This window comes from Prauserella flavalba (assembly GCF_003202235.1).
GTDB classification, from domain to species: Bacteria; Actinomycetota; Actinomycetes; order Mycobacteriales; family Pseudonocardiaceae; genus Prauserella_A; species Prauserella_A flavalba.
The window spans coordinates 55,558-504,685 of the sequence record NZ_MASU01000005.1; the positions used below are offsets into that span (position 1 = coordinate 55,558).

At 72.2% G+C, this 449,128-nt stretch carries 436 protein-coding genes and 5 pseudogenes (2 of these 441 running past the window's edge); 250 read left to right on the forward strand and 191 right to left on the reverse strand.

Annotation, left to right across the window (positions count from 1 at the left end; all coding sequences use genetic code 11):
• From BA062_RS07570 to BA062_RS07580, 3 genes are all read right to left on the reverse strand, one after another.
• Positions 1-207, reverse strand: the start of a protein-coding gene (locus BA062_RS07570; RefSeq protein WP_110335361.1) for an ABC transporter substrate-binding protein. The gene continues 1,140 nt to the left of window position 1, outside the view; only the first 207 of its 1,347 coding nucleotides appear in the window; its start codon is at positions 205-207; the stop codon falls past the left edge of the window.
• Positions 208-319: 112 nt separating this feature from the next.
• Positions 320-1,231, reverse strand: coding sequence for a nucleoside phosphorylase (locus BA062_RS07575; RefSeq protein WP_110335362.1), 912 nt, complete (start codon positions 1,229-1,231; stop codon positions 320-322).
• A 23-nt stretch (positions 1,232-1,254) separates the two neighbouring features.
• Positions 1,255-2,166, reverse strand: coding sequence for a PfkB family carbohydrate kinase (locus tag BA062_RS07580; protein WP_110335363.1), 912 nt, complete (start codon positions 2,164-2,166; stop codon positions 1,255-1,257).
• A gap of 80 nt (positions 2,167-2,246) precedes the next feature.
• Between BA062_RS07580 and BA062_RS07585 the strand changes: the two genes are divergently transcribed.
• The 3 genes from BA062_RS07585 to BA062_RS07595 are packed head-to-tail and all read left to right on the forward strand — an operon-like array spanning position 2,247 to position 6,321.
• Positions 2,247-4,355 (forward strand): ADP-ribosylglycohydrolase family protein, encoded by a 2,109-nt coding sequence (locus BA062_RS07585; RefSeq protein WP_110335364.1) that lies wholly within the window; start codon positions 2,247-2,249, stop codon positions 4,353-4,355.
• A 33-nt stretch (positions 4,356-4,388) separates the two neighbouring features.
• A complete protein-coding gene (locus BA062_RS07590; RefSeq protein ID WP_110335365.1) occupies positions 4,389-5,345 on the forward strand; it encodes a nucleoside hydrolase in 957 nt (318 codons plus the stop codon).
• A complete protein-coding gene (locus tag BA062_RS07595) occupies positions 5,329-6,321 on the forward strand; it encodes an adenosine deaminase (protein ID WP_245959722.1) in 993 nt (330 codons plus the stop codon). Before BA062_RS07590 ends, BA062_RS07595 begins: the two co-directional genes overlap by 17 nt.
• On the opposite strand, the gene BA062_RS07600 is transcribed toward BA062_RS07595, so the two are convergent.
• Both BA062_RS07600 and BA062_RS07605 read right to left on the reverse strand, forming a co-directional pair.
• On the reverse strand, positions 6,322-7,758 hold the full coding sequence (locus tag BA062_RS07600) for a protein kinase domain-containing protein (RefSeq protein WP_110335366.1): 1,437 nt from the start codon (positions 7,756-7,758) through the stop codon (positions 6,322-6,324). It abuts the gene before it with no gap.
• A 79-nt stretch (positions 7,759-7,837) separates the two neighbouring features.
• Positions 7,838-9,403 carry a GntR family transcriptional regulator gene (locus BA062_RS07605; RefSeq protein WP_110335367.1) on the reverse strand — a complete coding sequence of 522 codons (1,566 nt, stop codon included), beginning with the start codon at positions 9,401-9,403 and terminating at the stop codon, positions 7,838-7,840.
• A 145-nt stretch (positions 9,404-9,548) separates the two neighbouring features.
• On the opposite strand from BA062_RS07605, the gene BA062_RS07610 reads away from it, so the two are divergent.
• Both BA062_RS07610 and BA062_RS07615 read left to right on the forward strand, forming a co-directional pair.
• Complete coding sequence (locus BA062_RS07610; RefSeq protein WP_110335368.1) at positions 9,549-10,913, forward strand: MFS transporter; 1,365 nt, start codon at positions 9,549-9,551, stop codon at positions 10,911-10,913.
• 14 nt (positions 10,914-10,927) lie between these two features.
• On the forward strand, positions 10,928-12,973 hold the full coding sequence (locus BA062_RS07615; protein ID WP_110335369.1) for an NADH:flavin oxidoreductase: 2,046 nt from the start codon (positions 10,928-10,930) through the stop codon (positions 12,971-12,973).
• Between the two features lie 4 nt (positions 12,974-12,977).
• On the opposite strand, the gene BA062_RS07620 is transcribed toward BA062_RS07615, so the two are convergent.
• Positions 12,978-14,276, reverse strand: a complete 1,299-nt coding sequence (locus tag BA062_RS07620; RefSeq protein WP_110335370.1) for an FAD-dependent oxidoreductase — start codon at positions 14,274-14,276, stop codon at positions 12,978-12,980.
• The gene (locus BA062_RS07625) at positions 14,269-15,105 is read right to left on the reverse strand and encodes a class I SAM-dependent methyltransferase (protein WP_110335371.1); all 837 of its coding nucleotides are present in this window, start codon (positions 15,103-15,105) and stop codon (positions 14,269-14,271) included. Before BA062_RS07625 ends, BA062_RS07620 begins: the two co-directional genes overlap by 8 nt.
• A 122-nt stretch (positions 15,106-15,227) precedes the next feature.
• Here BA062_RS07625 and BA062_RS07630 point away from each other — a divergent pair, with 122 nt between their 5' ends.
• Positions 15,228-16,400, forward strand: a complete 1,173-nt coding sequence (locus tag BA062_RS07630) for an alpha/beta hydrolase (RefSeq protein WP_110335372.1) — start codon at positions 15,228-15,230, stop codon at positions 16,398-16,400.
• Positions 16,401-16,420: 20 nt separating this feature from the next.
• Here the strand turns inward: BA062_RS07630 and BA062_RS07635 are convergent, their stop codons facing one another.
• Complete coding sequence (locus tag BA062_RS07635) at positions 16,421-16,597, reverse strand: nitroreductase/quinone reductase family protein (protein WP_110335373.1); 177 nt, start codon at positions 16,595-16,597, stop codon at positions 16,421-16,423.
• 120 nt (positions 16,598-16,717) lie between these two features.
• On the opposite strand from BA062_RS07635, the gene BA062_RS07640 reads away from it, so the two are divergent.
• Complete coding sequence (locus tag BA062_RS07640; protein ID WP_110335374.1) at positions 16,718-18,856, forward strand: MMPL family transporter; 2,139 nt, start codon at positions 16,718-16,720, stop codon at positions 18,854-18,856.
• On the opposite strand, the gene BA062_RS07645 is transcribed toward BA062_RS07640, so the two are convergent.
• Both BA062_RS07645 and otnK read right to left on the reverse strand, forming a co-directional pair.
• A complete protein-coding gene (locus BA062_RS07645; RefSeq protein WP_110335375.1) occupies positions 18,839-19,477 on the reverse strand; it encodes a class II aldolase/adducin family protein in 639 nt (212 codons plus the stop codon). The two genes, BA062_RS07640 and BA062_RS07645, sit on opposite strands and share 18 nt — an antisense overlap.
• Complete coding sequence (gene otnK, locus BA062_RS07650; protein WP_110335376.1) at positions 19,474-20,772, reverse strand: 3-oxo-tetronate kinase; 1,299 nt, start codon at positions 20,770-20,772, stop codon at positions 19,474-19,476. Before otnK ends, BA062_RS07645 begins: the two co-directional genes overlap by 4 nt.
• Positions 20,773-20,958: 186 nt before the next feature.
• Here otnK and BA062_RS07655 point away from each other — a divergent pair, with 186 nt between their 5' ends.
• Genes BA062_RS07655 through BA062_RS07665 form a run of 3 tightly spaced genes read left to right on the forward strand, consistent with a single transcriptional unit; the run spans position 20,959 to position 24,115 of the window.
• Complete coding sequence (locus BA062_RS07655) at positions 20,959-22,266, forward strand: MFS transporter (protein WP_110335377.1); 1,308 nt, start codon at positions 20,959-20,961, stop codon at positions 22,264-22,266.
• 31 nt (positions 22,267-22,297) lie between these two features.
• A complete protein-coding gene (locus tag BA062_RS07660; RefSeq protein WP_110335378.1) occupies positions 22,298-23,275 on the forward strand; it encodes a 3-hydroxyacyl-CoA dehydrogenase family protein in 978 nt (325 codons plus the stop codon).
• A 27-nt stretch (positions 23,276-23,302) separates the two neighbouring features.
• Positions 23,303-24,115, forward strand: coding sequence for a DeoR/GlpR family DNA-binding transcription regulator (locus BA062_RS07665; RefSeq protein ID WP_110335379.1), 813 nt, complete (start codon positions 23,303-23,305; stop codon positions 24,113-24,115).
• Between the two features lie 6 nt (positions 24,116-24,121).
• Here the strand turns inward: BA062_RS07665 and BA062_RS07670 are convergent, their stop codons facing one another.
• On the reverse strand, positions 24,122-24,901 hold the full coding sequence (locus tag BA062_RS07670; protein WP_110335380.1) for an APH(3'') family aminoglycoside O-phosphotransferase: 780 nt from the start codon (positions 24,899-24,901) through the stop codon (positions 24,122-24,124).
• Between the two features lie 58 nt (positions 24,902-24,959).
• On the opposite strand from BA062_RS07670, the gene BA062_RS07675 reads away from it, so the two are divergent.
• Positions 24,960-25,520, forward strand: a complete 561-nt coding sequence (locus BA062_RS07675; RefSeq protein ID WP_110335381.1) for a hypothetical protein — start codon at positions 24,960-24,962, stop codon at positions 25,518-25,520.
• 3 nt (positions 25,521-25,523) lie between these two features.
• On the opposite strand, the gene BA062_RS07680 is transcribed toward BA062_RS07675, so the two are convergent.
• Both BA062_RS07680 and chrA read right to left on the reverse strand, forming a co-directional pair.
• On the reverse strand, positions 25,524-26,252 hold the full coding sequence (locus BA062_RS07680) for a hypothetical protein (protein WP_245959723.1): 729 nt from the start codon (positions 26,250-26,252) through the stop codon (positions 25,524-25,526).
• A 59-nt stretch (positions 26,253-26,311) separates the two neighbouring features.
• Complete coding sequence (gene chrA / locus BA062_RS07685; protein WP_110335382.1) at positions 26,312-27,676, reverse strand: chromate efflux transporter; 1,365 nt, start codon at positions 27,674-27,676, stop codon at positions 26,312-26,314.
• A gap of 76 nt (positions 27,677-27,752) precedes the next feature.
• Between chrA and BA062_RS07690 the strand changes: the two genes are divergently transcribed.
• Together BA062_RS07690 and BA062_RS07695 are read left to right on the forward strand one after the other, a co-directional pair.
• On the forward strand, positions 27,753-28,241 hold the full coding sequence (locus tag BA062_RS07690) for a Chromate resistance protein ChrB (protein ID WP_245959724.1): 489 nt from the start codon (positions 27,753-27,755) through the stop codon (positions 28,239-28,241).
• On the forward strand, positions 28,238-28,669 hold the full coding sequence (locus BA062_RS07695; RefSeq protein ID WP_110335384.1) for a chromate resistance protein ChrB domain-containing protein: 432 nt from the start codon (positions 28,238-28,240) through the stop codon (positions 28,667-28,669). The genes BA062_RS07690 and BA062_RS07695 overlap by 4 nt, the downstream gene beginning before the upstream one ends.
• A 10-nt stretch (positions 28,670-28,679) precedes the next feature.
• On the opposite strand, the gene BA062_RS07700 is transcribed toward BA062_RS07695, so the two are convergent.
• The 4 genes from BA062_RS07700 to BA062_RS07715 all read right to left on the reverse strand — a co-directional run bounded on the left by BA062_RS07700 (position 28,680) and on the right by BA062_RS07715 (position 33,185).
• Positions 28,680-29,618 (reverse strand): LysR substrate-binding domain-containing protein, encoded by a 939-nt coding sequence (locus BA062_RS07700; protein ID WP_110335385.1) that lies wholly within the window; start codon positions 29,616-29,618, stop codon positions 28,680-28,682.
• A gap of 58 nt (positions 29,619-29,676) precedes the next feature.
• Complete coding sequence (locus BA062_RS07705; RefSeq protein WP_110335386.1) at positions 29,677-30,852, reverse strand: CaiB/BaiF CoA transferase family protein; 1,176 nt, start codon at positions 30,850-30,852, stop codon at positions 29,677-29,679.
• A gap of 12 nt (positions 30,853-30,864) precedes the next feature.
• Complete coding sequence (locus BA062_RS07710) at positions 30,865-32,274, reverse strand: GntP family permease (RefSeq protein ID WP_110335387.1); 1,410 nt, start codon at positions 32,272-32,274, stop codon at positions 30,865-30,867.
• Positions 32,275-32,414: 140 nt separating this feature from the next.
• Positions 32,415-33,185, reverse strand: a complete 771-nt coding sequence (locus tag BA062_RS07715; RefSeq protein ID WP_168213899.1) for a FadR/GntR family transcriptional regulator — start codon at positions 33,183-33,185, stop codon at positions 32,415-32,417.
• A 110-nt stretch (positions 33,186-33,295) separates the two neighbouring features.
• Between BA062_RS07715 and BA062_RS07720 the strand changes: the two genes are divergently transcribed.
• Positions 33,296-34,600: an MFS transporter gene (locus tag BA062_RS07720; RefSeq protein WP_110335389.1), complete on the forward strand. Its 1,305-nt coding sequence runs from the start codon at positions 33,296-33,298 to the stop codon at positions 34,598-34,600.
• A gap of 25 nt (positions 34,601-34,625) precedes the next feature.
• On the forward strand, positions 34,626-35,672 hold the full coding sequence (locus BA062_RS07725; RefSeq protein WP_110335390.1) for an LLM class flavin-dependent oxidoreductase: 1,047 nt from the start codon (positions 34,626-34,628) through the stop codon (positions 35,670-35,672).
• A 4-nt stretch (positions 35,673-35,676) separates the two neighbouring features.
• Here BA062_RS07725 and BA062_RS07730 read toward each other — a convergent pair whose 3' ends face one another.
• Entirely contained in the window at positions 35,677-36,075 is a 399-nt protein-coding gene (locus tag BA062_RS07730) for a VOC family protein (RefSeq protein ID WP_110335391.1), read from the reverse strand.
• Positions 36,076-36,186: 111 nt separating this feature from the next.
• Here BA062_RS07730 and BA062_RS39745 point away from each other — a divergent pair, with 111 nt between their 5' ends.
• Positions 36,187-36,330 carry a hypothetical protein gene (locus BA062_RS39745; RefSeq protein WP_168213900.1) on the forward strand — a complete coding sequence of 48 codons (144 nt, stop codon included), beginning with the start codon at positions 36,187-36,189 and terminating at the stop codon, positions 36,328-36,330.
• A gap of 60 nt (positions 36,331-36,390) precedes the next feature.
• Here BA062_RS39745 and BA062_RS07735 read toward each other — a convergent pair whose 3' ends face one another.
• The gene (locus BA062_RS07735) at positions 36,391-36,807 is read right to left on the reverse strand and encodes a hypothetical protein (RefSeq protein ID WP_110335392.1); all 417 of its coding nucleotides are present in this window, start codon (positions 36,805-36,807) and stop codon (positions 36,391-36,393) included.
• Between the two features lie 82 nt (positions 36,808-36,889).
• On the reverse strand, positions 36,890-37,303 hold the full coding sequence (locus BA062_RS39750; protein WP_168213901.1) for an STAS domain-containing protein: 414 nt from the start codon (positions 37,301-37,303) through the stop codon (positions 36,890-36,892).
• A gap of 252 nt (positions 37,304-37,555) precedes the next feature.
• Between BA062_RS39750 and BA062_RS07745 the strand changes: the two genes are divergently transcribed.
• Genes BA062_RS07745 through BA062_RS07755 form a run of 3 tightly spaced genes read left to right on the forward strand, consistent with a single transcriptional unit; the run spans position 37,556 to position 40,225 of the window.
• Positions 37,556-38,851, forward strand: a complete 1,296-nt coding sequence (locus tag BA062_RS07745) for a PP2C family protein-serine/threonine phosphatase (protein ID WP_110335393.1) — start codon at positions 37,556-37,558, stop codon at positions 38,849-38,851.
• Between the two features lie 7 nt (positions 38,852-38,858).
• Entirely contained in the window at positions 38,859-39,887 is a 1,029-nt protein-coding gene (locus tag BA062_RS07750) for a cobalamin B12-binding domain-containing protein (RefSeq protein ID WP_110335394.1), read from the forward strand.
• Entirely contained in the window at positions 39,884-40,225 is a 342-nt protein-coding gene (locus BA062_RS07755; RefSeq protein ID WP_110335395.1) for an STAS domain-containing protein, read from the forward strand. Before BA062_RS07750 ends, BA062_RS07755 begins: the two co-directional genes overlap by 4 nt.
• A 76-nt stretch (positions 40,226-40,301) precedes the next feature.
• Here BA062_RS07755 and BA062_RS07760 read toward each other — a convergent pair whose 3' ends face one another.
• Complete coding sequence (locus tag BA062_RS07760) at positions 40,302-41,192, reverse strand: MerR family transcriptional regulator (RefSeq protein ID WP_110335396.1); 891 nt, start codon at positions 41,190-41,192, stop codon at positions 40,302-40,304.
• A gap of 253 nt (positions 41,193-41,445) precedes the next feature.
• Here BA062_RS07760 and BA062_RS07770 point away from each other — a divergent pair, with 253 nt between their 5' ends.
• From BA062_RS07770 to BA062_RS07780, 3 genes and pseudogenes are all read left to right on the forward strand, one after another.
• The gene (locus tag BA062_RS07770) at positions 41,446-42,231 is read left to right on the forward strand and encodes a GAF and ANTAR domain-containing protein (RefSeq protein WP_110335397.1); all 786 of its coding nucleotides are present in this window, start codon (positions 41,446-41,448) and stop codon (positions 42,229-42,231) included.
• Between the two features lie 171 nt (positions 42,232-42,402).
• Positions 42,403-42,495, forward strand: a pseudogene (locus BA062_RS41280) (hypothetical protein); the annotation flags it as partial.
• Between the two features lie 71 nt (positions 42,496-42,566).
• Positions 42,567-43,043: a DUF1295 domain-containing protein gene (locus tag BA062_RS07780; protein WP_168213902.1), complete on the forward strand. Its 477-nt coding sequence runs from the start codon at positions 42,567-42,569 to the stop codon at positions 43,041-43,043.
• On the opposite strand, the gene BA062_RS07785 is transcribed toward BA062_RS07780, so the two are convergent.
• The 4 genes from BA062_RS07785 to BA062_RS07800 all read right to left on the reverse strand — a co-directional run bounded on the left by BA062_RS07785 (position 43,008) and on the right by BA062_RS07800 (position 46,066).
• Complete coding sequence (locus BA062_RS07785) at positions 43,008-43,544, reverse strand: hypothetical protein (protein WP_110335399.1); 537 nt, start codon at positions 43,542-43,544, stop codon at positions 43,008-43,010. The genes BA062_RS07780 and BA062_RS07785 overlap by 36 nt on opposite strands.
• 29 nt (positions 43,545-43,573) lie before the next feature.
• The gene (locus tag BA062_RS07790; RefSeq protein ID WP_110335400.1) at positions 43,574-44,083 is read right to left on the reverse strand and encodes a hypothetical protein; all 510 of its coding nucleotides are present in this window, start codon (positions 44,081-44,083) and stop codon (positions 43,574-43,576) included.
• Between the two features lie 28 nt (positions 44,084-44,111).
• Positions 44,112-45,137 carry an L-glyceraldehyde 3-phosphate reductase gene (gene mgrA / locus BA062_RS07795; protein WP_110335401.1) on the reverse strand — a complete coding sequence of 342 codons (1,026 nt, stop codon included), beginning with the start codon at positions 45,135-45,137 and terminating at the stop codon, positions 44,112-44,114.
• Positions 45,138-45,430: 293 nt separating this feature from the next.
• Positions 45,431-46,066, reverse strand: a complete 636-nt coding sequence (locus BA062_RS07800) for a LysE family translocator (RefSeq protein ID WP_110335402.1) — start codon at positions 46,064-46,066, stop codon at positions 45,431-45,433.
• A 27-nt stretch (positions 46,067-46,093) separates the two neighbouring features.
• On the opposite strand from BA062_RS07800, the gene BA062_RS07805 reads away from it, so the two are divergent.
• On the forward strand, positions 46,094-47,005 hold the full coding sequence (locus BA062_RS07805; protein WP_110335403.1) for an AraC family transcriptional regulator: 912 nt from the start codon (positions 46,094-46,096) through the stop codon (positions 47,003-47,005).
• On the opposite strand, the gene BA062_RS07810 is transcribed toward BA062_RS07805, so the two are convergent.
• Positions 46,963-47,691, reverse strand: a complete 729-nt coding sequence (locus BA062_RS07810) for an SDR family NAD(P)-dependent oxidoreductase (RefSeq protein ID WP_110335404.1) — start codon at positions 47,689-47,691, stop codon at positions 46,963-46,965. The genes BA062_RS07805 and BA062_RS07810 overlap by 43 nt on opposite strands.
• The gene (locus tag BA062_RS07815; RefSeq protein ID WP_210406798.1) at positions 47,688-48,596 is read right to left on the reverse strand and encodes an NAD(P)-dependent oxidoreductase; all 909 of its coding nucleotides are present in this window, start codon (positions 48,594-48,596) and stop codon (positions 47,688-47,690) included. Before BA062_RS07815 ends, BA062_RS07810 begins: the two co-directional genes overlap by 4 nt.
• A gap of 187 nt (positions 48,597-48,783) precedes the next feature.
• On the opposite strand from BA062_RS07815, the gene BA062_RS07820 reads away from it, so the two are divergent.
• The 3 genes from BA062_RS07820 to BA062_RS07830 all read left to right on the forward strand — a co-directional run bounded on the left by BA062_RS07820 (position 48,784) and on the right by BA062_RS07830 (position 51,659).
• Positions 48,784-49,158, forward strand: coding sequence for a nuclear transport factor 2 family protein (locus BA062_RS07820; RefSeq protein ID WP_146240010.1), 375 nt, complete (start codon positions 48,784-48,786; stop codon positions 49,156-49,158).
• Between the two features lie 72 nt (positions 49,159-49,230).
• Positions 49,231-49,839 carry a TMEM175 family protein gene (locus BA062_RS07825; RefSeq protein ID WP_210406799.1) on the forward strand — a complete coding sequence of 203 codons (609 nt, stop codon included), beginning with the start codon at positions 49,231-49,233 and terminating at the stop codon, positions 49,837-49,839.
• Between the two features lie 185 nt (positions 49,840-50,024).
• Positions 50,025-51,659: an ABC-F family ATP-binding cassette domain-containing protein gene (locus BA062_RS07830; RefSeq protein WP_110335406.1), complete on the forward strand. Its 1,635-nt coding sequence runs from the start codon at positions 50,025-50,027 to the stop codon at positions 51,657-51,659.
• A gap of 1 nt (position 51,660) precedes the next feature.
• On the opposite strand, the gene BA062_RS07835 is transcribed toward BA062_RS07830, so the two are convergent.
• Both BA062_RS07835 and BA062_RS07840 read right to left on the reverse strand, forming a co-directional pair.
• Positions 51,661-52,224 (reverse strand): hypothetical protein, encoded by a 564-nt coding sequence (locus tag BA062_RS07835; RefSeq protein WP_110335407.1) that lies wholly within the window; start codon positions 52,222-52,224, stop codon positions 51,661-51,663.
• A 70-nt stretch (positions 52,225-52,294) separates the two neighbouring features.
• Positions 52,295-52,885 carry a DinB family protein gene (locus BA062_RS07840; protein ID WP_110335408.1) on the reverse strand — a complete coding sequence of 197 codons (591 nt, stop codon included), beginning with the start codon at positions 52,883-52,885 and terminating at the stop codon, positions 52,295-52,297.
• Positions 52,886-53,059: 174 nt separating this feature from the next.
• On the opposite strand from BA062_RS07840, the gene BA062_RS07845 reads away from it, so the two are divergent.
• Positions 53,060-54,508: an Nramp family divalent metal transporter gene (locus BA062_RS07845; RefSeq protein ID WP_110335409.1), complete on the forward strand. Its 1,449-nt coding sequence runs from the start codon at positions 53,060-53,062 to the stop codon at positions 54,506-54,508.
• Between the two features lie 97 nt (positions 54,509-54,605).
• Here BA062_RS07845 and BA062_RS07850 read toward each other — a convergent pair whose 3' ends face one another.
• Positions 54,606-55,622 (reverse strand): sigma-70 family RNA polymerase sigma factor, encoded by a 1,017-nt coding sequence (locus BA062_RS07850; RefSeq protein WP_210406800.1) that lies wholly within the window; start codon positions 55,620-55,622, stop codon positions 54,606-54,608.
• 75 nt (positions 55,623-55,697) lie between these two features.
• Here BA062_RS07850 and BA062_RS07855 point away from each other — a divergent pair, with 75 nt between their 5' ends.
• Both BA062_RS07855 and BA062_RS07860 read left to right on the forward strand, forming a co-directional pair.
• Positions 55,698-56,528 carry an alpha/beta fold hydrolase gene (locus BA062_RS07855; protein ID WP_110337071.1) on the forward strand — a complete coding sequence of 277 codons (831 nt, stop codon included), beginning with the start codon at positions 55,698-55,700 and terminating at the stop codon, positions 56,526-56,528.
• Between the two features lie 170 nt (positions 56,529-56,698).
• Positions 56,699-56,971, forward strand: coding sequence for a monooxygenase family protein (locus BA062_RS07860; RefSeq protein ID WP_110335410.1), 273 nt, complete (start codon positions 56,699-56,701; stop codon positions 56,969-56,971).
• Positions 56,972-57,105: 134 nt separating this feature from the next.
• Here BA062_RS07860 and BA062_RS07865 read toward each other — a convergent pair whose 3' ends face one another.
• The 4 genes from BA062_RS07865 to ppk2 form a co-directional block, all read right to left on the reverse strand.
• The gene (locus BA062_RS07865) at positions 57,106-57,438 is read right to left on the reverse strand and encodes a plasmid stabilization protein (RefSeq protein WP_110335411.1); all 333 of its coding nucleotides are present in this window, start codon (positions 57,436-57,438) and stop codon (positions 57,106-57,108) included.
• A 69-nt stretch (positions 57,439-57,507) separates the two neighbouring features.
• The gene (locus BA062_RS07870; RefSeq protein WP_110335412.1) at positions 57,508-58,134 is read right to left on the reverse strand and encodes a class I SAM-dependent methyltransferase; all 627 of its coding nucleotides are present in this window, start codon (positions 58,132-58,134) and stop codon (positions 57,508-57,510) included.
• Between the two features lie 5 nt (positions 58,135-58,139).
• Complete coding sequence (locus BA062_RS07875; protein WP_245959725.1) at positions 58,140-59,249, reverse strand: HNH endonuclease signature motif containing protein; 1,110 nt, start codon at positions 59,247-59,249, stop codon at positions 58,140-58,142.
• A 156-nt stretch (positions 59,250-59,405) separates the two neighbouring features.
• Positions 59,406-60,230, reverse strand: coding sequence for a polyphosphate kinase 2 (gene ppk2 / locus BA062_RS07880; protein ID WP_110335414.1), 825 nt, complete (start codon positions 60,228-60,230; stop codon positions 59,406-59,408).
• 81 nt (positions 60,231-60,311) lie between these two features.
• Here ppk2 and dnaE point away from each other — a divergent pair, with 81 nt between their 5' ends.
• On the forward strand, positions 60,312-63,905 hold the full coding sequence (gene dnaE / locus BA062_RS07885) for a DNA polymerase III subunit alpha (protein WP_110335415.1): 3,594 nt from the start codon (positions 60,312-60,314) through the stop codon (positions 63,903-63,905).
• Positions 63,906-63,909: 4 nt separating this feature from the next.
• On the opposite strand, the gene BA062_RS07890 is transcribed toward dnaE, so the two are convergent.
• Positions 63,910-64,395, reverse strand: coding sequence for a pyridoxamine 5'-phosphate oxidase family protein (locus BA062_RS07890; protein ID WP_110335416.1), 486 nt, complete (start codon positions 64,393-64,395; stop codon positions 63,910-63,912).
• Between the two features lie 200 nt (positions 64,396-64,595).
• Here BA062_RS07890 and BA062_RS41285 point away from each other — a divergent pair.
• Positions 64,596-65,835 (forward strand): annotated as a pseudogene (locus BA062_RS41285) (diaminopimelate decarboxylase family protein).
• 1 nt (position 65,836) lies between these two features.
• Here the strand turns inward: BA062_RS41285 and BA062_RS07900 are convergent.
• A complete protein-coding gene (locus BA062_RS07900) occupies positions 65,837-66,409 on the reverse strand; it encodes a TetR/AcrR family transcriptional regulator (protein WP_110335417.1) in 573 nt (190 codons plus the stop codon).
• 95 nt (positions 66,410-66,504) lie between these two features.
• On the opposite strand from BA062_RS07900, the gene BA062_RS07905 reads away from it, so the two are divergent.
• Entirely contained in the window at positions 66,505-67,089 is a 585-nt protein-coding gene (locus BA062_RS07905) for a dihydrofolate reductase family protein (protein WP_110335418.1), read from the forward strand.
• A 4-nt stretch (positions 67,090-67,093) separates the two neighbouring features.
• Here BA062_RS07905 and BA062_RS07910 read toward each other — a convergent pair whose 3' ends face one another.
• From BA062_RS07910 to BA062_RS07930, 5 genes are all read right to left on the reverse strand, one after another.
• Positions 67,094-67,927 carry an arylamine N-acetyltransferase family protein gene (locus tag BA062_RS07910; RefSeq protein ID WP_110337073.1) on the reverse strand — a complete coding sequence of 278 codons (834 nt, stop codon included), beginning with the start codon at positions 67,925-67,927 and terminating at the stop codon, positions 67,094-67,096.
• A 34-nt stretch (positions 67,928-67,961) separates the two neighbouring features.
• Positions 67,962-68,771, reverse strand: coding sequence for a cytidyltransferase (locus tag BA062_RS07915; RefSeq protein WP_110335419.1), 810 nt, complete (start codon positions 68,769-68,771; stop codon positions 67,962-67,964).
• Positions 68,772-68,853: 82 nt separating this feature from the next.
• Entirely contained in the window at positions 68,854-69,705 is an 852-nt protein-coding gene (gene catA, locus BA062_RS07920) for a catechol 1,2-dioxygenase (RefSeq protein WP_110335420.1), read from the reverse strand.
• A gap of 14 nt (positions 69,706-69,719) precedes the next feature.
• The gene (locus BA062_RS07925; protein ID WP_425452873.1) at positions 69,720-71,285 is read right to left on the reverse strand and encodes a 4-hydroxyphenylacetate 3-hydroxylase family protein; all 1,566 of its coding nucleotides are present in this window, start codon (positions 71,283-71,285) and stop codon (positions 69,720-69,722) included.
• A 47-nt stretch (positions 71,286-71,332) separates the two neighbouring features.
• The gene (locus tag BA062_RS07930; protein ID WP_110335421.1) at positions 71,333-71,893 is read right to left on the reverse strand and encodes a flavin reductase family protein; all 561 of its coding nucleotides are present in this window, start codon (positions 71,891-71,893) and stop codon (positions 71,333-71,335) included.
• Positions 71,894-72,010: 117 nt separating this feature from the next.
• On the opposite strand from BA062_RS07930, the gene BA062_RS07935 reads away from it, so the two are divergent.
• Positions 72,011-72,832 carry an IclR family transcriptional regulator domain-containing protein gene (locus BA062_RS07935; RefSeq protein WP_110335422.1) on the forward strand — a complete coding sequence of 274 codons (822 nt, stop codon included), beginning with the start codon at positions 72,011-72,013 and terminating at the stop codon, positions 72,830-72,832.
• 10 nt (positions 72,833-72,842) lie between these two features.
• On the opposite strand, the gene BA062_RS07940 is transcribed toward BA062_RS07935, so the two are convergent.
• Positions 72,843-75,176, reverse strand: a complete 2,334-nt coding sequence (locus tag BA062_RS07940; protein ID WP_210406801.1) for an ATP-binding protein — start codon at positions 75,174-75,176, stop codon at positions 72,843-72,845.
• Positions 75,177-75,355: 179 nt separating this feature from the next.
• On the opposite strand from BA062_RS07940, the gene BA062_RS07945 reads away from it, so the two are divergent.
• Both BA062_RS07945 and BA062_RS07950 read left to right on the forward strand, forming a co-directional pair.
• Positions 75,356-77,005 carry a flavin-containing monooxygenase gene (locus tag BA062_RS07945; RefSeq protein ID WP_110335423.1) on the forward strand — a complete coding sequence of 550 codons (1,650 nt, stop codon included), beginning with the start codon at positions 75,356-75,358 and terminating at the stop codon, positions 77,003-77,005.
• A gap of 26 nt (positions 77,006-77,031) precedes the next feature.
• Complete coding sequence (locus BA062_RS07950; protein ID WP_110335424.1) at positions 77,032-77,958, forward strand: alpha/beta hydrolase; 927 nt, start codon at positions 77,032-77,034, stop codon at positions 77,956-77,958.
• A 21-nt stretch (positions 77,959-77,979) separates the two neighbouring features.
• Here the strand turns inward: BA062_RS07950 and BA062_RS07955 are convergent, their stop codons facing one another.
• Complete coding sequence (locus BA062_RS07955; RefSeq protein WP_245959726.1) at positions 77,980-79,578, reverse strand: alkaline phosphatase D family protein; 1,599 nt, start codon at positions 79,576-79,578, stop codon at positions 77,980-77,982.
• Positions 79,579-79,738: 160 nt separating this feature from the next.
• On the opposite strand from BA062_RS07955, the gene BA062_RS07960 reads away from it, so the two are divergent.
• Complete coding sequence (locus BA062_RS07960) at positions 79,739-80,224, forward strand: AMIN-like domain-containing (lipo)protein (protein WP_110335426.1); 486 nt, start codon at positions 79,739-79,741, stop codon at positions 80,222-80,224.
• A 42-nt stretch (positions 80,225-80,266) separates the two neighbouring features.
• On the opposite strand, the gene BA062_RS39755 is transcribed toward BA062_RS07960, so the two are convergent.
• Positions 80,267-80,419, reverse strand: coding sequence for a hypothetical protein (locus tag BA062_RS39755; RefSeq protein WP_168213903.1), 153 nt, complete (start codon positions 80,417-80,419; stop codon positions 80,267-80,269).
• 75 nt (positions 80,420-80,494) lie between these two features.
• Here BA062_RS39755 and BA062_RS40965 point away from each other — a divergent pair.
• From BA062_RS40965 to BA062_RS07990, 7 genes and pseudogenes are all read left to right on the forward strand, one after another.
• Positions 80,495-80,821, forward strand: a pseudogene (locus BA062_RS40965) (iron-containing alcohol dehydrogenase); the annotation flags it as partial.
• A 97-nt stretch (positions 80,822-80,918) separates the two neighbouring features.
• Positions 80,919-81,584, forward strand: coding sequence for a dehydroquinate synthase/iron-containing alcohol dehydrogenase family protein (locus tag BA062_RS40970; protein WP_281271625.1), 666 nt, complete (start codon positions 80,919-80,921; stop codon positions 81,582-81,584).
• Positions 81,584-82,477, forward strand: coding sequence for a dioxygenase family protein (locus BA062_RS07970; protein ID WP_110335427.1), 894 nt, complete (start codon positions 81,584-81,586; stop codon positions 82,475-82,477). Before BA062_RS40970 ends, BA062_RS07970 begins: the two co-directional genes overlap by 1 nt.
• 331 nt (positions 82,478-82,808) lie before the next feature.
• Entirely contained in the window at positions 82,809-84,233 is a 1,425-nt protein-coding gene (locus tag BA062_RS07975) for a GntP family permease (protein ID WP_110335428.1), read from the forward strand.
• 31 nt (positions 84,234-84,264) lie between these two features.
• A complete protein-coding gene (locus BA062_RS07980; RefSeq protein ID WP_110335429.1) occupies positions 84,265-85,503 on the forward strand; it encodes a CaiB/BaiF CoA transferase family protein in 1,239 nt (412 codons plus the stop codon).
• Entirely contained in the window at positions 85,500-86,417 is a 918-nt protein-coding gene (locus BA062_RS07985) for a beta/alpha barrel domain-containing protein (protein WP_110335430.1), read from the forward strand. Before BA062_RS07980 ends, BA062_RS07985 begins: the two co-directional genes overlap by 4 nt.
• The gene (locus BA062_RS07990) at positions 86,414-87,427 is read left to right on the forward strand and encodes a 2-hydroxyacid dehydrogenase (protein WP_110337079.1); all 1,014 of its coding nucleotides are present in this window, start codon (positions 86,414-86,416) and stop codon (positions 87,425-87,427) included. The genes BA062_RS07985 and BA062_RS07990 overlap by 4 nt, the downstream gene beginning before the upstream one ends.
• Here the strand turns inward: BA062_RS07990 and BA062_RS07995 are convergent.
• Positions 87,393-88,202: an IclR family transcriptional regulator gene (locus BA062_RS07995; protein WP_110337081.1), complete on the reverse strand. Its 810-nt coding sequence runs from the start codon at positions 88,200-88,202 to the stop codon at positions 87,393-87,395. The genes BA062_RS07990 and BA062_RS07995 overlap by 35 nt on opposite strands.
• Between BA062_RS07995 and ilvA the strand changes: the two genes are divergently transcribed.
• The 5 genes from ilvA to BA062_RS08020 all read left to right on the forward strand — a co-directional run bounded on the left by ilvA (position 88,201) and on the right by BA062_RS08020 (position 98,708).
• On the forward strand, positions 88,201-89,499 hold the full coding sequence (gene ilvA, locus BA062_RS08000) for a threonine ammonia-lyase IlvA (protein WP_210406802.1): 1,299 nt from the start codon (positions 88,201-88,203) through the stop codon (positions 89,497-89,499). The genes BA062_RS07995 and ilvA overlap by 2 nt on opposite strands.
• A 787-nt stretch (positions 89,500-90,286) precedes the next feature.
• Positions 90,287-91,348: a multicopper oxidase domain-containing protein gene (locus BA062_RS08005; protein ID WP_245959727.1), complete on the forward strand. Its 1,062-nt coding sequence runs from the start codon at positions 90,287-90,289 to the stop codon at positions 91,346-91,348.
• A gap of 96 nt (positions 91,349-91,444) precedes the next feature.
• Entirely contained in the window at positions 91,445-95,389 is a 3,945-nt protein-coding gene (locus BA062_RS08010) for a ThuA domain-containing protein (protein ID WP_425452874.1), read from the forward strand.
• Between the two features lie 111 nt (positions 95,390-95,500).
• Positions 95,501-97,612 carry an OmpL47-type beta-barrel domain-containing protein gene (locus BA062_RS08015; RefSeq protein ID WP_168213904.1) on the forward strand — a complete coding sequence of 704 codons (2,112 nt, stop codon included), beginning with the start codon at positions 95,501-95,503 and terminating at the stop codon, positions 97,610-97,612.
• A gap of 61 nt (positions 97,613-97,673) precedes the next feature.
• Entirely contained in the window at positions 97,674-98,708 is a 1,035-nt protein-coding gene (locus BA062_RS08020) for a ferric reductase-like transmembrane domain-containing protein (protein ID WP_110335433.1), read from the forward strand.
• Here BA062_RS08020 and BA062_RS08025 read toward each other — a convergent pair.
• Positions 98,698-99,951: a Glu/Leu/Phe/Val dehydrogenase dimerization domain-containing protein gene (locus BA062_RS08025; protein ID WP_425452875.1), complete on the reverse strand. Its 1,254-nt coding sequence runs from the start codon at positions 99,949-99,951 to the stop codon at positions 98,698-98,700. The two genes, BA062_RS08020 and BA062_RS08025, sit on opposite strands and share 11 nt — an antisense overlap.
• A gap of 265 nt (positions 99,952-100,216) precedes the next feature.
• Here BA062_RS08025 and BA062_RS08030 point away from each other — a divergent pair, with 265 nt between their 5' ends.
• The 4 genes from BA062_RS08030 to BA062_RS08045 all read left to right on the forward strand — a co-directional run bounded on the left by BA062_RS08030 (position 100,217) and on the right by BA062_RS08045 (position 103,715).
• Positions 100,217-101,140: a LysR family transcriptional regulator gene (locus BA062_RS08030; protein WP_110335434.1), complete on the forward strand. Its 924-nt coding sequence runs from the start codon at positions 100,217-100,219 to the stop codon at positions 101,138-101,140.
• A gap of 96 nt (positions 101,141-101,236) precedes the next feature.
• Positions 101,237-102,565, forward strand: coding sequence for an MFS transporter (locus tag BA062_RS08035; RefSeq protein WP_110335435.1), 1,329 nt, complete (start codon positions 101,237-101,239; stop codon positions 102,563-102,565).
• The gene (locus BA062_RS08040) at positions 102,558-102,962 is read left to right on the forward strand and encodes a nuclear transport factor 2 family protein (RefSeq protein WP_110335436.1); all 405 of its coding nucleotides are present in this window, start codon (positions 102,558-102,560) and stop codon (positions 102,960-102,962) included. Before BA062_RS08035 ends, BA062_RS08040 begins: the two co-directional genes overlap by 8 nt.
• A 12-nt stretch (positions 102,963-102,974) precedes the next feature.
• The gene (locus BA062_RS08045; RefSeq protein ID WP_110335437.1) at positions 102,975-103,715 is read left to right on the forward strand and encodes an SDR family NAD(P)-dependent oxidoreductase; all 741 of its coding nucleotides are present in this window, start codon (positions 102,975-102,977) and stop codon (positions 103,713-103,715) included.
• Here the strand turns inward: BA062_RS08045 and BA062_RS39505 are convergent.
• Positions 103,652-104,122: a hypothetical protein gene (locus tag BA062_RS39505; protein ID WP_146240011.1), complete on the reverse strand. Its 471-nt coding sequence runs from the start codon at positions 104,120-104,122 to the stop codon at positions 103,652-103,654. The two genes, BA062_RS08045 and BA062_RS39505, sit on opposite strands and share 64 nt — an antisense overlap.
• Positions 104,123-104,172: 50 nt before the next feature.
• The gene (locus BA062_RS08050; protein ID WP_110335438.1) at positions 104,173-104,370 is read right to left on the reverse strand and encodes a PspC domain-containing protein; all 198 of its coding nucleotides are present in this window, start codon (positions 104,368-104,370) and stop codon (positions 104,173-104,175) included.
• Between the two features lie 140 nt (positions 104,371-104,510).
• On the opposite strand from BA062_RS08050, the gene BA062_RS08055 reads away from it, so the two are divergent.
• Both BA062_RS08055 and BA062_RS08060 read left to right on the forward strand, forming a co-directional pair.
• Positions 104,511-105,035: a MarR family winged helix-turn-helix transcriptional regulator gene (locus BA062_RS08055; protein ID WP_110335439.1), complete on the forward strand. Its 525-nt coding sequence runs from the start codon at positions 104,511-104,513 to the stop codon at positions 105,033-105,035.
• Entirely contained in the window at positions 105,032-105,868 is an 837-nt protein-coding gene (locus tag BA062_RS08060) for an EamA family transporter (protein ID WP_110335440.1), read from the forward strand. The genes BA062_RS08055 and BA062_RS08060 overlap by 4 nt, the downstream gene beginning before the upstream one ends.
• Positions 105,869-105,880: 12 nt before the next feature.
• Here the strand turns inward: BA062_RS08060 and ligD are convergent, their stop codons facing one another.
• Positions 105,881-106,813 (reverse strand): non-homologous end-joining DNA ligase, encoded by a 933-nt coding sequence (ligD, locus tag BA062_RS08065; protein ID WP_110335441.1) that lies wholly within the window; start codon positions 106,811-106,813, stop codon positions 105,881-105,883.
• A gap of 99 nt (positions 106,814-106,912) precedes the next feature.
• Here ligD and BA062_RS08070 point away from each other — a divergent pair, with 99 nt between their 5' ends.
• From BA062_RS08070 to BA062_RS08080, 3 genes are all read left to right on the forward strand, one after another.
• A complete protein-coding gene (locus tag BA062_RS08070) occupies positions 106,913-107,380 on the forward strand; it encodes a PPOX class F420-dependent oxidoreductase (protein ID WP_110335442.1) in 468 nt (155 codons plus the stop codon).
• Between the two features lie 64 nt (positions 107,381-107,444).
• Positions 107,445-107,777 carry a putative quinol monooxygenase gene (locus tag BA062_RS08075; protein ID WP_110335443.1) on the forward strand — a complete coding sequence of 111 codons (333 nt, stop codon included), beginning with the start codon at positions 107,445-107,447 and terminating at the stop codon, positions 107,775-107,777.
• A gap of 5 nt (positions 107,778-107,782) precedes the next feature.
• Positions 107,783-107,992: a DUF4177 domain-containing protein gene (locus BA062_RS08080; RefSeq protein WP_110335444.1), complete on the forward strand. Its 210-nt coding sequence runs from the start codon at positions 107,783-107,785 to the stop codon at positions 107,990-107,992.
• 119 nt (positions 107,993-108,111) lie between these two features.
• On the opposite strand, the gene BA062_RS08085 is transcribed toward BA062_RS08080, so the two are convergent.
• Positions 108,112-108,825: an HAD family hydrolase gene (locus BA062_RS08085; RefSeq protein WP_110335445.1), complete on the reverse strand. Its 714-nt coding sequence runs from the start codon at positions 108,823-108,825 to the stop codon at positions 108,112-108,114.
• A 180-nt stretch (positions 108,826-109,005) separates the two neighbouring features.
• Between BA062_RS08085 and BA062_RS08090 the strand changes: the two genes are divergently transcribed.
• Both BA062_RS08090 and BA062_RS08095 read left to right on the forward strand, forming a co-directional pair.
• Complete coding sequence (locus BA062_RS08090; RefSeq protein ID WP_110335446.1) at positions 109,006-110,283, forward strand: multidrug effflux MFS transporter; 1,278 nt, start codon at positions 109,006-109,008, stop codon at positions 110,281-110,283.
• Positions 110,284-110,419: 136 nt separating this feature from the next.
• Positions 110,420-111,748, forward strand: a complete 1,329-nt coding sequence (locus tag BA062_RS08095) for an MFS transporter (RefSeq protein WP_110335447.1) — start codon at positions 110,420-110,422, stop codon at positions 111,746-111,748.
• 21 nt (positions 111,749-111,769) lie between these two features.
• Here BA062_RS08095 and rox read toward each other — a convergent pair whose 3' ends face one another.
• The 3 genes from rox to BA062_RS08110 form a co-directional block, all read right to left on the reverse strand.
• Complete coding sequence (gene rox / locus BA062_RS08100; protein WP_110335448.1) at positions 111,770-113,203, reverse strand: rifampin monooxygenase; 1,434 nt, start codon at positions 113,201-113,203, stop codon at positions 111,770-111,772.
• Between the two features lie 111 nt (positions 113,204-113,314).
• Positions 113,315-114,067: a YwaF family protein gene (locus tag BA062_RS08105; protein WP_245959728.1), complete on the reverse strand. Its 753-nt coding sequence runs from the start codon at positions 114,065-114,067 to the stop codon at positions 113,315-113,317.
• 117 nt (positions 114,068-114,184) lie between these two features.
• A complete protein-coding gene (locus tag BA062_RS08110; RefSeq protein ID WP_110335450.1) occupies positions 114,185-114,793 on the reverse strand; it encodes a TetR/AcrR family transcriptional regulator in 609 nt (202 codons plus the stop codon).
• A gap of 60 nt (positions 114,794-114,853) precedes the next feature.
• Between BA062_RS08110 and BA062_RS08115 the strand changes: the two genes are divergently transcribed.
• From BA062_RS08115 to BA062_RS08135, 5 genes are all read left to right on the forward strand, one after another.
• Positions 114,854-115,330 carry a DnaJ family domain-containing protein gene (locus BA062_RS08115; RefSeq protein WP_110335451.1) on the forward strand — a complete coding sequence of 159 codons (477 nt, stop codon included), beginning with the start codon at positions 114,854-114,856 and terminating at the stop codon, positions 115,328-115,330.
• A gap of 236 nt (positions 115,331-115,566) precedes the next feature.
• Positions 115,567-115,863 (forward strand): hypothetical protein, encoded by a 297-nt coding sequence (locus BA062_RS08120; RefSeq protein ID WP_110335452.1) that lies wholly within the window; start codon positions 115,567-115,569, stop codon positions 115,861-115,863.
• Positions 115,860-117,191, forward strand: coding sequence for an FAD-dependent oxidoreductase (locus BA062_RS08125; protein WP_110335453.1), 1,332 nt, complete (start codon positions 115,860-115,862; stop codon positions 117,189-117,191). The genes BA062_RS08120 and BA062_RS08125 overlap by 4 nt, the downstream gene beginning before the upstream one ends.
• Entirely contained in the window at positions 117,188-118,645 is a 1,458-nt protein-coding gene (locus tag BA062_RS08130; RefSeq protein WP_110335454.1) for a 2-hydroxymuconic semialdehyde dehydrogenase, read from the forward strand. Before BA062_RS08125 ends, BA062_RS08130 begins: the two co-directional genes overlap by 4 nt.
• A 62-nt stretch (positions 118,646-118,707) precedes the next feature.
• The gene (locus tag BA062_RS08135; protein ID WP_110335455.1) at positions 118,708-119,241 is read left to right on the forward strand and encodes a 3-hydroxyanthranilate 3,4-dioxygenase; all 534 of its coding nucleotides are present in this window, start codon (positions 118,708-118,710) and stop codon (positions 119,239-119,241) included.
• 90 nt (positions 119,242-119,331) lie between these two features.
• Here BA062_RS08135 and BA062_RS08140 read toward each other — a convergent pair whose 3' ends face one another.
• Positions 119,332-119,976: a TetR/AcrR family transcriptional regulator gene (locus BA062_RS08140; protein ID WP_110337089.1), complete on the reverse strand. Its 645-nt coding sequence runs from the start codon at positions 119,974-119,976 to the stop codon at positions 119,332-119,334.
• 77 nt (positions 119,977-120,053) lie between these two features.
• Between BA062_RS08140 and BA062_RS08145 the strand changes: the two genes are divergently transcribed.
• The 10 genes from BA062_RS08145 to BA062_RS08190 all read left to right on the forward strand — a co-directional run bounded on the left by BA062_RS08145 (position 120,054) and on the right by BA062_RS08190 (position 129,587).
• A complete protein-coding gene (locus BA062_RS08145; RefSeq protein ID WP_110335456.1) occupies positions 120,054-120,890 on the forward strand; it encodes an oxygenase MpaB family protein in 837 nt (278 codons plus the stop codon).
• 91 nt (positions 120,891-120,981) lie between these two features.
• Positions 120,982-121,305, forward strand: coding sequence for a GNAT family N-acetyltransferase (locus BA062_RS08150; RefSeq protein ID WP_110335457.1), 324 nt, complete (start codon positions 120,982-120,984; stop codon positions 121,303-121,305).
• The gene (locus BA062_RS08155) at positions 121,298-122,248 is read left to right on the forward strand and encodes a pirin family protein (protein WP_110335458.1); all 951 of its coding nucleotides are present in this window, start codon (positions 121,298-121,300) and stop codon (positions 122,246-122,248) included. Before BA062_RS08150 ends, BA062_RS08155 begins: the two co-directional genes overlap by 8 nt.
• A gap of 377 nt (positions 122,249-122,625) precedes the next feature.
• Positions 122,626-124,371, forward strand: a complete 1,746-nt coding sequence (locus BA062_RS08160) for a hypothetical protein (RefSeq protein WP_110335459.1) — start codon at positions 122,626-122,628, stop codon at positions 124,369-124,371.
• Positions 124,368-125,114 (forward strand): IclR family transcriptional regulator, encoded by a 747-nt coding sequence (locus BA062_RS08165; protein WP_146240012.1) that lies wholly within the window; start codon positions 124,368-124,370, stop codon positions 125,112-125,114. The genes BA062_RS08160 and BA062_RS08165 overlap by 4 nt, the downstream gene beginning before the upstream one ends.
• A complete protein-coding gene (locus BA062_RS40455) occupies positions 125,111-125,788 on the forward strand; it encodes a hypothetical protein (protein WP_110335461.1) in 678 nt (225 codons plus the stop codon). Before BA062_RS08165 ends, BA062_RS40455 begins: the two co-directional genes overlap by 4 nt.
• A 17-nt stretch (positions 125,789-125,805) precedes the next feature.
• A complete protein-coding gene (locus BA062_RS40460; RefSeq protein WP_110335462.1) occupies positions 125,806-126,804 on the forward strand; it encodes a dipeptidase in 999 nt (332 codons plus the stop codon).
• 4 nt (positions 126,805-126,808) lie between these two features.
• Positions 126,809-127,639, forward strand: coding sequence for an ABC transporter ATP-binding protein (locus BA062_RS08180; protein WP_110335463.1), 831 nt, complete (start codon positions 126,809-126,811; stop codon positions 127,637-127,639).
• Positions 127,639-128,451, forward strand: a complete 813-nt coding sequence (locus tag BA062_RS08185) for an ABC transporter permease (RefSeq protein ID WP_110335464.1) — start codon at positions 127,639-127,641, stop codon at positions 128,449-128,451. Before BA062_RS08180 ends, BA062_RS08185 begins: the two co-directional genes overlap by 1 nt.
• A 38-nt stretch (positions 128,452-128,489) precedes the next feature.
• Positions 128,490-129,587: an ABC transporter substrate-binding protein gene (locus tag BA062_RS08190; protein WP_110335465.1), complete on the forward strand. Its 1,098-nt coding sequence runs from the start codon at positions 128,490-128,492 to the stop codon at positions 129,585-129,587.
• 46 nt (positions 129,588-129,633) lie between these two features.
• Here the strand turns inward: BA062_RS08190 and BA062_RS08195 are convergent, their stop codons facing one another.
• Positions 129,634-130,593 carry an alpha/beta hydrolase gene (locus tag BA062_RS08195; protein WP_110335466.1) on the reverse strand — a complete coding sequence of 320 codons (960 nt, stop codon included), beginning with the start codon at positions 130,591-130,593 and terminating at the stop codon, positions 129,634-129,636.
• A gap of 162 nt (positions 130,594-130,755) precedes the next feature.
• Here BA062_RS08195 and BA062_RS08200 point away from each other — a divergent pair, with 162 nt between their 5' ends.
• Positions 130,756-131,214, forward strand: coding sequence for a MarR family winged helix-turn-helix transcriptional regulator (locus BA062_RS08200; RefSeq protein ID WP_110335467.1), 459 nt, complete (start codon positions 130,756-130,758; stop codon positions 131,212-131,214).
• Here the strand turns inward: BA062_RS08200 and BA062_RS08205 are convergent.
• On the reverse strand, positions 131,203-131,895 hold the full coding sequence (locus tag BA062_RS08205) for an IclR family transcriptional regulator (RefSeq protein WP_245959729.1): 693 nt from the start codon (positions 131,893-131,895) through the stop codon (positions 131,203-131,205). The genes BA062_RS08200 and BA062_RS08205 overlap by 12 nt on opposite strands.
• Positions 131,896-132,042: 147 nt before the next feature.
• Between BA062_RS08205 and BA062_RS08210 the strand changes: the two genes are divergently transcribed.
• The 18 genes and pseudogenes from BA062_RS08210 (at position 132,043) to BA062_RS08295 (ending at position 148,790) form a co-directional block, all read left to right on the forward strand.
• Positions 132,043-132,471 carry a nuclear transport factor 2 family protein gene (locus tag BA062_RS08210; RefSeq protein WP_110335468.1) on the forward strand — a complete coding sequence of 143 codons (429 nt, stop codon included), beginning with the start codon at positions 132,043-132,045 and terminating at the stop codon, positions 132,469-132,471.
• Positions 132,472-132,556: 85 nt separating this feature from the next.
• The gene (locus BA062_RS08215) at positions 132,557-133,393 is read left to right on the forward strand and encodes an SDR family NAD(P)-dependent oxidoreductase (protein WP_110335469.1); all 837 of its coding nucleotides are present in this window, start codon (positions 132,557-132,559) and stop codon (positions 133,391-133,393) included.
• Positions 133,386-134,168, forward strand: a complete 783-nt coding sequence (locus BA062_RS08220) for an SDR family NAD(P)-dependent oxidoreductase (protein ID WP_110335470.1) — start codon at positions 133,386-133,388, stop codon at positions 134,166-134,168. Before BA062_RS08215 ends, BA062_RS08220 begins: the two co-directional genes overlap by 8 nt.
• Positions 134,165-135,583, forward strand: coding sequence for an FAD-dependent oxidoreductase (locus BA062_RS08225; protein ID WP_110335471.1), 1,419 nt, complete (start codon positions 134,165-134,167; stop codon positions 135,581-135,583). The genes BA062_RS08220 and BA062_RS08225 overlap by 4 nt, the downstream gene beginning before the upstream one ends.
• A 16-nt stretch (positions 135,584-135,599) precedes the next feature.
• Positions 135,600-136,943 carry an MFS transporter gene (locus tag BA062_RS08230; RefSeq protein WP_110335472.1) on the forward strand — a complete coding sequence of 448 codons (1,344 nt, stop codon included), beginning with the start codon at positions 135,600-135,602 and terminating at the stop codon, positions 136,941-136,943.
• A gap of 41 nt (positions 136,944-136,984) precedes the next feature.
• The gene (locus BA062_RS08235) at positions 136,985-137,521 is read left to right on the forward strand and encodes a MarR family winged helix-turn-helix transcriptional regulator (protein WP_110335473.1); all 537 of its coding nucleotides are present in this window, start codon (positions 136,985-136,987) and stop codon (positions 137,519-137,521) included.
• 112 nt (positions 137,522-137,633) lie between these two features.
• Positions 137,634-138,842 carry a homogentisate 1,2-dioxygenase gene (locus BA062_RS08240; RefSeq protein ID WP_110335474.1) on the forward strand — a complete coding sequence of 403 codons (1,209 nt, stop codon included), beginning with the start codon at positions 137,634-137,636 and terminating at the stop codon, positions 138,840-138,842.
• Complete coding sequence (locus BA062_RS08245) at positions 138,839-139,708, forward strand: hypothetical protein (protein ID WP_110335475.1); 870 nt, start codon at positions 138,839-138,841, stop codon at positions 139,706-139,708. The genes BA062_RS08240 and BA062_RS08245 overlap by 4 nt, the downstream gene beginning before the upstream one ends.
• On the forward strand, positions 139,705-140,880 hold the full coding sequence (gene fahA, locus BA062_RS08250) for a fumarylacetoacetase (protein ID WP_110335476.1): 1,176 nt from the start codon (positions 139,705-139,707) through the stop codon (positions 140,878-140,880). Before BA062_RS08245 ends, fahA begins: the two co-directional genes overlap by 4 nt.
• A gap of 125 nt (positions 140,881-141,005) precedes the next feature.
• Positions 141,006-141,167: pseudogene (locus BA062_RS40465) on the forward strand (DUF3140 domain-containing protein); the annotation flags it as partial.
• 12 nt (positions 141,168-141,179) lie between these two features.
• Complete coding sequence (locus BA062_RS08260; RefSeq protein ID WP_110335478.1) at positions 141,180-141,389, forward strand: hypervirulence associated TUDOR domain-containing protein; 210 nt, start codon at positions 141,180-141,182, stop codon at positions 141,387-141,389.
• A 126-nt stretch (positions 141,390-141,515) separates the two neighbouring features.
• The gene (locus BA062_RS08265) at positions 141,516-143,546 is read left to right on the forward strand and encodes an acyltransferase family protein (protein ID WP_245959730.1); all 2,031 of its coding nucleotides are present in this window, start codon (positions 141,516-141,518) and stop codon (positions 143,544-143,546) included.
• A 167-nt stretch (positions 143,547-143,713) separates the two neighbouring features.
• Entirely contained in the window at positions 143,714-144,508 is a 795-nt protein-coding gene (locus tag BA062_RS08270; RefSeq protein WP_146240013.1) for a DUF1684 domain-containing protein, read from the forward strand.
• A 154-nt stretch (positions 144,509-144,662) separates the two neighbouring features.
• Positions 144,663-145,241, forward strand: coding sequence for a cysteine dioxygenase (locus BA062_RS08275; protein WP_110335480.1), 579 nt, complete (start codon positions 144,663-144,665; stop codon positions 145,239-145,241).
• A complete protein-coding gene (locus BA062_RS08280) occupies positions 145,238-145,630 on the forward strand; it encodes a rhodanese-like domain-containing protein (RefSeq protein ID WP_110335481.1) in 393 nt (130 codons plus the stop codon). The genes BA062_RS08275 and BA062_RS08280 overlap by 4 nt, the downstream gene beginning before the upstream one ends.
• Positions 145,631-145,744: 114 nt before the next feature.
• The gene (gene ssuE, locus BA062_RS08285) at positions 145,745-146,296 is read left to right on the forward strand and encodes an NADPH-dependent FMN reductase (RefSeq protein ID WP_110335482.1); all 552 of its coding nucleotides are present in this window, start codon (positions 145,745-145,747) and stop codon (positions 146,294-146,296) included.
• A 29-nt stretch (positions 146,297-146,325) separates the two neighbouring features.
• Entirely contained in the window at positions 146,326-147,477 is a 1,152-nt protein-coding gene (locus BA062_RS08290; protein WP_110335483.1) for an LLM class flavin-dependent oxidoreductase, read from the forward strand.
• A complete protein-coding gene (locus BA062_RS08295) occupies positions 147,474-148,790 on the forward strand; it encodes an MFS transporter (protein ID WP_245959731.1) in 1,317 nt (438 codons plus the stop codon). Before BA062_RS08290 ends, BA062_RS08295 begins: the two co-directional genes overlap by 4 nt.
• Positions 148,791-148,794: 4 nt before the next feature.
• Here the strand turns inward: BA062_RS08295 and BA062_RS08300 are convergent, their stop codons facing one another.
• Positions 148,795-149,367, reverse strand: a complete 573-nt coding sequence (locus BA062_RS08300) for a helix-turn-helix domain-containing protein (RefSeq protein ID WP_110337097.1) — start codon at positions 149,365-149,367, stop codon at positions 148,795-148,797.
• Positions 149,368-149,419: 52 nt separating this feature from the next.
• Positions 149,420-150,151, reverse strand: coding sequence for an SDR family oxidoreductase (locus BA062_RS08305; RefSeq protein ID WP_110335484.1), 732 nt, complete (start codon positions 150,149-150,151; stop codon positions 149,420-149,422).
• Between the two features lie 150 nt (positions 150,152-150,301).
• Here BA062_RS08305 and BA062_RS08310 point away from each other — a divergent pair, with 150 nt between their 5' ends.
• Positions 150,302-151,171: a helix-turn-helix transcriptional regulator gene (locus BA062_RS08310; protein ID WP_110335485.1), complete on the forward strand. Its 870-nt coding sequence runs from the start codon at positions 150,302-150,304 to the stop codon at positions 151,169-151,171.
• Here BA062_RS08310 and BA062_RS08315 read toward each other — a convergent pair.
• The 4 genes from BA062_RS08315 to BA062_RS08330 are packed head-to-tail and all read right to left on the reverse strand — an operon-like array spanning position 151,122 to position 153,870.
• The gene (locus tag BA062_RS08315; protein WP_245959732.1) at positions 151,122-151,310 is read right to left on the reverse strand and encodes a twin-arginine translocation signal domain-containing protein; all 189 of its coding nucleotides are present in this window, start codon (positions 151,308-151,310) and stop codon (positions 151,122-151,124) included. The genes BA062_RS08310 and BA062_RS08315 overlap by 50 nt on opposite strands.
• Before the next feature lie 52 nt (positions 151,311-151,362).
• Entirely contained in the window at positions 151,363-151,944 is a 582-nt protein-coding gene (locus BA062_RS08320) for a TetR/AcrR family transcriptional regulator (protein WP_110335487.1), read from the reverse strand.
• A 10-nt stretch (positions 151,945-151,954) separates the two neighbouring features.
• Entirely contained in the window at positions 151,955-153,112 is a 1,158-nt protein-coding gene (locus BA062_RS08325) for an acyl-CoA dehydrogenase family protein (protein WP_110335488.1), read from the reverse strand.
• A 23-nt stretch (positions 153,113-153,135) separates the two neighbouring features.
• A complete protein-coding gene (locus tag BA062_RS08330; protein WP_110337099.1) occupies positions 153,136-153,870 on the reverse strand; it encodes an SDR family NAD(P)-dependent oxidoreductase in 735 nt (244 codons plus the stop codon).
• 162 nt (positions 153,871-154,032) lie between these two features.
• On the opposite strand from BA062_RS08330, the gene BA062_RS08335 reads away from it, so the two are divergent.
• Positions 154,033-155,319 carry an MFS transporter gene (locus BA062_RS08335; protein ID WP_110335489.1) on the forward strand — a complete coding sequence of 429 codons (1,287 nt, stop codon included), beginning with the start codon at positions 154,033-154,035 and terminating at the stop codon, positions 155,317-155,319.
• Entirely contained in the window at positions 155,316-156,914 is a 1,599-nt protein-coding gene (locus tag BA062_RS08340) for an AMP-binding protein (RefSeq protein WP_110335490.1), read from the forward strand. Before BA062_RS08335 ends, BA062_RS08340 begins: the two co-directional genes overlap by 4 nt.
• 213 nt (positions 156,915-157,127) lie before the next feature.
• Here BA062_RS08340 and BA062_RS08345 read toward each other — a convergent pair whose 3' ends face one another.
• The 3 genes from BA062_RS08345 to BA062_RS08355 form a co-directional block, all read right to left on the reverse strand.
• Positions 157,128-157,913, reverse strand: a complete 786-nt coding sequence (locus BA062_RS08345) for an enoyl-CoA hydratase (protein ID WP_110335491.1) — start codon at positions 157,911-157,913, stop codon at positions 157,128-157,130.
• 19 nt (positions 157,914-157,932) lie between these two features.
• Positions 157,933-159,027 carry a CaiB/BaiF CoA transferase family protein gene (locus BA062_RS08350; protein WP_110337101.1) on the reverse strand — a complete coding sequence of 365 codons (1,095 nt, stop codon included), beginning with the start codon at positions 159,025-159,027 and terminating at the stop codon, positions 157,933-157,935.
• A gap of 107 nt (positions 159,028-159,134) precedes the next feature.
• Positions 159,135-160,328, reverse strand: coding sequence for a thiolase family protein (locus BA062_RS08355; protein WP_110335492.1), 1,194 nt, complete (start codon positions 160,326-160,328; stop codon positions 159,135-159,137).
• A gap of 190 nt (positions 160,329-160,518) precedes the next feature.
• On the opposite strand from BA062_RS08355, the gene BA062_RS08360 reads away from it, so the two are divergent.
• From BA062_RS08360 to BA062_RS08375, 4 genes are all read left to right on the forward strand, one after another.
• The gene (locus BA062_RS08360) at positions 160,519-161,490 is read left to right on the forward strand and encodes an NAD(P)H-dependent flavin oxidoreductase (RefSeq protein ID WP_110335493.1); all 972 of its coding nucleotides are present in this window, start codon (positions 160,519-160,521) and stop codon (positions 161,488-161,490) included.
• 17 nt (positions 161,491-161,507) lie between these two features.
• Positions 161,508-162,269 (forward strand): 3-hydroxyacyl-CoA dehydrogenase, encoded by a 762-nt coding sequence (locus BA062_RS08365; protein ID WP_110335494.1) that lies wholly within the window; start codon positions 161,508-161,510, stop codon positions 162,267-162,269.
• A gap of 16 nt (positions 162,270-162,285) precedes the next feature.
• A complete protein-coding gene (locus BA062_RS08370; RefSeq protein WP_110335495.1) occupies positions 162,286-163,251 on the forward strand; it encodes an NADPH:quinone oxidoreductase family protein in 966 nt (321 codons plus the stop codon).
• A gap of 69 nt (positions 163,252-163,320) precedes the next feature.
• Positions 163,321-164,013: a TetR/AcrR family transcriptional regulator gene (locus BA062_RS08375; RefSeq protein WP_110335496.1), complete on the forward strand. Its 693-nt coding sequence runs from the start codon at positions 163,321-163,323 to the stop codon at positions 164,011-164,013.
• A gap of 10 nt (positions 164,014-164,023) precedes the next feature.
• Here the strand turns inward: BA062_RS08375 and BA062_RS39760 are convergent, their stop codons facing one another.
• Positions 164,024-164,185 carry a hypothetical protein gene (locus BA062_RS39760; protein WP_168213905.1) on the reverse strand — a complete coding sequence of 54 codons (162 nt, stop codon included), beginning with the start codon at positions 164,183-164,185 and terminating at the stop codon, positions 164,024-164,026.
• Between the two features lie 51 nt (positions 164,186-164,236).
• On the opposite strand from BA062_RS39760, the gene BA062_RS08380 reads away from it, so the two are divergent.
• On the forward strand, positions 164,237-165,043 hold the full coding sequence (locus BA062_RS08380; RefSeq protein ID WP_110335497.1) for an SDR family NAD(P)-dependent oxidoreductase: 807 nt from the start codon (positions 164,237-164,239) through the stop codon (positions 165,041-165,043).
• Between the two features lie 42 nt (positions 165,044-165,085).
• Here BA062_RS08380 and BA062_RS08385 read toward each other — a convergent pair whose 3' ends face one another.
• Genes BA062_RS08385 through BA062_RS08405 form a run of 5 tightly spaced genes read right to left on the reverse strand, consistent with a single transcriptional unit; the run spans position 165,086 to position 170,867 of the window.
• Positions 165,086-166,237, reverse strand: coding sequence for an acyl-CoA dehydrogenase family protein (locus BA062_RS08385; RefSeq protein WP_110335498.1), 1,152 nt, complete (start codon positions 166,235-166,237; stop codon positions 165,086-165,088).
• A gap of 2 nt (positions 166,238-166,239) precedes the next feature.
• Positions 166,240-167,103, reverse strand: a complete 864-nt coding sequence (locus tag BA062_RS08390) for an HTD2 family dehydratase (RefSeq protein ID WP_110335499.1) — start codon at positions 167,101-167,103, stop codon at positions 166,240-166,242.
• On the reverse strand, positions 167,096-168,313 hold the full coding sequence (locus tag BA062_RS08395; RefSeq protein ID WP_110337103.1) for a CoA transferase: 1,218 nt from the start codon (positions 168,311-168,313) through the stop codon (positions 167,096-167,098). The genes BA062_RS08390 and BA062_RS08395 overlap by 8 nt, the downstream gene beginning before the upstream one ends.
• Entirely contained in the window at positions 168,310-169,398 is a 1,089-nt protein-coding gene (locus BA062_RS08400; protein WP_110335500.1) for a Zn-dependent alcohol dehydrogenase, read from the reverse strand. The genes BA062_RS08395 and BA062_RS08400 overlap by 4 nt, the downstream gene beginning before the upstream one ends.
• A gap of 11 nt (positions 169,399-169,409) precedes the next feature.
• A complete protein-coding gene (locus BA062_RS08405; RefSeq protein ID WP_168213906.1) occupies positions 169,410-170,867 on the reverse strand; it encodes an aldehyde dehydrogenase family protein in 1,458 nt (485 codons plus the stop codon).
• A gap of 126 nt (positions 170,868-170,993) precedes the next feature.
• Here BA062_RS08405 and BA062_RS08410 point away from each other — a divergent pair, with 126 nt between their 5' ends.
• From BA062_RS08410 to BA062_RS08435, 6 genes are all read left to right on the forward strand, one after another.
• On the forward strand, positions 170,994-172,682 hold the full coding sequence (locus BA062_RS08410) for a long-chain fatty acid--CoA ligase (protein WP_245959733.1): 1,689 nt from the start codon (positions 170,994-170,996) through the stop codon (positions 172,680-172,682).
• Between the two features lie 49 nt (positions 172,683-172,731).
• Complete coding sequence (locus tag BA062_RS08415; protein ID WP_110335502.1) at positions 172,732-173,550, forward strand: N-acyl homoserine lactonase family protein; 819 nt, start codon at positions 172,732-172,734, stop codon at positions 173,548-173,550.
• A gap of 10 nt (positions 173,551-173,560) precedes the next feature.
• Positions 173,561-173,992, forward strand: a complete 432-nt coding sequence (locus BA062_RS08420; protein ID WP_110335503.1) for an FmdB family zinc ribbon protein — start codon at positions 173,561-173,563, stop codon at positions 173,990-173,992.
• Between the two features lie 2 nt (positions 173,993-173,994).
• On the forward strand, positions 173,995-174,735 hold the full coding sequence (locus BA062_RS08425) for a GntR family transcriptional regulator (RefSeq protein ID WP_245959734.1): 741 nt from the start codon (positions 173,995-173,997) through the stop codon (positions 174,733-174,735).
• A gap of 192 nt (positions 174,736-174,927) precedes the next feature.
• Entirely contained in the window at positions 174,928-180,426 is a 5,499-nt protein-coding gene (locus BA062_RS08430; RefSeq protein WP_110335504.1) for an ATP-binding protein, read from the forward strand.
• 7 nt (positions 180,427-180,433) lie between these two features.
• Positions 180,434-181,318, forward strand: a complete 885-nt coding sequence (locus tag BA062_RS08435) for a MurR/RpiR family transcriptional regulator (protein ID WP_110335505.1) — start codon at positions 180,434-180,436, stop codon at positions 181,316-181,318.
• 54 nt (positions 181,319-181,372) lie between these two features.
• Here BA062_RS08435 and BA062_RS08440 read toward each other — a convergent pair whose 3' ends face one another.
• Together BA062_RS08440 and BA062_RS41290 are read right to left on the reverse strand one after the other, a co-directional pair.
• Positions 181,373-182,293, reverse strand: coding sequence for a sulfite exporter TauE/SafE family protein (locus tag BA062_RS08440; RefSeq protein WP_110335506.1), 921 nt, complete (start codon positions 182,291-182,293; stop codon positions 181,373-181,375).
• A gap of 64 nt (positions 182,294-182,357) precedes the next feature.
• Complete coding sequence (locus tag BA062_RS41290; protein WP_391357827.1) at positions 182,358-182,480, reverse strand: putative leader peptide; 123 nt, start codon at positions 182,478-182,480, stop codon at positions 182,358-182,360.
• A gap of 166 nt (positions 182,481-182,646) precedes the next feature.
• Here BA062_RS41290 and BA062_RS08445 point away from each other — a divergent pair, with 166 nt between their 5' ends.
• A complete protein-coding gene (locus BA062_RS08445; RefSeq protein ID WP_110335507.1) occupies positions 182,647-183,834 on the forward strand; it encodes an ROK family transcriptional regulator in 1,188 nt (395 codons plus the stop codon).
• Positions 183,835-184,070: 236 nt separating this feature from the next.
• Here the strand turns inward: BA062_RS08445 and BA062_RS08455 are convergent, their stop codons facing one another.
• From BA062_RS08455 to BA062_RS08510, 12 genes are read right to left on the reverse strand one after another with little or no spacing between them, the layout of a single operon-like run.
• Positions 184,071-185,186, reverse strand: a complete 1,116-nt coding sequence (locus tag BA062_RS08455; protein ID WP_110335508.1) for an acyl-CoA dehydrogenase family protein — start codon at positions 185,184-185,186, stop codon at positions 184,071-184,073.
• Positions 185,183-187,021: an AMP-dependent synthetase/ligase gene (locus tag BA062_RS08460; RefSeq protein ID WP_110335509.1), complete on the reverse strand. Its 1,839-nt coding sequence runs from the start codon at positions 187,019-187,021 to the stop codon at positions 185,183-185,185. Before BA062_RS08460 ends, BA062_RS08455 begins: the two co-directional genes overlap by 4 nt.
• Before the next feature lie 14 nt (positions 187,022-187,035).
• Positions 187,036-187,656, reverse strand: coding sequence for a hypothetical protein (locus tag BA062_RS08465; protein WP_110335510.1), 621 nt, complete (start codon positions 187,654-187,656; stop codon positions 187,036-187,038).
• Positions 187,656-188,864 carry an MlaD family protein gene (locus tag BA062_RS08470; protein WP_110335511.1) on the reverse strand — a complete coding sequence of 403 codons (1,209 nt, stop codon included), beginning with the start codon at positions 188,862-188,864 and terminating at the stop codon, positions 187,656-187,658. Before BA062_RS08470 ends, BA062_RS08465 begins: the two co-directional genes overlap by 1 nt.
• The gene (locus BA062_RS08475) at positions 188,861-189,898 is read right to left on the reverse strand and encodes an MCE family protein (protein WP_110335512.1); all 1,038 of its coding nucleotides are present in this window, start codon (positions 189,896-189,898) and stop codon (positions 188,861-188,863) included. The genes BA062_RS08470 and BA062_RS08475 overlap by 4 nt, the downstream gene beginning before the upstream one ends.
• Complete coding sequence (locus BA062_RS08480) at positions 189,895-191,007, reverse strand: MCE family protein (RefSeq protein ID WP_110335513.1); 1,113 nt, start codon at positions 191,005-191,007, stop codon at positions 189,895-189,897. Before BA062_RS08480 ends, BA062_RS08475 begins: the two co-directional genes overlap by 4 nt.
• Positions 190,998-191,987 carry an MCE family protein gene (locus tag BA062_RS08485; protein WP_110335514.1) on the reverse strand — a complete coding sequence of 330 codons (990 nt, stop codon included), beginning with the start codon at positions 191,985-191,987 and terminating at the stop codon, positions 190,998-191,000. The genes BA062_RS08480 and BA062_RS08485 overlap by 10 nt, the downstream gene beginning before the upstream one ends.
• On the reverse strand, positions 191,984-192,979 hold the full coding sequence (locus BA062_RS08490) for an MCE family protein (RefSeq protein WP_110335515.1): 996 nt from the start codon (positions 192,977-192,979) through the stop codon (positions 191,984-191,986). The genes BA062_RS08485 and BA062_RS08490 overlap by 4 nt, the downstream gene beginning before the upstream one ends.
• Positions 192,976-194,205 (reverse strand): MCE family protein, encoded by a 1,230-nt coding sequence (locus BA062_RS08495; protein ID WP_110335516.1) that lies wholly within the window; start codon positions 194,203-194,205, stop codon positions 192,976-192,978. The genes BA062_RS08490 and BA062_RS08495 overlap by 4 nt, the downstream gene beginning before the upstream one ends.
• A gap of 2 nt (positions 194,206-194,207) precedes the next feature.
• Positions 194,208-195,056: an MlaE family ABC transporter permease gene (locus BA062_RS08500; protein WP_110335517.1), complete on the reverse strand. Its 849-nt coding sequence runs from the start codon at positions 195,054-195,056 to the stop codon at positions 194,208-194,210.
• Positions 195,056-195,865: an MlaE family ABC transporter permease gene (locus tag BA062_RS08505; RefSeq protein ID WP_110335518.1), complete on the reverse strand. Its 810-nt coding sequence runs from the start codon at positions 195,863-195,865 to the stop codon at positions 195,056-195,058. The genes BA062_RS08500 and BA062_RS08505 overlap by 1 nt, the downstream gene beginning before the upstream one ends.
• Positions 195,865-196,752, reverse strand: coding sequence for an oxygenase MpaB family protein (locus tag BA062_RS08510; RefSeq protein ID WP_110335519.1), 888 nt, complete (start codon positions 196,750-196,752; stop codon positions 195,865-195,867). The genes BA062_RS08505 and BA062_RS08510 overlap by 1 nt, the downstream gene beginning before the upstream one ends.
• A 142-nt stretch (positions 196,753-196,894) precedes the next feature.
• Here BA062_RS08510 and BA062_RS08515 point away from each other — a divergent pair, with 142 nt between their 5' ends.
• A complete protein-coding gene (locus BA062_RS08515; protein WP_110335520.1) occupies positions 196,895-198,091 on the forward strand; it encodes a TetR/AcrR family transcriptional regulator in 1,197 nt (398 codons plus the stop codon).
• A 149-nt stretch (positions 198,092-198,240) separates the two neighbouring features.
• Here the strand turns inward: BA062_RS08515 and BA062_RS08520 are convergent, their stop codons facing one another.
• A complete protein-coding gene (locus BA062_RS08520; protein WP_110335521.1) occupies positions 198,241-198,825 on the reverse strand; it encodes a TetR/AcrR family transcriptional regulator in 585 nt (194 codons plus the stop codon).
• 122 nt (positions 198,826-198,947) lie between these two features.
• Positions 198,948-199,160 carry a hypothetical protein gene (locus BA062_RS08525; protein ID WP_110335522.1) on the reverse strand — a complete coding sequence of 71 codons (213 nt, stop codon included), beginning with the start codon at positions 199,158-199,160 and terminating at the stop codon, positions 198,948-198,950.
• Between the two features lies 1 nt (position 199,161).
• Here BA062_RS08525 and BA062_RS08530 point away from each other — a divergent pair.
• A pseudogene (locus tag BA062_RS08530) lies at positions 199,162-199,500 on the forward strand (helix-turn-helix domain-containing protein); the annotation flags it as partial.
• A 76-nt stretch (positions 199,501-199,576) separates the two neighbouring features.
• Here the strand turns inward: BA062_RS08530 and BA062_RS08535 are convergent.
• From BA062_RS08535 to BA062_RS08545, 3 genes are all read right to left on the reverse strand, one after another.
• Positions 199,577-200,476 (reverse strand): esterase/lipase family protein, encoded by a 900-nt coding sequence (locus BA062_RS08535; protein ID WP_110335524.1) that lies wholly within the window; start codon positions 200,474-200,476, stop codon positions 199,577-199,579.
• 155 nt (positions 200,477-200,631) lie between these two features.
• Positions 200,632-200,883: a hypothetical protein gene (locus BA062_RS08540; protein ID WP_210406805.1), complete on the reverse strand. Its 252-nt coding sequence runs from the start codon at positions 200,881-200,883 to the stop codon at positions 200,632-200,634.
• Between the two features lie 127 nt (positions 200,884-201,010).
• Positions 201,011-201,763, reverse strand: a complete 753-nt coding sequence (locus BA062_RS08545; RefSeq protein ID WP_110335525.1) for a TetR/AcrR family transcriptional regulator — start codon at positions 201,761-201,763, stop codon at positions 201,011-201,013.
• A 96-nt stretch (positions 201,764-201,859) separates the two neighbouring features.
• On the opposite strand from BA062_RS08545, the gene BA062_RS08550 reads away from it, so the two are divergent.
• The gene (locus tag BA062_RS08550; RefSeq protein ID WP_110335526.1) at positions 201,860-202,795 is read left to right on the forward strand and encodes an ATP-binding cassette domain-containing protein; all 936 of its coding nucleotides are present in this window, start codon (positions 201,860-201,862) and stop codon (positions 202,793-202,795) included.
• Here BA062_RS08550 and BA062_RS40470 read toward each other — a convergent pair.
• The gene (locus tag BA062_RS40470; protein WP_245959735.1) at positions 202,764-202,916 is read right to left on the reverse strand and encodes a hypothetical protein; all 153 of its coding nucleotides are present in this window, start codon (positions 202,914-202,916) and stop codon (positions 202,764-202,766) included. The two genes, BA062_RS08550 and BA062_RS40470, sit on opposite strands and share 32 nt — an antisense overlap.
• Before the next feature lie 98 nt (positions 202,917-203,014).
• On the opposite strand from BA062_RS40470, the gene BA062_RS08555 reads away from it, so the two are divergent.
• From BA062_RS08555 to BA062_RS08595, 9 genes are all read left to right on the forward strand, one after another.
• The gene (locus BA062_RS08555; protein WP_245959736.1) at positions 203,015-203,587 is read left to right on the forward strand and encodes an ABC transporter permease; all 573 of its coding nucleotides are present in this window, start codon (positions 203,015-203,017) and stop codon (positions 203,585-203,587) included.
• A gap of 100 nt (positions 203,588-203,687) precedes the next feature.
• Positions 203,688-204,203: a DinB family protein gene (locus BA062_RS08560; RefSeq protein WP_110337111.1), complete on the forward strand. Its 516-nt coding sequence runs from the start codon at positions 203,688-203,690 to the stop codon at positions 204,201-204,203.
• 159 nt (positions 204,204-204,362) lie between these two features.
• Positions 204,363-205,538: a MalY/PatB family protein gene (locus tag BA062_RS08565; protein ID WP_110335527.1), complete on the forward strand. Its 1,176-nt coding sequence runs from the start codon at positions 204,363-204,365 to the stop codon at positions 205,536-205,538.
• Positions 205,535-206,779 (forward strand): MFS transporter, encoded by a 1,245-nt coding sequence (locus BA062_RS08570; RefSeq protein WP_110335528.1) that lies wholly within the window; start codon positions 205,535-205,537, stop codon positions 206,777-206,779. The genes BA062_RS08565 and BA062_RS08570 overlap by 4 nt, the downstream gene beginning before the upstream one ends.
• The gene (locus tag BA062_RS08575) at positions 206,776-207,348 is read left to right on the forward strand and encodes a hypothetical protein (RefSeq protein WP_110335529.1); all 573 of its coding nucleotides are present in this window, start codon (positions 206,776-206,778) and stop codon (positions 207,346-207,348) included. The genes BA062_RS08570 and BA062_RS08575 overlap by 4 nt, the downstream gene beginning before the upstream one ends.
• A 74-nt stretch (positions 207,349-207,422) precedes the next feature.
• The gene (locus tag BA062_RS08580) at positions 207,423-208,217 is read left to right on the forward strand and encodes a PPOX class F420-dependent oxidoreductase (protein WP_110335530.1); all 795 of its coding nucleotides are present in this window, start codon (positions 207,423-207,425) and stop codon (positions 208,215-208,217) included.
• Between the two features lie 78 nt (positions 208,218-208,295).
• Positions 208,296-209,717, forward strand: coding sequence for an APC family permease (locus BA062_RS08585; protein WP_110335531.1), 1,422 nt, complete (start codon positions 208,296-208,298; stop codon positions 209,715-209,717).
• Between the two features lie 93 nt (positions 209,718-209,810).
• Complete coding sequence (locus BA062_RS08590) at positions 209,811-210,995, forward strand: beta-1,3-glucanase family protein (RefSeq protein WP_110335532.1); 1,185 nt, start codon at positions 209,811-209,813, stop codon at positions 210,993-210,995.
• Between the two features lie 13 nt (positions 210,996-211,008).
• Positions 211,009-212,007 (forward strand): chitinase, encoded by a 999-nt coding sequence (locus BA062_RS08595; protein ID WP_110335533.1) that lies wholly within the window; start codon positions 211,009-211,011, stop codon positions 212,005-212,007.
• On the opposite strand, the gene BA062_RS08600 is transcribed toward BA062_RS08595, so the two are convergent.
• Positions 211,996-212,502, reverse strand: coding sequence for a 2'-5' RNA ligase family protein (locus BA062_RS08600; RefSeq protein WP_110337113.1), 507 nt, complete (start codon positions 212,500-212,502; stop codon positions 211,996-211,998). The genes BA062_RS08595 and BA062_RS08600 overlap by 12 nt on opposite strands.
• A 119-nt stretch (positions 212,503-212,621) precedes the next feature.
• On the opposite strand from BA062_RS08600, the gene BA062_RS08605 reads away from it, so the two are divergent.
• The gene (locus tag BA062_RS08605; protein ID WP_110335534.1) at positions 212,622-214,673 is read left to right on the forward strand and encodes a PQQ-dependent sugar dehydrogenase; all 2,052 of its coding nucleotides are present in this window, start codon (positions 212,622-212,624) and stop codon (positions 214,671-214,673) included.
• Between the two features lie 100 nt (positions 214,674-214,773).
• Here BA062_RS08605 and BA062_RS08610 read toward each other — a convergent pair whose 3' ends face one another.
• Both BA062_RS08610 and BA062_RS08615 read right to left on the reverse strand, forming a co-directional pair.
• A complete protein-coding gene (locus tag BA062_RS08610; protein ID WP_110335535.1) occupies positions 214,774-215,523 on the reverse strand; it encodes a sigma 54 modulation/S30EA ribosomal C-terminal domain-containing protein in 750 nt (249 codons plus the stop codon).
• Positions 215,524-215,596: 73 nt separating this feature from the next.
• Entirely contained in the window at positions 215,597-216,271 is a 675-nt protein-coding gene (locus BA062_RS08615) for a phosphoribosyltransferase (protein ID WP_110335536.1), read from the reverse strand.
• Between the two features lie 140 nt (positions 216,272-216,411).
• Between BA062_RS08615 and BA062_RS08620 the strand changes: the two genes are divergently transcribed.
• Positions 216,412-217,473 carry an NAD(P)-dependent alcohol dehydrogenase gene (locus BA062_RS08620; protein WP_110335537.1) on the forward strand — a complete coding sequence of 354 codons (1,062 nt, stop codon included), beginning with the start codon at positions 216,412-216,414 and terminating at the stop codon, positions 217,471-217,473.
• Positions 217,474-217,594: 121 nt separating this feature from the next.
• Positions 217,595-218,197 carry an Rv1733c family protein gene (locus BA062_RS08625; protein ID WP_110335538.1) on the forward strand — a complete coding sequence of 201 codons (603 nt, stop codon included), beginning with the start codon at positions 217,595-217,597 and terminating at the stop codon, positions 218,195-218,197.
• Between the two features lie 46 nt (positions 218,198-218,243).
• Here BA062_RS08625 and BA062_RS08630 read toward each other — a convergent pair whose 3' ends face one another.
• On the reverse strand, positions 218,244-218,537 hold the full coding sequence (locus BA062_RS08630) for a dsRBD fold-containing protein (RefSeq protein ID WP_110335539.1): 294 nt from the start codon (positions 218,535-218,537) through the stop codon (positions 218,244-218,246).
• A gap of 733 nt (positions 218,538-219,270) precedes the next feature.
• On the opposite strand from BA062_RS08630, the gene hpnC reads away from it, so the two are divergent.
• Genes hpnC through hpnH form a run of 7 tightly spaced genes read left to right on the forward strand, consistent with a single transcriptional unit; the run spans position 219,271 to position 227,747 of the window.
• A complete protein-coding gene (gene hpnC, locus BA062_RS08635) occupies positions 219,271-220,146 on the forward strand; it encodes a squalene synthase HpnC (RefSeq protein WP_110335540.1) in 876 nt (291 codons plus the stop codon).
• Positions 220,143-221,000, forward strand: a complete 858-nt coding sequence (locus BA062_RS08640) for a phytoene/squalene synthase family protein (RefSeq protein ID WP_110335541.1) — start codon at positions 220,143-220,145, stop codon at positions 220,998-221,000. The genes hpnC and BA062_RS08640 overlap by 4 nt, the downstream gene beginning before the upstream one ends.
• Positions 220,997-222,334, forward strand: coding sequence for a hydroxysqualene dehydroxylase HpnE (hpnE, locus tag BA062_RS08645; protein ID WP_110335542.1), 1,338 nt, complete (start codon positions 220,997-220,999; stop codon positions 222,332-222,334). Before BA062_RS08640 ends, hpnE begins: the two co-directional genes overlap by 4 nt.
• Positions 222,331-223,338 carry a polyprenyl synthetase family protein gene (locus tag BA062_RS08650; protein ID WP_110335543.1) on the forward strand — a complete coding sequence of 336 codons (1,008 nt, stop codon included), beginning with the start codon at positions 222,331-222,333 and terminating at the stop codon, positions 223,336-223,338. The genes hpnE and BA062_RS08650 overlap by 4 nt, the downstream gene beginning before the upstream one ends.
• A 5-nt stretch (positions 223,339-223,343) precedes the next feature.
• Positions 223,344-225,245, forward strand: a complete 1,902-nt coding sequence (shc, locus tag BA062_RS08655) for a squalene--hopene cyclase (protein WP_425452905.1) — start codon at positions 223,344-223,346, stop codon at positions 225,243-225,245.
• Entirely contained in the window at positions 225,229-226,740 is a 1,512-nt protein-coding gene (locus BA062_RS08660) for a 4-hydroxy-3-methylbut-2-enyl diphosphate reductase (protein ID WP_110335545.1), read from the forward strand. The genes shc and BA062_RS08660 overlap by 17 nt, the downstream gene beginning before the upstream one ends.
• Entirely contained in the window at positions 226,737-227,747 is a 1,011-nt protein-coding gene (gene hpnH, locus BA062_RS08665; protein WP_110335546.1) for an adenosyl-hopene transferase HpnH, read from the forward strand. Before BA062_RS08660 ends, hpnH begins: the two co-directional genes overlap by 4 nt.
• A 136-nt stretch (positions 227,748-227,883) precedes the next feature.
• Here the strand turns inward: hpnH and BA062_RS08670 are convergent, their stop codons facing one another.
• The 4 genes from BA062_RS08670 to BA062_RS08685 form a co-directional block, all read right to left on the reverse strand.
• Positions 227,884-228,624 carry an SDR family NAD(P)-dependent oxidoreductase gene (locus BA062_RS08670; RefSeq protein ID WP_110335547.1) on the reverse strand — a complete coding sequence of 247 codons (741 nt, stop codon included), beginning with the start codon at positions 228,622-228,624 and terminating at the stop codon, positions 227,884-227,886.
• The gene (locus tag BA062_RS08675) at positions 228,621-229,511 is read right to left on the reverse strand and encodes a DMT family transporter (protein WP_110335548.1); all 891 of its coding nucleotides are present in this window, start codon (positions 229,509-229,511) and stop codon (positions 228,621-228,623) included. The genes BA062_RS08670 and BA062_RS08675 overlap by 4 nt, the downstream gene beginning before the upstream one ends.
• A complete protein-coding gene (locus BA062_RS08680) occupies positions 229,508-231,895 on the reverse strand; it encodes a wax ester/triacylglycerol synthase domain-containing protein (protein WP_146240014.1) in 2,388 nt (795 codons plus the stop codon). Before BA062_RS08680 ends, BA062_RS08675 begins: the two co-directional genes overlap by 4 nt.
• Before the next feature lie 77 nt (positions 231,896-231,972).
• Positions 231,973-233,193, reverse strand: a complete 1,221-nt coding sequence (locus tag BA062_RS08685) for a PucR family transcriptional regulator (protein ID WP_110335550.1) — start codon at positions 233,191-233,193, stop codon at positions 231,973-231,975.
• A 158-nt stretch (positions 233,194-233,351) separates the two neighbouring features.
• Here BA062_RS08685 and BA062_RS08690 point away from each other — a divergent pair, with 158 nt between their 5' ends.
• Genes BA062_RS08690 through BA062_RS08710 form a run of 5 tightly spaced genes read left to right on the forward strand, consistent with a single transcriptional unit; the run spans position 233,352 to position 238,184 of the window.
• Positions 233,352-234,173 carry an ABC transporter ATP-binding protein gene (locus BA062_RS08690; RefSeq protein WP_110335551.1) on the forward strand — a complete coding sequence of 274 codons (822 nt, stop codon included), beginning with the start codon at positions 233,352-233,354 and terminating at the stop codon, positions 234,171-234,173.
• Complete coding sequence (locus BA062_RS08695) at positions 234,166-234,900, forward strand: ABC transporter ATP-binding protein (RefSeq protein WP_110335552.1); 735 nt, start codon at positions 234,166-234,168, stop codon at positions 234,898-234,900. The genes BA062_RS08690 and BA062_RS08695 overlap by 8 nt, the downstream gene beginning before the upstream one ends.
• A 28-nt stretch (positions 234,901-234,928) precedes the next feature.
• Entirely contained in the window at positions 234,929-235,807 is an 879-nt protein-coding gene (locus tag BA062_RS08700) for a branched-chain amino acid ABC transporter permease (RefSeq protein WP_110335553.1), read from the forward strand.
• Entirely contained in the window at positions 235,807-236,856 is a 1,050-nt protein-coding gene (locus BA062_RS08705; RefSeq protein WP_110335554.1) for a branched-chain amino acid ABC transporter permease, read from the forward strand. Before BA062_RS08700 ends, BA062_RS08705 begins: the two co-directional genes overlap by 1 nt.
• Positions 236,853-238,184 (forward strand): ABC transporter substrate-binding protein, encoded by a 1,332-nt coding sequence (locus tag BA062_RS08710; protein WP_110335555.1) that lies wholly within the window; start codon positions 236,853-236,855, stop codon positions 238,182-238,184. Before BA062_RS08705 ends, BA062_RS08710 begins: the two co-directional genes overlap by 4 nt.
• A 385-nt stretch (positions 238,185-238,569) precedes the next feature.
• Here BA062_RS08710 and BA062_RS08715 read toward each other — a convergent pair whose 3' ends face one another.
• Positions 238,570-239,715, reverse strand: coding sequence for a class I tRNA ligase family protein (locus BA062_RS08715; RefSeq protein WP_110337115.1), 1,146 nt, complete (start codon positions 239,713-239,715; stop codon positions 238,570-238,572).
• A 124-nt stretch (positions 239,716-239,839) separates the two neighbouring features.
• On the opposite strand from BA062_RS08715, the gene BA062_RS08720 reads away from it, so the two are divergent.
• Together BA062_RS08720 and BA062_RS08725 are read left to right on the forward strand one after the other, a co-directional pair.
• Entirely contained in the window at positions 239,840-241,033 is a 1,194-nt protein-coding gene (locus BA062_RS08720; RefSeq protein ID WP_110335556.1) for a CaiB/BaiF CoA transferase family protein, read from the forward strand.
• Positions 241,030-241,803 carry an enoyl-CoA hydratase/isomerase family protein gene (locus BA062_RS08725; RefSeq protein WP_110335557.1) on the forward strand — a complete coding sequence of 258 codons (774 nt, stop codon included), beginning with the start codon at positions 241,030-241,032 and terminating at the stop codon, positions 241,801-241,803. Before BA062_RS08720 ends, BA062_RS08725 begins: the two co-directional genes overlap by 4 nt.
• A gap of 15 nt (positions 241,804-241,818) precedes the next feature.
• Here BA062_RS08725 and BA062_RS08730 read toward each other — a convergent pair whose 3' ends face one another.
• Positions 241,819-242,583 (reverse strand): IclR family transcriptional regulator, encoded by a 765-nt coding sequence (locus BA062_RS08730; RefSeq protein WP_210406806.1) that lies wholly within the window; start codon positions 242,581-242,583, stop codon positions 241,819-241,821.
• A 63-nt stretch (positions 242,584-242,646) separates the two neighbouring features.
• Complete coding sequence (locus tag BA062_RS08735) at positions 242,647-243,999, reverse strand: SLC13 family permease (protein ID WP_110335559.1); 1,353 nt, start codon at positions 243,997-243,999, stop codon at positions 242,647-242,649.
• 144 nt (positions 244,000-244,143) lie between these two features.
• On the opposite strand from BA062_RS08735, the gene BA062_RS08740 reads away from it, so the two are divergent.
• The 3 genes from BA062_RS08740 (at position 244,144) to BA062_RS08750 (ending at position 249,133) form a co-directional block, all read left to right on the forward strand.
• Positions 244,144-245,319, forward strand: a complete 1,176-nt coding sequence (locus BA062_RS08740) for a pyridoxal-phosphate-dependent aminotransferase family protein (protein ID WP_110335560.1) — start codon at positions 244,144-244,146, stop codon at positions 245,317-245,319.
• The gene (locus BA062_RS08745) at positions 245,316-248,192 is read left to right on the forward strand and encodes an FAD-binding and (Fe-S)-binding domain-containing protein (protein ID WP_110335561.1); all 2,877 of its coding nucleotides are present in this window, start codon (positions 245,316-245,318) and stop codon (positions 248,190-248,192) included. The genes BA062_RS08740 and BA062_RS08745 overlap by 4 nt, the downstream gene beginning before the upstream one ends.
• Before the next feature lie 77 nt (positions 248,193-248,269).
• Positions 248,270-249,133 (forward strand): alpha/beta fold hydrolase, encoded by an 864-nt coding sequence (locus tag BA062_RS08750; RefSeq protein ID WP_110335562.1) that lies wholly within the window; start codon positions 248,270-248,272, stop codon positions 249,131-249,133.
• Here the strand turns inward: BA062_RS08750 and BA062_RS08755 are convergent.
• Positions 249,119-249,985 (reverse strand): LysR family transcriptional regulator, encoded by an 867-nt coding sequence (locus tag BA062_RS08755; protein ID WP_110335563.1) that lies wholly within the window; start codon positions 249,983-249,985, stop codon positions 249,119-249,121. The genes BA062_RS08750 and BA062_RS08755 overlap by 15 nt on opposite strands.
• A 70-nt stretch (positions 249,986-250,055) precedes the next feature.
• On the opposite strand from BA062_RS08755, the gene BA062_RS08760 reads away from it, so the two are divergent.
• The gene (locus tag BA062_RS08760; RefSeq protein ID WP_245959737.1) at positions 250,056-250,994 is read left to right on the forward strand and encodes an EamA family transporter; all 939 of its coding nucleotides are present in this window, start codon (positions 250,056-250,058) and stop codon (positions 250,992-250,994) included.
• Complete coding sequence (locus BA062_RS08765) at positions 250,900-252,276, forward strand: pyridoxal phosphate-dependent decarboxylase family protein (protein WP_110335565.1); 1,377 nt, start codon at positions 250,900-250,902, stop codon at positions 252,274-252,276. The genes BA062_RS08760 and BA062_RS08765 overlap by 95 nt, the downstream gene beginning before the upstream one ends.
• Here the strand turns inward: BA062_RS08765 and bluB are convergent.
• The gene (bluB, locus tag BA062_RS08770; protein ID WP_210406807.1) at positions 252,174-252,914 is read right to left on the reverse strand and encodes a 5,6-dimethylbenzimidazole synthase; all 741 of its coding nucleotides are present in this window, start codon (positions 252,912-252,914) and stop codon (positions 252,174-252,176) included. The two genes, BA062_RS08765 and bluB, sit on opposite strands and share 103 nt — an antisense overlap.
• Positions 252,911-253,429, reverse strand: a complete 519-nt coding sequence (locus tag BA062_RS08775; RefSeq protein ID WP_110335566.1) for an ATP-binding protein — start codon at positions 253,427-253,429, stop codon at positions 252,911-252,913. The genes bluB and BA062_RS08775 overlap by 4 nt, the downstream gene beginning before the upstream one ends.
• Before the next feature lie 335 nt (positions 253,430-253,764).
• Here BA062_RS08775 and BA062_RS08780 point away from each other — a divergent pair, with 335 nt between their 5' ends.
• Genes BA062_RS08780 through BA062_RS08805 form a run of 6 tightly spaced genes read left to right on the forward strand, consistent with a single transcriptional unit; the run spans position 253,765 to position 259,027 of the window.
• Complete coding sequence (locus BA062_RS08780) at positions 253,765-255,057, forward strand: sensor histidine kinase (RefSeq protein ID WP_110335567.1); 1,293 nt, start codon at positions 253,765-253,767, stop codon at positions 255,055-255,057.
• The gene (locus BA062_RS08785) at positions 255,054-255,497 is read left to right on the forward strand and encodes a roadblock/LC7 domain-containing protein (RefSeq protein ID WP_168213907.1); all 444 of its coding nucleotides are present in this window, start codon (positions 255,054-255,056) and stop codon (positions 255,495-255,497) included. The genes BA062_RS08780 and BA062_RS08785 overlap by 4 nt, the downstream gene beginning before the upstream one ends.
• A gap of 58 nt (positions 255,498-255,555) precedes the next feature.
• Positions 255,556-255,897, forward strand: a complete 342-nt coding sequence (locus tag BA062_RS08790) for a DUF742 domain-containing protein (protein ID WP_210406860.1) — start codon at positions 255,556-255,558, stop codon at positions 255,895-255,897.
• On the forward strand, positions 255,872-256,519 hold the full coding sequence (locus tag BA062_RS08795; RefSeq protein WP_110335568.1) for a GTP-binding protein: 648 nt from the start codon (positions 255,872-255,874) through the stop codon (positions 256,517-256,519). The genes BA062_RS08790 and BA062_RS08795 overlap by 26 nt, the downstream gene beginning before the upstream one ends.
• Positions 256,512-257,744 carry a styrene monooxygenase/indole monooxygenase family protein gene (locus tag BA062_RS08800; protein ID WP_110335569.1) on the forward strand — a complete coding sequence of 411 codons (1,233 nt, stop codon included), beginning with the start codon at positions 256,512-256,514 and terminating at the stop codon, positions 257,742-257,744. The genes BA062_RS08795 and BA062_RS08800 overlap by 8 nt, the downstream gene beginning before the upstream one ends.
• Positions 257,745-257,794: 50 nt before the next feature.
• The gene (locus tag BA062_RS08805; protein ID WP_110335570.1) at positions 257,795-259,027 is read left to right on the forward strand and encodes a styrene monooxygenase/indole monooxygenase family protein; all 1,233 of its coding nucleotides are present in this window, start codon (positions 257,795-257,797) and stop codon (positions 259,025-259,027) included.
• Between the two features lie 117 nt (positions 259,028-259,144).
• Here the strand turns inward: BA062_RS08805 and BA062_RS08810 are convergent, their stop codons facing one another.
• From BA062_RS08810 to BA062_RS08830, 5 genes are all read right to left on the reverse strand, one after another.
• A complete protein-coding gene (locus BA062_RS08810; RefSeq protein WP_110335571.1) occupies positions 259,145-261,931 on the reverse strand; it encodes a patatin-like phospholipase family protein in 2,787 nt (928 codons plus the stop codon).
• 237 nt (positions 261,932-262,168) lie between these two features.
• On the reverse strand, positions 262,169-262,960 hold the full coding sequence (locus BA062_RS08815) for an ABC transporter ATP-binding protein (protein WP_110335572.1): 792 nt from the start codon (positions 262,958-262,960) through the stop codon (positions 262,169-262,171).
• 21 nt (positions 262,961-262,981) lie between these two features.
• Entirely contained in the window at positions 262,982-263,761 is a 780-nt protein-coding gene (locus tag BA062_RS08820; RefSeq protein WP_110335573.1) for an ABC transporter permease, read from the reverse strand.
• The gene (locus tag BA062_RS08825; protein ID WP_110335574.1) at positions 263,758-264,555 is read right to left on the reverse strand and encodes an ABC transporter permease; all 798 of its coding nucleotides are present in this window, start codon (positions 264,553-264,555) and stop codon (positions 263,758-263,760) included. Before BA062_RS08825 ends, BA062_RS08820 begins: the two co-directional genes overlap by 4 nt.
• Entirely contained in the window at positions 264,552-265,553 is a 1,002-nt protein-coding gene (locus BA062_RS08830) for an ABC transporter substrate-binding protein (protein WP_110335575.1), read from the reverse strand. The genes BA062_RS08825 and BA062_RS08830 overlap by 4 nt, the downstream gene beginning before the upstream one ends.
• A gap of 241 nt (positions 265,554-265,794) precedes the next feature.
• On the opposite strand from BA062_RS08830, the gene BA062_RS08835 reads away from it, so the two are divergent.
• The 3 genes from BA062_RS08835 to BA062_RS08845 all read left to right on the forward strand — a co-directional run bounded on the left by BA062_RS08835 (position 265,795) and on the right by BA062_RS08845 (position 268,629).
• Positions 265,795-266,724, forward strand: coding sequence for a universal stress protein (locus tag BA062_RS08835; RefSeq protein WP_110335576.1), 930 nt, complete (start codon positions 265,795-265,797; stop codon positions 266,722-266,724).
• 178 nt (positions 266,725-266,902) lie between these two features.
• A complete protein-coding gene (locus tag BA062_RS08840; RefSeq protein WP_425452907.1) occupies positions 266,903-267,520 on the forward strand; it encodes an Rv1733c family protein in 618 nt (205 codons plus the stop codon).
• A gap of 140 nt (positions 267,521-267,660) precedes the next feature.
• Positions 267,661-268,629, forward strand: a complete 969-nt coding sequence (locus tag BA062_RS08845; RefSeq protein ID WP_110335578.1) for a DUF3048 domain-containing protein — start codon at positions 267,661-267,663, stop codon at positions 268,627-268,629.
• A gap of 9 nt (positions 268,630-268,638) precedes the next feature.
• On the opposite strand, the gene BA062_RS08850 is transcribed toward BA062_RS08845, so the two are convergent.
• Positions 268,639-269,550 carry a universal stress protein gene (locus BA062_RS08850; RefSeq protein WP_110335579.1) on the reverse strand — a complete coding sequence of 304 codons (912 nt, stop codon included), beginning with the start codon at positions 269,548-269,550 and terminating at the stop codon, positions 268,639-268,641.
• The gene (locus BA062_RS08855; RefSeq protein ID WP_110335580.1) at positions 269,547-270,935 is read right to left on the reverse strand and encodes a wax ester/triacylglycerol synthase domain-containing protein; all 1,389 of its coding nucleotides are present in this window, start codon (positions 270,933-270,935) and stop codon (positions 269,547-269,549) included. Before BA062_RS08855 ends, BA062_RS08850 begins: the two co-directional genes overlap by 4 nt.
• 234 nt (positions 270,936-271,169) lie before the next feature.
• Between BA062_RS08855 and BA062_RS39765 the strand changes: the two genes are divergently transcribed.
• Positions 271,170-271,910 (forward strand): hypothetical protein, encoded by a 741-nt coding sequence (locus BA062_RS39765; protein WP_168213908.1) that lies wholly within the window; start codon positions 271,170-271,172, stop codon positions 271,908-271,910.
• Between the two features lie 110 nt (positions 271,911-272,020).
• Positions 272,021-273,760 (forward strand): GAF domain-containing sensor histidine kinase, encoded by a 1,740-nt coding sequence (locus tag BA062_RS08865; RefSeq protein ID WP_110335582.1) that lies wholly within the window; start codon positions 272,021-272,023, stop codon positions 273,758-273,760.
• 4 nt (positions 273,761-273,764) lie between these two features.
• On the opposite strand, the gene BA062_RS08870 is transcribed toward BA062_RS08865, so the two are convergent.
• Positions 273,765-274,424 (reverse strand): response regulator, encoded by a 660-nt coding sequence (locus BA062_RS08870; protein ID WP_110335583.1) that lies wholly within the window; start codon positions 274,422-274,424, stop codon positions 273,765-273,767.
• A 127-nt stretch (positions 274,425-274,551) separates the two neighbouring features.
• Between BA062_RS08870 and BA062_RS08875 the strand changes: the two genes are divergently transcribed.
• A complete protein-coding gene (locus BA062_RS08875; protein ID WP_110335584.1) occupies positions 274,552-275,535 on the forward strand; it encodes an Acg family FMN-binding oxidoreductase in 984 nt (327 codons plus the stop codon).
• A gap of 136 nt (positions 275,536-275,671) precedes the next feature.
• Here BA062_RS08875 and BA062_RS08880 read toward each other — a convergent pair whose 3' ends face one another.
• From BA062_RS08880 to BA062_RS08910, 7 genes are all read right to left on the reverse strand, one after another.
• Positions 275,672-276,319 (reverse strand): response regulator, encoded by a 648-nt coding sequence (locus tag BA062_RS08880; protein ID WP_110335585.1) that lies wholly within the window; start codon positions 276,317-276,319, stop codon positions 275,672-275,674.
• 3 nt (positions 276,320-276,322) lie between these two features.
• Entirely contained in the window at positions 276,323-277,933 is a 1,611-nt protein-coding gene (locus tag BA062_RS08885; RefSeq protein WP_110335586.1) for a sensor histidine kinase, read from the reverse strand.
• Between the two features lie 81 nt (positions 277,934-278,014).
• On the reverse strand, positions 278,015-278,407 hold the full coding sequence (locus tag BA062_RS08890) for a pyridoxamine 5'-phosphate oxidase family protein (protein ID WP_110335587.1): 393 nt from the start codon (positions 278,405-278,407) through the stop codon (positions 278,015-278,017).
• An 87-nt stretch (positions 278,408-278,494) separates the two neighbouring features.
• Complete coding sequence (locus BA062_RS08895) at positions 278,495-279,784, reverse strand: 4-hydroxy-3-methylbut-2-enyl diphosphate reductase (RefSeq protein WP_110335588.1); 1,290 nt, start codon at positions 279,782-279,784, stop codon at positions 278,495-278,497.
• Positions 279,785-279,840: 56 nt separating this feature from the next.
• Complete coding sequence (locus BA062_RS08900; protein WP_110335589.1) at positions 279,841-280,875, reverse strand: family 2 encapsulin nanocompartment cargo protein polyprenyl transferase; 1,035 nt, start codon at positions 280,873-280,875, stop codon at positions 279,841-279,843.
• A gap of 6 nt (positions 280,876-280,881) precedes the next feature.
• Positions 280,882-282,276 carry a family 2B encapsulin nanocompartment shell protein gene (locus BA062_RS08905; protein ID WP_245959738.1) on the reverse strand — a complete coding sequence of 465 codons (1,395 nt, stop codon included), beginning with the start codon at positions 282,274-282,276 and terminating at the stop codon, positions 280,882-280,884.
• 26 nt (positions 282,277-282,302) lie between these two features.
• Positions 282,303-283,712, reverse strand: a complete 1,410-nt coding sequence (locus tag BA062_RS08910) for a family 2B encapsulin nanocompartment shell protein (protein WP_110335590.1) — start codon at positions 283,710-283,712, stop codon at positions 282,303-282,305.
• A gap of 526 nt (positions 283,713-284,238) precedes the next feature.
• On the opposite strand from BA062_RS08910, the gene BA062_RS08915 reads away from it, so the two are divergent.
• On the forward strand, positions 284,239-285,006 hold the full coding sequence (locus BA062_RS08915) for a bestrophin-like domain (RefSeq protein WP_110335591.1): 768 nt from the start codon (positions 284,239-284,241) through the stop codon (positions 285,004-285,006).
• 4 nt (positions 285,007-285,010) lie between these two features.
• Entirely contained in the window at positions 285,011-286,189 is a 1,179-nt protein-coding gene (locus BA062_RS08920) for a DUF6923 family protein (protein ID WP_110335592.1), read from the forward strand.
• Positions 286,190-286,377: 188 nt separating this feature from the next.
• Here BA062_RS08920 and BA062_RS08925 read toward each other — a convergent pair whose 3' ends face one another.
• On the reverse strand, positions 286,378-286,917 hold the full coding sequence (locus BA062_RS08925; RefSeq protein WP_110335593.1) for a MarR family winged helix-turn-helix transcriptional regulator: 540 nt from the start codon (positions 286,915-286,917) through the stop codon (positions 286,378-286,380).
• 91 nt (positions 286,918-287,008) lie between these two features.
• On the opposite strand from BA062_RS08925, the gene BA062_RS08930 reads away from it, so the two are divergent.
• Both BA062_RS08930 and BA062_RS08935 read left to right on the forward strand, forming a co-directional pair.
• The gene (locus BA062_RS08930; protein ID WP_110335594.1) at positions 287,009-287,971 is read left to right on the forward strand and encodes an MBL fold metallo-hydrolase; all 963 of its coding nucleotides are present in this window, start codon (positions 287,009-287,011) and stop codon (positions 287,969-287,971) included.
• Complete coding sequence (locus BA062_RS08935) at positions 287,971-289,548, forward strand: FAD-dependent monooxygenase (protein ID WP_245959739.1); 1,578 nt, start codon at positions 287,971-287,973, stop codon at positions 289,546-289,548. The genes BA062_RS08930 and BA062_RS08935 overlap by 1 nt, the downstream gene beginning before the upstream one ends.
• A gap of 128 nt (positions 289,549-289,676) precedes the next feature.
• Here the strand turns inward: BA062_RS08935 and dprE2 are convergent, their stop codons facing one another.
• From dprE2 to BA062_RS08950, 3 genes are all read right to left on the reverse strand, one after another.
• Positions 289,677-290,420: a decaprenylphospho-beta-D-erythro-pentofuranosid-2-ulose 2-reductase gene (dprE2, locus tag BA062_RS08940; RefSeq protein ID WP_110335596.1), complete on the reverse strand. Its 744-nt coding sequence runs from the start codon at positions 290,418-290,420 to the stop codon at positions 289,677-289,679.
• Between the two features lie 24 nt (positions 290,421-290,444).
• Entirely contained in the window at positions 290,445-290,864 is a 420-nt protein-coding gene (locus BA062_RS08945) for a hypothetical protein (RefSeq protein ID WP_110335597.1), read from the reverse strand.
• A 74-nt stretch (positions 290,865-290,938) separates the two neighbouring features.
• A complete protein-coding gene (locus BA062_RS08950; RefSeq protein ID WP_110335598.1) occupies positions 290,939-291,751 on the reverse strand; it encodes a class I SAM-dependent methyltransferase in 813 nt (270 codons plus the stop codon).
• A 33-nt stretch (positions 291,752-291,784) separates the two neighbouring features.
• Here BA062_RS08950 and BA062_RS08955 point away from each other — a divergent pair, with 33 nt between their 5' ends.
• The gene (locus tag BA062_RS08955; RefSeq protein WP_110335599.1) at positions 291,785-292,492 is read left to right on the forward strand and encodes an MBL fold metallo-hydrolase; all 708 of its coding nucleotides are present in this window, start codon (positions 291,785-291,787) and stop codon (positions 292,490-292,492) included.
• A 9-nt stretch (positions 292,493-292,501) separates the two neighbouring features.
• Here the strand turns inward: BA062_RS08955 and BA062_RS08960 are convergent, their stop codons facing one another.
• Positions 292,502-292,885, reverse strand: a complete 384-nt coding sequence (locus BA062_RS08960) for a TIGR03618 family F420-dependent PPOX class oxidoreductase (protein ID WP_110335600.1) — start codon at positions 292,883-292,885, stop codon at positions 292,502-292,504.
• A 224-nt stretch (positions 292,886-293,109) separates the two neighbouring features.
• Between BA062_RS08960 and BA062_RS08965 the strand changes: the two genes are divergently transcribed.
• The 5 genes from BA062_RS08965 to BA062_RS08985 are packed head-to-tail and all read left to right on the forward strand — an operon-like array spanning position 293,110 to position 298,694.
• Positions 293,110-294,363 (forward strand): ABC transporter substrate-binding protein, encoded by a 1,254-nt coding sequence (locus BA062_RS08965; protein ID WP_425452909.1) that lies wholly within the window; start codon positions 293,110-293,112, stop codon positions 294,361-294,363.
• Between the two features lie 2 nt (positions 294,364-294,365).
• Positions 294,366-295,367: a carbohydrate ABC transporter permease gene (locus tag BA062_RS08970; RefSeq protein ID WP_110335601.1), complete on the forward strand. Its 1,002-nt coding sequence runs from the start codon at positions 294,366-294,368 to the stop codon at positions 295,365-295,367.
• Positions 295,364-296,230, forward strand: a complete 867-nt coding sequence (locus BA062_RS08975) for a carbohydrate ABC transporter permease (RefSeq protein ID WP_110335602.1) — start codon at positions 295,364-295,366, stop codon at positions 296,228-296,230. Before BA062_RS08970 ends, BA062_RS08975 begins: the two co-directional genes overlap by 4 nt.
• A 3-nt stretch (positions 296,231-296,233) precedes the next feature.
• On the forward strand, positions 296,234-297,658 hold the full coding sequence (locus BA062_RS08980; RefSeq protein WP_245959740.1) for a GH1 family beta-glucosidase: 1,425 nt from the start codon (positions 296,234-296,236) through the stop codon (positions 297,656-297,658).
• On the forward strand, positions 297,642-298,694 hold the full coding sequence (locus BA062_RS08985; RefSeq protein WP_110335604.1) for a LacI family DNA-binding transcriptional regulator: 1,053 nt from the start codon (positions 297,642-297,644) through the stop codon (positions 298,692-298,694). Before BA062_RS08980 ends, BA062_RS08985 begins: the two co-directional genes overlap by 17 nt.
• Here BA062_RS08985 and BA062_RS08990 read toward each other — a convergent pair.
• Positions 298,669-299,856 (reverse strand): ROK family transcriptional regulator, encoded by a 1,188-nt coding sequence (locus BA062_RS08990; protein WP_110335605.1) that lies wholly within the window; start codon positions 299,854-299,856, stop codon positions 298,669-298,671. The two genes, BA062_RS08985 and BA062_RS08990, sit on opposite strands and share 26 nt — an antisense overlap.
• Positions 299,857-299,959: 103 nt before the next feature.
• Here BA062_RS08990 and xylA point away from each other — a divergent pair, with 103 nt between their 5' ends.
• Complete coding sequence (gene xylA, locus BA062_RS08995) at positions 299,960-301,129, forward strand: xylose isomerase (RefSeq protein ID WP_110335606.1); 1,170 nt, start codon at positions 299,960-299,962, stop codon at positions 301,127-301,129.
• 269 nt (positions 301,130-301,398) lie between these two features.
• On the opposite strand, the gene BA062_RS09000 is transcribed toward xylA, so the two are convergent.
• Positions 301,399-302,151 (reverse strand): IclR family transcriptional regulator, encoded by a 753-nt coding sequence (locus BA062_RS09000; RefSeq protein WP_110335607.1) that lies wholly within the window; start codon positions 302,149-302,151, stop codon positions 301,399-301,401.
• 41 nt (positions 302,152-302,192) lie between these two features.
• Between BA062_RS09000 and BA062_RS09005 the strand changes: the two genes are divergently transcribed.
• Together BA062_RS09005 and dmpG are read left to right on the forward strand one after the other, a co-directional pair.
• Complete coding sequence (locus BA062_RS09005; protein ID WP_110335608.1) at positions 302,193-303,110, forward strand: acetaldehyde dehydrogenase (acetylating); 918 nt, start codon at positions 302,193-302,195, stop codon at positions 303,108-303,110.
• A complete protein-coding gene (gene dmpG / locus BA062_RS09010; RefSeq protein ID WP_110335609.1) occupies positions 303,107-304,126 on the forward strand; it encodes a 4-hydroxy-2-oxovalerate aldolase in 1,020 nt (339 codons plus the stop codon). The genes BA062_RS09005 and dmpG overlap by 4 nt, the downstream gene beginning before the upstream one ends.
• Here dmpG and BA062_RS09015 read toward each other — a convergent pair whose 3' ends face one another.
• Complete coding sequence (locus tag BA062_RS09015) at positions 304,127-304,735, reverse strand: TetR/AcrR family transcriptional regulator (RefSeq protein ID WP_110335610.1); 609 nt, start codon at positions 304,733-304,735, stop codon at positions 304,127-304,129.
• 75 nt (positions 304,736-304,810) lie between these two features.
• Here BA062_RS09015 and BA062_RS09020 point away from each other — a divergent pair, with 75 nt between their 5' ends.
• From BA062_RS09020 to BA062_RS09035, 4 genes are all read left to right on the forward strand, one after another.
• Positions 304,811-305,728, forward strand: a complete 918-nt coding sequence (locus tag BA062_RS09020; RefSeq protein ID WP_110335611.1) for an oxygenase MpaB family protein — start codon at positions 304,811-304,813, stop codon at positions 305,726-305,728.
• Between the two features lie 17 nt (positions 305,729-305,745).
• Positions 305,746-306,765 carry an LLM class F420-dependent oxidoreductase gene (locus BA062_RS09025; RefSeq protein ID WP_110335612.1) on the forward strand — a complete coding sequence of 340 codons (1,020 nt, stop codon included), beginning with the start codon at positions 305,746-305,748 and terminating at the stop codon, positions 306,763-306,765.
• Between the two features lie 73 nt (positions 306,766-306,838).
• Complete coding sequence (locus tag BA062_RS09030; protein ID WP_110335613.1) at positions 306,839-308,164, forward strand: MFS transporter; 1,326 nt, start codon at positions 306,839-306,841, stop codon at positions 308,162-308,164.
• The gene (locus BA062_RS09035) at positions 308,161-309,588 is read left to right on the forward strand and encodes a pyridoxal phosphate-dependent decarboxylase family protein (RefSeq protein ID WP_110335614.1); all 1,428 of its coding nucleotides are present in this window, start codon (positions 308,161-308,163) and stop codon (positions 309,586-309,588) included. Before BA062_RS09030 ends, BA062_RS09035 begins: the two co-directional genes overlap by 4 nt.
• Here BA062_RS09035 and BA062_RS09040 read toward each other — a convergent pair.
• Genes BA062_RS09040 through mrf form a run of 4 tightly spaced genes read right to left on the reverse strand, consistent with a single transcriptional unit; the run spans position 309,567 to position 312,050 of the window.
• A complete protein-coding gene (locus tag BA062_RS09040; protein ID WP_110335615.1) occupies positions 309,567-310,379 on the reverse strand; it encodes a class I SAM-dependent methyltransferase in 813 nt (270 codons plus the stop codon). The two genes, BA062_RS09035 and BA062_RS09040, sit on opposite strands and share 22 nt — an antisense overlap.
• Positions 310,376-310,534: a 50S ribosomal protein L32 gene (rpmF, locus tag BA062_RS09045; protein ID WP_110335616.1), complete on the reverse strand. Its 159-nt coding sequence runs from the start codon at positions 310,532-310,534 to the stop codon at positions 310,376-310,378. The genes BA062_RS09040 and rpmF overlap by 4 nt, the downstream gene beginning before the upstream one ends.
• Positions 310,534-310,791 (reverse strand): type B 50S ribosomal protein L31, encoded by a 258-nt coding sequence (locus BA062_RS09050; RefSeq protein ID WP_110335617.1) that lies wholly within the window; start codon positions 310,789-310,791, stop codon positions 310,534-310,536. Before BA062_RS09050 ends, rpmF begins: the two co-directional genes overlap by 1 nt.
• Entirely contained in the window at positions 310,788-312,050 is a 1,263-nt protein-coding gene (gene mrf, locus BA062_RS09055; RefSeq protein ID WP_110335618.1) for a ribosome hibernation factor-recruiting GTPase MRF, read from the reverse strand. The genes BA062_RS09050 and mrf overlap by 4 nt, the downstream gene beginning before the upstream one ends.
• A gap of 50 nt (positions 312,051-312,100) precedes the next feature.
• On the opposite strand from mrf, the gene rpmB reads away from it, so the two are divergent.
• The 5 genes from rpmB (at position 312,101) to cobA (ending at position 314,657) form a co-directional block, all read left to right on the forward strand.
• A complete protein-coding gene (rpmB, locus tag BA062_RS09060) occupies positions 312,101-312,337 on the forward strand; it encodes a 50S ribosomal protein L28 (protein WP_110335619.1) in 237 nt (78 codons plus the stop codon).
• Position 312,338: 1 nt separating this feature from the next.
• Positions 312,339-312,503: a 50S ribosomal protein L33 gene (rpmG, locus tag BA062_RS09065; RefSeq protein WP_110335620.1), complete on the forward strand. Its 165-nt coding sequence runs from the start codon at positions 312,339-312,341 to the stop codon at positions 312,501-312,503.
• Positions 312,503-312,808 carry a 30S ribosomal protein S14 gene (gene rpsN, locus BA062_RS09070; RefSeq protein WP_110335621.1) on the forward strand — a complete coding sequence of 102 codons (306 nt, stop codon included), beginning with the start codon at positions 312,503-312,505 and terminating at the stop codon, positions 312,806-312,808. Before rpmG ends, rpsN begins: the two co-directional genes overlap by 1 nt.
• An 8-nt stretch (positions 312,809-312,816) precedes the next feature.
• A complete protein-coding gene (gene rpsR / locus BA062_RS09075; RefSeq protein ID WP_110337127.1) occupies positions 312,817-313,059 on the forward strand; it encodes a 30S ribosomal protein S18 in 243 nt (80 codons plus the stop codon).
• A gap of 368 nt (positions 313,060-313,427) precedes the next feature.
• Positions 313,428-314,657 (forward strand): uroporphyrinogen-III C-methyltransferase, encoded by a 1,230-nt coding sequence (gene cobA / locus BA062_RS09080; protein WP_110335622.1) that lies wholly within the window; start codon positions 313,428-313,430, stop codon positions 314,655-314,657.
• On the opposite strand, the gene BA062_RS09085 is transcribed toward cobA, so the two are convergent.
• The gene (locus BA062_RS09085; protein ID WP_110335623.1) at positions 314,645-315,520 is read right to left on the reverse strand and encodes an alpha/beta fold hydrolase; all 876 of its coding nucleotides are present in this window, start codon (positions 315,518-315,520) and stop codon (positions 314,645-314,647) included. The genes cobA and BA062_RS09085 overlap by 13 nt on opposite strands.
• A gap of 56 nt (positions 315,521-315,576) precedes the next feature.
• Here BA062_RS09085 and BA062_RS09090 point away from each other — a divergent pair, with 56 nt between their 5' ends.
• The 8 genes from BA062_RS09090 (at position 315,577) to BA062_RS09125 (ending at position 321,818) form a co-directional block, all read left to right on the forward strand.
• Complete coding sequence (locus BA062_RS09090; RefSeq protein WP_110335624.1) at positions 315,577-316,428, forward strand: crotonase/enoyl-CoA hydratase family protein; 852 nt, start codon at positions 315,577-315,579, stop codon at positions 316,426-316,428.
• A 12-nt stretch (positions 316,429-316,440) separates the two neighbouring features.
• Entirely contained in the window at positions 316,441-318,162 is a 1,722-nt protein-coding gene (locus BA062_RS09095; protein ID WP_110335625.1) for an AMP-binding protein, read from the forward strand.
• Positions 318,163-318,389: 227 nt separating this feature from the next.
• Positions 318,390-318,650: a hypothetical protein gene (locus BA062_RS09100; protein ID WP_210406808.1), complete on the forward strand. Its 261-nt coding sequence runs from the start codon at positions 318,390-318,392 to the stop codon at positions 318,648-318,650.
• Positions 318,651-318,721: 71 nt separating this feature from the next.
• Entirely contained in the window at positions 318,722-319,324 is a 603-nt protein-coding gene (gene clsA, locus BA062_RS09105) for a cardiolipin synthase ClsA (protein ID WP_110337131.1), read from the forward strand.
• A 91-nt stretch (positions 319,325-319,415) separates the two neighbouring features.
• A complete protein-coding gene (gene gcvH, locus BA062_RS09110; RefSeq protein WP_110335626.1) occupies positions 319,416-319,799 on the forward strand; it encodes a glycine cleavage system protein GcvH in 384 nt (127 codons plus the stop codon).
• A gap of 95 nt (positions 319,800-319,894) precedes the next feature.
• Complete coding sequence (garA, locus tag BA062_RS09115) at positions 319,895-320,359, forward strand: glycogen accumulation regulator GarA (protein WP_110335627.1); 465 nt, start codon at positions 319,895-319,897, stop codon at positions 320,357-320,359.
• Positions 320,356-321,111 carry a transcriptional regulator FtsR gene (ftsR, locus tag BA062_RS09120; RefSeq protein ID WP_168213909.1) on the forward strand — a complete coding sequence of 252 codons (756 nt, stop codon included), beginning with the start codon at positions 320,356-320,358 and terminating at the stop codon, positions 321,109-321,111. Before garA ends, ftsR begins: the two co-directional genes overlap by 4 nt.
• 233 nt (positions 321,112-321,344) lie before the next feature.
• Positions 321,345-321,818 carry a bifunctional nuclease family protein gene (locus tag BA062_RS09125; RefSeq protein WP_110335629.1) on the forward strand — a complete coding sequence of 158 codons (474 nt, stop codon included), beginning with the start codon at positions 321,345-321,347 and terminating at the stop codon, positions 321,816-321,818.
• A 208-nt stretch (positions 321,819-322,026) separates the two neighbouring features.
• Here BA062_RS09125 and BA062_RS09130 read toward each other — a convergent pair whose 3' ends face one another.
• On the reverse strand, positions 322,027-322,659 hold the full coding sequence (locus tag BA062_RS09130) for a TetR/AcrR family transcriptional regulator (RefSeq protein ID WP_110335630.1): 633 nt from the start codon (positions 322,657-322,659) through the stop codon (positions 322,027-322,029).
• A 252-nt stretch (positions 322,660-322,911) separates the two neighbouring features.
• Here BA062_RS09130 and BA062_RS09135 point away from each other — a divergent pair, with 252 nt between their 5' ends.
• Positions 322,912-323,478, forward strand: a complete 567-nt coding sequence (locus BA062_RS09135) for a MerR family transcriptional regulator (RefSeq protein ID WP_110335631.1) — start codon at positions 322,912-322,914, stop codon at positions 323,476-323,478.
• 42 nt (positions 323,479-323,520) lie between these two features.
• Here the strand turns inward: BA062_RS09135 and BA062_RS09140 are convergent, their stop codons facing one another.
• Complete coding sequence (locus BA062_RS09140) at positions 323,521-323,883, reverse strand: nuclear transport factor 2 family protein (RefSeq protein ID WP_110335632.1); 363 nt, start codon at positions 323,881-323,883, stop codon at positions 323,521-323,523.
• A gap of 124 nt (positions 323,884-324,007) precedes the next feature.
• Between BA062_RS09140 and BA062_RS09145 the strand changes: the two genes are divergently transcribed.
• A complete protein-coding gene (locus tag BA062_RS09145) occupies positions 324,008-324,823 on the forward strand; it encodes a helix-turn-helix domain-containing protein (RefSeq protein ID WP_425452884.1) in 816 nt (271 codons plus the stop codon).
• Here BA062_RS09145 and BA062_RS09150 read toward each other — a convergent pair.
• From BA062_RS09150 to BA062_RS09170, 5 genes are all read right to left on the reverse strand, one after another.
• A complete protein-coding gene (locus tag BA062_RS09150; RefSeq protein ID WP_110335633.1) occupies positions 324,810-325,475 on the reverse strand; it encodes a substrate-binding domain-containing protein in 666 nt (221 codons plus the stop codon). The two genes, BA062_RS09145 and BA062_RS09150, sit on opposite strands and share 14 nt — an antisense overlap.
• Positions 325,476-325,594: 119 nt before the next feature.
• Positions 325,595-326,467: a 3-methyladenine DNA glycosylase gene (locus BA062_RS09155; protein ID WP_110335634.1), complete on the reverse strand. Its 873-nt coding sequence runs from the start codon at positions 326,465-326,467 to the stop codon at positions 325,595-325,597.
• Positions 326,468-326,470: 3 nt separating this feature from the next.
• Positions 326,471-327,520: a hemolysin family protein gene (locus tag BA062_RS09160; protein WP_110335635.1), complete on the reverse strand. Its 1,050-nt coding sequence runs from the start codon at positions 327,518-327,520 to the stop codon at positions 326,471-326,473.
• Positions 327,517-328,833, reverse strand: coding sequence for a hemolysin family protein (locus BA062_RS09165; protein ID WP_110335636.1), 1,317 nt, complete (start codon positions 328,831-328,833; stop codon positions 327,517-327,519). Before BA062_RS09165 ends, BA062_RS09160 begins: the two co-directional genes overlap by 4 nt.
• Positions 328,834-329,036: 203 nt before the next feature.
• The gene (locus BA062_RS09170; protein WP_110335637.1) at positions 329,037-329,624 is read right to left on the reverse strand and encodes a TetR/AcrR family transcriptional regulator; all 588 of its coding nucleotides are present in this window, start codon (positions 329,622-329,624) and stop codon (positions 329,037-329,039) included.
• A gap of 144 nt (positions 329,625-329,768) precedes the next feature.
• Here BA062_RS09170 and BA062_RS09175 point away from each other — a divergent pair, with 144 nt between their 5' ends.
• The 6 genes from BA062_RS09175 to BA062_RS09200 all read left to right on the forward strand — a co-directional run bounded on the left by BA062_RS09175 (position 329,769) and on the right by BA062_RS09200 (position 336,325).
• On the forward strand, positions 329,769-331,055 hold the full coding sequence (locus BA062_RS09175) for a glutamate-cysteine ligase family protein (RefSeq protein WP_110335638.1): 1,287 nt from the start codon (positions 329,769-329,771) through the stop codon (positions 331,053-331,055).
• Positions 331,052-332,401 carry an ergothioneine biosynthesis protein EgtB gene (gene egtB, locus BA062_RS09180; protein WP_110335639.1) on the forward strand — a complete coding sequence of 450 codons (1,350 nt, stop codon included), beginning with the start codon at positions 331,052-331,054 and terminating at the stop codon, positions 332,399-332,401. The genes BA062_RS09175 and egtB overlap by 4 nt, the downstream gene beginning before the upstream one ends.
• A 2-nt stretch (positions 332,402-332,403) precedes the next feature.
• Positions 332,404-333,171, forward strand: coding sequence for an ergothioneine biosynthesis protein EgtC (egtC, locus tag BA062_RS09185; protein ID WP_110335640.1), 768 nt, complete (start codon positions 332,404-332,406; stop codon positions 333,169-333,171).
• Positions 333,168-334,142, forward strand: coding sequence for an L-histidine N(alpha)-methyltransferase (gene egtD / locus BA062_RS09190; protein ID WP_110335641.1), 975 nt, complete (start codon positions 333,168-333,170; stop codon positions 334,140-334,142). Before egtC ends, egtD begins: the two co-directional genes overlap by 4 nt.
• Positions 334,143-334,167: 25 nt before the next feature.
• A complete protein-coding gene (locus BA062_RS09195) occupies positions 334,168-334,662 on the forward strand; it encodes a nitroreductase family deazaflavin-dependent oxidoreductase (protein ID WP_110335642.1) in 495 nt (164 codons plus the stop codon).
• Between the two features lie 136 nt (positions 334,663-334,798).
• Positions 334,799-336,325, forward strand: coding sequence for an alpha/beta hydrolase (locus BA062_RS09200; RefSeq protein WP_110335643.1), 1,527 nt, complete (start codon positions 334,799-334,801; stop codon positions 336,323-336,325).
• Between the two features lie 57 nt (positions 336,326-336,382).
• Here BA062_RS09200 and BA062_RS09205 read toward each other — a convergent pair whose 3' ends face one another.
• The gene (locus BA062_RS09205) at positions 336,383-338,608 is read right to left on the reverse strand and encodes an MMPL family transporter (RefSeq protein ID WP_110335644.1); all 2,226 of its coding nucleotides are present in this window, start codon (positions 338,606-338,608) and stop codon (positions 336,383-336,385) included.
• A 113-nt stretch (positions 338,609-338,721) separates the two neighbouring features.
• Between BA062_RS09205 and BA062_RS09210 the strand changes: the two genes are divergently transcribed.
• Complete coding sequence (locus BA062_RS09210) at positions 338,722-339,336, forward strand: TetR/AcrR family transcriptional regulator (protein WP_245959741.1); 615 nt, start codon at positions 338,722-338,724, stop codon at positions 339,334-339,336.
• Between the two features lie 78 nt (positions 339,337-339,414).
• Here the strand turns inward: BA062_RS09210 and BA062_RS09215 are convergent, their stop codons facing one another.
• From BA062_RS09215 to BA062_RS09235, 4 genes are all read right to left on the reverse strand, one after another.
• On the reverse strand, positions 339,415-340,125 hold the full coding sequence (locus tag BA062_RS09215) for a sulfite exporter TauE/SafE family protein (RefSeq protein WP_110335646.1): 711 nt from the start codon (positions 340,123-340,125) through the stop codon (positions 339,415-339,417).
• Between the two features lie 75 nt (positions 340,126-340,200).
• Positions 340,201-343,011 carry an aconitate hydratase AcnA gene (gene acnA / locus BA062_RS09220; protein WP_110335647.1) on the reverse strand — a complete coding sequence of 937 codons (2,811 nt, stop codon included), beginning with the start codon at positions 343,009-343,011 and terminating at the stop codon, positions 340,201-340,203.
• Positions 343,012-343,202: 191 nt separating this feature from the next.
• Positions 343,203-344,714, reverse strand: coding sequence for a flagellar basal body protein FliL (locus BA062_RS09225; protein WP_210406809.1), 1,512 nt, complete (start codon positions 344,712-344,714; stop codon positions 343,203-343,205).
• Entirely contained in the window at positions 344,711-345,217 is a 507-nt protein-coding gene (locus tag BA062_RS09235; RefSeq protein WP_210406810.1) for a hypothetical protein, read from the reverse strand. Before BA062_RS09235 ends, BA062_RS09225 begins: the two co-directional genes overlap by 4 nt.
• A gap of 220 nt (positions 345,218-345,437) precedes the next feature.
• On the opposite strand from BA062_RS09235, the gene BA062_RS09240 reads away from it, so the two are divergent.
• The 5 genes from BA062_RS09240 (at position 345,438) to BA062_RS09260 (ending at position 350,483) form a co-directional block, all read left to right on the forward strand.
• On the forward strand, positions 345,438-346,802 hold the full coding sequence (locus BA062_RS09240; protein ID WP_168213910.1) for an NlpC/P60 family protein: 1,365 nt from the start codon (positions 345,438-345,440) through the stop codon (positions 346,800-346,802).
• Positions 346,799-347,344: a molybdenum cofactor guanylyltransferase gene (mobA, locus tag BA062_RS09245; protein WP_110335648.1), complete on the forward strand. Its 546-nt coding sequence runs from the start codon at positions 346,799-346,801 to the stop codon at positions 347,342-347,344. The genes BA062_RS09240 and mobA overlap by 4 nt, the downstream gene beginning before the upstream one ends.
• A gap of 134 nt (positions 347,345-347,478) precedes the next feature.
• Positions 347,479-348,546 (forward strand): AAA family ATPase, encoded by a 1,068-nt coding sequence (locus BA062_RS09250; RefSeq protein WP_110335649.1) that lies wholly within the window; start codon positions 347,479-347,481, stop codon positions 348,544-348,546.
• 9 nt (positions 348,547-348,555) lie between these two features.
• Complete coding sequence (locus tag BA062_RS09255) at positions 348,556-349,506, forward strand: DUF58 domain-containing protein (RefSeq protein WP_110335650.1); 951 nt, start codon at positions 348,556-348,558, stop codon at positions 349,504-349,506.
• Positions 349,503-350,483: a VWA domain-containing protein gene (locus BA062_RS09260; RefSeq protein ID WP_110335651.1), complete on the forward strand. Its 981-nt coding sequence runs from the start codon at positions 349,503-349,505 to the stop codon at positions 350,481-350,483. The genes BA062_RS09255 and BA062_RS09260 overlap by 4 nt, the downstream gene beginning before the upstream one ends.
• 3 nt (positions 350,484-350,486) lie before the next feature.
• On the opposite strand, the gene BA062_RS09265 is transcribed toward BA062_RS09260, so the two are convergent.
• Positions 350,487-350,948 carry a tRNA (cytidine(34)-2'-O)-methyltransferase gene (locus tag BA062_RS09265; protein ID WP_110335652.1) on the reverse strand — a complete coding sequence of 154 codons (462 nt, stop codon included), beginning with the start codon at positions 350,946-350,948 and terminating at the stop codon, positions 350,487-350,489.
• Positions 350,949-351,059: 111 nt separating this feature from the next.
• On the opposite strand from BA062_RS09265, the gene BA062_RS09270 reads away from it, so the two are divergent.
• On the forward strand, positions 351,060-352,643 hold the full coding sequence (locus BA062_RS09270; RefSeq protein ID WP_110335653.1) for an alkaline phosphatase D family protein: 1,584 nt from the start codon (positions 351,060-351,062) through the stop codon (positions 352,641-352,643).
• Here BA062_RS09270 and BA062_RS09275 read toward each other — a convergent pair.
• Positions 352,640-353,062, reverse strand: a complete 423-nt coding sequence (locus BA062_RS09275) for an acyl-CoA thioesterase (protein ID WP_110335654.1) — start codon at positions 353,060-353,062, stop codon at positions 352,640-352,642. The two genes, BA062_RS09270 and BA062_RS09275, sit on opposite strands and share 4 nt — an antisense overlap.
• 139 nt (positions 353,063-353,201) lie before the next feature.
• On the opposite strand from BA062_RS09275, the gene fabG reads away from it, so the two are divergent.
• Together fabG and fabI are read left to right on the forward strand one after the other, a co-directional pair.
• The gene (fabG, locus tag BA062_RS09280) at positions 353,202-353,906 is read left to right on the forward strand and encodes a beta-ketoacyl-ACP reductase (protein ID WP_110335655.1); all 705 of its coding nucleotides are present in this window, start codon (positions 353,202-353,204) and stop codon (positions 353,904-353,906) included.
• 38 nt (positions 353,907-353,944) lie between these two features.
• Positions 353,945-354,712 carry an enoyl-ACP reductase FabI gene (gene fabI / locus BA062_RS09285; protein WP_110337139.1) on the forward strand — a complete coding sequence of 256 codons (768 nt, stop codon included), beginning with the start codon at positions 353,945-353,947 and terminating at the stop codon, positions 354,710-354,712.
• A 74-nt stretch (positions 354,713-354,786) separates the two neighbouring features.
• On the opposite strand, the gene BA062_RS09290 is transcribed toward fabI, so the two are convergent.
• From BA062_RS09290 to BA062_RS09300, 3 genes are all read right to left on the reverse strand, one after another.
• Entirely contained in the window at positions 354,787-355,185 is a 399-nt protein-coding gene (locus BA062_RS09290) for a nuclear transport factor 2 family protein (RefSeq protein WP_110335656.1), read from the reverse strand.
• Between the two features lie 26 nt (positions 355,186-355,211).
• Positions 355,212-356,384, reverse strand: coding sequence for a Cmx/CmrA family chloramphenicol efflux MFS transporter (locus BA062_RS09295; RefSeq protein WP_110335657.1), 1,173 nt, complete (start codon positions 356,382-356,384; stop codon positions 355,212-355,214).
• 72 nt (positions 356,385-356,456) lie between these two features.
• Entirely contained in the window at positions 356,457-357,029 is a 573-nt protein-coding gene (locus tag BA062_RS09300; protein WP_110335658.1) for a TetR/AcrR family transcriptional regulator, read from the reverse strand.
• Between the two features lie 86 nt (positions 357,030-357,115).
• Here BA062_RS09300 and BA062_RS09305 point away from each other — a divergent pair, with 86 nt between their 5' ends.
• A complete protein-coding gene (locus BA062_RS09305) occupies positions 357,116-358,156 on the forward strand; it encodes a ferrochelatase (protein WP_110337141.1) in 1,041 nt (346 codons plus the stop codon).
• Here the strand turns inward: BA062_RS09305 and BA062_RS09310 are convergent.
• The gene (locus BA062_RS09310) at positions 358,153-358,947 is read right to left on the reverse strand and encodes a hypothetical protein (RefSeq protein ID WP_110335659.1); all 795 of its coding nucleotides are present in this window, start codon (positions 358,945-358,947) and stop codon (positions 358,153-358,155) included. The two genes, BA062_RS09305 and BA062_RS09310, sit on opposite strands and share 4 nt — an antisense overlap.
• 73 nt (positions 358,948-359,020) lie before the next feature.
• On the opposite strand from BA062_RS09310, the gene BA062_RS09315 reads away from it, so the two are divergent.
• Positions 359,021-360,421 carry an ATP-binding protein gene (locus tag BA062_RS09315; RefSeq protein WP_110335660.1) on the forward strand — a complete coding sequence of 467 codons (1,401 nt, stop codon included), beginning with the start codon at positions 359,021-359,023 and terminating at the stop codon, positions 360,419-360,421.
• Positions 360,418-362,388 (forward strand): vWA domain-containing protein, encoded by a 1,971-nt coding sequence (locus tag BA062_RS09320; protein WP_110335661.1) that lies wholly within the window; start codon positions 360,418-360,420, stop codon positions 362,386-362,388. The genes BA062_RS09315 and BA062_RS09320 overlap by 4 nt, the downstream gene beginning before the upstream one ends.
• 80 nt (positions 362,389-362,468) lie before the next feature.
• Here the strand turns inward: BA062_RS09320 and BA062_RS09325 are convergent, their stop codons facing one another.
• From BA062_RS09325 to BA062_RS09335, 3 genes are read right to left on the reverse strand one after another with little or no spacing between them, the layout of a single operon-like run.
• The gene (locus BA062_RS09325) at positions 362,469-362,684 is read right to left on the reverse strand and encodes a hypothetical protein (protein ID WP_110335662.1); all 216 of its coding nucleotides are present in this window, start codon (positions 362,682-362,684) and stop codon (positions 362,469-362,471) included.
• Positions 362,685-362,716: 32 nt separating this feature from the next.
• Complete coding sequence (locus tag BA062_RS09330) at positions 362,717-363,895, reverse strand: S8 family serine peptidase (RefSeq protein WP_110335663.1); 1,179 nt, start codon at positions 363,893-363,895, stop codon at positions 362,717-362,719.
• A gap of 44 nt (positions 363,896-363,939) precedes the next feature.
• A complete protein-coding gene (locus BA062_RS09335; protein WP_110335664.1) occupies positions 363,940-365,295 on the reverse strand; it encodes a cytochrome P450 in 1,356 nt (451 codons plus the stop codon).
• A gap of 94 nt (positions 365,296-365,389) precedes the next feature.
• On the opposite strand from BA062_RS09335, the gene BA062_RS09340 reads away from it, so the two are divergent.
• Together BA062_RS09340 and mshC are read left to right on the forward strand one after the other, a co-directional pair.
• Positions 365,390-366,001, forward strand: coding sequence for a TetR/AcrR family transcriptional regulator (locus BA062_RS09340; protein WP_110337144.1), 612 nt, complete (start codon positions 365,390-365,392; stop codon positions 365,999-366,001).
• 9 nt (positions 366,002-366,010) lie between these two features.
• Positions 366,011-367,249: a cysteine--1-D-myo-inosityl 2-amino-2-deoxy-alpha-D-glucopyranoside ligase gene (gene mshC / locus BA062_RS09345; protein ID WP_110335665.1), complete on the forward strand. Its 1,239-nt coding sequence runs from the start codon at positions 366,011-366,013 to the stop codon at positions 367,247-367,249.
• 75 nt (positions 367,250-367,324) lie between these two features.
• On the opposite strand, the gene BA062_RS09350 is transcribed toward mshC, so the two are convergent.
• The gene (locus BA062_RS09350) at positions 367,325-368,926 is read right to left on the reverse strand and encodes an ABC-F family ATP-binding cassette domain-containing protein (RefSeq protein ID WP_110335666.1); all 1,602 of its coding nucleotides are present in this window, start codon (positions 368,924-368,926) and stop codon (positions 367,325-367,327) included.
• A gap of 175 nt (positions 368,927-369,101) precedes the next feature.
• Between BA062_RS09350 and BA062_RS09355 the strand changes: the two genes are divergently transcribed.
• Positions 369,102-369,941 carry a metallophosphoesterase family protein gene (locus BA062_RS09355; protein WP_110337146.1) on the forward strand — a complete coding sequence of 280 codons (840 nt, stop codon included), beginning with the start codon at positions 369,102-369,104 and terminating at the stop codon, positions 369,939-369,941.
• On the opposite strand, the gene BA062_RS09360 is transcribed toward BA062_RS09355, so the two are convergent.
• Both BA062_RS09360 and BA062_RS09365 read right to left on the reverse strand, forming a co-directional pair.
• Positions 369,916-370,980: an MFS transporter gene (locus BA062_RS09360; RefSeq protein WP_245959742.1), complete on the reverse strand. Its 1,065-nt coding sequence runs from the start codon at positions 370,978-370,980 to the stop codon at positions 369,916-369,918. The two genes, BA062_RS09355 and BA062_RS09360, sit on opposite strands and share 26 nt — an antisense overlap.
• Positions 370,981-371,057: 77 nt before the next feature.
• The gene (locus BA062_RS09365; protein ID WP_391359340.1) at positions 371,058-371,939 is read right to left on the reverse strand and encodes a PAC2 family protein; all 882 of its coding nucleotides are present in this window, start codon (positions 371,937-371,939) and stop codon (positions 371,058-371,060) included.
• Between the two features lie 62 nt (positions 371,940-372,001).
• Here BA062_RS09365 and metH point away from each other — a divergent pair, with 62 nt between their 5' ends.
• Entirely contained in the window at positions 372,002-375,559 is a 3,558-nt protein-coding gene (metH, locus tag BA062_RS09370; RefSeq protein ID WP_110335668.1) for a methionine synthase, read from the forward strand.
• A gap of 26 nt (positions 375,560-375,585) precedes the next feature.
• Complete coding sequence (locus BA062_RS09375) at positions 375,586-376,260, forward strand: HAD family hydrolase (protein ID WP_110335669.1); 675 nt, start codon at positions 375,586-375,588, stop codon at positions 376,258-376,260.
• Positions 376,261-376,274: 14 nt separating this feature from the next.
• On the opposite strand, the gene BA062_RS09380 is transcribed toward BA062_RS09375, so the two are convergent.
• The gene (locus tag BA062_RS09380) at positions 376,275-377,078 is read right to left on the reverse strand and encodes a class I SAM-dependent DNA methyltransferase (RefSeq protein WP_110335670.1); all 804 of its coding nucleotides are present in this window, start codon (positions 377,076-377,078) and stop codon (positions 376,275-376,277) included.
• A gap of 147 nt (positions 377,079-377,225) precedes the next feature.
• Here BA062_RS09380 and BA062_RS09385 point away from each other — a divergent pair, with 147 nt between their 5' ends.
• Together BA062_RS09385 and hisG are read left to right on the forward strand one after the other, a co-directional pair.
• A complete protein-coding gene (locus tag BA062_RS09385) occupies positions 377,226-377,489 on the forward strand; it encodes a phosphoribosyl-ATP diphosphatase (protein ID WP_110335671.1) in 264 nt (87 codons plus the stop codon).
• A gap of 17 nt (positions 377,490-377,506) precedes the next feature.
• Positions 377,507-378,352, forward strand: a complete 846-nt coding sequence (hisG, locus tag BA062_RS09390) for an ATP phosphoribosyltransferase (protein WP_110335672.1) — start codon at positions 377,507-377,509, stop codon at positions 378,350-378,352.
• Between the two features lie 37 nt (positions 378,353-378,389).
• Here the strand turns inward: hisG and BA062_RS09395 are convergent, their stop codons facing one another.
• From BA062_RS09395 to BA062_RS09405, 3 genes are read right to left on the reverse strand one after another with little or no spacing between them, the layout of a single operon-like run.
• Positions 378,390-379,319, reverse strand: coding sequence for a ParA family protein (locus tag BA062_RS09395; RefSeq protein WP_110335673.1), 930 nt, complete (start codon positions 379,317-379,319; stop codon positions 378,390-378,392).
• A 46-nt stretch (positions 379,320-379,365) separates the two neighbouring features.
• Entirely contained in the window at positions 379,366-380,178 is an 813-nt protein-coding gene (locus BA062_RS09400; RefSeq protein ID WP_110335674.1) for a thioesterase family protein, read from the reverse strand.
• Positions 380,179-380,188: 10 nt separating this feature from the next.
• Complete coding sequence (locus BA062_RS09405; protein ID WP_110335675.1) at positions 380,189-381,103, reverse strand: RecB family exonuclease; 915 nt, start codon at positions 381,101-381,103, stop codon at positions 380,189-380,191.
• 209 nt (positions 381,104-381,312) lie between these two features.
• Here BA062_RS09405 and BA062_RS09410 point away from each other — a divergent pair, with 209 nt between their 5' ends.
• Complete coding sequence (locus tag BA062_RS09410) at positions 381,313-382,410, forward strand: site-2 protease family protein (protein WP_168213989.1); 1,098 nt, start codon at positions 381,313-381,315, stop codon at positions 382,408-382,410.
• Positions 382,411-382,487: 77 nt separating this feature from the next.
• Positions 382,488-383,309: a tRNA (adenine-N1)-methyltransferase gene (locus tag BA062_RS09415; protein WP_110335677.1), complete on the forward strand. Its 822-nt coding sequence runs from the start codon at positions 382,488-382,490 to the stop codon at positions 383,307-383,309.
• A 75-nt stretch (positions 383,310-383,384) separates the two neighbouring features.
• On the opposite strand, the gene BA062_RS09420 is transcribed toward BA062_RS09415, so the two are convergent.
• Positions 383,385-384,134, reverse strand: coding sequence for a hypothetical protein (locus BA062_RS09420; RefSeq protein ID WP_146240017.1), 750 nt, complete (start codon positions 384,132-384,134; stop codon positions 383,385-383,387).
• Between the two features lie 321 nt (positions 384,135-384,455).
• Here BA062_RS09420 and arc point away from each other — a divergent pair, with 321 nt between their 5' ends.
• The 4 genes from arc to BA062_RS09440 all read left to right on the forward strand — a co-directional run bounded on the left by arc (position 384,456) and on the right by BA062_RS09440 (position 388,420).
• On the forward strand, positions 384,456-386,273 hold the full coding sequence (gene arc / locus BA062_RS09425) for a proteasome ATPase (RefSeq protein WP_110335679.1): 1,818 nt from the start codon (positions 384,456-384,458) through the stop codon (positions 386,271-386,273).
• 113 nt (positions 386,274-386,386) lie between these two features.
• Positions 386,387-386,731, forward strand: coding sequence for a hypothetical protein (locus tag BA062_RS09430; RefSeq protein WP_110335680.1), 345 nt, complete (start codon positions 386,387-386,389; stop codon positions 386,729-386,731).
• Between the two features lie 74 nt (positions 386,732-386,805).
• Positions 386,806-387,744 (forward strand): aldo/keto reductase, encoded by a 939-nt coding sequence (locus tag BA062_RS09435; protein ID WP_110335681.1) that lies wholly within the window; start codon positions 386,806-386,808, stop codon positions 387,742-387,744.
• A gap of 49 nt (positions 387,745-387,793) precedes the next feature.
• Entirely contained in the window at positions 387,794-388,420 is a 627-nt protein-coding gene (locus BA062_RS09440) for a hypothetical protein (protein WP_110335682.1), read from the forward strand.
• On the opposite strand, the gene BA062_RS09445 is transcribed toward BA062_RS09440, so the two are convergent.
• Positions 388,411-388,920 carry an NUDIX domain-containing protein gene (locus tag BA062_RS09445; protein WP_245959744.1) on the reverse strand — a complete coding sequence of 170 codons (510 nt, stop codon included), beginning with the start codon at positions 388,918-388,920 and terminating at the stop codon, positions 388,411-388,413. The genes BA062_RS09440 and BA062_RS09445 overlap by 10 nt on opposite strands.
• 37 nt (positions 388,921-388,957) lie before the next feature.
• Between BA062_RS09445 and dop the strand changes: the two genes are divergently transcribed.
• The 4 genes from dop (at position 388,958) to prcA (ending at position 392,530) form a co-directional block, all read left to right on the forward strand.
• Entirely contained in the window at positions 388,958-390,460 is a 1,503-nt protein-coding gene (gene dop / locus BA062_RS09450) for a depupylase/deamidase Dop (protein WP_110335684.1), read from the forward strand.
• A 101-nt stretch (positions 390,461-390,561) separates the two neighbouring features.
• Positions 390,562-390,756, forward strand: coding sequence for a ubiquitin-like protein Pup (locus BA062_RS09455; RefSeq protein WP_110335685.1), 195 nt, complete (start codon positions 390,562-390,564; stop codon positions 390,754-390,756).
• 89 nt (positions 390,757-390,845) lie between these two features.
• Positions 390,846-391,709, forward strand: a complete 864-nt coding sequence (gene prcB / locus BA062_RS09460; RefSeq protein ID WP_110335686.1) for a proteasome subunit beta — start codon at positions 390,846-390,848, stop codon at positions 391,707-391,709.
• A 56-nt stretch (positions 391,710-391,765) separates the two neighbouring features.
• A complete protein-coding gene (gene prcA, locus BA062_RS09465) occupies positions 391,766-392,530 on the forward strand; it encodes a proteasome subunit alpha (protein WP_110335687.1) in 765 nt (254 codons plus the stop codon).
• A 7-nt stretch (positions 392,531-392,537) separates the two neighbouring features.
• On the opposite strand, the gene BA062_RS09470 is transcribed toward prcA, so the two are convergent.
• Positions 392,538-393,965 carry a bifunctional phosphatase PAP2/diacylglycerol kinase family protein gene (locus tag BA062_RS09470; protein WP_110337150.1) on the reverse strand — a complete coding sequence of 476 codons (1,428 nt, stop codon included), beginning with the start codon at positions 393,963-393,965 and terminating at the stop codon, positions 392,538-392,540.
• 135 nt (positions 393,966-394,100) lie between these two features.
• Between BA062_RS09470 and pafA the strand changes: the two genes are divergently transcribed.
• Entirely contained in the window at positions 394,101-395,459 is a 1,359-nt protein-coding gene (gene pafA, locus BA062_RS09475) for a Pup--protein ligase (RefSeq protein WP_110335688.1), read from the forward strand.
• Positions 395,460-395,504: 45 nt separating this feature from the next.
• Here the strand turns inward: pafA and BA062_RS09480 are convergent, their stop codons facing one another.
• Positions 395,505-397,628 (reverse strand): MMPL family transporter, encoded by a 2,124-nt coding sequence (locus BA062_RS09480; RefSeq protein WP_110335689.1) that lies wholly within the window; start codon positions 397,626-397,628, stop codon positions 395,505-395,507.
• Between the two features lie 96 nt (positions 397,629-397,724).
• On the opposite strand from BA062_RS09480, the gene BA062_RS09485 reads away from it, so the two are divergent.
• The 7 genes from BA062_RS09485 to BA062_RS09515 all read left to right on the forward strand — a co-directional run bounded on the left by BA062_RS09485 (position 397,725) and on the right by BA062_RS09515 (position 402,918).
• On the forward strand, positions 397,725-398,405 hold the full coding sequence (locus BA062_RS09485; RefSeq protein ID WP_110335690.1) for a TetR/AcrR family transcriptional regulator: 681 nt from the start codon (positions 397,725-397,727) through the stop codon (positions 398,403-398,405).
• A 79-nt stretch (positions 398,406-398,484) separates the two neighbouring features.
• Positions 398,485-399,465 (forward strand): helix-turn-helix transcriptional regulator, encoded by a 981-nt coding sequence (locus BA062_RS09490; protein ID WP_110335691.1) that lies wholly within the window; start codon positions 398,485-398,487, stop codon positions 399,463-399,465.
• The gene (locus BA062_RS09495) at positions 399,462-400,442 is read left to right on the forward strand and encodes a helix-turn-helix transcriptional regulator (protein ID WP_110335692.1); all 981 of its coding nucleotides are present in this window, start codon (positions 399,462-399,464) and stop codon (positions 400,440-400,442) included. The genes BA062_RS09490 and BA062_RS09495 overlap by 4 nt, the downstream gene beginning before the upstream one ends.
• Before the next feature lie 9 nt (positions 400,443-400,451).
• On the forward strand, positions 400,452-400,712 hold the full coding sequence (locus BA062_RS09500; protein ID WP_110335693.1) for a bacteriophage holin: 261 nt from the start codon (positions 400,452-400,454) through the stop codon (positions 400,710-400,712).
• Complete coding sequence (gene tatA / locus BA062_RS09505) at positions 400,712-401,041, forward strand: Sec-independent protein translocase subunit TatA (RefSeq protein ID WP_110335694.1); 330 nt, start codon at positions 400,712-400,714, stop codon at positions 401,039-401,041. Before BA062_RS09500 ends, tatA begins: the two co-directional genes overlap by 1 nt.
• 31 nt (positions 401,042-401,072) lie before the next feature.
• A complete protein-coding gene (gene tatC / locus BA062_RS09510; protein ID WP_110335695.1) occupies positions 401,073-402,029 on the forward strand; it encodes a twin-arginine translocase subunit TatC in 957 nt (318 codons plus the stop codon).
• Positions 402,030-402,036: 7 nt separating this feature from the next.
• Complete coding sequence (locus tag BA062_RS09515; protein WP_110335696.1) at positions 402,037-402,918, forward strand: diacylglycerol/lipid kinase family protein; 882 nt, start codon at positions 402,037-402,039, stop codon at positions 402,916-402,918.
• On the opposite strand, the gene BA062_RS09520 is transcribed toward BA062_RS09515, so the two are convergent.
• Positions 402,881-403,276, reverse strand: a complete 396-nt coding sequence (locus BA062_RS09520) for an MmcQ/YjbR family DNA-binding protein (RefSeq protein ID WP_110335697.1) — start codon at positions 403,274-403,276, stop codon at positions 402,881-402,883. The two genes, BA062_RS09515 and BA062_RS09520, sit on opposite strands and share 38 nt — an antisense overlap.
• Before the next feature lie 36 nt (positions 403,277-403,312).
• On the opposite strand from BA062_RS09520, the gene BA062_RS09525 reads away from it, so the two are divergent.
• The 5 genes from BA062_RS09525 to BA062_RS09545 all read left to right on the forward strand — a co-directional run bounded on the left by BA062_RS09525 (position 403,313) and on the right by BA062_RS09545 (position 409,526).
• Positions 403,313-406,108: a DEAD/DEAH box helicase gene (locus BA062_RS09525; protein ID WP_391359305.1), complete on the forward strand. Its 2,796-nt coding sequence runs from the start codon at positions 403,313-403,315 to the stop codon at positions 406,106-406,108.
• A gap of 115 nt (positions 406,109-406,223) precedes the next feature.
• Entirely contained in the window at positions 406,224-406,919 is a 696-nt protein-coding gene (locus tag BA062_RS09530; protein ID WP_110335699.1) for a DUF4333 domain-containing protein, read from the forward strand.
• 212 nt (positions 406,920-407,131) lie between these two features.
• Positions 407,132-408,325, forward strand: coding sequence for a GNAT family N-acetyltransferase (locus BA062_RS09535; RefSeq protein WP_110335700.1), 1,194 nt, complete (start codon positions 407,132-407,134; stop codon positions 408,323-408,325).
• A gap of 35 nt (positions 408,326-408,360) precedes the next feature.
• Positions 408,361-408,774, forward strand: a complete 414-nt coding sequence (locus tag BA062_RS09540) for a DUF4333 domain-containing protein (RefSeq protein WP_146240018.1) — start codon at positions 408,361-408,363, stop codon at positions 408,772-408,774.
• Positions 408,771-409,526, forward strand: a complete 756-nt coding sequence (locus BA062_RS09545; protein ID WP_110335702.1) for a PIG-L deacetylase family protein — start codon at positions 408,771-408,773, stop codon at positions 409,524-409,526. Before BA062_RS09540 ends, BA062_RS09545 begins: the two co-directional genes overlap by 4 nt.
• Here BA062_RS09545 and BA062_RS09550 read toward each other — a convergent pair.
• The 7 genes from BA062_RS09550 to BA062_RS09575 form a co-directional block, all read right to left on the reverse strand.
• On the reverse strand, positions 409,523-411,022 hold the full coding sequence (locus BA062_RS09550) for an FAD-dependent oxidoreductase (protein ID WP_110335703.1): 1,500 nt from the start codon (positions 411,020-411,022) through the stop codon (positions 409,523-409,525). The genes BA062_RS09545 and BA062_RS09550 overlap by 4 nt on opposite strands.
• Entirely contained in the window at positions 411,019-411,705 is a 687-nt protein-coding gene (locus tag BA062_RS09555; protein WP_110335704.1) for a class I SAM-dependent methyltransferase, read from the reverse strand. Before BA062_RS09555 ends, BA062_RS09550 begins: the two co-directional genes overlap by 4 nt.
• A complete protein-coding gene (locus BA062_RS09560; RefSeq protein ID WP_110335705.1) occupies positions 411,702-412,022 on the reverse strand; it encodes a lycopene cyclase domain-containing protein in 321 nt (106 codons plus the stop codon). Before BA062_RS09560 ends, BA062_RS09555 begins: the two co-directional genes overlap by 4 nt.
• Complete coding sequence (locus BA062_RS09565; RefSeq protein WP_110335706.1) at positions 412,019-412,354, reverse strand: lycopene cyclase domain-containing protein; 336 nt, start codon at positions 412,352-412,354, stop codon at positions 412,019-412,021. The genes BA062_RS09560 and BA062_RS09565 overlap by 4 nt, the downstream gene beginning before the upstream one ends.
• Before the next feature lie 209 nt (positions 412,355-412,563).
• A complete protein-coding gene (locus BA062_RS39770) occupies positions 412,564-412,728 on the reverse strand; it encodes a hypothetical protein (protein WP_168213911.1) in 165 nt (54 codons plus the stop codon).
• A 5-nt stretch (positions 412,729-412,733) separates the two neighbouring features.
• Complete coding sequence (locus BA062_RS09570; protein ID WP_245959746.1) at positions 412,734-413,807, reverse strand: glycosyltransferase family 2 protein; 1,074 nt, start codon at positions 413,805-413,807, stop codon at positions 412,734-412,736.
• Between the two features lie 270 nt (positions 413,808-414,077).
• A complete protein-coding gene (locus BA062_RS09575; protein WP_110335708.1) occupies positions 414,078-414,908 on the reverse strand; it encodes a DUF427 domain-containing protein in 831 nt (276 codons plus the stop codon).
• Positions 414,909-415,015: 107 nt separating this feature from the next.
• Between BA062_RS09575 and BA062_RS09580 the strand changes: the two genes are divergently transcribed.
• Positions 415,016-416,500, forward strand: a complete 1,485-nt coding sequence (locus BA062_RS09580; RefSeq protein WP_110335709.1) for an aldehyde dehydrogenase — start codon at positions 415,016-415,018, stop codon at positions 416,498-416,500.
• A 110-nt stretch (positions 416,501-416,610) separates the two neighbouring features.
• On the opposite strand, the gene BA062_RS09585 is transcribed toward BA062_RS09580, so the two are convergent.
• Genes BA062_RS09585 through BA062_RS09600 form a run of 4 tightly spaced genes read right to left on the reverse strand, consistent with a single transcriptional unit; the run spans position 416,611 to position 421,030 of the window.
• Positions 416,611-417,771, reverse strand: coding sequence for an acyl-CoA dehydrogenase family protein (locus tag BA062_RS09585; protein WP_110335710.1), 1,161 nt, complete (start codon positions 417,769-417,771; stop codon positions 416,611-416,613).
• The gene (locus BA062_RS09590; RefSeq protein ID WP_110335711.1) at positions 417,771-419,291 is read right to left on the reverse strand and encodes a 3-hydroxyacyl-CoA dehydrogenase; all 1,521 of its coding nucleotides are present in this window, start codon (positions 419,289-419,291) and stop codon (positions 417,771-417,773) included. The genes BA062_RS09585 and BA062_RS09590 overlap by 1 nt, the downstream gene beginning before the upstream one ends.
• 30 nt (positions 419,292-419,321) lie before the next feature.
• Positions 419,322-420,095 carry a CoA-transferase subunit beta gene (locus BA062_RS09595; protein ID WP_110335712.1) on the reverse strand — a complete coding sequence of 258 codons (774 nt, stop codon included), beginning with the start codon at positions 420,093-420,095 and terminating at the stop codon, positions 419,322-419,324.
• Entirely contained in the window at positions 420,092-421,030 is a 939-nt protein-coding gene (locus tag BA062_RS09600) for a CoA transferase subunit A (protein ID WP_110335713.1), read from the reverse strand. Before BA062_RS09600 ends, BA062_RS09595 begins: the two co-directional genes overlap by 4 nt.
• A gap of 128 nt (positions 421,031-421,158) precedes the next feature.
• Between BA062_RS09600 and BA062_RS09605 the strand changes: the two genes are divergently transcribed.
• From BA062_RS09605 to BA062_RS09615, 4 genes are all read left to right on the forward strand, one after another.
• Complete coding sequence (locus BA062_RS09605) at positions 421,159-422,061, forward strand: LysR substrate-binding domain-containing protein (protein ID WP_110335714.1); 903 nt, start codon at positions 421,159-421,161, stop codon at positions 422,059-422,061.
• 118 nt (positions 422,062-422,179) lie between these two features.
• On the forward strand, positions 422,180-422,284 hold the full coding sequence (locus tag BA062_RS41295) for an LPFR motif small protein (RefSeq protein ID WP_369973557.1): 105 nt from the start codon (positions 422,180-422,182) through the stop codon (positions 422,282-422,284).
• 34 nt (positions 422,285-422,318) lie between these two features.
• Positions 422,319-423,050, forward strand: coding sequence for an STAS domain-containing protein (locus BA062_RS09610; protein ID WP_110335715.1), 732 nt, complete (start codon positions 422,319-422,321; stop codon positions 423,048-423,050).
• Between the two features lie 97 nt (positions 423,051-423,147).
• Positions 423,148-423,525 carry an STAS domain-containing protein gene (locus BA062_RS09615; RefSeq protein WP_110335716.1) on the forward strand — a complete coding sequence of 126 codons (378 nt, stop codon included), beginning with the start codon at positions 423,148-423,150 and terminating at the stop codon, positions 423,523-423,525.
• Here BA062_RS09615 and BA062_RS09620 read toward each other — a convergent pair.
• On the reverse strand, positions 423,522-424,943 hold the full coding sequence (locus tag BA062_RS09620; protein ID WP_110335717.1) for a sugar porter family MFS transporter: 1,422 nt from the start codon (positions 424,941-424,943) through the stop codon (positions 423,522-423,524). The genes BA062_RS09615 and BA062_RS09620 overlap by 4 nt on opposite strands.
• Before the next feature lie 245 nt (positions 424,944-425,188).
• Between BA062_RS09620 and BA062_RS09625 the strand changes: the two genes are divergently transcribed.
• Positions 425,189-427,048 carry a Na+/H+ antiporter gene (locus BA062_RS09625; RefSeq protein WP_110335718.1) on the forward strand — a complete coding sequence of 620 codons (1,860 nt, stop codon included), beginning with the start codon at positions 425,189-425,191 and terminating at the stop codon, positions 427,046-427,048.
• Between the two features lie 16 nt (positions 427,049-427,064).
• Positions 427,065-428,024, forward strand: coding sequence for a DNA polymerase domain-containing protein (locus BA062_RS09630; protein WP_110335719.1), 960 nt, complete (start codon positions 427,065-427,067; stop codon positions 428,022-428,024).
• A 36-nt stretch (positions 428,025-428,060) separates the two neighbouring features.
• Here BA062_RS09630 and BA062_RS09635 read toward each other — a convergent pair whose 3' ends face one another.
• The 9 genes from BA062_RS09635 to BA062_RS09675 form a co-directional block, all read right to left on the reverse strand.
• Complete coding sequence (locus BA062_RS09635; RefSeq protein WP_110335720.1) at positions 428,061-428,498, reverse strand: MerR family transcriptional regulator; 438 nt, start codon at positions 428,496-428,498, stop codon at positions 428,061-428,063.
• Positions 428,499-428,514: 16 nt separating this feature from the next.
• Positions 428,515-428,919: a DUF6292 family protein gene (locus tag BA062_RS09640; RefSeq protein ID WP_110335721.1), complete on the reverse strand. Its 405-nt coding sequence runs from the start codon at positions 428,917-428,919 to the stop codon at positions 428,515-428,517.
• A 173-nt stretch (positions 428,920-429,092) separates the two neighbouring features.
• Positions 429,093-429,896 carry a TIGR03854 family LLM class F420-dependent oxidoreductase gene (locus tag BA062_RS09645; protein WP_245959747.1) on the reverse strand — a complete coding sequence of 268 codons (804 nt, stop codon included), beginning with the start codon at positions 429,894-429,896 and terminating at the stop codon, positions 429,093-429,095.
• 127 nt (positions 429,897-430,023) lie between these two features.
• Positions 430,024-430,479: a hypothetical protein gene (locus tag BA062_RS09650; RefSeq protein ID WP_110335722.1), complete on the reverse strand. Its 456-nt coding sequence runs from the start codon at positions 430,477-430,479 to the stop codon at positions 430,024-430,026.
• Positions 430,476-432,803: a molybdopterin oxidoreductase family protein gene (locus BA062_RS09655; RefSeq protein WP_110335723.1), complete on the reverse strand. Its 2,328-nt coding sequence runs from the start codon at positions 432,801-432,803 to the stop codon at positions 430,476-430,478. Before BA062_RS09655 ends, BA062_RS09650 begins: the two co-directional genes overlap by 4 nt.
• Before the next feature lie 35 nt (positions 432,804-432,838).
• Entirely contained in the window at positions 432,839-433,600 is a 762-nt protein-coding gene (locus tag BA062_RS09660) for an SDR family NAD(P)-dependent oxidoreductase (RefSeq protein ID WP_110335724.1), read from the reverse strand.
• A 28-nt stretch (positions 433,601-433,628) separates the two neighbouring features.
• Positions 433,629-434,414, reverse strand: a complete 786-nt coding sequence (locus BA062_RS09665) for an SRPBCC family protein (protein ID WP_110335725.1) — start codon at positions 434,412-434,414, stop codon at positions 433,629-433,631.
• The gene (locus BA062_RS09670) at positions 434,411-435,001 is read right to left on the reverse strand and encodes an ArsR/SmtB family transcription factor (RefSeq protein ID WP_110335726.1); all 591 of its coding nucleotides are present in this window, start codon (positions 434,999-435,001) and stop codon (positions 434,411-434,413) included. The genes BA062_RS09665 and BA062_RS09670 overlap by 4 nt, the downstream gene beginning before the upstream one ends.
• Positions 435,002-435,058: 57 nt before the next feature.
• Positions 435,059-436,600: an MDR family MFS transporter gene (locus BA062_RS09675; protein ID WP_391357294.1), complete on the reverse strand. Its 1,542-nt coding sequence runs from the start codon at positions 436,598-436,600 to the stop codon at positions 435,059-435,061.
• A gap of 118 nt (positions 436,601-436,718) precedes the next feature.
• Between BA062_RS09675 and BA062_RS09680 the strand changes: the two genes are divergently transcribed.
• Both BA062_RS09680 and BA062_RS09685 read left to right on the forward strand, forming a co-directional pair.
• On the forward strand, positions 436,719-437,315 hold the full coding sequence (locus BA062_RS09680; RefSeq protein ID WP_110335727.1) for a TetR/AcrR family transcriptional regulator: 597 nt from the start codon (positions 436,719-436,721) through the stop codon (positions 437,313-437,315).
• A 74-nt stretch (positions 437,316-437,389) separates the two neighbouring features.
• Positions 437,390-438,865 (forward strand): flavin-containing monooxygenase, encoded by a 1,476-nt coding sequence (locus BA062_RS09685; RefSeq protein ID WP_110335728.1) that lies wholly within the window; start codon positions 437,390-437,392, stop codon positions 438,863-438,865.
• Here BA062_RS09685 and BA062_RS09690 read toward each other — a convergent pair.
• Positions 438,862-439,737 carry an MIP/aquaporin family protein gene (locus BA062_RS09690; RefSeq protein ID WP_110335729.1) on the reverse strand — a complete coding sequence of 292 codons (876 nt, stop codon included), beginning with the start codon at positions 439,735-439,737 and terminating at the stop codon, positions 438,862-438,864. The genes BA062_RS09685 and BA062_RS09690 overlap by 4 nt on opposite strands.
• Positions 439,738-439,858: 121 nt before the next feature.
• Here BA062_RS09690 and BA062_RS09695 point away from each other — a divergent pair, with 121 nt between their 5' ends.
• From BA062_RS09695 to BA062_RS40975, 7 genes are all read left to right on the forward strand, one after another.
• On the forward strand, positions 439,859-440,290 hold the full coding sequence (locus tag BA062_RS09695; protein WP_228713720.1) for a diol dehydratase small subunit: 432 nt from the start codon (positions 439,859-439,861) through the stop codon (positions 440,288-440,290).
• Positions 440,291-440,304: 14 nt separating this feature from the next.
• A complete protein-coding gene (locus tag BA062_RS09700) occupies positions 440,305-441,996 on the forward strand; it encodes a propanediol/glycerol family dehydratase large subunit (protein ID WP_110335731.1) in 1,692 nt (563 codons plus the stop codon).
• Positions 441,997-442,007: 11 nt separating this feature from the next.
• Entirely contained in the window at positions 442,008-442,598 is a 591-nt protein-coding gene (locus BA062_RS09705; RefSeq protein ID WP_110335732.1) for a propanediol/glycerol family dehydratase medium subunit, read from the forward strand.
• Between the two features lie 5 nt (positions 442,599-442,603).
• Positions 442,604-444,448 carry a diol dehydratase reactivase subunit alpha gene (locus BA062_RS09710; protein ID WP_110335733.1) on the forward strand — a complete coding sequence of 615 codons (1,845 nt, stop codon included), beginning with the start codon at positions 442,604-442,606 and terminating at the stop codon, positions 444,446-444,448.
• On the forward strand, positions 444,448-444,804 hold the full coding sequence (locus BA062_RS09715; RefSeq protein ID WP_110335734.1) for a glycerol dehydratase reactivase beta/small subunit family protein: 357 nt from the start codon (positions 444,448-444,450) through the stop codon (positions 444,802-444,804). The genes BA062_RS09710 and BA062_RS09715 overlap by 1 nt, the downstream gene beginning before the upstream one ends.
• The gene (locus BA062_RS09720; protein WP_245959748.1) at positions 444,801-445,250 is read left to right on the forward strand and encodes a GlcG/HbpS family heme-binding protein; all 450 of its coding nucleotides are present in this window, start codon (positions 444,801-444,803) and stop codon (positions 445,248-445,250) included. The genes BA062_RS09715 and BA062_RS09720 overlap by 4 nt, the downstream gene beginning before the upstream one ends.
• A 177-nt stretch (positions 445,251-445,427) precedes the next feature.
• The gene (locus BA062_RS40975; RefSeq protein WP_281271629.1) at positions 445,428-445,562 is read left to right on the forward strand and encodes a hypothetical protein; all 135 of its coding nucleotides are present in this window, start codon (positions 445,428-445,430) and stop codon (positions 445,560-445,562) included.
• Between the two features lie 4 nt (positions 445,563-445,566).
• Here BA062_RS40975 and BA062_RS09725 read toward each other — a convergent pair whose 3' ends face one another.
• The 3 genes in view from BA062_RS09725 to BA062_RS09735 are tightly spaced (each overlapping or abutting the next) and all read right to left on the reverse strand, a layout consistent with a single transcriptional unit that may run on beyond the window.
• Positions 445,567-446,724, reverse strand: a complete 1,158-nt coding sequence (locus tag BA062_RS09725) for a VWA domain-containing protein (RefSeq protein WP_110335735.1) — start codon at positions 446,722-446,724, stop codon at positions 445,567-445,569.
• Complete coding sequence (locus BA062_RS09730) at positions 446,721-448,913, reverse strand: DUF5682 family protein (RefSeq protein ID WP_245959749.1); 2,193 nt, start codon at positions 448,911-448,913, stop codon at positions 446,721-446,723. The genes BA062_RS09725 and BA062_RS09730 overlap by 4 nt, the downstream gene beginning before the upstream one ends.
• On the reverse strand, positions 448,910-449,128 hold the 3' portion of the coding sequence (locus BA062_RS09735) for an ATP-binding protein (RefSeq protein WP_110335736.1). It continues 870 nt past the right edge of the window; only the last 219 of its 1,089 coding nucleotides appear in the window; its start codon lies beyond the right edge, outside the window; its stop codon occupies positions 448,910-448,912. Before BA062_RS09735 ends, BA062_RS09730 begins: the two co-directional genes overlap by 4 nt.

Here is a 449,128-nt window from a genome sequence, read left to right on the forward strand (position 1 = left end):
GAAGTTGATGTCGAGCGAGTAGGTGTCCTGTGCCCGCTCGAAGCCCTCGACGAGCGCGGTCTCGAGCGCCTTCTGGTGCTCCGGCGGGGCTCCCCAGAACCACAGCTCGAGACGTTCCCTGCCGTCACCGGCTCCCGAACACGCGGACAGCGTGAGCGTGAGCGTGGCCGCGAGCGCGCCCAGGACCGTGGTCCGGCTTCTCCTCATGGGACAACTCCTTGGGTCTGAGAGTTCGGTCGCCAGCGCAGCGCTGCGGCGGTGCCAATTGGTAATATTGGCAGTACCATAAGACCGAGTTCGGGGTGTGTCAACGTTCTCGTCACCCGTGCTCGTGCGGCGCGGGAAGCCAGTGCTCCGCCGCCGTCGCGGCCTTCTGCTCGTCGAGCCGGGCGAGGTGCACCAGCGCGGCCAGTGCCACGTCGATCGACGCCGCGTGTCCCGCGCCTGCCTCGAATCGCCGGTTCGCGAGCACGTTGTCGGCGACCGAGCACACCGAGCCGCCGCGCCTGCCGAACAGCGCGGCGAGCGTGACCACCGCGGCCGACTCCCGGTCGCCGTTGAGCACCCCGGCGCGGGCCCAGCCGTCGAGGATGTCGCGGTGGTGCGGCTGGAAGTAGGCGCCGGCGCCGGGCCGTCCCACGCCGACGAAGTCGGAGTCGCTCGAGCGCGTCACGCCCTGGTGGTAGCGGCAGCCGAGCTGCCCGGCGGCCAGTGACAGCGCCAGTACCACCTCGTAGCTCGCGACCGCCGGGTAGCTCGCGGGCACGTAGGCGCGGGTCATGCCTTCGTCGCGCACCACGCCGGTGCTGATCACGATGTCGCCGGGCCGGACGCGGGGATGGACGCCGCCGGAGCCGCCGACCCTGATGAACGTGTCGGCCTCGGTGAACTCGATCAGCTCGTGCAGGATGAGCTCGGCCTCGGGGGAGCCGCTGCCCCCGGAGGCGACGGTGACCCCGACGCCGCGGTAGGTGCCCGAGTAGGTGCTGAACATCCCCGACCTGCCCACCTGCTCGGCGTCGTCGAGGCGGCGGGCGAGCTGCGCGGCGGGATCCTCGTCGTACGCGCACAGTGGATCGCGCACGGTCAGCAGGACGTACCTCGCGATCCGGCCGGGGTCGATGCCCGACAGCGCGGGCCTGCCGTCGATCAGCAGGCCGCGGCGCGGCAGGTTGCCCGCGTAGCGGTAGGTGTCGTAGGGCTCGGTCGGGTTCCAGCCGGGCTGCTCCACACGGTCTCCTCACTCCTGGGTGGTCAGGGGTGCACGCGGACCCGGCCCGCTCTGGCCGTCACGTCCGCGCGCAGGGCCTGGTCGATCGGCGGCGCGCCGTTCTGGGCGATCACGACGCTCGCGGCGGCGGCCGCGTACCGGGCCGCGCACCGGGCGTCACCGGTGCGCGCGAAGGCCGCGAGGAAGGCGCCGGAGTGGCTGTTGCCCCCGCCCGTCGGGTCCACGACCGCCCCGGGCGCCACGCCGGCGTGCAGGAGGTGACCGTCCGCGCACACGACGGCGCCATCGGCGCCCCCGCGCAGCACGAGCACCAGGCCCGGCCGCCCGAGCGCGCGGTGGACCTCCGCCGGGTCGGTGGTGCCGAGCAGTGAGCGCGCCTCGGCGACGTTCAGGGAGAGCACGTCGACGGCGGTGACGAGCTCGCGCACCGTGGCGACGTTGCCGGGCTCGCACGCGTCGGCCGCGATCTCCCACAGCAGCGGCCCGTGCCAGCGCTGCCGGAACGCCGTGATCTCGGCCCAATAGCGGGGCTCGGTGTCGTGGAAGAGGTACACGCCGCCGAGGCGGGCGGGCGGCACCGGCAGGTGACGCGGCAACGGCGTGTGCGCGGCGAAGTGCTCCGCGCCGAACACCGGCTCCTCCACCCGCTCGCCCTCGTGGTCGTAGCGGATCCGGGTGAGCGGGCTGCGCTCGCCGTGCACGAACAGTCCCGCGGGCTCGACCTGGCGTTCCCGGAACCACCGCACGAGCGCGGGCCGGTCGCGCGCGCCCGCGCCGGACACGATCACGGTGCTCCACGGCTCGCCGGCGAGGCTGGCCCCGGTGGCGGCGTAGGCGCCCGCGCCACCCACCTCGCGTGCCAGGAACTCGCCGTCCGCGCCGTAGATCTCGTCGGTCACGGCGTGTGAGAGCACGGCGACAAGCTCGGTGGGCATCGGCGTTCGTCCGCTCTGTTCGGTAGATTCTTCTGGTTGTTATACCTACAATACCTTTCACTGGACCGGAAGGGGAGTACATGAGCGAGCGGCCCGTTCCCGACTACGCGAGGCAGGTCTACGCCGGGGTACTCGGCAAGATCATCGGTGTCTACTTCGGACGCCCGGTCGAGGGCTGGTCGTATCCCGCCATCCGCGAGCGCTTCGGTGAGCTCGAGTACTTCGCCTGCGGCGAGCTGGGCGTGCCGCTGGTCGTGCCCGACGACGACATCTCGGGCGCCTTCGTCTTCCCCCGCGCCATCCTCGACAACGCGGGCCGGGGGGTCACCGCCGCCGACGTCGGACGGACGTGGCTGAACTACATCGTCGAGAACCGCACCGTGCTGTGGTGGGGCGGGCTGGCCCGCTCCACGGAGCACACCGCGTTCCTGCGGCTGAAGGACGGGGTCGACCCGCCGCGTTCCGGCTCGATCGCCCTCAACGGCCGGTCCATGGCCGAGGGCGTGGGTGCGCAGATCTTCATCGACGGCTGGGCGCTGGCCTGCCCCGGCGACCCCGAACGGGCCGTCGCGCTCGCGCGGGCCGCCGCCTCGGTGAGCCACGACGGGTTCGCGGTGGAGTCCGCCGCGTTCCTCGCTGGCATGGAGGCGGCGGCGTTCGGCGAGCGGGACCTCGCGAAGCTGTTGGAGCTCGGCCTGTCGTCCGTGACCGACGACCGGGTACGGGCACTGGTGACCGCGACGGTGGAACAGTGCGAAGCCACCGGCGACTGGCGGCGCGTGCGCGACTGGATCGAACGCGAGCACGGCTACCACCGGTATCCGGGCAACTCGCCCGCCGCGACCAACCTCGCCGCCGTGCTCATGGCACTGCTCATGGCGGGTGACGACTTCCAGCGGAGCCTCACGCTCGTCGTCTCGGCCGGCTGGGACACCGACTCCAACGCGGGCAACGTCGGCTGCCTCAACGGGATCCGGCTCGGACTCGACGGCATCGAGGCCGGGGTGGACCTGCGCGGTCCGGTCGCCGACCGGATGCTGGTGGTCAGCGCGGACGGCGGGGAGTGTGTCACCGACGCCGTGCGCGAGACGCGGCGGCTGCTCGCCTCCGCCGCGGCGCTGCGGGGGGAGCCCGCGCCGAGGGACCTGCCGCGCTACGCCTTCGAGCTGCCCGGTTCCACCCAGGGCTGGCTCCCACACCACGACGCCCGGCACGCCCAGGCGCTGACGGGGCTCCGCAACCCGGGCGGCGGGCTGCGCCTGGAGTTCGCGCGGCTGGCGCGCGGCGCGCGGGCGGCGGCCGCGGTCGAGGTGTTCGCCTCGCCCGTCCCGACCGGGGCGGCGGGCACGAGCCTGTTCGAGGTGGTCGGCAGCCCCGCGCTGTACCCGGGCCAGACCGTGCGCGCGGTGGTGGACGTGCCCGCCGGGCCGGCGCCCTCGCTCGCCTTCTTCGTCGAGCACTACGGCGACGACGGGGTCGTGCACACGCTGCGCGGCGCGCTCCGCCCGCTGCACGCGGGTGAGAACACCCTGGTGTGGGACGTTCCCGCGACGGGAGGGCAGGCCGTCTACCGGTTCGGCGTCGAGCTCACGTCGGCCCGCCGTCTCGACGGCCACGTCACGGTGCGCTCGGTGGACTGGCGCGGCGCCCCGAAGGACTTCGTGCTCGGCAGGGCCGACGAGCTGTCCCCGGCGCTCACGCCGTGGACCACCGTCACCGGCTGGCTGAAGACGTTCGTCAGCTCGGCCGCGAACCTGGCTCCCGACTACACGACCACGTTCACGGTGTCGCACCCGGAGGCCAACGGGGTCGTCACCACCGGCACGCGGGACTGGACCGACTACTCGGTGGCCTCCACGATCACGTTCAACATGCACGACGCGGCCGGGCTCGTCGCGCGGGCCAGGGGCCACCGCCGCTACTACGCCGCCGTGCTGCGCGCGGGACGCGCCCAGCTGCTGCGCCGCGTCGACGGCACCGAGCACATCGTCGCCGACGCCCCGTTCGCCTACGAGATCGACGCGGTGCACGCGCTGGAGTTCACCGTGCGCGGCAGTGCGCTGACCCTGCGGATCGACGGCGAGGCCGTGGCCACCGGTACCGACGACATGCTGCCCTCGGGTGGCGCCGGCTTCCTCATCGACCGCGGATCCGTTCTCGCTCAAGGGTTTCACGTACGCCGCGCGTGAGCCGTTCCCAGAGCCCCGTCACGAAGGAGGCACGTGAAGAACCTGCACATCGACACCGACCCCGGCATGGACGACGCGCTGGCGCTCATCCTCGCGCTCAAGTCGCCCGCCGTCCGGGTTCGCGCGATCACCGCGGTCACCGGCAACCTGCCCGCCGACCGGACGGCCGCCAACGCGCTGCGGATCCTGGACCTCATGGGCCGCAAGGACATCCCCGTCGCGCGCGGCCCGCTCGTGCCGCTGGACGGCGATTACCCGGCCGACCCTTTCTCCCACGGCAGTGACGGCCTCGCCGAGTCGCACCTGCCCGAGTCCGCGCAGCCGCTCGACGAGCGGGACGCGGCACGGCTCATCGTCGACACCGTCGACGCGCACGCGGGCGACATCACGATCGCCGCGCTCGGCCCGCTCACCAACGTCGCGCTGGCGCTGGAGCTCGACCCCGGGCTGCCGGCGAAGGTCGCCGAGCTCGTCATCGTCGGCGGGTCGTTCGGCACCACGCCGTACGCGTGGTCGCAGGCCACCGGCGACAATCCGGTCAGCGAGTGGAACGTCTACGTCGACCCCGAGGCCGCGCACCGGGTGTTCCACGCCGGGTTCCGGCTCACCGCCGCCGGGCTCGACATCGCCACCCACCCCGGCGTGAACTTCCGCGACGGCGACCTCGCCGCCCTGCGGCGGGCCGGAACGCCCGAGTCCGAACTGGCCCTGCGCGTGGTGGACTACGTGCACGGGCGCGGCTACCAGTCGTACTGCTCGCTCATCGACAGCGTCGCCATCGCGACCGTGCTCGACCCCACACTCGCCGAGACGGAGCCCCTGCACTGCGACGTCGAACGGCGTGGCGAGTTGACCAGGGGGATGACCGTGGTCGAACGTCGGGCCCACCACGGCCGGACCGACCTGCCGCGCATCGACGTGATGCGCGGTCTCGACTTCCCCCGGTTCCTCGATCTCGTGACGGAGGCCCTCGGTGCACCCGCAGCCTGACCGGATTCCCTCGCCGCTGGCCGAGTTGCACCTGCACCTCGAGGGCACGCTCGAACCGGAGCTGATCTTCGAACTGGCCCGGCGCAACGGCGTCACGCTGCCCTACCGGGACCTCGACGACCTGAGGGCGCGGTACCGGTTCCGCGATCTGCAGTCCTTTCTGGACCTCTACTACGCGAACATGGCCACGCTGCGCACCGCCGCCGACTTCGAGCGGCTGACGTGGGCCTACGCCGAGCGGGCCCATGCCGGGGGAGTGCGGCACGCGGAGGTGTTCGTCGACCCGCAGGCCCACACGGCGCGCGGGGTGCCGACCGAGACCGTGCTGCGGGGCGTGGCCGCGGGCCTGGGGCGCGCCGAGTCGGAACTCGGGCTCACCAGCGGGATCATCGTGTGCGTGCTCCGGGACCGCCCCGTCGCGGAGGCCCGGCGCATGCTGGAGGAGTCGCTCGCCGCCGGGGTGCCGCTGCTCGGCATCGGGCTCGACTCCGCCGAGGTGGGCTATCCGCCGAGCCTGTTCGCGGACGTGTTCACGGCCGCGGCCGAGGCCGGGCTGCGGCGCGTCGCGCACGCCGGGGAGGAGGGGCCTCCGGAGTACCTCTGGCAGGCACTGGACGTGCTCGGGGTGGAGCGCGTCGACCACGGCGTGCGCTGCCTCGAGGACGACGTGCTGGTGCGCAGGCTCGCCGCCGAGCAGGTGCCGCTGACGGTGTGCCCGCTGTCCAATGTCCGGCTCAGGGTGGTCGACGACCTCGCCGCCCACCCGCTGCGGCGGATGCTGGACCGCGGCCTGCTGGTGACGCTCAACTCCGACGACCCCGCGTACTTCGGCGGCTACGTGGACGACAACCTCCGGCAGTGCCGCGACACCCTCGGCCTCACCGGCGCGGAGCTCGCGACCCTGGCCGCGAACTCGGTCCGCGCGTCCTTCGCCGGTGCCGGGCGCAAGGCGGAGCTGCTCGCGCGGCTCGGGTAGCTACCCGTCGCCGCGCTTGGGGTTGCCGTGCTCGTTGCCCCTGCCGCGGCCGGGGCCGTCGTCCTCGGTGGGCGCCGGGCCGGGTGCGGGAGCGGGGGCCGGGTCCTGCCCCGCGTCGCCGCCGTCGTTCCCGCCTGGCGTGCCCTCCTCGGGCGGCGCGGAGGACGACGGGGGTGCCGGTGTGCTGGTCTCGGTGTGCAGCAGGGTGTCGGAGTCGAGGACGGCGGTGCCGTACCGGTCGATCACGCCGAACTGGTGGAACTCGGTGACCGCGGAGCCGTCGGGCAGTGTCAGCTCGACGCCGACGTGGACGCTGCCCGCCGCGGTCACCTTCGGCGCGGACACCACGATGACCGCCGCGACGCCCGACCAGTACGCGTCGAACGCGTCCCGGCCCTGCGCCCGCAGCCCCGGGCCGAGCCGCTCCCACGCCTGGTCGGTTCCGCCCGGCAGCGGTGCGTAGAACGCGGCCACGGCCTGCCGCGATGCACTCGCGGTGAGCGAGCCGCCCGCCTCCGCCGTACCCGGAGTGGTTCCGGCGCTGTCGTCCTCGGACGAGGTGACGACGAGGAGCACCACGGTCACCAGCACCGCGCCGAGCACGGCCAGCGCGGCCGGCAACCACCGGCGGCGCCCGGCCGGGCCGGCGGGCCGGGGCCGGGCCCGCGGCCGTGCCGCCACGGCGGGCAGGGTCTTCGTGAACGCCGGTGCTCCGGCGAGGGGAGTGGTCGGGTCGTCGGCCCCGCCCGCGCCGACGAGCGCGGGCTGCTTCGCGGCGACGAGCGCGCGGGCCTCGGCCACCGCGCGCAGGTCCTCCGCGGCCTCGGCCGCGGTGCTGCGCTCGGCCGGGTCCGCCGCCAGCATCGCGTCCAGCACCGGCGCGAGCGGCCCGGCCTGCGTGCCTCCGGGCAGGATCTCCGACAGCGTGGCCCCGAGCGCGTGGACGTCGGCATCCGGCGTCACCCGCCCCTTGGCGGCGGGTGAGACGAAGCCGCCGAGCTTCACGGTGCCGTCGTCGCCGACGAGGACCGTGCCCGGGGTGACGTCACCGTGCACGATCCCGGCCTGGTGTGCCTCCGCGAGCGCCGACGCCACCTGCGCACCGACGCGCGCGGCCTCCATCGGCGGCAGCGGCCCGTCCTCGGCCACGACCTCGTCGAGGCTGCGGCTCGGGAAGTACTCCATGATCAGCAGTGCTGACCCGTCGTGGTCGTCGACGTCGTGCACCGACACCACGTGCGGATGGCGCAGCCGCGAGGCCTCGCGTCCCTCGCGCACGGCCCGCTCCGCCTGCGCCGGGTCCGGGCGCAGCTGCTTGATCGCGACCGGCCGCTTGAGCCGCTCGTCCACGGCCTTCCACACCGTGCTCGTCGTCCCGCCGCCCAGGCGCCGCCGCACCCGGTAACGGCCCGCCACGAGCTTGCCGACCTCGCTCACCGGCCACCCTGTCTCTGCATCACCCGATCAGGTTATGTGCTTGCGTTGGGTATCCGGCGGTGCCCTGCGCCGTGTCGCGTCACGCCCGGCCGTAACCCCCGGTCAGCGTCGTCCAGAGATCGGCGTCGAATCCTTCCAGCGGCAGCTCGGCCACCATGTAGCGCACCGCGTATTCCACCTTCGCCCGCCAGCGCGCCGCCGCTTCTTCCGGGGAACCGGCGCGCAGGGCGGCGAAGATGCCGGTGGCGTCGAGCACCATCCGGTCCACCGCGTCGGCGTAGTCGAGCCCGAGGATCGAGATGAACATGCGCAGCTGCACGCCGAGCCGGTTGAAGTGCAGCGCGGTGCGCGGCAGCTCCGCGGCCTCCGCCATCGCCTCCTGAAAGCGCAGGTCCGCCTCGGCGGTCGCGTCGACGTGGCCGCGTCTCGCCATCGCGCGCACCTCGGCGACGGCCGAGGCGACGGGCCGCAGCGCCGGGCCGTCGCGCGTGGCCAGCTTGCGCACGAGCAGGGAGCCGAGCAGCGCGCGGGCGGCGTAGGTCTCGAGCACGTCGGCCGCGTGCATCCGGGGCACCGCGGCGCCCCGGTTGGGCAGCAGGTCGAGCAGCCCGTCGTCGGCGAGCGTGCGCAGCGCGTCCCTGACCGTGCCGCGGGAGACCCCGAGCTGGGCCGCCAGCGGTGCCTCCTTGATGCGCTCGCCCGGCTGGAACCGGCCGCCCGCGATCGACTCGCGCAGCACCGGCACCACCCGGTCGGCCAGGCGCGCCCCGGCGGACGGACGGGCTACGGGCGGGTAAACCGGCGCGATGGGTGAGTCGTTAGTGCTGTGCCACTTCCGCACCCACGAGAAGGCCTCGGTGGGTGCGCGGCTCCAGGCGCGCAGCCTCCCGGTCAGCTCGGTGACGTCCGCCGAGGCGAGCGCGGGGGAGCGAAGGGCCCGTCCGGCCTGGGCGTGCCAGTGCGCGGGCGTCGGCGCGACGACCGGCAGGAACCGCGAGCGCTGCCGCACCCACGCCTCGGCGGCGGCGCCCGCCCCGGACAGCAGCACCACCACCCGCCCGGGCGCGGGCACGGCCCGGTCGACGGCGCCCAGGAACGCGCGCGGCCCGCTCGCGGGTGCGGCCGGCCGCGACCGGGTGGTGGCGACCGCGGCGAACAGGGTCTGCGTGCCGGTGAGCGCGACGTCGCGCGCGGCGGGCGCGGCCGGGCCGGCCGCGCCGTCCCCGGCGAACGCCACGACGAGCGCTTCCCGGTCGAAATACACGCCCGCGACGTGCCGGACCTCGTCGGCCAGGCTCGGCGCCGCCTCGGGCCCGGAGGGCCACAGTGTGCGGAGGATGCGGCTCACCGTGCTCTGGCTCAGGCCCGTCTCGGCCGCGAGCGAGCGGGTCGACCACGGCCCCTTCGGTGGCGGGGTGAGCAGGGCCGCGAGCACGCGGTCCGTGCCGTCGTGCCCGACGGTGCTCGGCCTGCCGGGGCGGGTGCGGTCGGTGAGCCCGTCCGGCCCGGCCTCGGCGACCGTTCCCGCCTCCGCGCACGCCAGCACGATCCGGGCGCGGAGCACGAGCGCCTGCGGGGTACCCGGGCTGCGGGCCCAGCGCAGCAGGGTCGCGCGGTCGGCGTCGCCGAGCTGGAGTACGGGCATGCCCGCGAGTGTAGCTCCACTTTTGACTCAAGAAAGATTGTTCATGCAGTTCGAAGTTCAGACTGTTGTCAACAATGTGGCCGCTACCCATACTTCACCGCTATCCAAGACTGGTTCACGGGGGACCGAAGCGAGGAGTAACCCGGTGCAGCATTCGATCATCGACGCCGAGCCGTACGGGAAGTTCCACCGAAAACTGTTCTTCCTGTCGGCGGGCGGGCCGTTCCTGGACGGCTACATCCTGAGCATCATCGGCGTGGCCATCGGCGGCGCGTCCCGCGACCTGGGGCTCACGGCGACGCAGGAGGGTCTCGTCGGCGCGTCCGCACTGGTCGGTGTGCTGCTCGGCGGGCTCGTCTTCGGCTGGGTCACCGACCGGATCGGCCGCCAGCTGATGTACACGATCGACCTGATCGCGCTGGTGCTCTCGTCGGCACTGTGCGTGTTCGTGGACGACGCGTGGTGGCTGATCGTGCTGCGGGTGATCGCCGGGATCGCCGTCGGCGCCGACTACCCGATCGCGACGTCGCTGCTCGCCGAGTGGCTGCCGGCCGACCGGCGTGGCCGCACGATGGGCGCCCTCGTGGCGGCCTGGTTCGTCGGCGCGGCCACCGCCTACCTCGTCGGCTACGTCGTCGCCTCGGTCGCGGGCGACGAGCCGTGGCGCTGGGTGCTGGCGAGCGGCGCGCTGCCCGGCATCGTCATCCTGCTGGCGCGTCTCGGCACGCCCGAGTCGCCGCGCTGGCTGCTGCGCCACGGCCGCCGCGACGACGCCCGCGAGGCCATCAAGACCGCGTTCGGCCGCTACCCGACCGACGCCGAGCTCGACGTGCTCGCCGCGCAGGAGCCGCCCACGAAGTCCCGGCTCTCGCGGGTGTTCACCGGCGGCTACCTCAAGCGGACCCTGTTCGCGGGCGGCTTCTGGCTCTGCCAGGTCGCGCCAGCCTTCGCGATCATCACGTTCTACCCCGTCGTGCTCGGCGAGTACGGGTTCTCCGACGGCAACAGCGCGCTGCTGTGGTCGGCCGCGGTCACGCTCGTGACGATGGCGGGCTGCCTGCCCTGCATCCGGCTGGTGGAGTCCTGGGGCCGCCGTCCGGTGATCATCTGGACGTTCGTGGCCTCCGCGGTGCCGCTGGCCGTGCTCGGCTTCTTCCCCGCGCTGCCCGCGGTGCTCGCGATCATCATGTTCTCGGTCAACGCGCTCGCCCAGGGCGGCGGCAACATCCTGCAGTGGATCTACCCGACCGAGCTGTTCCCCACCGACATCCGCGCCTCGGCCGTCGGCGTGGCGAGCGCGATCAGCCGGATCGGCGCGGCGGGCGGCACCTATCTGCTGCCGGTCAGCCTCGAACACCTCGGCCTTGGCCCGACGATGCTGATCGGCGCCGGCATCGCCGTCGCGGGCACCGTGATCTGCGTGCTGTGGGCACCCGAGACGCGCGGCCGCTCGCTGCACGACACCGCGTCCACCGGCGCCGCCACCGCCTCCGCGCCCAGCAGGGTCTGAAGGAAGGAACCGAAGTGTCCACAACGGACCCGCTGCTCACGCCTTTCCGGCTGAGGAACCTGACCCTGCGCAACCGCATCGTCAGCACATCGCACGAGCCGGGCTACGGCGAGAACGGCCTGCCCACCGACCGCTACCGCGCCTACCACGTCGAGAAGGCACGCGGCGGCATCGCGCTGACCATGATCGGCGGCGGCGCGGTGGTGAGCGGCGACGACGTGCCGTCGTTCGCGAACCTGCGCATGCACTCCGACGACGTCGTGCCGTGGCTGCGCAGGCTGTCGGACGAGGTGCACGCCGAGGGTGCGGCCGTGATGACGCAGCTGACCCACCTCGGCCACCGCACCAGCAACTACCGGGGCGACTGGCTGCCCGTGCTGTCGGTGGGCAACGTCCGCGAGCCCGCGCACCGGGCGTTCACCCGCGAGGCCGAACCCCACGACCTGCGCCGGATCGCGGCCGACTTCGCCGCCGCCGCGGTGCGGTGCGCCGAGGGCGGGCTCGACGGCGTGGAGCTCATGGCCTACGGGCACCTGCTCGACAGCTTCTGGTCGCCCGCGATGAACCGGCGCACCGACGGCTACGGCGGCGACCTGGAGAGCAGGCTGCGGTTCCCGCTCGAGGTGATCGCCGCCGTCCGGGAAGCCGTCGGGCCGGACTTCGTGGTGGGCATCCGGATGGCGGTGGAGGAACGCCGCCCCGGCGGCCTCTCCGCCGAGGAGGGCTTCGAGATCGCACGCCGCGTCACCGAGGCGGGCATCGACTTCATCAGCGTCATCCGCGGCCACATCTCCACGGAGGACGGTCTGTCGCGGGTCATCCCGCCGATGGGCGAGCGCTCGGCTCCGCACCTGACGGTGGCGGGAGCCCTGCGCGAGCACGTCGGCGTGCCGGTGATGCACGCCGCCCGCATCGCCGACCTCGCCACCGCGCGGCACGCGATCGCCGACGGCCTGCTCGATCTCGTCGGTATGACCCGTGCGCACCTGGCCGACCCTCACCTCGTCGCCAAGCTGCGGGCGGGGCAGGCGGATCGCATCCGGCCGTGCGTCGGGGCGAGCGCGTGCATCGACGCCGCCTACACCGGCGAGCCCGCCTACTGCGTCCACAACGCCGCGACGGGAAGGGAACTCCAGCTGCCGCACCGGATCCCCGCGGCACGGCACGCGCGGCGCGCGGTGGTGATCGGGGCCGGGCCCGCCGGGCTCGAAGCGGCGAGGGTGCTCGCCGAGCGGGGGCACGACGTGACGGTGTTCGAGGCGGCCGACAAGCCGGGCGGGCAGTTGCTGCTCGCCGCCACCTCGCCGAGACGGCGGGATCTCATCGGCATCGTGGACTGGCGCGTCGGCGAGCTGGAGCGGCTCGGCGTGCGGGTGAAGCTCAACCACTTCGCCGAGGCCGGCGAGGTGCTCGACCTGCGCCCCGACGTGGTCGTGGTGGCGACCGGCGGCACCCCGGACACGTCGTTCCTGCGCGCGGGCGCCGACCTGGTGCACGACACGTGGGACGTGCTCTCCGGCGCGGTGCGGCCGTCCGGCTCGGTGCTCGTGTACGACGACCACGGCGGCCACCCCGCGCTCGACGCGGTGGACGTGCTCGTGGCCTCGGGCGCCGACGTCGAGTGGGTCAGTCCGGAAAGGACGATCGGCGTCGACGTGGGCAGCGTGAACGCGCCACCGTACCTGCGCACGCTCACGCGCGGTGGTGTGCGCGTGACACTGCTCCACCGGCTGCTCGCCGTCGAGCGTGACGGCGGGCGGCTGCGGGCGAGCTTCACCAGCGACCTGGAGGAGTCCGGGGCCGAGGTGCTCACCCGCGTCGCCGACCACGTCGTGGTGGAGCACGGCACCCTGCCCAACGCCGAGCTCTACCACGAGCTGGTGCCGCAATCGGTGAATCTCGGTGAGATCAAGGTGGACGAGCTCCTCCGCGTCGTCGCCCAGCCACCGGGACCGAACGCGGACGGGCTGTTCCGGCTCTACCGCGTCGGCGACGCGGTGAGCAGCCGCAGCATCCACTCGGCCGTGCTCGACGCGTTCCGGCTGTGTGTCGCCGTGTGAGGCCTCAGCCCGCGAGCGCGCGGGCCACGGCCGACGGCCGCAGTAGCGCGGACGGCGGGTCGACGAACGCGCTGACCCGCATGAACCGCGCCGCGAGCACGGGGTCGCGCTCCGCGGCGGTCAGCACCCGCTCGACGTAACGGTTGCTCAGCCGCACCGCGAGCGGCCGGGGCGCCTCGACCTCTGGCAACGCCAGGTCGCCGCCCACGGCCAGCCGCCACGCCACGCCGATCGGGCCCGCCGACGCGCGGAAGAACCGCCGTGCCAGGTGGTCTCCGCCGCGGCGCACGCACCGCCGCAACGCCTGTGCCTCGAGCGCGGCGACGGACATGCCCTGCCCGTAGAGCGGGTTGAAGCTGCAGATCGCGTCGCCGAACACGAGCAGGCCCTCCGGGAACCGCCGCAGGCGGTCGTAGCGGCGCCACCGGCTCGCCGGGAACGCGAACGTCGCGACGTCGGAGAGCGGTTCGGCCTCGCGCAGCGCCTTCTCGACGTGCTTCGGCACGCGGTCGGCCACGAAACCGATCATGCCGGGCAGGTCGGGGCTCGGCCTGCGGTCCCCGTAGCCGGCCACGGTGAACAGCCACGTGTCGTGTTCGTAGGCGAACAGCCCCATGCCGGTGGGGCGGTCCGGGGTGGCCCCGATGACGACGAGCTTCTCGGGTACGGCGCGGGGCCGCAGCCGGACGAGCGCGCTCGTGTAGCGCAGCCGCACCGGCACTTCGCGCTCCTCGGGCCGCGGGTAACCGAGCTCCGTCAGCCACGCCGGAGTGCGGGCGCCGCGGCCGAGGGCGTCGACCACCAGGTCCGCGGCGATCGTCTCCGGCGAGCCCGCGTCGACCCGCACGCCGGTCACCCGCCGCCGGTCGGGTGTCGTGGTCAGCCCGGCGACGGCACATCCGTCGCGGATCTCCACGTTCGGCAGGGCCCGCACCCGCTCGCGCACGTGGGCCTCCAGGAACGGCCTGCTCGGCTGGTAGGTCGTGGGCAGGCGCATCTCGCGGCAGAGCCGGTGCCCGCCGGGCGCGAAATGCAGCAGCGAGTAGTCCTCGATCGTCTCCGCTCCGTCGGCGACGAGCTCGGCCAGCAGCCCGGGGAACAGCTCGTCCACGATCGCGGCCCCGCGCGGAAGCAGGGCGTGGACATGCCTGCCCTGCGGGACGCCGCGCCGGTTCCCGGCCGTACCGGGCAGGCGGTCGCGTTCGAGCACCGTCACGCGGTCGTAGGCGTCGGCGAGCACCCGGGCCGCGAGCAGCCCGCCCATGCCCGCTCCGAGGACGACGGCGTGTCCGTGCTCAGTCATCGTGTCCCTCCTCGACCGTGGCCCACGCGCCGACCAGCGTGGGCAGCCGGAACACCAGCTCGCCCTCGTCCTGGTGCCGCCGGAACCGTTCCTCCAGGGTGTCCAGGCCCAGCTCCTCCGGGGTCGCGATGCCGGTCCGCACCAGCACCGGCTCCAGCGTGCGGAGGATCCCCGTCGCCATGCGCGCGCCCGTCGGATCGCCCGGCGGTCGGTAGCCCTGCAGCCCGAGCACCGCGGCGGGCGGCAGGCCGGCCGCGTCGAACACCGACCCCAGGCGGGCGCCGAGGAGCGGGTCGAGCCCGGAGCGCCGGAACGCCTCGGTGAGCCAGTGGACGAGCCGCTCCGCGAACGGCGTGGAGGGCAGCGTCCCGGCCGCGCTCATCTCGTACTCCATCGCCACGAACACCCCGCCTGGGCGCACGAGCGTGGCGTAGCGGCGCAGCACCCGTGCCGGCTCGGGCGTGTACAGCAGGACCAGCCGCCCCACGACCGCGTCGAACGGGCCGGTGATGGGGACGTCGTGCAGGTCCGCGTGCACGAACGACACGTTCGGGACGCCGCGCGCCTCGGTGCGGCGGGCCGCCCACGCCAGCGCCTGTGCCGAGGCGTCGACGCCGACGACCGAGCCGCCGGGGCCGACCAGGTCGGCGACCTCGAACGCGACGTCGCCCGCACCCGTGCCCAGGTCGAGCACGCGCATGCCCGGGCCGATGCCGGCGAGCCGCAGGATCGTGCGCGTCGCCGGGGCCAGTGCGGCCGCCTGCTCCTCCAGCCGGCGCAGCTCGTCCGGGTCGCTGCCGAGCAGGTACGGGGTTTCGGTGGTGGTCATGGCTGTGCCTCCCTCGTGGACTCGCCCGTCCAGGTTGGCCGCGGAGGGCACTGGTGGCTTGGAGGAAACGTGGGGATGATGTGGAGATTCCGTGGTGGCGGCCGCACGGACGAGGTGGCGCCGTGTACGTGTTCGAGGACTGCGAGGTGGACCCACGGCGGTTCGAGCTGCGCCGCCGCGGCGAGCCGGTGCACGTCGAGCCACAGGTGTTCGCCCTGCTGACCCACCTCATCCGGCATCGCGACCGCGTGGTCGGCAAGACCGAGCTGCTCGACGCGGTGTGGGGCTACCGCCACGTCAGCGAGTCGGCCCTCACCAGCAGGGTCAAGGCGCTGCGCCGGGCGATCGGGGACAGCGGCGGGACGCAGCGGATGGTCGCCACGGTGCACGGGGTGGGCTACCGGTTCGTGGCCGACGTGCGGGAGAGCGACGGCGACGGGCTCGCCGTGGGCGGCCGCATCCCGCAGCGGATCCGCTACTGCCGCTCGGCCGACGGCGTGCGGGTGGCCTACGCGGTGTCGGGTTCGGGGCCGCCACTGGTGAAGGCCGCGAACTGGCTGACCCACCTCGACCTGGAGTGGACGAGCCCGATCTGGGCGCACTGGCTGGACGGGCTCGCCAGGCGGCACACGCTGGTGCGCTACGACGAGCGGGGCTGCGGACTGTCCGACTGGGACACCGGTGAGTTCCGGTTCGAGGACTGGGTGGACGATCTCGAACTGGTCACCGACGCGGTGGAGCTGGAGCGGTTCCCGCTGCTGGGCGTGTCACAGGGCGGCGCGGTCGCCATCGCCTACGCCGTGCGCCATCCCGAGCGGGTGTCGCGGCTGGTGCTCGCGGGCGCCTACGGCCGGGGCCGGTTCGCGCGCGCCGCCACACCGGAGGAGAAGGAGGAGGCCGAGCTCGACCGGAGCCTCGGCCGGATCGGCTGGCGGCACGACGACCCGACGTTCCGGCAGGTGTTCGCGAGCCAGTTCCTGCCGGACGGCACCCGGGAGCTGTGGGACGCGTTCAACGACCTGCAGCGGGCGACGACGTCCATCGGCAACGTCGTGCGGTTCCTCGACGTGTTCGCCCACATCGACGTGTCCCGGCTGGCGCCGAAGGTCGCCTGCCCGACGCTGATCCTGCACTCGCGCGGCGACCTGCGCGTGCCGAAGGCGCAGGCGCAGGAGCTCGCCGCGCTCATCCCGGACAGCAGGCTCTGCTTTCTCGACAGCCGCAACCACATCCTCACGCGGGACGAACCGGCGTGGCCCGCGTTCCTCGCCGAGCTGGACGGCTTCCTCGCCTGACGCGCTGACGGGCTCGGGGGTCAGTGCGGGGCCGGGGCGGGTTCCAGCAGCAGCACGGGAATCACGCGCTCGGTCTTCTCCTGGTAGCCGGCGTACGGCGGGTAGGCGGCCACCGCGAGGTCCCACCAGCGCCGGCGCTCCTCCCCGGAAAAATCGCGTTGCTTCCCGGATGGAACGATCCGTGCCCGCGCCGTCACCCAGCGCTCGCCGCGGGTGCCGGAAACCCCGGCACCACATGCGGATTGGGGACTTCTGGCCCGCGTCCCGCACCCGCGCGCTGGGTTAGCTTCGGGGTTTCGCGGACGGGGGTGGAACCCATGGACGAGATCCCCAGCGGCGCGGGCAGGGCCGCACGGCTTCCCGGCGGCAAGACGGGCAAGTGGGTGGTGCTCGTGCTGTGGCTGGGCGCGCTGGCCGCGCTCGGCCCGCTCGCGGGCAAGCTGACCGACGTACAGGACAACCAGGCGTCGTCGTGGCTGCCCGCGAGCGCCGAGTCGACCGAGGTCCTGCGGGTGCTGGAGGGATTCCGCTCCAGCAACGAGGTTCCCGCGATCGTCGTCTACGACCGGCCCGAGGGGCTGCGGCAGGCCGACCTCGCGCGCATCGCGGACGACACCCGCGCGTTCGGTGCTCTCGATGGCGTCGACCGCAGGGTCGTGGGGCCCATTCCGTCGGGCGAGCGGCCGTTGCCGCAGGCCGCGCAGGTGGTGGTTCCCCTCGACATCGGCGAGGACGGCTGGGACCGGTTGCCCGGGCTCATCGACGAGATGCGCCGCATCGCGAGCGACGGCGCCGGCGGGGTGTCCGTGCACGTGACCGGTCCCGCCGGATTCGGGGGTGACAGCGCGGAGGCGTTCGAGGGGATCGACTCGACGCTGCTCTACGCCGCGCTCGCCGTGGTGGTCACGATGCTGCTGCTGACCTACCGCAGCCCGTCGCTGTGGGTGCTGCCGGTACTCGTCGTCGGCTCGGCGCTCGCGGTGGCGCAGGGCGTGGTGTATCTGCTCGCCCGCTACGCCGACCTGACCGTCAACGGGCAGAGCGCGGGCATCCTGCTGGTGCTCGTGTTCGGCGCGGGCACCGACTACGCGCTGCTGCTCGTGGCGCGCTACCGGGAGGAACTGCGCACGCACTCCGACCGGCACGAGGCGATGGCCTACGCGCTGCACCGCGCAGGGCCCGCGATCTGGGCCAGCGGCGCGACGGTGGCGATCAGCATGTTGTGCCTGCTGTTCGCGGACCTCAACTCCACGGCGGGGCTGGGCCCGGTCGCGGCGATCGGCATCGGCATCGCGTTGCTGGCGATGGTGACGCTGCTGCCCGCGTTGCTGACGATCACCGGCCGCTGGGTGTTCTGGCCGGTGCGGCCGGCGTTCGGTTCCCCCGACCGGACGGATCGCGGTCTGTGGGCACGCATCGGCAGGACGGTCGCCCGCGGCCCGCGCGTGGCGTGGGTGGTGACCGCGGTGGTGCTGGGCGCGCTCGCACTGGGCACGCTGACGCTGAAGACCGACGGGCTCACCAACGCCGGCTCGTTCACCGGCACCCCGGACTCGGTCGTGGGGGAGCGGGTGCTGGCCGAGCACTTCCCGGCCGGGGCGGGGCAGCCCATCCAGGTCGTCGCCAACGCGGGGCAGGCCGGACAGGTGCGCGAGGCGTTCGCGGACGTGCCGGGTGTCGTGTCGGTGGGGCAGCCGGTGGTGCGCGACGGTGTCGCCTATCTGGAGGGGACCACGGAGGCCGCGCCGGACACGCCGGAGGGGCTCGCGACGCTCGTGGACGTGCGCGACGCCGTGCACGCCGTCCCCGGCGCGGACGCGCTCGCCGGAGGGCAGGCCGCGTTGCTGTACGACACGGCGCAGGCCAACACCCACGACCGCAACCTCATCATCCCGCTGGTGCTCGTGGTGGTGTTCTGCATACTGGCGGTGCTGCTGCGCGCGCTGCTGGCGCCGCTCGTGCTGATCGCGACCGTGGTGCTGTCGTTCCTGGCGACGCTCGGCATCAGCGCGTTCTTCTTCAACACCGTGTTCGGGTTCGAGAACGCCGACCCCTCGTTCCCGCTGTTCGTGTTCGTCTTCCTGGTGGCACTCGGCATCGACTACAACATCTTCCTCATGACGCGCGTGCGCGAGGAGGCGGCGCGGCACGGCACCAGGCGCGGCATGCTGACCGGGCTCGCCACCACCGGAGGGGTCATCACCTCCGCGGGCCTGGTGCTCGCGGGCACGTTCGCGGTGCTGGGCACGCTGCCCCTGACGTTCCTCGCCGAACTCGGCTTCGCCGTCGCGGTCGGGGTCCTGATCGACACGATGATCGTGCGCGGCGTGCTCGTGTGCGCGCTGACGCTCGACATCGGCCGGTGGATCTGGTGGCCCGACCGGCTGATGCACAAGCGCGACGAACAGCCCCCGGCCGTGCGGCTGCAGGAAAGCGGCTCAGCCGCCCCAGGGTGAGCCGTAGCGCTCGCCGAGGCGCACCGCGTCGCTCTCCTCGAGTGTCCTGATCGGACGGTCTCCGAGGAGCAGGAGGAGCTTGCTGGCCTCCTCGAGCTCGATCGCGGCGTCGAGCGCCTCGGCGACGGTGCGGCCCGCCACCACGAGCCCGTGGTTGGCGAGCAGCGCCGCCCGGAACGGCCACGCGAGCCGTTCGATGGCCTCGGCCTGCGCGGGGTCGCCGGGATCGGCGTAGGGCACGAGCGGCGTCTGGCCCACGCGCATCACGAAGTAGGGCGTGATCGGCGGCAGCGCGCTGCGCTCCGACCACGGCGCGAGGCACGACACGGCCGAGGCGCAGGCCGAGTGCAGGTGCACGATCGCCGTGAACGCCGGGTCGCGCCGGTAGAACGCCCGGTGCAGCGGGAACTCCTTGGAGGCGCGCGGGCCGGCCAGCAGCGTGCCCGCGTCGTCGAGCACGGAGAGACGCTCCGCGTCGAGCGCCGCGAGGTCGGCGCCGGTGGGGGACATGACGATCTCCTCGCCCTCGCGCACGCTCACGTTGCCGGAGGAGCCGGGGGAAAGGCCCAGCTCCGCGAGGCGCGCGGCGGCCGCGACGAGCTCGGTGCGCGCCGTGCTCACCGGGCCGCTCCCGCGGTGGCGAGCGAGTCCCAGGCCGTGGTGAACATGCCGACCTCGCCGAAGTTGCCCGACTTCAGTGCGAGGTTGAGCGGCACCCCGTCCTCGGTGACACCGTCGCTCCAGGCGACGCCGGAGGCGATCTCGGGCCCGATGCGCAGAGCGCCGATGCCGAGTTCGGCGAGCACGCGGCCGGAGCTTTCGCCGCCCGCCACGACGAGCTGACGGGCGCCCTCGGCGACGAGTCCCTCGGCGACGGCGGCGAGCGCGCGCTCCACCAGCTCGCTCGCGGGCTCGGCCCCCTCGGGCGTGTCACCGTCCAGATCGGACAGCGAGTCGACGGAGTACACGAGCGGCAGCGCGGTCGCGTCGGCCGCCCACACCTGCCGGGCCCACGTGACGATCCCGCCGACGTGGCCCGCGAAGTCGGCGCGCAGGGCGCCGAGGTCGAGCTTGCGCCACGGCACCCGTTCCCTCGCGTGCGCGACCTGGGCGCGCGTGCGCTCCGACGCGCTGCCGCACAGGGTGGCCCGCAGTCCCGGCCGCACGGTGATGGCGCGCGCGGCGTCGGGGTCGCCGGCGCGCGGCAGGCCGAGCGCGAGGCCCGATCCGCCCGTCACCACGGCGAGCCCCGCGGTGGCCTCGGCGATCACGGCGAGGTCCTCCACCGTCAGCGCGTCGACGACCGCGTGCACACGCGTGCCGGGCACGCGGGCGTCCTCCAGCGCGGCCCGCACCGCGGCCACCCCCTCGCGCACGACCGGCAGCGGCACGAGCGCGACGGTGCCCGTGGTCTGCGGGGCCAGCAGCCGGGGCAGGCTGGAGTCGAGCATCGGCGTCAGCGGGTGGTGCCGCATCGAGCTGTCGCTGAGCAGCTGGTCGCCGACGAAGAGGTGGCCCTGGTAGACGGTGCGCCCGGTCGCGGGGAACGAGGGGACCACCACGGTCAGCTCCTCGCCGCGCGCGTCGAGCACGGCGTCGATCACGGGGCCGATGTTGCCGCGCGGGGTGGAGTCGAAGGTGGAGCAGTACTTGACGTAGCTGCGGGCGGCTCCGGCCGCCCGCAGCAGCCGCAGCGCCGCGAGGCTCTCGGCCACGGCCTGCGCGACGGGCGCGGTGCGGGTCTTCAGCGCGACGACGATGGCGTCGACGTCGGCGAACTCCGTCCGCGCCTTCCGGATCGCGGCCTCGCCCGGTGTGCCGAGGACGACTTTCGTGCGCAGGCCACGCGAGACCAGGTTGGTCGCGAGGTCCGTCGCGCCGGTCACGTCGTCGGCGATGCAGCCCCACTGCGGCATGGGCCGTCCTCTCTTTACGGGAATCCAGGGAATTGTGATCTGGTGTGATCTGATGTTACCAGAGTTGACACAGTTGTGAACGCGCTCTTACCGTGTCGATCAGCTTCACCCCGTTGGCCCCTTGCCGGCGGGTCCGTCTCGACTTCCTCGCCTCCGGGCAGCCTCATCCCATAGGAGCGATGACGCATGTCGTCCAGCACCACCCCCGACGTGAGCACCACGTCACAGCACCACCTGGCCCAGCGCCGCCGGGCCTCCATCGGCTCCTTGGTGGGCACGACGATCGAGTGGTACGAGTACTACATCTACGGCGCCACCGCGGCGCTCGTGTTCCCCGAGCTGTTCTTCCCGTCGGAGGACCGGTTCGTCTCGGTGATCGCGTCGTTCGCGTCGCTGGCGCTCGCGTTCGTGGTGCGGCCCATCGGCGCCGCCGTGTTCGGCCACTACGGCGACCGCATCGGCCGCAAGACCACCCTCGTCGTCACGCTCGTGATGACCGGTCTCGCCACGTTCCTCATCGGCTTCCTGCCCACCTACGAGTCGATCGGCGTCCTCGCGCCGGTGCTGCTGTTGTTCCTGCGGCTGGTGCAGGGCTTCGGCGTGGGCGGCGAATGGGGTGGTGCCGCGCTGGTCTCCCTGGAGTGGGGCGACCAGAAGAAGCGGGGCGCCGCGGGGTCGTGGCCCCAGATGGGCACCTCGGTGGGCCTCATCCTCTCCACCACGGCGGTGCTCGTCTCCAGCGCCGCGACCGGTGACCAGTACGACGAGTGGGGCTGGCGCATCCCGTTCCTGTTCTCCGGCGTGCTCGTGGTGGTCGGCCTGCTCGTCCGGCTGTCGCTGGAGGAGCCGCCGTCGTTCGCCCAGAAGAAGGCCGCGGGCGAACTCGTCGAGCGTCCCGTCCGCTACGTGCTCAAGCGCTACCCCGGGCCCATCGTGCTCTCGGCGTTCCTGCGCCTGTCCGAGCAGATGCCCTTCTACATCTTCACCGCGTTCATCCTCGACTACGCCACCGAGCACTCCGGGGTGGAGCGCACCTTCCTGCTGATCGCGACCCTCGTCGCCGCCGGCGTCGACCTCGCGCTGCTGCCGTACTTCTCCCGGCTCGGCGACCGGGTCGGCAGGCGGAGGATGTACTACCTCGGCTGCGTCGTGCTCGCGCTCATGGCGTTCCCGTACTTCTGGCTGCTCGACTCCGGCAACCCCGTGCTCGTGTTCCTCGCGGTGTCGGTGTCGCTGATCCCGCACGCCATCCAGTACGGCTCGCAGGCGTCGCTGATCTCCGAGCAGTTCCCCGTGAACGTCCGCTACGCCGGAGCCGGCATCGGCTACCAGCTCGCGTCCGTCGTGGCCGGTGGCCCGGCGCCGCTCATCGCCGCGCTGCTCGTGTCGACGTTCGCCAGCGGCTACGCCGTGGCCGCCTACATGGTGCTCGGCGCCCTCATCGCCGCGTTCGCGCTGCGGCTGATGAAGGACCGCAGCGACCAGCAGCTCTGACCGAACCGAACCCGCCCGAAAGGACCTCGGCATGACCGCCACCCCGTTCGAGACCCGCCCCGTCGACCGCGTCGCGGTGGTCGGCTCCGGCTACATGGGCGGGGGCATCGCCCAGGTGCTCGCACTCGCCGGCACCGATGTCGTGCTCGGCGACGTCGACGCCGAGCGAGCGGAGGCGGCCCGCACGCGGCTCATCGAGGAGGCCCGCGCGTTCACCGCGGCCGGGCTCTTCGCGGACAGCTCGGCGGAGACGCTCGAACAGCGGCTCTCGGCCGCGGCGAGCGTCGAGGACGCGGTCACCGGTGCCGACTACGTCGCCGAGGCCGTGTTCGAAACCCGCGAGGTCAAAAAGGACGCGCTGGAGCGCGTGTCGAAGGCCGCCCCGGACCACGCGATCATCGGCACCAACACCTCCGCGATCCCCATCGCGGAGCTGGCGCTGTCGGTGCGGGGGCCGGAGCGGTTCCTCGGCGTGCACTGGATGAACCCGGCACCGTTCATCCCCGGCGTGGAGCTGATCGCCCACGAGGGCACGGCCCCCGAGGTGGTCGACGCGGCGGAGCGGCTCATCCGCGACGCGGGCAAGGTGCCCGCCCGCGTCGCCGACGCGCCCGGGTTCGTCGCCAACCGCCTGCAGTTCGCGCTGTACAAGGAAGCCGTGAAGGTCGTCGAGGAGGGGCTCGCGACCCCCGAGCAGGTGGACCTGGTCGTGAGCAACGCGTTCGGCTTCCGGCTCGCGCTGTTCGGCCCGTTCGCGATCGGCGACATGGCCGGCCTCGACGTCTACCACGCGTCGTACGGCTCGCTGGAGGCCAAGTACGGGTCCCGGCTGTCCGCACCGGAGTCGCTCACGGCGCTCGTCGAGGACGGCAACCTCGGGCTCAAGACCGGCCACGGCTTCCTCGACATCGACCCGGAGAAGAAGGCCGAGCTGCTCGCCTACCGCGACCGCGCGTACGCCGCGCTCAGCGCGCTGCGTCGCGAACTCGGCCCGGCGCCGGGCCTGTAACGGCCCGGCTGTGCGAAAGTGGGCGACATGGACAACAGCGCACCCCTGATTCCCGCGCAGCGGCGGGAAGCGCTCATGCGGCACCTGCACCGCGAGGGCGTGCTCAGTGTCGTCCAGCTGACCGAGTTGCTCGGCGTCTCGCACATGACGGTGCGCCGCGACATCGCGGCGCTGGAGCGGGAGGGGCGCGCGTACTCCGTGCCGGGCGGGGTGCGCCTGGCGAGCGGGTTGCGCACCGAACCCGCGTTCACCGCGAAGGCCGAGAGCGAGCAGCCGGAGAAGGCGGCGATCGCGCGTGCCGCCGAGAGCCTGCTGCGTGACGACCTGATCGTCTACCTCGATGCGGGCACGACCACGGGAGCGCTCGTGCCCGCGATCAGGGCCCGCTCGGGGATCACGGTCGTCACCAACGACTTCTCGATCGTCGACGCGCTCACCACCGCCGAGCACGTGGAGACCATCCACGTGGGCGGCCGTCTCGAACACGCCAACCACTCGACCGTCGGCAGGCTCGCCGCGGAGACCCTGCGGCGGGTCAACACCGACCTCGCGTTCATCAGCACCAGCTCGTGGGACATCATGCGCGGCGTGACGACCCCGAGCGAGCCGAAGGTGGAGGTGAAGCTCGCGGCCATCGAGGCGGCCTCCACCGTGGTACTGCTCGCCACCAGCTCGAAGTTCGGGACGTTCGGGATGTACGACATCGTGCCGCTGCGCCGGTTCGACCGGATCATCACCGACGACCACCTGCCCGAGGCGGCGGCGGAGGGGATCGCCGACCTCGGCACCGACCTCGTGCTCGCCGAGGTCACCGACACCGGGGACACCGCGACGGGCTGAGCGGGTTCAGCCCCACGTGAGCGGGTCGAGGTGCAGGTAGAACCGCAGCCGGTCCGGGTCCGGCCGCCGCCCGTACCGCTCGGCGAACACCGCGTCCGCCGCGCGGGCCCGTGTCTCGTCCGGCCACGTCTCCCGTGAGTTCGCGAGCAGCAGGGCGAGGTCGGCGTGCCGGTCGGCGAGGCCGAGCCTGCCAAGGTCGATGAGGCCCGACACCTCCAGCGTGCCCGGGTCGAGGACGATGTTGGGCAGGCACAGGTCGCCGTGGCACACCACGGTGTCGGCCGGCTCCTCGGCGAGGCGGCGGTCGAGCTGTGGCTCCAGCCGGGCGAGCAGTTCCGCGGGCGGCGTGTCCTGCTGCTCGACGGGCAGGAAGTCCGGTTCCACCGCGTCCCTGGCGACGACGTCCCGCGCCAGCGGGAACATCAGCGCCAGGTCCCTCCGAAACGGACAGTCCACTGTAGACAGACTGTGCAGGTGCCTGACGGTGTCGGCGATCGAGGGCCACGCCGTGGCGAGCGACTCCGGCGGCACCGTGTCCGCGGGCACGCCGGGCACCGCGCTGGTGACGAGGCACGCCCCGGTGTGGTCCTCGGCCCAGTCCAGCACGCGCGGCCCGGGGACACCGGTGCCGGCGAGCCAGCCGACGCGGTCGCGTTCGGCGGCCAGTTCCTCCCGCCCGCTCGCGGGGACGTGCTTGGCGTAGCGGGAGCCCGTTGTGTCCCGCAAAACCGTTGCGCCCGATTCTCCGGTCGTCACGGGATTCCAGTCACCGGGTGGAACGATCACCGGGCGATCGTACGTCTAGGGTGTGGCCCGATCGGACACTGGGGAAGGAACGCTTCGGATGAACGCGAACTACGCGCGCGCCGCCAGGATGATGAACGCGCGGCTGATCAAGGAACGGGTGCAGGCCATCGGCGTCGCGGCGGTCGGGGCCGGGCTGATCGTGGGCGGCATCCTCGCGTTGAGCGACGACCGCGTGATGTGCGGTTCGCAGGAGATGAGCGAGGGGCAGGTCTGCGAGGAGACCCGCAACGGCGAGACCACGGCCGAGCGGAGCCTGGACGAGCAGGCGAGCGACAACAAGTCCACCGGCTGGCTGCTGCTCGGTGGCGGGGCCGCGATGCTCGTCGGCGGTTCGGCGTGGGCCTACAGCGGTTTCGCCCGCAAGAAGCGCGTCACCGCCGAACAGCTCGCCGCGGGGCAGGGCTCCGCGCAGCAGCCGCCGGTCCCGCAGGCACAGCCCCAGCAGGGCTGGCAGCAGCCGGTCCACCAGTACCCGCCGCAGCAGTACCCGCCGCAGCCGCAGCAGCCCCACCCGCCGCAGGGTTACGCGCCGTACGGGCAGCCGTATCCGCCGCAGCCCGGCTACCCGCCACAGGGGTACGGCCAGCCGCCGCGGTGAGGTTCACGGCCGGTCGGGTTTCCCGCCGAGCAGGTCGAGGAACCGGTTGACGCGGCGCTGGTAGGCGGGGCCGAACCGGCGGCCCGCGCGGGCGAGCTTCGCCTCGCCGTAGCGGCGCCGCGCCCAGATCGACGACGGCTTGGCCAGCCGGATCGCGCCCACGGCGGCGACCACGGGCACGACGACGCCGATGATGCCCGTGGGCAGCTTGCCCTTGAGCACACAGACGCCCGCGGTGGAGAAGTGGAGCACGACGGTGGCCACGAACGCCCACGCCGTGCCGCTGTCCTCCGGGCCGGCGCCGATGGGGGAGGACTGCAGCAGCAGCGCGGCACCGACCGCGCCGCCGACCAGTATCGCGTCGAGCGAGCGGCGGCCCTCGGCCGACCAGTAGACGTCGTCGAGGTAGAGCCACAGCGCGAACTCGTCGAGGGTGAGCGCCGCTCCGGCGCCGAACAGCGCCGCGAGCAGCTCGGCCCACGGCGCCTGCGGGTCGTACCGGAACGTGAGCATCCCGGTGACCAGCAGCAGGAGGATGCCCCACACCTGGTGGTGGACGTGCACGCCGCCGACGTGGACGTCGCGCAGTACGCCGCGTTCCGGGTCCTCGCGCCTGGCGTGGATGCGGCGCGTGATCGTGCGGATCACGGCGAAGGTGACGAGGAACCCCAGCAGCGCGCACAGCGCGGCGGAGCGGCCCGTGTCGACGAACATGCGCTGATACCAGTCCACGGCGACCTCCCCGGGTCACCCGTCGCCCGTGAAGGCCCCCAGCATACGGCCGGGAGCGGTCAGGTCAGCGGAATCCCGGCCAGCGCGGCCGCACAGCCGAGTGCGGCGCACGTGGCGAGCAGCCGCAGCATGGGCCAGCGCAGCACGAACACCAGCACCAGTGCGAGGACCGTGAGCGCGACCGACAGCGGTCTGACGCTGCCGGGGTCGGGTACGAGCACCGTGATCGGGCCCGCTCCCACGGTCCGCGTCGTGGCGAAGAGCGTGTGGACGGCGAAGTAGAGCGCGAGGTTCGCGATGACGCCGACCACCGCCGACGTGATGCCGGTCAGTGCGGCCGAGAGCGACCGGTTGTGCCGCAGGCGCTCCACGTACGGTGCGCCGAGGAGGATGAACAGGAAGCAGGGCACGAACGTGACCCACGTGGTGAGCAGCGACGCGAGCACACCGGCGACCCAGGGGTCGAGCGGCCCCGGGGAGTGGTAGGCGCCGAGGAACGCGACGAACTGCACCACCATGATGAGCGGTCCCGGGGTGGACTCGGCGAGTGCCAGGCCCCGCACCATGTCTCCCGCGGAGAGCCAGCCGTAGACCTCCACGGCGCGCTGGGCGACGAACGCGAGCACGGCGTACGCGCCGCCGAAGGTCACCACGGCCGTGCCCGAGAAGAACAGCCCCTGCGTGGTGAGGACGCTGCCCGTCCCGGTGAACACGGCGGCGGCCGCGACCGGCGCGGCCCACAGCAGCAGGCCCACGCACAGCGTGCGGAGGCCGCGGCCGAGACCGGGTGGTTCGTGGTGCAGCGTGTCGTCGGAGATCAACGGCGGCGGGCCCCCGGTGGCCTCCTCCCGCGGGGGCCGAACGGTGTCAGGGACGAACCTGCCGAGCAGCCAGCCCGCGGCCGCGGCGGCGGCCACCACCACCGGAAACGGCAGCGCGAACAGCGCGAGCGCGAGGAACGCCGCCACGGCGAGCGAGAGGAGTGCGGGATGCCGCAGCGCGCGGCGGCCGACCCGCACCACGGCCTGCGCGACGATCGCCACCACGGCGGGAGCGAGCCCGGCGAACACGGCGGTGACCGCGGTGGTCTCCCCGAAGGCCACGTAGATCGCCGACAGCACCAGCAGTGCCAGCATGCCGGGCAGCACGAACAGCGTTCCCGCGATCAGCCCGCCCCGCCTGCCGTTCAGCAGCCAGCCCACGTAGATGGCCAGCTGCTGGGCCTCCGGGCCGGGGAGCAGCATGCAGTAGTTCAGGGCGTGCAGGAACCGCTGCTGGCCGATCCAGCGCCGTTCCTCGACCAGCGTGCGCTGCATGACCGCGATCTGCCCGGCGGGGCCGCCGAACGTCTGGAGCGAGATCAGGAACCACGCCCGGACCGCCGTGCGCAGTGGCACGACGTCCCGGGTTCCGGTGCCTGGCATGCGCTCCTCCTTCGTCCGGCCGTGAACCGGCTAGACTGTAACCGTGGTTGCATCGGATGAGAAAGGTGCCCGCGATGTGAGACCGGGGCAGTGGGTGCTGCTGACCTACCGCCTGCCCCGTGAGCCGTCGTCGCCGCGCATCGCGGTCTGGCGCAAGCTCAAGCGACTCGGGGCCGCGCAGCTCGGAGACGGCCTCGTCGCCCTGCCCGCCGACGCCCGCACCCGCGAGCACCTGGACTGGCTCGCCGAGGAGATCGTCGAGGCCGGAGGCACCGCCGGGGTGTGGGTGGCCCGGCCGGCCACGCTCGCCCAGGAACGAGACCTCGCCCGCACCATGGCCGCCGCCCGCGCCGCCGAGTACGAGGCTGTGGCCGCCGAGGCGGAGGGGCGGGGCGAACTGACCGAGGCCGAACGGCGACGGCTGCTGCGGCGCCTGCGCGGCGAGCTGCGCCGCATCCAGCGCCGGGACTACTTCCCGCCCCCGCAGCGCCGCGCGGCCGAGACAGCCGTCGCCCGCCTGCGGGCGCAGGACGACACCGAACGGACCGAGGAGCACACCGCATGAAATGGGCGACCCGGGCGGGCATCCACATCGATCGTGCCGCGTGCGCCTGGCTGATCCGCCGGGCCGTGGACCCCGGCGCGGAGTTCGTCTTCGTCGCCGACCCGGCCGAGGTGCCCGCCGACGCGACGCCGTTCGACATGCGGGGTGCCGAACTCGGCCACCACGGGGGCGACTGCAGCTTCGAGACCGTCCTGCGTCGGTACGAGCTCGTCGACCCGGTGCTGTGGCGGATCGCGGAGATCGTCCACGAGGCCGATCTCGACGACGAGCGGTACCACGCACCCGAGGCGCCTGGGCTCGACGTCGTCCTGCGGGGGTTGTCCATGATCGGCGACGACACGCACACGCTCGCCGTGACCGGGCCCGTGTTCGACGGCCTCTACGAGTACTTCCACCGGCAGCTGACCCTCGGCAGGGAACCGGCCTGACGGGACGGCTTCAGCGCTGGAGCGCGGCCGCGAGCCGGATGCCCTCCCAGCCGCCGTCCCGGGCCAGCCGCCGCGTCACCTCCACGATCCCGCGCCGCACGGCCACCACCGCGTCGCGCGGCTCGTAGAACTCGGTCGCGGTGCGGATCGCGACGTGCCTGCCGAGGACGGGGCCGATGATCCGGCGGGCACCGACGTCGCGCGGCCGGCCGGCGAACACCGACAGCGGCAGGATCGTGCACGCCTCGCCGCTCTCCGCGATGCGGATCATGGTGCCGAGCGATTCGACGTCGGCGACCACCGTGGGCACGAGCCCGTGCCCGCCGAACGCGCGGTCGATCAGCGCGCGCAGGTTGCTGCGGCCGCCCGGGGTCACGAGCGGCACCTCCCGCAGCTCCAGCACGCTCACCTCGTGCTCGGACTCCGGCTCCGGTTCCGGCGTGCCGATCAGGTACAGGTCCTCGGAGAACAGCGGCACCTCGCCGGGCCGGGCCGCGTCGTCCTCGCGGTAGACCGCCGCCAGGTCGAGCCTGCCGCCGAGCAGCAGCTCGTGGATGTAGCCGCTCATCGACTCGAACAGCTGCAGGTGGATCCCGGGGTGATGGGCCTTCGTCCACGAGAACAGTGCGGGCGCCAGATGGGTGGCGACGGTGGTCGGCAGGCCGATCGCCACCGGGCCGTGGATTCCGCCCCGGTCGCGGGCGATGTCCTCGGAGAGCCGGTCGAACCGTCGCACCAGCTGCTGTGCGTCCCGGTACAGCGACCGGCCAGCCGGGGTGGGCCGCACGCCGCGAGGGCCCCGTTCGAGCAGCCGTACGCCGAGCTGGTGCTCCAGCTGGGCCATGCGCTGGCTCAGCGCGGGCTGCGACACGTGCAGCTCGGTGGCGGCCCTGGTGAGGCTGCCGGCGTCGAGGACGGTGATGAAGTCGCGCAGGTGGGCGATGTCCATCGTGCCGCCTTCCTGCCCGTGCTCGTGGCAGGCCGATCCTCTCACCCCGGCGGGGAGATCAGGCGACGCCCTCGGTGACGAGCGTGTCGATCTCGGCCTCCGCGAGGCCCAGCTCCGCGAGTATCGCGCGGGTGTGCTCGCCGAGGCCGGGCACCGGATCCAGGCGTGGCTCACCGGTGACCAGCCCCGGCAGGGTCAGCGACGGCACCGGGCCCGCCGGGGTGCCCACCTCGTGCCAGCGCCCGCGCGCCGCGAGCTGAGGGTGCCGCCACACCTCGGCGAGCGTGTTGACCCTCGCGTGCGCGACCGGGATCGCGGCCAGCAGCTCCATCGCCTGCTCGCTCGTCAGCTCCCCGAACCGCTGGGTGATGATCGCGCCCAGCGCCTCGCGGTTGGCGTTGCGCTCGGCGTTGGTGGCGTACGCGGGATCGGTGGCGAGCTCGGGCCGCTTCAGGAACTTCTCGCAGAACGCGGCCCACTCGCGCTCGTTCTGGATGGCCATCATCACGACCTTGCCGTCGCCGGCGGGGAACGGGCCGTACGGGTAGATCGTCGCGTGCGCGGCGCCCGCCCTCGGCGGCGGCTGCGCGCCGTCGTAGGTGTAGTAGAGCGGGAAACCCATCCACTCCACCGTGGCCTCCAGCATCGAGACGTCCACATGCGACCCCTCGCCGGTGCGGCCCCGCTCCAGCAGCGCGGCGAGGATCGAGCTGTAGGCGTACATCCCCGCGGCGATGTCGGAGACGGAGATGCCCACCTTCGCCAGGTCCTCGCCGGAACCGGTCACCGACAGCAGGCCCGCCTCGCTCTGCACCATGAGGTCGTAGGCCTTCATCGACTCGTACGGTCCCGGCGAGCCGTAACCGGAGATGTCGCACACGATCAGCCGGGGGTTGGCGGCCCTCAGCTCGTCGGCGCCGAGCCCCGCGCGGGCCGCCGCACCCGGCGCGAGGTTCTGGATGAACACGTCGGCGTCCGCCAGCAGCCGGTGGAGCACCTCGTTACCGCGCGGGTCCTTGAAGTCGAGCGTCAGCGACTCCTTGTTCCGGTTGACCCACACGAAATGCGAGCTGAGGCCCCGCACGCGCGAGTCGTAGGCGCGCGCGAAGTCGCCTGCGCCGGGCCGTTCCACCTTGATCACGCGGGCACCGAGGTCGGCGAGGTGCCTGCTGGCGTACGGAGCGGCGATGGCCTGCTCCAGCGACACGACCGTCACTCCACGAAGGGGCTGCATCTTTCTCTTTCTCTACACGACGACACTGACGACCGACACGAGCACGAGCGACACCACCGAGGCGAGCGCGGTGACGAACGTCAGCGCCTTGAGCGCGCCCCGCGTGGTGACCCCGAGCAGGGTCTGGAACATCCAGAAGAAGTTGCTGTTCACCTGCAGTGCGAAGAGGGCACCGGAACCGATCGCGAGCGCGAGCACCTCGGCGGGGATGTCGAGGCCGCCCATGATCGGGGCGAGGATGCCCGCCGCGGTGATCGCGGCGACCGAGATGGACCCGATGGCGAGGTGCAGCACGGCCGCGACCACCCACGCCAGCAGGATCGTCACCAGCGTCGGCACCCCGGCGTCGGCCGAGAAGAACCCGCCCAGCACCTTGTCCAGACCGGTCTCGCCGATGACGGCGCCGAGCGATCCGCCGATGCCGGTGATCAGCAGGATCTGCCCGGTGGCGTTGAAGCCCTTGGACATCGCCTCGCCGAGCTGGTCGCGGCCGAGGGTCCGCTTGGCGAGCACGTAGGCGCCGAGCAGGCCGACGAACAGCGCGAAGACGGGGTCGCCGAGGAATGCCAGCACGCTGGACTCGACACCCGCGGCCTCGGTGATCGCGCCGGTCGCGATCAGCAGCAGCGGCACCACGATCGGCAGCAGCGAGATCGTGAGCGGGACAGTGGTGCGCACGGTCTCGCGCTCGGTCGCCACGCCACCGGAGCCGCTCGCGCCGTCCTGGCCGTCCTGGTCGCGGGGTGACGGCGCTGACCCGCCCGTCGGCTCCAGCTCGTCGCTGTCCCGTTCGGTCTCGTCCTTGGCCGTGTTCCAGAAGCCGCGCTTGAGCAGCCTGCCCCACAGGAAGACGGTCAGCAGCGCCGTGATGGGGCCGATGACGAACCCGTAGATGAGCATCGTCCCGAGTGGAACGTCGAGCAGCCCGGCGATCGCGACGGTGCCGAGTCCCGGCACCACGAAGACGTAACCCACCAGGATGCCCGCCGTCAGCGCGCCGCCCATCATCGCGAGCCCGTTGCGGCCCATGCGCGGGGCCGCCGACCGCGCCAGCGGTGCGGCGAGCACGAGCTGAACGTCCACATAGATCGACGGGAAGATCGCGCTCAGCGCCGTGGCGAGGGCGTACGGCAGCCGTCGCGGCCCGAGCGCCTTCAGCAGTTTCTCGACGAGCTTTTGCAGTGCTCCCACGGAGAACAGCAGTGATCCCAAGAGGACACCGAAGCCGATGAGCAACCCGACCTCGGCCATGATCTCGCCGAAGCCCTCGGCGATGGCCTTCATCGTGCCGTCGAAGCCGAGGCCCGCCGTCAGTCCGAGGTAGATCGACCCGATGACGAGTGCGATGACGGGGTCCACCCGCGTCACCAGAATGAGCAGGACGACCGCGAGGATCGCGATCGTCGTGTGCAGCACAACCATTGTGCCCAGTCCTTCCCAGCCAGACCCGAAGCTCCTGCGATACGGGCCGTGCGATCGAAACACACGGCCCGGGGGCCCGGTAGACGGCAATCACCAAGATCGCCATAAGGGGGGCTTATGGCGGGAGGTGGGCGAGCTGCTCAGACGAACGCGGCGACGCTGCGCACCTCCGTGCCCGTGACCTCGCCGGGCTCCGCGACGGCCCTGACCTCCTCGTAGAAGATCCACAGGTGCTCGGCCACCGCCCTGCGGGCGGACTCGGGGTCGCGCCTGCCGATGGCGTCGGTGATGTAGCGGTGGTCGTCGGAGCGCTGCTGTGCGCGGGGGAGGCTCAGCGTGCGGCGGCGGAACTCGGTCATCTGCGGCACCAGGGGCAGGTACATGCCGGTGAGCACCACGTTGTGCGCGGCGCGGACGATGCCCTCGTGCAGCGCCTCGTCGGTGCGCACGAGCGCGTCGAGGCCGCTGTCGTGGGCCTTGTCGTGCTCGGCGCGCAGCCGGTCGAGCTCGCCGAGCTCCTCGTCGCTCGCGCGCGTGCAGGCGAGCCCGGCCGCGGTGGTCTCCAGTCCGATGCGGACCTCCAGCAGCTCCGACAGCGCGAAGCCCTGGTCGAGGCTCCACTGGACGTACTGGGTCGTGGGGTCCTCGGGCGGCGGCTCGCACACGAACGTGCCCTTGCCCCGCACGATCTCGATGACGCCGAGCGTGGCGAGCTTGCGAAGGGCCTCGCGCAGCGACGTGCGCCCGACCTGCAGCTGCTTGGCGAGCACGGGTTCGGAGGGCAGCCGGTCGCCCGGCGTGAGCGTGCCGTTGGCGATGGTCGCGGTGATCCGCTCGGCGATCACGTCGGGGAGCGGGCGGCGCGAGAGCGACTCCTGCAGACCTGATGTCAGTTGACTGTTGTCAGACAAGTGCTTAACCTCCACCTTGCTCATCGTTGAACGCCCACCACATCGTAGTCCGCGCCGGTTTGCCCACAGCAAGGCCGGCCCGGCCCTGACCGGGTTGGAGTCGATGGTTCATGACGCACGACGCACACGCTCGCAAGGTCCTGATCTCCAGCCTGATCGGCAGCACCGTCGAGTGGTACGAATTCTTCATCTACGGCACCGCGGCCTCGCTGGTGTTCAACGAACAGTTCTTCCCGCAGTTCGACCCGCTCGTCGGCACCCTGCTCGCGCTCTCGACGTTCGCGATCGCGTTCGTCGCGCGGCCACTGGGCGGGGTGGTGTTCGGGCACTTCGGTGACCGGATCGGCCGCAAGGCCATGCTGGTGCTCACTCTGACCCTGATGGGCGGGGCGACGTTCGTCATCGGCCTGCTCCCGACGTACGCCCAGATCGGCGTGGCCGCGCCGATCCTGCTGGTACTGGTCCGGCTCGTCCAGGGCTTCTCCCTCGGCGGCGAGTACAGCGGGGCCGTGCTCATGAGCGTCGAGCACGCGGCACCCGCCCGGCGCGGCTTCTTCGGCGCCGTGGTGAACACCGGCGCGGGCTGGGGCCTGCTGCTGGCGAACCTGATGTTCCTGCTCGTGTCCCAGCTGCCCGATGACGACTTCGCGGCCTACGGCTGGCGCATCCCGTTCCTGTGCAGCGCGGTGCTCGTGGCCCTCGGCCTGTTCATCCGGCTTCGGCTCGACGAGAGCCCGGACTTCAAGGCGGTGCAGCGCACCGGCGCCGTGCGCAAGGTGCCCGTGGCCGAGGTGCTGCGAGCCCACCCGCTGCGCGTGGTGCTGATGTGCCTCGCGTACCTGTCGGCAGGCGTGACCTTCTACGTCGGCACCGTGTTCTCGCTCGCCTACGGCACGGAGCACGTCGGCGCGAGCCGCGACGTCCTGCTCGGACTGGTCACGATGGTCAACATCCTCACGATCGTCGCGATCCCGTTCTTCGGCTGGCTCTCCGACCGCGTCGGCCGCAAGCGCATCTTCCTCGCCGGGATCGCGGGCATGGCGGTGGTGCCGTACGCGTGGTTCGGACTGCTGGGCACCGCGAACATGCCGCTGATGCTGCTGGGCTTCGTGCTGATGTTCCTGCCGTACGCGGCGAACTACGGCGTGATGCCGACGCTGTTCGCCCACGTCTTCCCGGTCGGCGTGCGCTACACCGGCATGTCGGTGGGCTACACCCTGGGCACGGTCCTCGGCAGCGGACTCGCGCCGATCGTGGCCACGTTCCTGCTCGACCGCACCGGCGACTGGGCCGCCATCGCCCTCTACATGACCGGCACCGCGGTGGTGTCGTTCGTCGCCGCGCTGTTCCTGCGCGAGCGGCCCCAGGACGTTCCCGCCGGGGCCAGCCCGGCCGGCCTGGAATCGACCAAGTGACCACCCCGACGAAGGGACCTCGACCGTGCTGACCATCGGCGCCGGCATCTCCGTGCACCCGGACCTCGACCCGCTCGACGACGCGCGCTGGGCGGACGCCGAGGACGGGATCGACGCGGTGTGGCTGCTCGACCATCTACAGGGCTGGTTCCCCCGTGGCACCAGGAGGACGGCGCTGGCCGACCCGCACCGCGTGCTCGACCCCTTCTCCCTGCTCGCGGCCGCCGCGGTGACCACGCGCCGGGTGCGGCTCGGTGTGGCCGTCACCGACCCGGTGCGGCGCAGCGCCGTCGCCCTCGCCCACACCGCGAGCACGATCGGCTGGCTCGCCGGGCGGGAAATGGCGCTCGGGCTGGGTGTCGGCGACCCTGGGCAGCTGCTGCCGTTCGGGCTCGACCACGGCCGGGAACGCACCGGGCGCCTGCACTACATGCGGCCCGCGCTGCGGACCCTCGCCGCGCTGCGCACCGGTGGCCCGGTGGAGGAGGGCGGCCCGGACCTGGCGATCACCGCGACCGCGCCGTTCGGCATCCACGTCGCCGCGCACGGGCCGAAGATGCTGGAGCTGACCGCCCGGCACGGCACCGGCTGGATTCCCACGAGCCTGCCGCCGTCGGCCTACGCGGGCAAGCTCGCGACCCTGCGCGAGCACGCCGAGGCGTTCGGGCGCGACCCCGGCGAGATCACGCCCACCGTGTTCCTGTGGTCGGCGCTCGCGCCCACGCGCGCGGAGAGCCTCGAGCTGCTGGAGCACCCCTCGGTGCGGGCGGTGGCGCTCTACCGCGGCAAGGCCGGGTTCGCCGAGCACGGTGCCGAGTACCCGCTGCCCCACGGCTACGTTCCGCACGAGATCGCGCCGGACCGGGCCGACGCGATCCTGGAGAGCATTCCCGACGCCGTGGTGCGGGGCGCCGTGCTGCACGGCTCGCCCGAGGACGTGGCCGAGGAGCTGGAGCGCTACCACCAGGCGGGCTGCGAGCACGTCGTGCTGTACGACATCGGCCGGTTCACCGACCCGGACGGCACGGCGCGGGCGAGGCAGGCGCTGGGGGAGCTGGTGAAGCTGCGCTGAGCGCTCAGACGGAAGGGGCGTTCAGCTGCCACGACACCCCGAAGCGGTCGTTGACCCAGCCGAACGGGCCGAAGCCGTAGTCGTCGAGCGGCATGAGCGCCTGCCGGTCCTCCAGCAGCGCCTCGTAGGTGTGCTCGAGGTCATCGGCGGAGTCGAGGGTGACGAAGACCGACATCGACGGTGTGAAGTCGAAGCCGTGCCGGACGTGGCTGTCGCTGCACCGGAACTTCTGGCCCGCCAAGGTGAACTCGGCCATCACGATGGTCCCCTCCTTGCCAGGACCCTCGGGGCCGTAGCGCTGCTCGGACAGCACCGCGCTTCCGGGGAACAGCGACACGTAGAAGTTCATCGCCTCGGCGGCGTCGTCCTTCTGGAACATGAGGAAGGGCACGAGTTCGGGCATGCCGCCAGCCTTCCGCGGCAGTGACGCCTGTCAAGCACCGGTGCGGCGTGTCAGTGGAGCACGCCCGCCGTGAATGGCTTACCGTCATAGCGGAGAGTGAGTGGGGGAATCATGAACGACACCAAGGACACGGTCGCGGACGTCACCTGGATCCAGGAGCAGGCCGACGAGGCGCTGGCCGCGATCGCCGCACTGCACGAGACCGCGACGAAGGCGGTGCTGGGGGAGCAGCGGACCGAGACCCGTCCGCAGTGAAGGCCACCTTCACTGCGTTGAACGCAGTGAAGGTGGCCTTCACTGCCGAGCCGCGACGCGTCATGGCGCCGCCGTCGTCCGCGGGATCGGCACCGCGACGCTGTGGGCGGCCCTGGCCCCGGTGTCGGCGGCCACCTCGGCCCACAGCGTGGTGCCCTTCGCCCGCCGGATGCCCCAGCCTGTCGCGATCCGGTCCAGCAGCTCCCCGGCTCCGCCGAGATCCGTTCCGGGGAGGAGATCCGCCTCCACCTCGGCGCGCAGGGCTGCGCCGGTCAGGCGCAACCTGACGGTGAACGGTTCCGCCTCCTGCAGCCAGGCGAGGGTGGTGAGCTCGTTGGCGACGAGCAGCGCGTCGACGACCTCGCGCTCGGGCGCCCCGGCGAGGAGGCCGCGGACCCGCTTGCGCACGGTCGCCAGATCCCTCGGACCGTCGACGACGTCGATCATCGCATGCCGGGCGTTCTCGGAGCCTTCCATGCCGGCCTCCTCCGCTGTGGGCTCAACGCCGGACGACTGATCAATACCCGACGCCGGAAGATCCGAAACGCGGACGGCGTGGTCAGGAGCCGGCCGGCGCGGTGCCGAGCGAGGCGAGCGCCGCCGAGCGGCTGGGGAACATCGTGAACCGGTCCGCCAGGCCGAGCAGTTCGAGCGGCCGGATCACCGGCGTGGAGTCGGCCACGAGCGCGAGCGAAGCGCCCATGCTGTTGGTGTGCTCGAGCAGATCGAGCAGTGTCGAGATGCCTGCGGCGGCGCAGAAGCCGACGCGGGTCAGGTCCAGCACGAGCGCCGTGGTCTCGCCAGCGGGCAGCGCCCGGATCTCGGCGTCCAGCGCCGGAGCCGTCGCCGCGTCGAGTTCGCCGACGACGGTGGCGAGCACGCAGCCGTCATCGCCTGCCGCGAGGGTCACCGAGAGGAGCCGGGGGTCGTGGGCGGGCCGTGTCGCCCTTGGTTCGCGAGGTGTCTGTTTCACTTGCGCTCCCGGGGAAGCCGTCCGTCCGGGTCGCCGGAAAGGCAAACGCGACCGCGGCAGCGATCGGCTTCGGGTTGGGTCGACCAGCAAAAACGGCCTGTGAACCGCAAGAACCAGCCCTTGCCTCCTCGACGGTACGCGCCCACCCCCGGCCAAGGTCAACCCTGGGCGCCGCGGAAACCATGCCACGACAGGCAACTGGCGCGTTAGAGTCGGCAGATCGCACGCAGTCGTCGCCCCGAGGAGTGCGCCATGGACACGGCGCTCGACCACGCCGGAGAACCGCCGTCGCGGCCGGCCGGGCACCGGGGCGAGGCGGCGTTCCTCCTCGACGCCTCGCCCCAGCTCGCGGGATCGCTCAACGTGCGCAGGATCGTGCTGAACGCCCTGCGGCTCGCGGTTCCCGTGCTCGGTGACCGGGCCGTGCTCGCGCTCTTCGACGGCCGCGGCGTCACGCTCTCCGCGTGCGACACGGACGGGGCTCCGCTGCCCCCGGTCCTCGTACCGCGGCTGGCCGAGGACTCCGCGCTCGGCCGGATCCGCCGGGCCGGCAGGCCCGAGCTGCTGCACGTCGTGCCCGGGGCGGGCTCCGCCGACGGGTTCGCCGGACTTCTCCCCGACGCGGGCCTGCGGGCGAGCATGGCGGGCCCCGGGCCCGCGGAGGTCCTCGGCGTGGGCCTCACCGCGCGGGGCAGCACGGCGGGCGCGCTCATCGCGGTGCGGGGCGAGGGACAGGGGTTCACGCGGGCCGACCTCGCGCTCGCCGAGGAGTTCGCCCGGCACGCCGCCGTGACCCTCGACGCCGCCAGGCTCTACGAGGAACGCAGGCACGTGGCGACGACGTTGCAGGCGAGCCTGCGCCCGCCGGAACTGCCGTCCGTGCCCGGGGTGCGGGTGGCCGCGCGCTACCGCACCGGACAGGAACGCCTCGACATCGGCGGGGACTTCTACGACGTGCACGGTGGACCCGGCGACATCTCCGTGGTCGTCGGCGACGTGTGCGGCAAGGGCGTCGAGGCCGCGGTGCTGACCGGCAAGGCGAGGCAGACCATCAAGACCGCGGCCCGGTTCGACCGCTCGCCCGCCGCGATACTGGCCGCGCTCAACGACGTGCTCTACGCCGACCGCTCCGACCGGTTCGTCACGGTCGCCTGCGCGCGCCTGCGTCCCGCACCGGACGGCGCGGGCACCCTCGCGACCATCGCCGTGGCCGGGCACCCGCCGCCGCTGGTGCTGCGCCGCGACGGCACCGTCGAGGAACCCGAGCTGGCCGGCACGCTGGCCGGGGTCCTGCCGGACCTGCGCTACGAGGAGGCCGCGGTGCTGCTGGAGCCGGGCGACGCGATGCTGCTCTACACCGACGGCGTGTACGAGGCGCATGGCCGTGACGGCCTTTTCGGGCAGGACCGCCTCCGCGCGCTCCTGCCGGGCTACGCGGGAGCGAGCCCGGAAACACTGTGCGAGATCGTCGAGCAGCGCGTGATGGAGCACCTCGACGGCCGGGGCCACGACGACATCGCCCTGCTCGCCGTCCGCTGTGGAGAGTGAACACGCCATGACCACCACGACCGAAACGGCCGGGCTCGCCTTCCCCCGGTTCGAGCGCGCGCTCGCCGTGGGCGACGCGGGGGAGGGCGTCGGCGTCGTCGACGAGCTCCTCGACCGCGGCGTCGAGCCCACCGTCCTGCTGCTCGACGTGATCAGCGAGGCGCAGCGGCGGATCGGCGAGCGCTGGCAGCGGGGCGAGTGGTCGGTCGCGCAGGAGCACATCGCCACCGGCGTCTCGGTGGCCGCGACCGAGGCGATCGCCCGGTGGGTGCGGCGCCTGCCCGTGACCAGGGGCCGCATCGTGGTCGGCTGCGCCGAACGCGAATGGCACTCCCTGCCCGCGCTCGTGATCGCCACCGGCCTGCGTGAGCGGGGCTGGAACGTGGCCTATCTCGGCGCCTGCACCCCGGCGAGCAGGCTGTCCGCGTACCTGCACGACGCGGGCCCGGACGCCGTGGCGGTGAGCTGCTCCGTCGCGTGGGCACTGCCCGGCACCCGGCAGTTCGTCGAGGCGGGCACGAGCGCGGGCATCCCGGTGATCGCGGGCGGGATCGCGCTCGGAGCCGACGACACCAGGGCCCGCGCACTGGGCGCCACGGCGTGGGCACCGGGACTGCGCGAGGCCGCCGACGTGGTCGAGACACTGCCCGCCGTCGTGGAGCCGGCCAGACCGCTCGGGGCCGAGGAACTGGCCGAGCAGCGGGGCCTCGAACTGAACCACCGCACACTCGTCGAGACGCTGCGGCGGCGGTGGCGGCCGCAGGACACCTTCACCGAGGGCACGCCGGAGCACTCCGACATCGCCGTGGTGGTCGGGGACTGCGCCGAACAGTCGCTGTGCGCGCTGCAAGGCGCGCTGCTGACCGGTGACGGGCGGCTGCTCGGGGACACGGCGACGTGGGTGCGGTCGGTGCTGTCGGCCCGCCGGGTCCCGGAGGCGCGGGTGACGGCGCTCGCCACCGAGCTCGGCCTGCTGCTGCGCGACTATCCCCGTGCCGCGGCACTCCTGCGCGCGCACTGGCCGGGAGCGGCATGACCCTGCGGATCGCCGTGTCCGAGGATCCGGAAGGTCACACCGTGGTACTCGCGGGGGAGCTGGTGCTCGACACCACCGGCGCGCCGCGCGCCGAGCTGGCCGCGCTCCTCGCCGGGGCGGCGCCCGGCGCCCGCGTGCGCCTCGACCTCGCCGGCCTGACATTGCTGGACTCGAGCGAGCTGAGCGTGCTCATCCGCGCGCACAAGACGGCGGCCGAGCACGGCGGTGCCTGCTGCTCAGGGACCCGCCCGCGCACGTCCGGCAGACCCTGCGCATCACCGGTCTGCTCGACGTGCTCCACATCGCCGAACCGTGATCCGCGCCACTGTCGGGTGTAGGGAGCCGCTGGCCGGGTAGTTGATCTCCGGCCGGGAGGCCCTCACGACCAACTCGCACAGAGGGGCGCCGGTGATCTCAGTCATCACCGGCGCCTCGGTCGTGTCCGGCGAGCAGGGTGAGCGCGGCGGCGAGGTCGTTCACCAGCGGTGCGTCGACGGTGGCGGCTTCCCAGCCGGGGCCCGCGAGCGTCACGGCGGCGCCGCGCTCCCGCAGGCCGCGCAGCAGTGCCGGGTCCGCGGTCGCCACGGTCATCGACCACAGCACGACCCCGCGCGGGTCCAGTCGCGACGCCAGGTCGAGGGTCAGTACCCCGCCCGAGGGCAGGCCGGTGAACACCACCGGAACCTCCCGTTCGCACAGCGCGGCCCGCAGCACCTCCAGCGGCAGGGTGTGCTGCTCGTCCGGGCATGGGGCGAGCAGCACACCCGCGCCGCCGCGCGCGGAGCCGCGGGGCCGGACGTAGCGGTCGAGCGCGGCGGAGATCTCCGTGGTCAGCGCCCATTCCACCGCGAAGCACTCCCGCCCGCGCTCCCAGCGGCGGCCCAGCGTGCGCAGCACGGGCGCGGCCACGTCGCGCCACGTGCCCTCGACGCCCTTCGCGGCGAGCGACTCGTCGAGCAGTGCCGCCATGGTCGCCCGGTGCATCAGGTCGGTGGCCTGTTCCAGCTCCTCCTCGCCGGTGCCGGTCACCAGGTTCTCGGCGGGGTGGCCGAGCACGGCGTTGGCGGCGTCGCGGGTGCGGACGCCCTCGTCGATCAGGCGCCGCATGCGCCGCAGCAGGGCGACGTCGGCGTCGGTGTAGCGCCGCTGGCGCCCCTCCGGCCGGAAGGAGGGGCCGATGCCGTAGCGCGCGTCCCAGCTGCGCAGCGTGATCGGGGAGACCCCGAGGAGTCTGGCGACCCTGCCGGGGGTCCACAGCGCGGGTTGCCGTGCCGCCTCCGTGCCGCTGCCTGCCCCGGGCTCCATGAACAACAACCATCTCACAGCGCCGGGCGCCCGGCGTCCTTCCGCCTGGGGGACGCGGGGTCGTCGGTTACCGTCGGGGCGCCTGCTACCTGGTGCACTCCCCGCACGAGGCCGACTTCGAGCGGCGTGACACCGAGGCGGCCCGCGCCTTCGCAGGGGCGGCGGCCCGCGCCGGCGCTCACCCACGTCGTGTGGTCGTCGCTCATGGTCCGGGAGCTGCTCCGCCGGGCCGGTTGTCGGGCAGAATGCGGTCATGGTCAGTGAGCAGGACTGGGTCTCCGAGCAGGCGATCTTCGCCGCCGGCGACGAGGACCACGCTCCCGGCGAGCCGTGGACCGGTCCGCTCGCCCGGGAGTTCGGCCAGGTGGCCAAGGTGCTGCTGGACAGCCCCACCGCCGCCGGCGTGCTGGCGCGCGTGGTGCACGCGGTGAAGGCGCTCGTGCCCGAGGCCGACCTGGTGAGCATCACGCTGCGCACGAAGGAGGGCCGCTACACCACGCCCGTGCGCACCGACGAGCTGGCCGACCGCCTCGACGAACAGCAGTACGCCTTCGACGAGGGTCCCTGCGTGGAGGCCACCCGCACGCCCGGCGAGGGCGTGGTCGACCTCCCCGACCTCGCCGAGGCGCCCTGGCCCCGCTGGGCTCCGAAGGCGCTCGCGTTCGGCGTGCGAAGCGTCTTCGCCGTGGGACTCGTCCCCGCCGACGACCCGCCGCGGCTCGGCGCGCTGAACCTGTACTCCCGGCAGCGCAACGGCCTGGACAAGGTGGACCGTGACCTCGCCGTGGTGCTCGCGAGCCACGCCACGGTGGCGCTCGCGGCGACCACGGCCATGACGGCCGCCGAGTTCGAGCAGGCCCACCTTCGTGTGGCGCTGCGCAGCCGGGACGTGATCGGTCAGGCCAAGGGCATGCTCATGCAGCGGCGCGGCCTCACCGCCGAGCAGGCGTTCGACCTGCTGCGCCGCACGTCGCAGGACCTCAACATGAAGCTCGTCCGGGTCGCGGAACTGTTCGTGTCGAAGCGGAACGAGCTGTAAGCCCGCGCCGGTCCTGTGCAGCCCGAACTGGACGACGTCCAGGTAGCCGGAGCGGAACCCGGTCTCGCTGTAGGCGAGGTGGAACTCCCACGTGCGCCGCGGCAGCCCGGCGAAGCCGAGTGCGGCGACACGATCGACAGCGCGAGGGGCGCGGGCTTCGCCGTGATCACGGTGACCGGCTTCGCGCTGGAGCCACGCGCGTTCGCCACCGTCCTCACAGTGGTGTGGGGTGTGCGCCTGTCGGTCCACATCCACCACCGCAACAGCCGGGGCGGGGAGGAGCGGCGCCACCGCGAGATGCTGGAGCGGGCCGGGTCCCGTCCGCTCGCGCGCATGTGCTTCCGCTGTACCTCACGCAGGGGGCGGTCCTGCGGTTCGTATCGCTGCCGGTGGTGTTCGCACAGCGGCAGACGGAGGATCTCGGCACAGCGGGAATGCTCGGGGTACTGGTGTGGACCGCCGGGTTCGCGTTCGAGGCGGTGGGCGACGAGCAGCCGCGCCGGTTCAAGTCGGACCCCGCCAACCGCGGCCGCGTGCCGGACCGGGGCCTGTGGCGCTACACCCGGCACCCGAACTACTCCGGCGACGCGTGCGTGTGGTGGGGCCGGTACCTCCTCGCGGCGCAGCACCTGCCCGGCGCCGCGACCGTGCTCTCGCCCGTGCTCACGACGTGGCTTCTTGCCCGCGGCATCGGCACGCCGTTGCTGGAAAGGCACTTGAGCGAGTCGAGGCCCGGCCCTCGCGAGTACGTCGCCCGCACGAGCGGCTTCGTGCCCCTACCGCCGCGACCACCGCGCGACCGCTCGCGGTAGCGGCCCGGCGTGCTTGCGCCTGCCCGGCAGGGCGGCGTGCCGTTGCCCCGGCCCTGGTCCGGACCGCGCCGCCAGTGCGTCCGCGACCACCCCGGTCGCAAAGGCGTAGCCGGCTTTGTGGAGCAGGTCGATGGCCAGCTCGTCCCTCGGCCAGGTGGGTGGCGGGGCCCCGACGCCCGTGGCGTTCTCCAGGATCTGGTCGTTGGTCAGCCGCACCACGGCGAACTTCGCCGACGCCCACGGGCCCCGCAGCCCCGCGTGCGCCATCACCGACCGCAGCACGCCGAGCGCGACACCCTGGCCCGCGTGCATGGCCCAGTTCACGGGCACCGGCTGCCTGCCGGGCCGCTCCCGCGAACCGGTCAGGCGCTGCAGCACACGCGCCGGGACGTGGGAGTCCGGCCTGCCGGTGATCCGCTGCTCCACCTTCTCGCCGACGGTCATCACGACGACCCCCGCCGTTCCGGCGACCAGGCCCTGCCAGAGCGCGTTCCGCATCATGCCGTTCCGGATACCCGGGCCCGGCCCGCCTACTCGGCGGGGCGCGGGCCGGGGAGCGCGGTGGCGAACGCCTCGGCGCCCGCGCGCACGCGGAACGGCTCCAGCTCGGCGCGTTGCCGTGCCGCGCGGTCGATCAGCGCGGCGAAGTCGACGTCGGGCAGCCGGGCGCCGAGCCCGGCGATGTCGCGCAGGGTGGTCCAGAGCTGCTTCTTGCCGTCGATGCCCATCGCCAGGAACTCCAGTTCCACGAACCGGCTCAGCGGCGAGTAGCCCGTGAGCCTGCCGTTGGGCTTGAGCCGGCCCAGTCGCTCGGCGGCGAGGGCGACGCCCTGCTTGAGCGGGTTGGGCCGCACGCCAAGCCGGTCCATGATCGCGCGAAAGGTGTCCACGTCCTCGGCGATGCCCTGTGCCACGCGCGAGAGCGCCGCACCGAGTTCCCCGCCCGCGTTGCCGCCCTCCGCCCTCCGGGCCAGCTCGCGCCAGGCGACGCCGAGCGCGAGCTGGTCGTTCAGGTAGATGCGCAGGTAGTCATCGTCCATCGCGGTGGACTACCCGGCGCGCGCCGTGTCAATGCGCGCTGGAGCGCGCCCAGAGGTTGATGCCGGACTCGGTGGCGTGCCGGTCGATCTCGGCCAGCTCCTCGCCGGTGAAGCTCAGGTTGCCGAGGGCGGCCACGTTGTCCTCGAGCTGGGCGACGCTGCTGGCGCCGAGCACCGTCGAGGTCATGCGCTCGTCGCGCAGCGTCCACGCGACCGCCAGCTGCGCCAGCGTCTGCCCGCGCGCCGCCGCGATCCCGGCGAGCGCCCGCACCTTGCCGAGGTTCTCGTCGCTCAGGAAGTCCGACGGCAGCGAGCTGTCCCGGCTCGCCCGTGAACCCTCCGGCACGCCGTCGAGATAGCGGTCGGTCAGCATTCCCTGCGCCAGCGGGGAGAACCCGATGCAGCCCACGCCCTCCCGCTCCAGCACGTCGAGCAGGCCGCCCTCGATCCACCGGTTCAGCATCGAGTAAGAGGGTTGGTGGATGCGCAGCGGCGTGCCCAGCTCGCGCAGGATCGCCGCGGCCTCGGCGGTCTTCTCAGCGGAGTAGGAGGAGATGCCGACGTAGAGCGCTTTACCCTGCCGGACGGCCGTGTCCAGCGCGCCCATCGTCTCCTCGAGCGGCGTGTCCGGGTCGAACCGGTGCGAGTAGAAGATGTCCACGTAGTCCACGCCCATCCGGCGCAGGCTCGCGTCGAGGCTCGCGAGCACGTACTTGCGGGAGCCCCATTCGCCGTACGGACCGGGCCACATGTCGTACCCGGCCTTGGTGGAGATGATCAGCTCGTCGCGGTACGGCCGGAAGTCGGTGGCGAGGACGCGGCCGAAGTTCTCCTCCGCGGAGCCGTAGGGCGGACCGTAGTTGTTCGCCAGGTCGAAGTGCGTGATGCCGAGGTCGAAGGCGCGGCGCAGGATCGCGCGCTGCGTCTCGAACGGACGGTCGTGGCCGAAGTTGTGCCACAGCCCGAGCGACACCAGTGGCAGCTTCAACCCGGTGCGGCCGGAACGCCGGTAGGTCATGCCGTCGTAGCGCGAAGGCGCGGCGAGGTAGCTCATGCGCCGATCCTCGCACGCACCGGCGTGCTCGGAACCGGACAACGGCCACCCGGGCAAGCGCGGTCCGTGCCACCGCGCTGCACCGGCCGGGCACGGGAAAGGGCATCGATGCGACGGTGGATCCTGCTCGTGCTGCTGGTGCTCGCGCTCGGCGCCGGCGCCGACGTCTACCTTCGGCCGCGACACCCGGCGCGACGTCGTCCTGCGGCACGCGGAGCGCCTGGGCGCCGTCGGTGAACAGCTGGCCGTCCACGCCGGCGCCGGTGCGAAGCCGCCCGGCCGGTCGCGGTGGCTCAGGACAGCAGCTCGGCCACGAGCGGAGCGGTCGAGGCCAGCAGCGCGACCGCGAGCGCGACGTTGACCACGCGCGCGACACGGGGCCGCCGCAGCACCGTGCCCAGCGAGGCGCCCGCCACCGCCCAGCCGAGGTGGATCAGCACGATCAGCGCCGTGAGCACGAGCGTCTTCACCACGCTCTCCAGCACGGGCGTCGGCAGGCCCAGCCGGTGGGTGGTGAACACCGTCCCGAGCGCGGCGTAGGCCTTCGGGTTGGCCACCCCGAGCACGAGGCCGTGCAGCCACGTCGGCGGGTCGCCCTCCTCCGGTCCCGCGACGGCGGGTGGCGGTGCGGTCGCGATCTTGTACGCCAGCCAGGCCAGGTAGCCGACGGAGAGGCCGAGCAGCACGGGACCGAGCCGCGGCTGGGCCAGCAGCACCGACGCGACCCCGGCCGCCACGACGACGAGCGCGGCCGTGGTGCCCGCGATGCTGCCGAGCAGGTAGGGCACCGAGCGGCGCAGCCCGAACGCGGTGGCCGTCGCGGTCGCGCCGACGGTCGCCGGGCCGGGACTGCCCATCACCACGAGCGCCGCGGCCGCCAGAGACAGGTACGGTCCCGCCCCTGTCGCCTCGCCGAGCAGGTCCCGCATCGTTCGTCCGTCCTCTAGTGTCGGTGGATGCGGCCGAACGTAGGCGCGCCGGGCCCCGGCGGTCTTGAAGCGTTGTGCGACCACCTGCCCGCGGCGCTGTCCGGAGGGCACCGGCTGCGGTTCGGCGGCGGCGCGGCCGGCATCGAGCGGCTCGAGGCCGCGCTGCGCGGTGAGGCGTTCGCGCCGCACCGGCACGACACCTACGCGATCGGCGTGACACTCGCCGGCGTGCAGACGTTCCGCTACCGCGGCGAGCAGCGGCACTGCCTGCCCGGCGAGTGGCACGTGCTGCACCCCGACGAGCCGCACGACGGAGCTCCCGGCACCGACGACGGCTTCGGCTACCGGATCGTCTACCTCGACCCCGCACTCGTGCAGGACGCGCTCGGCGGGCGGCCGCTACCGTTCGTCGCCGATCCCGTGCTCCGCCCGGCCCCGCCGGATCGCGCGCTCGGGGCCTACCTGCGCCACATCGACGAGCCACTCGACGAGCTGGCGGCCGCCGAGCTCACGTCCGCGATCGCCGACCTGCTCGCCCGGCACGCGGGCGGGCCCCGCTCGCGGGCGGCGCTCGACCTCGCCGCGCTGCGGCGGGTGCGGGCGCTGCTGCTCGACGACCCGGCGACGTGGCATCCGGTCGAGGACCTGGAGCGGGTCGCCGGGCTGGACCGGTGGACGATCGCACGGCAGTTCCGCGCGGCGTTCGGTACCAGCCCCACCCGGTTCCGCACGATGCGCAGGCTCGACCTCGCTCGTGGTCTGATACGGGCGGGGCACCCGCTGAGCGAGGTCGCCGTGCTCGCGGGGTTCGCCGACCAGAGCCACCTGACCCGCATGTTCAAGCGCGCCTACGGACTGACTCCCGCGGCGTGGAAGGCCGCGACGGCCGGTGCCGCTCAGAGCCCGCCCGCGACGCCCAGCACGGCGCCGTTGACGTAGGACGCGGCGGGGGAGAGCAGCCACGCCACCGCCTCCGCGATCTCCTCCGGCCTGCCGGGGCGGCCGAGCGGCACGGCGGCGGCGACGCGCTGGGCCCGGCCCGGTTCCCCGGCACGGGCGTGGATCGTGGTGTCGGTGGTGCCCGGTGCGACCGCGTTGACCCGCACGCCCGCCGGGCCGAGTTCCCTCGCCAGCCCCACGGTCAGTGCCTCCACGCCCGCCTTCGCCGCCGCGTAGACGACGTACTCGCCCGGGGAGCCCGTGCGCGCGGCCACTGACGAGACGTTGACGATCGCGCGGTCTGCCGTGCCGTCCCAGCGCCGGGCGGCCTCGCGGCAGAGCCGCGCCGGGGCGACGAGGTTGACGTCCACCACGGCGCGCAGGTCCTCGTCGGTCAGTGCGGTGAAGGGCCCGATCCTGCCGGTGATGCCGGCGTTGTTCACCAGGGCGGTCACGTCGCCGAGGCTCGACGCCGTGTCGAACAGGCGCCGGGGAGCGTCACCGGCGGTGACGTCGAGCCGGACCCCCACGGCCTGGCCGCCGGTGACGCGCTCGACGTTGGCGGCGTCGGCCGGGGAGCTCGTGTGGGTGAACACCACGGTGAACCCGTCGCGGCAGAGCCGTTCGGCCACGCACCGGCCGATCCCGCGTGAGCCGCCGGTGACGACGGCGACCGGGGCGCTCACCCGTGCTCCTTTCCCGCGGTGCGGGCCTCGATCGCTCTGACGACGGCGGCCATGTCGGCGCCGCCGTGGCCGAGGCGTGCCGTGTCCGCGTAGAGGGCATGGCACGCGTCCAGCAGCGGCGAGGCGAGCCCCGCCTCCCGAGCGGCCCCCGCGATCAGGCGGTTGTTCTTCAGCACGTCCGTGATCGATGCCTGCACCGCGAAGTCACCGGCGACGAGTTTGGCGGCCTTGGTCCGCGAGACGGCCGAGGACATCGGGCCCGCCTCGAGCACGCGGGCCAGCGCGGCGACGTCGAGCCCGTGCCCCTCGGCGAAGTGGAACGCCTCGGCCAGCCCGGTGACCATCGTGATCAGGAACAGGTTCACCGCGAACTTCAGCAGCAGCGCACCGGGCACGGAGCCGCAGTCGAACGCCGCCGCGCACAGCGGGGCGAGCAGCGGCCGCACCCGGGCCACGTCGGCCTCCGCGCCGGCCAGCATCACCACCAGCTCGCCGGCCTCCGCGGGCCCGCGCGAGCCCGACACGGGCGCCTCGACGTACGCACCACCCTCGGCCCCGATCTCCGCGTCGAGCAGCCGCGAGTACGCCGCGGGAACCGTGCCCAGATGCACGACCGTGCGGCCACGCACCCGCGGGCCGAACTCCGCGGTGCCCCGGGCCAGCACGGCGTCCACGGCCGTCTCGTCGGCGAGCATCAGCAGCACCACGTCGGCGAGGTCGAACAGCTCGCCGGGTCCGCTCGCCCGGCGGGCGCCCGCCGCCACGGCGGCATCGCAGGCCGCCGCCGTGCGGTTCCAGACCACCAGCGGCGTCCCCGCGCGCACGAGGTTGAGCGCCATCGGCGCGCCCATCACCCCGAGCCCGGCGAACCCCAGCCGCACCTGGTCACTCCGGTCCAGTCCCATGCCACTCCTCACGATCCGCTGGTGAGGTGGTTCTAGCGAGCAGCGGGCCCGCACGTCTTGAACGATTGTGCACCCGGCTTCGCGCGAGCCGCCCGGTTTATGTCGCACTGTGCAACAATTCCGCGATGCGGCAGTGGCGTTGTGGCCCACCGGTGCGTTCCGGCGGAACCTGAGGTGGGCCCTGCGCATGGATGAGGCGGCGATACTCGGGCTGGAGCGCCAGGGCTGGGCGCTCGCTGGGTCGAGGCACGCCAAGACCTTCTACGACCGGCTGCTCACCGCCGACGCGGTGCTGTTCCTTCCCGGCGAATGGCTGGACCGCACGCGCGCGCTCGAGTACTGGCTGACCATGCCGAGATGGGCCGAGTACCGGCTGCTGCGGCCGAAGGTCATGCCGCTCGCCGACGTGGTGGCGGCGGTGTCCTACCGCGTCGTCGCGCGGGAGCACGGCCGGTCCGAACCCTACCGTGCCGACTGCGTGAGCGTGTACGCCCAGCAGAACGCACAGTGGCGGCTTACGTTCCACGAGCAGACCCCCGTGCGATCCTGTCGCTGCCCGTAACCGCCGCACGGGTCCACGCTGCGGCGCTCGCCGACTTCCCCCGGGGGGGTGGGCCTCCGCGACACTGGCCTGGTGCCGGCAGACGAGGGCGAGGCGGCCGCGGTGCAGCGGCAGCAGCTGTTCACCGACGCGGTGGTGGCGATCGCGATCACCTTGCTCGCGCTGGGATTGCCCGTGCCGCAAGGGCGCACCAACGCCGACCTGCTGAGCTCGGCGGGGGAGCATTGGGACGACTACCTCGCGTTCGGCATCAGCTTCGTGGTCATCTTTCTGCGCTGGTCCGGTCATCACCGCGTGTTCCGCCATGTCGTGGGCACCGACCGCGTGGTGGGCGTGCTCACGGCCTGCTGGTTGTTCCTGATGGTGCTCACCCCGTTTGCGACGGAGGTGCTCAGCGGGGACGGCGCCTTCCAGGCGCGGTTCGGGTTCTACGCGTTTATCCAAGCCGCCCTGAGCCTGATCTTCCTGGCGCTGGTGCGGCACGTGAAGCGCGCCGGGCACGTACGGGACGGCACACCGGTGCGCATGTTCCGGCACGCCGTCTCCGGGTCGGCCGTTACGGCTGTGGCGTTCCTCGTGTCGATCCCGGTAGCGTTCGTGACGCAGTGGGCGTTCGCGTGCTGGGCCGCGATCCCGTTGTTCGTCCGCCCGGTCCGTCGGCTATGGTCGAGACCGGTGTGATCGCGTCGCGCGAGAGTCTCAGGGAGTGCGCGCCCATGGTGGCCGAGGACGACATCTCCGGGTGATACCCGGTCCGGCCGGCGGTGCCCGCCATCAGGCGGCACCGCTATCGGTCGTGTCCTCTTTCCCCTGATCCATCCCGGGTGGCTTGCCGCTGCCCGCATCGCGCGTGAGGACTTTCCTTCGTGTCCAAGACTTTCATCGTGTGTTCCGGCCTGTCCTTCTCCTGGCCCGACGGCACCCCGGTGTTCGAGAACCTCGGCTTCACGGTCGGGGCGGGCCGCACCGGCCTCGTCGCACCCAACGGGGCGGGCAAGAGCACCCTGCTCAAGCTGATCGCGGGCGAGTACGTGCCCTCGGCCGGGTCCGTCACTGTCGACGGTGTGCTCGGCTACCTGCCGCAGACGCTGCCGCTCGACGGTGAGCCGACCGTGGCCGACGTGCTGGAGATCGCCCCGGTCGTCCGTGCGCTGGCCGCCATCGAGGCGGGTGACGCGAGCGAGGAGCACTTCACCACGATCGGCAACGACTGGGACATCGAGGAGCGGGCCCGCGCCGAGCTGGACCGGCTCGGGCTCGCCGACGTCGCGCTACACCGCAGGCTCGGAACCCTCAGCGGCGGCCAGGTCGTTTCCCTCGGCCTCGCCGCGCAGCTGCTGAAACGGCCCGACGTGCTCGTGCTCGACGAGCCCACCAACAACCTCGACCGCGAGGCGAGGACCCGCCTGCACGCCGTGCTCGGCGACTGGAAGGGCTGCCTGCTGCTGGTGAGCCACGACCGGGAGCTGCTCGACCGGATGGACCGGATCGCCGAGCTCGAACCCGGCCGGCTGCGCGGCTACGGCGGGAACTTCACCGAGTACGAGGCGGCGAAACAGGCCGAGCGTGAGGTCGCGGAGAAGAACCTGCGCAGCGCCGAGCAGGAGCTCAAGCGCGAGAAGCGGGAGCTGCAGCAGGCCCGCGAGCGGGCCGCCCGCCGCGCGAGCGCGGGCGCGCGCAACAACGCCGACATCCCGAGGATCGTGCGGGGCATGCTGCAGCGGCGCGCCCAGGAGTCCGCGGCCAAGGCGGACGACGTGCATTCCCAGCGCGTCGAGGGCGCCAAGGCCAAAGTGGACGAAGCCGACCGTGCGCTGCGCGAGGACGAGACGATGGCCCTGTCCCTGCCGGACACCCTGGTTCCCGCCGGGCGGACCGTGTTCCACGGCGAGCGGATCCAGGTGCGTCACGACGGCCGTGCGCTGTTCGCGGGCGACGGACTGGACCTCGCGATCCGCGGCCCCGAGCGAATCGCGCTCACCGGCGCCAACGGCGCGGGCAAGTCGACGCTGCTGCGGGTCGTGGCCGGTCTGGCCGAACCCGACAGCGGGGTGATGAGCAGGGCGCACGGCCGGGTCGCCTACCTGTCACAGCGGCTCGACCTGCTCGATCTGGAGCGCAGCACGGCGGAGAACCTGCGCGCGTTCGCGCCCGGCAAGCCCACCACCGAGACCATGCACCTGCTGGCCCGCTTCCTGTTCCGCGCGGAGCGGGCGGACCTGCCGGTGGGCGCCCTTTCCGGTGGCGAGCGGCTGCGCGCGACCCTGCTGTGCGTGCTGTGCGCCGAGCCCGCGCCGCAGCTGCTGCTGCTCGACGAGCCCACCAACAACCTCGACCTGCCCAGCGTGCGGCAGCTGACCGGTGCCCTGAACTCCTACCGGGGCGCGTTCGTGGTAGTCAGCCACGACCACCGGTTCCTCGCCGAGATCGGGGTGAACCGCTGGCTGCGGCTCGCCGGGGGCGCGCTGACCGAGACGGGGCCGCTGGAGCCGTCGGAGTAGCTCAGGAGTAGCGGCGGCGCGCGATGAGCCATCCCGCGCCGCCCAGCACGACGGCGGCCAGCGCCACCCCGCCCCACAGCAGGGGGGCCGGGGTGTCCGGCTCGCCGAGCCGCACGTCGCCGCCGGGCAGCGGTGTCCGCCCCTCGCCGAACGGGAGGTTGTTCGCGAGGCCGGCCGGACGGGTGCCGTCGCACGGGGCGGTGGACAGGCGGCCCTCCGGCTCCGGGTTCCGTTGGGCGAACACCAGCGTCGCTCCGCTCAGCGACAGCCCGCAGCTGTTGGCGCTACCGGGGGTCTCGACCTGCTGGGTCGCGCGTGCCTGTCCCTTGTAGACCCGCGTGACCGCGAACGTCGCCGTGTCGACGTGGACGTTCTCCGGCGTGCCCTGCTCCCGGCCGGTCACCGTGCCCGTGAACACCGCGTCCGCGCGGGCGAACCGCGCGGCGTCGGTGCTCTCGGCACACGAGCAGGCGTGCGCCGCGGGTGCCGACAGCACCACCGCGACGGGCACCAGCGCCAGCACGGCGAGAACGAGCAGGACGGTACGTCCCGTACGGCGGATCATCGCGGGGCTCCCTCCGGCCTCGGCACCGACATACCCCAGACGGTGCCGCGGGCGCGGAGGGTTGCACCGCTCAGCGGTTCGCCGCCTCCCTGGCCGCCTGCTCCACCCGCTCCCGGTACTCCGACCACCAGCGCTGGTCGCCGGGGGCCAGGTTGTCGACGTCGGCCCGCAGCCCCGCGGCGCCGTCGATGAGCTCGCGGACGATGTCGGCGTGCCCCGCGTGGCGGTGGGTCTCGGCGATCATGTGCACCAGGACCTGGTGCAGTGTCACGTCACCCCGGCCGCCGGGCCAGTGCGGCACCCGGCCGGGAGAGTCGAGCTCCAGCGTCTCGATCGTGGTGTCCGCGTGCGCGCACACCCGCCGGTACAGCGCGACGAGGCCAGCGCGCGACTCCTCGGCCGTCGCCCACATGTCCACGTTCGGCTCCGCGTCGTCGGTGAGCCAGGGCAGCGTTTCACCGAACGGCCGGCCGAAGGTGTCCGCGAAGTACCCGAGCTCGCAGCCGGTGAGGTGCTTGACCAGGCCGAGCAGGTTCGTTCCCGTCGGGGTCAGCGGGCGGCGGACGTCGTACTCGGAGAGCCCGTCGAGCTTCCAGAGGAGTGCGTCGCGGGCGATCTGGAGGTAGCGGTGGAGGTGGGCCTTCGCGTCCGGTGCGGTCATCACGCCAGCTTGCCACGACCGGCCAGCCGGGCGGTCGCGGTCCACTGTGGAGCCGGTGGCGGCCGGGACCGGTGCGACTACGCTATTGACACGATCGGGTGAGCTGCGTCACCCTGTCTGGGCGCTGCGCGGACTGGTTGGGATTTACCACCTGCGGTGAGATGAGGCAGCCGTATGACGCAAACCGGTGGCCCGAAGCGAGAACAACCGACCCTGCCGAGCAGGCACCTGCCGCCGGTCGAGTTCCGGGACCTGCCGGAACCGGTGAGACTGCGCAAGATCACCGGCGCGAGCGTGATCATCCTCGCGACGGCCATCGGCTCGGGGGAGATGATCCTCTGGCCCTACATCACCTCGCAGGTCGGCTTCACGTTCATGTGGGCCGCGGTCGTGGGCTTCGGCATCCAGTTCTTCCTCAACATGGAGATCGAGCGCTACACGCTCGCCACGGGGGAGACGGCGATCACCGGCTTCGCGCGGCTGTGGAAGCCCTGGTGGTGGCTGTTCATTCTGTTCGCGCTCTTCCAGAACTTCTGGCCCGGCTGGGCCACGGGCGCCGCCACGGCCGTGTCGTTCGTGTTCGACCTCGGTGAGGACGCGCCCATCGTGCCGATCACGATCGCGGCGCTGGTCGCCATCGGCATCACGCTCACCCTGTCACCGGTCGTGTACCAATGGGTCGAGAAGATCCAGGGCGTACTGGTGGGCCTGATCATGCTTTTCGTCATCGTCGCGATCCCCGCCGCCACGACAGCCGACGCGTGGGGGTCGCTCGTCACCGAGGGCATCGGCGACATCGGCTTCCCCATCGGCCACGAGGGCCTCAGTATCGCGCTGCTGCTCGGCGCCCTCGCCTTCGCCGGCGCCGGCGGGGCCAACAACCTCGTGCAGAGCAACTACATCCGCGACAAGGGCATGGGCATGGGCCAGCACATGCCGAGGATCGTCTCCCCCGTCACCGGGCACGAGGAGGCCCGCCCCTCGCTGGGCTACGTCTTCCCGACCGACACGGAGAACATGCGCCGCTGGCGCGGCTGGTGGAAGGTCGCCAACTGGGAGCAGTTCATCACCTTCTTCCTCATCGGCGTCGTGACTCTCGTGGTGATGGCGGTGCTCGCCTACTCGACCCTGCCGGTCGGTACGGTGAACGAGGAGGACCTCGCCTTCCTGTTCCTCGAGGGCCAGATCCTGCAGGACTCCGTCGCGCCGTGGTTCGGCACCGCGTTCTGGTGCGCCGCCGTGTTCGCCCTGTTCTCCACGAACCTCGGCATCATCGACTACACGTGCAGGCTGATCGCCGACCAGCTCAAGATCAACGCGTTGAAGGACAGCACGTTCTGGTCCGAGAGCAAGATCTACGCCGCGTTCGTGTGGCTGATGATCGCGGTCGGCTCCGTGATCCTCGTGTCGGGTGTGGACCAGCCGTTCCTGCTCGTCGTGATCTCGTCCTCGATCGCGGGCGTGCAGATGTTCATCTACTCGGGACTGCTGATGCTGCTGAACCGCAAGGCACTACCGAAGCCGATCCGCACCGGGTGGGTCCGCATGGCCGTCCTGGCGGTGTCGTTCGTGTTCTTCGGCTTCCTCTCGGTCCTGCTCGTCGTCGACGCACTCGGGCTGTGACCGGTGCTCAAACAACTCTGGCTGCGCGCGCTGCTCGGGCTGACGATCTGGCTGGTCCTCATCGGCCTCATGTGGGTCGCCGGGATTCTCTGATCCGTCAGTCCAGCGACGCGGGGAGCCCGAACGCGGCGAGGTGCTCCGCGCCGATGAACGTGGTCAGCTCGCAGATCCGCTCGCCGCGCAGAGTCAGCACCGTGATCGACCAGCCAGCGTGCCCGCCCAGCGCGTCGTCCCACAGGTACGCGCCCACGGCGGGCTGGCCGTTCGCGCTCGTGAGCAGGTGCCGCCAGCTGCCGCAGCTGCCCAGCGGCACCCGCACGGCGAAGTCGGTCACCGGCCCGAGACCGCGGTACCAGTGCGGCAGCGGCGGCATCGACCACGTGACGTCCTCGGTGAGCAGTGCGAGCAGCGCGTCGGCGTCGCCCCGTTCGAGCGCCGTCGTGTAGCCGGCGACGATCTCCCGCACCCTGGCGTCGTCGAGCGAACGCAGCGTCCGCTGCTGCGACACGTCCGGCACCTTCTCGGCCACGATCTTCCTCGCCCGCTGCAGCGCACTGTTGACCGACGCGGTGGTCGTGCGCATCATCTCGGCGATCTCCGCCGCCGAGAAGCCGAGCACCTCGAACAGCAGCAGCGCGGCCCGCTGGTTGCCGGGCAGATGCTGGCACGCGGCCACGAACGCGAGTTCCACGGCCTCCCGCTGCTCGTACGCGGCGTGCGCGCTGAGCGCGCCCTCGCCGAGCGCCGTGTCCGGGTAGGGGCCGAGCCACGCGACGTCGGTGCGCGGAGGGTCGCCGGTCACGGCCTGCTCGCTCGCCGGGCCGAGGTCCACCGGCAGCGCGCGTCTGCCCCGGCTCGCCACCGTGTCCAGGCAGGTCCGCGTGGCCACCGTGTAGAGCCACGACCGCAGTGAGCTGCGCCCCTCGAACCGGGAGAGGCCCTTCCACGCGCGCAACAGCGCGTCCTGCAGCGCGTCGTCGGCGTCGTGCACCGAGCCGAGCATGCGATAACAGTGCGCGTGCAGCTCGCGGCGCAGCGGCTCGACCAGCCGCGTGAAGGCCGCGTCGTCACCCTCGCGCGCGCTGGCGAGATCGGACTCGGAAATCTGGGTCACGAGCGATGATTCTGCCCCATCGCGGCGGTCACGTACGTCGACAACGCCTTTTCCAGCTCCACAGGGAGGACCCCGATGAACCACACCACCGCCACCGTCACCACCGGCACGCTGCGGGTTCCCGACGCCACGCTGTACTACGAGGTGCGGGGCAGCGGCCCCGTCGTCGTGCTGGTCGGCGCCCCGATGGACGCGCGCTCGTTCGAGCCGCTCGCCGACCTGCTCGCCACCGACCACACCGTGCTCACCACCGACCCGAGGGGCATCAACCGCAGCCAGGTCGACGACCCCACCCGCGACTCCACCCCCGAGCAGCGCGCCGGCGACCTGTCCCGCCTGCTGACCCACCTCGGCGCCGGCCCGGCCGCCGTGCTGGGCTCCAGCGGCGGAGCCGTCAGCGTGCTCGCCCTCGCGCAGGCCCACCCGGAGCAGGTGCACACCGTGATCGCCCACGAGCCGCCGCTCAACGAGCTACTCGCCGACCGTGAGCAGCTGAGGGAGCGCACCGAGGACATCATCGCCACCTACCTCGCGGGCGACTCGCTCGGCGCGGGACGGAAGTTCCTCGCCGTGGCCAACATCCAGCTGCCCGACGAGGTCGTCGAGCAGATGTTCGGTGGCGAGCAGAGCCCGCAGGAGGCCGCCGACGCCCGCTTCCAGTACGCCCACATGCTGCGCGCGACGACACGCTGGGTACCCGACTTCGATCGCCTGCGCTCGGGCTCGCCGAGGGTCGTCGTGGGCATCGGCGAGGAATCGGGCGGCCAGCTCTGCGAGCGCACCTCCCTCGCGCTGGCCGATGGCCTCGGCATCGCGCCGACACTGTTCCCCGGCGATCATGTCGGTTTCGCCGGGGAACCGGCTGCGTTCAATACCCGCCTGCGGGCCGTGCTCCGCGGTGACTGAAAGACCCGCCTCCACCGGCTCGTAACGGCTTGGCGGGAATACGTGACGACTGGCCGAATCGGGCGAGTCCGCGAGAGACCGAGCCAAGTGGTCGGCTGAGATCGAGGGTCACTTCGTGCTCTTCCTCATCGGCGCGCGCGTGAGCCCAGGGCAATCCCTCGCGGGGTTCCGTGACCTCAGCGGACGACGCGGAATGCGGCTTCGGGGAGTTGAAGGGGTTCGCCGCCGAGACCGCCGCGGCTCATCCCGCCGCCAAGAACTACTGGCGGCGGGTGAGCCGCTACGGCCAGGGTGTCGGCATCTGGCACGAGACCTATCTCGTGAAGGCCGGTGAGTACGAGACCGTCTACGGCAACATGCCGTCGTGCGGCCTCGGCACAGCACGCGGGAGCACGCTGCGGCGCGCCGGTGACGTAGGAACGGCTGTGGGCTCCGCCGCGTAGGGCCTCCTGGGCGGGCGACCCGGCGACGGGCGAGCAGCGTGACCGGTGTGGGCGGATGGTCTTCTCACCGACGAGCGCACGGCGTGCCGGCGGTTCTGCTTCGGCTTGCGCGTCGCCGTCGTCCACGGGCGGCGCTAGCGGCCGAGGGCCTTTTCCAGTTCCTTCTTCGTCATCTTGGAACGGCCCTGAATGTTGCGCTGCTTCGCCTCGTTGTAGAGCTGATCGCGCGTCGGCCCACCCGGCCCCTGCCGGTTGCCGGACCGCTTGCCGCCGCGTCGCTGCGGGGACATGTCCTTCGTGGACGTTCGGCTCGCCCGCTTCGACTCACCGGACTGCGCGCGGTTCTTGTTCACAGTGCGCGCCGCGATCTCCTCGGCCCTGTCTTCGCCGGCGCCGCGCTTCTTCTGCGAGGACTTGATGTGCTCGTACTGGCGCTCGCGTTTCTTGCTCCAAGCCTGCTGGGGCATCGTGCACCTCCTTGACAAGCGGTGTCCTGCCCGGGGTGCCCCGTCGCTGCGCTCGGTAAACGACCCATGTCAGGAGCGCACCGCGACCCCACTGATGTGCGACGAGAACGGTGTCCGGGCGTCCGGGAAGCGGTACCGGTCCAGCCTTTCGATCTCGAACCCCGCGTCCTCGATCGCGGCGGCCGTGTCCCGACCCGCGTGGCAACCGCCCGCCATGCGGGGCCAGAAGGTCGCGTCGAGCAGCCGCTGCACCCGCACCATCGCGGGCGTGTCGGCCTTCACGTGTTCCAGGAAGCGGAGCTTTCCGCCCGCCACCAGCGCTCGGTGTATCTCCCGCAGTGCCACCGCCTGGTCGGGCACCGAGCACAGCACGAGCGACGCGACCACGGCGTCGGCACTGCCGTCTTCGACGGGCAGCCGTTCGGCGACACCGTCGACCACCTCGACCGGCACCGCGGCTTTCCTCGACTCGCTTTCCGCCAGTTGCCGCAGGTGCGGCTCCGGCTCGACCGCGATGACCCGGTCGACCGTGCCGGGGTAGTGCGCGAAGTTCAGCCCGTTGCCCGCGCCGACCTCCAGCACGGTGCCGCTCAACCCGGCCAGCAACGCCTGCCGATGCTCGGCCATGCCGCCGCGCTCCAGGGCCCGGCTCAGCCGGGAGTAGAACCGCGCGAATATCGGATGGTGGACAGTCATACCGTTCACCCTGACACACGAGCCGGTGCCTTGCGGTATCGCTTGCCTGAGGGTGTGGTGACGGTCAGGACTCCGGTCTCGATGTCGAGGTCGTAGCGCCAGCCGGTTTTGTCTTTGAGCCGGTGGTGCCGGCGGCAGTAGTTGATGAGCTGGTCGGTGTCGGTGCGGCCGTGTCGTCCCCAGGGCCTGTGGTGGTCGTTGTCGCCGAGCTGCGCGGGACGGTGGCAGCCGGGAAAACGGCACTCCCGGTCGCGCACCCGCACGAACCGGTCCGTGGACGCCGGTGGTCGATAGCGTTGCCGCCCCACGTCGATGGGCTGGCCGTCGAGTGGGTCGGTGACGATGCGCCGCCAGGTGGAGCCGGGGTCGTAGGCGATCTGCCGCGCCAGCCATCCCGGGATGGGCCCGTACCCGGCGAGCTCGGCGGGCTGATCGTCGGCTCCGGCGAGGGTCTTGGCGTCGACGTAGACGAAGATCTCTGCCTTGGCGCCACTCGCGTCACCCGGCGACCCGAGGATGATGTCGGCGAACACGTCCGCGCGAAGCTGGTCGAGGGTGCGGGTCTCGTCGCGCCCGCGGAGCCGGCGGGCGAGGCGGTCCACCCGGGTGTAGGCGGCGGAGGCGGTTTCGACGGGCAGGTCCGCGACGAGCGTGGACATGCTGTCGCAACCGGGCAGCAGTTCCACTTTCCGGTCACGGCGCCGGGCCTGCGCGCGCGCCGCCGCGCCGTCGGGATCGACGCGGTGCACCACCCGTGCGACGGTTCGTCGCAACTGGCCCGGATTCCTGCCCGCCAGCCGCTCGGCCATCAGAACGTCGACCTGCCGGACGTGCTCGTCGCTGAGCCACGCGGTCGGCTCGGCGATGGCGGCGGCCTTGGCCGAGTCGATGTCCCCGCGTCTCATCGCGGCGAAGGTCGCCGGTAGCCGATGGGCGAGCATGATCGAGAGCGCGACCATCCTCTGTGCTTTGTGGACGGTTATGGACAGGCCCAGTGCCAGTTCCTCCGCGACATCGTCCCGTTGCTCTGCGAGTGCGGCTATGGCCTGATATTGCTTGGCTTCGATTCTCGCGCGTTGTCGTTCGAGCGCGATGATTTCAGTGATTTCCCCCACGTCGCGACCGTAGCATCGCACGTAGACCTCTACTGCTAGCCGATTCGGGTGAATCCGCCACGACCACCGTGTTCCGTGGGAAAAAGTATCGCGAAAGGACATTTCGCGTCAGCCGACAGCACCGAAGGGGCGGTTGACGACTAGCACGCCCCCGGGTCAGGTAAGCAGCGTCGCGAAATGATCGGGCACATAACGCTGCAAAGCTCGGTCCGCCCGCTCGTACCCGCCGCCGGCAGGCCGCTTGGGCAAGGTCAGCACCCGCTGTTCCACGTCCTGGTAAGGAATGCTGGAGAGCAAGTGTGCGATCATGTTGATCCGGCCCCGTCGCTTCTCCTCGCTTTCCACTACGTACCAGGGCGCTTCCTCGGTGTCGGTGTGCACGAACATGTCGTCTTTCGCGCGCGAGTAGTCGTCCCACCGCGACATGGACTCCAGGTCGATCGGCGACAATTTCCACCGGCGCAGCGGATCGTCCAGTCGCGCGCGAAAACGCCGTTCCTGCTCGGCGGCGCTCACGGAGAACCAGTACTTTCGCAGCAGGATCCCGTCCCCGACGAGCAACCGCTCGAAGATCGGGCACTGCTGCAGGAACCGCCGATACTGTTCGGGAGTGCAGAAACCCATCACCCGCTCGACGCCCGCGCGGTTGTACCAGCTGCGGTCGAACAGCACGATCTCGCCCGCCGCGGGAAGATGCTCGACGTAGCGCTGGAAGTACCACTGCGTCTGCTCTCGCTCGGTCGGCGCGGGCAGGGCGACGATACGCGCGACACGGGGGTTGAGCCGCTCGGTGAACCGCCGGATCGTGCCGCCTTTGCCCGCCGCGTCTCGCCCCTCGAAGACGATCACCACGCGTGCGCCCTCGCTGCGCACCCACTCCTGCAGCTTGTTCAGCTCCTGTTGCAACCGGGTCAGCTCGCGCTCGTAGACCGCGCTGGGCAAGCGCTGCGCGGCGGACTGCTTGCTCTTCTGGCTCGACATGGTTGTCAGCCTCCGCCGACAACCACACGTTGTCCACCGTGCGTGTCGGTTGTTGGACGCGATCCACCCGCTTGCGGTCGAATGCGGCAGACCCGCGACCACGACAAGGGAGCAGCCGTGAGCTCGTTCGTCCACCTGCATGTGCACACCGAGTATTCGATGCTCGATGGTGCGGCGAAGATCGCTCCGTTGTTCGCGGAGGCGTCTCGGTTGGAGATGCCGGCGGTGGGGATGACCGACCACGGCAACATGTACGGGGCGGATGAGTTCTACCAGCAGGCGAAGAAGGCCGGGATCAAGCCGATCATCGGGATCGAGGCGTATATCGCGCCGGAGTCGCGGTTTCACAAGAAGCCGGTGTTCTGGGGGCAGTCGAGTCAGCGGGGTGCGGACGAGTTCGGTGAGGGTGGCGACGTCTCCGGTGGTGGTGCGTATACGCACATGACGATGCTGGCGGCGAACGCGGCGGGGTTGCGGAATCTGTTCAAGTTGTCGTCGCTGGCCTCGATTCAGGGGTATTACCGCAAGCCGCGGATGGACCGGGAGCTGATCGCGGAGAACGCGGACGGGATCATCGCCACGACGGGGTGTCCGTCGGGTGAGGTGCAGACGCGGTTGCGGCTGGGGCAGAAGGCCGAGGCGTTGCAGGCGGCGTCGGATTACAAGGACATCTTCGGGGCGGAGAACTTCTTCCTGGAGTTGATGGATCACGGGTTGCCGATCGAGCGGTCGGTGCGGGAGGGGCTGCTGGAGATCGGCAGGCAGTTGAATCTGCGGCCGCTGGCGACCAACGACTCGCACTATGTGACCAAGGATCAGGCGGATTCGCATTCGGCGTTGCTGTGTGTGCAGTCGGGTAAGACGCTCAACGACCCGAACCGGTTCAAGTTCGACGGTGATGGTTACTACCTGAAGTCGGCGCGGGAGATGCGCGAGTACTGGGACAAGGAGGTCCCGGGGGCTGCGGATTCCACGTTGCTGATCGCCGAGCGGGTGGAGTCGTACGAGGACGTCTACACCCACAAGGACCGCATGCCCGAGTTCGGCGTCCCCGACGGCGAGACGCCGGCGACGTGGCTGCACACGGAGGTGATGCGAGGACTCCAGTGGCGTCTGCCCGGCGGCGTACCACTCGAGTACGTCGAGCGGGCCGAGTACGAGATCGAGGTGATCACCGAGAAGGGTTTCCCCGCCTACTTTCTCATCACCGCGGACCTGATGAACCACGCCCGCCGCGTGGGAATCCGCGTCGGCCCCGGCCGGGGCTCCGCGGCCGGCTCGCTCGTCGCCTACGCGCTGGGCATCACCAACCTCGACCCCCTCGAACTGGGCCTGCTCTTCGAGCGATTCCTCAACCCCGAGCGCACCTCGATGCCGGATATCGACATGGACTTCGACGACCGTCGCCGCGGCGAGATGATCCGCTACGCGACGGAGAAGTACGGCGCCGAGCGGGTCGCCCAGGTGATCACCTTCGGTACCATCAAGACCAAGGCCGCCATCAAGGACGCCGCACGCGTGCACTACGGCCAGCCCGGGTACGCCCTCGCCGACCGGATCTCGAAGGCCCTCCCTCCGCCCGTGGCCGCCAAGGACATCCCGCTCTCCGGGATTGTCGACCCCGAGCACGAGCGCTACCCGGAAGCGGCCGAGGTGCGCGCCCTCCTCGAACACGACGAGGACGTGGCGACGATCTTCAACACGGCCCGTGGCCTGGAGGGCCTGATCCGCAACGCGGGCGTGCACGCCTGCGCCGTGATCATGTCGGCGGAACCCCTCCTCGGCACCATCCCGCTGTGGCGGCGCGACGACGGTTCGATCATCACGGGCTGGGACTACCCGTCCTGTGAGGCCATCGGCCTGTTGAAGATGGACTTCCTCGGGCTGCGCAACCTCACCGTCATCGGCGACGCGCTCGACAACATCAAGGCCAACCGGGGCGAGGAGATCGACCTCGACCGGCTCACCGTGGACGACGCGGCCACGTACGAGCTACTCGTGCGGGGCGACAGCCTCGGTGTGTTCCAGCTCGACGGTGGCGCCATGCGCGACCTGCTGCGCCGCCTGCGCCCGACGGGCTTCGACGACATCATCGCGGTGAACGCGCTGTACCGGCCGGGCCCGATGGCGATGAACACGCACAACAACTACGCCGACCGCAAGAACGGACGGCAGGCCGTCGAGCCGATCCACCCGGAGCTCGCGGAACCCCTGCGGGACATCCTGGCCGAGACGCACGGCCTGGTGGTCTATCAGGAGCAGATCATGCAGATCGCGCAGAAGGTCGCCGGGTACTCGATGGGCCGCGCGGACGTGCTGCGCCGCGCGATGGGCAAGAAGAAGAAGGAGGTACTGGAGAAGGAGTTCGAAGGCTTCGAGCAGGGCATGCGCGCCAAGGGGTTCTCGACCGAGGCCGTGCACGCCCTGTGGGACACGATCCTCCCGTTCGCCGGGTACGCGTTCAACAAGTCGCACGCCGCCGGCTACGCGCTCGTGGGCTACTGGACGGCGTACCTCAAGGCGAACTATCCGGCGGAGTACATGGCGGCGTTGCTGACGTCGGTGGGGGACAACAAGGACAAGTCGGCGGTGTATCTGTCGGAGTGCCGCCGGCTGGGGATCAAGGTGCTGCCGCCGGATGTGAACGAGTCGGGGCTGCGGTTCGCCGCGGTCGGGGACGACATCCGGTTCGGGCTGGGTGCGGTGCGCAACGTGGGCGCCAACGTGGTGGAGTCGGTCATCAAGACCCGCGAGGAGAAGGGCAAGTACTCCAGTTTCACCGACTTCCTGGACAAGTCGGAGCTGGTGGTGTGCAACAAGCGGGTGCTGGAGTCGCTGATCAAGGCGGGTGGGTTCGACTCGCTGGGCAACACGCGGTTGTCGATGGTGCGGTTGCACGAGGACGCGGTCGAGGCGGTGGTGCCGCTCAAGCGGCAGGAGGCGATGGGCCAGTTCGACCTGTTCGGCGGTGGGGATGACACGGTGCCGGTGGCGGCGTCGTCGCCGTTGGCGCATCTGAAGTTCGAGGATGAGGAGTACCCGCGCAAGCAGCTGCTGGGCTACGAGCGGGAGATGCTGGGGCTGTATGTGTCGGCGCATCCGCTGGACGGGGCGGAGCGGGTGTTGCGCAAGCACGCCAAGCGGCCGATCGCGGCGATCCTGGCGGATCCGCCCAAGGAGGGTGAGATCGAGATCGCCGGGTTGATCACGTCGCTGGAGCGGCGGGTGAACAAGAAGGGTGAGCCCTGGGCGATCTGCACGGTGGAGGACATGGACGCCTCGCTGGAGGTGTTGTTCTTCCCGAAGTCCTACGCGCTGTTCGCCGCCGATCTGGTGGAGGACAACGCGGTGGTGGTCAAGGGCCGGGTGAACTGGCGCGAGGACAAGATGTCGGTCTTCGGCGGCGGGCTGATCCCGCTCGACCTCTCCGACATCGGCCCCGGCGACGAGGAACCCCCGCTCACGCTGCTCGCGACGGCCGAGCGCCTCGACGAGAGCGTGGTGCTCGAACTCAGGCAGACCCTCCTCGCGCACCCTGGTGATACCCCGGTCAGGGTGCGGCTCGTCAGCGCGCGAGGAGAGCGCCGCTACGCCCTCGACGACTATCCCGTGCGCGTCAGCTCGATGCTGCTCGGCGAGCTCAAGGGCATCCCCGGCATTACGTGCGCCTCGTGAGCGTTCAACCCTGCTGCGCGCGCACCAGATCCTCGACGGCCTTGGGGAGGGTGGTCTCGAAGTCCAGCAGCTTCGCCCAGTCCGGCGTCACCGTGATGCGGGTCATCCGCTGGTACAGCGCACGCACGCCGGCCTCCCATTCCGCGTACTGGTCGTCGGGCACGACCTTGTGCGCGGCCGCGAGGTACTCCTCGGGAATGCCTTCCACCTCGTCGAGGCGTGCACTGCCCCGCACCAGCAGTACCCGCGGCGGGAAGCCGTCGGTGTCGATCGTGATCGCCACCCTGGGGTTGGCCCGCAGCGCCTTGACCTTCGCGGACGTGGGCACCGTCGCGATGACCAGCTCGGCGCCGTTCCAGTGGAACCCGATCGGCACCACGCGCGGGTCGCCGTCGAGCCCCACGTAGGAGAACCGCGCGGGGATCGAGGACGCCAGCAGCTCCCGCGAGATCGGCTTGTCCATCACCTCGATGACCTGGTCCGGCGTCATGATCGTCTCCTCTCGTGTGGGTCGGCCCATCGTGGCGCCTTCACGAGGTGGACGGAACCGTCACGCCGTTCTCGACACGGCCGGTAGCAAAGCGCAAGAAATCTCCCCGGGCCGTGTGGAGGGCGTCTGGGTCCACCCGCCGCGGCTCCCGCCTCGCGTTGGCTCGCCGCTGCGACACCGATCGCGGACGGGAGGATGCGATGACGTTGCCGGAGCTGGTGCCGAGTGTCGGACGGCTGGTGCGGGCGCGGCTGGACGAGGGCCTCTGGCCCCAGGGCGCGCGCGTGGACCACCACGAGGACCTGGTGGTGGGCGGGTGGCGATGTCGGCCGTCGCCGCCGCGTTCGGCACGCCGGTCTACGTGGTTGACGAGGCCGACGTCCGGCTGCGCTGCCGCCGCTACCGCGCGGCGCTACCGGACGTGCACGTCTCCTACGCGGGCAAGGCGCTGCTCACCCACGCGATCGCTCGCTGGCCGCGGGAGGAGGGGCTCGCGCTGGATGTCTGCTCGGCCGGTGAGCTCGCCGTCGCCCGTGCCGCAGGGCTCCCCGGCGAGCTCATCGCGCCGCACGGCAACGCCAAGACGGCCGAGGACCTCAAGGCCGCGCTCGCCACGGCACGGCGCGGATCGTGCTCGACTCGTTCGACGAGATCGAGCAGGTCGCTGCGCTCGTGAGCCACCGGCAGCAGGTGCTGGTCCGCGTCACGCCCGGCGTCGACGGCCACACGCACCCGGCGATCAGCGCCGGTGTCGAGGACCAGAGGTTCGGGTTCTCCCTCGCCTCCGGTGCGGCGGACGAGGCCGTGCGGCGGGTGTTCGCCCAGCCTGGCCGGTCTCCATTGCCACCTCGGTTCTCAGCTGGTGCGTGTCGTCTCCTGCGAGGAGGTGGCCAGGCGGTTGCTCGGGCTGATGGCCGGGATCCACGGCGAGCACGGCATCGCGACCGTGGTGCTGAACCTCGGCCGAGGGCGCGCGGTGCGTTACCGGGAGGGCGACGGGAGTTCGACCTCGCGGGCTTTGTCACGCGGGTCCGGGCTGCCGTGCGCTACGAGTGCCGCAGGCACCGGCTGCCCGAGCCGCGGTTGGCGATCGAGCCGGGCATCGGTCGCGCGTGCCGGGATCACGCTGTACCGCGTGGTCGCCGTCAAACACACCTTCATCGCCGTCGACGGCGGCATGAGCGGCAACGCCCGCCCCGCGCTCTACGGCGCCGCCTACACCGCCCGGCTCGTGGGCCTCCGGGGGAGCGCGGCCACGCGCGAGGTGACCATCGCCGGCAGGCACTGCGAGTCGGGCGACCTGGTCGCCACGGGCGTGCGCCTGCCAACTACAACCTCGTTGGCCGTCCACGGCTGGTCGCCGTCACGGACGGGCGGGCGAGGGTGCTCGTGCGCGGGGAGACCGGGGAGGACCTGCTCGCCCGCGATATCGGCGGGTGAGCTACTCCGGCAGCGCGCTCGCGACGATCAGGTCAACGAGCCGGTCGATCTCGTGGCCCGCCAGCACGTCCGGGGTGGTCAGGTGCTCCACGAGCAGCCCGGTCATCGCGAAGTACAGCAGCAGCACGGTCTCCGCCCCGCCCGGCAACCCCGCGTCGGTGTGGAAGCCGATGTTGACCGCGAGGTTCCGCCGCAGCGTCTCGGTGAGCGCCGTCCGCAGCGCGGGCCGTCGCGTCGCCTCCAGCCGCAGCTCCAGCAGCGCCAGGTACCCCGCCCGGTCGGCGAGCATGCGGGCGCGCAGATCGTGCATGAGCCGGAACACCAGCTCGCGCGTGCGCGGCCCCGCCATCAGCTCCTCGATGCGTTCCGGCGCCGGAGTGAGCCGCACGTGAATGTGCAGGCCGGCCTGATGCAGCAGGTCGTCGCGGCTGGTGAAGTAGTTGGACGCCGTCCCCGCGGGCACGCCCGCCTCCGTGTCGACGGCCCGGAACGTCAGCCCGCGCGCGCCGTCGCGGGCCAGCACCTCGATGGCCGCGTCGGCCAGGGCCGTCCTTCTCGCCTCGTTACGGACCATGCCAGCGGACCTCCGTGCGGAAAACCCTTGCAACCACTCCGGACACAGTACTACAAATAGAGTGGTTGACACCGCGAATCCCCAAGGAGCGCCGCATGCGCAAGCTGACCTACCTCGTCGCGTCGACCATCGACGGCGTCATCGCGGGCCCCGGGGGCGGCGACCCCTCCGGCCCCGACGGCTTCTTCGTCATGGAGGGCGACCACATGCGGGAGCAGTTCACCGACTGGCCGGACATCCTGCCGGGACCCGCCCGCGCCGCGCTCGGCCTCGACGTGCCCCCCAAGCACTTCGACACCGTCGTGGAGGGCCGCGCCTCCTACCAGGTCGGGCTCGACGCCGGAATCACCGACGCCTACCCGCACCTGGAGCACTACGTCTTCTCCCGCACCCTGACCGAGGCGCCGGACCCGGCCGTGCGCCTCGTGTCCGGCGACCCGGTGGAGAAGGTGCGCGAGCTGAAGCGGCGCGACGGCCTGGGCATCTGGCTCGTCGGCGGCGCCACCCTCGCGAGCGCACTGCGCCCGGAGATCGACGAGCTTGTGGTGAAGCTTCACCCCGTGGTCGCGGGTGCCGGGATCCCGTTGTTCTCCGGCGAGTTCGGCCCCCAGCGGTTCGACCTCACCGACGTGCGCCGCTTCGACAGCGGCGTGCTGCACCTGACCTACACGAAGCTCTGACCGGTCACTTCTGCCCGGTGTAGCGTTCGCGCACCAGCTCGAGGTCGGCGGGGTCGAGGTCCAGGTCGAGCGAGCGCAGCGTGGCGCCGAGGTCGGCCGGTGCCACCGTGCTCTTCTCCTCCGTGCCGTCCGCGTACTCGGCGACGAGGTGCTCGCCGATGAGCTTGCGGCACACGCGGTCGGACAGGCGCATCACCACGAGCCTGCCGGTGAAAGGCGAGCGCGGGTGCGTGGCGACGTAGTGGTTGAAGACCTCGTAGTCGACCGGGTGCTGCGGAGCCTCGTCGAACGCGTACTCCGCGTTCCACTCGCCGTCCTTCAGCCTGTGGAGCCGCCAGCCCCGCTCCTCGGCGGTGAGCCGGTGCGGCCAGCCCGCCTGGTCGAGTTCGCTGCCGTCGTACAACGGCATGGGGCGCATGATGCTCGCGCCGAAGCCGACGTCGGCGAGGTAGTCGTCGCCGTCCACCCGCACCCTCAGGTTCATGTGGGTGTTCGGGCCGGGGTGGTCGGGCTGCACCCGCGCGGCCTGCCGGTTCACGTCGTAGCCGAGTCGCTCCAGCACGGCCGCGAACAGCAGGTTGTGCTCGTAGCAGTAGCCGCCCCGGCGGCGGTGCACGAGCTTGGCCGTGATGTCGGCGAGGTCCAGTGACGGCGAGCGGCCCAGCAGCGGATCGATGTTCTCGAACGGGATCGTGCGCACGTGCGCCTCGTGCAGGGCCGCGAGCGCCGCGGCCGAGGGTGCCTCGCGTCGCTGCCCGACGCGCGCCAGGTAGGCGTCCAGGTCGAGCTCGGCGGTGTTCCAGACGTCGGGGGTGACCGGCTTCGTCGTCGTGTCCATGCCGACCAGGTTCACACCTCCAGCACGCTGGAGGTCAAGCACGGGAGAGGAAATCGAGCCCGGCCGGCCCCGGAGGCAGCGCGGGAGTGCGGATCAGCAGCTGACCGTGGGCGGTGATCTGGACGAACGTGGTGCCGCCGGTGGACAGCCGCGCGCGGTAGGAGCCGGGCGCGGGCAGTGCGGTGCCCGGCTCGACGGTCAGCGCCCCGGTGCGCCAGCCCACCATCCGCGCGATGCCCTCGACGCGGTGCGGTCGGCCGAGTACGCGCGCGGCGCCCTCGACGTCGCCGCGCGCGAGGCACGTCCGGATGTGCGTCGACGAACACGGCGTCCGGCCGTCGGCGGCGGGCAGCAGCTCCACCCCGTGCACGTCGACGTCGTGCTGGGCGCCGAGGCGCCGCAGCATCGCGAGGTCACCGCTGGCCTGGTGGCCGAAGGTGAAGTTGACGCCGACCACCACGGCCGCGGCCCGCAGCGCGCCGACGACGATTCGCTCGACGAACGCCTCGGGGCTCAGCCGTGCCAGCTCCTCCGTGAACGACAGCACGCACACGCCGTCGACGCCGTGCCGCCACGCCAGCTCGGCCCTGCGGTCGGCGGTGCTGAGCGCGGCGGTGTCCCTCGGCGCGCCGACCACTCGGGCCGGATGCGGATCGAACGTCACGAGCATGCTCGGCAGGCGCAGCGCGCGTCCGACGTCCAGCGTGCGGTCGATGAGCCGCGCGTGGCCCCGGTGGACGCCGTCGAAGACGCCGATCGTCACCACCTGGGGACCCAGGCCGGGCGGCAGCTCGGCGAGCCCCCGCCACAGCCGGGACCGCCTGCCCGTGGCCGGTGCCGTCATGGTCAGCTCCTCATGGTCACCCTGGCCCCGGCGGGACCGCTCTCGCCGCCGGGACCAGGGCCGTCCGGAAAGGACGGTGAGGTCACCCGCGCTCGAGCACGAAGTCGTACTCGGAGCGCAATGTGCCGTCGCCCTGCTCCACCGGGGTCAGCACCAGTTCGGGCTTGGTCGCCTGAGCGATGTCGCTGTCGAGCCATTCGCCACCCTCGAAGTACAGCTGGGTGGTGATCGGCCTGCAGCCGGGCGCGCGCACGATGAGGTGCAGGTGCGCGGGCCGCCACGGGTGCCAGCCCGCGGCGTCGATCAGCCGACCGGTGGGGCCGTCGGTCGGGATCTGGTACGGCGCGGGCTGCACCGTGCTGATCTCGAACCGGCCCTGCCCGTCCGTGACGACGACGCCGCGCAGGTTGCCGTCGGGCAGGTGCGGCGCGAAGCCCGAGTAGTAGCCCTCCGAGTCGGCGTGCCAGACGTCGAGCTCGGCCCCGGCGAGCGGGTTGCCGTCGGTGTCGCGGACCTGTCCCGCGAACACCAGCGCCGTGCCCTGCTCGCCGGGCCGGGCCGGCAGGCTCGCCACGGACGGCAGTTTCCGCTGGCCCGGCAGGTAGTACGGGCCGAGGATGCTGCCTTTGGTGCCCTGCTGGGTCTCCGCGGCGACGTCCTCGACGACGTGCTCGACGAACACGTCGAGGAACAGGGGCCACTCGCCGCCCTCGCCGAGGTCGATCAGCCACTGCTTGGCGGCCTGGAACTCGTCGTAGGTCACCTTCTCCGCGCGGATCGCGTCGTGCACGCCGGCGAGGATCCGGCCGACCACCGAGCTGACGCGCTCGGCCGACACCGCCGCGGCGGTGTGCTCCTGCCTGCTCGCCCGGAACGCCTGCGTCGCGGACGTGCCCGAGCCGCGCGCCGTGGGGGACTGGTCGGTGCTGGTCATGGTCTGCTCCTCGCTCAGCGCTTGGTGCTCATGAGGTCGGGAACGGTCCAGCCGTCGAGGTCGTACTCGGCCATGCACTGCTCGGCGAAGCCCTTCATGGCGTCGGCGGCACCGGACTGCTGGGCGGCGAAGAGCAGCTCCGCCCGCACGCCCTCGTGGTTGCCGGAGTAGTTGCGCTCGTAGAGCTCGTGCCTGCCACCGAACTCGCTGCCGATGGAGTCCCAGATCAGCTTCATCAGCTTCACGCGCTCGATCGCGTCGATGCCGTTGGAGCCACGCACGTACTTGTCGAGGTACGGGCGCGTCTCGGGCGACTTGAAGTCGTCCGCGTGCGAGGGCAGGTAGATCAGGCCGCTGCCGAGGTCCTGCATGATGATCTCGCGTACGCGCGGGTAGCCGATGGTCATGAACCAGCGGTAGGCCAGGCCGTAGTCGAGGTGCGGCAGCACCGCGCCGTCCTGCCACTGGTCCGGGTTGGCGGCCATCGCGTCGGACAGCGCCCAGAACATGTTGCGCCAGCCGATGACCTCGCCGACGCGGGTCTGGATGCCGCGGAAGTCCTTGGTGCCGGTGGCCTCCACGCCCTTCATCAGCAGCCCGGCGATGAAGTCGAGCTTCACGGCGAGGCGGGTGACGCCGTGGAAGGTGAAGCGGTGCAGGAAGCCCGAACCGGGGAAGAACGTGCTCGCCTTCTCGGCGTCACCGTAGATGAAGACGTTCTCCCACGGGATCTTCACCTTGTCGAGGATGAAGATCGTGTCGTTCTCGTCGAAGCGCGACGAGAGCGGGTAGTCGAACGGGCTGGAGGTGCTGTCCGCCACGTTGGCGTAGGAGTTGCGGCAGATGAGCTTCATGCCCGGGGCGCCCATCGGCACGGTGCACACGAGCGCGAACTCGCGCTTCTTGATCGGCAGGCCGTAGTGGGCGATGAAGTTGTAGTTGGTGATGGCCGAGCCGGTGGCGACCACCTTGGCACCCGACACGATCAGGCCGTCGTCGCGCTCGTCCTCGACGTGGATGAAGATGTCCTTCACGTCGTCGGGGTTCTTGTCGCGGTCCACCGGCGGGTTGATGATCGCGTGGTTCCAGTACAGGACCTTCTCCTGTGACTCGGTGTACCAGCGGCGGGCGTTGTCGGCGAAGGGTTCGTAGAAGTCGGCGTTGGCGCCGAGTGTGCCGAGGAACGCGGCCTTGTAGTCGGGGCTGCGGCCCATCCAGCCGTAGGTCATCTTCGCCCACTCGGCGATCGCGTCGCGGTCGGCGAGCAGGTCCTCGCGGCTGCGGGGGGTGCGGAAGAACGGATGTGTGAACCCGCTGCTGCCCGTGTCGGTGGGTGCGGTCAGCACGCGCTGCCTGTCCGGGTCGTGCAGCGCGTCGTAGAGCCGCGCGGTCATGCGCACCGAGTTGCGGAACGCCGGATGAGTGGTGACGTCCTCGACCTTGTCGCCGTAGATGAACACCTCACGGCCGTCGCGGATGCTTTCGATGTACTCGTCACCGGTCATCGGGCGCGTGTTCCTCGGAGCGCTCGCTCCGTTCGCGGCGGTGCCGGCGGCTTCGTCACGCTGCTCGACTGTCATCAGTACTTCCCTTCTCCATTGATGGGGCTCGTTGACCGCGTCGCGGTTCAGGCGGGCACGCGCTGGTAGGCGCCCGCCGAGGGCATGCCGAACCAGCTGCTCTCCGGGCAGTCGACGGACGCGGCCCAGTGGTGGCCGCTGTCGAGTGCGCGCAGGGAGCGGAACCGGCCCGCGAAGAACAGCAGGGGTTCGGCGTCGGTCAGCTCCAGGTCGACGACCTCGCCGAGGACGATCAGGTGGTCGCCGCCGTCGTACGTGCGCCAGGGCCGGCAGGAGATGGTCGCCGCGTTGCCGACGAGCACGGGGGCGGTGGGGCCCTGTGCCCACAGGGGACCGGGCTCCTGCGGCTTTCCGGCGAAGTGCCACGCGATGTCCTGCTGCTCGGCGGCGAGCACGTTCACGGCGAACGGTGCGCCGTCGAGGTAGCCACAGGCCTTGGACCGGCGGGTCAGCGTGACCTGACACAGCGCGGGCTCCAGCGAGACGGCCGTGAAGGCGTTCACGGTCGCGCCGTGGGGCTCACCGGCTTCGTTCTCGCAGGTCACCACCGTCACGCCGGTGGCGAACCGGCCGAAGCCGTTGCGGATCTCCCGCTGATCCAGGGTCATCGTCGACACCTCCTGTACGCTTTGCGTACACTCTGACCGCTATGCGTTCAACAGGTGGAAGGGTGCACCGGGGACGGCTTGGAAGTCAAGACCGGGATTGCGGGAAGATGGCTGACGATGACCAAGGACGAGAACTCGCGCGATCACATCCAGAGCCTGGAGCGGGGCTTTCAGGTGCTGCTGGCCTTCGACGCCGAGCGGCCCAATCCCTCGCTCGCCGAGCTCGCCGCGGCCACCGGGCTGTCCCGGCCCGCGGTGCGGCGGATCCTCATCACGCTGCAGAGCCTCGGCTACGTGAAGGGGGAGGGCGGGCACTGGTCGCTGACGCCGCGGGTGCTGAGCATCGGCCAGCACTACTCGGCCTCGCACGCCATGATCGAGCTGTCCCAGCCGCACCTCCTGCGGCTCGCGGAACAGACGAGCGAATCCGCGTCACTCGCCGCGCTCGACGGCACCGATGTCGTCTACATCGGACGCGTTCCGGTGCGGCGCATCATGAGCATCAACATCGCGATCGGCTCCCGCGTGCCCGCGTACGCCACGTCGATGGGGCGGGTCCTGCTGGCGTGGGCTCCGCCGAAACACGTCGACGAGGTCATCGACGCGGGCCTGCGCCCGCTCACCAAGAACACCGTCACCGACCCCGAGGAGTTCCGCCGCGAGCTGCGCACGGTGCGCGCCCAGGGCTACTCGATCGTCGCCGGTGAGCTCGAAGAGGGCCTGCTGTCGGTCTCGGCCCCCGTCCGGGACCAGTCGGGCACCGTGATCGCCGCGCTCGCGTCCTCGACGTCGAGCGGCAGGGCGACCGTGGACGAACTGCGCGCCGAGATCGCCCCGCTCGTCGTGCGCACCGCCGACGCCATCAGCGCCGACTACGGCCACCGGGCCTCGGGCAAAGCGATCTCCACCGTGCACCGCGAGCACGAGGGCTTCTTCTGACGCGCCCGGCTCAGCCCGCCGCGCTCGCCGCGACCCACGACGCGACCTGCGTGCGCGACGAGAAGTCGAGCTTGCGCAGGATCCGCTCCACGTGCCCGTCGACCGTGCGCGATGAGATCGTGAGCCGCTCGGCGATCTCCTTGTTGGACAGTCCGTCCGCGATGAGCGTGGCGACCTCCTGCTCGCGCCGCGTGAGCGGCGCCACCGGTTCGCTCCCGCACGCACGCGGCGCCCGTCGCACCGGTGGCCCCGCGTGCGCGGCCAGCTCGAGTCCCAGCGCGACGGCCTCCGACACGGTGACGTTCGCGTAGCGCTCCCGGATCGCCAGCGCGCGCTCGGCCCCCAGCGCCTCCTCGATGCGGGCGGCGCAGTCACGAGCGTCGGCCAGCGCGTGGGGCCCGAACGCCTCCAGCGTGGTGCCCAGCTGCCGCCAGACCGACCCCGCGACGGCCGCGAGCACGGCGGCGTTCTCGACGTGGCCGTAGGCCGCGGCCACCCACGACGCCACCTCGGTGCTCAGCGCGGTGCAGACGCCGTCGCGGAAATCCCGTTCGATCTCCATCGTGCCGGTGATCGCCTCCCTCGCCGCCACCCGCTCGCCCAGGTGGACGTGGCAGATCGCCGACACCCAGAGCGCGTAGCCGTGCGCCCACAGCTCGCCGTGCCGCCCGCTGAGCTCCCGCACCTCCCGGCACGTCCGCAGCGCCTCGTGCTCCCGCCCCGCGTACGCCTGCGCCATAGCCAGCTGGAACGCCGCCGTGAGCTCGGCGCCGGGATCGCCGACCTCGCGGTGTATCCGGATCGCCTCGCGGTAGAGCCGGATCGACGGCTGCAGGTCGCCCTCGAAGAGGTTGAGCAGTGCCCGCCAGTGCGCGGCGTGCCCCGCCATCGCCACGTCGCCGAGGTCCTCGGCGATCCGCGCGCACTCGCCGAGGTAGCCCCGCGCGACCCCGCGGTCGCCCTGGATCAACGCGACCCACGCGGCCACCCACAGCGCGTGGCCCCGCTCCGGGACGGCCGGCTCCAGGCGGTCCAGCAGCCGCTCGAGCCAGCGCCGGCCGTAGGTGAGGAACCCGCCCGCGATCCAGTGGTAGCGCAGCAGCGAGGCCAGGTCGGCGCCCGCGCGTTCCTCACCGGGCGTGTCGGCGGACCAGGCGAGCGCCGCGAGCAGGTTCGGATGGTCCTCCCGCAGCTGCGCCAGATCCTCCGCCTGATGCGGGCCACACCAGCGCTCCACCATCGCCGCGGCCCGCGCGCGGTAGTGGTCGCGGTGCCGCCGGTGCAGCAGCTCCCGCTCACCCGAGGCGTCGAGCAGCTCCAGCCCGTACTCCCGCAAGGTCACGAACTGCCGGTAGCGGATGCGCTCGCCGGTGCGCTCGGCGACGAGCACCGACTTGCCGACCAGGCCGTCGATCGCGTCGAGCAGCCGGTCGTCGGTCAGTTCCCCGAAACCGCACACGCCCTCGATCGGCTCCAGGCCCACCGCCGACGGGAACACCGCCAGCCGCGCCCACAGCAGCCGCTCGTCCGGCCCGCACAGGTCGTGGCTCCAGTCGATCAGCGCCCGCAGCGAGCGATGCCGGGGCCCCGCGCCGCGGTGGCCGCTGCTCAGCAGCTGGAACCGCCGGTGGAGCCGGGCCACCACCTGCGACACCGACAGCGACCGCAGCCGCAGCGCGGCCAGCTCGATCGCCAGCGGCATACCGTCGAGCTGCTTGCACAGCTGCGCCACGGCCTCGCGGTTGTCCGGGGTCACCACGAACCCTGGCAGCACCGCGCGGGCGCGGTCGACCAGCAGCCGCACCGCGGGCACGTGGTCGAGCGAGCCCGCGCTCGCGACGTCGGCGTCGCTGGGCACGGCGAGCGGCGTGAGCAGATGCACCTGCTCGCCCGCGATGCCCAGCGGCTCACGGCTCGTCGCCAGCACCCGCAGCCCCGGAAGCGCGTCGAGCAGGCGCGTCACGAACCGGGCGCCCGCGTCGAGCAGGTGCTCGCAGTTGTCGAGCAGCAGCAGCGCCGTGCGGCCGCGCAGGTGGCCGATCACCCGGTCGGCCGCGGCCCGGTTCGACTGGTCCGCCACCCCGAGCGCCGTCGCGACGGCGGGCGCGAGCTGCGTGGGATCGGTGACGCTCGCCAGCTCGGCCACGTGCACCCCGTCGGGGAACGTGGCCCGCCCGGCCACCTCCAGCGCCGTGCGCGTCTTGCCCACCCCGCCGGGCCCGGTCAGCGTCACCAGCCGCGACTCCCGCAGGTGCGCCGCGAGCGCGGCGAGGTCGTGCCGCCTGCCGACGAAGCTGGTCAGCCCCGCGCGATGCGCGTGCGCCGTCGGCGCGACGTCGGCCATGACGTCCTCCCGCTGTCGGTCCTGCGTGGACTCCGAGCATGGCACGAGCGGGGCACCACCCGGGTAGTGCCCGCGCCGCAGTGGGGTGGCGAATGGGGTGATCTCACCCTGCCCGGCCGGTGCCCCCGCGGCCCAGTGTTGACGCCGACCGACAACGCAGTCAGGAAGGCAGGTCCGCCGTGGCGGCTTCAACGACGACAGCCCGCACCACCCACGACGTCCTCATCATCGGCGCCGGCTTCGCCGGGCTCTACGCCGTGCACAAGTTCCGCGACCAGCTGGGTCTCGACGTCCTCGCGTTCGACGCCGCGGGCGACGTCGGCGGAACGTGGTACTGGAACCGCTATCCCGGCGCCCGCGTGGACATCGAGAGCGTCCACTACTCGTACTCCTTCGACGAGGACCTGCAGCAGGAGTGGCACTGGACCGAGAAGTTCTGCGCCCAACCCGAGATCCTCTCCTACCTCGGCCACGTCGCCGACCGCTTCGACCTGCGCCGCAGCATCCGGTTCAACACGCGCGTGACGGGGCTGACGTGGGACGACGACGCCGCCGAATGGGAGCTGCGCACCGACCGCGGCGGCGTCCACCGCGCGAAGTACGTGATCTCCGGAGCGGGGACACTGTCGGTGCCGAAGAAGCCCGAGTTCCCCGGCGTCGAGGACTTCCGGGGCGAGGTCTACCTCACCGGAAACTGGCCGCACGACGAACCGTCGTTCGAGGGCAGGCGGGTCGGGATCATCGGCGTCGGCTCCTCGGGCATCCAGGCCATCAGCGAGCTCGCCAAGACCGCCGGGCACCTGACCGTCTTCCAGCGCACCCCGAACTACGCGACGCCGATCGGCAACGAGCCCACCGACCCGGCCGAGGAGGCCGCGAACAAGGCAGGCTACCGGCGGATCAGGGAGGCCTCGCGCAACCACTTCCTCGGCGTGCCCTACACGGACGTGCAGCCCTCCGCACTCGCCGTCAGTGCCGAGGAGCGGCGCCGCGTCTTCGACGACCGCTGGAACCGGGGCGGGTTCCGGCTCTTCATCGACGCGTTCGGCGACATCCTCTTCGACAAGGCCGCCAACGACACCGCGGCCGACTACATCCGCGACCGCATCCGCGAGCGCGTGCACGACCCGGCGACCGCGGAGCTGCTGTGCCCCACGGACTACCCATACGGCACCAAACGGCCGCCGCTGGAGACCGACTACTACGAGGCCTACAACCGCGACGACGTCGAGCTCGTCGACGTCAAGGCCAACCCCGTCGCCGAGATCACCCCGCGCGGCGTGCGCCTGGCCGACGGCACCGAGCACGAGCTCGACTGCCTCGTCCTCGCCACCGGCTTCGACGCCTGCACCGGCCCCCTGCTCGCCATGAACATCGTGGGCCGCGACGGGCTCGCCCTCACCGAGCACTGGGCCGACGGCCCGCAGACCTACCTCGGCCTCATGTCCGCGGGCTTCCCCAACCTCTTCATGATCACCGGCCCGCAGAGCCCCTCGGTGCTCTACAACATGCCGCTCGCGATCGAAGACCACGTGGACTTCGCCGCCGACGCCATCGCCCACCTGCGACAGTCCACGCTGGACGTGATCGAGCCCGAGGCCGATGCCGAGCGCGCTTGGGTCGAGCACACCAACGAGCTCGCACAGGCCACCCTCCTGCCCACGTCGCCGACCTCGTGGTACATGGGCGCCAACATCCCCGGCAAGCCCCGCCGCGTGCTCGTCTACCTCGGCGGAGCCCCCGCCTACCGCGCGAAATGCGCCGAGATCGTCCACAACGGATACCAGGGCTTCCGCCTCACCGGCAGCGCGGCACTCGTCACCGCCTGAACCCCTTCGACCCCAAGGAGACCGGCATGCCTCTCGACCCCGCCGTCGCCCAGCTGCTCGACGGCCTGCGGCAACAGGGATTCCGGTCGTTCGAGCGGATCGGCGTCGACGCCACCCGCCAGGCGATCGAGACCTTCACCGGGCTACAGCACCCGCCGCGCGAGGTCGCCCGCGTCGTGGAGACCGCCTACGGCTCCGAGGACCGGCAGCGCGCCAGGATCTACGTGCCCGAGGGGGAAGGCCCGTTCCCGGTCGTGCTCTACCTGCACGGCGGCGGGTTCGTCGGCGGCGGCCTCGACGTCGTCGACGGGCCGGTGCGCGCGCTGGCCGCCGGCACCGGCGCGATCGTCGTCGCGGCCACCTACCGGCTCGCCCCGGAGGCGAAGTTCCCCGCCGCGCACGACGACACCTTCCAGGCCCTGCGGTGGGCGGCCAAGGAGGTGACCGCCTACGGCGGCGACCCGGCCCGCCTCGCGATCGCGGGCGACAGCGCCGGCGGCAACCTCGCCGTATCGGCGGCGCTGCGCGCCCACGAGGCGGGGGAGCCCGCCGTGGCCGCGCAGGTGCTCATCTACCCACTCGTCGACGCCACCGCCGACACACCGTCGAAGCGGGAGTTCGCCGAGGGCTACGTGATCCACACGGCGGCGCTCGAGTGGTTCGGCGCGCAGTACGTCACCGGGCCGGATGACCTCGCGGACCCGCGTCTCGCGGTCACCGGCTCGTCGTCGCTCGGCGCGCTCGGCCCGACCCTGATCCTCACCAACGAGTACGACCCGCTGCGCGACGAGGCGGAGCGGTTCGGCGCCCAACTGCGCGACGCCGGTGCGCGGGCGACCGTGCGCCGGTTCGACGGGCTCGTGCACGGCGTCTACTGGATGTCGGCGGCCGTGCCGCGCAGCGCCGAGCAGCACGACGCGGTGGTGTCGTTCCTGCGCGAGCACCTGCGCTGACGGACGTGCGCCCTGCTCCCGCTACGGGGTGAGCGGGAGCCGGGCGTACTCCACGAGTCCGTCCGGTTCGCTCAGCTCCAGCCACGCCTCCGCGCGGCGGCCCGTCAGCTCCAGTGTCGCGATGGCGTTGGCGAACCGTGGGCCGAGCACGCACGACCAGTCCAGCGGCGGCGGCTCCACCCCGGACAGCCGCGCCCACCGGCCCGCCGTCCAGGCCAGCGGCCGCCACCAGCCCGCGCGGAACGCCAGCCGCAGGTACGACGGCGCCGTGTTGTGCACCGGCGAGCACGTCAGCTGGTAGACCGCCGAGCGCAGCCGCCGGGGGAACCGCGCGCGGGCGAAGTAGCTGTGGTGCACGTCCCCGGACAGCACGCAGATCGTCGCCGGTGCGCCGTCGGCCGAGCCCGTGCGCTCGACCAGCCGCGCGAGCCGGTCGAACGACGACCGGAACGCGGCCCAGTGCTCGAAGTCGCCGGTCTGCCGGATCCACTCGGCGACGCGCCCGCGCCGTCCGGGTCTGCGGCACGCGGCCTCGTTCAGCGACTCCAGATGTGAGAACGCCGGTGGCAGCAGCCACGGCAGCGACGTCCCGATCAGGAGGTGGTCGTGCTCGCCTTCGGCACTCCGCTCGACCCAGCGGAACTCCTCCTCGTCGAGCATCGACCGGCGCCCGCCGCCGAGGATGCGCCCCGCCCTGCTGTCGATCACCAGCAGCAGGACGCGGCCGAACCGGCGCCGGTAGCTCCACCGCGCGTGCTTCACGGCGCCCAGCTCGTCGTCGGCCTCGTCGGCGAGCCTGCGGAGCAGCATGGTGCGGTCGCCGGGCCCGTCCAGCACGGCCGCCGCGGTGGGGTCCTCGGCGAGCTCGGCGGGGCCCAGGTTGCCGAGATGCTGGTACACCCAGTACGACATGAACGCACCGCGCAACCGCTCCTGCCACCACGGCCGTCGTCGCATCCGCTCGCGCCACACGTCGGAGGTGTTCCAGTCGTCGCGCACGTCGTGGTCGTCGAAGATCATCGACACCGGCACGGTGGAGAGCAGCCAGCGCACCGGCGGGTCGCACCACGTCTCGCGGTAGAGCCGGGCGTATTCGTCGAAGTCGGTCACCTCGGTGCCGGGGGGCTCGGTCAGGTCGCGCCGCGTGGCGAGCCAGGCTCGCGTCTCCGCCGTGGTCTCGTCGGCGTAGACCTGATCGCCGAGCAGCAGCAGCGCCCGCGGCCATGCGGACTCCGGCAGCCCGCGCATCCGCTCCGCATAGGACACCAGCGCGTCGGTGCCGAGCGAGTCGTGCTCATGCGGCTTACGGCAGGACCCGAAGACCAGGCGGAACGGCGCGTCGTCTCCGGGCAGTGTGCGGATGCGGCTGGCCGGGAACGGGCTGCCCGGCTCCGGCCACACCGTGCGGCCGTCGAGCCGCACCTCGTACGGCGTGCTCGTGCCGGGGGACAGGCCCGTGAGTACCACGAGCGCGTAGTGGTGGCCGCACACCTCGAACGTCGGGGCGCCCGCGTGGAGCACCGTGACCTCGCACGGCCCGCTGGTCTCCACCCACACCGTCGCCGACGACTCGTCGACATGCCGCAACAGGGGACCGAGTACGAGCTCGACGTCGTCCACGGCTGGATCGTAGCCGTGGCAACGGTTCGCGGCAGCGCTTCGCCGTCGGTCACGACTTCGTATCGCCGCGCTCCGGGGGCAACCGGGGCCCGTTCCGCGCGTCTGCCTGATACCCGGCGCCGGGACTCCCATTCCCCACTCCTCCGGCAGGAGGTCAGCGATGACCACCCTCACGCGGCGCGCGCTCGCGGCGCTCGCCGCCACCCTTCTGTTGCTCGTCGGCGTCGCCGTGTCGGCGTCGTCGGCCGCGCAGCCGACGACGCCGGTGCTGACCGGCATCCGCACCGGTCTCAACACCGGCTTCGACCGCGTCGTGCTCGACCTGAGCGGACCGAGGCCCACCGTCGCCTACCGGCTCGTCGACGAGCTGATCGCCGACGGTTCCGGCGAGATCGTCTGGCTCACCGGCGAGCACTTCGTCGCCGTCACCGCGACGCCCGCCGCCGCACACGACGGCAGCGGTGCCGCGACGTACCCGGGCCCGGTGAAGTTCCGCACCCGCAACCTGCGCAACGTGATGGCGGTGGCGGTCACCGGCGACTTCGAGGGCGTGCTCTCGGTCGGGCTCGGCACCCGGTACCGGTCGTGGGTGCGGGTTTTCACCCTCGGCGCGCCGACCCGCGTCGTCATCGACATCGGCCACTGAGGACGGACCGGGGGCCGTGTCCCGCCACGGCCCCCGGGGCGTTCACACCGCCGCCAGCAGGGTCAGGCCGTCGGGATACACAATGGACCGTCCTCGGTTCGCCTGCCACGTCATGATCGTCGGCTGGTCCGCGAGTCGCCCGCTCAGGACCGCGAGTTGTGCGTTCCGGACCGCGAGTTGTGCGTTCGCGCTCACGAGTGTCCCGTTCCGGCGCGGGCGACCTACGCTGAACGCCGGCCCGACAGCGACGACCGGCAACGGAGCATGATCATGGAGTTCGTCCACCGCACACTGCCCCAGCAGGTGTACTTCGGTGCGGGCAGAGCCGCGGCCAACCTGGCCGCGGAGGTCCGGCAGCGGGGCGCGTCACGGGTCATGGTCATCGCCTCGCCGCGTGAGCGGGAGCGGGCCGAACGGGTGTGCGCGCGGATCGACGTCGCGGTGTGGCACGACGACGTCGTGCAGCACGTGCCCGTCGCCACCGCCGAGAAGGCGAGGTCCGTCGCCGCCGAGCATGGCGCCGACCTGCTCGTGAGCATCGGCGGCGGTTCGACCACCGGCCTGGCGAAGGCCGTCGCGCTGACCCGCGGGATGCCGATCGTGGCGGTGCCCACGACCTACGCGGGTTCCGAGGCCACCGACGTCTTGGGGGCTGACCGAGGAGGCCACCAAGACCACCGGGGTCGACAGCCGCGTGCTGCCCGCCGCGGTGATCTACGACGCCGAGTTGACCCTGTCGCTGCCGGTGGGGCTCTCGGTCGCGTCCGGGCTCAACGGGCTCGCGCACTGCGTCGACGGCATGTGGGCTCCCCGCGCGGACCCGATCAACCAGGCACTCGGCGCCGAGGGCATCCGGGCACTGGCCCGTGGCCTGCCGCTGATCGCCGGCGACCCCTCCGGGATCGAGGGCCGGGAGCTCGCCCTCTACGGCGCCTACCTCTCGGCGGTGGCCTTCGCGTCGGCCGGATCCGGGCTGCATCACAAGATCTGCCACGTCCTCGGAGGCACCTACGAGCTGCCGCACGCCGAGACGCACGCGACCGTGCTGCCGTACGTGCTGGCGTTCAACGCTCCGGCGGCCCCGGAGGCGGCGGGCCGTATCGCGCACGCGCTCGGCAGCGACTCCGGCACCGCCGAGGCCGCCGTGGCCGCCCTCGACGAGCTGCGCGTGCGGCTGCACGCGCCCACCGCGCTGCGGGACTACGGCCTGACCGAGGCGGACCTGCCCGGCGCCGTCGAGCGCGTGCTCGCCGTGGTGCCGCCCTCGAATCCCCGGCCCGTCACCGGGAACAACCTGACCGCATTGCTGCGGGCCGCGCTCACCGGAGCCGCCCCCGCGACCCAGCTGGAGGAGATCTGATGCCGGACGAGCAGGCCCGCCGGGAGGAAGCACTCGTCGAGGAGGTGCTCGCGTCCTTCGACGGCGCCTCGCCGCGGCTGCGCGAGGTCATGCGGTCGCTGACGAAGCACCTGCACGACTTCGTGCGGGAGGTGCGGCTCACTGAGCGCGAGTGGGCGGCCGGCATCGAGTTCCTCACGAAGGCAGGCCATATCACCACCGAGACACGACAGGAGTTCGTGCTGCTCTCCGACGTGCTCGGGGCGTCGATGCAGACGATCGCCGTGAACAACGAGGCGTACGGCAACGCGACGGAGGCCACCGTCTTCGGCCCGTTCTTCGTCGAGAACTCGCCGGAGATCGCGCAGGGCGGCGACATCGCGGGCGGGGCGCCGGGCGAGCCGTGCTGGGTCGAGGGGACCGTCACCGACACCGACGGCAACCCGCTGCCGGGCGCCCGGATCGAGGTGTGGGAGGCCGACGAGGAGGGGTTCTACGACGTCCAGTACGACGACGACCGCGTCGCGGGCCGCGCGCACCTGTTCGCCGACGCCGACGGTGCCTACCGGTTCTGGGGGCTGACCCCCACGCCGTACCCGATTCCGCACGACGGCCCGGTCGGCGCCCTGCTCGAGGCCGTCGGCCGCTCGCCGATGCGCGCCTCGCACCTGCACTTCCTGGTGTCCGCACCGGGCAGGCACACGCTCGTGACGCACATCTTCGTGGAGGGCGACGAGTACCTGCGCCGCGACAGCGTGTTCGGCGTCAAGGACTCGCTCGTCAAGCGCTTCGAGCGGCAGGCCGCCGGCACGCCGGCCCCCGACGGCCGCGACCTCGGCGACCGCACGTGGTCCCGCGGCCGTTTCGACATCGTTCTGGCGCCGGAGCAGGCCGACGCCGGCTCTGCCGGGTAGCCGGGCCCCGCAGACCGTCCACACGCGACTCGCGGGCGCCGTCCGCGCGCCCGCGAGTCGTGCGTTCCTGCTCGCGAGTCGTGCGTTCCGGTTCGCGAGTCGTGCGTTCCCGCCGATCCCCGCGCACCTACTCGCGCCACCCCGCCGCTCCCGAACGCACAACTCACCGTCCCGAGCGCACGACTCGCGGTCCTGAGCGCACGACTCGCGGTCCTGAGCGGGCGACTCGCGGGGTGGTTGACCCGCATTGTGGGTGTGTGTTCATAATGTGAGTCGCGCGCAGGAGTGGCTCCTTGCGCGGTGCAACGTCGCACGACGGACGGACGGTTGAATGTCAGACACGGCAATACTGATCAACACGGCGGTCGCGATCGTGGCCATCGTGGTCCTGATCGTTCGGTTCAAGCTGAACCCGCTGATCGCGCTGGTGCTCGGCGGGTGCTACCTCGGCCTCGCGGCCGGGCTCGGGGCAGGCGGCACCGTCGACGCGGTGACCACCGGCTTCGGCGACATCATGGCCGAGATCGGCCTGCTGATCGCCTTCGGCGTGCTCATGGGCGCCATCCTGCGTGACCTGCGCGCCATCGAACGCCTGGTGGAGAAGCTGCTCCGCGTGGTGGGGCCGAAGCGGATCCCGCACGCCATGGCGGTGACGATCTCGACGTTCCTGCAGTCGATCTACCTCGACGTGCTCCTGGTCATCTCCGCCCCGCTCGCCAGGGGCATCGCCCCCAGGCTGGGCAAGTACGGCACCGCGAGGATGGCGACGGCGCTGGCCATCGGCCTGGAATGCGGCATCGTGTTCACCATCCCCGGTGTCGGCGCGCTCGCGCTGGCCGGGCTGCTGAACGTGCCGCTGGGCAAGTACCTGCTGTACGGCCTGATCGTCGTCATCCCGACCGTCATCATCGCCACCACCGTGATGAGCCTCGTGCTGACCAAGGGCTGGTGGAAGCCGGAGCTCGACGAACTGCCCGCCGAGGACACCGGCACCGACGAGAGCGCGGACACCACCACGGGCGCCGAGCCGGACGACGAGCCGTCGGGCGGGGGAGTCGCGGCCGCGGGTGGCCGCGAGACCACCACGCTCGAACGGCGGCGCACGCGGACGGAACCGCACCTGCTCGTCCTGTTCGCACCACTCGTGGTCGCCCTGCTGCTGGTGGCGACCGGTGCGCTCGCCGAGGTCGCCGAGTGGGAGAACCCCGTGGTGACCTTCCTCTCCAGCCCGGTGATCGCCCTGCTGATCGGCCTCGTCGGCACGTGCCTCGTCGGCCGCAGGTACATGGGCCAGCCCAAGGTCGAGGAGTCCCTCGGCAGCGGCCTGCGGCAGAGCGGGCAGATCCTGCTGCTCAGCGGTGTCGGCGGGTCGCTCGCCGCCGTGATCGAGGCGGTCGGCCTCGGCGACATCCTCGGCAAGTACCTGTCGGCGAGCACCTGGGCGCCGCTGCTCGTGGTGTGGCTGATCGCCGCGCTGCTGCACGTGGCCGTCGGCTCGGTGACGATCTCCGCCATCACCGCGGCGGGCCTGCTCGCCCCGGTCGCGCCGTCGCTGGGACTCGACCCCGTGCTCGTCGCGCTCGCCGCCGGTGCCGGCTCGCTGTTCCTGGTGCACCTGACGAGCAACACGTTCTGGCTGCTGCAGTCGCTGCTCGGCCAGACCACCCGGGGAACGCTCAAGACCTGTTCGGTCGGGGTGTCCGTCGCCTCCGTCATCGCGATGGGTCCGATTCTGGCGCTGAGCCTGGTCCTGTGACCGGGCCCGTGCCCAAGGGGAAGGGAGAACAGTGCGCGACGAGGGAACACGGCTGCCGCTGGAGGGCGTGCGCGTCGTCGAACTCGGCAACTACATCGCCGGGCCCACGGCCGGGCGGATGCTGGCTGACTTCGGCGCCGAGGTGATCAAGGTCGAGCGGCCGGGTCGCGGCGACGAGCTGCGGAACTGGCGGCTCTACGCCGGGGACGTCTCGATGCTCTTCCGGACCATCAACCGCAACAAGAAGTCCGTCGTGCTCGACCTGCGCACCGACAAGGGCCGCGACATCGTGCTGGACCTCGTGCGCCACAGCGACGTCGTGATCGAGAACTTCCGCCCAGGCACGCTGGAGGGCTGGGGCCTTGGCCCGTCGGTGCTGGAGGAGGCGAACCCGGACATCGTGCTCGCGCGGATCTCCGCGTTCGGCCAGTCCGGGCCGCGCTCGGCGAGGCCGGGTTTCGCCGCCGTCGCCGAGGCGATGGGCGGACTGCGCAACCTGGTGGGCGAGGCCGACCGGCCGCCGTCGCGGGTCGGAGTGTCCATCGGGGACTCGATCGCGGGTCTCTACGCCGCGTTCGGCGTGATGGTGACACTGTTTCAGCGGGCCAGCACCGGCCACAGTGGACCACTCGCCGACCGTGTGGTGGACGTGGCGCTGCACGAGGCGGTGTTCTCGATGATGGAGTCGCTGGTGCCCGACTACCTCGCCTACGGGGTGGAGCGCAAGCGGGTCGGTGGCCGGATGGAGGGCATCGCGCCCACCAATGCCTACGAGTGCCTCGACGGCGCGAGCGTGGTGATCGCGGGCAACGGCGACTCGATCTTCCAGCGGTACATGCGGGCGATCGGCCGGCCCGACCTCGCCGACGATCCGGGTCTGGCCGGCAACGCGCAGCGGTGGGCGCGGCGGGACGAGCTGGACGAGGCCATCGGGCAGTGGACGAAGACCCTCACGCGCGCCGAGGTGCTCAAGGTCCTCGACGACGCCGGGGTGCCGGCCGGTCCCATCTACACCGCCGCCGACATCTGCTCCGACGAGCAGTACGGGGCCAGGAACATGATCCAGCGGTTCCCGGTCGACGTCGGCGCCGGCGAGCCCGCCGAGGTCGGCTTTCCCGGCATCGTCCCGGTGCTGGGCGACGAGTCGCTGCCCATCCGGTCGGTGGGCCCCGACCTCGGCGCGCACACCCGCGAGGTGCTCGCCGGCGTGCTCGGCCGGGGCGAGGACGAGATCGACACGATCGTGGACGAGATGGAGGGACGCCGATGAGCGCCGTGACCGTGCGCGACGTGACGTTGCGGGACGGCCTGCAGCTGACCGGCAAGGTGCTGCCTGCCGAGCGGAAGGTGGCCGTGGTCAGGGAGCTGCTGCGGCTCGGTGTGCCGAGCATCGAGGTCGGCTCGCTCGCCAGGCCGGACCTGGTGCCCTCGATGGGCAACACCGTCGAGGTGATCGAGCGGTTGACGCCGGAGGAGCTGGCGCGCTGCTGGGTGTGGGTCGCGACGCCGCGTCACGTCGAGCGGGCCGTGGCCGCGGGCGCCCGGAACTTCCAGTACTGCCTCTCGGCCTCGGACAAGCACAACCAGGCCAACATCGGGCGTTCGACCGACGCGAGCCTGGAGGCGATGCCGAAGGCCGTCGAGCACGCGCTGGGCGCCGGCGGCCGCATCCAGCTGTGCATCGCGACGTCGTTCACGTGCCCGTTCGAGGGCGAGGTCCCCGAGGAGCGTGTGCTCGCCATCGCGGGCGACGCCAGGGCCGAGGGCGCGGCGGACGTCGTCGTGTGCGACACCCTCGGCCAGGCCGTCCCCGCCCAGGTCACGAGCCTCGTCGCCAAGATCGCCGAGCGGACGCCGCCCCGGCGGATCGTCTACCACGGGCACGACACGTGGGGGCTGGGCGTCGCCAACTCGCTCGCCGCCGCGGCGGCCGGTGCGGCCGAGGTCGACGGTGCGCTCGGCGGGCTCGGCGGCTGCCCGTTCGCGCCCGGCGCGAGCGGCAACGCCGCGACCGAGGACCTGCTCTTCGCGCTGCGTCCCGGCTGGCTCACCCCGGAGACGTTCGCCGCGCTGGTGCGGCTCACCGACGGGCTGCTGGCCGAGCTGGGCGAGCCGAACCGTTCCCGCGCCGTGCAGGGCGCGCACTCCAGCGCCACCGCGTTCCCGTGGGCGCTGGCGTCGTGAGCGGAACCGTCCTGGTCACTACGCCGCTGCCGGAGCCGGGGATGCGGCTACTGCGGGACGCGGGGGAGGTGGTGGTTGCCGAGCGGGCGCCGTCGGCCGCCGAGCTGCGTGAGGCGTGCGCCTCCGGCCGCTACGACGTCGTCGTCGCCCAGCTCACCGACGTATTCGACGAACAGCTGCTGGCCACGGCCAGTATCCGCGGTGTCGCCAACTACGCCGTCGGCCACGACAACGTCGACGTGCCAGCCGCGACCCGGCGCGGCGTGCTCGTGGCCAACACGCCCGGCGTGCTCACCGAGGCCACCGCAGACCTCGCGATGCTGTTGATCCTCGCCACCGCGCGGCGCTGCGTGGAGGCCGACGCGTTCGTGCGCGCGGGCCGGTTCCGGGGCTGGCAGCCGGAGCTGCTGCTCGGCGGCGACGTCACCGGCGCGGCACTCGGCCTCGCCGGGTTCGGCCGGATCGCCCGCGCCACCGCCACGCGGGCACTCGGCTTCGGCATGACCGTGCGCTACACGGCGCGCGGCGGACCCGTCCCCGACGCCGAGCTGGGCCCGCTCGCCGGGCGTGTGCGGTACGTGAGCTGGGAGGAGCTGGTGCGGGAGAGCGACTTCCTCTCCCTGCACGTCCCGCTCACCGACGACACCCGCCACCTCGTCGACGCCGCCGTCCTGCGGGCGATGAAGCCGACGGCCTACCTCATCAACACGGCGCGGGGGCCGATCGTGGACGAGAAAGCGCTGGTCGGCGCGCTGCGCGACGGCGTGATCGCGGGCGCCGGCCTGGACGTCTACGAGCTGGAGCCGCAGCTGGCGGAAGGTCTCGCGCAGCTGCCGAACACGACGCTGCTGCCGCACGTCGGCAGCGCGACCCGGCCCGTGCGCGCGAGGATGGCCGAACTGTGCGCGCGCAACGCCGTCGCGATGGCGGCGGGCCAGCGGCCCCCGCACCCGGTGAACCCGGCGGCGTGGGACGTCACGACGGGAACCGGCCGCCAAGGGCCCGGGTGATCCGTTCCGCATGTTCGACCAGCACGTCGACCCACTCGACGCACTTCTCGTAGGGCATCCGCAGCGTCGGGCCCTGGATCATCAGTGCGCCGACCAGATCGGCGGCCGAGTCGAACACCGGGGCCGCGAGACCCGAGGCGCCGTCGACGCGCTCACCGACCGTGATGGCGTAGCCGTCGGCGGCGGTCTGCTTGATGAGCCTGCGCAGCTCGTCGCGGTTGGTGACGGTGCTGTCGGTGAGCTGGGGGAGCTCGTGCTGGAGGACCTCGTCGGCGAGGTCCGGGTTCCAGGCGAGCAGCACGCGGCCCGAGGAACCGACCGTGATCGGCGCGATCCTGCCGACGGACATCTCCCGGCGCAGGGCGTGGTGGGTCTCGGCGACGGCGATGCACACGCGGTGCTCGCCCTCGGCCCGGAAGAAGCACGCCGTCTCGCCGGTGACGTCCCGCAGGTCCTTGAGCACCGGGTTGACCACGGCGAGCACGTCGAAGTCCTTGGCCGCCGCGGCCGCCCAGTAGGCCATTCGGACACCGATGCGAAAACGGTCGTCGGCGCGGTCGAGAAACCCGTTCGCGACCAGGTTGGTCACCAGCCGCTGCACGGTCGACGTGGGCAGACCGGTAGATTGCTGTATCTCGCGCAACGTCAGCGACGGCCGCTTCAGCGTGAAGGCGTTGAGGATCTCCGTGATCTTGCCCAGCACGAGCAGCGGCGTGTGCGTGGCCCCGTCGGTCGCCCTGGCTGGGTCCCGGCCGTGCTCGTCGCGGCTACTCATGGCACGAACATACGACAGGAGGACCGTGTTGTCTGAGAACGCCCCGGACGCGGGTGTGGTGAGCGCGGCGGACGTCACTGAGGCGGCCGCCCGGTTCGCCGACGTGATTCAGCCGAGCCCGCTGCAGCGCAACGAGCGGCTTTCCCAGCGGCACGACCTCGACGTGTGGCTCAAGCGCGAGGACCTCAACACGGTCCGCTCGTACAAGGGCCGTGGCGCGTACAACCTCATCGCCTCACTCAGCGAGGAGGAACGCTCGCGGGGTGTCGTGTGCGCGAGCGCGGGCAACCACGGGCAGGGCGTCGCGTTCGCGTGCGCGGCGCTCGGCGTCAGCGCGCGGGTGTACCTGCCGAGGACGACGCCCAGGCAGAAACGCGACCGCGTCGCCCGGTTCGGCGGCCAGTACGTGCAGATCGTCGTCGAGGGCGAGACCTACGACGACTGCGCGGCGGCCGCGCGCGAGCACGCCGAGCACACCGGCGCCGTCCTCATCCCGGCCTTCGACGACCCGCGCACCATCGCGGGCCAGGGCACCGTCGTCAAGGAGATCATCGAGCAGCTCGGGCGGGTTCCGGACGTCGTCGTGGTGCCGGTCGGCGGTGGCGGGCTGCTCGCGGGGACGCTGACGTGGCTGCGCGAGACGCACCCCGAGGTGCGCGTCATCGGCGCCGAGCCGCAGGGCGCGGCGAGCATGGCGCGCGCGCTCGCCGAGGGGCGGCCGGTGCCGCTGGAGCACGTCGACCCGTTCGTCGACGGCGCCGCGGTGCGGCAGGTCGGGCGGCACACGTTCGCCGTGGCGGCGCAGCAGCGGCCGCGGCTGGTGGCCGTGCCGGAGGGGCGGATCTGCGTCGAGATGCTCGACCTGTACCAGTCCGACGGCATCATCGCCGAGCCCGCCGGCGCGCTCGCGTCGGCGGCGCTGGTGGCGGACCTGGGGCTGCCCGCGGGCGCGACCGTGGTGTGCATCCTCTCCGGCGGCAACAACGACGTCAGCCGGTACAACGAGATCGTCGAGCGCGCACTCGTCTTCGAGGGCCGCAAGCACTACTTCCTGGTCGAGTTCCCGCAGGAGCCGGGCGCGCTGCGCCGGTTCCTCGACGACATCCTCGGCCCCGACGACGACATCACGCTCTTCGAGTACGTCAAGCGCAACAACCGCGAGACCGGCCCCGCGCTGGTCGGCGTCGAGCTGGGCGCCCCGGAGAACCTGGAGCCCATGCTCAAACGGATGGACGCCGCGCCGCACCGCATCGAGCAGGTGTCGCCGGACAGCCCCCTGTTCACCTTCCTGGTCTGACCCTTTCCGCGAGTCGCCCGTTCCGGCCCGCGAGTCGTGCGTTCCCGGCCGCGAGTCGTGCGTTCCCGGCCGCGAGTCGTGCGTTCCGGATCGCGAGTCGTGCGTTCCGGATCGCGCGGGAACGCGAGTCGCGGACCGGAGCCGGGCACTCGCGCGCCTGAGCGGCGGACCCGCGACCCTGAGCGCACGACTCGGCGTCTGGAGTGCACGACTCGCGCGCCTGAACGCACGACTCGCGGTTCTGAGTGCACGACTCGCGCGCCTGAACGTACGACTCGCGGCGGGCGTAGGCGCTTCGGCTCCGCGTCGCTGCTCCGTTCGTCGTACGACTTCTGTCTCAACGCAGCATAAGTCCGCCTATTTTGACCGTAGATATTTACGGGAGCACCGGAAGTAATTAACTTCCCTCCTGGAACCCTCGGCGCTGAAGGCGAGGCAGGCGTGAGTCGAACGTCGCGACAGGCGGGATACGCGCGGATGCCGCAACAACCACGGCATGCGCTCCTCCGTCGTTCCGGCGGCAGTCCGGTGATCGGCTTCCCGCCCGGCCCCGCCCCGCCCTGACCGGACCCGCCACCCTTCAGAAAGCCCTTCCGAGCACCCCGAACCCCGCGGTCCCCACCCGTCTCCGCACGGGCGAGCCACGCTCGCCCGCCGGTACGCCGTGCCGCGGCGAGCCCGCATCCGTCCACACGCGACCACGCGCACGGCCACGTTCCACCCCGCACCTCCCCACCCCGATCTCCCCGGGTCCGCACGCGCGCCCGGGTACGCGAATGGAGACCCCATGGCTGAGAAACCCGCCCGCCCGCGCCTGACGCGCGCGATGTCCCGGCGTTCCATGCTGGCCGGTGCCGCGGCGGCGGGCGTCACCGTTCCCGTCGTCGCCGCCGGGCTCGGCACCGCGGCGGCGGCGCCGGAGACGGCACGCCCCGCGCGCGCGGGCGTGACGCGGCGGATCACCGTCTACGCCGAGGAGATCGGCGGCGGTCTGTTCGGCTACGGCCTCTCGCCGGGCACCGCGACCGTGCCCGGACCCATCCTCGAGATCTGGGAGGGCGACACCCTCGAGATCGACCTGGTCAACAACACCGACCGGCGCCTCTCGATCCATCCGCACGGCGTGGACTACGACGTCGACTCCGACGGCAGCCCGCTCAACGCGTCGTTCAACGAGCCGGGCCAGCGGCGCAAGTACATCTGGAAGACCAGGGCACCGTACCAAAAGGACGGTCGCTGGATGCCGGGCAGCGCGGGCTACTGGCACTACCACGACCACGCGATGGGCGGCGACCACGGCACGGACGGCCTGCGGGCCGGGCTCTACGGCGCGCTCGTCGTGCGCCGCGAGGGAGACCTCCTGCCGAAGCGGCAGTACACCGTGGTGTTCAACGGCATGACCATCAACAACCGCGTCGCGCCCGACATCCCCGTGATCGAGGCCAACCTCGGCGAGCGCGTGGAGTTCATCGCCATCGGCCACGGCGACTTCTTCCACACCTTCCACCTGCACGCCCACCGCTGGGCCGACAACCGCACCGGCATGCTCAGCGGCCCCGACGACCCGACACAGGTGATCGACAACCGCGACCTCAACCCCGGCGACTCCTTCGGGTTCCAGGTGATCGCCGGCGAGGGCGTCGGTCCCGGCGTGTGGATGTACCACTGCCACGTCCAGTTCCACTCCGACGGCGGCATGGCGGGTGTCTGGCTGATCCGCAACGCGGACGGCTCGATGCCCGAGGGCGCGCAGGAGACGCTCGACCGCTACCACCAGCACCACCACGCGATGCAGGAACCACAGCAGCTCGAACAGCAGCAGCCCGGCACCACCCACGAAGGCCACTAGGGCTCACCACGAGTGAATGGAGTAGGGATGGGTCGAAGAAGGTTGGCACTCCCGCCCCGCGGCGGCCGATTACGGCCGAGACCGCTGCGGCGCGGCATGATCCTGCTGACGAGCGCGGTACTGACACTGGGGCTGACCGCGCTGCCCGCCACCGGCGCGCCCGCCGAGCCCGTGGCGGCGCAGAACCGGGCCGCCGCGGCGGCGAGCCAGGTGAACGTCCTGGTGTTCCGCGGCGTCGCGGCCGAACAGGCCGACCCGGTCGTCCGTGCCGCGCGGGCGATCGAGGAACTGGGGGAGAGCAACGGGTTCACGGTGGACATCTCCACCGACCCCGCCTCGTTCACGACGGAGAACCTCGCCCGCTACCGCGGCATCGTCTTCCTCTCCGCCGAGGGCAACGAGCTGAACGCCGGGCAAGAGTCGGCGCTGCGGCGTTACGTCGAGGAGGGCGGCGGCTTCCTCGGCATCCGCGACGCCGCGAAGGCGCAGGCCCGGTCCGAGTGGTTCGGCGGCCTCATCGGCGCCCGCCCCGCGGGTAACCGGCCCGTGCCGGAGGAGGTCGCCGCCGTCACGGTGAGCGGCGAGAACCCGCCCAACGAGACCGGCGCGAAGCTCGTGGACGGCAACCCGAACAGCAAGTGGCTGACGTTCGCCGACACGGGCTGGGCCGCGCTGGAGCTGGCCGAGCCCGCCGCGATCTCGCACTACGCGCTGACCTCGGCCAACGACTTCGCCGGCCGCGACCCGCTGGACTGGACCCTGCAGGGCTCCCAGGACGGGCAGACGTGGACCGACCTCGACCGGCGCACCGGCGAGGACTTTCCCGAACGGTTCCAGCCCAGGGAGTTCCGCTTCGACAACACGGAGGCGTACGCGCACTACCGGCTCGACATCACCGCCAACGCGGGCGAGTCGGCGACGCAGCTCGCCGAGATCGAGCTCTACACCGCCGACGCGACCCCGCCTCCGGGCAGCGAGCCCGAGCCGCAGCAGGCCGTGGTGAGCGTGGTCGACCGGCAGCACCCCGCCAACGAGGGGCTGCCGCTGACGTGGAAGCGCTCGGACAAGTGGCTCAACTGGGAGACCAACCCGGTGGGCGAGGTACACACGGTGGCGCAGGTGCAGGAGCACACCTACGACGCCGGCGCCAACGGCAATGGTGCGTTCCACCCGATCTCGTGGTGCCGGGACTACGACGGCGGCCGGTCCTTCTACACCGGGATGGGCGGCACCGTCGGCAGCTACGGCGAGGCCAAGTTCCGCGGTCACCTGCTGGGCGCACTGAAGTGGACGACCGGTGTGGTCCGGGGCGACTGCCAGGCCACGATCGCCGCGAACTACAAGACCGAGCGGCTCACCGGGCAGAACCAGCCGGGCCAGCTCGACCAGTACGGCGAGATGCACGGTGTCACCGTCGCGCCCGACGGCACGGTCTTCTACGTCGGCAAGGCGGCCTGCCCCACCGGCCCCGTGCCGAACTGGGACCAGGAGAACGTGGGTCTCGGCTGCGGCACGATCCACCAGTGGGACCCGGAGACCCGCAAGGTCAAGCTGATCACCACACTGGAGGTGTTCGGCAACCGCGGCAGCGGTGACGAGCTCGTCAAGAGCGAGGAGGGTCTGCTCGGCATGACCCTCGACCCGGAGTTCTCCGACAACGGCTGGATCTACGTCTACTGGATGCCGTACGAGTCGATCGACAAGGAGAAGCGGATCGGGCAGCGGACGGTGTCGCGGTTCACCTACGACGCCGCGACCGACACGCTCGACCTCGCCAGCCGCAAGGACATCCTGCAGTGGGACACGCAGATCCACAGCTGCTGCCACGCCGGTGGTGGCATGGACTTCGACAAGGCGGGCAACCTCTACATCGCCGTCGGCGACAGCAACTCCTCGCAGGGCTCGCAGGGCTACTCCGGCAACAACTGGACCCAGGAGTACGCCGGCGTGTCCTTCCAGGACGCGCGCAGGACGTCGGGCAACACCAACGACCTGAACGGCAAGATCCTGCGCATCCACCCCGAGGACGACGGGACGTACACGATCCCGGAGGGCAACCTCTTCCCCGAGGCGGAGGATCCCGGTGACAAGACGCGCCCGGAGATCTACGTGATGGGCGTGCGCAACCCGGCGCGCCTCGACGTGGATCCCGTGCACGACTGGGTCACCACCGGCTGGGTCGGTCCTGACGCCGGTGCGCCGAGCCCGGAGCTGGGCCCGGCCAAGTACGAGACGGCGACGATCCTCACGTCGGCGGGCAACCAGGGCTGGCCCTACTGCATGGGCAACAAGCAGCCCTACCGCGACCGCAGCGACACGGACGCGTCGGTGCTCACGGGCTGGTACGACTGCGACAACCTCAAGAACACCTCTCCGCGCAACACGGGGCTGGTGGACATCCCGCCCGCCAGGACCAACATGATCTGGTACTCGCCGCAGGGTGGTGGCCCGGTGTTCCCGGAGCGGCCCGACGGCAGCGGCATCCCCACCTACAACGAGGAGGACAGCACCTACACGCTGCCGTTCGTGAGCGGCGGCTGCCAGGCCGTCATGTCGGGTCCGACGTACCACAGCTCGCTGGTGGACCCGGAGAGCGACGTCGCCTGGCCGTCCTACTGGGACGACAAGTGGTTCATCGGTGACGAGTGCAACCCGAACAACCGCGTCGCCGTGACCGTCGACCCGGCCACGGTGCAGCAGCAGGGCCCGCCGGCGTTCGCCGAGGACCTGCGCGACATCATCAAGGCGGGCGGCGCCGACACTCAGCTGCAGAGCTGGATGGGCGCGCAGTTCGGTCCCGACGGCGCGCTGTACCTGATCGACTACGGCAGCGGCTTCTTCAGCCTCGCACCCAACCAGAAGCTGCTGCGGGTCACCTACGAGGGCGGGCCGGCCACCCCGGCTCCGGCCGCGAGGGCGACCGCGCTGCAGAACAAGCCGCTGACGATGGCGTTCAACGGATCCAGGTCCGGTGGCGTGTCGTACGAGTGGCGCTTCGGTGACGGCGGCAGGTCCACCGAGGCCAACCCCGTGCACACCTACGGCAGCATCGGCACCTACACGGCCACGCTGACGGTGACCTACGCCGACGGCGAGAAGGCGACGACCACCACCAGGGTCGACGTCGGCTGCGCGGTGCCCGACACGCGGGAGACCGTGTGGCTGCGGGACTCCGACACGGGCGTCGAGAACCACGAGGTCGGCAGCGGCTGCACGGTCAACGACCTCATCGACGACGAGAGCACCTGGTCGACACACAAGAAGTTCGTCGACCACGTCACGAAGGTCGCCCGCGACCTCATGCGCAAGGGTGTGCTCGTCCGCGCGGAGCGTGATGCGCTGATCAGCGCGGCCAAGCAGTCTCCCATCGGCAAGGTGGGTGACTCGGGCTGGGAACCGATCTTCAACGGCACGGCCGAGTCGCTGCGCGGCTGGGAGATGGCGCCGTCGGGCCGGTTCGACATCCAGCCGGACGGGTCGCTGCGCAGCTCCGGTGGGCTCGGAATGCTGTGGTACGCGGCGAAACCGTACGCCGACTTCTCGCTGAAGCTGGAGTACAAGGACATCGCACCGGGGCAGGGCCGGGCCAACAGCGGCGTGTTCGTCCGCTTCCCCGACCCGAGAACGCCGCTCGAGCAGCGGCCCGCGGGCAGCTGCGGCACCGTCGGCTCCGCAAGGGACTCGCAGGCCTGGGTGGCGATCTACTGTGGACACGAGGTGCAGATCTACGACGGGGAGTCCGGTGAGCCACAGAAGACCGGATCGATCTACAACTTCGACCCCGTCGGGCTCGACCAGGCCGGCGCGACGCCGAAGGGTGAGTGGAACACCTACGAGATCCGCGTCGTCGGGCAGCACTACACGATCCTGCGCAACGGCGTGGTGATCAACGAGTTCGACAACCTGCCCGGCAAGGAGTCGTCCCGTGCCGGTGACCCGCCGACCGATCTGCGTCAGTTCCGCAACGGGTTCATCGGGTTGCAGAACCACGGGGACAACGACCTGACCGAGTTCCGCAACATCCGCGTGCGGGAGCTGTAAACCGAGGCAGCCGGCCGGTGCGGGCGCTCTTCCGGACGTCCGCACCGGCCGGTACCACTTCACGAGAGGTGCAGCACGCTTATGTACCAACGATTACGCACATCGCTGGGCGTGGCCGCCCGGCGGGGCACCGTGGGGTTGCTGGGCGTTCTCCTGGTGGCGTTGTGGGTGGTGCCCGCCTCGCTCGCCGGCGAGCAGGCCCAGCGGACGGAGTCGTCCCAGCAGGCGCAACAGCAGATCCTCACCTGGACGGCCAACGACAGCATCACCGAGTACGCCTCGGCGCCGAGCACCGCCACGGCGGGCGCCGCGACGCTGGTGTTCGAGAACAGCACCGCGACGGGCAACACGACGGGGATGCCGCATACGCTGACGTTCGACACCTCGACGCCCGGCTACAACCACGACGTGAACGTCAACATCACGGCGAGCCCGTTCGACGCCAACCAGGGCCGCTACGAGGTGGACGTCAACCTCACGCCGGGCCAGTACCGCTACTACTGCGCGCTGCCGGGCCACGGTCAGATGGCAGGGGTGCTCACGGTCACCGACGGCGGTGGCGAGGACACCACGGCGCCCTCGGTCGCGGGTGAGGTCACCGGTGAGCAGGACGCCGACGGCAACTACGTCGGCACGGCGACGGTCGCCGTCTCGGCGCAGGACACCGAGTCCGGCGTCGCGTCGGTCGAGTACCAGCTGGACGGTGGCGGGTTCCAGCCCTACACCGACCCGGTGGCGGTGAGCGAGCCCGGCGAGCACACCGTGGAGTTCCGGGCGACCGACAACGCGGGCAACGTGTCGCAGACCGGTTCGGTGACCTTCACGGTCGTCGAGCAGGCGCCGGAGGACACGACCCCGCCGACGGTCACGGGCGAGCTGAGCGGCACCCAGGACGCCGACGGCAACTACCTCGGCAAGGCCACGGTCACGGTCAGGGCACAGGACACCCAGTCGGGCATCGCGTCCGTGGAGTATGAGGTGGACGACACCGGGTTCCAGCCCTACACGGGCCCGGTGGAGGTCGCCGAGCTCGGCGACCACTCGGTGCAGTTCCGGGCCACGGACAACGCGGGCAACGTCTCCGAGACCGGCTTCGTGACGTTCCGCGTCGTCGAGCCCCCGGAGGGCGACACCACGCCGCCGCACGTGATGGCGGAGGTGACCGGCGAGCAGAACCCGGACGGTCACTATCTCGGCTCGGCGAGCGTGGAGCTGACCGCGCACGACGCCGAGTCCGGTGTGGACGGCATCGAGTACGCGCTCGACGGCGGGGAGTTCGCCGCCTACAGCGGCCCCGTCGTGGTGTCGGCGCCGGGCGAGCACACCGTGAGCTACCGGGCGACCGACAACTCCGGCAACACGTCCGAACCGGGTTCGGTGACGTTCACCGTCGTCGAGAACGGCCAGGAGGACACGACGCCGCCGCAGGTGTCGGCGGAGGTGACCGGTGAGCGGGACGGCGACGGCAACTACGTCGGCTCGGCGACCGTGTCCGTGACCGCGGTGGACGAGGGGTCGGGCGTGCACGGCGTGGAGTACGCGCTCGACGGCGGCGAGTTCACCGCCTACACCGATCCGGTCGAGGTCGCGGCGGAGGGCGAGCACACGGTACGGTTCCGCGCCACCGACCACGCGGGCAACACGTCCGAGCCGGGTTCGGTGACGTTCACGGTCGTGCCCGGCCAGCAGGAGGACACCACGCCTCCCGTGGTCACGGCGCGGCTCACCGGTGAGATGGACGCCGGCTGGAACTACCTCGAGTCGGCGAAACTCACGCTCACCGCCACCGACGAGCAGTCCGGCGTCGCCTCGGTCGAGTACAGCTTCAGCGAAGGGAGCTTCCGGCCGTACCGGGTCCCGCTGACGATCGCCGACGCGGGCGTGTACACGGTGTCCTACCGTGCCACGGACAACGCCGGCAACGTGTCGGAGACGGGCACGGCGACGTTCACGATCGTCGACCCGGAGCCGACGTGCTCGGTGTCCGACACGCGGGCGACCGTGTTCGTGGGCGCCGAGGACACCGGCGTCGCCAACGTCGACACCGGCAACGGGTGCACCATCAACGATCTGATCGACGAGGAGGCCGAGTATCCCGACCACACCGCGTTCGTCACGCACGTCCGTGAGGTGACCGCAGGCCTGCTGGCGGACGGCATCATCACCAAGCAGGAGCGGCAGCGCATCGTGCAGGCCGCGAAGAACGCCGAGATCGGCGTCTGACCCACGCCGCCCGGGCCCGCCTCGCCGCGGGCCCGGGCGGGGTGAAAGGAGGCTTCACGGCATGCCGGCATCGAGCCGCACCGGGCTGGACCGGACCGCGCTCAGAGCTGACCTCCGCGCGGCGATCCCCGACGCGACCATCGCGCTCGGGATCACGGTCGCGATCTTCGGCTGGCTGTACGAACGGGTGCGGGCCGAGACGTCGGCGACGGTCGCCGTCATGCCGTTTCTCGCCGACGCGAACGAGTACTGGATGTACTGGGCCTGCCAGGCGTTCGGCTGGTCGGCCCTGCTGTGGGCGTGGCTGACCACGATGCTGGGGCTGCTGCGGTCGGGGCCCGGACCGCGGCGGCTGCCCGTGCCCGCGGTGCGGCTGGAGCGCTGGCATCGCTCGACGAGCCTCACCACGATCGGGTTGATGTTCGCCCACGCGGCCCTGTTCTTCGCGGAACTGGTCCGGACCAACTCGGACGGCCTCGGGCCGTTCGGAAGGGTGTGGAGCGCGTTCGTCGAGACGTTCGTGCCCGGCGGGTACGGCTCGGGCACCGGGGTGGTCGCGATCCTGCTGGGGCTGCTCGCGCTGTACCTCGCGATCCCGCTGGGCCTGCTGTACTACTTCCGGGGTGGCACGGGCGCGCGGCTGTGGCGGGCGCTGCACCGCTTCGTGATCGTCGTGTACGTCCTGAGCGTCTGGCACACCCTGCTCTACGGCACCAACGTGTGGTTCGACGGCTGGCCGCGCACCACGCTGTGGCTGCTCCAGCTGCCGGTCGCGCTCGTGCTGCTCGCCAGGCTGCTGGCACCGGCGCGGCGCGTGGAACGCGTCGCGGGCGGGCCCGCGTGGGCGCGGCTGCTGTGGGGTACGGCGGTGACCGCGGTGATCGCGGCGACCGCCGTCGTCGTGGCCGTGGTCGTCACGGGCCGCGACGGAGGGCGGACGCCGGAGGTGCCGAGCGCACCGCTGTCGGTCACGCAGGGAATGGTGTGGGCCGGGCTGGCCGTCTTCGCGGCCGGCGTCGCCGCCACGATCCTGGTGGTGCGCCGGTCCCCGGTGCGCTCGCCGGAGCGCACCGGGGACCGCACCGCTACGGGATGACGAGCGGGGTCTCCTCGCCCGCCTCGGCCAGCGCCCGGCGGTTGGTGTCCGCGAGGTCGTGGGCGGTCTGCCGGGGCGGCACCCCGTCGACGATCCACTGTCCGAGCAGGAGCGCGACCTTGGCCTGCATCTCGGTGCGCAGGCGCAGGAACGAGTCCGCCGGGTCGGCGCCGACCTGCCCCAGCAGCAGCCACCACGCCCAGGCCGCGGCGCCCGCGTTGGCCACGAAGTCCGGGATCACCGGGATGCCCTGCGCGGCGAGCATGGCCTCGGCCTCCGGGGTGGTGGCGGCGTTGGCCGCCTCCACGACCACCTTCGCGGCGACGTCCAGCGTGTTGTCCGGCGTGATCGCGTAGGAGATGGCGGCGGGCACGAGGATGTCGGCGGCGGTGGAGATCACCGCGTTCCTCGGCAGCCGCTGGACCTCGGCGGGCACGCGGTCGCGGTCGATCTCGCCGTAGGCGTCGCGCAGGTCGAGCAGGGCGGGCATGTCGAGCCCGTCCGGGTGGTACAGCGTGCCAGCCGCGTCGGCGACGGCGACCACGCGCATCCCGGCCTCGTGCAGATACCAGGCCGCGCCGCCGCCCATCGTGCCGATGCCCTGGATGGCGACCGTGGTCTCGCCGGTGTCCCAGCCCCACGCGTTCGCCGCGCCCAGGCACGCCTGCGCCACGCCGTAGCCGCCAATGACGTCACCGAGCAGCAGCCCGCCCGGCACCGGCGCGTTCAGCCCGGCCGTCACCCGCCGCAGCGTCCGCTCCGGGTTCGCCGCGCGGCTGATGGCGGCGTGGTAGGACTGGCCAAGGCCGAGCCTCGCGAAGACCTCGTCGATCAGGTGCTGCGGCACGCCGAGGTCCTCGGCGGTCACCCAGTGCGCGTCGAGCCACGGGCGCATGGCCTGGCAGAACCGCTCCAGCACCTCGACGGCGCGGGGGTCCTTCGGGTCGAAGTCGATGCCGCCCTTGGCGCCGCCGACGGGCAGCTCGAAGGTCGCGGTCTTGGCCGCCATGCCGAACGCGAGGTCCTCCACCTCCGACATCGTGCAGCCCGCCCGCATGCGGGTTCCGCCGGTGGCCAGCCCCGACACGAGCGTGTGGACGACGAGATAGCCGTGGGCGCCGGTGACCGGGTCGGTCCACGTCAGCCGCAGCAGCGGCTCGCCGCGCCGGGGCTTGGCCGCGCCGGCCGCGGCGTCGGGCGTTCCGGTGCTCGTCTGTCCCCACGGGTCGTGCATCGTGGTCACCTGCAACCCACCTCCAATGATCTCTCTCGACGGCGTGTGCGCTCCGGGCTCGCGTGGTGCACTGACGCGGGCGCAGGACAGCGAGCCGTCCCATCGGTGTGGTGATGGACGGCTTGTCTGAGCTGCGAGGTTTCCCGGGCGGTGCCCCCCTTGTGCCGGTACGTCCAGGGTGCGGCAGGGCGAGGGAAGGCGTCCAGTTAAGGATCATGCACGGTTACGTTCACCCTTCCTGCACGACCGGAGATCGTTGCCTACGCTGAGCGGCATGGAGCTTTCGTTGCACAGGTTGCGAATGCTTCGAGAGTTGCATCGCCGGGGCACGGTCACGGCGGCGGCGGCCTCGCTGCACTACACCGCGTCGGCCGTGTCGCAGCAACTCGCCCAGCTGGAACGCGACGTGGGCGCGAAGCTCTTCGAACGGCTCGGCCGCCGCGTGCAGCTGACCGAACTCGGGATGCTGCTCACCGAGCACGCCGAGGAGATCCTGGGGTCGGTGGAACGCGCCACGCTGGCACTGGAGGAGGCACAGGACGCCGTGTCGGCGCGGCTCACCGCGGGCGTGTGGGCGTCGGTCGCCTCGGGCCTGCTGCCCTCCGCGCTCACGGCGCTGGCCGCCGAGCATCCCGGGATCCAGGTGCGGACCAAGGAGCTCGCGCCGGAGGACACCGCGGGAGCGGTGCGCGATGGCAACCTCGACTTCTCGTTCGTCATCGACTACTCGGACTACCCGATGCCGTGGGACCCGTCGCTGGCGCGGGTCGTGATCGCGGTCGAGCGGCTGCACGCGGCCGTGCCGACGGGTGTGGTGCCCTCGGGCACGGTGGCGCTGACCGAGCTGGCCGAGCACCCGTGGATCCTCGCCGGTCCCCGGTCGCATTTCGGCCGCGCGGTGCGGATCGCGTGCCAGCGCAACGGGTTCGAGCCGAAGATCAACCACGAGGTGGGGGAGCAGGCCACCGCGCTGGCGATGGTCGGCGCCGGGCTCGGGGTCACGCTCGTCTCCGATCTCGGGCTGTCGCTGCTGCCGCCGGGGGTCGACATCGTGGCGCTCACCGAGCCGGTGATGCGCACGGTCTCCATCGCCCACCGGATGACGGCCACCCGCAGGCCGTCGCTGCAGCTCGTGATCGAGGCCGTCCGTGCCGCCGCGGCGGAGAAGGGCCTCGGGGCGAGCTCGCCGATCCCGTAACGGCGGCCGTCGCTTTCGTACCGATCTTGACTCGGCCCGGTGATCTATTATCATGATTACTATCAACGCGCCGAGCACAGGGAGGTGCCCGCAGCGATGGTCGCCCGTGTTTCACCGGGAAACAGAGGCTTTTTCGTCGGACTGATCTGCTTCATCGCCGTCGTCTTCGACGGCTACGACCTCGTCGTCTACGGCACCACCATCCCCGCCCTGCTCGAGTACGAGCCGTGGGGCCTCGACGCCGCCGAGGCCGGGATGATCGCCAGCTACGCGCTGATCGGCATGCTCCTCGGCACCCTGATCTCCGGCTTCGCGACCGACCTGCTCGGCCGCCGGAAGCTGTTCCTCACCGCGATCTGCTGGTTCTCGCTCTGCATGCTCGCGTGCGCGCTCGCGCCGTCGAGCCTGCTGTTCGGGCTGTTCCGGTTCCTCGCCGGCATCGGGCTCGGCGGTGTGCTGCCCACGGCGATCGCGCTCACGGTGGAGTTCGCGCCACCGCACCGGCGCAACTTCGCCAGCGCGATCATGAGCTCGGGTTTCTCGGTCGGCGCGATACTGGCGTCGGTGCTGGGAATCGTGGTGATCGAGGAGTACGGGTTCCGGCCGATGTTCGCCATCGGCGTGCTGCCGCTCGTGCTGCTCGCGCCCGTCGCGTGGCGGTGGCTGCCGGAGTCGGTGGACTACCTCGTGTCGAAGGGCAGGCTCGGCGACGCCGAGGCGGTGGCGCGCCGCTACGGCATCCCGTGGCCGCCGCCGGAGGGCGCGCGGGCTCCGCGGCTCCGGGGCCGGGCGGCGCTGCGGCCGCTGTTCCGTCCGCCGTTCCTCGGCGTGGCCGCGGTGTTCGCCGTCGCGACGCTCATCAGCCAGCTGTTCATCTACGGGCTGAGCACGTGGTTGCCGCAGATCATGCGCACGGCGGGTTACCCGCTCGGCTCGGCGCTGTCGTTCCTCGTGGCGATGAGCGCCGGCGCGATCGGTGGCGCGGCCGTCATGTCGTGGCTCGCCGACCGGATCGGCCCCCGCCGCGTCGCGCTCGGCGGCTTCCTCATCGGCGCCGGTTCGCTGCTGCTGCTCAGCGCGCATCCGCCGACCGCGGTGCTCTACGTCGCGGTCGTGCTGGCGGGCGTCGGCGGCAACGGCACCGCGGTGATCCTCAACGGCTTCATCGCCACGTGGTTCCCCGCCGTGGTGCGCGCCTCCGCGCTGGGCTCGATCATGACCGTGGCGCGCTTCGGCGGGATCCTCGGCCCGATGCTGGGCGGCTGGATCATGGCCGCGGGCGTGCCGGTGAACTGGAACTTCTACGTCTTCCTGCTGCCCGCCCTCGCCGGCGCGCTCGTGGTGGTCCTGCTGCCGAGGACCAGGACGGCGCCCCCGCCGGGGGAACCGCTGCGGCAGCACACCGAGGAGGTCGGCCATGCCTGAGCCCGGCGAGCACGAGCGGGTGCGCTCGGTGCTGCACACCTACGCCCGCGCCGTCGACAGCGGCGACCTGGAACGGCTCGCGTCGCTCGTGACCGACGACGTCGAGCTGCGCCGCGTCGACGGACCGCACGAGGGCCGGGAGGCGTTCCTGGCCGTGTACCGCGACTTCTTCGCCTCGCCGGTGGAGTGGTGCAAGCACCTCGTCACCAACGTCGACGTGGTCGTCGACGGTGGGCGCGCGTACGTTACGGCGTACTTCCAGGCGGTGATGACCTCGCCGGACGGCGCGTGGGCCGTGTACGGCGAATACGCCGACGAGCTCGTGGCCGTGGACGGCACGTGGCTGTTCCACCGCAAGACGATCGACGTCCAGCGCAAGCTCGCGTTCGCGGGCTGAAAGGGCAGCGGCATGCCGGGTTCGGTGGTGGTGACGGGAGCCGCCGGCGGGATCGGCGCGGCCATCGCGGCGAGGTTCGCAAAGGGCGGGCACACGGTGGTCGGCATCGACCTCGACGGGGAGCGGCTGCGGGAACGCGCCGCGTCGTGGCCGGGCGAGCACGTGACGGTGGAGGCCGACGTCACCGACGAGGAACGCCTGCGCGAGGCGTGCGAACGGGCCGCCAGGGTGCCGGGCGGGCTGCGTGCGTTCGTCGGCAACGCCGGGCACGCGCGGGCGGGCGCGAGCGTCGGCTATCCCTTGCCGGAGTGGGAGAGGATGCTCGCCGTGCACCTCACCGGGTGCTTCGTCGGCGCGCGGCAGGCCGCCGCGCACATGCCGGACGGGGGAGCGGTGGTGCTGATCTCGTCGGTCAACGGGCAGCGAGGGTTCCCCGGCAGGGTGGCCTACGGCGCGGCCAAGGCCGGGATCGCCGGGCTGCTCAAGGGCCTCGCGACGGAGTGGGCCGCCGCGGGCGTGCGCGTCAACGGCATCGCGCCGGGGTCGATCGAGACCGAGCTGTCGGCGGAGTTCCTCGCGCAGGGCGTGATCGACCGGGACGCGTTCCTCGACCGGATCCCGCTGGGCCGGTTCGGCCGCCCCGAGGAGGTCGCGGAGCTGGCGTTCTTCCTCGGCACCCCGCTGTCGAGCTACGTCACCGGCACGCTCATCCCCATCGACGGCGGCTGGCTGGCCCAGGGAATCGGGAGCTGACCACCGCCCGGTGGCCGGTGCACGGCGGTGGGTGAGCACCACGCCGAGGATGCTGAGCGCGCCGCCCAGCAGCTCGACGGGGCGCGGGACCTCGCCGAGCCAGCCGTAGGCGAGCGCGAGCGCGACCACCGGTACGAGGTAGCGCGCCGCCGTGGCGACGGGACCGGGTGCCGCGCGACGGCGTAGCCCCACACCACGAAGCCGAGCGCGGAGGGCGGCAGCCCGAGGAACACGGCCGCGACCGTCGCCGGCACGGGTGCCGCGCGCAGCCCGTGCGGCGCGGCCGGTTCCAGGCCCCGGGGATGGCGCTGCCCGCGCGGTTGCCCGGAGGGGTCGGTGCGCGCCGACCCGGTGACCCGGACCGTGTTCGCCCTCAGCGGGCTCGGCACGGCCCGGCGACCGGACATCCGGCGGGGCCTCGACGGCCTCACCGCCGCCGAGAGCTACGCGGCCGGGCTCAGTAGCGCCGCTCCTCCTTCGGCATGATCACCCAGAGCACCAGGTAGATCAGGAACTGCGGCCCCGGCAGCAGGCACGAGAGCACGAACACCCAGCGCATCGTGCGCGGCTCCCAGCCGACCCGGCGTGCGAGCCCCGCGCACACGCCGGCGATGACCTTGTTGTCGCGGGACCTCGTCAACGTTGTTGTCGCCATGCCTCCACCGTGCCCCCGGCCGCGCCTGTTCGCATCGGTGACCACCCGGAGGGGACCCCGAGATTCCCCGGGCGGCCTCTCCGGGTGCGCCGCCTCCTGGCCGGCGAGCGCTCGTCGGCCACCTGTGATATGCATGAGTCATGCATGATGCGCGAACGGGGAACCTGCTGGGAGCCGCCGCACTGACGGTGACCGACCTGGTACTCGCGGGTGCGACGGGGGCCGCCGGGGTCAGCGCGAGCGGAGCGGCGGCGCTCGTGGTGCTGGCCGCCTCGCCGGGCCTGAGCGGCACCGAGCTCGGCAGACGGGTCGGCCTGAGCCAGTCGGCGGCGGCGCGGATGGTCGGCGCGCTGGAGGGGCGGGGACTCGTGGAGCGCCGTCCCGGCCAGGGCAGGGAGGTGTCCATCCGGCCCACCCGGGCGGGCCGCCGCGCGGCGGGTGAGCTGCTGGCGGCGCGGGGCACCCGCCTCGCCGGGGCGCTGGCCGTGCTCGACGACGCCGAGCGCGCCGCGCTCACCGGGTTACTGGAGAAGCTGCTCACCGGGCTCTACGGCGAGGTGGGCGACGCGCAGCTGGTGTGCCGCCTGTGCGACCGCGGGTCGTGCACGGAGGGCGCGGTGTGCCCCGTCGGCCAGGCCGAACGGGACCGGGAAGGCCGCACATGAGTACGGGCCCGGTGCTCGCCCTCGCCTCGGCCGCCGCCTACGGCCTGTCCGACTTCGCGGGCGGTCTCCTGGCCAGGCGCGCCCATTTCGTCACGGTCGCCCTGCTCGGCCAGGCCGGCGGGCTCGTGGTCGCACTGCTCGCGGCTCCCGCGTTCCCGGCGGCGCCACGCCCTGAGAGCCTCGCGTGGGGCGCACTCTCCGGGGTCGGCACCGGCGTCGGCATGCTGTTCCTGTTCCGCGGACTCGGCCGTGGTGCCATGAGCGTCGTCGTGCCCGTCAGCGCAGTCGGGGGAGTGGCGCTGCCCGTGCTGGCCGGTGTGCTGCTGCTCGGGGAACGGCCCTCCGCCCTGTCGTGGCTGGGCATCGCCGTGGCGGTACCCGCGCTCTGGCTCGTCTCCCGCACCCGTGACGGCACCGGGGGCGGCGCCGCGGCCACCGCGGACGGGCTGGTCGCGAGCGTGGGCATCGCCCTGCAGTACCTCGCCCTCGCCCAGGCCGACCCGGCATCCGGCATCTGGCCGGTGGTCACCGGCCGCGTCGCCGCGATCCTCACGATCCTGCCCCTGCTGCGCGCCGCGCACGTCCGGGCCAGGCTCTCCGTCCCGACCATCGGGTGGGCGGCCGTGACCGGTGCGCTCGCCGCGCTCGCACTGGTCTGCTACCTGCTGGCCACGCGGCAGCAGCTCGTGGTGATCGCCGTGGTGCTCTCCTCGCTCTACCCCGCGATCCCCGTGCTGCTCGGCATCACCGTCCTGCGCGAGCGGCTGGGGTGGCGGCAGGCGCTCGGCCTCGTGGCGGCCGGTGCCGCCATCGCGCTGCTCACCCTCGGCTGAGCCCGGCACCGCTCACGCGTCGAGCCCGTCGCGATCGGCCCAGTCGAGGAGCGTCTCCAGCGAGTACGCGGTGTCGTCGATGCCCTCGTGGAGATCCCCGAGCCTCGCGAAGCGGGCGGGCACGGTCGCGATCGTGCAGTCGCCCGGTTCCACGTCGTCGATCTCCTCCCACGCGATGGGCGTCGACACGGTCGCCTCCGGCACCCCGCGCACCGAGTAGGCGCTCGCGATCGTGTGGTCGCGCGCGTTCTGGTTGTAGTCGACGAACAGCAGGCGCGGATCCCGGTCCTTGCGCCACCACGCCGTGGTCACGTCGTCCGGCGCGCGGCGTTCCACCTCCTTCGCGAACGCCAGCGCCGCACGGCGGACCTCCCCGAAGCCCCAGCTCGGCTCGATCCGGACGTACACGTGCAGGCCCTGGCCGCCGGAGGTCTTCGGGTAGCCGGTGATGCCGAGCTCGTCCAGCATCTCGTGGGCGACGTGCGCGACCCGCCGGACCCGGTCGAACCCGCACTTCGGCATCGGGTCGAGGTCGATGCGCCACTCGTCGGGCCGCTCGGTGTCGGCCCTGCGGGAGTTCCAGGGATGGAACTCCACGGTCGACATCTGGACGGCCCAGATGACGGAGGCCAGCTCGGTGACGCACAGCTCGTCGGCGTGCCGGTTGTAGCGCGGGAAATGCACCCGCACGGTCTCCAGCCACGGCGGGGCACCGTGCGGCACGCGCTTCTGGTGCACCTTCTCGCCGGCCACCCCCGACGGGAAACGGTGCATCATGCACGGCCGCTCCCGCAGCGCGCGCACGATCCCGTCGCCGACGGACAGGTAGTACTCGGCGAGGTCCAGCTTCGTCTCGCCCCTGGCCGGGAAGTACACCCGGTCCGGATTGGAGATTCGCACCGTGCGGTCGCCCACCTCGAGTTCCACCGCGGAATCCTTCGCCATAGGGAGACGCTAGCCCGAACCGGCGCTCTCCGGTTGACCTGGAGCGCACTCCAGCGGTTACGGTGATCAAGCCGGACCCGAGTGAAGGAGACCCGCTTCATGGCACCCGCCATCGCGACCGCGCAGCGCGTCGACCGTGCCGCCCTGCTGGACTTCCTGCGACCGCGGCACCGCGGCGTGCTGATGACCACGCGCGCGGACGGCTCGCCGCAGCTCTCGCCGGTGACGTGCGGGGTGGAGGAGAGCGGCCGGATCGTGGTGTCGACGTACCCCATGCGGGCGAAGGCGAAGAACGCGCGCCGCGAGCCCCGGGTGTCGATGTGCGTGCTCTCCGACGAGTGGAACGGGCCGTACGTCCAGCTCGACGGCACGGCCGAGGTCCTCGACATGCCCGACGCGCTCGACGGCCTCGTGGAGTACTTCCGGTGCATCTCGGGCGAGCATCCCGACTGGGCCGAGTACCGCGAGGCGATGGCCAGGCAGAACAAGTCGCTGATCCGGATCACGATCGACCGCTGGGGCCCGGTCGCGACCGGCGGCTTCCCGCCGGGCCTCGCGCGGGACTGACACGGCGCCCCGCACCTGGCATCGTGAGCGGTCCGACCACCACCGAGGGGAGAAGAGGAGCCCGATGATCTTCATCACCGCCAAGTTCCGGGTCCTGCCCGAGCACGCCGACCGCTGGCCCGAGATCGCCGCCGAGTTCACCGAGGCGACCAGGAACGAGCCGGGAAACCTGTGGTTCGACTGGTCGCGCAGCATCGGCGACCCGAACGAGTACGTGCTCGTGGAGGCGTTCCGCGATCCCGACGCCGGCGCGGCACATGTCCAGTCCGAGCACTTCAAGACCGCGCAGCGGGCCCTGCCGCGCTACCTGGCGGAGACGCCCCGCATCGTCAACACCACCGTGCCGCAGGACGACTGGTCCGAGCTCGGCGAGATGGCCGTGCCCGTGAAGGACTGAGTGCGATGGCAGGCCGGTACGAGTACAAGGTCGTGGAGATCCGCGAGAAGATGATCGGCGGCAAGATGTCGGGGGCACGGCTCGAGAACGTGCTCAACGACCACGCCGCCCAGGGCTGGCGCCTCAAGGCCATCACCACAGCGGAGGTGAAGGGCCGCATCGGTCCCGGTGGCGTGGAGGGAGTGCTCGTCACCTTCGAGCGCGAGGTGGGCTGAGCGAAGGGCCACCTCGCGCGTTCGGTGAGCGCGCGCGAGGCCCCGGCCGGCCCGCGTACGGGCCGGAACGGGACGGCTCGTCGCCGCGGCCGGGCCGGCGCACCCCGGCGCGTGAGCGGTCACGTCGCCGCGGCCGCGAACGCCGCGAGCGAGGGGAACTCCCAGTCCGGGGTCACGGGCAGTCCGGGGTCCGGCGTGGCACCCCAGCCGGGCCGGTCGTGCCGCCGGTTGATCCACACTCCGGGCAGGCCTGCCCTCCTCGCCGGGACGTGGTCGTGGAAGACGCTCTGAGCCACGTGCAGCAGGCGGAGCCCTTCACCGCGCGCGTAGCCGGTCAGCACGTCGAAGTTGCGCTGGGCCGGCTTGTAGCTGCCGACGTCCTGCGCCGTGATGACGTGGTCGAACCGGACGCCGAGCCGCCTGCGGCTGCCCTCGAAGCTCTCTCGATCCACATTGGACAGGATGATGAGCTTGAAGCGTCGTCTCAGCGCCATGAGCGCGTCGTGCGAGTCGCCGAAGGCGGGCCAGTCCGGCACCGAGGCGCCCAGCCGCGCCGCGTCCTCGTCGCCGACGGGATGGCCCAGCCGCTCGCCGACGCCGCGGAAGGCCTCCGCCAGTACGTCCGGATAGGGCAGTGCGGGCTGTTCCCTCGCGACCCTGGCCTCCTCGGCGGCGTAGGTGACGAGGAGCTGCTCGTCGGTCAGCGCGGCGTCGAACCGGCGTGCCCACGGTCCGATGACGGCGGCGATGCCGGTCTCCCAGTCGATGAGCGTGCCGTAGCAGTCGAAGCTCAGCGCGTCGTACTCGCCGAATTCTGTTGTTGTTTCAACCATTTCGTTCCCTTCTGGGAGTCCACAGTGGAGTCACTGTCGGCGCCCCCTGGTGACACTGCGTCGATGTAACCCTCGCCACACTCTCCGAATGCGCTTCCGGGGAACAAAGGGGGCCCGCGTCGTGCTGAAGATCGCGTCAGAGCCGACCTTCCTCGCTTGCCCCTGATCCGAAAGGTAGTGATGGACAGAGTCGCGTTGCACAACCGCCCGGCCGGATCACCCGCCGGCGGTGCGATCGCACCCGAACCAGGACGGGCCGAGCGGATCCGCGTGATCCTCGTGCTGGGCGCGCTCATCGCGCTGGGCCCGTTGACCATCGACATGTATCTTCCCGCGCTGCCCGCGATCGGCGAGGACCTGGGCGCCTCGTCGTCGGCCGTGCAGCTCACCCTCACCGGCACGCTGCTGGGACTCGGCCTCGGCCAGCTGCTGGTGGGCCCGTTCTCCGACGCGGTCGGGCGCAGGGTCCCGCTCATCGCGGGCACCGTACTGCACATCGCCGCGTCGCTGCTGTGCCTGATCGCCCCGAACGTCGGGGTTCTGGGGATCTTCCGTACGTTGCAGGGCGTCGGTGCCGCCGCCGCGATGGTCGTCGCGCTCGCGGTGGTGCGGGACCTGTTCACCGGCAACGCCGCCGCCACCGTGCTGTCCCGGCTCATGCTCGTGATGGGCGCCGCGCCGATTCTCGCGCCCACGCTGGGCGGCGCCATCCTGCTCACCGGCTCGTGGCGCGGTGTGTTCGGCGCGCTGGCCGTGCTCGGCGTGCTGCTGCTCGCGGTGGCCGTGTTCGCGCTGAAGGAGACCCTCCCGCCCGAGCACCGCAGGGCGCGCGAGGTCCGCCCGGTGCTGCGGACGTACCGGACCCTGCTGACCGACCGCGAGTTCGTGGTCCTCGCGCTGGTGGCCGCGCTCGGGATGTCGGCGCTGTTCGCCTACATCTCCGGCTCCTCATTCGTGCTGCAGGAGCAGTTCGGGCTCAACCAGCAGGAGTTCGCGCTCGTGTTCGGTGCGGGAGCCGTCGCCATCATCGGCGCGTCGCAGTTCAACGTCGTCCTGCTCAAGCGGTACGGCCCGAAGCGCATCGTGCTCGGCGCGCTCACCGCGGCCACGGCCGCCGGCCTCGTGCTGACCGCGCTCGCGCTGGGCCATGTCGGCGGGCTCACCGGCTTCGTCGTGCCGCTGTGGTTCGTGATGGCCGCGGTCGGCTTCGTGCTGCCGAACGCGCCTGCCCTCGCGCTGTCGCGGCACGGCGAGGCGGCCGGCACCGCCGCGGCGGTACTCGGGGCCGTGCAGTTCGGCCTCGGCGCCCTGATCGCCCCGCTGGTGGGTGTCCTCGGCAACGACGGCCCCGCGATGGCGATCACGATGACAGGTGGCGCGGCGGTCGCGCTCGGCGCCCTGGGCACCGTGGTGGTGCGTGGCCGCAGGCGGGTGCCCGAGGCGGTCCCGGCGGCCTGACCAGGCGGTTTCGCGGATTACGTTGGGCAGCGGATTGACTGGCGTAACGAGGGTGTTTAACTTCGGGGCGCGGGAGTGACTCAGGCCACTCCCGCGCCCTGACTGTCAGCGGCTGGCACAGAGGCAGGACACCGCGATGGCACAGACGCCCCCGTCCCCCAGGTCCGCGAGCCAGCTCCGGAGGGCCGTGCTGTCGAGCTACCTCGGCAGCGTCATCGAGTACTACGACTTCCTGCTCTACGCCACCGCCGCCGCGGTGGTGTTCGACAGGGTCTTCTTCTCCAGCCTCGACCCGGTGGTCGGGACCATCGCCAGCCTCGGCACGTTCACCACGGGATACCTGGCGCGGCCGCTCGGCGGGGTGATCTTCGGGCACTTCGGCGACCTGCTCGGCAGGAAGCGGATGCTCGTGATCACGATGACCATGATGGGTGTGGCCAGCACGCTCATCGGCCTGCTGCCCACCTACGCCCAGATCGGGGTGTGGGCGCCGATTCTGCTCGTCGTCCTGCGCGTGCTGCAGGGCATCGCGGTCGGTGGCGAGTGGGGCGGCGCCGTGCTCATGTCCGCCGAGCACGCCACCACCCGGAGGGGGCTGTGGGCGAGCTTCACCAACGCGGGCGCGCCCAGCGGCATGGTCGTGTCGACCCTCGCGCTCACATTCGCGGCGAACGTCACCACCGGCGAGCAGTTCCTCTCCTGGGGCTGGCGCGTTCCGTTCCTGCTCAGCGTCGTGCTGCTCGCGATCGGGCTGTTCGTGCGCCTGAAGGTGGAGGAGACGCCCGTGTTCGCCGAGACGTCCGGGCGCACGAAGCGCGGGTCGCCGCCGCTGCTGGAGGTGCTGCGCCGGCACCCTCGGAACCTCCTGCTCTCGGTGGGCGTGGGCTTCGGCGCGTTCGTCGCGCAGGGCACGCTCACGACCTACGTCATCTCCTACGCCGTCGGCCACGGCTTCGAACGGCAGACCGTGCTGAACGCGCTGACGGTCTCCTCCGTGGGCGCGGTGCTCGGCGTCGTCGGCTACTCCGCGCTGTCGGACCGCGTCGGCAGACGGCCCGTCGTGCTCGGCGGCGCGATCGCCACCGCCGGGGTGGGCTTCCTGCTGTTCCCGATGATCGACACCGGTTCGGCCGCGATGCTGACGCTGGCCGTCGTGCTGGGCCAGTCGGTCACGCATCCCGCGATGTACGGCCCGCTCGCGGCGCTCTACACCGAGCTGTTCGGCACCCGGACCCGCTACACCGGCGCGTCACTGGGCTACCAGCTCGCCGGGCTCGGCGCGGGAATCGGCCCCGTCGTGTTCGCGAGCATGGCCGGGGCGGGCACGGTGGCCGTCTCGGCCGTGATCGGCGCGTGCTGCCTGCTGACGGTGGTGTGCGTGCTCGTGGTCGGGGAGACCCACACGGCGAGCCTGCGGGACGAGCCCGTCCGGGACGCCGCGGGCCGGCGCGCCACGGCGGGGTGAGCGCCGTGGCGCGGGGCGGTCTCAGGCGGCGGCGCCGAACCACCTCGGCAGGTGGTCGAGCAGGTCCCGCTGATCCTCCCCGGCCCACGCCACGTGGCCGTCGGGCCGCAGGAGCACAGCCGGAGTGTCGAGCTCCTCACTGACGTCGACGACGTGGTCGACCCGGCCGGCCCAGCCTGCCACCGACAGCCGCCCGGTCTGGTCGAGCAGCAGCCCGCGGCCACCGTGCATCAGCGAGTAGAGGCGTCCCCGCTTCAGCTCGATGTCCCGCAGCCGCCTCCCGAGCAGCTCGTGCAGCTCGGGTCCCTCGCCGAAGTCGTAGCGGACGCCGATCGCGGTGATCTTCTCGGTCAGATACCGGTTCACCTCCTCGAACTCCAGCAGCTCCGACACCAGCCTGCGGACGGCCTGCGGCCCCGGCTCGGTGGACATCAGCAGCATCTGCGCGCGGGTGTTGTTGAGGACGTCCTCGGCCACCGGGTGCCGTTCGGCGTGGTAGCTGTCGAGCAGCCCCTCCGGCGCCCAGCCCGCCACCGCGGCGGCCAGCTTCCAGCCGAGGTTGAACGCGTCCTGGATGCCGAGGTTGAGGCCCTGCCCGCCGACCGGTGGATGGATGTGCGCCGCGTCGCCCGCCAGGAACACCCGGCCGGTCCGGTAGCGCTCGGCCTGCCGCGTGGCGTCACCGAAGCGGGACAGCCAGCGCGGCGAATGCACGCCGAAGTCGGTGCCCGCGAAGGCCCTCAGCTGCTGCTTCACCTCGTCCAGGGTCGGCGGGACCGACCGGTCCCCGGCCACCGACCCGGCGGGCACGACGACGCGGTACGCCCCGTCGCCGAGCGGTCCGAGGCCGAAGCGCTTCTGGGTCTCGCGGACCTCGGCCACCACCTCCGCCACCGTCTCCGGCGGCACGTCCACCTCCAGCTCTCCCAGCAGCGTGTCGACCGTGGCCGGCTCGCCGGGGAACCCGACGCCGAGCAGCTTCCGCACCGTGCTGCGCCCGCCGTCGCACCCGGCGAGGTAGCGCGCCCGCAGCCGGGTCCCGTCGGCCAGCTCCGCGGTCACGCCCTCCTCGTCCTGGCTCAGCCCCACCAGCTCGCAGCCGCGCCTGAGCTCGGCTCCGACCTCGGTGGCGTGCTCCTCCAGCAGGCGATCGGTGACCGTCTGGGGGATGCCGAGGACGTAGCCGTGCGCGGTGTCGAGCCGCTCGGGGGAGGGCTTGTCGATACCGGCGAAGAACGTGCCGGCCGGGTACCGCGTGCCGTGGGCGAGGAACCGGTCCAGCAGACCGCGCTGGGCCAGCACCTCGATGCTGCGCACGTGCAAGCCGAGCGAGCGGACCACGGGGGTCGGCTCCGGCTCCCTGTCGAGCACGAGCACCCGCACGCCCTGCAGCCGCAGCTCCCCGGCCAGCATCAGGCCGGTCGGCCCGCCCCCGGCGATGATCACGTCGTACATGTGGCCCCCTGCGTTCCCTGAGATCGCCTGTCGGCCGGAGATTCTGCGGCACGAACCGGGTCTTGCCGCAAGCCCCGGGGTGCGCTATATGTTGAGAGTGGCAGGGAGTCGTCAAGACCCCTGCTTGTTTTGTGTCCGGCGTGGACGGTGGTGGAAGGCTGGCGCCGTGGTGGCGTGCCGGTGGTGCCGCCGGGTCCACGGCCACGTCATGAGGGCCCACACGCCGAGGACGAGCGCGACGATCGAGAGCACGTACCACGGCCACGGGCCGAGCACGTCCACGAGCGACGCCGACTCGGGTGCGCGGCTCAGGTAGCCGTAGTTGGTGCCCGCGACCGCGTTGAACACCATCGCGACCGCGGCCCAGCCCGCCGTGACGGTGACGGAGAACCAGTAGCCGCGCCAGTCCGGTGCGCGGCCCACGCCCCAGGTGAGGTAGACCGCCGCCCAGACGACGAGCAGGTGCATGCCCCAGAACGTCACGAACGTGCGGGACGGGAAGTCGGGTCCGGTCAGCACGGGGAAGAACAGTGCCTGGCTGCTCAGGGTCAGGCACCAGAAGTACGTCAGTGCGCACGGCCACGGCCTGCGGGTCCACAGTGCGTACGCCACGACCGGGCCCGCGAGGTCGGACAGGTGCAGCGGGATCCAGTTCACCGGATCGCGGATGGTGATCATCGAGTAGGTCTGCACCACCACCGCGGCGGCCAGGACGACCACGGCGAACACGCGGCTCAGCCGGCGTTCCGCGGGGGTGCCGCGCTGCCTGCGGCCGGTGCCGGCAAGCGCCGCGGCCCCCGCCGCGAACACGGCGAGGACCAGCCAGTGCGACAGGCCATACGCGGAGAACTCGCCGTCAGCCACCGGTCCCTCCAGCCGGGTTGTTCGCTGTCGATGGTGCCACGGCGGCGATGCGGGTGCGCGGCTCTCGGGCTCGTCACGTACCGCCGGAGGTGCTGCGCGGAACTCGCGCGCACGCCGTCAAGCCGGCTCCGCGCGGGTGAAGAGGCGGTCGACGTGGTAACGCAGCACCGCCTCCGCGGAGTCCCCCGTGCGCTGGCCGACGAGCACGCTGGTGCCGAGCCCGTGGGCGAGGGCGAGCAGGCGGGCGGCCTCCGCCGCCGGGTCCGCGCCCTCGGGCAGCTCGCCCGCGGCCTCCCGCAGCGTCGCCGCCAGTTGCCGTTCGAGCCGCCTGGGGCCCGCGACGAACGGCTGGGCGGCCAGGTCCGGTTCGGTCATGGCGAGCACCGCGTACGACGTCCAGACCAGGTGGAACGCGCGGCTGCGCTCGTCGGTCGGCAGGGCCTCGGCGAGCAGGGCCTCGACGAACCGCCGTGCGGGCACCGGGCCGGGGAGCGCGGCCAGACGCTCCCGCCATCGCGCGTGGCTCGCCTCCTCCAGGTGCAGCAGCGTCGCATGCAGCAGGGCGGCCTTGGTCTCGAAGTAGTACTGCACGAGCCGCAGCGACACCCCCGCCTCGGCCGCGACGGCGCGCATCGTCACGGAGTGCAGGCCCTCGCGGGCGGCGAGCCGGACCAGGCCCTCGGCGATCATCGCTCGCCGCTGCGCGTGGTCGACGGTCCTCGGCATGCTCGCCTCCTTTGTGGTACCGATGTATCATAACTGGACCGGCGAGACCGAGGTGCGGACATGACGGAACGGAAGCCGCCCGGGGTCAGCTTCGAGTCGTGGGTCGAGAAGCAGATCCGGGAAGCGCAGGAGCGAGGCGAGTTCGACGACCTGCCGGGCGCGGGCAAACCGCTGCCCGGCCGCGACCGCCCCGTCGAGGAGCAGTGGTGGCTGCGGGACTACCTGCGGCGTGAGGGCCTGCCGTCGGAGGCGTTGCTGCCGACCCCGCTGCGGCTGCGCAAGGAGGCCGAGCGGCTGCCGGAGACGGTCGCGCCGCTGCGGTCGGAGGAGGCCGTGCGCGAGGCCGTCGGCGCGCTGAACCGGCGCATCGCGGACTGGCTGCGCGCGGGCACCGGGCCGCGCGTGCACGTCGCGCCCGTGGACGCCGACGACATCGTCGCCGGCTGGCGGGCGGCGCGTACCGGGCCACCGGTGCCTCCGGCGGCGGAACCGGAGGCACCGCCTCGGCGCGAGCGGTGGTGGCGCAGGAGGCGCTGAGCGGCACGCCGTCCGCGTCGCCGCACGCGAATCCGGCGTCCATGCACTGTGGACGATCGGTGCGCCGCGCCTGCGTCCGAGGCGGGACGCGGGCGCCCGTCCGCGACGGTCTGCGACCGGCTCCCGCGGCAGCGGATCGATGTCCGCCGGAAGTTCGCCGTCCAGGGGTATCACCATCCGGGCTCCGGCACGCGCACTATGGGAGGGACGGCACCGACGCTGATGGGCTGACGGCGATGACGACGACGCTCGACGACACCGGGGCAGGCGCGCTGCGCCGGGGCGAGGCCGACCCGGGGCACCGGAGCCGGTTGCCCGTCCCGCCCGCGCGGGGTGGCACGCACCCCGGCGCCGGCGGCCTCGCGGGAACCTCGCCGGGCCTGCGGCCCGCCACCAGGGCCGAGCTGCCCGGCGCCGTCACCGCCACCCGCGCGCTCACGCTGCTCACCCCGCGCGAGCCGCACCGCCGCCTGCGCCCGGAGCCCGGCGCCGTCACCGCCGCGCTCGCCCGGCTCGTCCCGGAGGAACCATGACGGCCAACGGAGACGTCGCGATCGTCGGCGCGGGGCTGACCGGCTGCCTGCTCGCCGGGTACCTCGCGCGCCGGGGTGAGCGGGTGGTGCTCGACGAGCGGCGCCCCGACCCCCGGCTCACCGGAGCCGAACGCGGACGCTCCATCAACCTCGCGCTGTCCGAACGCGGCCTCGACGCCCTGCGGCGGGTGGGGCTCGACGGCACGGTCCTCGCCGGGGCGCTGCCCATGCGCGGCCGGATGGTCCACGCCGGCAAGGGCGCAGACGGAGCACTGGACTTCCAGCCCTACAGCGCCGACGGCGAGCGCGCGATCAACTCGATCGGCCGGCGCGCCCTCAACAACCTCCTGCTGGACGCCGCGCAGGCGCCCGCGGAGGTGGAGGTGCGCTTCGAGCACCGGCTGACCGGCCTCGACCCGGCCACCGGCGCGCTGACGTTCGAGACACCGGACGGGCCCGTACACGCCGGGGCCGCCGTGGTGCTGGGCGCCGACGGGGCGGGCTCGGCCGTGCGCGGCGAGCTGCTGCGCCACGGCGCCACCACCGAGACGCTCGACTTCCTCGACTACGGCTACAAGGAGCTGACCATCCCGGCCGTGGACGGCGACTTCGCGCTCGACCCGGGTGCCCTGCACATCTGGCCGAGGGGCCGCTCGATGATGATCGCGCTGCCCAACCCGGACCGCTCGTTCACGTGCACCCTGTTCTGGCCCACCGGCGGCACCGAGTCCTTCGCCTCGCTCAGCAGCCCCGCCGCCGTGGAGCAGTACTTCACCGCGCACTACCCCGACGTGGTGCCGCTGCTGCCGGAGCTGGTCACCGAGTACCGTGAGAATCCCGTCGGCCTGCTCGGCACCGTGCACTGCGCGCCCTGGCAGGCGAGAGGCCGGGTGTGCCTGCTCGGCGACGCCGCGCACGCGATCGTCCCGTTCTACGGGCAGGGCGCCAACTGCGCGTTCGAGGACGTCGTGGTGCTCGACCGGTGCCTCGACGACACCGGCGGCGACTGGAGCGCGGCCCTGCCGCTGTTCGACCGGGAACGCCGCGCCGACACCGAGGCGATCGCGGAGATGGCACTGGCCAACTTCACCGAAATGCGCGACAAGATCGCCTCGCCGCTGTTCAAGCTCGGCAAGCGCGTCGAGCACGCGCTGGAGCGCGCGCTGCCGGGGCGCTACGTCTCGCGCTACGAGCTCGTGTCCTTCTCGACCGTCCCGTACTCGGTGGTGCGCCGCCGCGTGCGGGCCCAGCACCGCCTGCTCGGCGCGGCGGCGGCCGGAGCTCTCGGCCACTCCGGCGCCGTCACCGCACTCCGGAGGAAGTCATGACCCAGCTGCGGCACTTCATCGACGGAGAGTTCACCGGTTCGGCCAAGGAGTTCCCCAACCGCAGCCCCGTCACCGGCGAGACACTGTGCCAGGTCGCCGAGGCCGGTGAGTCCGAAGTGGACGCCGCCGTCGCGGCGGCCAGGCGGGCGTTGCGCGGGCCGTGGGCACGCACCACGGAGCTGGAGCGCGCCGCGGTGCTGCGCCGCATCGCCGATGCGGCCGAACGCCGCTTCGACGACCTCGTGGCCGCCGAGGTCGCCGACACCGGCAAACCCGTGGACCAGGCCCGCACGCTCGACGTTCCGCGCGCGGCGGCGAACTTCCGCGCGTTCGCCGACGTCGTGAGTTCGGCGGCGGGGGAGTCCTTCCTCACCGGCACCGCGGGTGGCGGCCGCGCGCTCAACTACGCCGTCCGCAAGCCCGTCGGCGTGGTCGCCGTGATCGTGCCGTGGAACCTGCCGCTGCTGTTGCTCACGTGGAAGGTCGCGCCCGCGCTGGCGTGCGGCGACGCCGTGGTGGTGAAGCCGTCGGAGGAGACGCCGTCCTCGGCGGCGGTGCTCGCGGAGATCGTGCGTGACGCCGGGCTGCCGCCGGGCGTGTTCAACGTCGTCAACGGGTTCGGTCCGGACTCGGCGGGGGAGTACCTCGTGCGGCACCCCGGCGTCGACGCGATCACGTTCACGGGCGAGTCCGGCACGGGCAGCGCGATCATGAGGGCGGCCGCGGACGGCGTGAAGGCGGTGTCGTTCGAGCTGGGCGGCAAGAACGCGGGCCTCGTGTTCGCCGACGCCGACCTGGACGCCGCCGTGGCGGGCAGCGCGCGGTCGTCGTTCACCAACGGCGGGCAGGTGTGCCTGTGCACCGAACGGCTCTACGTGCAACGGCCGGTGTTCGAGGAGTTCACCGAACGACTCGCCGCCCGCGCGAGGGAGACCGTGTTCGGCTGGCCTGCCGACGCCGGGCTCACGACGATGCCGCTGATCTCCCGCGAACACCGGGAGAAGGTCCTCGGCTACTACCGGCTCGCCCGTGCGGAGGGCGCCGAGGTGCACGCCGGCGGCGACCACCCGGTGTTCGGCGACGCCCGCGACGGCGGCGCGTACGTGCGCCCGACCGTGCTGACCGGGCTCGGCCCGAACACCAGGACCAACCGGGAGGAGATCTTCGGGCCGGTGTGCCACGTGGCTCCCTTCGACGACGAGGAGGAGGCCTACGCGCTCGCCAACGACAGCGACTACGGCCTCGCCGCCGCGGTGTGGACCCGCGACGTCGGCAGGGCCCACCGCGCCGGGTCCGCACTCGACGTCGGGCTGGTGTGGGTCAACACGTGGTTCCTGCGCGACCTGCGCAGCCCCTTCGGCGGCACCAAAGCCTCGGGCATCGGCCGCGAGGGCGGGCCGCACTCGCTGGACTTCTACAGCGAGACCACCAACGTCTGTGTCGACCTCGGCTGAAAGGGGACCTCAGGAACGGCGGCGGCGCCCGCACCGGAGTAGCACTGGAGTAGGAGGACGACATGACAGAAACGACCGGTATCACCGCTCCCATCCACTTTCCCGGCTGGCTCGAGCAGAACCAGGCGCTGCTCAAACCGCCGGTCGGCAACAAGCAGCTGTTCCCCGGCTCGCAGGACTTCATCGTGATGGTGGTGGGCGGGCCCAACGCGCGCACCGACTTCCACGTCGACCCCTACGAGGAGTTCTTCTACCAGATCAGGGGCAACATCCACGTCGACATCGTCACCGAGAACGGCGTCGAGCCCGTGCACATCCGCGAGGGCGAGATGTGGGTGCTGCCGCCGAACGTGCCGCACTCGCCGCAGCGGCCCGAGGCCGGCTCTGTCGGCATCGTGATCGAGCGCGTCCGCAAGGAGGGCACGCTGGAGAAGTTCCAGTGGTACTGCCCGAACTGCTCGGCACTCGTGTACGAGGTCGAGCTGCAGGTGAGCGACATCGTCGCCGACCTGCCGCCGGTGTTCGAGGCGTTCTACACCGACGAGCAGGCGCGCGTGTGCCGCGAATGCGGCACGACGCACCCGGGCAAGGGCTGACGCGCGAGTCGTGCGCTCCGGCCCGCGAGTCGTGCACTCCGGACGCCGAGTTGTGCACTCGGGACGCCGAGTTGTGCGCTCGGGACCGGCTCAGTCCGCGGTGGACCCGCCGAGATCGGTGTGCTCGGCGACCGTGAAGAAGATGTCGCCGCAGTGCTCCACGATCTCCTCCTCGCTCGCAGGCAGCGTGCCGTCCAGCCACGACGTCAGAGTCTGGGCGAGCCCGCCGACCAGCAGCTCGGCGGTCACCTCGAGCCGCGTGCTGGTGTGCACGCCGTAGAACTCGCGCGCCTGCAGACCCAGCAGCCGCACGAACAGGCGCGTCGACTCGACGCGGCGCTTGGCGAGGACCGTGCCGCTCAGCGCGGGGGAGAACAGCAGCCGCCCGCGCCGGGGGTCCTCGGCGACCGTGCGCACGATCGTGCCCAGCCCGGCCCTGATCTTCGCGCGCGCGTCCCTCGGCGCCGCGTCGACCGCCGCGAGGGTGGTCGCCGCGATGTCCTCCACCACGTGGTCGTAGACCGCGATCGCGAACGCGTCGCGATCGGCGAAGCTCTCGTAGAAGTACCTCGCCGCGAGCCCGGCCTGCCTGCAGACCCCGCGCACGCTGAGATTCTGCTCGCCGTCGCGCGCGCCGAGCAGCTCCAGCCCGGCCTCGACGAGCTGGGCCCTGCGCTCGGCCTGCCGGTCACTGCCCGTGACGCCGCCGTAGGTCCGCAGAGGTGTGGGGTCCATGCCGACCATCTTGACATCTCCGGGGACCACGCGGTTGCATATCTGCTAACGGGTGTGAGCAGATAAAGGGGTCGCCGATGGACACCACCACGAAGAAGCCGGAGTCGATGCTGGACGTCCGTGACGACATGGTCATCGGTGCCGGGCTGATGGCGGGCGCGGCGAACATCATCATGCAGCTGGCGCGGCCGGGGGTCGGGTACGGCGTGGTGGAGAGCAGGGTCGACGACGGCAACGTCTTCAAGCACCCGGTGAAACGGACGCGCACGACGCTGACCTACCTCGCCGTGGCCACGCTGGGCACCGAGGAGGAGCGCCAGGCCTACCGGCGCGCGGTCGACAAGCAGCACCGGCAGGTGTATTCGAGCAAGCAGAGCCCGGTCAAGTACAGCGCGATGGACCCGCGGCTGCAGCTGTGGGTCGCGGCCTGCCTGTACAAGGGCTTCGAGGACATCTACCACGTCTTCGCGGGCAGGCTCGAACCCGGCGAGCTCGACGCGGTCTATCGCGCCGCCGCGCCGCTGGGCACCACGCTGCAGGTCCGTGAGGACATGTGGCCCGCCGACCGGGCGGCGTTCGAGGAGTATTGGAACTCCTCGCTGGAGCAGGTCCACATCGACGACACCGTGCGCGAGTACCTCTACGGGATCGCCACACTGCGCTTCATGCCGCGCATCGTGAGCCTGCTGTTCGGGTCGTTCAACCGCTTTGTCACCACCGGCTTCCTGCCGCAGCGGTTCCGCGACGAGATGCGCCTGACGTGGACACCGCGGCAGCAGCGGCGCTGGGACCGGCTGATGCGGGGCATCGCGAGGGCCATCAAGCCGTTGCCGAGGTTCTTGCGCGAGTTCCCCTACAACGCCTACCTCTGGGACCTGCGGCGCAGGCTGCGCACCGGCCGTCCCCTCGTCTGAGCCCGCCGCCCGCCGGCCACGACCGCTCGCGGGGAAGATCGCGGGCGCCTAGCGTGTTGGACGGACAGGCGACGCGGGAAGGATGAGGCCGATGACCGAGCAGGTGACCCAGCCGCGGGTGGTCCGCAACGACGAGCGGAACCGGTACGAGGTGTGGTCGGGCGAGCGGCTCGCCGGCTTCTCCGAGTACCGCGAGCAGGGCGAGCGCACCGTGTACCTGCACACCGAGGTCGACGACGCCTTCGCCGGACAGGGGCTCGGGAAGGTGCTCGCCGCGGGCGCGCTCGACGACGCCGTGGCGCGGGGCCGGATCATCGTGCCGGTGTGCCCGTTCATCGCAAGCTACGTGCGCAAGAACCCCGACCGCTACGAGGAGCACGTCCACTGGCGCGGTAACGGCAAGGCGGATGAGTAACCTCGACGCCCGCCCCGAGGTGACGCCGTGCCGCACGGCGGAACACGGCGCGGTGACCGAGCTGCTGCGGGCCCGGACCGTCCCGCTCGGCGGGGTGCGGGGCATCCAGGTCGACCGGGTGCTGCCGCAGCGGGCTCTGCCGACCGTCGGCGCGTGGTGCTTCCTCGACCAGTTCGGTCCCGCGCGCTCCGACATGCGCGTGCTGCCGCATCCGCACATCGGCCTGCAGACCGTCACCTGGCCGATCGCGGGCGAGATCCGGCACCGCGACAGCATCGGCAGCGACGTGGTCGTCCGGCCCGGCCAGCTCAACCTCATGACCGGCGGCCGAGGGGTGGCGCACTCGGAGTTCTCGCTCGGCTCCGAGCCGTTGCTGCACGGCCTGCAGCTGTGGGTGGCGTTGCCGAGGGACAGCACCGGCGTCGTGCCCGCCTTCGAACAGCACGTGTCGTTGCCGGCGTACGAGGACGGCGGGCTGCGGGCGACGGTGCTGGTGGGTGCGCTGGGGGAGGCGGTGTCGCCCGCGACGGTGTACACGCCGATCGTCGGCGCCGAGCTGACGGTGGAGCCGGGTGCCGGCGCGGAGGTGCCGCTGCGCCCGGACTTCGAGTACGCCGTGCTCGTGGTGGAGGGTGAGGCCGTCGTCGCGGACACCCCACTCGCGGTGGGCCCGTTGCTGTACCTGGGCACCGGCCGCACGTCGCTGCCGGTGTCGTCGGCGGGCGGCGCCCGGGCCGTGCTGCTCGGCGGTGAGCCCTTCCCCGACGAGCTCGTGATGTGGTGGAACTTCGTCGGCCGCGGCCACGACGAGATCGCCCGGGCCCGCGCCGACTGGGAAGCCGGCGACACCTCCCGTTTCGGCCGCGTCGCCGGTCACGGTGACGCGCGCATCCCCGCGCCCGGGCTCCCCGGCGTCCGGCTGACACCGCGCCGCCGCCGCTGACGCGCCGCCGTAGCGGCGGCCGCGCGAGTCGTGCGTTCCCGTTCGCGAGTCGTGCGCTCCGGACCGCGAGTCGTGCGCTCCCGGCCGCGAGTCGTGCGTTCCTGCGCGCGAGTTCTGCATTCCCGCCCGCGAGTTCCCCGCTTCGGTAGTTCCCGCTTTCCCGCGGCAGTACGGCGAACGCACAACTCGGTGTCCTGAGTGCACAACTCGCGGTCCTGAGCGGGCGACTCGCGGGCTGGAGCGGGCGACTCGCGCGGGGTTACAACCAGATCAACTGCGCGCGAACTCTTGTGCGGGGGATCGCGAGCACATAGTGTCATGTAAAAGCGAACGCTGTCAAGATATTCAGGACAAACACCGACACGAAGGTTGGGTGGATGCGTACTGCCGGCAGACCCGCCCCCGCGGCCACGGCGGACGGGCTCGCGTTCCGCGATCCCGCCGAGCTGATGGATCCGCGGCGACTGGCGGCCATGCAGCCGACCCGGCTCAGCGCGAGCCGGTCACTGATCGAGAAGATGACGCGGGAACGCTGGAGCATCGAACTGTCCACGATGGACGTCTCCGATGCCGGCGACGGTGTCGCGGTGTACCGGGTGGACACCGGAAGCGACGTGTTCTCCTTCGCCGCCTTCAGTTCCGAGCCGCGCATGGTCGACCGGACGCCGCGCATCATCGGCCAGAGCTGGGACATGGTGGGCGCGCTGTGGGAGGGCGAGGCCGACGAGGCGCGCATCGAGCAGACCCGCCGCGAGCTGCCGAAGCTCTACGCCGGCCGCGCCGCACCGGGCACGCTGGTCTGGTGCCGCTCCAACCGGAGCCTGCGGGCGTTCGAGCACACCGTCCGCGCGCTGGCCGGCGGCCGCCAGCCCGACCCGGGCGTGCTGCGGGGCATCGGCTACCTCATGCGCAACACCGGTCTCGACGCCAACGGAACGTTCGGCACCCGCACGTTCATCTCCTACGGTGACCGTCACCCGCTGCGCGTTCCCTACCACGCCCAGATGCTCACGGCCTACCTCATGCGCGAGTTCAGCGCCGACCTGTGCGAACGACTCGCGCGGGGCGCTTCGCCCCACGCGGTGCCGCTCGCGCCGGAATACCGCCGGTACCTGGGGCTCGGCAACGGCTCCGCGCTCGGGCTCGTGCTCTTCGTCGCCAACCACCCCCGGCTCGTCGACCGCTGGCTGACCCTGCGCGAGCGCGCCCTGCTCGCGGCGCGCGGGCTCGATCCGTCCGAAGGGGACGAACGCTGGGACACGCTCCTCGGGCTGCTGGATCGTGCCATCACCTACCGCCGCCAGGATCCCATGAGCTACAACGTTTTCCCGGCCAGCGACCGGGTCGCGGCGGAGCTCGAACAGGTCCGTGCGCTGGCGCAGAAGCTCCGCGACGGGGAACGGTTCGCGGGTGCGGACGTGCCGGCCTTCGAGCAGCTGCGCAGGGAGGTCGCCGGAACCGTCACGGAGGAGACCGAGGAAACGCTCGACGCGCTGCTGATCGAGTTCGTGCCGCAGGAGTGCACGCGGCTCACCGAGGAGCTCCTCGTGGACGAGCAGCTGGTGCGCGAGCCCGGCATGACCATCGGTGAGCTGCGCAGCCTCCTCGACGAGGAGTACCGCTGGGCGCTGGAGCTGCCCATCGCGGGCGAGCACGACCGCAGGCGCATCTGGTACAAGTCCCGGTCCTCGGAGGAGCCCCGCTCCGGCCCCCGCGAGGAGGTGCCCGGCGGGTTCGACCTCTCCGTGGACGTGCCAGGGCTCGCACGGAGCCTGCGCGCACGGCTGGACACCTACGACCCGGGTGTCCGGGTTGGACGGTTCCTGTTCGACAACCCCGGGCAGCTGGCCGCGATCGAGCGGTTCCAGGCGTTGCGCGGCAACCCCTACGCTCAGCCCTATGTGGACGCGCTGGACGTGGAGTTCGTGCCCGCCAGGCTGATCCGGCTCATGAACGGCGCACTGTACGGACTGGACCGCACGAAGGACTATCTCAACCGGACACTGCGCGGCCTGATCTTCCAGGGCGCTCCCACGCGGGAGGACATCGCGCGGGGCGACGAGCGCGTCTGGTGGTGGCCGGCCGAGCCCGGTACGGACCCCGAACAAGGAGACCGCGCGTGAGCGAGGAGAGCAAGCCCCGCACGCAGCCGCTGTCCACCACGCTGAAAAGCCTCGGCGTGCTGGAGACCGTCGCACAGGCGGAGCGTTCGGTGCGCGTGTCCGAGCTGGCGAGGGAACTGGGCTGGTCGCGGGCCGCCGTGCACCAGCAGCTGGTGACCCTCACCGCCGCGGGGTGGATGGAGCAGACCGACGACGGCGCCTACCGGCTCACCCTGCGCGCCGCGTGGGTCGGCCAGTCCGCACTGCGGCAGGCGGGGCTCGCCGACCGCGTGCTGCCCGCGATGGAACGGCTCGTCGAGGAGATCCGCGAGGCGGTGTCGCTCGCGATCCTCGAACGCGACACCGCCACGATCATCCAGCGGCTCGAGCCCGGCCGCACACTGCAGGTCGACCTGCGTGCCGAGGCGCAGATGCCGCTGGGCCGCAGTGCGTCAGGGAAGGTGCTCATGGCGTGGGCCACCGAGCGTCAGCTCGACGACCTGCGCAACCGCGGCGTGGAGGTGCCCGCCGCCGAGGACCTCGCCGCGATCCGTGAGGCGGGCTACGCGACGTCCAGCGGGCGCTGGCTCGACGGTGTCACCGGCATCGCCGCGCCCGTCTTCGACGTGCACGGCGGCTGCGTCGGCGCGCTCAGCCTGGCCGGACCGGCGAGCAGGCTCGATGTCGAGAAGGCCACGACCGCACTGCTGCGGCGGGCCGAGGAGGTCAACGAGGTGCTTTCCGGGAAGGGCGGTGCGCGATGAGCGCGGAGACGCTGCGGGTGAGCCTGCGCGAGACCCGCCTGGTCACCGAACGGATCGTGATGCTGCTCGGCGTCCCCAAGGGCGCGTGGGCCGCGGTGCGGGAGGTCGTGGTCGCCGCCGAGGCGCTCGGGCTGGAGGGCCTCGCCTTCCTCGACGGGCGTGCCCCGGGCGGGTGGGACGCGCTGGAGATCACCGCGGAGGACGGTCCCCGGATCGCTGTGGCGGCACCGGGAGTCCCGGCGCCGTTCGCGGTGCCGGCTCTGCTCGACCTCGCCGTCGCGACCGTCGCCGAGCACGGCTCGGCGACGCTGACCGTGACGGGCCTGACCGACCCCGGGCTGCTGCTCGCCGCCGCGCCGCTCGGCGCCCGCCTCGGCGCCCGGGTGCGCGTGACCGGCGCGGGCGAGATCCGCGTGCTGGAGGCGACGAAGGCCACCGCGGCGGTCCCGGCCGGCTCGCGGGCGGCGATGGCGGGTGGCGAGCACCTGCTCGAGGCCGCGCTGCACGGGCTCACGGTCCCGGCCCCGATGTGGTGGCGCCTGTACCACCGGTCCAACGAGGCCCTGACCATCGACACGCCCTTGTCCCGCAACCACGCCGGGGCCGCGCTGCTCACCGGCGGCGAGGGGCTCACCGAGACCGATCCCGACTACGTGGCCGAAGCCGCGTCCTGAAGCGACAGGAGAACCAAGTGCATTACGTTGACGGACTCGAATGCAGCGAGTTCGACCGCGAGGTGTTCACCGAACTGCGTGAGGGCGGGCTCGCCTGCGTGACCGTGACGTGCGGCTACTGGGGCGACGCGCTGGAGTCGATGGACTCGCTGGCCGCCTGGCGGCAGCTGGAGCGCGACAACGCCGACCTGATCGGCATCGCGCGCACCGCCGCCGACGTGGAGCGGATCGCGGCCGAGGGCAGGACGGCGATCCTGCTCGGGTTCCAGAACAGCGCCTTCCTGGCTGGCCGGATCCGGTTCGTGGAGCTGTTCGCCGACCTCGGCGTGCGCGTCGCGCAGCTGACCTACAACATCCAGAACGACATCGGCGCCAGCTGCTACGACGACCCCGACAGCGGCCTCACCCGCTTCGGCCGGGAGGTGGTGGCCGAGATGAACCGCGTGGGCATGGCCATCGACCTCTCGCACGTGGGGGAGCGCACCAGCATCGAGGCCATCGAGCACTCGGCCAAACCCGTGGCCGTCACCCACGCCAACGCCGCGTCGCTCGTGCCCCATCGCCGCAACAAGTCCGACGAGGTCCTCAAAGGACTCGCCGCCCGTGGCGGCGTGCTCGGGGTCTCGGGCTACCGCAACATCTCCGGTCCTTACGCCGAGAGCATCGATGCCTGGGCCGAGATGGTCGCGCGCACCGTGGACCTCATCGGCATCGAGCACGTCGGCATCGGCACCGACCTCGGCCGCAAGGTGACCTTCGAGCACCTGCAGTGGATGAGGCAGGGGCGGTGGAGCATGCAGCCGCAGTACGGCGCGGGCTCCGCGAGCAACCCTGGCAAGCAGCCGCCGCTGCCGTGGTTTCCCGACACCCGCGCGTTCCCCGCGAAGGAGGAGGCGCTGCGCCGGTACGGGTTCGACGAGCCGTCGGTCGCCGCCGTGATGGGCGGCAACTGGCTGCGCTTCTACGCCGACGTGCTGCCCGCCGGCGGCACCGACCAGCCCAGCCGAGAGGAGTGACCCGATGGCCACCCGCACACTGGCGGACGCGCCCGCGCGCACCACCGCCGCACCGTCCGCCATCACGGCCCGCGCCGTGACCAAGACCTTCGAGGGCAAGGGCAAGCTCGTCCACGCCCTGTCCGATGTGGATCTGGAGATCGAGGCGGGCCAGTTCGTCTCGCTGATCGGTCCGAGCGGCTGCGGCAAGTCGACGCTGCTCAAGATGATCGCCGGGCTGCTCACGCCGTCCACCGGCACGGTCGCCATCGACGGCGCCACCGTCACCGAGCCGCTACCGCAGATCGGGGTCGCCTTCCAGAAGCCGACGCTGCTGCGCTGGCGCAACGTGCTCGACAACATCTGCCTGCCGTTGGACATCGACGGCACGCGCGACGCCGAGGGTGAGGCGCGTGCCGTGGACCTGCTGGGCCTGATGGGGCTCGCCGGGTTCGAGAAGCACCACCCGAAGGAACTCTCCGGCGGCATGGAGCAGCGGGTCGCGATCGCGCGCTCGCTGATCACCCAGCCGTCGCTGCTGCTCATGGACGAGCCGTTCGGCGCGCTCGACGAGTTCACCCGCGAGGACCTCAACGACGAGCTGCTGCGCGTCTGGCAGCACGAGCCCAAGACGGTCGTGTTCGTCACCCACAGCATCTCGGAGGCGGTGTTCCTGTCCGACCGCGTCGTCGTGATGAGCGCGCGGCCCGGCCGCGTCCACGCCAACATCCCGGTGGAACTGCCGCGCCCTCGGGAGCGCGCGCTGCGCAACACCCCCGAGTTCTACGAGGCGATCCGGCACGTGCGCGCGGTGCTCGACGACGCGCGCGCCGGGGAGCGGAAGGGAGAACGCTGATGGCCACCCAGCTCGCCTCCACCGTCGCGGACGAGACGGCCACGCCACCCCGGCCCCGCGGTGGTGCCGGTGCGAAGTCGGCGGCGCTCGCCGTGCTGATCTTCGTCGCGATCGTCACCACGTGGCACGTGCTCGCCACCTCCGGCGCGGTGTCGCCGCTGCTGCTCGCCCCGCCGGGCGACGTCCTGGCGGCGCTCGGGCGGATGATCTCCGACGGCAGCCTGTGGCCCCACCTGTCGGCCACGGTGCAGGAGACCCTGTTCGGCTTCGTGCTCGCCGTGGCCGCCGCGCTGGTGGTGGGCTCGGCGTTCGCGTTCTCGCCGATCCTGCGCAACGCCGTCTACCCGTACATTCTGATCTCGCAGACGTTCCCGAAGGTCGCGATCGCCCCGCTGATCGTCGCGATCTTCGGCTACGACCTGGCGCCGAAGGTGGTGCTGGCCGCGCTGCTGGCGTTCTTCCCGGTGCTCACCAACACGATCGCGGGCCTCACCGAGGTCAGCGACGACGAGGTGAACCTCTTCCGGTCGCTGCGGGCGAGTAAGTGGCAGGAACTGCGCTACCTGCGCATTCCCAACGCGCTCGCCTTCATCTTCCCCGCGCTCAACAGCGCGGCGGTGCTGGCGCTGATCGGCGCGATCGTCGGCGAGTTCGTCGCGTCCCGCACCGGCATCGGCTACGCCATCCAGCAGTTCACCACCACCGGCGAGGTGGCCGCGACCTACGCCACGCTCATCGTGCTGTCCGTCTTCGGACTCGCGCTCTACGGCGTCCTCACCCTCACCGAGCGCCTCGTGCGCCGCAACCGCTGACCCCTCCCCGTCCCTCCCGTTTCCCCGAGGAGATCCCGATGACCAGCAACATCTCGCGCAGGCGGTTACTCGGCCTCGCCACCGCCGCGCTGACCGCCGTGACGCTCGCCGGCTGCGGCGGCACCAGCGCCCAGGGTGGCGGCAGCCTCATCTTCGCCGTCGCCGACAAGTCGCTCACCGCCACCACCGCGTCGTACACGTCGGTGCCGCTGCGGGCGGGCTATTTCGCCGACGAGAAGCTCGACGTCACCATCCAGCCCGTCGACACGGCGCTGTCGGCGGTGCAGTCGGTCGCCACCGGTCAGTCGTTCATGACGTACGCGTCGATGAACGCGGTGGTGTCGGCCGCGGGCCAGGACGACGGGCTCGCCGTGGTGGGCTTCACCAACGGCAACATCTTCCGCGTCGCCGTGCCGGAGGACAGTCCGATCAGGACGGTGCAGGACCTGAAGGGCAAGACGATCGGCTCGAGCACGCTCACGTCGATCAGCAACCTCTACGCCAAGGGTGTGCTCGCGCAGGCCGGGCTCGACCCCGAGGCGGACGCGGAGTACCTGCCCGTCGGCTACGGCGCGCAGGCGGCGGAGGCGTTGCGCGGCAACGAGGTCCAGGCCTACGCGGGCTACGACGGCCCCAACGTCGTGATCGGCGACCTGCTCGGCACGCCGCTGCGCGCACTGGACACCCCACTCAACGACCTCACCGGCACCTCGGCGCTCGTGGTGCGCAAGGAGAGCATCGAGAACGAGCCGGAGCGCGTGGTCGGCATGGTGCGGGCGTTCTTCAAGGCGATGGTGTTCGCGCAGGAGAACCCGGAGGCGGCGATCGACATGCACTGGGCGGAGTTCCCGCAGTCCAAACCGGCCGCGACGGACGAGCAGGTGGCGCGCGAGCAGGCGGTGCGGATCCTCGGCATGCGGCTCGACGTCACGGGCGGTCCCGGACCGTCGGGCGAGTACGGCGTGCAGGACGCGGCCGCGATGCAGCACACGGTCGACGAGCTCGCCCGCTACGGCATGGTGGACAAGGCCGTCGACCTGGAGTCGAGCGGCCTCGTCGACTACAGCCTCGCCGACCGCTACAACGACTTCGACGCCGGCGCGGTGAAGCAGGAGGCACTGGGCTGGAAGGGCTGACGCGCGCGGGGGACCGGGCCGGCGCGGCCCGGTCCCCCGCGCGCGGTCAGGCGAGCGCGGCCTTCAGCGTCGCGACCGCCTGGCCGATCGCGGCCCCGGCGGCGTGCGTCTCGCGCAGGGCGTTGAGCATCACGAAGTCGTGGATCACCCCCTGGTACCGTGTGGCCACGACGGGGACGCCCGCCCTGCGCAGTCTCGCGGCGTAGGCCTCGCCCTCGTCGCGGAGCACGTCGGCCTCCGCGGTGATGACGAGCGCGGGCGGCAGCCCGGCGAGGTCGTCGAGGCTCGCCCGCAGCGGCGAGGCGGTGATCTCGGCGCGCTGCGCGGGGTCGGTCGTGTACTGGTCCCAGAACCACCGCATGCCCGCACGGGAGAGGAAATAGCCCGTGGCGAACCGCTCGTAGGAGCCGGTGCCGAAGTTCGCGTCGGTCACCGGGTAGAAGAGCACCTGCTGCCGGAACTCCACGTCGCCGCGCTGCTTGGCGAGCAGCGTGACGGCGGCGGTCATGTTGCCGCCCACGGAGTCGCCCGCGATCGCGATGCGGGCCGGGTCGAGGCCGTGTTCGGCGCCGTGCCGGGCGACCCACACCGCGGCCGCGTAGTTCTGTTCGACCGCCACGGGGTAGCGCGCCTCGGGGGAGCGGTCGTACTCGGGGAAGACCACGGCGGCACCGGTTCCGGTGGCCAGTTCGCGGATGAGCCGGTCGTGGGTGTGCGCGTTGCCGAAGACCCAGCCGGCGCCGTGCAGGTAGACGATCACCGGGAGCGGTCCGGTGGCGCCTCGCGGCCGGACGATCCGGACGCGCACCTCACCGGTCGGCCCTCCGGGGATGGTGAGGTCCTCCAGGTCGGCGTCGGGCTTGGCGAGGTCACCGGACTGCACCTCGTCGACCGTCTTGCGACCCTCGTCGGGGTCCAGCTCGTAGAGGAACGGCGGGTTGTCGGTGGCCTCGGCGAACGCCTGCGCTGCGGGTTCGAGAGCGAGGTCGTGCGGGTTGGCGGTCATCGCTGTCTCCTGTGCGGTCCGGCCGGGGAGGGTTCCCCGAGACTCATCGAAAATAACTGAGTTGTGCACAACTTAATTTCTCCAAATGGGACCTGTCACAGCCGGGTTGCGCACCAGGTGTCGCGGGGAGAGGATCGGTGGTTGCCGGAGGGAAGGTGGGTCATGGCGGAACAGCCGGCCGGACCGGTGCTCGACGACCAGGTCTGCTTCGCGCTCTACGCGGCCTCGCGTGCCGTGACCGCGCTGTACCGGCCGCTGCTCGACGACCTCGGCCTGACCTACCCGCAGTACCTCGTGCTGCTCGCGCTGTGGGAGCACGACGCGCTGACCGTGAAGGACCTCGGGCGCGCCCTGCAGCTCGACTCGGGCACGCTGTCGCCGCTGCTCAAGCGGCTGGAGAAGCTCGAACTGGTGCGCCGCGAGCGGCGCAGTGACGACGAGCGCTCGGTACTCGTCACGCTTACCGCGAAGGGCGACGAGCTGCGCGCGAAGGCCGTGCCGCTGCCCGGCCTGGTCGGTGACGCGATGGGGCTGGACGGACCCGACCTGTACGAGCTGCGCACCACCCTGCGCGAGCTCACCGACTCGGTGAACGCCTACCGCGCGGCGCTACCGCAGTAGCTCGCCGAGCCTGCGGGCGGCGTCGACCACGAGCGCGCCCAGCCGCTCCTCGTCGGGCGCCTCGAAGAGGGACAGCCCGAGCCCGGCCTGTGTGCTGCCGTGGTGGGGCACCACGGCCGTGATACCGATGACCGACGAGGCGATCTCGCCGTAGGACACGGCGTACCCGCGCTTGCGGGCGAGCGCGATCTCTTCCCGCTCGCCCGGCACGGGCGGGTCCGCGGCGAGCAGTGCCAGCCCGGCCGAGCCCCGTTCGATCGGGTCGACCTGGCCCGCGCGGAACGACACGTGCATCCTCGCCTGCCTCGGCTCCACGATCATCAGCATCCGCACGCGGTCCCGTCCCTCGCGGACGACGAGGTGTGACGTCGCCTGGGTGGCGTCGGTCAGCTCCTCCAGCAGTGGCCGTGCGAGCGTGCGCAGGTCCTGCTCCACGGGCTCGGCCAGCCGGACCAGCCCGGCGGCGAGCGAGATCCGCTTGAACCGGTCGCGCCGGCACAGCTGGTGGGCCTCCAGTGTGCGCACGAGCCGGTGGGCCACCGTGCGGTGCACGCCGATGCCCTCGGCGATGTCGGTGAGCGAGAGGCCCTGCGGGTGCTGCACGAGCAGCTCCAGGATCTGCAGCCCGTTGTGCAGCGTCTTCGACATTCCCGCGTCGAGCAGCACGGACTCGGTGGACACCGGCTTCCCCCAGTACAGGCATGAAGGACGTTGACAGGCGCGTGTGACCAACCTACTGTTTCCGTAGATCGCACGCTGAGTGCGATAATAGCACACCGACCGGTGCGGCACCACCCGCCCGGGAGTGCCGATCACCGGAGGTTTCCCGTGTCACCCAGCGTCGCGCCCGAGACGCTCGCCGCCGTCCACCAGCTCTACGGCGCGCAGAGCCACCTCATCGACGGGGGCCACGCACGCGACTGGGCGCTGACCTTCACCGCCGACGGTGAGTTCGTCTCGCCCAGCTACCCCGAGCCCGTCACCGGCACCGGCGCGCTCACCGCCTTCGCCGAGCGCTTCGCGGCCGAGGCCCGCGCACGCGACGAGGTGACCCGGCACGTGCTCACCAACCTGTTCGTCCGCGAAGCGGGGGAGCGGCACGCGACGGTGGAGGCCTACCTGCAGATCGTCACCACGCCGCGCGGCGAGCCGTCCCGGCTCGTGCGGCAGACGACGATCACCGACGACCTGGTGCGTGGCGACGGTGGCTGGCGCATCCGGCGCCGCGTCGTCCGCCGCGACGACCAACCGCAGTGAAGGCCACCTTCACTGCGTTCAGGCGCAGTGAAGGTGGCCTTCGCTGCGGAATCGAGAACCCGAGAGAGTCAAGGAGTACCCACGCATGACCAGCGCTGCCGAGCCCGCCGGAGAGGGGCGCGTGCTGCACACCCCGATGACCGCCGTCTACCCGGAGTTCCCCGGCAAGGTCGCGGTGGTCACCGGCGCGGCACGGGGAATGGGCGCCCGCTTCACCTCGGCGCTGGCGGCCCGGGGTGTCCACGTCGTCGGTGGTGACATCAACGCCGGCCAGATGAGCGCCACCGCCGGCGAGCTGAACGCCACGCTCGCCACGCAGGCGCTGCACGAGCAGCCGGGCACGGTCGTGGGCGCGGGCGTGGACGTCACCAAGGCCGACGAGCACGAGGCGCTCGCGCAGCTCGCGCTGGAACGCTTCGGGCGCCTGGACTTCTGGGTCAACAACGCCGGAATCTTCCCGTTCGCGCTCGTTGACGAGATCACTCCGGAGCAGATCAACGCCACGCTCTCGGTCAACGTCGAGGGTGTCCTCTTCGGAGCGCAGGCGGCGGCGCGGCACCTGGGCCCCGGCGGGGCGATCGTGAACATGTCGTCGGTGTCCGCCATCCGCGTGCGCCGGGGGCGTGGCGCCTACTGCACGTCCAAGGCCGCCGTCGCGCACCTCACCGAGTCGCTCGCGGTGGAGCTGGGCGACAAGGGCATCCGCGTGAACGCGATCGCGCCCGGCTACATCGACACCGAGATGACCCGCTGGGTGCGCGAGGACCCGGCCGCGCTGCGGCACGCGCTCGACACGGTTCCCCTGCACCGCCTCGGTTCCCCCGAGGAGGTGGTGGGCCCGCTGCTGTTCCTGCTCTCCGACAGCGCCCGCTACGTCACCGGGCACAGCATCGCCGTCGACGGCGGTTCGCGGCATGTCTGAGCGGATCGGCTACCCCTCGGTCGTGCTCGTCACCGGCGCGGCGTCCGGCATGGGCGCGAGCCACGCGCTCGCGCTGGGGGAGCGGGGCGTGCACGTGTGCCTCGCCGACGTCGCCGACGCGGCACCCGTGGCGGAGCGCATCACCGGAGCGGGAGGCTCGGCGTCGGTGCACGCGCTCGACGTCACCGACGCGGGCGCGTGGACTCGGGTGGTGGACGAGGTCCGTGCCGAGCGGGGCACGCTCGGCGGGCTCGTCAACAACGCCGGCGTCTCGCGGCGGCTGGAGTTCCTCGACACGACCGACGAGGTCTGGGACCTCGTGCTGCGCGTCAACCTCTACGGCCCCTTCTACGGGATGAAGGCCGTCGCCGGGCTCATGCGCGACTCCGGTGGCGGATCGATCGTCAACATCTCGTCGATCTCCGGCCAGATCGGCTACTTCTCACCGGCGTACTCCGCCAGCAAATGGGGCCTCACCGGACTGTCCAAATCGGCCGCGGGCAACTTCGCGCGGTGGGGCATCCGGGTCAACTCCGTCCACCCCGGACTGGTCGGCACCGCGCTGCTGGAGGGCTCCGACACGTTCGTCGAGTCCGCCGTGCGCAGCATCCCGGCCGGCCGGATGGGCACGCCGGAGGAGATCACCGACGCCGTGCTGTTCCTGCTGTCCGACCGCTCCACCTACCTCACCGGCAGCGAGCTGACCGTGGACGGTGGCCTGGTCTCGAACGGCCTCTACCACCGGATCACCAGCGAGGCGGGAGGGCGGCTATGACCGACGAGGGTTTCGACGTCATCGTGATCGGCGGCGGCGGAGCGGGGCTCGCCGCCGCGGCCACGGCCGCCGAGCTGGGCGCCTCGGTGCTGCTCTTCGAGTCCGAGCGCGAGCTCGGCGGCTCCACCCAGCTCTCGGCGGGGCTGTTCACCGCGGCGGGCACGAGCGTGCAGGCCGCACTCGGCATCGAGGACACGCCGCAACGGTTCTTCCAGCACTACATGGACCTCAACCAGTGGCTGCTCGGCCCGGGGCTCATCGCCGCGTTCTGCGAGAACGCGGGCCCGACGCTGGAGTGGCTGCTCGGGCTCGGGGTCGAGGTCCCGGCGAAGGTGTCGGCCAACGCTCATATGCCGGGCCTGTGCCAGGCGGGCGTGGAGGACGTCTGGCGCGGGCACGTGCCCAGGGACCAGGGCTACGGGCTCGTGCAGGTGCTCGCCAAGGCCGTGCGCGACCGCGGCGTCGAGGTGGTGCTGAACACCCGCGTGCAGCGCCTGCTCACCGAGAACCGGCGCGTGTGCGGCGTCGTCGCCGACGACCTCGAGGTGCGCGCGAGTGCCGTGGTGGTGGCCAGCGGCGGGTTCGCCCAGGACGGCGAGCTGCTGGCCCGCTACTACCCGGCCGCGCTGCGCGCGGGCGAGGACCTCTTCGTCGTGGCCGCCGAGGGCAGCAGGGGCGACCACCTCCGCTTCGGCGAGGAGGTCGGCGCGTCGGTCGCCGGCGACGGCTGGGGCCTGATGCTGCCCACCGCCTACTTCCAGCGCCTGCACCACTGGCAGTCGGGCTTCCCGCCGAAGTCACGCGTATACGTCGACGCCACGGGGCGTCGGGTCATGGACGAGGACGCCTCCTACGCGGTGTCCACCGGCATCATCGAGGCGCACGGCGGCTTCGTGTGGGCGATCTTCGACGAGCGGGCGCGGCGCACGCTGCCGCCCGGCTACGCGCACTGGGACGCCGACCACGTGGCCGCCGAGGCCGACGCGGGGCGTACCGTGCGAGCGGGAACGCTTGCCGGGCTCGCCGCCGAGATCGGCGTGCCCGCCGGGACGCTCGAGGCCACCGTCCGGCGCTGGAACGGCCAGCTGCCGCATGGGCGCGACGACGACTTCCAGCGGCATCGCACGCTGGCCAACAAGGGCTCGCAGGAGAACCCGGAGCCGATCGACGACGCCCCGTTCTACGCCGCGCGCGTGCTGCCTGCCGAGCTGGTCTGCACGCATGCCGGGCTGGAGATCAACGCCGGCGCCGCGGTGCTGGACGAACGGGGCGAGGTCATCCCAGGGCTGTTCGCCGCCGGTGAGGCCGGCGCGGGCGTGCTCGGGCAGCGCTACGTCGGCGGCGGCAACGCCGTCGCGAACGCGCTCACCATGGGCCGGATCGCCGGCCGCAACGCAGCCACCACTCAACGCTGAGAAAGAAGAGAAACGCATGCCCAACCCCATCACCGCCGCCGGGGGCGGCGAGCTGGGAGCCCGCACCATCCGGAAGGTGTCGGTGCGGATCCTGCCGCTCGTCGGACTGCTGTACGTGTTCAACTACATGGACCGGGCGAACATCAGCTACGCGCAGCTCGGCATGGAGCACGAGCTCGGCATCACCGCGGCCACCTTCGGTGTCGCGTCGGCGATCTTCTTCCTCGCCTACGTGGTGTTCGAGATCCCCAGCAACATGATCATGAAGCGGGTCGGCGCGCGGCTGTGGCTCGCGCGGATCGCGATCTCGTGGGGCCTCGTCACCGTGGTGACGGGCTTCGTGCACGACGTCACGCAGCTCTACATCGCCCGCATCGTCCTGGGTGTCGCCGAAGCCGGCCTGTTCCCTGGCCTGCTGCTGTACCTGACCCTGTGGTTCCGGTCGAAGGAGCGCGGCCGCGCGATCGCGGCGCTCGCGCTGGCGCAGCCGGTGGCGATGATCCTGGGCAGCCTCACCGGCGGGTTCATCCTCGACCACGTGCACTGGTTCGATCTGTCGAGCTGGCGCTGGGTGTTCGTGCTGCAGGGCGCGCCCGCGGTGCTCATCGGCGTGCTCGTGCTGTTCTACCTGCCGAACGTGCCCAGCAAGGCGCGCTTCCTCAGCACGGAGGAGAGCGCCTGGCTCGAGGGCGAGATCGCCAAGGAGTACCGCCCCGAGGAGAAGGAGACGTTCCTGGGGCAGCTGCGCGTGATGAAGAATCGCAAGGTGCTCTACCTGGCCGTGGCCAACCTCTTCGCGGCGTGCGGCCTGTACGGGTTCACGTTCTTCCTGCCGCAGATCGTCAAGCAGATGGACCCGTCGTACTCGGCCACCAACATCGGTCTGCTCGGCGCCATCCCGTTCCTGGTCGGCGCGTTCGGCATGCTGCTGGTCGCGCGCAACTCCGACCGCACCGGGGAGCGGAAGGGCCACGTCATCGCGCTGATGGTGCTCGCGGCGCTCGGGCTGTTCGGCACCATCCAGTTCCGGCACGAGCCGGTGATCGCGCTGACGTGCCTGTCGATGGTCGCCGTGGGCGTGCTCGGCTACATGGCCCCGTACTGGGCGATGGCCTCGCGGGTCCTGTCGAAGGAGCACACGGCGGTGGGCCTGGCCGCGATCAACTCGATCGCCGCGCTGGGCGGGTTCTTCGGCCCGTACGTGATCGGCAAGAGCGCGACCGTCGACAACGTCTCGGCGGGCCTGTACTTCCCGATCGGCTGCCTGCTGGTGTGCGCGGTGATGCTCGCGTTCGTCACGGTGCCCAGGGAACGCCGGGCGCGGGATGTCGCGGAGACGCCCACCGCCGCGGTAAAGTAGTTTCAATGTTTACTAGTCGGTGGTGACGTTAGGGTAGGGCCATGACGGCGGATGGCGAGCACGGCGGGCTGGACTTCTGGTCGTTCGTCGAGCTCGCCAACCGCAGGCTCGCCACCGAGTACGGCTTCAGGCACCAGCTGGCCACCGAGCTGCTGCTGACCCTGAACCGCGCCTCCAACATCGTCACCTACGACCTGGAGGCGTCGGTCCACCGGCCGCGCGGCCGGTCGTGGTCCGGGTTCCGGCTGCTGTTCGTCACGTGGCTGGCCGGGCCGCTGGAGGCCAAGAAGGCCGCCGAGCTGACGGGTATGAGCAGGGCCGCCGTGTCGAACCTGGCCAAGACGCTGGTCGCCGACGGCCTGCTCGCCCGCACGCCCGGCGAGCACGACGGGCGCTCCGTGCTGTTGTCGCTCACCGAGCGCGGCACCGAGGAGATGGTCGAGCTCTTCCGCGAGCAGAACGAGCGCGAGTACGAGTGGGCCAGTGTGCTGACCGAGGCCGAGCAGCGGATTCTCGTCATGCTGCTCGATAAGCTCGTCAGCAACCGCGACCAGTTCGACGTCCGGGGCCGCAACTGACCGCGACTGACCGCAACCGATGCTGCCTCTTGACGCGAGGTAGTAAATGCGTGAACTATATGGGCAGGGCGGTTACTGATTCCTGCCCACGACCGACAGCGAGGAGGCAGTCATGGCGTACTACCGCCAGGTCGGCACCGTGCCCCCGAAACGCCACACCCAGCACCGCACCGACGAGGGCGGCCTCTACTACGAGGAGCTGATGGGCGAGGAGGGCTTCTCGTCGGACTCGTCGCTGCTCTACCACCGCGGCCTGCCCTCGGCGATCGTCGACTCGCAGGTCTGGGAGCTGCCCGACCAGACGACCACGCCGAACCACCCGCTCAAGCCGAGGCACCTGAAGCTGCACGAGCTGTTCCCCAAGGAGGTCTGGGCCGAGACCGACGTGGTCACCGGCCGCAGGCTCATCCTCGGCAACGGTGACGTGCGCATCTCCTACGTGGTGTCCACACAGGACTCCCCGCTCTACCGCAACGCGGTGGGCGACGAGATCGTCTACGTCGAGTCCGGCCAGGCCACGGTGGAGACCGTGTTCGGCACGCTGGAGGCGAAGCCCGGCGACTACGTGATCATCCCGACGTCCACCACGCACCGCTGGCTGCCGCACGGCGAGGGCCCGCTGCGCGCCTACGCGATCGAGGCCAACAGCCACGTCGCGCCGCCGAAGCGCTACCTTTCGCGCTACGGCCAGCTGCTGGAGCACTCGCCGTACTGCGAGCGCGACCTGCACGGCCCCACCGAGCTGGTGCACGGCGAGGGCACCGACGTCGAGGTGCTCGTGAAGCACCGCGCGGGCGGCGCGATCGTGGGCACGCGCATGGTCTACCCGGCGCACCCGTTCGACGTCGTCGGCTGGGACGGCTGCCTGTACCCGTACACGTTCAGCATCCACGACTACGAGCCCATCACCGGGCGCGTGCACCAGCCGCCGCCCGCCCATCAGGTGTTCGAGGGCAACAACTTCGTGGTGTGCAACTTCGTGCCCCGCAAGGTGGACTACCACCCGCTCTCGATCCCGGTGCCGTACTACCACTCCAATGTGGACTCCGACGAGATCATGTTCTACTGCGGCGGGGACTACGAGGCGCGCAAGGGATCCGGCATCGGCCAGGGCTCGATCTCGGTGCACCCCGGCGGCTACGCGCACGGCCCGCAGCCCGGTGCCTACGAGCGCAGCATCGGCGCCGAGTTCTTCGACGAGCTGGCCGTCATGGTGGACACGTTCCGCCCGCTCGAGCTCGGCGAGGGCGCGCTCGCCTGCGAGGACACCAACTACGCCTGGACGTGGGCGGGACGGGGGCCAGGGGGGTCGCAGCAGTGAGCACCGTGCCCGCTTTCGCCAGGGGCCTGTGCGACGACGCGGCGGTGTTCCCGCCCGGGCTCGCCCCGCTGGAGGACGCGGTGCCGGCGCACGTGCGGCACCGGGCCTCCGCCTACGGCGAGCTGGTGGGCCCGCTCGTGCTCGCCGAGCCCGCGCTCGCGAAGCTCGGCCCGCTGCTGCCGCCGGGGGAGCGGATCGAGCTGTCGGTGACGGCACCGGAGGGCCCCGGGCAGATCGCCTCCGCGCTCGGCACGGTGGGCGGGCTGCCTGCCGACGTCGCCGCGTTCGAGGTCGCCGTGCCGCAGGGAATGGGCGTGCCGGAGTTCTTCGCCGCGCTCGAGGCGGCGCGCGCGGACGCCGGGAACGTCACCGTCTACGTCGAGGTGCCCCGCGACGAGCGCCGCGCGGACGTGATCGCGGCGCTCGCGCAGCGCGGGCACCGGGCCAAGTTCCGCACCGGGGGAGTGCGCGCCGAGCTGTACCCCGACGAGACCGAGCTGGCCTCGGCGATCGCGGCCGTCGTCGCGGCGGGCGTGCCGTTCAAGGCCACGGCCGGGCTGCACCACGCGCTGCGCAACACCGACCCGGAGACCGGCTTCGAGCAGCACGGGTTCCTCAACCTGCTGCTCGCGACCGCCGCCGCCCTGCGCGGCGAGGACGAGAGCGCGCTGCGCGCCCTGCTCGCCGAGCGGGACGGCGGTACGGTCGCCGCCGGGGTGCGTGACCTCGGCGAGACCGGGGCCGCCCCGGCGCGGCGGGCCTTCGTGTCCTTCGGCACCTGCAGTATCACCGAGCCGCTCGAAGAGCTCGTGGAGCTGGGCCTGGTCCCCTCCGCGACGGCGAGCGGAGAAGGAGTCAACGCGTGACCAGGATCGACATCCCGGAGGGTTCGCCCTTCGGGCTCGCCAACCTGCCCTACGGCGTGTTCTCGACGCCGGGCACCGCACCCCGCGTGGGCGTGCGCGTGGCCGACTCGGTGGTGGACCTCGCCGCCACGCTGGGCGACGACGTATTCGCCCGGCCCTCGCTCAACGCGTTCATGGCGCAGGGCCGCGCGCGCTGGGAGGAGGTCCGGAGCCGGGTCACCGAGCTGGTGTCCGGCGACGTGCCGGACGACGCCGTGCACCCGGTGGGCGAGGCGACGCTGCACCTGCCTGTCGAGATCGCCGACTACGTCGACTTCTACGCCTCGGAGCATCACGCGTCGAACCTCGGCAGGCTGTTCCGCCCCAACGCGGAGCCGCTGATGCCGAACTGGAAGCACCTGCCGGTCGGCTACCACGGCCGGTCCGGCACCGTCGTGGTCTCGGGCACCGACATCGTGCGGCCGAGCGGGCAGCGCAAGGCGCCGGACGAGGACGCGCCGACGTTCGGCGAGTGCCGCCGCCTCGACATCGAGGCCGAGCTGGGTTTCCTCGTCGGTACGGGCTCCGAGCTGGGCTCGCCCGTGTCGTGCGACGAGTTCGCCGACCGCGTGTTCGGCGCCGTGCTCGTCAACGACTGGTCGGCGCGTGACATCCAGGCCTGGGAGTACGTGCCGCTGGGCCCGTTCCTCGGCAAGAGCTTCGCGACCTCGATCTCGCCGTGGGTGGTGCCGATCCTTGCGCTGGAGGCCGCGCGCGTGCCCACGCCCGTGCAGGACCCGGAGCCGTTGCCGTACCTGCGCGAGAGCGAGCCGTGGGGCCTGGACATCGACCTGTCCGTGGTCTGGAACGGCCAGGAGGTCACGCGCCCGCCGTACCGCGAGATGTACTGGTCGCCCGCGCAGATGCTCGCGCACCTGACCGTCAACGGCGCCAGCAGCCGCACCGGTGACCTCTACGCGTCCGGCACGATCTCGGGCCCCGCCAAGGAGCAGCGCGGCGCGTTCATCGAGCTGACCTGGGGCGGCAAGGAGCCCGTCGAGGTGGCCGGGGAGCAGCGCACCTTCCTGCAGGACGGCGACGAGGTGGTGATCTCGGCCACGGCGCCCGGCGCCGACGGCGGCCGGATCGGCTTCGGCGAGGTCGCCGGCCGGATCCTGCCCGCGAAGGGCTGACCGGACGCGAACGGAGCCTTCCCGGACTCGCGAGTCGTGCACTCCGGCCCGCGAGTCCTGCGCTCCGGACCGCGAGTTGTGCACTCCGGACCGCGAGTTGTGCACTCCGGACCGCGACAGGCATCCTGCGGAGGAAGCGGGCCGATCTCACCGATACCGACGTGGAGCACATGCGCAAGGTGGTCGGCTACATCCACCGGCACCGCGCGCAGCGGCCGTCGGGTGACGTTCGCGACACGCGCTGGCGGTACTCGCTCATGAACAGGGGTCACGACCCGCTCAAGTGAGGGGAGTCCGAGGTGGCGGAGCTCAAGAAGGGCAACCGGGTGCGCTGGGACGCGGGCAATCAGAGCTCGGTCGGCACCGTCGAGCAGAAGATCACCTCGGACACCGAGGCCGGTGGCAGGCACGTCGCGGCGTCGAAGGACAAGCCGCAGTACGTCGTGCGCAGCGAGAAGTCCGGTCGCACGGCTGTGCATCACCCCGACAAGCTGCATCCCGCCGACTGATCACGTCGGGAACGCACGACTCGCGGCCCGGAACGCACGACTCGCGATTATGGCGGGGTTTGTTGCGGTCCTGAAAGGAACGGGCTCCTCGCCGGCTCGTTGATCGGCGCCTGTACCGTGCACGGAGTGCTGAGCGGGAAGGACAAGGGCGCCGAGCGGGTGACCGGGACGACACGTTTTCGCCCTGAGCTACAGGGTTTGCGGGCACTGGCCGCGGCACTCGTCGTCATCTACCACGTCTGGCTCGGCCGGATCTCCGGCGGTGTGGACGTCTTCTTCCTCGTCTCGGGCTTCCTGATCACGGGCCAGCTCTACCGCGCGAGCGTGCGCGGCCGCATCGCCTTCCAGCCGATGTGGGGCCGCATGATCAAGCGGCTCTTCCCCGCGGCGATGACCGTACTGGTGGCCACCGTCGTGCTGGGTTACCTGCTGCTGCCCGAGGGCCGGTGGTTCCAGACCATCCGCGAGGTGGTGGCCGCCGCGCTGTTCGTGGAGAACTGGCAGCTCGCGGCTGACTCCGCGGACTACTTCGCCCAGCACGACCAGGCGAGCGTGGTGCAGCACTTCTGGTCGCTGTCGATCCAGGGCCAGTTCTACGTGGTCTGGCCGCTGCTGGTGGCGCTCGTCGTGTTCGTGGCCCGGCGCGCGGGCTGGAGCCTGCGCCGCTCGCTGGCCGGGGCGCTGGGCATCGTCTTCGTGGTGTCGCTGGCCTACTCGGTGTGGCTCACCGCGGTGGACCAGCCGTTCGCCTACTTCATGTCGCTGACCCGCGTCTGGGAGTTCGCGCTGGGCGGCCTGCTCGCGCTGGTGATCGACGTCATAGTCCTGCCGGGCGCGGTCCGCTGGGTGCTGGGCTGGCTCGGCGTCGTGGGACTCGTGGCCTGTGGTCTGGTCCTCCAGGTCGGCACCGTCTTCCCCGGCTACGCCGCGTTGTGGCCGACGCTCGCCGCCGCGTTCGTGCTCGTGGCAGGCTCCACCGGCAGCCCGGTCGGCGCCGACCGCTTCCTGTCGGCCCGCCCGCTCGCCTACCTCGGCAACCTCAGCTACGCGCTGTACCTGTGGCACTGGCCGATCCTCCTGTTCTACCTCGCCGCCCGTGATCAGGAGGAGGTCGGCCTGCGCGGCGGCGCGCTCGTGATCGGCGTTTCGCTCGTGCTGGCCGCGCTCACCTACCACTTCGTGGAGAACCCGGTGCGGGACGCGGAGTTCGGCACGAACACGCGGTGGGGCGCCTACCGGTTCGGGGCCGCCGCGCTCGTGCCCGTGCTGGTGGCCGCCGGCGGCTGGCAGTTCGTGAGCCAGCAGCGGTCCGCGTTCGCGTTCGTGCCCGACGATCCCGCCTACCCCGGGGCGAGGGCGCTGGCCGGCGGGTCCGCGGCTCCGGCGCCGCAGCAGGCCCCGCTGATGCCGCCGTTCGCGGCGCTGCCCGAGCAGTTCGCGTTCTTCGAGGAACACGAGTGCGACGAATCCGACCGGCACGCCGAGCTGGTCGTGTGCGCGACCGCGACGATGGGCGAGCCGTCGCGCCGGATCGTGGTGGCCGGGGACTCGCACTCACAGCAGTACAACGCCGCGCTGCGGCCCATCGCGCGCGAGCGGAACTGGCAGATCATCTCGATGGGCAAGGGCGGCTGCCCGTTCTCGACCGACTCCGAGGGCGCGCCGGGCGACCTCACGTGCATGGAGTGGAACGCGGCGGTGGCCGACGAGATCATCGCGCTGCGCCCCGACGCCGTCTTCACCATGGGCACGCGGGACGTCCGCGTGGGGCTCACCGAGTGGACCCCGCCCGGCTACGTCGCGCAGTGGCGGCGGGTCGCCGACGCCGGGATCCCCGTGGTGGCGGTGCGCGACAACCCGCGCTACGACTCGTCCCCGTCGGACTGCGTCGAGAAGCGCGGCGCCACCGCACCCGAGTGCAGCATGCCGCGTTCCGAGCTGCTCGCGCCCGACCCGCCGTACGCCGCGCTCACGGACCTGCCGCCGAACGTGCACTTCCTCGACTTCAGCGACTACTTCTGCATGGCGGACGTGTGCCCGCCCGTGATCGGCAACGTGCTGGTCTACCTCGACGACAACCACGTCACCGCCGCCTACATGGAGACGTTGTCGTCCATTCTGGACGAGCAGCTCGTCGCCACGCTCGGCTGGCAGTAACAGCCCCTCCGCGCCCTGCCGTTCCGGCAACGGTGTCCACATTCCGGACACCGTTGCCGGTTTTCTTTTTTCGCGGGCATTGTCGCCAGCAGTGAGCGGCGAACCGAAAAGGTCCCGCCGAATACGTTCACGGCGAAATCAATTCGCCCCGGCGTGGAAAGCGAATGATGACGACGACGACAACGATCGACAGTGCCTTCGCCGGTGAATGGACCGGCTGGCACGAGGCCAGGGAACGGGAACTGCGCGACGACTACGGCTGGCTCAGCCTCACCGGGCTGTACTGGCTCGATGAGCGGGCGCGGACGTTCGAGGGCATCCCCGGCGCGTGGAGCGCCACCCCGAGGGCGGCGCGGGTGACCGCGGCCGGGGACGAGGGCCTGGTGGTGGAGGACCGGCTGCTCGACGGCACCACGCAGCTCAGCGTCCGGGAGGCGGGCTCGGCGCTGTTCGCCACCGCCGGGGACCTGCGGCTGGAGCTGTTGCGCCGGGACGGCCGGTACGGCCTGCGGGTGCGTGACCCGCGGTCGCCCGCGCGGCGCGCGTTCAGCGGCGTCCCGGTGTTCGGCCCCGACCCGGCGTGGGTGGTGGGGGCCCGGTTCGTGCTGTACTCGCCGCCGCACGTGGTGCCGGCCGCCACTGCCCAGCCCGGCCTGCGGCGCAGGCAGGAGATCGTCGGTGAGCTGCGCTTCGACCACGAGGGCACCGAGTACTCGCTCGCGGCGACCGCGGGCAGGGGCAGCGCGCTCACCGTGTCGTTCAGCGACGCCACCAGCGGGTCCGGGACCGCGGCGTGGCGGACCCTGTCGGTGCCGAGGCCCCGGGCGAGCCGTGCCGTGCTCGACTTCAACCGCGCCCAGAACCCGCCGTCGGCGTTCACCCCGTACGCAACGTGCACCCGGCCGCCCGGCGGCAACGTGCTGCCGTTCGCCGTCGAGGCGGGGGAACGGGCGCCTCGCTGATTCTTTCTTTTTTGTTCGGAAAGAAAGAATCACGTTGGGGTGAGAACATTTCCCGTGCTCTGGGAACGGCTGCACACGGCATTCCGGTCGTGTCATCATCGCGACGTATTCCGGGGTCCCGGGGAAAACCGATCGACAGGGGAGCGGAATTCGTATGACCGTGACGACCGCGGAGGTCGACGTCCATCCGGAGCTCGCCTCGCTGCTACCCGCGTGGCGGCTCCACCCAGGTCGTCCACTGTGGATGCCGGGCGAGCTGAGGGACCTGACCGCCACTACGGCCCGCGAGCTGGCCGGCCCGCTGACCGGGCTGTTGCGCTACGTGCCCGAGCGGCGCTGGTGGACGCGGCTGGCGCTGACCCGGGGGGTGGAGCTGTGGCTGCTGTCCTGGCTGCCGGGCCAGCGCACCGAGCCGCACGACCACGGCGGCGCGGCAGGCTCGTTCACCGTGCTGACGGGAACGCTGGACGAGACCTACCGCTATCCGGGCGGCCCGCTGCGGCGGGCGAGCCGGGCCACGGGCGCGGCGGTCGGCTTCGGCGCCGGGCACGCACACCAGGTGCGCAACGCCGCCGACGTCCCGGCGGCGAGCGTGCACGCCTATTCGCCGCCGCTGGTACCCACCCGCCAGTACGCGAGCCTGCACGACATCCCGGCGGAGATCCCGCCACTGCCCGCACTGAACCTGCCGTTCGGGCAGCTGCTGGCCCGCACGGAGGAAGAAGGACCATGAGCATCGAGACGTTCCTCGCCGAGGCGCGGGCGGAGCTGAACCGGGTCGAGCCGCACGAGGCGGCGCGGCTGCAGGCGCGGGGCGCGCTGCTGGCCGACATCCGCCCGCACCACGACCGGCAGGCCGAGGGCGAGATCCCGGGCTCCGTGCCGATCGAGCGGATCGTGCTGGAATGGCGGCTCGATCCCCGCGGCGAGCACCGCATCCCCGGCATCACCGGGGAGACGACCGTGGTCGTGCTGTGCAACGAGGGCTACGCCTCCAGCCTCGCCGCGCGCGACCTGCGGCGGCTCGGCCTGCCCGGCGCCACGGACCTCGTCGGCGGGTTCCGCGCCTGGGCCGCGGCCGGGCTGCCCGTGCGCGAGGGTGCCACGCCCGCCATCACCTGAGTGCTCGCCGGCGGTGCGGCCCTGTCCGAGCCCGTCCGCGGACAGCTCCAGCACCTCAGCTGAACGGAAACACTGCCGCCCCGCACCGGACGGCACTAGCCCCCGGGAGACGTCGTGACCAGAATCCTCGCCCTGTCAGGAAGCCCGTCCCCGGCCTCACGCACGGAGGCCGTCCTCGAGCAGCTCGCCAGGCGGCTGCGAGGCCAGGGGCACCGCGTGGCCGTCGCCGCGGTGCGGGACCTGCCGCCCGGCGCCCTGCTCGCCGGTGACGCCGACCAGCCCGACATCGCCGCCGTCGCGGACGCGATCGCCAGTGCCGACGGGGTGATCGTCGCCTCGCCGGTGTTCAAGGCCTCCTACAGCGGGCTGCTCAAGGTCCTGCTCGATCTGCTGCCGCAGTTCGCGCTCGACGGCAAAGTGGTGCTGCCGCTGGCCACCGGGGGCAGTCCCGCGCACGTGCTCGCGATCGACTACGCGTTCCGGCCCGTCCTGCACTCGATGGGCGCCGAGCACGTGGTGCGGGGGTACTTCCTGCTGGACCGGCTGATCGCCGTGACCGACCACGGCGTGGCGATCGACCCCGAGGCCGAGGCGCCACTGCTGTCCGTTGTGGACGGATTCTCCGAGGCACTGCACCGCCGCACGAGTCTCGCCATCGCATCCTGACAAGCCGCACCTCCCGGAAAGGTCCCCCCATGTCGCTCACCTTCCACTGGTTCCTGCCGACCTACGGCGACAGCCGCTACCTCGTCGGCGGCGGTCATGGCGTGCCGGCGGGCGCGACCGGCACGAGCAGGCCGGCCACGCTCGAGTACCTCGGCCAGATCGCCCGCAGCGCCGAGCAGCTCGGCTTCACCGGCGCGCTCACCCCCACCGGTGCGTGGTGCGAGGACGCGTGGCTGTCCACGGCCATGCTCGCGGGCCTGTCACGCAGGCTGAGGTTCCTCGTGGCGTTCCGGCCGGGGCTCACGTCGCCGACGCTCGCCGCGCAGATGGCGGCGACCTTCCAGCGGCACTCCGGCGGGCGGCTGCTGCTCAACGTCGTCACCGGCGGAGAGAGCCACGAGCAGCGCGCCTACGGCGACTTCCTGGACAAGGACGCCCGCTACGCCCGCACGGGCGAGTTCCTCCGGATCGTGCGCGCCCTCTGGCGCGGGGAAACCGTCGACTTCCACGGCACCCACCTGGAGGTGGAGGACGCGAAGCTGGCGCGCGTGCCGGATCCCGTGCCCGACATCTACTTCGGCGGCTCCTCGCCCGCGGCGGGGGAGGTGGCCGCCGAGCACGCCGACGTGTACCTCACCTGGGGCGAGCCGCCTGCCGCGGTGGCCGAGAAGATCGCCTGGATCCGCAAGCTCGCCGCCGACCGGGGCCGCGAGCCGCGCTTCGGCATCCGGCTGCACGTCATCGCCCGCGACACGGCCGACGCGGCGTGGGCGGAGGCGAACCGCCTGCTCGACGCGCTCGACCCGGCGCTCGTCGAGTCGGTGCAGCGCGGGCTCTCGCGCAGCGAGTCGACCGGGCAGCAGCGCATGCTGGCCCTGCACGGCGGCAAACGCGACGAGCTGGAGATCCACCCGAACCTGTGGGCGGGCGTCGGACTGGTCCGCGGTGGCGCCGGCACGGCGCTCGTCGGCAGCCACGAGCAGGTCGCCGAGCGCATCGAGGAGTACCACGCGCTGGGCATCGACGAGTTCGTGCTGTCCGGGCACCCGCACCTGGAGGAGGCGTACTGGTTCGCCGAGGGCGTGCTGCCGCTCCTGCGTGCCCGCGGCCTGTGGACCCACCCGGACGGAGACGTCACCGACACCGCCGCGGGCATCCCGTTCGCCGGGGCCGCGCGGTGAGCGTCGCCGCCACCGGTGCCGCGACGGAAAGCCGCGGGCACCGCACGGTGCTCGCCTCCAGCATGATCGGCACCACCGTCGAGTGGTACGACTTCTTCCTCTACAGCACGGCGTCGAGCCTCGTGTTCGGCAGGCTGTTCTTCCCGCCGGGCAACGAGCTCGCCGGGACGATGCTGTCGTTCGCGACGTTCTTCGTCGGGTTCCTCGCACGGCCGATCGGCGCCGTGCTGTTCGGCCACATCGGCGACCGCCTTGGCCGCAAGCGCACGCTCGTCACCACGATGCTGATCATGGGCGGGGCGACCGCGCTCGTCGGCGTGCTGCCGACGTACGCGCAGGCCGGTATCGCCGCGCCGATCCTGCTGGTGGTGCTGCGGATCCTGCAGGGGCTCGCGATCGGCGGCGAATGGGCCGGCGCGGTGCTGCTGGCCGTCGAGCACGCCCCCGCGCACCGGCGCGGCTGGTACGGCAGCTGGCCACAGGTGGGCCTCGGCATCGGCCTCGCGCTGGGCACGGGGCTGTTCGCCCTGCTCGGGCAGGCCATGGCCGACGAGCAGTTCCTCACCTACGGCTGGCGCGCCGCGTTCCTGCTGAGCATCGTGCTCGTCGTCATCGGGCTCGTGGTGCGGCTCAAGGTCGAGGAGACACCGGAGTTCGAGCGGATGCGCGCGGAGACGCCGCGCGAGACGGTGCCGTTCGTGGAGCTGTTCCGCGACCGCGCGAGCCGCCGCCACGTGGTGCTCGGCCTGCTGGCCCGCTGGGGCGACGGCGTCGCGTTCAACACCTGGGCGGTCTTCGCGATCACCTACTGCACCACGACGCTGAAGATGGACCGCACGCCCGTGCTGGTCGCCGTCACGGTGGCCGCGCTGCTGATGGCCCTGCTGATCCCGTTCGCGGGCAGGGCGGCCGACCGGTTCGGTCCCCGGCGCACCTACCTCGCGGGGATGGTCTTCTTCGGACTGTCGGTGGTCCCGGCGTTCCTCGGCCTCTCGACGGGGGAGCCGCTGCTCGTGGGGATCGCGCTCGTCCTGGCGCTCGGGGTGGTGTACGCGCTGAGCTACGCCCCGGAGGGCACGTTGTTCGCGCAGCTGTTCCCGACCCGTACCCGCTACACCGGCATGTCCTTCGTGTACCAGTTCTCCGGGATCTACGCGTCGGGGCTCACCCCGATGCTGATCACCGCGCTGTTCGCGCTGGGCGAGGGGTCGCTGTGGTGGGTGTGCGCGTACCTCGTCGCCACCGCGGTGATCAGCACGGTGGCGACCGCCGCCATCCGGCCCCGCGACCTGCACCTCACCGGCGGGCGGTGACGCCTCACGCGCCCTTCGGCTTGGCCCTGACGTGCATCTGCTCGCCCTGCTTGCCGAACAGGCTCAGCAGCTCCACCGGCTCGGGGCGAGCGCTGCCGAACCAGTGCGGCACACGGGTGTCGAACTCGGCCGCCTCGCCGGGCTTCAGCGTGACGTCGTGCTCGCTGAGCACGAGGCGCAGCCGTCCCGACAGCACGTAGAGCCACTCGTAGCCCTCGTGCGTCCTCGGGTCCGGCTCCTCTCCGCGGTGCGGGACGATCAGCTTGAACGCCTGCAGCGGCCCGGGATAGCTGGTCAGTGACAGGGCCGTCATGCCGTTGCGCCTGATCGGCACCGGCCGCACGCGCGGGTCGCCCACGGAGGGCGCGCCGACCAGTTCGTCGAGCGGGACCCGGTAGGCCTGCGTGATCGGCAGGAGCAGCTCCAGGCTCGGCCTGCGCTGCCCGCTCTCCAGGCGGGACAGGGTGCTCGTCGAGATGCCGGTGACCCCGGCCAGTTCGGTGAGGGTGACGCCGCGCTCGGTGCGCAGCCGCCGCAGCCGCGGACCGACCTCGTCGAGGATCCCGCCGTTGTCCATGCCTCCCATCCCAGTTTCGGCAACCGGGTTTGTCAAGCCGGCATGGACGCCGTCACACCTGGGCCGTCGGCCTCACGACGATCTCGTTGACGTCCACCGTGGCCGGCCGATCGATCGCGAACGCGATGGCCCCCGCCACCGCCGACGCCGGGATCGCGTGCGCGCGGTAGGTCCTCATCTCCTCGCGGCCCACCGGGTCGGCGATGCTCTCCGCGAGCTCCGACTCGGTGACGCCCGGCGAGATCACGGTCACCCGGATGCCGGCGCCGACCTCCTGGCGCAGGCCCTCGGAGATGGCCCACACGGCGTACTTCGTGGCGCAGTACACCGCCGCGGTGGGGGAGACCTCGTGGGCGCCGATGGAGGCGACGTTGACGAACTGGCCGTGCCCCTGCCGTCGCATCACCGGCAGCGCGGCGGCGATACCGTGCCGCACCCCGCGCACGTTGACGTCGATCATCCGGTCCCACTCGTGGACCCGGCCCGCCTCCAGCTTCGACAGCGGCATGACGCCCGCGTTGTTGACGAGCACGTCGATCCCGCCGTGCTCGGCGACGGCCGCGTCCACGAACGAGCGCACCGCGGCGGCGTCGGTGACGTCGAGCGCGTGTTCCTGCGCGGTGCCGCCCGCGTCGTGGATTTCCTTGACGAGGGCGCGCAGCCGGTCGGTGCGGCGGGCGCCGAGCACGACGTGGTGTCCCGAGGCGGCGAGCAGCCGGGCGGTCGCCTCGCCGTTGCCACTGCTCGCCCCGGTGACGAGCACGATCTTGCCGTCGTCGGTCATGTGGGGTCCCTTCAGCTTTCGCGGTAGAGCACTCCGGTGATGTGCTCGTGCCCCCACCCTCGGCCGCGCGGCCGGGGACGGGCCAGGACGCCGTGTGCCTGGGTGCGCCACACCCAGGCACGGGCCGGGGGCCGTTCGTAGAGTGGCCGTATGGCTGGTAACGAGCTCGGTGAGTTCCTCCGCGCCCGCCGCGCGCGGCTGCGTCCCGAGGACGTCGGCCTGCGCCACCACGGGCAGCGGCGGGTGGCCGGGCTGCGGCGCGAGGAGATCGCCGTGCTCGCCGGGGTGAGCGCCGACTACTACACGCGGCTGGAGCAGGGCCGGGAGCGCAACCCCTCGGCGCAGGTGCTCGACGCGCTGAGCCGTGCGCTGGACCTCGCCGACGACGCCCGTGAGCACCTCTACCGGCTGGCCGGGGCGGTCCCCGGCACCGGCCGCGCCCGTGGCCGGGACCTCGTCGGCCCGGCGCTGCTGCGGCTCATGGATACGTTCACGGCCTGCCCGGCGTTCGTCGTCGACCGCACGCTCGACGTGCTCGCGGCCAACGCGCTCGCGCAGGCCCTGTTCTCGCCGTTCGAACGGGCGGACAACCTGCTGCGCATGATCTTCGCGGACCCAGCGGGCCGGTCGTTCTACGCGGCGTGGCACCAGGCGGCGGAGGCCGCGGTCGCCAACCTGCGCGTCGCCACGGGCCACGACCCGCACGACCCCCGACTGGCCGGGCTGGTGACTGAGCTGAGCGAGCACAGCGCCGAGTTCCCGGCGCTGTGGGCCGCTCACGACGTGCGCGGCAAGACGCGCGAGGCGAAGGAGCTGCTGCACCCCGAGGTCGGCCCGCTGTCGCTGACCTACCGGGCATTCGGCGTGCGGGACGCGCCCGGTCAGGAGCTGATCGTCTACCAGGCCGAGCCGGGCAGCCCGAGCGAGCAGGCGCTGGCGCTGCTGGGCACCCTCGCCGCGACCCGGCGGGCTAGCGCCGCCGCTGCACCGCGTACCCCGCCCAGAACGCCGCCGCGCTGACCAGCATCAGCCCGCTGAACACCCACAGCACCGGCGTCGGCTCGAACGCCACGAGCATCAGGACGAACAGTGCGAGCGCGAGCACGGTCAGCGCGGCCATGGCGAGCAGCTGCCGCCTCGAGATGTCGGCTCCGGGCATACGGGCCATCCTGCCAGCGCCGGTCCCGCCCGGTACGGACGGGCTCGCCCGCTCAGCCCTGGCGGATGCCGTCGAGCAGCGCGTCCAGGAACGCGTCCGCCAGCTCGTCGGTGCCGACCTCGCCGTCCGGTTCGAACCACAGGTACGTGTAGTTCAGCATTCCGAGGATGCCCTTCACCAGCAGCCGGGGTACCGGCCGCAGCACGCCGTCGGCGACCCCGCGGTCGAGCGCCTGCCGCCAGTACCCCTCGTAACGCTCGCGGGCCGCCACCACGCGGTCGCGGTTCTCCCCCGTGAGCGCGGTGTACTCGCGGAAGAACACGGCCCACTCCGACCGGTGCTCGGCGATGTTGCGCAGCAACCCCTTCGCCATGCCGCGCAGCAGGTCCTCGGTCTCCAGCCCGGAACCCAGCAACGTCTCCGCGTGCGCGTTCATCCGGTCGACCTGCGTCTTGCTGATCTCGTAGAGCAGCGTCTCCTTGCTGCCGATGTAGTGGTAGAGCGCGCCGCGGCCAAGCCCGGCCGCCTTGGACAGCTCCGCGACCCCGGTGCCGTGGTAGCCGTTGCGGGCGAACAGCTCGGCCGCGATGCCCACGATCCGCTCGCGGTTGCCGGCGTAGCTCGTGGTGCTCACGAGGCAGAGCCTAACCGGTGGCCTCGCCGGTGAAGGAGTAGCCGCTCAGCAGCTCGCGCGCGGCGACCAGGTACTGCACGGTGGGCGGTCCCTCCTCCAGCCAGTTGAGGCGCGCGTCGCGGTACAGGCGCTCGACGGGATGCCTGCGGGTGTAGCCGATCCCGCCGTGCACCAGCAGCGCGCGGTCGGTGACCCGGCCCACGGCCTCCAGCCCGAACTGCTTGACCATCGCCGACTCGGCCGGGATCCGCCTGCCCTCGTCCCACTTGCGGGCGGCGTCGGCGAGCATGCCCCGCAGGGCGTAGATGTCGGTGCCCATCTCGGCGAGGTAGCGCTGCACGGCCTGCCGCTGCCCGATCGGCTTGCCGAACGTGACGCGGGAGCGGGCGTGCGCGAGGGACAGCTCCAGCGCGCGCTCGGACGTGCCGAGCGAGCTGGCCGCGATGAACACGCGGCTGATCTCCAGGGCACGCTCCAGGTGCTCCTGGCCCTCGCCCTCGGAGCCGACGAGCGCCGACGCGGGCACGCGCACGTTCTCGAACGTGAGCACCCCGTGCTCGCCGCCCTTGCAGCCCATCGTCTCGGGCAGCGGCTCGATGGTGAACCCGGGGGAGTCCCGCTCCACCAGCAGCGCGGAGACTTCGCCAGTGCCGGTCTTGGCGAAGACGAGGAAGTGGCTCGCGAGGTCGGAGTTGGTGATCAGCCACTTGCGTCCATTGAGGACATAGCCGCCGTCGTCGCGGGCCGCTGTGGTGCCGAGGTCGGCCCCGGTGCCGTGGTCGGGCTCGGTGAGCGCGAACGCCACGGACTTCTCTCCGGTGACCGCGCCGGGCAGGATCGCGGCCTTCTGCGCGTCGTTCCCGATCTCCGACAGCGCGTGGGCGAACGAGTTGTGCACGTGGACGATCACCCGGATGCCGCCCTGGATCTTGGCGAACTCGGCGAGCAGCGGCAGGTACTGGCGGATGGAGAGGCCCTTGCCGCCGTACTCCCTCGGCACCAGCAACCCGAACGCGCCCGCGTCGCGCAGCACGGGAAGCACGATGTCGTACGGGATGCGCTCCTCGTCCTCGATGCGTTGTTCGAGCGGGTCGAGGTCGTCCCAGATCGCGCGGTGGATCTGCTTGGCGAGCCGCTGGTACTCGGGCTCGGGAAGGCCGTCGTGCATGGTGGGCTCCTTTCCGGGGAGACTCAGATGGACCAGCCGCCGTCGGCGGTGAGTACCGATCCGGTGCAGTAGGTGGCGTCCTCGCTGAGGAAGACGGCGGCGCGCGCGATCTCGGGCACGGTGCCGAACCGGCCGAGCACGGTGGCGCGCTCGATGCCGTCGCGGGCCTTGGCGGAGACCTCCGCCGTCATGTCGGTGTCGACGAAACCGGGCGCGAGGACGTTGACGCGCAGGCCGTCCCGTCCGGTCTCCTTCGCCAGCGACCTGGCGAAGCCGATGAGTGCCGCCTTCGCACTGGCGTAGGCGGTGTCGCCGGCGTGACCGATCACGCCGATCACCGACGAGACGATCACGATGCTCGGGTCGCCGCTCGCGCGCAGCGCGGGCAGCGCGGCGCGGGCCAGTGCCGCGACGCCGCCGAGGTTGAGTTCGACGACCCGCCACCACGCGAGCGGGTCCATCGTGGACAGTTTCCCGCCGTTCCACGTGCCCGCGTTGAGGATCAGGGCGTCGAGGGTCCCGAACTGTTCGAGGACGGTGCCGACGACGGTGGTCGCCGTGGCGGCGTCGGCGAGGTCGTAGTGCACGGGCAGGACGCGGTCGGGGGCGTCGGCGCGCAGCTTCTCGGCGGCCTCGCGGTTGCCGCGGTAGCCGCACGCCACCTGCCGGCCCCGCGCCACCAGTTCCCTGGTGATGCCGGCGCCGATGCCCCGGGACCCTCCGGTGACGAGCACCGTCCGGGCAGCCGTTTCGGTCATGACCGGCACTGTACCGATCGATCCACTGAAACGCATCTGTGCTCTGTATCTCCCGATCTTTGGCCGTGGACTGATCGGTACAAGGAGGCTTGATTGGCCGGGTTTCACGTGCTAAAACGGGGGGCCAGTGCACCCCGCCACCGCTGTCGTTGGGAGAGCCCCGTGGACACACAACGCACTGCCGCGCCATCGCGCGTACACCCCGCCAAGGTCGCGTTCGCCAGCTTCATCGGCACGGCCATCGAGTGGTACGACTTCTTCCTCTTCGGCACGGCGGCGACGCTCGTGTTCAACGAGCAGTTCTTTCCCACGCTGAGCCCCGCGGCGGGCACGCTCGCCGCGTTCGCGACCTTCGGGGTCGCGTTCCTCGCGCGTCCGCTCGGTGGCGTCGTCTTCGGCCACTTCGGCGACCGCCTCGGCCGCAAGAGGATGCTCGTCCTGTCACTGATGCTGATGGGTGCCGGCACCGTCGCGATCGGACTGTTGCCCACCTACGCCCAGATCGGGCTCGCGGCGCCCGCGCTGCTCGTGGTCTTCCGCTTCGTGCAGGGCATCGCGGTCGGCGGCGAATGGGGCGGCGCCGTGCTCATGGCCGTCGAGCACGCGCCACCCCGGCGCCGGGCGTTCTACGGCAGCTGGCCACAGGCCGGGGTGCCCGCCGGGCTGGTGCTGTCGGCCTCGGCGTTCTTCGCGATCGAGCAGCTGCCCGACGAGCAGGTGACGGCGTGGGCGTGGCGGCTGCCGTTCCTCGCGAGCATCCTGCTGGTGCTGCTCGGCCTGTACGTGCGCCTGCAGGTGCTCGAGTCGCCGGACTTCGAACGGGTGCAGGAGTCGCGCTCGGCGTTCCCCCTCGGGGAGGTGCTGCGCACGAGCCGCAAACCACTGCTGATCGGGCTCTGCACGCAGGCGGCCGCGAACATCCCCTTCTACCTCGTCACCGTGTTCGTGCTGTCCTACGGCCCCTCGGAACTCGGCGTCTCGCGCGACACCATTCTCCTGTGCCTCATGGCGGCGTGCGTGCTCGACATTCTGTCGGTGCCGTTGGTGGCGACGTTCGCCGACCGGGTCGGCAGGCGCACGGTACTGCTGGCCGGGGCGGCCTACATGGGGGCGATCGCGTTCCCGTTCTTCTGGCTGTTCGACACGGGGTCGCCGTGGCTCATCCTCCTCGGCATGATCCTCGTGGTCACCGTCGGCCACGCCGTCACCTACGCCGCGATCGCCGGGTTCCTCGCCGAGCTGTTCCCCGCGCGGGTGCGCTACACCGGCGCGTCGGTGGCCTACCAGGTCGGCGGGATGGTCACCAGCGGGCCCGCGCCGTTCGCCGCCGGTGCCCTGTTCGCCGCCGTCGGCGGCTCCTGGGTGCTGGCCGGCTACATCGTCGTCGCGTGCGCCGTGACCTTCGGCGCGCTGCTCACCGCCGACCGAGACTCCGGGAGTGACCGATGACCACGAGCGTCTGGGACGAGATCGAGGCCGGCCTGTCCACCGCGCCGGACCGGCTGAACACCGCGCAGGAGGCGTGCGGGCGCTACACGGCGGAGCGGGGCAGGCTGGCCCTGGTGGTCCGGCACGCCGACGGGCCGGGCGAGCGCTGGACGTACCGCGAGCTGTACCGGGCCGCGGCGCGGACGGCGCGGGCGTTCGCGCGGGCGGGCCTGCGTCCCGGCGACCGCGTCGCGGGCCTGCTGTCGCGGCAGGTCGAGAGCCTCGTCGTGGCGCTCGCGGCGTGGCGCAGCGGGCTCGTGTACGTGCCGCTGTTCTGCGGCTTCGGCACCGACGCGCTGGTCTTCCGCCTGCGGTCGTCACGGGCCGGACTGATCGTCTGCGACCACCGGTGGCGGGAACCGCTCGACGCCGCACTGTCCACTCTGGATGGCGAACCCGGGGTGATGGTGGTGACCGGCCCGAAGGGCACGGGCGTGCGGCGCGGTGACTACAGCTTCTGGGCCGAGGTCGAGCGCAGCGCCCCCGACGGCCCCGAGGTGCCCACCTCGGCGACCGACCCGGCGACGCTGCTGTTCACGAGCGGTACTACCGGCGATCCGAAGTCGTGCGTCATGCCGCACGGGGCGCTGCTGTCGGTGCTGCCGTTCGCGCGGCACTCACTGGGCGTGGGGCCGGGCGATCTGGTGTTCACCACCGCGGATCCGGGCTGGGCCTACGGGCTCTACTCGACGGGGGTGGCGCCGATGGCGCTCGGGGTGCCGAGGGTGGTCTACAGCGGCGACTATGACGCGGCGGCGTGGCTGCGGGTGATGGGGGAGGAGGGCGTCACGTGCGTCGCGGCGGCGCCGAGCGCGTACCGCAAGCTGCTGCCCGCGCTGCGGCGGTACGGAGTGCCGGGGGAGCTCTCCGCCGCCGCGGCGGCAGGCGAGCCGCTCGACGCCGACACGGCCGCGCGGTGGGCCGGCAGCGGGGCGCCGCCGATCCGCGACGGGTACGGGCTCAGCGAGGTCGGCATGGTGCTCGCCGATCTCGCGGACGGTGCCAAGCCCGAGCCCGGCACGCTCGGTGGCCCGGTCCCCGGCTTCGCCGTGCGGCTGGTGGACCGTGACGGCGAGCCGGTGGCGGAGGGCGAGAGCGGGCTCATCGCCGTCGAGCGGCCGAGGTACCAGCTCAGCTCGGGGTACGAGAACCGGCCCGAGGCGTGGGAGGCACGCTGGCAGGGGGACCTGTTCGTGACGGAGGACCGGGCGCAGGTGAGGCCCGATGGCCGATGGGTGTTCCTGGGCCGGGAGGACGACATGATCGTCACGTCCGGGTACAACGTGAGCCCGGTGGAGGTGGAGCGGGTGCTCAACGAGCTTCCCGGCGTGGCCGAGGCGGCGGCCGTGGCCACGCCGGGGCCGAGCGGGGGGACGGTGGTACGCGCGGTCGTCGTGAGGGCTCCGTCCGCACCGCCCCCGGCGGAGCTGGAACAGCGGATCCGCGCGGAGGTCACCTCCCGCATCGGTGCCCACGCCTCGCCCCGCGTGATCGATTACGCCGATGCCCTGCCGCGCAACGAGGTCGGCAAGCTCCAGCGCGCCCGCCTCCGCTGACGCCGCCCCGCGAGTCGTGCGCTCAGGACCGCGAGTCGTGCGTTCAGGACGGCGAGTCGTGCGTTCGGAGCGCAGCGATTCGCGCACCGGAGTGGGGAACTGGCGTGCCGGAGCGGGGGACTCGCGACCCGGAACGCAAGACTCGGCGTCCTGAGTGCACGACTCGCGCGCGGGAGTGCACGACTCGCGCCCCGGAGTGCACGACTCGCGGGGTTACGTGCCCGAGAACTTCGGCTTGCGCTTGGCGCGGAAGGCGGCGACGCCCTCGGCGAAGTCGTTGGTGTGGAACAGGATTCCCTGGCCCTCGCGTTCGGCTTCCAATGCCTGGGGGAGCCGGTCGAGCACGGTGGCGTTGAACGCGCGCTTGGTCTGCGCGTACGCCGTCGTGGGGCCCTGGGCCAGCTGCGTGGTGAGGCGCTCCACCTCGGCGTCGAACTCCTCGTCCGGCACCGCGAACGCGATCAGCCCCCAGTCCACGGCCTGGGGTGCCGGGATCCGCTCGGCGAGCATCGCCATCCGCGTCGCCCGCGCACGCCCGATCGCCGCGGCCAGCAGCGCCGTCGCCCCGCCGTCCGGCATCAGGCCGGCGTTGGCGAACGCCAGCAGGAAGTACGCCGACTCGCGCGCCACCACGATGTCCGCGGCCAGCGCGAAGGAGCAGCCGACCCCGGCCGCCGGACCGTTCACCGCCGCCAGCACCGGCTTCGGCGCGTGCCGCAGCGCCGTGGTCAGCCGGTTGGCGGCGTCGATCGTCTCCGTGCCGGGGGGAGCGGCGTCGCCCGCCTCGCCGCTGCCGGAACCGGAGAGGTCGGCGCCCGCGCTGAACGCCCGCCCCGCGCCGGTCAGCACGATCACGCGCACCGAGGAGTCCCGCGCCGCGCCCTCCACGGCCTCGGCGGCACGGGTCAGCATGTCCGCCGTGAACGCGTTGAGGCTCGCGGGGCGGTTGAAGGTGATGTGCAGGACGGCGTCGGTCTGCTCGACGAGAACGTCGGTCATGGTTCCCTTTCCGTAGGTGTCACGCCTGCCAGTCGCGCAGCACGGCGTCGTTGTCCGTACCGGGCTTCGGCGGCGGGGAAGGCTGGTCCGGCACCGTGCGCGAGAACCGCGGCGCGGGTTTCGGCTGCACGATGCCGTCGATCTCGGTGAGCGTCCCGCGCGCGGCGAGATGCGGGTGGCCTGCGACCTCGTCGGGCGTGAGCACGGGCGTCACGCACGCGTCGGTGTCGGCGAACACCTTCGCCCATTCGTCCCGCGTGCGGCTGGAGAACAGCTGCGTGAACCGCGCGCGCAGCACCGGCCAGCCGGAGCGGTCCATCTGCTCGGGCAGCTCCGCCGGGTCGAGGCCCAGCCCCTCGAGCAGCGCCGCGTAGAACTGCTTCTCGAGCGCCCCGACCGCGATGTAGCGGCCGTCGGCGCACACGTACGTGTCGTAGAACGGCGCCGTGCCGTCGAGCAGGTTGCTCGCGCGCTCGTCGCTCCAGATGCCGATGCCGCGCATCGCCCACACCATCTGCGCCAGCACGCTCGCGCCGTCGACCATCGCGGCGTCCACAACCTGGCCCTCGCCGGAGCGCTCCCGCTCCCACAGCGCCGACAGCACACCGGTGAGCAGGAACATCGACCCGCCACCGAAGTCGCCGACCAGGTTCAGCGGCGGCACCGGCGGCTCGTCGTGTCGCCCGATCGTGTGCAGGATGCCGGTGAGGCTGATGTAGTTGATGTCGTGCCCGGCCCGCTGCGCGAGCGGCCCGTCCTGGCCCCAGCCGGTCATGCGGCCGTAGACCAGGCGCGGGTTCACGGCGTGGCAGTCGGCGGGGCCGATACCGAGCCGCTCGGCCACGCCCGGGCGGAAGCCCTCGATGAGCACGTCGGCCTTCGCGGCCAGCCGCAGCACGAGCTCGCGGCCCTCGGCGGTCTTGAGGTCCGCGGCCACCGAGCGGCGGCCCCGCATCAGATGGTCGGGCTTGCCGCCGGCGAGGTCGAGCGAACCGGAGGGCCGTTCGACCCGCACCACGTCGGCGCCGAGATCGGCGAGGATCATCGCCGCATGCGGGGCGGGCCCGATGCCCGCCATCTCGACGACCTTCAGCCCGCTCAGCGGTCCAGCCACGATGTCCTCCACCTCGCTCGGTTCCTGCGCGTCGTGCCACCGTAGAGGGTTCGCACCCGGAAGGTCGACGAAGGCGCATGCCGCCGCCGGGGGAACCGCGCGGGGCGCTACAGGCGCTCGATGATCGTGGCGTTGGCCATGCCGCCGCCCTCGCACATAGTCTGCAGCCCGTACCGGCCGCCGCTCGCCTCGAGCTGGCCGAGAAGCGTGCCGAGCAGCCTCGTGCCCGACGCGCCGAGCGGGTGGCCGAGCGCGATCGCACCGCCGCGCGGGTTGAGCCGCTCCGGGTCGGCGTTCAGCTCGTGCTGCCACAGCAGCGGCACCGGGGCGAACGCCTCGTTCACCTCGTAGGCGTCGATGTCGTCGAGGGCGAGCCCGGAGCGGGCGAGGATCTTCTGCGTGGCCGGGACGACACCGGTGAGCATCAGCAACGGGTCGCTGCCGGTGACGGCGAAGCTGTGGAACCGCGCCCTCGGCGTCAGGCCGAGCGCGTTCGCCTTCTCCTCACTCATGATCAGCGCGGCGGACGCGCCGTCGGTGAGCGGCGACGAGTTGCCCGGCGTGATGCGCCAGGCGATCTCGGGGAAGCGCTCGGCGAGCCGCTCGTCGTAGAACGACGGTTTGAGGCCGGACAGGCCCTCGACGGTGGTGTTCGCCCGCACGGTCTCGTCGGTGCTCACCGTGCGCTCGGTGCCGTCCTCGCCGGTGACCGTGACGGGCAGGATCTCGCGGTCGAACCCGCCAGCCGCCGCGGTGGCGGCCGCCCTGGCGTGCGAGCGCGCGGAGAACTCGTCCAGCGCGGCGCGGTCGAGCTTCCAGCGGCCCGCGATGATCTCGGCCGACACGCCCTGGCCGACGAGCCCCTCGGGATAGCGCGCGGCGACGGCGGGGCCGAAGGGATCCTTGCCCGCGACCGGGGAGCCCATCGGCACCCGGCTCATGGACTCGACACCGCAGGCGATCACGACGTCGTAGGCCCCCGCGATCACGCCCTGCGCGGCGAAGTGGGCGGACTGCTGGCTCGACCCGCACTGCCGGTCGACGGTCGTGGCGGGCACCGACTCGGGGAAACCCGCGCCCAGCACGGCGTTGCGGGTGATGTTGACGGCCTGCTCGCCCGCCTGCCCGACGCAGCCGCCGATGACGTCGTCCACGAGCGCCGCGTCGAGGTCGTTGCGGTCGAGCAGCCCGCGCAGCACGCGCGAGAGCAGGTCGGCCGGGTGCACACCGGACAGCTGGCCACCGGGTTTGCCCTTGCCGGAGGGAGTGCGAACGACGTCGACGATTACCGCGGTGGTCATGGGGCGTCCTTTCCCGGCGTCTCCACTGGCGCCTGCAACGCATTAACGATCGATAGCTAAAACCCCCGTTGTCAAGGCTGAAGCCGCCCCCTGCCACGTGGGCGAGATGTACGTCACGCCCGTAATATCTATCGTTCGTTAAGTGGCTAGTCTGCTGCTCGACCGGAGTCGGCGGAGGGAGCCGCGAGCGATGCTGCGAACCAGGTTCTGCGAGGTGTTCGGGGTCGAGCACCCGATCGTGCAAGGCGGCATGCAATGGGTCGGCAGGGCGGAACTGGTGTCGGCGGTCGCCAACGCGGGCGCGCTGGGCTTCCTCACCGCGCTGACCCAGCCGACGCCGGAGGATCTCGCCAAGGAGATCGCGCGCTGCCGGGAGCTGACCGACAGGCCGTTCGGGGTGAACCTGACGATCCTGCCCTCGATCAACCCGCCGCCGTACGCCGAGTACCGCGACGTGATCGTGGAGTCCGGCGTGTCCGTGGTGGAGACGGCGGGCTTCAACCCGGCCGAGCACCTGCCCGCGTTCCAGGGCGCCGGGGTCAAGGTGCTGCACAAGTGCACGAGCGTCCGCCACGCCGTCAAGGCGCAGGAACTCGGCGTGGACGGCATCTCCATCGACGGCTTCGAGTGCGCGGGTCACCCGGGTGAGGACGACATCCCCGGGCTCGTCCTCATTCCCGCGGCTGCCGACAGGATCACCATCCCGATGATCGCCTCCGGCGGCTTCGGTGACGCCCGCGGGCTCGTCGCGGCGCTGGCGCTGGGCGCCGACGGCATCAACATGGGCACGCGGTTCGTCGCCACCCGGGAGTCGCAGGTCCACGACAACGTCAAGCAGCGCATGGTGGAGGCGACCGAGCGCGACACCGACCTGATCTTCCGGCCGCTGCGCAACACCGCTCGCGTGGCGCGCAACGCCGTCAGCCAGGAGGTGGTGAAGATCCTCGACGCCGGTGGCACGTTCGAGGACGTGCGCGACCTCGTGGCGGGCGTGCGCGGGCGCACGGTGCTGGAGACCGGCGACCTCGACCTGGGAATCTGGACGGCGGGCATGGTGCAGGGCATCATCCGCGACATCCCGACCGTCGCGGAGCTGGTGACGCGGATCGTCACCGAGGCACGGGAACTCATCTCCGGCCGGCTGGCCGGGGTGCTGAACTGAACACCGAAAGGGGTCACATGGACATCACCGGTGCTGTCGCTGTCGTGACGGGAGGCGCCTCGGGCCTCGGCCTGGCGACGGTGAAGGAGCTGCACGGCAGGGGCGCCAAGGTGGTCATCCTCGACCTGCCGTCCTCGGACGGCGAGTCGGTGGCGAAGGAACTGGGCGACGGGGCCGTGTTCGCCCCCGGCGACGTCACCAGTGAGTCCGACGTCGCCGCCGCGCTGGACGCCGCGCAGAACCTCGGCACGCTGCGCATCGCGGTCAACTGCGCCGGCATCGGCAACGCGATCAAGACCGTCGGCAAGAAGGGCGCGTTCCCGCTCGCGGACTTCACCAAGGTCATCAACGTCAACCTCATCGGCACGTTCAACGTGATCCGGCTGGCCGCGGAGCGGATGTCGCAGGTGGACCCGGCAGGCGAGGAGCGCGGCGTCATCGTCAACACCGCCTCGGTCGCCGCGTTCGAGGGCCAGGTCGGCCAGGCCGCCTACTCCGCGTCGAAGGGCGGCATCGTCGGCATGACCCTGCCCATCGCGCGGGACCTCGCGAGCCTCAAGGTCCGCGTGGTCACCATCGCGCCCGGCCTGTTCCACACGCCGCTGTTCGCCTCGCTGCCGGAGGACGCGATCGCGTCGCTCGGCGCGCAGGTGCCGCACCCGTCGCGGCTCGGCGACCCCGCGGAGTACGCGGCTCTCGCCCGGCACATCGTGGAGAACCCCATGCTCAACGGCGAGACCATCCGGCTGGACGGCGCCATCCGCATGGCCCCGCGCTGAGAAGGGGACGAGGCTCGTGCGCGCGCAGCAGGTGACCGAACTGACCGGGCCGTCCGGCCTGCGCCTGGCCGAGACCGCCGAACCCGGTGGCGGCGACGCGGTGGTCGTGGACCTGGCCGCGGCCGGGGTCGCGTTCCCGGACCTGTTGCTTGCCAAGGGTTTGTACCAGGTCCGCCGCGAGCCCCCGTTCGTGCTCGGCATGGAGGGGGCCGGAACGGTCCGCAGCGCGCCGGAGGGCAGCGGTTTCGGGCCCGGCCAGCGCGTCGTGGTGGTCGACATGGGCGGCACCTGGCAGGAGGTGGTGGCCGCCGACCCGGGCAACGTGCTGCCGCTGCCGGACGGCGTGCCCTTCGAGCTGGGCGCCGCGCTGCCCCTCAACTACCTCACGGTGTGGTTCGCGCTGCGCCGCAGGGCCAGGGCACAGGCGGGGGAGACCGTGCTCGTACACGGCGCCGCCGGCGGGGTCGGCGTGGCCGCACTCGACATCTGCCGTGCGCTGGGCATGCCGACCATCGCCGTGGTCAGCGACGACCGCAAGGCCGCCGTCGCCGAGCAGGCCGGGGCCGAGCGCGTGGTGCTCGTCGACGGCTGGCGCGAGGCGGTGCGTGAGCACACCGGGGGCAGGGGCGTGGACGTGGTGGTCGACCCGGTGGGCGGCGACCGGTTCACCGACAGCCTGCGCAGCCTCGCGCCCGAGGGCAGGGTGGTGGTGCTCGGCTTCACCGGCGGGGAGATCCCGACCGTCAAGGTCAACCGGCTGCTGCTGGGCAACACGGCCGTGGTGGGCGCCGCGTGGGGCGAGTTCCTCCGGCAGAACCCCGCTTACCTGCGCGAGCAGTGGGACGAGCTGGCCCCGCTGCTGGCCGAGGGCAGGCTCACGCCGCTGTGGCCCTCGGTGCGCCCGCTCGAGGAGGCCGCGGACGCGCTGCGTGAGCTGGAGGACCGGTCCGCGACGGGCAAGCTGGTGCTGCGGCTGCGCTGAGCACCGGCCGCCCGAGGGCGCGTGTGTATCGTTCACGGTGTCGCTGGGACACGGCTCGATGGGTGGGAGATGGCACGAAGGAATGGCGCCGCGGCCGTGAAGCACACCGAGCCCGCGCAACGCGCCGACTGGCGGCACTTCGAGCCGCTGGAGCTGACCCCCATCCTCGCCGCCGCGCTGGAAGCCTTCTACGAGCACGGCTTTCACGGCACCACGGTGCGCGACATCGCCCGCAGGGTGGGCCAGACCGTGCCGTCGCTGTACTACCACCACGAGAACAAGGAAGGCGTCTTCGCGACCCTGCTCGAGATGGGCACCGGCGACGTCGCGTGGCGGGCCGAGGCCGCGGCCGCCGAGGCGGGCGAGCGCGCCGACCTGCGGTTCGCCTACGTCGTCGAGGCCGTGGTGCTCTACATGACCCACCGGGTGCGGCTCGCGGCGCTCGACCCCGAGCTGCGCCACCTCTCCCCGCCGAAGCGCAAGCGCTACGCGGCGCGGCGCAAGGAGGTGGAGAACCTCATGGCGGGCATCGTCGAGGACGGTGTGCGGCAGGGCGTGTTCACGGCCGAGCTGCCCGCCGAGACCGCGCGCGCCGTGCTCGGGATGTGCCAGTCGATCGGCCGCTGGTACCAGCCGAGCGGCCCGCTGGCCCCCGAGGAGCTGGCCGGCCGCTACGTCGACATCGCCCTGATGGCCGTCGGCGTGCGCAAACGCCCGCAGCCCAAGGGGCCGCAGGGTCGCAGGGCCAGGGTCCGCGCGTAACGGCGCGACGTCACGTCTCCGGTTCGCGGTCCTGCCGGGCGTCCTCGGTCTGGTCGGGCTCCTCGGCCTCCACCCCGAAACCGGGCGCGGGCTCCGGCCCGCCCCGCCCGGGATCGGCGGCGGCGATGTCGTCGTCCGGGTCGGGATGCGCTTCGAAGGGCGTGGTCGTCATGCCGGGCGGGTACCCGGAGGGGGAGACCGCAACCGGACCCGGGAAGGCGACATGACCGAGCCGACTGCCAGACCGCTCGCCGTGGTGACCGGAGCCTCGACCGGCATCGGGCGCGAACTCGCCCGCTGCCTCGCCGAGGACGGCCACGACCTGCTGCTGGCCGCTGAGAACCCCGAGCTCGCCGACGCCGCGCGGGAGGTGGGTTCGCCGTCGTCGGCCGTCGAGACCGTGCGCGCGGACCTCGCCACCGCCGGCGGCGTCGAGGAGCTCGCCCGGCGCGTGCGCGAGAAGGGCCGTCCCGTGGACGTGCTCGCGATCAACGCGGGCGTCGGCGTGAGCGGCGCGTTCGCGGAGGCGGAGACATCGCTGGAGGACCAGCTGCGCGTGGTGGACCTCAACGTCCGCTCCGCCGTGCACCTCGCCAAGCTGCTGGTGCCGGACATGGCCGCGCGCCGCCGCGGCCGGATCCTGTTCACGTCGTCGATCGCGGCGACCATGCCCGGCCCGTTCCAGGCCGTCTACGGCGCGTCGAAGGCGTTCCTGCAGTCGTTCTCGCAGGCACTGCGCGAGGAGCTGAAGGAGACCGGCGTGACCGTCACGGCCGTGCTGCCGGGGCCCACCGCGACCGAGTTCTTCGCCCGCGCCCGCATGCTCGACACGAGGATCGGCGCCGGGCCGAAGGACGACGCGGGCGAGGTGGCCCGGCAGGCGTACGCGGCGCTGAAGGCGGGCCGCGACTCCGTCGTCGCCGGGTCGGTCCGCAACCGCGTGCAGGCCGCGGTCGCCCGGCTCACCCCCGAGCGGTTCCTCGCCGCCGCCCACCGCCGCATGGCCGAGCCGGGCACGGCCCGCCGCTGACGTCAGGCCGGGAGCCCCCGCCCCGGAGCGGGGGACTCGCGGTCAGAGGCCGCCGCGGGCGACGAGCTGGGACACGATCACGTTGCGCTGGATCTCGTTGGTGCCCTCGCCGACGATCATCAGCGGGGCGTCGCGGAAGTAGCGCTCGACGTCGAACTCGGTGGAGTAGCCGTAGCCGCCGTGCACGCGCACCGCGTTGAGCGCCACCTCCATCGCGACCTCGGAGCAGAACAGCTTCGCCATCCCCGCCTCCAGGTCGGCCCGCTCGCCCGAGTCGTACCGCGCCGCCGCGTGCAGCAGCAGCCTGCGGGCCGCGGTGAGCTTGGTGCCCATGTCGGCGAGGTAGTTGCCCACCGACTCGTGCTTCCAGATCGGCTTACCGAACGCCTCCCGCTCCTGGGCGTAGCGCAGCGCGTCGTCGAAAGCGGCCCTCGCGACACCGGTCGCGCGCGCCGCCACCTGGATCCGGCCGATCTCCAGCCCGCGCATCATCTGCCCGAACCCGGCGCCCTCGGCGCCGCCGAGCAGCGCGTCGGCGGGCACCCGGCAGTCGGTGAAGGACAGCTCGCAGCTCTCGACGCCCTTGTAGCCCAGCTTGGGCAGATCCCGCGACACCTCGAAGCCGGGCACCTTCTCCACCAGCAGGATGCTGATGCCCTTGTGCGCGGGCGTGGCCGACGGGTCCGTCTTGCACAGCAGGGCCACCAGCCCGGAACGGCGGGCGTTGGAGATCCACGTCTTCGACCCGTTGATCACGTAACCCTGCTCGTCACGGACGGCCACCGTGCGCATCGCCTGCAGGTCCGAGCCGCCGCCCGGCTCGGTGAGCGCCATCGTGGCCCGCAGCTCGCCGGTCGCCATGCGCGGCAGGTACTTCTGTTTCTGCTCCTCGGTGCCGTAGTCGAGCAGCAGTTTCGACACCACCGTGTGCCCGCCCATCGCCCCGGCGAGGCTCATCCAGCCGCGGGCCAGCTCCTCGGTGACCAGCGCGTAGCACGGCGTGGACACGCGCACGTCGCCGTAGGGCTCGGGGATCGCCAGCCCGTAGATGCCCAGGTGCTTCATCTGCTCGATGAGCTTCTCCGGGTACGTGTTCTCGTGCTCCAGTTCCCTCACGACCGGGCGGACCTCGCGGTCGACGAAATCGCGCACCGTCTCGACGATCGCCCGCTCGTCGGCGTCCAGCTCGTCCATGGTCAGCCCTCCGATCCCGCGAACCGCACCTGTGCCGTGGCGTGCCTCGGCTCCGCGGCGCTGGCGACGGCCAGCTCCGCGCCGTCGCCCTCCGGCCGTCCCGTCACCACGATCCGGTCGCCCGCGAACACGGGCCGCCGCAGGCGGAAGCTCACCGACTCGACCCGGCGACCGGTGTTGCGTCGCACCAGCTCCAGCATCAGCAGCACCAGCAGCGGGCCGTGCACCACGAGCCCGGGGTAGCCCTCCACCCCGGTGGCGTAGGGAAGGTCGTAGTGGATGCGGTGTGCGTTGGCGGTCAGCGCGCTGAACCGGAACAGCACCGCGGGGTCGGTCACCGGCACGATCCGCCACGGCGCCCCGTCCTCGGGCGGTGCCTCGGACACGGTGGTGAACGAGCGCCGCGCGTCGTCGCCGCTGCGGTAGACGTAGTCCAGTTCCTCGGTGACCCGTGCCTCGCCCCGCTGCCGGTACTCGGAGCGCACGGTCACGAACGCCATCTCCCCGGTGCGGCCCTCCTTCACGACGCAGTTGTCCAGTGTGGACACTCGCTCCACCTCGGCCCCGGTCTCCAGCGGGCGTGCGACGGTGAGCCTGCCGCCCGCGAACATGCGGCGCCGGTCGGGGATCGGCGGCAGGAAGTGACCCGCGAGGGGGTGCCCGTCCTCGCCGAGGTCGCTCTGCGGCGGCCACTCCAGCAGGTGCAGCCAGTGCCACAGCGGGGGCAGGTCCTCGCCCGCGCCCGCGGCGACGGGCTGGTCGAGCACGGCCGACAGCGCCGCGACCGGCCCGGCGTCGACGACGCCGGTCTCCGTGCGCGGCCGCGGCCGCCAGTCCCGCAGGTACGTCTCGAGCGAATCAGTCATGGGGTTCTCCGATCACGCCCCGCGCGCGCAGGCCGTCGAGCCTCGCGGGGGACAGTCCGAGCAGCTCGCCGAGCACCTGGTCGGTGTGCTCGCCGAGCCGGGGGGCGGGGGTCGCCGGGGTCTGCTCGCCACCGAACACCACGGGCAGGCCCGGGGCGAGGTAGCTGCCGATGCCCGGCTGGGTGAGTGTGTTCATCAGTGGGTGGGTCTTCAGCGTCCCGTCGTCGTCGCGGGCCACGTCGGCGAAGGTGCGGTAGCGCGACCACAGCGCCGAGGTGGCGCCGAGCGCGGCCTCCGCCTGCTCGCACGTGCGCTCGGCGAACCAGGGCGAGAGCAGCCCGCCGATGAGCTCGCGATGCCGGTAGCGGTCGGCACCGTGCGTGAAGTCGGCACCGAGCCGCTCCTCCAGCGCGCCGAGCGGGGCCGCCGTGCCCGTCATGTCCAGCAGGTCCCTCCAGTGCCGGTTCGTCAGTACCAGCACCATGATCCGCTCCCCGTCCCGCGTCGGGAAATCGCGCCCGAAGTCGCCGTAGACGTGGTTGCCGATGCGGGGCCTCGGCGATGACGACAGCTGAGCCTCGGCGAGGTAGCCGAGGTTGCCGGCCGTCGCCAGCGCGACGTCCTGCAGCGACACGGTGAGCTGCTCGCCGCGGCCCGTGCGGGCCCGCCTGCGTTCGGCGGCCAGCAGGCCCACGGCGAGGTAGAGGCCCGTGGCGACGTCCCACGCCGGGAGCACGTGGTTCACCGGCCCCGCGTGGTCCTCGGGGCCGGTCACGCACGCGAAGCCCGTCGCCGCGTTGACGGTGTAGTCGACGGCGGTGCCGCCGTCCCGCCTGCCCAGCAGGTGCACGTGGATCAGGTCGGGACGGCGCGCGCTCAGCTCCTCGTAGGTGAGGCCGGGCCGGGGGCGGGCGTTCGTCAGCACGATCCCGCCCTCCGGCCCGCTCGACTCCACGAGGTCGCCCACCAGCTCGGCCCCCTCGGCCGAGCGGAGGTCCACGGTCACCGACCGCTTGCCCTGGTTCAGCCCCGCCCAGTACAGGCTTCCGCCGCCGGGGGCGAGCGGCCAGCGGTGCCGGTCGGGACCGCCGCCGACGGGGTCGACCCTGATCACGTCGGCACCCAGCTGGGCCAGTGTCATGCCGCCGAGCGGGGAGGCGACGAAGCTGGACAGCTCGAGGACGCGCAGACCCTCCAGCGGAGCGGTCACGCCGCGCTCCACGCGAGCAGCGACCGCGCTCCCGTGCCCGTGCCCATCCGCTCGAACGCCTCGCCCACCTCGCCGGGTCCGATCCGGTGCGTCACCAGCGTGGCGAGGTCGAGGTTGCCCAGCTCGACCTGCGCGGCCAGCAGCGGGACGTCCCGCGCGGGATCGGAGGCGCCGTAGATGGAGCTGGTGAGCGTCCGGGAGAAGTGGAACAGCTCCAGCGGGTTGAACGTCACCTCAGCGTCCCGGCCGCCGACGCCGACGATCGTGCACCGCCCGCCCCGGCGCACCGAGCCCCACGCCGAACGGATGGTCGCGGGCGCACCCACGCAGTCGAAGGCGTGGTCGGCGCCCCGGCCACCGGTCAGCGCGCGGACGCGCTTGGCGAGCTTCGGCTCGCTGAGCACGAAGTGCGTCGCACCGGCGGCCAGTGCCAGCTCCTCCTTGCCGGGGGAGACGTCCACCGCGATGATCGGCCCCGCCCCGGCCAGCTTCGCGCCCAGCACGGCCGAGAGGCCGACTCCGCCGAGCCCGATCACGAGCACCGACTCGCCGCTGCGCACGCCCGCCGTGTTGCGCACGGCACCGAAGCCGGTGAGCACCGCGCAGCCGAGCAGGGACGCGAGGTCGAGCGGAACGCCGTCCGGCAGCGGCACCACGGCGTGGGCGGGCAGCACCACCTCCTCGGCGAACGCGCCGACACCCATGCACGCGTGCACCTCGGTGCCGTCGGCCAGCCGTCCACTGGGGACACTCGTGACACCCTCGACCGCGCTGCACAGCCAGGGTTCGCCCTGCAGGCAGTACCAGCACGTGCGGCACGCGGCCGCCCAGTTGAGGACGACGCGGTCACCGGGGCCCACCCCGGTGACCGCGTCGCCGGTCTCGGCGATCGTGCCCGACGCCTCGTGGCCCAGCACGAGCGGGAACGCCGGCGTGAGCGTTCCGTTGATCATGGACAGGTCGGAGTGGCACACGCCCGCCGCGGCGATGCGCACCCGCACGTCGCCGGGCCCGAGCGTGCGCGGTTCGAGGTCGGCCACCCGGGGCGGTCGCCCGGGTGCGTCGACGATGACGGCTTTGACCACGAGGGCCCTCCCTAGAGCTGGATGGACTTGACTTCGAGGTACTCGTCGAGGCCCTGCCGTCCCATCTCCCTGCCGATGCCGGACTGCTTGTAGCCGCCGAACGGCGCGAGCGGGTTGTACGCGCCGCCGTTGACGTCGATCTGGCCCGTGCGCACCTGGCGCGCGAAGGCGAGGGCGCGGTCGCTGTCGGCCGACCACACCGCGCCGTGCAGGCCGTAGCGGGAGTTGTTGGCGATGCGCAGCGCGTCGTCGGTGTCGCGGAACGGGATCACCGAGAGCACCGGGCCGAAGATCTCCTCCTGCGCGATGGTCGAGTCGGGGTCGACGTCGGCGAACACCGTGGGGGAGACGTAGTAGCCGCGGTCGAACCCGGCCGGGGTGTCCGCGCCGCCGGTGACGAGGCGGGCGCCCTCCTCGAGGCCCTTGGCGATGAAGCCGCGGACCCGTTCGCGCTGTGCGGCCGACACGAGCGGGCCGAGCTTGGTCTTCGGGTCCAGCGGGTCGCCTGGCGCGAACCCGGCGGCGAACTCGCCCGCCAGCTCGGCGGCCTCGGCGTGCCGCTCGGCGGGCACCAGCAGGCGGGTCCACGCCGTGCAGGTCTGGCCACCGTTGAGGAAGGCGTTGGCCACGCCGACCTTGACCGCCGTCGTGAGGTCGGCGTCGTCGAGCACGACGTTGGCCGACTTTCCGCCCAGCTCCAGGGTGACCTTCTTGATCGTCCGCGCACCCAGCTCGGCGACGCGCGAGCCCGCCCGTACCGAGCCGGTGAACGACACGTGGTCCACCTCGGGGTGCGTCGCGAGCGCCTCGCCGACGACGGGACCGCGCCCGTGGACGAGGTTCACCACCCCGGCGGGCAGGCCGGCCTCGTGGATCGCCTCGAACAGCGCGATCGCCGACAAGGGGGCGACCTCGCTGGGCTTGATCACCACGGTGCAGCCCGCGGCGAGCGCGGGGGCGAGCTTGCAGGTGATCTGGTGCAGCGGGTAGTTCCACGGCGTGATCGCGGCGACCACGCCGATCGGCTCCTTCACCACCAGGGTGTTGCCGATCTTCTCCTCGGGCTCGTCCCGGGTGAGCAGGTCGACGTAGCTGGAGACGTCGGTCAGCGGCAGCGCGGCCTGGATGCGCGAGGCGATGCGCATGGGCGTGCCGACGTCGGTGGCGATGAGCTCGGCGATCTCGTCCTGACGCTTGGCGAGACCGTCGTGCAGCTTCCGCAGGTACTCCGCGCGCTCCGCCCGTGACGTCGCCGCCCAGCCGGGGAAGGCGCGCCGGGCCGCGCGGACCGCCCTGTCGACGTCCTCGGCGGTGCCGTCCGGCACCTGGCCGATCGTCTCCTCGGTCGCGGGGTTCTCCACGGCGATCGCCGCGCTACCTGCGGCGACCCACTCACCGTCGAGGTAGAGGTCGCTTCGATGACTCACTGGATCTCCTTCGATCGCGGTACGTCGCCATCTTGACTGCATTCTATAGAATGTGCAAGATGAGCCGGTCCCTGTAATCCACATCACGGAATGGCCCGCCGGTTCCGACGGCGGTGGCCTCGGTGGCCCCGCGGGCGCATCCACGGTGTCCATGCGAAAGGGAAATACGTGACCAGGTCAAGTCCCGGCGACGGGTTGGCGGACGGCCTCATGATGGACGAGCAGCTCCTGCTCAGCGGCCTGCTCTGGCGCACGGAGCGGCTGTTCCACGACAAGAAGATCATCACCAGGCTCGGGCCCGGCGAGTACCACAGCTACACCTACGCCGACTACGCCAAGCGGGTGCGCAAGCTGGCCGGCGCGCTCACCGAGTTCGGCGTGCGGCCCGGGGAGCGCGTCGGCACCATCGCGTGGAACCACTACCGGCACTTCGAGACCTACTTCGGCGTGCCCGGCATCGGCGCGGTGCTGCACACGATCAACATGCGGCTCTTCCCGGAGCAGCAGGCGTACCTGATCAACCACGCCGAGGACTCCGTCCTCATCATCGACGAGGACCAGATCCCCGTCGTCGAGCAGCTCGTGGACATGGGCATCCCGACGGTGCGCGCGTTCATCGTCATGGGTGACGGTCCGCTGCCCGAGACGTCACTCGATCCGGTGTACCGCTACGAGGACGTCCTCGCGCGCGGCAGCGAGGACTTCGAGTTCCCCGAGTTCGACGAGCACACCGCGTCGGCGATGTGCTACACGTCGGCGACCACGGGCGACCCCAAGGGCGTGCTCTACAGCCACCGCGCGATGGTGCTGCAGGCGATGTGCCTCGCCATGCACGACAAGCTCAACATGAGCGAGAGCCAGGTCTGGCTCGAGGTCGCGCCGATGTTCCACTGCAATGGCTGGAACATCCCGCACACCGCGCTGCTGCAGGGCGCCACGCTCGTGCTGCCCGGCATCCACCCCTCCGACGGCGACTACGTCGAGATGGTGGCCGACCTCGGCGTCACCGGCATGAACGGCGCCGTCACCATCGGCACGATGATGCGCGACTTCGTCCGCGCCTCCGACCGGCAGTGGGACCTGTCGTCGCTCAAGACCATGTGGCTGGGCGGCCAGGCGCCGTCACGGGCGATCACGGAGTGGTGGGAGCAGACCTACGGCACCCACGTCGTGCAGGGCTACGGCATGACCGAGTGCACGCCGCAGATCTGCTTCAACTTCACCAAGAGCACGCTCGCCGACCAGGGCGAGGAGGCCGTCTACGCGCTGCGGCAGAAGGGCGGCCAGCCCATCCCGCTCATGAAGATCAAGGTGCTCGGCGAAGAGGGACAGGAGCTGCCCTGGGACGGCACGAGCGTCGGGGACTTCTGGGTGCGCTCGCCGTTCACCGCGAGCGAGTACTACCACGACGAGCGGACCAAGGAGAACATGGTCGGCGGCTGGTTCCGCACCGGCGACGTCGGCGCGATCGACGAGCACGGCTACGTGATCATCAAGGACCGCTCGAAGGACCTCATCAAGTCCGGCGGCGAGTGGATCTCCTCGATCGACCTGGAGAACGCCCTCATGGCGCACCCGAAGGTGCGTGAGGCGACGGTGGTGTCGGTGCCACACGAGAAGTGGCTGGAGCGCCCGCTCGCGTGCGTCGTGCCCAGCGACGACTCGATCACCGAGGAGGAGCTGCGCGAGTACCTGATGGGCAGCTTCGCGAAGTGGTGGATCCCCGACGCGTTCCTGTTCGTCTCGCAGGTGCCGAAGACGAGCGTCGGCAAGTACAACAAGAAGGAGATCCGCGCCATCTACGGCGCGGGCGGCGCGGACGAGGTGCGCGCCCGGTTCGGCCTCACCGTGGCCTGACGAACCTCGAAGACCCGATGAAGTGTCTATTTTGGAGGAACAAGGAACGATGACGGACGCGGACAAGCTCAAGGTCACCATTCTCCCCACCGGCACCATGCACGCCGATCTCACGTGGCTGCTCATCGACCCCGGCCGGATGGCCACCGCGGGGCAGAAGGAGAAGCTCAAGGACTGGGTCCCCGTGCCCACCCACGTCGTCTACATCGAGCACCCCGACGGCAAGAAACTGCTGTGGGACGCCGGGGTGCCGCGCGACTGGGAGCAGCGCTGGGGGCCGACCGGGCTCGACCAGTTCTTCCCCGTCGACGAGGTCACCGAGGACATGTGGCTCGACTCGCGCCTGACCCAGCTGGGCCTGGAGCCGGGCGACATCGACTACCTGCTGCTGTCCCACCTGCACATGGACCACGCCGCGAACGCGCAGCTGTGGCGCGACACCGGCACGAAGATCATCGTGGACGAGGCCGAGAAGGAGGGCGCGTTCAGCTTCGACGGCTACAACAAGGGCGCCCACATCAAGTCCGACTACGACGGCCTCGAACTCGACACCATCAACGCCGATACCGAGATCCTGCCGGGCGTGACGCTGTTGCGGACGCCGGGCCACACCTGGGGCACGCTGACCCTGAAGGTGGACCTCGCCGACTCCGGCACGATGCTGTTCACGTCGGACTCGCTGTACCTCAAGGAGAGCTACGGCCCGCCGCCGATCGCGGCGGGCATCGTCTACGACACCGTCGCCTGGTTCGAGTCGGTGGAGAAGATCCGGCAGATCGAGCAGCAGACCGGCGCGACCGTCGTGTTCGGACACAGCGCGGACCAGATCACCCAGCTCAAGACCGGGCCCGGCAACTACTACACGTGAGGAGGGGCCGATGCCGCTGTTCGACTACCGCTGTGACTGCGGGGCCCGGTTCGAGAAGCTCGTGCGCAGCTGGCGCGACGCGGACCAGGCGTGCCCGGCGTGCGGCCGCGACAGCCACCGGCTGCCCGGCCGGGTGGCGCTGACCGGGGGAGCCCGGCCGCCCGCCGGTCCGGACCAGGCGCCGACGTCCTGGGAGGGCACCGGCCGGGGCGACCGGGAGTACGTCGCCGCGTGGCGGCGTACCCTCGACCGGCGCGAGCGGCTCGCGGAGAAGTACCCGGAGCTGTCGACGAAACGGGACGCGATCGCCGCGCACGAGGGCGTGTTCGAAAAGGCGCCCCTGACCTACAAGGAGCTGGCCCAGCGCTCGGCGTCGTCCGGCGACGCGAACCAGGGGGCGGCGGAGGCCGGTCAGGCCAGGAAGGCGCCCTCTAGAATATAGAAATGGCGCGACTCGCGGGTGACGAGACGATGGACGGACAGGGCGGGCGGCCCGCCACGGCCGGTGCAACGCCGGCGCGGCGCGCCAGCTTCGGCGGCAAGCAGCAGCTGAGCGAGCGGGTCGCCGCCTATGTCCGTGAAGGCATCATGGTCGGGCAGTTCCCCGCGGGGGAGTTCGTGCGCACCGAGCACCTCGCCGAGGAGCTGGGGGTGAGCCAGACGCCCGTGCGCGAGGCGCTGATGATCCTGCACAGCGAGGGGTCGGTGCGCTGGGAGCCCCGGCGGGGCTACCGGGTCGTGCCGATCACCGGCCGCGACGTGCGTGACCTGTTCGACGTGCAGGCCTACATCGCGGGCGAGCTCGCGGGCCGCGCGGCCACGCGGCTCGACGAGGCCGAGCTGGACCGGCTCGACGAGATCCAGAGCCGCCTCGCCGAGGCCGAGCGGGCGAGCGACACCGAGCTCGTCGACAGCCTCAACCACGAGATCCACCGCACCATCAACAAGGTCTCCGGCTCGCTGCGGATGGCCTCGCTGCTGAACCTCACGGTGAGCTACGTTCCGCTGCGCTTCTTCGGCAAGATCGAGGGCTGGGCGTCGGCCTCGGCGCACGACCACTCCGCGGTCTTCGCGGCGCTGCGCGCCCGGGACGCCGACGCCGCCCGCGCGGCGATGGCCGAGCACATCCGGCACATCGGCGAACTGCTCGTGGACCACCTCGCCCGCCAGGGCATCCTCAGCTGACCGCCGGGTTAGCGCAGGAGGGCAGGGGGCCCCTTTTGGCGACACCCTACAAAGCCGGGGCGCGGGGCGTGGTTGAGTCCGATCATTTGCCGACCCGCCGGTAACCGGAAGAGTACGAGGCAAGGTGCAGGCGACGGCCGCGAACCGGTCGTCGCCTTTCGTGTTGCTCGTGAGTTGTGAGGTTTGCCGGTTTTGTTCACTCGCATCGCCATCGTGAATCGGGGAGAGGCCGCGATGCGGCTGATCCATGCCGTCCGGGAGCGGAACGCCGAGGGCGGGCCACGGATGGAGACCGTCGCCTTCTACACCGACGCCGACCGCACAGCGACCTTCGTGCGGGAGGCCGACCATGCCTACCTGCTCGGCCCCGCCTCGGCGCGCCCGTACCTCGACCTCGCCGCGCTCGAACGCGCGCTGGTCGAGACCAGGGCCGACGCCGCGTGGGTCGGCTGGGGCTTCGTGGCCGAGGATCCGGCGTTCGCGGAGCTGTGCGAGCGGCTCGGGGTGACCTTCGTCGGGCCGAGCGCGGAGGCGATGCGCAAGCTGGGCGACAAGATCGGCGCGAAGCTCATCGCGGAGGAGGTCGGCGTCCCGGTGGCGCCGTGGAGCCGCGGCGCGGTCGAGAACCTCGACGCCGCGCTGCTGGCCGCCAAGGAGATCGGCTACCCGCTGATGCTCAAGGCGACCGCGGGCGGCGGGGGCCGGGGCATCCGCGTGATCACCTCCGACGAGGAGCTGGCCGACGCCTACGAACGCACCAGCCAGGAGGCGGCCCGCGCGTTCGGCAGCGGCGTCGTGTTCCTGGAGCGGCTGGTGACCGGCGCGCGGCACGTCGAGGTGCAGGTGATCGCCGACGGCCAGGGCACCGCGTGGGCGCTCGGCGTCCGCGACTGCTCGGTGCAGCGGCGCAACCAGAAGGTGATCGAGGAGTCCGCGTCGCCGCTGCTGAGCGAGGAGCAGACCCGCGAGCTGAAAGCCTCGGCCGAGCGCCTCGCCGTCGCGGTGGGCTACCGCGGCGCGGCCACCGTCGAGTTCCTCTACCACCCCGGCCAGAAGCTGTTCGCCTTCCTCGAGGTGAACACGCGCCTGCAGGTGGAGCACCCCATCACCGAGGCCACCACCGGCATGGACCTCGTGAAGGCACAGCTGCACGTCGCCTCGGGCGGAACCCTCACCGGGGAGATCCCGCGCGAGCTCGGCCACGCCGTCGAGGCCAGGCTCAACGCCGAGGACCCCGACCGCGACTTCGCGCCCGCGCCCGGCAGGATCGCCCTGCTCGGTCTGCCCGCGGGCCCCGGTATCCGCGTCGACACCGGCGTCAGCGAGGGTGACACGATCCCCGCCGACTTCGACTCGATGATCGCCAAGATCATCGCCTACGGCCGCACTCGCGACGAGGCGCTGGCCCGGCTGCGCCGGGCCGTCTCCGAGACCACCGTGCTCATCGAGGGCGGCGCCACCAACAAGAGCTTTCTGCTCGACCTGCTCGACCAGCCCGAGGTGATCGACGCCAGCGCAGACACCGGCTGGATCGACCGCGTGCGCGGCGAGGGACGGCTCGTGTCGTGCCGGCATTCCGGCGTCGCGCTCGCCGCGGCCGCGATCGAGGCGTACGAGGACGAGGAACGTGCCGAGCTGCAGCGGCTGCTGTCCACCGCGTACGGCGGCCGTCCGCAGGTCCAGCACGAGAGCGGCAGGCCCATCGACCTCAAGCTGCGCGGCGCCGGCTACCGCGTGAGCGTCGCGAGGACGGGCCCCCGCCGGTTCCGCGTCGGCATCGACGGCGGCGCGGACGTGCGGCCCGTCGACGTCGAGATCGACCGGTTCGACGCGCGCTCGGGCCAGCTCGTGGTGAACGGGCGGCGTTTCCGCTTCGTCACCGGCATCCACGGCCCGATCCACCTCGTCGAGGTGGAGGGTGTCACCCACCGCATCAGCCGCGACGAGGGCGGCGTCGTGCGCTCGCCCGCGCCCGCGCTGGTGGTGGCGACGCCCGTCGAGGTGGGCGCCGAGGTGGAGGCCGGTGCCCCCGTGCTCGTGCTGGAGAGCATGAAGATGGAGACGGTGCTGCGCGCGCCGTTCCGCGCGACGCTCAAGGAGCGGCCCGTCTCGGTGGGCAGCCAGGTCGAGACCGGCGCGGCCCTGCTGCGCCTGGAGCCGCTCGCCGACGACGCCGCCGAGGAGAGCGCGGAGGCCGCCCCGGGAGCGGACCTCGAGCTGCCGCCGGAGCCGCGCGACGTGACCGCGCGGCAGCGCGTGGAGCGCGGCCTGACCGACCTGCGCAGCCTGCTGCTCGGCTACGACGTCGACCCGCACGACCAGGGCCGCGTGCTGTCGGACTACCTCGCCGCCCGCGCGGAGCTGGCGGCCTCGGGCGAGCGGCCGGTCGGCGGCGAGGTGGAGCTGCTGCGCGTCTTCGCCGACCTCTCCGAGCTGACCCGCAACCGGCCCGCCGGTGAGGAGGACCGCGCCGACACCCGCGTGCACAGCGCTCGCGAGTTCTTCCACACCTACCTGCAGAGCCTCGACGTGGAGCGGGCCGGGCTCTCCGAGACGTTCCAGAACCGGCTCTCCCGCGTGCTCACGTACTACGGTGTGACCGACCTGGAGCGCACCCCGGAGCTGGAGGACGCCGTCTTCCGGATCTTCCTCGCGCAGCAGCGGGCCGCCTCCGACGTCGTGGTGGTGACCACGCTGCTGCAGCAGTGGCTCACCGAGCCCGCGCCGGGCAACTCCGTGCGCGAGGCGGTGGGCCAGGTGCTGGAGCACCTCATCGTCGCCACGCAGCTGCGGTTCCCCGTGGTGGGCGACCTCGCGCGCAGCCTCGTGTTCCGCTGGGCCGCCCAGCCGATGCTGCGCCGCAACCGCGCCGAGATCTACACACGCGTCCGCGCCCACCTGCGGTATCTGGACGCCCACCCGGCCGCGCCCGACCGCGAGGAGCGCATCGCGGAGATGGTCGCGAGCCCCGAGCCGCTGGTGCGCATGCTCGGGCAGCGGATCGGCAGGACCGGCACGGACCTCGCTCCGCTGCTGGAGGTGCTGAGCCGCCGCTACTACCACAGCCGGAACCTGCAGGACGTGCGCGACGTGCGGGTGGCGGGCCGGTCGTGCGTCACCGCCGAGTACGACCTCGACGGCAGCAGGCTGCGGCTCGTGGCCACCGCCGCGGACTTCGGCGAGCTGACCGGCGCGCTGCGGGCGGTCGCCGAGGTGGCGGGCGGGGCCGAGGCGCCCGCCGCGCTCGTGGCCGACGTCTACCTCACCTGGGCCGACCAGCCCGACGACGTCGACGCGATGTCGGCGCGGCTGCGCGAGGTGCTCGCCGGGGTGCCGCTGCCGGGCCAGGTCCGGCGGATCACCACGAGCGTCGCCGGGCGCAGCGGCGCCGCCATGCACCACCATTTCACGTTCCGGCCGTCGGCGGCGGGGCTCACGGAGGAGCGGCTCATCCGGGGCCTGCACCCGCTCATCGCGCAGCGCCTGCAGCTCAAACGCTGGCAGAACTTCGACCTCACGCGGCTGCCGTCGGCGGACGAGGAGGTGCACCTGTTCCGCTGCGTCGCCCCGCAGAACCCGTCCGACGAGCGGCTCGTCGCGATGGCGCAGGTGCGTGACCTCACGCCGCTGCGCGACTCGGAGGGCCGCATCCTCGCCCTGCCGGCCGTGGAGGGCACGCTCGACGCCTGCCTCGACGCGATCAGGAACGTGCAGGCGCGGCGGCCCGCGAAGAAGCGGTTCGACACCAACCGCGTGTTGCTCTACGTGTGGCCGCCGAGCGAGCTGACGATGGACGAGCTCAAGGCCATCGCCCGGCGTGTCCTGCCGACCACCGCGGGCGCGGGCCTGGAGGAGGTGCTCTTCCTCGGCAGGCAGCGCGACCCGGAGTCGGGCGAGCTGACCGACATCGCGGTGCGGATCTCCTACCACGTCGGCTCCGGGGTGCGGGTGCGCGTCACCGACCCGCCGACGGAGCTGATCCAGCCGCTCGACGACTACGGCCAGAAGGTGCTGCGCGCGCGCCGTCGCGACACGGTGTACCCGTACGAGCTCACCGACCTGCTCGCCGGGCCGGAGGGCACGTTCACCGAGCACGACCTCGACGACAAGGGCGAGCTCGTGCCCGTTGACCGGCCGAAGGGGCAGAACAAGGCCGGGATCGTGGCCGGGGTGGTGAGCACGCCGACGGCGCGGCACCCCGAGGGCGTCACGCGCGTGGTGCTGCTCGGCGACCCGACCAAGGCGCTCGGCGCGCTGTCCGAGCCCGAGTGCGCGCGGGTGATCGGCGCACTCGACCTCGCCGAGCGGATGCGGGTGCCGGTCGAGTGGTTCGCCCTGTCGGCCGGCGCGCGGATCGCGATGAACTCCGGCACCGAGAACATGGACTGGGTCGCGGCGGCGCTCAAGCGCATCGTCCACTTCACCCAGGACGGCGGCGAGATCAACATCGTGGTGGCCGGCATCAACGTCGGCGCCCAGCCGTACTGGAACGCCGAGGCCACGATGCTCATGCACACCAAGGGAATCCTGGTGATGACGCCGGACTCCGCGATGGTGCTCACCGGCAAGCAGTCGCTGGACTTCTCGGGCGGCGTCTCGGCGGAGGACAACTTCGGCATCGGCGGCTACGACCGCGTGATGGGGCCGAACGGCCAGGCACAGTACTGGGCCGCCGACCTCGCCGGGGCGAAGGACGTGCTGATGTCGCACTACGACCACACCTACGTGGCGCCGGGCGAGAGCGGCCCGCGCAGGGCCCCGACCTCCGACCCGGTCGACCGGGACGTGTCGGACTTCCCGCACAACGTGGTCGGCAGCGACTTCACCACCGTGGGCGAGATCTTCTCCCGCGAGGCCAACCCGGACCGCAAGAAGGCGTTCGACATCCGCACCGTGATGCGCGCCGTGGCCGACCAGGACCACCCGGTGCTGGAGCGCTGGGCGGGCATGGCCGACGCGGAGACCGCTGTGGTGCAGGACGTGCATCTGGGTGGATATCCGGTGTGCCTGCTCGGGATCGAGTCGCGGTCGGTGCCGCGGCGCGGGTTCCCGCCGACCGACGGCCCCGACACCTACACCGCGGGCACGCTGTTCCCGCGCTCGTCGAAGAAGGCGGCCCGCGCGATCAACGCGGCGAGCGGCAACCGCCCGCTCGTGGTGCTGGCCAACCTGTCCGGTTTCGACGGTTCGCCGGAGTCGATGCGCAAGCTGCAGCTGGAGTACGGCGCCGAGATCGGCCGCGCGATCGTCAACTTCGACGGCCCGATCGTGTTCTGCGTGATCTCGCGTTACCACGGCGGCGCGTTCGTGGTGTTCTCCAAGGCGCTCAACCCGTCGATGACGGTGCTGGCCGTGGACGGCTCGTTCGCGTCGGTCATCGGCGGCGCGCCCGCCGCGGCCGTGGTGTTCGCGGGCGACGTCAACGCGCGCACGGCGGCCGACGAGCGCGTGCGCGAGCTCGAGGCCCGGATCGCCGAGGCGAGCGGAGGGGAGCGCGCGGAGCTGAGCACGCGGCTCGCCGACGTGCGCGCGGCGGTCCGTGCGGAGAAGCTGGGCGAGGTCGCCGCCGAGTTCGACGGCGTGCACAGCATCCGCCGCGCCGTCGAGGTGGGCTCGGTGGACGCCGTGATCCGGCCGCAGGACCTGCGCCCCGAGATCATCGCGGCCATCGAGCGGGGCCGCACGGCATGATGGGGGCATGACGACCGAGGCACCCGCGACGTTCGACGAGCTGGCCGGGCGGCTGCAGCGCAGGCTGCCCGAACTGTCTCGCTCCCACCGGCTGCTCGCCGAGCGGGTGCTGGCCGACCCCGAGGGCGTCGCGTTCATGACCGTCTCCGACCTGGCGTCGGCGGTGGGCGTGAACGAGGCCACCGTGGTGCGCTTCGCCACCGCGGTGGGCTTCAAGGGTTTTCCCGAGCTCAAGCGGGTCTGCCGGGAGCGGCTGCGTGAGCAGGCCCAGCTGCTGCGCCGGTTCGACAGCCTCGAACAGCGCGGCGACGGCGGGGGCGGCTGGCTGCCCCGGCAGGCCGCCGAGCTGGACTCGGCCAACATCGCGAGGACGTTCGCGCGGCTGGACGACGCGAGCTGGGACGCCACCGTGCGGCTGCTGGCCGAGGCACCCCGGGTGCACGTGCTCGGGCTGCGCAAGTGCCACGCCCCGGCGTACCTGCTCGGCTACCTGCTGCGGATGGTGCGGGAGGACGCCGAGACGATCACCGGGGAGGCCGGTTCGCTCACCGACAGCCTGCGCCGGGTGCGCGACGGTGATGCGTTCGTGGCGATCTCCATCCACCGCTACAGCGCCGACACCGTGCGGGCGACGGAGTGGGCGAGCAAACGCGGGGCGCGGTGCGTGGCGCTGACGGACAACGCGTCGTCGCCGCTGGTGCCCCTCGTGGAGCAGGCGTTCTTCGTCGACGCGGCGGGCCCGGCGGTGCTGCGCTCGGTGACCGCGTTCACGGCGCTGACGCAGGCGCTGGTCGCCGGGGTCGCCCAGGTGCTCGGCCACGAGGTCAGGGACACGCTGCTGCGCGACGAGGCGCTGCTGGACGAGTTCGGCGTGTACGAGCAGCGCGGCTGACGCGACCGGGCCGCCGCGGTGGTCACCGCGGCGGCCCGGTCCCTTTCCGGAAGATCAGGAGGCCGGCTGCCGCTCGGGGTCGGCGTCGCTCTCGCCGGCGAGCTCGTTGATCCGCTTCTCCTCACGGACCGAGCGGATCGCCGCCGCGAGCCCGGTCGCCCACAGCACGCCGATCGCCGTGAGCACGACCGTGGTGAGCGTGTCGCCTGCCTCGAACTCCTTGAGCAGCGTCCTGGCGTTGGTGAAGACGATCAGCCCGCCCGCCGCGGCGCCCAGGATGCGGGGCGGCAGCCTGCGGACCAGCCATGCCGCGAGGGGCGCGGCGATGATGCCACCGATCATCAGCCCGGCCACGACCGTGTAGTTCAGGTCGTGCTCGTCCGAGAGGGCGAAGAGAAAGCCGAGGCTGGCCGCCAGCGCGACGATGAACTCCGAGGTGTCGACGGAGCCGACCACCTTGCGCGGCTCGAGCCTGCCCGAGGAGAGCAGCGTGGTGGTGGCCACCGGGCCCCAGCCGCCGCCACCGCTCGCGTCCACGAACCCGGCCACCAGGCCGAGCGGCGCCAGCATGCGGGCGCCGGGTCGCCTGGTCGTGATCAGCTTGCCGAGCTTGAGGAAGGCGAACCGGATGAGCACGTAGAGGCCGAGCACGAGCAGGATCGTGGTGATCCAGACCGAGGCCGACTCCGTCGACAGGGACGTCAGCACGTAGGCACCCAGTACCGCGCCGAGCGCGCCGGGGAGCGCGAGAATACCCACCGTGCGCCAGTCGATGTTGCGGAACTTCCAGTGGGAGATCCCCGAGGCCAGCGACGTGCCCACCTCGGCGAGATGCACCGCCGCCGAGGCCACCGCGGGCACGGTGCCCGCCGCGACCAGCGTCGTGGTGGCCGTCACGCCGAACGCCATGCCGAGCGAACCGTCGACGAGCTGCGCGAGAAAACCGGCTAGTCCGAACAGCAGGAGTGTTTGCATGCAGACCTCAGCTTCGAAGGAAACCGCGAACGCTCATGGCCGCGGCGAGGGTGGGGGACGTCGTTCAGAAAACGCGGCACAATGCGGAACTGACCCGCTGCAGGTCGATGTGCCGCCGCTCGACGAGCACTGCCGATTGCCCTCCCATGCCCCGATCGTGGCAGACGTCCACGGCCTGGTCCACCATTTCTCACGATTTGAAAGGCTTATTTGCAGGGTGTTTCTTAATGCGTGAAATTAAATGATTGGTAACCCCTTGAAATTAAGTGTGGCGATCATCCCGGGTGCCGGAACCGTTTGACAGCGCGGCGGCGGACGTATTGATTTCACCCGTGAAGAAAGCGAGGTTGGGTGTGGCGAAGAGGTTGCCCGCGGCGGTCCGGGACGTGCCGGGAGCAGGCGGGGTCCGCGAGTCCAATGCCGCGGCGGTGCTGGGCGCGATCAGGACGGACGGCCCGCTCTCGCGTGCGGCCATCGCGCGGCTGACCGGGCTGAGCATGCCCACCGTGAGCCGTCAGGTCGCCGCGCTCGCGGAGCTGGAACTGCTGCGCGAGGTGCCCGGGCTCCCGGCCACGAGGGAGGTGGGCAGGCCCACGGTGCCGGTGGACCTCAACGACGACGTGATCGCCGCGTGCGGGGTGCATATCGGCATCACGACCACCACCTATGGCCTCACCAACCTGCGGGGTGGCCTGCTCGGCAGCGAGCGCATCGCGACCCCGTCGGGCGAGCCGGAGAAGGTGCTCGGCGCCATCGCCGACGAGGTCGGCGCGTTCCTGAGGAGCTGGCCCGAGCGCAAGATCATCGGCGTCGGCCTCGCCATCGGCGGGCAGGTGGACGCCGAGCACGGGCTGTTGCACCACGGCCCGCTGGGCTGGCGTGGCGTGCCGGCCCGTGCCGTGCTGGAGGGCGTGACCGGGCTGCCCGTGCACCTCGACGGCCACGTGCCGGCGATGGCCACCGCGGAGCTGCTGTTCGGCGCGGCGGGCAGGGCGCAGAGCTCGCTGTACTTCTACGCGCGCGAGATGGTCGGCGTCGCGATCGCCGTGGACGGGGTGCTGCACCGGGGGCCCGGCCAGTCCGGCAGCATCGCCCACCTGCCCGTCGGCGGCGACGTGCGCTGCGCGTGCGGCCGGACCGGCTGCCTCGAGGCGACCGTCGCCGAGCGGGCCGTGGTGGAGCGGGCCGTGCGCGCGGGCGTGATCGCCGCGCCGGACTTCGGCCTGCTGCGCGGCGCGGCCGCGGCGGGGGACCAGGACGCCGACCGGATCCTCACCGAGCGCGCTCGGGCGCTCGGGCGCGCCGTCGGCATCCTGCGCGACGTCGTCAACCCGGAGCTCGTGGTGCTCGGCGGTCAGGCCGTCACCGACGCGCCCGCCTACCTGGGGGACCTGCTCGGCGCGTTCCGCGAGACCACCGCGCTACCGGGTACCGATCTGGTCGAGGTGACCCAGTTCGGACCCGACGTGCAGGCGATGGCGGCGTGCACGGGCCTGCTGACGCAGCTGTACGACCACCCGCTGTCGATCCTCGGCGCCTGACCCCCGCGAGTCGTGCGCTCAGGCTCGCGAGTCGTGCACTCAGGACGCCGAGTCGTGCACTCCGGACGGCGAGTTGTGCGCTCAGGACGGCGAGTTGTGCATCCCGACCGGCCGGAGTGCACGACTCGCGAACCGGAACGCACGACTCGCGTGCGGGAGCGCACGACTCGCGTGCGGGAGCGCACGACTCGCGTGCTGGAGCGCACGACTCGCGTGCGGGAGTGCACGACTCGCGGCTAGAGGCCGTAGGACTTGCCGATGATGTCCCGCTGGATCTCGCTCGTCCCGCCGTACACAGTGGACACGACCGTGGACCGGAGCAGGGCCTCCATGCCGTACTCGGTGGCGTAGCCGTACCCGCCGAGCATCTGCATGCCGTCCAGCGCCATCGCCTTGGCGAACTCGGTCGCCTTGAGCTTCGCCATGGACGCCTCCCTCGGGAACAGCGTGCCGGGGTCGGCGTCGATCCGGTCCGCCACGTCGTGCACGAGCAGGCTCGTGCACTCCAGCTCCGTCGCGTGGTCGGCGAGCCGGTGCCGCAGCGCCTGGAAGGTACCGACCGGGCGGCCGAACTGCTCCCGCTGCTTGACGTACGCCACCGTGTCGTCGAACGCCCTGCGCGCGGTGCCGAGCATCACGGCGGCGAGGATCATCCGCTCGGTGTTGAGCCCGGCCATCAGCTGTGGCCACGCCCTGCCCTCCACCCCGACAACGGCGTCCTCCGGAAGCCGGCAGTCGGTGAAGTAGAGGTCGTTGACCTCCCGGCCGCCCATCGTGTCGATGCCGCGGATTTCCAGACCCTCGGAGCCGGCGGGGACGGAGAACATCGTCAGCCCCTCGTGCTTGCCTCCCTCCGTGGACGTCCGCGCCACGAGCAGGATGTGCTCGGCGAGGTGGGCGTTGGAGCACCACGTCTTCTGGCCGTTGACCACCCAGCCGCCCTCGCGCTTCTCGGCCCGGCACGTCAGCGCGCCCACGTCGGAGCCCGCCCCGGGCTCCGACATCGAGATCGACAGCACCTCGCCGTTCAGGAAGTCGGTGAGCACACGCCGTTTCTGCTCGTCGCTGCCGAACTTCTCGTACGCCGCCGCCGCGATCACCGACGTGGCGAACCCGCCGATCGGCGCCTGGTGGCAGGCCGTGGTCTCGAGGAACAGCACCAGGTCGCGCATGCCGCGTCCCGCGCCGCCGTAGGACTCCGGCACGGCGATGCCGAGCCAGCCGAGGCCGGCCATCTTGCGGTACAGCGCGTCGTCGTGGGGCCGCCGGAGCTCGCCGGTCACCTCGCGACGGCAGAACTCGCCGACGGCGTCGACGAGGTCGCGCTGGTCCTGGGTCAGGGTGCTGGTCACTGTGCTGTCTTTCCTTCCGTCGCGTACAGGGACTCGATGTCGGCGGCGTAGCGGTCGGCGATGACGCGCCGCTTGAGCTTCAGCGTCGGGGTCAGCTCGCCGGTCTCCGGCGTCCACGGCTTCGCGAGCACGTGGTAGCGCTTCACCTGCTCCGGCCGGGACAGCACCTCGTTGGCGCCGTCCACGGCGCGTTGCAGCTCCTCCCGCACCGTGGGGTGGCCGGCCAGTTCGCCGAGGTCCGTGGTCTCGAGGCCGCGTGCCTTCGCCCACGCGGGCGCGGCCTCCTCGTCGAGCACCAGCAGCGCCGTCACGTACGGCCGCTGGTCGCCGATCGCGGCCGCGTAGCCCACCAGCGGGTGCGCGCGCAGCAGGCCCTCGGCCCTGCTGGGGGCGATGTTCTTGCCGCTGGAGGTGATGATCAGCTCCTTCTTGCGGTCGGTGATCCGCAGGAAGCCGTCCTCGTCGACGGTGCCGATGTCGCCGGTGGCGAGCCAGCCGTCGGCGTCGGTCGCGCGCTCGATGGTGCCGTCGGCGGAGAGGTAGCCCTCGAACACGAGCGGGCCGCGGACCTCGATCTCACCGTCCTCGGCCAGCCGCAGCTCCATGCCCGGCATCGGCATGCCCACGGTGCCCGCCCGGTACTTGTCGACGAACGTCGACGTCGCGGCACCCGTGGTCTCCGAAAGGCCCCACACCTCCATGATCGTGATGCCGAGGCTGCCGAAGAACTCCAGCACCGACGCGGGAATCGGCGCGGCGCCGCTGCCGAAGCGGGTCGCCTGGTCGAGCCCGAGCTGCTCGCGCAGCGGCCGCAGCACCGCGCCGTCCGCCTGCTCGAACGCGGCGGCGACCTCGGCGGGCGGCTCGCTGCCGTCGGCGCGGATCTCGTACACGCGCGCCGCCACCTCGCGGGCCTTGTCGATCGGCGCGCGGTGCTCCTCCGGAAGGGAGCCGAGGATGCCCTGGATCCCGGCGGCCATCTTCTCCCACACCCTCGGCACGCCGAAGAAGCCGTGCGGCCGCACGGCTTTCAGCGTGGGCAGCAGCTGTGTCTGCTCAGGACAGACGGTGACGTGTGCCGCGCTGAACACCGGCAGGTACATGCCGAGCACGCGCTCGGCGATGTGGGCCAGCGGCAGGTAGGCCACCAGCCGGGGGTTCGGCTCCACCGGGTTGAGCAGCTCCTGCGCCGCGCTCTGGTAGAGGACGTTGCTGTGGCTCAGCACCACGCCCTTGGGGGTGCCGGTGGTTCCCGACGTGTAGATCATCGTCACCGGGTCGGCGGCCCGGACGGCGCCGGTCCAGCGCTCCAGCTCGGCCGGGTCCCGGCGGTGTAGCTCGGCGCCGCCGCTCATGAGGTCGTCCCAGGCGACGAACCGGGCGTCGCCCTCGGGGATCGCGGTGGCGTCGAGCACCACCACGGCGCGCAGCGCTGGCAGCGTGCCGAGCACCGGGCCCCACCGGTGCAGCTGGGCGGCGCCCTCCAGCACGATCACGGTCGCCGCGCTGTGGGTCGCGACGTGGCGGACCTGCTCGGTGCTCAGGGTCGCGTAGGTCGTGCACGGCAGGGCGCCGAGGTGCACGGCGGCGAAGTCGGCGATCCAGTGCTCCGGCCGGGCGGAGACGTCGATGAGCATGCGGTCGCCGTGCCGCAGCCCTGCCGCCTTGAGCCCGTGGGCGGCGGAGGCCACGGCCTCGCGCAGCTCCGCCCAGCTGAGCGTCGTGCCGTCGCCGGTCAGCGCCGGCGCCGGGCCGTGGGCCTCGGCGTTGCGGCGGATCAGGGACGGGACCGTCCAGGTCCCGGCGCTCTCGCGCACGTCGGATGCGGTGGTCATGATCGGTGCTCCTCTCACAGCAGCTTGACGTCGTCGACGAGCCAGCGATCGTCCTGGTGCAGCAGGGTCAGCTGCATGCGGTTGCGGTCGATGCGTGGCTGCGGGCTGTTGGTGTTGGTGATGGTCTGGTCCACGAAGAGCACCACGACGGCGCGGTCGCTGTCGGCCTCGACGACGCCCGCCGCCAGCACCGCTCCCTTGGAGACGGCCTCGTGCTGCTTGATCAGCTCGGTGAGGTTGCGGCTCACCTGCTGGTACTGCTCGCCGAACTTCCCCGTGGCGCCCGCCTCGACGGCGCTGAAGTTGCCCTCGAGGTTCTTGAAGTCGTACGACGAGAGATCCGTGGCGTAGCGCTTCGCCGCGGCGAGCGCCTCGGTGCGCGCGGTCTCGGTGGCCTGGTGTGCCACGAACCGGGCGCCGAGGTAGCCGCCCGCGCCGAGCATTGCCGCGACGGCGAGCACGGCCAGCAGCGACCTCGGCCGCCACCGCCGCGTTCGCGGCTCGGGTGGTTCCTCCTCGGCGGGCGGGGTGCCGTCGGTGGCGACGGCCTCGTCCTCGTCCTCGTCCTCGGGCTTCTCGTCCACTGTGGACCGAGGCTTCGGGGAGGGCTTCCGGTCGGCGATGGTGATGCGCATCATTGGACTCCTTGCAACAGGATCGAGGACCAGGACCGGGGGCCGAGCACGGAGGTCTGCCCGCCGGTGGCGCCGAGCTGGAACGGCATCTCCCGCCCGGACACGGCGTCGTAGGCGGGGACCGGGGCCGGTGTCCCGCCGGGGCGTGGCGCGTTGAGCGAGCCACGCTGCTGGAGGTCGTTCCCGGGCACGCAGTTCCACGTGAGCACCGGGTCGCGCGGCGCGATGGCGGTGGGTGGGCGGCGCGGCGTGTCGTTGTAGCACACCGGTCCCTGTGTGCCGACGAGGTAGAAGTTCGCGGTGTCGCCCTCGACGATGCCGCCCAGTTCCCGGAACGCCCGCGGCATCGAGGTGAGCAGCTGCTCCACGGCGGGCGCCCGCATGCCCACGAGCTGCGTGGTGCTGACGAGGTTGCCGAGCAGCGTGGCGAGCGCGGGCTCGTTCTCCCGCATGAGGGCCACCACCTGGCGCGTGGGCTCCGGGACGTCGTGCAGCAGCGTGCGGATCGCGGGCTCGTTGCCGCGCAGGGTGCCGGTGAGCGACCGCAGTGCCGAGGTCAGCTCGCGCAGCCTGCCGCCGCCGGCGGTGCCGGCGAGCAGCCTGCCGTTGTCGATGATCCGCTGGAGCTGCGGCATCCGCTCGTCGGCGAGCCGCAGCAGCTCGCGGACGTTGTCCATCGTGCGGGTCAGCTCGGGCGCGGCGCCGCTCAGGCCGGTGGCGAGCGCCTCGCCGACCACGGCCACGTCGTCGGCCGGCAGCGTGTCGGCGAGCGCCATGAAGTCCTCGAGCAGGGTCTCCAGCGGCAGCGGCCTGCGGGTGTGCTCGCCCTCGATGACGGCGCCGTCGGCAAGGTAGGGCGGGTTGTCGTGCACCGGCCTCAGGTCGACCCGCAGGATCGCGAGCGGGCTGTCCATCGTGACCACGGCGGTCGCGTCGGCCGGGATGCGGCTGTCCGGATCCACCGACAGCGCCACCTCCACGCCGGTGCCGTTCTCCGCGATCCGGACGTCGGCGACCTCGCCGACGCCCACGCCGCGGTAGGTGACCTGGGAGCCGATCGTCGCGCCGCCCGTGTCGGGCATCCGCACCGTGACGGTGAGCGGATCACGCAGGGCGGCCGGGCCCAGCACGCTCGTGGCGACGTAGTAGCTGCACGCCAGGCCGATCACGGCGAACAGGGCGAGCTGGACGACGGCGAGACGGTTCACCGGGCACCGCCTTCCAGCAGGGCGCGCAGGTCGCCGACCACCGGCTGGGACGCGCCGCCGAAGTCGGGGTTGAGGATCTCCGCGATGGTCAGCGGCACCTCCAGGGTGCCGTCGAGCATGAGGTAGTCGCCGGGGGTGGCGTCCTGCAGCAGCACGGCGAAGTTCTGCAGGCTCGTCAGCGTGGGGCCGAGCCCGCCCTCCAGGGAGGCGAGGTTGTCGAGCACGGGCCTCAGCTCGGCGAGCTGACCGGTGAACGCCGAGCCGGTCTCGTCGAGCAGGCCCTGCGCGGCGGTGCCCAGCGAGGCGACGTTGCCCAGCAGCGCGGTGAACCGTTCGCGTTCGGCCAGCAGCGCCCGCACCGCAGGCCGGATCTCGGTGAGCGCCGCCTCCAGCGTGGGCCGGCTGTCGGCCAGCTGCCCTGACAGCGCGTGCATCGAGTCGATCACGCTGATCAGCTCGCCGCTGCGGGCGTCGAGCGAGCCCAGCACCGTGTCGAGCTCGGCGAGCAGGCCGCGGACCTTCCCCGCACGGCCGCCGAGCATGGTGTTGGCCTCCGTGACGATCGTGCGGACCTGGTCGATTCCGGAGCCGCTGAGCAGCGTGCCCACCACGGCGAGGGTGCTCTCCACGTCGGGGCCGCGGGAGGTGCGCTCCAGCGGGATCGCCGGGCGCTCCTCCAGCGTCGGCCCTTCCCGCCGCCGTGGCGGTTCGAGGGCCACGAACTCCTCACCGAGCGCGGAGGTCAGCTCCAGCCTCGCGCGCGTGCTCGCGGGAAGCTCCACATCGGACTGGATGTCGAGCTCGACGATCGCGTGGTAGTCCCCGGTGCGGATCTCCGCGACCCGGCCGACCGTGGCCTGACCGATCCGCACCGTGCCGCCGACCGGCAGGCCGGCGGCGTCGGGGAATTCCGCGGTGACGCGGTACACCGGGCCCTCGGCGCCGGAGAGGCCCGCCGCGTTCTGCAGGCTGAACCCGCAGCCCGCCGCGAGCGCGGCGGTGGCGAGCACGGGCAGCACCACGAGGCGTCTCACCGGCCACCTCCGTTCAGCGCGGCGTCGAGCCCCAGCGCGTCCGGCACCCTCGGCGGGAACGGGACCGGGTTGTAGAGGCCCGCGCCGGAGCACAGCGGGATCGGGATCCGCTCGCACAGCCGCGCGGTGGCGGGGAACTGGCTGAGGTTGGTGGAGATGTCGAGCCGGATCCGCAGCCGCTGGTCGTCGGTCACCGCGCGGCTGAAGTTGTCGAGTGCGAGCGGCAGCGTGTCGATGGTCTCGGCGAGCTCCTGCTGGTGTGCCACGAGGTTGGTGCTCAGGTCGGTCAGCTGGGACAGGTCGCCGGTGAGCTGGTCGCCGTGCTCGTCGAGCAGCCTGCCGAACGTGCCGAGCGCGCGGGAGAGCTGGTCGATCGACTGGGTCACCGCGTCCTGCTGCTCGGCGAAGTCGCCCGCGGCCTGCGACACCGTGGTGGTCAAGGTGTCCACTGTGGAGCGGTGGTCGGTGAGCAGTCGCACGAGCCGGTCGACGTTGTCCAGCACGGCGCCGATGTCGCCGGTGCCGCCCGCGAGCAGGTCGGTGGCCTGGGTGATGTCGGTGACGGCGTCGCGCAGGGCCTGCCCGTTGCCGCCGAGTGAGTCCGCCGCGCTGCTCAGCAGCGCGCCCACGCCGCCCTCGGCGTTGGCTCCGGTGGGTCCGAGCGCGGTGAGCAGCTCGTGCAGCGAAGCCGTCAGCTGGTCCCACTGCACGGGCGCGTGCGTGCGCCGGACCGGGATCACCGCGCCGTCGGGGAGTGTGGGCCCGCCGGTGTGGGCGGGGGAGAGTTCGACGAACCGGTCGCTGATCACGGCCGGGCTCATGATGTAGGCGTGCGCGCCGCGCGGGATCCGCGTGTCCGAGGGCAGGCTCATCGTCACGCGCACCGTGGCCCCGCGGGGCTCGACCGCCTCGACGGTGCCGACGGGGACACCGAGCACGGCGACGCGGCTGCCCGCGAAGATGCCGCTCGCCGAAGGGAAGTCGGCGGAGATCCGCAGCTGCGGCTCCGGCCGGAGGAGCGTGTACCAGCCCGCGGCCGCGGCGAGCGCCACGGCGAGCGCGATCGACACGATGCGGGAGAGCGGGCGGGATGGGCTGGTCACCGGCATCCCTCCAGCAGTCCGGCGAGGCACAGCAGGTTGTCCGGGATCGGCCCGGCCGGCCCGGCGACGTCGCCCCACGGCCCATTGCCGGTGGCGTTGGCGAGGTAGCGGCTGCCCGGCCCGAGCAGGCGCAGCACCTCGCTGATCGCGGCGTCGCCGCGCGCGAGCGTGTCGGTGACGGTGTGCGGGTCGTTCAGCAGCGGGCCGAGCAGCGGCTCGTTCTCGCGCAGCAGCTCGTCGAGGGCCGAGGTGAGCGTGCCGACGTCGGTGATCAGCTGCCGGATCACCGTGCGGCGCGAGTTCAGCGTTCTCGCCACCAGCTCGGCGTCGCCGAGCATCGTGACCAGGGTGTCGCGCTGGTCGAGCAGTTCGGTGGTGAGCGTCCGCACGCCGCCCAGCAGGTCGCGGAACTGGCCGTTGCGGTCGCCGACGATCTCGGTCGCGCGGCTGACGCCGTCGAGTGCCTGGCCCAGTAGCTCCCCGTCCGGCGCCTTGTCCTGCAACGTCGCGATCATGGTGCGCAACTGTTCGGTGTCGAGCTGCTCGGTGGTGCGCACGGCATCGGTGCCGAGATCGTCGAGGCTGTAGGGCACCTGGGTGCGGTGCAGTGGGATCGTGCCGTCCGCGAGCGTGCCGGACCCGCCTGGCTGGACGGCAAGGTAGCGCGTGCCGAGCACGGTCGCGAGCTTCACCGCGGCCGTGGTGGTCTCGCCGAGCGGCTGGCCGTTGTCGAGGCGGAACTCCACGCGCACCCGGTCGCCCGCGAGCTCGACGCCCGTGACCCGGCCCGCCGGAACGCCCGCGACGTGCACCTGGTCGCCCTCGGTGAGCCCGGCCGCGTTGGCGAACTCGGCGGTGTAGGCGCCGGTGGACGCCTGGAACGTCAGCCTCGGCACGAGGATCGCGACGCCGACGAGCACCACGAGCGCCAGCGCTCCGGCGGCGCCGCCGAACGCGGGGTCGCGCCGGGAGAGGAGTCGGCTCATCGGCACACCTCCGAATGGGGTCCGATGCCGAGGTCGAGCGGGGCACCGCCGATGATGTCGATGCCGAGGTTGCAGACGTAGACGTTGACCCACGAGCCGTAGTCGAGGGTCCGGCCCAGCGTGCCCAGGAAGTCGGGCATGCCCCGCAGCAGCGTCTCGAAGCGTTCCTGGTTGGCGACGAGCTCGCCGCTCACGGTCTTGAGTGCCCGCACGTCCCCGCTCAGGTGCGGCTTGAGGTCGCCGAGCAGGCGCGTGAGGGAGCCGGCGAGCGCGGAGCCGCCGTCGAGCGCGGCGGCGATCTGCTCGCGGCTGTCCGCGGCGTACGACGTCAGGTCGGCGAGGCTCGTGACGAGCCCGCGCAGGTCGTCGCGGTGGCCGTTCATCGTGTCCAAGGCCGCGGTCAGGTTGGTCATGACCTCGCCGAGCACCTCGTCGCGGCTCTCGAGCGTTCCGGTCAGCGAGATCACCGTGCTGAGCAGCCCGTCGATCGACGTGGTCTCGCCCTGGAAGACGGCGACGATCTCCCCGGCGAGCTGGTTGACCTGGCCGGGGTCGATCGCGTCGAACAGCGGCTTGAAGCCGTTGAACAGCGCGGTCAGGTCGAGGGCGGGCCGGGTCCGCTCCACCGGGATCGTCGCGCCGGGCTCCAGTTCGCCCTGCCCGTCGGTGAGCGCGAGGTAGCGGGAACCGAGCAGGTCGGCGTAGCGGATCACGGCCTGCCCGTTCGCGGCGACCCGCTGGTCGGCCCGCACCTCGAACGTCACGTGGGCCCGCCCGTCGCGCAGCTCGAGCCCGGTGACCTTGCCGACGCGGACCCCGGCGACGTTCACCCGCGAACCCGGGTTCAGCCCCTGCGCGTCGGCGAACACGGCGTGATAGGTCACCGTGTCGCCGGTGAGCGGGTCGGTGAGCGTGTTGATCACGAGCACCGCCGAGAGCACGCACACGGCGACGAACGCGGTGAGCTTGGCGAGGGTGGCGCGCACGCTCACGGGACCACCACCCGCGAGCCGCGCAGCAGCGGGCCGAGCAGCAACGTGAGCAGGCCGGGCGGCTGGTTCTCCGCCGTCTGCTCCGGCAGCAGCGGCGCCAGCCGCGCGACGGTCCGCTGCTCCTGCGGGCTGCCCACGGGGCCCGCGAGCCCGCCCGGCGCGGGTGCCCGCTGCCCGGACCGTGCGGGCACGGGATCGCCGCAGTTGGGGCCGTCCAGGCCGGGATAGCGGGGGCAGTCGCGCGCGGTGTAGGGGTACGGCTGGTCGAACGTCAGCGCCGCGCTGATCTTGAACCGGCCCGTCGAGAACACGCGTTCGGCGCCCTGGAGGAAGAAACCGGCCGCGTCGAGGGCCTCCTCGACGGCGGTGGGGTGCCTGCCGAGGACGTCGGTGAGCGGTCGCGTGCTGTGCGCGAGCCGGATGACGCGGTCGGCGTTGCCGACGAGCATCCGCTCGGACTGCGCGGTGAGGTCGATCCCGGCGGCGAGCACCTCGCCGAGCGACCGTCGCTCGGCCACCACGGTCCGCGACAGCGCGACGGCGTCGTCGAGGGAACGCATCAGGTCCGGTGCGCTGGCCGAGAGGTCGCGGCTCAGCTCGGCGACGGTGGTGAGATCCTCGCCGAGCGAGTCGATCACCGGCCGGGCCGCGCCGGCGAGCTCCGCGGCGTCGTCGATCATGGTGCCGAGCTCGGCACCCCGGCCGCGCAGCGTGTCGGCCACGGCCGTCAGCGCGGCCTGCAGCTCGGCCGGGCGCAGCGCGGTGATCAGCTCGTAGAGGCGTGCGTAGGCGTCGTAGAGCTGCACGGTGCGGCCCGAGGTGTCGGCGGTCAGCACGGCACCCGCGGCGAGGCTGCCCTCCGGCTCGGCGCCCTCCGGCACGGCGAGGTCGATGTACTGGTCGCCGAAGAGTGTCCTGGGCAGCAGCCGCACCTGGACGTTGGCGGGAACGCGGCCGAGCAGCGCGGGATCCAGGTCCAGGCTCAGGCTCGCGCCGCGGAGGTCGCCGTCGACAGCGGCGAGCCTGCCGACCGTGACGCCCCGGAACTGCACGGGCGAGTCCTCGCGGAGGGGACCCGCCGACGCCGGAAGGGCTGCGGTGACGGCGGTGCCGCCGCCGGACGAGCCCTCGCCGGTGGCGACGAGGGCGACGGAGCCCGTCACGAGCGCGACGGCGACGGCGAGCCCGCGCAGCGCGAGCGAGGCCCTGCTGGTCTCCCGCGCCACGACTACGTCCCCAGCCCCGGCAGGGTGGGCCTCGGCCCCCAGAACGCGAGCGTCAGCACGACGTCCAGCACCGTCACGGCGACGATGCTCGTGCGCAGCGCCCGGCCCGCCGCCTTGCCGACGCCCTCGGGACCGCCGCCGGCGTAGTAGCCGTATCCACAGTGGACCAAAGTGATGATCATCGCGAAGATCACGGCCTTGAGCAGCGAGTACAGGACGTCGGTCGGCGTCAGCACCAGGTGGAAGTAGTAGTCGTAGGTGCCGCTGGACTGGCCCTTGACGTTGACCACGGCGAGGTTGGTCGCCGCGTACGAGGCGAACAGGCCCACCAGGTACAGCGGGATCACCGACAGGAACGCCGCGGCCATGCGCGTGCTCACGAGGAACGGCAGCGAGGGCACGGCCATGGTCTCCAGCGCGTCGATCTCGTCGGAGATCCGCATGGCGCCGAGCTGCGCGGTGAACCCGGTGCCCACCTTCGCGGCGAGCGCGATGCTCGCCACCACGGGCGCGATCTCGCGGGTGTTGATGAGCGCGGACATCAGGCCGGTCATGGGGGAGAGGCCGATGAGGTCGAGCCCGCGGTAGCCCTCGAGGCCGATCTGCGTGCTCGCCACGGCCGACATCGCGAAGACGACGCCGATGGTCCCGCCCCCGGCGAGCAGCGACGCCGAGCCGAAGCTGATCTCGCCGACGTGCCGGATGACGTGGCGCCAGTACCGCCGCAGCGCGGTGGGCACATGCAGCAGGACCCTGGCGTAGAACGTCGAGTGCAGGCCGAGCGCGGCGAACGCGCCGACCACCGGTCCGGCCGCGCGCGCGGGAAAGCCGCCGAGGATGCCAGCCGCCATCAGTACGCCCCGCGCGCGGGCACGATCGCCGAGTACAGCTCGGTGAGCACGGTGTTGGCGACGAACACGAGGATGAACGCCAGCACCACCGCCTCGTTCACCGCGTCGCCGACGCCACTCGGGCCGCCCTTGGCGGTGAGCCCCTTGAAGCACGCCACGAGGGCGGCGACGATCCCGAACGACACGGCCTTGAGCTCGGCGACGACGAAGTCCTCCAGCCGGGAGAACTGGGTCAGGCTCGCGAGGAAGCTGCCCGGCGAGTCGCCGAGCACGGTCACCTGGAACGCGAAGCTCGCGGTGATCCCGACGGCCATGACGAGGCACGCCAGGAGTGCGGTCACGAGGATCGCCGCGAGCACCCTGGGCACCACGAACCGCTCCACGGCGGGGATGCCCATCACCTCCATCGCGTCGACCTCCTCGCGGATCTTGCGGGCGCCGAGGTCGGCGCACATCGCGGAGCCGCCGACGCCGGAGATCATGAGCGCGCAGATGAGCGGGGAGGCCTGCGCTACGATCACGAACGCCACCACCGCGCCGCCGTAGCCCTCGGCGCCGAGCTGGCCCGCCATCGAGCCGACGTTGAGCGCCACCACCACCCCGAGCGGGATCGTCACGAGCAGGGACGGGACGGTGGTGACGGACGCGAGGAACCACGCCTGCTCCAGCACCTCACGCCAGGCGAGCCTGCGCCGGGCGAGGACGGTGCCGAGTGTGGAGAACGTGCGCACGGAGAAGTTCAGCAGCATGCCGGCCTGCGTGAACGCGTCGCCGAGCGCCGTGCGGGACGGCGGCGCCTCGAAGCTCATCACGCCGCCCGAGCGGGCCTCGGTGAACCGGCATTCGCACGCTCCCGCCTGCGGGCGCGCAGCACGACACCGTAGGCGAGCGGGGCGAGCCGCAGTGGTTCCGGCGTTTTGCGGTGCACCGCTCGCACCGCGCGCGCGAAGCGTTCCAGCCTGCGCTGGTCGCGCTCGGTCCACGGCAGGCCGAGCCGTTCGCGCAACACGGGCGGCAGTGTGCCCACCGTGGTCATCCGCACCAGCCTGCCCGAGGGCACCGCCACGACCTTCCACAGTGGATCCGGCAGCAGCGGCCACGGCTTCTTCGGGTCGGTGAGCGCGGCCAGCACGTCCTCGGTGCTCCGGTTGGCCTCCAGCCTCGTGTGCACCATCTCGTCGAAATGCGCCTGCGCCGCCTTCCAGCTGGGGGCGAGGTGGTGGTCCTTGATCCCGAGCGCGAGCCCGACGGCGCGGAACTCGCGCCACATCCGCTCCAGCTCGGCGCCGGTGAAGGGCTCGCCGAACCAGGCGGCGGTGTCCACCATGTACTTCGCGAGCGTGAGGTGCACCCACGCGTAGGCCTCGGGGTCGAGCGCGTGGTAGCGCCTGCCCTCGGAGTCGACGCCCTTGATGGTCTTGTGCAGCGCGAGCAGCCTGCGGCCCTCGGCGTGGGCGCCCTGGCCCATGCCGTACACGAAGCGGATGGTGGACAGGTGCGTGCGCCACGCCCGCACCCACGGCTGCTCCTTGAACTCGGAGTGGTCGAGCACGCCCGCGCCCACCACCGGATGCGCCACCTGCAGCAGCAGGCCGGTGCCGGCCAGGAAGATCCCCGGCGCGGCCGCGAAGCGTTCCCACGTCACCGAGCCGGGCCCGGGCAGCTCGCCCGCTCCGGTCAGGGCGTCGTCGTCCATGACTGGCCTCCGTGCTGGCACCGTTGCGAATCCCGATTAACCTAGCCGTCTGACACGGGTCGTTGTCAAGTCTTGCTCGATCCGCCCGGGTACAGTCGAATCATTAGCCAGTACAACGGTTGTGCGAGTCGGAGGTCACGCGATGAAGCAGTCGGAGCCCGCGCCCGCGGCGCCGACCCGGAGCCGGACCGACCGCAAATCCCAGCTCGCCACGATCGCCGCGAACCTGTTCTGCGAACGCGGCTACCACGCCGTCGGCCTCGGGGACATCGCGACCGAGGCGGGCATCACGGGCCCGGCGATCTACAAGCACTTCCGGAACAAGCAGGCGATCCTGGCCTACGCGGCGAACGACCTCGCCTCGGCGCTCGAGGGTGTGCTGGCCGGGGTTCCCCCATCCGGCCCGCCGTGGGAACGGCTCGACCGGGTGGTCCGCGCGCTCAGCGCCGTCGTGGTCGAACGGCGCCGGGGAGTGCAGCTCTACCAGTGGGAGCGCCGCTATCTCGACGCCGACGACCACGCGCGGTTCACCGCGACGATCACCTCGCTCGTCGGCACGATCGCCGACCTGCTCGGCGAGGCCCGGCCCCGGCTGCCCGCCGCCGACCGCACCACGCTGGCGACCGCGGCGTGCAGTGCGATCGCGAGCCTGTCCACCCACCGCACGCAGGTCTCCCCGAGGGTCGCCGCTGCCGGGCTGCGCGGGATCGCACTGGGCGTGCTCGCCACCGGGCTCCCGCCCCGGCTCGCCGTCGCCGGGAACGGCGACCGGCCGGGTGCGGCGGCGATCGGCGACTTCGTGTCCCGCCGCGAGCGGCTGCTGGTGTCGGCGCTGCGCCCGTTCCGTAAGCGCGGGTTCCACGCCGTGACGATGGAGGACATCGGCGCCGCCGCCGGCATCGGCGGGTCCAGCGTGTACCGGCACTTCCCCAGCAAGGGCGACCTCCTCGCCGCCGTCTACTACCGGGCGGCCGACCGCCTCGCCGTGGCCACGAGCACCGCGATCGAGGGGGCGACGGACCCGGGGGAGGCGCTGCGCAGGCTGGTGGACGCCTACATCGAGTTCTCCTATCTGGACAGTGACCTCGCGGCGGTCTACCTGTCGGAGTACGGGAACCTCCCCGCCGACGACCGGCACGCGCTGCGGAAGGTGCAGCGCGAGCACGTCGAGCAGTGGGTGCGGCTCGTGGTGGCCGTGCGGGAGGACACGCGCACCAGCTACGCGCGGCTCGCGGTGCACGCGGCGCTCAACATCGTCCACGACCTCTCGATGGCCCGGCGCCGGCACACCGACGCCGACCAGATCAAGCACCTGGTGTTCGCGGCACTCGCCAGCTAGCCGCCGTGCCCGCGGAGCCCCTCTGGACCGCAGTGAAGGCCACCATGCCTGCGCCCACCCGTCTCCCACCACCACCCAAACGGAGGCGCTCCGCGCCGCTGTGCCTGATTCCACGCAGTGAAGGTGGCCTTCACTGCGGAGGGGTGCCGCTAGGGGCGGCCGCCGAAGAGCAGGGCCGCCGTGTTCCGGAAGAGGTCCTCGGGGGCGCGCCCGGCCGCGAGGCGGCGAAGGTTGTCGCCTCGCCACAGGGTCGCGAAGCCGTGGGCGAGTGACCACGCGGCGATCGTGGCGAGCCCGGTGTCGTCACCCCTCCGCCCGGCGGGCATCGCGGCGACGCCGTCGCGCAGCACCCGGCCCGTGCGGTCCTGCGCGGCCACGAGCTCGGGCGCGTCGCGGTGGTGCAGGTCAGGCCGGAACATCACCTCGAAATGCGCGGGATGGTCCAGCGCGAAGCGGACATAGCACACCCCCAGCTCCTCCAGCCGGGCCGAGCCGGTGCCGAGCACCTCGCCGAACGCCGCCGCGAGCAGCTCGTGCCCCTCGACGGCCAGCGCGGTGAGCAGGCCCGCCTTGTCCTTGAAGTGATGCGCGGGCGCGGCGTGGGAGACGCCGGCGCGGCGGGCGAGGTCGCGCAGGCTGAGCGCGCCGGGGCCGTCTTCGGCGATCACCTCGATGGCGGCGTCGAGGACGGCACGGCGCAGGTCGCCGTGGTGGTACGAGCGGGGTGCGGCCATGCGGGCATCCTACGACGGGTCTAGTCGTTGACAAGTTGAGCACCTTCCGGAAAACCAGCCAGTGTCAAGAGTTGCCGGAGGAGTGCACATGAACGTGGAGCACGGGCGGTGACCTCGGCGTGCTACAGCTTCAGCCCGGCGATGGTGAGCCGCTCTGTGCCCGCCGCGTGGCCGCGCCGGAGGCGGTGCTGACGGCCCGGATCGGCGGGGTCGACCGGGCGCTGCGCGGCCTCCTGCGCGAGCACCTCGGCTCTCCGGAGCTGGCCGAGGCGGCCGCTCGCCCGGCGCGCGGCCGAGGCCGCGGACACCGCGGGCAGGCCCCTCGCGGCGGCCAACGCCGGCCTGCCGTGGCCGGACCAGCCGCACCTGGTGCTGTGGCACGTCGCGGCGCTGCTCACGGCCGGTCTGGACCTGGGTGAGGCGCTCGTGTCCTTCGCCGCCGTGGGCGCGGCGCGCGAGGAGGTGTTCGCGAGCCGCGGCTGGTCCGAGCGGGCCTGGGCGGCGGCGCGGGAGCGGCTGGCCGCCCGCGGCGGGGCCGACGGCAGCGGCGAGGCGACCGCGGTGGGCCGCGAGGGACGCGCGCAGGTCGAACGGCTCACCGACCGGCTGGCCGTGCCGCCCTGGCGAGCGATGGGCCCCCTGCGGACCGGCTGGCCGGCCCGGTGCTGCCGCTGACGATGGCCGTGGTGCGCTCGGGGCTGCTGCCCCAGCAGAGCACGCTCGGCCTCGGCGACGACCCGGGGTGTGCGGCCTAGCAGAGGGGCGGGCTCGCGTTCGCGGGATCGAGCGCGTTCTCCACGAGGCGCAGCGCGGCCGGGTCGTAGGAGATCCCGACGTGCTCGGTGAGCCTGCCCGGGCAGAAGTCCTGCAGGGTCTGGTTGGTGACGTTCGGCGCCGGGGCGAGGAACGAGGACGTGTACGGCGTCACCACCTCGTCGAAGACGGTCGCGATCACAGTGTGGTCCACGGCAGGGTCGGTCTCGCCGTTGGCGTTCAGCTCCGTGAGGAAGTCCGAGCCCGCGAACTGCTGGCGGCACGCGGCGCACAGCAGGTTGACGAGGTCGGCGGGGATCACGTTCAGCAGGTTGCTCAGCCCGAACAGCGTGGTGCCGTGGTTGGACGGCGTGAGCGCCACGAGCGAGGCGACCTCGGTGGCGCCACCGAGGTTCTCGATGTAGTAGCGCGGCATCAGGCCGCCCTGCGAGTGGCCGACGAGGTCGACCTTCCCGGCGCCCGTCGCGGCGAGGACGTCGTCGACGAACGCGGCGAGCCGGGCGGCGGAGGCGGGAATGTCCCCGGTCCCCTGGATCGGGTTTCCGGGAAGGCCGCCGTAGTTCAGCGCGAAAACGCAATAGCCCTGCTCGGCGAGCCGGGGCGACAGTGCCGCCCAGTTGTTGTAGCGGTTCTCGAAGGTTCCGTGCACCAGCACCACGGGATTCGGGTGTTCCGGTCCTGGTCGGCACGAGAAATCGTTGGCACCTGGCGGAGTCGCCGTCGGATGGGCGAGCGAATAGGCGAGCGCGGAGACGAAGTTGTTCTGGGCCGGGGCTTCTGCTTGTGTTGCCGCCTGGGCGGTTCCGGCCCCCAAAGCGGTGACGGTGCCCAGGGCGAGTGCGGCGAGTGCGCGGGCGAGCAGCGGTCTTCTCGTCATTGAGCTTCCTCGTTTTCTCGGGGCCGGAAGTGCCGTACGAGAATGGTGTCGGGAAAGCTCTGGATTCAATACCCCGTCCGGGTGGGCGCTATTTCTTTGTCATCGGCGTGACACATCGCCGAGCTGATTTCCGAAGGGTCGTGCCAAAAGCCGGCTCAGGCGGCGACCGGTTGTTCCGCGACCAGTTCCCGCCCCGCGTCGGTCAGCACGGCGGGCACCCGTTGCCCGATCAGCCCGGGTCTGCCCGGTCTGATCAGCCCGTGGTGGCTGAGCGTGTGCGCGGTGAACTGGTCGCAGCACGGAACGCCGTCCACGAACAGATCGGGTTCGCGGCTGCACGTCAGCTGCGCGCGACCGGCGGCGACGGCCTTCAGCATGGCCAGCGAGCGGCGGTTGGTGGTGTCCATGTCCGGCTCCCTTCCGAGGTCTTCACCAGTACGTCGGACTCGGTGGCGCGAATTCGACACCCGCCCGCACATCACCTCGGACTCTTTCCGGACACGGACCGTTCCCGCGAACGGCCGGGAGCCGCGCTCAGCCTCGCCGGGCCGCCACATAGGCCTCGACGCCGTCGAGGACCCGCTGCACGCCGAAGTCGAGGTCGAGGTCCACGGCCTCGTCGTCGAGGCCGGAGGGGGCGAAGGCGCCCTCACCGACCAGCTTCGCCAGTGAGGGGAACCGTCCGGGGTCCGCGAACTCGCGCAGCACGGCGTCGTAGCCGGCCTCGGACTCCGCGGCGCTGATGCCCGCCCGCGCGCGGCTCTGTTCGAGGCCGAACGAGATCCCGGCCAGCTCGCGCACGGCGCCCAGCAGGAACATCACCGTGGAGATCAGCTCTCCACCGGTCAGTCCCGCATGGGTGAGAGGGCGCAGCGCCGCCTCGAACCACGCCAGCTGGCCCGGCCCGATGGGCGGTGCGCTCACCCTGGCCTCGAGCGCCCACGGATGCAGCCGGTACATCGCCCACAGCCCGCGGACCCACGCCTCGATCTCGCCGCGCCAGTCCACCACCTCGCCGGTGAAGACCGGCGGGCCGTCCGCCGCGCGGTCGAGCATGACCTCCACGAGCCGATCCTTGCTCGGCACGTAGCGGTACAGCGACATGGTCGTGAAGCCGAGCTCCTTGGCCACACGCTGCATCGACAGCGCGTCCAGGCCCTCCTCGTCGGCGACCCGGATCCCCGTGGCCACGATCTCCTCGAGCGTCAGCTTGGGCTTCGGGCCCCGGCTCGGCCGCCCGGAGGCGCCCCAGAGCAGCTCGATGCGCTTCCTCGGATCTTCCGCCATCACACCCCAACTCGTCGTACTTGACGATCATCCTAGAACTGTGTATCACTTACACAAAATAGTGTAGGTAATACACAGTTGAATGGGGGCTCCGCGATGGAGCAGGCGATCGAAGTACGGGGGCTGCGGAAGTCCTACGGGGAGGTCGAAGTGCTCAAGGGCGTCGACCTCAGCGTCGAGCGGGGCAGCCTGCTCGCGCTGCTCGGGCCCAACGGCGCCGGCAAGACGACCACGGTGCGGATCCTCAGCACACTGCTCGAACCGGACGACGGCGTGGCGAGGGTCAACGGCTGCGACGTCGTCACCCAGGCGGCGGCCGTGCGCGGGTCGATCGGGCTCACCGGACAGCAGACCGCCGTCGACGAGCTGCTCACCGGGTACGAGAACCTCGTGCTGATGGGCAGGCTGTTCCGCCTGCGCGCGGGCGCGGCGACACGCCGGGCCCGGGAACTGCTTGCCCTGTTCGACCTCGAGGACGCCGCGGACCGGCTCGTGCGGACGTACTCGGGCGGCATGCGGCGCAGGCTCGACCTCGCCATCAGCCTCGTCACCTCGCCGCCGGTGCTGTTCCTCGACGAGCCCACCACCGGCCTCGACCCGCGCAGCCGCGGCGACGTGTGGGAGACGGTGCGCGACCTGCTGGCGAGCGGGGTGACCGTGCTGCTCACCACCCAGTACCTGGAGGAGGCCGACCAGCTCGCCGGGCACGTCGCGGTGGTGGACGACGGCCGGATCGTCGCCGAGGGCAGCCCCGCCGAGCTGAAGCGGCAGGTCGGCGCCGAGCGGCTGGAGCTGACCTTCGCCGACGAGGGAGCGCTCGCGGCGGCGAGCCGGGTCCTCGCGGCCGGGGAGCCCCGCCCTGGCGGCGCGCTGACGCTGAGCCTCCCGGTCGGGCACGCCAAGGACGTCCGCAGGGTTCTCGACGAGCTGGCGTCGTCCGGTGTGGACCCCCAGCAGCTGTTCGTCGCCAAGCCCACCCTCGACGACGTCTTCCTGACCCTCACCGGACAGACCACCGGAGGCACCCGATGACCGCCTCGACCCTGCCCGCGCCCGCCGGCCCCTCGGCGTACTGGGCGCTCAGCGACTCGCGCGCGCTGATCGGCCGCTGCCTGCGGCACATCGCGCGCAGCCCCGAGCAACTGATGCTCATGCTCTTCCTGCCGGTGATGCTGCTGCTGATGTTCCGCTATCTCTTCGGTGGCGCCATCAGCACGGAGTCCCTACGTCAACTACGTACTCGCCGGAATCATGACGGTGGCCGTCACCTTCAACTCCACGGCCACGAGCGTCGCGGTGTGCTCGGACCTCCGGGAGGGCATCGTCGAGCGGTTCCGGTCGATGCCGGTGCGGGGCTCGGCGGTGCTCGTCGGGCACGTCGTCGCGGCGCTCGTGCGGCACGCCGTGTCGATCACGGTCATGATCGGCGTCGGCTTCCTGGTGGGCTTCCGGCCGCAGGCCGGGTTCGGGCAGTGGTGTGCGGCACTGGGGATCCTCCTGCTGTTCGCCACCGCCGTGTCGTGGATCGCGGCGATCATCGGGATGCTGGCCAGGACCGTCGAGGGGGCCAGCGGGCTGAGCATGCCGCTCGTGTTCATCCCCTACGTCGGCAGCGCGCTCGTCCCGCCGAGCACCATGCCCGGAGGGCTGCGGGCGTTCGCGGAGAACCAGCCGGTGAGCCACGTGGCCGACGCCGTGCGGGCCCTGTTCACGGGCACGCCGGCCGGCGACTCCGCGTGGCTCGCGGTGGCGTGGTGGGCCGCCGTCATCGTGGTGGTCGTGCCGCTCGCGGGCCGGCTGTTCCGGCGCCGGGCAGCGGGCTGAGCCACCACCGACTGCGTGGAGCCGCCTGGATTGCGGACGGAAACCGGCCGGAATGGCCCGTAGCGTTCAGGTCGTCAGCCAGAACGGAGAGGACGAGACCATGACCACCACCGTGATCGAGAAGACCGCCACCGGCGAGCGTGCCGACCTGCTGGAGACGCTCCGGAAGCACCGGTTCTTCCTCGCCTTCACCGCCCGTGACCTCACCGACGAGCAGGCCGCCGCCCGCACCACGGTCAGCGAGCTCTCCATCGGCGGCCTGATCAAGCACGTGACCGCCGTCGTGCACAGCTGGCTCGACTTCATCGAGCACGGCCCGCAGCCGGTGGCCACAGGCGAGGAGGGCTGGGAGGACGGGTTTCGCATGCTGCCCGGCGAGACCCTCGCGGGCCTGTTGGCCGCCTACGAGGAGGCCGGGCGCCGCACCGACGCGCTCGTGGCGAGCCTGCCCGGCCTCGACGTCTCCCACCCGCTGCCGGAGGCGCCGTGGTTCGAGCCGGGCGCCAGCTGGTCGGCCCGCCGGGTGCTGCTGCACCTCATCGCCGAGACCGCCCAGCACGCGGGCCACGCCGACATCATCCGCGAGGCCATCGACGGCGCGAAGTCGATGGGCTGAGGCCGCGGGGTCCGGGGACGCGAGCGCGTCCGTCCTCTGTGGACATCGCGGTGGCCCCTTCTCCGCGCGGCGGCACGCCCCGTTGTCGCGGTTCCGTGACGCCCCGTGACCGGCAAACCCGCTTGTGACCGCGACGGTGGCGGTGTCACGATCGCTGGCGTGAGCCATCCGTTCGACACCGTCACCGTCGAGAGCCTGCGCGCGAGGGGCGGTGTCAAGTGGACGCTGCACGGCGACGACCACCTAGGCGCGTTCGTCGCCGAGATGGACTTCGGCACCGCCCCGCCGATCCTGGCCGCACTGCACGCCGCCGTGGACGGCATGAACTTCGGCTACCTCTCGCCCGGGCTCGCCGAGCCGATGGCCCTGGCCTGTGCGGACTGGCAGCGCCGCCACTACGGCTGGACCGTGCCGCCCGAGCGCATCTTCCCGCTGCCCGACGTGGTCAAGGGCCTGGAGGTCGCCATCGAGCACTTCTCGCCGCCCGGCGCCCCCGTGATCCTGCCGACCCCGGCGTACATGCCGTTCCTGCAGGTGCCGGGCATGCTCGGCCGCGAACTGCTCCAGGTGCCGATGGCCCGCGACGGTGACCGGTACGTGTTCGACCTCGGCGCGCTCGCCGCCGCGTTCCGCGCGGGCGGGCATCTGCTCGTGCTGTGCAACCCCGGCAACCCCATCGGCCGCGTGTTCACCGAGGCGGAGCTGACCGCCGTGTGCGAGGTGGTGGACGCCCACGGCGGGCGGGTGTTCTCCGACGAGATCCACGCCCCGCTGGTCTACCCGGGCCACCACCACGTGCCGTACGCCTCGCTGTCCGGGACCGCCGCAGGGCACACCATCACGGCGACCTCGGCGTCGAAGGCGTGGAACCTGCCGGGACTCAAGTGCGCCCAGCTGATCACGAGCAACGACGCGGACGCGGGCCGCTTCGCCGAGGTGGGCCTGCTCGCCATGCACGGCGCGAGCAACCTCGGCGTCGTCGCGAACACCGCCGCCTACACCGAGGGCGAGCCGTGGCTCGCCGACGTCCTCGCCTACCTCGCGCGCAACCGCGCCGCGCTCGGCGACCTGCTCGCGGAGCACCTGCCGGGCGTGCGGTGCGCCCTGCCGGAGGGCACCTACCTGGCGTGGCTGGACTTCCGCGAGCTCGGGCTCGGCGACCACCCGGGCACGTTTTTCGCCGAGCACGCCCGCGTCGTGCTCGTCGACGGCCCCGAGTGCGGTGACCCGGGGCGCGGGCACGCCAGGCTCAACTTCGCGACCCCGGCACCGATCCTGGAACGCGCGGTCACCGGGATGGCCGCCGCGGTGCGTGCGGCCGGAGCGGGCGCGTGAGCGCGGTGGTGCCCGCCGAGCGGGCGGCCGTGCAGCGGCGGACGGTGGCCGTGCTCTCGGCCGCGCAGGTGCTGGGCGGGCTCGGCGTGGCGGTCGGCATCGCGGTCGGCGGGCTCATCGCCGCCGACATCGCCGGAACCGACGGCGTGGCGGGACTGGCACAGACCCTCGGGGTGCTCGGCGCGGCCGTCGCCGCGGTGCCGCTCGCGTGGCTCACCCGCACCCACGGCAGGCGCGCGGGCCTGGTGAGCGGGCTGTTCACCGGCGCGGTGGGCGCCGCGCTCGTGGTCACGGCCGCGGAGCTGCGCTGGCTGCCCCTGCTGTTCCTGGGACTCCTGCTGTTCGGCGCCGCGACGGCGGCGGGGCTGCAGGCCCGCTACGGCGCCACCGACCTCGCGGAGCCGGGCCGCGCGGCGCGGGCGCTGTCCACGGTGGTGTGGGCGACGACGGTCGGCTCGGTGCTCGGGCCCAACCTGAGCGAGCCCGCGGGCAGACTCGGCACGGTCGTCGGGCTGCCTCCGCTCGCGGGACCGTTCCTCGTCACGTTCGTCGCCTTCACCGTGTCGGGCCTGCTGTTGTTCGTGCTGCTGCGCCCCGACCCGCTGCGCCTGGCCGGGCTCGGCACGGCCGCGACGGGCCCCGAGCGCACGGGCTTCGCCGCGTCGCTGCGCGACATCGCCGCAAGGCCCCGCGCGCTCGTCGGGCTGTGCGCCATCGCGTCCTCGCACGTCGCGATGGTGTCGGTGATGGTGATGACGCCCGTGCACATGGACCACGTCGACGTCTCGCTGACGATCATCGGGCTCGTCATCAGCGTGCACATCCTCGGCATGTACGGCTTCTCGCCGATCGTGGGCTACCTCGCAGACAAGGCGGGCCGCGTCCCCGTGATCGTCGCGGGCACGGTGATCATGGCCGCCGCCGGAGTGGTGAGCGGCGCCGCGCCCGCCCACCACGCCGTCCTGCTCGGCGTCGGGCTCTTCCTGCTCGGCCTCGGCTGGTCCTGCGGGCTCGTCGCGGGCTCGGCACTGCTGTCGGAGTCGGTGCCCGCGCCCACGCGCACCGCCGCGCAGGGCGTGTCCGACCTCGTGATGAACGGCTCGGCCGCGATCGGGGGCTCGCTCGCGGGCGTGGTCGTGGCTTTCGCCTCCTACGGCTGGCTCGCCGCGGGCGCGGCGGCGCTCATGATCGGCATCGGGCTGTACTCGGCGGTCCGGGGCAGAGAGGCGGCGCCGGCGTGATCCTCACCCACGCGGTGACCCGGGGTGTCGCCGACGGAACCGTCACCGCCGTCTACCGCCGGTGGGCGCGGCCGCGCGTGCGGCCGGGGAACACGCTGACCACGGCGTGGGGCGTGGTGCGCATCGAGTCGGTGACCCCGGTGGACCCCTCGGCGATCACCGACGCCGACGCGGCCGCCGCGGGGGAGCCGTCGGCGCGGGCGGTGCTGGCGTCGCTGCGCGGTCCGGCCGGCGCGCCGGTGTTCCGCATCGGCCTCGGCTGGGGCGGTGAGGACCCCCGGCACGCGCTGAGCGCCGAGACGGACCTGACGCGGGAGCAGCTCGACGACATCGCCGCCCGCCTCGTGCGGCTCGACCGCGACAGCCCGTGGACCCACGAGGTGCTGCGGGCCGTCGTGGCACACCCCGGCCTGCGCGCCGCCGACCTCGCGGCGTTGCTCGGCCGCGAGAAGAACAAGCTCAAGCTCGACATCCGCAAGCTCAAGAACCTCGGCCTCACCCACAGCCTCGAGGTCGGCTACCGCATCTCGCCGCGCGGGGCCGCCTACCTCGACGCCCGCGGCACCTGAGCCGTCACAAACCCCGGCGCCGTCTCGTCAACCGCTCACACACGTTGCCGAGCCGACACCGGAGGGCGAGGACGATGACCGGACAGCACCGACGCGCACGGGTCTACGTCGAGGTGGTGACCACACTGGCCGGGCTGGGGATGCTGGCCGCCGGGAGCTGGGCACTCGCGGCGCCGGGCTCGTTCGCCGAGTTCACCGGGTTCGCCACACACGTGCACTTCCTGCACGACGCCGGGGCGTTCCAGCTCGGGCTGGGCACCGGCCTGCTGCTCGCGCTGATCTGGGCCGACGCGCTCGCGACCGTGCTCGCGGGCTTCCTGCTCGCCAACACCGTCCACACCGTCAACCACGCGACCGACCTGGACCTGGGCGGGAACGTCGTGCAGGCCGTGGCGCTGGGCGTGGTGTCGGTGCTCCTCGCCGTCGCGCTGGTGCTGCGGCTGCGCGGGCGCGGCTACGTCGTCGGCGCGGTGACCGCGGCGACCGTCCCGGCACTGGCGCCGTTCGTCGCCCAGAAGACCATCAGCCTCACCACCTTCCGCCGCGACGGCAGGCCGGGTGCGAGCCCGGTCAGCATCGCGGTGGAGGGCGACCACGCGTACGTGCGCAGCTTCGAGAAGTCGCTCAAGACCCGGCGCCTGGCCAGGGATCCGAGGGTGGAGTTCGCGCCCTCCACCGGCAGGGGCGTGCCCACCGGGCCCGCCGTCGACGGCAAGATGCGCAGGCTGGAGGGGGAGGAGAACCGGCACGCCGCGACGGTCCTGCGGCGCAAGCATCCGCTGCTGCACGGCGTGGTGGTGCCGCTGGCGCACCGGCTGGGCCGGGCCAAGACCGGCCGGACCGTCCACTTCGAACTGACGCCGATGTGACGCCGCCCGCGCCCTTGACGCGAGCCGCCGGGATCAGCACCCTGTTGATCTCCGGCGGCACGGAAGGGATGTGGGCACATGACCGACCACACCACCAGGGGCGGCTTCGTCCGGGTCCTCGGTAGGCTGGACGTGCTCGCGATCGCCTTCGGCGCGATGATCGGCTTCGGGTGGATCGTGCTCACGGGCGGTTTCCTCGAGGACGCGGGCACCCTCGGCGCCGCGCTCGCGTTCGTGCTCGGCGGCACCGTCGTCGCGCTGGTCGGGCTCACCTACGCCGAGCTGGTGTCGGCGATGCCCGCGGTCGGCGGCGAGCACAACTACGCGTTGCGGGCCCTCGGCTCCCGGCCCGCGTTCATCACGTCCTGGACGCTCGTGCTCGGCTACGTGTCGGTGGTGGCGTTCGAGGCGGTCGCCCTGCCCCAGACGCTGCTCTACCTGGTGCCCGAGCTGCCCGCGGGCAGGCTGTGGTCCATCGCGGGCTACGACGTCTACGCCACGTGGGTCGCCGTGGGCGTCGTGGGCGCCGTCGTGATCACCGCCCTCAACTACGTGGGTGTGCGGCCCGCCGCGGTGTTCCAGGGCATCGCCGTGCTGTTCCTGCTGGCCGTCGGGGTGCTGCTCACCATCGGGTCGTTCACCGGCGGATCCACGGCGAACATGCAGCCGCTGTTCTCCGGCGGGCTGTCCGGGCTGCTGGTCGTGCTCGTCGCGACGCCGTTCCTGTTCGTCGGGTTCGACGTCATCCCGCAGTCGGCGGAGGAGATCAACCTGCCGCCCCGCCGGATCGGCACGCTGCTGCTCGTCTCGGTGCTGCTGGCGGTCACCTGGTACGTGATGATCATGCTGACGGTCGGCTCCGGGCTCGCCCCCGGTCAGCGGGCCGATGCCGAGCTGCCCACCGCGGACGCCATGTCCGCGCTCTGGAACAGCCCCGCGATGGGCACGGTGCTCGTGCTCGGGGGCATCGCGGGCATCGTGACCAGCTGGAACGGTTTCCTGATCGGCGCGAGCAGGCTGCTGTTCGCGATGGCGTCGTCCGGAATGCTGCCGCGCTGGTTCGCCAGGGTGCACCCGCGCTTCGGCTCGCCCTCCAACGCGGTGCTCTTCGTCGGGGGGCTGTCGGTGGCGGCGCCGCTGTTCGGTGAGCAGATGCTGGTGTGGCTGGTCGACGCGGGCAGCCTCAGCATCATCGCGGCCTACCTGATGGTGGCGCTGAGCTTCCTCGTCCTGCGCAGGCGTGAGCCGGAGATGCCGCGCCCGTTCCGCGTGCCGGCGGGCCGCACGGTCGGTGTGCTCGCCATCGTGCTGAGCCTCGGCACGGGCGTGCTGTTCCTGCCCGGCATGCCCGCGCAGCTGATCTGGCCGTGGGAGTGGGTCATCGTCGGGCTGTGGTGGCTGGCCGGGATCGTGCTCGTGCTGCGGCTCCCGCGCGTCGGGCCGGGGGCCGACGCGGAGGACCGGCTGATCGATGCGGTCCGTGTGGGGGACAATCGCTGACCAGACGCGACAACTTTTCGTCTTTCTCTTGCGGCGGGCGCCTGATGCCCGCATATTGGTTCGGACCACTTCGCCAACCAAGGGTTCCTACCAATGCTGGGTCGCAGAAGTTTCCTCGCCGGGGTGGGGGCCGCGGCGCTTGCCCTGCCCACGGTGCCGGCGTGGGCGCGCGGTACCGCGCAGGCCACCCTCCCGCTGACGATCGTCAACGAGTCCGGTGAGTTCGCCGGGAGCTCGGTCTGGGTCTACATCGTCGGCACCGATCTCGTCTCGAACGTCCAATGCAGAGTGACACCGGACGGCACGGCCGTGCCCGTTTCCCTGTCCGACAACGGATCCGACGGGTTCACCGACTACGCCATCCCGCTCGCCGCGAGTGGTCCCACGCGGCTGAACCTGCCCACCATGTCCGGCCGCGTGTACGTCGCGCTCGGTCAGAAGCTCAGGTTCAAGGCCGTCGCCGACGGCGCGGGCCGGGCGGCCCTGCAGTACCCGGCCGGCTGGGTCGAATCCGACCCGAACTTCCCGGTGCTGCACGACTTCGTGGAATTCACCCACGTCGCACCGGGCACGCCGAACCTGCGGCCCGGCATGTACTGCAACACCACCATGGTCGACCAGTTCAGCGTGCCACTCGCCATCCGGCTCGACGGCGAGCGCTCGCAGACCACGGGCACGCTCAGTGACGGCGGGCGGAACCGGATCTTCGCCGACCTGGCCGCGCAAGAGGACTTCGGCTCGCTGGTGGTCGACGACCTCCGCGTGATCGCACCGGGCCACGGGCTCGACTCGGGCAGGTTCCGCGACGACTACTTCGCCGCCTACGTCGACGAGGTGTGGAACCGCTACTCGGGCACCGACCTGCGGGTCGAGACCCAGGGCGGCGGGTTCACGGGCCGCGTCAACGGTGCGGGCGAGTTCGCGTTCACCAAGGACACCGGCGAGACCACGCGGCCCTTCCCGAAACCGTCGACGCGGGACGTGCTGTTCTGCGACGGTGCGCTGGCCGCGCCCAACGACGGTGTGACCGGGCCGGTCGCGGCCGTGCTGGGCGCCGGGTTCAACCGCTCGATCCTGCACACGGGGTCCACGCAGCCGGGCACCGACCCCGGCTCCTTCTACGGGCACGCGGTGACCAACCACTACGCCCGCGTCCTGCACGCCAACACGGTGGACGGCAAGGCCTACGGCTTCGCCTTCGACGACGTCGCCGGGTTCGCCTCCTACCTTGAGGATCCCGCGCCGACGTCGGTCACCGTCACCCTCACCCCGTTCTAGGAAAGGACCTCCGATGAGGATCCCGCACCGACTCTCCCGGCTGCTCGCCGCCGCGGCCACGGGCGCCGCGCTGTTGCTCACCGGGGCCACCGCCTCGGCGGACCCGGCGCCCGCCGGGGCGCTGCCCGGCAAGCAGTTGACCGGGTACTGGCAGAACTTCGTCAACGGCGCCACGCCGTTGCGGGTCTCCGACGTCTCCGCCGCCTACGACGTGATCGTGCTGGCGTTCGCCGAGGCCGACCCGGCCAGGCCCGGCGCGGTGACCTTCGGCGTCGACCCCGGCCTGTCGAGCGCGCTCGGCGGCTACGACACGGCCGCGCTCAAGGCCGACATCGCCGCGAAGAAGGCCGAGGGCAAGTCCGTGGTGCTCTCGATCGGCGGCGAGCGCGGCAACGTCGACCTGGGCAGCCCGGCGAACGTGGCCAGCTTCGTCGACTCGTTCGCCGCCATCGCCCAGGAGTACGGCATCCAGGGCCTCGACGTGGACCTGGAGCACGGCTTCGACGTCGCCAACATGGCGAGCGCGATCCAGCAGCTGCGCGACCGGATGGGGGAGGGCTTCCTGCTCACGATGGCGCCCCAGACCCTCGACGTGCAGCCGGGCGGGACGTACCTGCGGCTCATCGACCAGGTCAAGGACCTGATCACGGTGGTGCACACCCAGTACTACAACTCGGGGTCGATGAACGGCTGCCACGGCCAGGTCGTCACGCAGGGCACGGTCGACTTCATCACCGCGCAGGCGTGCATCCTGCTGCAGCACCTGCGTCCGGACCAGGTCGCACTCGGCCTGCCGGCGACGTCGTCGGCCGCGGGCAGCGGGTTCGTGAGCCCGGACGTGGTGACCGCCGCGCTCGACTGCCTCACCACCGGCAGCCGCTGCGGGTCGTACGTGCCGGAGAGCCCGTTCCCCGGGCTGAGCGGCGTGATGACGTGGTCGGTCAACTGGGACGCCGCGAGCGGCGGCTCGTTCTCCGGCCCGGTGCGCGCGCACCTGGACTCACTCGCCTAGCGGAATCCGCCCGACGTCCTCCAGGCGCGGGCCCCTGGGCGACGAGTGATCGGCGACCAGCAGCACCTCGGTCACCCGCCACGACGCCGCGACGGCCGTCCCGGACAGTTCCCGGGGCGGCCGTCCCCGCGCGAGCACCAGTTCGCCCCGGAACGGCTGCGGATGCGTCACCGGTACCAGTGGTTCCGTCGCCACCAGGATCTCCGCGGCCAGCTCGTCGAGCCCGCTGACGGGCACCGACAGCCATTGTCCCGCGAGCCGGTGGGTGGCCGGCCCGAGCCGGGCGACGGGCGCGGGCGCGCCGTCGAGCGCCGCGCCCGCGGCGTCGAGCAGCGGTTCGCGGAGGGACGGCGCCACGTGTCCCAGCGGCCGCAGCTTGACGATCCACTGCTCCGGCCGCGACCAGGTGGTCCGCTCCAGCGGGGGCCGGGGCAGGGCGGCAACGACCGCGCGCACCGCCTCCGGTGGGCGCACGGCGAACGCGAGCCGGACCATGCCCGCCATTGTGACCGAAGCCGGTCACTGCTTGCTTACCCGCGTCCACGGGCTGTAGAGTCTGCAAGCGCTTTCAGGAAAGCGCTTTCAAGGCGGACCCGGACTCGAGGATGAGTGTGATGTCAAAGCCGAGATGGTCTTTACTGGCAACGGTCGCCCTGGTGGCGACGTTGCTGTCGGGCACGCAGGCGGCCGCGCAGGCCGACGCGCCCATCATGGATCCGATCCCCGAGGACCCGGTGACCTCCGGGCTCGGGCTCACGGTCGAGGAGGTCGCCCAGTTCCCGGACTCCGAGCCGACACCGGCTCCGACCGACCCGCGCCTGATGCGGCACGCGCGCATCAACCACCTCGGTGAGCTGCCGGACGGCTCGGGCAGGCAGTACGTGCCCGACCTCAACGGGAACCTGTACTTCCTCGCCGACGGCGGCGACCCGTACGTCTACCTCGACGTCAAGGCACAGTTCCCGGACTTCTTCTCCGGCAAGGGAATGGGGCAGGGCTTCGGGTTCGTCGCGTTCGACCCGCGGTTCGAGCACAACGGCACGTTCTACACCGTCCACACCGAGGCCGGTGCGGCACTGCAGAAGCCGACGACGTACCCGGCGCAGCCTCGGACGCAGTACCACGGAATCGTCACCGAGTGGATCGCCGACGACCCCGGCGCCGACGTCTTCAGCGGCACCCACCGCGAGGTGCTCCGGTTCGGGTTCGCCCAGCAGATCCACGGCATCCAGCAGATCGACTTCAACCCGACGGCCTCGCGCCACGACGAGGACTACGGCCTGCTCTACGTCGCCGTCGGCGACGGCGGGCTCGGTGTGTCCAGCACCGAGCCGCAGGACCTGAGCACGCCACACGGCAAGATCCTGCGCATCGACCCGGACGGCACCGGCAGCGGCAACGGCCGGTACGGCGTGCCCGCGTCGAACCCGTTCGTCGGCAAGGAGGGCGCGCTCGGCGAGATCTGGGCCTACGGCATGCGCGACCCGCACCGGTTCAGCTGGGACCCGAAGAGCCCGCACCGGATGTACCTCGGCCACATCGGCCAGCACGCGATCGAGGCGGTGTACGAGGTCCGCGAGGGCGACAATCTCGGCTGGAGCGAGCGCGAGGGAACGTTCCGCTACGAGCGGGGCGACGGCTGCTGGCTGTACCCGCTGCCCGAGGACGACGACAAGTACGACTACGTCTACCCGGTGGCGCAGTACGACCACAACCCGCCGCCCGACTGGGACTGCGGTGACGTCGGCCGCGCGATCAGCGGCGGATTCGTGTACCGGGGCGAGATCCCGGAGCTGCGCGGCAAGTACCTCTTCGCGGATCTGGTGGACGGCCGGGTGTTCTACACCGAGTCGAGCCAGATGAAGCGGGGCCAGGACCCGGCCACCATCCACACGCTCATGATCTACGACGAGCACGGCAACCGCGTCACCACACCGGAACTGGCCGGTGACGACCGCGTGGACCTCCGCTTCGGCCGCGACGCCGAAGGCGAGGTGTACCTGCTGGCGAAGGCCAACGGCAAGATCTGGAAGGTCACCGGCACGCAGCGCTTCGCCGGTTGCCGCACGGCCGGTACCGGCGTCGGCGACGCGATGGACGCGGGCAGCTGGGCACCGGTCACGCCGGAGAAGTGGCGGTTCCCGGGCCGTGAGGTGATCCTCGCCGAGGCGGGCGAGTCGCGGCCGGGCCCGCGCAGGCCCTTCGAGTACGCGGTGCTCACCGAGGGCGGGGAGTACGGCTCGGTGCGGGTCGACGCCGAGGTCCGGCTCGACACGCCCGTGGCGGAGACCAACCGGGACGTGGTCATCGTCTTCGGGTACCGCTCGGACACGGAGTTCTACTACGCGCACCTGTCCACGGACAACTCGATCTACCCGCACAACGGGATCTTCAAGGTGAACAACGCCGACCGGGAACGCATCGACGACCAGTGGAACGCGACGGTCTCGCGGGGCGCGGCCCCGGCGATCACCGACGCGGACTGGCACGACGTGCGCGTGACCCACTGCGCGGCCACCGGTGAGATCGCGGTGTACGTCGACGGGGCCCGCCACCCGCTGATGACGGCGGTCGACACGACGTTCGGCTCGGGCCGCGTCGGCTTCGGCTCGTTCGACAACATCGGCAGGCTGCGGAACCTGGAGGTGAGCGGCACCCGGGCCTGACTCCGCCGGAGCCCTTCCGGCCGCGGTGAACCGCAGTGAAGGCCACCTTGCCTGCGTTCAACGCAGGCAAGGTGGCCTTCACTGCGGCCGGTTCAGCGGTTCAGGCGGGTGCGATCAGGCCGTAATGCCCGTCGTAGCGGCGGTAGACCACCGAGCCGCGGCCGGTCTCGTCGTCGCGGAAGAAGGCGAACGGCAGGTCGGTGCGGTCCAGCCTCGCCGCCGCACCGGCCGCGCTGTCCGCCGGCACGGGCCGCGGCTGGACCGTGAGCGGCACGGCGGGCCGGTTCCGTGGCGGCACGGGCGAGTGCAGGCGGGCCAGCCGGTAGCCCGTGGGCCCCGCGCGGTGGACGACGCTGTCCTCACCGGTGTCGGCGTCGACGAACAGGTGGAAGTCGTAGTCGGAGAGGTCCATCGTGAACGCCGCCTCGGCCGGGTCGCACCGGGTGAGCGGGAACTCCTTGCGCCGCACGATCTCCCTCGGGCCCCGGGGCCGCGCAGAGGGGACCTCCGGGGCGGCCCCGCGCCACGGCCGGAACGTTCTGGGCCCGGTCAGCGAGGCGACCTGCTCGCGTAGCCGGGCGCGCAGCAGCCCGCCGGCCTCGGCGAAGAACGCGGCCGCGACCTGCGCGCGGACGGCCCGCCCCGCGACGTCGAGGTTCGCCTGTGCCAGGGCGGGAACGGGCGCGCTCGGCCTCGCGAACGCGACCAGCTTCACCCGCGCGGACACCAGGCGGTCCGGCAGCTTCCTCGCCAGCCCGGCGATCTGCTTGCGCACGTACTCCCGCGCGCCGTCCAGCACCTCACCCCTGGTCTGCACGACGACGCCACCCGTCCAGCGCTGCCCGCCCATCCAGGCCTCACCACCTTCCGCTCCCGCCCGATCATCATCGGCGCGCCGGGCCGCGGCAAGGCGCCCGGCCGGCTCAGCGGTCCCGGGAGTGCCCCGTGACCTGCTCCGGCACGTCGCCGGGCTGCTCGGGCAGCAATGCGACCACATCGGCGTCGGAGACCTCGGAGAAGTCGCGGTACCAGTTGCCGACCGCGCGCATCCAGACCCTGGGGTTCGGGCAGATGGTGTGGTCGGTGCTGTGGGAGAGCTCCTCGAGCACGTCGGCGGGGGCGACCGGGACGGCGAGCACGATCCGGCTGGCGCCGCGGGCGCGCAGCACCCGCAGCGCCGCCTTGACCGAGGCTCCCGTGGCGATGCCGTCGTCGGCGAGCACGACCGTCCGTCCCGTCACCGGCAGGGGAGGGCGGCCCCGGCGCAGCACGACGGCGCGGCGGTCGAGCTCGGCGAGCTCCCGCCGGGCGGCCTCGTCCACCTCCTGCTGCGTGAGGCGCAGCCTGCGCAGGATGTCGGTGTTGGTCACGATCACGCCGCCCTCGCCGACGGCTCCGATCGCCAGTTCCGGACGGCCCGGCGCGCCGATCTTGCGCACCAGGAGCACGTCGAGCGGCGCCTCGAGCGCGTCGGCGATCTGCCGGGCCACCACGACACCGCCGCGGGGAAGTCCGAGCACGATCGGGTGGCGCCCGTGGAGATACCCGAGGCGTTCCGCGAGTTCGCGGCCGGCTTGCCGGCGGTTCTCGAACTCCATGGTTCTTCCCTCCGAGTGGGTTACCGCCGATCGTCGGCCAGACCGGCGGCGGGGTGAAGGGTCGAAGGTCCCTCGGTGGCGGGGTGCCGGGATGTGTCCGATGGTGGGTGACGGGAACCCGCGACGAGGAAGGTGCCGGCATGCGAGCGCTGCGTCTCCTGGCCTGGAAGTCCGAACCCGAGTTCGCCGACGTCGAGGAGCCGAGGCCCGGCCCCGGGCAGGTGCTCGTGCGGATCGCGGGCGCCGGCGTCTGCCATTCGGACCTGCACCTGATGCACGACTTCGAACCCGGCCAGCTGCCGTGGGGGCCGCCGTTCACGCTCGGTCACGAGAACGCGGGCTGGGTGCACGCGCTCGGCGAGGGCGTCACCGGGCTCGCGCCGGGACAGCCCGTCGCCGTGTACGGCCCGTGGGGCTGCGGGGTCTGCCGCAACTGCCGGGTGGGCGTCGAGACCTACTGCGAGAACCCGGAGGGCGCGCCGGCGCCGGGCGGTGGCGGCGGGCTCGGCATCGACGGCGGGATGGCCGAGTTCATGCTCGTCCCGTACGCCCGGCACGTCGTGCCGCTGCCGGAGGGGCTCGACCCGGTGCTCGCCGCGCCGCTGACCGACGCGGGCCTGACGCCGTACCACGCGGTGCGCCGGTCGTGGCCCAAGCTCGTGCCCGGCTCCACCGCGGTCGTGATCGGCGTCGGCGGGCTCGGGCACCTGGCGCTGCAGATCGTCAAGGCCACCACGGCGGCCAGGGTGATCGCCGTCGACGTGCGCGAGGAGGCGCTGGCTCACGCGCGGGAGCTCGGCGCCGACCTCGCGCTGCCCTCCGGCGAGGACACGGCGGCGCGGATCAAGGACGCCACGCGCGGCACCGGCGCGGACGTGGTGATCGACTGCGTCGGCAACGACGCGACGCTCGGGCTCGGCGCGGCGTGCGCGCGGCAGCTTGGCGACCTGACGATCGTCGGCATCGGCGGCGGCACCCTGCCGGTGTCGTTCTTCACGCTGCCCTACGAGCTCTCGGTGCAGACGACGTACTGGGGGAGCAGGCCGGAGCTCATCGAGGTGCTCGACCTCGCCGCGCGGGGGCTGCTGCACACCACGATCACGCGGTTCGCCTTCGACGAGGCGCCCGAGGCCTACGCGCGCCTGGCCCGCGGCGGGCTGACCGGCCGCGCCGTGGTGACGCCCTCGGCGGACAGAGCGTGACCGGTGCGCTCCACTGTGGAACGGCGGCGAGCCGCCCGGAGCGGGTGAGGCCGAAGGACCCTTCGCGTCGTCGCCGTTCCGGGTCATCCTTGTGGGGGAGCACGAGAGGAGGTCGGCCACGATGAGCGACTCCACGACATCGAGCTACCTGGGGCGGCTGCTGCGGACCCTGTTCCCGGGCGGCAACCCGCTCGCCCGGCCCTCGGACCGCGCCGAGGCCGCCGCGCTGCTCCTGGCGATCGTGCTTCCGCTACTGGCCCTGCCGTTCGCCGCGGCGCTCGGGTCCGACTCCTACGCCAGGGAGTCACGGGCGGCGGAGCTGGAGGCGGGCACCCGGTACGAGACCACGGCCGTGCTGCTCGCCGACGCGGTGCCCGAGTCGCCGACCGCGTACTCGGGCGGAAGGCAGACCGTGTCGGTGCGCGCGGAGTGGCGGCTGCCGGACGGCTCGTCCGGCCGCGGGCTCGTCGTCGCCGAGGCGGGACTCCACAAGGGCAGCAAGGTTCCCGTCTGGCTCGACGCGAGCGGTGAGCGCGTGCGGCCGCCCCGCACCCAGGCGATGGTCACCTGGAACGCCGTCGCCGTCGCGATCACCGTCTGGCTGGCCGTCACGCTCGCCTGCGCGTGCGGCTGGTGGGCACTGCACGCACTGCTGGATCACGCCAGGCGTGAGCGCTGGCAACGGGAATGGGTCGAGCTCGACCGCGAGATCCACGGCCTGTGACGGCCCGGCAGTGCACAAAGGACGGTCGGCCGTCGCCAGGGGACCGCTACGGCAGGGGGGCCAGGCTCTGCGAGGGCGAGCCGAACGCCGGGCCCCCGAGCACCGACTCGATGTCGGCGGCGACCGCGGTGAGCAGCTCCTCGGTGAGGTCGGTCAGCGCGCGGGCCACGGCCAGCTCACCGGCCACCTGGGGGACCCTGGCCACGTCCACCCCCCGGTGGGCCAGCCCGATCCCGTCGAAGTGGTTGCCCCGGTCGTCGCCGAGCCGGACCCGCGCTCGCGTGGTGCCGTTGTTCTCCTCGAGGACGACGCTCATCGTCCACTGGGCCAGTCGTGCCATGTCTCTCCTTCGAACCGCGGCATCCACACTCGCAGGCCCGGCGGCGCGAGCCTAGGGTCGTTCGTCCCTATCCGAACGTCAAGGGGCCACAATTCCTTCCCGGCATCCACGAAAGACACAATTTCCCACTTCGTCCCGAACGATGTGGACAGTTGAAATGCGAACGGGAAGGCGCGGCGACCCGTCGAGTACACAGTGGACGGAAATAGGGGGGCTCGCGCCGGCGGTGCCGGACCACCCGGCTCGCCGACCTGCGCCTGGGAAAGCTTCACGCATTGTACGCCTTTCCCGGTCGGTCGTGTCAGCTCGGCGGACCGATCTCGTTAACACTTTTCACCGAGCGAGGTTCGCCCTGTCGGCGTCAGGGAAAACTGTTGCGCTGACCGGCCGGGGAAATAAGATCATGGTCGGTGGACGTGGACGCGGCAGCCGAAAAAGCGGGCCCGCAGGGCCCTCAACCCGCCAGGTGCCGGGTGTCCCGTTCCGGTGCTCCCAGGGGGCCGGAATGGGAGTTGCCCGTAGTCAGGGCGCTGAACGACAATGGTGTCCTCTCCGCTCAGGCGCCCGGTGCACTGGCCGAATGGGACGAGGCGGTTCGGATGGACGCGCTCGGCGAGTACGACCCGGTCGGCGGCCTCGGGGCGCCGGTGGCACAGCCACCTGGCCTGAACCAGAACGACCGCGCGGCGCCACGGCGGACCTCCCGAGTCCCTGCTTCGTGTTGGAGGCGTGATTGACACCCCCGGAACCGTCGGCCCTCCAGGAGCCCGCCGCGCCGCGGCGCGTGCTCGCCAAAGCCAGGGACGAGAACTTCCCCGTGGCACTGCGGCTGCTCCCCGCCGCCCAGCGCGGTCACCTGCTCGCGCTGTATGCCTTCGCCCGGATGGTGGACGACCTCGGGGACGAGGCGGGGGGCGACCGGCTCCGGCTGCTCGACGCGGTGTCGCACGACCTCGGCCGGATCTACGCCGGTTCGCCGCCCCCGGAGCCGCTCTACCAGCGGCTCGCCACCACGATCTCCGCGTGCGGCCTGCCGCGTGAGCCGTTCGAGCGGCTGGTCGAGGCCAACCGGCGCGACCAGACCGTGCGCCGCTACGCCACGTTCGGCGACCTGCTCGGGTACTGCGCGTTCTCGGCGGACCCGGTGGGACGGCTGGTGCTCGGGGTGTTCGGAGTCGCGACCGGGGACCGGCTCCCGCTGTCCGACCGCGTCTGCTCGGCACTACAGGTGCTGGAGCACTGCCAGGACGTCGCCGAGGACGCCCGGGCCGGCCGGATCTACCTGCCGGCCGAGGACCTCGACCGGTTCGGCGTCGCGGAGGGCGACCTGCTGGCCGGCCGCGCGAGCCGGGAGGTGCGCGCGCTCGTCGGGTACACGGTCCAGCGGGCCGTCACCCTGCTCGACGAGGGCGAGCCGCTGGTCGGCACGCTCTCCGGCGCGGCAAGGCTCGCCGTCGCGGGCTACGTCGCGGGCGGCAGGGCGACCGCCGTGGCGCTCGCCGGTGCGGGCTTCGACGTTCTCGCGACCACGCCGCGGCCGTCGAAGGGCCGCACGCTCGCGGAATGGGTCCGGCTGCTGGTCCGCCCTGCCCCGGGTGGTGCGCGATGAACGTGGCCGACGCCTACGAGGAGTGCGAGAGAATCACGCGGCAGCAGGCGCGCAACTTCTCCTACGGCATCCGTCTGCTGCCACCCGCCAAGCGCAGGGCGCTCAGCGCCGTCTACGCCTTCGCCCGCCGCATCGACGACATCGGCGACGGCGACCTCGCGGGCGAGGTGAGGCTGGAGGCGCTGGAGAACGCCCGCAAGGAATTGCACAGCCTCGACGAGCCGGGCGGGGATCCGGTGCTCATCGGGCTCGGCGACGCGGCGGAGCGGTTCGGGCTGCCGCTCGGGGCGTTCGACGAGCTCATCGACGGCTGCCGCGCCGACGTGCTGGGCACGACGTACGAGACGTTCGACGAGCTGCACCACTACTGCCGGTGTGTCGCCGGGTCGATCGGCAGGCTCTCGCTGGCCGTGTTCGGCAGCGAGCATCCCCGGCGCGACGCGCGGCTGGCCGACGACCTCGGCATCGCGCTGCAGCTGACCAACATCCTGCGCGACGTGCTGGAGGACCGCCGCAACGGCCGGATCTACCTGCCCGCCGAGGACCTGCGCCGGTTCGGCTGCACGCTCGGTCTCGACGACGGCGGGTGGCTCGCCGACCCCGAGGAGTCGCTCTTGCCGCTCCTGGAGTACGAGGCCGCCAGGGCCGAGGAGTGGTACGGCCGCGGCCTGGTGCTGCTGGATGCCCTCGACGCGCGCAGCCGCGCGTGCTGCGCCGCGATGGCGGGCATCTACCACCGGCTGCTGCGGCGGATGGCGTTGCGGCCGGGACTCGTCCTGCACGGCCGCACGTCGCTGCCCGACTGGGAGAAGCTCACCGTGGCCGCGAGAGCGCTCGCCGGGGCGCGGCCATGAGCGCGCACGTGGTGGTCATCGGTGGCGGGCTCGCCGGCCTGACCGCCGCGTGCGACCTCGCCGACGACGGGCTGCGGGTGACCCTGCTCGAGGCGCGGGGCAGGCTGGGTGGCGCCACGTTCTCGTTCCGCCGCGACGGCCTCTCCGTCGACAACGGCCAGCACGTGCTCCTGCGCTGCTGCACCGAGTACCGGGCGCTGCTGGAGCGCCTCGGCACGGCCGGGGGCATCGCGATGCAGGAGCGCTTCCGCCTGCCGGTGCTCGCGCCCGGTGGGCGGCTCACCGAGCTGACCCGCACCGGGGGCCCCGCGCCGCTGCACCTGGTGGCCGGCCTGGTGCGCTACGGCGCGCTGCCGCTCGCCGACCGGCTGCGGGCCTTCCGCGCGGCCGCGGCGATGCGCCTGCTCGACCCCGGCGACCCCGCGCTCGACGAGCGAACCCTCGGCGACTGGCTGCGCGGGCACGGGCAGAACGACGCGACGCTCGCCGCGCTGTGGAACCTGATCTCGGTCGCCGCGCTCAACTGTGACGCCCGCGAGGCGTCGCTCGCCCTCGCCGCGAAGGTGTTCCGCACCGCGCTGCTCGACCGCGCCGACGCCGCGGACATCGGCATCCCGCGGTGGCCGCTGGAGGACCTGCACGTCCGCCCCGCCGAGAAGTACCTGCTGGCCCGCGGCGCCGAGGTCCGCACGCGCAGCGCGGTGCGCGCCGTGGAGCAGCGCGACGGCGCTGGCGGGTTCGCCGTGCGGCTCGACGGGGAGACCCTCACCGCCGACGCCGTCGTGGTGGCCGCGCCGCCGGAGCCCTCGGCGAAGGTCTGCCCCGCCGGGGCCGGGGTCTCCGCCGCGCGGCTCGCGGGGCTCGGCGCGGCGCCGATCGTGAACGTCCACGCCGTCTACGAGCGCCCCGTCACCGACCTGCCCTTCGCGGCGACCACCGGCTCGCCCGTGCAGTGGATCTTCGACCGCACGGACGTCGCCGGGCTGAGCGACGGGCAGTACCTGACGATCTCGCTGTCCGCGGCGCAGACCTGGCTGGAGGCGCCCGTGCCCGAGCTGAGGGAGATCTTCCTGGCGGAGCTCGGCAGGCTGCTGCCCGCCGCCAGGACGACACCGTGCACCCGGTTCTTCGTCACCCGCGAACGGCGGGCCACGTTCCGGCAGGCGCCGGGCACGGGGCGGCTGCGCCCCGGGCCGGAGACCCGGCTGCCCGGGCTCGTGCTCGCCGGCTCGTGGACCGCCACCGGGTGGCCCGACACGATGGAGGGAGCCGTGCGAAGCGGACACCGAGCGGCCCGGCTCGTCAGCGCACACACCGCGGGAGGTGCGCGATGACCGCGACGCTGCCCACCGAGGTCACCGCCACCCAGGCGCTCGTCCAGCCCGCCCTGCGTGCCGCGGTAGGCGAGCTGCGGCCGCCGATGCGCGGGATCGTCAGCTACCACCTTGGCTGGACCGACGAGCACGGCCAGGCACGCAACGGCGGTGGCGGCAAGGCGCTGCGGCCCGCGCTGGCGCTGCTCGCCGCCCAGGCCGTCCGCGCGGGCCCCGAGGCGGCACTGCCCGGAGCGGTCGCCGTGGAGCTCGTGCACAACTTCTCGCTGCTGCACGACGACGTCATGGACGGCGATCTCGAGCGCAGGCACCGGCCCACCGTGTGGCGCCTGTTCGGCACCCCGGCCGCGATCCTCGCCGGCGACGCACTGCTCACCCTCGCTGTGGACGTGCTCGAACGCGCCGCCGACCCGGCCGCGACGCGCTGCCTCACCGCGGCGGTGCAGGACCTGATCGCGGGCCAGAGCCAGGACGTCGGGTTCGAGACCAGGATGGACGTGGGCCTCGACGAGTGCCTGGAGATGGCGGCGGGCAAGACCGCGGCGCTCATGCGCTGTGCCGCCGAGGTCGGGGCGCTGCTCGGCAGGGCGAGCCCGGTGGCCTCCGGGCTGCTCGCCGAGTTCGGCCGCTGCCTCGGCATGGCCTTCCAGCTCGTCGACGACCTCCTCGGCATCTGGGGAAGTCCCGGCGTCACCGGCAAACCGGTGCTGGCCGACCTGCGGGTGCGGAAGAAGTCCGTGCCGGTGGTCGCCGCGCTGGACTCCGGCACCGGACCCGGCGCGGCGCTGCGCGAGCTGTACGGCAGACCCGATCCGCCCACCGAGGAGGAGCTCCGCACGATGGCAGAGTTGATCGAGCGGTCCGGCGCGCTGGCCTGGACCCGCGACCGGGCGCAGCGCTACGTCGTGGAGGCGAGGTCGTGTCTCGACCGGCTCGCTCCGCCCGAACCCATCCACGCCGCGCTGAGCGATCTCACGCGGTTCGTCGTGGAGCGTGACCGGTGAGCGGCGTGATCGAGCGGACCACCGCGCCCGTGGCGGCGCGGGAGGCGGCGGAGCGGGCCCGCGAGTACCTGCTTTCGCTCCAGCACGAGGAAGGCTGGTGGAAGGGCGAGCTCGAGACCAACGTGACGATGGACGCCGAGGACCTGATGCTCCGGCGCTTCCTCGGCATTCTCGACGAGCGGACGCTCGCCGAGTCCGCACGGTGGATCCGCTCGTGCCAGCGCGAGGACGGCACGTGGGCCAACTTCCACGGTGGGCCGGCCGACCTCTCCACCACCGTCGAGGCCTACGTCGCGCTGCGCATGGCGGGCGACCCGCTCGGCTCGGAGCACCTGCGCAGGGCGCGCGAGTACATCCTCGCCCACGGCGGCATCGAGGCCACGCGCGTCTTCACGCGCATCTGGCTCGCCCTGTTCGGCGAGTGGTCCTGGGACGAGCTGCCCGTGCTGCCGCCCGAGCTGGTGCTGCTGCCGGACTGGTTCCCGCTCAACATCTACGACTGGGCGTGCTGGGCCCGGCAGACTGTGGTTCCGCTGACCGTGGTCGGCGCGGCCCGGCCGTGCCGCGCGCTCGGCGTGAGCGTGCGGGAGCTGCGCACCGGGCGGCCGAGGCCGGAACCGGCGTCGCTGCTGACGTGGGCGGGTGCATTCCAGCGCCTCGACGACGTGCTGCACGTGCTCGAGCGCGTCCCCGTCAAACCGCTGCGCGGCGTCGCGCTCGCCCGCGCCGAGCGGTGGATCCTCGACCGGCAGGAGGCCGACGGCGGGTGGGGCGGCATCCAGCCGCCGTGGGTGTACTCGATCCTCGCGCTCAACCTGCGCGGCTACGGCACCGACCATCCGGTGCTGCGCAAGGCACTCGACGGGCTCGACGGGTTCACGATCCGCGAGCACACGCCCGAGGGCTGGGTGCGGCGGCTGGAGGCGTGCCAGTCGCCGGTGTGGGACACCGCGCTCGCGATCATCGCGCTGCTCGACGCCGGGCTCCCTCCCGACGACCCCGCGCTCGTGCGCGCCACCGACTGGGTGCTGCGCGAGGAGATCAGGAGCGACGGGGACTGGAGCGTGCGCAGACCGGGCCTGACGCCGTCTGGCTGGGCGTTCGAGTTCGCCAACGACCACTACCCGGACACCGACGACACGGCCGAGGTCGTGCTGGGCCTGAGCCGCGTCCGCCACCCCGAGCCGGCCCGGCTCGGTGAAGTGCTCGACCGGGCCGTCGCGTGGACCACCGGCATGCAGTCGCGCGACGGCGGCTGGGGCGCTTTCGACGCGGACAACACCCGGACGCTGCCGGAGAAGCTGCCGTTCTGCGACTTCGGGGCCGTGATCGACCCGCCCTCGGCCGACGTCACCGCGCACATCGTCGAGATGCTCGCCGCCCGCGGCGAGGCCGATGGCAGGCCCGCGCGGCGCGGCGTGCGCTGGTTGCTGCGGCACCAGGAACGGGACGGCTCGTGGTTCGGCCGGTGGGGCGCGAACCACGTCTACGGCACCGGCGCCGTCGTGCCCGCGCTGGTGGCGTGCGGGATTCCGGTAACGCATCCGGCGATCCGCCGCGCGGTCGGCTGGCTCACCCGCCACCAGAACCCCGACGGCGGCTGGGGTGAGGACCTGCGGTCCTATGTGGACCCGGGCTGGGCCGGCAGGGGCGAGTCCACGGCGTCGCAGACGGCGTGGGCGCTGCTCGCGCTGCTGGCCGCGGGGGAGCGCGGCGAGCCCGTGGTGCGCGGCGTCGAATGGCTCACCCGCACCCAGCGGGAGGACGGCGGCTGGGACGAACCGTGGTTCACCGGCACCGGCTTCCCCGGCGACTTCTACATCAACTACCACCTGTACCGGCTCGTCTTCCCGCTCACGGCGCTCGGCCGCTACGTGGAGGTGACCAGCGATGAAACCACCGGATGACGGCCCGATCGCCGTCTCCCCGCTGCTGCTGGAGGCCAGGAGCGTCCGCCGGGGCCTTGCCGGGGGGCACGTGGTGCTCGCGGGACCGCACGCGCGCCGGTCGAAACGCGTCGCGCGGGCGCTGCGGCAGTACCCGGACCGGCCGGTGGCCGTCGCGGGGGTCGCCGGCGCGCTCGTGCACGGCCTGCGGCCGGGGGATCTGGTGGTGGCCAGCGAGGTCCGGTCGGCGCAGGGCACGCACCACTGCCGGTCGGCTCCACTGCTCGCGGCGCAGCTGCGCAAGCTCGGCCTGACCGTCCACGTCGGACCGATGGTGGAAACCGACCACGTGGTGTGGCAGCCGGAGGGCGCGCGGCTCGCGCTCGACGGGGCGATCGCCGTGGACATGGAGTCGGCGCGGCTGCTGGACATGATCGGCTCCCGGCCCGCGGCCGTGGTGCGGGCGGTGGTGGACACCCCCACGCGGTCGCTGCTGCACCCGGCGACGGTGCCCGGCGGCATCGCCGCGCTGCGGTCGCTGCGGGCGGTCGGTCCCGCGCTGCGCCGGTGGGCGGCCGCGACCGGTGACCGCACGGTGCTGCTGGCAGGCCCCCGGTCGTTCTGCGCCGGGGTCGACCGGGCGGTGGAGATCGTGGAGCGCCTGCTCGACCGGCACGACCCGCCGATCTACGTGCGCAAGCAGATCGTGCACAACTCGCGCGTGGTGGGCGAGCTGGAACGGCGGGGCGCGGTGTTCGTCGACGAGCTCGACGAGGTGCCGGAGAACGCGACCGTCGTGTTCTCCGCGCACGGGGTCTCCCCGGCGGTGCGGGAGGCCGCCGAGGAACGCGGGCTCGACGTGGTGGACGCGACGTGCCCGCTCGTGGCCAAGGTGCACGGCGAGGCGAGGCGGTTCGCCCGCGACGGCGACACCGTGTTCCTCATCGGGCACGCCGGGCACGAGGAGGTGGAGGGGACCCTCGGTGAAGCGCCGGAGCGCACGGTGCTCGTGGAGCGGCCGGAGGACGTCGCGGGACTCGAGGTCGAGGACCCCGACCGCGTCGCCTACCTCATGCAGACCACGCTGGCGATGGACGAGGCCGCGGGGGTCGTGGACGCGCTGCGCGACCGTTTCCCGGCGTTGCGCGGACCAGGGTCGGACGACATCTGTTACGCCACCACCAACCGGCAGGACGCGGTCCGGGTGGTGGCCAGGGAGTCGGATGTCGTGCTCGTCGCGGGCTCGGGCAACTCGTCCAACTCCCGCCGCCTCGTGGAGGTGGCCCAGCGTGAGGGCACCAGGGCGTACCTGGTGGACAGCGTGAACGAGATCGACCTCGATTGGCTGGTGGGTGCCCGCACGGTCGGGCTGTCCGCCGGAGCGTCGGCGCCGACGGTACTGGTGGACGAGATCGTCGACGCGTTGGCCGGTCTCGGAGCGGTGGAGACGAGGGAGCGCACCACCGCGACCGAAACCGTGAACTTCAGCCTTCCCAAGGAGGTGCGGCACCGATGAACATGCCCCTGCACCAGGCGATACGCGTCGCGAGGCACGTGGTGACCCAGAAGCTGCGCAGGCGGGACAAGTTCCCGTTCATCATGGAGCTCGAACCGATCCTGGCCTGCAACCTCAAATGCGGGGGCTGCGGGAAGATCCAGCACCCCGCCCACATCCTCAAGCAGCGGATGCCCGTCGAGCAGGCCGTCGCCGCCGTGGAGGAGGCGGGCGCGCCGATGGTGTCGATCGCGGGCGGCGAGCCGCTCATGCACCCCGAGATCGACCGGATGGTCAACGAGCTCGTCAAGCGCAAGAAGTACGTCTTCCTGTGCACCAACGCGGTGCTGTTGCGCAAGAAGATCGACAAGCTGAACCTCAAGCCCTCCAAGTACTTCGCGTTCACCGTGCACCTCGACGGGCTGCGGGAGCGGCACGACGCCGCCGTGGCGAAGGAGGGCGTGTTCGACGAGGCCGTCGCCGCGATCCGCGAGCTGAAGCGGCGCGGCTTCCGCGTCACCACCAACACCACCGTGTTCAACACCGACACCCCGCAGAGCGTCATCGACGTGCTCGACTACCTCAACGACGAGCTCGAGATCGACTCGCTCATGCTCTCGCCCGCCTACGCCTACGAGAAGGCGCCGGACCAGGAGCACTTCCTCGGCGTGCAGGAGACCAGGGAGCTCTTCCGGAAGGCCTTCGCGAACGGCAACCGCAAGCGCTGGCGGCTCGTGCACTCCCCGTTGTTCCTCGACTTCCTCGAGGGCAAGGTCGATTTCGAGTGCACCGCGTGGGGCGTACCGCTCTACACGCTGTTCGGCTGGCAGAAGCCCTGCTACCTCATGGGCGACGGCTACGTGAAGACGTACCGGGAGCTGGTCGAGACCACCGAGTGGGAGAAGTACGGCCGTGGCCGGGACCCGCGCTGTGCCAACTGCATGGCGCACTGCGGGTACGAGCCGACATCGGTACTGGCGACCATGAGCTCCCTGAAGGAGTCCATCCGCGCGGCCCGCGAAACCTGATCGGCGACCCGCGAGTCGTGCGTTGGCGACCGCGAGTCGTGCGTTCGGCGCGCCGTGAACGCACAACTCGGCGTCGGGAGTGCACAACTCGGCGTCGGGAGTGCACGACTCGCGCACCGGAGTGCACGACTCGCGGTCAGGTGAAGCGGCGTTGCAGGGCGTCGGTGAGGGCCGGCGCCACGCCGCGCAGGCGTGCGGGCAGGCGGAGCCAGGGGGGCACGAACACCTCCGCCCGGTTCCGCTCGACAGCGGCGACGAGGGCCTCGGCCACTCGCTCCGGCGGTACCGGGCGCGGGCGGCGCCGCGCGTACGGCGTCCCGCGGCGCGCGAAGAACGGCGTGTCCACGACGCCCGGCACCACCACCGACACGCCCACGCCGCGACCGGTCACCTCGCCGCGCACGCTCGCGGCCAGCGCGTCCAGCCCCGCCTTCGTCGCCGAGTAGACGGCCTCGCCCGCGACGTTCATGCTCCCCGCGATGGACGAGACGAACACGAGGTGCCCGCGTCCGCGCTCCAGCATCCCCGGCAACACCGCGCGCACCAGCTGCACCGGCGCCAGCAGGTTCACGCGCACGAGCGTCTCCGCGTCGGCTTCCGGCATGTCCTCCAGGCGCCCAGCCCAGCCGACACCCGCGTTGCACACCAGCAGCTCCACCTCGCCCGCGGCGGCCAGCACCCGCGCGGCGGCACCGGGCTCGGTGAGGTCGGCCGCGCACGCGCGGGCACCGGCGTGCCGCGCGACGGTGTCCAGTGCCGCCGGGTCGCGGCCCGTCACCAGCACGTCACACCCCCGCCGGGCCAGCAGCGACGCCGTCGCGGCCCCGATCCCCGACGACCCGCCCGTCACCACGGCGGTCGTTCCCGCTCCGATCACCCGTCCTCCCTTCCCGGCATGCTCACCTGCGGGGCGCGCTGGCTGAGCAGCGCGATGCCGGCGATGGCGATCGCCAGCCCCAGCACCTGCCCCGCGATCCGTCCCGCACCGCCCGGCAGCTCCTCGCCGAGCCACAAGGCGCCCACACCGATGCTGACGAGCGGGTCGAGCGCGACGATCACCGCAAGCGCGGGCGCCAGCGCCACCCCGACCCGAAACGCGTTTTGGCTCAACAGGAAACCCGTCACCCCGCACACCACCACGACGTAGAAGTGCCAGTGCGTCAGCAGCGCCACCACACCGCGCCGGAGGTCGTCGGCGGCGAGCTTGGTGACCCCCGCGGTGACGCCGTACAACACCCCGGTGGCCGTCGCGAGCGCCATGACCCGCACCCGGCCCGCGAACCGTACCGCGAGCCCGACCGCCACGGCGATCATCGCCGCCAGCCCGGTCGCGAGTGGCAGGACGTCGCCCAGCTCGAGCGTGCCGTGCCCGGCCTCGGGCCTGGCCACGAGGAAGAACAGCGCCAGGCCCGCCACGCACAGTCCCGCGCCGAGCAGCACCATGCCGTCCGGGCGTTCGCGCCGCAGCCCGGCGCTGCTGAACACCGCGAACACCAGCGACGTCACCAGCAGCGGCTGCACGAACACCAGCGGCGCGGTGCTGAGCGCGACCCACTGGAACACGATGCCGAGCCCGTTGGCCAGCAGCGAGGCCAGCCACAGCGGCTGCCGCAGCAGCGTGAACACCAGCCCCCACCGCACGGGACTCCCGCCCTCGACGCGCCGCGCGGCCGTGTGCTGCAGGGCGCCCGTCAGCCCGAACGCCGCCGCCGCCAGGACCGCGGCCGGCACCGCGATCCCCAGGACGGTGTCCTGGCCGGTCATGGGCCGGCGTGGTCACCGGCCAGCTCGGCGAAGAGCGCGTGCGTGCGCGCGGCGATCCCGTCGACCAGCGCGGCGTGCGCGGGGGTGCCCGTGAACACCATCGTGACCCAGTGCCCCCACGTCATCGCGCCCCACGCGAGCCCGCTGCCGGGCGCCAGCGCCAGCACGGGGTAGGCCTCGGACATCACCGAGCCGTGCCAGCGGATCTCCCGGCGCGGGCCCGGCATGACGGTGCCGATCGCGTTGAACCAGTCCCCGCGGTAGACGCTCCTGGCGGCGAGCGTGTGCAGCCGGGGCGGCAGTCTGCCGATGAGGCGCACCACGGCATGCGCGGCCTCGGGCACCCCGGCGTCGATGCGCCTGCGCAGCCCGTCCGCCACGAGCGATGCCCTCGTGCGCAGGTCCATCGGGCCCACCGGGAGGTCCACCGACACGGCGCCGGTGTGGTTGCCCGCGGCGCGCATGCTGCCGGTCCCGCGCAGCGACCACGGCGCCATCAGCCGGAACCGCGCGCCGGGCCGTGCCCCGAGCACGTCGTGCACCGCCTCGGCGAACACCGCCTTGAGCAGGTCGGCCGGTGCGACGCCGAGTGCGCGGGCGGCCTTGCGGACCTCCCTGCCCGGCAGCCGCACGACCGCGTGGTGGCGGTCAGGGCCGGTGATCGTGACGTCCAGTGGCGTCGCGGGTGCCCTGCCCGCCCGTGCCAGCTCCCACAGCCCACCCGCGAGCTTGCCCGCGGCGGGCCGGAAACCGTTGCCGCCCACCGAGGTCGTGGGGCGGATCGCCCACGAGAGCCCGGTGCTCGTGTCGGTGTCGGACAGCAGGGCCTGCAGCACCGTCATGCCGTCGCCGAGGGCGTGGTGCAGCTTCACGAGCAGTGCCCGCCGTCCGCCGGGCAGGCCCGTCACCAGCCGCGCGGCGCCGAGCGCACGGCTCGTGTCGAGCGGCAGCGAGAAGAAGGCGTCGACGGCGCGGGCCAGGTCGCCCGACTCCACCTCGTCGACCAGCGACAGCGGGTCGGCGTGCTCGCCGGGGTCCCAGCGCGCGCGGCGCAGCGTCCTCGCCGGCAGCAGCCTGCCGCCGACGTCGGGCACGGCGGCGAGCATCCCGGCGGCGTCCTTGCGGGTGAGCGGCGGCCCCGGTTCGAACACCAGTGCCGTGCCGACGTACTGCGGCACCTCGGGGGTGCTCGCGTGCAGGAACAGCGCGTCGGGAGCGGGCAGCGGGCGTGCCCGGGCCGTGCCGGGCAGCCGGAAGAACGCGCGCAGGTCGTCGTCGAGCCGGTGTGCGCTCGCGTGCCGGCGGGCCGCCTCCTCCAAGGCGCGCAGCCGCTCCGGCCTCCTCGCCAGCTCGCGCACGGTGCCGGCCAGCTCGCCGGGGCGTACGCACACCCTGGCGAGACCCGCCTCCTCCAGCAGGCGCGCGTTGGCCTTGCCGTGTCCGGGGATCGGGTCGTGCAGCACCACGGCGCGGCCGCACGCGAGCGCCTCCAGCGCCGTCGCGCCGCCCGCGTTGGTCACCACCAGGTCGGCCGCGGTCATGAGCGTGGCCATGTCGTCGACCCAGCCCAGCACCCGCACGCGCTCGTCGCCAGCGAACCCGCGCTCCAGCCTGCGCCGCAGGCGCCCGTCGCGCCCGGTGACCACCACGACGCACGCGGCGGGGTCGCCGCCCAGCAGCTCCCGCACCGCCGCGCTGGGGTCGCCGAACGCCAGCGACCCGCACGACACGACGGCCAGCAGCCCCGTCGCCGGAAGCCCCAGCCGTGCCCGCGCCCCGCCGCGGTCACCGGGAGTGAACCGTTCCGGCACCGGGGGAGCGGAGACGGCGACCGGCGCGCCGGGCACGCTGCGCCGGGCCGGCTCCACGGCGACCTCGTGCATCACCAGGTTGACGCTCACACCCTCGTGCACCCACGAGGGGTGCGGGGCGATGTCGGAGACCCACGCCGCCGTCGGCACCGACAGTCCCCGGTGCCTGCGCAGCCACTCCAGCCCCGTGCTCCCCATCGGGTAGGTGGAGACGATCGCGTCGGGGCGCACCGCGTCGATGACGGCCGCGAGCCGCCGTCCGCTCCACGCGCCGATCACCCGCTTGGCGGCTTTCGCGAACCACCGGTGGTGCCACACCGAGGCGTAGAAGAACTCGTAGAGCCACGGCAGCCGCTCGACACTCGTGGCGTAGATCCAGCGGAACACCGGACCGGTGCCGCGCCCCATGACGTCGAGCACGTCGGCCCACTCCACCTCGACTCCGGGCCACACCCGTCGCGCCGCCGCCCGCAGGGCGCGTGCGGTCGCGTTGTGGCCCTCGCCCATGGTCGCCGAGACGATCAGCAACCGGGCAGGCCCGTCAGCCTCCGGACTCGCGCTCGTCGTCACCACCGCCCATCCGTGCCGCTGCGAGGATTCAACCACGATTCGCGGGCGAGCGTGACCCTCCGGAGTGGACGGAAGGAACGTCAGTGCTGCCTGCGCGCCATGAGCCCCAGCGCGAGCAGCAGGCGGTCGCGCGGCTCGGCGACCTTGCGCCCGGTCGCCGACTCGATGCGCTGCAGCCGGTAGATCACCGTGTTGCGGTGGCAGTACAGGCGCTGCGCCGCGTGCGTGGGGGAGCCGCCGCTGTCGATCATCGCCTCCAGTGTCTTGAACATCGTCTCCCGCTCCGGCTCCGGCAGGTCGAGCAGGCCGCCGAACGCCACCTGCTGCAGCCGGGGCGTGAGGTGCGGGTTGCCGACGAGCAGCGCCTCCGGCAGCCGGTCGTCGAGGAACGCGACCCCGGGCTCGCGCAGCGTGCGGGCGGCGGTCTGGGCCAGGGCGTAGGCGTCACCGATCTCGGCGAGCCGGTGCACCACGGGCGACGCGCCCGCACGGCCGGCCACGGCGGGGCCGAGCGCGTCGAGCACCGCGGCGGGGGAACGGTCGCCCAGCGCGATCAGGCCCACGATGTCGGAGGGCCGCACGTGCCACGACGAGACGATCCCGTGTGCCGCCAGCACATCCCGCGGCGAGCGCAGCGGGTCGTCGCGCGGGGAGTCCACCGGCGCGACGACGCACAGCATCGGCCCGCTCGTGGGCAGTCCGAGCGCGGTCGCGGCCTCCTCGGCGAGCACCGGGTCGCCGCCGCGGCCCTCCAGCAGGGCGCTGAGGAACGCGTGCCGCCTGCTGAGCTCCTGGCTGCGCAGCCGTGCCTCCTCGAGCCGGTACGCGTCGACGAGGGCCGACGAGCTGGAGTCGATCACCCGCCACACGTATCCGGCCGCGTCGAGCAGCGCGTGGTCGTAGTACCCGGCGAAGCGTTCCCGGGAGGTCTGGAGCAGTCCCTCCCAGATGACGCGGCCGCCGAGCCGGTAGGCGCGCAGCACGGCCTCCAGCGGCACGTTCTGCCGGGCGCGCAGGCGCCCGGTCTCGCGGGAGGTGTCCTGCGGGTCCTCGCCCGTGGGCACGTTGTCGCCCAGCGACTGCAGGCCGCGCTGGATGTTGCCGCGCAGGTTCTCGCGCAGCTCGTCGGGGGCCGCGATGCCAAGCTGCGCGTAGGCGGGTTCGCGCTGCAGCACGATGATCGTCAGCCGGTCGGCGAGCGCCTCGAGGTTGTCGAGCAGCACCCGGCTCAGTTTGTGCAGCGCGTCCCTCGCGGGTTCGGGGCAGTCGAGCGCTCCGTTGCCCTCGGCCGGCGATCTCATCCGCCGACCTTGGCACGGACCGCCACGCGAGGTCCAGCCGTTCCGGGCGCACAGCCCAGAAATCGGGCCCATCTTTGGGCGCGGCGCCTATGGCCGCGATTGGGCGCCGCGCATCACCCTGAGGAGCCTCGAAACCCCAAGGGCGGGAGGCGCGAGTCGTGACGTTGCCGGAAGCATCCGAGACGAGGTTTCCCAGCGCCCGGTCCGACCCGGCACCACTGTTCGCCGCCGACGGCGTCACCGTGCGCTTCGGTGGGCTCACCGCACTCGACGACGTGTCGCTCGCCGCGCGGCCGCACGAGGTGCACGGCGTGATCGGGCCCAACGGCGCAGGCAAGACCACCTTCTTCAACGTCTGCTGCGGGTTCGTCCGCCCGGACACCGGAACCCTGTGGTGGCGAGGGGAACCGCTGCCGGGGCTGCGGCCGGCCCAGCTGGCCGGGATGGGCATCGCCCGCACGCTGCAGGGGCTCGGCCTGTTCGCCGGGCTCACCGTGGCGGAGAACGTGATGGTGGGCGCGGATCGCTTCCGCCGCACGGGTTTCGCCTCGGCGCTGTTCGCGCTTCCCCGCGCGGGGGCCGACGAGCGGCGGTTGCGTGAGCGGGCCGATGCCGCGATGCGCGAGGTGGGCGTCGAGGACGTCGCGGCGCGCCATCCGGGCAGCCTGCCCTACCCGGTGCGCAAACGGGTCGCGCTCGCGCGGGCACTGGCCGCCGATCCGGAGCTGCTGCTGCTCGACGAGCCGGCCAGCGGCCTCGGCGCCGGCGAGATGGCCGAGCTCGGCGAGCTCGTGCGCGGGCTGACCGCGCGCATGACCGTGATTCTCGTCGACCACCACATGGACCTCGTCATGTCCGTCTGCGACCGGATCACGGTGCTCGACTTCGGCCGGGTCGTGGCCGAGGGCGCTCCCGCGCAGGTGCGGGACGACCCCGCGGTGATCGACGCCTACCTCGGCGAGGAGGCCCGGCATGGCTGAGCACGGCGGCGCACTGGAGATCAGGGGACTTTCCGCGCGCTACGGCCCGGTGACCGCCCTCGACGCCGTCGACATCACCGCCTCGCCGGGGCGGATCACGGCGGTGCTCGGCGCGAACGGGGCCGGCAAGACCACGTTGCTGCGCACGATCTCCGGCCTCGTCAAGGGAGCCGACGGCAGCGTGCTGCTGGGCGGGCGCGACCTCACCGGTGCGCCGGCGGAGACCATCGCGCGCGCAGGGATCGCGCACGTGCCCGAGGGCCGCGGCGTGATCACCGAGCTCACCGTCGAGGAGAACCTGCGCCTCGGCGAGCTGCTCGGCACCGCGCGACGGGGTTCCCGGAACAGGGAGCACCGGCTGGGCACCGTGTACGAGATGTTCCCGGCGCTGGCGCAGCGGCGGCGCAGAGAGGCCAACTCGCTCTCCGGCGGTGAGCGGCAGATGCTCGTGATCGGCAGGGCGCTGCTGTCGGCGCCCGAGGTGCTGCTGCTGGACGAGCCGTCGCTCGGCCTGGCACCCCGCATCGTGGCGCAGCTCTTCGCGCTCATCCGCGACCTCGTCGACCGCGAGGGGATCACGGTACTGCTCGTCGAGCAGAACGCGCGCAGCGCCCTGTCCATCGCCGACACCGGCTTCGTGCTCAACCTCGGCCGCGTCGTGGCGGCGGCCGACGCGGCCTCGCTCGCCGGGGACGCCGACCTCCGCCACGCCTACCTCGGGTTCTAGCCGTCTGGCAGGGAGGACGACGCAGACCATGCAGCAGTTCGTCAACATCACGCTGAACGGCCTCAGCCAGGGCGCGATCTACGCGGCCTTCGCGCTGGCGCTCGTGCTCATCTGGCGGGCGACCAGGATCATCAACTTCGCCCAGGGTGCGATGGCCATGTTCACCACCTATCTCGCGCTGCCCCTCATCGAGAGCGGGCAGTCCTACTGGGCCGGTTTCGCCGCCGCGCTCGTGGCCGGGCTCGTGCTCGGCGCGCTCGTGGAGCGGATCGTGATGCGGCCCGTGGAGGGCGGCCCCGAGCTGAACGCGGTGATCGTGACGCTCGGCCTGTTCATCGCGTTGCAGGCACTCGCGGCGATCCTCTTCGGCGCGACCTTCCAGTCGTTCCCCGCGCCGTTCGGGCTGCGCGGGTTCACCGTCGGGGAGTTCACGATCGCGTTCACGCCGTTCAGCGTCTTCGTCATCGGCTCGGTGCTGGTGGTGATGCTCGCGCTCACCGCGCTGTTCCGGTTCACCGACCTCGGGTTGCGCATGCGCGCGTCGGCGTTCAGCCAGGAGGTGTCCCGGCTGCTCGGCGTGCGGGTCGGCCGGATGCTCACGCTCGGCTGGGCGTTCGCCGCCGTCGTGGGCTCGCTCGCCGGGCTGCTCATCGCGGGCGGCAACCTCGTGCACCCGGCGTACATGGACGCGGTGATCGTGTACGGCTTCGTCGCCGCTGTCCTGGGCGGGCTGGAGAGCCCCGGTGGTGCCGTCGCGGGCGGGCTGATCATCGGGCTCGCACTGTCCTATGTGAGCGGTTACCTCGGCAGTGAGCTGGTGACACTCGCGGCACTGGGCATCCTCGTCGCGGTGCTGCTGGTGCGCCCGCGCGGGCTGTTCACCCGCGTCGCGGAGAGGAGGGTCTGATGCGTGCCGTGCTGCGCCGTCTCGTGCCCCGGTCGCTGCTGCTGCGCAACCTCCTGGGCGTGGTGGCGGGGCTCGTCGTCGTGGTGCTCGTGCTGGAGACCACGAGCCCGTTCCGCAACTCGCAGTTCGCCACCATGTCCTACTACGCCATCGCGGCGGCCGGGCTCACCGTCCTCACCGGACTCAACGGGCAGATCTCGCTCGGCCACGGCGCGCTGATGGCCGTCGGCGCCTACACCACCGCCCTGCTGCTGCAGGGCGGTTCCGTCCCGTTCCCGCTCGCGATGCTGGCGGCGGCCGTGGTGACGGCGCTGGTCGGTGTCGTGGTCGGCGCCGCGGCCGCCCGCCTGCACGGGCCGTACCTCGCCGGGGCGACGCTCGCGCTCGCCGTGGGCGTGCCGGGACTGGCGATCTACTTCGACGGCCTGCTCGGCGGGGAACAGGGGCTCAGCGTGCGCTCGCCGCGCCCACCCGGCTGGTTCGCCGACGCGCACTACTTTCTCACCGCGGGCGAGCTCGGCGGCGCCAAGTACCTCGCCTATATCGGCTGGATCACGCTGCTCGTGGTGGTGCTGCTGCTGGCGAACCTGATGGCGGGACGGTACGGCCGCGTGTGGCGGGCGGTGCGCGACGACGAGGTGGCCGCCGAGCTCGCCGGCATGCGGCTGGGCGGGCTGCGGATCCTCGCGTTCGTGGTGAGTGCCGCGTGCGCGGGTCTCGCGGGCGCGGTGCTCGCGATGGTGGTGCGGCTCGCCGCGCCGAGCGGGTTCACGATAGTGCTCTCGCTGTCACTGCTGACCGCCGTGGTGGTGGGCGGGCTCGGCAGCATCCCGGGCGCGTTGCTGGGCAGCGCGCTGCTGGTGTTCCTGCCGCCCGCCGTGACGAACCTCGGCACGGGCGCGGGCCTGACCGGGGTGCAGGCCGCGCAGCTCGCGCCGTTCGTCTACGGCGTGGTGCTCGTGGTGGTGATGCTGCTCGCTCCCGGCGGGGTGATGGGACTGCTCCGCCGGCTCTGGCGTCGGGGAATCAACCAAGGAGGAAGCACATGAGGCGACCGGGACATCGCGGTCTCGCGACCGGGGCCCTGGCGGCGATCGCGGCGCTGCTGATCTCGTCGTGCGGCGCGGGCGGACGACCCGAGGAGGGCGAGGGCGGTGGCGCCTCCGACGTGGGGGTGACCGCGGAGAGCGTCAAGGTCGGCGGGCACTTCCCGCTGACCGGCGTCGCGGCGCCCGGCTACAGCGAGATCCCGACCGGGGCGAAGGCGTACTTCGACTACGTCAACGCCAACGGGGGAGTGCACGGCCGCACCATCGACTACGTCTACCGCGACGACGCGTACAACCCCACCAACACGAGCCAGGTCGTGAACGAGCTGGTGCTGCAGGACGAGATCTTCGCGATGGTCGGCGGGCTCGGCACCCCCACTCACAGCGCGGTGCTGGACTTCCTCAACGGCGAGGGCGTGCCCGACCTGTTCGTGTCGTCGGGCTCGCTGCTGTGGAACCAGCCGGGCAAGAACCCGCAGACGTTCGGCTGGCAGCCCGACTACGAGGTCGAGGGCAAGATCATCGGCCAGTACGTGAAGCAGCACCTGCCGGACGCGAAGGTGGGCTTGTTCCTGCAGGACGACGACTTCGGCGACGACGGCGAGAAGGGCGCGCGGGCCTACATCGGCGACCAGATCGTGGCCGCCGAGCGGTACGCGCCCGGCAACACCGACGTGGCGCCGCAGATCGCCGCGTTGCAGGCCGCCGGCGCCGACGTGGTGATCGGCTTCAACGTGCCCTCCTACACGGCGCTGAGCCAGCTGACGGCGATGCGGCTGAACTACCGTCCACAGTGGATCTACAGCAACGTCGGCTCGGACCCGGCGCTGGTGGGTTCCCTGCTGAGCCGGTTCTCCGAGGGCAAGGTGACCGACGCGGCGATGTTGGAGGGTGTGATCACCACGGAGTACCTGCCGGGCGTGGACGCGCCGGACAACCCGTGGACGCGCCTGTGGCAGAGGGTGTGGGACGCCCACGGCGGCAGGGGCGAGCTGACCAACTACCGGATCTATGGTATGGCGCAGGCGTACACCTTCGTGCAGGCGCTGCAGGCGGCGGGCCCGGAGCCGACGCGGGAGGGCATCGTGCGGGCGCTCGAGGAGGTCGGCGGCGAGCTGCGTGGTCCCGCGTTCGTGCCGTACCGGTACTCGGCCGACTCGCACGCCGGCCTCGGCGGGGTGAAGGTGGTCCGCATCGCCGGCGACGCCACGGAGGACCTCGGCCCGGTGCTGGTGACCGGAAACGGCGACACCGAGATCACGGAGTACACCGAGCAGCACGCCGGCCCTCCGGCCAACGGCATCCCGAACGTCGAACCGGTGAGCTGACGCCCGCGCGAGTCGTGCGTTCGGGACCGCGAGTCGTGCGTTCGGGACCGCGAGTTGTGCGTTCGGGCGCGCGAGTCGTGCGTTCGGGACCGCGAGTTGTGCGTTCGGGCGCGCGAGTCGTGCGTTCGGGACCGCGAGTTGTGCGTTCGGAACGGAAACTCGCCTTCCGGAGCGGGCACCTCGCCGGCCGGGCGGGGAACTCGCGGTCGGGAGTGCACGACTCGCGATCGGGAGTGCACGACTCGGCGTCGGGAGTGCACGACTCGCGATCGGGAGTGCACGACTCGGCGTCGGGAGTGCACGACTCGCGAACGGGAACGCACGACTCGGCGTCGGGAACGCACGACTCGCGAACGGGAGCGCACGACTCGCGCGCCGGGGTCCGTTATGTGAGGCCCAGGGCCGCCGTGAGGAGGCGGGCGGCGCCACCACCCGCCTCGATCGCCACGTCGAGAGCCGCCGAGACGCCGAGATCGTCAGCGAGCAGGGCACGGATGCGCTCGACGTCGGCGTCGCCCGCCTCGATCGGGCGCCCCGCCGCGCGGTGGAGCCGCTCCAGCCGCGACGCGGCGGCGTCGAGCACCGCGGGGGTGTAGTCCCAGCTCCGCGCCCACGGGCGGTCGATGATCGCCAGCCGCACGACCGAGGCCGGGTAACGGGCCAGCAGGTCCTCCAGCAGCACCAGGTTGCCCACCGACTTGGCCATCTTGACGCCGTCGACGGTCACGGTCCCGACGTGCAGCCACGCCCGCGCGTACGGGGTGACGCCGGACAGCGCCTCGGCCATCGCCGCGTGGTAGGCGTGGTGCGGGAACCGCAGGTCGGCGCCGCCGGCGTGAAAGTCCACGCCCACGCCGAACACCGACTCCGACATCGCCACGCACTCGGCGTGCCAGCCCGGCCGCCCCGGCCCCCACGGCGAGTCCCACGCCGGGTAGCCGGGTTCGCCCGGCTGCCACACGGCGACGTCGAGCGGATGCTCCTTGGCGGGGTCGTCGGGCCTGCCTCCGTACTCGGTCGCGAGCCGCAGCGCCTCCTCCTCGCCGAGCCCGGCGCGCTCGGCGACCCGCTCGCCCCGGAAGTAGACGCCACCGCCCCGTTCGTAGGCGACCCCCGCGTCGAGCAGCGCCGCGGCGAGCCGCAGTACCGCGTCGACGTAGCTGTGCGCCCTGGGCTCGAAGTCCGGCGCGCGGATGCCGAGCGCGGCCATGTCGCCCTCGAAGTTGAACTGCTGGAACGCCGCGAGCTGGTCGTAGGGCGCACCGGTCTGCCGAGCCGCCTCCACGAGGACGTCGTCGACGTCCGTGACGTTGCGGCACACGATGGGCTCCACGCCGAGCACGCGCAGCACCCGCCGCAGCGTGTCGACCCACACGAACGTCGCGGCATGGCCGAGGTGGGTCACCTCGTAGGGCGTGATGCCGCACGCGTAGATCCGCGCCCGGTCGAGCAGCCGCACGGGCCTGCCCGCGAGCGTGACCGCGGTGGCGCCGGCCACCGGGCGCTTTCTCGTCATCGACTGGAACGTCATGCCCACCAACGATGCCTCACGCGGGGCCGGGACGCGACTCCCTTGACCGTGCGCTCGCCGCGACCGTACAGTCGTGCCGTAGGACGACAACCGTGCCGTAAGACGGCACAGTCAGCGAGGGACTATGGCGTTCGCGCTGGGACACCTGAAGGTCATCGACCTGACCCAGGTCATGGCCGGCCCCTACTGTTGTCAGCTCCTCGGCGACCTCGGCGCCGACGTGATCAAGGTCGAGCCCGTGGGCAAGGGCGACGCCACCCGCCAGGCGACCGGCCACCGGCTGCCGCACGGCGAGAGCGCGGCGTTCCTCGCCGTGAACCGGAACAAGCGCAGCATCGCGCTGGACCTCAAGAGCGACCGGGGCCGCGAGGCGTTCTACCGCCTGATCCGTGACGCCGACGTCGTGGTGGAGAGCTTCCGGCCCGGCGTCGCGGCGAAGCTCGGGGTGGACTACCCGGCACTGAGAGCGGTCAACGAGCGGATCGTCTACGCCTCGATCTCCGGGTTCGGCCAGACCGGCCCCTACGCGCAGCGCCCCGGCTACGACCTGATCGCGCAGGCGATGTCGGGCGTCATGAGCGTCACCGGCGACGCGGACGGCGACCCGGTGAAGAGCGGCGTGCCCGTCGCCGACATGTCCGCGGGCCTGTTCTGCGCAGTCGGCATCCTCAGCGCGTGCCTCTCCCGCGAGGTCACCGGCCAGGGCCAGGCCATCGACACGTCCCTCTACGACGCCGCGCTGGCCCTGTCGATCTGGGAGACCTCCGAGCTGTGGGCCACCGGCAAGGCACCGCAGCGGCTCGGCTCCGCGCACCGGGTCAACGCGCCGTACCAGGCCCTGCCCACCCGCGACGGCCATCTCACCATCGGCGCCAACAACGACCGGCTGTGGCAGCGGCTGTGCTCCGTGCTCGGCAGGGAGGACCTGCTGGCCGACGAGCGTTTCGCCGGCAACACCGACCGGGTGCGCCACCGCGAGGAGCTCGCCGCCGAGCTGAGCGCGACCCTCAAGGAGCGGGACACCGATGACTGGGTCGGCGCGCTGCTGGAGGCCGGCGTGCCCGCCGGGCCGATCCGGGACTACGCGCAGTCGTGCTCGGACCCGCACACGCTGGCCCGCGAGATGGTCGTGGAGCTGGACCACCCGACGGAGGGGAAGGTCCGTTCGCTCGGGATCCCGGTGAAGCTCAGTGAGACCCCGGGCACCATCCGCCGCGTCGCGCCCGCTCTGGGCGAGCACACCGACGAGCTGCTGCGCGCGGCCGGCTGGACCGACGAGGAGATCGCCACGCTGCGAGCCGAGGGAGCCGTGGGATGACCGACCAGGTACTGACCGAGTTCCGCGGCTCCGTGGCGGTGGCGACGTTCAACCGCCCCGAGGCGCGCAACGCGATGACGTGGGAGATGTACGACGCGCTCGTGGAGTTCTGCGAGCGTGTCGACGCCGACGAGGACGTGCGTGTGGCCGTGCTGCGCGGCGCGGGCGGCAAGGCGTTCGTGGCGGGCACCGACATCGCGCAGTTCCGCGAGTTCCGCGGCGCCGGTGACGGGCTCGCCTACGAGAAGCGCATCGAGGGTGTGCTGTCGCGCCTCGAGCAGGTGCGGGTGCCGACGATCGCCGCCATCGACGGCTACGCCACCGGCGGCGGCCTGTCCATCGCGGCGGCGTGCGACCTGCGCGTCGCGACGCCGAAGGCGAAGTTCGGCCTGCCCATCGCGCGCACGGTCGGCAACTGCCTCTCGATGGCGAGCTACGCGCGGCTGGTGCACCTCGTCGGTGCCACGCGCGCCATCCACCTCATCTACACCGCGGGTTTCGTCGGGGCGGAGGACGCCGAACGGGCGGGTCTCGTCTCGGAGCTGGTCGGCGAGTCCGAACTGGACGATCGCGTCAACGCGCTGTGCGAGCAGCTCGCCACGCAAGCGCCGCTGACCATGCGGGCCGCGAAGATCGCGGTGCGGCGGCTGCGTGAGCACGCGCTGCCGCCCGGCGACGACCTGATCGCGATGTGCTATGGCAGCGAGGACTTCCAGGAGGGCGTGGCCGCGTTCACCGAGAAGCGCACCCCGCAGTGGCGTGGCCGGTGACGGGCCGTGCGGGGCTCACACCGGCAGCCGGTAGCCGAGTGTCGCGCTGATCCGCTGCGCGGCCTCGAGCACGAGCTCGCCGTAGGTCTGCCTGAGCTCGTCGGTCATCCTGCTGCCCGGCGCCGAGACGGAGATGCTCGCGACCGGCGTGCCGTCGTGGTCGAAGATCGGCGAGGCGACGGCGGTGATGTCGGTCCGCCACTCGCCGACGTTCGAGGCGTAGCCGCGCTTGGCCACGCGGTCCAGCTCGGCGAAGAACTCGTCCCAGTCGACGATCGTCCTGCCCGTATAGCGTTCCAGCTTCCCGCCGAGGATCTCGCGCACCTGTTCACGCGGCAGGGACGCGAGCATGGCCTTGCCGTTGGAGGAGCCGTGCAGCGGCACGGCGCTGCCGAGCGGGATCACCGCGCGGATGGGGTGCTCGGTCTCGACGCGCTCGATGAGCACGGCGCGGTCGCCCTCGCGCACCATCAGGTGCGAGGTCTCGCCGGTCTCCTTGCGCAGCTCGTGCATGATCGCCGTCGCGGCGTCGCGGACGCTGAGGTCGGCGATCGCGCGCTGGCCGATGTGCAGTGCCCGGGTGGTGAGTACCCAGCGCGTCACCTCGGCGCCGTCGGGGCAGATCCAGCCCGCCGTCCACAGTGTCCGGAGGGCGCGCTGGACGGTGCTCTTGGGCAGGCGCAGCCTGCGGGCCAGCTCGCCGACCCCGACCGGCTGCGCGTACGCGACCTCTTCCAGCACGCGGAAGGCGGAGAGGACGGTGCGCATTCCCTCGCTCATCACCGAAGTCTAACCGCCGCGGGCACGAGGGGAGCCCGCCGACACCGGCGGGCTCCGCTCGGCTCACAACCAGCCGGGCACCACGAAGATCAGGCAGGTGACCACCGGCGCGACGGCGATCATGCTCATGCCCCAGATCATCAGGCGCCGGAACATCGTGTCCCGGTGCTCCTCGGGTGTGCTCGCCACGACGAGAGCGCCGCTGGTGGAGAACGGCGACGAGTCGACGATCGACGAGGACAGCGCCAGCGCGATGATCATGCCGACCGCTCCGACCTGGCCGGTCTGCAGGAACGGCACCGCCAGCGGGATGAGCGCGCCGAGGATGCCGGTCGTGGACGCGAACGCCGACACCGCACCGCCGATGAGACAGATCACGAACGCGGCCAGCAGCGGTACCCCGATGCCGGCGACGCTGTCGCCGAGGAACTCGATCGTGCCCACGCGCTCCATCAGGCCCACGTAGGTCACCACGCCGCAGATCAGCAGCACGGTGGGCCACGCGACCTCGCCGAAGCACGTCTTGGTGTCCTTCGGCGAGAGCAGGCAGATGGTCGTCGCGATGCCGAGCGCCAGCAGGCCCACGTCGAACTCCAGGGCCAGCGCGCCGACGGCGAGCACCACCAGGCCGATCAGCGTCACGGTGCGCTGCGTGTTGAGGGTCGTCACCTGGGTGACGGGCTGGGTGCTCGTGCGCGTGGCCGTCGTGGCACCGCCGCCACCGCCACCGCCACTGCCCACGGGCTCGCCGGTGTCACCGGAGCCGCCGCCGGCGGGCTCGCCGCCCGTCTCGTCGGTGGTGACGCGCCGGCGCAGCAACTGCTTGCCACCGAAGAGGAAGAACACCACGACGCTCAGCAGTGCGTTGAACAGGAACGAGCTGATCCACAGCAGCACCGGGTTCCCGGGAAGGCCGCTGCGTTCCACGACCCCGTTGGTGATGCTGCCGAAAATGCTGATGGGGGAGAATCCACCCGCGCTGGCGCCGTTGATGATGAGCAGGCCCATGAGCATCGGGTTGATCCGGTAGCGCGTGGCGAAGTTCAGCCCGATCGGCGCCATGATGGCGACCGCCCCCGGCACCACGGCGCCCACCATCGTCAGCAGGCTCGTGACCAGGAACATCACCCACGGGATGAGCGCGATTCTGCCTTTCACGGCACGGACTCCGGCGTGGATGAGCCAGTCGACGGTGCCGTTTGCCTTGGCGATGGCGAACAACAGTGTCACGCCGACCAGTACGACGAAAAGGTCACCGGGAAAGCCGGAGAACAGATCGTCGGCGGACTCGTCGTAAATGAAGGTACCGATCAGGAAGGCGCCGAGAAAGGCCACCGCTCCCATGTTCACCGATCGCAGAGTCGCGAGGAGAAAAATGAGAACCAGGCCGATGATCGAATAAATCTGTATGGACATGTGGCTCCTCGAGGCAGGCGTTGGCTCGCGGCCGCGACGGAATTCAGTGATTCCGCAATGCGAAAGCGTGGTCTCGCACCGAGGAAGTATGGCGCGCGACACTTTTGACCGTCAAGAGTCCTGAATAGACCGATGGAGAATCCGATGGCACAGCCGATCGGCCGGCACTTCCTGCAAATTCCCGGCCCCACCAACGTTCCCGAGCAGGTGCTGCGGGCGATGTCCGCGCCCACGATCGACCACCGCGGCCCCGAGTTCGCGAGCCTCACCCTCGACCTCCTGGAGGCGGTGAAGCCCGTTTTCGGGACCACACAACCGGTCGTCATCTACCCGTCGTCGGGCACCGGGGCGTGGGAGGCCGCGCTCGTGAACACGCTCAGCCCCGGCGACCGCGTACTCGCCTTCGAGACCGGCCACTTCGCCACGCTGTGGCGGGAGATGGCGCAGAACCTGGGCCTGGAGGTGGAGTTCGTCCCCGGCGACTGGCGGCACGGGGCCGATCCCGGGGCCGCCGCCGAGCGGCTCGCCGCCGACCGCGAGCACCGGATCAAGGCCGTCTGCGTGGTGCACAACGAGACGTCGACCGGCGTGACCAGCCGGATCGCCGAGATCCGGCGCGCGCTCGACGACGCGGGGCATCCCGCGCTCCTGCTCGTGGACACCATCTCCTCGCTGGGCTCCATCGACTACCGGCACGACGAGTGGGGAGTCGACGTCACGATCTCCTGCTCGCAGAAGGGACTGATGCTCCCGCCCGGCCTCGGCTTCAACGCCGTCAGCCAGAAGGCGCTGAGGGCCGGTGAGACCGCCGGGCTGCGGCGGTCCTATTGGGACTGGGAGCCGATCCTGGAGGCCAACCGGCGCGGCTTCTTCCACAGCACCCCGGCCACGAACCTGCTCTACGGCCTGCGCGAGGCACTGCGCCTGCTCGACGAGGAGGGCCTGGCGAACGTCTACGCGCGCCACCTGCGGCACGCCGAGGCGACGCGCGCCGCCGTGCGCGCGTGGGGGCTGGAGGTGCTGTGCCTCGACGAACGTGAGCACTCCGCCGCGCTGACGGCCGTGGTGGTGCCGGAGGGCCACGACGCCGACAAGATCCGGGAGCTGATCCTCGGCTCCTTCAACATGTCGCTCGGCGCGGGCCTCGGCAAGCTCAGGGGAACCGTCTTCCGCATCGGGCACCTCGGGCACTTCAACGACGTCGCGCTGGCCGGGACACTCTCCGGTGTCCAGATGGGACTCGAGCTCGCCGGGGTGCCGATCGACCAGGGCGGCGTCGCGGCGGCACTGAGCGTGCTGACCGGGAAGGCGGGCGCATGACGAGCGAGCTGGAACGGCGCCTTGCCGCCGACGTCGAGGGAGAGGTGGCCTTCGACGACTACACGCGGCACCTCTTCTCCCGCGACGCGAGCATGTACTCGATCCGCCCGCTGGGCGTGGTCTTCCCCCGCGGCGCGGGCGACGTCGCCGCCGTGGTCGCGGCCGCGCGCGACCACGACGTCCCGGTGGTGCCGCGTGGCGCGGGCACGAGCCTCGCGGGTCAGACCGTCGGGCCGGGGATCGTGCTCGACCTGTCCCGGCACCTGAACCGGATCCTGGAGCTGGACCCGGAGACGCGGACCGCGCGCGTGGAGCTGGGCGTGGTACAGGACCAGCTCAACCGGGCGGCGGCGCCGCACGGGCTGATGTTCGGCCCCGACACCTCCACCAGCAACCGCGCGACGCTCGGCGGCATGATCGGCAACAACTCCGCGGGCAGCGGCTCGGTGCGCTACGGCATGACCATCGACCACGTCCGCGAGCTCGACGTCGTGCTCTCCGACGCGACCACCGCGCACTTCGCGCCCGTGGACGAGGCGGAGCTGGCGCGCCGGGCCGCGGCACCGACCCTGGAGGGCGCGCTCTACCGCGAGCTGCCGAAGATCGTGGAGGAGAACCGCGACGCGATCGCCAAGGGCTTCCCGGAGTTCTGGCGCAGGGCGACCGGTTACCGGCTCGACCGGCTGGCCGACCCGACGCCGTTCGACCTCGCGAAGTTCGTGGTCGGCGCCGAGGGCACGCTCGTGGTGGGAACCAGCGCGCTCGTCGACCTGGTGCCCAAGCCGAAGCACACGGTGATCGCCGTGGGCCACTTCGCCTCGACACCCGGGGCGATCGCGGCCACCGAGGACGCGCTCGCCTGCGACCCCGCGGCCGTCGAGCTGATGGACCGCACGATCCTCGACCTGTCCCGGCAGAAGATCGAGTACGCCTCGCTCGGCTCGATCCTCGAGGGTGATCCCGACGCGCTGCTCTTCGTGAGCTTCACCGGCGACGACCTCGACGAGCTCGTGAGCAGGCTGCGGCAGCTGACCGCGGCGTGGCGCAAGCACGGGCACGGCTACCACACGCTGGAGGCCGTGACCCCGCAGCAGCAGGCGTCGCTGCTCAAGGTCCGCAAGTCCAGCCTGGGCCTGCTCATGGCCGCCAGTGTCGGGGCGCGAAGGCCGCTGGCGTTCGTCGAGGACACCGCCGTGGACCCGAAGCACCTGCCGGAGTACACGACGAAGTTCAAGGAGATCCTCGACCGGCACGAGATGGAGGCCGGCTTCTACGGGCACTGCTCCGTCGGCTGCCTGCACATCCGCCCGTTCGTCGATCTCACCGAGCCGGGCGGGGTGGAGAAGATGCGCGCCGTCGCGGAGGAGGTCAAGGACCTCGTCACCGCCTACGGCGGCGTGAACTCGAGCGAGCACGGCGACGGCCTCGCGCGCAGCGAGTTCAACCGCGAGATCTTCGGCGACGAGCTGTACGAGGCGATGCGCCAGGTGAAGCGGCTGTTCGACCCGAGGGGCACGCTCAACCCCGGCAAGATCGTCGACGCGCCGCCGATGACCGACAACCTGCGTGACCCCGCGCTGCCCGAACCGGGACCACTGCGCACCAAGCTGTCCTTCGAGGTGGTCGGCGGGATGCGCGCGGCGGCCGACCGGTGCATGAACATCGGGCTGTGCCGCAAGCAGGAGAGTGGCGCGATGTGCCCGTCCTACATGGCCACACTCAAGGAGGAGGACTCCACGCGCGGCCGGGCGAACGCGCTCGTGAAGGCACTGTCCGAACCGGACCCGAAGGCGGCGCTGGGCGACGAGCGGCTGCACGAGGTGCTCGACCTGTGCCTGATGTGCAAGGCGTGCAAGAGCGAGTGCCCGCTCGGTGTCGACATGGCCAAGCTCAAGAGCGAGTCGCTCGCGCACCACCACGACGTGCACGGCGTGCCGGTGCGCTCACGGGTGTTCGGGTCGATCAGGACGCTCAACCGGCTCGGCGCGGCCACGGCGCCGCTGTCGAACCTGCCTGGCAGGCTGCGGCCGGTGCGCAGGCTCATGGAGCGCTACCTCGGGATCACCGCGAACCGTCCGCTGCCGCGTTTCGAGCGCAGGCACCTCGGCGCGTGGTTCCGCACACGGGGCAGTGCCGGGAAACCCGCCCCCCGGGGCGAGATCGTGTTCCTCGCCGACTCGTTCACCACCTACACCGAGCCCGCGATCGGCAGGGCGGCGGTGGAGCTGCTCGAACGGGCCGGCTACGCGGTGCGGATGGTCACGCGCGGATGCTGTGGCCGGTCGAGCCTGTCCAAGGGGCTCGTCGACGACGCCAGGCGCAAGGCGGCCGCGCTCGTCGGGCAGCTCGCCGAGACCGATGCGCCGATCGTGGGCTGTGAGCCGTCGTGCGTGCTGACGCTGCGGGACGAGACGCTGTCGATGCTGCCGGACGACGCGGCCGCCCGCGAGGTCGCCGGGCGGGTGCGGCAGATCGAGGAGGTGCTCGCCGAGGCGATCGACGACGGCAGGCTGGAGCTCGATCCCGGTGCGTGGCCCTCGGGCAGGCGCGTGCTCTTCCACGGCCACTGCCACCAGAAGGCGGAGGTCGGCACCGCGGCGACGGTGGGGCTGCTCAGGCGGATCCCGGGAGCCGACGTGGTGGAGCTGGACGCGGGCTGCTGCGGCATGGCCGGGTCGTTCGGGTTCGAGGCGGAGCACTACGACGTGTCGATGAGCGTGGGCTCCGACCGGTTGTTCCCCGCGGTGCGGGCGGAACCGGCGGAGACGGTGATCGCCGCTACGGGGGTGTCGTGCCGCCAGCAGATCGCCCACGGCACCACCCGGCAGGCCCGGCATCCGCTGGAGCTGGTGATGGCCGCGGTGCGCGGGTAGGGCCATGCCGCCGGTCCCGGTCCCCGGGGCCGGCGGGGCCTTCTCGCCGCGGCCCGGCCTGTCTACCGTGAGCCGTCATGACCGGCGACGTGCCCCGGGGTGAGCGGCTGCTGCCCGTCAACGGCGTCGAGCTGTGCGCCGAGACCTTCGGTGACCCGGCGGATCCGGCGATCCTGCTCGTCGCCGGGGGCGCCGCGTCGATGCTGTGGTGGGACGCCGGACTGTGCGCGCGAATCGCGGCGGCGGGCCGTTTCGTGATCCGCTACGACCACCGGGACACCGGCAGGTCCACCACCTACCCGCCGGGGCGGCCGGGCTACTCCTACACCGATCTCGCCGCCGACGCGCTCGGACTGCTCGACGCCCTCGGCGTGCGGCGCGCCCACCTGGTGTGCCAGTCCATGTTCGGCGGGCTGGGGCTGCTCGCCGGGCTGGACCATCCCGATCGCGTCGCGTCGCTGACGTTCCTCAGCACGTCCACGGGTGAGGACGGCCTCCCACCGCCCTTGCCCCGGCTCGCCGAGCAGCGTCCGGCCGCACCCGATCCCGCCGACACCGCCGCGGTGGTCGACTACGTGGTCGCCTCCGCGCGGGCGGAGTCGGGCGGCTCGCCGTTCTTCGACGAGGACGCCACGCGGGCGCTGGTGCGCCACGACGTGGCCCGCGCCCGCGACTACGCCTCGACGCTGGCCAACCACGTCGCGATCGGCTTCGAGCCGCCGTCCGGCCGGGGCTTTGGCGACCTCACCGTGCCGACCCTCGTGGTGCACGGCGACCGGGACCCGCTGTTCCCGCCGGCACACGGCGAGGCGCTGCGGGCCGCGGTGCCCGGGGCCGAACTGGTGGTGCTGCCGGGCGTGGGACACGCCGTCGTCCCGCCACCGGCGTGGGACGCGTTCGTCGCCGCGCTCGTCCGGCACACCGGCTCAGGCGGATCCTGAATCGCGGACGATCTCGCGCGCCAGCCGCGCCAGCGCGGGCGTCGCGGGGTGCGCGTCACCGCGCCGCCACGCCAGCACCAGCGGGATCGGCACGGCGTCGGTGACGGGCACGAACGCCACGCCCGGGTAGCTGTGCACCCCCGCGGTGGCCGCCGAGGTCACGCCGACGGCCCGGCCCGCCGCGACCGCGGCCAGCCAGTCGTCTGTGTTGGCCACGGTCACCGCGCGGGCGGGGCGGATCTGCCGCGGCCACAGCTCCAGCGACGTCACGCCGGACACCGAGTTGACCGCGATCGGCTCGCCCGCGAGGTCGGCGAGCGTCAGCGACATCCGCGCGGCGAGCGCGCTGCCGGTGGGCACCGCGGCGACCCTCGGCTCGGTGCCGAGGAAGTGGGTGACGATCCCTTCCCCGGCCACCGGCCCGCGCAGCAGCGCGGCGTCGACCCGCCCGCTGAGCAGGCCCGCGGTGCGGTCGTCGACACGCAGCAGCTCCAGCGGCGTGCCCGGTTGCTCGCGTTCCCAGCGGCGCAGCAGGGTCGCCGTCGCCGCGCCCAGCGCCGACCAGGCGTGGCCGAGCCGCAGCGGCGGGCGGGTGAGCGAGGCCGGGTCGAGCGCGGCGTCGGCGGCGGCCACCACGGTGGCCGCGCGCTCGCGGAACGTCTCCCCCTGAGCGGTGAGCGTCAGGTGATGGGTGGAGCGGTCGACGAGCCGTACCCCCAGCTGCTGTTCCAGCTGGCGGAGCGTGCGCGACACCGCGGGCTGGGTCAGATGGAGACTGGCGGCCGCGCGCGTGAGGTTGCGCTCCTCGGCGATGGCGAGGAAGCACCGGAAGTGGCGCAGCTCGATAGTCATGCGTGCCGAGCATAACGCGAGCTGGATCGGCATTTCACAGCCGTTGCCGCGCTGCCTAGCTTCGGTGGGCGTGACCCGCTCCTCCACCACCTCCGTGGCGCTCGTGCTCGGCGGCGCCCTGTCGCTGCAGTTCGGCGCCGCGCTCGCCGCCCTGTTGTTCCCCCGCGCGGGCGCGCTCGGGGTCGTGACCCTGCGGCTCTGTTTCGCCGCCCTGGTGCTGCTGGCCGTCTGCCGTCCCCGCCTGCGCGGCCACGCCCGCCGCGACTGGGCGCTCGTCGCGGCGTTCGGGCTGACTCTCGGCGGCATGAACACCTTGTTCTACCAGGCGATCGAGCGCATCCCGCTCGGCGCGACGGTGACGCTCGAGGTGCTCGGCCCGCTGGTGCTCTCGGTCGCCGCGTCCCGGCGGGCGCTCAGCGTGCTGTGGGCGGTGCTCGCGCTCGCGGGTGTGGTGCTGCTCGGCCGGGGCGGCCTCACCGACCTCGACGGGGCGGGAGTCGCGTTCGCGCTCGGCGCCGGGGTGCTGTGGGCGTGCTACATCGTGCTCAGCGCGCGGGTGGGCGCGCGGTTCCCCCGGGCGGACGGGCTCGCGCTGGCCCTCGGCGTCGGGGCGGTGGTGAGCCTGCCGTCCGGCGTGGTGAGCGCGGGCCCGGCGCTGCTCGACCCGGTGACGCTCGGGCTCGGCGCCGCGGTGGCGCTGCTGTCGTCGATGCTGCCGTACACGCTGGAGCTGCTGGCCCTGCGCCGCCTCGCGGCCGCGACGTTCGCCGTGCTGATGAGCCTGGAGCCCGCGATCGCCGCGCTCGCCGGCTTCCTCGTGCTCGGCCAGGGCCTCGCGCCTGCCCAGCTCCTCGGTATCGCGCTCGTCGTCGCTGCGAGCGCCGGAGCCGTGCGCATGCGTAGAGTCCAGCGACATGGAGCACACGTGGGAGTTGCTCGGGGAGGCGGCGGCGACGGCGATCCGCTACCGGGAGACGCTGCCAGGACGGCCGGTCGCGGGACCGGTTGACCCCGCGGCGATCCTTGCCGCGTTCGGTGGCGCGCTGCCGTCGGAGCCGTGCCCGCCGGGACAGGTGCTGGAGGAGCTGCGCCGCGCCGCCGAGGGCGGGCTCGTGGCCACGGCGGGGCCGAGGTTCTTCGGCTTCGTCACTGGCGGCTCGCTGCCCTCGGCGACGGCGGCCGACATCCTCGCCGTGGGCTGGGACCAGTGCGCGGGCCTGACGGTCGCCTCGCCCGCCGCCGCGGCGGCCGAGCAGTGCGCGGGGGAGTGGCTCAAGGACCTGCTGGGCCTGCCCTCCTCGGCGTCGGTGGGCTTCGTGATCGGCGGGCAGTCGGCGAACACGGTCGGCCTCGCCGCGGCCCGCCACCACCTGTGCGCCGAGGCCGGCTGGGACGTCGAGCGCGACGGGCTCGCGGGCGCGCCACCGGTTCGCGTCGTGGCGAGCGCCGAGCGGCACGCGACGATCGACCGCTCGCTGCGGCTGCTCGGCTTCGGCACCGCCGTCGTCGAGGAGGTGCCCGCCGGGCTGAACGGCGCCATCGACACCGTGGCGCTCGCGGAGGTGCTGGCGCGCGGCGGGCCCGCGATCGTGTGCCTGCAGGCCGGCAACGTCAACACGGGGGCGTGCGACGACCTGCGCACGGCGTGCTCGCTCGTGCGTGACCACAGTGGATGGTCCCATGTGGACGGTGCATTCGGTTTGTGGGCGGCCGCGAGCCCGCGTACCGCCGCGCTCGTCGACGGTATCGAGCTGGCGGACTCGTGGGCGACCGACGGGCACAAATGGCTCAACGTCCCCTACGACTCCGGGTTCGCGTTCTGCGCCAGGCCGGACGTGCACACCGCCGCCGTGTCCTACACCGCGCCCTATCTCGTCGCCGAGGGCGGCACGATGGGCCCCGCCGACCACACGCTGGAGTCGTCGCGCAGGGCCCGCGGGTTCGCGGTGTGGGCCGCACTGCGGGAACTGGGCCGCGACGGCGTCGCCGAGCTCGTCGACCGGTGCTGCCTGCTGGCGCGGCGGTTCGCGGCCGCGCTCGCCGACGGTGGGGCGGAGATCGGCAACGACGTGGTGCTGAACCAGGTGCTCGTGCGCTTCGGCGACGACGCGCGCACCGACCGCGTGGTGGACGGCGTGCAGCGCGAGGGCACGTGCTGGCTCGGCGGCACCACCTGGCGCGGCAGGCGCTACCTGCGCGTGTCGGTGTCGAACTGGTCGACCACCGAGTCCGACGTCGACCGCTCGGCCGAGGCGATCCTGCGGGTGGCCGCGTCCGCGTCCCGCGGGTAGCGCTCGGCGTGCACCACCGCCTCCAGCGGGAGGCGGTCGCGCCAGCCGTGCCGTTCGAGGTCGGGGACCTCGGCCAGCCCGGTCACCGGGCCGAGGCACAGCCACGCCACGGGCCGCACCGGCTCCGGGATGCCGAGCAGCTCCCGCAGGAACGGCTCGCGGTAGAAGCTCACCCAGCCGACGCCGAGGCCCTCGGCGGTCGCCGCGAGCCACAGGTTCTGAATCGCCAGGCACACCGAGTACAGGCCCGCGTCGGCGATCGCGTGCCTGCCCAGCACGGCGGGGGAGCCGCGCTCCGGGTCGTAGGTGACCACCACCGACAGCGTCGACTCGAGGATGCCCTCGACCTTGATGCGCGAGAACGTCTCGGCGCGCTCACCGGTCAGCTCGTCCGCGAACACCGCGCGCTCGGTCAGCACGTGGTCGCGGAACCGCCGGCGCGTCACGGAATCGCGCACGAGCACGAAGTCCCACGGCTGGCTCATGCCGACGCTCGGCGCCGCGTGCGCCGCCGACAGGACCCGGTGCAGCACCGCGTCGTCCACCGGCTCGCCGGTGAACTCGGCGCGCACGTCGCGGCGCCGGTGCAGGACGTCGTAGAAGTCGCCGAACGCCTCGCCGGGCGGTTGTGCGCTCACCAGTCGTTGCGCTTGAGGCCGACCAGCACGCGGTCGACCAGCGCCGGATCGGGGCCGCCCGGCTGCGGCGGCTCCGGCGGCAGGTCGGCGCCCGCGAGCGGCGAGCGCCGCTCGTCGCGTCGCGGCAGCCGCACGCCCGAGGCCGACATCCCGCCCGGCAGCGGGATCTCGCACCACACGAGCTTTCCCCTGCCGTCGATGGGCACCGCGCCCGTCTGCCTGCCGTCCACCGCGGGCGCGCGGTCGTGCATGCGCGCGAGCTGGTCGTCCTCCACCTCGATCACCAGGCAGTCGCCGGCCAGCCGCAGCCGCAGGGTCACGAAACCCGGCGCGCGCGGGTCGGTGGTGTCGATCACGGCCTGCACGAGTCTGCGTGCCGCCTTCGTGACGTCCTCACGCATGGCGGGCAGCGACCACTCGGTGAGTGAGAAGCGGACGAAGAGGTCGCTGCAGTTGAGGGCGCTGGGCAGTGCGACGAGCCGGAGATCGTCCACCTGCGTGGTCTGGGAGTTCACTCAGGATCCTTCCACGGTCGCGTGCCACACGAGCTGCAAGCTGCTCCCGGAGGCCCGTATCTTGCCAAGGCCCGCCCCCGGTTGTCGATGCAGGGTGGTGTTGCCCGGTCACATACCGCGACTACGACATCCGGGTGAGCCGCGGGGAGTTTCGGCACCGACCGTGACGGCCTCGCGCATCGCCCGAGGCCAGCGACGGACCGGGGGTTCACTGCCAGCGACGAAACGGGGACCGGTTGTGGACAAGTACCGCGGTGTCTGCTTGCATAGCGTCCGTTGGCCATCGGGGGTGGCCGATCCACAGGGCCCGTACGCGACGAGAAAGTAGTGGATGCATGGCGAGGCGGGCGAGAGCGCGAGAATTCCTGGATCGCTCACGTGTGCTGCTCGACCGTTCCCGGGTGGCGGCGGCACAGTTTCTCGATCCACCGCGGTATCTCTCGGAAAGACCGGCACTCGAGGCCGCTCCGGCGGCGCTGCGGCAGGAGCAGCCCGACGTCAGGGACGGTGCACCCGAGACGGCACTGGTCGACATCTGCGCGAGCATCGCGCTGCGCGACCTCAACCTCGTGGACTCCCTTCTCTCCCAGCTGGAGGAGATGGAGACCAAGGAGGACAACCACGACCGCCTGAGCCAGCTGTACCGGCTCGACCACCTCGCGACGCGGTTGCGGCGCAACGCGGAGAACCTGCGCGTGCTCGCCGGCCGCGACGCGAGTGAGACGTCCTCGGAGACGTCGTCGCTGGTCGACACGGTGCGCGCGGCGATGTCGTCGATCGACCAGTACTCCCGCATCACCATCGGGCGCATCGTCTCCCTCGGCGTCGTCGGCTTCGCGGCCGAGGACCTCAGCAGGCTGCTGGCGGAGCTGCTCGACAACGCCGCGAACCAGTCGCCGCCCAACTCGCCGGTGCGGGTCAGCGCGCACCTGACGGAGCAGGGCAGCGTGCTCGTGCGCATCGAGGACGAGGGCATCGGCCTTCCCCCGGAGCGCCTGCGCGAGCTCAACGACCGGCTCTCCCACGCGCCGGTGCTCGACGACGACGCCGTGCGGCACATGGGACTCGCCGTGGTGCGCAGGCTCGCGGGCAGGCACGACATGCGCGTGACGCTCGACCGCCGCGTCCCGCACGGCACCACCGCGACCGTGCTGCTCCCCGCGAGCCTCGTGTCGGAGCTGCCCGAGGCGACGTGGTCGGGCACCCAGACCGTGATCTTCGCGCAGGGCGGCCGCAACCTCTCCGCGCCGCAGGACCAGCCCGAGCCCGTGCCCTCGGCCGTGCTCACCGAGGAACCCGGCGCGATCTCCGGCGAGCTGCCCCGGCGCGGGGCGCACCGCAACGACACGCCGTCGCCCCGGCCCCGGCACGTGCCGTCGTCGCCCGTGGTCGGCGGCACCACCGCCAGCGGGCTGCCGCGGCGGGTGTCGCGCAGCCTCAAGAACCCCTCGGGGGAGAAGGACGGCACGCCGGCCGCGCCGCCGGCCGCCGAGGACGCCGAGTCGATCGAGGCGGGCCACGACCAGCTGCTCGCCGACCTCGGCGCGTTCTCCGACGGGGAGCAGGCGGCCAGGGACGAACAGCGCAGCAGTGACGAAGCGGACCCGAGTTCTGAAGGAAAGCAGTGACAGCCGACATCGACAGCTCCCAAGGCCAGAACTTCTCGTGGCTGATCAACGACTTCGTCCGCAAGGTCCACGGTGTCACGCACGCGCTGATCATGTCGGCCGACGGCTTCCCGCTCACGGCCTCGGAAGCGGTGAGCAACGAGGACGCGGAGCAGCTCGCCGCGATCGCGAGCGGCCTGCTGAGCCTCGCCCGCAACAGCGCGACGCTGTTCGACAAGGGCACGTGTGAGCAGATCATCATCCGGCTCACCCACGGCTACTTCCTGTTCATGGGCATCGGTTCCGGCGCCGGCCTCGCCGTGCTCACCGGCCCCGACTGCGACATGAAGGTCGTCGCGTACGAGATGACACAGTTCGTGCGGAACGCCGGCCACGCGCTGACCCCCGAGATCCGTGCCGACCTGCGACGCGTGCTGACCGCCCGGCGGGCGCAGGCCTGACCCGGGCGAGGAAGTGATCACTGTGTCCACTGAGAACGGATCCGCTCAGCACAAGAAGATGCGCAGCAAGCGGATCCGCCCGTACGCGCTGACCGGGGGAAGAACGAAGTCCCGGTACGACCTGCTGGTCGAGACGCTGATCTCCGTGCCGCACTACGACCCCAGCCTGAGCGACTCCCTGATGCCGGAGTCACGCATGCTGTACGAGCGTGCGCGCACGCGGGTGTCGATCGCCGAGCTGTCGGTGCTGCTCGGCATCCCGCTCGGCGTCGTCCGGGTCCTGGTGAGCGACCTCGCGGCGCAGGGTGCGGTCTACATCCACCCGACGGCACACGCCTACCAGCACGACCGGAACGTACTCGAGAGGATCCTCGATGGACTCAAGCGGCTACCGGTCTGAGGCAGCGGCCGTGGCCTCGGACCCCGACGCCGACGCCGGACTGCTCACGGTTTCCGCGAAGATCGTGATCGCCGGTGGTTTCGGCGTCGGCAAGACGACGTTCGTCGGCTCGGTGTCCGAGGTGCCGCCGCTCAACACCGAGGCATGGATGACCGAGGCCGGCACCGGCGTCGACGACCTGCCGCCCGACGGCACGAAGTCGACCACCACGGTGGCGATGGACTTCGGTCGCATCACGCTGCACTCGGACCTGCTGCTGTACCTGTTCGGCACGCCGGGCCAGGCGCGGTTCTGGTTCCTCTGGGACGACCTCTCGCGTGGCGCGCTCGGCGCGATCGTGCTGGTGGACACCCGGCGGATCGACCAGTCGTTCGCGGCCATCAACTACTTCGAGAACGACTCGGACCTGCCGTTCATCGTCGCGGTCAACCGCTTCAACGGCGCCATCGAACATGATCTGGACGAGGTCAGGGACGCCCTCGCCCTCGACCCGTCGATTCCGCTGATCACCTGTGACGCCCGCGATCCGGCGTCCACCGCGGAGGCGTTGCGTGCGCTGGTCACGTACACGTTGTCGCTGGCGGAACTGACGGAACCGGGAAGGGTAAGAGCGAATGCGTAAGGTCCTCGTCGTCGGCGCGGGTCAGTCCGGACTCCAGCTCGCGCTGGCTTTGCGGGAGCACGACTACGACGTGACGGTCATGTCGGCACGAACCCCGGACGAGATTCGCAAGGGCCGGATCATGTCCACGCAGTGCATGTTCCACGACTCGCTGGAGCACGAGCGCAAGTACGGCCTGAACCTGTGGGAGGAACAGACCGTCAAGGTCGAGGGGCTCGGCGTGTCCATCGCGGGCCCCGACTCCAGCCGGGTGCTGGACTGGGTCGCGCGGCTCGACGACTACGCGCAGTCGGTGGACCAGCGCGTGAAGATGGCGGGCTGGCTGGAGCTGTTCGAGCAGCGCGGCGGCAAGCTCGTGATCCACGGCGTCACCACGGCCGACCTCGACAAGCTCGCGGGCATGTACGACCTCGTCGTGGTCGCCGCTGGCAAGGGCGAGCTCGTGCAGCTGTTCGACCGCGACCCGTCGCGCTCTCCGTACACGAAGCCCCAGCGCGCGCTGTCGGTCGCCTACGTGCACGGCATGACCCCGAGGCCGGAGCACCCGGACTTCTCCGCGGTGCGGTTCAACATCGTCCCCGGCGTGGGGGAGCTGTTCATCATCCCCGGCTACACGTTGAGCGGGAACTGCGAGATCCTGTTCTTCGAGGGCATCCCCGGCGGGCCGCTGGACTGCTGGGACGACCGGCCAGGGCCCCAGGAGCACTTCGAGCGGTTCCTCGGTCTCGTCCAGAAGTACCTGCCGTGGGAGTACGAGCGCTGCGCGAACGCGGAGCTGACCGACCACAGGGCGACCCTCGCGGGCGGGTACACCCCGGTGGTGCGGCGCCCGGTCGGCGAGCTGCCGTCGGGCAACCCCGTGCTGGGCATGGCCGACGTGGTGGTGGCCAACGACCCGATCACCGGCCAGGGCTCCAACAACGCCGCCAAGTGCGCGGCGGTGTACCTCGACCGGATCCTGGAACGCGGTGACCAGCCCTACGACCGCGAGTGGATGCAGGGCACGTTCGACCGCTACTGGGACTACGCCCAGCACGTGACACAGTGGACGAACGCGATGCTGCAGCCGCCGCCACCACACGTGCTGGAGATCATCGGCGCCGCAGGCCAGATCCCCGCCGTGGCCAGGCGGTTCGCGAACGGCTTCACGGACCCGTCCGACTTCCAGCACTGGTTCCTCGACCCGGAGAAGGCCGCCGCGTACCTGGCGAGCGTCTCGGGCTGACGGACGGCACGGGGACGGGACAACAGAACACTGGGAGGGTTCGCGTTTCAATGCGCAAGATTCTGATCGTCGGCTCGGGGCAGTCGGGGCTTCAGCTGGCGCTCACGCTCCAGCAGCACGGATACGACGTCACGATGATGTCGGCGCGGACACCGCACGAGATCCGGGCAGGCCGGGTGATGTCGACCCAGTGCATGTTCCACGACGCGCTGACGATCGAACGGTCGCACGGGCTGAACCTCTGGGACGACACAGCCCCGGCGATCACCCACCAGGGCCTGTCACTCGCGGGCCCCGGTGGCGACCGCCTGCTCAACTGGGCTGGAGAGTGGGTCGGGCCCGCGCAGTCGGTGGACCAGCGCGTGAAGATGGCCGACTGGCTGGAGCTGTTCGAGGAGCGCGGCGGCAAGGTCGTGATCCACGGCGTCACCACGGCCGACCTGAACGCGCTCGCCCGCATGTACGAGCTCACGATCGTCGCGGCGGGCAAGGGTGAGCTGGTGCAGCTCTTCGACCGCGACAACGAGCGCTCGCGGTACACGCGGCCACAGCGGGCACTGTCGGTGTCCTATGTGCACGGTGCGAGGCAGCGGCCGGAGCGGCCGCAGGGCTCCATCGACGTGTGGATGAACAACTCCCCGGGTACCGGTGAGAACATCAACATCCCCGGCCACACGCTGAGCGGCGCGTGCGACATCGTGTTCATGGCCGGAATCCCCGGCGGCGACTTCGACTGCTTCCGTGACCAGCCCGGCTCCCAGGAGGTCTGGCAGCGGCAGCTGGAGAACATGCGCAAGCACTTTCCGTGGGAGTACGAACGGTTCCGCGACGCGGAGCTCACCGACGCGCGGGGCACGCTCGTGGGCGGGTACACGCCGATCGTGCGCGACCCCGTCGGCGAGCTGCCCTCGGGCCAGATCGTGCTCGGCATGGCCGACGTGGTGGTGGCCAACGACCCGATCACCGGCCAGGGCTCCAACAACGCCGCCCGGTGCGCGCAGTACTACCTCGACGGCATCCTGTCCCGCGGCGACGGCCCGTTCGACCGCGACTGGATGCGGCAGACCTTCGAGTCCTACTGGGACCACGCGCAGTGGGTCACCAAGTTCACCAACACCATGCTCGAACCGCCGCCCGAGCACGTCCAGCAGATCCTCGGCATCGCGCAGGAGAACCAGGCGGTGGCCGACCGTTTCGCCAACGGCATGAACAACCCGGCCGACCTCGCCGAGTGGTTCTTCGAACCCGAGAAGCTCCAGAAGTACCTGGCAAGCCTCAACTAGGCCCCTCCCCGTGCAGTGAAGGCCACCCTCACTGCGTTCAACGCAGGCAAGGTGGCCTTCACTGCGAGGAATACCGAAGGGTTCCGCCGTGTGAGCCGATTCCCGGCCACAGCGCACTCAGGGCGTGGCCGGCACCGGCTCCGCGCTCGGCTCCACCGGCGGCCGCGCGGCCTGCCGGGCCTGTGCGCCGATGCGCCTGCCCAGCTCGGTGTAGGCGGAGAACTTGCCCTCGTCGAACCACTGGTCGCCCGTGCTGTCGTTCGGGAACTCGGGATGGTGCGCCGCGTAGGAGAGCAGCTGGTACGGCAGCTCCGGGAACAGCACGGCCCGCGCCACCACGAGCCTGCCCGTGACCTCGGCGGCCAGCCCGCTCTCCGGCGGGTAGTGGATGGTGCCGGTGATGAGCGGCGACGCGGTGAGCCTGCCCGCGAGCGTCAGCTGCTCGGCGCCGGGCACGTGGTGCACCTGGCCGGGCTCGGCGGGCCACGGGTCGTCGAGCTCCACGCGCACGCCCAGCTCGTGCCGGGCCAGCGTGAGCGCCCGGGCGAGTGTGCCGGCCGTCGGCGGCGCGTCGTTGCTCGCGTCCACGCAGTAGATCAGCGTGCAGCGGCGGCGGAACAGTTCGACGAGGCCCAGGTTGTCGTAGTGCCCGCCGTCGGTCACGTGCAGCAGCGGATCGCGGTGCGGGTGGACGCCGAAGACCTCGCGCAGCAGGTACGGCAGCCTGCGTGCCCTCGGCAGCCACGGATGCGCCCAGTTGCCCTGTTCTGCGGCCTCGTGGGCGTGGCGCACGAACTTCGGGTTCGGCTGCCACGCGCCGAGCCGGGCACCGGACACGGCGAGCAGCACCTGGAACCAGCGGCTCGACCTGCCCATCGCCGAGGCGAACGCCGCACCGCTGACCGCCACCGCGCCCTGCACCGTGAGATCGCGGCGGAAGCGGGGCGTCACCGCGGCCTCGAGGTCCCCGGTGCGGACCCAGCCGACGTCCGGCCCGCCCGTCCACTGTGCACTCATCGTGTACGACACCGCGTCGAGGCCGGGGGGAGTGCGGTTCTCCCCGGTGAGGTTCGCCGAGGCGGCGAACACGACCTCGGGGAACTTCTCCGGCCTGGCGCCGTAGCGCGAGAGCGACGTCCGCTCGGCGGGCTCGTAGGGCACGGCGACCACCTGGCCGTCGGCGTCGCGGCGGACCCGCCGCACGGCGAACGCCGACGCGAGCCGCTGCCGGTAGAAGGGGTGCAGGCTCAGCGACGTCACGTCGAACACCCCGCCGAGCACGAGCACCACCGCGGCGACGAGCGCGGCGGACCACAGCGCGGCCTCGTCGCCGAGCGTCGTCGCCGAGCCCGCGAACAGCAGCAGCCACACCACCGCGAGCACGCCGGTGGTGACGATCACCAGCAGCCGTTGCAGCACCCCGCCCGGCAGTGCCGCGGGAATACCACCACTGCCCCGCCGGAACAGCCCCCGCGCCTGCCTGCCGAGGAACGCGCGGTGCCGCCAGAACATCGAGGCGAGCGCCGCCAGGTATGTCAGGAGCACCGTCCCGAGTGGACCGCCGACCCCGGCGACCCGGCCCGCGTGCGACAACAGCCATTCGGCGGCCCAGACCAGGAGCGGAACCACGAGGGTGAGCGCGGCGAGCACGAGCGTGATCGCGACGAGCGGCGCCACGACGCGGGCCGAGCGGGTCCTCCGGTCGGCCGCGCCGCGCGTGAACAGTGCGAGCAGGAACGTCCCGGCCGACAGCACGCCGAGCGCGACGAGCGAAGCCGTGCGGGGAACGGGATAGCGCAGCGGATCCAGCGTGAGCGCGGTCAGTGGCACGGCGTCGTAGAACAGTCCGGTGAGGACACCGAGCACCACGGCTGGTCCGAAGAGGACGGTCAATGACAGCAGCAGGCCCCTGCCGATCCGCCCCAGCGCGGCCAGCAGCCGGGCCGGGGTGTCGGCGAGGTAGCTGGAGTGCCTGCGCACGTGGTGCAGCTCGGCGCTGCCCTCGGTGAACACGGTGCCGGGCTCCCGCTCCGGCTTCCCCGGCAGTGGTGGGCTGCCCGCGTCGGTGAGTGCCTGCTGCAACGCGCCCGCCGTGTAGCCGCCGCCCGAGACCGACACGAGGTGGTCGGCCTCGAGCAGTTCCGCGCGCAGCGACTGGAGGGCACCCAGCGCGACGCTCGCGGCGCGGATCCCTCCGCCGGACAGGCACACGCCGCTGGTGTCGATGCCCGCCCGCCACTTCCTGGTGATCTCGGCGGGATCGACCCCGGGGACGGTGTAGGCGTCGCGCCAGCGGGACGCGCCCGGCTGGCCATCGCGCGATGCGGGCGGGTCGTCGGCCTCCACCGGCCGGGGCGGGCACGTCCGCAGCTGCTGCCCGGTGCGTTCCGCGAGCGCGCGAGGGGAGTGGGCGACGCAGCGCCACAGCAGTGCGCCGACCCCGGCGAGGCCGATCGCGGCGGCGGGCACCAGCGCGCTGAACTTCAGCACGGTCGCGGCGGCCGCGCCGTCCAGCGCAAACGCCGCGGTGTCCGGCCAGGCGGTCACCAGCAACAGGAGCATGGTGGCGAGTGCCCCGGCGGACACGGTGACGACCGTCGCGACGCGCGCGAGCCACGCGGCCTGGAACGACCTCGGCCCGCACGCGCACCAGCGGGCCGAGGAGGCGCCGAGCCACAGCGCGGCGCCGAGGCAGGCGAGGAACAGCAGGTCCCACCACGCCGCTTCCGCCGTTCCCGGTGGCAGCGGCACCGGCTGCCCGGCGCCGGCGAGCCCGATCGCGACCGGGTCGGCCGGTGCGGGCACCAGGCTCCCCAGCACGGGCAGCGTGAGCGCGGCGAGCGCGGCACCGGCGGCGACACTCCGGCGCGGCGCACCACCCCGCGCGGGACTCGGCGATGACACGGTTCCCCCCCAGTACGTCGTCCCTCGACGGTGACGCCCAGCAGTCTGGCCTTCACTCCGAGGGGTGTAAAGCCGGCGGTCCGGTTCGTTATCGCACGACTCGCGGTCCGGAGCGCACGACTCGCGGTCCGGAGCGCACGACTCGCGGTCCGGAGCGCACGACTCGCGGTCGGGAGCGCACGACTCGCGGTCGGGAACGCACGACTCGCGGTCGGGAACGCACGACTCGCGGGGGCGTCAGGTGGGGGCCGGGAGGTCGGGGGTGTCGTCCTGCTTGCGTTTGATGGAGCGGAAGATGTGGGCGCGCAGGTGGGCGAACTCGGGCAGCTCCTTGGTCTCCACCTGGTCCCTCGGCTCCGGCAGGGCGACGGGCAGCACCTCCTGCACGGCCGTCGGCGGCGGGGTCAGCACCACCACGCGGTCGCCGAGGTAGACGGCCTCGTCGATGTCATGGGTGACGAACACGACGGTGACGCCGTAGGCGGTGCGCACGCGCAGCACCAGGTCCTCCAGATCGGCCCTGGTCTGCGCGTCGACGGACGCGAACGGCTCGTCCATCAGCAGGATCTCCGGCTGATAGGCCAGCGCCCGCGCGATCGCGACGCGCTGCTGCATACCGCCCGAGAGCTCCCACGGGTAGTGGTCCATGAACCCGGTGAGCCCCACCGACTCGACGGCGTCCTCGACGAGCCGGTTCCGCTCGTCCCTGCCGAGTGCCTTGTGCCGCAGCGGCAGGGCGATGTTGTCGCGCAGCGACAGCCACGGCATGAGCGAGCGGCTGTACTCCTGGAACACGAAGCCGATCTGCTCCGGCGGCCCGTCCACCACCTGGCCGCGCAGGGCGACCCGCCCCGACGTCGGCGCGAGCAACCCGGCCATGCACCGCAGCAGCGTCGTCTTGCCGCAGCCGGACGGCCCGACCACGCACACGAACTCTCCCTCGGAGACGGAGAAGCTCAGGTCGGCGATCGCGTGCGTCACCCGCCTGCCCTCGCCGTACGTCTTGGAAAGACCGCTCACGTCGAGCATCGCCGGACCCTTTCCTCGCAGTCACCGCAGTGCACTGGCCCTGGCCCCTCGGTGCCACCTGAGCACGCGCCGCTCGACGAGCGCAAGACCCGCGTTGAGCAGGTAGCCGAGCAGGCCGAGCAGCAGGATCCCCGACCACATCTCCGGGATCGCGAACGAACGCTGCGACTCCAGCACGAAGTACCCGATGCCCTCGGTGCTGGCGACCATCTCGCTGATCACCATGAGGATGAGGGCGAGCGACAGGCTCGTGCGCAGGCCCGCGAACACCTGGGGCAGCGCCGAAGGCCACACGATCCGCCGCAGCCGTTCCGGGCCCGTGATGCCGTACACCCTTGCCGTGTCGAGCATCGTCGGGTCGACTCCGCGCACGCCGTCGATGGTGTTGAGCAGCACCGGCCATACGCACACGATCGCGATGACGAAGATCTTCATGGTGTCGCCGACGCCGAGCACGAGCATCCCGAACGGCAGCAGCGCGGGCGGAGGCACGGCCCGGCCGAACTCGATGACCGGGCCCGCGACGCGGCGCGCGGCGGGGGAGAGCCCGAGCGCGGTCCCGAGGGCGGCCCCGGCGAGCACGGCGATACCGAATCCGGCGGCCAGCCGCGCGAGGCTCGGCACCACGTCACTGCCGACGCGCTCGAACACCCAGGTGTCGGCGAACGTCGCCAGGATGTCGGCCAGCGGAGGGAAGTAGAAGCTGTCCGCGCCGGCCGACCACACCCACCACGCGGCGAGCGCGGCGAGCGGGACGGCGATCTCCAGCGCGATCAGCAGCGCCCGGCGGGACCGTCTCATCGCGCGTCCCGCTGGGACGGATGCCAGTGCAGCACGCGGCGCTCGCCCGCGGCGAAGAGGGCGTTGAGCGCCCAGCCGAGCAGGCCGGTGACGATGATGAGCGCGTAGAGCAGGTCCGTGGCCCCGCCGACGCGGGCGGCGTTGATCTCCCTGCCGAGCCCGGGGGAGCCGATCACGAGCTCGGCCGTCACGGCGAGGATGAGCGCCACCGACGACGAGATGCGCAGGCCCGTCGCGACGTAGGGCACCGCGCCCGGCAGCACCACGCGCGTGAGCCGTTCCACGCGGCCGAGCCGGTAGACGCGCGCGGTGTCGAGCGCGACGGGGTCGACGTCCTGCATCCCGTAGAGGGTCTGGATCAGCAGCGGCCAGAACGCGGCGAACGCGGCGAGGAACACCTTGCTCTCCAGGCCCACGCCGTAGACCAGGATCGCGAGCGGGACGAGCGCCACCGACGGGATGGGCCGGAGGAACTCGATGATCACCCGGAACGCCCGGTACCGGACCGCGCTGGTGCCGAGCAGCATCCCGGCAGGCACCGCGAACACCGCCGCGATGCCGAGGCCGAGCGCCCACCCCTGCAGGGTCTGCGCGACGGCCGACCAGAACGACGGCTCGGTGAGCTGACGGCCCAGCTCGGCGAACATCTCGGTCACCGGAGGGAAGTAGCGCCGGGGCAGCAGCCCGGTACGGGAGGCGAGCTCGGCGAGCACGAGCACGGCCGCGACCCCGGACCACGTCTGCGCGACGGCGCGTGCCCGCGGCCGCGCGGTGCGCACCCGCTGCGTCGTCATTGGTTCCCGCCGGGGGACCAGATCAGCTCGTCGAGGTCGGGTGGCTGGTCCAGCAGGCCGTACTTGCGGCTCAGCTCGCCCATCAACTCGATGGAGGGCCGGTTGAGGTCGGTGCCCCACTGCGCGAGCCGGACCTGGCCGATCAGTTCGTCCGGGATCTTGGTGTAGGTGCCCAGCGCCTTGCGCACGGCCTCGGGGTGGCCGCCGGAGTACTCCAGCGACTTGTTCATGGCCCGCGCGAAGCGCTCCGCCACGTCGGTGTTGTCCGCGAGGTACTGCTCGGTGGTGAAGTACGTGGCGACGGTGAGGCTCGGCTGCGTCTCGAACAGCGGGGCGACGATCGGGCGCGCGCCGCTCTGCCTGGCGACCGTGTCGAACGGCTCGACCACGTAGATGGCGTCCACCTCGCCTTGTTCGAGCGCGGCGTTGGCCTCGGGGAAGGGCACCTCGACGAACTTGAGCGTCGAGATGTCCACGCCGTGTTTCTCCAGCGACGCCTTGGCGGTGACCTCGGTGATGTTGCGCAGGGTGTTGAGGCTGATCCGCTTGCCCTCCAGGTCCTTGGGCGTGGTGATGCCGCTGTCGGCGCGGACCCAGATGTGCGACCACGCCTTGTCCGCCGTGGCCGCCTCCTGCACGCCCTGGGTGAGGATGCGCACGGGCAGGCCCCGGCTCGCCGCGATGAGCAGCGACGTGGTGTTGGAGAAGCCGAACTGCAGGTCGCCGCTCTGCACGGCGGGCAGGATCTCGGCTCCGCCCGCGAACTCCTGCGGCTCGACCCGCAGGCCCTCGTCGGCGAAGAAGCCCTGTTCCCTGCCGACGTAGAGCGGGGCGACGTCGGAGATGGGGATGACGCCGACGCGGACGGTGACGGTGCCCTCACTCTGTTGTTCGCCGCCACCTCCGCAGGCGGCGGCGACCGCGAGCGTGGCCAACAGGGCGGCCGCGGCCGGGAGGAACCGTCGGGGCGAGGTGAACCGTGCACGTGCCTGGGTCATGGGGCACTCCCTCGTGCCATGCGTGAACCGGCCAGGGACTGGAGCAGCTCAACATTCTCTCACCCTGATGGGTGATGCGGGAAGATCTTTCCGTGCCGATCACGTCGTATAACGACCTATACGACGGGGCCGTGGTCGCGGGGTCGATTTCCGCCGCGACCTGGGCGAATCAGGGCAGTTCGTCCCTAGTGACGATCAGGCGGGCGCGGCGAGCCTGGACGCGAAGAACGCGAGGTGAGAGATGAACCCCTTGAGCACGCTGAACCCGCTCGACCAGTCAGCGCCGCTGGAGGCGCTCGCCCGCGAGATCCTGCTCCCGCTGCCGATCGTGGTCGGCGTCGACGGCTCGGCCACCGCGCTCACCGCGGTGCGCTGGGCGGCGTTCGAGGCCGCGCGGACCGGCGCCGCGGTGCACCTGACGCACGTGTGCGACCTGCCGCCGCTCGATCCGCGCGTCGCGCCCGCATCCACCGCGGCCTACGCGGCGCCGTGGACGGAGTCGGGGCGGCGCTGGCTGCGCGACGCGGCCGACCTGGCCCGCTGGACCGCACCCGGCCTCGACGTGGACTGGGACGTGCACGTCGGCGCGGCCGCGGACACGCTGGTCGCGCGGTCGGCGCAGGCCGGTCTCGTGGTGCTGGGCTCGCGGGGGCTGGGCGGCGGCCGTGACGGCGCGGGCTCGGTCGCGGCGGCGGTGTCCGCGTCCGCCGCGTGCCCGGTGGTCGTGGTGCGCGAGGGGACGGCGGTGGCCGAGGCGGGGCAGGTCGTGGTGGGCACCGACGGCTCGGCGAGGGCGGGCGACGCGCTGGCGTTCGGCTTCGAGGCCGCCTCCGCACGTGGCGTGCCGCTCGTCGCGGTGCGCGCGTGGCGGGCGCACTGGGCCGGCCTCGCCGGTGCCGATCTCACGCCGGGTGAGCGTGCGGCTGCCAGGGAGCGGGAGGGTCGCGAGCTGAGTGCCGACCTCACCGGCTGGCGGGAGAAGTACCCCCGCGTCCGGGTGGCGGAACTGGTGGTCGAGGCGAGCGGGGCCGCGGAGGCGCTGCTGGCCGCGACCTCGCACGCTCAGCTGCTGGTGGTCGGGTGCGGGTGCGAGGGCGCGCTGGGCTCGGCCGCGCGTGAGCTGGTGCACGAGGCGCGCTGCCCGGTCGCGGTCGTCCGGCCCCGCCGATGACCGAATCCACTGTGGACACTGCTCCAGGCGGGCTGCCATTGGGCCAAAACGGTGACACAGTGTGTAGCTGTCGCCATTCTCACAGCACATTGGTGTGGTCCAGGGAACGATGACGTTGAAACACCAGCCCCGCTCGCGGGGATAATGTCGGTGTCGGATGTTGAACCGGCGACTGACGATGGGGCCGCCGGGCGAAGGGGGTCGGTCGCTGGTGGCGTCATCTGGAAGAACCGCGCGGTTGTGGCGGCGGCTGTTCGTCGGCCGTAACCCCCTGTCGAGGCCGGGAGATCGCCTCGAGGCGCGGTTGCTCGTGAGTTTCCTCCTGCTCGCCCTGTTCGCGATTCCCGTGGTGGCGTCGCTGGGCAGCGAGACCTACGCGAGCAGGCTCGCGGTCGCCGAGCAGGAGGCGGAGTCCAAACACCGGGCCACGGCGGTGCTGCTGGCCGACGCTCCCGTGAGCATGACCACGGGCGAGATGGAGAACGTGCGGGTCCTCGCCCGCTGGGAGCGTCCCGGTGGCGGCGAACAGGTCGGCGAGGTGAGCACCTACCGGGGCACCACGCGCGGCACGGAGATCCCGGTGTGGCTCGACGACGACGGCGAGCTGACGAGCCCGCCGATCACCAGGGCCGGTGCGGCCACGGATGCCGTGAGCGTCGCGATCTCCGCGTGGCTCGGCGTCGTAGCCCTGTGCGGCCTGGTGTTCCTCGCCGTGCGCGGTGTGCTCTCGCGGCTGCGCGCGGCGCAGTGGGCCCGCGAATGGGCGCGCGTCGAGCGCGAGTGGAGCCGCCGCTGACGGACCGGCGGTGGTCGAGACCTTTGCCGCCGGCCGGGTGAACCCGGTCCCACGCTCCCGGAAGACCCGCCGAACGGATCTGACCGCCCGTTCGCTCGTTTTGCTCTAGTGAGCGGACAGCGTCCGGGAGGAGGTGGCCCGTGCCCGGCAAGCCCATCCGCCAGCTGCTCGCCGCGGTCGCCGTCTTCGCCGTCGTGGGCGCCGCCGTCGCGGCGCTGCTGCTGTTCGGCGAGGACGGGCCCACCCGCCCCGGCGCACCCCCTCAGGAGTCGTCCGCGCCGGTCACCACGCCGGCGCCCGCCGACCGCGTCCTGGTCGTGAAGATCGACAACGTCGCCGCGGCCCGCCCGCAGACCGGGCTCTCCGCCGCCGACGTCGTCTACGTCGAACCCGTCGAGGGCGGCCTCACCCGGCTGGCCGCCGTCTACTCGTCGCGGCTGCCCCGGGTCGTGGGTCCCGTGCGCAGCGCGCGGGAGACCGACGTCGAGCTGCTCGCGCAGTACGGGCATCCCACGCTGGCGTTCTCCGGGGCCGCGCCCGAGATCCTGCCGCTGCTGCGCCGCGCCTCGATGACCACGGCCACCGAGCAGCGCGTGCCCGGCGCGTACTTCCGCGACGCCGCCAGGCCCAGGCCCCACAACCTCTTCGCGCGGCCGGGCCTGCTGCCCGCGGGCACCGGACCGGGGCCACGTCACGTCCTCGCCACCGGCGCCGCCCCCGGCGGCGGAACGCCCACCGCGGGCCACACCGTCGGCTTCCCCGCCGCGTCCTACGACTTCCGCTGGTCGCGGCGGGACGCACGCTGGCACGTGTGGCTCGACGGCTCGCCGCTGCTCACGACCGAGGCGGGGCAGGCGGCCACCGCGACCGTGGTGGTGCAGCGGGTCGCGATCCGCCGCGGCGCCCACGTCGAGGACGCCGCCGGGTCGGTGTCGCCGGTCGCGCGGACCGTCGGCACCGGCCCCGTGACGGTGCTGCGCGACGGCAGAGCGTTCGAGGGCACGTGGTCGCGCCGGTCGGCGGGGGAGGGCACCACGTTCACGACGTCCTCCGGCGAGCCGCTGCCGCGCGCGGAAGGCCCCGTGTGGATCCTGCTCGTGCCGCGCTGACCGGCGGGTTCAGCCCCGCTCCTGACGCGGGCGGGCGATCATCACCGGGCATTCGGCGTTGTGGATCAGGGCCTGGCTGGTGGACCCGAGCAGCATGCCGCGGAAACCACCGCGGCCCCTGCTGCCGACCACTACGAGTTGCGCGCGCCTGCTCCACTCCAGCAGCTCGTGCCTCGGCCGGTCCTTCACCAGCACCCGCCGCACGGTCACGTCCGGGTAGTGCTCCCGCCAGCCTGCGAGCCGCTCGGCGAGCCTGCGCTCCTCCGCGTCGCGCATCGGCTCCCAGTCGAACGCCATCCGCGCCTCGCTGAAGACCTCGGTGTCGGCGTCGCTCCACGTGTGCACGGCCACCAGCTCCACGCCACGGAAGCACGCCTCGTCGAAGGCGTGCCCGATGGCCCGCTCGCTCAGCGGGCTGCCGTCGATGCCGACGACCACGGGTCGCTGGTCGTCACTGGCCGGCAGCGGAGGCCCGTCGCCGCGCACCGACACCACCGGGCAGTGCGCGTGGCTCACCAGCGCCAGCGTCGTGGAGCCCACCAGCAGGCCGTAGAGCCCGCCGTGCCCCGACGAGCCGAGCACGGCCATGCGCGCCGACCTCGACGCGTGAATGAGCGCCGGAATGGGCGGGTCGGTCTCGAACAGCGTGTGGACGTCGAGGCCCGGCGCCGTCTCCGCCGCCGTCGCGCGCGCGGTGTGCAGGAACTCCCACCGCTGCCTGCGCAGGTCCTCCCTGAACGCCGCCGGGGGCGGGATGCTCTCGCCCCCGTAGAGGTCGGGGTAGCCCGCGGCGTGCACGAGGTACAGCGGGACACGGTGCCGCGCCGCCGCGTCGGCGGCCCACCGCACGGCCCGCAGGGCCGCCGGGGAGCCGTCGACTCCGGCGACGACGGGGCCGCTGCCCAGCTCGGGGATGCTCATGATCGCTCCTTCCGCGCGTCGGCGTGCTCGGGTCTCGCCTGTGCGGCCGGGGGCACCGGGTCCGGCCCGCCGGAGAGCGTGGCCAGCTCGTCGCGCAGCGCCTCCATCAGCACCGGCAGGTCGGTGACCTGCTCGGGGTCGGTGACCGCCGTGACCGTCAGCCGCCCGCCGTAGGACAGCGCCACGAACGACACCGTCATGTTGCCCTTGACCGTGGAGAGCGGGATGACCTCCCGGATCGGCGCGCCCAGGAACGACAGCCGCGCCGAAGGGCCGCGCAGGTAGGTGATCGAGGTCGAGAGCACGGTCTGGTGGTCCACGAACCACTGCAGCAGCTTGAGCCGCGCCAGCAGCCGGAAGACCGGGCTCACGAGCCCGCCGGAGGCGCCGCGGGCGACGCCGACGCGGTGCCGGGTCAGCCACGCGATCGAGGTGAGCCGCTCCAGCGTGTCCCCGGCCGCGGGCAGCTCGATCGGCACCGAGAACGCGTGGTTGCCCAGGTGCGCGCCCGCATCGCGGCCCCGCGTGGACACCGGCATCGACACGACGAGCCTGTCCACGGTCTCGCCGCGGGCGCGCAGCAGCCGGTGCAGCGCGCCGGTGCCCGCGGCGAGCACGGCGTCGTTGAGCATCCCGCCGTGGGCCCGCGCCGTGGTCCGCACCGCCTTGACGTCGGCCCTGGCCACGGCGAAGCGCCGGTTCGGGCTGGTCGGCCGGTTGAGCGACGAGCGGGGCGCCGACGCGGTCTCCCGCAGCCGCAGCTCCCGCAGGGCGCCCAGCACCCGCCGCGGCACCGTGCGGAGCCCGCGCAGCATCCGCACGCGGTCGCGCGCGACGTCGGTGAGCAGCTGCCGGCGCCCCGGCGGCCGTCGCGGGAACGCCGGATCGTCGGGCACGGGCATGCCGTCTGCCATGCGCGCGAGCGCCGCGAGCCCACCGATGCCGTCGGTGAGCACGTGGTGCATCACGAACACGAGCGCCGCGTCGCCGCCCGCGAGCCCGGTGACGAACGTGACCGACCAGAGCGGCCGGTCGCGGGGCAGCCGCTCGGTGACGGCGTCCGTCGCGACCGCGAGGAGCGCGGTGTCGTCGCCGGGCTCGGGGCAGTGCACGTGCCGCACGTGGTCGTCCACGCAGAACCCGGCGTGGTCGGTCCAGTACGGCCTGCCGAGCCCCGGCGGGGTGTGCACGAGGCGCTGCCGGAAGCGGCGGATGCCGCGCACCCGCTCCGCGATGGTCTTGCGCACGGCGTCGATGTCGAGCGCGGCCCCGCCGTCGAGCACCAGGATCCCGGCGATCTGCATCGGCGGCACGCCCAGGTCGGAGGCCAGTGTCATGAGGTCGCCCGTCCCCATGCGCTCGACGGGGGCCGTGTTCGCAGTCATCGTCGCCCTTCGTGCGTGATCTTGCCGGCACTACTACGCACGGTACGTGTTTCTCGCCCCCGAAGCCCGGTGGCCGCGCGGGGCCGGGACACCGGCCACACCATTGTGGACGGTCATGGGACGGCCGGTAGGGACCTTGTGCCCTGGTCGCCGGTGACGAGTGCCGCTGCCCCGATCGCCGGGGGAAGACCATTCTGGTAGTCAGGACCGCTGCCCGGCAGAAGGAGCGAGCCGATGACGACCGGCCCCCTGCTCACCCGCCCCGCGCTGCACGCGTGGTCGGCCCAGGAGCGCGACGTGCTGGTGCGCGCGGCGATGAACTCCTACCCGTGCGGTGTCGGCCGCCCGTGGTCACTGGAGGTTCGCGGCGATCGGGCCGAGCTCTCCGAACGATTCGGCGCGTCGAGCTGGCATCCGGAGGGGGTGGGCCGCGACCGGGTCATCGCCTGCGGGGCCGCGCTGGCCGGCGTGGTGGTGGCGGCGCGGATGCTCGGCTGGCAGCCCGAGACCGTCCTGCTCGGCGATCCCGCGCGCCCCGCGCTGGTCGCCGGGGTCACGGCACGCGGCAGGCACCGCCCCACCGGCACCGATGCCCGCCGGTTCCGCGCGATCTTCGACCGCACCCGGCACCGGCACCCCGTCGACCCCGCCGACCTGCCCGAGGAGCCGCTCGCCGAGGTGGTGCGGACGGGCACGATGCCGGGCGTGCAGCTGGTGCCGCTGCCCTCGTTCACTCCCGCGCACCGCAAGCAGACCGTCGAGGCCGGGCTCCTCGTGGTCACCACGTCCGACGGGCGCAGGGACCAGGTGCTCGCCGGTGCCGCCATGCAGGAGGCGTCGCTCGCCGCCCGCGCGCTCGGCCTCACCGCGGCCCCCCAGATCAGTCCCTTCCAGTTCCGGGAGTTCCGGCAGCGGCTGGTCCGCTCGTGCGGGCTGGGCGGCAGCCCTCAGCTGCTCCTGCGACTGGGCCGGTGACGATGGTTGAGCAGGCGTGCGGACAGGCATAACGTGAGCGCAGCGCACGACGTCGGCGCGTCGTCAATGGTGGTGTGACTCACGGGGGCCATTGCGCGATCGGAGACCGCATGCCCGCAGACCTGCCGCCGTCCGGGGTACCGGGCGGCCACAAGCTCGAGGCGAGCGCGCTCGCCGGGCTGCGACTGGACGAGCTGCTGCACGAGGTGCAGGAACGGCTCGCGGAGATCGTCAAGACACGGGACCGCCTGCAGGGCCTGCTCGACGCCGTGCTCGCGGTCGCGACGGGGCTGGAGCTGGACTCCACGCTGCAGCGCATCGTGCAGGCCGCCTCGGACCTGGTGAACGCCCAGTACGGCGCGCTCGGCGTGCTCTCGGACGAGGGCGGGCTGTCGGAGTTCGTCCACGTCGGCATCGACGAGGAGACCAGGGCGTCGATGGGGCACCTGCCCGAGGGGCGGGGCCTGCTCGGCGTGCTCATCGAGGACCCGCGCCCGGTGCGCGTCGCGGACCTGTCGAAGCACAGGGCGTCCGTGGGGTTTCCCCGCAACCACCCGCCGATGCACAGCTTCCTCGGCGTGCCCATCCGCGTGCGCGACAAGGTCTTCGGCAACCTCTACCTCACCGAGAAACGGGACGGTGCGGAGTTCACCGCCGACGACGAGGTGGTGCTGCAGGCGCTCGCCGCCGCGGCCGGGGTCGCGGTGGACAACGCCAGGCTGTTCGAGAAGTCGCGGATGCGGGAGCGCTGGCTCGGCGCGGTCGCGGAGATCAACGGCGAGCTGCTCGGGGGAGCGTCCGTCGACGCGACCCTCGCGCTGATCGTGCGCCGCGTCCGTGAGCTGGCCGGTGCCGAGGACGCGCTCCTGCTGCTGCCCGGCGAGGACGCGCTGGACGTCGTGTCGGTCAGCGTGGTGTCCGGGCCAGGAGCCGAGGAGCTCACCGGGCTGACGGTGGACACCCGGGGCGGGTCGGTGCTGGCCGAGATCCTGCGCGGGGGCGACCCGCGCATCCTGCCCGACCTCTCGCACGCCGTGGGCGCGCCGGGGGTCAGTTCCGGCGGGTTCGGGCCCGCCGTGGCCGTGCCGGTGAGCAGCGCGTCGGGCGCGGGCGGGATGCTCGTCGTTGCGCGCCCGAAGGGCTCTGCCGCGTTCGTCGACGAGCAGCTGCCGATGCTGGCGTCGCTGGCCGACCAGGCCGCGGTCGCGCTCGAGTTCGCCGACAAGCAACGCAACCAGCGGCTGCTCGACCTGCTCGCCGACCGTGACCGGATCGCGCAGGACCTGCACGACCACGTGATCCAGCGGCTGTTCGCCACCGGCATGAGCCTGCAGGGCACCCTGCGCAGAATCACCGACGAGCATGCGCGGGGCCGGGTCCAGCACTCGGTCGAGCAGCTCGACCGCACGGTGCGCGAGATCCGGACGTCGATCTTCGATCTGCACACCACGGCCGCCGACAAGCCGGCGAGCCTGCGGCGCAGGCTGCTCGACGTGGCCGCCGACCTCACCACCGACTCGGTGGTGTCGCCGTCGATCCGGATCTCCGGCGCGGTGGACACGTTCGTGCCGCCGAGGGTCGCGGAGCACGCCGAGGCCGTGCTGCGCGAGGGGCTGAGCAACGCCCTGCGGCACTCCGGCGGCGACGAGGTGGCGGTGTCGGTCGAGGCCACCGCCGAGGAGCTGCGCATCGAGGTGACCGACAACGGCGTCGGCATCCCGCCGGGCGTCGCGCGCAGCGGACTGGACAACATCGAGCGCCGGGCCCGGCAGTGCGGGGGGACGACGGCGATCGGTGCCACGCGACACGGCGGCACCAGGGTGCTCTGGCGCGCGCCTCTCGGCACCTGAAGGACTACTCCACCTGCGGTTTGGGGCCCGCCGAGCGGCGCAGCTCCGTCGCCAGCACGGCGGCCTGCGTCCTGCGCTGCATGCCGAGCTTGCCGAGCAGCCGCGACACGTAGTTCTTGACGGTCTTCTCCGCGAGGAACAGCCGCTCGGCGATCTCCCGGTTGGTGAGCCCCTCGCCGATCAGGTCGAACACGGCGCGCTCCTGCTCCGAGAGCGCGGCGACCGGATCGGCGTCGGCACGCTCGCGCCGGATCCGGCTCATGAGCGCCGCGGTGGTGCGGCTGTCCAGCAGCGAGCCGCCCGAACCGACCGTGCGGACCGCCGAGACCAGGTCCGAGCCCAGCACCTGTTTCAGCACGAACCCCGACGCACCCGCCATGATCGCGTTGAAGAGCGCCTCGTCGTCGGCGTAGGACGTGAGCATCAGGCAGCGCAGGCCGGAGACCCGCGAGAGCAGCTCGCGGCACAGCTCCACGCCGTTGCCGTCGGGCAGCCGCACGTCCAGGACCGCGACGGTGGCCCCAGAGGAGGGAATCCGTGTCAGCGCCTCGCTCACCGAGGCCGCCTCGCCCACGATCTCCATGTCCGGCTCGTCGCCGAGCAGGTCCGCGAGACCCCGGCGGACGATCTCGTGGTCGTCCACGAGGAAGACTCGGATCGACATCTCAGTCACGATAGCCCGGATCGCGGCCACGTTCACCCCGTCGCCGCGCGGCCGAGAGGCCGGAAGACCCTAGTGGAAGGGACTTCCGGAGGATGATGACGGGGCGTGATTGCGCGATCGTCTGAGTATGGAGAGCGTGGCGGCCGAGTGGTCGGCGGGTGAGATCGACGTCCTCGCCAGGGCGGTCGTCAACGCGCCCTCGGTGCACAACATGCAGCCCTGGTCGCTGGAGCTGCCCGACGGTGAGGCACTGCTGTCCGAGCGCACGGACCTCGTGCTGCCGTACCACGACCCGGCGGGCCGGGACCTGGCCGTCTCGTGCGGCGCCGCGGCCGCCAACCTCGAACTCGGCATGCGGGTACTCGGGAGGGAGACCCTGCTGACGCTGCTGCCCGACCCGCTGCGGCCAGAGCTGGTCGCCCGCGTCACCGCGAGCGACGTGCGCCTGCCGAGCGCGCTGGACCTGCACCGGTACTCGGCGATCGCGCGCAGGCACAGCTACCGGCACGCGTTCACCGGCCAGTGCGTGTCGGACTACGACCTCACCGACCTCGTCACCGCGTCGCACGCCGCAGGCGTCACGGCGCGGCCGTTGCGCGGCGCCGCCGAGCTGACCGCGCTCGCCGACGTGCTGGAGTACGCCGGGGCCGCGCTACGGCAGGACGACGGCTACCAGCGGGAGCTCACGCTGTGGACGGCCCGCGGCGGCGCGCGGCCCGGTGACGGCCTCACGCTCGCGGCGGCGGCGTCGACACTGCCGTGGGCGGGGCTCGTGCGGCGGGGCACGGCGCTGCCCGACCGGGAGACGCTCGCGGCGAGGCTGGGCCGGGAGACCGTGCTCGTCTTCCTGACCGCGGACGACACGCGGCTCGACCACGTCCGCACGGGCGTCGCGATGGAGCAGACCTGGCTTGCCGCCGTGGACATGGGGCTCGCCGCCGCCGTCCAGACGCAGCCGCTGCACGTGGCCGAGGCGCGTTCGGCGCTGATCGACGACCTCGGCCTGCCCGGGTACCCGCAGCTGTTCATGCGCGTCGGCCACCCTGCTGTCGCCGTGCCGTGCAGCCCCCGCCGTGCCATCGGGGACCTCCTCGAACGCGACCCGCTGTGAACGGAGCCCCCACCGCCCCGTGATCTTCCCCCAAGGCCACCTTTGTTGCGTTGATCGAGCATTGTGGCGCGCAGCGTCTCCGTTTGGGTGGTGGCGGGAGACGGGTGGGAGCAACAAAGGTGGCCTTGGGGGGCGGTCAGCGGCCGAAGTGCTGGCGGCGGCGGGTGGCGAAGACGGCGGCCTCGGTGCGGCGTTCGAAGCCGAGCTTGTGCAGCAGCGACGACACGTAGTTCTTGACGGTCTTCTCCGCGAGCACGAGCTGCTCGGCGATCTGCCGGTTGGTGAGCCCCTTTGCGACCAGGTCGAGCACCCTCCGCTCCTGCGGGCTCAGCGCCGCGTAGCGCGGATCCGGTTCGCGTTCGCCCCGCAGCCTGGTCAGCACCGACTCGGTCAGGTGCGCGTCGAGGAGTGTGCCGCCCTCGGCGACCGTGCGCACCGCCGACACCACCGACGCGCCCGACACCTGCTTGAGGAGGTAGCCCGCCGCACCGGCCATCACCGCGCCGAAGAGGGCGTCGTCGTCGGAGAACGACGTCAGCATCAGGCACGCGGGCGGGTGCTCGATCGACGCCCGGATGTCGCGGCACACCGTGACGCCCTCGCCGTCGGGCAGCCGGACGTCGAGGATCGCGACGTCCGGCAGCACCAGCGGGATGCGCGCGAGCGCCTCCGCCGCCGTGCCCGCCTCACCGGTCACCCGGATGTCGCCCTCGGCCTCCAGCACCGTGCGCAGGCCCGCGCGCACCACCTCGTGGTCGTCGAGCAGGAACACCGAGATCGTCATGACTCACTCTCCTGACCGCGGCAGGCGGGCCGTCCATTCCAGCTTCGTACCCCGGCCGGGCGCCGGGCACACCGACGACGTTCCGCCCCAGCGGGCCGCGCGCCCGGCGAGTGCCCGCAGTCCCTCGCGCGGCGGGAGATCCTCCGGCACGCCGGTGCCGTCGTCGGTGACGGTGAGCGTCACGGTGTGGCCGGAGCGGTCCACCGACACCTCCACGGCGACGGAGGTCGCCCGCGCGTGCCGGGCCGCGTTGCCGAGCGCCTCGCGCAGCGCCGCGAGCAGGTCGGGCCGCACGGCCTCGGGTACCGCCGTGTCGAGCGGGCCCTCGAAACCGATCCTTGGCTCGAAGCCCAATGCGGGGGCGTGGTCGAGCGCCACCCGCAGCAGCTCCGAGCGCAGGCCGCCCGGCGCCTCCGCCGGCTCCTGCAGGGAGAAGATGCTGTTGCGGATGTCGCGGATCGTCCGGTCGAGATCGGTGACGAAGCCGCTGACCTGCTCGGACGTCCTCGGGTCCGTGGTCAGCCTGCCGAGCGCCTCCAGCCCGAGCCCGATCGCGAACAGCCGCTGGATCACCAGGTCGTGCAGGTCGTGGGCGATGCGCTCCCGATCCTCGAACACGGCGAGCCGCTGCCGGTCCTCGCCCGCCCTGGCGAACTCGAGCGCCAGCGCGGCCTGGCCCGCGAAGTTCTGCACGAGCCGCACGTCCTCGTCGGAGAACGGCGCCTTGTCGTCGACCTTGGCGACGAGCAGCACGCCGAGCGTCGCGGAGCCCACCGTGAGCGGGACGGCCACGGCCGAGTCGAGGGCGGCCACCGGGGGCGGCAGGGTCACGCCCGCCGCGTCGTGCTGGTAGTCGGCCGCCCTGCGGCCGTAGTCACGCACCACCACCGGCTTGCCCGTGCTGAACGCCTCGCCGGTCGCGGTGCCGTGCGTCGAGACGGCCAGGCCGGTCACCCGCTCGGCCGTCGCGTCGTTGGTCTCCACGACGTCGAACACGAGCCGGTCCTCGTCGCCGGGGCGGGGGCGGGCGACCGCCCCGACCGAGGCCCCGGACACCTCGCGCGCGCGTTCGGCGATGAGGTGCAGGGCCGCCGCCGGGTCCTCGCCGCCGAGCAGCGCGGTCGTCACCTCGTGGGAGGCCTCCAGCCAGCGTGAGCGCAGCGTGGTGCGCTCGAGCCGCGCGGCGTGACGGAGTGCCGTGCCCGCGGCGGCGGCGAGCGCGCCGACGGCGTCCTCGTCGTCCCGGCCGAAGCGTCCCGCGTGCTCATCGCCGAGGCACACGTACCCGTACTCGGTGCCCCGCGCCCGCACCGGGACGACGAGCAGGGAGCGCAGCGCCGCCAGCGCGGGGTGCCGGCGCAGGTCGGCCGGCCGCCACGGGCCCGGCCGTTCGTCGAGCAGGCCGGCGAGGCCGTGGCGCAGCGGGTCGTCGTCGCCGTCGGTGACGAGCCCGGGCAGCCCGTGCCCGGCGCCGTTCGCGACGAACGCGCCGTGGCGGGCGCCGGTCAGTTCGGCGGCCGAGCGCACGAGCCCGCGGAGGACCTCGGGCGCGTCGAGGTCGCCGCCGACGGTCGTGACCGCGGCGAGCAGGCGGCGGACGCTGGCTTCGCTCACGACCCCCCCAACTCGGCCGGCGCGGGTGCTCGCCCGAGTCTAGGCGTGCCCACGCCTGCCGGGAACCGCGAGAAACGCCGGTCAGCCCAGCCTGCGTCCCGAGATGACTTCGACGGGGATGCGCAGGTGCCGGTCGTCGGGGCCGGGCCGCCAGGTCAGCTCCGGCAGCCCGGCGGCCAGGTGCTGGTCGCGCAGCTCGCCCGCCCTGCCGAGCACCGTGACGAACCAGCCGCTGCCGAGGTCGGGGGAAAAGACCTCGGCCTCGAAGGCGACCACGTTGTCGTTCGCCGCGGCGAACAGGGCGCTGCCACCGGGCGCGCCGCACAGCACCGCCTCCCCGCGCACGACGAACCGCACGGGTTGCACGGCGGGCAGCCCCCGGTGGGTGAACACCACGCGCCCGAGATCGACCGCGCCGAGCAACGCGATGCACTCGTCGCGATGGAGCACCTCGAGACCGAACGAGTCCAGCATCACGCACAGCCCCTGTGGTCGAAGATCACGACTCACGGTGCGGCGCGCGGGCCCGCTCCGGTAGGGCCGTTGGACCCGCCGGTTTTGTCAGCCGCGCGCGACGGCGGGCGGGAGGGCGAAGTGGACGGTCTCCCTGGTGATCTCGCGTTCGGTGACGGTCACCGGCCCGAGCCCGCCGAGCGCCGCGATCACGGCCGAGACCAGCCGCGGCGGTGCCGAGGCGCCCGCCGTCAGCCCCACCACACGCGCGCCGGCCAGCCAGCCCGCCTCGATGTCGCCCGCGTCGTCGATCAGGTGCGCCTCGGTGCCGGCCCGGCGCGCCAGCTCCACCAGGCGCGCCGAGTTGGAGGAGTTGCCCGAGCCGACCACCAGCACCAGGTCGGACTCCTCGGCGATGGCGGACAGGGCGTGCTGGCGGTTGGTGGTGGCGTAGCAGATGTCGTCGGACACCGGGCCCCGCAGCGCGGGGAACCGCTCCCGCAGCGCGTCGACGACCTCGGCCGTCTCGTCGACGGCGAGCGTCGTCTGCGTCAGGTACGACACGCGCTCGGGGTCCTCCACCTCCAGGCCGGCGACCTCGTCGGCGTTCTGGACCAGCACGGTGCTGGCGGGTGCCTCGCCGAGCGTGCCCTCCACCTCCTCGTGCCCCTCGTGCCCGATGAGCACCACCGTGTCGCCCCTGGCGGCGAAGCGGCGGGCCTCCGCGTGCACCTTCGTCACGAGCGGGCACGTCGCGTCGATGACGTCGAGCCCCTTCCTGGCGGCCTCGGCGTGCACGGCGGGGGAGACGCCGTGGGCGGAGAACACCACGGTCGCGCCGCCCGGCACCTCGTCGAGTTCGTCGACGAACACCGCGCCCCGCTCCTCGAGCCCGCGCACGACGTGGCTGTTGTGCACGATCTGCTTGCGCACGTACACCGGCGCGCCGCGCTGGTCGAGCACCTTCTCGACGATCTCGATCGCCCGCTCCACCCCGGCGCAGAACGAGCGCGGCGCGGCCAGCAGCACCGTGCGCGGCCCGGCGGCGGACAGGCACGACGCCATCGCCGAGCCCGCGGCCGTGACGACGTCCGGTGGCACGCCGTCCTCCTGGCCCGCCGCGGCGAGGCCCAACCCCGAGGGACCGTCCCGGCCCGGCAGGACGGCGCACAGGGTGAGCCCGTTGTCGCCGCGGCCGGGTGCGCTGTCGGCCCAGAGCCTGTCCCGCACGGGCGGCACGCCCCTGCGGCGGAGCTCGCCCGCGAGCAGGACGGCGGCGGGGCAGGGGATCGGCGGGGCTCCCGGGGTCAGCAGCTCGTCGGCGACGAGCACCCCGTCGGCGCCGGGGCCTCCCGGCCGGTTCGCGGCCATGATGCTCTGCGCTGCGGTGAACGGCATGGCGTCGTGCTCCTTGCTGTGGTTCGCGGTCGGTGCGCCCGGCGGTCGGTGCGGGCTCAGTGGTCACGGCGGGTCACGAGCCGGGCGAGCGCGCCGAGCTCGGCCGTGGCCCTCGGCACGACCCCCGCGGAGGTCAGGTCTCGCCAGGCCTGCTCCAGCAGTGCGTCGGCGCGGGCCTGGGTCCAGCCCCGCCCGCCCGCGGCGGCGATCAGTTCGGCCGCGCGGGCGAGGTCGTCGCCCTCGAGCGGGTCCTCTCGCAGGTAGAGGCGGGCCAGCTCCCGCCCCGCCGGGGTGCCGGAGGTGAGCGCGGCCACCACCGGCAGCGACTTCTTGTGGTTGCGCAGGTCCGAGAAGGCGGGCTTGCCGGTGACCGACTCCGTGCCCCAGATCCCCAGCAGGTCGTCGACGAGCTGGAAGGCGAGGCCCAGCCGCTCGCCGAAGCGGCGCAGCAGCAGCACCTGCTCGGGGCCCGCGCCGCCGGCGAGCGCGCCGAGCGCGCACGCGCAGCCCAGCAGCGCGGCCGTCTTGCGCTCGGCCATGCGGACGCACTCGGGCAGCGTGACGTCCGCGCGCCGCTCGAACTCCAGGTCCGCGTGCTGGCCGTCCATCAGGTCCTGCACCGCGGTGTGCAGTGTCCGCACCGCGGTGGCGCCCGCGCCGCCCTCGGTGAGCGCGTCGAAGGCCAGCGCCAGCAGCGAGTTGCCGGCCAGGATCGCCGGGCCGGCCCCGAAGAGGCTCCACGCGGTCGCCCGGTGCCTGCGGGTGACGTCGCCGTCCATCACGTCGTCGTGCAGCAGCGAGAAGTTGTGCACCAGCTCCACGGCCACCGCGCCCGGCACGGCGCGGCCTGCCCTTCCGCCGACGGCCTCGGCGGCGAGCAGCACCAGCGCCGGGCACAGCGTTTTGCCTCCCGAGCCGCCGGTGTCGCGGCCGTGCTCGTCCCACCAGCCGAGGTGGTAGCCGCCGATGTGACGCATCGGTTCCGGCAGGCCGCCGAGCACGGTGCGCAGGGCTGGGTCCACGATGGACTTCGCGTGACCGAGAACCTCGGTCGCCGAGCGGGTTCCCGGCGCCGATTCCGTTGTGGACATGTTCGTTCACCGTCCGATCTCGACGTTCTCCAGGACGCCGAGCGCGTCGGGGACGAGGATCGCCGCCGAGTAGTACGCGCTGACGAGGTAGGAGAGGATCGCCCGGTCGTCGATGCCCATGAACCGCACCGAGAGCCCTGGCCGGTACTCGTCGGGGATGCCCGTCTGGTGCAGTCCCACCACGCCCTGTTCGTCGGCGCCGGTGCGCATGACGATGATGGAGCTGGTGCCCGTGCGGGAGATGGGGATCTTGTCGCACGGCAGGATCGGCACGCCCCGCCACGCGATCGCCGGGGCAGACTCCACGTGCACGGTCTGCGGGTAGACGCCGAGGCGGGTGCACTCCCGGCCGAACGCCGCGATCGTGCGAGGATGGGCGAGGAAGAACTCCGACTTGCGGCGCCTGCTGAGCAGCTCGTCCAGGTCGTCCGGGGTGGGTGGGCCGGTGCGGGTGTAGATGCGCTGGCGCAGGTCGGCATTGTGCAGCAGCCCGAAGTCCGGGTTGTTGACCAGGTCGTTCTCCTGCCGCTCGCGCAGCGCCTCGATGGTGAGCCGCAGCTGCTGCTCCAGCTGGTTCATCGGCTGGTTGTAGAGGTCGGTGACGCGGCTGTGCACGCGCAGCACGGTCTGTGCCACGGCGAGTTCGTACTCGCGCGGCGTGGTCTCGTAGTCGGCGAACGTACCGGGCACCACGGATTCACCGGTGTGCCCCGAGGCCAGCTCGATGGCCGCCTCGCCCTGCTTGTTGTGCGCGGGCCGCACCTCGGAGCGCACCGCGTCGAGATGGGCGCGCAGCGCCCCGGCGCCGTCCGCGATCTCCTCGACGGCCCGCCTCGGCAGGGCCAGCACCGTGCACGGGGTGACCGCCTTGACCGTGAAGTCCCAGATCCCGCCGGATTCCAGCAGCGCCCGCTCGCCGACGAACCGGCCGTCGCCCAGCACGTCGAGCACGGTGTCGCCGCCGTACTCGCCCGTGCCGATCTTGTTCGCCTTGCCGTGGGCGAGCACGACGACCTCGTCGGCCGCGTGCCCGAACTCGGCGAGTACGTCGCCGGGCTCGTACTCGCGCTGCTCGAACCGGCCGGCCAGCGCGGCGAGCACGCCCTCGTCGGCGAAGCCGCGCAACGGTGGCAGCTCCCGCAGCTCGGCCGCGATCACCGACACCTCGGTGCCGGTGTTGACGCACGTGACCCGCCCGTCGCCGAGCGCGTAGGTGAGCCGCCGGTTGACCCGGTAAGCGCCGCCGGAGGCCTCGACCCACGGCAGCACGCGCAGCAGCCAGCGGGGCGAGACGCCCTGCATCTGGGGGACGGTCTTGGTGGTGGTGGCGAGGTTGCGCGCGGCGTCGGGGGCGAGGCTCTGCCTCGGGGTGGTCTCGACGGCCTCTTCGGTGACGGTCACCGGAAAACCTCCTGGGGTCGGTGTGGTCAGCTCTCCCTGCCGAGCTCGGCGTCGTCGAGCACGCCGAGCGCGTCGGGCACGAGCACGGCCGCCGAGTAGTAGGCGGTGACGAGGTAGGACGTGATGGCCTTGTCGTTGATGCCCATGAACCGCACGGAGAGCCCGGGCTGGTACTCGTCGGGGATGCCGGTCTGGTGCAGGCCGACGACGCCCTGCCGCTCCTCGCCGGTGCGCATGAGCATGATCGAGCTGGTGCGCGTGCGGCTCACCGGGATCTTGTTGCACGGGAAGATCGGCACGCCCCGCCACGCGGGCACGCTGTGCCCCCCGACGTCCACACTGGACGGATAGATGCCCCGGCGGCTGCACTCCCTGCCGAACGCGGCGATCGCGCGCGGATGCGCGAGGAAGAACGAGGGCTCCTTCCACACCAGCGCGAGCAGGTCGTCGAGGTCGTCGGGCGTCGGCGGCCCGTTGCGGGTCGGCTTGCGCATGCCGAGGTCGGCGTTGTGCAGCAGCCCGAAGCCCGGGTTGTTGACCAGCTCGTTCTCCTGCCGCTCGCGCAGCGCCTCGATGGTGAGCCGCAGCTGCTGCTCCAGCTGGCTCATCGGCTGGTTGTAGAGGTCGGAGACGCGGGTGTGCATCCGCAGCACGGTCTGTGCCACGCTCAGCTCGTACTCGCGTGGGTGCAGCTGGTAGTCCACGAACGTGCCGGTGAGCGGCACCTCGCCCTCGTGGCCGGAGGTGACCTCCACCGCCGCCTCGCCGTGGTCGTTGGCCGCCGCCCTGGGGCTGCTGCGCACCTGGTCCACGTGAGCGCGCAGCTCCGGCGAGCGCTCGAGGACCTCCTCGAACGCCCGGTGCGGCAGCACGAGCGCCGTGCACGTGGTCACCGCCTTGGCGGTGTACTCCCACAGCGCGTCCGGCTCGGCCAGGCTCTCGTCGCCGAAGTACTCGCCGCCGGCGAGCACGTCGAGCACCACGTGGTCGCCGTACTCGCCGGGACCGATCTTGTTCACCTTGCCGTGGGCGATCAGCACCACCTCGTCCGCGCGGTCGCCGAACTCGGCGAGCACATCTCCCGGCTGGTACTCGCGCTGTTCGAACCGCTCGGCGAGCGCGTCGAGCACCCCGGTGTCGGGGAACTCGCGCAGGATGGCGAACTCCCGCAGCTCGGGCGGGACCACGCGCAGGTCGGTGTCCGAGCCGGTGAAGGTCACCCGCTTGTTGCCGACCACGCACGTGAGCCGCCGGTTGACGCGGTAGGTGCCGCCGGAGGCCTGGACCCACGGCAGGAGGCGGATCAGCCAGCGCGAGGAGATGCTCTGCATCTGCGGCTGGGTCTTGGTCGTGGTCGCCAGGTTCCTCGCCGCCGCCGTGCCGAGACTCAGCGGGCTCTCCTGCTCGGTGCCTGTCCCGGGGTCTGTCACCGTCACAATTCACACCACCATTTCTGTGCGCTTTTCGAAAAAGGCTGCGGCAAGGACAGGTCCGCAACCGGCGTGAATATCAGGGCCGAATGCCGATGGAATGGACACTAGCAGCGTGCGGCGACGAACGTACAGTCGCCCGAAGGTGCCGTTGCCCGTCGCCACGAATGAATCAGTTCCAATGCCGCGCAATTCTCACTCGATTCGCAGGCTTGCGGTAATGGTCAGGGTAGAGCCGCCGGCGGAGGTGCGGCGTGTCGTGCTCCCTGGATGCCGGGGCGCTCCGCCGGCCGGTGGGGGAGGGGTGGACGCTGGGTAGTTCCGTTGCTCCGAAAGGGTTTCAGGGTGCCGCTGTCACCCCGGGTGAGCGCGGCCGCCGGTGTGCCCCGTTCGGAACGGATGCCGGCGGACGCGTCGCCGATTCGGCGGCAGTGCTCCATCACCTTACGAGTAATTTCCGCTTCTTCTTGTGTCCGCCGTCCTCCGTTATTAGCCTGCTGGTATCGCTTTCCGCTGCGGAAGGAAATCCCCGTTGAATGTCTATGTGACCGGTCTGCTGTGGGTTGCCGGAGCCGTGGCACTGGGCGCGGGAATCGCTTTTCTGGTGCGCCGTATCGGGCTCGACGAGGGACGTCCGGACAACAACGAGGCGGCCGGGCAGGTGTTCACGATCGTGGGCGGGCTGCAGGCGGTGCTGGTGTCCTTCGTGCTCATCTCGCTGTTCGACGGCGTCACGCAGGCCGGTGAGGACGCGAGCGGCGAGGCCCACAGCCTCGTCGCGATGGCGTGGGCCGCCGACGCGCTGCCGGAGCCCGCCCGCTCGGAGGTGCTGCGGCTCAGCCGGGAGTACGCGGACACGGTGATCGATCGGGAATGGCCGCAGCTGCAGGCGGAACAGGAGGTGACCGGTCCGGGATGGACACAGCTCGACCGGATGCGCGTCGCGATCGCCGACGCCCGCATCGACACCGGCGACGAGTGGGAGTCCGGGCGCAAGGCCGAGGCGCAGACCCAGCTGGTGACGCTCTACGAGCAACGGGAGGCGAGGGTCGCCGAGTCCGCCGACCGTGGGCTCGGACCCGTCGTGTGGTTCGTGCTCGCGCTCGGCGGCTTCATCACCGTGGTGCTGTCCAACCTGTTCGGCGGAACCCGGTTGTGGACCCACATGATCCTCGTGACCACGCTCGCCGGCATGATCATGCTGCTGTTGTTCGCGATCTACCAGCTGCAGAACCCGTTCGGCGACGACGCGAAGCTCGGGCCGGACGCATTCGAGCTCGCGCGCGAGCGGCTGGGCTGACCGGATGCGCGCCCGCTGGCCGCCGGTGGTCCTGGCGCTGCCGCTGGCATTGGCGGTGCCGGTCATCGATGCCGCGCCCGCGCGGCCGGAGCAGGCGTTCGCGTGCTCGATGCTGCGCGTGGAGACGGACTGGCTCGGCGACGGGTCACGGCTGAGCCGCGTGGATCTGCCCGGCGGGGAGGTCACGCCGATCGGTGTGCTCGACGTCCGGGTCAACGCCATCGGCTACTCCCGCGAGCAGGAGCTGGCCTACGGCGTGTCCGGCGGCCACGTGGTGACGTTCGACCGCCTCGGCGACCTCACCGTCGCCGGGGAGCTGCCGGACGCGCCGGGGGGTGGCGGGCCGGTGCGGCCGACGTCGGCCGCGGTGAGCGGGGCCGGCTGGTACCTCCTCGACGACGAGGTTCTGTACACAGTGGACATCGATCCGGCGAGCCCGGACTACCTGCGCGTGACCCAGGCGATGCCGCTGGTCCCCGGCGACCTAGCAGGCGAGTTCGACGACATCGACGACATCGACTTCGACCCCCGCACGGGCCTGCTGTACGGCGTCGCGGCGGACTACCCGCGCAGTCGCGTGGTGCGGATCGACCCGGGAAGCGGCGCGGCGTCCGCGGTGCCGGGGCTCGCGCTGCCACCGAGCACCGCCTACGGCGCCGTGGCGCTCGGCCCCGACGGCGTGCTCTACGCGACGGCGAACGTGGCCGGCGGACGCAGCAGGCTCTACCGCGCGGAGCTGGACGGAACGGGGAAGGTCACCGAGCTGTCGAGCGGGCCGGTGCTGCGTGGATCGGACGCGACGGCGTGCCTCGTGATCCCCGGGCCCGACCCGGCGCCCCCGGTTCCGCCCCCGACGACCCGCCCCGCACCGCCGACCCCGGAACCGCCGCCCCCGGAGCCGCCCCCGGCGCCGCCGCCCTCACCCCGTCCCGCGCCGCCACCCGTCCCGCCGCGGGAGCAGCCCCCACCGTCACCCCGGGAGCCGCCTCAGTCGCCACCGCTCGCGGCACCGGAACCCGCTCCGCCCGCGCCACCGCCCGCCGCGGCACCGCCCCCGCCACCGGAGGAGCAGGCGCAGAGCGACGACCCGACCCCAACAGAGAAGAAGCGACGCTGGGCGCTGACGATGCTGCTGATCGCGTTCGGCGCGGGAGCCGCGGCCAGGAGCATGCGGCGCCGCTAGGCCGCGTCCGACGATCCCGTTGCCGGCCGCGCGGTGCTCGGTTCGTGCGAGACGCCCGCGCCCGGGGCATGCGCTGGCGGAAGGTCCGAGTCCGTCCGCGCGCGCGGGCCTTCCGCCGTCTAGCGAGGCTCCACGCTGATCCCGCTCGCACGGCAGAGGATGACCGGACACGGCCTCGCGCCGAGGCGTCAGAAGCGGCGCTTGGCGTCCGCCGCCGCGGCCCCGGTCATCAGCTTGTGCAGCAGCCCGATCAGGGTGGTGCGCTCGTCGGGGCTGAGCGTGTTGGCCCACGCCTGCTCGCGCTCGTTGTGTGCCTGGTAGTCCTGGGTGATGGTGTCGTGCCCGGCCTCGGTGAGGCTGAGCAGCACCGCGCGGCGGTCGTGCTCCGCCTGGCGCCGCTCCACGAGCCCGGCCTTCTCCAGTGTGTTCACCAGCGCCGACACCGCGGCGCGGCTCATGCCCGACAGCTGCGCGACCCGCTTGGACTCCAGCGGCCCCGCGAGCCACAGCACGAACAGCACCCGGAAGCCCGGCCAGCTGAGTCCCCGCGGCCGGTGCACCGCGGACTCGAGGTCGTAAACGAGCGCGCTGGTCAGGCGGTGGAGCGTGAGCACGAGCCGCATCGCCTCGGGGTCCACGGCGCCGAGCTCGCTGGTCGTCTTGGTCACCGCGAAGTCCACGAACGACAGGAAGTCGAGCTCGTCGGGTCCGGCGGGGTGCGCGGTCATGGCGTTCAGGCTAGCCCTTCCCTTTCGGGGGCAACGGCGTTACGCTCACCCAGAAGGAGATAGTCAAAGCTTTGATCAAAGGAGGGGCTCCATGTCCCAGAAGGCTTTCGCATCGTCGGCGGACCTGGGGGAGAAGGAGCAGACGCTCGAGGTCCTCGCCGACGGCGTCTACGCGCTCACCGCCGAGGGCGACCCCAATGTGGGAGCGATCGAGGGCGAGGACTTTCTCGTCTGCTTCGAGGCGATGGCCACGCCCGTCGCCGCCCGCGAATGGCTCGCGAAGCTGCGCGAGCACACCGACAAGCCGGTGCGCTACCTCGTGCTCTCGCACTACCACGCCGTGCGCGTGCTCGGCGCCTCCGCGTTCGACGCCGAGGTGATCGTCGCGCACGAAAACACCCGCGCCCTCGTCGCCGAACGCGGCAAGGAGGACTGGGAGAGCGAGTTCGGCCGCATGCCGAGGCTCGCCAAGCAGGCCGACTCGGTGCCGGGGCTGACGTGGCCGACGCTGACCTTCTCCGACCGGCTCACCATCGAGCTCGGCGGCGACCGCGGCGACCTCGTGCTGCAGTACTGCGGGCGCGGGCACACCGAGGGCGACATCGTGGGCTGGCTGCCGAAGCAGCGGATCCTGTTCGCGGGTGACCTCGTCGAGGCGCAGGCGGCGCTCTACACCGGTGACGCCTTCCACCGCGACTGGGTGGGCGGCACGCTCGACCGGGTCAAGGAGTTCGGCGCCGAGGCGCTGATCGGCGGGCGCGGCGCGGTGAGCCGGGGCCGCGAGGCCGTGGACGAGGCGATCGAGCAGACCCGGCACTTCCTGCGGGTGATGATCGACGAGGTGGGTGCCGTGCACGCGCGCGGCGGCACACTCAAGGAGGCCTTCGAGAACGCCCACGCGGCACTGAACGAGCGCTACGGCCGGTGGCCGATCTTCGAGCACTGCCTGCCCTTCGACGTGTCGCGGCTGTGGGACGAGCTGTCCGGCGTCGAGCGGCCCGTGATCTGGACGGCCGAGCGGGACCGCGAGGTCTGGGACCAGCTGCAGGGCTGATGATGAGCACCATCGGCTCAGCCGACCCCGTCATCGTCGTCGGGAACGGCCCCGTCGGGCAGACCGCCGCGCTGCTGCTCGCCCGCTGGGGGATCCCCGTCGTGCTCCTGGACCGCCGTCCCGAACGCGACCCCATCGGTTCGAAGGCCATCTGCCAGCAGCGGGACGTGCTGGACGTGTGGGAGACCGTGGGCGCGGGCAGGCGCATCGCCGCCGAGGGCGTCACCTGGACCACGGCGCGCACGTTCTACCGCGATCACGAGCTGTTCGCCCTGACGCTGCCCGACCACGGCAGCTCGTGCTTCCCGCCGTTCGTCAACGTCTCACAGGCGCGCACCGAGCAGATCCTCGACGAGCGCATCGCCGCCGAGCCGCTGATCGACGTCCGCTGGAGCCACGACGTCACCGGCCTGGAGCAGGACGAGAACGGCGTCGACGTGCGGTGCGCCAACGGGCGCGCATTGCGTGCCTCGTACGTGCTCGCGTGCGCTGGTGCCCGCGGGGAGGACATCCGGGCGCTGCTCGGCGTCTCGTTCGAGGGGCACTCCTTCGACGACCGGTTCCTCATCTGCGACATCCGCACCGAGCTGCCGGGCTGGAGCACCGAACGGCGGTTCTACTTCGATCCACAGTGGAATCCCGGGCGGCAGGTGCTCATCCACCCGTGCCCCGGCTCGACGTTCCGCATCGACTGGCAGGTCCCCGGCGACTACGACCTCGCCGCCGAGGAGGCCGACGGCAGGCTCGACCGGCGCATCCGTGCGATCATCGGCGACCGGGACTACGAGATCGTGTGGAAGTCGGTGTACCGCTTCCACTCGCGGGTCACCGACCGGATGCGGTGCGGACGGGTGCTGCTCGCCGGGGACTGCGCGCACCTGGTGGCTCCGTTCGGGGCGCGGGGGCTCAACTCCGGGGTCGCCGACGCGGAGAACGCGGCGTGGAAGCTGGCGTTCGTGCTGCGCGGCTGGGCACCGGAGTCGCTGCTCGACTCCTACCACGCGGAACGGCACGCGGCGGCGCTGGAGAACCTGGACGTCACCAGCGCCACGATGCGGTTCCTCGTGCCGCACGACGCCGAGCAGCACGCGCACCGGAGAGCCGTGCTGGACCGCGCCGTCACCGACCGGACCGCATGGTCCGAAGTGGACTCCGGAAGGCTGGCGGAGCCGTTCTGGTACACCGAATCGCCGCTGACGACGCCGTGCTCGGGCAGGCCCTTCACGGGCAGGCCGCCGCGCGGCACGGTGCCCCCGGCGGGGCCGGGCACGATCGTGCCCGACGGCCCGGTCCGGGTCGAGGGGCGCGACACCCGGTTCCGGGAGCTCGCCCGCGACGGCCTGCTGCTGCTCGCCACGCCCGGTGCGGACGTCGCGGCGGCCGCCGCGGCCGCCAAGTCGTGCGCCGCGCCCGTGCGCGTGCTCGAACTGGCGGCGATCGACCATACGGGCGCGCTCGCCGGGGCGTTCGGAGCCGACGAGGGCGAGGTGTGGGTGATCCGCCCGGACGCGCACGTCGCCGCCGTGCTCACCGACCCAGGGGCGGTGGAACCCGCCCTGCACCGCGCCCTGGGCTGACCCTGTCCGCAGTGAAGGCCACCATGCCTGCGCCCACCCGTCTCCCCCCCCCCGCCACCCAAACGGAGACGCTGCGCGCCGCTGTGTTGGTTGAACGCAGTGAAGGTGGCCTTCACTGCGGATGGGCATCAGCGGGGGAGGCGGCGCCAGAGGGGGCGGGGCAGCAGGCGCAGCACGCCGAACGCCAGGCGCAGGATCCCCGGCACCCACACCACGTCGCGGCCCTTGCGCAGCGCGGCGACCGTCGCATCGGCCACCCGCGCGGGGGTGGACGAGAACGGCGCGGGTGACATGCCCTCGGTCATCCTCCCGATCACGAACCCCGGCCGCACGAGCAGCAGGCGCACCCCGCTGCCGTGCAGCGCGTCGGCCAGCCCGCTCGCGAACCCGTCGAGCCCAGCCTTCGCGGAGCCGTACACGTAGTTCGCCCGGCGCACCCGGATCCCGGCCACCGAGGAGAACACCACGAGGTTGCCGCCGCCCTGCGCGCGCAGCAGGTTCGCCAGGTGCGTCAGCACGCTCACGTGCGCGGTGTAGTCGGTGTGCACGATCGCCAGCGCGTGGCTGGCGTCCTGCTCGGCCTTGCGCTGGTCGCCGAGGATGCCGAAGGCCGTCACCACGGTGTCGACCGGGCCGTGCCCGGTCATGATCGCGCCGAGGACCTCCTCGTGCCCGGCGACGTCGTCGGCGTCGAACTCGACACGGGTCACCGTGGTGGCACCGGCCTCGCGCAGGGCCGCCTCCTCGGCGTCGAGGTCGGCGCTGCGCCGCGCCGCCAGCACGAAGTCGCGCGCTCCCTGTGCCGCGAGCCTGGTGGCCACCGCGAGGCCGATCTCACTGCGCCCGCCGAGGACGACAATCGTTCCGCTCATGCCGTGCAGTGTGTCAGTGAGGCGCTAGACGGGCCTCGGGATGGTGCACAGCACCTGCGCGAGCCCGCTGTCGTCGGGCTCCACCGCCGACTTCTCGGACACCACGACGCCGTCCACGCGGATCGCGCACCGCACCGGCGTGCCGTCCGGGCGCGCGCTCGCCGCCGCCACCCGGATCCCGAGGTAGCCGTCACCGCCCGCGTGTTCGGTGAAGGAGTGGTCGAACGGCTTGCCGCGCAACGCGACCTGCGTCCCCGACGAGCCGCGCGCCACGCGCATCAGCGTGTCGTCGGGGCCCGACACCACGATCCGGATCTCGTGCGCCGGCGCGGCGCGCTGCGGCGCGGCGACGGGCCTGCGCTGCACCGGCGCGAACGCCGTGCTCGCCACGCCGGCCGCCAGTACGGCGACGGCGATCAGGACGGCGAGTACCGCGCGCACCACTCGCGCGCTCCCTTCGCTCGGGGGCCAGGTCCACGGATTGTCGCATCCGCGGGGACGGATTCATCCTTGGCGTGTCAAGGAGTCCACGTGAGGGTGACGATGTCGTCGCCGGACGAGCCGAGGTCGCGTTCGCTCGTCGCGCCCGCCTCGCGCAGCGCCTCGGCCACCTCGTGCCGCCGGGCGCGGGGCAGGCACAGCCTGCGCCGCGTGACGTCGGTGAGCGTCGCGAAGTCGGGATGGGCGGCCGAGGCCGACCGCTCGCGCCGCCAGTGCGACACCTCCGGCTCGATGCCCAGCTCGCGGAGCACGGCCACGGCGTCGGTCGCGGTGGGTCCCTCGGGGCGGACGATGCCGTGGAAGCGCAGCCACAGCTCGTTCAGCGAGGTCAGCGGGTGCGCCTCGGCCAGCTCCACCACCACGAGCCTGCGCGCGTGCGCGGTGAGCGCCGTGAGGAACGGGACGACGTCCGGGACGTTGTAGAGCACGTGGTGGCACACCACGACGTCGGCGGGCGGAACGTCGGCCGCGACGCCGGGCCAGTCGCCCTGGACCTCGCGCGCGGCCACCCCGAGCGCATCCGCGCGACGGCGGAACTCCGCGAGCAGCCCCTCGTCCTGGTCGACGGCGGTGATCAGCGTGCTGCGCGCGGCGAGCGGCAGGCTCGCCGCGCCCGCTCCCGCGCCGACGTCGAGCACGGTGCCGGGCGGGTCGAGCGCCCGCCACGCGGCCGGGAACGACGCGCCCTCCGGCTCCGCCACGAGCACGTCGGCGCGCCGGGAGAAGACGTGCCGGGGCAGCACCCACGGCGAGTCCTCGGCCTGCCCGAGGATCTCCTCCGGGATCCGCCATGCCTGCAGCTGCTCACGCCAGTGCCGGGTCGCGTTCATCGAGCGACACTCTAGGCCGTCTACGATCGGCCCATGTCCGACCGGCTCTACTTCCGTCAGCTGCTCGCGGGGCGCGACTTCGCCGTCGGCGACCGCGTCGCCACGCAGATGCGCAACTTCGCCTACCTGATCGGCGACCGCGAGACCGGCGAGGCCGTGGTGGTCGACCCGGCCTACGCGATCGACGACCTGCTCGGCGTCCTCGCGGCCGACGGCATGCGGCTCACGGGCGTGCTCGCCACCCACCACCACCCCGACCACGTCGGCGGCGACCTCATGGGCTTCTCGCTGCCCGGCCTCGCCGAGCTGCTCGCGAAGGAGCAGGTGCCGGTGCACGTCAGCGGTGCCGAGTCGGAGTGGGTGCGGCGCACCACCGGCGTCTCGGGCACCGATCTCGTCGCGCACGACCACGACGACCAGGTGGACGTCGGCGCGATCGGCATCCGGCTGCTGCACACGCCGGGCCACACGCCGGGCAGCCAGTGCTTCCTCGTCGGCGGGCGGCTCGTCGCGGGCGACACGCTGTTCCTCGAGGGCTGCGGGCGCACCGACTTCCCCGGCGGCGACTCCGACGCGATGTTCCGCAGCCTGCAGTGGCTCGCCGGGCTCAGCGGCGACCCGGTGGTGTACCCGGGGCACCTGTACTCGGCCGAGCCCTCGGCGCCGCTGTCGGACGTGCGGCGCGACAACTTCGTGTTCCGTGCGAGCTCGCTCGAGCAGTGGCGCGCGATGTTCGGCTGAGCCCGGCGCTCAGCGCAGGCCGAGGCGGCGCTCGACGGCGATCTCGATGACGACCCGCCGCGGGTTCACGCGCGGGACGCGGTAGCGCTCGGCGTAGCGGGCCTCGGCGTCCCGTACCGACTCAGGGTCGTCGCGCACCACGGCCCTGCCCTCGAGTGTCGACCAGCGCCGCCCGTCGACCTGCGTGACGGCGACGCGCGCGCCGCCCGCTCCCGCCGCCCGGACGTTGCGTGCCTTCACGCTGCCGCCGGAGCAGATCACCCTGGCGACCTCGAACGCCTCGTCCACGGTCACGCCCACGGGCACGACATGCGGGCTGCCGTCCGCGCGCAGGGTCGTGAGCGTACCCAGGTGGCGCTCCCGCCAGAACTCGATCAGCTCGTCACTCGGCATGCCGCACAGCGTACTGGCCTGGGAGCGCTCCCAATTCTGATCACTGCATCACTGTCAGGTCGGTGCAGGTGCCGAGGTAACGCAAGGACAACAAGGGGTTGACACCCGTACGGGGGAGGAGCAGGCTCCTCAACCAACTGGGAGCGCTCCCAGTTTCGTCCCCGCCAACCCAACGAGGGGTTACCGTGCGACACCGACGCAGACACGTACTCGCCCTGACCTCGATCCTCAGCGCGGCCACGCTCCTCGCGGCCGCGTGCGGTGGTTCCGGCGGCCCGGAGTCCTCCGACGGCCGGATCGAGCTGACGATCGGCACCTTCGGCGAGTTCGGTTACGAAGGGCTCTACGCCGAGTACGAGCGGCTCCATCCGAACATCACGATCACCCCGCACAAGACCGGGCAGGGCGGGCCGTACCACGAGGCCCTGTTCACCAAGCTCGGCGCTGGCTCCGGCCTCGACGACGTGATGGCGGTGGAGGAGGGCCACCTCTCCGACGTCCTCGCCAAGTCCAGCCGTTTCCACGACCTCGCCGACCTCGGCCCCGCCGACGTCAAGCCCGACCGCTGGCTCGACTGGAAGTACCAGGCCGGCCTCGACAAGCAGGGCAAGCTCGTCGGCTACGGCACCGACATCGGACCGCTCGCCATGTGCTACCGCAAGGACCTCTTCCAGCAGGCAGGCCTGCCCACCGACCCGCAGGAGGTCAAGTCCCTGTTCGAGAGCTGGGACAGCTACTTCGAGGCGGGCGACCGGTTCGTGCGGGAGTCCGGTGGCACCGCCTGGTTCGACTCCGCCGCGCAGCTCTTCAACGCCATGCAGAACCAGCTCCAGACCGGGTTCTTCGACCGCTCCGACACCCTCGTCGTGGAGAGCAACCCGGCGATCAAACAGAACTGGGACAAGGTCACCGCCGCCGTCGAGCGCGGCCAGTCGGCGGGGCTCGTGGCGTTCAGCAACGAGTGGAACAGCGGCTTCAAGAGCTCGGCCTTCGCCACCAAGACCTGCCCGTCGTGGATGCTCGGCGTGATCGAGGAACAGGCGGGCCCCGAGCACGCGGGCCAGTGGGCGGTCACCGACGCGTTCCCCGGCGGTGGCGGCAACTGGGGCGGCTCCTACCTCACCGTGCCCACCCAGAGCGAGCACCCGGAGGAGGCCGCCGCGCTCGCGGCGTGGCTGACCGCGCCCGAGCAGCAGATCAAGGCGTTCAAGGCCAAGGGCGTGTTCCCCAGCCAGGTGCAGGCGCTGGAGTCGCCGGAGCTGCTGGCCGCCACCAACGACTACTTCGGTGGCGTCAAGGACGGCGAGCTGTTCGCCACCCAGGCCCGCAAGGTCGGCCACGCGCAGTACAAGGGTCCCGGTGACGGCAAGATCCAGGAGAACGCCGTGGCCCCGGCACTGCAGGCCGTCGAGCAGGGCGCCTCGCCGGACGAGGGCTGGCGGCAGTTCGTCGACGCCTCGGCGCAGATCGCCCGGTAACGGTGAGTACCGAGCTCGCCGCCGCCACGGGCGCGCGGCAGGGGGACGAGCCCACCGGCCCCGGGCCGGTCCGGTCACGCTCGACGTGGCGGGACCGGCTCGGCCGGTGGGACGTCAAGTACTCCCCGTATCTCTACGTCGCGCCGTTCTTCGTCATCTTCGGCATCGTCGGGCTGTTCCCGCTCCTCTACACGGCGTGGGTGTCGCTGTTCGACTGGGACCTGATCGACGACAACCCGTCGTTCATCGGGCTGGAGAACTACGCCGCGCTGTTCGGCGACGCGCAGTTCTGGAAGACGCTGGTGAACACGTTCAGCATCTTCCTGCTCTCCAGCGTGCCGCAGGTGATCATGGCGGTGCTGCTCGCGGCACTGCTCAACACCCGGCTGCGGGCGCCGACCGGCTGGCGGGTGGGCATCCTGATGCCCTACGTCGCGAGCCTCGTGGCGCTCGGCATCATCTTCGCCAACCTCTTCGGGCCCAACTACGGTCTGGTGAACGGGATACTGGAGACGGTCGGCCTCGACCGGGTCGACTGGCAGGCCGACCGCTTCGCCAGCCACGTCGCGATCGCGATCATGGTCAACTGGCGGTGGACGGGCTACAACGCCCTCATCGTGCTCGCGGCCATGCAGGCGATCCCGAAGGAGCTGCACGAGGCTGCCGTCGTGGACGGGGCGGGCCCGGTACGCCGCTTCTTCAGCGTCACCCTGCCGTTGCTGCGGCCCACGCTGATCTTCGTGGTGGTCACCTCGACGATCGGCGGGCTGCAGATCTTCACCGAGCCGAAGCTGTTCGACGCCATGCCGGGCTCGAACAACGGCGGCTCCACCAACCAGTTCCAGACGATCACGCTGTACATGTACCAGTCGGCGTTCGAGCGCGAGGACCTCGGCTACGCGTCGGCTGTCGCGTGGGTGCTCTTCCTGATCATCATCCTCGTCGCGCTGGTCAACTTCTTCCTCACGCGGCGGATCGCGACCACGGGGGAGGACCGCCGATGACCGTGTTTCCCGCCTCGCTGAGGCGGTCCCGCTCCGCCGGTGGCGGCGTCGGCCGCGCGAACATCTGGGTGTACGGGCTGCTGACCGCCTTCGTGCTCGGCTCGATCTTCCCGTTCTACTGGTCGTTCCTCGTCGCCAGCAGGGACAGCTCGATGCTGACGGAGAGCATCCCGCCGCTCGTGCCCGGCGGGAACTTCTTCGCCAACGCCCAGCAGGTGTTCGACCAGGTCGAGTTCTGGCGCGCCCTGGGCAACAGCGTCGTCGTGGCCGGCACGGTGACGATCTCGACGGTGTTCTTCTCGACGCTGGCCGGATTCGCCTTCGCCAAGCTGCGCTTCCGCGGCCGCAACGCGTTGTTCGTGCTCGTCATCGCGACGCTCGCGGTGCCGACGCAGCTCGGCATCATCCCGCTGTACATGGCGATGGCGGAGTTCGGCTGGGCCAACGAGCTGCAGGCCGTGATCGTGCCGAACCTCGTCACCGCGATCGGGGTGTTCTGGATGCGCCAGTACACCGTGGAGGCGGTGCCCTACGAGCTGATCGAAGCGGCCAGAATGGACGGTTGCTCGATGATCCGCGTGTTCTGGCACGTGTGCCTGCCGGCGGTGCGGCCGGCGGCGGCGTTCCTCGGCATGTTCACGTTCATGATGTCGTGGAACGACTTCCTGTGGCCGCTGATCGCGCTCAACGCCGAGAACCCGACCGTCCAGGTGGCACTGGAGAAGCTGCAGAGCGGCTACTACGTCGACTACTCGCTCGTGCTGGCCGGCACCACGCTCGCGACCATTCCGATTCTCGTCGTGTTCCTCGTCCTCGGCCGCCAGATCGTGGCCGGGATCATGCAAGGCGCTGTGAAGGGGTAGACCGTGACGATTGTCCGTGCCGACGCCGAGCCCGCTCTGCCCTCGGTGGCGTTCCCGAGAGACTTCGTCTGGGGCGTCGCGACGGCGGCGTATCAGATCGAGGGATCCACCACAGTGGACGGACGGCGTCCGTCCATCTGGGACGCATTCTGCGAGCGGCCGGGCACGGTCGCCGGGGGCGACTCGGGCGAGCCGGGCGCCGACCACTACCGCCGGATGGCCGAGGACGTCGCGCTCATGGCGCGGCTCGGGGTGCGCGCCTACCGGTTCTCGATCGCGTGGCCGAGGGTGCGCCCGGACGCCGGTGCCGTGAACCCGGCGGGCCTCGACTTCTACGAGCGGCTCGTCGACGAGCTGCTGCGCGCGGGGATCACGCCGTGGGCCACGCTGTACCACTGGGACCTCCCGCAGGCGCTGGAGGAGCGGGGCGGCTGGGCCTCGCGCGACACCGCCCACCGCTTCGCCGACTACGCCGACGCCGTGCTGGGCAGGCTCGGCGACCGGGTCGGGACGTGGACGACGCTCAACGAGCCGTGGTGCTCGGCGTTCCTCGGCTACGGCTCGGGCAGGCACGCGCCTGGCCGCACCGACCCGTCGTCGGCGGTCGCGGCGGGGCACCACCTGCTGCTGGCGCACGGGCTCGGCGTCGCCGCGATCCGCGAGCACGCCCCGGCGGCGCGGGCCGGGCTCACGCTCAACCTCTTCCCCGTGAACGTCGCCGACCCGGCCAGCGAGGCCGACGCCGAGGTGCGCAGACGGATCGACGGGCTGCAGAACCGGTTCTTCCTCGACCCCGTGCTGCGCGGCGAGTACCCGGCCGACGTGCTCGCCGACCTGGAGCCCTACGGCCTTGGCGGGGTGATCGACCCCGGCGACCTCGACGTCGTCTCGGCTCCGCTCGACCTGCTGGGCGTCAACTACTACCGCGACCTGTACGTGTCGTCGATCCCCGACGAGCACTCGGGGCCGCCGTCCGAATGGGTCGGCGCCGAGTACACGGGCTTCCCCGACCGCGACCTGCCGCACACGGACTCCGGCTGGGTGGTCAACGCGGGCGAGCTCACGGGCCTGCTGGTGCGCCTGCACGAGGAGTATCCGCGGCTGCCGCTCTACGTCACCGAGAACGGGGCCGCGTTCCCCGACCGCGCCGGCGCGTCCGGGATGGTCGAGGACCACGACCGGATCGCGTTCGTCGAGGCCCACCTCCGCGCCGCGCACGCCGCGCTCCAGAAGGGCGTGGACCTGCGCGGCTACTTCTACTGGTCCCTACTGGACAATTTCGAATGGGCGGAGGGCTACGCGAAGCGGTTCGGACTGGTGCACGTGGACTTCGCGACCCAGCGCAGGACCCCCAAGGCGAGTGCGTCATGGTACTCGCGGGTGATCGAGGACAACGGCCTACAGGAGAACGATGATCGAGCCCGGTGACGCGGCCATCGACGACCGGGGAACGCCCACGCTCGAGGCGGTGGCGCGGGCGGCGGGCGTGTCCCGCTCGACGGTCTCGCGGGTGATCAACGAACTGCCCGGCGTGAGCGGCCGCGCCAGGGAGGCGGTCAACCGCGCGATCGAGACCTTGGGCTACGTGCCGAACGAGGCCGCGCGCAGCCTCGTCACCCGGCGGACCAACTCGATCGCGCTCGTGGTATCGGAGCCCGGCGACCGCGTGTTCGGCGACCCGTTCTTCGCGGGCGTGCTGCGGGGCATCCACGCGGGGCTGTCCGGCAGCAAGCGGCAGCTCGTGCTGATGCTCATGGCCGAGGACGACGACGGCGAGCAGCTGGAGAAGTACCTCACCAGCGGGCACGTCGACGGCGCGCTCGTGGTGAGCATGCACGGCAGCGACCCGCTGCCGGGACGGCTCGCGGCGGCGGGCCTGCCGGTGGTCGCGGGAGGGCGGCCGCTCGGCAGCACCGCCGTGCCCTACGTCGACTCGGACAACTTCACCGGTGGCCTGCTCGCCGCGCGCCACCTCGTGGAGACCGGCCGCACGCGCATCGCCACCATCGCGGGGCCCGGCGACATGGCGGTGGGCATCGACCGGCTCGTCGGCTGGCGGCGCGGGATGTCCGAGGCGAGGCTGGCCCCGGACGCCGTGGTGCACAGCGACTTCTCGGTCGAGGGGGGCGCGGCGGCGATGGCCGAGCTGCTCGACCGCCACCCCGGTCTGGACGCGGTGTTCGCGGCCGCGGACATCCTCGCGGTCGGCGCGCTGCGCGAACTGTCCGCCCGCGGCGTGCGTGTCCCGGACGACGTGGCCCTGATGGGCTTCGACGACTCCGTCTTCGCGACCACGGTGACGCCGGCGCTGACCACCGTGCGCCAGCCCGTGGAGGAGTTCGGCCGCACGATGACGTGGCGGCTGCTGGCGCAGCTGGCGGGGGAGGAGCACCTGCCGCCGTCGATCCTGCTGCCCACCGAGCTGGTGGTCCGCGAATCTACGGGAGGACCCCGTCGGCGATGAACGTGTCGGGGTCGGCGACGATCGTGTGGACGGCCGCCGTCGCCGCACCGCGCACGGCCGCCTCGGTGCCGAGCGGTGAGCGGAGCACGCCGATCGGCTGCCACGGCGCGCTCAGCACCCGGCCGGTCAGCTCGGCACGCAGCGGCTCGCCGAGCCACGGGAACAGCCGCGCGTAGGTGCCGCCGAGCACGACGGCGGGCACGTCGAGCAGGTTGAGCACGCTCGACAGGGCCGTGCCGAGGGGACGCGCCGCTGCCCTGACCGCGGCGGCGGCCTTGCGGTCGCCGTCCTCCAGCCTGTCCAGCAGCGTGGGCAGGTCGGCGGCGCCCGCCCGGCCGAGGATCGCGTCCTGCCCGGCGAGCCGTTCGAGGCAGCCCCTCGCCCCGCACGAGCACAGCGGACCACGTGAGCTCACCGGAAAGTGCCCGAGCTCGCCGCCGAAGCCGCGGGTGCCGTGGTAGAGCTCGCCGTCCAGCACGATCCCGGCGCCGATGCCGATCTCCCCGGAGACATGCACGAAGTCGCGCAGCCCGTCGTGCCCGCCGGCGCGCAGCTCGGCGAGCGCGGCGAGGTTGGCCTCGTTACCGACGAGCACCTCCGCCTCCAGTCCCGTGCGGCGGCGCAGCTCGGCCGGCACGTCGACGTCCCGCCAGCCGAGGTTGGGCGCTCGCCGCAACAGCCCGGTGGACGCCTCCACGAGCCCGGGCACGGCGACCCCGACGCCGCCCACGGTCACGTCCCGCGCGGCCGCCTCGCCGAGCGCTGTCCGCACGGCCTTCGCCACGCGGGTGAGGACGCGGCCCGCGGGCTGGGCGCGGTTGGCCGATGGCGAGACGGCGGACCAGCGGACCTCGCCGGTGAGGTCCACCAGGCACGTGGCGACGTGGTCGACGGCGATCTCCACGCCGAGCCCGTGCGGGCCCTCAGGGGACAGCGACAGGGAGGTGCCGCGTCTGCCCGGCCCGGCGCGGTGCTGCGGGCCCTGCTCCCGCACGAGCGAGGCGGCGGCGAGGCGGTCGACGAGGGTGGAGACGGTGGCCTTGGTGAGCCCGGTGCGCGCGGCGACGCCGGCGCGGGACAGGCCGGGGGAGTCGGCGATGGCATCGAGCACGAGGGCGCAGTTGTGCCTGCGGACGGTGTGCTGGCCTGCGGGCTGTGGCATCGGTCGATGATAATCGTTCACCCACTGAACGAAATCCTTGACCTCGCGGCGTGGCGGTCGATAAGTTCAGTCGCCAAACTATTGCGGCTTCCTGGAGGACATCGTGGTCGTGCAACCCCGTCGCGAGGACAGGTTCAGCTTCGGGCTCTGGACGGTCGGCTGGCAGGCCGTCGACCCCTTCGGCGGTGCCACGCGCGCGCCGCTCGACCCGGTGGAGGCGGTGCACAAGCTCTCGGAGCTGGGCGCATGGGGCGTCACATTCCACGACGACGACCTGATCCCGTTCGGCAGCAACGATTCCACGCGGGAAGAGCACATCAAGCGGTTCCGGGCCGCGCTCGACGACACCGGGCTCGCGGTGCCGATGGCGACGACGAACCTGTTCGGCCAGCCGGTGTTCAAGGAGGGCGCCCTCACCAACAACGACCGCGACATCCGCCGGTACGCGCTGCGCAAGGTGATGCGCAACATGGACCTCGCGGCGGAACTGGGCGCCTCGACCTACGTGCTGTGGGGCGGCCGCGAGGGCTCGGAGACGGACGCGGCGAAGGACGTGCGGGCCGCGTACGACCGCTACCGCGAGGGCATCGACACGCTCGCCCAGTACGTGCTCGACCAGGGCTACGAGCTGCGGCTCGCGCTGGAGCCGAAACCGAACGAGCCGCGCGGCGACATCTTCCTGCCCACGATCGGGCACGCGCTGGCGTTCATCTCGCAGCTGGAACACCACGAGCTGGTGGGCGTCAACCCCGAGGTCGGGCACGAGCAGATGGCGGGGCTCAACTTCGTACACGGCATCGGGCAGGCGCTGTGGCAGGGCAAGCTCTTCCACATCGACCTCAACGGGCAGCGCGGGCCGCGCTACGACCAGGACCTGATCTTCGGGCACGGCGACGTGCTCTCGGCGTTCTTCCTCGTCGACCTCCTCGAGCACGGCGGCTACGACGGCCCGAGGCATTTCGACTACAAGCCCCTGCGCACCGAGGACGCCGAGGGCGTGTGGGCCAGCGCGGAGGCGAACATGAGGAGCTACCTGCTGCTGCGGGAGCGTGCGCGTGCGTACCGCGCGGACCCGCGCGTACAGGAGGCGCTGGCCGCCTCGCGGGTGCCCGAGCTGGCGACGCCGACCCTGTCGCCCGGCGAGACGCCGGCCGACCTCCGCGCCGACCGTACCGCTTTCGAGGGCTTCGACCCCGAGGCGGCGGGCCGCCGCGGTTACGGCTACGCCGCCCTCTCGCAGCTGGCCTTCGAGCACCTGGTCGGAGCCGCCTGAGCCGCGAGTTGCCCCTTCGCGGCCGCGCGAGTCGTGCGCCCAGAACCGCGAGTCGTGCGCTCAGGCACGCGAGTCGTGCGTTCGGGACGCCGAGTTGTGCGTTCGGGGCCGGTGGCTCGCGTTGCGCGGGGGTGCGGCGTGCCGATGCGCCGCGTCTCCGCCTGCGGGAGCGCACGACTCGCGAACCGGAGTGCACGACTCGCGAACCGGAGTGCACGACTCGCGGTCCGGAGTGCACGACTCGCTGTCGGGAGCGCACGACTCGCGCGTCAGGGGAGGGTGCGCGACAAGGCCAGCGCCGCCGTGCGCACGGCGGGGGCGACGCGGTCGAGCCGCAGGCGGTTGGTCCACCCCGACAGTGAGAGCGCGGCGCGGGCGGTGCCGTCGGCACCGCGCAGCGGGCTCGCCGCGCACACCACGCCGAGCCCGGACTCCTCGCGGTCGTAGGCGAGCCCCTCCTCACGGACCCGGGCCAGTTGCCTGTGCAGGATGCCCGGCGCCGTCACCGTCCGCTCGCTCACGCGCGGCAACCCCGCCGCCAGCACGGCGTCCACAGTGGACTGCGGCGAGAACGCCAGTATCGCCTTGCCCACAGCGGTCGCGTGCGCGGGGAACCGGCCGCCGACGCGCGACGGCAGCGCGGGCGCGTCGGGGCCGCGCAGGATGTCGAGGTACACCACCTCGGTACCTTCGAGCACGGCGAGGTGCACCGTGTTGCGCGTGGCCTCGCGCAGATCCTCCAGGTACGGCCGCGCCGCGTCGACGAGGCCCCGCTGGCGCACCGCGAGCTGGCCGATCTCGAACAGCTTCAACGCCAGCCGCACACCCGTTCCCGAGCGCTCCAGCAGGCCCTGGGTCACCAGATGCCCCGTCAGCCGGTGGACGCTGGACTTCGGCAGGCCCGTCCTGCGCGCCAGCTCCGAGACCCCCAGCGCGTCGTCACCGGGCGAGAAGGTGGTCAGCAGCGCCGCGAGCCGGGCAGCGGTGGACGCATCCGAGTCGTTCCGATCAGCGGGACACATACATTGATAATCCACCATGCCGAGGAGGACCGTCCTTGGCCATGAGCGAAGCCCGAGCGGTGGCCGCGATCGTCGGCCCCGGCAACATCGGCACCGACCTGCTCGCGAAGCTACGGCGCAGCGAGCGGATCGACGTGCGGTACATGGTCGGCATCGACCCGGCGTCGGAGGGACTCACGCGCGCCGAGGCGGAGGGCGTGCGCACCTCGGCCGAGGGGGTCGACTGGCTGCTGGCGCAGGACGAGCGGCCCGACCTCGTCTTCGAGGCGACGTCGGCGAAGGCCCACCTGGCGAGCGCTCCGCGCTACGCCGAGGCCGGAATACAGGCCATCGACCTCACCCCCGCCGCCGTCGGCCCGTTCACGTGCCCCGTCGTGAACCTGCCCGAGCAGCTCGACGCCCCCAACCTCAACATGATCACGTGCGGTGGCCAGGCGACGATCCCCATCGTGCACGCGGTCTCGTCGGTGGCCCCAGTGTCCTACGCCGAGATCGTCGCGTCGGTCTCGTCGCGCTCGGCGGGCCCCGGCACCCGCGCCAACATCGACGAGTTCACCGAGACCACGGCACACGGCATCGAGCAGGTCGGCGGTGCCGCCAAGGGCAAGGCGATCATCATCATCAACCCGGTGGAGCCTCCGATGATCATGCGGGACACCGTGTTCTGCGCGATCGACCCCGACGCCGACCGCGACGCGATCACCGAGTCGATCCACCGCAGGGTCGGCGAGGTGCAGGCCTACGTCCCCGGCTACACCCTCAAGGCCGACCCGCAGTTCGACGACCCCCGGCCCGGCTGGAACGGCAAGGCCAGGGTCGCGGTGTTCCTGGAGGTGGCCGGCAACGGCGACTACCTGCCGACGTACGCGGGCAACCTCGACATCATGACCGCCGCGGCCGCGAGGGTCGGCGAGCTGCTCGCCGGGCGGGTCATCGAGAACAAGGCGGTGAGCGCATGAACGAGCGGGTCCGGCTCGTCGACACGACGCTGCGCGACGGCAGCCACGCGATGGCCCACCAGTTCACCGAGCGGAACGTGCGCGACACGGTGCGGGCGCTCGACGACGCGGGGATCTCGCTCATCGAGGTCACCCACGGCGACGGACTCGGCGGGTCGACGTTCAACTACGGCTTCTCGCTCGTCGACGAGCGCGAGCTGATCGCCGCGGCCGCCGACGAGGCCAAACAGGCGAAGATCGCCGTGCTGCTCCTGCCGGGGCTCGGCACGGTCACCGACATGAAGGCCGCCGCGGACCTCGGCGCCGGAGCGGTGCGCATCGCGACCCACTGCACCGAGGCCGACGTCTCGATCCAGCACTTCACCGAGGCGCGCGGGCTCGGGCTGGAGACCGTGGGCTTCCTGATGCTCGCCCACATGTCCGAGCCGGAGGCGCTCGCGAAGCAGGCCCGCATCATGGTCGACGCGGGCTGCCAGTGCGTGTACGTCGTGGACTCGGCCGGTGCGCTGATCCTGGAGGACGCCTCCGACCGCGTCGCGGCGCTCGTCGCCGAGGTCGGCGACCAGGCCCAGGTCGGCTACCACGGCCACCAGAACCTCAGCTTCGGCGTCGCCAACTCGGTGCTCGCCTACCGCGCGGGCGCCCGGCAGATCGACGGCTCGCTGCTCGCGCTCGGCGCGGGGGCGGGGAACTCGCCGACCGAGGTGCTGGCGGCGACGTTCGAACGGCTCGGCGTCGAGACTGGCGTGGACAAGGACGTGCTGATGGACGCCGCCGAGAACGTGGTGAAGCCCTACATCACGCGCCTGCCGGTGATGGACCGCTCGTCGATCGTCCAGGGCTTCGCGGGCGTGTACTCCAGTTTCCTGCTGCACGCCGAACGCGCCGCGGAGCGCTATGGCGTACCCGCGCACGAGATCCTGTATCGGGTGGGGGAGCGCCGTTACGTCGGCGGCCAGGAGGACATGATCATCGGCATCGCGCTGGAGCTCGCCGAGGAGAAGAAAAGCGCGTGATCAGCTGTGCAACGCGTTGGCGCCGAGCACGAGCCGCACGCAGTGGGCGATCAGGCGCTCGCGGCTGACGTCGAGGCCGCCACCGAGGTAGGCGGTGAACAGGTTGGCGAGGCCGCCGACGAGGGCGGTCGCGGTCATGGCGCGGTCGCCCTCGTCGGTCTTGTCGGACAGCTGCTCGCGCACGAGCTCGGCGAACATCGGGATGCGCTCGGTGCCGCGCCGGTTGAGTGCGGGGTCGGCGAGCGGGGCGAGCAACAGCACCCGGCCCTTGCGCGGGTCGTCGAGGATGAGGGTGACGAACGCGGTGACGGCGGCCTCGGCCCTGGCCCCGGCACCCTTGCCCGCGGTGTCGACGGCCTCCACCAGCGCCCGGTGGGCGTCCTCGACCACGCCCTCGTACACGGCGAGGATCAGCTCGTCGCGGTCGGCGAAGTTCTCGTAGAAGTACCGCTCGGTGAGCTTCGACTGCCGGCACACGGCCCGCACGCTCACCGCGCCGCTGCCCCCGGAGCCGAGCAGGTCGAGCCCGGCGTCGAGCAGCTGGCGGCGCCGCATGGCCCTGCGGTCGGTCAGCGTGGTGCCCGCCCACGTGCGGCCCTCGACGGTCATCGTGTCGCCCCTCAATTGACTACGAACGTTGTCAATCCTAACCTGACAACACACGTAGTCACTTGGGAGTGTGACATGACACAGGTCGAGCCACTGGGCCCCGACTCACTGACCTGGCGGATCTTCGGCGACTGGCGGGGACTGCTCATCGCGTTGTGGGCGGGCTCCATGCAGAACATGCACCCCGAACTGGGGGCCGGTGTGGAGGAGCACTCGCAGTTCTTCAACGAGCGCTGGGAGCGGCTGTTCCGCTCGCTCTACCCGATCGGCGGCGTGATCTACGACGGCGACCGGGCGCACCGCACGGCGCTGGAGGTGCGCGGCTACCACGACACGATCAAGGGCACCGACAAACACGGCCGCCGCTACCACGCGCTGAACCCGGGCACGTTCTACTGGGCCCACGCCACGTTCTTCGTCAGCACCCTGCTGATCGCCGAGAACTTCATGGGCGGGCTCACCGAGCGGCAGAAGCGGACGCTGTTCGACGAGCACGTGCGCTGGTACCGGATGTACGACATGTCGATGCGCCCGGTGCCGAAGACGTGGGAGGAGTTCTGCGAGTACTGGGACCACATGTGCCGCGAGGTGCTCGAGGACAACAAGGCCACCCGCGACGTGCTGGACATCGAGGAGATCGCCAAGCCCGCCGCACTGCCCTGGCTGCCCGACGCGCTGTGGCGCCTCGTGCGCGGGCCCGCGATGCGCGGCTTCGTGTGGCTCACCGTGGGCATGTACGACGAGCCGGTCCGCGAGAAGCTCGGCTACACCTGGAGCGCCCGCGACCAGCGGCTGCACCGCCTGGTGGGCAAGGCGATCGGCGTCGCGTTCCGGTTCGTGCCGTTCGAGCGCCGCTACCACCCGCGCGCCCGCGCCGGCTGGCGCCGCGCGCTGGGCAAGGACCCCGCGAACACCCCGCTGGTGGAGACACCGGCGCGTAACCTACCGCCTGTCGGGGAGCGCGACTCGCCGACGCACTACTCGCCGGCCTGACTGTCGAAGGAGACACCGTGAAACTGGGCTACCACATCGGGTACTGGTCCTCGGGTCCGCCGGAGGGCGCGCTGGAGGCGATCCGCGCGGCCGAGGAGCTGGGCTTCGACTCGGTGTGGACGGCCGAGGGGTACGGCTCCGACGCGCTGACCCCGCTCGCGTGGTGGGGCGCCTCGACGTCCCGCGTCACGCTCGGCACCAACATCGTGCAGATGTCGGCGCGCACGCCGACGGCCACCGCGATGGCGGCCATGACCCTCGACCACCTCAGCGGCGGCCGGTTCGTGCTCGGCCTCGGCGCGTCCGGACCGCAGGTGGTGGAGGGCTGGTACGGCCAGCCGTACCCCCGGCCGCTGGCCCGCACCCGCGAGTACGTGGACATCGTCCGCAAGGTGGTCGCGCGCGAGGAGCCGGTGACCCACAGCGGCAGGCAGTACCAGCTGCCGCTCCCGGGCGGCACCGGTCTCGGCAAGCCGCTCAAGTCGACCGTGCACCCGCTGCGCAAGCACATCCCGATCTACCTCGCGGCCGAGGGGCCGAAGAACGTGGCGCTGTCGGCGGAGATCTGCGACGGCTGGCTCCCGTTGTTCTTCGCGCCGCGCACCGACGGCTTCTACCGTGCCGCGCTGGAGGAGGGCTTCGCCCGCCGCGCCGAGCCGGCCAAGGACTTCGAGGTGGCCGCGTCGGTGCCGGTGATCGTGCACGACGACGTGGAAGAGGCGGCGAACCTGATCAAACCCGCGCTGGCCCTCTACATCGGCGGCATGGGCGCGAAGGACGTCAACTTCCACCACGACGTGTTCGCGCGCATGGGCTACGAGGAGGTGGCCGACAAGGTCCAGGACCTCTACCTCGGCGGGCACAAGGCGGAGGCGACCGCGGCGATCCCCACGAGGCTCGTGGAGGACACGGCCCTGATCGGCCCGCCGGCGAAGATCCGCGACGAGCTGGCGGCGTGGGAGGAGTCGGTGGTGACCACGCTGCTCGTGCGCGGCGACGCGGCGACCCTGCGCACGGTGGCCGACGTGCTGTCCTGAACGTGGCCCGCCTCGCCGGCGGGCTCGGGAGGGTGGAACGATTCCCTCACCTGATCAGCTGGCGAGGAGGACCATGTCGGCACTGGGGACGAGAACCCGTCTCGGTTACTCGCTCGGCTCGTTCGTCACCGGTGCCTTCGGCACGGTGCCCGGGCTGCTGTTGCTGCCCTACCTGACCGACACGATGGCCGTGCCCGCCGCCGCGGCGGGTGCCATCGTGCTGCTGCCCAAGGCGTGGGACGTGCTGTTCAACCCCGTCGCCGGCCGGATCTCCGACGCGGGCCTCGCCAGGCGCGGCAACAGGCGGCGTTCGCTGCTGTGGGGCGGGCTGGTGCTGGCGGTGTTCTTCGCGGCGCTGTTCGCCCACCCCGGCTTCGACAGCGTCGGTCTCGACTCCGCCTACGTCGTGCTGATGTTCTTCGTGTGCGCCACGGCGTTCGCGTTCTTCCAGGTGCCGTTCAACGCGCTGCCCGCCGAGCTGACCGAGGGCTACCACGAGCGCACCCGGATCACCACGTGGCGCATCGGCGTGCTGGCGCTGGCGATCCTCGTCTCCGGCGCCGTGGCTCCGGCGATCGCCGAGTCGGTCGGCGGCGTGAACGGCTACCGCGTGATGGGCGTGTTCGTGGCCGTGCTGATCGTCCTGGGCACGCTGTCGGTGTTCTTCGGCATCAAGGGTGCCCCGGCGGGCAAGCTGCTGCAGCCGAGCCCGACGTGGCGCGAGCTGTTCGCCACGATGAAGGCGTGGAAGCCCTTCCGCTGGCTGCTGAGTGTCTACTTCGTCCAGTCGCTGGGGGTGGCGACGCTGCTGGCGGGGGTGAGCTACGTGGCGCGGTACGTGCTGGGCGACGCGGGCCTGCAGTCGATGCTGTTCGCCGGGTTCGTCGGCCCCGCGCTGCTCGTGATGCCGCTGTGGGACCGGCTCGGCCGCTCCGGCGGGAAGCTGATGGGTTTCCGCGTCGCCACGGCGGCGTTCGCGGTGGCGTTGCTGGGCCTGGTGTTCGCCCAGTCGCTGCCGACGGCGGTGGTGTTCGTCTTCGTCGCGCTCGCCGGGGTCGGCTACGCGGGCATCCAGGTGTTCCCGCTGGCGATCCTGCCGGACCTCATCTCGGCGGAGGAGGAGCGCACCGGCGCCACCCGTGCCGGGGTGACCGCGGGCGTGTGGACGGCCGCCGAGACGCTCGGCCTCGCCCTCGGCCCCGGCCTGTTCGGCCTCGTGCTGGCCGCGGGCGGCTATCTGTCCAGTGTGGACTCCTCGGCCGCGCAGCCGGACAGCGCGATCACCGCGATCACCGTCGGCTTCTCGGCGCTGCCCGCCGTGCTGATCCTGCTCGGCATCCCGCTGCTGCGGCGCAGTGTGCTGGAGACCCCCCGCCGTCCTGCGGAGGCCGGGGCATGAGCGCCGGGGACGTGCTCGCCGAGCTGGCGGCGCTGCGTGAGGGCGACCTGCCCACCCACGGCGGGCGCACACTGGCCTACGTCTACGACAGCGGCCTGGCCGGGCTCGACGAGCTGGGTGCGCGGGCCCACGCGCTCGCGTCGTCGGCCAACGGCCTCGACCCCACGGCGTTCCCGAGCCTGCTGCGCATGGAGAACGACCTCGTCGCGTCGGCGGCGGCGCTGGTCGGCGGCACGCCGGACACCGTCGGCTCGGTGACGTCGGGCGGGACGGAGTCGTGCCTGCTCGCCGTGCTCGCCGCGCGTGAGGGCCGCCGCGACGTCGCGGAGCCGAAGATGGTGTTGCCCACCACGGTGCACGCCGCGTTCCACAAGGCCGCGCATCTGTTCGGCGTGCGCGCGGTGGACGTGCCCGTCGACCCGGTGACGTTCCGCGCGGACCCGGCGGCGATGGCGGCGGCCATCGACGAGAACACGGTGCTGGTGGTGGCGAGCGCGCCGTCCTACGCCCACGGCGTGGTGGATCCCGTCGCCGAGATCGCGAGGGCCGCGTCGGCGAGGGGCGTGCGCGTGCACGTCGACGCGTGCATCGGCGGCTGGGTCCTGCCGTACCTGCGGCGCGCCGGTGCGGCCGTCCCGCCCTTCGACTTCACGGTCCCCGGTGTCACGAGCATCTCCGTGGACCTGCACAAGTACGCCTACTGTCCCAAGGGTGTCTCGGTACTGTTGCACGCCGACGCGGGCCTGCGCCGGGGTCACTACTTCGCGAGCGCCGGCTGGCCCGGGTACACGATGCTCAACACCACGCTGCAGTCGACGCGCTCGGGCGGCCCGCTCGCCGCGGCGTGGGCCGTGGTGCGCCACGTCGGCGACGCCGGGTACGAGCGGCTCGCCCGCGACACGCTGGCCGCCGTCACGGAGATCCGTGCGGGCGTGGAGAAGGTCGACGGCCTGCGCGTGCTGGGTTCCCCTGACTCGACGCTGCTCGCGCTGGCTCTCGAAGGGGAACCGGGGTTCGACCTGTTCACCGTGGCCGACGAGATGAAGGAGCGCGGCTGGTACGTGCAGCCCCAGTTCGCGCACGGCGCCTCGCCGGTGAACCTGCACCTGACGATCACGGCGGCCAACCGGGGCGGCGAGGCGGCGTTCGTCGCCGACCTCGCCGCCTCGGTCGCCGCCGCGCGCGAGGCGGGCCCCGTGGTGGTGGGCGCGGAGCTGGAGCAGCTGATCGCCGCGCTCGACCCCGACCGGCTGACCCCCGAGCAGTTCGAGGGACTGCTCGCCGGGGCGGGGCTCGCCGGCGGGGCCGGGCTGCCCGGGCGGATGGCGCCGATCAACGCGCTGCTCGCCGTCGCGCCCGCGCGGCTGCGGGAACGCCTCTTGCTGGAGTTCCTCGGCCTGCTCTACCGTCCGCCGTCGCGGTAGCCGACGCCGATCAGCGAGCTGCCGTCGAGCGTGTCGATCCCGGCCTCGCGCAGGCCGTCGAGGAACCGGCGCCGCACGCGCTCCAGCGCCTCGGGGCCGAGGCCTTCCACGAACCCGCGCATCGCGGCGCCGAGGTAGAACGTCCAGGCGTCGTCGGGATGCAGCGGCTGGACGTACCGCACCTGGTGCACGGTGACGTCGCGCAGTCCGAGCGAGGACAGCCACGCGGTGAGCTTCTCCGGGGTGTCCACCCGCTCTGCCGCGTTCGGCCTGCCCGCCTGTCCCGCGAGTTCCGGGCGTTCGGGCAGCGCGGCGTCGCGGCCCACCGGGACGATCCTCGCCATGCCGTCGGCGAGCCACGTGCTGACCGCGAACCGACCGCCCGGCCGCAGTCTGCCCACCAGTGTGCGCGCGCCCTCGTCCATGTCGGGGAAGAAGAACACGCCGTACGCCGACTGCACCACGTCGTAGGGCCCGCCGTCGCGGGTGAGCACGTCGGCGGTCTCGAAACGGGCCTGGGCCAGTCCGAGCGCCTCCGCTTCCCGGGCGCCGCGCGCGACGAGCCGCTCGGCCAGGTCCACGGCGTGCACGACACCGGAGGCGCCGACGGCGCGGGCTGCGGGGATCGCGGAGGCACCCGCGCCGCAGCACGCGTCGAGCACTCGCTCACCGGGCGCGGGCCGCGACACCGCCGTCAGCAGCTCGCCCAGCGGTTGCCACAACCGCGCGGACCACAGGGCGAACTCGTCGTGCGCGGCGCTGAAGACGTCGCCGACGCCTCCGGCGCTCATCGGCCGAACCGCTGGAAGTGCTTGACGAGCCTGCACGGCACGAGCATCCGCTCGCCGTCGACCGTGATGGGCACCAGGTCGGGCGGCGTGGCCTTCCACTGGGCGCGGCGCGAACGGGTGTTGCTGCGCGACATCTTGCGCTTGGGAACGGCCATCAGCGCCCGCCCTTCCGCGTGCCGTAGCGGCGGTGGAACTTCTCGACCTGGCCCGCGGTGTCCATGATACGGCGCGTGCCGGTCCAGAACGGGTGCGACCACGCGCTCACGTCGACGAGCACGAGCGGGTAGGTGTTGCCGTCGCTCCACTCGATGGTGCGCTCCGACGTGACGGTGGAGCGGGTGAGGAAGGCGTCGCCGGTGGCGGAGTCCTTGAACACCACGGGGTGGTAGTCGGGATGGATGCCGGGTTTCACGGTGTGTCGTCCTTTCCGGAGGGTGCGCCGACATCGAAGACATCGAAGCGGTCGGGCGCGGGGTCGGTGTCCTCGCACGGTTCCTCGTGCCAGGAGCCGAACGGGTCGGGGTAGCGGGCCCAGGCCTGCCTGCCCTCGGCGAGCTCGGCGTCGGTGAGCAGAGCCGCGCGCAGGGCGGCCTCGATCTCGGCGGGCTCGGCCAGGTGGGTCACGATCACGAGCTCCTGCGCGCGGTCGCCCCACACGGGGTCCCAGCGCAGCGAGGCGAGTGTGCGCCGCTCGGCGGAGACGTCCTCCCACGCGGGGCCGTCGGCCGAGTCGAGCCACGGCCCGGCGTGGCCGATGCCGAGGCCGCCACCGGCCGACTCCACCCAGAAGGCCACGTCCGGCTGGCTCGCCACCCACGCGCGGCCGCGCGTGCGCACGACGCCGTCGAGCAGCAGGTCGATCGCCTCGTGCAGGCGTTGCGGGTGGAACGGCCGCTGTGCGGTGAACGTCAGCACGCTCACGCCGCAGTCGGCGTGCAGCGGCGGTTCGCCGGACAGCAGCGCGCCGTGCGGGTCGGCGGGCTCGCCCCTGCGGGCGTGCGGTGGTACGGCGGCGAGCAGTGTCGCGGTGTCCACACCGGACAGTTCGAGCAGGGGCGCGGACGGTGCGACGCGTTCGAGGACGGCACCGGTCTTGGCGGCGGTCCACGCGTCGGGCGCGCTGCCGGCGAACACGAGCACGTCGGCGAACTCCACCTGAGCCAGGGCCACCTGGGCGAGGGTGCGCTCGTCGTCGGGGGCGCCGCGCAGGCCGCGCTCCTCCAGCGTGTCGTCGCCGGTCGCGTCGGCGAGCCAGCTCGCCGCGTCGACCACGGTCACCACGGCCTCCACCTCCACGTCCTCGATGACCGGGCGGTCGCCGACGAGCACGTGGTGCAGCTCCCAGCACACGCGCTCGGGCTCCATCGCCTCGTCGAGGCGCACGACGATCCGCTCCACGGCGGGCGTCGCGGCGAGCCCGCGCAGCAGGGGCAGCAGGTCGTGCCGGAGCGTGCAGGACACGCAGCCGTGGTCGAGCTCGAGCGTCACCAGCTGGTCGCGAGGGCCGGCCTGCAGGCGCCGGTGGACGATCCCCGCGCCGATGTTGCGGAGGTCGTAGTGGACGACCGTCGTGCCGCGGCCGGCCGCGCGGAACCTCTCGGCGAGGTGCGCGACGGGCCCGGGGGAGAGGCCGCTGATCAGGACGAGGGGCACACGGTGCTTGTCGGTCACGTCGTGTACTGTAAATGAAAACGGTTATCAATATCAAAGAGGGAGGGTGTGTGTCCGCGATCTGCCAGGTCACCGGCCGCAAACCGGGGTTCGGCAAACAGGTCTCGCACTCCCACCGCCGCACGTCGCGGCGCTGGGACGTCAACGTGCAGACACGCAGGTACTGGGTGCCGAGCGAGAACCGCTGGGTGCGCCTGCGCGTGTCGGTGAAGGGCATGAAGACGATCGACAAGCGCGGGATCGACGCCGTGGTCGCCGAGCTGCGCGCGAAGGGGGTCAGGCTCTGACATGGCCCGCAACGACGTCCGGCCGATCATCAAGCTCCGGTCCACCGCCGGCACCGGCTACACCTACGTGACCAGGAAGAACCGCCGCAACGACCCCGACCGCATGGTGCTGCGCAAGTACGACCCGCGCGCCCGCCGCCACGTCGAGTTCCGCGAGGAGCGCTGATGGCCAAGAAATCGAAGATCGCCCGCAACGAGCAGCGCAAGACGATCGCCGCGCGGTACGCGGAGCGCCGTGCGGAGCTGAAGGCCGTGATCCGCTCGCCGCGGTCCACAGCGGAGGAGAAGGCGGCCGCCGTGTCGGCGCTGCAGGCGATGCCCCGCGACGCGAGCCGCACGCGGATCCGCAACCGCGACACCGTGGACGGCCGCCCGCGCGGCTACTTCCGCGCGTTCGGCCTCTCCCGGATCCGGCTGCGGGAGCTGGCACACCGGGGCGAGCTGCCCGGCGTGAGCAAGTCGAGCTGGTGAGGAGGATCGTGGCGAAGACCGACCGGGTGCGTCCCGGCAAGCGCAAGCGGAACCTGCTGCGGGCCGAGCGCGTGGAGTACGTCGACTGGAAGGATGTCGACCTCCTGCGCAAGTTCATCTCCGACCGGGGCAAGATCCGCGCCCGCCGGGTCACGGGCGTCACCCCGCAGGAACAGAAGCAGGTCGCCACGGCGATCAAGAACGCCCGCGAGATGGCCCTGCTGCCCTACCCCGCGTCGAAGCGCGCCTGACCGACAGCCCCCAAGGCCACCTTTGTTGCTCCCACCCGTCTCCCGCCACCACCCAAACGGAGACGCTGCGCGCCGCGGTGCTCGATCCACGCAACAAAGGTGGCCTTGGGGGCAGGTCTGCCAGCCTTGTGATGCTGGCCGCACCCCGCCGTGACAGCGGTGCCGTCGCAGGTCCGGGCGGTGCGCGGCGCCGGGACCGTGACCGGTGCCCGAGCCCGCCCGCGCGACCCAGGTCCCCACGGGAAAGGCCTGGTCAAAAGCAGTGCGGTCGCGGAGGGGGCGATCGGCGCCCCCTGGCCGCGGCGGCACCGCGGGACGTCGCAACCCTGACCGCGCGCCCGCGAACGCCGGACGGCATGCTTGCACGCATGGCGGACGAGCAGCACTACCTGGTCGGGCTTGACCTCGCGGGACGCCGCGTGGTCGTGATCGGCGGCGGCACGGTCGCGCAGCGACGGCTGCCGAGGCTGACCAGAGCCGGTGCCGTGGTGGAGCTGATCTCGCCCGAGACCACCCCGTCCGTGAGCGCGATGGCCGACGCCGGGGAGCTCACCTGGCACCGGCGGGCCTACCGCGAGGGCGACCTGAAGGACGCCTGGTACGCGCTCGCGCTCACCGACGATCCCGATGTCAACGCCGCCGTGTGCGCGGAGGCCGAGCGCTCCCGGGTGTTCTGCGTGCGCGCCGACAACGGCATCGAGGGCAGCGCCGTCACCCCCGCCGCGGGGGAGCACGACGGGCTGCTGCTGGGTGTGCTCTCCGGCGGCAACCCGCGCCGCTCCGCCGCCGTGCGCGACAACGTGCTCGACGCCCTGCGCGCGCGGACCGTCGCCGACCCCGGCGAGGACGTCGAGCGGGAACAGGCCGGGGTCGCCCTGGTCGGCGGAGGGCCCGGCGACCCCGAGCTGATCACCGTCCGCGGCCGCCGCCTGCTGGCCAGGGCCGACGTGGTGGTGGTCGACCGGCTCGCGCCCCGTGAGCTGCTCGACGAGCTGGCCCCGCACGTCGAGGTGATCGACGCCGCGAAGATCCCCTACGGCCGCGCCGCCAGCCAGGACGTGATCAACAAGGCGCTCGTGGACAACGCCAGGGCCGGCAAGTTCGTGGTGCGCCTCAAGGGTGGTGACCCCTACGTCTTCGGCCGCGGCTTCGAGGAGGTGCTCGCGTGCGCCGAGGCGGGGGTGCCCGTCACGGTCGTCCCCGGCATCACCAGCGCCTTCGCCGTGCCCGCCGTCGCCGACGTCCCCGTGACCCACCGCGGGGTGGCCCACGAGGTGGTGGTCGTCTCCGGCCACGTGCCGCCGGGACACGAGCAGTCGCTGGTCGACTGGGACGCGCTGGGGCGGATGCGCGGCACCGTCGTGCTCATGATGGGCGTGGAGCGGATCGAGCAGTTCGCCGACGCGCTCGTGAAGGCGGGCCGCCCCGCCGATACCCCGGTCGCGATGATCCAGGACGGCACGATGCGTTCCCAGAAGGTCGTGCGCTCGACGCTCAAGGAGATCGCGGTGGACGCCGGGGCGGCGGGGATCAAGCCGCCCGCCGTCACCGTGATCGGGCCGGTCGCCGAGGTCGGCGCCCCGGTTCAGCGCTCGTAGCGCTCGCGGACGAACCCGGTGATCCGCTCGGTCAGCCGCGCCGGGTCGATACGGAGCTCCACCGGGCTGCGGGCCTGGACGAACTCGGCGTCCGGCAGGTCGGCCGCGAGCGTGTCGGCGTCGCCGAAAGGGTGGATCGGATCGCGCTGGTGGCCGATCACCAGCGTCGGCACGCGGATCTCCCCGCGCACCGACCTGGGTGGCGCGATCCGGCCGAAGAACACGCCGTGCAGCAGCGCGGCCATCGCCGCCGGGCGCTGGTCGAGCGTGTCGGTGACGACGTCGACCCACTGGCTGCCGTGCGGGACGCGGCGGGCGAGCGCCCCCACCACCCGCACCGTGACCGGCAGGAACCGCGCGGCGAACAGCAGCGGGCCGAACGTGAGCAGCCCGGCGACGATCGCGTTGTCCAGCACCGGCATCTCGACGATCAGCCCCTGCACGCGCTCGGGCGCCTCGACGGCGACCTCCAGCGCGACGTTCGCGCCCAGTGACGTCCCGCCGACCACCGCCCGCTCGATGCCGAGGTGGTCCAGCAGCGCCACCGTCTGCTCCGCGAACGCGGGCATCGAGTACAGCCACGAGTCGGCCGGCCGGTCGGAGTCGCCGTGCCCGAGCAGGTCGAGCGTCACCACGCGAAAGCCCTCGGCGGCGAGCTTGCGGGCGAGCGGCGCGTGCATGCGGCGGCTGAACATGATGCCGTGCGTCAGCACCACGACGTCGGGGCCCGAGCCGTACTCGGTGTAGGCGAGGCGGTGTCGGTCGGGACCGCCGAACTCGAAGGAGCCCACCAGTTCCAGCGGCCGGGGCGAGCGCCGGCGCGGGGCGGGGAGCGGCTCGTCGAGTGCCGTGACGCTGCTCATGGGCTCAGGCTAACGCGACTGGCCGCCCCGGCACGGCGTGCGTCAGGATGACAGCCATGACCGATCCCGCCGCAACCGCCGAAAACCTGCAGAACCTGGCGTCGCTCAAGGTGGAGCGCGCCGGGCACGTCGCGGAGGTGACGCTGCTCGGCCCTTCGAAGGGCAACGCCATGGGCCCCGACTTCTGGCGGGAGCTGCCGCTGGTCTTCCGGTCGCTCGACGACGACCCCGACGTCAGGGCGATCGTGCTGACCGGCAGCGGCGCGCACTTCTCCTACGGGCTCGACCTGCCCGCGATGCTGCCCGGCTGGTCCGAGTACCTCGCGGGCGACGCGCAGGCGGGGCCGAGGACCAAGTTCCTCGCCGAGATCCGCAGGCTCCAGGAGTCCGTCGGCGCCGTCGCGGCCACCCGCAAGCCCGTGATCGCCGCGGTGTCCGGCTGGTGCATCGGCGGCGGGGTGGACGTGATCGCCGCGGCCGACATCCGGCTGGCCAGCGCCGACGCGAAGTTCAGCGTCCGCGAGGTCAAGGTCGCGATCGTCGCCGACCTCGGCAGCCTCCAGCGGCTCGCCGGGATCATCGGCGAGGGACACCTGCGCGAGCTCGCGTTCACCGGCCGCGACATCGACGCCGCCCGCGCCGAGAAGATCGGCCTCGTCAACGACGTCTACCCGGACCAGGACGCCGTGCTGGCCGCGGCCAGGGAGCTCGCCAACGAGATCGCCGCAAACCCTCCGCTGGTGGTACAGGGGGTGAAGGACGTACTGTCCGTCAGCACCGAACAGCGGGTCGAGGCCGGGCTGCGGTACGTCTCGGCCTGGAACGCCGCGTTCCTGCCCAGCAAGGACCTCGGCGAGGCGGTACAAGCATTCATGGAACGGCGGGCCCCTCAGTTCCGGGGCGAGTGAGAGAGGGAGATCGTGGGCAACGACGCTGCGACGGCGCATCAGCGGTTCCGCGAGGCGCGGGACTACCTCATCGCGCACCGCGAGGACTACGACACCGCGTACGCGAACTTCGCGTGGCCGGAGTTCACCGAGTTCAACTGGGCGCTCGACTGGTTCGACCGGGTCGCCGCCGACCCCGCGAACGCCGAGCGCTACGCCTTGTGGATCGTCGAGGAGGACGGCACCGAGGGCCGCTGGACCTACCCGGAGCTGGCGCGGCGGTCCAACCAGGTCGCCAACTGGCTGCGCGCGCGGGGCGTGCGCCGCGGTGACCGGCTCATTCTCATGCTGGGCAACCAGGTCGAGCTGTGGGAGACGATCCTCGCGGCGATCAAGCTCGGCGCCGTGATCATCCCCGCGTCGACGCTGCTCGGCCCTGCCGACCTGCGTGACCGCGTCGACCGCGGCGCCGCCCGGCACGTCGTGATCCGCGCCGCCGACGCGGAGAAGTTCGCCGACGTCGCCGGTGACTACACGCGGATCGCGGTGGGGGAGCCCGTCGACGGCGCCGCCGGCTGGTTGTCGTTCGCCGACGCCTACTCCGCCGACGGCGAGTTCACGCCCGACGGGCCGACCGCGGCGACCGACCCGCTGCTGCTGTACTTCACCTCCGGCACCACGGCGCAGCCGAAGCTCGTGCAGCACACGCAGGTGTCCTACCCGGTGGGCCATCTGTCCACGATGTACTGGATCGGTCTCGAACCGGGCGACGTGCACCTCAACATCTCGTCGCCGGGCTGGGCGAAACACGCGTGGAGCAACGTGTTCGCGCCGTGGAACGCCGAGGCGACCGTGTTCCTCTACAACTACACGCGTTTCGATGCGAACGCGCTCATGGCGCAGCTGGACCGCTGCGGCATCACGAGCTTCTGCGCGCCGCCCACCGTGTGGCGCATGCTGATCCAGGCCGACCTGACCGCGCTGCGCACGCCGCCCGTCAAGGTGGTCGGCGCGGGGGAGCCGCTCAACCCCGAGGTGATCGAGCAGGTCCGCAAGGCGTGGGGCGTGACCATCCGCGACGGCTTCGGGCAGACCGAGACGAGCGTGCAGATCGCCAACACGCCCGGGCAGGAGGTCAAGCCGGGCTCGATGGGCCGCGCGGTGCCGGGATTCTCGGTGGTGCTGGTCGATCCGGTCACCGGCGAGCGGGCCGACGAGGGTGAGATCTGCCTCGACCTCTCGCACAGGCCCGCCGGGCTCATGGTGGGCTACGCCGACGACGAGGAGCGCACCGCGACCGCGTTCGAGGGCGGCTACTACCGCACCGGCGACGTGGGCTCGATCGACGAGCGCGGCTACATCACCTACGTCGGGCGCACCGACGACGTGTTCAAGGCGAGCGACTACCGGATCTCGCCCTTCGAGCTGGAGAGCGTGCTGCTGGAGCACGACGCCGTCGCCGAGGCCGCCGTGGTGCCCTCGCCGGACCCGATCAGGCTCGCGGTGCCCAAGGCCTACGTCGTGCTCGCGGCCGGCCACGAGCCGGATGCCACGACAGCGGAGAGCATCCTGGCTTTCTGCCGCGAGCACCTGGCTCCGTACAAGCGAATCCGCAGGCTCCAGTTCGCCGAGCTGCCCAAGACGATCTCGGGCAAGATCCGGCGCGTCGAGCTGCGTGGCAAGGAGGACGCGACCGGGCAGGAGCGGCCCGAGGGCGAGTTCCGCGAGGAGGACTTCCCGGGCCTCAAGGGCTAAACGCTACTCAGCGTGACGACTCACTGCTCCTCTAGGATCCACTGTAGACAATCGATGACCTGCGGCTCCCGGCCGGGTTCGCATCGGCCGGGTGACGTTTCGCCTTACCGGGTAACGAATCAGCCGCAGGTGCCGATGTAGCGGGTGAGTGACGAACCGGCGGGTTTGCACCACGGGACCCGCCGGTTACCCCCGGCACGTCACGAGGGATCCGACCACAGAGAGCGATGAGTACCGAGAACGAGAACGGGACCCAGATCCCGGCCAGGACAGCCACGACGACCAGGACGGCCACGACCTCGACCGAGCGGGCCGGCTCCCCGCCGACCACGCCGTGCACGGTCGTGTGGAGCCACGGCCGTCCCTACGTGCTCGAGAGCGGGCCGGGCAGGCCGCGCTGGATGGGCACCGACGACCACGGCAGGCCGCAGGCGCTGACCAGGGAGGACCTGCGCCGCCGGGGGTGGAGCTACCGGCGGCACACCTGAGCACGCCGGACCGCTGAGCCGATACGGTTGACCGCGTGACCGAGTCGGCGAGACCCCGCGAGCACGCGGACATGCCGCAGACGGCCCCCGAGCCGTCGCTGGCAAGGCAGGCGCTCACCCTGCCGAACATCCTGTCGATCCTCCGGCTCGCCGGCGTGCCGGTGTTCCTGTGGCTGCTCCTCGGGCCGGAGGAGGACGGCTGGGCGCTGCTCGTGCTGGTCTTCGGTGCCCTCACCGACTGGCTCGACGGCAAGCTCGCCCGGTGGCTGGACCAGACGAGCAGGCTCGGCCAGCTGCTCGACCCCGCCGCCGACCGGCTCTACATCGTCGCCACGCTCGTGGCGTTCCTCGTCCGCGACATCATCCCGTGGTGGTTCGTCGCGGCGCTCGTCGCCAGGGAACTGATCGTCGGCGTCGCGCTGGTCGTCCTGCGCCGCAACGGTTTCGCGCCGCCCGAGGTCACCTACGTCGGCAAGGGCGCCACCTTCTGCCTGATGTACGCGCTGCCGTTGCTGCTCCTCATCCAGGGCGACTCGCTCACCGCCGGGATCCTGCGGCCCATCGCCTACGCCTTCACCATCTGGGGCGGCCTGCTCTACCTGTGGTCCGGCGCGCTCTACGTCGTGCAGACCGTCAAGGCCGTGTCCGGCCGCCCCGCCGGGCACCCCGGGTGACGGACTGCCGTGCTTTTCGCGATGCCACCTCGGCGCTGTGCGAAGATGCGCAGCACGCAGGCAGCGTGAGGAGCACGAAAGGGGAACGGGGTTGTCCACTCCGGAAGAGCTGCGCTACACCGAGGAGCACGAGTGGGTCGCCGTCCGCGACGGCGGGACCGTGCGCGTCGGGATCACCGAGTACGCGCAGGACCAGCTCGGCGACGTCGTGTTCGTCGATCTCCCCGAGGTCGGGCGCCAGGTCGACGCCGGTGACGTGTTCGGCGAGGTCGAGTCGACCAAGAGTGTCTCCGAGCTCTTCGCTCCGCTCGACGGTGAGATCGTGGCGGTGAACGACGCGGTGTCCGAATCGCCCGAGCTCATCAACAGCGACCCCTACGGCGAGGGCTGGCTGATCGAGATCAAGCTCGACGACGCGAGCGCCGTCGAGAGCCTGCTGGACGCCGAGGCCTACCAGCGCGTGACCGAGGGCTGATCAGGGGAGCCCCGGCGCCTTCGGCCGACGTGGCACGGTACGTTGGCTACACCACGTTTTCGATGACGACACTTCAGTGCGTAAGGAGAGCTCAGGTGAGCACGAACGACGGGCCCGGCGTTCCCCCGGAGCAGTCTCCGGAGCGGACCTCCGTATTCCGGGCCGACTTCCTGTCGGAGATGGAGGGACAGGAGGCACCTGCGGTCGAGCCGCAGGAGACGGGCGTCGACGCCCTGCCGTCGGGCTCCGCACTGCTCGTGGTCAAGCGCGGCCCCAACGCGGGTTCCCGTTTCCTGCTCGATCGTGACACCACGAGCGCGGGCCGCCACCCGGACAGCGACATCTTCCTCGACGACGTCACCGTCTCGCGCCGCCACGCCGAGTTCCGCCGCGAGGGCGGCGAGTTCGTGGTGATCGACGTGGGCAGCCTCAACGGGACCTACGTCAACCGCGAGCCCGTGGACCAGGCGGTCCTCGCGGGCGGGGACGAGGTCCAGATCGGCAAGTTCCGCCTCGTCTTCCTGACCGGTCCCGGGCACGGGGGTCAGGGGGCACAGTGACGGCTGCCGGGCGGCCACAGCGTGACGGGTTGAGCATCGGGGTCGTGCTCGCGCAGCTGCGCAAGGACTTCCCCGACGTCACCATCTCGAAGATCCGGTTCCTCGAGTCCGAGGGCCTGGTCCAGCCTGGCCGCACGCCGTCCGGCTATCGTCAGTTCACCCCCGCGGACGTGGAGCGGCTCCGGTTCGTCCTGGCGGCACAACGTGATCACTACCTGCCGCTCAAGGTCATCAAGGAGCAGCTCGACGCCGCCGACCGCGGTGCCGAGCCCGCCGCGCCGGCTCCCCGGCTGCCCCGCAAGCTCGTGCCGCTCGGCTCGCCCGAGTCCAACGGCGGCCCGGCGTCGTTGCCCAGCGCGGACGACTTCGCGACCGACCGCGAGGTGCGGCTGACGCGGGAGGAGCTGCTCGCCGAGGCCGGAATCGACGCCGCGATGCTGCAGGAGCTGCAGCAGTACGGGCTGATCCGCCCCGGTGCGGCCGGTTTCTACGACACCGACGCCGTGCAGATCGCGAAGACCGTCAAGACCATGACGGAATTCGGTATCGAGCCGAGACATCTGCGCGCGTTCCGCGCGTCCGCCGACCGGGAGGTCGGGTTGCTGGAGCAGATCGTGGCGCCCGTGTACCGGCACCACGACGCCGATGCGAAGGCGCGGGCGGACGAGCTGGTGCGGGAGCTGGCGGCGCTGTCGGTCACGCTTCACACGTTGCTGGTCAAGGCGGGCATCCGGGGTGTGACCGGCGGATAGGGCCGTATGTGGTCACCGGTGTTCCACGTGTCGCGTCTGTTACGCCACAGAGCGAACCCTCAACGATCTCACGTGGATGCCGTACGGTTAGTGCAAGGTTCGCGAAACCGAGCCGGGCAGAAGTAATTTCGAAGCGAGCACAGCGCCCGCATGACGGGTAGCGTCGACGGTGTCGATGCGAGATCCTCGTGAGAGCGCTGCAGCCCGCGCGCAGGAGAGGGAGGCGAAGCCCGATGAGCGAGATGCGCGTCGTCGGCGTACGGGTCGAGCTACCCGCCAATCAGCCGATTCTGTTGCTGCGGGAAACCGAGGGCGAGCGGTACCTCCCGATCTGGATCGGCTCGGTCGAAGCCACCGCGATCGCGTTGGAGCAGCAAGGAGTCCGGCCCGCCCGTCCGCTGACCCACGACCTGCTCAAGGAAGTCATCGGCGCACTCGGCCGCGAGCTCCAGCAGGTCATCATCACCGACCTGCGTGAAGGCACGTTCTTCGCCGAGCTGGTGTTCGACGGGGACATCCGGGTGTCCGCGCGGCCCAGCGACTCCGTCGCGCTCGCCCTGCGCGTGGGAGTGCCGATCCACGCGGAGGAAGGCGTGCTCGAGGAGGCCGGGCTGATCATCCCGGACGAGCAGGAGGACGAAGTCGAGAAGTTCCGCGAGTTCCTCGACTCCGTTTCCCCCGAGGACTTCCGGGGCGCCGACACCTGACATCCTGAGGCCGCCCGGCTCTAGGCCGCGTCTGACAAACCCATTGCCGGCTGCGCGGGGCCAGCGCGGCGCTCGGTTCGTGCGGGGCACCCGCGCCCGGGGCATGGGTTGTCGGAAGGCCCGAGTACGCCCGGTACGGGGGCTTCCCTCCGCCTTGCGAGCCACCACGCTGATCCCGCTCGCACGGCAGAGGATTGTCAGACACGACCTAAGGCCGGGCCGCCCTGGTGAACAACTCCGCCAGTTCCCTGCCGTAGGCGTCGATGTCCAGGTCCGGCTCCCTGGCGAGCTTGGCGGTGACGCCGTCGATGGCCTGCCTGATCGCCATCGCCATCACCTCGACGTCGAACTCGCCGAACACCCCTTCGTTCTGTCCCTGCTGGAGCTGCCGTTCCAGCCTGCCGGTGGCGACGCCCTTCAGGACGAGCGGCACCAGCGGCGCCTCGTCCCCGGCCGCCGTGCCGGTGGCGATTTCCAGCAGCGCCCGCGCGTGACGCGGGTGGCTGCCGAGGAAGGCGACCTCCGACCGGATGTAGGCGCCGAGCATCGCGGCCCGGTCGGTCTCCTCGCCCAGCCGCTGCTGCAGGAACCGGTCCTGCAGGTCCACGATGGCGCCGATCGTGGCCATGATCAGCTCGTCCTTGGTGCCGAAGTGGTACGAGATCATCCGCGTGCTGCTGAGCCCGGCCCGCTCCACGATCCGGGCGAACGACGTCTTCCGGTATCCCAGTTCCGCCATCGTGTCGATGGTCGCGTCGATGATCTGCGCCCGGCGCGCCTCCTCCGTGACCGTGAGGCCGAGTCCACCGCCGAACTCCCTCCCAGCGTTGTTTACCTGCATAAGTAAAAATTAACACGGTTGAGTAAATCAGGCAAGGAGCAGGGAAGTCTCGATATCGACTTGAGGGTGCCCGCGCGTCGCGTTGACCGGCCCGCTGAGCAGGCATACCGTCGAGGGGACGTTGAATCGCGCGGGTGTGATTAGGCCTGGCTGGGGCAGGTCCACGTCGCGTGACGGTCATACCGGTCGGTCCCGCCCCGGGGCCGGCGGTCTTGTTTCGCCGGTCGCCAGGCCGGGCGAGAGGAGGCATGCGTGGTCGAGGAGAGCCCGATCAGGGCCGCCGACGGCGAGCAGGGAGAGCTGTTTCCCGACGCGTCGCTGCCGGACGAGCTGGTTGGCTACCGCGGTCCCGCTGCGTGCCAGATCGCCGGTATCACGTACCGGCAGCTCGACTACTGGGCCAGAACCAAGCTCGTGACGCCGAGCATCCGCACCGCCCACGGCTCCGGGTCCCAGAGGCTGTACTCGTTCAAGGACATCCTTGTCCTCAAGATCGTGAAGCGCCTGCTCGACACCGGTGTCTCGCTGCAGAACATCCGGGTCGCGGTGGATCACCTGCGGGCGCGCGGAGTACGCGACCTCGCGCGCGTCACGCTCTTCTCCGACGGCACCACGGTGTACGAGTGCACGTCGCCCGAGGAGATCGTCGATTTACTGCAGGGCGGGCAGGGCGTGTTCGGTATCGCCGTGAGCGGAGCCATGCAGGAGATCAGCGGAACGATCCACGAGTTCCCGGCGGAGCGCGCCGACGGCGGCGAACTGGAGCCCGTCGTGCCCGACGAGCTCTCCGAGCGCCGCAAGGCCCGCCGCACCGGCTGACCCCTTCTCAAGCGCTGACAGCGCCTTGGGGGCGTTTCGTGCTCAGCCAGGGACCTTGTCGAGGAAGCCGTAGACGTTGCCGATGCGGTCGTCGCCCTCGGCGACGATCACGTCGAAGCCGATCACCACGGGTTCGGCGCCGTCCTGGCCGAGGTGCCAGGTGAACCGGGCCGTGTCGTGGTGGCCGTCGACGGCCCCGCCGAGGCTGAACGTCAGCCCCGCGAACTGCTGCTGCGCACCCGCGACGAACGTGTCGACGCCGTCCCAGCCCCGGACGCTGCCGAGCGGGTCGGTGTAGGTCGCGTCCTCGGTGAACAGCCGCTCGATGAGAGCGCGGCGCCTGACGGCGTCCGTGGCGTTCCAGATCTCCAGGTAGCGCTCGGCGAGAGTGGTGTACTCGGGCATCGGCTGTCGCCTTTCTCGGGAGGTGACGGATTCGTGTCCCCCTCACCGTGCCCGGCCCGGTGCCGCCCGTCGATTACCTCCGGGGTCATGGCCACCACGAGGCCGCGTCCGTAGGTTGAGCCTCGTGACGACAGTGACGACCGTGACGACCGCGCGCAGGCCCCCGGTGGGCGAGCTGCTGCGCGAGTGGCGGGACCGCCGCCGGATCAGCCAGCTCGACCTCTCGATCGCGGCCGACATCTCCACCCGGCACCTCAGCTTCGTCGAGACCGGCCGGTCCGCCCCGAGCCGGGACATGGTGCTGCGCCTCGGCGAGCACCTCGACGTCCCGCTGCGCGAACGCAATCAGCTGCTGCTCGCCGCGGGCTTCGCCCCGGTGTACCCGGAGAGCTCGCTCGACGACCCCGAACTGGCCGCCGTGCGCGACGCCGTGCGCAGGCTCCTCGCAGGCCACGAGCCGTACCCCGCGGTGGTGATCGACCGCCGCTGGAACCTGCTCGAGGGCAACGCCGCCGTCGCCGTGCTGATCGAGGGGGTGGCGCCCGAGCTGATGGGCCCGCCCGCCAACGTGCTGCGCGTGACCCTGCACCCTGACGGGATGGCGCCCCGCATCGCGAACCTGGGGGAGTGGCGGGCGCATTTGCTCGGCAGGCTGCGCCGCGAGGTCGCCGTCACCGCCGACCCGGAGCTGACCGGCCTGCTGGAGGAACTGCGCGGCTACCCGTGCGACGACGAGGTGCCCGAGGTGGAGATCCCCGGCCCCGGCGACTTCCTCGTGCCGCTGCGGCTGCGCCACGAGGGTCGCGAGCTGGCGTTCTTCAGCACGGTCGCCACGTTCGGCACGCCGCTGGACGTGACGCTGGCGGAGCTGTCGATCGAGTCGTTCTACCCCGCCGACGCGGAGACCGCCGAGGTGCTGCGCGGCGTCACGGCCGGCTGAGGCCCGCCTCGTCGAAGTACGCGCGCTGCTCGGGGGCGAGCAGGTAGGCACGGAACGACTGGGCCGCCCGCTGCTGCGTCGCGTCGACGCCGTCGCCGGCGAGCGCCACGTACGGGAAGTCGCCCTGCTTGCCGGTGGCCACGGACTCGCCCTGAGAGCCGACGACGCCGGGGCGGCCGGCGGCGAGCTTCTCGGCCCACGATGCCGACTCGGGCAGCCACGCGGCGGGCGTGCCGTCACCCAGTGAGGCGGAGCTGCCTCGGCCGAGCAGCGCGTCGAGCACACGGTCGGACTTGGCGGCGTGAACGTCGACGGTGACGCAGTGGCCGTGGACGACCGTGCGGTCCTCGTTCCACCGCATCGCCGACTTCGTCACCGGCTCCGCCGCGGCGGGTGCCACCACGACGTGCAGCACGGCGTCGCCCTCCTGGCAGTCCGACGCCTGCGCCTCGGCCCGGCTCTGCACCATACCGTCGGCCCAGTTCCACCCGAACCAGCCGGCCACCACCAGGCCGGCCAGCACGAGGCACGCGATCGGCCACGCGGCCACCTTCCGCCGCGCTGCCTTGCCGACGGCGCGGTGGGTTCCGGTGGTGATCCGGGCATCAGGACGCTCAGTAGCGGGCTCCTCGACCCTGCTGTGCCGCCCCATCGATGTCCTCTCGCCTTCCGCACGGGCGCTGAACACGCTCCGTGTACGTAGCCAAAACGTTATCACTCTAACAGGCGAGAACCTGAGCGGAATGTGACGTCGGTCAGACCACGCGTCGATCACGCGTCGTGCTCGGCGAGCAGCGTCCGGTAGTGCTCGACGAGCCGCGCCCGCAGTGGTGCGGCCCTGCGGGCGAACGCCGCCTGTTCGCGCGCGTACTCGGCCCGGCCCTCCGCGGTCTCGATCCGCACGGGAGAGTGGCCGAGGGAGGACAGGTCGTACGGGCTCGCGCGCATGTCCAGCAACCTGATGTCGGCGGCGAGCGCGAAGCAGTCGCCGAGCAGCTCCGACGGCACGAACGGGCCGAGCTTGTAGGCCCACTTGTAGAGATCCATGCCGACGTGGAGACAGCCCGGCTGGTCGAGATCGCGCTGCGTCTCGCGGGTGGGCCGCAGCTCGTTGCGCGGGCGGGCGGCGTCGGTGAAGAACCGGTAGGCGTCGAAGTGCCCGCACCGCACGCCCAGCGACTCCACCACCTCGTCGGTGCCGTCGGAGCCGAGGCGCAACGGCAACTGCGCGTGCCGGACGTCCCCCGCGGGAAGGCGGTAGACCATCGCCCACTCGTGCAGGCCGAAGCAGCTCAGCCGCGGCCGGCGCGACGCGGTGGCCTCCAGCAGCGACAGCACGTACCGGGAGGTCCGGACGTGCCGCTCGGTGAACGCGCGCGGGTCGAGCGTGATCCCGCCGCCGACCTCCTGGTAGCCCTTGCGGTCGAGGAACCGCCGCGCCGACGGCCCGCCGAGCACCACACCGGGCCCGGGCTGCCAGCGCTCCAGGTGCGACGGCGGATGCGAGTAGTAGGTGAACAGGAAGTCCAGCACCGGGTGCTTCTCGCCGAGCGAACGGCGCCGCTGGTGCGGCACCGTCCACTCGCGCATCCGCTCGACGTGCACGTCCTCGCGCGCCCGCCACTCCCGCTCGGCAAGCCACATGGGTTACATGGTGACGTGCGTGCCGTCGCGGACGGTACCCACGTACTCCTCGACGAGGTCCTCCAGCGCCACGATGCCCACCACCCTGGCCGAGCTGTCGACCGCCTTCGCCAGATGGCTGCCCTCGCGGCGCATGGCGGAGAGCGCCTTGTCGAGCCGGGCGTAGAGCGGCAGCTCGGTCAGGTTGCGGGTCTTGGCCACCGGCACCGTGCTCGCCGGGTCGTCGCCGACCTGGTCGAGCACGTCCTTGACGTGGATGTAGCCGGTCAGCTCGCCGTTCCCGGCGCGCACGGGGTAGCGGGAGAACCCGGTCTCCGACACCGCCCGCTCGACGTCACCCACGGTCGGCGCGGGGTCCAGCGTGGTCAGCTCCTCCACGGGCACGAGCACGTCGGCCACCGTCTTCTCCACCGACGACAGCGTCTGCGTGAGCCTGCGGTGCTCCGACTGCTCGAGCAGGCCCTCGCGGCGCGACTCGCTGAGCAGCTCGGCCAGCTCGTCGGAGGTGTAGCCGGTGTCGATCTCGTCCTTGGGCTCCACCCGCATCAGCCGCAGCACACCGTTGGCGAGGCCGTTGAGCAGCCAGATGAACGGCTTCACCAGCCGCACCCACGCGACGTGCACCGGCACAAGCCACAGCGCGAGGCGTTCGGGTTCGGCGATCGCGATGTTCTTCGGCACCATCTCGCCGATCAGCACGTGCAGCAGCGTGATCGCCACCAGCGTCACGGCGAACGCGATCGCGTGCACGACGTAGCTCGGCAGCGGCACGCCGAGCGCCGCCACCGCGGCCTCCAGCTGGTGGGCCACCGCCGGCTCGCCGAACTGCAGCAGGAGCAGGGAGCAGATCGTGATGCCCAGCTGCGCGCCCGCGAGCATGAGCGAGACGTGCTTGCCCGCGTTGATCACGATCCTGGCGCGGCCCTTGCCCTGCTCCAGCAGCGCCTCGAGCCGGTCGTGCCGGGAGGAGATGAGCGAGAACTCGGCCCCGACGAAGAAGGCGTTGCACAGCAGCAGAACACCGATGAGCGAGATCGCTACCCAGTCGTTCACGCGGTCACCTCGCGGCGCTGCACGTTGACCTCGGCGATGCGGTGCCGGTCCATGCTCGTCACGACCAGCCGCCAGCCGTCGAGGTCGAGGGCGTCACCGACGTCCGGGATCCGGCCGAGGCGCTCCAGCAGCAGCCCGGCGATGGTCTCGTAGTCGCCCTCGGGCATACGGAACCCGGTGACGTCGAGGACCTCGTCGTCGCGCAGCTGCCCGGACACCATCCAGGAGTCGGCCGTGAGCTGCTGCGACGCGGGCTGCTCGCGCTCGTCGTGCTCGTCGCGGACGTCGCCGATGATCTCCTCGACCACGTCCTCGAGCGTCACCAGCCCGGCGCTGCCGCCGTACTCGTCGACGACGATCGCGAGCTGGAAGCGGGAGTCCCGCAGCCGGTTGAGCAGTGAGTCGCCGGGCAGCGACTCGGGCACCGTCGGCACCGGCCGCATCACCGACGAGATCGGCACGGTGCGGCGCTCGGTGGCGGGCACGGTGAACGCCTGCTTGACGTGCACGGCGCCCTGCACGTCGTCGAGATCCTCCCGGTACACGGGGAAGCGCGAGAAACCGGTGCGGCGCGACAGCTCCACGAGGTCGTGGACGGTGTCGTCCATGCGCAGCGACTCCAGGCGCACGCGCGGCGTCATCAGCTCGCCTGCCGTGCGCTCGCCGAACCGCAGCGAGCGGTCGAGCAGCTGCGCGGTGGAGACGTCGAGCGTCCCGGTCTGCGCACTCGTGCGCACGATCGAGCCGAGCTCCTGCGGGGAGCGCGCCGAGCGCAGCTCCTCCTGCGGCTCGATGCCGAGCTTGCGGACGACCCAGTTGGCGCTGTTGTTCATGAGTGCGATGAGCCAGCGGAACAGAGCCGAGAACCGGGAGTGGTAGCCGGCGACGGCGCGGGCCGTCTGCAGCGGACGGGCCACGGCGAGGTTCTTCGGCACCATCTCGCCGATCACCATCGACAGCGTGGTCGCCAGCAGCATCGCGATGACGAGCGACGTCCCGGCCGCGGCGCCGTCGGAGAGGCCGATGCCGGTGAGCCAGGGCCTGATGATCCCGCCCAGCAGCGGCTCGGCGACGTAACCGGTGACGAGCGTGGTCAGCGTGATGGCGACCTGTGCGCCGGACAGCTGGAACGACAGCGTGCGGTGGGCTTTCAGCAGGGTCTTCGACCTGCGGTCGCCCACCTGGCGGACGTTGGACTCGATGGTGCTGCGCTCGAGCGTGGTCAGCGAGAACTCCGCGGCCACGGCCAGGCCGGTTCCGACGGTGAGCAAGAGGACGAACAGGACGCCGAGGACGGTGAGCACGACTTCCATCAGCGCGCACCGTCCTCACGGGCGCGGGCGGAAGAAATCAGGCAGCCGGGCCGGTCACCCGGCCGACTACTGTCACCAGGTGACTGCGCATCGCGCACGAAAGATGTCACTCCTCATAGGAACCAGCTGAAAAGGAAGTCGGCGTCATCTTAACCAGGTGAAACGCCTCGGGTGTGCGGCATGTTCCGCCCGGGGGCAGCCGCTCAGGCCGGGTTGAGCCCCCGGTGGCGCCGCACGCTCTCCTCGACCAGGTTCAGCACCGGTTCGAGGTCGTCGGCGGGCAGGCCCATCGCCAGGTGGGAGACCAGTCCCTCCAGGACCAGCTCGAGGTAGGCGGCGAGCACCTCGATGCTGATGTCGTCGCGGAGGTTGCCTGCCTGGCGCTGCCACGAGAGGCGCTTGCGGGTGGCGGTGGTGAGCTGTTCGGAGCGTTCCGCCCATCTGGCCCGGAACTCCGGGTCGGTCCGCAGCCTCCGGGAGACCTCCAGCCGCGTGCCGAGCCAGTCGGCCGGGTGCTGGCTGCGGCCGGAGAGCAGGTCGCGCATCACCTGCACGAGACCCTGCTCCGCCACGACGTCGGCCATCCTCGCCGCGTCGTCCTCCGCGAGGGCGAGGAACAGCGACTCCTTGTCGCGGAAGTGATGGAAGATGGCGCCGCGGGAGAGCTGCGTGGCTTCCTCGAGGCGCCTGACCGTGGCACCCTCGTACCCGTAGCGCCCGAAACACGCACGCGCGCCGTCGAGGATCTGTCGCCTGCGCGCGTCGAGGTGGTCCTGGCTGACCCGTGGCATCCCCCGATCTTGACACCGGGGCTACGCCGATGCAATCCGTACGTACGTACTGAAAAGAGCCGCGAGCGAGCCGCCTGCGATTGTCGGACCCCTTGTGTAGCGTCGCCAACGCATGGTCGGTGCGAGTGGATGGCTGGTGATCCGATGACTGCGGTCCGCATTCCTCCCTATGCCAGAAGTGCCAAGCAGGACGGCGCCGGAGCCGCCGCCGCCGACGTCGCCGCCCGCGTGGTGGCCAGCCGCGCCGAGGGCGAGGCATACGTGGCGTCCGTCTGTTTCAAGCACGGGCCGCCGAAGCTGCTCGGCGTCGAACTGGAGTACATCGTCCACGACGCCGAGGACCCCGGCCTGCCGCTCGACCCAGGACGGCTCGCCGCCGCGCTCGGCCCGCACACTCCCCGAACCCTCCGTCAGGACAGCCCGGCGCTGCCGCTGCCAGGCGGATCGTCTCTCAGCCTCGAACCCGGCTGCCAGGTGGAGATCTCCACCGCGCCCCAGAGCTCCCTCCGCGAGCTGGCCTCCGTCGCCGGCCTCGATCTCGCCTACGTCACCGATCTGCTGACACTGAGCGGCCTTCGCCTTCATCCCCACGCGATCGACGCGTTCCGCACGCCGGTGCGGCTGCTGCCGACCGAGCGCTACGCGGCGATGGAGCGCCGTTTCACGCCGCTGGGCCCCGGCGGGCTGACGATGATGTGCAGCACCGCGGCGGTGCACGTGTGCCTCGACGTGGGCGAGGCGCCCGAGCTGGCGGCCCGCTGGGCCGCGGTGCACGCGCTCGGGCCCGTCCTGGTCGCCCTCTTCGCCAACTCGCGCACCCACGCCGGTGCCGACACCGGGCTCGCGTCGGCGCGCTGGCAGGCCGTGATGGACACCGAGAACGCCCGCACCTACGCGGCCGGGCCGTGCGACGACCCCGCCGCGGCGTGGGCCACGCGGGTGCTCGACACCCCGCTGATGGTGGTGCCCAGGGCCGACGGCCCGTGGGACGCACCGGCGGGGTTCACCTTCGCCGACTGGATCACGGGCGGCGGGCCTGCTGACGTGCCGGGGCCGCCGACGTTCGCCGACCTCGACTACCACCTCACCACGATGTTCACGCCGGTGCGGCCGCACGGCTACCTCGAGGTGCGCTACCTCGACGCGCAGCCGCCCGGCACGTGGCTGCACCCGGTGGCGCTGCTGACGGCGCTGCTGCGCCGGCCATCCACAGTGGACAAAGTGCTGGAGATCTGCGAACCCGCGGCCCATCGCTGGGCCGACGCCGCGCGGCGGGGGCTCGCCGATCCCGGCCTGCTGCGGGCCGCCCGCGCCGTGGCCGATCTCGGCTGCGCCGAGCTCACCGCATTCGACCTGCCCGCCGACACCATCGCCGACATCGCGTACGCCGTGCAGCGGCGCGTGCGGCGCCGAGGAGGGGACCGAGCATGACCAGTACCGAATCGCCCAACCCGCTGCGGGAACTCGCCCCGCGGGACCTGCGGGAGCACACGGCGAGCACGCTCGCGCGGGCGAGGGAGCGCAGCGTCGCGCTCACCGACGCCGTCGACGACGAGGACCTCACCCGCCAGCATTCGAAGCTCATGTCGCCGCTGGTCTGGGACCTCGCCCACATCGGCAGCCAGGAGGAGCTGTGGCTGGTGCGCGACGTGGGCGGCCGGGAGCCGCTGCGCCCCGACATCGACGACCTCTACGACGCCTTCCAGCACCCGAGGGCCGACCGGCCGTCGCTGCCCCTGCTGGGGCCCGCCGAGGCGAGGGCCTACGTGCGCGAGGTGCGGTCGAAGGCGTTCGACGTGCTGGAGCGGGCGCCGCTGGAGGGCCGGAAGCTCACCGAGGCCGCGTTCGCGTTCGGCATGATCGCCCAGCACGAGCAGCAGCACGACGAGACGATGCTCGCCACCCATCAGCTGCGTCAGGGCGAGCCGGTGCTGCACGCCCCGGAGCCGCCGCCGCGCCGGATCGGGAACGTCGCGCCCGAGGTCCTCGTGCCCGGGGGCCCGTTCCTGATGGGCACGTCCGTGGAGCCGTGGGCGCTGGACAACGAGCGGCCCGCCCATGAGGTGCACGTCGGCGCGTTCGTCATCGACACCTTCCCGGTCACGTGCGGCCAGTACGTCGCGTTCCTGGAGGCGGGCGGCTACGACGAGCCCAGGTGGTGGAGCGAGGCCGGCTGGGCCTACCGCAGCGAGCACGCCATCACCGCGCCCCGGTTCTGGCGGCGCGAGGCGGACGGCTGGTGGCGGACCCGGTTCGGCGTGCACGAGCCGGTGCCCGCCGACGAGCCGGTGGTGCATGTGTCGTTCCACGAGGCCGAGGCCTACGCCGCATGGGCGGGAAAGCGGCTGCCGACCGAGGCCGAGTGGGAGAAGGCCGCCCGGCACGATCCCGCCACCGGCCGGTCGCTGCGGTACCCGTGGGGCGACGAGGAGCCGGCCGCCCAGCACGCCAACCTCGGCCAGCGGCACCTGCGGCCCGCCGTCACCGGCGCCTACCCGGCCGGGGCGTCGCCGCTGGGCGTGCACCAGCTGATCGGCGACGTCTGGGAGTGGACCAGCAGCGACTTCGCCGGCTACCCCGGGTTCACGGCGTTCCCGTACCGGGAGTACTCGGAGGTCTTCTTCGGGCCGGAGTACAAGGTGCTGCGCGGCGGCTCGTTCGGCACCGACGCCGTGGCGATCCGGGGCACGTTCCGCAACTGGGACTATCCGATCCGCAGGCAGATCTTCTCCGGGTTCCGGTGCGCCCGTGACCCGCGGCCGGACGAGCGGGCCTGACGGTGTGCCGTCATCTGGCCTACCTGGGTGAGCCGTGCTCGCCCTCGGAGGCGGTGTTCACGGCGCCGCACTCGCTGCTCGTGCAGTCCTACGCGCCGAAGGACATGCGCCGGGGCGGCACGGTCAACGCCGACGGCTTCGGCCTCGGCTGGTTCGCGGGCGACGGCAGGCCCGCCCGGTACCGCCGTGCCAGTCCGTTGTGGACGGACGAGAACCTGCCGAGGCTCGCGGAGACGGTGCGCGCCGGCACGTTCGTCGCGGCGGTGCGCTCGGGCACCACCGGCATGCCCGTGACGGAGGCGGCGTGCGCGCCGTTCGCCGGCGAGCGGTGGTTGTTCAGCCACAACGGCGTGGTGCGCGGCTGGCCGGCCTCGGTCGCGGGGCTCGCGGAGAAGCTGCCCGTCACCGAGCTGCTCCGGCTGGAGGCGCCCACCGACTCGGCGCTGCTGTGGGCGCTGCTGCGCGACCGGCTGCGCGGCGGTGCCGACCCGGTGGGCGTGGTCGCCGGGCTCGTCACCGACGTGGAGCGGGCGGCACCCGGCTCGCGGCTGAACCTGTTGCTGGCGGGCGAGGACGTGGTGATCGGCACGGCGTGGACCCACGCGCTCTCCGTCCGGACGACGGGGGCGGGCGTGCTGCTGGCGTCGGAGCCACCGGACGACGACCCGGGCTGGCGCCCGGTACCCGACCGCCACCTGGTGGTCGCGCGGCGGGGCACGCCGCACACGGTGGAAGTGCTTTCACTCGACGAGGATCGGAGTCAGGCGTGAGCGACGTGGATCTCGACGTGCACCGCAGCACCGAGGACGTCATCGAGGCGCTGCGCGAGGACGTGCGCGAGGGGCTGTCGGCGGCGCGGAAGTGGCTGCCCTCCAAGTGGTTCTACGACGCGCGGGGCAGCGAGCTGTTCGAGCGCATCACCGAGCTGCCCGAGTACTACCCGACCCGTTCCGAGCGCGAGGTCCTGCGCCGCGAGGCGCCCGAGATCGCGGCGGTCACGGGCGCGCGCACGCTCGTGGAGCTCGGGTCAGGGTCGAGCGAGAAGACCCGGCTGCTGCTCGACGCGCTCGGCGCGCACGGCACACTGGAGGAGTTCGTGCCGCTCGACGTGTCGGAGGCGGCGCTGGCCGAGGCCGCCGACGCGATCGCGCGCGACTACCCGGCGCTCACCGTGCGCGGAGTGGTCGGCGACTTCACCGAGCACCTCGGCCTGCTGCCCGGCGAGCGGCCCAGGATCGTGGCCTTCCTCGGCGGCACGATCGGCAACTTCCTGCCCACCGACCGCGCGAAGTTCCTGCGCTCGGTGCGCGACGTGCTGGCCGAGGGGGAGTGGCTGCTGCTCGGCACGGATCTCGTCAAGGACGCGGGCACGCTCGTGCGCGCCTACGACGACGCGCAGGGCGTGACCGCCGAGTTCAACCGCAACGTGCTGCGGGTGCTCAACGAGCGGCTCGGTGCGGACTTCGACCCGGCGGCGTTCGAGCACGTGTCCCACTGGGACGCGGAGAACGAGTGGATCGAGATGCGCCTGCGCGCGCGTGCCGGCACCCGCGTGCACATTCCCGGCGCGGGCATGGAGGTGACGTTCGCGGCGGGGGAGTACGTGCGCACGGAGATCTCGGCGAAGTTCCGGCCCGAGGGCGTGCGCGCCGAGCTGGCCGACGCGGGGCTCGCCGTCGAGCGCTGGTGGACCGACGCGAAGGGACTGTTCGGCGTGTCGCTCTCGCGCGCGGTCGCCTGAGCGCCCCTCATGATCGAATAGGAGCATGCGCAACCCACTGCCGGTGCTCGCCCGTGCCCTGGGCAGGCGCCCGTGGCTGATGAAGCTCGCCTCCGCGATCGTCTGGGCGGATCATCGGCTGTACCAGGTGTCGCGGGGGCGGGTCAGCCTCGTCGGGATCGCGGGCCTGCCGTCGCTGCGGCTCACGACCCTCGGCCGGAGGTCGGGCCTGCCCCGCGACACCAACCTGCTCTACTTCCCGCGCGGCTCCGACTACGTGGTGACCGGGTCCAACTGGGGCAGGGAGCGCGATCCGGCGTGGACGTTCAACCTCCGCGCCCACCCGGAGGCGACGGTGCTCGTACGCGGCCGGGAGGTCGCCGTCAAGGCCAGGGAACTGAAGGGCCCCGAGCGCGACGCGATGTGGCGCGCACTGCTCGCCTTCTGGCCCGGCTACGAGATGGAGCGCGCCGAAGCGGGCCGGGAGCTGCCGATCTTCGTCCTCTCGCCGGGTGACCCACCAACGGGCGAACAACCCTGAACCAGCCCTTCGGGTAGCACCCCGGCGCCGCGCGCTGTGCCATTCTTCGCCGTGGTCACCGGCGAGGGCGAGCGAAGGGGAACGGGTGCGTAAGGCAAGTCGAGCCGCGGCTGGAGTCGGCACACTGCTCGTGGGGATGACGCTCGCGGTCGTCCCGGCGACGGCGTCCGCGCAGGGACCGCCGAAGGTCGCCTGGGAACCGTGCGAGCAGGCGCGGGTGGAGCAGGCGCAGGGAACGTACAGCTGTGCGACCTACCGCGTGCCGATCGACCACGACAACGCCGCGCTCGGCACGATGGATCTCGCGCTCATGCGCCGGGAGGCGAACAAACCGGACCAGAAGCTCGGGTCGCTGTTCCTCAACCCCGGCGGTCCCGGCGCCTCCGGCCTCACGATGCCGATGTCGGCCGACCAGTTCTTCGAACCCGCCGTGCTCGACCGGTTCGACATCATCGGCTTCGACCCGCGCGGCGTCGGCGACTCCAGCCCGCTGCGCTGTTTCACCACCTCCGAGGACGCCGACGACGTCCAGGCCAGGCTCGTCTCCGTGCCCTCCACCCGGCGGCAGATCTCCGACGCGCTGAGCACCTACCGCGACTACGGCGAGTTCTGCCAGCGCAACGCGGGCTCGCTGCTGCAGCACATGTCCACAGAGGACGTGGCGAGGGACCTCGACCTGCTGCGCGGTGCGGTCGGTGACGAGAAGCTGAACTACGTCGGGTTCTCCTACGGCACACTGCTCGGCGCCACCTACGCGAACCTGTTCCCCGAGAAGGTCCGCACGATGGTGCTCGACGGCAACGTCGATCCGGCGCTGCGCACCACGGACGGGCTGCGCTACGACCGGCAGCGCGCCGAGGGCTTCGAGCACGCGCTGGAGGCGTTCCTGACCGAATGCGCCAAGGCGCGGCCGCAGTGTGCCTTCGGCGACGGCAACCCGAGGCAGAAGTTCGACGAGTTGCTGCGCAGCATCCGGCAGCAGCCGGTGAACCTGCCGGACGGCTCGTCGGTGGACCTCAACGCGTTCATCAGCGGCATCGGCGGCACGCTGTACTCGCCGAGCTCGTTCTCGGGGCTGGCCGAGGACCTCCAGCAGCTCTACGGCGTCGTCAAGCCGCCGCCGAACACGACGCCGAAGGTGGTGAACGCGCGCGATCTCGGGACGCTGCTCAACCCGAAGCAGAAGCCGCACCACGACGTCCGGCCGGAGAGCGAGTACAGCTCCGACGACTCGTACTTCGCCGTCAACTGCGCCGACAAGCCGTTCGGCTACCCGTCAGGGCAGCTGCCGGAGATCGCGGCCCGCTGGGAGAAGTCCTCGCCCGCGTTCGGGCGGTACCAGGCGTTCGCGGACCCGGCCGCGTGCCCGCTGTGGAAGGGCGGCAAGGAGACCTACCGGGGTCCGTGGAACGCGGCCACCGAGAATCCGGTGCTCGTGGTCGGCAACTACTACGACCCCGCGACGCGGTACGAGTTCTCCCAGCGCATGGCCGACGAGCTCGGCTACTCGCGGCTGCTGTCGGTCAACGCCTTCGGCCACTGCATCCTCGGCGATTCCGGGGGCGTCGACCGTGCCGTGTCGGACTACCTGGTGAACCTCACGGTGCCGCCACGCGGCAAGGTCTACCAGCCGGACACGCGACCTTTCGACGCCCCGCAGTAGTGCGGGGTACGGGGCCCGTGCGGTGAGGGACGCACCGCACGGGCCTCCTCGTGTGCGCTACCTCCCGGCGGCGGCCACGGGCTCGCGCCGCCCCTGCGGTGCGTCCGGTTCCGCCTCGGAGATCCCGAAGCGCTCGTGCACGCGGCGCAGCACCGGCGGCGCCCACCAGTTCGCGCCGCCGGCCAGCCGCATGAACGCGGGCAGCAGGACGCCCCGGATCAGCAGCGCGTCCACCAGCACCGCCACGGCCATGCCGACGCCGATCATCTTCAGGTAGACGACACCGCCCGTGGCGTACACCGCGAACGACGCCGCCAGGATCACGGCCGCCGTGGTGATGAGCGGCGCGCTGCGCTGCAGGCCGAGCGGCACCGCGGCGCGGCTGTCCCCGGTGCGCAGGTACTCCTCGCGGATGCGGGAGACGATGAACACCTCGTAGTCCATCGACAGCCCGTAGACGATGCAGAACATCAGGATCGGGATGCTGGACTCGAGGGTGCCGGTCGCGGTGAAGCCGAGCGCCCCGGAGAGGTTGCCGTCCTGGAAGACCCACACCAGGACGCCGAACATCACGCCCATGCTGAGCAGGTTCAGCACGGTCGCCTTCAGCGGCAGCAGCACGCTGCCGGTCATCAGGAACAGGATCACGAACGTCAGCACGAGGATCGTCGCGAGCACCAGCGGCATCCGCTCGGTCATGTCGGTGCGCCAGTCGACCATCTCCGCGGGCGTGCCGCCGATCAGCACGTCGAACGGCGCCGCGACCGCGCGCACGCTCGCGACGAGGTCCACCGGGTCGCCTTCGAGGGCCTGCTGGGACGGGATGGCGACGAGGAACGTCCCGCCGTCCGCGGTGAACCGGCCCGGGTCGGCGGCGGCCGCGATCCGGTCGCCGTCCACGAAGGACCCCTCGGCGCTGTCGACCTGCGTGATCCCGTCCACTTCGGACAGTGCGGCGGCGTAGCCGGAGACCTCGCCGCCGCCGGGGGCGACGAGGTAGAGCGCGTCGGATTCCTCCTGCGCGAACCCGGCCCTGATCTCGTCGGCGGTGGCCCGGCTGGCGGAGTCGGAGGGCAGGATCCGCGCGTCGGGCATCCCGAAGCGCAGCCCGGTGACGGGGGCCGAGAGCACGAGCACGAGCACGAGCATCAGGCCGCCGGTGAGCGCGGGACGCCGCATCACGGCGTTCGCGAGGCGGTACCAGCCCCCGCGTTCGGTGTGCCTCGGTTCGCGGCCCGGCCGGTACGCGGCGCGCGTGCCGAGCGTGGCGAGCGCCGCGGGCAGCAGCACCAGCGCTCCCCCGACCGCGGTGAGCACCACGAACGCGCCGCCGTAGCCGAACGACTGCAGGAAGGGCAGCGGGAACAGCATCAGCGACAGCAGCGAGATCGCCACGGTCAGTCCGCTGAAGAGCACCGTGCGGCCCGCCGTCCGCACGGCGACGGTGACGGCGTCGCCGACGTCGTGGCCGCGCGCGAGCTCCTCCCGGAAGCGCGCGATGAGGAACATGCAGTAGTCCACGCCCAGCGCGAGCCCCATGACGAGCGCGATGTTGGCGGCGAACGTGGAGACCGTGGTGACGGAGGCGACGCCGCGCAGCGCGGCGAGCGTGCCGACGATCGAGAAGACGCCGATGCCGAGCGTCACGAGCGCGAGGGTCACGCGCCGGTAGAACAGCATCAGCAGTACGAACACCAGCGGGATCACGATGATCTCGGCGCGCAGGAAGTCCTGCCGGGACTCGGCGCCGATCTCGCGGAAGACCTCGTCCTGGCCGCCTGCCCTGACGTCGATCACGGTGCCGTCGCGGGCGTAGCGCTCGGCGAGCTCGCCGACGCGTTCGCGGGCCTCGTTGACGTCGCCGGGGACGCGGACCAGCACCAGCGCCTGCGTGCCGTCCTCGCTGCGCAGTGCCGGGCTGCCGCCGCGCGACCAGTAGGACCCGGCCTCGGCGACGCCGGGCTCGGCGGCGATCGCGCGGGTGAGCTCCTCGCCCGCGGCGCGCACGCCCGCGTCGTCGACGGTGCCCTCGTTCGCGGTGACGAGGAACGTCAGGTTGGGGTAGCCGGTGCCGAACTGCTCGGTGAGTGCGGCGCGTGCCCGGTCGGACTCGGAGCCCGGCGCGTCGATCCGGGACAGTGACAGTGCGTTCAGCGCACCGGCGCCGACAACGCCGAACAGCACGGTGACGAGGACGCCGATGGTGAGCACCCATCGTCGGCGGCGCACGGTGAACCGGCCGAGCCGCTCGAGGGCGGACGGGCGGGGGGACGGTCTGGACACGGGTTGGTCTCCTTGGGGAGGCGCTAAGCTGGAGAAAACACGAGTGATCGCTCGCTTTCGAAATTACGAGTGATCGCTCGCATTTGTCAACCAGTGCGGGAGGCGATGCCGGGGTGGCGGGTCAGCAACCGGAGCGCAAGCGGCAGGAACGCGGCCGGCGCAGGATGGAACAGCTCGCGGACGCGGCGGCGGAGGTGTTCGCCGAGACCGGGTACGCCAAGGCGACGACCAACGCCATCGCGGCGAGGGCGGGCGTCTCGCCCGGCACGCTCTACCAGTTCTTCACCAACAAGGAGGCGATCGCCGAGGCGCTGGCGCAGCGGTACCGCACGGCGCTGCAGGCCGCGCACGACAAGGCGTTCGACCCCGGGTTCGCGACGCTGCCACTGGCGGAGCTGATCGACCGGATGATCGGGCCGATGATCGAGGTGAACGTCGCCAACCCGGGCTTCAAGGCGCTGTTCAACGCCGCCGACATGCCCGAGCGCCTCGCGGCGCCGACCCGGCAGCTGCACCAGGCGGTGGTGGGCAGGATCGCGGAGGTGCTCGCCGCGCGAGCGCCCGGGCTTCCCGGGGAGAGCGTGCGGACCACGGCGGTGGTCGCGACGCAGATCTTCGGCGCACTGCTCAACACGGTCGTCGCCGCGCCGGAGCGGGAGCGGGAGGTCTGGATCGCCGAGCTGAAACGCGCCCTGCGCGGCTACCTGGAACCGATCATCGGCGCGTGAGCGACCCTGGAATCCTCCGCCTTGCGAGGTCGCCGTCTGGATCGCCGCTCGCGGCGGGCGGGGTCGTTCAGCACGCTCCTAGCCGACGGCGGCGCGGACGAGCAGGGCCAGTGCGCTGGCCCCGGAGATCGTGAGCACCGCGACGCGCATGCGGCCGCCGTCGAGGAAGCGGCGCGCCGGGCCGGAGAGCAGGAACCCCGCCAGCAGGAACGGCAGCAGCCACGCCGCGAACACGAAGTGCGTGAGGTGCACCTGGCCGCCGACGCCGAGCCCGGCCAGGGAGAGCAGGGTGCCGAGCCCGAAGGTCGCGGCGAGCGTCGCGCGGATCGTCGGCCCCGGAGAGTGCTGGTACAGCAGGGCGATCGGGGGACCGCCGATCGAGGCCGCGGTGCTGAACGCGCCGCTCGCGACCCCGGCGACCAGCAGCGGACCCCGGGTCGGCCGGGGCCGCCACGACAGCACCGACAGCACCACGCACGCGAGCACGGCCGCGCCCACGACCACCGAGAACGGGCGTTCGGCGAGCGTCGCCACCGCGAGCACGCCGAGCGCCGTGCCGGGGACCCTGCCGAGCATCGCCCAGCCCACGCCGCTCCAGTCGGTGTCGCCGTACTCCCGGACCAGCGCCAGCAGTCCGTGCGCGCTGGCGATCAGCAGCAGCGGCACCGGCAGGAACCTCGGGTCGATCAGTGCGACCAGCGGAACCGCGACGAGGTTCATGCCGTAACCGGCCGCGCCCTGCACCACAGCGCCGACGAGCACCACCAGGCCCACGAGCAGATCGGGCACGTTGTCGCCTCCGTATTCAGTGAGACGGCCCGGCTCCCCGAGGGGAACCGGGCCGTCTCCCGACGCTGGCACCGCTCAGCTGCGGGTCATCTTCCGCAGCACGTACTGCAGGATGCCGCCGTTGCGGTAGTAGTCCGCCTCACCGGGGGTGTCGATCCGCACCACGGCGTCGAACTCGACGGTGGTCCCATCGGCCTTGGTCGCCGTGACCTTGACGGTGCGCGGCGTCTCGCCCTCGTTGAGCTTCGTGATGCCCGCGATCGCGAAGGTCTCCGTGCCGTCGAGGCCCAGCGACTTCGCCGACTCGCCCTCGGGGAACTGCAGCGGGATCACGCCCATGCCGATCAGGTTCGACCGGTGGATGCGCTCGAACGACTCGGCGATCACCGCGCGGACGCCGAGCAGGCTCGTGCCCTTGGCGGCCCAGTCGCGCGACGAGCCGGAGCCGTACTCCTTGCCGCCCAGCACGACCAGCGGGATGCCGGCCTTGGCGTAGTTCTGCGCGGCGTCGTAGATGAACGCCTGCGGGCCGCCCTCCTGCGTGAAGTCGCGCGTGTAGCCGCCCTGCACGTCGTCGAGCAGCTGGTTGCGCAGCCGGATGTTGGCGAACGTGCCGCGGATCATCACCTCGTGGTTACCGCGCCGGGAACCGTAGGAGTTGAAGTCCTTGCGGTCGATGCCGTGCTCCTGCAGGTACCGGCCGGCGGGGGAGTCCGCCTTGATCGCGCCCGCGGGCGAGATGTGGTCCGTGGTCACCGAGTCGCCCAGCTTGGCGAGCACCCGGGCACCGCTGATGTCGGACACCGGGGCCGGCTCGGCGGTCATGCCCTCGAAGTACGGGGGCTTGCGGACGTAGGTGGACTCGGGGTCCCAGGCGAAGGTCTTGCCCTCCGGGGTGGGCAGCGACTTCCAGCGCTCGCCGCCGTCGAAGACGTCGGCGTAGTCCTTGCTGAACATCTCCTGCGTGATCGCCGAGTCGATCGTCTGCTGGATCTCCTGCGGCGTCGGCCAGATGTCCTTCAGGAAGACGTCGTTGCCGTCGGTGTCCTGACCGAGCGGCTGCTCCTCGAAGTCGAAGTCCATCGTGCCCGCGAGCGCGTAGGCGATGACCAGCGGCGGCGAGGCCAGGTAGTTCATCTTCACGTCGGGGTTGATGCGGCCCTCGAAGTTGCGGTTGCCGGACAGCACCGACACGACCGTGAGGTCGTTCTCCTGCACCGCGGCGGAGATCTCCTCTGGCAGCGGGCCCGAGTTGCCGATGCAGGTGGTGCAGCCGTAGCCGACCAGGTGGTAGCCCAGCTTCTCGAGGTACGGCCAGAGGCCGGCCTTCTCGTAGTAGTTGGTGACGACCTGCGAGCCGGGCGCCATCGAGGTCTTGACCCACGGCTTGACCGAGAGGCCCTTCTCGACGGCGTTCCTGGCGAGCAGGGCCGCGCCGAGCATCACCGAGGGGTTCGAGGTGTTGGTGCACGAGGTGATCGAGGCGATCACCACGGCGCCGTGGTCGAGCACGAACTCGCCGCGGTCCTCGGACTTCACGGTGACCGGCTTGGTCGGCCGGCCCGAGGCGCCGTTGGCGGCGGTGGGGATGGCGACGGCGTCCTCGTCAGCGAAGGACAGCGCCGGGGCGTCGCTGGCCGGGAAGGACTCCTCGACCTTCTCGTCGACCTTGGTGTGCGGCGTCGGGTACTGCTCCTCGACGTAGTCGTGCACCGACTTGCGGAACGACGACTTGGCGTCGGTCAGCTCGATGCGGTCCTGCGGGCGCTTCGGGCCGGCGATCGACGGCACCACGGTGGACAGGTCCAGCTCGAGGTACTCGGAGTACTCCGCCTCGTGGCTCGGGTCGTGCCAGAGACCCTGCTCCTTGGCGTAGGCCTCGACCAGCGCCAGCTGCTCCGGCGAGCGGCCGGTGAGCTTGAGGTAGCGGATCGTCTCGTCGTCGATCGGGAAGATCGCGGCGGTGGAGCCGAACTCGGGGCTCATGTTGCCGATGGTGGCGCGGTTGGCCAGCGGCACCTGGGCGACGCTCTCGCCGTAGAACTCGACGAACTTGCCGACCACGCCGTGGCGGCGCAGCATCTCGGTGATCGTCAGCACGACGTCGGTGGCGGTGACGCCCGCCGGGATCTCACCGGTCAGCTTGAAGCCGACGACGCGCGGGATCAGCATCGACACCGGCTGGCCGAGCATCGCGGCCTCGGCCTCGATGCCGCCGACGCCCCAGCCGAGCACGCCGAGCCCGTTGACCATGGTGGTGTGGGAGTCGGTGCCCACGCAGGTGTCGGGGTAGGCCTGGCCGTTGCGGGACATGACGGTGCGGGCCAGGTACTCGATGTTGACCTGGTGCACGATGCCGGTGCCGGGCGGGACGACCTTGAACTCGTCGAAGGCGCCCTGGCCCCAGCGCAGGAACTGGTAGCGCTCCTTGTTGCGGCCGTACTCGATCTCGACGTTGCGCTCGAAGGCGTCGGCGGTGCCGAAGACGTCGATGATCACCGAGTGGTCGATCACCAGCTCGGCCGGTGCCAGCGGGTTGACCTTGTCGGGGTCGCCACCGAGATCGGTGACGGCCTCGCGCATCGTGGCGAGGTCGACCACGCACGGGACGCCGGTGAAGTCCTGCATGATCACCCTGGCGGGGGTGAACTGGATCTCGGTCGACGGATCCGCCTTCGGGTCCCAGTTGCCGAGAGCGCGAATGTGGTCGGCGGTGATGTTGGCGCCGTCCTCCGTCCGCAGCAGGTTCTCGAGCAGGATCTTGAGGCTGTACGGAAGGCGCTGCGAGCCCTCGACCTTGTTGAGGCGGAACACCTCGTAGGAGGCGTCACCGACCTTCAGCGTGTCGCGAGCCCCGAAGCTGTCCTTGCTGGCAGGTGCAGTCACGTGTAACTCCTGGCGGCGGTTCGTTCGGGTACGCAGGCCGAGTCTTGCGCACCCCCGTCGCGCCCGCAGAGGTGGGCTCGATGACGCCCTGCTGCCCTAAACAGTACGCGTGTCCTTTTTTCTGTTCAAGGGGAGGTGGCGAAGGGCCCGGCACCACGACGTGGTACCGGGCCCTTTCCCGCGCGCGAAGGTCAGTTCGCGTTCTCGAGGATCGTCCTCAGGTCCTCCGGCTGCATGCTGCGCAGGAACGTCATGCCGAACTCGGTGAACGTGCGGATCGGGCTGACGTAGTGCTTGCCGTCGACCTCCGTGGTGACCACCCCGAGGCCCTGCTCCATGATGCCGCCGCCGACGTTGGTGAGGATCTGCTGCAGCTCCGGCGGCAGGTCGCCGTCGGCCTCACCCGCCGCCAGTGCCGCGAGCTGATCGGCGCAGAGCCGGTCGGACTGGCCCTGGACGGTCATCGCGTAGCAGTCGCCGTCCTTGGTCAGCTCGAACGTGCCCTGACCCTCGACGTCCAGTTCCAGCGCGGTGATGGTGGCCCGGGTGCCTCCGGTGACCTCGCTGTTCTCGGTCTCCAGCCGGGTGATCTCCACGCCGGCGGGGGAGGGCTCGCCGAGTGCGTCGAGCAGGACGGGGCCGACGTCGTGCAGCACGCCCATCTCGTCCGGCGGCAGCAGCTCCACCACGCGCCGCAGGTCGCCGTCGAGCGCGGCCTGCACGGTCGCGCGCACGGCCTCGTCCGGCGAGCCGGCGCCGTTCGCCGGGATCGCCTGCTGCGGCCACTCCGCGTCCGCCTCGAGCAGCGCGTAGTCGGCGATGCTGTAGAGCAGGCTCGGGTACCACTCGTCGCCGACCTTGACCGTCGCGATGCGGATCGGCTCGCCGGTCTCGCGCACCACCTCGGCGATGTCGATCGTCTCCGTCTCGGGCTCCGTCGAGGGGCCGCCGAGGTCGGCGCTCTCGAGCGCCAGGTCCCGGTACTCCCCGGCGAGCGGCACCTGGCTCAGGTCCGACGTGAGGGTGAGCGTGCCGCCGGTGAGCTTGGTGATGGTCACGTGGTCGTTGACCTGCTCGGCCTGCGACTCGTCGAACTTCAGGTTCTCCGTCTCGATCCGCAGCCCGGTGATCTGCTCCGGGTTCGCGTCCTGCGTCACCACGCCGAGCCGCTTCAGCTCGCCGGTGACGTCGCCGATCGGGTCGGTGAACAGCGAGGCCTCGGCGGGCGTGAGCGTGCCGAGCAGGCCGACGACGTCACCACTGCCCAGCGCGGTCGCGAAGTTCATCGCCGCCTCGTCCGGCGTCGCCGCGCCGGAGGCCACGGAGTCGCTCTGCCAGAACGCGAACCAGCTGGCGACCCCGCCGCCCGCCACCACGAGCGCGGCGACGAGCGCGATGATCAGCCCGCGCTTGCGCTTGGCAGGCGGGCCCGCCGGTGGCGGGACCGGGAAGGACTGCTGCTGCCCGGGGAAGGCGCCGTAGCCGCCGTAGCCGTGTTGCTGGGCGGCGGCCGGGTCGAACGGCTGCGGGTGCGGCTGCTGCGGGTACTGGTACTGCTGGCCGGGGTACTGGGCGTGCGGGTCCCGCGGGTACTGCTGGCCCGGGTACTGCTGCGGGTACTGCTGGCCGCCGTGCGGCTGGCCAGGCGGATAGCCGCCCGGTTGCTGCGGGGACCACTGGTCCCCCTGGCCTGGACTGGTCACGGTCGCACACCTGCTCTTCCCTCTAGCGCGCTCTGCCGGTGCGGCGGGCTGCCGCCGCGGGTGCCCCGGGCGGCGACGAGCACGCCGAGAGCCCCGCACAGCGCGATGGCCATGCCTGTGGTGGTGGTGATCGGGCCGGTGGTCGTCACGCCGACGAACCGGCTCGCGGTGCCGCCTTGGACGGCGGCGAGCAGCGAGACGGTTCCCACGACGAGCGCGACGACCAGGGCCAGCGCCGCTCCCGTGCGCGGCAGCCGCAGGGCGAACAGCCCGGCGGCCACCGCGGACAGCAGCGGCACCGCGATCCACCCGGTGAGCAGCGCGGTGACGAGCGCGTTGTCCAGCAGGTCGAAGTGCCCGGCCAGGCCCACCGCCTGGTAGCTGCTGCGCTCGACCGTGCCCGAGTGGAACCACGGCAGGAACGTCCCCGTGACGGCCACCGCCAGGCCCAGCGAGCAGAGCACCGCGAACGAGGTCGCGGCGACGCGCCGAGTGGCCGGCATGCGGTACCCCCAGTGAGACGAACGATCCAGTGGTGAGACGCGGCTCGGCGCGTCCTCGTTTCCCCGGCGTGGTCACCGCCGCATCACGAATCGGCCACGCCCGATATCCCCCGTTGTGGGGAAATGTAACGCACGATGACGAAGTTTCAGGTGTGACACCTGGTGTGGCTGTGCTCCGAGTGGCACAGTTTCTACTGGACCAGAAGGGGAGGTGGAGTCTGTGCCGGACGGGCGGAACGGGTCGCAGCGGCCGTGGGGCGGATACGGCGCGGGACTGCGCCGTGGCGTCGTGGTGGGTGCGCTGGCGCTGGTCGCCCTGCTCGGCACGGCGGGCGGCGGGCTCGCGGTGCCGCCGCCCCCGCCGAACCCGAGTGACTCCGAGCTGGAGGCCAGCCGCGACCACGCCAACGCCAGGGCGGGCGAGGTCGGCGAGCTCACCAACCAGCTCGCCGAGGCGGAGTCCCGCCTGACGGCGCTGCAGTCCGAGGTCGAGCTTAAGATGGAGCAGGCCAACAAGGCCCGCGTCGACATGCAGCTCGCGCGCGACGCCGCCGACCAGGCCGAGCGCGACGCGGCCGCGGCGCGGACCGAGGCGGACGCCGCCGCCGGCGCGATCGAGGCCGCGAGGGCGGACCTCGACCAGTTCGTGGCGGGCAGCTACCGGCAGGGCAGCACGATCGGCTCGATCGGCGCCTACCTCGGCTCCGACAGCCCCGACGACCTGCTCGCCCGCGCGCAGCTGCTGGAGGCCGTGAGCGGCAGCCAGCTGGACGCGCTCGAGGGCATGCAACGCGCGCAGGTCGAGAAGTCCAACAAGGACGCCGCGGCGCGCGAGGCGCTGCAGCTCGCGCAGCAGCGGCGCACCGAGGCCGAGCAGGCGAAGGCCGCCGCCGACCAGGCACAGACCGCCGCGATCGAGGCCCAGCAGGGCCAGGCCGCCCGCACCAGCGAGATCGAGGCCGAGAAGTCGCGGGTCGAGCAGCTGCTCTACGACGCTCAGTCCCGGGTCGACGGGCTCGAGGGCCAGCGCGCGCGGTACGAGGACTGGCTCGCCCAGAAGGAGGCCGAGGAGGCCGAGCGCGCCCGCCAGGCGGCACTCGCCGCGGGCTCGTCGGGCTCGGGTTCCTCGGCCCCGGTCACCTCGCGGCCGTCGTCGGCCCCCGCCGGGGCCACCGTCGAGGCGGTGATCGCGCGGGCGATGTCGCAGCTCGGCGTGCAGTACGCGTGGGGTGGCGGCAACGCCTACGGCCCGACCTACGGCATCCGCGACGGCGGCGTCGCCGACAGCTACGGCGACTACAACAAGATCGGCTTCGACTGCTCCGGCTTGATGATCTACGCCTTCGCCGGGGTCAAAGCGCTGCCGCACTACAGCGGCTACCAGTACGAGGCCGGCTACAAGGTGCCGCTGTCGCAGATGCGGCGCGGCGACATGCTCTTCTGGGGCACGAGCGGGATCCATCACGTGGCGCTCTACCTGGGCGGCGGCCAGATGATCGAGGCGCCGTACTCGGGTGGGTACGTCCGGGTGGTCCCGGTACGCTACGGCGACATCATGCCGTACGCGACCCGCTTGATCGGGTGACCCCGCCGCTCGCGGGCATCGTGCTCGCCGGCGGCGCCGCGCGCAGGCTCGCCGGCGTGGACAAACCGATGCTCGAGGTCGGCGGCATGCCCCTGCTGCTGCGTGCCGTCGCGGCGCTGCACGCGGCCGACGACGTCGTGGTCGTCGGCCCGCGCAGAGAGGGCGTGCCCGGAGTGCGCTGGACCAGGGAGGATCCGCCGGGCTCCGGTCCGGTCGCCGCGCTCGCCGCCGGACTCGACCTGGTCACCGCCGACGTCGTGGCCGTGCTCGCCGCCGACCTCTCCGCCGTCACCTCCCGGACCATCGGACGGCTGCGGTCGGCCCTCGGCGACGCCGACGGGGCCGTGCTCGTGGACGACGAGGGACGGCGGCAGTGGCTCCTGGGCGTGTGGCGGACCGGCGCGCTGCGGTCGGTCCTGCCCGCCGACCCTGCGGGCGCGTCACTGCGGCGCACGCTCGGCGGGCTGTCCATAGTGGACGTCCCGGCGCTGCCGGGAGAGGCCGCCGACGTGGACACTCCGGAGGATCTGCCCGGCGGGTAACGCCCCCGCGGGCCTTCACAGTGGTCATACCGGTCAGCGGGTTTGCTGGAGCGATACGGTCGCGAACAACCGTGCCCGGCACTGAGGGTACGGTCACACGGCGTAGAGGAAGATCACCAGCGAGGAGGTTAGGTGTGACCGAGCCCGGCTACTCCGACGGCGCCGCCCCGGCCCAGCCAGGCACCCCGGCCCGTGACGCGCAGCTGCTGGAGCGCACGGTGTTCGAGGTGAAACGGGTCATCGTCGGTCAGGACCGGCTCGTGGAGCGCATGCTGGTGGGCCTGCTGGCTAAGGGGCACCTGCTGCTGGAGGGCGTGCCCGGCGTGGCGAAGACCCTCGCGGTGGAGACGTTCGCCCGGGTGGTCGGCGGCTCGTTCTCCCGCGTGCAGTTCACGCCCGACCTCGTGCCGGCCGACATCCTCGGCACCCGCATCTACCGGCAGGCCAGCGAGAAGTTCGACGTCGAGCTCGGCCCCGTCGTCGCGAACTTCGTCCTCGCCGACGAGATCAACCGCGCGCCGGCGAAGGTGCAGTCGGCGATGCTCGAGGTGATGGCCGAGCGGCACGTCTCGATCGGCGGCCAGACCTTCCCGATGCCCGACCCGTTCCTGGTGCTCGCCACCCAGAACCCCATCGAGAACGAGGGTGTCTACCCGCTGCCGGAGGCCCAGCGCGACCGGTTCCTCTTCAAGATCGTGGTCGAGTACCCGACCGCGGAGGAGGAGCGCGAGATCGTCTACCGCATGGGCGTGACCCCGCCCGAGCCGCACGAGGTGCTCAGCCCGGCCGAACTGGTGCGGCTGCAGGGCGTGGCCTCGCAGGTGTTCGTCCACCACGCGCTCGTGGACTACGTCGTGCGGCTCGTGCTCGCCACGCGCACGCCCGGCGAGCACGGGCTCACCGACGTCGCCGGCTGGGTGTCCTACGGTGCCTCGCCGCGCGCGAGCCTCGGCATCATCGCCGCCGCGCGGGCGCTCGCGCTCGTGCGCGGCCGCGACTACGTGCTCCCGCAGGACGTGGTCGACGTCGTCCCCGACGTGCTGCGGCACCGGCTCGTGCTGTCCTACGACGCGCTCGCCGACGGCGTGCCGCTCGACCACATCGTGACCAGGATCCTGCAGACGGTCCCGCTGCCCCAGGTCTCGGCCCGGCCGCAGGGCGGGCCTGGTCAGCCGCTCGCGGCAGGTGCGCCCGGCAGGTAACGCGCGGTCATGGGTCCCATCAACGACGACAAGGGCGGGCGGCCCGGCTGGGCGCCACCGGTGCTGCGCGGCGACCGGCTCGAGGCCGGGCTGCGCACGCTGGAGCTCGACGTGCGCCGCCGCCTCGACGGCCTGCTCCAGGGCAACCACCTCGGCCTCGTGCCGGGGCCCGGCTCCGAGCCCGGGGAGGCGCGGCCCTACCAGCCCGGCGACGACGTGCGCCGGATGGACTGGGCGGTCACGGCGCGCACGACCACGCCGCACATCCGCGAGAGCATCGCCGACCGCGAGCTGGAGACGTGGGTGGTCGCCGACCTCTCCGCGAGCCTCGACTTCGGCACCGCCGTGTGCGAGAAGCGGGACCTCGTGGTGTGCGCCGTCGCCGCGGTCGCGCACCTGACCCGCGGTGGCGGCAACCGGATCGGCGCACTGCTGTCCAACGGCGCCGAGACCGTGCGGCTCCCGCCACGCGGCGGGCTCGCCCACGCCCGCAACCTCATCCGCAAGGTCGCCGAGCTGCCCCGCGCCGCCGAGGGGACGCGGGGCGACCTCGCCCAGCTCATCGAGCAGCTGCGCCGGCCGCCCCGGCGGCGCGGGCTCGCCGTGGTGATCTCCGACTTCCTCGGCGACACCAACTGGGAGCGTCCGCTGCGGGCGCTCTCGGCACGTCACGACCTGGTGGGCATCGAGGTGCTCGACCCGCGCGACGTCGACCTGCCCGAGGTGGGCACCGTCGTGCTCGCCGATCCCGAGACCGGGAAACAGCGCGAGGTCAACGCGTCGGCGTTGCTGCGCAAGGAGTTCGCCGCCGCCGCGCACGCCCACCGCACCGAGGTGGCCCGCGCGCTGCGTCAGGCCGGGGCCGGTCACCTCGTGCTGCGCACCGACTCCGACTGGATCGCCGACGTCGTGCGGTTCGTGGTGGCGCGCAAGCGCGGCTGGTCCGGAGCCGCCTCATGAGCCTCACCGGATTCGCCTCCCCCTGGTGGTTCCTGCTCCTGATCGTGGTCGGCCTCGTGGTGGCGGGTTACGTTTACGCGATGCGCGCGCGCCGCAGGCGCGTCATGCGGTTCTCCAACCTGGCGTTGCTGGAGCGGGTGGCGCCGCGCAGCCAGGGCTGGACCCGGCACGTGCCCGCGTCGCTGCTGATCGTGTCGCTGATTCTGCTGACCTTCGCGCTCGCGGGCCCGACGGCCGAGCAGAAGGTGCCGCGCAACCGCGCCACCGTGATGCTCGTGATCGACGTGTCGCTGTCGATGGAGGCCACCGACGTCGAGCCGACCCGGCTCAAGGCCGCGCAGGACGCGGCGAGGTCGTTCGCGGAGGGGCTGACGCCGGGCGTGAACCTGGGGCTGATCTCGTTCGCGGGCACCGCCACTGTGCTCGTGGCACCCACCACCGAACGCGACGGCGTGGTGCACGCGATCGACAACCTCAAGCTGGCGCAGTCGACGGCCACCGGCGAGGGGATCTTCGCCGCCCTGCAGTCGGTGGAGAGCTTCTCCTCGGTGGTCGGCGGTGCCGACGGGCCGCCGCCGGCCCGGATCGTGCTGATGACCGACGGCAAGCAGACCGTGCCGCAGGACGAGTACGCGCCGAGGGGAGCGTTCACCGCCGCCGGAGTCGCCAAGCAGAAGGACATCCCGGTCACCACGATCTCGTTCGGCACCTCCCACGGCTCGGTGGAGATCGAGGGCAAGGAGGTCCCCGTCGAGGTGGACGACGCCTCGATGCGGGAGATCGCGCGCCTCTCCGGCGGCGACTTCTACAAGGCCGCGACGGCCGACGAGCTCAAGCAGGTCTACGCCAGCCTCGGCGAGCAGATCGGCTACGAGACCAAGAACGTGGACGCCAGCAGGCCGTGGGTGGTGCTCGGCACGATCGTGCTCATCGGCGCGGCGGGCAGCTCGCTGTTCATCGGCCAGCGGCTCCCTTAGGGCTCAGGAGCCCGCGAAGCCGAGCTGGCGCCAGGCCTCGTACACCACGATCGAGGCGGTGTTGGTGAGGTTCAGTGAGCGCGACGTGGGCAGCATCGGCAGGCGCAGCCGGTCGGTCACCGCCTCGTCGGCCAGCACCTCCTCCGGCAGCCCCACCGATTCGGGCCCGAAGAGCAGCACGTCGCCTTCGGCGTAGGTGACGTCGGTGTAGCGGCGCGTCGCCTTGGTGGTGAAGGCATAGACCGCGCGCGGTGCCAGTGCCTTCCACGCGCTCGCCAGGTCGGCGTGCACGTGGACCTCGGCGAGGTCGTGGTAGTCGAGTCCCGCGCGGCGCAGGTACTTGTCCTCCAGCGAGAAGCCGAGCGGCTCGATCAGGTGCAGCTCGCAGCCGGTGTTGGCGGCGAGCCGGATCGCGTTGCCCGTGTTGGGCGGGATCTCGGGGTGGTAGAAGACGATCCGGAACACAGTGTTGATCTTCTCCCGTTCACTCGCGCGTCGGTTCCGCGCCCCGCCGTGGCCATGTCGGCGAACAACGATTCTGCCGATCCCGTTTCCCCACCACAGGAGGACCCCCCTATGGTCGCGCGCCCTTCCGCCGTGTCCCGCCGCCGGTTCCTCGGCTACGGCGGCGCCGGAGCCGCCGCGGTACTGCTCGGCACCGGCGCCTGGAGCGCGGCGAGCTCGTACGCCGCGCCCGCGCTGAAGGCCAACCCGTTCTCGCTCGGCGTGGCCTCCGGCGACCCGCTGCCCGGCGGTGTCGTGCTCTGGACCCGCGTGGCGCCCGACCCGTTCGCCGCCGACGGCTCCGGCGGCATGCCGGCGAAGCCGGTCAGGGTGGAGTACGAGGTGGCCGTGGACGAACGCTTCCGCGGCGTCGTCCGCAGAGGCAGCGTCGTCGCCACCCCGGAACTGGGGCACTCGGTGCACCCCGAGGTCCACGGCCTCGCGCCCGACCGCGAGTACTTCTACCGCTTCCGCACCGGCGGCGAGATCTCGATGACGGGCCGCACCAGGACGACGCCGGCCGTGTGGTCGAACCCGCGCGAGCTGAACTTCGCGTTCGCGTCGTGCCAGGCGTGGCAGGACGGCTACTACACCGCCTACGAGCACATGGCGCGGGAGGATCTCGACCTCGTCGTGCACCTCGGCGACTACCTGTACGAGTACAGCGTCGCGAACAACCGGCGCGGCGTCACCACCGACCCGAAGTTCCACACCGAGACCGTCGGCCTCGCCCGTTACCGCCTGCAGTACGGCCTCTACAAGGCGGAGGCCCCGCTGCAGCAGGCCCACGCCCGCTTCCCGTGGATCATGACGATCGACGACCACGAGGTGGAGAACAACTGGGCCGGCGACATCTCGGAGAACAACGAGGACCCGGTGACGTTCCGGGCCCGCAGGGCCGCCGCCTTCCAGGCGATGTACGAGCACATGCCGTTCCGCATCGCGCAGCTGCCGTCCGGCCCGGAGGTGCACCTGCACCGCAGGCTCACCTACGGCACGCTCGCCGATTTCACGATGCTCGACACCCGCCAGTACCGCGACGACCAGCCGTGCGGCGACGGCGCGTCGGCGGTCTGCACCGACCGGCTCGACCCCGGCCGCACCATCCTCGGCGAGGCGCAGCGCGACTGGGTGCTCGACGGCTTCAGCTCGTCGAGCGCGCGGTGGCAGGTGCTCGGCAACCAGGCCCCGATGGGGCAGACCGACCGTGACCCCGGCCCCGCCACGGAGGTCTGGATGGATCCGTGGGACGGCTACGCCGCCGAGCGCGACCGGATGCTGGCCGAGGCGCAGGACCGCGGTGTCCGCAACCTCGTGGTGATCACCGGCGACCGGCACCAGAACTACGCGTGGGACCTCAAGCGCGACTTCACCGACCCCGGCTCGGCCACGGTCGGCAGCGAGTTCGTCGGCACGTCGATCACCAGTGGCGGCAATGGTGCGGACCTGACCGATCAGGGCCGCGCGTTCCTGGCCGCGAACCCGCACCTGAAGTTCTTCAACTCCCAGCGCGGGTACGTGCGCGTGAACGTGAACCGGCAGCGCTGGCGCAGCGACTTCCGGGTGCTGCCCTACGTGACCACGCCGGGCGCTCCGATCAGCACCCGAGCCAGCTACGTCGTCGAGGACGGCAGGCCGGGCGTCCAGAAGGGTTAGGTCGCCGCGGCGTCCAGCAGCTTGCGGACGTCGTCGGGGGGTGGCGTGGGCCGGTGGGTGTCCACGTCCACCCACACGTAGCGGTTGGTGCCGTCGAGGACGAGCTCGTGGCCGCGGTGGATCCGGATGCCGAGCACGAGCGAGGTGTTGCCGATGTGCTCGATGCTCAGGCTCACCACGAGCTCGTCCTCGAACCGCGCGGAACGGCGGTACACGAGGTTGGTCTCGGCGACGACCATGTCGACGCCGCGGTCGGTGATGTAGGAGGTCGACCCGAACACGACCTTGTAGAACTCGAAGGCGGCCATGTCGGCGTAGGCGAGGTAGTGGGCGTTGAACACGATGCCCTGCTGGTCGCATTCGTGGTAGCGCACCCGCAGCGGCAGGTGCACCACCGGCTCGTGACGGAGATCAGCCATGCCGGGCACGGTACGCCGTTGTGGTCAACGCCATGCGGGGTTACCTGGCGGTATCGGTGCTGCCCCCGCGACCGGCGCGCCGCGACCGGATAACCTCACGGCGTCAACAGCGCAAGGCTCGCACACGAGGAGTTGCTACGTGGGACGGTCCGTTCTGGTCACCGGCGGCAATCGCGGCATCGGGCTCGCGATCGCGCGCGGTCTCGCCGACGCCGGGCACAAGGTCGCGGTGACCCACCGCGGTTCCGGCGCCCCCGAGGGACTGTTCGGCGTGCAGGCCGACGTCACCGACACCGAGCAGATCGACGCGGCGTTCAAGCAGGTCGAGGAGCACCAGGGGCCGGTCGAGGTGCTCGTCTCCAACGCGGGCATCACCGACGACACGCTCCTGATGCGCATGAGCGAGGAACAGTTCACGCGCGTCGTCGACGCGAACCTCACCGGCGCCTACCGGGTCGCCAAGCGCGCGTCGCGGCACATGCTGCGCGCGAAGTGGGGCCGGTTCATCTTCATCTCGTCGGTGATCGGGCTGTCCGGCGGCGCGGGGCAGGTGAACTACGCGGCGAGCAAGGCCGGGCTCGTCGGCGTCGCGCGGTCGCTGACCAGGGAGCTCGGCTCGCGCAACATCACGGCCAACGTCGTGGCGCCGGGCTTCATCGTCACCGACATGACCAACGAGCTGACCGAGGATCAGCGCAAGGCGGCGCTCGCCCAGATCCCCGCGGGGCGCTACGGCGAGGCCGCCGACGTCGCCAACGCGGTGCGGTTCCTGGCCTCCGACGAGGCCGGTTACGTCAACGGTGCGGTGCTGCCCGTCGACGGTGGCCTCGGCATGGGCCACTGATCTTTTCCCACCTACCGACTTTCTTTGTGGAGGACTCGTTGTCCGGACTGCTCGAAGGCAAGCGGCTGCTGATCACGGGCGTGATCACCGACGCGTCGATCGCGTTCCACGCGGCCAGGGTCGCGCAGGAGCAGGGTGCGAAGGTGGTGCTCACCGGTTTCGGGCGGCTGTCGCTCGTCGAGCGCATCGCCAAGCGGCTGCCCGAGCCCGCGCCCGTGATCGAGCTGGACGTGCAGAACCAGGAGCACCTGGCCACGCTGGCCGACCGCGTGCGGGAGCACGTCGACGGCCTCGACGGGGTGCTGCACTCGATCGCCTTCGCCCCGGCGAGCTGCCTCGGCGCGCCGTTCCTGGACGCGCCGTCCGAGGACGTCGGCAAGGCGGTGGACGTGTCGGCGTACTCGTACAAGGCGGTGGCGAAGGCCGTGCTGCCGCTGCTCGGGCCGGGTTCGTCGATCGTCGGCATGGACTTCGACGCGCGCGTGGCGTGGCCCGCCTACAACTGGATGGGTGTCGCGAAGGCCGCGCTGGAGTCGGTGAACCGCTACCTGGCCCGTGACCTCGGGCCGCAGGGCATCCGCGTCAACCTCGTCTCCGCCGGCCCGGTGAAGACGATGGCGGCGAAGTCGATTCCCGGCTTCAGCGAGCTGGAGGAGGGCTGGGGCGACCGCGCCCCGCTCGGCTGGGACACCACCGACCCGACGCCGGTCGCCAAGAGCATCTGCGCGGTGCTCTCGGACTGGCTGCCCGCCACCACCGGCTCGATGATCATGGTCGACGGCGGGGTCCACGCCACCGGCCAGTAGCCCTGTCACGTGGCCCCAAGGCCACCTTGGTTGCGTTGAGCGCAACCAAGGTGGCCTTGGGGGCCGTTGCGCTGTCAGCGGGGGCGGGCCGCTTCGGCGACGGCGTGGCTGTCCTCGAGGATCAGGTAGCGGGTGATGCGGCCGCCGACGACGGTCAGCTGGATCGTGAACGGCGTCTCGATCACCCTGCCCGTGGTCCGGACCACCGACCGGAGGTGGCCGGTGGCCACGGCGTGCTCGCCGTCGACGAAGACGCGCTCGACCTCGAAGATGTCGCGTTCCAGGTGCTCGTCGAGCGTGGCGTAGAACGCGGCGGCCTCATCGCCGGTGCGCCTGCGGCCGATCCACGGCACGATGCCGGTGGCGCCGGGGATGTCCCAGTCGACGTGGTCGGCGAACAGCGCGCGCGTGCCCGCCAGATCACCCCGCGCCAGCCGGGCGAACAGCGCGTCGACGGTCTCTCTCGTGGTCATGTGGTTCCTTTCCGTGGGTTGCGGGTTCACCGGACGAGTGCGGGGACGGGGGCGCGGCGGGCGAGTGCGGCCGCGAGCGCGACCCCGGCGAGTGCGGCGACCCCGAGCGCGACGCTGACCCACGCGACGCCCGCGTAGCCGGACCCGGCCTCGATCGCGAGCCCGCCGAGCCAGGGCGCCACGACGATGCCGACGTTGAACGCCGTCACGTTCGTCGCCCCGGCGAGCGTGGGTGCGTCGCCGGCGAGCGTGAACACCCTCGTGTTGAGGGACGGGTTGGTGACGAAGCCGAGCAGGCCGAGCAGGAAGATCGCCACGACGGTCACCGGCGCGCTCGACGCGGCGAGCCCGATCAGCACCAGCACGACGAGCGTCCCGCCGAGTGCGGCGGCCAGCGTGGTGAGCGGTCTCGTGTCGGCGAGGCGCCCACCGAGGGTGACGCCGGTGAGCGCGCCGACGCCGTAGACGCCGAGCAGCACCGGGATCCAGCCCGGCGCGAGACCGGTGACGTCGGTCAGCAGGGGAGCGAGGTAGCTGAACGTGGCCATGCTCGTCGCGACCGTCAGCGCGCTGATCACGAGTGCGAGCCACACCTCGCGGTCGCGGTAGGCGCGCAGTTCCGCGCGCAGCCTCGGCCGCTCGCCCGTGCGGCCCGCCGAGGCGGGGATCAGCGCGAGGACACCGGCGAACGCGACGATCGCGAGCCCGCCGACGGCCCAGAAGGCCGTCCGCCAGCCGCCGTGCTGGCCGACGAACGTGCCCGCGGGCACGCCCAGCACGTTGGCCGTGGTGAGCCCGCCGACCACCACGGCCATCGCGCGGCCCCGGCGGCCGGCCGGCACGAGGCTCATGGCGGTCACCGCCGCGACGGCCCAGAAACCCGCGCACGCGAGCGCGCAGACGAGACGGCTGGCGAACAGCACCTCGTAGGTCGGCGCGAGCGCGCCACCGGCGTGCCCGAGCGCGAACACGGCCAGCATCGCGAGCATCGTCAGCTTGCGCGGCAGGCGCAGCGTGGCGGCGGCGAGCAGGGGAGCGCCGACGATCATGCCGGCCGCGAACGCGGACACGAGCAGGCCGGCGTCGGGGATCGACACGCCGAGATCGGCGGCGATCGACGGCAGCAGCCCGGCGATCATGAACTCCGAGGTGCCGAGCGCGAAGACGCTCAGCCCCAGTACGTAGATGGCCAGTGGCAACGCTTCTCCCAATTTTGTATCAGTCGGTTCAAAATGCGGGCAGGCGGAACGTCCGGCGCGGGGCCGGAGGGGTCAGAGTGCGGCGAGGGCGACCTCGGCGACGTTCTCGAGCGCGGCGCGGCCGGCGCCGCTGCGGGCCATCACGCGCAGGCCGCCCGCCGTGGTGTGCACGAACCGGGCCAGCGCGAGCGGATCCTTGTCCTTCGCGATCTCGCCGGTGCGCCTGCCCACCTCGATCGCGTCGCGGATCGCGGCGGTCAGGCGCTCGGTGTCGCGGCGGAGGTCCTCGCTGATCTCGGCGTCGCGCCCGCCCAGCTCCGCGGCCGTGTTCACGACCAGGCAGCCACGCGGTGAGCGGTACTCGTCGTCGATGGTCTGGGCGAACAGGTCCCTGATCTTGTCCCGGACGGGACGGTCCTCGGCGAGCTGGTCGAGCCTGCGCTGCGTCGCGCTGTCCATGTAGTGCCGCAGCGACAGGCGGAACAGCGCGTGCTTGCTGCTGAAGGTGTTGTAGATGCTGCTGCGGCTCAGTCCGGTCGCCTCGCACAGCTGCGCGGTGGAGGTGCCTTCGTAGCCGTGGTCCCAGAAAGCGTGCATGGCCTTCTCGACGGCGACGGCCTCGTCGAACTCCCGTGGACGTGGCATGGGCTCACCGTAGCGTTTTGGACCGATCGATGCAAAACGCTGACCCGGTCCTGCGTGGGGGCGGCCACAGCGAGAAGATGAACGTCGTGAACTACGACGCGCTGCTGTGGTTGTCCTTCGGCGGTCCGGAGGGGCCGGACGACGTCATGCCGTTCCTCGAGAACGTCACGCGGGGCAGGGGCGTGCCGCCCGAGCGGCTCGCCGAGGTCGCCGAGCACTACCACCACTTCGGCGGGGTGTCGCCGATCAACCGGCTCAACCGCGAAGCCATCGCCGCCGTCGAGAAGGAGCTCGCCGCGCAGGGCATCGAGCTGCCGGTGTACTTCGGCAACCGCAACTGGCACCCGATGGTCGAGGACACCGTCGCCACGATGAAGGCCGACGGCGTCCGCCGCGCGCTCGTGTTCCCCACCAGCGCCTACGGCGGGTACTCCGCGTGCCGCCAGTACGACGAGGACATCGCCCGCGCCAGGGCCGCGGTCGGCGACGGGGCACCCGAACTGGTGAAACTGCGGCAGTTCTTCGACCACCCGCTGTTCGTGTCCTCCTTCGCCGACGCCGTGCGCGCCGCCCACGCCCAGCTCGGCGACGCCGAGGGCACGCGCACCGTGTTCACCGCGCACTCGGTGCCGCTGTCGGCCGACGTGACCTCCGGCCCGCCCGCCGAGGGCGGCAACCGCTACTCCCGCCAGATCGCCGAGGCGGCCAGGCTCGTCGCCGCCGAGGCCGGGGTGGAGGGCTACGACGTGGTGTGGCAGTCGCGGTCGGGCCCGCCGCAGGTGCCGTGGCTGGAGCCGGACATCGTCGACCACCTCGACGCGCTGCACGCCGAGGGCGTCACGTCCGTCGTGGTGTGCCCGGTGGGCTTCGTCTCCGACCACCTCGAGGTGATCTGGGACCTCGACAACGAGGCCGCCGACCGCGCGGGCGAGCTCGGCATGCGCTTCGCGCGCGCCGCCACACCCAACGGCGACCCGCGGTTCGCGGAGCTGGTGGCGGAGCTGGTCAGGGAGCACACCGCGGGCGCACAGGCCCGCAAGCTCTCGGCGTTCCCGGCCTCGGGTGGCACGGCCAACGGCGAGCCGTGCGCCGCCGGCTGCTGCGAAGCGGTGAAGCGGCCTTCCTAGGAGCGGCTGGCCTGGTCGGCGAAGACGCGCACCGCCTCGTTCACGGCCGCGCACCGTGCGGTGCGAACCGCCTCGGACAGCGGGCGCAGCGCGTCGGCCCTGCGCGTGGCCGCGGACGCCGACAGCGCGCCCCCCGGTTCGTCGGCGCAGGCCAGTGCGAGGATCGCGCCGATCTCCTCGGCCCGCTGCAGCACGCGCAGCGCGCGGCCGGGGGTACCGGGCGGCCAGTCGGGCGCGGGCCGCGAACGGAGCTTCGCCGACAGCTCGGCGCGCACGCCCGGCCGGTCGCTGGCGACGTCGAGCGACTGCAGCGCGCCCGCGCTGTCCCTGATCGCGTCGGTGAGACCGTGCTCGGCGTCGGCGATGCCGACGTGGCCGAGCGGCGACTCCGTCGCCACGGGATACACGGTCCAGCGCACGAGTCCCTCCGCGATCGCGTGCGGCACGAGGCCGTAGCCGAGGCCGGGGAACACGACGGCCTCACCGGCGCGGAGCGCGGCGTCGGTGAACGCACCGCCTCCGCCGAGGCCGCGAACGTCACCGGGAACGGGGAGCACGAGCCGGGCGGCCGTGGCGCCGAGCTTGCGCAGCGCGGCGAGCAGCTGCGCGGGGGTCGCGGGGAAGTCACCCGTCACCGGCAGGTCGAAGACGTCGGCCACGGCCTGCTCCGCCGCCACCACCTCGTGCGCCTCGCCCCACGCGAGCAGGGCGTCGAGCGCGTTGTCGGAGGCGGCGGCGCCGTGCAGCCACGCCGAGGACCAGACGGCAAGGGTCGCGCTGGGACAACACACAGAGATCGAGAGTACCCGGGGCTGGAGCTGGTCCACGTCGACGCCGGGCGGAACCGGCAGTAGCGTCGAGGCCGTGACCCAGTCTCCACCCGCTGACCTGCCCCGTACCGCAGGCGAGCTGCGCGCCGCCGGGTACGCCCCCAAGGGCATCAAGACCGAGATCCACGACAACCTCCTCGCGGCACTGCGGGAGGGCGCCGATCCGTGGCCCGGCATCGTCGGCTTCTCGCGCACGGTGCTGCCGCAGTTCGAGCGGGCCCTGCTCGCCGGGCACGACGTGGTGTTGCTGGGCGAGCGCGGCCAGGGCAAGACCCGCCTGCTGCGCACGCTGGCCGGGCTGCTCGACGAGTGGACCCCCGTGATCGAGGGCTCCGAGCTGGCCGAGCACCCGCTCCAGCCGATCACCCCAGCGTCGCAGCGCCGCGCCGCCGAACTCGGCGACGACCTGCCCGTCGCGTGGCTGCACCGGGATCTGCGCTACACCGAGAAGCTCGCCACGCCCGACACCTCCGTCGGCGACCTCATCGGCGACGTCGACCCCGTGAAGGTCGCCGAGGGCCGCAGCCTCGGCGACCCCGAGACGATCCACTTCGGCCTCGTGCCGCGCGCCCACCGCGGCATCGTGGCGATCAACGAGCTGCCCGACCTCGCCGAGCGGATCCAGGTCGCGCTGCTCAACGTGATGGAGGAACGCGACATCCAGGTCCGCGGCTACACGCTGCGGCTGCCGCTGGACGTGCTGCTGGTCGCCACGGCCAACCCCGAGGACTACACCAACCGCGGCCGGATCATCACGCCGCTCAAGGACCGCTTCGGCGCCGAGATCCGCACGCACTACCCGCTCGATGTCGCCGCCGAGGTCGGCGTCGTCAAGCAGGAGGCCGACCTCAAGGCGGAGGTCGGTGACCCGCTGCTGGAGGTGCTGGCCCGTTTCGTGCGGAACCTGCGCGAGTCCAGCGTCGTCGACCAGCGTTCCGGCGTGTCGGCCCGGTTCGCCGTGGCGGCGGCCGAGACCGTGGCGGCCGCCGCGCTACGGCGCTCGGCGCTGACCGGCGAGCACCCCGCCGTGGCCAGGCCGGTCGATCTCGACGCCGTGCCCGCCGTGCTGCGCGGCAAGATCGAGTTCGAGCCGGGGGAGGAGGGGCGCGAGACCGAGCACCTCGTGCACCTGCTGCGCCTGGCGATCGCCGAGACCGCCCGTGACCGGTTCGCCGGACTGGACCTGCGGCCGCTGGCCGAGGCCGTCGCGGACGGGCACCTGGTGGCCACGGGCGAGCGGGTGCCCGGCCGGGACGTGCTGTCCGCGCTGCCGGAGCTGCCCGTGCTGCACGAGGTCGCCCAGCGCGCGGGCGTCTCGTCGGACGACGCGCCGGGCCGCATCGCCTCGGCCGTCGAGCTCGCCCTGGAGTCGCTCTACCTGGCCCGCAGGCTCGCGAAGGACGCCGACGACGCGACGACGGTGTACGGGCCGTGAGTGCCCGGCCGCCGGAGAACCCGGAGAGCTACGCCTACGGGCCCTACCACGACGGGCCCGACCCGCTCGCGCCTCCGGTGGATCTGCGTGACGCCGTGGACGAGATCGGCCGCGACGTCATGGCGGGCTCCTCGCCGCGTTCGGCGCTGGAGGAGCTGCTGCGCCGGGGCACCCGGCGCACGGCGGGGCTGGACGAGCTGACCCGGCGGGTCTGGCAGCGGCGCTCGGAGATCCAGCGGCGGCACCGGCTCGACGGCACGCTGCAGGAGGTGCGCCGCCTGCTCGACGAGGCGCTCGACGCCGAACGCCGCGCGCTGTTCCCGGACCCGTCCGACGACGCGCGCTTCCGTGAGGCGCAGCTCGACGCGCTGCCGCCCGGCACGGCGGCCGCCGTGAGCGATCTCGCGAACTACGAGTGGACCTCGGAGACCGGGCGGGAGAACTACGAGCGGATCCGCGAGCTGCTCGGCAAGGAGCTGCTCGAGTCGCGCTTCGAGGGCATGAAGCAGGCCCTGCAGTCCACGAGCCCCGAGGACGTCGAGCGGGTCAACCAGATGCTCGCCGACCTCAACGCGCTGCTGTCGGCGCACGCGCAGGGGTTCTCCGACATCGACGAGCGCTTCGCGGAGTTCATGCGCAGGCACGGCGAGTTCTTCCCGGAGAACCCCCAGAACGTGGAGGAGCTGATCGACGTGCTCGCCGCGCGCGCCGCGGCGGCACAGCGGATGCTCAACTCGATGACGCCGGAGCAGCGCGCCGAGCTGGCACAGTTGTCGCAGCAGGCGTTCGGCGACCCGCGCATCGCGCAGCAACTGTCCACACTGGACCAGCAGCTGCGCGGCCTTCGTCCCGGTGAGGACTGGACGTCCTCGGCCCGCTTCCGGGGCGACGACCCGCTGGGGCTGGGCGAGGGCGCGCGGGCGATGACCGACCTCGCCGAGCTGGACGCGCTCGCCGAGCAGCTGTCGCAGGCCTATCCGGGCGCACGGCTGGAGGACATCGACCTCGACGCGCTGGAGCGTCAGCTCGGGGAGGAGGCCGGCGTGGACGCCCGCAGGCTCGCGGAGCTGGAACGGGAGCTGCGCGCGCAGGGCCTGTTCGAGCGTGCGCCCGACGGCTCGCTGCGCCTGTCGCCGAAGGCGTTGCGGCGCCTCGGGGAGACGGCGCTGGCCGAGGTGGTGCGTGCCCTGCGCGGGCGCAGCGGCGACCGGGACACGACGTCGGCGGGTGCGGCGGGGGAGCCGGACGGCTCCACCCGGCCGTGGCGGTTCGGCGACACCCAGCCGTGGGCGGTGTCGCGCACCGTGCGCAACGCGGTGCTGCGCACGGCCGCGAGCCGGCATTCGGGCGCCGTGCGGCTCGACGTGTCCGACGTCGAGGTGGTGGAGACCGAGCACCGGTCCCGCGCCGCCGTGGCGCTGTGCGTGGACACGTCGTGGTCGATGGTGCAGGAGGACCGCTGGCTGCCGATGAAGCGCACCGCGCTCGCGCTGCACCAGCTGATCTCCACGCGGTTCCGCAACGACGCGCTGCAGCTCATCACGTTCGGCCGCTACGCCGCACCGGTGGAGCTGGCCGAGCTGGTGGGCCTGGAGGGCGCGTGGGAACAGGGCACCAACGCCCACCACGCGCTGCTGCTCGCGGGCAGGCACCTGCGCAGGCATCCGGACGCGCAGCCGGTGGTGCTGATGGTGACCGACGGCGAGCCGACCGCCCACCTGGAGCAGGACGGCGTGGCCGAGTTCGACTACCCGCCGAGCCCGCGCACGCTGCTCAAGACACTGTCCGAAGTGGACAGGCTGGCGAAGCTGGGCGCGGCGGTGTCGGTGTTCCGGCTCGGCGACGACCCTCGGCTGGCGGCGTTCGTCGACCTGCTGGCGCGCCGCGCGGGTGGCCGCGTGCTCGCTCCGGACCTCGACGGGCTCGGCGCCGCGGTGGTCGGCGACTACCTCCGCAACCGCCGCTAGGAGTGTGCTGAACGACCCCGCCCGTAGCGAGCGTCGCGCAGTAGGGCAGTGGTTGTTCAGCGCGCTCCTAGGCGGCGACGTCAGGACGGCCGGACGTCCCGTTGCAGCTCGACGTCGGCCACGCCCGGCACGTCCTGCAGCGCGGCGAGGACGGTGTCGGCGTCGACGGAACCGGTGACGGTGCCGAGGAGCTCCTGCACACCGTCGACGGACATCCCAGCCTGCCGCAGGTCCGACACCACGTCGTCGAGCGTGCCGAGGTTCTCGTCGGCGACGGACACGATCACCCTGGTCACGATGCACCTCCCGTCGGGGTCGGGCGGCGCGGTCAGGGTGCCTGCACCAGCCCCGCGCCGACATCCGTCGAGGGTAGCGGCAATCGGCGGGCCGACTGGGAAAGCCGTGCCCACAGCTCCCAGCCGCGGGCCCCGTGCCGCTGCGCGGCGAGCGCGGCGGCGCCCGCGACGTGCGGCGTGGCCATGCTGGTGCCGCTGATGGTGTTGTACCGCTCGGGCATCGTCCAGCTGGAGTAGACGTCCACGCCGGGGCCCGCGAGGTCGACCGCGTTGCCGGGATCGACCGTGCCGCACGAGAAGTCGGCGACCGCGCGGTGCACGTCGATCGCGCCGACGGCCAGTATCGACGGGCAGTTGGCGGGGTGGCCGACCGGCGCGATGTGCCCGTCGGCGCGCCTGCTCTCGTTCCCGGCCGCCGCGACGATCAGCGTGCCCTGCCGCAGCGCCCTGCTCGCGATGGTCTCGAAGATCCGCGAGTGCGGGTCGCCGGGCTGCGTGGCGGCGCCGAGCGACATCGATACCACCGCGCAGCGGTTGCTGATCGCCCACTGGATGCCGGAGAGGATGCCGCCGTCGGTGCCCGATCCGGCGTTGCTCAGCACCTTGCCCGCGTAGATCTCCGCCTCGTAGGCGACGCCGTAGCCGCGCCCGGTCGACGGCGTGCGCGGCCCGCACGCGGTGCCGACGCAGTGCGTGCCGTGCCCGTGCTCGTCGTCCACCGGCTCGCCGTCGACGAACGAGCTGGTGACGAGCGTGCGCCCGGCGAGGTCGGGGTGGTCCACGACCACGCCGGTGTCGAGCACGGCCACGCGGACGCCCTTTCCGGTGGCCGTGCTCCGCGGCGCGCCGAGCGCCTGGAGGCCCCACGTGAACGTGGTCTCGTCGACGGTGTCCTCCGGCTCGACGGCCGGTGCCGCGTAGGCGTGCACGGTGCGCTCGGGTTCCACGAGCGCGAGCGGGCCCTGCCCGGCGGCGCGGGTGAGCGCGTCGGCCTGGTCGGCGGCCGCGGTCACCACGGCGACACCGAGTTCGTGCAGCAGGAGCCCGTCGGGGGCGGACAGCAGGCTGATCGCGGTGGTCCCCAGCACGTCGGCGGTACTGGCGGGATGCAGGCCGGCGACGCTGGCGAAGGTGCTCACCGCCGCGGCCGAGGAGTCCTCCTCGAGAAGTACGAGATACCGTCTGGTCCCGCTGTCAGCGCCACTGGTCATGGCCGCCACCTTCTGTCTTCAGTTGGGGAGTGGGAGGAAACCTCCTATGTTACGAGCCGGGTACGCGGCGTGACAATCACGCGGGCGCCACGACTCGGCACCATCGTGATGTTGCGGGCCTTCGCGGGTTCGGGACGGGCGCGGTCGGGCGTCAGGTGGAAGCGGGAGAGCACCGCCCGCAGCACGACCGTGGCCTCCAGCAACGAGAATCCGGCCCCGAGGCAGCGGCGGACCCCGCCGCCGAACGGGAACCACGTGCCCGCGGGCGGGCCGTCACCGAGGAAGCGCTCGGGGCGGAACGCGCCGGGCCCGGGGTGGTGCGCCGGGTCGGCCTGCACGAGGGCGATCGAGGGCATCACCGTGTGCCCCGCCGGGATGCGGTAGCCGCCGACCTCGATGTCGCGGGTGAGCTTGCGGGCGACCTCCGAGATCACCGGGTGCAGCCGCATCGACTCCTTCGCCACCGCCTCCAGGTACTTCTCGTCGCCGTCGTCGGCGGCGCGCGTGGCGGCGGCCAGCTGCGCGGGCTCGCGGGCCAGTTCATGGAACGCCCACGCCAGCGCGGTCGCGGTCGTCTCGTGCCCCGCCAGCAGCAGGGTGATGAGCTGGTCGCGCAGCTCCGCATCGGTGAGCCCCTCGCCGTCGGTGCCCTCGACGGCGAGCAGCCGGGACAGCACGTCGTGGCGCTCGCCGAGGTCACCCGCGCGCCTGCGCTCGGCGATCTCGGCGTAGAGCAGCTCGTCGGTGCGCCGCTGGGCGATCGCGTAGCGCTTCCACGGCCCGTACCGCTGCAGCTTCGGGTTGTGCCAGCCGAGCAGGTCGACCGGCCCGACGTCGACGATCCGGCGCAGCAGGGTCCGCAGCTCCTCCAGCCGGGGTCCCTCCGCGACGCCGAACACGACGCGCAGGATGATCTCCAGCGTCAGCGCCTGCATGCGCGGGTGGGAGGAGAACGGCGTGCCCGGCCGCCAGCGCTGCACCTCCCGCTCGGTGAGCTCGGTGACGAGGCCGCGGTAGCCGCGCAGCGCGGCGCCGTTGAACGCGGGCATCAACAGCTTGCGGGCACGCAGGTGCACGTCCTCGTCGGTCAGCAGCACCGAGTGCTCGCCCATCGCCGGCTTGAGGATCACGTTGCCCTCGCCCGCGTGGAAGACCGAGGCGGGGCCCGCGAAGACGGCGCGGATGTGGTCGACGTCGGCGAGCTGCACGACGTGGCGCTCCGGGTAGATGCGCAGCCGCACGACATCGCCGTGTCGGCGGCGCAGCCTCGGCATCCAGCGGTGCCGGTAGGAGCCGAACAGCACGGTCTGGACGGCCAGCGGGAGCCGTGGCCCCGGCGGCGGGGCGGTGGCGGTGAGGTTCTCGATGCGCACGCCGGGCGTCGTCGTCTCGGTCGTCACAGGTGCTCCTTCGCCAGTGATCTACACGTGCGTTTTATACGCGCGTATAGATCGGGTGTCCAGGGTCACGCCCGCGGCCGGGTACGCTGCGGGCGTGGGCCATCGGGAAGACCTCCTCGTCGCGGCCCGGCGGCTGCTGGAGGACAAGGGCTACGCGCACATCACGACGCGTGACCTGGTCGCGGCCTCCGGCACGAACCTCGCGTCGATCGGCTACCACTTCGGCTCCAAGGCCGGGCTGCTCAACGCCGCCATCGGCCAGGTCTTCGAGGAGTGGACCGACCAGCTGGCCGACCTCGCGATGGCCGACCCGTCGGCCTCGCCCGTCGAACGCGGGCACGTCACGTGGGCGGCGCTGCTCGGCAGCCTCACCAGCAAACGCAAGCTGCTGCTCTCCTACGTCGAGGCGCTCGCGCAGGCGGAGCGGACCCCCGACCTGCGCAGCCAGTTCGCGGAGCAGTACCGGCGCTGCCGCGAGCGCGTCGCAGGCCTGGTCGCGGAGTCCCTCGGCGACGGTACCCCGCCCGACGACCCCCGCTGTCTCGCCGTCGCGAGCTTCGTGATCGCGATCTGCGACGGGCTGTCCGTCCAGTGGCTGCTCGACCCCGAGGCGGCCCCCACGGCGGAGGAGCTGCTCGCCGGTCTCGGGGCGATGTGGTCGGCGTCGTTCCCACCACGCGGGAAGGCGGACGACGTTTCCGCTTAGTGTTGGGGTATGCAGACTTGGTCATCGGTTGCCGTGCCCCGTATCCCCGGAACGCCCCGCCCGTTACGCCTCCACGACACCGCGACCGGTCAGCTGCGGCCCACGGCGCCCGGCCGCGTCGCCAGGATGTACGTCTGCGGCATCACCCCCTACGACGCCACGCACCTCGGGCACGCCGCGACCTACCTCGCCTTCGACCTCGTCCACCGGCTGTGGCTCGACGCGGGCCACGAGGTGCACTACGTCCAGAACGTCACCGACATCGACGATCCCCTGCTGGAGCGTGCCGAGCGCGACCAGGACGACTGGGTGGTGCTCGGCATGCGGGAGACCGCGCTGTTCCGGGAGGACATGGAGGCGCTGCGCGTGCTGCCGCCCCGCGACTTCGTGGGCGCGGTGGAGAGCATCCCCGAGATCGTCGAGGTGATCGGCAAGCTGCTCGCGAGCGGTGCGGCGTACCGTGCGGACGACCCGGAGTACCCGGACGTGTATTTCGACCGCTCGTTCACGGGCCACTTCGGCTACGAGTCGAACTACAACGCCGAGACGATGGCGCGGTTCTTCGCCGAACGGGGCGGCGACCCCGAGCGCAAGGGCAAGCGCGACCCGCTCGACGCGCTGCTATGGCGGATGGCGCGGCCCGGCGAGCCGTCGTGGGAGTCGGACCTGGGGGAGGGGCGCCCCGGCTGGCACATCGAGTGCAGCGCGATCGCGCTCGGCCGCCTCGGCATGGGCTTCGACGTCCAGGGCGGCGGCTCCGACCTGGCGTTCCCGCACCACGAGTACAGCGCGGCCCACGCCGAGGCGCTGGCGGGGGAGCGTCCGTTCGCCCGCCACTACGTGCACGCCGGGATGATCGGCCTCGACGGCGAGAAGATGTCGAAGTCGAAGGGCAACCTGGTGTTCGTGTCGCGGCTGCGGGCCGACGGCGTGGACCCGGCGGCCATCCGGCTGGCGCTGTTCGCCGGGCACTACCGCGACGACCGCGCGTGGACCGACGGGCTGCTCGCCGCGGCGCGGGAGCGGCTCGCCCGCTGGCGTGAGGCCGTGTCGCTGGAGGCGGGCCCCGCCGTCGACGACACCGTGGCCCGGCTGCGTGACCACCTCGCCGACGACCTCGACACCCCGAAGGCGCTCGCCGCCGTCGACGCGTGGGTGACCGAGGCGCTGGGCCGCCGCGGCACCGACACCGAGGCGCCCGCCCGGCTCCGCGCCGCCGTCGACGCCCTCCTCGGCGTCGCCCTCTAGCGCCCTCGCCGTCCGTCCCCCAAGGCCACCTTTGTTGCGTTGAACGCAACAAAGGTGGCCTTGGGGGCAGGTGGGTCAGCCGGCCGGCAGGGCGAGTTCGATGCCCTGCCAGGAGCGGCGGAGCCAGCGGTCGTGGGAGGCGACCACCACCGCACCCGGTGCGCTTTCCAGCGCCTCCGAGAGTTCCTCGGCGAGGGTGAGCGAGATGTGGTTGGTGGGCTCGTCGAGCAGGAGCACGTGCGGCGGGCTCGCCAGCAGCATCGCCAGCGCAAGCCGCCGTCGCTGCCCCACCGACAGCCTCCCCACCTCCCGGTCGAGGTCCCTCGGCGCGATCAGCCCGAGTGACGACAGCGCCGGCGCCGCCTCACCGGCCGCCCCGGCGTAGAGCCGCCGGGGCGTCGGCGTGGGATCGGCGAACGTGACGTCCTGCTCCAGCAGCCCCACCCGCAGGCCACGGGCCCGGTGCACGGTGCCGCCCGCCGGGGCGAGCCTGCCCGCGAGCACCGCCAGCAGCGTCGACTTCCCGGTGCCGTTGCCGCCGGTCACCAGCAGCCGCGCCGACGTGCCGACGTCCAGCTCGCCCAGCCGCAGCCTGCCGGGCACGTCGAGGTCCCGCACCGACAGGGCCAGCCGCTGCTCGGCGGGCCTGCCGGTGAGCGGCGCCGCGAACCGCAGCGGCCGCGGCGGCCTGCGCACCTGGTCGCGCTCGAGCTCCGCCAGCCGCAGCTGGGCGTTGCGCACCCGGCGGGAGATCTGCTTCTGCACCCGGCCGGTCTTGAAGTCGTACGCCATCTTCGCGTTGTCGCGGGCGGGACGGTTGTGGTTGATGTCCCGCGCCGTCACCGCGACGGAGTGCCGCAGCTGCTTGAGCTCCTCCTGCTCCTCGGCGTACCGCTGCTCCCAGCGCGCCCGCTCCGCCCGTTTGGCCTCCAGGTAGTCCGAGTAGCGCCCGCCGTAGCGGGCCGGCCCGCCGAGCGCGGGGTCGAGGTCCACGATGTCCGTGCACACCGCGTCGAGGAACACCCGGTCGTGCGAGGAGACGACCACGATCCCGGACAACGCCGACAGGTGCCGTTCGAGGAACTCCATCGCCGCGTCGTCGAGGTGGTTGGTCGGCTCGTCCAGCAGCAGCGTCTCGGGCTGCCGGACGAGCAGCGCCGCGAGCGCGAGCCGCGAGCGCTGCCCGCCCGACAGGCTGCCGAGCGGGCGCTCCGGCTCGATCCCGCCGAGCCCGAGCCCCGCGCAGACGAGCTTCGCCCGCCGGTCGGCGTCCCACAGCTCGTGGGCCTGTGCCCACTCCAGCACGCGGCCGTACTCCTCCAGCGCGGCCGCGTCCCCGGGATCCTCGGCCAGCCGCTCGCTCAGCACGTCGAGCCGCGCGGCGGCCGCCCGGATCTCGGCGAGCGCGTCGTCGAGCACGTCGGCGACGCGGGCCGTGTCCGGGAACGGCAGCTCCTGGCGGAGGAAGCCGAGGTCCCCGCCGCCGACCACCGAACCGGCCTGCGGCCGTTCGAGCCCGGCGAGCAGGCGCAGCAGCGTGGACTTGCCGACGCCGTTCTCGCCGACGAGGCCGAGCCGCTGGCCCGCGCTCGCGGTGAGGTCGACGCCCCGGAACACGACGCGATCGCCGTAGGCGAACGCGAGGTCGCGGGCACGCAGGGAAAGGGAAGTGGACATGAAGCATCACCGGCCCGGGTGAGAAGGGGACACCCGCCGGGCGAACGGCCTCGGACGCGGGTGAGGGCTCGGGTCAGCTCTTCATGATGCGTCCAGGCTAGCCACCCGGGCCGCGGGCGCGCCACCGAATTAGCGGCCACCGGGTGATCGGCTTCGGCGGGATACGGTGGTCGGCGTGCCCAACCTGTACGCCACCAGCGACCTGCACGTCACGCACAACGGCAACGAGCCCTTCGTCGACCAGATCCGCCCCGGCTCCCCGGAGGACTGGCTGCTCGTCGCTGGTGACGTCGGGGAGCGGATGTCGGCGGTGGTGGACACGCTGGCGAGGCTGCGCGAGCGGTTCGCCACCGTGGTGTGGGTCCCGGGCAACCACGAGCTGTGGACGACTGGGAAGGACCCCGACCAGCACCGCGGCCAGGACCGCTACGACGAGCTGGTGCGCCGCTGCCGCGACGTCGGCGTGCTCACCCCCGAGGACGAGTACCCGGTGTGGCCCTACGCCGAGCGCCCGCTGACCATCGCGCCGCTGTTCCTGCTCTACGACTACAGCTGGCGCACCCCGGCGGCCGAGGGGGAGCCGCTGGACGTGGCGATGGAGCAGGCCAGGGAAGCCGGCGTGGTCTGCACCGACGAGTTCCTGCTGCACCACGAGCCCTTCCCGAGCCGCTCCGCGTGGTGCGCGCGGCGGCTGGAGGTCACCGGGAAGCGGCTCGACGCCGTCCCCGCCGACCACGGCACGGTGCTGATGTCGCACTGGCCGCTGCACCGGCATCCCACCGAGCCGCTGCACTACCCGGAGTTCGCCATGTGGTGCGGCACCACCGCGACCGCCGACTGGCACGTGCGCTACCGCGCCGAGGTCGCCGTGTACGGCCACCTGCACATTCCGCGCACGACGCGGCGCGACGGGGTGCGCTTCGAGGAGGTCTCGCTCGGCTACCCACGCGAATGGCGCAAGCGCGCGAGGGGAGCGGTGCCGGTGCGGATCATCCTCGGGAACGGGTTCGCCTGAGCACCACCGTCAACGGCGTGACGAGCAGCAGCAACGCGGCGGGCAGGCCGAACCCGAGCGCGGCGGCGTGGTGGTAGGGCGCCGTGAACGCCGCCGGGGCGGCCGCCATGCCCACGAAGCGCATGGCCTGCACCACCGAGATCGCGCCGCCCCGGCCCCGCTCCCCGCCGGAGAGCACGCTCGAGTTGATCGCCACCATGATCAGCTGGCCGCAGAAGCCGGCCACCGCCCAGCACGCCGCCGCGACGGCCAGTGAGTCGACGAACCCGATGGCCGCGAGCAGCAGCGCGCCCGCGACGAGGCCCGTCACCGCGGAGGGCCGGGGCCCGTACCGGTCGTTCACCCCGCCCACCACGCGCGCGGTGAGGATGCCCGCGACACCGAAGCCGGTCAGCACCAGGCCCCGGAGCCCCGACGACAGCCCGAAGGCGTCCTCCAGCCGGAACGCCACCAGGAACGAGACGCCGGACAGGCAGGCCCAGCCGACCAGTCCGACGAGCCCGGGCAGCAGGACGTCCCGCCGCCAGGAGTCGCGCAGGCGCGTCGGCCGCGAGGCGTCCTGGGCCTGGTCGGGCGGCAGCGGGCACGCCGCGAGCACGGCGCCGACCAGCGCGATCCCGGCGAACGCCCACCGCCACGACGCCTCGGCGGCCAGCCCGCCGACCAGCGGCGCCGACGTCTGGCCCACCGCCTGCATGGCCCCGAACAGGCCCAGCGCCCTGCCGAGGCGCGCCTGCGGGGTTCCCTCGGCGAGCTTGGCCATCAGCAGTGGCAGCGTGAACGCGTTCGCGCAGCCCTGTACCCCGCGCGTGACCTGGAACAGCCAGAACCACGGAGCCAGCGCCGCGCCCACGGCCGCCACCGCGTAGACCACGTAGGCGAGGCGGATGGTCCGCGCCTGCCCCCAGCGTTCCCCGAGCGTGCCGGACACGAGCATGAGTGCCGCGAACGGCACCAGGTAGGCGGTGAGCGCCGACGCCGCGACGGACGGGGACACGGCGAAGCTCGCGCCGATCTCGGGCAGGATCGCGGCGACCACACCGCCCCCGAACGGCCCCAGCAGCGCACCGACGTACAGCGAGCCCCTGGTCAGGCGGGCTCGCGCGGACGCCGCGGTCAGCGACCCGAGGAGCCGGGCCCGTCGGGCCTGCGGCGTCGCAGGTAGCGCTCGAACTCGGCGGCGATCCGGTCGCCGCTGCCCTCGTCGACGGTGATCTCGGCGTCGCCGCGCTCCTCGAGGGTGCGCACGTAGTCGCTGATCTCCTCGTCCTCGTCGGCCATCTCGGAGACGGTGCGCTGCCACTCCTCGGCCTGCTCGGGTAGCGCGCCGAGCGGGATGCCGACGTCGAGGATGTCCTCGAGCTTGTGCAGCAGCGCCAGCGTCGCCTTGGGCGAGGGCGGGTGTGACACGTAGTGGGGCACGGCCGCCCACACGGACACGGCCGGGATGCCGGCCTGCACGCACAGGTCCTGCAGGACCCCCGTGATGCCGGTGGCGCCCTGGTAGCGGCTGCGTTCCAGGCCGAACCGGGCCGCGGCCTCCGCGTCGTAGGCGGTCCCGGTGACCGGGACGGGTCTGGTGTGCGCGGTGTCGGCCAGCAGCGCCCCCAGCGTCACGACCGTCGAGACCTCGAGCTGCTCGATGTGCTCCAGCAGCTCGGCGCAGAACGCCCGCCAGCGCATGTTGGGCTCGGGCCCCTGCACCAGCACGATGTCCCGGTCGAAGCCCTCGGGACGGCACACGGAGAGCCGCGTCGTCGGCCACTCGACCCGGCGGGTCACGCCGTCCACCATGCGGACGGTGGGCCTGCTCACCTGGAAGTCGTAGTAGTCGTCGGGGTCGAGCTCGGCCAGCGGCTTGGCATCCCAGTTGAGCTGCAGGTGCTCGAGGGCCGTGCTCGCGGCGTCCCCCGCGTCGTTCCAGCCTTCGAACGCCACCACCATCACCGGTTTCGGCGGGGGCCGGTTGTCTGTTGCTTCGTCGAAGGGCTTGCTCACACAGTCAGCCTACGGCCCGGCGGCATCCCCTGTGGACCGCGCTGGCCCGTAGGCTGTCACCCATGCCCACCCCTCTCTCTTCGCCGCTGCTGGACGCGCTCTCGACCCGGGTCGTGGTCGCCGACGGCGCGATGGGTACCGCGCTTCAGGCCCACGACCTCTCGCTCGACGACTTCGCCGGGCTGGAGGGCTGTAACGAGATCCTGAACGTGACCAGGCCGGACGTGGTGCGGGGCATCCACCGCGGTTACCTGGAGGCTGGCGCCGACGCGGTCGAGACCAACACGTTCGGGGCGAACTTCGCGAACCTGGCCGAATACGACATCGCGGACCGGATCTTCGAGCTGTCGGAGGCGGGCGCGCGGCTGGCGAGGGAGGCCGCCGACGAGTTCGCCGAGCCGGGCAGGCCGCGGTTCGTGCTGGGCTCGGTGGGTCCGGGCACGAAGCTGCCGACGCTGGGGCACGCGCCGTTCACGACGCTGCGCGACGCCTACATGGAAGAGGTCAGGGGCCTGCTCGCGGGCGGGGTGGACGCGGTGATCGTAGAGACCACCCAGGACATCCTGCAGACGAAGGCCTCGATCGTGGCGGCCCACCGCGCGATGGCCGCGGAGGGTCGGCGCGTGCCGGTGATCGCGTCGATCACCGTGGAGACCACGGGCACGATGCTGCTGGGCACCGAGGTGGGTGCGGCGCTGACGGCGCTGGAGCCGCTGGGCATCGACGTGATCGGGCTGAACTGCGCCACGGGTCCCGCCGAGATGAGCGAGCATCTGCGGACGCTGTCGCGGCACGCGCGGGTGCCGCTGTCGGTGATGCCGAACGCGGGCCTGCCGGAGCTGGGCCCGGACGGCGCGGTGTACCCGCTGAGCCCGGAAGGGCTGGCCGAGGCGCTGTCGGGGTTCGTGCGCGAGTTCGGGGTGGGCCTGGTCGGCGGCTGCTGCGGGACCACGGACGAGCACGTGCGGCAGCTGGTGGCCGCGGTGCGGGAGGTGGAGACGCCGTCGAGGACTCCGCGCCCTGAGCAGGGCGTGTCGTCGCTGTACCAGGCGGTGCCGTTCGAGCAGGACGCGAGTGTGCTCGTGATCGGCGAGCGCACCAACGCCAACGGGTCGAAGGCGTTCCGCGAGGCGATGCTGGAGGGCCGCTACGAGGACTGCGTGGAGATCGCCCGCGGCCAGACCCGCGACGGTGCCCACATGCTGGACCTGTGCGTCGACTACGTGGGCCGCGATGGCGCCGCCGACATGGCCGAGCTGGCGGGCAGGCTCGCGACGGCGTCCACGCTGCCAATCATGCTGGACTCCACCGAGCCCGACGTGATCAAGGCCGGGCTCGAGCGTCTGGGCGGGCGGTGCGCGGTCAACTCCGTCAACTACGAGGACGGCGACGGGCCGGGCTCGCGGTACCGCCGGATGATGGAGCTGGTGCGGGAGCACGGCGCCGCGGTGGTGGTGATGTGCATCGACGAGGAGGGCCAGGCCCGCACCGCCGAGGCGAAGGTCCGCATCGCGAGCCGGATCATCGACGATCTCACCGCGAACTGGGGCATGGCCGTCGGCGACATCATCGTCGACTGCCTGACGTTCCCGATCTCCACCGGCCAGGAGGAGGTGCGCCGCGACGGGCTGGAGACCATCGAGGCGATCCGCGAGCTCAAGCGCCGCTACCCGGGCGTGCGTACCACACTGGGCGTCTCCAACATCTCCTTCGGGCTCAACCCGGCCGCGCGGCAGGTACTGAACTCGGTGTTCCTGCACGAGTGCGTGCAGGCGGGGCTGGACACGGCGATCGTGCACGCGTCGAAGATCCTGCCGATGGCGCGGATCCCCGACGAACAGCGGGAGGTCGCGCTCGACCTGGTCTACGACCGCAGGCGCGAAGGATACGACCCGCTGCAGACGCTGATGTCGCTGTTCGAGGGCAAGACCGCCGCGTCGTCGCGGGCCTCGCGGGCCGAGGAGCTGGCGAAGCTGCCGCTGTTCGAACGGCTGGAGCGGCGCATCGTCGACGGCGACCGCAACGGGCTGGAGGCCGACCTCGACGCCGCGATGGCAGAGAAGCCGCCGCTGGAGATCATCAACGACACACTGCTGGCCGGCATGAAGACCGTCGGCGAGCTGTTCGGCTCCGGGCAGATGCAGCTGCCCTTCGTGCTCCAGTCGGCCGAGGTGATGAAGACCGCGGTCGCGTACCTCGAACCGCACATGGAAAAGGACGACTCCGGCGGCAAGGGCCGGATCGTGCTGGCCACGGTCAAGGGCGACGTGCACGACATCGGCAAGAACCTGGTCGACATCATCCTCTCCAACAACGGCTACGACGTGGTCAACCTCGGCATCAAGCAGCCGATCACCACGATCCTGGACGCCGCGCGGGAGCACCGGGCCGACGCGATCGGCATGTCGGGCCTGCTCGTCAAGTCCACGGTGATCATGAAGGAGAACCTGGAGGAGATGAACTCCCGCGGCGTGGCAGGCCAGTGGCCCGTGCTGCTCGGCGGCGCCGCGCTGACCCGCTCCTACGTCGAGAACGACCTGACCGAGATCTACCAGGGCGACGTCCGCTACGCCCGTGACGCGTTCGAGGGTCTGCGCCTGATGGACACGATCATGGCCGTCAAACGTGGCGAGGGTCCCGCCGTCGACCCCGAGGAGGAGGCCAGGCGCGCCGAGCGCAAGGCCCGCCGCGAGCGGTCCCTGCGCATCGCCGAGGCCCGCAAGGCCCGGCAGGAGCCCGAACCGCAGGACGGGCCCGCCCGCTCGGACGTGGCCACCGACGTCGCGCTGCCCACACCGCCGTTCTGGGGCACCCGCGTGGTCAAGGGCGTCCCGGTGGCCGACTACTCTGCCTACCTCGACGAACGCGCCACCTTCCTCGGCCAGTGGGGGCTCAAGGGGGCCCGCGGCGGCTCCGGGCCCAGCTACGAGGAACTGGTGGAGACCGAGGGCAGGCCGAGGCTGCGGGCCTGGCTGGAGCGGCTCGCCACCGACGGCATCCTCGCCCACGCCGCCGTCGTCTACGGGTACTTCCCGGCGGTGGCCGAGGGCGAGGACCTGGTCGTGCTCGCCGAGCCGCGCCCGGACGCGGCGGAGGTGACCCGGTTCACCTTCCCCCGGCAGCGGCGCGACCGCCGCCTGTGCCTTTCGGACTTCTACCGGCCCCGTGACCTGGCCGAACAGGCCGGCGAGGTGGACGTGCTGCCGTTGACGCTGGTCACGATGGGCCAGCCGATCGCCGACTACGCCAACGACCTGTTCGCGCGCGACGCCTACCGCGACTACCTCGAGGTCCACGGCCTCGGCGTCCAGCTCACCGAGGCGCTCGCCGAGTACTGGCACCGCCGCATCCGCCAGGAACTGCGTTTCGCCACCGGAAACCCCGTTTCCGAAGAAGACCCCGCGGACGTCGAGGAATTCTTCAAGCTCGGTTACCGTGGCGCGCGGTTCTCGCTCGGTTACGGCGCGTGCCCCAATCTGGAGGATCGTGCGAAAATCGTCGAACTTCTCCAGCCGGAGCGCATCGGCGTGAAGCTCTCCGAGGAATTCCAGCTGCACCCCGAACAATCCACCGACGCCATTGTGGCGCACCACCCCGAAGCCAAATACTTCAACACCTAGGAGCGAACGTGAACCGACCGTCCGCAATGGACGGCCCCGCCGCCGTGCTGTGGGACATGGACGGCACGCTCGTCGATTCCGAGAAGCTCTGGGACGTCGCGCTCTACGAGGCCGCGAGCTGGCTCGGCGGTGACCTCACGACGGAGCAGCGTGCCTCCCTCGTCGGGTCCAACATGGACACCACGACGCGCTTTCTGCTGTCCGTCGCGGGCAGGGAGGTGACGCCGGAGGCCGTCGGCGAGGTCGCCCAGTGGATCCGGGAGCGTACCGCCACGCTGTTCGCCGACGAGCTGCCCTGGCGTCCCGGGGCACGCGAGGCGCTCGCCGCGATCTCCTCGGCGGGCATCCCGTGCGCGCTGGTCACCTCCACCGAGCGCGCGCTGACCGAGCTGGCGCTCAACACGATCGGCCGCGAGTTCTTCACCGTCACCGTGTGCGGCGACGAGGTGGGCGGGCTCAACAAGCCGCACCCCGAGCCCTACCTGCGCGCCGCCCGGCTGCTGGACCTCGACCCGGAGTCGTGTGTCGCGGTGGAGGACTCGCCGGTGGGCACCGAGTCGGCGGTCGCGGCGGGCTGCACGGTGCTCGTCGTGCCCAACGACGTACCGGTGGAGCCCGGGGTGCGGCGGACGTTCCGCTCCTCGCTCGTCGGCCTCGACGCGCGCGCGGTCGCGGAGATCGCGTCCGCGCGCGAGCGCTGAACCCGCGCGCGGCGTCAGCGCACGAGCTCGGCGGGGATGTCGGCGTGCTTCACGCCGACGAGCGCCACGTAGTACAGCGGCTCGCCACAGATGTTGAGGCGGTGCCGGTAGCGCTCGGAGGAGCGCACCTCGAGCACCCCGGCCTCCTGGCAGCGCTTGATCAGCCGCGCGAAGCCGGACGTGTCCTCGTCGCCGAGGAACCGGTCCTTGATGGTGAACGCGATCCAGCCGCCGTCACTCACGAGGTTGTACGCGGCACGGAACGCCGCGGGCGGGATGTCGCCGTAGCCGAGAGCGGCCACGCAGGACAGCGTGTTGAAGCCGTACCCGGCCAGCGTGCGGCTGTCCTGCTCGGACAGCGCGGTCAGGTCCGCGACGTGATAGGCGTCGTAGACCTCGGGCCGGTCGCGCAGCGCGGCGTCCCGCGCCTCCGGGATGATGTCCACGCCGACCAGTGTGCCCGCGCCCACGGTGCGCAACTGCTCACCGACGAGTCCGTTGCCCGCGCCCAGATCGAGGACGCGCAGTGACGAGGCGACCACGTTGTCCCGCTGGATCTGTTCTTTCAGCAGCTTTCCGACCACGTCGGGTGAGCGACAGTCCAGAATGTCGTGGAAGAGTTGTTCGTAGAGTCCGGGAATTGCGAAGATCCGGTGGTAGTCGTGGAAGCGGATCTTCTGCCATGAGCCGTCCAGCTGGACCAGACAGTACTCGGAGTCCTGGTCGATTCGCTCCGGGTCGTCCGGCAGTCGTATTCGCAGTTCGTTGTGCTTCATCGAAGGGCCGCCGTTTTCGTCGGGTAACCTCCTGTTTGCCATACCCCACCTTTCTGTTCTCGATTCGTTCCCGGCCTCTGCAATTCAGCAAAGTGGATTTCCGTGGCCAAGTCAACCGGCCGACAGCGGGATCGTGCGGGAGAAGGCCCGCCCGCCACCGTGCCGACGGTGGATGGAAGGATTCAGCCCGTGAAGACCTTCGATGAGCTGTACGCCGAGCTTGCCGAACGCGCCCGTTCGCGGCCCGAGGGCTCCGGCACCGTGGCCGCGCTGGACGCCGGAGTGCACGCGCAGGGCAAGAAGGTGCTGGAGGAGGCCGGCGAGGTCTGGATCGCGGCGGAGCACGAGTCCGACGAGCGGCTGGCCGAGGAGGTCTCCCAGCTGCTCTACCGGGTTCAGGTGCTGCTGCTGGGCCGGGGCGTCCCGCTCGAGGACGTCTACCGGTATCTGTGAGGAGGAAAGGAAACACCATGCTGCGTGTCGCGGTGCCGAACAAGGGTGCGCTGGCCGGGCCGGCGTCGGAGATGCTCGGTGAGGCGGGCTACCGCCAGCGACATGAGCAGCGCGACCTCACCGTGCTCGACCCGGTGAACGACGTCGAGTTCTTCTTCCTCCGGCCCAAGGACATCCCGATCTACGTCGGTTCCGGGGAGCTGGACCTGGGCATCACGGGCCGCGACCTGGCGCTGGACTCCGGCGCGCCGGTGGAGGAGACGCTCGCGCTCGGCTTCGGCGGCTCCACGTTCCGCTACGCGGCGCCCGCGGGCAGGGACTGGAAGACGGAGGACCTGCACGGCAGGCGGCTCGCCACGTCCTACCCGAAGCTCGTGCGCGACGATCTCGCCAAGCAGGGCGTGGAGGCGGAGGTGATCCGGCTCGACGGCGCCGTGGAGATCTCGGTGCAGCTCGGCGTCGCCGACGCGATCGCCGACGTCGTGGGCTCCGGCCGGACGCTGCGCCAGCACAACCTCGTCGCGTTCGGTGACCCGATCTGCGTGTCGGAGGCGGTGCTGGTGCACCGGGCGGGCAACGCCGACTCGAAGCCCATCGCGCAGCTGGCCGCGCGGCTGCAGGGCGTGGTGTTCGCGCAGCAGTACATGATGCTCGACTACGACTGCCCGCGCACGCTGCTCGAACAGGCGATGGCCATCACGCCCGGCCTCGAGTCGCCCACCGTCGCGCCGCTCGCGCACGCCGACTGGGTGGCCGTGCGGGCGATGGTGCCGCGCAAGCAGGTCAACTCGATCATGGACGAGCTGGCCGCCGTGGGCGCCCGCGCCATCCTGGCGTCGGACATCCGCTCCTGCCGGCTCTGAGCCCGGTGCCGCTGGGGCCTTCGTGCTCCAGCGGCACTCAGCGCGGGCGCTGGCGCTTCGGCAGCAGGTCGTAGAGCTTGCGGCGGGCGCCGTTGTCGTTGGCGGCCCTGGTGTCCGACAGCTCGGCGATGAAGTCCTCGAACACGAACTCCTGCTCGGCCACCGGCGGCGCCGGCGCCGCCGGTGCGGTCATGGTGTCGAGCACGGTGGCGATCTGCCGGAACGCCACCGCCTGGATGGTCTCCGGCGCGAACGTCGTCACCGGCACGCCCCGCGCCGCGGCCTCGTTCATCACCACGCCGAGCGGCACGTGGGGCAGGATCGGGATGCCGAACGTGTGCAGCTCGCTCAGTGCCGCCGCCGCGTACGCCGAGATCGGCCGCCGGTACAGCCCGGGAACGAGCCCGTAGTAGGCCACCGGCTGACGGTCCACGGCGGACTCGACGTAGCGGATCTGCTCCTGCATCAGGCGCAGCGCGCGGATGCTCGTGCGGTCGGGCTGCACCGGCACGAGGATGCCGTGCGTGGCGGCGAGCGCGTTGTTGGTGAGCACGTCCAGCGCGGGCGGGCAGTCGATGATCACGTGGTCGTAGTTGGCGAACTGGATCACCCTGGCCAGCTGCCAGCCGGGCACGCGGAACTGGTCGAGTCTGCGCACCAGGTCGAACATCCCCGGCGACGTGGGGATCACGTCGAACGCGCCGCCCGCGCCGATGTTGCTGCGGGGGTGGGGGACCACCAGCTCCTCGATCGCGCCCCGCCACGTCTTGGTGAGCGCCTTGGCGAGGCTGGGCGCCTCGGCGGGAACCTCGGGCAGCCCCAGGAGCTCCGTGGTCGCGTGACCCTGCGGGTCGAGGTCGATCAGCAGCACCCTGCGGCCGCGCTCGGCGAGCGCGGCGGCGGCGCCGACACTGAGCGCGGTCTTGCCGACCCCGCCTTTCTGGTTGACCACCGAGGTGATCTGCACTGTGCGCCAGCTCCTGGATCTCGTGGTTTGGGAGCAGGTTAGTGGATCAGGACCGGTCCTGCCCCGCGGCCGGTCGCCTGTCCGGGCGGGCCCGCACCAGCAGCGCCTGCGCACCGGTCCCGACCTGCCCGCTCGTGTCGTGCAGCCTGCTGGTCGCCGTGCCGACGCCCTGCGGGCCGAGCACCGTGTCGGCGTCGAGCCCGATCCACTCGCCGACCGGCTCGCGGTGCACGTGGACGGTGAGCTCCGCGTTGATGAACAGCCACTCGCGCATGTCGAGGCGGTTGGACGTGCCGTTGCCGGAGTCGGCGACCGTGAACAGCCGCTGCAGCGGGCTCGGCTTCTCGCCGTCGACGAGCGGCACGCGCTGCCGCGCCCACACGGCCGCGGGCCCCGGCTCGGTGATCCGGCCGCTGATCTTGCGCCACTCCATCGCCTTGAGGTAGCCGTCGTTCCACGTCGCCGGCCAGTCGGCGGGCGGGCAGTCCTCGACCGGGGTGAGCGGCGCGGCGAAGCCTTCGGCGACCTCCGTGGTGTCCGAGGTCGCGAACCGCCAGCCGGAGGCCTTCGCCACCACCCGGCCGCCCGCCGACAGCTCCGCCGACAGCAGCTCCACCGAGCGGCCCGGCCGCTCCAGCCCGGCCCGCACCGTGAGCTCGGTCAGCGGGGCGGGGCCGAGGATCTCCACGGTCACCCGGCCCAGCAGCATCTCGCGCTCGGCGGGAATGCCCTCCAGCTCGCGCACCAGCAGCGCCGACGGCGGGCCGAAGTGCTGCGAGTCCGGTGACCACGGGCCGGCCGTGTGCTCGGTGGGCCGGTACCGCCCGTCTCCCCGGGGCAGGTAGAACGCTTCGGACACGGGAGGCTCCTCAGTCGGCGCGGTCGAGGACGGACTCCTCGCCGGGATCGGGCTCAGGCCAGCCAGGATATTCCGGGGGAGTGCCGCCGAACGACGGGCACAGCGCCTGGTGCGAGCACCAGCCGCACAGCTTGCTCGGATTGGGCCGGAAGTCACCGGTCTTTCCCGCCCGCAGGATCGCCTGCCAGATCGCCTCCAGGGTGCGTTCGAAGCGGACCAGCTCGCCCTCGTCTGGCGTGTAGGCCAGTGCCTGCCCGTCGCTGAGGTACATGAGCTTGAGCTGCCGGGGGACGATGCCGCGCAGCCGCCACAGCACGACCGCGTAGAACTTCATCTGGAACATCGCCTTCGCCTCGCCGATCTCGCGGGGCGCGGCGCCGGTCTTGTAGTCGACGACCCGGATCTCGCCGGTGGGCGCGACGTCGAGCCGGTCGATGTAGCCGCGCAGCACGACGCCGGAGCTCAGCTCCGTCTCGACGTGCAGCTCGCACGCCTCGGGGTCGAGCCGGTTGGGGTCCTCGAGTCCGAAGTAGCCGTCGAGCAGTTTCGCCGCGCCACCGAGCCAGGTGCTCATGGCCTGTTCGGCGTCACCGTCCTCATCGGAGAACAGCTCCGTCCACTCCGGACATTCCGCGAGCAGCTCCCGCCACGTGGGCTCCAGCATCGCCACGGCCCGCTCGGGCACCCGCTCGCCCTGCGGCAGCGCGAACAACCGCTCCAGCACGGAGTGCACGAGCGTGCCCCGCACCTGTGCCTTGGTCGGCACCTCGGGCAGCCGGTCGACGGCGCGGAACCGGTAGAGCAGGGGGCATTGCTTGAAGTCGCTCGCCCTGGACGGGGACAGCGCGGGTCGGCGGACCGCGCCGGAACGCGGCGGGTCCTCGGTCGCGGTGACGGTGGCCGTGGTGGTGGTGCCCTCTGCCATGCCCCGGAGCGTAGCGGCACGGTACGACAACTCCCGGTAGCGCGAGCGGGCGTGGGCCGAATCGCACGTGGGACGCGCGCCACGCGCGGGGCGAGGAGGTAACGAACACCCCACACCCGACGTTCTACCCTCGCCTGGTGGACGCGACGAGCCAGTACAGCCGGGGCGGGCCCCGGCGCGCGCCCTCGGCGTCCCCGCCGGAAGGTGGCCTGCTGCTCTTCCGCGTCGACGGTGTGCCCGTGCTGCTCGCGCCGTCCTGGTGGATCGGCTCCCTCATCATCGTCGTGCTCTACACGCCGCTGGTCAGCAGGCTGCTGCCGGGCGCGAGCACACTGACGTCCTGGCTGCTCGCCGCCGCGTTCGCCGTGCTGCTCGGCCTCTCGGTGCTGGCGCACGAGCTCGGCCACTGTGTCGTGGCGCTGCGGCTCGGCATCCCCGTGCGCAGGCTGCGGCTGTTCCTGCTCGGCGGCCTGTCCGAGGTCGCCCGCACCCCGAGACGGCCGGGCCAGGAGGGACTCGTCGCCGCCGCGGGCCCCGTCGTGTCGATCCTGCTCGCGGCCCTGTGCGGGCTGCTGCTGCTCGCGGTGCCGCCGGGCGGCCCGATCTGGCTGCTCGTGGCCCAGTGCGCCGTCGCGAACCTGGCCGTCGGGCTGTTCAACCTCCTTCCAGGGCTGCCGCTCGACGGCGGCAGGCTGCTGCGGGCAGGCGTCTGGGCGCTCACCGGTGCCCGCGCGAAGGGCACCAGGGCCGCGGTGTTCGGCGGCGGGCTGGTGTCGGTCGGGCTGCTGGTGTGGGCGTTGTGGGGCCTCGCCGTCGGCAGTGACGACCGCTGGCTGCGGCTCGGCGTCTGCGTGGTGACCGCGTGGTTCGTGGCGCTTGGGGCGTCGAGTGAGTTCGCGGCCGAGGGCAGGCGCGGCTGGCCCGACGGCCTCGAGGTCGGCGACCTGATGCGCCCCGTGCTGCAGCTGCCCGCGGAGAGCCCGGTGTCCGCCGCGCTGTCCGCCTCGGCAGGCCGCGGCGTGGTGCTCGTGCGGGCCGACGGGGTCGCGGCCGGACTGCTCGACGAGGCGACGGCGGAACGGCTCGCCGCGGAGTCCCCGCAGGCGCCTGCCGAACTCGCGGCCGAGCCGATCAGGGCGGAGACCGTGCTGCTGCTCTCCGAGCCCGGCGACGACATCGCGGAACGGGTCCGCGAGGTGGCGACGTGGCAGTTCCTCGTCGTCGACGACGACGGCAGGCCCGCCGGGGTGCTGCACCGCGACGACGTGCGCGCGGCCCTGTCCGGGCACCGGAAGCCGACCCGCTGACGCGGCTACCGGCGTGCCCTGCGACGATCAACCGCTGTCTCGATGAGCAGGGTGATCACGTCTGAACTGGAGGTTCGGTGTCAGCAGGGCCGTTTCGCGCCGGTGACCGGGTGCAGTTGACCGACCCGAAGGGCCGGCACTACACGCTCGTTCTGGCCGAGGGGGGCGAGTACCACACCCATCGCGGCGCGCTGGCGCACGACGACGTGATCGGCAAGCCGGAGGGTTCGGTGATCACGTCGGCGGGCGGGACGACCTACCTGGCGCTGCGGCCGCTGCTGCCCGACTACGTGCTGTCGATGCCGCGCGGCGCCCAGGTGATCTACCCCAAGGACGCGGCGCAGATCCTGATGTGGGGCGACATCTTCCCCGGCGCGCGGGTGCTGGAGGCCGGCGCGGGTTCCGGGGCGCTGACGTGCTCGCTGCTGCGGGCCGTGGGCCCGCAGGGGAGCGTGACATCGTACGAGGTGCGCGAGGACCACGCCGAGCACGCGGTGCGCAACGTGGAGAAGTTCTTCGGTGAGCGCCCGCCGAACTGGGAGCTGCGGCTCGGCGACGTCGCCGGGCACACCGGCGAGGTCGACCGGGTGGTGCTCGACATGCTCTCGCCGTGGGACGTGCTGCCCGCCGTGGCCGGCGCGCTGGTGCCGGGCGGGGTGCTGGTGGTCTACGTGGCGACGACGACACAGCTGTCGGCGGTCACCGAGGCGCTGCGTGAGCAGCAGTGCTGGACCGAGCCGGAGTCGTGGGAGACGCTCATGCGCCCGTGGCACGTGGTGGGGCTCGCCGTGCGGCCCGAGCACCGCATGGTGGCGCACACGGCGTTCCTGCTCACCACACGCAGGCTCGCCGAAGGCGTGACACCGCCCGTGCGCAGGCGCCGGCCGAGCCGGGGCTGAGACGCGAACGGGGCGTGCCCCGCGGAAGGTGTTCCGCCGGGCACGCCCCGTGCCGTCACGTCCGGTGTGTGCGGGTCAGCCCGCCATGCACCAGGTGCCGTCCTCCTTGGAGGCGGGCAGGGTCTCGTCCTGGCTCTGGCCCTGGAACGAGATGGTCACCGGGATGTCGGCCGAGTCGCCGGTGATCTCCGGGTCGCCGTTCAGCGAGTACTCGACACCGTCGGGCAGCTGGTCGAAGTCGTCCGTGCTGACCGCGTCGGGGTTGCAGGAGATCTCCTTGGCGAGCGCGCCGTCCTTGTTGTTCAGCGCCTCGAGCGCCTGGTCGGCGAGCTCCTGGACCGCGGCCGTGTCGTCGCTGGAGGAACCGGAGTCGCCGTCGTCAGACGACTCCGACGTCTCGCTGGAGTCGCCGCCGCTGTCGCCGCCTGCGCCGGGAACCTGCGGGGCGTTGGACTGCTGGTTGCCCCCGTTGTTGTTGCCGCCCTCGGCGTTCTGCTCGTCGTCACCTCCGGAGAGGACGAGGATCAGCGCGACGACGCCGCCGATCACGGCGACCGCGGCGATGGAGAGACCGACGATCAGGCCGGTCTTCTTCTTGGGCGGTTCACCGCCGGGGCCGCCCGGGAAGCCGGGCGGTTGCTGGCCGTACGGCCCGGGTTGGCCAAATTGTTGTGTTCCCCCAGGGCCACCGAACCCGCCCTGCTGGGGCACGGGTCCACTGGGTGGGAACGGCCCGCCCTGCGGGGGCTGCTGCCCCCACGGACCCGGCTGCCCGTAAGGCCCGGGTTGTCCCGGTCCCCCGGGCGGTTGCGGCGGATAGGTCATGTGGCCCCCTTAGTGGTCACTTGCTGCGGAAATCCCTGGTCCACGCCGTGGATGTGGGTTAGATCGTAGCCACGGCCCGCGCGGTTCCATCCGAGTCCGGCGAGACGGTCTCATTTGTCCGGTTCATGGTCATCTCACGCTGTGCGACCGGGTGAGGCCGGCGGCGGAAATCGGGCTGCTGAGCGGATCGGAGTCGGTTCGGGCGTCAGTGGGTAGCCCGTCGCAGCCGCGCGACGCGCCGATCCTGTGATGCGGTTAGGGCTTTTCATGTCGGTGATCGCCGGTACCGTGGGAAGAAATGCATTCCGAGGAGGTGCCGAAATGCAACACGACCTTCCCGGAGGTCGGCATGAGGAGGCCGACCCTTCAGAAACACATGGAGCTGGAGCCGCGGGCAACCCGACCAGCGAGCAGATGCGGCAGATCCGCTTCCTGGAGGAGGAAGTAGCCCTGCTTCGCCGGAAGCTCACGGACTCGCCGAGGCAGAACCGCGTCCTCGAACAAAGGCTCGCCGAGGCGACCGAGCGAGTGAGCCAGCTCACGGAGCGGAACAACAAGCTCGTTGAGACGCTGCGTGAGGCGCGGAGCCAGCTCCTGGCTTTGCGGGAGGAGGTCGACCGGCTCGCCCAGCCACCGAGCGGGTACGGCGTCTTCGTGGAGGCCTTCGAGGACAACACGGTGGACGTCTACACGGCGGGCAGGCGGATGCGGGTGTCCGTGTCGCCCGCGGTGGAGGTCGAGTCCTTGCAGCGCGGGCAGAGTGTCCGCCTCAACGAGGCGCTCACCGTGGTCGAGGGCGGCAGCTTCGAGCGCACGGGCGAGGTCTGCGCCCTGCGCGAGGTGCTGCTTCCGGAGACCGAGGGCGGCAGCTCGCGGGCACTGGTCGTCGGGCACGCCGACGAGGAGCGGGTGGTCTGGCTGGCGGACCCGCTGGCCGAGCAGACGCTCAAGCCCGGTGACTCGCTGCTCGTCGACTCCAAGGCGGGCTACGCGTACGAGCGCGTGCCGAAGGCCGAGGTCGAGGACCTGGTGCTCGAAGAGGTTCCCGACGTCCGCTACGAGGACATCGGCGGGCTCTTCCGGCAGATCGAGCAGATCCGCGACGCGGTGGAACTGCCGTTCCTGCACTCGGACCTCTACCTCGAGTACCAGCTGCGGCCGCCGAAGGGCGTGCTGCTCTACGGCCCTCCTGGCTGCGGGAAGACGCTCATCGCCAAGGCGGTGGCCAACTCGCTGGCGAAGAAGGTGGCCGAGGCGCGCGGCGGCGGCGACGCGGACGACGCCAAGTCCTACTTCCTCAACATCAAGGGCCCCGAGCTGCTCAACAAGTTCGTCGGGGAGACCGAGCGGCACATCCGCATGATCTTCCAGCGGGCCAGGGAGAAGGCTTCCGACGGCACCCCCGTGATCGTGTTCTTCGACGAGATGGAGTCGATCTTCCGCACCCGTGGCAGCGGAGTGTCCTCCGACGTGGAGACCACCATCGTTCCGCAGCTGCTGTCGGAGATCGACGGCGTCGAGGGACTCGAGAACGTCATCGTGATCGGCGCCTCCAACCGCGAGGACATGATCGACCCGGCGATCCTGCGTCCCGGCAGGCTCGACGTGAAGATCAAGATCGAGCGGCCGGACGCGGAGGGCGCGAAGGACATCTTCTCGAAGTACCTCACCGCGGAGCTGCCGATCCACGCCGACGATCTCCTGGAGTTCGGCGGCGACCGGCAGGCCACGATCGACGCGATGATCCAGCACACCGTCGAGCGGATGTACGAGGAGACCGACGAGAACCGGTTCCTGGAGGTCACCTACGCCAACGGGGACAAGGAAGTGCTCTACTTCCGCGACTTCAACTCCGGCGCCATGATCCAGAACATCGTGGACCGGGCGAAGAAGTCGGCGATCAAGTCGGTGCTGGAGACGCAGCAGCCCGGCCTGCGCGTGCAGCATCTGCTGGACGCGATCGTCGACGAGTTCGCGGAGAACGAGGACCTCCCGAACACCACGAACCCGGACGACTGGGCCAGGATCTCCGGCAAGAAGGGCGAGCGGATCGTCTACATCCGCACGCTCGTCACCGGCAAGAACCAGGAGTCCGGCCGGGTGATCGACACCGCGACCAACACCGGCCAGTACCTCTAAGGCCGCCGGCCACTGTCCCCCAAGGCCACCTTTGTTGCGTTCAACGCAACAAAGGTGGCCTTGGGGGCGTTTCGGTGCCCGGCGACTCGTATAACGGCCTATACGCTGGCGGCATGGACGAGCTTCGGGAGGGCCGGCTCCGCGCGCCGGTCACGGCGGCGGACCTGCTCGGCTGGCTGGAGGAGGCCGCCGCGGCCGTGCGCGCGGGCGAGGTCGACGCGGACGAGCTGATCGCGGTGCTGGGGGAGTTGCGGCAGGCCTCGACGGCGTGCGCCAACGCCTCCGACTGGGCCTTGCTCGCCGCCAGGGAGGCGGGGGCGAGCCTGCGGCAGATCGCGCCCGTGTTCGGCAAGGGCTATGTGCGGGCGCCGGCGGCGAGGCTGGAGAAGCTGCACCGCGAGGTCCTCTCGGCGGACCAGTTCCTCGAGCTGATGCGCCGCCGCCAGGCCGGGCAGTAGTCGTATAACGACCTATACGGCACGGCTTTGACGGGCCCGCTCGCGCCGTACCGCCGCAAACTACGGTGACACCCGTGAAGAACGACGCACGGATCGCCGTCGGCCTCGCCGCGCTGGGCAGGCCCGCCTACATCAACCTCGGCAGGGCGGAAGAACTGCCGGAAGAGCGCGACGTCGCCGTGATGCGCGCGGGAACCGGCGCCGTGCTCGACCGCGCCTACGCCGCCGGTGTGCGCCGCGTGGACGTCGCGCGCTCGTACGGCCGCGCCGAGGAGTTCCTCGCCGCGTGGCTCGCCGAGCGGGGACACGACGACGTCGTGGTGTCGAGCAAGTGGGGCTACGCCTACGTCGGCGGCTGGCGGCTCGACGCGGCCGTGCACGAGGAGAAAGAGCATTCGCTGGCCCGGTTCACCGAGCAGTGGGCGCAGACGCGGGAGTTGCTGGACGGGCGGGTCTCGCTCTACCAGGTGCACTCGCTGACCGCGGACAGCCCGCTGTTCACCGACGAGCCGCTGCTCGGCGCACTGGCCGAACTGGCCGACTCCGGTGTGCGCGTGGGCTTCTCGACGTCGGGCCCCGCCCAGGCGGAGACGATCAGGCGGGCACTGGAGCTGCGCGTCGCGGGCCGGCCGGTGTTCACGGCCGTGCAGTCGACCTGGAACGTCCTGGAGACCTCGGCGGGCCTCGCACTCGCCGAAGCCCACGCCGACGGCGTGCTGGTGCAGCTCAAGGAGACGCTCGCCAACGGAAGGCTGGCCGTCTCGCCGCCGCCCGCGCTGGGGGCGCTCGCGGCCGCGCGGGACGTGCCCGCCGACGCCGTGGCGCTCGCGGCGGCGTTCGCGCAGCCGTGGGCCGACGTCGTGCTGGTGGGACCGGCCAGTGTGGGCCAGCTCGACGCCAACCTCGCGGGTGCGCGGCTGGACCTCGGCGACGACGAGCTCGCCGCACTCGCCGAGCTGCGGGAGGACCCCGTCGAGTACTGGGCCCACCGATCATCGCTGCCGTGGCGGTGACTACTGTCATGGCCCGGTTCGGGGGTCAGCCTGAGGGGACGAGGACAGGGTGCGACGAGCACGGGTAGCGGTCGCCGTAACGGCGCTCGCGGCTGCGGGCCTGGCCGGCTGCGCCGACCGGCCGAACGACCTGGACACCTACTACGACGAGCCCGAGACGGCCACCGGATCGCCGACGGCCTCATCGCCACCGCCGTCCGCGCCGCCGCCGGAGCCGGCCGCGGACCCGGCCGCGCTCGCCGCCGCAGTCGACGGTGCCGTGCTGACCGGCGAGGACGTGGTGGCGGAAGGAGTGGAACCGGTCGCGCCGCCCGCCGTCGCGGAGGGCTGTCTCGCCGAGATCCCGCTCGGGCTCGTCGACATCGAGCGCAGGGACACCCGCTGGGCGTACCCGACCGGCTCGACGCTCGACCAGCTCGTCACCGCGTACGCGGACCGGCCCGCCGCCGAGATCCTGACCTCGCGGGTGCGGTGCGCCGGCGACGAGCTGGAGGTGCCGCTCGAGATCGCCGTCGACGCGCACGCGGCGTGGTGTGCCGAGGGCACGTGCACGGTGCTGCTGGCGGGCGGGAACGTGCTCTCCGGCGTGCAGGTCACGGCCGCCGACGGGGCACGGGCGGCCGCCGCGGTGCAACGGCTCGCGCCCGCCGCCGCGGCGAAGCTCGCTCAGCCGTAACGGCGAAACCACTCGAGCACGCCGAGCCTGCCGTCCGGGATGAGCGGGCCGTCGGGGTCCTCGGCCCACTTCCGCAGTTCCGGCAACGGCAGCCACCGGCCGCCGACGATCTCCTCCGGCTGGTGGACGATCGGCCCGCCCCAGCGGACCTCGAACGCGAAGTTGTGGCACCGGATCGGCGGCTGCTCGAACACGTGCGTGAACAGGGGGACCGGCGACACGCCCGAGATGCCGAGCTCCTCGGCCAGCTCCCGGACGGCGCATTCCGCAGGAGTCTCGCCGTGCGCGACCACGCCGCCTGCCCAGCAGTCGTGGTAGGAGGGGAAGACGTCCTTGTCGGGGGAGCGCTGGTGCACGTACACGTCCTCGCCGTTCGGTGAGCGCACGAGCACCACGCCGGCCGCGTGCCAGAGCCCGCGCGCCCGCATCTCGGCCCTCGTCGCGCTGCCCGCCGGCCTGCCGCGTGCGTCGTAGATCGCAACCAGCTCGTCACCGCCCACCGGGGGATCGTCGCATGGAGCACCGTAGGCTGGACGCATGCGCCGGATCATGGGAACCGAGGTGGAGTACGGGATCGCGGTGCCGGGTGACGCGACCGCGAATCCGGTGCTGACCTCCACCCAAGTCGTACTGGCCTACGCCGCCGCCGCGGACATCCCGAGGGCGCGCCGCGCCCGCTGGGACTACGAGGTGGAGTCTCCGCTGCGCGACGCGCGCGGCTTCGATCTCGCCGGGCCCGGTCAGCAGGGGCATGACCCCGACGTCGAGGACCTCGGGGCCGCCAACGTCATCCTGACCAACGGCGCGCGGCTGTATGTGGACCACGCCCACCCCGAGTACTCCGCGCCCGAGGTGACCAACGCCCGCGACGCCGTGATCTGGGACAAGGCGGGGGAGCGGGTGATGGAGGAGGCGGCGATGCGCGCCGCGACCGTCCCCGGCCAGCCGCAGCTGCAGCTCTACAAGAACAACGTCGACGGCAAGGGCGCGAGCTACGGCACGCACGAGAACTACCTGATGGCGCGCTCGACGCCGTTCACGGCCGTGATCGCGGGCCTGACGCCGTTCTTCGTGTCCCGGCAGGTGGTCACCGGTTCCGGGCGCGTCGGCATCGGGCCGCAGGGCGAGGAGGCCGGTTTCCAGCTCTCGCAGCGCGCCGACTACATCGAGGTCGAGGTCGGCCTGGAGACCACGCTCAAGCGCGGCATCATCAACACCCGCGACGAGCCGCACGCCGACGCGGACAAGTACCGCAGGCTGCACGTCATCATCGGTGACGCCAACCTGGCCGAGTACTCGACGTTCCTCAAGCTGGGCACCGCGGCGCTGGTGATCGACATGATCGAGTCGGGCATCCGGTTCGACGACCTCAAGCTCGATGAGCCGGTGCGCGCGGTACACCAGATCAGCCACGACCCGACGCTGAAGACCAAGGTCGAGCTGGCCAACGGGCGCAAGTACACCGGCCTCGACATCCAGTTCGCCTACCACGAGATGGTGGCGGAGCACCTGGAGCGCGAGGGCGCCGACGAGCAGTCGAAGGAGGTCCTGCGCGTCTGGGGCGAGGTGCTCGACGCGCTGGCCCGCGACCCCGCCGAGTGCGCCGACCGGCTGGACTGGCCTGCCAAGCTGCGCCTGCTGGAGGCCTACCGCGAGCGCGACCAGCTGGGCTGGGCGGCGCCGCGGCTGCACCTCGTGGACCTGCAGTACTCGGACGTGCGCCTCGACAAGGGCCTCTACAACCGGCTCGTCACGCGCGGCTCGATGAAACGCCTGGTCAGCGAGGACGAGGTGCAGGCGGCGATCACCACCCCGCCGTCCGACACGCGGGCCTACTTCCGCGGCCGCACGCTCGAGAAGTACGCGACCTCGATCGCGGCCGCGTCGTGGGACTCGGTGATCTTCGACGTGGGCAAGGAGTCGCTGGTCAGGATCCCCACCCTGGAGCCGCTGCGGGGCACGAAGGCCCACGTCGGCAAGCTGCTCGACGAGGCCGCGACGGCCGAGGAACTGGTCGAGGCGCTGACCGCTTCCGACTGAGTCCCCGGCCGGCGGTGAAGATCACCGGACGGTCAACGAACGCACCGAATGTCGGTGGCTCTGGGTAGGCTAAGAGGCAACGGCCACACCGGGAGGCGAGTATGGCTCAGGAAAAGGTTGAGAAGCACGGCGGCGGGGACTCCGACGACGACGTGGACGGCGGTGCCCCGGCCGGTCAGGAACGCCGCGAGAAGCTCGGCGAGGACGTCGACACGATCCTGGACGAGATCGACGACGTGCTGGAGGAGAACGCCGAGGACTTCGTGCGTGCCTACGTGCAAAAGGGCGGGCAGTAGGCGGCGCCGGTCGGCCGAGCGCCATCCCATAAGCTTGCTGATCGCATTTCAGTCCCCGCCCCCTTCGTCGATGGGAACTACGAGCACGCATGGAACACACTCCGCGCACCTCGGGCTTCGCCCTGCCCTCCGCCTACCTGTCGTCGACGACGTCGTCCTTCACCGACTTCCTCCGGGCCCAGGCTCCTGAGCTGCTGCCCAGCAAGCGACCTGAGGGTTCGTTCGCGCCCGGCAGCGCGCTCGAGCCGCCGCACGGCACGACGATCGTGGCCTCCACCTTCAACGGCGGCGTGCTGATCGCGGGCGACCGCAGGGCCACCAGCGGCAACATGATCGCCACGCGCGACCTCGAGAAGGTCCACATCACCGACGAGTACTCGGCCGTCGGTATCGCGGGCACCGCGGGCATCGCGCTGGAGCTGGTGCGGCTCTACACGGTGGAGCTCGCCCACTACGAAAAGATCGAGGGCGTCTCGCTGTCGCTGGACGGCAAGACCAACAAGCTGGCCAACATGGTCAAGGGCAACCTCGACGTCGCGATGGCGGGCCTCGCGGTGCTCCCGCTGTTCGTCGGCTACGACATCGAGTCCACGGACCCCAAGCGCGCGGGCCGGATCGTGTCCTACGACGTCACGGGCGGCCGGTACGAGGAGAACGCCGGCTACCACGCGATCGGCTCCGGCTCGCTGTTCGCCAAGTCGGCGCTCAAGAAGCTGTACGACCCCGACGCCGACGCCGACACCGCCGTGCGTGCCGCCATCGAGGCGCTCTACGACGCCGCCGACGACGACACGGCGACCGGCGGGCCGGACCTCGTGCGCAAGATCTACCCCACGGTCGTCACCATCACCGCCGAGCACGGTGCCGTCGCGGTGCCGAGCGAGGAGACCTCGGCCATCGCGGCGTCCGTGGTCGAGGACCGCGCCGAGCAGCCCGGCCGGTACCGCAGCTAGCGGCCGAGACCGGCGACCAACCACAGCAGGACCACGAAGAGAGCGGAGCCAACGCAGTGACGATGCCGCTGTACGCCTCACCCGAGCAGTTGATGCGCGAGCGTTCCGAGCTGGCGCGCAAGGGCATCGCCCGGGGACGGAGCGTCGTCGTGCTCAAGTACCGGGGCGGTGTGCTGTTCGTGGCGGAGAACCCTTCGCCCACGCTGCACAAGGTGTCCGAGATCTACGACCGCATCGGGTTCGCCGCCGTGGGGCGCTACAGCGAGTTCGAGAGCCTGCGCCGAGGCGGGATCCGGCACGTGGACCTGCAGGGCTACCAGTACGACCGGCGGGACGTGAGCGCGAGGGCGCTGGCGAACGTGTACGCGCAGACGCTGAGCACGATCTTCACCGAGCAGCTCAAGCCGTTCGAGGTGGAGATCTGTGTGGCGCAGGTCGGTGCCGACACCGACGAGGACGAGCTGTACCGGCTGACCTACGACGGCTCGATCTTCGACGAGCCGAGGTTCGTGGTGATGGGCGGCCAGACCGACGCCATCAGCTCGAAACTGAAGGACACCTTCGAGGACGGGATGGACCTGAAGGCCGCGCTGCGGGTCGCGTCCGAGGCGTTCCGGTCCAACGCCACCAACGGCAACGGCGAGGGTGAGCCGAGCAAGCTCGAGGTCGCCGTGCTCGACCGCGAGCGGCCCGGCCGCAAGTTCCGTCGGTTCACCGGTGCCGCGCTCGACGCGCTGCTGCCGGGCAAGACCGAACCGGCCGGTGCGGCGGAGCCGAAGCCGGAGGAGTCCTCGAACGGCTCCGAGGGTTCGGCCGAGTAGCGGCGGGCTACAGCCGGTAGATCGTCAGTGCGCTCGGCCGCGAACGGAAGCGGAACACGCGGCCGAGCGGGCCGACCTCGCCGTCGGTGGCGACTCGCCGGTTGCCGTCGAGGATCTCGACGTCCAATGACGGCAGGTCGTACTGCCGGTACACGTGGCTCGCGTTGAGCGTGTTGGTCACGGCCGCGAGCACGAACCGTGCGCGTGAGTAGGGCACGTCCGCGCGCAGGTAGCGCACGTCGAGCAGGCCGGTGTCGAGCGCGGGCCTGCGGGACGGCCAGAATCCCTTGGGCGCGTAGGTCCCGTTGCCCACGAAGACCATCCACACGAGCGCGGGCTTGCCGTTGAGCCGGACCCGCAGTGGTCTGGCCGTGCGCAGCGTGCGGATCATCGCGATCACCGCGGACGGCCATTTCGGGTGCCGCTGCTGGATCTTCTCGCGCAGCCGCACCATCTCCGGGTAGCCGCCGAGGCTCGCGGTGTTGACGAACCAGCGCCGGTGCGCTCCGGAGCCGCCGTCGATCTCCACTTCGCCGAGGTCGACACCGACCGCGGCGCCCGCCTCCGTGGCGGCGTCGGCGTCGGGCATCGAGCGGACGCCGACGTCGCGGGCGAAGTGGTTGAGCGTGCCCGCGGGGATCAGGGCCAGCGGCAGGCCGGTGTCGGCGGCGATCGAGGCCACCGCCGCCACGGTGCCGTCCCCGCCCGCGACCCCGAGCGCCCGCACCGTCCCGTTCCGCCGTGCGATCTCGGTGGTCAGCTGCATGCGGATGTCGACGCCGGGGTCCGGGTAGAGCAGGGTCGCCTTGGGCCACGCGAACCGGACCTCGTCGGTCGGGTCCTCCTCGGCGTTGCCGGAGCCGGGGTTGACCACGGCGAGCATGTCCTCGCCGTCGCGCATCACGGGCGCGTCGGCGCGGTGGGCGGTGTGGCCGGGCGTGTCGGGATGCACGGGCCACCAGTGCTGGGTGCCGATCGCGGAGGCCACGCCGATGAGCGCGCCGACCCCGACGTCGGTGGGCCAGTGCACGCCCGTGTGGACGCGGGAGTAGGCCACGGCGGCGCCGAGCGGGGCGAGCGCGAGCCCGGCGGCGGGGGACTCCATCGCGACGGCGGTGACGAACGCCGTCGCGGACGCGGCGTGCCCGGACGGGAAGGACGACGACGTCGGGCGTTTCTCCAGGCGGCGGTGTTCGGGCACGGCCTCGGCGGCGGGGCGCCTGCGGGGGAACAGGGGCTTGCCGATGAGGTTGGCGCTCGCGCTGGCGCCCGCGATCGCGGCGACGCCACGCAGGGCGCCGCGGCGGGTCGCGCCCTTACGCGCGGTGAGGACGAGCGCGACGGCCCACCACAGCCTGCCCTTGTTCGCCGAGCGGGACAGCGACGTCAGCAGGCCGTCCGCGGGCGTGCGGGGCAGCGCGGCGCTGCGCGCCATGAGGCGGCGGTCGGTGGCGCTGACCTGGCGCAGCCGCGATTTGAGTGCGTCCAACACGGTGTCCCAAGGTACCGACACCGTCTCGGCGGCCGATTCGTTCACCGTCCCGCGGCCGTTAGCGCCTACCCTTGAAGGATGCAGCGGCGGATCTTTGGGATCGAAACCGAGTTCGGGGTCACCTGCACGTTCCACGGGCAGCGCAGGCTCTCCCCCGACGAAGTGGCGCGGTACCTCTTCCGGCGGGTCGTGTCGTGGGGACGGTCCTCGAACGTCTTCCTGTCCAACGGCTCCCGGCTCTACCTCGACGTGGGCTCCCACCCCGAGTACGCGACCGCGGAATGCGACGACCTGACCCAGCTGGTCACGCACGACAAGGCGGGCGAGCGAATCCTGGAGGACCTGCTCGTCGACGCCGAGCGGCGGCTCGCCGACGAGGGCATCGGTGGCGACATCTTCCTGTTCAAGAACAACACCGACTCGGCGGGCAATTCCTACGGCTGCCACGAGAACTACCTGGTGACACGCGCGGGCGAGTTCTCCCGGATCGCCGACGTGCTGCTGCCGTTCCTCGTGACCCGTCAGCTGATCTGCGGGGCCGGGAAGGTGCTGCAGACGCCCAGGGGCGCCGTGTACTGCCTGTCGCAGCGCGCGGAGCACATCTGGGAGGGCGTCTCCAGCGCGACGACGCGGTCCCGGCCGATCATCAACACCCGCGACGAGCCGCACGCCGACGCGGAGCGCTACCGCAGGCTGCACGTGATCGTGGGCGACTCGAACATGGCCGAGCCGACGACGCTTTTGAAGGTCGGCTCCGCGAACCTGGTGCTGGAGATGATCGAACACGGCGTGCAGTTCCGGGACTTCACGCTCGACAACCCGATCCGCGCGATCCGCGAGATCAGCCACGACCTGAGCGGGCGGCGCCAGGTGCGGCTGGCCGGCGGGCGCGAGGCATCCGCGCTGGAGATCCAGCGCGAGTACCACGCGCGGGCGGCCCAGCACGTGGAGGCCAACGGGTCGGGTCCGACGGCGCAGCGCGTGGTCGAGCTGTGGGGCCGCGCGCTGGACGCGGTGGAGCAGCAGGACTTCTCCAAGATCGACACCGAGATCGACTGGGCGATCAAGCACCGGCTGGTGGAGCGCTACCGCGCTAAGCACAACCTCGACCTCTCCGACCCGAGGGTGGCGCAGCTGGACCTCGCCTACCACGACATCCGGCGCGGCCGGGGTGTGTTCGATCTGTTGCAGCGCAAGGGCCTCGTGCGTCGGGTGACCGACGACGGCGAGATCGAGCTCGCCAAGGACACGCCGCCGCAGACCACGCGGGCGAAGCTGCGGGGCGACTTCATCGCCGCCGCCCAGCAGGCTGGCCGCGACTTCACGGTCGACTGGGTGCACCTGAAGCTCAACGACCAGGCGCAGCGGACCGTGCTGTGCAAGGACCCGTTCCGCTCGGTCGACGAGCGCGTGGAGCGGCTGATCAACTCGCTGTAGCGGCGGGGGTGAGCCGGTACCGGCTCTACCCCCGCCTACCGGTGATCAGGCGCTGACGCGCGTCCGTCCGTGCCGTGCCGCCGGTGCCTCGCTGACGCCGAGGCGCTCGTGGAGCCTGCGCAGCGGCGCGGGCGCCCACCACGCCTTGTCGCCGAGCAGGCGCAGCCCCACCGGGACGAGCAGGCCCCGGATGATCGTCGCGTCGATGAGGATGGCCAGCCCGCTGCCGAGTCCGAACATCTGGATGAAGCTGACACCGCTGGTGCCGAAGGCGAAGAAGCTCACCGCCAGCAGCACGGCGGCCATCGACACGATGCGGCCGGTGCGCGACAGCCCGTCGACCACGGCCTCGCGGTTGCCCAGCCCGCGGTCGTGGGCCTCCTTGATGCGGCTGAGGACGAACACCTCGTAGTCCATCGAGAGCCCGAACGCGATGCAGAAGAGCAGCATCAGCATGCTCGTGTCCAGCGGCAGCGGGGTGAAGCCCAGCAGCCAGGACAGCGCGCCGTCCTGGAAGATCAGCACCATCACGCCCAGCGTCGCCGACAGCCCGAGGACGTTGAACACGAGCGCGCGCAGCGGCTGCAGGACGCTGCCGGTGAACAGGAACAGCAGCACGAACGTGGTGAGCGCGATCAGGCCGAGCGCGAGCGGGAGCCGGTCGGTGATCGAGCCGGTGGAGTCGAGCAGCACGGCCGCGTCGCCGCCGACGAGGGCCTGCACGCCTGGCGGTGCCGGCAGGGCACGGACGTCCTCGACCACGCGCTGGGCGGACTCGGAGCGGGACTCCTCCTCGGTGACCACGGCGTAGCGCTGGCCCTGAGCGCTGGGGACGACGTCGGCGACGCCCGGCACGGCGGCGAGGCGCTGCGTGTACGCGGCGGTGTCGGCCTCGCCGACGGGTCCCGTGGTGACGATCTGGATGGCGCGGCTGGCGTCGCCGGGGAACTCGTCGCGCAGCGCGTCGCCGGCGATCCGGCTGGATGCCGTGGTGGGCAGCACGCGGTCGTCCGGGGTCCCGAAGTCGACGCGGAGCAGGGGAGCGGCGGCGAGCACGAGCACCAGCACGGCGGGTGCGCCCACGAGCCACGGCCTGCGCCCCGCGGTCCGCGCGACGCGGCCCCAGAACGAGGACACGGTGGTGGGAGCGGACTTGCGCCACGGCAGCCTGCCGGCGTTGACGCGCGGGCCGAGCACGGCGAGCAGCGCCGGCAGCACGAACAGCGCCGCGAGCATGGCGATCAGCACCACGCCGATGCCCGCGTAGGCGAAGGAGCGCAGGAAGTACTGCGGGAACAGCAGCAGGGCCGACAGGGCGACGGCGACGGTGACGGCGCCGAAGGTGATGGTCCGGCCCGCGGTCTCGACGGTCCGGATCACGGCGTCGCGCGTGCCGGCGCCGGTGGCGAGCTGCTCGCGGAACCGGCTGACCATGAGCAGCGCGTAGTCGATCGCGAGGCCGAGCCCGAGGCCGGTGGTGAGGTTGACGGCGAAGACCGACACGTCGGTGAGCGACCCGAGGACGGACAGTTCGGCGAAGGTGCCGAGGATCGCGATGCCGCCGATCGCCAGCGGCAGCAGCGCGGCCACGACGCTGCCGAACACGAGTACGAGCAGCACCAGGATCACGGGCACGGCGATGGACTCGGCCACGAGCAGGTCCCGGCCCACCTGTTCGTTGACGTCCTGGCCGACGGCGGCGCGGCCGCCGAGGTCGACGGTGATCGCCCCGGTGCCGCCGGTGTAGGAGGCGGCGATCTCGTCGACGGGGGCGTCCTCGTCGGCGAGGTGGGCTGCGATGAGGGCCTGCGTGCCGTCGTCCGAGCGCAGCGCGGGCACGCCGGTCTGGAAGTAGGACGTGACGCCGGTGAAGGTCGGGTCGGCGGCGAGGCGGGTGGTCAGGTCCGTGCCTGCCCGGTGCGCGGCGGGGTCGTCGACGGTTCCGGTGCCGGCCGTGACGAGGAAGACGAGGTCGGCGGAGCCGCCGTGGCGGGTGTCGATGAGGTCGGCGGCCCTCGTGGACTCGGCCGCGGGGTCGGTGAAGCCCTCCGCCTGCAGCTTGCCGAACGCCGTGAAGCCCAGCGCTCCGGCTCCCGCGAGCACGAGCAGGGTCACGGCGAGTACCGCACGTGCGTGATCGGCGGCGAACCGTCCGATGCGAGCGAACATGGTGAGCTCCGAGGAAGGAGAGTGATCAATGTTGACGGCAGTAAACTTTGTGGGCGTTAACTTGCCACGGATGTGTACGGGTGTCAACATTGAGCTGTGAGTTCCTCAGCGCCCGTTCGAGCCGCCTATCACCACGGAGATCTCCGCAACGCGCTCATCGAGGCCGCGGCTAGGCTGGCGGCCGAGGGAGGCCCCGGGGCGGTGACCATCAGGGCCGCCGCGCGTGCGGTGGGCGTGACCCCGACCGCGGCCTACCGGCACTTCGCCGGGCACGAGCAACTGCTGGACGCGGCCAAGGACGAGGCGATGGTCCGCATGAACGACTCGATGCTCACGGAGCTCGCGCAGCGCACCCCCTCGCCGGACCGGATCGCCGCCGCGCTCGGCAACCTCGCCGCGATCGCGCGCGGCTACCTCAACTTCGCGCTCGCCCAGCCCGGGCTCTTCCGCACGGCGTTCTGCGCCGTAGGGCACGTGCTGCCGCCGCCGGATCAGCAGGCCGAGTACAGCCCGTTCCGCACGCTCGTCGCGGCGCTCGACGACCTCGTCGCCGCCGGGTACCTGCCACCGGAGCGCAGGCCGATGGCGGAGTTCGGGGCGTGGTCGATGGCCCACGGCCTCGCGATGCTCCTGCTCGACGGGCCGCTACGCGAGCTGGACGCGCAGGCCAGGGAGGAGATCGTGGTGCGCTCCCTGGTCATCTTCGCGGAGGGCCTCGGCGGCGGAGGGCTCTCCGGCGAGCTGCGGGCCGTCGTCGTGGCCGCCGCGCGGGAGTGAAAGTTCCGTTCGCGCGACATGCCCGGCACACGGCCGGACCTCACGATCGGCGCGAACGACGCGAGCTAGGGTTGTCAAGGTGTCCACCGCCCGCGCCGAGCGCCTGGTCAACCTGGTGCTCGCTCTGCTGTCCACCCGGCAGTTCCTGACCGCCGAGCGGATTCGCGGGATCGTGCCCGGATACGCCGACGCGGCGACCGACGAGGCGTTCTCGCGGATGTTCGAGCGGGACAAGACCGAGCTGCGCGAGCTGGGCATCCCGCTGGAGACCGGCCGCAACTCCGTCTTCGACCCCATCGAGGGCTACCGCATCGCGCGCAGGGACTACGAACTGGGGGAGATCGAGCTGGCCCCCGACGAGGCCACGGCCGTCGCGCTCGCCGCGCGCCTCTGGGACTCCCCTGAGCTGACCGGGCAGGCCCACGGCGCGCTGGTGAAACTGCGTGCCGCCGGGGTCGAGGTCGACGAGCATGCCGCTCCGGTCGTGGAGCCGCGCGTGCACACCGAGCCCGCGTTCGCGCCGCTGCTCGCGGCCGTGCAGCGTGGCCAGGTGGTGCGCTTCGACTACCGGCGCTCCGACTCGCCGGAACGCCGCGTGCGCACCCTCGAACCGTGGGGCGTCGTCTCGTGGCGGGCCCGCTGGTACGTCGTCGGCCACGACCGCGACCGCGACGCGCCCCGCTGCTTCCGGCTCTCCCGCATCACCGGCGAGGTGCGCACCGTCGGCAAGCCCGGCGTCGTCAGTCGCCCTCCCGACGTCAACCTGCTCGAGTTCGTGGCCGGCACGTCCACCAGGCAGGACCCGGCGCCCACGACGAGCGCGCGGCTGTGGCTGGCCAAGGGCAGGGCCGCGGGCATCCGGCGGCACGCACGGGTCGTCGGCTCCCTCACCGTCGGCGACGCCGAGGGTGACGTCGCGGAGGTCGACCTGCACTACCCGGAGAGCGCGGCGGACTGGATCGCCGGGCACGGCCCCGACGTGCTCGTGCTGGAGCCCGACGTACTGGCCAAGGCGGTGCGCCACCGCCTGGAGCGCGTGCTGCTGGGGGCGGACGCATGAGCGGCTCCACCGAGCGGATGCCGAGGCTGCTCGCGCTCGTGCCCTACCTGCTGGCGCGGCCGGGCATCAAGATCGAGCAGGCCGCGCAGGACTTCGATGTCAGCGCCAAGCAGCTGCGCAAGGATCTCGAACTGCTGTGGATGTGCGGGCTGCCCGGCTACGGACCCGGCGACCTGATCGACCTCTCCTTCGACGGCGACACGGTGTCGGTCACCTTCGACGCGGGCATGCGCAGGCCGCTGCGCCTCACCGGTGGTGAGGCGAGCGCGCTGGTGATCGCGCTGCGCGCGCTCGGCGAGACCCCCGGGGTGGTCGACACCGACGCCGTGCGCAGGGCGATCGCCAAGATCGAGGCGGCGGCAGGTGACGCGCAACCCGCCGGCGTCGTGGTGGGCATGGGCGTGCGGGAGCGGGAGGCGACCGCGCGCACCCGCGAGGTCGTGCGCGAGGCGCTGCAGGCTGGCCGCGCGCTGCGGATGCGCTACTACACGGCATCCAAGGACGAGGTGAGCGACCGCACCGTCGACCCGATGCGGCTGCTCATCGTGCAGGCCAACAGCTACCTGGAGGCGTGGTGCCGCAGGGCGGGCGCCGTGCGGCTGTTCCGGCTGGACCGCGTGGACGAGCTGGAGGTCCTCGAGGAGCCTGCCGACCCGCCAGCCGAGGCCGAGCCGCGCGAGGTGTCCGCCGGCGTGTTCGCGCCGCACGACGACTACCCCGAGGCCGTGCTGGTGCTGGAGCCCGACGCGCGCTGGATCGCCGAGTACTACCCGTGCGAGGAGCTCGCGGAGCTCGCCGGCGGCCGGCTGCGGGTGCGGATGCGCTATGGCGACGAGTCCTGGATGGTGCGGCTCGTGCTGGGCAGGGGAGAGGGCGTCCACGTCGAGGGGCCGGAGTCGCTGGCGCAAGCTGTTCGACAGCGGGCCGCCGACGCGCTGGCCCGGGCGCGTCACCTTCCGGTTACCTACGGCCAGTAGGGTGACGGCGTGTTCTACGTGCTGAGCGGCGCCCTGGTCGCGCTCGGAATCCTGGTGCTCGGCATCGTCGCCGTCCGGCTGATCGGAGCCTTGCGCCGCTACAGCCGGACCGCGAGCATGGTTACGGCGAGTACCCAGGACCAGGCCGGCCTCGTGCGGGCGCGGGCGGCCGCCGTCCGCGTCGCGCTCGCGCAGCGGCGCGAATCCTCGCTCACACACAACGAAAAAGCCAGTACGATCGATCCTGAACGAGTTAAGGGAGGCCACTGATGGGTGCACTGCAGCCGTGGCACTTGATCATTTTGGTCCTTGTGGTGGTTTTGCTGTTCGGCGCCAAGCGGCTCCCGGACGCGGCCAGGTCGATCGGCAAGTCCATGAAGATCTTCAAGGCCGAGACCAAGGACATGCGCGAGTCCGGCGACTCGGACACCACCACCGCCACCGCCGAGGTCGAGACCAGGCAGCTGCCCTCCTCCTCGGCTACCGCCGCCGCCCAGGAAAAGGACCAGCAGCTCGCTGACCTGCAGCGGCAGCTCGACGAGCTGAAGAAGCAGCAGCCCAACGCCACCGCCGATCAGGCGCCGAAGAACGCCGGCTGAACTGATCGACTGACGAGAACGGAAGCTCTCCGTGGCGGACTCCTCCGACAAGCGCGAAGGCCGCCAGAGCAGGCGGCGGACCCGGAGCCGTCGGCACAACCCCGACGGCACGATGACGCTCATCGAGCACATCTACGAGTTCCGCCGCCGCCTCGGCTACGCGTTGCTGGCCATCGTGGCCGGCGGCATCCTCGGGTTCCTCTGGTTCAGCAACAAGATCGGACCCATTCCGTCGCTCGGCGACATCGTCACGGGCCCCTACTGCGCCATCCCGCCCGAACAGCGCTACCCGAGAACCGGCGAGTGCCAGCTGCTCCAGACCGTGCCCTTCGAGGCGTTCATGATCCAGCTGCGGGTCGGCCTCACGGCGGGTGCGGTCCTGTTCTCGCCGGTGTGGCTGTACCAGCTGTGGGCGTTCATCGCGCCGGGCCTGTACTCGAAGGAGCGCAAGTACGCGCTGACCTTCGTGGGCTTCGCGAGCGTGCTGTTCGCGGGCGGCGCGGTGCTGGCCTACCTGATGGTGCCGCACGCGCTCGAGCTGCTGACCACCTTCGGCGGCGGCGAGTTCGCCACCTGGTTCACCGGTGACCGCTACATCTCGTTCGTGCTGTCGCTGCTGCTCATCTTCGGCGTGAGCTTCGAGCTGCCACTGCTGATCGTGATGCTCAACCGGGTCGGCGTGGCGCGCTACGAACTGCTCAAGAAGTGGCGGCGCGGGATCATCTTCCTGCTGTTCGTGTTCGCCGCGTTCGTGACGCCTGCCGACCCGTTCTCGATGATCGCGCTCGCCGGTGCGCTGACCCTGCTCTTCGAGTTCGCGCTGCAGCTGACCCGCCTGCACGACCGCAAGCTGGAGCGCCAGCGTGGTGAGGAGGGCTGGGACAAGCTCGCCGACGACGAGGCCGCGCCGTTCGACTACACCCCGAGCACGATCGACGACGAGCCCGCGAAGCCGACCAAGGCGGCCAGCACGGACGACGTCACCTAGCGGCGCGATGGGACTGCATGCGGCGCTGGCCGTGCATCCCGGCTCCGGACAGGGCGCGGCGGCCCGCATCGCGGGTACCGTCGCCGCCCGGCTGAGGGACCACGTCGACCGGCTCGACCTCCTCGCGGCCGATACGCCTGCGCAGTCGCGGGCGCTGCTGGACCGCTCCCACGCCGACGGGCTCGACGCGCTCGTCGTGCTCGGCGGAGACGGTGCCGCCCACCAGGCCGTCCAGTTCTGCGCGGGCACCGGTGTCGCGCTCGGGCTCGTGCCGTCCGGAACCGGCAACGATCTGGCCCGCGCACTGGGCGTGCCGTCCGACGTGCCCGCCGCCGTGGACGCCGTGATCGCGGCGCTGCGCCAGCGGCGGCGCCGCCGCATCGACCTCGGCAGGGTGGGCGACACGTGGTTCGGCACCGTGCTGTGCGCCGGGTTCGACGCGGCCGTCAACGAGCGGGCCAACCGGATGCGCTGGCCGCGCGGCCCTCGCCGCTACGACCTGGCGATCCTCGCCGAGCTCGCGGCGTTCCGCAGCAGCCGTGTCGTGGTGCGCACCGACCGCGACGAGCTCGAGCTGCCCGCCGTGCTGGCCGCGATCGGCAACACCGGCTTCTACGGCGGCGGGGTGCCGATCTGCCCTGACGCCGACCCCGGCGACGGGCTGTTCGACGTCACCGTCGTGGGCAACGCGGGCCGTCGCGAGCTGGTGCACATGCTGCCGGGGCTGCGCACCGGCAGGCACGTCACGCATCCCGCCGTCACCACCCTGCGGGCACGCGAGGTGACGCTGTCGGGCAACGACTGGCCCGTCTACGCCGACGGCGAGCCGCTCGGCCGCGTGCCGGTGTCCGTCACGTGCGTTCCCGGGGCACTCGCTGTTCTCGGCTGAGCGCCGACCACCTCAGCCGCTCCCGCTGCGCCTTCGGCATCCCCGCGACCACCAGGTCGTAGGAGTCCTCGATGAGGTCGCGCACGAGCTCGTCCGGCACCGATCCGTCCAGCACCACGGTGTTCCAGTGCCGCTTGTTGAGGTGGTAACCGGGCGTGATCGCGGGGTGCGTCGCGCGCAGCTGCAGCGCAAGCTCCGGCTCGCACTTGAGGCTCACCCGCAGCGGCGCCGCGTCCAGCCTGCTGATCGCGAAAATCTTGCCGGCCACCTTGAAGACGCTGTTCGACTCGTCGAACGGGAACTCCTCGCGCGCGCCGGTGAACGCCAGACACGTCGCCTTCAGCTCCTGCGGAGTCACGCCACCCAGCGTAGATGCGGCGAGATCGCCCACCGCATGCGAGCCCCCTCGGCCATATGGAACCCTGGCGCCGTGGACTCATCCACTTCTCCCAGCCCGGCCGACGCCTACGTGGCGGCCCGCCGGCGCGGCAAGTACCCCAGGCTGGCCGACTTCGCCGCGCAGCTGTCCTTCGAGTTCGACGACTTCCAGCTACGCGGCTGCGAGGCGCTCGAGGACGGCCACGGCGTGCTCGTCTGCGCGCCGACCGGCGCGGGCAAGACCGTCGTCGGCGAGTTCGCGGTGCACCTCGCGCTGGCCGAGGGCAGGAAGTGCTTCTACACCACGCCCATCAAGGCGCTGTCGAACCAGAAGTACGCCGACCTCACCGCGCGCTACGGCCCCGAGCAGGTCGGCTTGCTCACCGGCGACACCGCGATCAACGGCAACGCCCAGGTCGTGGTGATGACCACCGAGGTCCTGCGCAACATGCTCTACGCGGGCTCGTCCACGGTGAACGACCTCGGCTACGTGGTGATGGACGAGATCCACTACCTCGCCGACCGGTTCCGCGGCGCCGTGTGGGAAGAGGTGATCCTGCACCTGCCCGAGTACGTGCGGGTGGTGGGCCTGTCCGCGACGGTGAGCAACGCCGAGGAGTTCGGCGAATGGCTCGTCGCCGTGCGCGGCGACACCACGGTGGTCGTCGACGAGCACCGGCCCGTGCCGCTCTGGCAGCACATGCTCGTCGGCAACCGGATGCTGGACCTGTTCGCCGGCGAGGAGCCCGGCGGGGGCGAGGCGAAGATCAACCCGCAGCTGCTGCGCCGGGTCGAGGACGTCGCCAGGATGCATGCCCCGGCCGGCCTGCGCGGGCCGCGGGGCAGGCGCGGCCAGCCGCCGCGCGCGCCGCGCTACCGTCCGCCGTCGCGCGTCGACGTGATCGACCGGCTCGACCGTGCCGGGCTGCTGCCCGCGATCGTGTTCATCTTCTCCCGCGCCGGGTGCGACGCCGCCGTCGGCCAGTGCCTGCACTCCGGGCTGCGGCTCAACACGCCGGAGGAGGTCGCCGAGGTCCGCCGCATCGTCGACGAGCGCACCGCCGACCTGCCCGAGTCCGACCTCGGCGTGCTCGGCTACTGGGAGTGGCGCGAGGGCCTCGAACAGGGTGTCGCCGCGCACCACGCCGGGCTGCTGCCCGCGTTCAAGGAGACCGTGGAGGAGCTGTTCGTGCGCGGCCTGGTCAAGGTCGTCTTCGCCACCGAGACGCTCGCGCTGGGCATCAACATGCCCGCGCGCACGGTGATGCTGGAGCGGCTGGTCAAGTACAACGGTGAGGCCCACGTCGACCTCACGCCCGGCGAGTACACCCAGCTCACCGGCAGGGCGGGCAGGCGCGGCATCGACATCGAGGGCCACGCCGTCGTGCTGTGGCAGCCCGGGGTCGACCCACGCCAGGTCGCCGGGCTCGCCTCGACGCGCACCTACCCGCTGCGCTCGTCGTTCCGGCCCGGCTACAACATGGCGATCAACCTCGTCGGCCAGTTCGGGGCCGAGGAGGCGCGGGAGCTGCTGGAGCAGTCCTTCGCGCAGTTCCAGGCCGACCGGTCCGTGGTCGGCACGGCGCGGCGCATCGAGCGCAACAAGGAGGCGCTCGAGGGCTACGCCGAGGCCGTGAGCGGCGACTTCGACGAGATGCTCGCCTACGTCGAGCTGCGCAAGCAGATCTCCGAGCGGGAGAAGCTGCTCGCCAAGCAGAACTCGGCCACCCGCCGCGCCGAGACCGCGCGGTCGCTGGAGAAGCTGCGCAAGGGCGACGTGATCTCCGTGCCCCAGGGCCGGCGCGCGGGGCTGGCCGTGGTGGTGGATCCCGGCCTCGACCCGCTGCACGAGCCCAGGCCCGTCGTGGTCACCGAGGACCGCTGGTCGGGGCCCCTGTCGGTGTCGGACTTCCCGGCCCCCGTGGAGTCGCTCGGCCGCGTCAAGCTGCCCAAGCACGTGGAGCTGCGCTCGCCGAAGACGCGCCGCGACATCGCCTCCTCGCTGCGTAGCACCGGCATCACGCGGCCACCGCGAGAGCGGCGCCGTTCGGGCGCCAACGAGGACGGTGAGCTGGCCGCCCTGCGCAGGGCGCTGCGCGCGCACCCCGCGCACGGGCTCGCCGACCGCGAGGCGAGCCTGCGCTGGGTGGAGCGGTACCAGCGGCTCTCCGCCGAGACGACGCAGCTGGAACGCAAGGTGGCCGCCACGACCCACTCGCTCGCGAGGGCGTTCGACCGCATCCGCGCGCTGCTGGCCGAGCGCGGCTACCTCGGCGAGAACGGCGACGAGGTGACCGACCACGGCCGCCTGCTCGGCAGGCTCTACAGCGAGTCGGACCTGCTCGCCGCGGAGTGCCTGCGCCACGGCGTCTGGAACGGCCTGACCCCGCCCGAGCTCGCCGCCGTGGTCTCCGCGCTCGTGTACGAGGCGCGCCGCGACGCGGCCGCCGAGCCGCGGCTGCCGACGGGCGGCGGGGTGCCCACGGCGTGGCAGGAGACCGTGCGCATCTGGACCGACCTGGTCGAGGACGAACGGCGGCACCGGCTCGACCGCACCAGGGAGCCCGACGCCGGGTTCGCGTGGCCGGTGTACCGGTGGGCCCGTGGCGAGTCCCTGGAGAAGGTGCTCACGGCGGCCGAGGCCAACGGCCAGGAGCTGTCCGCCGGCGACTTCGTGCGCTGGTCGAGGCAGGTCATCGACCTGCTCGACCAGCTGCGGACCGTCCTCGGCAGGGACCATCACGTGGGCGCCGCCGCGGCCAAGGCGGTGCGCTCGCTGCGCCGCGGCGTCGTCGCGGCGGGCGAGGTCTGATCCCGGTCAGGTCTCTCCGGCGCGCCCTTCACGTGTGCACGACGGTGCTCTGTGGTTGGATCGCGCACGACGTGGTGGCAGGAAAGTTTCAAGGCGGAATGGCGGAGGCGACACGATGAGCACCCCGTACGGAGGCAACGACCCTCAGCAGTGGGGGCAGCAACCGCCATCGGGCACCCCCTCCGGCGGCTTTCCGAGCCAGGGCGGCTACGGCCAGCAGCCGCAGTACGGGCAGCAGCCCGGCTACGGGCAGCAGCCCCAGTACCCGCAGCAGCCGGGCTACGGTCAGCAACCCCAGTACGGGCAGGCGCCCGGTTACGGCCAGCCGCAGCAGCCGCAGTACGGCCAGCAGCCCGGGTACGATCCGGCGCAGTACGGTCAGCAGCAGAACCCCTACGGTCAGCAGCCCCAGTACGGGCAGCCGCAGCAGCCGGGGCAGTTCGACTACGGCCAGCAGGCGCCGTTCGGCGCGCCGCCGGAGAAGAAGTCCGGCAAGGGCCTGTGGATCGGGCTCGGCGCGCTCGTGGTCGTGGTGGCCGCGGCCGCGGTGGTGCTGTTCTGGATCCCGGGCATCCTGGTGTCGAAGGTGTTCGACAACCAGACGATGCAGAACGACATCCAGCGTGTGCTCACCGACTCCTACGGCGTCGAGGACGTGGAGAGCGTGAGCTGCCCGTCCGACCAGCCCGTCGAGGTGGACAGCACCTTCCAGTGCGACGTGACCGTCGGCGGTGAGCAGCAGGCCGTGACGATCAAGGTCAAGAGCGAGGACGGCCACTACGAGGTCGGAGCCCTCGAACCCAAGAACTAGGCCCGCCAACCGCAGTGAGGGCCACCATGCCTGCGCCCACCCGTCTCCCGCCACCACCCAAACGGAGGCGCTCCGCGCCGCTGTGTTCGACCAACGCAGTGAAGGTGGCCTTCACTGCGGTTGGGCTGCCTGGCGGGGCGTGGGCAAGGGCAAGGCGGGGCCGGCGCTAATCCGGTGGCGGCCGTGGGCGCAGGTGGACGAGCATCGGACCCATGACCGATCACCGCACGCGCGTGCTGCGCGAGGACGAGGTGCGCGCAGCCAACACGCTGTTCCGCGCCGCCCTACACATGAAGCCGGCCCCCGACGAGGACTGGGACCGCACGCGGCACGCCTACCAGCCCGGCCGCACGCTGGGAGTCTTCGACGACGCCCTCATCGGCACCGCCCGCTCCACGGATTCCGACCTGACGGTGCCCGGCGGGGCCGCGGTGAGCTCCGCGGCGGTCACGGGCGTCGGCGTGCGGGCCGACCGCACCCGGCGCGGGGTGCTGACCGAGCTGATGCGCGCCCAGTTCGCCGACTTCGCCGAGCGTGGGGTGGTCGTCGCGAACCTGTGGGCCTCCGAGGGCCCGATCTACGGCCGCTTCGGCTACGGCGTCGCCACGCATGGGCGCTCTTCCACGGTGCGCCGGCGGCAGGCCGTCCTGCGGCCTGACGTGCCGCCGGGCGGCGAGGTCGAGCTGGTCGACGTCGACGCCGCACGCGCGGTGCTCGCCGAGGGCTACGCGCGGATCGGCAGGCGCGCGGGCATGATGGCCAGGCCGGATCACTGGTGGAACTACTACGACGGTGCCCTGCGCAGGGGCGACGACCCGGTCGCGATCGCCGTGCACCACGGCGGGCGGGGCGTGGACGGGTTCGTCGTCTACCGGGTGGGCCGCGCCCCGGGTGGTTCCGGCGTGCTCACCGTCGAGGACATGCACTACGACGACGCCGCCGCGTTCGCGGGGCTCTGGCGCTACCTGCTCTCGGTCGACCTCGTCGACGAGATCTCCCTGGTGTACCGGCCCCTCGACGAGCCCGTCGACCTGCTGTTCACCGACCCGCGCGCGGTCACGGTGACCGGCGGCGGCGACGAGACGTGGCTGCGGCTGCTCGACGTTCCCGCCGCGCTCGCGGCCCGGCGCTGGGCCGGGGAACCACTGGTGGTCGAGGTGGTGGACCCGGTGCTCGAGCACAACGCCGGCCGCTACCTGCTGAGCGAGGACGGGGCGGAGCGCACCGGCGAGCCCGCGGCCGTGCGGCTGGGCGTGGACGCGCTGGCGATGGCGTACCTCGGCGGCTGGCGGCCGTCGGCGCTGGCCAGGGCAGGCCGACTGTGGCTCGCGGAGCCCGGGATCGTGCACGCGGCGGATCGGCTGTTCGCTGCGCACGGGGCGCCGTGGTGCGGTACGTTCTTCTGACCTGTGAACGATCAACTTCTCCGGGGTGTCCGACTGTGCGGGTTCGCGCTGTCCTGTTGGTGATGATGGCGGGCGCCGCCCTGCTGCTCGGCGCGTGCGACAGTGGCGGCGAGGAGCCCGCCACGCCGGCGGAGTCGTCCGAGACGTCGGCGACCTCCGAGGCGGCCTCGTCGAGCGAGGCGGCCACGTCCACCGCGGTGAGCACCACGACCAGCCTCGCGCCGGTGACGAAGGTGTTCGACGCGGAGGCCATGCAGGCTTCGGTGCAGCAGATCCTCACCCAGAGCTACCGCGTCGAGGGCGTGGAGCGCGTCACCTGCCCGCCGGACCAGCCGGTGGAGGTCGGGCTCACGTTCGACTGCACCGCCGTGATCGCGGGCGAGCCGAAGCGCGTGCAGATCACCGTCAAGAGCGAGGACGACGAGTACGAGGTCGGTTATCCGCGGTGAGCCCCGCCACCGCTCGGACGGTCGTGGCGTTCCACGCCCATGCCGACGACGAGGTGCTGCTCACCGGCGGGACCCTCGCCCGGCTCGCCGCCGAGGGGCACCGCGTGGTGATCGTCGTGGCCTCCGACAGCGCCGACGAGGACACGGCGCGGGTGCGCGCGGCTGAGCTGCGTGCGAGCGCGCGGATCCTGGGCGCGGCGAGGGTCGCGCACCTCGGGTACGCCGACAGCGGGCACGGCCCGCTGCTGTTCGCCGACCCGCCGGGCCGCACGCGGTTCGTCCGCGCCGCTGTCGGCGAGGCCGCGGCGGGGCTCGCCACGCTGCTGCGGGAGGAACGGGCCGACCTGCTGCTGAGCTACGACCCGCGCGGCGGGTACGGGCACCGGGACCACGTGCACGTCCACCACGTCGGCCTGCACGCGGCGGCGTTCACCGGCGTGCGGGTGCTGGAGGCGACGATGCCCCGCGAGCCGGTGGCGAGGGCCTACGACGCGCTCACGGCGCTGCGGGTGCCGCTGCGCTACGACCGCGAGATCTTCCACGGCGCCTACAGCCCGCGGGCGGAGATCACGCACCGCGTGGACGTGCGGGCGTTCGCGGCCAGGAAACGCGCCGCGCTCGCGGCCCACGAGTCGCAGGTCGGCGGTGGCGGCCGGGCAGGCCCGCTGTTCCGTGGGCTGCTGCGCCTGTCGCTGCCCGTGTTCGCCCTGCTGTTCGGCCGCGAGTGGTACGTCGAGGCGCGCCCGGTCTAACGTCGCAGCGCGGCCAGCAGACGCAGGGGTGGGACGCGGCCCCGGACGGGGACGCTCAGCAGGTCGTGGCCGGTGACGCCCCATCCGGCCAGCAGCCGGTTCGCCGCGGCCAGGCCGGTGGTGGCCGCCCGCTCCATGAGCGCCACGGGCAGGTCCACGCGGATGCCGTCGCCGGCCAGTACGAGACCCTCCACCGGGGTCTCGATGCCGGGCCTGCGCGCGAAGCCGCCCGGCGGGAACAGCGGGCAGTCGGCCCGCCATTCGGAGCGGTCCGCCACGGTCGTCGCCGCGCGCGTCTCCGGGTACAGCTCGTGCAGCCGCGCGAGCAGCGCCCGGCCCGTCTCCTCGGCGGAGCCCGTCGCCGCGTAGGCGTGCAGCTCCACCACGGACCCGCCCGAGCGCCGCGCCCAGCCCGCCGCGTCGTGGTCGAACCGGTTGAGCACGCTGATGTTGTCCAGCGGCGGCAGCCCGCCCGTGGCGAGGAACGCGGGCCGCGTCGCCTCCACCGGCCGGTCCAGCCACAGGCGGCGCACCAGGAACGGTGGCGCCGTCGCCAGCCTCGCGATCCGGGCACGCCAGTCGCGGTTGCCCAGGCCGGGTGAGGCGGCCACGACCTCTCGCAGGCCCCGCACGTCGAGCGCGAGCACCACGGCATCGGCCTCGGCCACGTGCGACCCGGTGTGGACCCGGAACCGGGTGCCCGGCTCGATCGCCTCGACGGCCGTTCCCGTGTGGACGGTCCCGCCGTGGCGCGTGAGATGGTCCTCGAGCGGCCGCCACAGGCGGTGGAAGGGCTCGTTCGCCACGTCGAAGAGCAGTCCCTCGGCGGAGCCGAGGAAGTAGAGGTGGAACATCACCGCCAGCTCGGCGGCCGAGAGCTGCCGGGGGTCGGCGAAGAAGCTGCGGGAGAACACGTCGAAGGCGAGGTGCCGCGCCGCGGGCGGGAAACGGACGCGGTCGAGGAACGCCTGCGCGTCGAGGTGGTCGAGTTCCTCGTAGGTGCCCGGCACGCGGACGTTCAGCAGCGCGAGCGCCATCCCGCGGTCGACGCGGAGCAGGTCCCTCGCGGTGAACGTGGGACTGCGCAGGGCGAAGGCGAGCGCGCTCCACGGCGGCGTGCGGGGCAGGCCCTCGAAGCTGTCGGTGCGGCCGTGCGCGTCCACCAGCGGGTAGTCCGGCACGGGGGACAGCACGCCGAGGTCCGGGTCGGCGCGCCGCAGCAGGGCCCGCAGGTTGTAGTACTGGCGGAAGAAGGCGTGGAAACCGCGGCTCATGCCGGTGCTCGTGCCGTCGGGCAGCGTCGTGGTCCATCCGCCGACGCGCCCGCCGAGAAACGGTTCGCGCTCGAACAGCTCCACCGCCGCACCGCGCTCGGCCAGTGCGGTCGCCGCCGCCAGTCCCGCGATGCCGCCGCCTGCCACGACCACGCGCCGTCCGGTCGCGGAGCGCCTGCCCTGGGGTGCGGGATGCCGCACCCGCTTGCGATCGCGGTTCATGCCACCGCCCGGAACGTGTGCACGATGCCACGTTGCCAGCCGCGCACCGTGCCGCAGCGGAGGTCGCCGAACCCGGCGCGCCGCAGCCTGGCGAGCACGCCGGCGGGGTCGTCGAAGTTCCGCACGCTGCGCCACAGGTAGCGGTACAGGCTCGCGTCACCGGCGACGAGCCTGCCCGACGGGATGATCACCGACCAGCACACGGCGGTCCAGACCCACCGCGGCACGGGGTGGTCGCCGAGGCTGTAGTCGTGCACCACGAGCACGCCGCCGGGCCGCAGCAGGCCGCGCAGGGCGGTCAGTGTGCGGTCCGGGTCGGGCAGATTGCGCACCAGGTACGCGGCGAAGACGCCGTCGAAGGGGCCGGTGACGCCGGCGGTGGCGAGGTCCTCGACGCGGCTGTGGACGAACTCGACGGGCCGGTGCCACGCCTTGTCCTTGGCGACGGCGAGCATGCCGGCGGAGCCGTCGACCGCGACCACGTCGGCGTCGGGCACGGCGGCCAGCACCGCCGCCGTCGAGGCGCCCGTGCCGCAGCCGGCGTCGAGCACGCGCGGGCCCGCTCCGGCGAGCCCGCGGGCGGCGGCGCGCAGGTGCGCGTGGTAGCCGGGGTTGAGCCCGACGAGCCGGTCGTACGCCGTGGCGGCGCGGTCGAAGGCGGCGGGCACGTCCCGGCGGGTCATGCGCTGGACCGTTCGCGCCCGGGGCGTACCCAGCAGAGCAGGGTCAGCGTGACGAGGCTGAAGCCGAACAGGAAGTCCTCGACGGGGATGTCGAACGGGAAGCGCAGCCCGCTGAGGTGCGCGGGGTCGTAGACGATGATGGGTGCGCTCAGCTTGGTCAGCCACCAGTCCACGGGCACCTGGAACGCGAACACGATCGCGAGCGTGATCCAGTAGGCGCGGCGGCGGAACAGCCCCGTGCGCAGCCACGCCAGCTCGGCCACGACGACGGCGGGGACCGACAGCAGCGCGGGCAGGGTGTAGCCGAGGCCGGTCATGCGCGCACCTCGGTCCGGCCGCCGAGCGTCGCGCGCACCGCCTCGAAGGTCAGCAGGCCGCACAGCGGGATCACGACGAAGAAGAGCAGCTCCTCCAGCGGCATCCCGGGCAGGACGTACACGCCGAGGGTGTAGCGCGGGTCGATGTGCCACACGCCGCCCGCGATCGCGGCGAGGTCCCAGCCGGCGAACAACGCGGCGGCGGGAAGGACCGCGCGGACGAGCCTGCGCGGCCTCCGGTATACCCCGGCGCCGAGGAACTCCAGCGGCAGCGTGACGGCCAGGCAGGCGGCGAGCACGAGCAGGTAGTGGAGGTGGTCGGTGGGCTCCATGCGGCAATCCTTCGTGATCACGGCGTCAGGTGCGACTGGGATGCCCACGATCACGGGAGGCGAACCGGCGGGGCCGTGGCCGCGGGGCCGTGACCGCAGTGAAGGCCACCTTTACTGCGCCCGCCCGTCTCCCGCACCGCCCAAACGGTGGCGCTTCGCGTCGCTGTGCTCGATCAACGCAGGCATGGTGGCCTTCACCGCGATTGCGCTTACAGGTCCGCCTGTCCCTTGCGGGGGAGGAGCTTGACCAGCGCGACGCCCGCCATGATGAGCATCAGGCCGGCGAGCACGAGCCACGCGGTGCTGAGCCCGGTGTAGGCGAGCGTGCCGGCGGTTCCGGTGCCCGCGGCGGTGGCGATGCCTTTGCCGTACATGTGTTTCACCTCCCCTCGGTGAGTGCGGCCGACGGCCGGGCGACGTGGTGCCAGCGGGCGGTGCGGCGAAGCACCGCGTCCCGCCACCCGGCGACGTACACCGCGAGCCGGAAGAAGTCGTAGATCATCTCGGGGACGAACAGCAGCGTGAGTCCCATGCCGCGCCAGCCCGCCTTGCGGACGGTGACGAGCCGGTCCACCAGGCACAGTGCCCCGAGGCCGAGCCAGAACGGGTGCAGCACGATCGGCTGTCCCATCGCGACGGTGGTGCCGAACAGCAGCGGATAGCCGACGATGACGGCGAAGCCGCAGAGCGCCCACAACTGCTGCGACAGGTAGGGCAGCGTCGTCCGGTTGACCCCGTGGGCGCGGAGGTTGTCGATCGCTCCGCGCTGCCAGCGCACCCGCTGCCGCCACAGGTCCCGCCACGTGGGCATGAGCTCGGTCGTCGTCGCGCAGCGGCCCGGCGACACGCAGCGGTAGCCGAGCCGCAGGCAGGCCAGGGTGATCTCCATGTCCTCGGTCAGCGCGGCGCGATCGTAGAACTCGCCTCGGCGGCCTGGCAGCGACCGCCCGCGCTCCTCGGCGATCCTGCGCAGTACCGAGACCCGCAGCATGGTCGAGGTTCCCGTCAGTACCCAGACGCCGCGGCCCCGGCGCAGGACGTCCCTGGCATAGCGGACGTACTCGTTGCGCTGCAGCTGCGCGAGCATGCCGGCGCCGCCCTCGCCGTAGAAGATGCCGCCGACGGCGCCGATCGCCGGGTCGCGGTGCAGCGCCCGCAATGCGGTCGCGATCCAGTCGTCGCCGAGCAGCGAGTCGGCGTCCATGACGAGCACGAGGTCGTCGTCGTCGAGCTGGGGCAGCAGCCGGCCGAGCGCCTGGTTGAGGGCACCGGCCTTCTTGTCCACGTTGGCCTCGGTGGTGAGCACGGTGGCGCCGTGGGCGGTCGCGATGTCCGCCGTGCCGTCCGTGCAGTTGTCGGCCACCACGTACACCGCATCCGGCGGCACCGACTGCCCGGCCAGTGAGCCGAGCGCGAGTGCGATGCTCGCCTCTTCGTCGTGTGCCGGGAGCACCGCGACAACGCGGTTACCCCCTGTCGCATGTGCTCCCACGGGCGACCCTGCCCTCCAGTTTCCGGGACGCGTTGTCACGCACGGTGACAATGGTCGCCGTGGAGAGGACTGTGGCGTTGTGGGAAGTTCTCCTTCGAAACCCCAGTTCCGCGCGTCGCTTTCCCCGCATATAGGAAGGTGAGAGCAATTCATTAGCACGTTCGGAGTATGACGTACGTCACATTCCTATACGAAGCGTGATCGACTACGGACTGTGATCCGGCCCGCGGACTAGGACCAGGGTGTGACCGGGCGGGACCGTGCCACGCCATCGAGCACGACGTCGACGCGCTCGTCGAAGAAGCAGATGTGGCCGGCGATCTCGGGGAGCCCGTCCAGCGGCCGAGGGTAGGTCCACGCGATGTCGGGGTGCGTCCGCCCGCCCGCCTCGGCCGAGAAGTACGTGGCCTGGCCCTTGTAGGCGCACACGCTCGTGCTCTCCGATGGGCGCAGCAGATCCATCCGCACATCGGCCCTCGGCAGGTAGAACCGCGGCGTGAGATGTGTTTCGAAGAGCAGCAACGGCGCCGTGCTCTCGGCCAGCGGCACGCCGTCCACCTCGATGCGCACCCGGCTGGAGCTGCGCCGCACGTCGATACGCGAGTACGGGTCGCGGGGATGGCCGACGATCGGTTCCGCCTCTTCGAGCCACTGGTCGAACGCGTCGAAGTCGAGCACCACGTAGCCGGCCAGGTCCGGGTCGGCCGGCCGGAATCCCGCGCCCTCGAGTGACAACGCGCCCGTGCGCAGGGACACCGGATCGCCCGCGCAGGTGTGCGCGGCGAAAGCGGTGCGGGGGTCCAGGACGGGCGGGCTCTCCTCGTCGAGCGGCACCGGATGCTCGGCCGCCCCGGTCCGCTGGGCGGGCGCGATCGTCGCTCGCAGGTCCTCCTCCGGCATCGCGTAGGACGGCACTACGCGCTTCGGCTCCCACGCCAGCACGGCGCGGCGGGAGTCGGCGACCGTCTCGTCCCCGGCGATCGCCCGCACGCGCTTCCGGGTCGGCTCGAACCGGAGCTCATCGAGCTGCCGGGCGAACTGCTCGCTCAACCGCAGCGCCATGCTGCCACTGTCCGCCCCCGGCGCCCGCCGGTCAACGGCCTGGCGCGCCCGGCCCGCGCGTGGTCGGATGGCCGGAGACGCCCGTGACGGTGCGGAGGAGGTCGGGCATGACGGCGACGACGCGGGAGCAGCGGTTCCGGATGCTGATCGGCGGCGAGGCCGTCGACGCGGCTTCCGGATCGACGTTCCCCTCGCACAACCCGTACACCGGCAGGCCGTGGGCGGTGGTGCCCGACGCCGGCGCGGAGGATGTCGACGCCGCCGTGGCCGCGGCCCGCGCCGCGCTCGACGGGGAGTGGGCGGGTCTCACCGGTTTCGCCCGCGCCGCGCTGCTGCGCAGGCTCGGGGACCTGATCGGCGAGCACGCCGAACGGCTCGCGCGGCTGGAAGTGAACGACTCGGGCAAGCTGTACCGCGAGATGCTCGGGCAGCTCTCCGGGCTCGGTGGCTGGTACCACTACTACGCCGGGCTCGCCGACAAGCTCGAGGGCCGCCAGATCCCCACACCCAACCCTGGCTATCTCGTCTACACGCGACAGGAGCCGGTCGGCGTGGTCGCGGCGATCACGCCGTGGAACTCGCCGTTGCTGCTGCTGACGTGGAAGCTCGCGCCCGCGCTCGCCGCCGGATGCACCGCGGTGGTGAAGCCGTCCGAGCACGCGCCGGTGTCCACGCTCGCGTTCGCGGAGCTGTTCGCCGAGGCGGGTTTCCCGCCGGGGGTGGTCAACGTCGTCACCGGGCTCTCGCGCGAGGTCGGCGCCGCGCTGGCCGGGCATCCCGGCGTCGACAAGGTCGCCTTCACCGGATCCACGGCCACGGGCCGCGCGGTGGCCCACGCGGCGGCGGACAACCTCAACCCCGTCACGCTGGAGCTGGGTGGCAAGTCGCCGCAGATCGTGTTCCCCGACGCCGACCTCACCGCGGCGGCGAACGGTGTCGTGGCCGGGGTCTTCGCCGCGACGGGCCAGACGTGCATGGCGGGCTCGCGCCTGATCGTCCACGAGAGCGTGCACGACGAGCTGGTGCACCTCGTGGCCGAACGGGCCGCGCGGATCCGGCTCGGCGACCCCAACGATCCCGGCACCGAGATGGGGCCCGTCGCGAACAAACCCCAGTACGACAAGGTTCTCGGCTACCTGCGTACCGCGCGTGAGGAGGGCGCGACCATCGCCTACGGCGGTGCGGCCGACGCCGGACTCGGCGGCTACTTCGTCAAGCCCACCGTGCTCACCGGGGTCGGGCCGGAGTCCACGATCGTCCGGGAGGAGGTCTTCGGCCCCGTTCTGTCCGCCTACACCTTCGGCGACGAGGACGAGGCGCTGAAACTCGCCAACGACACGCCCTACGGCCTCGCGGGCGCGGTGTGGACGAAGGACGTCCACCGCGCGCACCGGGTGGCGGCGCGGCTGCGAGCGGGCACGGTGTGGGTCAACGCCTACCGCGTGGTCGCCCCCAGTGTGCCGTTCGGCGGCTACGGCCTCTCCGGCGTCGGCAGGGAGAACGGCGTGGCGGCGATCGAGCAGTACACGCAGACCAAGTCCGTCTGGGTCGAGCTCACCGGCGGCACCCGCGACCCGTTCACCCTGGGCTGACCACCGCAGTGAAGGCCACCTTCACTGCGCTGAACGCAGGTATGGTGGCCTTCACTGCGGTGAACGCAGGCATGGTGGCCTTCACTGCGGGCGGCGGGGCGGGGTGAGGGTCAGGACATCGCGTTGATGCCCGTGAGGTCCCTGCCGATGATCAGCTTCTGGATCTGGCTCGTGCCCTCGTAGAGGGTCAGCACGCGGGCGTCCCGGACGTACTTGCCCGCCGGGTACTCGTCGATGAAGCCGTAGCCGCCGAACACCTGGAGGCAGTTGTTGCTCACCCGCACGGCGGTCTCGCTCGCGTGATACTTCGCGGCCGAGGCGTCGGTCGCGTAGTCCTTCGGCTTCACGCCCGCGTCAGCCATGCGCGCGACGTGGTGGGTCAGCAGCCGCGACGCCTGCACGTCCACCGCCGCGTCGGCGAGCAGCTCCTGCACCAGCTGGAAGGACGCGATCGGCTTGCCGAACTGGTCGCGTTCCCCGGCGTAGCGGGTCGCGGCGTCGAGCGCCGCCTGCGCGACGCCCACCGCGCCGGCCGCGACGGAGATCCGGCCCCGCGACAGCGCGCCGAGCGCGATGCCGAGCCCGCGGTCCACCTCGCCGAGCCGCGCCGAATCGGGCACCCGCACGTCGTCGAACGTGAGCTCCGCGGTGGCCTGCCCGCGCAGGCCGAGCTTGCCCTTGATCTCGGTGGCCGTGAAGCCGGGAGAGTCCGTGGGCACCAGGAAGGCCGTGATGCCCGACTCGCTCGTCCGCGCGAAGGTGAGCGCGACCTTCGCCTGGGTTCCGTTGGTGATGAACAGCTTGCTGCCGCGCAACACCCAGTCGCTCCCGTCGCGGACCGCGCGCGTGCGCAGCGAGCCGGCGTCGGAACCCGTGCCTGGTTCCGTGAGCCCGAAGCAGCCGAGCGCCTCGCCGCTCACCAGGCGCGGCAGCCATTCCCGCCGCTGCTCCTCGGTGCCGTGGCCGGCGATGGTCTTGGTGACCAGGCCGAGCGACACCGACACGATGCCGCGTACGGCGGAGTCGCCGCGCCCCAGCTCCTCGGTCACCAGCACGTAGGAGAGCGTGTCGGCGTCGACCCCGCCGTAGCGCTCGTCGACCATCAGCCCGAGGAAACCCAGCTCTCCCAAGCGTTTCACGATGGCCGGATCGACGCGCTCGGCGCGGTCCCAGTCCCGTGCGTGCGGGACGATCTCGGCGTCCACGAACCCGGCGGCCAGGTCGCGGATGTCGCGCTGGGTCTCCGTGAGCCCGAAGTCGCGGGAGAGCATCAGTGGATGTCCTTTCCGGACTCGGTGACGTCGGAGGGCGACGTTCCCCGCTCGGTCAGCGGGAGACCGAGCTGCGCGCGCTCGGTGAGCCAGCGCGTGGGCCGGTAGCGGGGGTCGCCGGTGCTCGTGTGCAGGTTCCGTTGCAGCTCGAGGAGTTTCGTGCCGCCGATCCGCTCGCCCCAGGCGAGCGGGCCGACCGGATAGCCGAGGCCGGTGGTGACCGCGACGTCGATGTCGCCGGGGCTCGCGATGCCGCGCTCGGCGATCGACGCGGCGACGGAGACGATCGACGACACCAGCCGCTGGGCGGGGGAGCCCGCGCTGTCGCGCACCACCGACACGGTGTGCTCGCCGAGCGCGAGCACCGCCCGCGCGTCGCGCGCGAACGCGGGGTCGGTCGCCGGGGTCACCGCGAGCACGCGCCGCGACGACGGCAGCGACAGGGGATCGACGCCGACGGTGCGGGCCGCGGGGAGCCCGTCCCCGGCGATGCTGGCCGACACCGTGGTTCCCCACGTCGCCACCAGCACCACGGCGCCGGGCGACGGTGCGTCGCCGTCCTCCACCGTGGCGCCCGCCCCCGCCAGCGCCTCCCGGATGTCCGCATCGGACGTCCACACGGGACGCCGCGCGTCGCCCGTGACCGGTGCCTCCCCGGGCGCGATCGCGCCCTCGGTGTGGTCGAACCAGCCGCGACCGGTCTTGCGGCCGTGCAGGCCCGCGGCGACCCGGTTCGGCGTGAGGAACGAGGGGCGCAGCCGGTCGGAGTAGCGGAAGCCGTGCCAGATCGAGTCGATCACCGCGGCCGTGACGTCGAGGCCGGTGAGGTCCATCAGCTCGAACGGGCCCATCTTCAGGCCGAGCACGTCCCTCGCGATGCGGTCCAGCTCCGCCGGCTCGGCGACCTGCTCCTCCAACAGCGCCAGCGCCTCGGTGACCAGGCCCCGGCCGGCGTGGTTGATGAGGAAGCCCGGGGTGTCGGCGACGACCACGGCGCGGTGTCCGGTGTCGCGGACCAGCGTGGTGAGCGAGTCCACGATGTCCGGCCGCGTCCGCGCGCCGGGGATCACCTCGACGATCTTCATCAGCGGCACGGGGTTGAAGAAGTGCAGCCCGCACAGCCGTGACGGCTCGCCGAGCCTCGCGGCGATCTGCGTGATCGGCAGCGACGAGGTGTTGGTGGCGAACACGGTGTGGGCGGGCAGCACCGCCTCCAGTTCGGTGAACAGGGCGGCCTTGGTGTCGAGGTCTTCCCTGATCGCCTCCACCACCAGGTCGACGTCGTCGCCCGGCTTGCCGGGGGAGTCCACGGGCACGAGCCGCGCCGCGATGGCCGCGGCCTCCTCGGCGCTGGTCCTGCCTTTGGCGACGGCGCGGTCGAGCAGGCCGCGGACGAACGTGATCGCCTCATCCACCGACTCCTGCCGGGCGTCGGCCAGCTCCACGGTGTGCCCTGCGGTGGCGGCCCACTGGGCGATGCCCCGGCCCATCACTCCGGTGCCGATGATCCTGATGCGCATGTTCCGATCTCTCCTCGATGTGGCGTGCACTCAGCGTAGGTAGACCCGGCCGGGGTCGACGTCCTCGCGCAGCAGCCGCAGCTCGGCGGCCGTGGGCGGTTCGACGGTGACGAGGTCGTCGGCGACGGCGAGGTCCCAGCCGGTGGACTCGCGCACCCGCCCCGGTGTGACGCCCGGGTGCACCGCCACGAGCCGCAGCTGTTCGCCGGGTCCGCTCCTGGCGAGGATGCCGAGCTCGGTGACCACCCTCGTGACACCGGCGCCCAGCGGGCGGACGCCCTCGGCCAGCGCCCGGTCGGGCCCGGGTGAGGTGCAGAAGTCGAGCTCGTCCACAAAGGACCTCCGGTCGTGGCGGCGCATCACCACGAACACCTCGCGCGAGTTGGCCATCACCTCCATCGCACCACCAGGGCCGGGCAGGCGCACCTTCGGCGCGTGCCAGTCGCCGATGACCGAGGAGTTGAGGTTGCCGAAGCGGTCGATCTGGGCCGCGCCGAGGAAACCGACGTCGATGTGCCCGCCCTGCAGCACGTAGCCGAACAGCACGGGCATCGGCAGCACCGCCTCCGCGCCCGTGATCAGGACGGCGTCGGCGATGGTCTCCGGCAGGTGCGAGGGATGCGCGCCGCACACGCCGGATTCGTAGACGATCTCCAGCTCGGGCGCGACCGTCAGGTGCGCGAGCGAGGCCGCCAGCGTCGGCAGGCCGATGCCGGCGAAGACGGTGCGCCGTGCCCGCAGCTCGCGCGAGGCGACGACGGCCAGCAGCTCGGAGGAGGTGTACTCGCGGGTCCGAAGGGTCACAGCCGCCTCCCGTAGTTCACCGGCAGGCTCAGGGCCTCGCCGACCTCGAGTCCGGCCCAGAACTCCGTGCCGAGCTTCGCGACGTACGCGGCGTGGTCGGCCGTGCTGTGCACCCATTCCGCGAGCCACGCCTGGAGGCGGTCCGGGTCCCTGCTGATCGCCGACCACGATCGGTAGAAGGCGTTGTCGCGGTCGTAGTAGCCCTGGGCGAAGGAGGGGTGCGCGCCGCGCGGGCATTCCACGACGGCGTCCACCACGTGCGCGGGGATCACGGTGCGGTTGGGGTCGGAGCGCACCACCTCGTCGGCCACGATCTCCTCCACCACCACGACGGCCCTGCGCGCGGCGAACACCGCCTCGGCCTGCACGCCCGTGAGGCCCCAGACCTGCGTGTTGCCGGCCCGGTCGGCGCGCTGCGCGTGCACAATCGTCACGTCCGGGTTCACCGGCGGCACGACGTACACGCGCTCGCCGGCGTAGGGCGAGGTCACCGTCCGGATGGCCGTGTTGACCGACGGCAGGTCGCTGCCTGCGTAGGAACGCAGCGGGTAGAAGGGCAGACGCTGGGCGCCGGCGAGGTACCGGCAGATCATGCCGTAGTGGCTGTACTCCTCGAACTCCAGCGGCTCCGGCTCGGCGCTCTCGACACGCCTGCGCAGCTCGCCCAGCGAGCCCGCCGAGGAGTTGCCCACGAACGACGAGACGAGCTTGCTCACGCAGCCCGCGGCGAGCAGCTGGTCCACCACGATGTCCGCGGTCATCCGCACGATCGTCAGCCCCCGGCGGCCCTGCCGGATGATCTCGTGCCCCGCCGCGGTCGGGATCAGGTGCGTGAACCCCTCCAGCGACACGGTGTCGCCGTCGTGCACGTGCGCCGCGATGGCCTCGCGCATGGTCATCGTCTTGTCCGGCGGGGCCGGTACTGACCGGGGCATCGTCGGGCTCCAGTGCTCGGGTGCGGCGGTGACGGGTGGCTCTCACCTTGCCAGCCCGCATTGTTTCCCGTCCAATACCGAATTAAGGTCAGATTGATACGGATGTCGTTTCAGTCTGGGAGTGACCGGTGGAGCTGCGCTACCTGACGTCGTTCGTGGCCGTGGCGGAGGAACTGCACTTCGGCCGCGCCGCCAAGCGGCTGCGCATGGCCCAGCCACCGCTGAGCCAGCAGATCCGTCAGCTGGAGAAGGAACTGGGCGTGCAGCTCTTCGAGCGCAACACCCGCTCGGTGCGGCTGACGAGCGCGGGGGAGTCGTTCCTGGAGCCGGTGCGCCGCGTGCTCGACGACCTCGACCTCGCGACGCGGGCCGCGAAGGCCGCGGGCCGCGGCGAGTACGGGCGGGTGAGCGTCGGCTTCGCCGGCGCGTCGAGCCACGAGAGCCTGCCGCTGCTGACCAGGGCCGTCCGGGCGGCGCATCCGGGGCTGGAGCTGGTGATGAAAGGGCAGACCTACGCCAACGTCGCGCTCGCGCGGGTCGCCGACGGCTCGCTCGACCTCGGGTTCGTCCGGTTGCCGGTGACACTGCCGGGTGTGGCGGCGCGGGTGATCGACGAGGAGGAGGTGGTGTGCGCGCTGCCGTCCGACCACCCGCTGGCGCGGCGCGACGACATCGCGGTCGGCGACCTGGCGCGGGAGCCGTTCGTGAGCTTCCCGGCCAACGCGGGCTCGACGGTGCGGGAGGCGACCGTCCGCATCTGCGGCGAGGCCGGGTTCAACCCACGCGTGGTGCAGGAGGCCCCCGATTCCTGGACGATACTGGCGCTCGTCGCCGCCGGGGTCGGTGTGACGCTCACGCTCAGCTCGTGTCAGCACATCCAGCAGACCGGGCTCGTCTACCGCCCGCTCGCGGGGCCCCGCGAGCGGCTGCAGGCCGCGCTCGCGTGGCGGCCGGACAACCCGTCGGCGGCGCTGCGCACGGTGCTCGCGATCGCCGAGCAGGCGCTGCCGACGCCCGCGCCGGCCCACTGAGCCGCTGCCGCGCCGGGCACCTCCCCGGCGCCGGTGCTTGCCGAGTTCGTCCCCCGCGAGCGGACGGTTCCCGAATCCCGCTGGTTGCGGCGTCACCCGAACGGGTATCCGAGCTCCCATGCGAAGGATCAGCGAAGTTCTGCAGATGATCGGAAGCACCATCGCGAACGTGGTCACGTTGCCGTTCCGGGCCCTCGCGCGCGTCCTGCGGCCGCGCCGCTGAGCCGAGGGCCAAGGTCGGCACGAGGAGCGGTGGGATGACTTCTCCCAGCAGCCTGCTGACGATCCACGTGGCTGACGTCGCCGGCTGCCTCGTGGTCCGGCCGGAAGGCGAACTGACCGCGGGAACGTATTCCGGGCTGCGGGACACGCTCGTCAGATGCGCCGTCGAGGAGCCGGACGCCGTGGTGGTCGAACTCGACCGGCTCTGGTTCGCCTCGGACGCGTCGGCGACCGCGCTCACCAGCGCGTACGCGTGCATCGCCGAATGGCCGGCCGTGCCGTTGTCCGTGGTGGTGCGCGACCAGGCGCGCCACCGCTGGATCCGGTCGACCTCGATCGACCGGTTCCTCGCGGTGTTCCCCGACCTGGAGTCGGCGCTCGCCGCCGTCGGGACCCCACCGCCCCGGCGCCGGGCCGTCGCCGCGGTTTCCTCCGGAGCCCTTGCCAGGCGGTTCGCCGAGGGGGTCCTGCGTCGCTGGAACGCCGCGGGCCTGGCCTACGACGCGAAGCTCGTCGTGACTGAACTGGTGGAGAACACGATGCGGCACACCGTGTCGGATCCCGTGGTGCGGCTCGAGTCGTGGCAGGACAGGGTGACCGTCGCCGTGGCCGACGACGACCCGGCGCCGGCGGTCCTGCACGAGCGGGCCGATGGTGCCTCCCGCTGCTCCGGCCTGCGGCTCGTCGCGCGGGTCGCACGGGCGTGGGGGAGCGCACCGGCTTCGGGCGGAGGCAAGGTCGTCTGGGCGACGTTGCGCGTACCGTAGTGCGCGTGGGAGACGGCCGCTCGGCGTGACGGAACGGCTCTCGTGCGCTCGCATCGGGCAATAGCATGGCCTTCTCCGCTCGGGAGGAGGCGCGACCATGATGGAACAGCCGTTGCCGCCAGACAGCGACCTGCTCTTGCACTCCGATGTGTGCTGGCCCGCCGTCGATGTCGCCCTCGTCGTCGTCAGCGGGGAGATCGACCTCGGCACCGCCCCGCAGCTCGTCGCCGCGATCACCGGGCCGCTGCGGAGCCTCCCTCGTGTGCTGGTCGTGGACCTGCGGCCGGTGCGGTTCCTCGGCGTGGCCGGGCTGAACGCGCTCACCGAGTCCCGTGCCACGGCGGCGGCCCACGGTGTCACGGTCCGCATCGTCACCGGCGGGCAGGGATGGCTGGAGCGGCCCATCCAGCTGTGCGGCCTCTCCGACGTGCTGCCGGGCTACCAGACCGTCGACCACGCGCTGGAGACTGACTAGCGGACGTCCTCGATCGCCGTCCCCTTCGTCTCCTTGATGAACCTCAGGACGAAGGGGATCGAGAGCACGGCGAACCCGGCGTAGATCCAATAGGTCACACCGAGGTTCCAGGTGCCCATGCTCGGGAACGACACCGTCACCAGCCAGTTGGCGATCCAGTTCGCGGCGGTGCCCACCGCGAGGGCGGCCTCGCGGATGCGCAGGGGGAACATCTCGCCGAGCAGCACCCACAGGATCACGCCCCACGACAGCGCGAACGAGAGCACGAAGACGTTGGCGAACACCAGTGCGACCGGACCCCACGCGCCGGGCAGGTGGAGCGAGCCGTCGACCGTCACCGCGTTGCCGAACGCCACGGCCGCGACGCCGAGGCCGATGGCCATGCCGACGGAACCGATGAGCAGCAACGGTTTCCGGCCGATCCGGTCGATGAAGGCGATGGCGATGAACGTGCCGAGGATGTTGATCGTCGGACTGACCATCGAGATGAGCAGCGAGTCGGTGTTCTGGCCGACCGAGTGCCACAGGGTGTCCGAGTAGTAGAAGATCACGTTGATGCCGACGAACTGCTGGAACGCGGCGAGCGCGATGCCGATCCAGACGATCGGCAGCAGGCCGAAGCGCCCGCCGATGATGTCGCGCACGGCGGGCCTGCGCTCGCTGCGCAGCTCCCGCCGGATGTCGGCGAGCTTGGCCTCCGCGGCGTCGCCCTCCACCTGGGCGAGCACGGCGCGGGCCTTGTCGATCTTGCCGATCGAGACGAGGTAGTGCGGAGACTCGGGGATCACGGAGGCGAGTACGAAGTAGACGATGGCGGGGACGGCGGCGGCGCCCAGCATCCACTGCCACGCCTCGATCCCGCCGAGGGTGCCGTTGATGTCGTGCGTGCCGTCCGCGCCGATGGGCGAGGAGTCCTTGATGACCCAGTTCACGAGCGCGGACATGCCGATGCCGAGCACGATGGCGAGCTGTTGCAGCGACGCCAGCCTGCCGCGGTAGGCGGGCGGCGCGACCTCGGCGATGTAGGCGGGCCCGATCACGGAAGCGACACCGATGGCGACGCCGCCGACGACGCGCCAGATCGCGAGGTCCCATACGGCGAAGGGGAACATCGCACCGATCGCGCTGACGAAGAACAGCACCGCGGCCAGCTGCATCGTGCGGATGCGGCCGACGCGCCGGGACAGCACCCCGCCGAACCAGGCACCCACCGCGGAGCCGATCAGCGCGGAGGACACGGTGAGCCCGGTGACGCCCTCGCCCACGTCGAAATGTCGCTGGATGCCGAGCACGGCGCCGTTGATGTTCGAACTGTCGTAGCCGAACAGGAAGCCGCCGACAGCGGCCGCTCCGGCGATGAAGACGACGTGCGCGAGGTGTTGCTGGCCGGTGCGCTCACCGGCCGATGCCGTGCTCACAACCCACTCCTAGCTCCGGCTCTCGTTCGCTGGACCATCCGGAGTAACGGTAGGAGTGGTCCAGACAATGTCGGGTACGGCGGTGACCTTTCCCACGCTCCGGTTTCCGTCGCTGACGGCTACCCGGCTGGCTCCCATCCGACACGACGCGTGACCCGATGGGCCCCCAAGGCCACCTTTGTTGCGTTGAACGCAACAAAGGTGGCCTTGGGGGCTGGCGGCCGTGCAGGCGCTTAGATGGGCACATGGAGGTCGCGGCTGAACTCGCTGGACTGGTCGTCGCCGTGCTCGTGGTCACCGCGGTGGCCGGCAGGCTCAACTGGTCCGCGCCCCTGTGCCTGATCGTGGTCGGCGTCGGGGCGTCCTTCGTGCCCGGAATGCCCGAGTACGAGCTGCATCCCGAGGTCGTGCTGCTCGGACTGCTGCCGCCGTTGCTCTACGCCACGGCGATCCGCTCGTCCCTCGTCGACTTCCGCGCCAACCGGGGCCCGATCGCGCTGCTCTCGGTGGGGCTCGTGGTGTTCACGGCCGTCGGCGTCGGCGTGCTCGCGTGGCTGCTCGTGCCCGGCCTGCCGCTCGCGGCCGGGATCGCGCTGGGCGCCGTGGTGGCCCCACCCGACGCCGTGGCGGCGACCGCGGTCGCGCGCCGCGTCGGAATGCCCCGCAAGATCGTCCGCCTGCTCGAGGGCGAGAGCCTGTTCAACGACGCCGCGGCACTGGTGGCGCTGCGCACCGCGATCGCGGCCATCGGCGGTTCGGTGACGATCCTGGAGACGGCGGAGAACTTCCTGCTCGCCGCCGTCGGTGGCCTGGCCGCCGGCCTCGTGGTCGGCTTCGGCGCCGCGCGGCTGCGCACGCGCATGGAGGACCCGGTGCTGGACACGGCCTTCTCGTTCGTGCTGCCCTTCCTCGCCTACCTGCCCGCCGAGCTCATCCACGGCTCCGGTGTGCTGGCCGTGGTGACCGCGGGTCTCATCGTCGGCCACCGCACCCCGACGATGCTCTCGGGCCCTTCGCGGCTGGCGAGCAGGCTGAACTGGCAGACGATCCAGTTTCTGCTGGAGAACATGGTCTTCCTGCTCATCGGCCTGCAGCTGCGCAGGATCCTCGTCGAGGTCGGCGAGAGCGAGCTGAGCGCGGGCACTCTCGTGCTCAGCTGCGCCGCGGTGCTGGCGGCCACCATCGCGCTGCGGTTCGTCTGGATGTTCGCCATCGGCCTGCTGCGCAGGCTCACCGGCTCGCACGCGTGGCCGTGGCGGTACTCGACGGTGATCGCGTGGGCGGGGATGCGCGGCGTGGTCACGCTCGCGGCGGCGTTCGCGCTGCCGACCGACACCCCGCACCGGGCGGTGCTGGTGCTGGCCGCGTTCGTCGTGGTGGCGGGCACGCTGCTGCTGCAGGGCACCACGCTGCCGGTGCTCGTGCGGCGGCTGCGGTTGCCCGCGCCGGACCCGGGCGTGGACGCCCTGCAGGAGGCGGCGCTGCTCGACGACATGACCAGGGCCGGTGTCGCCCGGCTCGACGAGGTGCGCGGCCCAGAGGACCCGGAGGAGGTGCTGCAACGCCTGCGCGACCGCGTCCGCTACCGCTCGGACGACGCGTGGGAGCAGCTCGGCAGGCGCGGGGCCGGCGGGGAGACCCCGAGCGAGGCCTACCGCAGGCTGCGGCTGGAGATGCTGGAGGCCGAGCGCGCGGAGTTCCTCGCCGCCCGCGCGGACCGAAGGGTCGACGACGTCGTGCTGCGCCGGATTCTGGACCGCCTGGACATCGAGGAGTCTATGCTCGACTCCGTGTCCGGTGATGCCGACGAGAACGACCGGGAGCTGACCACGCCCCCGGCCACCGTGCGGTCGTGCGAGCACCTGGAGCGGGACTTCGCCGAGGTGCGGCCCAGCTCGCCCGACTCGTGCCTGGAGTGCGTCGCCGAGGGCGGCACCTGGGTGCACCTGCGGCTGTGCCTCGCCTGCGGCCAGGTCGCCTGCTGCGACTCCTCGCCCGCCCGGCACGCCACCCGGCATTTCGAGACGACGGGTCACCCGGTGATGCGCAGCTTCGAGCCGGGGGAGAGCTGGCGCTGGTGCTTCGTCGACCGGCAGCTCGGCTGAGGCGCGGGGAGGGCCGATGGCGCAGGGCGAGGAGCGGGCCGGGGTCGCGCTGACCAACCTCGACCAGCCGCTGTTCGACGGCGCCGAGGCCAGCAAGCGCGACCTCGTCGACTACCTCGACGCCGTGCGCGACCGGATCCTGCCCGGGCTGCGCGATCGCCCGCTCTCCGTGATGCGCGTGCTGCGCGGCCAGCGGCCGTTCATGCAGAAGAACGTGCCGAAGTACACGCCGGAGTGGGTGCGCACGGTGCCGCTGTGGGCGGAGTCCTCACAACGGCAGGTGTCCTACGCGCTGTGCGACGACCGCCGCACGCTGCTCTGGTTCGCCAACCAGCGGGCCGTGGAGTACCACCCGACGCTCGTGACGGCGCGGCGCTGGGACCGCGCCACCCACCTCGTGCTCGACATCGACCCGCCGGGCGACGCGGACTCCGCCGGCTTCGGGCTCGCGGTCCGCGCCGCGCACCTCGTCCGGCAGGCACTCGCCGACGCCCGGCTCTCCGGCGTCGTGAAGACCAGCGGCGCGAAGGGCGTGCACGTGTTCGTGCCCGTGTCGGAGGAGGAGGCCATCGAGGACGTCGCCGCCGCGACCCGCGCGCTCGCCGCGAGGGCGGAGCGGCTCGACCCCGTGCTCGCCACCACCGCGTACATCCGGGAGGACCGGGGCGGCAAGGTGTTCCTCGACTCGACCCGCGCGGGCGGTGCGACGGTGGTCGCCGCCTACAGCCCCCGGCTGCGCCCCGGCGCCACCGTGTCCTTCCCCGTCGACTGGGCCGAGCTGGACGACGTGACGCCACGCGACTTCACCGTGCACACGGTGCCGGGCCTGCTCGGTGACGGCGACCCGTGGGCCGAGCGGATGCCGCCGCCGCAGCGGCTCGGCGAGCAGCTGATCGAGGAGGGCAGGGCGATCCCGGTCGCCAGGGTCGCCGCGATGCACGAGGGCAAGCGGCGCGCCCGTGCCCGCCGCGGCTGAACCGGTGAGGGGCAGGGCGCCGGACTCGCGGCGGGGTCACTCGCCGAACCGCCGGTGCCGTTCCGTGTCGACGAGCCAGAGCTGTCCGTGTTCGTCGGTCACGGTCCGGCGGCGGTGGTGTTCCGGCTCCCCGGGGTGTTCCTGCTCGCCGGAACCCCGGTCCTCGTGCGAGCGCAGCAGCTGCCCGCGCAGCTCGCTGATCTCCCTGCGCGCGCGGGCCAGCTCGCGCTCCAGGTCCAGGATCCGGTGCGCCGCCGCGAGGTTGTGACCCTCGTCGAACAACTCCCGGAGCCTGCCCGCCTGGCCGAGCTGGTGCCGCGAGTAGCGGCGATGGCCACCGCGCGAGCGCTCCGGCGAGAGCACGCCCGCATTGTCCAGGCTGCGCAGAAACGGTTGCTCCACACCGAGGATGTCCGCGGCCTGGCCGGTGGTGTAGGTGGGGCGGTGCTCGTCGTCGAGGTGATGCAGGTCCATCGGTGAGCACCCCGTCCTAGGCGTAGGCGGCCAGCTGCCGCGGCAGGTCGTCGGCGCTGCCCGCGGACCGGAACCGGGGCGGCTCAGGGTGCTGGTGCAGCGTGCCCTCGAGCATGCCGGCCGCGAAGCGCGCGACGGTGCGCGGCGGTGGCAGCACGCCGGAGTCGAGATAGGACAGCACGAGAAGGTCGTCACAGCACCGTGCCTCGACGGCGAGCGCCCAGCCGTTCTCCTCGTCCCACGTCAGCGCCACGTCGAGCGCGGGGAACGAGCTGAGTCTGCCTTCGAGTGCGAGATAGGCGTTGACCGGTGGCTCCAGCTGGACACACGAGGAGTCGCCGCTGAGCCCCATGGCTTCGCGGACGAGTTGGACGTAGTGGCGCAGTCCGCGCGCCGACGGTCCATGCTGTTCGAGTTCCATGTGACGTCTCACCGCAGCAGCATCGTTGGGGGAGGGGGTCGCCGACTGCTTGACGTAATTCGGATCCTACGTGGCGAAGGAAGAACCGCAAGTGGTCATTCCGGTGACGAATGATCGCGCTGGGTGTCCATAGTGGATCACCCAGCGCGAAGCGATTTCGCAGCGGTTACGCGTCAGTTCTGAAGGGGCAGCAGCTCGGTGGTGAACTCGTCGGTGAACCGCGCCAGGTCGGTGCCGGGCGAACCCGGACGAATGACGAACTTCGTGAGCCCGGCGTCGAGATATCGCTCGACGAGGCCGCGTGCGTGGGACCAGCCGGTGGCGATCAGGTCCGCCGGGTCGGCGTCCGGACGCCGCCGCGTCGCCGCCGCGAGCAGGGAGTCCGGCACGCCGTCGGTGGCGACCGCGAGCGTGATCCCGTAGTGGTCGGCCTCGATCTCGCGTCCCGCCTCGGCGGCCGCCGCCTCGATGGCCTCACGCCCACGCCTGGTGTCCTCCGGGGTGAGGAAGCTGGCGAGCCAGCCGTCGGCCAGCCTGCCGACCCGCCGCAGCGCGGCCGGCGCCGCACCGCCGAGCCACAGGTCGAGGGGCTTCGCGGGCCGGGCGCCGATGCCGAGCCCGTGAAGCCGGAAGAACTCGCCGTGGAACGTGACCTCGTCCTCGGTCAGCAGCAGCCGCACCACCCGCAGCGTCTCGTCGAACACCGCGGCCCTGCGTCCCTCCGGCACCGGGAACGCCGCCACCTCGTGCGCCCTCGCCGGGCGGAGCCCGAACACCGGCAGCACCCTGGCCGGGGCGAGCCCCGCGAGCGAGGCCAGCTGCTTGGCGAGCCGCACCGGATGCCTGCCGGGCAGCACGGCGACCCCGGTGCCGACCTTGAGCCGCTCGGTCCTGGCGAGTGCGTGGGCCATGCCGATGAACGGGTCGACCTGGTGGGAGGACACGACCTCGGACAGCCCACACCGAGTCGATGCCACGCCGTTCGAGATCGTCGATCGCGGCCGCGAACTCCGCCGGTCCGGTCTGCTGCCCGAGGCCGATGCCGATGCGAATCTTCATGCCTCTCACCAAACCAACCCGCCGGTCCGGTGTCCACGGCCCTCGTCAGCTGGTGAGAAGCTGCGGGGAGAGCACCTTGAGCATCGCGTTGCTCCAGCGCAGCTGCCGCAGCGTCCGAGGGTGGCAGCGGCTCGCGAACTGGAGCAGCTCGGAGTCCCTCGCGGCCTGCGCGCCCTGGGCGAGCAGCTCCCAGTCCACCGACACACCCGCGATCTCGCGGTGGAGCTCTCGCAGGTCGGTCAGCAGACCGTCGCCGGGCAGCTGGTCATCCCGGGCGACCAGCGGATGTGGCCCGGTGGGCGCGGCCTCGCCGAGGCGCAGGCCGCGCCGTTCCCCGGTGGCGGCCAGCTCGGCGAGGTGTTCCTCGGACCAGCGCGCGAGGTCGCGCGCGACGTGATGCACCTCGTGCTCGGCGGCGTGCCGCCGCGCCAGCGTCCGCAGTGCCGCGGCGAGCGAGGACTCGGACCGGTACAGCTGCCGCAGGACCGGCCGCAGCGTCATGGTGCGCCCTCCTCTGGCCGGAGGGCCGCCGCGCCGGTCTTGAACAGCGGCTGCTTGGAGGCCGGGTCCCAGTCCGTGATGGTGAGCTCGTTGGCGGCCCGGTCGTGCTCGCCGTCCGCGTCGTCCCAGTAGCCGTAGTGGAACGGGACGAACAGCACGCCGTCGCGGATACCGCTGACGCGTGCCCGCGCGCGGATCCGGCCCCGGGGCGAGGTGAGCACCGTGGGCGTGCCGTCGGTGATGCCGTGTGCGGCGGCGTCCGCGCGCGAGATCTCCACCCACACCTCGGGCTCGGCGTCGCGCAGCTCGGGGGTGCGCCCGGTCTTGGTCCTGGTGTGGAAGTGCACGAGCGTCCTGCCGGTGATGAGGAAGAACGGGAACTCGGCGTCCGGAGTCTCGTGGGCGGGCAGGTACTCGGCGGCTTTGATCATCGCCTTGCCGTGCGGGTTGAGGGCGGCGTAGTCGGACCGCTCCAGCGGCGCGCCCGTGACGAGGTCCTTGCCGTAGTCCTCGCAGTAGTCCGGGGCGGCGAAGAACCGGCCGTCGGCGTAGAGCCGCTCCGTGCCATCGGGGTGCTCGTCGTCGCACGGCCACTGGATGCCGCCGAGCTCGCGCAGCTTGTCGTAGCCGAGCGCCGAGTAGTCGCACGGCCGTCCCTTGCTCGCGCGCTGCCACGCCGCGTAGGCGGACTCGGCGTCGTGCCACGGCGGGAACGGCTCGCCGTCGTTGTCGCGGAAGTCCATGCGGCGGGCGTAGTCGAGGAAGATGCCGAGATCGGCGACCGCGTCGCCGGGCGGGTCCACGGCGCGCTCGGACAGGTGCACGGTGCGGTCGGCGTTGGTGAACGTGCCCGTCTTCTCGCCCCACGTCGCCGCGGGCAGCACGACGTCGGCGAACTCGGCCGTCTCGGTGCGGAAGATGTCCTGCACCACCACGAACAGCCGCCGCTGCCGCAGGATCTCGCGCACGCGGCTCAGCTCGGGCAGCGACACCGCTGGGTTGGTGCCGCTGATCCACAGCAGCCGGATCGAGCCCTGCTCGGCGTAGCGCAGCAACTGCATCAGGTGGGTCGGTGGGCCGTAGTGCGGGATCCGCTCCTCCGGCACGTTCCAGAGGCGGGCGAGGTCGCGGACGTGCGCGTCGTTGGCCCAGTTGCGGAAGCCCGTGAGGTCCCCGTTCGCTCCGCACTCCCGGGTGTTCTGTGCCGTCGGCTGCCCGTTCATCTGCAGCACGCCCGCGCCCGGCCTGCCGAGCATGCCGCGCACGAGGTGCACGTTGTTCACCTGGACGGCGGCGGCGCTCGCCTGGTGTGACTGGTAGAAGCCCTGCAGCACGGTGGACAGCAGCCGTTCGGCGCCGCCGAGCAGCGCCGCCGCCTCCCTCAGGTCGCGCTCCGGGACGCCGCAGATGCGGGCCACCCGCTCCGGCGGGTACTGCCGCACCCGCTCGGCGAGCTCGGCGAAGCCGACGGTGTGCTCGCGCACGTAGTCGTGGTCGACCCAGTCGTGCTCGAGGATCTCGTGCAGCAGCCCGTTCAGGAGCGCGAGGTTGGTACCGGGCAGCGGTGCGAGGTGCAGGGTCGCCGCGCGGGCCACCGGTGTGCGCCGGGGGTCGACGCACAGGATCGCCGGCGGGTCGGCGCCCGCCGCGCGGTCGAGCATCCGCTGCCACAGCACCCCTTGCGTCTCGGCGACGTTGTGCCCGTACAGCGCGAGCACGTCGGCGTGGTCGACGTCGGTGTAAGAGCCGGGCTGGCCGTCGCAGCCGAAGGACTCCTTGAGCGCCTCGGCGGCCGTCGCGGTGCACAGCCGCGTGTTGCCGTCGAGGTGGTTGGTGCCGATGCCGCCCCTGGCGATGGCGGTGAGGGTGTAGTACTCCTCGAGAAACAGCTGCCCGGTCGTGTAGAAGCCGATCGAGCCCGGGCCGCGCTGGGCGAGCAACTCCTTGCTGTGCTCCACGATCCGTCCCATCGCGGTGTCCCAATCGGACTCGACGAGCCGGTCGCCGTCGCGCACCAGCGGCCGGGTGAGCCGGTCGGCCGCGTCGTTCGCCTGCCAGGCGTAGAGGTCCTTCGGGTCGAGCCTGCCGCGGTTGACGCGGTCGTCCTCCCTGCCGCGCACGCCGGCGATCCGGCCGTCCTTGACCGCGATGTCCAGCGCGTCGCCATTGGAGTGGAGCAGCGACGCCGACCGGACCCAGCGGTCGACCGACTCCGCGGTGACGCCGTCCGCGAGCGAGGCGTCCACGCGCGCGGGCCACTGTTCGCCCTGACCGTACGGGGTACGCGCGCCCCAGGGGTCGCTGATCGCGTCCCTCGTCGGCATGGGCGACGGCTACCCCGTGCGGGCACGGCGGAAACTCAGTCGGAGACGCCCCCGCACGTGATGTTGAGCGACGCCGACGTCATCGACGAGGCGAGGTCGGAGGCGGCGAACGCGGCCACGTTGCCGACCTCGGCGAACGTCGCGGCCCGCTTGAGCATCGTCTTGCTCACGATCATGTCCACGATCGTGTCGCGGCCCTCGAAGTCCTCCGGCAGCGTCTCGGTGATGCCTCCGGTGTGCAGGGTCAGCACGCGGATGCCGTACTCGCCGAGCTCGGCGGCCAGCTGGCGGCGCAGGATGTCGAGCGAGCCGAGCGCGACCTGGAAGCCGCCGATGTAGTAGTCACGGATGGGTTCGCGGCCGCCGTCGCCGCCAAAGGTGAGGATCACGCCGGAGCGCTGCCGGATCATGTGCCGCGCCGCGGCCCTGGTGGTGAGGAATGTCGAGCGGGTGGCGTTGCGGATCGGGCGGTCGAAGTCCTCCAGCGACATCTCCGCGAGCGGCGTGCCGTGCACGTCCTCGTAGCCGATCACGTTGAGCGACACGTCGATGCTCCCCGCTGTGGCGGCGACAGCGTCCGCGTGGGCGTCCACCGCGTTCTCGTCCAGCGCGTCGAGCACGGCGGTCTCGGCCCGGCCGCCGTCCGCGCGGAGGCGGTCGGCGACCTCGTCGAGCGTCTTCCGGGTCCGCCCGGCCAGGTGGACGGTGGCGCCCTCGCGGGCGAAGGCCGTGGCGACGGCACTGCCGACCGCGCCTGCGCCGCCGTAGATGATCGCGTTCTTGCCTTCGAGCAACATGCGTGCACTCCTTTGTCGGTTGTGACGGTCAGCGGGACGTGAGCCAGTCCCGCCAGCGGGGCAGTTCCCGCTCGGCGACGGCGGTGGCGCCGGAGCCGTAGACCCGGCCCGTGACGTTCACGGAGAGCCGCACACCGTCCATCGGGAAGCTCGAGATGGCGAACAGGGCCGGGGCCGGAGCCGTGGCGCGCAGCAGCAGGAAGTAGGGGCCGAGATGCTCGACCGTGCCCTTGAGCGCGGGAGCGCCCTCGGGGGTGCGGAACTCGTCGCCCTCGGAGAGCCCGGTGAGGCCGAGCGCGTCCTTGAGTGCCGTGGTGACCCGCACGCGTTCCTCGTTGGGTGCGCTGACGGGCACGCTGAGGTCGACGCGCGCGGACGGGAGCCCCGCGAACCGGGTGACGTACGCGCGCAGCAGCCGCAATGACATCAGCCAGCCCGCGCCTGCCTCCTCGGCGAGGTGGTCCCAGCCTTCGCCGTCGGCGTGGATGCCGCTGACGACGCGGACCACGCAGGTGCCCCGTTCGCGCGCCTCGACGAGGAACTCGGTGGCGATCGTGGGAGCGGGAGCCTCGCCGCGCTCCTCGTAGGCGAGCCGATGCGGCGGTTCCCACGCGGTGACCACGGCGGAGGCGTCGGGCGCGAACGGGCCCCGGTGCAGGCGCACGGTCCCGCCCTCGCCGGGTTCGATGTCGGCGGGGAAGAACCAGGCCGCGACGCCCGATTCCGTCGCGATCGCCTGCCACACCTCGGCCGGGTCGGCGGCGATCTCGACCTCGGACTCGCTGACGTGGGCCTCGCGCTCGTCGCCGGTCATCCCTCGTCCTCCGGCGCGGCGGGCCGGGGATGCAGGGCGAGCATGAGCCGCTGCCACCGGCCGTCGGCGGCCTGCTCGTCGTGGTACTTCTGCGCGAGCCGGGTGACGGCGGTGGTGAGCTCGTCGGCGAAGGCGGCGCGGTCGGCGGGCGTCGCGAACCGGATCTCGGTGTCCAGGCCGTACACCGGAAGCCGCTTGTGCTGTCCCGCGGCCCGGCGGGCCAGCGCGCCGACCTCGCGGACGACCCGCGCGGCGAGGGAGATGAGGTAGGCGGCCGAGAGCCGGTTGTCGTCCCGCACCGGGTCGCGTCTGCCGAGCGGCTCCGGCGCGACGACGTAGCCCGCGGCCGTGGCGACGAGCAGCCGTTCGGTGAGCCCGCCCCACGTCCGTGTCTCGGCCACCTCCACCAGGCCGTGCGCCTCCAGCTGGCGCAGGTGGTAGTTGACCTTCTGGCGCGTCAGCCCCACGCGCGCCGCGAGGGTCGCGGCGGAGGCGGGCTCGTGCAGCTCGGCGAGCAGCCGGGCGCGCATGGGATCCAGTGCCACCACGGCGGCGGCCGGGTCGGCGATCACCTCGATGTCCTGCATGGGCCAAGGGAACCCCTTGACAAATCCATTTGTCAAGGGGTTCCCTTGGTGCCGTGACTACGGCTCGATGTCGAGGCTCTGGCGCAGCGGCGCCGGCTTCAGCGCGGCCGCGGCGAGTACGCCGATCACGGCGATCGCCGCAGAGATGAGGAAGATGTGGCCGGTCGCGTCCCCGTACGCGCCCTGCACGATGTCGCGTACCGGCTCCGGCAGCGCGGCCAGGTTCAGGCTGCTCGTGTCATCGCCGCCCGAGGCCGGCAGGCCGGCCGCGGTCAGGCCGCGGTCGATGCTGTCGTCGACCCGGTGGGCGAGCAGCGCGCCGAGCACCGAGACGCCGATCGTTCCGCCGAGCGAGCGGAAGAACGTGATCGACGCGCTCGCGGCCCCGATGTCGCGCAGCGACACCGTGTTCTGCACGGCCAGCACCAGGTTCTGCATCGACATGCCCACGCCGACGCCGACGAGCAGCATCCCGGCCGAGACGATGAGCATCGACGTCTCGTGGTCGATGGTCGCCAGCACGCCGAACCCGGCGACGAGCACCACGGTGCCCGCGAGAATGTAGGGCTTGATCCGGCCGGTGCGCGTGATCAGCTGGCCGACGACCGTGGAGGAGACCAGCACGCCCGCCATCATCGGGATGGTGAGCAGTCCGGCCTCGGTGGCCGAGTAGCCGCGCCCGATCTGGAAGTACTGGCCGAGGAACACCGCGCCGCCGAACATCGCCATGCCGACCGCGAGGCTCGCGAGGATGGCGAGGGCCGGTGTGCGCTGCCGGATGATGTCGAGTGGCACCACCGGCTCGACCGTGCGCCGTTCCCACCACACGGCCACACCCAGCAGCACGACCGAGACGCCGACCATCGCGGCCGTCTGCCACGACAACCACGCGAAGGAGCCGTCGACGAACGAGATCCAGATCAGCAGGACGCTGACGCCCGCGGCGATGAGCGCGGAACCCACGTAGTCGATGTGCACGTTCTCCCTGCGCTCCGTGGGCAGGTGCAGGGTGCGCTGCAGCACCACGAGCGCGACGAGCGCGATCGGGACGCCGACGAAGAAGCACCAGCGCCAGCCGAGCCAGTCGGTGTCGGCGATGACGCCTCCGAGCAGCGGGCCGCTCACGGTCGCGAGCGCCATCACGCCGCCGAGCAGACCGTTGTACCTGCCGCGCTCGCGTGGCGGGATCATCGCGGCGATCACCACCTGGACCAGCGCCTGCAGGCCGCCGACGCCGAGCCCCTGGAACGCACGGGCGGCGATGAGCTGGCCGGCGTCCTGCGCGAAACCACTGATCACGGAGCCCAGTACGAAGATCACGATGGTGCACTGGACGAGGAGCTTCTTGCTGTAGAGGTCGGCCAGCTTGCCCCAGATCGGCGTGGACGCCGTCGCGGTGAGCAGGGTGGCCGTGACGACCCAGGTGTACTGGGTCTGGCTGCCGTTGAGCGCCCCGATGATCTGGGGCAGGGCGGTGGAGACGATCGTCGAGCTGATCATCGCGACGAACAGGACGAGGAGCAGTCCGCTCAGGGCTCTCAGCACCTGGCGGTGACCCATCGCCGTGCCGGCGGCGGGTGCGGTAACCGGTGCGCTCACGCGCAGCCTCCAAGGCGGTTCCGAAGAAATTGGTTGCTGCAGCCAACTATCCTCCTAAGTTGCGCAAGGCGCAACCTTTCTCCTTGGGAAAATTTGCCCAGAAGGGTAGGATCGCCGCATGGAGACGGCTGAGCTGGGGCTACGGGAGCGGAAGAAGGTGGCCACCCGGCGGGCGCTGCACGAGGCGGCCGTGCGGCTGGCGATGGAGGAGGGCCTCGACAAACTCACCGTCGAGGCGATCGCCGACGCCGCCACCGTCTCGCGCCGCACCTTCTCCAACTACTTCGCCTCCAAGGAGGAGGCCCTGCTCTACGGCGATCGCGAGCGGGTGGCGGCGCTGCTCGGCGCCGTGCGGGCCCGGCCGAGGTCCGAACCGCCGTGGACCGCGCTCACCGCCGCCACGCGCGACCGGTTCGCCGAGCACGGCGGCCCGGATCCGGAGTGGGTGGCCAAGGCCCGGTTCATCCGCTCGCACGACGGCCTGCTCACCCAGCAGATCGCCGCGTTCGCCTCGTTCGAGCGTGACCTGGTCGCCGAGATCCTGAACCGGATGCCGCAGCGGGAGCGCTCCGCCACGCGGGCCCGGCTCATGGCCGCCTGCTACCTGGCCTCCTTGCGCGTGGCCATGCAGTCCTGGCTCGACCAGCCCGACGGCCCGCCCGCCGCCGACGTGGTCGGCGAGGTGCTCGACCAGGCGGGTGCCGGTTTCTCGTGAGGGCGCGGACGACCGCGGGCGGCTGGTAGCGTCGTCGGAAGGTGTTGTCACGCCGCCAAGGACGGGGGAAGGCCATGCCGGTGGAACACGTCGACGTGCTCGTCGTCGGTGCGGGGCTCTCCGGCGTGGGCGCGGCCTGCCAGCTCAAGCAGCGGTGCCCCGGCACGACGTTCGCCGTGCTGGAGGGCAGGGACGCCATCGGCGGCACCTGGGATCTGTTCCGCTATCCCGGCATCCGGTCCGATTCCGACATGTTCACGCTCGGCTACCGCTTCCGGCCGTGGACACAGGCCAAGGCCATCGCCGACGGCCCTTCGATCCGCGCCTACGTGCGGGAGACCGCGGCCGAGTACCGCATCGGCGAGCACATCCGGTTCGGGCACCGCGTCGTCAGCGCCGCCTGGGACAGCGACCGCGCACTGTGGACGGTCGAGGCCGAGCGCACCGACACGGGCGAGATCGTGACACTCACGTGCGGCTTCCTGTTCACGTGCTCCGGCTACTACCGCTACGACGAGGGGTACACGCCCGACTTCCCCGGCCGGGACGTCTTCGCGGGCCCCGTCGTGCACCCGCAGCACTGGCCCGAGGACCTCGACTACGCGGGCAAACGCGTGGTGGTGATCGGCAGCGGCGCCACGGCGGTGACCCTCGTGCCCGCGATGGCGGCCGACGCCGCGCACGTGACCATGCTGCAGCGCTCGCCGAGCTACGTGCTCGCCATGCCGGAGCGGGACCCGCTGGCCGACCTGCTGCGGCGCGTGCTCCCGCCGAGGCTGACCTACCCGGTGGTGCGCTGGAAGAACACCCTCGTCATGGCGGCGCTGTTCCAGCTCAGCCGCAGACGGCCGGCGCTGGTGAAGCGAATTCTGCGCGGCGCGCTGACACGAAGCCTGCCGGAGGGCTACGACATCGACCGGCACTTCCGGCCCCGCTACGAGCCGTGGGACCAGCGCATGTGCTTCGTGCCGAACGGCGACCTGTTCAAGGTCCTGCGCGACGGCAGCGCCTCGATCGTCACCGACACCATCGAGACGTTTACCGAGCACGGCATCCGGCTCTCCTCCGGCGAGGAGCTGCCCGCCGACGTGATCGTCACCGCCACCGGGCTCAACCTGCTGCCCGTCGGGGGCATCGCGCTCACCGTCGACGGCGAACCGGTCGAGCTCGCGGACACCGTGGCGTACAAGGGGATGATGCTCAGCGGGGTGCCGAACTTCGCGCTCACCATCGGCTACACCAACGCGTCCTGGACCCTCAAGGCCGACCTCGTCGCCGGGTACGTGTGCCGCCTGGTGAACCACATGCGGGAGCACGGCTACCGGCAGTGCACGCCCACGGCACCGGGTGGGGACGCCCCACTGGAGCCGCTGATCGACCTCAAGGCGGGGTACGTCCTGCGCGACGTGGACTCCATGCCGAAGCAGGGACCCGCCGCGCCGTGGCGGCTCCACCAGAACTACCCGAGAGACGTCCTGCTGCTCCGGCACGGCCCCCTCGACGACGAGGGCATGCGCTTCTCCCGAGCCACCACGGCGGCAGGAACCTAACCGACGAACCGCTCCTCGGCGACCTGCCTGGCATGGAGCACGTCGCCGATGAAGAAGTCGTACAGCAGCGCGCCGAGCACGGCACCGATCAGCGGGCCGACGATGGGGACCCACAGGTAGCCGTTCATCGCCGTGTCGCCCCAGCCGGCGAGGAACGTGAACAGGCGCGGTCCGAAGTCGCGCGCCGGGTTGATCGCGTACCCCGCGTTGGCGCCGAAGGAGAGGCCGATCGCCGCCACGGTGAACCCGATCAGCAGCGGGCCCATCTTCGGCGACACCGCCTTGTTGCGCGCGTCGATCAGGGCGAGCACCACCACCAGCAGCACACCGGTGCCGACCACCTGGTCGAGCAGCGGCCCGAACCAGCCGGAGAAGTAGGGTGCCGGGGCGGTCGCGAAGATCGAGAACGTCGCGTCCGCCTCGCCCCGGGGTGTCCCTGCCGCGGCCTCGAACGCCCGGATGGCCGGGTGGTAGACCGCGTACACCAGCGCGGCGCCCGCGAACGCGCCGACGACCTGCGCGGCGCAGTAGGACGGCACCTTGCGCCACGGGAACCTGCGGCGTACGGCCATCGCGAGCGTCACCGCCGGGTTCAGGTGAGCACCGCTCACGCCGCCGGCGACGTACACCGCGAACGCGACGGCGAACGCCCAGCCCCACACGATGAGCAGCCAGTCGCCCGTGCCCTGGAAGAACGTGGTCGCGTCGGCGGTCCGCCCGGAGCCGGGAAGGCCCACCACGGCCATCGCGACGCAGCCGTTGCCGAGCGCGATCAGCAGGAACGTTCCGAAGAACTCGGCGAGCAGGTCGCCGTAGCCGCCGGTGAGGCGGTTCAGCCTGCGCGCGTCGCGCAGGGGCACCACATCGGTCACTGGTCCTCCTTGACAGCAGGTGACGGGTGTGGAACAGACGATGAGCGCGCGGGGGTTGCACGGACGTTGCCGAGGCGAGATGCAACGTCGGTGCAACGTGACGCCGCTTACGGTCCCCGGCGTGACTACTCCGAGCCAGGTGGACCTCGACCCGGGCCGGGACTACCCGCTCGCGGCGCGGCGCCCCGAACTGCTGAAGACTCCGACCGGCAAACGGATCGACGAGCTCACCATGGAGGCCGTGCTGGCCGGTGAGGTCGCCCCCGAGGACCTGCGGATCGCACCCGAGACCCTGCGGCTGCAGGCCCGGATCGCCGAACAGTCGGGCCGCCCGCAGCTCGCGCAGAACTTCCGCAGGGCGGCCGAGCTGACCGCGCTGCCCGACGAGCTGGTGCTCTCGATCTACAACTCGCTGCGGCCCCGTGCCTCCACCAAGCAGCAGCTGACCGACATCGCCGACGAGCTGGAGTCGGCGTACTCGGCGACGCTGTGCGCCGCGCTGGTGCGCGAGGCCGCCGACGTCTACGAGCGCCGGAACATCCTGGCGAGCTGAAAGGGCCGGACACCATGACAACGAGCGCACGGCGATCGAAGCGGACCGAGGCCCTCGAACAGCGGCCGGTCAACCTCGACGGTTTCGTGGAGGAATGGCCCGAGGTCGGCATGGTCGCGATGGACAGCCCCTACGACCCGGAGCCGGGCGTACGGGTGGAGGACGGCGTGATCGTCGAGCTGGACGGCAAGCCGAGGGCCGAGTTCGACTTCCTCGACCAGTTCATCGCCGACCACGCGATCGACGTCGACGCGACCGAGCAGGCGATGGCGATCCCGGCGGTCGACATCGCACACCTGCTCATCGACCCGCGCGCCACCCGCAGGGACGTGCTCGCCGTGACCCGCGGGCTCACCCCGGCCAAGCTGCTCGAGGTCGTCAAGACCATGAACGTGGTCGAGATGATGATGGCGCTGCAGAAGATGCGCGCCCGGCGGACCCCGGCCAACCAGGCACACGCGACCAGCGCCCGCGACAACCCGGTGCAGGTCGCGGCCGACGCCGCGGAGGCGTCGCTGCGCGGGTTCCGCGAGCTGGAGACCACGCTCGGCGTCGTGCGGTACGCGCCGCTGGTGGCGATCGCCCTGCAGGTCGGCGCCCAGGCGGGCACCCCGGGTGTGCTGACCCAGTGCGCCCTGGAGGAGGCCACCGAACTGGAGCTCGGCATGCGCGGCATCACCGCGTACGCGGAGACGATCTCGGTGTACGGCACCGAGCCGGTGTTCTGCGACGGCGACGACACCCCGTGGTCCAAGGCGTTCCTCGCCTCGGCCTACGCCTCGCGCGGCATCAAGATGCGGTTCACCTCGGGCACCGGCTCCGAGGTGCAGATGGGCAACGCCGAGGGCAAGTCCATGCTGTACCTGGAGATCCGCTGCATCCTGGTGACCAAGGGCGCCGGGGTGCAGGGCCTGCAGAACGGGTCGATCAGCTGCATCGGCGTGCCCGGCGCCGTGCCCGCCGGAATCCGCGCGGTGCTGGCGGAGAACCTCATCGCGAGCATGGTGGATCTGGAGTGCGCCTCGGGCAACGACCAGTCGTTCTCGCACTCCGACATGCGCCGCGTCGCCCGGCTGCTGCCACAGCTGCTGCCCGGAACCGACTTCGTCTGCTCGGGCTATTCCTCGACGCCCAACTACGACAACATGTTCGCCGGATCCAACGTGGACGCCGAGGACTACGACGACTGGAACGTGCTGCAGCGCGACCTCCAGGTCGACGGCGGGCTGCGGCACGTCCCCGAGGCGGAGCTGCTCGCCGTGCGCAACCGGGCCGCTCGCGCGCTGCAGGGCGTGTTCGCCCACCTCGGCCTGCCGCCGATCACCGGCAGGGAGATCGAGGCCGTCACCTACGCGCACGGCAGCAAGGACCTGCCGCCGAGGGACGTGCTGGAGGACCTCAAGGCGGCCCAGTCGGTGCTGGACCGCGGCGTCACCGGTCTCGACATCGTCAAGGGCCTCGACGCGGCCGGGTTCACCGACATGGCGCACAGCCTGCTGGCCGTGCTGCGCCAGCGCGTGTCCGGCGACCTGCTGCACACGTCCGCGATCCTGACGCCGGAGCTGGAGACGCTCTCGGCGGTCAACGACACCAACGACTACGCCGGGCCTGGCACCGGTTACCGGCCGAGCGGCGCGCGGTGGGAAGAGATGAAACGGCTGCGGCACGTGGTCAGTGCCCAGAACCCCGAGCGGGAAGTCGGCTGAGGAGGAGCGACATGGCGGACACCGGCGTGAGCACACGACGGACGCTCCGGCTCGACGAGCGGGGCACGGCGGGACCGGGCAGCAGGACCGACGAGGTGGTGATCGGTCTCTCGCCCGCGTTCGGCGACTTCTTCACCAAGACCATCGTGGACATTCCGCACGCCGAGGTGCTGCGCGAGCTGCTCGCCGGTATCGAGGAGCAGGGCGTGCACGCCCGGGTGATCCGCTTCCGTGGCGGCTCCGACCTCGCGGTGATCGCACACGCGGCGGCGAAGCTGTCCGGTTCGGGCATCGCCGTCGGGGTGCTTTCGCGCGGCACCACGATGATCCACCAGAAGGACCTGGTGCGACTGTCCAACCTGGAGCTGTTCCCGCAGGCTCCGCTGATGGACCTGGACGCGTTCCGCAAGGTGGGCCGCAACGCCGCCCGCTACGCCAAGGGCGAGTCGCCGGAGCCGGTGCCCGCGCGCAACGACTTCATGGCGCGCCCGCGATGGCAGGCCAAGGCCGCGCTGCTGCACATCAAGGAGACCGAGTTCGTCGTGCCGGGAGCGGACCCGGTGGAGCTGGACGTGCGGTTCCAGCTGGCCGACGCGGGCTGACCGGCATGGCGCTGGTGGCAGGCGTCGACATCGGCAACTCGACCACGGAGGCCTGTGTCGCGGAGATCGGGCCGGACGGGGACGTGGAGTACCTGTCCGGCGCGCTCGCCCCGACCTCGGGCGTCAAGGGCACGGCCGACAACGTGGAGGGCGTGGTCGCGGTGGTGCGCCGGGCGCTCGAACGGGCCCGGCGCGGCGTTCAGGAGCTGGACGCCGTGCTCGTGAACGAGGCGACGCCGGTGATCAGCGGGCTCGCGATGGAGACGATCACCGAGACCATCGTCACCGAGTCCACGATGATCGGGCACAACCCGGACACACCGGGCGGGGCGGGCCTCGGCGTCGGCACCACGGTGGCGTTCGGCGCGCTCGGCGAACGCGAGCCGGGGGAGCCGGTGATCTGCGTGGTGGGCGCGGGCATCGACTTCGAGGACGCCGCGCACGGCATCAACGCCGCCGTGGAGCGCGGCATCGAGGTGACGGGCGCGATCGTGCACGCCGACGACGCGACGCTGATCGCCAACCGGCTGCGCGAACCGGTGCCGGTGGTCGACGAGGTGACGCTCGTGGAGAAGGTGCCCCTCGGCATGCCCGCCGCGGTGGAGGTCGCCGAGCCGGGCCGCACCATCCGGACGCTGTCCAACTCCTACGGCATCGCCACCGTCTTCGGCCTCGACGCCGAGCAGACCCGCATGGTCGCCCCGGTGGCGCGGGCGCTGGTCGGCAACCGCTCGGCGGTGGTCGTGCGCACGCCCGACGGCGACGTCACCGGCCGCCGCATCCCCGCCGGGGCGCTGACCCTGTCCGGCGAGCGCGGCAAGCGGTCGGTGGAGGTCGACGCCGGTGCCGACGAGATCATGACGGCCCTGCGTGGCGTGCGGCCGCTGACCGACGCGGCGGGCGAGCCCGGCAGCCACGTCGGCGGGATGCTCGCGCGGGTGCGCGACACGATGTCGGAGCTGACCGGCACGAGGGCCGACGCGGTCCGCATCCAGGACGTGCTCGCCGTCGACACGTTCGTGCCGCAGCGCGTCACCGGCGCGCTCGCCGGGGAGTTCGCGCTGGAGAACGCCGTCGCGCTGGCCGCGATGGTGCGCACCAGCCGCGGCCCGATGCGCCTGCTCGCCGCGCGGCTGCGTGAGGCGCTCGGCGTCGACGTGCTCATCGGCGGCGTCGAGGCCGACATGGCCGTGCTCGGCGCGCTCACCACACCGGGCACCGGCAAACCGGTGGCGATCCTCGACCTCGGCGGCGGCTCGACCGACGCGGCGGTGGCCACGGACGACGGGGTGGTGCGCTCGGTGCACCTGGCCGGCGCGGGCGACCTGGTGACCAAGCTGATCGACTCCGAGCTCGGCCTCGACAACCGGGAGCTGGCCGAGGACATCAAGAAGTTCCCGCTCGCCAAGGCGGAGAGCTTCTTCCACGTGCGCATGGAGGACGGCACCGCCCGCTTCTTCACCGACCCGCTGCCCGCCGACACGTTCGCGCGCGTGGTCGTGCTCTCCGACACCGGCATGCGGCCCGTGCCGACCCGGCACAACCTCGACAAGATCCGGCAGGTGCGGCGCGCGGCCAAGCACAAGGTGTTCGTGGTCAACGCCCTGCGCGCGCTGGAGCAGGTGGCGCCAGGGGGAAACCTGCGGCAGCTCGGCTTCGTCGTGGTGCTCGGCGGGTCCGCGCTCGACTTCGAGATCCCCGACCTGATCGCCGAGGCCGTCGCCGGTTTCGGCATCGTGTGCGGCACCGGCAACGTCCGCGGCAGCGAGGGCCCGCGCAACGCCGTCGCCACCGGCCTGGTGGCCGCGCACGCGCTGGCTCCCGAACTCGGCCTCGCGGTGGGAAGCTGATGGCCGTGGACGATCGCAGGGCGGCGAGGGCCGTCCGGACGCCGCCGTCGGTGGTGGTGCGCTGCGCCGGGGACACGGCGGTGCTGCGCGACCTGAGGGCGGGGCTCGAGGAGGAGGGCGTGCCGGTGCGGGTGGAGGACGGTGGGTCCGGTGACGCCGTCGCGCTCGCGTTCGGCGCCGCGCAGGCGTCCTCGCTCGACGTCGGGATCGGCGTCGCGGCCGGGGGAGCGGTGTGCGTGCACCACGCGAAGCGGCCCCCGGACTCGCCCGCGCTGACCGGTACGGCGCGCGACGCCCGCCTGCTCGGGCACAACGCCGCCCGGCTCGTCACCGGCATTCCCGTGAAGACATCGTGACGACCTTGGAGGAGGACGACATCGTGGCCCCACGACTCGCACTGGCCGACGCCCAGCAGGTGCTCGACGCGGCACTGGCGAAGGCCGAGGAGATCAAACAGCCCATGAACGTCGCGGTGGTGGACGACGGCGGGCACCTGCTCGCCTTCGCCCGCCAGGACGGCGCGATCCTGGCCAGCGTGGACATCGCGATCCGCAAGGCACGCACCGCCGCGCTGCTCAAGATGACCACCGCCGACGTCGGCGCGGCGGCCGCGCCCGGGGCGCCGCTCTACGGCATCGAGGTCACCAACGGCGGCCTGGTGATCTTCGGCGGCGGCATCCCGCTCGTGCGCGGCCGCGACGTCGTCGGCGCGATCGGCGTCAGCGCGGGCAGCGTCGAGCAGGACACCACGGTCGCCGAGGCCGGCGCTGAGGCGCTGCCGAAGCGCACCACCCGCCGCTGACGCTCGCGCGAGCCGGCTCGCCGTGCCGGGCGGTGCCAACCGTGAACGGCGCGTCGACCCCACCGAGGTACGACGCCGAGCCGCTGTGCGTGCCGAGCCGCGGCGACGGTCCCGCGTCGAGCGCGCTGCCGGGCCACAGCAGCCACAGCCGCGCGCAGCACGTTTCCGGAAGCGCCCGTGCCGGAGTGCGCGTCATTGGCGTTCGGCCGCGTCGTCTCGCGCGTGCGCGACGCGCCCACCGCGTTCTACCCGAGCCGGTTCTGCTGCGCCGTGGAGACGCTCGCGGCGGCGGCACTGTTCGCGGTGGCGTGACCCGTCAGGTCTCGTCGGCGGGCGCGGCGAGCGGGATGTCGTGGGCACCTGCCCAGCCGGCGAGGTCGTCGCGCTGGATCGCGGCGGCGAGCAGATCGGGGAACCTGTCCGGTGTGCACGCGAACGTCGGCACGCCCAGCGTGGCCAGCGCGGCGGCGTTGTCGTGGTCGTAGGCGGGAGCGCCGTCGTCGCTGAGCGCGAGCAGGCACACCACCTGCATCTCGGCGGCGACCATCGCCTGGACGCGCCGCAGCATCTCGTCGTTGTCACCGCCCTCGTAGAGATCGCTGATCAGCACGAAGATCGTGTCCCTGGGGTTGGTGATGCGGGACTGGCAGTAGGCGAGCGCGGCGTTGATGTCGGTGCCGCCGCCCAGCTGTACCCCGAACAGCAGCTCCACCGGGTCCGACAGCGCGTCGGTGAGATCGGCGATCTCCGTGTCGAACGCGATCACCTGCGTGCGCAGCGACCGGATGGAGGCGAGCACCGCGCCGAACACGCCCGCGTACACCACCGACGCCGCCATCGAGCCGCTCTGGTCGAGGCAGAGCACCACCTCCCGGCTCACCTGCGGCAGCCTGCGGCCGTAGCCGACGAGCCGCTCCGGCACCACCGTGCGGTGCGCGGGCTGGTAGTGCCTGAGGTTGGCCAGGATCGTGCGGTTCCAGTCGATGTCGCCCGCCCTCGGCCTGCTCGTGCGCCCCGCCCGGTGCAACGCGCCGGTCACGGCCTGGCGGGTCGGCTGCGTGAGCTTGCGCTCCAGCTCGTCCACCACCTGCCGCACCACGGCGCGCGCGGTCTGGCGCGAGCGCTCCGGGATGGCCTGGTTGAGGCTGAGCAGCGTGCCCACGAGGTGCACGTCGGGCTGCGCCGACTCCAGCAGCTCCGGTTCGAGCAGCAGCTGCCGCAGCCCGAGCCGGTCCATCGCGTCGCGCTGCATCACCCGTACCACCGACGCCGGGAAGTAGCCGCGGATGTCGCCGAGCCAGCGCGCCACCCTCGGTGACGAGCCGCCGAGCCCGCCGCCGCGCTTCTCCCCGCCGTACAACGCCTCTAGCGTGCCGTCGCGTTTGCGGTCCGCATCGGACAGTTCCTCGCCCGTGCCGTCGGCGTCACCCCCGCCGAGGATCAGCCGCCAGCGGCGGAGCCGGTCGTCGCTCATCGGTCGCTCCCCAGCAGGTCGAGGATCTTCGGCACGACACGGGCCGCGCGGTCGGTGTCGACGTCGGTGGTGCCGGGCGCGGGTGTCGCGCCGCCGCGGCCGAGGTTGGCCACCTGCTCGCCGATGCCGCGCCGCTCCGCGGCGGTGAACGCCGAGAACGTGCGTCGCAGCAACGGAAGCAGGTGGTCGAACACGTCGCCGGCGACGGTCGTCGTCCAGCGGTCGACCACCGCGAGCAGCTCCGGTTCGTGGATCAGCAGGGCAGCCTCGCCGGAGAGGAACCCGTCGAGCCACGCCGCGGCGCGCACGGCGTCGGCGCCGGGGGACAGGCGCAGCGACAGGCGGCGGCCCGCCTCGTCCACGTCGAGCAGCGTGGCGTCCAGCAGCAGCCGCGTCGCCCTGCCCGCGACGAGCCCGTGCACGCCCTCCTGCTCGGCGACAGCGGCCAGTGCCCCGTGCCACTCCGTGCGCAGCTCCTCCTGGTCGAGCAGGGCGATCCCGCGCTGGACGCCGTCCACGAGATCGCGCAGTGTGGCCGCGGCGTCGTCGTCCAGCGCGGCACACGCGGCGGGCAGGCCCACCGTCACGCGCGTGACCACGCCCGACAGCACGCGCTGCACCAGCTCGGTGTCCGCGCGCCGCACGTTGCCGTAGCGGCGCACGCGCGCCATCGGCTCCACCGCGGCCATGAGCCTCGTCGTGTCGTGCTGGCGTGCCGCACGCTCGTCGAGGGCCGCGAGTACGGTCGCCAGCGCGCCGGGCAGGTCCGCGACGAGCGTGGTCTCCACGAGCTCCGCGAGCGCGGCGACGTCGGCGTCGGCCGCGCGCTGCGTGACCACCGCCGAGGCCGCGGAGACGATCGTGGAGCCGTACCCGCTGGCCTCGATCAGCGCCACGTCCAGTTCCGGCCGCCACTGCAGCGTCCACGACTCGCGGAAGGTGCCGCGGGTGCGCCCGGTGTCGGCGGGCTCGCCCCACGGCACGTCCAGCAGCAGCAGCCGGTGCAGCAGCTTGCTGCGCTCCAGCTGGGACGGTGTGCGCAGGTCGAGGTCGAGCGTCTGCTCGGCCGCGCTCTGCTTGAGCCGCAGGCGTTTCCTCGTCGCGGCGAGGTCACGGGCCAGCGGCACCATCGGCGTGTCGCCGGGCACGTGGCCGAGGATGTCGCCGACCAGCAGCTCGCGGGCCACCAGCCGCATCGGCACCGGCGAGCCGCCGCTGAGCACCGCCTGCGCCGACTCCATCACCTCGGCCAGCCCCGGCAGCGGCCTGCCGCGCAGCCCGGCGAGGGCGTGCGCGAGCCGCACCGCCTCGATCACCGACGAGGGCGAGGTGTCGTACTGCTCGCGGCGCAACAGCCCGGCCACGCGCACGAGCCACCGGCCCACCACCTCGTCGGGAGCGGTGAACAGGTGGTGGTACCAGCCGGGGGAGGTCACGCCCGCGCCGTAGCCGCTCGCCCGCGCGAGCCTGCCCGAGGTCCACGGCACCCACGTCGCGGCGACCTTCGTCGAGCGCAGCCCCTTGAGCAGGCGCGCGTCCGACGCCTGCGTCGGGAAGTCACCGGGCACCAGCACCGGCGCGTGCCAGGCTCCGCATACCACGGCGATCGGGCCCGGCTCGGTGCGCAACGCGGCGCGCAGCACCCGCCGCATCGCGGCCTCCCTGCGCAGGGTCGCGGTGCCGATCTCGCGGCCCTCGCGCAGGGTGCGCATGGCGTCCAGTACCGCGGCGAACACGTCGAGCCCGTGGTAGCGCAGCTCGATGGCGTCCTCCCACCACCGCTCGGCGTCGTCGTGGCCCGCGGCCTCGGCGAGCGCCGCGAGCGGGTCGAAGCGCGCCTCGTCGTCCTCCTCACCCAGGGCGAAGGCGTTGGCCGCCGGCAGGTCGAGGAACCGGGCGGGCCTGCCGTGCCCGGCCGCCCAGCGCAGCGCGACCCACTCCGGCGAGAACGCCGCCATCGGGTAGAACGCCGACGACGCCGGGTCGGCGACCGCGTAGACGAGCCCCGCGACGGGCGGCTCCATGTCCGCCGACGCGGCGAGCGGCGCCACGGAGTCCAGCTCCGGTGGTCCCTCGATGAGCACCAGCGCGGGGGAGAGCTCATCGAGTGCCGCCCGCACGGCGCGCGCCGAGCCGGGCCCGTGATGCCGGATGCCCAGCACGTGCACCCGGCCGCCGTCGGTGTTCACACCAGCTCGCGGCACGCCCGGTACAGGTCGGACCACGGCTTGCGCTCCCGCACCACCGCCTCCAGGTATTCCTGCCAGACGAGCCGGTCGGCCACCGGATCCTTCACCACCGCACCGTGCAGGCCCGCGGCGATGTCGGAGGCCCGCACCACGCCGTCGCCGAAGTGCGCGGCGAGCGCGATGCCGCTCGTCATCACCGAGATCGCCTCGGCGGT

Excerpts from the sequence above, each read along its gene's own strand:
- BA062_RS08830 (WP_110335575.1), bottom strand. The coding sequence starts at position 265,553 with ATGACCCAGGCACGTGCACGGTTCACCTCGCCCCGACGGTTCCTCCCG.
- BA062_RS08225 (WP_110335471.1), top strand. The coding sequence starts at position 134,165 with ATGACCGACGAGGGTTTCGACGTCATCGTGATCGGCGGCGGCGGAGCG.
- BA062_RS07815 (WP_210406798.1), bottom strand. The coding sequence starts at position 48,596 with ATGGGACTGGACCGGAGTGACCAGGTGCGGCTGGGGTTCGCCGGGCTC.
- BA062_RS08870 (WP_110335583.1), bottom strand. The coding sequence starts at position 274,424 with ATGTCGATCCGAGTCTTCCTCGTGGACGACCACGAGATCGTCCGCCGG.
- BA062_RS08280 (WP_110335481.1), top strand. The coding sequence starts at position 145,238 with ATGAGCATCGAGACGTTCCTCGCCGAGGCGCGGGCGGAGCTGAACCGG.
- BA062_RS08355 (WP_110335492.1), bottom strand. The coding sequence starts at position 160,328 with ATGACCACCGCGGTAATCGTCGACGTCGTTCGCACTCCCTCCGGCAAG.
- BA062_RS08310 (WP_110335485.1), top strand. The coding sequence starts at position 150,302 with ATGGCTGGTAACGAGCTCGGTGAGTTCCTCCGCGCCCGCCGCGCGCGG.
- BA062_RS09020 (WP_110335611.1), top strand. The coding sequence starts at position 304,811 with ATGACACAGGTCGAGCCACTGGGCCCCGACTCACTGACCTGGCGGATC.
- BA062_RS08340 (WP_110335490.1), top strand. The coding sequence starts at position 155,316 with ATGACCACGAGCGTCTGGGACGAGATCGAGGCCGGCCTGTCCACCGCG.
- cobA (WP_110335622.1), top strand. The coding sequence starts at position 313,428 with ATGGCGGACGAGCAGCACTACCTGGTCGGGCTTGACCTCGCGGGACGC.
- BA062_RS08405 (WP_168213906.1), bottom strand. The coding sequence starts at position 170,867 with ATGCAGTCAAGATGGCGACGTACCGCGATCGAAGGAGATCCAGTGAGT.
- BA062_RS08850 (WP_110335579.1), bottom strand. The coding sequence starts at position 269,550 with ATGAGCATCCCCGAGCTGGGCAGCGGCCCCGTCGTCGCCGGAGTCGAC.
- BA062_RS08085 (WP_110335445.1), bottom strand. The coding sequence starts at position 108,825 with ATGGTTGAAACAACAACAGAATTCGGCGAGTACGACGCGCTGAGCTTC.
- BA062_RS07585 (WP_110335364.1), top strand. The coding sequence starts at position 2,247 with ATGAGCGAGCGGCCCGTTCCCGACTACGCGAGGCAGGTCTACGCCGGG.
- BA062_RS09290 (WP_110335656.1), bottom strand. The coding sequence starts at position 355,185 with ATGACCACGAGAGAGACCGTCGACGCGCTGTTCGCCCGGCTGGCGCGG.
- BA062_RS09495 (WP_110335692.1), top strand. The coding sequence starts at position 399,462 with ATGAGCGGCTCCACCGAGCGGATGCCGAGGCTGCTCGCGCTCGTGCCC.
- BA062_RS08005 (WP_245959727.1), top strand. The coding sequence starts at position 90,287 with ATGGCTGAGAAACCCGCCCGCCCGCGCCTGACGCGCGCGATGTCCCGG.
- BA062_RS07580 (WP_110335363.1), bottom strand. The coding sequence starts at position 2,166 with ATGCCCACCGAGCTTGTCGCCGTGCTCTCACACGCCGTGACCGACGAG.
- BA062_RS08595 (WP_110335533.1), top strand. The coding sequence starts at position 211,009 with ATGAGGATCCCGCACCGACTCTCCCGGCTGCTCGCCGCCGCGGCCACG.
- BA062_RS09005 (WP_110335608.1), top strand. The coding sequence starts at position 302,193 with ATGAGCGAAGCCCGAGCGGTGGCCGCGATCGTCGGCCCCGGCAACATC.
- BA062_RS08190 (WP_110335465.1), top strand. The coding sequence starts at position 128,490 with ATGACCAGCAACATCTCGCGCAGGCGGTTACTCGGCCTCGCCACCGCC.
- BA062_RS08750 (WP_110335562.1), top strand. The coding sequence starts at position 248,270 with ATGACCGGCGACGTGCCCCGGGGTGAGCGGCTGCTGCCCGTCAACGGC.
- BA062_RS09195 (WP_110335642.1), top strand. The coding sequence starts at position 334,168 with ATGCGCAACCCACTGCCGGTGCTCGCCCGTGCCCTGGGCAGGCGCCCG.
- BA062_RS07675 (WP_110335381.1), top strand. The coding sequence starts at position 24,960 with ATGAACGCGAACTACGCGCGCGCCGCCAGGATGATGAACGCGCGGCTG.
- BA062_RS09100 (WP_210406808.1), top strand. The coding sequence starts at position 318,390 with ATGAGTACCGAGAACGAGAACGGGACCCAGATCCCGGCCAGGACAGCC.
- BA062_RS08725 (WP_110335557.1), top strand. The coding sequence starts at position 241,030 with ATGACCGACCAGGTACTGACCGAGTTCCGCGGCTCCGTGGCGGTGGCG.
- BA062_RS39745 (WP_168213900.1), top strand. The coding sequence starts at position 36,187 with ATGAACGACACCAAGGACACGGTCGCGGACGTCACCTGGATCCAGGAG.
- BA062_RS08075 (WP_110335443.1), top strand. The coding sequence starts at position 107,445 with ATGATCTTCATCACCGCCAAGTTCCGGGTCCTGCCCGAGCACGCCGAC.
- BA062_RS09685 (WP_110335728.1), top strand. The coding sequence starts at position 437,390 with ATGCCGGTGGAACACGTCGACGTGCTCGTCGTCGGTGCGGGGCTCTCC.
- BA062_RS08195 (WP_110335466.1), bottom strand. The coding sequence starts at position 130,593 with ATGACCGCCAACCCGCACGACCTCGCTCTCGAACCCGCAGCGCAGGCG.
- BA062_RS08375 (WP_110335496.1), top strand. The coding sequence starts at position 163,321 with ATGGCACGAAGGAATGGCGCCGCGGCCGTGAAGCACACCGAGCCCGCG.
- BA062_RS09380 (WP_110335670.1), bottom strand. The coding sequence starts at position 377,078 with ATGGCAAACAGGAGGTTACCCGACGAAAACGGCGGCCCTTCGATGAAG.
- BA062_RS09430 (WP_110335680.1), top strand. The coding sequence starts at position 386,387 with ATGGACGAGCTTCGGGAGGGCCGGCTCCGCGCGCCGGTCACGGCGGCG.
- BA062_RS07620 (WP_110335370.1), bottom strand. The coding sequence starts at position 14,276 with ATGACTGAGCACGGACACGCCGTCGTCCTCGGAGCGGGCATGGGCGGG.
- ppk2 (WP_110335414.1), bottom strand. The coding sequence starts at position 60,230 with ATGTCGAGCCAGAAGAGCAAGCAGTCCGCCGCGCAGCGCTTGCCCAGC.
- BA062_RS08620 (WP_110335537.1), top strand. The coding sequence starts at position 216,412 with ATGCGAGCGCTGCGTCTCCTGGCCTGGAAGTCCGAACCCGAGTTCGCC.
- BA062_RS07890 (WP_110335416.1), bottom strand. The coding sequence starts at position 64,395 with ATGACGCCGGACCAGGTCATCGAGGTGATGGACAAGCCGATCTCGCGG.
- rpmF (WP_110335616.1), bottom strand. The coding sequence starts at position 310,534 with ATGGCCGTTCCCAAGCGCAAGATGTCGCGCAGCAACACCCGTTCGCGC.
- BA062_RS09615 (WP_110335716.1), top strand. The coding sequence starts at position 423,148 with ATGATGGAACAGCCGTTGCCGCCAGACAGCGACCTGCTCTTGCACTCC.
- BA062_RS09040 (WP_110335615.1), bottom strand. The coding sequence starts at position 310,379 with ATGAGCGCCGGAGGCGTCGGCGACGTCTTCAGCGCCGCGCACGACGAG.
- BA062_RS08895 (WP_110335588.1), bottom strand. The coding sequence starts at position 279,784 with ATGCCGTTCACCGCAGCGCAGAGCATCATGGCCGCGAACCGGCCGGGA.
- BA062_RS09680 (WP_110335727.1), top strand. The coding sequence starts at position 436,719 with ATGGAGACGGCTGAGCTGGGGCTACGGGAGCGGAAGAAGGTGGCCACC.
- BA062_RS09525 (WP_391359305.1), top strand. The coding sequence starts at position 403,313 with ATGCGAGCCCCCTCGGCCATATGGAACCCTGGCGCCGTGGACTCATCC.
- BA062_RS08615 (WP_110335536.1), bottom strand. The coding sequence starts at position 216,271 with ATGGAGTTCGAGAACCGCCGGCAAGCCGGCCGCGAACTCGCGGAACGC.
- BA062_RS09035 (WP_110335614.1), top strand. The coding sequence starts at position 308,161 with ATGAGCGCCGGGGACGTGCTCGCCGAGCTGGCGGCGCTGCGTGAGGGC.
- BA062_RS08120 (WP_110335452.1), top strand. The coding sequence starts at position 115,567 with ATGACGACGACGCTCGACGACACCGGGGCAGGCGCGCTGCGCCGGGGC.
- BA062_RS07950 (WP_110335424.1), top strand. The coding sequence starts at position 77,032 with ATGCCTCTCGACCCCGCCGTCGCCCAGCTGCTCGACGGCCTGCGGCAA.
- BA062_RS07750 (WP_110335394.1), top strand. The coding sequence starts at position 38,859 with ATGACCACCACGACCGAAACGGCCGGGCTCGCCTTCCCCCGGTTCGAG.
- BA062_RS09455 (WP_110335685.1), top strand. The coding sequence starts at position 390,562 with ATGGCTCAGGAAAAGGTTGAGAAGCACGGCGGCGGGGACTCCGACGAC.
- BA062_RS09300 (WP_110335658.1), bottom strand. The coding sequence starts at position 357,029 with ATGCCACGTCCACGGGAGTTCGACGAGGCCGTCGCCGTCGAGAAGGCC.
- BA062_RS09535 (WP_110335700.1), top strand. The coding sequence starts at position 407,132 with ATGACCGATCACCGCACGCGCGTGCTGCGCGAGGACGAGGTGCGCGCA.
- BA062_RS09625 (WP_110335718.1), top strand. The coding sequence starts at position 425,189 with ATGGAGGTCGCGGCTGAACTCGCTGGACTGGTCGTCGCCGTGCTCGTG.
- BA062_RS09085 (WP_110335623.1), bottom strand. The coding sequence starts at position 315,520 with ATGAGCAGCGTCACGGCACTCGACGAGCCGCTCCCCGCCCCGCGCCGG.
- BA062_RS09660 (WP_110335724.1), bottom strand. The coding sequence starts at position 433,600 with ATGTTGCTCGAAGGCAAGAACGCGATCATCTACGGCGGCGCAGGCGCG.
- pafA (WP_110335688.1), top strand. The coding sequence starts at position 394,101 with ATGCAGCGGCGGATCTTTGGGATCGAAACCGAGTTCGGGGTCACCTGC.
- BA062_RS08150 (WP_110335457.1), top strand. The coding sequence starts at position 120,982 with ATGACCGAGCAGGTGACCCAGCCGCGGGTGGTCCGCAACGACGAGCGG.
- otnK (WP_110335376.1), bottom strand. The coding sequence starts at position 20,772 with ATGCCGCAGTGGGGCTGCATCGCCGACGACGTGACCGGCGCGACGGAC.
- BA062_RS09555 (WP_110335704.1), bottom strand. The coding sequence starts at position 411,705 with ATGACCCGCCGGGACGTGCCCGCCGCCTTCGACCGCGCCGCCACGGCG.
- BA062_RS08500 (WP_110335517.1), bottom strand. The coding sequence starts at position 195,056 with ATGGCGGCTGGCATCCTCGGCGGCTTTCCCGCGCGCGCGGCCGGACCG.
- BA062_RS09260 (WP_110335651.1), top strand. The coding sequence starts at position 349,503 with ATGAGCCTCACCGGATTCGCCTCCCCCTGGTGGTTCCTGCTCCTGATC.
- BA062_RS09530 (WP_110335699.1), top strand. The coding sequence starts at position 406,224 with ATGAGCACCCCGTACGGAGGCAACGACCCTCAGCAGTGGGGGCAGCAA.
- BA062_RS08865 (WP_110335582.1), top strand. The coding sequence starts at position 272,021 with ATGCCCGCAGACCTGCCGCCGTCCGGGGTACCGGGCGGCCACAAGCTC.
- BA062_RS39760 (WP_168213905.1), bottom strand. The coding sequence starts at position 164,185 with ATGACGACCACGCCCTTCGAAGCGCATCCCGACCCGGACGACGACATC.
- BA062_RS08425 (WP_245959734.1), top strand. The coding sequence starts at position 173,995 with ATGGCGCGACTCGCGGGTGACGAGACGATGGACGGACAGGGCGGGCGG.
- BA062_RS08460 (WP_110335509.1), bottom strand. The coding sequence starts at position 187,021 with ATGACCACCGCATCCGACGTGCGCGAGAGCGCCGGGACCTGGACGGTC.
- BA062_RS08415 (WP_110335502.1), top strand. The coding sequence starts at position 172,732 with ATGACGGACGCGGACAAGCTCAAGGTCACCATTCTCCCCACCGGCACC.
- BA062_RS08695 (WP_110335552.1), top strand. The coding sequence starts at position 234,166 with ATGGCTGAGCACGGCGGCGCACTGGAGATCAGGGGACTTTCCGCGCGC.
- BA062_RS09150 (WP_110335633.1), bottom strand. The coding sequence starts at position 325,475 with ATGGGGCGGCACAGCAGGGTCGAGGAGCCCGCTACTGAGCGTCCTGAT.
- BA062_RS08135 (WP_110335455.1), top strand. The coding sequence starts at position 118,708 with ATGACAGAAACGACCGGTATCACCGCTCCCATCCACTTTCCCGGCTGG.
- BA062_RS09560 (WP_110335705.1), bottom strand. The coding sequence starts at position 412,022 with ATGACCGGCCTCGGCTACACCCTGCCCGCGCTGCTGTCGGTCCCCGCC.
- BA062_RS08730 (WP_210406806.1), bottom strand. The coding sequence starts at position 242,583 with ATGAGCGAGGGAATGCGCACCGTCCTCTCCGCCTTCCGCGTGCTGGAA.
- BA062_RS08345 (WP_110335491.1), bottom strand. The coding sequence starts at position 157,913 with ATGACCGACGTTCTCGTCGAGCAGACCGACGCCGTCCTGCACATCACC.
- BA062_RS07660 (WP_110335378.1), top strand. The coding sequence starts at position 22,298 with ATGACCGCCACCCCGTTCGAGACCCGCCCCGTCGACCGCGTCGCGGTG.
- BA062_RS08380 (WP_110335497.1), top strand. The coding sequence starts at position 164,237 with ATGACCGAGCCGACTGCCAGACCGCTCGCCGTGGTGACCGGAGCCTCG.
- BA062_RS08710 (WP_110335555.1), top strand. The coding sequence starts at position 236,853 with ATGAGGCGACCGGGACATCGCGGTCTCGCGACCGGGGCCCTGGCGGCG.
- BA062_RS08520 (WP_110335521.1), bottom strand. The coding sequence starts at position 198,825 with ATGGCCGCACCCCGCTCGTACCACCACGGCGACCTGCGCCGTGCCGTC.
- BA062_RS08935 (WP_245959739.1), top strand. The coding sequence starts at position 287,971 with ATGATGAGCACCATCGGCTCAGCCGACCCCGTCATCGTCGTCGGGAAC.
- BA062_RS08130 (WP_110335454.1), top strand. The coding sequence starts at position 117,188 with ATGACCCAGCTGCGGCACTTCATCGACGGAGAGTTCACCGGTTCGGCC.
- BA062_RS08185 (WP_110335464.1), top strand. The coding sequence starts at position 127,639 with ATGGCCACCCAGCTCGCCTCCACCGTCGCGGACGAGACGGCCACGCCA.
- BA062_RS07915 (WP_110335419.1), bottom strand. The coding sequence starts at position 68,771 with ATGACGGCACCGGCCACGGGCAGGCGGTCCCGGCTGTGGCGGGGGCTC.
- BA062_RS08815 (WP_110335572.1), bottom strand. The coding sequence starts at position 262,960 with ATGCTCGACGTGAGCGGTCTTTCCAAGACGTACGGCGAGGGCAGGCGG.
- BA062_RS08835 (WP_110335576.1), top strand. The coding sequence starts at position 265,795 with ATGAACCCCTTGAGCACGCTGAACCCGCTCGACCAGTCAGCGCCGCTG.
- BA062_RS07905 (WP_110335418.1), top strand. The coding sequence starts at position 66,505 with ATGCGCAAGCTGACCTACCTCGTCGCGTCGACCATCGACGGCGTCATC.
- BA062_RS07770 (WP_110335397.1), top strand. The coding sequence starts at position 41,446 with ATGGTCAGTGAGCAGGACTGGGTCTCCGAGCAGGCGATCTTCGCCGCC.
- BA062_RS07855 (WP_110337071.1), top strand. The coding sequence starts at position 55,698 with ATGAACCACACCACCGCCACCGTCACCACCGGCACGCTGCGGGTTCCC.
- BA062_RS08755 (WP_110335563.1), bottom strand. The coding sequence starts at position 249,985 with ATGACTATCGAGCTGCGCCACTTCCGGTGCTTCCTCGCCATCGCCGAG.
- BA062_RS08560 (WP_110337111.1), top strand. The coding sequence starts at position 203,688 with ATGACCACCACCGTGATCGAGAAGACCGCCACCGGCGAGCGTGCCGAC.
- dop (WP_110335684.1), top strand. The coding sequence starts at position 388,958 with ATGCGCCGGATCATGGGAACCGAGGTGGAGTACGGGATCGCGGTGCCG.
- BA062_RS08960 (WP_110335600.1), bottom strand. The coding sequence starts at position 292,885 with ATGCCGAGTGACGAGCTGATCGAGTTCTGGCGGGAGCGCCACCTGGGT.
- egtB (WP_110335639.1), top strand. The coding sequence starts at position 331,052 with ATGACCAGTACCGAATCGCCCAACCCGCTGCGGGAACTCGCCCCGCGG.
- BA062_RS08825 (WP_110335574.1), bottom strand. The coding sequence starts at position 264,555 with ATGACGACGCAGCGGGTGCGCACCGCGCGGCCGCGGGCACGCGCCGTC.
- BA062_RS08360 (WP_110335493.1), top strand. The coding sequence starts at position 160,519 with ATGCTGCGAACCAGGTTCTGCGAGGTGTTCGGGGTCGAGCACCCGATC.
- BA062_RS08855 (WP_110335580.1), bottom strand. The coding sequence starts at position 270,935 with ATGACTGCGAACACGGCCCCCGTCGAGCGCATGGGGACGGGCGACCTC.
- BA062_RS08220 (WP_110335470.1), top strand. The coding sequence starts at position 133,386 with ATGTCTGAGCGGATCGGCTACCCCTCGGTCGTGCTCGTCACCGGCGCG.
- BA062_RS07605 (WP_110335367.1), bottom strand. The coding sequence starts at position 9,403 with ATGCCCGTACTCCAGCTCGGCGACGCCGACCGCGCGACCCTGCTGCGC.
- BA062_RS08290 (WP_110335483.1), top strand. The coding sequence starts at position 146,326 with ATGTCGCTCACCTTCCACTGGTTCCTGCCGACCTACGGCGACAGCCGC.
- BA062_RS07625 (WP_110335371.1), bottom strand. The coding sequence starts at position 15,105 with ATGACCACCACCGAAACCCCGTACCTGCTCGGCAGCGACCCGGACGAG.
- BA062_RS07755 (WP_110335395.1), top strand. The coding sequence starts at position 39,884 with ATGACCCTGCGGATCGCCGTGTCCGAGGATCCGGAAGGTCACACCGTG.
- dnaE (WP_110335415.1), top strand. The coding sequence starts at position 60,312 with ATGCGGCAGACCCGCGACCACGACAAGGGAGCAGCCGTGAGCTCGTTC.
- BA062_RS08385 (WP_110335498.1), bottom strand. The coding sequence starts at position 166,237 with ATGGACGAGCTGGACGCCGACGAGCGGGCGATCGTCGAGACGGTGCGC.
- BA062_RS09255 (WP_110335650.1), top strand. The coding sequence starts at position 348,556 with ATGGGTCCCATCAACGACGACAAGGGCGGGCGGCCCGGCTGGGCGCCA.
- BA062_RS08820 (WP_110335573.1), bottom strand. The coding sequence starts at position 263,761 with ATGAGACGGTCCCGCCGGGCGCTGCTGATCGCGCTGGAGATCGCCGTC.
- BA062_RS08780 (WP_110335567.1), top strand. The coding sequence starts at position 253,765 with ATGGCGAGGCGGGCGAGAGCGCGAGAATTCCTGGATCGCTCACGTGTG.
- BA062_RS07995 (WP_110337081.1), bottom strand. The coding sequence starts at position 88,202 with ATGAGTAGCCGCGACGAGCACGGCCGGGACCCAGCCAGGGCGACCGAC.
- rox (WP_110335448.1), bottom strand. The coding sequence starts at position 113,203 with ATGTACGACGTGATCATCGCCGGGGGCGGGCCGACCGGCCTGATGCTG.
- ilvA (WP_210406802.1), top strand. The coding sequence starts at position 88,201 with ATGGCACGAACATACGACAGGAGGACCGTGTTGTCTGAGAACGCCCCG.
- BA062_RS08745 (WP_110335561.1), top strand. The coding sequence starts at position 245,316 with ATGACGAGCGAGCTGGAACGGCGCCTTGCCGCCGACGTCGAGGGAGAG.
- BA062_RS07735 (WP_110335392.1), bottom strand. The coding sequence starts at position 36,807 with ATGGAAGGCTCCGAGAACGCCCGGCATGCGATGATCGACGTCGTCGAC.
- BA062_RS08325 (WP_110335488.1), bottom strand. The coding sequence starts at position 153,112 with ATGCACGACGGCCTTCCCGAGCCCGAGTACCAGCGGCTCGCCAAGCAG.
- ligD (WP_110335441.1), bottom strand. The coding sequence starts at position 106,813 with ATGGCGAAGGATTCCGCGGTGGAACTCGAGGTGGGCGACCGCACGGTG.
- BA062_RS08735 (WP_110335559.1), bottom strand. The coding sequence starts at position 243,999 with ATGTCCATACAGATTTATTCGATCATCGGCCTGGTTCTCATTTTTCTC.
- BA062_RS08330 (WP_110337099.1), bottom strand. The coding sequence starts at position 153,870 with ATGACCGAAACGGCTGCCCGGACGGTGCTCGTCACCGGAGGGTCCCGG.
- BA062_RS08640 (WP_110335541.1), top strand. The coding sequence starts at position 220,143 with ATGAACGTGGCCGACGCCTACGAGGAGTGCGAGAGAATCACGCGGCAG.
- BA062_RS07870 (WP_110335412.1), bottom strand. The coding sequence starts at position 58,134 with ATGACTGTCCACCATCCGATATTCGCGCGGTTCTACTCCCGGCTGAGC.
- BA062_RS08305 (WP_110335484.1), bottom strand. The coding sequence starts at position 150,151 with ATGACCGACGACGGCAAGATCGTGCTCGTCACCGGGGCGAGCAGTGGC.
- BA062_RS08365 (WP_110335494.1), top strand. The coding sequence starts at position 161,508 with ATGGACATCACCGGTGCTGTCGCTGTCGTGACGGGAGGCGCCTCGGGC.
- BA062_RS39505 (WP_146240011.1), bottom strand. The coding sequence starts at position 104,122 with ATGTCCGGTCGCCGGGCCGTGCCGAGCCCGCTGAGGGCGAACACGGTC.
- BA062_RS07975 (WP_110335428.1), top strand. The coding sequence starts at position 82,809 with ATGTCAGACACGGCAATACTGATCAACACGGCGGTCGCGATCGTGGCC.
- BA062_RS08740 (WP_110335560.1), top strand. The coding sequence starts at position 244,144 with ATGGCACAGCCGATCGGCCGGCACTTCCTGCAAATTCCCGGCCCCACC.
- dprE2 (WP_110335596.1), bottom strand. The coding sequence starts at position 290,420 with ATGAGCGGAACGATTGTCGTCCTCGGCGGGCGCAGTGAGATCGGCCTC.
- BA062_RS08095 (WP_110335447.1), top strand. The coding sequence starts at position 110,420 with ATGGCACAGACGCCCCCGTCCCCCAGGTCCGCGAGCCAGCTCCGGAGG.
- BA062_RS07805 (WP_110335403.1), top strand. The coding sequence starts at position 46,094 with ATGCGGCCGAACGTAGGCGCGCCGGGCCCCGGCGGTCTTGAAGCGTTG.
- BA062_RS08950 (WP_110335598.1), bottom strand. The coding sequence starts at position 291,751 with ATGAACGCGACCCGGCACTGGCGTGAGCAGCTGCAGGCATGGCGGATC.
- BA062_RS07655 (WP_110335377.1), top strand. The coding sequence starts at position 20,959 with ATGTCGTCCAGCACCACCCCCGACGTGAGCACCACGTCACAGCACCAC.
- BA062_RS08545 (WP_110335525.1), bottom strand. The coding sequence starts at position 201,763 with ATGGCGGAAGATCCGAGGAAGCGCATCGAGCTGCTCTGGGGCGCCTCC.
- BA062_RS07710 (WP_110335387.1), bottom strand. The coding sequence starts at position 32,274 with ATGGTTGTGCTGCACACGACGATCGCGATCCTCGCGGTCGTCCTGCTC.
- BA062_RS08020 (WP_110335433.1), top strand. The coding sequence starts at position 97,674 with ATGCCGGCATCGAGCCGCACCGGGCTGGACCGGACCGCGCTCAGAGCT.
- metH (WP_110335668.1), top strand. The coding sequence starts at position 372,002 with ATGCCCACCCCTCTCTCTTCGCCGCTGCTGGACGCGCTCTCGACCCGG.
- BA062_RS08920 (WP_110335592.1), top strand. The coding sequence starts at position 285,011 with ATGCGCGCCCGCTGGCCGCCGGTGGTCCTGGCGCTGCCGCTGGCATTG.
- BA062_RS08985 (WP_110335604.1), top strand. The coding sequence starts at position 297,642 with ATGATCGAGCCCGGTGACGCGGCCATCGACGACCGGGGAACGCCCACG.
- BA062_RS09125 (WP_110335629.1), top strand. The coding sequence starts at position 321,345 with ATGAGCGAGATGCGCGTCGTCGGCGTACGGGTCGAGCTACCCGCCAAT.
- BA062_RS07720 (WP_110335389.1), top strand. The coding sequence starts at position 33,296 with ATGACGCACGACGCACACGCTCGCAAGGTCCTGATCTCCAGCCTGATC.
- BA062_RS07930 (WP_110335421.1), bottom strand. The coding sequence starts at position 71,893 with ATGACCCTGGATCAGCGGGAGATCCGCAACGGCTTCGGCCGGTTCGCC.
- BA062_RS08610 (WP_110335535.1), bottom strand. The coding sequence starts at position 215,523 with ATGGGCGGGCAGCGCTGGACGGGTGGCGTCGTCGTGCAGACCAGGGGT.
- BA062_RS07785 (WP_110335399.1), bottom strand. The coding sequence starts at position 43,544 with ATGATGCGGAACGCGCTCTGGCAGGGCCTGGTCGCCGGAACGGCGGGG.
- BA062_RS08420 (WP_110335503.1), top strand. The coding sequence starts at position 173,561 with ATGCCGCTGTTCGACTACCGCTGTGACTGCGGGGCCCGGTTCGAGAAG.
- BA062_RS08700 (WP_110335553.1), top strand. The coding sequence starts at position 234,929 with ATGCAGCAGTTCGTCAACATCACGCTGAACGGCCTCAGCCAGGGCGCG.
- BA062_RS09200 (WP_110335643.1), top strand. The coding sequence starts at position 334,799 with ATGACGCTCGCGGTCGTCCCGGCGACGGCGTCCGCGCAGGGACCGCCG.
- BA062_RS08145 (WP_110335456.1), top strand. The coding sequence starts at position 120,054 with ATGGACACCACCACGAAGAAGCCGGAGTCGATGCTGGACGTCCGTGAC.
- prcB (WP_110335686.1), top strand. The coding sequence starts at position 390,846 with ATGGAACACACTCCGCGCACCTCGGGCTTCGCCCTGCCCTCCGCCTAC.
- mgrA (WP_110335401.1), bottom strand. The coding sequence starts at position 45,137 with ATGAGCTACCTCGCCGCGCCTTCGCGCTACGACGGCATGACCTACCGG.
- BA062_RS07935 (WP_110335422.1), top strand. The coding sequence starts at position 72,011 with ATGACCAAGGACGAGAACTCGCGCGATCACATCCAGAGCCTGGAGCGG.
- BA062_RS08630 (WP_110335539.1), bottom strand. The coding sequence starts at position 218,537 with ATGGCACGACTGGCCCAGTGGACGATGAGCGTCGTCCTCGAGGAGAAC.
- BA062_RS08300 (WP_110337097.1), bottom strand. The coding sequence starts at position 149,367 with ATGGACAACGGCGGGATCCTCGACGAGGTCGGTCCGCGGCTGCGGCGG.
- BA062_RS09640 (WP_110335721.1), bottom strand. The coding sequence starts at position 428,919 with ATGGAACTCGAACAGCATGGACCGTCGGCGCGCGGACTGCGCCACTAC.
- BA062_RS08160 (WP_110335459.1), top strand. The coding sequence starts at position 122,626 with ATGCGTACTGCCGGCAGACCCGCCCCCGCGGCCACGGCGGACGGGCTC.
- BA062_RS08540 (WP_210406805.1), bottom strand. The coding sequence starts at position 200,883 with ATGGACACCACCAACCGCCGCTCGCTGGCCATGCTGAAGGCCGTCGCC.
- BA062_RS07640 (WP_110335374.1), top strand. The coding sequence starts at position 16,718 with ATGGACGAGATCCCCAGCGGCGCGGGCAGGGCCGCACGGCTTCCCGGC.
- BA062_RS08485 (WP_110335514.1), bottom strand. The coding sequence starts at position 191,987 with ATGAGCCGACTCCTCTCCCGGCGCGACCCCGCGTTCGGCGGCGCCGCC.
- BA062_RS07790 (WP_110335400.1), bottom strand. The coding sequence starts at position 44,083 with ATGGACGATGACTACCTGCGCATCTACCTGAACGACCAGCTCGCGCTC.
- BA062_RS09585 (WP_110335710.1), bottom strand. The coding sequence starts at position 417,771 with ATGCTCTCCCGCGACTTCGGGCTCACGGAGACCCAGCGCGACATCCGC.
- BA062_RS09175 (WP_110335638.1), top strand. The coding sequence starts at position 329,769 with ATGACTGCGGTCCGCATTCCTCCCTATGCCAGAAGTGCCAAGCAGGAC.
- BA062_RS08840 (WP_425452907.1), top strand. The coding sequence starts at position 266,903 with ATGGGGCCGCCGGGCGAAGGGGGTCGGTCGCTGGTGGCGTCATCTGGA.
- BA062_RS09705 (WP_110335732.1), top strand. The coding sequence starts at position 442,008 with ATGGCGGACACCGGCGTGAGCACACGACGGACGCTCCGGCTCGACGAG.
- BA062_RS08800 (WP_110335569.1), top strand. The coding sequence starts at position 256,512 with ATGCGTAAGGTCCTCGTCGTCGGCGCGGGTCAGTCCGGACTCCAGCTC.
- BA062_RS08180 (WP_110335463.1), top strand. The coding sequence starts at position 126,809 with ATGGCCACCCGCACACTGGCGGACGCGCCCGCGCGCACCACCGCCGCA.
- BA062_RS08010 (WP_425452874.1), top strand. The coding sequence starts at position 91,445 with ATGATCCTGCTGACGAGCGCGGTACTGACACTGGGGCTGACCGCGCTG.
- BA062_RS08060 (WP_110335440.1), top strand. The coding sequence starts at position 105,032 with ATGAGTACGGGCCCGGTGCTCGCCCTCGCCTCGGCCGCCGCCTACGGC.
- BA062_RS08050 (WP_110335438.1), bottom strand. The coding sequence starts at position 104,370 with ATGGCGACAACAACGTTGACGAGGTCCCGCGACAACAAGGTCATCGCC.
- BA062_RS08390 (WP_110335499.1), bottom strand. The coding sequence starts at position 167,103 with ATGACTGATTCGCTCGAGACGTACCTGCGGGACTGGCGGCCGCGGCCG.
- BA062_RS09715 (WP_110335734.1), top strand. The coding sequence starts at position 444,448 with ATGGCCGTGGACGATCGCAGGGCGGCGAGGGCCGTCCGGACGCCGCCG.
- BA062_RS09670 (WP_110335726.1), bottom strand. The coding sequence starts at position 435,001 with ATGCAGGACATCGAGGTGATCGCCGACCCGGCCGCCGCCGTGGTGGCA.
- BA062_RS08315 (WP_245959732.1), bottom strand. The coding sequence starts at position 151,310 with ATGCCCGGAGCCGACATCTCGAGGCGGCAGCTGCTCGCCATGGCCGCG.
- BA062_RS09665 (WP_110335725.1), bottom strand. The coding sequence starts at position 434,414 with ATGACCGGCGACGAGCGCGAGGCCCACGTCAGCGAGTCCGAGGTCGAG.
- BA062_RS08505 (WP_110335518.1), bottom strand. The coding sequence starts at position 195,865 with ATGAGCTTCGAGGCGCCGCCGTCCCGCACGGCGCTCGGCGACGCGTTC.
- BA062_RS08235 (WP_110335473.1), top strand. The coding sequence starts at position 136,985 with ATGACGGCGGATGGCGAGCACGGCGGGCTGGACTTCTGGTCGTTCGTC.
- BA062_RS07695 (WP_110335384.1), top strand. The coding sequence starts at position 28,238 with ATGAAATGGGCGACCCGGGCGGGCATCCACATCGATCGTGCCGCGTGC.
- BA062_RS08140 (WP_110337089.1), bottom strand. The coding sequence starts at position 119,976 with ATGGACCCCACACCTCTGCGGACCTACGGCGGCGTCACGGGCAGTGAC.
- BA062_RS08155 (WP_110335458.1), top strand. The coding sequence starts at position 121,298 with ATGAGTAACCTCGACGCCCGCCCCGAGGTGACGCCGTGCCGCACGGCG.
- BA062_RS07985 (WP_110335430.1), top strand. The coding sequence starts at position 85,500 with ATGAGCGCCGTGACCGTGCGCGACGTGACGTTGCGGGACGGCCTGCAG.
- BA062_RS08440 (WP_110335506.1), bottom strand. The coding sequence starts at position 182,293 with ATGCAAACACTCCTGCTGTTCGGACTAGCCGGTTTTCTCGCGCAGCTC.
- BA062_RS07665 (WP_110335379.1), top strand. The coding sequence starts at position 23,303 with ATGGACAACAGCGCACCCCTGATTCCCGCGCAGCGGCGGGAAGCGCTC.
- BA062_RS09635 (WP_110335720.1), bottom strand. The coding sequence starts at position 428,498 with ATGGACCTGCATCACCTCGACGACGAGCACCGCCCCACCTACACCACC.
- BA062_RS08585 (WP_110335531.1), top strand. The coding sequence starts at position 208,296 with ATGACCGACCACACCACCAGGGGCGGCTTCGTCCGGGTCCTCGGTAGG.
- BA062_RS07760 (WP_110335396.1), bottom strand. The coding sequence starts at position 41,192 with ATGGAGCCCGGGGCAGGCAGCGGCACGGAGGCGGCACGGCAACCCGCG.
- BA062_RS39770 (WP_168213911.1), bottom strand. The coding sequence starts at position 412,728 with ATGTACGGCAAAGGCATCGCCACCGCCGCGGGCACCGGAACCGCCGGC.
- BA062_RS09580 (WP_110335709.1), top strand. The coding sequence starts at position 415,016 with ATGACGGCGACGACGCGGGAGCAGCGGTTCCGGATGCTGATCGGCGGC.
- BA062_RS09015 (WP_110335610.1), bottom strand. The coding sequence starts at position 304,735 with ATGACCGTCGAGGGCCGCACGTGGGCGGGCACCACGCTGACCGACCGC.
- BA062_RS09000 (WP_110335607.1), bottom strand. The coding sequence starts at position 302,151 with ATGTGTCCCGCTGATCGGAACGACTCGGATGCGTCCACCGCTGCCCGG.
- BA062_RS09350 (WP_110335666.1), bottom strand. The coding sequence starts at position 368,926 with ATGTCCACTTCCCTTTCCCTGCGTGCCCGCGACCTCGCGTTCGCCTAC.
- BA062_RS40455 (WP_110335461.1), top strand. The coding sequence starts at position 125,111 with ATGAGCGCGGAGACGCTGCGGGTGAGCCTGCGCGAGACCCGCCTGGTC.
- mshC (WP_110335665.1), top strand. The coding sequence starts at position 366,011 with ATGCAGACTTGGTCATCGGTTGCCGTGCCCCGTATCCCCGGAACGCCC.
- BA062_RS08600 (WP_110337113.1), bottom strand. The coding sequence starts at position 212,502 with ATGGTCCGGCTCGCGTTCGCCGTGCGCCCACCGGAGGCGGTGCGCGCG.
- BA062_RS09565 (WP_110335706.1), bottom strand. The coding sequence starts at position 412,354 with ATGGAGCCCACCGACCACCTCCACTACCTGCTCGTGCTCGCCGCCTGC.
- BA062_RS08720 (WP_110335556.1), top strand. The coding sequence starts at position 239,840 with ATGGCGTTCGCGCTGGGACACCTGAAGGTCATCGACCTGACCCAGGTC.
- BA062_RS07820 (WP_146240010.1), top strand. The coding sequence starts at position 48,784 with ATGGATGAGGCGGCGATACTCGGGCTGGAGCGCCAGGGCTGGGCGCTC.
- BA062_RS08650 (WP_110335543.1), top strand. The coding sequence starts at position 222,331 with ATGACCGCGACGCTGCCCACCGAGGTCACCGCCACCCAGGCGCTCGTC.
- BA062_RS07910 (WP_110337073.1), bottom strand. The coding sequence starts at position 67,927 with ATGGACACGACGACGAAGCCGGTCACCCCCGACGTCTGGAACACCGCC.
- clsA (WP_110337131.1), top strand. The coding sequence starts at position 318,722 with ATGCCGCAGACGGCCCCCGAGCCGTCGCTGGCAAGGCAGGCGCTCACC.
- BA062_RS41290 (WP_391357827.1), bottom strand. The coding sequence starts at position 182,480 with ATGGTGGACCAGGCCGTGGACGTCTGCCACGATCGGGGCATGGGAGGG.
- chrA (WP_110335382.1), bottom strand. The coding sequence starts at position 27,676 with ATGCCAGGCACCGGAACCCGGGACGTCGTGCCACTGCGCACGGCGGTC.
- BA062_RS07960 (WP_110335426.1), top strand. The coding sequence starts at position 79,739 with ATGACCACCCTCACGCGGCGCGCGCTCGCGGCGCTCGCCGCCACCCTT.
- BA062_RS07730 (WP_110335391.1), bottom strand. The coding sequence starts at position 36,075 with ATGCCCGAACTCGTGCCCTTCCTCATGTTCCAGAAGGACGACGCCGCC.
- BA062_RS09130 (WP_110335630.1), bottom strand. The coding sequence starts at position 322,659 with ATGCAGGTAAACAACGCTGGGAGGGAGTTCGGCGGTGGACTCGGCCTC.
- rpsN (WP_110335621.1), top strand. The coding sequence starts at position 312,503 with ATGGCCAAGAAATCGAAGATCGCCCGCAACGAGCAGCGCAAGACGATC.
- BA062_RS08080 (WP_110335444.1), top strand. The coding sequence starts at position 107,783 with ATGGCAGGCCGGTACGAGTACAAGGTCGTGGAGATCCGCGAGAAGATG.
- BA062_RS08955 (WP_110335599.1), top strand. The coding sequence starts at position 291,785 with ATGTCCGACCGGCTCTACTTCCGTCAGCTGCTCGCGGGGCGCGACTTC.
- BA062_RS08270 (WP_146240013.1), top strand. The coding sequence starts at position 143,714 with ATGACGACGACGACAACGATCGACAGTGCCTTCGCCGGTGAATGGACC.
- BA062_RS07900 (WP_110335417.1), bottom strand. The coding sequence starts at position 66,409 with ATGGTCCGTAACGAGGCGAGAAGGACGGCCCTGGCCGACGCGGCCATC.
- BA062_RS07700 (WP_110335385.1), bottom strand. The coding sequence starts at position 29,618 with ATGGACATCGCCCACCTGCGCGACTTCATCACCGTCCTCGACGCCGGC.
- BA062_RS09375 (WP_110335669.1), top strand. The coding sequence starts at position 375,586 with ATGGACGGCCCCGCCGCCGTGCTGTGGGACATGGACGGCACGCTCGTC.
- BA062_RS08805 (WP_110335570.1), top strand. The coding sequence starts at position 257,795 with ATGCGCAAGATTCTGATCGTCGGCTCGGGGCAGTCGGGGCTTCAGCTG.
- BA062_RS08715 (WP_110337115.1), bottom strand. The coding sequence starts at position 239,715 with ATGACGTTCCAGTCGATGACGAGAAAGCGCCCGGTGGCCGGCGCCACC.
- BA062_RS07925 (WP_425452873.1), bottom strand. The coding sequence starts at position 71,285 with ATGACAGTCGAGCAGCGTGACGAAGCCGCCGGCACCGCCGCGAACGGA.
- BA062_RS08625 (WP_110335538.1), top strand. The coding sequence starts at position 217,595 with ATGAGCGACTCCACGACATCGAGCTACCTGGGGCGGCTGCTGCGGACC.
- BA062_RS09235 (WP_210406810.1), bottom strand. The coding sequence starts at position 345,217 with ATGCCGGCCACTCGGCGCGTCGCCGCGACCTCGTTCGCGGTGCTCTGC.
- BA062_RS08555 (WP_245959736.1), top strand. The coding sequence starts at position 203,015 with ATGACGGTGGCCGTCACCTTCAACTCCACGGCCACGAGCGTCGCGGTG.
- BA062_RS08125 (WP_110335453.1), top strand. The coding sequence starts at position 115,860 with ATGACGGCCAACGGAGACGTCGCGATCGTCGGCGCGGGGCTGACCGGC.
- BA062_RS08605 (WP_110335534.1), top strand. The coding sequence starts at position 212,622 with ATGTCAAAGCCGAGATGGTCTTTACTGGCAACGGTCGCCCTGGTGGCG.
- BA062_RS08890 (WP_110335587.1), bottom strand. The coding sequence starts at position 278,407 with ATGCTGGACTCGTTCGGTCTCGAGGTGCTCCATCGCGACGAGTGCATC.
- BA062_RS07865 (WP_110335411.1), bottom strand. The coding sequence starts at position 57,438 with ATGCCCCAGCAGGCTTGGAGCAAGAAACGCGAGCGCCAGTACGAGCAC.
- BA062_RS09140 (WP_110335632.1), bottom strand. The coding sequence starts at position 323,883 with ATGCCCGAGTACACCACTCTCGCCGAGCGCTACCTGGAGATCTGGAAC.
- BA062_RS08070 (WP_110335442.1), top strand. The coding sequence starts at position 106,913 with ATGGCACCCGCCATCGCGACCGCGCAGCGCGTCGACCGTGCCGCCCTG.
- BA062_RS07840 (WP_110335408.1), bottom strand. The coding sequence starts at position 52,885 with ATGACCGCACCGGACGCGAAGGCCCACCTCCACCGCTACCTCCAGATC.
- BA062_RS08040 (WP_110335436.1), top strand. The coding sequence starts at position 102,558 with ATGCCTGAGCCCGGCGAGCACGAGCGGGTGCGCTCGGTGCTGCACACC.
- BA062_RS08240 (WP_110335474.1), top strand. The coding sequence starts at position 137,634 with ATGGCGTACTACCGCCAGGTCGGCACCGTGCCCCCGAAACGCCACACC.
- BA062_RS08045 (WP_110335437.1), top strand. The coding sequence starts at position 102,975 with ATGCCGGGTTCGGTGGTGGTGACGGGAGCCGCCGGCGGGATCGGCGCG.
- BA062_RS08535 (WP_110335524.1), bottom strand. The coding sequence starts at position 200,476 with ATGACGAGAAGACCGCTGCTCGCCCGCGCACTCGCCGCACTCGCCCTG.
- rpmG (WP_110335620.1), top strand. The coding sequence starts at position 312,339 with ATGGCCCGCAACGACGTCCGGCCGATCATCAAGCTCCGGTCCACCGCC.
- BA062_RS09725 (WP_110335735.1), bottom strand. The coding sequence starts at position 446,724 with ATGAGCGACGACCGGCTCCGCCGCTGGCGGCTGATCCTCGGCGGGGGT.
- BA062_RS09470 (WP_110337150.1), bottom strand. The coding sequence starts at position 393,965 with ATGGCGCGCAGCGCCGCGCTGCCCCGCACGCCCGCGGACGGCCTGCTG.
- BA062_RS08660 (WP_110335545.1), top strand. The coding sequence starts at position 225,229 with ATGAAACCACCGGATGACGGCCCGATCGCCGTCTCCCCGCTGCTGCTG.
- BA062_RS08685 (WP_110335550.1), bottom strand. The coding sequence starts at position 233,193 with ATGAGATCGCCGGCCGAGGGCAACGGAGCGCTCGACTGCCCCGAACCC.
- BA062_RS07745 (WP_110335393.1), top strand. The coding sequence starts at position 37,556 with ATGGACACGGCGCTCGACCACGCCGGAGAACCGCCGTCGCGGCCGGCC.
- BA062_RS09480 (WP_110335689.1), bottom strand. The coding sequence starts at position 397,628 with ATGTTCGCTCGCATCGGACGGTTCGCCGCCGATCACGCACGTGCGGTA.
- BA062_RS09270 (WP_110335653.1), top strand. The coding sequence starts at position 351,060 with ATGGTCGCGCGCCCTTCCGCCGTGTCCCGCCGCCGGTTCCTCGGCTAC.
- BA062_RS08510 (WP_110335519.1), bottom strand. The coding sequence starts at position 196,752 with ATGGACGACGACGCCCTGACCGGAGCGGGCGAGCTGCCCGGGCCCGGC.
- BA062_RS08990 (WP_110335605.1), bottom strand. The coding sequence starts at position 299,856 with ATGCCACAGCCCGCAGGCCAGCACACCGTCCGCAGGCACAACTGCGCC.
- hisG (WP_110335672.1), top strand. The coding sequence starts at position 377,507 with ATGCTGCGTGTCGCGGTGCCGAACAAGGGTGCGCTGGCCGGGCCGGCG.
- BA062_RS08115 (WP_110335451.1), top strand. The coding sequence starts at position 114,854 with ATGACGGAACGGAAGCCGCCCGGGGTCAGCTTCGAGTCGTGGGTCGAG.
- BA062_RS08465 (WP_110335510.1), bottom strand. The coding sequence starts at position 187,656 with ATGCGCATCACCATCGCCGACCGGAAGCCCTCCCCGAAGCCTCGGTCC.
- BA062_RS40470 (WP_245959735.1), bottom strand. The coding sequence starts at position 202,916 with ATGAGCATCAGTTGCTCGGGGCTGCGCGCGATGTGCCGCAGGCAGCGG.
- BA062_RS08550 (WP_110335526.1), top strand. The coding sequence starts at position 201,860 with ATGGAGCAGGCGATCGAAGTACGGGGGCTGCGGAAGTCCTACGGGGAG.
- BA062_RS41295 (WP_369973557.1), top strand. The coding sequence starts at position 422,180 with ATGCGAAGGATCAGCGAAGTTCTGCAGATGATCGGAAGCACCATCGCG.
- BA062_RS07705 (WP_110335386.1), bottom strand. The coding sequence starts at position 30,852 with ATGCAGCCCCTTCGTGGAGTGACGGTCGTGTCGCTGGAGCAGGCCATC.
- dmpG (WP_110335609.1), top strand. The coding sequence starts at position 303,107 with ATGAACGAGCGGGTCCGGCTCGTCGACACGACGCTGCGCGACGGCAGC.
- BA062_RS09420 (WP_146240017.1), bottom strand. The coding sequence starts at position 384,134 with ATGACCTATCCGCCGCAACCGCCCGGGGGACCGGGACAACCCGGGCCT.
- BA062_RS08675 (WP_110335548.1), bottom strand. The coding sequence starts at position 229,511 with ATGACCGGCCAGGACACCGTCCTGGGGATCGCGGTGCCGGCCGCGGTC.
- BA062_RS07940 (WP_210406801.1), bottom strand. The coding sequence starts at position 75,176 with ATGGCCGACGTCGCGCCGACGGCGCACGCGCATCGCGCGGGGCTGACC.
- BA062_RS09650 (WP_110335722.1), bottom strand. The coding sequence starts at position 430,479 with ATGACGCTGCGGCCGGTCCTGCGGCAGCTGTACCGGTCCGAGTCCTCG.
- BA062_RS08230 (WP_110335472.1), top strand. The coding sequence starts at position 135,600 with ATGCCCAACCCCATCACCGCCGCCGGGGGCGGCGAGCTGGGAGCCCGC.
- BA062_RS08925 (WP_110335593.1), bottom strand. The coding sequence starts at position 286,917 with ATGACCGCGCACCCCGCCGGACCCGACGAGCTCGACTTCCTGTCGTTC.
- BA062_RS08035 (WP_110335435.1), top strand. The coding sequence starts at position 101,237 with ATGGTCGCCCGTGTTTCACCGGGAAACAGAGGCTTTTTCGTCGGACTG.
- BA062_RS08275 (WP_110335480.1), top strand. The coding sequence starts at position 144,663 with ATGACCGTGACGACCGCGGAGGTCGACGTCCATCCGGAGCTCGCCTCG.
- BA062_RS08055 (WP_110335439.1), top strand. The coding sequence starts at position 104,511 with ATGCATGATGCGCGAACGGGGAACCTGCTGGGAGCCGCCGCACTGACG.
- BA062_RS08515 (WP_110335520.1), top strand. The coding sequence starts at position 196,895 with ATGAAGCAGTCGGAGCCCGCGCCCGCGGCGCCGACCCGGAGCCGGACC.
- BA062_RS07800 (WP_110335402.1), bottom strand. The coding sequence starts at position 46,066 with ATGCGGGACCTGCTCGGCGAGGCGACAGGGGCGGGACCGTACCTGTCT.
- BA062_RS08900 (WP_110335589.1), bottom strand. The coding sequence starts at position 280,875 with ATGTCCACAACGGAATCGGCGCCGGGAACCCGCTCGGCGACCGAGGTT.
- hpnE (WP_110335542.1), top strand. The coding sequence starts at position 220,997 with ATGAGCGCGCACGTGGTGGTCATCGGTGGCGGGCTCGCCGGCCTGACC.
- BA062_RS08875 (WP_110335584.1), top strand. The coding sequence starts at position 274,552 with ATGGAGAGCGTGGCGGCCGAGTGGTCGGCGGGTGAGATCGACGTCCTC.
- BA062_RS07835 (WP_110335407.1), bottom strand. The coding sequence starts at position 52,224 with ATGATCCGCCGTACGGGACGTACCGTCCTGCTCGTTCTCGCCGTGCTG.
- BA062_RS08930 (WP_110335594.1), top strand. The coding sequence starts at position 287,009 with ATGTCCCAGAAGGCTTTCGCATCGTCGGCGGACCTGGGGGAGAAGGAG.
- BA062_RS09710 (WP_110335733.1), top strand. The coding sequence starts at position 442,604 with ATGGCGCTGGTGGCAGGCGTCGACATCGGCAACTCGACCACGGAGGCC.
- BA062_RS08030 (WP_110335434.1), top strand. The coding sequence starts at position 100,217 with ATGGAGCTTTCGTTGCACAGGTTGCGAATGCTTCGAGAGTTGCATCGC.
- BA062_RS08880 (WP_110335585.1), bottom strand. The coding sequence starts at position 276,319 with ATGACGATCTCGGTGTTCCTGCTCGACGACCACGAGGTGGTGCGCGCG.
- BA062_RS09590 (WP_110335711.1), bottom strand. The coding sequence starts at position 419,291 with ATGCGCATCAGGATCATCGGCACCGGAGTGATGGGCCGGGGCATCGCC.
- BA062_RS08090 (WP_110335446.1), top strand. The coding sequence starts at position 109,006 with ATGGACAGAGTCGCGTTGCACAACCGCCCGGCCGGATCACCCGCCGGC.
- BA062_RS09700 (WP_110335731.1), top strand. The coding sequence starts at position 440,305 with ATGACAACGAGCGCACGGCGATCGAAGCGGACCGAGGCCCTCGAACAG.
- BA062_RS08580 (WP_110335530.1), top strand. The coding sequence starts at position 207,423 with ATGACCGGACAGCACCGACGCGCACGGGTCTACGTCGAGGTGGTGACC.
- BA062_RS08200 (WP_110335467.1), top strand. The coding sequence starts at position 130,756 with ATGGCGGAACAGCCGGCCGGACCGGTGCTCGACGACCAGGTCTGCTTC.
- BA062_RS09170 (WP_110335637.1), bottom strand. The coding sequence starts at position 329,624 with ATGCCACGGGTCAGCCAGGACCACCTCGACGCGCGCAGGCGACAGATC.
- BA062_RS08790 (WP_210406860.1), top strand. The coding sequence starts at position 255,556 with ATGCGCAGCAAGCGGATCCGCCCGTACGCGCTGACCGGGGGAAGAACG.
- hpnH (WP_110335546.1), top strand. The coding sequence starts at position 226,737 with ATGAACATGCCCCTGCACCAGGCGATACGCGTCGCGAGGCACGTGGTG.
- arc (WP_110335679.1), top strand. The coding sequence starts at position 384,456 with ATGCAACACGACCTTCCCGGAGGTCGGCATGAGGAGGCCGACCCTTCA.
- BA062_RS07970 (WP_110335427.1), top strand. The coding sequence starts at position 81,584 with ATGCCGGACGAGCAGGCCCGCCGGGAGGAAGCACTCGTCGAGGAGGTG.
- BA062_RS39765 (WP_168213908.1), top strand. The coding sequence starts at position 271,170 with ATGACGACCGGCCCCCTGCTCACCCGCCCCGCGCTGCACGCGTGGTCG.
- BA062_RS08435 (WP_110335505.1), top strand. The coding sequence starts at position 180,434 with ATGACGACCGAGGCACCCGCGACGTTCGACGAGCTGGCCGGGCGGCTG.
- BA062_RS09630 (WP_110335719.1), top strand. The coding sequence starts at position 427,065 with ATGGCGCAGGGCGAGGAGCGGGCCGGGGTCGCGCTGACCAACCTCGAC.
- BA062_RS08590 (WP_110335532.1), top strand. The coding sequence starts at position 209,811 with ATGCTGGGTCGCAGAAGTTTCCTCGCCGGGGTGGGGGCCGCGGCGCTT.
- BA062_RS08480 (WP_110335513.1), bottom strand. The coding sequence starts at position 191,007 with ATGCCGGTGACCAGCCCATCCCGCCCGCTCTCCCGCATCGTGTCGATC.
- BA062_RS09575 (WP_110335708.1), bottom strand. The coding sequence starts at position 414,908 with ATGGCGCTGCGGTTGAGCGAGCAGTTCGCCCGGCAGCTCGATGAGCTC.
- BA062_RS07845 (WP_110335409.1), top strand. The coding sequence starts at position 53,060 with ATGACGCAAACCGGTGGCCCGAAGCGAGAACAACCGACCCTGCCGAGC.
- BA062_RS08110 (WP_110335450.1), bottom strand. The coding sequence starts at position 114,793 with ATGCCGAGGACCGTCGACCACGCGCAGCGGCGAGCGATGATCGCCGAG.
- catA (WP_110335420.1), bottom strand. The coding sequence starts at position 69,705 with ATGACCAGCACCGACCAGTCCCCCACGGCGCGCGGCTCGGGCACGTCC.
- BA062_RS09165 (WP_110335636.1), bottom strand. The coding sequence starts at position 328,833 with ATGGAAGTCGTGCTCACCGTCCTCGGCGTCCTGTTCGTCCTCTTGCTC.
- tatA (WP_110335694.1), top strand. The coding sequence starts at position 400,712 with ATGGGTGCACTGCAGCCGTGGCACTTGATCATTTTGGTCCTTGTGGTG.
- BA062_RS09090 (WP_110335624.1), top strand. The coding sequence starts at position 315,577 with ATGACCGATCCCGCCGCAACCGCCGAAAACCTGCAGAACCTGGCGTCG.
- BA062_RS08215 (WP_110335469.1), top strand. The coding sequence starts at position 132,557 with ATGACCAGCGCTGCCGAGCCCGCCGGAGAGGGGCGCGTGCTGCACACC.
- BA062_RS08705 (WP_110335554.1), top strand. The coding sequence starts at position 235,807 with ATGCGTGCCGTGCTGCGCCGTCTCGTGCCCCGGTCGCTGCTGCTGCGC.
- BA062_RS08765 (WP_110335565.1), top strand. The coding sequence starts at position 250,900 with ATGGAGCACACGTGGGAGTTGCTCGGGGAGGCGGCGGCGACGGCGATC.
- BA062_RS09405 (WP_110335675.1), bottom strand. The coding sequence starts at position 381,103 with ATGGCAGAGGGCACCACCACCACGGCCACCGTCACCGCGACCGAGGAC.
- BA062_RS08975 (WP_110335602.1), top strand. The coding sequence starts at position 295,364 with ATGACCGTGTTTCCCGCCTCGCTGAGGCGGTCCCGCTCCGCCGGTGGC.
- BA062_RS09515 (WP_110335696.1), top strand. The coding sequence starts at position 402,037 with ATGGGACTGCATGCGGCGCTGGCCGTGCATCCCGGCTCCGGACAGGGC.
- BA062_RS09655 (WP_110335723.1), bottom strand. The coding sequence starts at position 432,803 with ATGCCGACGAGGGACGCGATCAGCGACCCCTGGGGCGCGCGTACCCCG.
- BA062_RS09550 (WP_110335703.1), bottom strand. The coding sequence starts at position 411,022 with ATGAACCGCGATCGCAAGCGGGTGCGGCATCCCGCACCCCAGGGCAGG.
- BA062_RS09155 (WP_110335634.1), bottom strand. The coding sequence starts at position 326,467 with ATGTGGCTTGCCGAGCGGGAGTGGCGGGCGCGCGAGGACGTGCACGTC.
- BA062_RS09030 (WP_110335613.1), top strand. The coding sequence starts at position 306,839 with ATGTCGGCACTGGGGACGAGAACCCGTCTCGGTTACTCGCTCGGCTCG.
- BA062_RS09600 (WP_110335713.1), bottom strand. The coding sequence starts at position 421,030 with ATGCCCCGGTCAGTACCGGCCCCGCCGGACAAGACGATGACCATGCGC.
- BA062_RS08795 (WP_110335568.1), top strand. The coding sequence starts at position 255,872 with ATGGACTCAAGCGGCTACCGGTCTGAGGCAGCGGCCGTGGCCTCGGAC.
- BA062_RS09330 (WP_110335663.1), bottom strand. The coding sequence starts at position 363,895 with ATGACCAGTGGCGCTGACAGCGGGACCAGACGGTATCTCGTACTTCTC.
- BA062_RS09610 (WP_110335715.1), top strand. The coding sequence starts at position 422,319 with ATGACTTCTCCCAGCAGCCTGCTGACGATCCACGTGGCTGACGTCGCC.
- BA062_RS09275 (WP_110335654.1), bottom strand. The coding sequence starts at position 353,062 with ATGGCTGATCTCCGTCACGAGCCGGTGGTGCACCTGCCGCTGCGGGTG.